We start from the raw sequence: 442,177 nt of genomic DNA on the forward strand, positions 1-442,177 counted from the left end.
GCTAACTTCCTTCTCCTTTAATTTAGCATTTTCTTTAAAATAAGTAAGAAGTTTTTTACTCATCATTTGTTCAGAAATTCTTTTCACCTCATCTTGATTAGATAGTATTCTAGCCGCAATATCTTCTAATTCTTTATCCTCGGGTGAGTTTTGCCCAAACTGAGCCATTTGACCTTTAATCAACTCCTTTGCAAAGTCTTTTAATTCTTCAAAAGTTACTTGTAGATTATTATCATTAATTATTTTTCCTTCAATTAATTGATAACGCAATCCCTTTTCACTTTTTTCATACTCATCCTTAGCCTCATCTTCTGTTAAAGGTTGTTCTCCTGTCGCGCGAATCCATTTTTGTAAAAACTCAATTGGAAGATCAAATTTAGTATTCTCCAATACGTTTTCTGTTATATCATTAAGCAACTGTTGTTCTGATTGTTGCTCAAACTGACGCTCAGCATCTTCTTTTATCTTATTTCTAAGATCAGTAACCGTTTTTATAGTCCCTGGCCCATATAATTTATCAAATAAGTCCTGATCTAAATCAGCAAGCTCCTGAGTATTGATTTCTGAAACTGTAAAAACCACTTCTACATTTAAATCATGAGCATCATCGTGATTTATTTTTAAAGCACTGATTAGATCATGATCATCACTAAATAATCCTTTTGTTTTTACTTTTATAACATCACCAACTTTTGCTCCGATGAATTTATCTAAGTTTTTCTTTCCCTTGATTTTATCTAAAGAAACTGTAGTTGCATTATCAATCTCCTTTTCTTCATTAACAAAAGTACCAGCAATCAAATCATCTTTTTCTGCAGTATCCTTAGAAATAAGTTTACCATATTGTTTTTGGATGGTTTTGATCTGATTATCGATCATTTCATCATTTGCAACAATTTTATAATGTGTAATTGCTTTTTTACCATTAAGCTTAACTTCAAACTTTGGAGCTAATCCAAGTTCGAATTCAAAAGAATAGTTATCCGTATCCCAATTAAAATTTTCTTGTTCCTTTGGTAAAGGATTGCCTAAAACATCAAGTTTTTCTTCTGTAAGATACTTATTCAACGCATCTTGTAATAGCTTATTTACTTCATCGACTAAAACAGCTTTCCCATATTGCTTTTTAACAAGCCCCATAGGAACATGTCCTTTTCTAAACCCAGGGATGTTAGCATTTTTGCGATAATCACTAAGAATTTTATCTACTTTATCGCTATAATCTTCTTTAGCTATATCTACAGTTACTACAGCATTTAATTCGTCTAATTGCTCTTTTGAAATATTCATTATCTCTACGTTTACTACTAAAAATTGGGTTGCAAAAGTAATACTTTTTTTACACCACAACAAATTTTAACTCCCTGAAAAACAGTTAGCTTTTATCTTTCTTTAAAATAGAATGTAGTATCGATTGAAATACTGATAGCAAAACACTAAAGATCAGTGCCCACAACCACCCATTAACACTAAAACCAGATATAAAATAATCTGCTAATAGAATAATTGCAGCATTAATAACGAGAAGAAATAACCCCAATGTAATCACAGTAGCGGGTAATGTTAAAATAACTAATATTGGCTTCACTATACTGTTTAAAATTGCCAGAACAAGAGCAACTATTAACGCACTCACATAACTATCCACTCCAACTCCAGGTAGGATTTTAGCCAAAACAATTACTGCTACAGCGCTTAAAATAAGTTTAAGTAAAAAATTCATATCTCAAATATAAACTTTATCTGCTTTAAAAAAAAGCCTGCTAATTAATTAGCAGGCTTTTTATATATCTATATAAAGAGGAAAAAATTAATTCACCTCATTACTTAATGTAACTGTACCATAATCAGCTGGATCCACCCTAGGTAAAACCGAACCATACGTAGCCTGAATAGCATCTAAAACACCATTTGTAACCAAGGCATGTGCTCTTGGAGTAGGATGTACTCCATCTAATGAAAATCCTCCTCCACTTACAAAAGTAGAAGTAACTGTTCCGCCATTAATACGAATACCACCACTAGATGCTTGCTCCAGAACACTTGCCACATCATAAAAAGCAAGCCCATTAGCTGTTGCAAGTCCAGAAATAGTAGCATTAAATGCCACACGTGCATTTTCTATTGCCGTTTGTTCTTCTGGTATTAATACATATTGGTCTCCTAATGGTAATGATACTCCGCTAACAGAAAATTGAGCCGCTGTTTCTTGTGGCACACCAAGCATTACTAATTCTGCCACCCTATCTGTATTTAATTGCCCAATAACTCTAGAGCTAGGAAGCACTAATAAATCTTCAGCTGTAGCCTGTCTTGCTTGTCCAAATTGAGCAGCAATAATAGGTGCCAGAGGACCAAAAGCCCCTGCAAGAACCGCAGAAAGATTAGTAGTGATATCAGTAAGGGATTCATCCTTAATCACTACTGCACTAGCAGCAGTTGTTGAAAATTCAATTGATCTTTCAGGAAAACCTAAAAATGTAAATGCCATATTTAATTGAGAATATACTCCATTAAGTGTTGGTATTTGAGGCCCAAAATTTGGGTCCAAAGGACTTAGTGGCGCATAAGGAACCGTCGTAAAGAATGGTAATGAGGTTACACTTGGTAAATTTAAAACCACACCTTTAGCACCATTTGCGGTAAGCCCATCTATTAATTGACTATATACACCTGCAAACGTAGTTGTGTTTGTAATATCATTAGATCCATATGTTGACGGATCAAGATTAGGGACTTCGTTATGATCTACACCTACACCTCCTGAAGTTGCATAACTAAGAATATCATTATTCCCGATCCATAAAGAGAAGAAGGTAGGGTTTTGTGCAACCGCATCTCCAATTACAGTTGATGTTGCAGAAGAAGCAAATCTCGCATAATATGGATTTGCTAATCCAGCACTTACACCCGCGGCATTACCATACCCTGGAGCAGCTAGATGATAACTCTTGGCTCCCGGAACTCCCATATTATTAAAAGAACTCCCCAGACTAGTTGTAAAATCTGTAGAAGGTGCAGCTCCTGTAAATGTAGCTGGCCCAACAGGATTACCATCAGCATCAAACACCAATACAAATCTTGGAGGGAAACTTACAGGATCATTACTAAACCCTCCTACATTGTCTGCCATTAATGGCTGTGTAAAATCTCCTCCGCCTGCAAATGCAAACTGTTGAGATAAGATATTAGGATATGAATTTTCTTGTCCTGTAATATATAATGCTCCATCAGCAAAACCTGCTGTAAGCGAATTTCCTAATGCAACAAAATTACTAAAATCAGCCTCACCACTTGCGTATGTTCCTGCCTCATCAATTGGATTATCAAATTCTGGTTCACAAGCTACTAATCCTAATGCCAGAATTGCCAAATATTTTATATTTTTCCTCATCATCTTTATTACAATTTATAAGTTAAACCAAGTCCAGGCGCAAATGCGCTTGATTTATATGTCCCACCAAAAGTTTCTGTACCTCCTGTTGAACTTGTACCAAAATCATAAGAAGCATCAGTTTCTTCAAATCTTAGGTAAAAGAAAGAAGCATCAATTGCTAATTTAGATGTTACAGCAAAGCTTAAACCACCAGAGAATCCATCAGAATCATTACGTGGCGTTTCAGGAGCAAAAAATCCAGGTTGTACTGGTGTTTCATCTCTGTAATATCCTGCTCTTAATGTAATCTTTTCTGTTGCCGCATACTGGACACCAAAACGGTACACAGAAGAGTTTTTATAGTTACGAGGGTTTATAGAATTTCTACCATTTCCGAAATTAATATCTAAAGACTCATAGACATCCCAATATTGTCTATTATAGTCAAAAGCAAACAACCATTTGTTATACTCATAAGAAAGTCCTACAGTTAATTCTGCTGGTAATGGTAATTCTGCGTTAAAAGAAGTTGTTCCATTTGCAGGAGCTCCTGTAGAATTAGGGAAATTAGCAAAAGTAGCTTCCCCACCATCTGATTCTAATATAATTTCGCTTCGGTAACTAAATCCAAGTCTAAGATTATCTACAGGGTTAAACATTGCACCAATACTCCATCCCCAATTAGAAACACCAGAATCGTCTATAGTGATATTCGAACGAACACCTTCTATATCTGTTGTTGTTCTACTGGCATTACGGTTAAAGTTTACATTACCCGTAACATAAATAGGACCACCACCAATACTAAAATGATCAGAAAGTTTAAACGATACTACTGGTTGAATATAAATAGCTGCCAAATCAATATTATTTACTAACTGAGATCCAGCCCAATCAGTTGGCCAGGTAACCTCACTACCATAAGGCGTATACACTCCAAGTCCAACAGACATCCAGTCATTTACTTGATATGAAGCATATAAGTTAAGAGGCGTCCCTACAGAATTATCGGTTTCTGCAGAAATTCCTAGTTCTTCGTTTTGAAAAATTACATCAGTAAAAATCGCACTCGCACCAACACTCACGTTAATTTTGTTCTCTAAGTACACAAGACCTGCCGGATTAAAGAACACAAGCTCAGCACTGTTCACCACCGCTACTCCCGTATGTCCCATAGCCATTGCTCGCTGACCTTGTACACTAACTCTATATCCACCTGCATATGTGACCATAGTCACCGAGACGAATAGAACTAATAATAAAAGTTTTCTCATAATTAATTTAGAATTGTTTTGTTATTTTAGGATTATGTAAAATTGATTTTCCAAATTTAATAGAAAATACTAATTATCCAACGAAATCATCAAAATATTATGCATACATAGCATTTTTTATCTATTTTTTGATAAATTCTAACACTCTGGTCAAAAATTCCGTTGGATTTTCTGCGTGTAACCAATGCCCAGCAGCAGAAATTTCCCCAATCTCTGAATGCGGGAATTGCTTTTTAATCCTAATTACATCTTCACTAACAATATAGTTAGACTTCTCCCCTTTTAGAAATAAGGTTTTACCATTGTAGTTTAAATTTTCAGGGAGTTCCACACCTATTTCAGAAGCATTTTTCATCAACGCTTCAAGGTGTATTCGCAATCCTAATGTTCCTTTATCTATCCAATACAAATTTTTCAATAGAAACATTCGCACTCCTACATCAGGAACATACAAACTAAGTTCCTTATCTACTTCTCCTCTTGATTTTAATACTTCAAAATCCAAAACACTTAATCCATCCAAAATGTCCTGATGATGCAATGGATAATATTTTGGTCCTATATCTGCAACAATAAGATGGTCAATAAGAGTAGGATATTTTACTGCAAAAAGCATTACAGTTTTCCCTCCCATTGAGTGCCCTAAAAGATTAATATTTTTTAAATGATGTATTTCACAATACTCAGCCAAATCATTAGCCATCAATTCATAATTAAAATCATCACTATGTGGGCTTCTACCATGATTACGCTGATCAATAAGATGCACCTGAAAACCTTGTTCAGCAATCTTTTTACCAAGTGTTTTCCAATTATCTCCCATCCCTAAAAACCCATGAAGGATTAGAAATGGTTGACCTTCTCCAAAAACGTTAGCGTGTAATTTCATAAAACAAACTATTATTATTTGAGTCGATATAAATACATATTAATCACATTCTCTAATCCTAGATATATAGATTCACTTATTAAAGCGTGACCAATTGAAACTTCAAGCAAATCAGGAACATTATCCTTAAAAAACTTAATATTATCCAAAGAGAGATCATGCCCTGCATTAGCCCCTATACCCAAATCGATAGCTCGCTGAGCACATAATGCATATGGCTTTACAGCTTCCAGATTTCCTTTTGCATAAGACGAAGCAAACTCCTCTGTATACAATTCTATTCTTTCTGTACCGGTAGCTGCAGCCCCTTCGATCATTTCTTCTACAGGATCAACAAAGATTGAAGTCCTTATATTATTACGTTTAAATTCTGATATCACATCTATCAAAAAATCTTTATGCTTTTTTGTATCCCACCCGGCATTACTAGTAATAGCATCTTCTGCATCAGGAACCAAAGTAACCTGGGTTGGAGCGACAGCCAATACCAATTCTATAAATTTAGGAATTGGGTTTCCCTCTATATTATATTCTGTGGTTACAATAGGCTTCAAATCATATGCATCTCTATATCTGATATGTCTTTCATCTGGTCTTGGATGTATTGTAATTCCCTGCCCTCCAAAATTCTGAATATCAGACGCCACCTGAATCAGATTTGGTGTATCTCCTCCTCTAGAATTTCGTAAGGTTGCAATTTTATTTACGTTAACACTTAACTTTGTCATGGTTTTTGATGTCTTTATCTAAAAAAGCAAAAATACAAAGTTGAGAACGCCTTGATTGTATATTTTTTGATTATTTTGCATAATATAGCTCCCCATAAATTATGAAGACAAATTTGTATATAGTTAATGAAATAGAGCCTCTAGATGTGTCTGCCAAAGTTACAGACACACAACTGTTGTTTAATGAGCTTACCTACACTCATTTTCCAGTTTTAAAGAAAGGCATTTACCTTGGATGCATCTCTGAGGCTGACATTAGGTGTTTTGAAACTGACAAAAATCTAGATGCATATCAATATGCCCTTGAAGGTTTCTATGCGCGAAAAGATGATAATTGGTTAGACATTCTAGAGTCGTTTGCTCAGAACAACTCCAACATCATGCCTATACTTGATGATGACAATAGATATTTAGGTTTTTTTGAACTTGGAGACATCATTAATCTTTTTAACGAAACTCCTTTTTTAAGTGAACCAGGAAACATTTTAATCGTAGAAAAAGGGATTTTAGATTATTCATTCAGTGAAATTTCGCAGATCGTGGAATCTAATAACGCCAAAGTGTTAGGGTTATTTATTTCTAAAATGGAAAATGACGTAGCACAAATAACACTAAAAATTAGTGATAGCGATATCAACAACATTGTACAAACATTTAGAAGATACAGCTACAACATTGTTTCCAAACACCATGAAGATTCATTTTTAACAAACCTTAAAGAGAGATCACAATATTTAGAAAAATACCTTAATATATAGTGCTATTTAGCTAACCAATACTAACACAAATCAAAATATAATGAAGATCGGTATATATGGCCAGTTCTATCATAAAAACTCTGGAATCTACATACAGCAATTATTAGAAACTTTAGATAAAAATGGTGCAGAAGTCGTAATCGAGAAGAATTTTCTTGAATTGATAAACCTTCATGACGAAATCGACAAGACCTATTCTCATTTTAGCACTTTTGAAGAACTAGACACTTCTTATGATCTTTTTTTCAGTATAGGAGGAGATGGCACTATCCTTAAAACCATAACATATGTTCGAGATTTAGGAATTCCAATAGCTGGAATAAACACAGGGAGACTAGGTTTTTTGGCAACTATTCAAAAAGAAGAAATCAAAGATAGTATAGCATTAATACTTGATAAAAAATTTTATATATCCTCAAGAAGCCTGGTTACCATAGAAACCTCTCCGTCCAGTGAAGAATTTGGCGTTTTAAATTTTGCCATGAATGAAATCGCGGTAAGTAGAAGAAATACGACATCTATGGTTACAGTACACACTAGCCTTAATAACGAATTTCTAACTTCATACTGGGCAGATGGTTTAATCGTTTCTACCCCTACTGGCTCTACAGGATATTCATTAAGTTGTGGAGGACCAGTAATAACCCCTGATGCAGAAAGTATGGTCCTCACCCCTATCGCACCGCACAACCTTAATGCCAGACCTTTAGTAATTCCTGATAATCAAGAAATCGAATTACAGGTTTCTGGAAGAGAGGATTCTTATTTAGTTTCTTTAGACTCAAGAATTCACACTTTACCAAACGATACTACTATTATTATTAAAAAAGCATCTTTTAAAATTAACATGGTAGTTCTTCAAGACAATAGTTTTCTAAAAACATTACGTAAAAAGATGTTATGGGGAGAAGATAAACGTAATTGAACAATAAAACTGATTAAAAAGTGTTTTTTATTCATACTATTTTACACAAATTCTTGTGTAGTAAAGTTAATTGTTATATTTGCAAACTTTTGAAAATCTATGAGATACTTAGCATCACTTATAATTGTAGTATTTTTTACACAATCTATAGCATCACAAACTTATGAAGTAGGTTTGATGTTAGGAGGTTCTAATTATGTAGGAGACGTGGGGTCTACCTACTACATTTCACCAAACGATATTGCTTTTGGAGCTATTGGAAAATGGAATAGAAGTAAACGACACGCTTTTAGAGCTTCATTTCTATATGCAGAACTTAATGCTGATGACGACAAAGGAGATGACAGAAGAAAACAAAGAGGGTTAAGTTTTAACAATTCTGTAAAAGAATTATCATTAGGAATGGAATTTAACTTCTGGGATTGGTATCTTTACGACGGAGAATCCCAATTCACCCCTTACCTATATACTGGAATAACTGCATTTAACTATGGAGCATTAGCTGTTGATCTTAATAATGAGATTGACGCTTATGCAGATAAATGGAGTTTTGCAATCCCTATGGTATTAGGTATTAAAAAAACATTAGGTAGAGATTTTGTACTTGGTGCCGAAATAGGTGCTCGGTATACATTTACAGATAATCTAGACGGTAGTGACCCCGATGATAGATTCGGTACCGGATTTGGTAATTTAAAAAATAACGACTGGTATTTATTTACCGGCATAACAATATCTTACACTTGGGGTAGGGTACCTTGTTATTGTGCTTTCTAAAAATGATCGATAAAAAACAATTAAACTCTAACATTCCTCAGCACGTTGCCATTATTATGGACGGTAATGGAAGGTGGGCTAAAAAGAAAGGGCTATTTAGAGCCGTTGGCCATGAAAATGGAACCAAAGCAGTTCGGGAAGCTGTAGAAAGTTGTGCAGAATTAGGAGTAAAATATCTTACATTATATGCTTTTTCTACCGAAAACTGGAATAGACCAAAACTTGAGGTAGAAACCTTAATGAAGCTTCTCGTAAGCTCACTAAAAAGGGAAATCAAAACACTTCAGGACAATAACATCCAACTTAATGCTATTGGTAACTTACAAACACTTCCTAAAAAAGCAAGAACAGAGCTATTAGAAGTTATTGAAAAAACTAAGTCCAATAACCACATGACACTTACTCTTGCCCTTAGCTACGGCAGCCGTGAGGAGCTTATAAAAACTATTGAAGAAATAAGTATTAAAGTTAAAAATGGTGTAATTTCGCCACATCTTATAAATGAATCAGTCATTAATGAGCATTTGTATACTAAAGACCTACCAGATGTGGATTTATTAATACGTACCAGCGGGGAACAACGTATTAGTAATTTTTTACTTTGGCAGATTGCGTATGCAGAATTATATTTTACAGAAATTTTATGGCCAGATTTTAAAAAATCAGATTTATTAGAAGCCATATTCAATTATCAAAAAAGAGAGAGAAGATTTGGAAAAACTAGTGAGCAGCTCAGTTAAAGAAATGACAAAAAAATTACCTATTACGTATTTTACGTTACTCGCCTTATTAATAAATTCAATATCACTTTCTGCACAAAATTTACCTGGTGCTAACGGGAAAGAATATATTATTGGAGATATTAAAGTTACCGGTATTACCAGTTATAATGAGAATACTGTAATCACTTTTACAGGCCTTCAAAAAGGAGAACGTATTTTTTTACCAGGAGACGAAATAAGTAAAGTCATCAAAAAATTATGGGATTTAGAGCTATTTAGTGACATTAACTTTTACATCACCGATGTAGAAGGAGAGGTTGCAAATCTTGAAATCAATATACAAGAAGTTCCAGAATTAAATGAAGCACGTATTGAAGGAATAAAGAAACGTAAGTCTGAAGAATTAATCAAAGACAATGGACTTACAAAAGGTGCCAAAGTGACCGAAAACCTTACAACTACGACACGTAACTTTATTACCAACAAATACAGAAAAGATGGTTATCTTAACACAAAAGTTGTGATTAATACCATCCCAGTAAAGGATACTGTGGCTAGTAATAAAGTAAATATGGTTGTCCGCATTGACAAAGGTGATCGCGTAAAGGTAGATAGAATCAACATTGAAGGAAACGAACAGTTGTCTAATGCTAAAGTGCGCAGGGCAATGAAAAACACAAAACGTAAGAAACCTCTAAGATTCTGGAAACGCTCAAAATACATCAAAGCAGATTATGAAGAAGATAAGGATAATATCATAACAAAATATAAAGAAAAAGGTTATAGAGATGCTCGTATAACTTCTGATAGCCTTATCGTAGAAGATGACAATAGCATATCTTTAAATCTTAACATTGAGGAAGGAAACAAGTATTACTTTGGTAATATTACATTTCTTGGTAACAGTGTGTATACAGACAGGCAATTGGCTAGACAACTGGTTATCAAAAAAGGGGATGTGTATAACGGTGTACTTTTGGAAAAACAAATTGCAGACAACACAAAACCAGATGCAAACGACTTGACAAACTTATATCAAAATAATGGATACCTATTCTCCTCTATTGATGCAGTAGAAACCAAAGTATACAATGACACTCTTGATTTTGAGATAAGAATTCGTGAAGGAAAGCTTACGTATTTTGATCATATTACTGTTACAGGAAATGATAAAACAAATGACCATGTAATTTACAGAACACTAAGAACCAAACCTGGTCAACGATATAGTAAAGATCTTGTAGTACGCACAGTTCGTGAATTAGGTCAATTAGGATTTTTTGACCCAGAACAATTAGAACCTCAATTCCAGAATGCAAACCCACAAGCAGGTACTATCGATATCAATTACCCGGTTGTAGAAAAAGGATCCAGCCAGATTGAGCTTCAAGGTGGTTTTGGTGGTGGTGGTTTCGTCGGAACACTAGGACTGGCCTTCAGCAACTTTTCTATACGTAATATTTTCAATAAAGAATCATACAGTCCTTTACCGATGGGTGACGGTCAAACACTTAGAGTTAGAGCACAGGCAAGTAGATTTTTTCAAACCTATAGCCTTTCATTTGTTGAGCCTTGGCTAGGAGGAAAAAGACCTTACCAGCTTTCTACTTCATTTTCTCACACCATACAATTCTTATTAAATAATAGAACAAGGAATGTGGATAGAGATAGTAAATTCCTGATCACAGGTGGATCCATTGGTATTGCAAAAAGATTAAATTGGCCCGATAATTATTTCACACTATCTCAAGCTATTAGTGTAAGACATTATAATCTAAAAAATTATAACACAAGATTATTTACCTTTGGTAATGGTTCATCTAATGATTTATCCTATACCATTGGTATAAACAGAAACAATACTACAGTTAACCCAATTTTCCCAACGGGAGGATCTGAGTTTAATATTGTAGCTAAACTATCTGTTCCTTACTCGCTTTTTGACGGAGTTGATTATAGTGAATTAGCCAGCCAAAGAGATGCTTTAGAAGAAGAAAGATCTAACCTTAACCCTTCTGACACTAGAGATGTTGTAAGGAGTGCTGAAATATCTACTGAGATTGGAGAAATTGATCAAGAACGTTTTAAATGGCTAGAATACTATAAACTTAAATTTGATGGAACCTGGTATACTAGTTTAATTAATATAGGGACAAAACCTTTAGTTTTAAGAACAAGAGCAGAGTATGGGTTCTTAGGAGCTTATAACAATGATAGAGGTAATATTCCTTTCGAACGATTTTTCTTAGGAGGAGATGGTCTAGGCGCAACGAGTTTGGATGGTAGAGAAGTTATTGCATTAAGAGGATACCCTAATCAGTCGATTACTCCTCAAAGCAGAACAAATAATCAAGATTTTGATGCCGATGGGGCAACAATTTATAATAAATATTCGTTAGAACTTCGTTATCCTATAACGCTAAAACCTGCAGCATCCATATATATGTTAGGGTTTTTAGAAGGGGGTGCTTCTTATGATAGTTTTAAGAGATTTAACCCTTTTCAACTAAGTCGTTCAGCTGGTGCAGGTTTACGTATCTTTATGCCAGCTTTTGGATTACTTGGTATAGATTTTGGATATGGTTTCGACCCTATTCCTGGAACAAATCAACCAAATGGATGGGAAACCCACTTCATTATAGGACAACAGTTTTAGTTTTGGCACGATTATTTCAATATATACACAAAATTATGAAAACAAAGGGTCTTTTACTAGTTGCAGCAATCAGTTGGCTATTTTTTACACAAGCAATAAACGCACAGAAAGGTATCAGGATTGGTTATATAGATATGGACTATATCCTTGAAAATGTTCCTGAATATAATGAAGCTTCCTCTGAGCTTGAAACCAAAGTTCAAAAATGGAAAGTTGAAATCGAAGCAGAGCTTAAAGAAGTAGAAGAAATGCGAAAAGACCTAAATAGTGAAAGGGTTCTATTAACCAAAGAATTAATTGAAGAAAGAGAAGAAGATATCTTTTTTAAAGAAAAAGAAATATTAGAATATCAACAAAAACGTTTCGGTCCTAATGGAGATTTGTTTATCCAGAAAAAGAGGCTAGTACAGCCGGTACAAGATCAGGTTTTTGTAGCAGTGCAAGAAGTTGCAAAAAATAAGAAATATGATTTTATCTTTGATAAAACTGCCGATTTAGTAATGTTATATTCTGCAGATAGATATGATATTAGTGATCAGGTACTATTAAGAATAAATAGAGTTTCAAAAAGAAAACAACTTAATAGCAAACAAGAAAAGAAAGCTCTGGAAAGAGCCGAAAAGAGAAATGCAGAACAAGAAAAAGAAGTAACAGATAGAGAAAGACTGGCTCAAAAAAGGCTATCAGACAGAGAGCAACTTCTAGCAGAACGTAAGGCAGAAAGAGACTCTATACGAGCTGCAAAAAAGAAAGAGTTTGAAGCAAGAAGAGCAAAATTGTTAGAAATACAAAAAAGAAAAAAAGATTCTATAAAAGCATTAAAAGCTAAAAAAGAGAATCTGGATAATAACAATGCTGAAGATAACAATAATTAAAAAATTAATTTTATAAATTTATAACACCCTTTAATATTACTTACAAATGAAACAATTTAGAACATTACTAGTAGCTATTGCGATTACTATAGGAACATCAAGTTTTGTAAATGCTCAATCAAAAGTAGCACATATAGCATCCCAAGAGCTTGTAGAGGCAATGCCTGCTTTTAAAGCAGCCAAAAGTGAAGTGGAGAAACTTAATAAGACTTATGATGCAGAGATAAGAAATATGGTACTAGAGCTGCAAAATACTATAAAGAAATATTCTCAAGAAGCAGAAACTAAAACTGATGAAGAGAACCTAAAAAGACAACAAGAAATACAAACTACAGAAAAAAGTATTAATGATTACAGACAAAATGCTTTACAGGATCTTCAAAAGAAAGAAGTTGAGCTTTTAAAGCCAATATATGAAAAAGCACGTACATCTATCCAAAAGGTTGCTAGAGCACAAGGATTTCAGTATGTACTTGATTCAACCACAGGAACAGGAGTCATTATGGCTGACGGTAAGAATCTTATGGCTGATGTAAAGAAAGATCTAGGAATATAAGTATAACTTTATCTTTTTATAAAATTTAGAAAAACAGTGAGTCTCTTCTCACTGTTTTTTTATTTTTGGAATAAACTATCTTGTACTAATGCAAAAACAGCCTATCGGTATATTTGACTCTGGTGTTGGAGGGACTTCTATCTGGAAAGAAATCATATCACTACTTCCTCATGAAGACACTATTTTTTTGGCCGATAGTAAATATGCCCCTTATGGCAAACGAAGCAAAGAAGAAATAACTTCGCTAAGTATTAAGAATACTGAGAAATTACTAGAGTTAAACTGTAAAATTATTGTAGTTGCATGCAATACAGCTACCACCAATGCAATAAAAGTATTAAGGTCGACTTACAACATCCCTATTATAGGAATAGAGCCTGCTATAAAACCCGCGGCGATTAATACAAAAACAAAAAAAGTAGGAGTTCTTGCCACAAAAGGCACCCTTTCTAGTGAGTTATTTGCAAAGACATCAGATTTGTATGCTCAAAATATAGAAGTAATAGAAGTAATAGGTACCGGCTTAGTAGAACTAATAGAAGAAGGCAAGAAAGACACTAAGGAAATGAGGGCCCTTTTATATTCGTATATAACTCCAATGATCAACAAAAATATTGATTATCTCGTTTTGGGATGCACACACTACCCTTACCTTATACCTATTTTAAAAGATATGCTTTCTGATCAGGTTACCATCATTGATTCTGGTGAAGCTGTAGCAAGACAAACAAAAGCCATATTAATCAAAAACAATCTTCTGAATCAAAAATCAGAGATTGGAAATCATAGCTTATATACGAATAGCGACACAAAAACGTTAAAAGCAATACTCAACACAAATCACTCCATTAGATATACCGTAAATGCTTTAGATTTTTAACTCTTATTTAAAGTAATCTAATAAAGCTCCTTTTTTAGAAGAAGACACAGGTAACTCCTTACCCGAGGAAAGTTCGATACTCCCTCCCTTCCCTTTTCTATACCGTATAATTTTACTTACATTAACCAAATAACTTTTGTGAATCCGTGCAAATCCATGAAGATTCAAAGATTCCTCAAAATATTTAAGAGTTTTGCTTACCAGCTTCTGACCTTTGTCAAGATAAATCTTGGTATAGTTATCATCAGCTTCACAATACAAAATGTTAGAAATTTGCAACACCTCAAAACCATCTTGTTGAGGAATCGTAATTTTACCTTCTGCAGCAGTAACTTTAGGAACTAGAACAGCATCCTGAAGCACCGCCTCTCGTTGTTTAATATGAGTAACATGATCAACAGCCTTAATAAGGTTATCTATCGCAATTGGTTTTAACAAGTAATATGTTGCTTGCGCATTTAAAGCGTCTACCGCATAGTGGTCATATGCCGTCACAAAAACAATTTCGAATGTACGATCAGGAACTTGCTCCAGTAAATCAAACGCATTCCCGTAAGGCATTTCTACATCCAAAAACAATAAATCAGGAGTATGAGATTCTAACTGTTCTAATGTTTCTTTCACACTTGCAGCTTCTCCCAAGATCGAAACCGAAGGGCAATATTTACCCAAATAATTTCTAAGAATAGTTCTACTATTTGCTTCATCGTCTACTATAATTGCAGTTAAGTTCATTTATTTATCTTTCTTAAGCATTAATTTTACCTGAGTTCCTTCTTGATCATTTTCTAAATCGGATATAAATACATCCACCTTATCTTTATACATTTTATTAAGGATTGCAATTCTCTTTTTTATATTACCCATTCCTCTGGACTTCTGTAATTTTTGATTTTGTGTTTTTAGTTCTTTAGATTTCTTACGCCCAATACCATTATCCATAATTGTAATTTCTATACTATCTGAAGTAATTTTTTGAAAACGTATCGATAAAATTCCTTTTTCAGATTTATAACGTAATCCATGCCATACCGCATTCTCTACATAAGGTTGTAACAGCATTGGCGGTATCATATACTCATTAACATCAATTTCTGAATCTACTTCAACCGTATATTCAAATTTATCTTGAAATCTAAAATGTTCCAGTTGTACATATAGCCTTAAGAGTTCTATCTCTTTTTCTAGCGGAATGAAATCTTCTTCACTATTTTCTAAAACAGCTCTCATTAATAGTGAGAAATCTGTTAAGTATCTGTTAGCTGTTCTCTCATCACTTGTTGCTATAAATGTATTTACAGAGTTTAAGGCATTAAATATAAAATGTGGATTCATTTGGGATCGCAATGATTTAAGTGCCAAAAGATTATTAGCATAACGTTGTTGTTTCATGTTACGAAACATCAAATACGCTGCAAGAAGTAATAATAATGTTAGCCCAATTAAAAAATAAATCACATTTTGTTGCCTAAGACTCTGTTGATTTATCAATTGTTGTGAGGCAAATGCCAATTCATACCTTGCTTCATTAAGTTCCCTATCCTTTTCTAAGGTAGTAATACGATTTGCTCTTTGAGCTAATTCTCTACTAAAACGAGCCGCTTGTGAGATCTCTTGATCCTTTTGAATATATAACTTATCAATAATTACTTCGTATTCTTTAAACGCATTAGATGCTTTTTCTAACTCTCCTTTTTCTCGATATACTTCTCCTAATTTTCTAGTAGCATCTTTTTGGACAATCAGGTCATTTTTTGATTCTGCCTCTTTAATACTTTCTTCCAAATAAGGAATCGCCTCATCATACTCTTCTTGCGCCGCAAAAGCTCTAGCTATTTTATAATTTTGTACTTGTGGAGTCAATGCATTATCCTCTTCCACTGGAGCGACACCACTGGTGATCTCCTGCTCCTGTATCTCTTCAATATCTTCAAGAGCTTCTTTTCGCAATTGTATTTCTTTATCAAAACGGTTACTCTTATTATAAAAATCTGCAGCCACAGCTCTTTGTCTGGCAGATGTTTTTTTATCCTTTTGATCAGCTAACTGTACCGAATTATCAAGATATCCTTCTGCATCTCTTGTATTCCCTTCTTCCTGTAATACTCCTGCCAGTAAAGAATTCAATGAAATAACAATATCATCAAAACCCTTTCTTTGACTTATAGACAATGCTTTATTATAATTTAATCTTGCATTAGCAAAATTCTGCAACCCCTTATAACTATCTCCTAAACCTTGATATACCTTTACTTTTTGTTCAGAATTTAATCTAGATCGTTCTAATTGAGAAAATGTATTTAAAGCACCCTGAAAATTCTTGTTTTCGAGTTGAGCGTTCCCTAATTTGATTTTTACTGTAGTATTTGCTCTATTTTTAAGACTCATCAAATAATTACTCTCAGCCAGATCAGGTTGTTTCCAATGCCTATAAATATCTGCAAGCGTCTCAAACAATTCGGCTTTCTTATTATCTGATGATGGATCATCATCACGTACTGTTTCCAGTGCATTCGTTATATATTCGATACTCGTTGCGGCATCCTTTTTTAATGCGCCTTTTGCTGCTTTTAGATTTTTCTGATACGTAGATTCACGTTTTTTTTCAGAAGCAATTTTTGATTTTTTTACAACCGGATGATCATCAACCTCTATATCAATCCTTTGTCCATCTACAATAGTATATCTTACGGTATTAAAAGTATCATGAGAAATCACCAGTTCATCACCAACCTGAGCTTGAATTTTAAAATCTCCAAATATATCTGTTGTAATTGTTCCTTTTCCAAGTATTGTAACTTCTGCACCTGGGATAGCTTTTCGAGTACTTTTCTCCTTAACCGAGCCCTTAATACTCATGGATGCAGATCGTCTTGCAGCAGCATTCTCTTGCCCCAAAATCAACATTGGCAAAAACAAGAGAAATATTATTATTAAACCTATCTTCTTCATTATTCACTATTAAATCTAGGTAAACTTAATCCATTTAACTGGGAAAATAAAATCAGCATTTACAGATTATATCGTTTTATAGCAGCTTTTTAGCATAAAAAAGATAACTCGCTAATTATATAAGAGTGTTCACTCATCCATCATACGCAATCCCTCATTATAGGTTTTTATACAGAAAAGTTCGATATAATTTTATCCAGAATTAAAAAAAGAAACTATGAAGACATTTTTTACATGGAGTATGCTGAGTGTATTAATTACTATTTCTTGTAATGCAAACCATAAATCAAACTCCGAACTAGCATTTCAAAATGAGAAAAATCATTTAATTGAAACCACCAAAACAGATCCAAATACACGTAATATACAAGTAGCACTATTATTAGATACTAGTAACAGTATGGATGGTCTTATTGATCAAGCCAAAGCACAGCTTTGGGAAATTGTAAATGAATTATCATATGCCAAGTGTGGTCATAATACAATAAAACTAGAGATTGCATTGTATGAGTACGGCAACGATGGCTTACCTTCTCAAGAAGGTTTTATAAGACAGGTATTACCTTTTTCTAATGATTTAGATGAAATATCAAAAGAGCTTTTTGCATTAACTACTAATGGCGGAAATGAATATTGTGGTAAAGTGATCACTACGTCAATCAATCAATTAAATTGGAAAAAGAATAATGATCATCTTAAACTGATATTCATAGCAGGAAACGAACCCTTTACTCAAGGACCTGTAAATTATAAAGATGCTGCTACAGATGCGTCAGAAAAAGATATTACAATCAATACTATCTTTTGTGGTAATTTTAGACAAGGGATAGATACCATGTGGAAACACGGAGCAGATCTAACTCGTGGAGAATATAGCGCAATAGACCATAATAGAGAAACTATTCATATTGCAACACCATATGATGATATCATTCTTGAGTTAAACAATAAACTAAACGGTACATATATCTATTATGGTCATCGAGGAGCTCAAAAAAGAGAGTTACAGGCAGAACAAGATCATAATGCTAGATCATATAGTCCTGCAAATGCGGTAAGCAGAACCGTAAGTAAGAGCTCTGGTTTTTACAAAAACAAAAGTTGGGACCTGATTGATGCTGTGGAAGATGAAAGTTTTGAAGTTGAAAAAGTAGCAAAAGAAGAATTACCTGTAGAGTTAAAGGATAAGTCTGAGAAAGAATTAAAGCAATATATAGCTGAAAAAAGTAATGCCCGTAAAGAAATACAAGGCAAAATAAATGACCTAAATAAGAAACGTATGCAATACATTAAAGAAAACAGTAAAAAAGACGATTCTAATCTGGAAACCGCATTACTAAATGCTATAAAAAAACAAGGTAGAGAAAAATCATTTTCTTGGGAAAATTAAAAAACACTATAACTATGAGAGCCACAATAACCATAATGATACTAACGCTAATGCCATTATCCATGCTATCACAGAAAAACAGAGAGTATCCTAAAGCATATGTAAATTTTAGTTTTTTTGAAGAAGTTGTAAAAGATGCAAAATTGCACAGAGCAAACAGACTTATAAGTTTCGCAAAATTCAATAAAATGTCAAAAAATAAAAACACTATAATTTTGGATACCCGTTCAAAAAAAATGTACGATAAGATGCATATAAAAGGTGCTGTTCATCTCAATTTTTCTGACTTCACAATAGAAACCTTATCTCGTATTATACCTACTAAAGACACGAGAATATTAATTTATTGTAATAACAATTTTGAACAGAAATATCCTTTTTTGGAAGCTTTCCCCACAAAGAAGATATCACCAAAAAAGACTTCACCAAAAAATGAACCTTTCCCCGAAAAAACATTGGCTTTAAATATTCCAACATTTATAAATCTATTTGGTTATGGTTATACAAATGTTTACGAATTGGATGAGTTGTTGTCTTCTGATAGTGCAGTAGAACTTGAAGGAAATCGCCTTCCAATAATGCCTAAATAACAAGAAAAAACTGAAGCTACAATAAAAAAAGTAGTGTTTAATCGCAGCACATGAAGTAACTTTTTTAGAATTCTGAAACATATTACGCTTCTAATAATTTAGAACCGTAATATGTTTATATTGTTATTATACGATTTAAAAAATTAATCCTTTAATAAAATATAGCACATGAATCTAAAGGAAAACAAAAAAAATGCAATTGCATTTTACAAAACGGCATATGAAGGAAACCCAAAAGATGCCATCACTAAGTATGTAGGTAAAGAATATATTCAACACAATCCTGATGTGGCAGATGGCATCGAAGGATTTATAGCATATTTTGAAAGAATGCAAAAAGAATATCCTGATAAATCAATTGAATTTGTGAGATGTATTGCTGAAGAAAATCTAGTAGCGCTTCACACACATCAAAAATGGCCTGACAATGATGAGTATGTAACCATGGATTTTTTTCGGTTTGATGAGAACGGAAAAATATGTGAGCACTGGGATTCAATTCAACAAATCCCTAAAGATTCTGCAAACCCCAACACAATGTATTGATATTAGATTTAAAAGTATTGGATGCGAATATGATTTTTAATCATGAAAAATAAATATCCTAAAAGAATAATTTATGTAATTAGATTTACAAAATTTCAGCAAACCTGTTTCTGATTTTATTTAGAATTAACGGCAGGACATTTACAATTCCATCTTTCCTTACGTTCTCCAAAATCATACCCCAAAGTAATTTGGTGAAAACCACCATCACTAAGTACAACAGAATTAGATTGATAACTATAGGTATATCCAACCAACCATTTTTTATAATTCACCCCTACAAATGGTGTTATATACTGTAATTGTTGACTTTCTACCGAGGTTCCATTTTGAGAAAATTCTGCTCCATCCAAACTACGTCTGTAAGAAATCCCACCCCATAAAGTTCCAAAGTTAAAATCTTTATATGCTTTTAAATTAGCATCAATAGTACTTTCTTTGGTTTCATCTGTAGCCTGATACAGAATAGAAGGCTCTAGGCTCAAAATATTCCCAATACCAAATAAATATCCCAGTGAAAATACATATCTACGTTGATTATTAGATTCCTGCACCGGAGTATCATTATTAAAAGTATCTCGAGTTGTCGGTAAGATATTTTTGACTGTAAAATGAGCATACCATTCTAAAAAATTATATGACAATCCTACATCTACATTGTAGTAAAAATCTTTTTGAACTCTATCCAATATTACTGGATCAGGATCAGAAGGATCATCAAGCCCTCTTAAATCTAAATTAGATTGTATGAAGCCTGCACTCATACCAAATGATAGCATATTTAAATCTGTTCTATCTCTAGAAAATAATAGATGATACGCATACGTAGCATAAAACCCTGTTTGAGAAAATCTTCCATTTTCATCTCTATACAGGATTCCTCCCCAACCAGATTTATCACCGGTTCTAAAATTAAGATTCAATGTTTGTAAGCTAGGCGCATTATCTACATCAAACCATTGCTTACGAGCTGTAAGTCTGATCTTATTGGCATTGGCTGCACCTGCCATTGCAGGATGCACCAGATATAAGTTATCTGAAAGATAATCAGAGTATATAGGTATTCCTTCTTGCGAAAATCCAAATTGAAACACTAACGCTAAGAAGACTACATAAAATATTTTTAAGTTCATTTGGGCTCTATCATTTACGGGGCTAAATAGAATTTGTGAATTTAACCTTAACTAATAAAAACAGCTTATATTGTAGGGATTCACATTTTTTTTTCACTTCATCGCTACTTAACGACAGCTCCAAAGATATAAATTTTTGTCAGAATACCAGATTTACAGTTTTATAAGAACAATACGTTAAAAAGTGTTAGCAATATAATTACACTACTTATATCGTTTTGCTTTTTAGTAAATTTGCCAAAAATTAGCGCATGGAAAAGAACTTTGAAATAAAAATAGAGGCGACTTCAAATCCAGGAATTGTTAAGTTTGAAGCAAACTACTTTTTGACTCAACATACTAGTTATGAATTTGAGAATATAGATCAGGCTAAAAACTCTCCTCTAGCCCAACAATTGTTCTACTTACCTTTTGTAAAGAGAGTATTTATCGCACAAAATTTTGTTGCCATTGATAAGTATGATATTGTAGAATGGTCAGATGTACAAGAAGAGGTAGCAGAACAGATTAAAACATATCTTAATAGCGGAGAACCTGTAATCAATGAAGTAGAAACCGAAGTCACAAAAAAGGTTCCTATTACAATCTATGCAGAAAGTACTCCTAACCCAGCCGTCCTTAAATTTGTTGCAAACAAGAAATTAGTAACTACGGGACACGAATTTAAAAACATAGATGAGGCGACAGAAGCTCCTCTCGCACAAGAATTATTTCATTTCCCTTTTGTTAAAGAGGTATATATAGATGAAAATTATATTTCTATTGGCAAGTACGATATGGCCGATTGGAATGATATCACTACAGAGATAAGAGAATTTTTACGCAATTATCTCGAACAAGGCAAAGAAGTACTATCTGCTAATGCCGCAGTATCCAAAAGCGAAGCAGAAAAACAAGCTGATGTTGACTTTGAAAAGCTAGATGACGTTTCTAAGGATATCATAAATATTATCGAAGAATATATAAAACCAGCGGTTGCAAGTGATGGAGGGAATATTCTATTTGATTCTTATGATCCAGAGAGCAAAGGAGTGAAAGTGGTTTTACAAGGAGCATGTAGTGGATGTCCTTCCTCCACTTTTACTTTAAAAAATGGAATTGAAAATATGCTGAAGGAGATGTTGAAAGATAAAGTAGAGTACGTTGAAGCGATCAATGGGTAGTTCATCGAAAAACCTTTGATTACATCGAAAAAACTGTTAAAAGAATACCTGTTTTTTATTTCAAAAGAGTAAAGTATCTCGTATCTTAGAGATTATTCGTAAAACATTAACTAAAAAATCATTAAAATGGCAATTGTTAAAGTAATTGAAATAATAGCAAGCTCTGAAAAAGGTTGGGAAGATGCAACTAGAAATGGAATAAAACAAGCTGGAAAAACGGTAAAAAACATCAAATCAGCTTGGGTATCTGACCAAAAAGTTATGATAAAAGATAACGAAGTCTCAGAGTATAGAGTAAACCTTAAAGTATCGTTCGAAATAAAATAGTATTCTCAATAGTATTTTCTAAGATAATCCATATTTGTATATTGAAGTTTAGATATACTTAAAATGAAGAAAATCTAATTTATTTCATAAAATTAGACAGCATCTCAATATTCTTGGGATGCTTTTTATATTTTTAAGGATTACTAAAGTCAAACAAAAATGAAATATTGGTTTCTCATCTTACTAATTTTAAATATCTCTTGCACAAGTCAAAACAAACCACAACCCATGGAACACGAATACACTAATGATTTAATTCATGAAACCAGTCCATATTTATTACAGCATGCACATAATCCTGTAAACTGGAAACCTTGGGGAGAAAAAGCACTGGATCAAGCCAAAAAAGAGAATAAGCTTATCATTGTAAGTATTGGGTATGCAGCTTGTCATTGGTGTCATGTGATGGAGCATGAAAGCTTTGAAGACCCAAAGGTTGCAGAGATCATGAATACTAATTTCATTAATATTAAAGTCGATCGTGAGGAGCGTCCGGATATTGATCAGGTATATATGAATGCGGTACAATTAATGACCGGTAGTGGTGGATGGCCACTTAATATGATAACGTTACCCGATGGAAGACCCGTTTGGGGAGGAACATATTTTCCTAAAGGAAACTGGGTTGACGCACTCAAACAAATTGCTGGATTACACGAAAAACAACCTGATAAACTTGTAGAATATGCTGATAAACTTGAACAAGGTATAAAAGCCGTAGATGTTATTGATGTAAATACTAATGAAATCAATTTTGAAAAAGAATTCATTGCCTCATCTGTTAAAGAATGGAGTGCAAATTTTGATCATCAAAAAGGTGGGACAAAACGTGTTCCAAAATTTATGATGCCAAATAATTATCAGTTTTTACTTCGATACGCCTACCAAACAAATGATGAAGAATTATTAGCTTTTGTAAAAAACACATTACAAAAAATATCATACGGTGGTGTCTATGATCATATTGGAGGAGGTTTTTCAAGATATTCTACAGATGACAAATGGCACGTTCCGCATTTTGAAAAAATGCTATATGACAATGCTCAACTAGTAAGTTTATATTCTGATGCATATCTCATCACTAAAGATCCATGGTTTAAAACTGTTGTATATGAAACTTTAGATTTTGTATCACGAGAACTCACTAATGAAGAGGGTGCTTTTTATTCTTCATTAGATGCTGATAGCAACACTCCAGAAGGCGAGTTAGAAGAAGGTGCTTTTTATGTATGGACAAAAGAAGAGCTTAAAAAACTTTTAGAAGAAGATTATGAGCTCTTTTCTTCATATTACAACATAAACGCATATGGTTTTTGGGAAAAAGAAAATTATGTCCTAATAAGAAAGGACACTGATCAAAAAATATCTGATGATAATAATATAAATTCAGAAATACTTGCTGAAAAAGTTTCAAATTGGAAAAAAGTTTTACTTCAAGAACGTGAAGAACGCTCAAGACCAAGATTAGATGATAAGACATTAACTTCCTGGAATGCTTTAATGTTAAAAGGTTACCTCGATGCTTATCGTGTTTTTGGGGAGAAAGCATTTCTTAATGCAGCAATAAAGAATGCAACATTTATTACAAAAAATCAACTTCAAAATAACCAATCATTGTTTCATAATTATAAAAATGGTAAAAGCACAGTGAATGGCTACTTAGAAGATTATGCACTTGTTATCGAAGCATTTATTGTTCTTTATCAAAATACTTTTGATTCTGAATGGCTCGACATAGCGAATCAACTTACAGAATACACGTTAACACATTTCTTTGATAAAACAAAAAATATATTCTACTTCACTTCAGATGAAGATCCAGAACTTATTTCACGAACCATAGAATATAATGACAATGTAATTCCTGCATCCAATTCTATAATGGGTAAAAACCTATTTCTACTATCTCATTATTATGACCGTTCTGATTATAAAGAAATAAGCGAGAAAATGCTTCATAATATTCAACCACAAATTGAATCGTATGCTTCTGGATATTCTAATTGGTTAGATCTTATGCTTAATTTTTCTTTTAATTTCTATGAACTAGTGATTGTTGGAAATGATGCTGAAAATAAGTTAAAAGAATTAAATCAAACATACATCCCCAACAAGTTATTGGCAGGAAGTGTATCTGATTCTGACCAGGCATTACTTAAAAATAGATTTGATCAAGATAGAACATTGATTTATACGTGTGTAAATAATGCATGTAAATTTCCGGTTGAAGACACAAACGAGGTCCTTAAAATGATCGACTAGTGCTTTTATAATTTCTCTAAAAATGCATCAAAATTAGCAGATAATAGATGATTTTAATCTCTTAAACTTGCTGATTAACATGTATTTGTGACTTAAATCTTACAAAAATTACGGTTTTAACGTAAAAAATCTATGTGAATTTTCTGTTAAATTGCTTATTTTTTTCATAATAATTGATTAAGCAATGCCTTTTCAATGAATAATCCGTAAAAATTGTACTAAAAAACCATAAAAATTTTATTTAAAGTGTTATTTTTTTAAATTTATCACACCTAAATCGATGAATTATGAAGAGAATACTACTTGTTTTATGCCTAGCAGCATTTTCTGCTTCGTTTGCTCAAATACCAACAAGTTTGCTCGTACCTACCTCAAGAGTAAACACTTTTGATGAATATGATGGAAGTATTTATCTAAAATCTCGTTATAAAGAATCTAGCGTTATTGATGAAAAATCCAGCGCTTATGATGCCAAGTTAAAATATAACATTTATAACGATGGATTAGAACATACATCTAGATCAGGTGAATTGTATGAATTAGTTAAAAGACCTACCGTGCATGCCCGAATCGATGGTGATTATTTTTACTATTGTAATTTTAAAAGTCCTAGAGGACTTGATAGAGAGGGATATTATGTATTAGTAGAGTTAACAGATAGATATCGTATTTACAAAAGATTTACGCTAGAAATTAAAGACCCTGAAAAAAAAGCAATAGTAAGCAGTGGTATTGCAGAACCAGGATCAATTAGAACTATTACTTCTTACTATATAGAAGAGGCTGAAGTGATTATGGAATTGCCTCTCAATAAAAAAGAAATGCTAGCAACTTTTAGCGATAAAGAAAATGAACTTAAGGAATATATTAAGAAAGAAAAAATTCGTCTAAAAAAGGAAGAGGACCTTATTCGCTTTGTTGCCCGATATAATGCATTAAAAAGTGATGAAACTTCCCAGAATAGAAGTCTCCTAAGCAATGCTACTTCAGGTAGAAATTAATGAATACTTTGTTTTTTTACTTGAAATGATCTTAGACCATATAGATTCTTATTTTTCAATACAATTATTTTTAATCGTCTAACTATAAATAGAAATTTGTAGTTAGACGATTAAAATTATATGGATTTATTAGTACAAATACCTTTTTATCTTAATATTCAAAAAAATTAAAAAATTCTCAAATCAAACAACAACAATTAAACTAAAAAAACTACATTGCTCTTAATCAAACGCTTAACAAACTCAACCTAAAATTACAAACTATGGGAAAAACACTACTCTTATTTTTAACAATATCATCTTTATCATTTGCCCAATTACCGAAAAGTTTAGTTACAGACATTCAAGAAGATTATACATATAGTGATTATACCGGATCTGTTTATATGAATCCTAGCTATAAAGAATCTAGCGTTATACATGAAAAGTCAACTACATATCATGCAAAATTAAGATATAACATTCAAACTGATGCTATAGAATACAAGTCTCAATCAACATTATATGAACTAGTCAAAAACCAAACTACTCATGTAAGAATTGAGGAAAACTATTTCTACTACTGTAATTTTAAAAATCAACGAGGCCTGAGCAGACCAGGATATTATGTATTAGTAGAATTGACAGATTTATATAGTATTTACAAAAAATACTCTCTTAGCATAACTGATGTTGAGAATCAAGGAATTAGTGGCAGTGCTGTTAAACCTGGTAAAATTAGACAAGTTATCACCTATTATATAGAAGAAGCAGGAGTGATCATGGAACTCCCTTTAAATAAAAAAGAAATGTTAGCAACATTTAGCGATAAAGAAAATGAACTCAAGGAATACCTCAAGAAAGAAAAAATTCGTTTAAAAAAGGAAGAGGACCTTATTCGCTTTGTTGCCAGATACAATGCTTTAAAAAGCTCTGATTCTAGTCCTTCGCACAGCCTTTTAAGCAATACCGATAGAGCAAATTAAATATCTAAGAAAATACATGTATGTACATTGTCATTTATTTTCAACAAATGACAATGTATTTTAATAAATACTGAATAGTAGAGCTCTACAAGAAAAGAGTTAACCACTTACAAAATCTTTTAAATAATAAGGTTCAAAATACCCTACATCTTCAAAATCTTTGTCTTGATATTTAGAATGGCTCAATACCGCCATCTCTTGTGCAGATGGCAATTTGTTTTCAACAAAAATCGCATTACTTGCATTGCATATGGCAGAAAACTTCTCTACGCCATTACCAACAAAATACACATTCTTCTTATCAAGATATTTTTTAAAGGAATCTTCAGTGAGAATTTCTGCTTTTGTATCCCTTAGCTGTTCATTCTGATTAGAGAAAATTGCAGAATACACTTCCATTCTTCGTGCATCAATCATAGGGACGATATATGCTTCGTTTTCTGAGTCTATTTGTAATGCCAATGACCGTAATGTTGATATAGCAATTAATGGAATATCTAACGCATAACACAGTCCTTTTGCAGCAGAAACTCCAATTCTTAATCCTGTATAAGAACCAGGCCCTTTACTCACTGCAACTGCCGCAATATCTTTTAATGATATACCAGCCCTTGATATAACTTTATTAATAAAATTATGCAATCTTTCTGCGTGAGAATATGATGTATTATAATCTTCTTCTAAACAAATTATCTCTCTTTCTTTGGCTAAAGCTACAGAACAATTTGTTGTTGAAGTTTCTATACAGAGAATATAGGCCATTGATTAAAATTTGGGCAAAGATAATCTAAATAGATAAATTATCTTATCTCCCCAACCATCATTCATTACTTGTTTTATACTGAGAGAAATCTCAAATACAAGTACTTATTTACTTGGTTTTTTATCGGTTTCTGATTTTACTTTATCTCCGGTTTTAAGAATCTTCGTAACTACATTATATGGTCCGGTTATCACTTCATCACCTTCTTTCAAACCACTAATAATTTCAATATTACTATCGTCTTGAATCCCAGTCTTTACCACCCTTAATTTTGCAACTTCACCATTCTTTACGAATACACATTCGAATTTCTTATCGGTACTTGATGTTATTTTATCTTTTGATACGGTCTCTTTTACACTAGAGGTATCATTCTTAATCACTATAGCACTTATAGGGACTCCTATCACACCTTTTCTTTTATCAGTAATAACATCAACAGTAGCAGTCATCCCAGGGCGAAAGGGAGAATAGCTTTCTGGTTTACCATCAATCAAATCTTTATATGATTCTTCTAAAATCCTCACTTTAACCTTAAAATTAGTTACCTGATCTGCGCTTACTGCATTTTCTGCAGAATTAGCTATTTCTGTAACTAATCCTTTAAATTCTTTTTTTAAATATGCATCTACTTCAACAATAGTCGAATCTTCGATAGTGACCTTAACAATATCATTTTCATTTACATCAACTTCGACCTCCATATTACTTAGATTAGCAACTCTTACAATCTCGGTACCTGCCATTTGTTGCGTTCCCACAACTCTTTCTCCTAATTCTACCGATAATTTAGAAATTGTACCTTCCATTGGAGCATAAATAGTAGTTCTACTTAAATTATCTTTCGCCTCATTAACAGTTGCCTGAGCACTTCGAACATTATAATAAGCAGATTGTTTCCCTGCTTCAGCTCCTTCAAATGCAGATACAGCTCTATCCCACTCAGCTTTAGAAATCACTCCTTTTTCAAATAGTTCTTTGTTTCGGTCATAACTAAGTTTTGCTTCCTTGAGGCTTGCTTCTGCTTGTTGTAATCCTGCTCTAACATTTTCTAATGCGGCTTGCGATCTATTTAATCCAGACTGAATTATATCTGGGTTTATACGCACTAAAACATCTCCTTTCTTAACTTGCTGTCCTTCTTTAATTGGCAGATCTATTATCTCTCCTGACACCTCTGATGAAAGTTTAACCTCTACTTCAGGTTGAATTTTGCCCGTTGCAGAAACGGTTTCGATAATATCAATTTTTTCAATTTTTGTAATTGACACTTCTTTAAAATTGCCATTTTCTCCAAACCAACCTGCTTTTTTACCATAAACAAGCGATACGATTAAAACAACAACTATTCCTAAAATAAAGAGTAAAGTTTTTTTATTCATGACTTACTTTAACGTTAATTCTATTGTATGAAAATACAATCTTTTCTATGTAGCAGCCAAAAAAGAGATACTACTATTTTATAATTTTATATCAGCGATCTTTATTCCGAAGTAAAGCTCTAATACTTTTAGCTTAAAGATATAATCAAATTTATTTTGCACTTCCTGACTTTGCGCATTTTCTAATCTAAATTTTGATTGGCTAAAATCAAAAGCGTTTGTTAATCCTACATCATAGCGATCTTTTGCATATTCGTAGGCTCTTTCCTGAGCTTTTACTGAAACCTGTGCTGCTTCATATGCTTCTGCAGCTCCTTTTGCATCCAGATAAGCCTGATATACATTACTATCCAAGTCTAATTCTGCTTGCTCTAATTGAAATTCTGTACGTTTTACGTTTACCTTATTTCTTTTCACCGCATTTCTTGCAGAAAACCCATTAAATATTGGAACTGTTATTGACAACCCGTATCGCAGCCCATCATTAGTATACAACTGCTTAAAATATGAACTAGGATTCTGTTCTACCAGAAGTAAATTAGGAGATTGATTAAGAACATTTTGATTTGTTCCTTCTACAAAACCAATGGTTTGAGTCAATACAGGATTAGTTTCATCTAACACTCTTCCAAAACCTTTAGCTCCTGATTCTCTTGTATCATAACCAAACGATCCATTTAGGGTTGGATAGTATGCTCCTCTTGCAATCTCAAGATCCTTTTCTGCTATAAGCTTATTTTGTTCTGCAATTTGCACTTCATACCTTGATTCTCTAGCTTTAGCAATCACTTGATCTATTGGCTTATCCATCATCTCTGATCCAGGAACCAAATATTCCTGTTCTGCAATATCAAAACTCGCGTAATCTTTAATCAATAATGTCTGAGCTAAACTTACTAATGCGATTTGCACTGCATTCTCTGCTTGTACAATTCTAGTTAACTCATCTGCAGAAGTAGCTTCTATTTCCAAAAGATCTCCTTGTGGAAGCACACCTGCATCAACAAGGTCTTTGGTACGTTGCAATTGTTCTAAAGTAATTTCATGTTGTTTTTCAATAACCTTTAATGATTCTTTATTTAATAGTACCTGCAAATAACTATTTGCAATAAATAAAGCAATATCATCCTTTGATTTCCCTAAATTATATTGACTAAGTAACTTATTAAGTTTAGCTCTCTGAAATCTTTTTATATTCCTTAGTCCTGAAAAAATAGTTACTCCTACAGTTACCCCATATCTTGAACTTCTAAAGGTTTGAGTTCTATTTTCATTTGTAATTGGATCTGTTGATAAACCAGAGCTCCAGAAATTTGATGCATCTGCATTTAAAGTGGGTAGAAAATTTCCAATAGCCTCAAGTCTATCAATACTTGTAGCTTCTACATCAAGCTCTGATTGTTTGATGGTGATATTATTTTCTAAGGCATACTCTACACATTCGCGTAATGTCCATTTCTTTTCTTGTGCTTGACTCCCCAATCCAGCAAAGAGTGTAATACATAAAACTAAGACTTTAATTCTCATAAGTTTAAAATTTAAAGCACTACCTCGGCTTAAATCTTTTAATATTAATTTCATACTACGTATATGTATATATTTGATTGATGTTGTTACAGATTTATGAATATTTTCATAAAGTATTTTAATTTTGTCCTTCTTCACCTTCTTTCTTCACTGGTTCAGTTTTATTCCAAACCTTGATATTATCTTCTTCAGTTATTCCTGATAAAACTTCGACATTTATACCATCAGACAATCCTATTTCAATATCCTTCCTTTCAAACTCCTGATCTCCGGTCTGAACCTCTACGTAAGCTTCTTCTGTCTCTCTATCAAATTGTAACAACGCCTCTTTTATGGCTAGAATATCTTTTTTCACATCTAATACAATAGAAGCATTTGCGCTGTATCCTGCTCTAATAAAGTATGACTCATCAAGAAAAACTTCGCCTTCAATTTTAAACTGGACAGCTCCTTGTTCTTCATCTCCTTTAGGGGCTATAAATTTTAGCTTAGCATCAAATTCTTTATCTCTAATAGCTCCTAAACTTACTTTGAGGGGCATATCGATTTTTAATTTATTTACCTCTGCTTCATCTACTTTTCCTTCAAAGATCATTTTATTAAGGTCAGCTATAGTTGCTACGGTTGTTCCGTCATTAAAATTATTACTTTGGATTACCTGATCTCCCTCTTCAACCGGAATTTCTAAAATAGTTCCCGCAACTGAAGATCTAATATTTGTAATTGCTTTTGCTCCACCTGTTGATCCTTGTCGAATGATTTGCAAATCATTAGCTGCATTACGAACTTCTTGTTGAGCCTGATCATAGCGTAACTTTACATTTTGAAAATCTTGAGTAGCTATTACCCCTTTATCAAAAAGTGCTTTATTACGATCAAAATCTTGTTTTGCATTAGCCAGACTTATTTCTGCATTTTTCACTCGTCCTCTTGCACTATTTAACGATTGCTCATTAGGTACTACTTTTACTTTAGCTATCAATTCTCCAGTTTTTATTGCAGCACCTTCTTCAACATAAATTTTTTCAATAATTCCTGAGACCTGAGGTTTAATTTCTACCTCATCTTCTGGAACTACTTTTCCTGTAGCTACCGTTTTTTCTTCAATTGACGTTTTAAATGCTTTTTCTGTTGTAAACACGATAGGTGACTTACTATTAGAATCTATTAGATATTTTCCTGAAAAACCCAGTGCGACTATTAACAAAACAACTAGTAGGATTTTTAAAAATTTTTTCATCTGATTTATGATTGATTTGATTATTCTAATTATTATTTTATTCTTCTCTTAATGCTTCTATTGGTCTCACACTTACTGCCTTTTGCGCTGGAATAAGACCTATTAAAGTCCCCAACAACACAATTGACAATAAGGCTCCAGTTACAGCAAAGAAGTCTACCGTAGGGTTTAAAATGGGTATATCTTCGTTATCACCAATAGCTGTATTGATTCCCCAGAGCAATAAGGTTCCTAAAATAAAACCTAATAACCCTGCTAAAAAGGTAAGTAAAATAGATTCTAGCATAATTTGCCCTCTCACCTCTCCTGGTGTAGCTCCAAGTGCTCTTCTCACCCCAATCTCTCTCGTACGTTCTTTAACAGTAATTAAAAGTACGTTCCCTATGGCAATTACCCCAGCAATAAGTGTAGCTATACCAACAATATAAGTGATTAATCGCATTCCCGACAAAAACCCATTAACTTTGGCCACTTCTTCTCCTAGATTAAAACTCCCGAATGCCTGTGTATCATCAGGGTGCACATTATGTATTCTTTTTAATGTAGTTTTTATCTTAGCTTCTGTATTTACAATATTCTTATCTGCCTTGGCTGTAATTACCATCCAGGATATATTGTTACCTTGATTAAAAATGGTTTGAAATGTTGTAAAAGGTAAAAAAATAGAATCATCTCCTTCAAATCCTGATTGAGTTGGTTTATATACTCCTATTACTTTGAAATAAATACCATTTATCCTTACAAAATCTCCTATTGCTTCTTCATCCTTTTCATAAAACTGCTTATAGATATCTTCTCCAATTACACAAACTTTACGTTCATATTTAATATCTTCTTCATTAATAAACCTTCCTCCCTTAAATATTTTTTTCTTCGAAACTTTATCGATCGTAGGGTAATCCCCAAAAACTTTAAATGCCCCTGACTTAGAACCTCTTACAAATTGACCAGGAGGTGTTCCCCATTGACCAGTAACATTACGAGGAGCTATGTATTCTATATCGCTTACCTGAGATTTCAGAACTTCAACATCATCCAGTGTGAGTTGCATTCTCCTTCCTCTTTTAAAACCTTCATTAGGTATACTTGTTTGTTGCCCCCAAAGAAACATTGTATTAGTTGCAAAATCATTAAACTGACTTCTAAAACTATTATCTAATCCTTTGGCCATACCCAAAAGAAATACGAATAAAAACACACCCCAAGTTACACCTATAACTGTGATAATCGTTCTTATTTTATTCTTTCGAATAGCTCCGTAAATTTCTTGCCAGGTATCTCTTTCAAATATAAATTTCATACCATCTTGATTTTAGTTATTCATCCCTTAGTGCTATTATAGGTTTTATTTTTGCTGCTCTTCTTGCAGGAATATATCCAGCCAATAGACCAAAAAATATTAATACCATTGTTGCAATTACAATAACTCCTGTATCCACTTTTGGGTTAAGTATAAAGAATTCTTCAAGGTTATTACCAATAAGTTTTAGCACAAAAATTCCTAATATCAACCCCAAATACCCTGCAACAGATGTTATTAGAACGGATTCTTGTAGCACCATAGCTATAATTGATTTTGGTGATGCTCCTAAAGCTTTTCTAATTCCTAATTCTTTAGTCCGCTCTTTAACACTAAACGTCATAATATTACCAATTCCTATAACTCCAGAAATTAGGGTTCCTATACCAATTACAAATATAATTACGTAAATACCTCCAAGAATTACCATAGTTTCCTTAATATCTTCGGCAAAACTTCTTACTCTTATTGCACTTTGATCATCAGGAGCTACTTCAAACCTTTCTTTAAAGTCTTCTTCAATTTTCTTAGAAAAAGCAATTGCTTGCTCAGTGCTCATAATCATATTATACGTTAGGTTAATCTGATCTACATGATCATTATTACCATAAAGCAATTGAGCAGTTTTATAAGGCATATAAATAATTCGTTCTTCATTATCTCCACCACTATCCTGAAAAACCCCGATTATCTTAAACGCAATTCCATCTACATCCAATATTTTGCCCAATGCATTTTCATTCTTAAAAAGATCTTTTTCAACTAATCTTCCTATTACTATATTCTTAGTACGCTCCTCTACATCTCCCACGTTAAGGTAACGACCATTCATCATTATCGTTTTTTCTAAATACTGATGATCTGGGTGCACTGCTCTTATACTATAACTTCCTGATTCTTTTTTATATTTAGCAGATCCATTACGGTAAATTCTTGGAGTAGCAAATTCAACTTTACCTATGTAGTTACTTTTGATAAACTCAAAATCTTCATTTTTAAATTGAATTTTTCTGTTTTCTTGAAAACCTTTGTATGCTTTTGAAGTGTTTCCTCCTCGAATAAATATTACATTTTGTGCATCATCCACGAAACTACTCAAAAAACTATTTAACAAGCCATTACCTAAGCCTAATAAGATTGTAAAGATCAGTATCCCTAAAGCTACTGTAAATCCAGAAAGGAAGGTGCGAAGCTTATTTTTTCCTATAGCTTCAAATATTTCTTGCCATCTATCTCTATCAAACATATTGAGATGCTCTAACCTGTTCTACTTTTTTATCTTCAACAATGACACCATCCTTAAGATGCACAATACGTTTACACATATCTGCTATATCTGGTTCATGAGTTACGACTAATATGGTTTTTCCTTCATCATTAATATTCTGAATGATATCCATAACTTCGTATGAAGTTTTACTATCCAAAGCTCCTGTTGGTTCATCTGCTAATAATACTTTTGGATCAGCGGCCAATGCACGTGCTATAGCCACACGTTGTTTTTGTCCCCCAGAAAGTTCACTAGGTAAGTGTGTTGCCCATTCTGCTAATCCCACTTTACCAAGATACTCTATTGCCTTATCGGTTCTTTCTTTACGTTTCTTGCGTTGATAATATAATGGTAAAGCAACATTTTCTATAGCGGTCTTATAATTAATCAAATTAAAAGATTGAAAAACAAACCCTAAAAATTTATTTCGATACTGTGCCGCTTTAGTTTCATTCAATCCTTTAATAGGAACATTATCTAAAAAATAACTCCCAGTATCTGCCTCATCTAACATTCCCAAAATATTCAGCAAAGTCGATTTACCAGAGCCAGATGACCCCATAATTGCAACTAATTCTCCTTCTTTTACACTAAAATCTATTCCTTTGAGTACGTGAAGCGAATTGCTTCCCATTTTGTAAGATTTATGTAAGTCTTTTATTTCAATCATAATACTTGATTAAGATTTCTGAGGCAAATGACACCTCTACAAAACAAAACTCACTAACGTAACTAAAACAACCTACTTCTAGGTCAATTTTCGGTTTCCCCTTTGAAGACTTTTTAATTGGTTAGTGCAGTCTTGTTACATAAGACTAACTACTTTACATTTTTGTTACATCCAACATTGTTATGAAAATGTTAAAAATTAAGAAGTTAAATAATTATTCTTCTTTTGCTACTTTAGAATTCTTTTTATTTCTATAAATAAAATACCCTACAGCACCTATTAAAATATATGGGATAATCATTAAGTATACGATCCCATTATTTATTCCTTTTGCAGTCTCTTGCCCTTCTTCACTCTCTAAAACCGCTCTACACATAGCACATTGCGCTTCTACAGGTGTCGACAATACCAAGAAAAGAATTAGTATCCAGAATATTTTTAATTTCATAAACACTTTATACATGTTTTAAACGTAATAAGGTGAAATCATAAGATACACAATAACACCAGTAATAGCTACATATAACCAAATCGGAAATGTAATTCTCGCAATCTTTTTATGTTTATCAAAATTTTTAGCCAATGCTTTCACATAGGTAATCAACACAAAAGGAATAACGATTACAGATAATACAATATGTGTAATGAGAATAAAATAATACACATAGCGTATTAGACCTTCTCCTCCAAATTTGGTAGAATCACTAGTCATATGATATCCTATATACATTAGCAAGAAAAGCACAGAGCACATAATTGCTATTTTCATAAGCCTCTCATGTAGTACTATTTTTTTGTTTTTTACTGCCCACAATGCAGCGAGTAGAATGATAGCGGTTACACCATTAATTGATGCATAGATAGGAGGTAAAAAAGTAAGAGGTTGCACATCAAACCCCAGTTTTCTCAAATTAACTCCGAATAACAAAGCTACAGCCAGAGGAATAACAATAGACAAAACTACAATCCACTTGTTATATTTTTTTTCTACTTCTGATAGATTACTCATCTTTCTCTAAAAGTTTTTTTATGTCTTGCAATAAAATAGTTATCTGTTCTTCTTCACCATTTTCATCTACTTTCTCTTCTACACCAATTGTTCCTCTATAGTAAATGATGGGATTACCAGAACTATCATATCTTGATCGCACATACCCTTCCTGATCTATTAAAGCAAAATAACCATTATGTTCAAACCCTCCTGGGACTTCTGGATTCTCTGCTGCGTAAATATTAAATCCTGCATTGGCAAGTTCATATATATCTTCTCTATCACCTGTTAAAAAATGCCATTCGGGATCAGTGACTTTATAATTCTCTGCATATTTTTTAAGTCTACCCGGAGTATCAAATTTTGGATTTATAGTAAAAGAAGCTATTCCAAAATTTTCATGGTCCTTCAATTCATTTTGAAGGTACACCAAATTCCTATTCATCTTAGGGCAAATTGTGGGACAACTTGTAAAGAAAAACTCAACTAAATATACTTTACCTTTATAATCATGATTTGTAATGAGAATACTATCTTGATTTAGGAAAGCAAAATCAGGGACTTTTTTTGGTTCTCCGTTAAGTTTTATAAAGGCTAATTTTTCATTAGTAATTGGATTAGAAGCACTCATTCTATCATTTTTGACTATAGAAGTACCCTTAACCCTATTTACTATTTTAGGAATAAAAATAATCCCAAAGATTAGTATAATAAATGATATGCCCACATATGAGTATTTTTTCATCTTTCTGGTTTATTTGTTATAGGTTATTTATCATAAATAAAACAAAATCAACAACAATGAATTATTCGATTATAAGAAAAAACCTTAATCACATAAATTTTATCGTTATTTCTCTTTACGGTCGGCCTTATATTTCTTGAGTGCCAATCGGTATTCTGCAAGAATAACCTTGATATCATCGACCATTACATTTGATAGATCGGCTACAGAACTTGCATCATAACCATACACCTTTGATTCATTCTCTTTTAATTGCCCATCTCTTCCTCTTAAATCACCATTCTTATCAATAATATAAACATACCTTGTAGATAAGTTTTCATCTAATTGATGAGGCGTATTAAGACTTTTAAAGAGAGATTTTATACTTTCTTCGGTTCCAAAAACAAATTTCCATTCTGACACATTAGTAATATTGCTTAGCTCCTCTAATAATTCTCTGGCTGCATTTTCACTTCCATAAGGTAGAGCAACAACAAATTGAAAATCCTGAAACCCATAGTTTTTCTTGTAAATCTTTTGGTTGAGATTAAAGGCATTGCCTTGTTTATTATATATATTCTTACCAAAGAAGCCTAATACTGTAATTTTATCCTGAAAATTAATTTCTTCACCCGAAAGAGCTTCAAAATTTTTAAGATTTCCTACCGATTTATTTAAAACTGGAAGCTTTGCAAAATTATGGACGCCTGAAGCGAAGAATAAATAGGCCACTAAGGGCAAAACGAATAAGACACCTAAAACAAGAAATTTCTTCATTTATGATTATAAACTTTATTCATCCAAACTATTCAAAAATCGATCCTTAAGAACATCATTTGGACGTGACTACAAAAATAAAAAAGACGGTTTAAAAAACCGTCTTTTTACAATGCTTTTAACGTATACATGAAAAGGGTTAAAAATCCCAGCTTTTATGTCCAGCTTTAAAAACTTCATATATATAATCTCCCTCTGTAAGAAGTATAAAAATCAAATAACAAATTAAGAACACAGCAGTCCAAACTACAGATCTTCTTAATCCTTTGGTTTCTCCTTCCATATGCATGAATGACCAGGTGATATAATATGCTTTATAAATAGTTAGTATAATAAATATCCAGTTTAGTAATTTCATACTAATTAAAGTAGTTTCTACTAAAAATGCGGGCTTTATGATCCCAAGTATTACTTCAACTATTGTAACTACAGACAATAGGATAAATACTTTCCATATTCTTGCTGTATTCGATTCGTGATGTGCTGTATCGTGTGCCATAATATATAACTACTATATTTTTATTAAACCAGGTAAAAGAATGTAAATACAAATACCCAAACCAAATCTACGAAGTGCCAGTATAAACCAACTTTCTCTACCATTTCATAATTCTTTCTTCTTTCATACGTCCCAAGAATGACATTGATAAAGATGATAATATTAATGATTACACCAGAAAATACGTGAAACCCGTGAAACCCTGTAATAAAGAAAAAGAAGTTTGCGAATAGCGGAGTACCATATTCATTATGAACTAAATTTGCTCCTTCAACGATCCCAATAGCATCGCTATTAAGCCTCTTTATAGATTCTTCTCTTGATAATATTGTTTTTTCACCTTTTTCTGTAAGCAATTGTGTTCTGATCAAAACATCTTTTCGCTTAGCAAAGCCAGTTTTTATTTCTTCGATCGTATATGTCGGAAGCGTAGCTTCTTTTTCATACCAGATTCCATTTTTTCTTTCGTGCTGTGTTCTATCGTTGTGTGTATCGATAATTGCAATATCTTCCAGCTTTACTCTATGCCCTTCGGTATCTACAAATTGTAAAATTTGACCTCCTTTAGTTTCTACTGCACCATACTCTCCTTTGATGAAGTTTTTCCACTCCCAAGCTTGTGATCCCACAAATATTGCTCCACCAATAATAGTAAGAAACATATAAAAGATTACTTTTTTCTGTTTCATATGATGTCCAGCATCAACTGCTAACACCATCGTTACAGAAGAAAATATTAAGATAAAGGTCATTAAAGCCACATAATACATTGGCGCATCTACACCATGTAAAAACGGAAAGTGATTAAACACTTCATCGGCTATTGGCCAAGAGTCAATAAATTTAAATCTTGAAAAACCGTATGCGGCAAGAAAACCCGAAAATGTTAGTGCATCTGAAACGATAAAAAACCACATCATCATCTTACCATAACTTACCTTGAGCGGTTCATTACCACCACCCCAAGTTTGATCTTCAGTACCTGTTTTAGTAACAGCTGTTTCCATATAAAGAATTTGGTATTGTTAAATTTCCCACAAAAATAATCAATTTTATCATTTCACCTGCTCAAATTTATTTTTTAATTGCTACAGAATGTAATCTTCAAAACAATATCTTTTTTGGCATCGAATTGATAATTATGACTTATTTGACGAAATACAAAAACAAAAAGAGATAAACCCACAGAAAATCAACAAAATGCCAGTACATAGCACCTAGTTCTAATCCTAAAGTTTGACCTGATTTATATTTTTGTTTAAAATGATTATAAATTACAACTAAAAGCACTAGAATACCTCCAATAATATGCGCCAAGTGCGTTACTATGATGATAAACATGAATGTACTTATAATATTTGAGGTCGGGCCAGTAAAATGGTACCCCTGACTAACTATATCTTCAAAACCTTCAAACTGTAAAACGACAAATGTTATTCCCAACGCAAGAGTAGACAACAACAAAAGTGTCGCAAGGTTTCTATTATTATTTTCAATTGCTTTTTTGACTAGAAAAAATGTAAAACTACTTGCAATAATTACAAATATACTATACACAAAAGGCTGAGGAAACTCCAAATCTATAGACCAATCTTTTCTGGCTTTACTAACCACATATGCACTGGTAAGCCCTGCAAATACCATTGCCATGCTTACCATAGCAAACCACATCATGGTCTTTTTAGATCTATTTACTTTTTCTTGTTGTGTTCCTTGTGTTAAATCCATATTCGAATAAATTTATCCGCTACATAAATAATTTGCAATAAAGTAATATACAAGACACTCATAATCATGAGTTGTTTTGCGGTTTTGGCATCTCTATTTTTGTATAGGCGAATAGCAGATCTCAACAAAACAAGACCCAAAATCAAAATTATCAAACCTGAAATAGGAGAAAGATACAGTCTCCCTGTAACTCCAAAAACTGGTATTAAAGAAGTGGCCACTGTCCAAATTGTATAAATAATAACTTGTACTGCTGTTCCTTTATCTCTTTTACCGGTAGGAAGCATAAAAAAGCCTCCTTTTTTATAATCATCGTATAAAAACCAACCTATCGCCCAAAAATGTGGAAACTGCCAGAAAAACTGAACCATAAATAATGTTCCTGGTTCAATTCCGAAATCATTTGTAGCTGCTACCCAACCTAACATAAAAGGAATTGCTCCTGGAATTGCGCCCACAAAAACAGATAACGGAGTCTTGGTTTTTAAAGGCGTATACAAACTCACATATATAAATATTGAAATCGCTCCAAACATTGCAGTTTTTGGATTAATACTATACAAGACAGATATTCCTGCAATTGTAAAAAGTGTAGCAATTGCAAAAGCAGTATTAACAGACATTCTTCCTGAAGGTACAGGTCTATTTTTGGTACGATCCATTAGTTTATCCAGATCTCTTTCAATAATCTGATTAAATGCATTAGATGCTCCGACCATAAAATAACCGCCAATGGCAAGAAGTAAAAGAGTACTCCAGGAAAGGGTTTCTACTCCTAATAAGTATCCTGCTACAGAAGAAAAAACCACACTCAATGCCAAACGCATCTTCGTGATTTCTTTAAAATCCTGAACAACAGATAATTTTGCTGTATTAACTTGGGTCACGCTCAAATTTTGCACGTTTTCTAAATAGCTTTTTTTAAAAGTCGTGCAAAGATATGTCTTAAAAGCATTCTAGACAACTTATAACTACTTATAATTCACCTTTTAACAACTGTTTCACCCTTAGTAAAAAATAATAATAAAAACCTTTTGACAGAACATTTTGATAATCACCCCAATAACCATTAGTAATTTTCACACCTTACTTTCGACTAAATCAGCTAAAAACACTCACAAACATCATTTTAATGAAGAAATTACTAATTCCTGCACTTTTCATATTCTGGTTTACTAACACTTATGCTCAACAAAAAGAAGTCACTATTACAATAGACCCTATATCCGAAAATATTTACATGTTAACTGGTCAAGGTGGCAATATTGGTGTTTTCAAAAATGAAAAAGGGCTATTTATTATAGATGATCAATTTGCAAGATTATCAGACAAAATTCTCAAGAACTTAAAAACTATAAGCGACCAACCTGTTAGCATGGTTATCAACACCCATTTTCACGGTGATCACACCGGTGGAAATGGAAATATGGCTAATCAAGGAGCAACCATCTTTGCGCAGAAAAACGTAAGATCCAGAATGGAGAGTAATCAAAAGGAAAAAGGAAATATTACACCTCAATCTTTACCAGTCATTACATTTGACGAAGGGCTACAGTTATATTTTAACTCAGAAAGCATAAAAGCATACCATGTACACAATGCGCATACTGATGGGGATGCCCTTATATATTTTGCAAATGGGAATGTGCTTCATATGGGTGACACATTTTTTAATGGACGCTATCCATATATAGATCTCAAATCTGGAGGAAGTATCCAAGGCTATATCAACGCTTCAGAAAAAGCCTTACTAATAGCTAATGACGACACTAAGATCATTCCTGGACACGGATCATTAGCAACCAAAAAAGATCTTGAAGGTTTTTCTAGAATGCTAAAGGAAATTACTAATGCCATTCAGAAAGAAATTGATGCTGGTAAATCTGAAGATGACATTACAAAAAACACTTCTTTAACTGCTATATATGACGCAAAAGGTTTTGGAGATGGCTTTATCAATTCAGAACGAATAAGACAAACCATCTATATGAGTTTAACCAAATAAGAAAACAAAACACAAAAAAGCCTGTAGAAATCCTACAGGCTTTTTTTTCCCAATGTTTTAGTCTTGTATTTTAAAGGTAATTGGCAATTGGTATTTTACAATTACCGGCGTGCCTCTTTGTTTTCCCGGAGTCATTTGCGGAAACAAATCAATCACTCTTTCTGCTTCTTCCTCTAATTTTGGATGTGGAGCACGAACTCTAATGTTTTGAATAGTCCCATCGGTCGAAACTTCAAACACCGTATAAATACGCTGTACCCCTGTCAAACCGTATCGTTCTCCAAGTCCTGTGTTGAATTTCTTAGAGATGATTTTTCTAATTTTTTTAGAAAAACAAGCAGCTTTCTCTTTGTTTGTTCCTAGGGTTTCACAACCTGGAAAAACTGGTACAGATTCTACTTTTACAAAATCAAAAAACGGAGGATCATCAACAATAGGCTCTACATCGTTAATTGTACTAGGATCAAACGGCTCTGATTCAATAGGTTCATTTTTAAATTCTTCCCCTAAATCTTTAGTTAAATTCTCAACAATCTTAAATTCTTCTGGAGCAACCACTGGCTTTGTATACTTTACAGCAACTTCTTTTGGCTTAGGCTCTTCATAAATTTTAAACTGTTGATTCCATTCTGTAGGAGGCTCCTCTATAGTGACCGTAGGCTCAACATTAATAACCGGTACGGCGGTATACACCTCAAACATTAAATAGGTAAATAATAGACTTGCTATAAGTCCAATCTGGAAATTCACCAATGTACTTTTTCGTACATTAGCATCGTGCTTGTTACTCATAATATTTAGTTTTAACGTTACAATTAATCTAAATCAACAAGCATACCAAAAAAGAATCCCGCTACAATAATGTAACGGGATTCTGATATATAAGAATATTTTCTTCGTCTTAGTCCTGTACCTGGAAAACTATAGGTAAAGAATACAGAACACCTACTGCTTTTCCTCTTTGTTTTCCTGGAGTCATTTTAGGCAATAACTTAATTACTCTATTTGCCTCTTTTTCTAATCTTGGGTGTGGTCCTCTTGCCTGAACACCTACAATGTTACCAGATCTATCGATTTTAAATCGCACATAAATTCTGTTTACACCAGACAAACCTAATTCACTACCCAGCTCTGTATTAAACTTACGGTTAACAAACTTTTTAACCTTATCACTCATACATTTCTTTTTTGCAGCATTGTTACCCGCGTTTTCACAACCTGGGAAAACTGGTACATTTTCAATAACAGCAAAAGGTACATCTCCTATTTCTTCTTCTTCTTCTACATCTTCAACTTCCTCTACTTCAACAATCTCTTCTTCCTGATTTGTCTCTGTAGATTCAATGATAGTTTCCTCAACTTCTTCTTCATCCTCTACTACATCAATAATTTCTGGTGCAGGTGGTGGAGGTGGAGGTGGTGGAGGTGTGTTCAAATTTTGAGTAATTGGAACATCTTCTTCTTCCAATTCATCAAGATTAACCTGACCTATGTCTATATTGCTTCTATCATAAGTCTTCCACTCGATTCCTTGCCATGTGATAAAAAGAACTAAAATAAGTCCCAATTGAAGGAATAAAGTACTTTTTCTAGTTAAATCTGCTTTAGGATTTTTCTTTGGTTCCATATTATATAATCGTTATAGGATTGCTAAAATAGCTAATTTCTTTTGTAATTTCCAACTAAAGATAAAAATGTAAAACAAAAAATGAGTTTTTTAACTTTTATCTGATCTATATTCGAGCTAACAAAAACGTTTATCTATCTGATTAACGGCTTATTTGCTTAAGTTTAATTAATTTATTCTTAAATACAATAAAAATAAATACCACAAAAATTGTACCGCTTGTATTTGCCATCACATCATACCACTCAGAACTACGATAACTTGTAAGTAATGCTTGCAACACTTCCATAAGCATCCCAAATAAAACACACAATATTGAAGCTATTATTAAGCTCCTCTTAAAGGTTTTATTTAGTTTTTCAGAAAAAAAAAGAAAGAAAAACCATATCGAAGTAAAACCAAAGTATGCTATAAAATGAGCTATTTTATCGCTTCCTTCTACTTTAACATCAACTGGAATAACTATTCTTGATAGAGAAACCCAAGTTAATGCACACGTGGCCACTATGACTAATACAAAAAGGAACCTATGCCCCAATAACTTCTTTATACCCATCAGCAGACATTAGATCATCAATTTGAGAGGCATCAGATATTTTAATCTTTATCATCCAACCTTCTCCATAAGGGTCACTATTCACTAGCTCTGGATCACTTTCTAAGGCTTCATTAAATTCAATAATTTCACCCGTTAATGGCAAAAATAAATCAGACACTGTTTTTACTGCTTCTACAGTACCAAAAACCTCTTCACGCTCTAATTCTTCATCAACTGTTTCTACTTCGACATAAACGATATCTCCTAGTTCGCTTTGTGCAAAATCAGTAATCCCAACGGTAGCAACCTCACCGTCGATCTTGATCCATTCGTGATCTTTTGTATATTTTAAATCTGAAGGAATATTCATTCGAAAAATATTTATGAATTGTTATTATTATATATGATGACGAAAATAAATCTATTTTATTAGATTTTGAGAAAACCCATCAAAAAATTATCAAAAAACAATTGTCAATATCTTATTTAGCAAATTAATTACAAGAATCTTAGTTCCCAAAATTATATCGTAATGTAAACCCACCTCGAATTGTCGTCTGCGGAAACGCTGTAGAAATAGAATATTGAGAAAAAGTATGATCATAAAAGAATAACGCAGTTAAGTTCTTACTTAATGAATAGTCTGCCGTAAACTTAATCCCATAGATATCCTGTCCTGCAGTTACCTGCGTATTATCAAGATCAAGGTATCGAATTAAGGTTTCATTTTGACGTAATGATAAATCAGCTCTCAAGTTAAGGTCACTTTTTAACACTTGTTTTCTTCCTGCAATCCTGGTAGCAAAAGTTAGATCAGGAAATCTATATCCTAAACCAACAATATATTCATTCCCTTGAATCTCTGTTAGCAAGTTATTATCAAAACTTAGTGACAATGCCCTATCTTTTTTCCACTCTAAGAGAATCTTAACTGAGTTCTTCATTTCCATATCCAATCTCATAAGAGGACTAAACTGTTCTGTTAAGTTAACATTAGAGTACAATTCTGGATTTCTAAAATTACCAGCTTGATCCACATCATTCCTATTTGTAAACTCCAAATTAGTCTGAAACTGATTAATCGTATAGTTTGCTCTATATCCATGCGCTACAGAAAACCTTTTAAAACGTTTTTTAAACCATTTTAAGTTCATTAAACCAGTATATTTCACATCCCAGTTAGGCAATGGCACATCTCTAAAAGCTCCTTTTTGAACTTTGTCTGCACTAGTTCCAGAATACGCCGATAAAAAAGCTGGTAACAATACCGCTTGATTAGTCTTACCAAAACCTACCGGATAACTATATCCATTTGGTTCTTGTTCGCTACTTCTTGGAAATGTTGAAGAACCATAGAATTCTGTAGCCAAACGATCAGCAATAATCTGTCTATTCTCTCTAAAATCATCAAATACATCAGAATTAGTTTCATCACTTTTCTTAAACGCTGTTTTAATAAGTAATGTCGAAATTGTATAATTACCAAAAGTATTAGGAGTAAGTGATGAATAGGGATTATCATTATCTATATTACCGTCGGTATCCAGATTTACTCTATAATTTTCTGTATAGGTTTCAGAATAATTTCTATTCGCACTAATATCAATTTTAAGATCTTTTATAAGTCCAACAGAAGCTTGAATATTAAGTTGTCTTCCTTCAACCTCTTGATATTGTTGATTAAAATCATCATATAAAGTTAACCAACCATTACGAGCGGCTAAATCTCTAATTTCTGATTGACTACCAAAAGTAAAGCCTACAGTAGGTTTCAATGTCCCGACAAAGCCAGGTTCTCTGGTATACCCAGGAAGGAAAATACCATTATCCTGTTGATAATTTACATTTACCTTTTTTACAGCTGTAACCAATCCAATAAGTGTGTTGTATGCCTTAGCTCCAACGCTTAATTTACTTTTACCCTTTTTCTGACCTTTTTTAGGTTGTGTTTTACGTTCTGCAACTGCAGTTGTGCCTTTTTTATCTTTAGTATCTTTCTTCTTCTTTGTATTTCTTCTTCCTGCTTTTCTTTTTCTCAGCCCAACATATTTATATAATGTGTTCATATCTAATGCACCATTTATGGTATGAACATTCGCATTCTGAACTGTATTTCCTAAGTCAGGAATACCTTCTAAAGTCTTAAGAGCTTCACTACCTTTCACCCATTGAAAATCTGCATTATAAGAATACGTTGAACGAATGAACTTAAGTGCAGGTATTTTCTTAAAAGGCACCTCATAATTCACCTGTAATTGCTGACTGTGTGTATTAGGATCCCCTATTTCAAAAAATCCACTCCATATATCAATGGTATTATCCACATTATTATTCTCATCAATGAAATTTTTGACAATACGATTATTTGCGGATGTAAAATTGAAGTTTAACGACTTAGTCAAGTTATAATTTACCCCATATTGCCAATCAAAGAGGAAATTACGTTGATACAATGTAGGCAACCTGATATCATCAGGTCCTAAAGTGATATCTCTAAAAATTTGCTCATTATACTGTCTAGTAATATTAGAGTTTACAGAGATACTTGTTGGAAGTAAATTAAAGTTAAAATCTTTAAGCAAATCAAAATATTTACTTTTTCCTAAAAATTTAATTTTCTTAAAAGGTTCTATTTCTTTTGGCTGAAAGCTAAAGTCATATGTTCCTCCCAATCTCACATTTTGATCCAGTGACTTTTCAATCTCAAAATCGCGATGATCTGTTTGATTATACGTTCCTGAAAACGTAAAGTTCTCTACATCATATGGCATTGGCTTACTATCCCCTGTTCTCTCTTTACGCAATCCAATAACATTAAAACTCTGTCTCTTTGTATAGTCAGTTGACTGTCGCTCAACACGTTCTTTTTCTGCAGGATCATCGATATTATCTAACCTATCCTGAAGTTCTAAATCTAAAAATTCGGGATCAAACTGGGGTGTAATAAGTTCTTCTCCTCGACTATAATTAAAAGGAATCTGAAGTCCCCATTTTTTTGGTAACAACTGACCTAAATTTACATTAGTTGTTAAATCATATTGCTTAATATCTTCTCTACTTCTTTCATTAGGTCCTTGCTCAATTCCTCCAAATCCTATAGTACTGATTCTTCCAGAGGCCGTGACATTAGCAAAATCAGCAATATTAGCATCCAAACTACCTACGGTAGCCCATCCTCCTCTATTTTTAAGATCACTTAAACGCATCTCATTAAACCAAACTGTTCCGGATTGATCACTACCACTTTCATTCTTAATACCCACCATCATTACTCTAACATCTCCAAAGTTAGGATTTCCTTTTATCCCCAGTCTCAAATTCCCAAGACTACCATTAGGAGAAGGGTCTGTTTGTGGGTTTTCTCCATTTTCATCAAAATATATTAATGTATTAGGATTTAGGGCCGCTTGCCCTATAACTGCAGATTTAATTTTTTGTAATAAACTAAGGTCAAGATTTAAACGATTATTTGATGGCCAAACTTCTTCTTGACTAGAATCTCCAATATTAGAAACCTCTAGTGGTAATTCTATTTGGTAGAAATTCGTAGTAAAATCATTACCCATTCTAATAAAAGCTGTTAAGTCACCATTATTAAGAGTTTGATTAGGAACAGCCTCTGCATGTAAAAACAGTTCAAGATTTTCATATTGACGCATATCAACATTAAAATTCTTATACACCCCTCTTGCATCGTCGTTTTGTAAAGTATTTACCGTAAGCGCAAGTGAACGCTCATCTTCTCTGATTATATTATTATTATTATTTAATTGCTCTCGTATTACTCCCGGAGGCGTTACATAATTAGGAGTTTCCTCTTCACTAACCGAAGTTACAATAACTTCGCTATCCCCTGTTATATTTAGACCATTTGTAGGGTCATTAGTCGTATTTCCTTCTACTACGTATCTCCTGTAATCACCTCTTACCAAATCCAAATTACCAAACCTTAACAATGTTGGTTGAGCAAAACCGGTAAGATACATCCTCATAAATCGTATCGATCTAAAATCACTAATATTTATAGCTCTATCTGGATCATAAATCGGAATTTTAAATCGTACCCATCTAGTTCTTAATTCTTGTCCAGATGATATAGTTATAGGAACATCTCTAATATCTGATATATATCCAGTCCCACCATCATTACCAATATCCATTCCTCTAAAAATAGGAATTTCATACTCAAAATAACTATTAATAGTATTCATTGTATTATCTCTATTCACATCTTCTGCAGTAGGAAATGTTGTATTTCCTCGATCATCATTGGATACATCAGTAGGTGAATTTCCTTGTGTACCGTTATAGTTGCTATATCTATCCTGAATATTTCCACCTGCCTGTAAGAAATAAGTATAATTATCACCAGACGGATCATCTAAAGATTGAAAAGCCGCAAATTCTGGTTTTTGTTTTTCGGCAGCGTCTCCCAGTCCATCATATCCAGTATCCTGATCAATTCTTGCCTGTCCATCAGAATCAAATGCATATATCAAAGATTGATTTACCGGAACTGTAGCGTACTCTGTACTCACTACATTTTCTGTCTGGCCTGTTGCCGGCAATCCATTTTCATATTGCTTTCTTCCATCTTTCAACACATCTTCACTAATGTTTCCTAAATTAAAAACAATTGTTCCTCCAGGATTATTTATATCATCATATTCAAAAGGATCCATCAACCAAAACTCAATAAACTCTACATTAGCCTGCTCAAAATTGGTAGAGGTTAACTGTCTTGTAATTCCTGCAAAATTATTTCTTGGATCTGGTGCTGGTAATGCACTCCCTGGTGCATAAGCGGGGTTAAAGTTATATTGACCTCTCTCTCCAGGTTTATAATTAAGATCTAACGTAAAAAGTGCCAATGTTTGTCCTTGCTGAACATCAGTATCAGGAAAAATTTCATTAATAAAAACTCGTCTACTTGCATTGGTTGCTAAGTCTGCTTCTGATATTCCACTTGGCCTACCATTACTATAAAAAATAGGATCAATAGAGTACCAGTTTAACTTTGCTCTTTGATACCCAGACTGGATACCATCAACAACTACATCACTCGTTGGGTTCGCTGGATCTCCAAAACCAATCGGCACACTAGAAAGTTCCCATGATAATGGTGAACTTACATCAATTCTAGTTTGTGCTCCTTCAAAATCATCAATATATGTTGTTACCTTACCATCAAAATCAGCTCCTTTTGGTGCGCCAGCAATCAGATATGCCCCTTCTGCTCTAATAGAAACATTAGATGGAACATCTGTATCTATATTTGGTAATTTATTAACCATTCTGGTTAGAAAAGGAACTTCTGTAGCATATGCAACATTAAATCCTAATATGGTATTGTTTATAGGTTCAAAATCATAGTTAGATTTTTGGGTAATTGGTCTTTCGTTCAAATTTAGATAAGTACCTCCTATAATAAAATCATCACTAAATTTATGTTCGATATTTAAACCTGTAAATCGTTTTGTTTGCTGCCCAAAAACAGCATTATTCTCTGTCGAAACCTGAATTGGAGTATTTGATGCCAATAATGCTTCATCAAGAATAGTCACCCTTCCTAATTGATAATTTACTGTATAATCTACCCCTTCTTGCAATGTTCTTCCTCCTGCAGTAACCGTAACAGAACCTTGAGGTACATTAAAGGCTCCCAATGGGATTCCATCCTGACCCGAAGATTTATACCTTCCTTTAAGCTGAAAATAATTTTTATCAGCAGATTTTTGTTCTGCTATAACCTTAGTCTCAGTATATAAATCACGAAATACATATTGAGCTTGGTTAGGGTTATAAGAACTCGGATTAGAATACACTGACCCTACAGGACCATTATCTAATTTATTAAAAAGGTGCTCCCCAAACGGTTCTATAGTTGTAAATACAATTCGTCCATTCTGCGAATCAATTGTAACACCAGGCACATAATCAAAGAAACCATCCCCTCCTTGTACCGGGTCATTATTTGGATTAAGGCGGTCTAAATTAAAAACTTTAAGTAAGGTGGTTTGTTCAACATCATCTGGTAACGGAACCGATGATCCTTCTGCAGCAGTAATGTAATTTACAGGAGAAGGATTCGAATACAAAATATTTAATCTAAAATCGTTTTGTTCTAACCTAAATGCTCCAGTACTATAGATATTCTTCATCATCAGATCCCAAATCGGTAATGTTACATTAACGATTGGACTTTTTAGCATTCTAACCACCAAACTTTGACTTGAACCTACAGCTACACCTGTAGTATCATTTCCACTATTATCTCCAACCGTTGCATCAACACCATCATTTGCAAATTCTCCTACCTGAAAAACTCGTCCTCCAACAGTATATTGAAAAGCAACTCCTAAAACCTCATCATTATTCAATCTTTGGTTCAAAGAAATATATCCTAGTTGTGTGTTTAAAGTATACTCACTGGTGTTTAATTTTCTTGCATTTTCTAAAATCGCATAATCAAACCCTTCATTAAATCCAGCAATTGGACCAATGAATCCTTGTTGCACTGTTGATATTTGTCTAACTGCTTCGGTAATCGGTCCAGCGGGACCGATTGTAGTCGGGTCAAGATCATTATTACCATTATCAGGAAAAGCTCCAGCTCCCGAATTAAATAATGTTGTCGGAATTGTAAAATTACCATCCACCGGAGATTCCCCAAGATCCTGAAGCGCAACAATATTACGAGCATTAGTAAGTGTTTGTGCACTTGTTGCTCTATTTGTTACCCATACCTCTATTCTTGTAATCTGTATATTGTTATTAATAAAAGGGTAGCTTGCCAAAGATGCATCATAGGTATCTCTAAAATAATGAGACAAAAAGAAATGTCGATTTTCATCATAATCCAATGCAAAAAGTTCAAAATCTTCTACGGTACCTCCTCCTTCGACATTTACAGATCTGGTTTCAGACCTTTGTTCTGAATACACACCAGTAATTGTGGTTTTTCCAAATTGCAATCCCATTTTTACTCCAAAAAGACTCTGGGCCCCCTGGATCAAGGAACTATTTAATGGCATACTTACATTACCAACTTCGATACTTTGAATGATATCATCCTCTGTAGGTGTATATTCAAGTTTTAACTGATTTTGAAAATCAAAAGTAGATTCTGTATCATAATTTGCCGTAACCTGTAATCGTGTTCCTATTTTACCTAACAAACTCAGACTTATTCTCTGATCAAAATCAAATGTAAAATTACTACGATTACGTGGAGAGAACGCAGGGTTATCTTGTTTGGTAAATAATAATCCCAAATCCATTTCTACGGATCCTGTTGGAATAATCTCTATTTCACTTCCGCCAAAAATACTTTCAAAAAATTTGGAGTTTACATAAAAGATAGGAAGTAAGTTCTTTCTTTTCTCTTCTGCTCCATCTTTTTTACCACTAAATGCTTCAATTTTTTCTTTAAAGTAAGATCTTCGTTGTTCTTCTGCCACCAAAGCTTCAAACTCAGATGGTGTTAGAAAAAGTGGATATCTTACATTAAAATCTCCTAGCTTTTGTCGGTAAATATATCGATTAGTAATTGGGTCATATTCGTATTTACTAACAATACTATTGGGATCTGGTAAAGAAAGTTCTCCCAAAGAAAATGTTGTACTTGTCGAATCCCGAACTTTTTCGGTATCCTGACCATGTAACACTCCACTATAAAGTGCTATCAAACATACTAGTAATCTAAAAAAATTAAAGCGTAAGGAATCTGAAGAACTCAATGTTTTTATAAATTTTTTAGTGCCTGTTTAATAATATTTTCAACCGTTTCTTTTGGGGCTTGTTTTAGGACTCTATCAATAGCCTTTTCTGCAAGTTTTCGATTAAATCCAAGGGTTTCTAAAGCAGATAACGCTTCATCTTTGTTAGTATTGCTCTGTGACAAGGAAACTTCGTCGATATTATAAACTTTAAGTATTTTATCCTTTAAATCTATGATTACACGCTGTGCAGTTTTAGCTCCAATTCCTTTAATTGATTGAATGGTGGCAACATCGTTCCCCGCAATGGCTTCTTTGATTTGATCGGGATGCAATGAGGACAACATAGTTCTTGCTGTACTTGCGCCTATTCCTGAAACCGAAATTAGAAGTCTAAAAATTTCTCGTTCTGATTTTTCTGCAAAACCAAATAACGTATGAGAGTCTTCTTTAACCTGTAAATGTGTATATAGTTGTAACGACTCTCCTTCTGGAAGTAACGAAAACGTATGTAATGAAATATGTAAGATATACCCTACTCCACCACAATCTATAACAACATCAGTTGGGTTTTTCTCTACAAGCCTCCCTTTGATATGTGTGATCATATGCTAAGTTGATGTTAAGCAACCAAATGTAGTAAAATTCTACTATATAACTAGAATAAAAAAACCTTTAAAAATGATAATATAAAGAGCTTAAATTTGTTATAATTTTATTAAGAATTACTCATTATATATTTAGGGTTTCAGATCCAAAAACTATTAACTTCTAAATAGACAACGGGTTAAAGAGTATTTATTTACCACTATTTAAAACATTGTTTAACCCCATTAATTCACATCCTAAAATCGTTTTACTAATTTCATTTAAAAACAACTCTTTTCCCTCAAAATGAAATATTTGATGTAAATGACTAACCGATTCATTTGTTTTTAATGCTTTTGCAGGGGCAGTGGTTTCTAATTCAAAAAAAGTACTGCCATTAGCATCAGAAGCATTATTATATGAATTTACCACATCGCCATGGTAAGGATCTTCTAAATATTCTTCATCAGAACTTAGATATTTTCCTTTTTTATCCAGGGAATATTTTATGATGGTTAATCGATGGTTTTCATAATCATAATAGCCAATCACAGGTTTACTATGCTCACGCGGCAATCCAATTTTACTTCGTTTTTCTCCATCGGTTTTAAAATACACAACACTATCTTTTATACGTACTCTATCTTTTTCTGTATCAAAAAAATAAGTACTTAAGTCAAGTGAAGTTGCATTACCGTTAAACGGAAATATCCCCACCGCAGTAGTAGCCCCTTTAAACATACCAATAGCCCAAGGTGTGATTAATCCTTTTTTCTCTTCCCAAGACACTCCTCTATTTATAACTATAGTTTCTGAACCAAAACCCACACTTTTGATCTCTTCTGGTATTGTGATTTGAAGTATTTTATTGATTTCCTTTTTAGTATATAATGTAATTTGTCGCTCGATATCGATATTAAATGTTGTCCCAATGTTATTGACAACCTCAACATTTTCTTTTTTAAATGTCACTTTGGTTTTGGACTGCTCTACTTTTGGAAATATTGCTTTTACAAATAGATCAGGAACTTTCCAGTTTTCTTGTTGTATCTTTTTTTGACCATAGTACAGCGAAAATCTACTTCCCAAGGGATTTAACCAAAAACGGTCTTCTCCCCCATAGAACAATTTTGTTTTTTCTGTTTTATTTTTTTTGAGTGTAGCTTCATCCAACCAACCATAACAATAACCATTCACAGCCGTACTACTTGTGATCACTTGCGCTTGATTACTACTTACCAATACTCTGGCATCTTCTTGTTGTAATACCATTGGTGATTCTGCTTTCTTAATATATGCTACCAATTCATTAAATCGTAAATCGTTTTGCGAATGGCTTGCAAAAGACAGCATACTGCTAATAATGATGGTCAGGTATTTAACATTCATGCTACTAACATACTAATAAAACAGCTATAGGTTATAAAACCTATAGCTTATGTATTATTTTATTCTCACTGGTACTAGTTACAAACTAGCACCAGCACATGTTATACTAGATAGCGCATTCTATGGATAAAAACAAGATTAAAACTTCCCCAGCTGCCACTAGTCTGTGACTAGTATGCCACCTAAAACTGTATCAGCACATATTATACCCAAGCGAAAACTATATATAATATATTTTACCATATAACACACATAAGAAACAGCTACATCAATGTAACTGTTTCTTATCTTTTATTACTTACCCTTGTGCTCACTCATACTTGTCAATAGAGACACTCTAGCGGGAGCGGGGAACATACTATGCCCGAGTGAAACTGAAAAATCTAATGAAATATAATAGGAATACTATTTTTAGATTTTAGTTCCCCAGAAAAAAATTCTCTATCATTATTTTCATGATTTAACCTTTGAATTCTTGACATGTCTTTTTTAACATTAGTAGTATCAGAATAAAAAACTAATGATAATTTATAATTTTTATCCTTATCAAACATAAAATAACTTGTAGAACTTTCATATGAAGTTTTATTATAAGGAAAACTAAAATAAGTTTCAAAAAAAAGTGTCTCTTTTGGCTCAATCATTATCGTATTTTTGTTGTAGAAATCATATTTTACTCCTTCAACAACTTGATTATCTTTATTTGTTTTATACCCCAACTTTATATAATGCAAATTAACTAAAGAATCTTGAATAAAAATATAATCAGTCATTCTATCATCACCCAAATAACCCGAAAAAGAATTAAAATTTAAAAAATCTCCGAATTCATCTTCTATCAACAGATTGTTTAAATTTAACCCAGTATATTTTTTAGGAAATGAATTCATATCACAGCAACCTCTTTTATATCTAGAATAAAAACATAAAGGATAAATCACTTGAGTTTTCTTAGTGTGATTTGTAATTTTAAATCGGATAGTATTAAAAACTGGGTCGTGTTCATACAAATCATTCTTTTTTTCAATTTTAAAAAATTTAGAATGAATTTCTTTATCAATGATTTCTAAAGTAATTCTTTCTGATAGGCCTCTTTCTTTTCCACAAGAGAAAAAGAAAGAGGTTATAACTACAGAAAAGATAAAAGTTCTAAAATTTGTTTCGATTATTTTCATATAAATTATTGTATTTATCATAAGCAGATTGAACACTGCTACTAGAATCTCCAGCTGCCGCTAGTCTGTGACTAGTGTGCCACCTAAAACTGTATCAGCACATATTATACCCAAGCGAGAACTATATATAATATATTTTACCGCATAACACACAAAAGAAACAGCTACATCAATGTAACTGTTTCTTATCTTTTATTACTTACTCTTGTGCTCACTCATACTTGCCACTAGAGACACTCTAGCGGCAGCGGGGGTTTATATACAATCATTTTCTATAATATGCTCTACCGATTTTTTTGATTCAATAAAAGACATCTGATCAGAATATAAAATTGGCACAAAAGGAACTTCATTATAAATCTGGTCTATCCTTAACTCAATCTCTTCATCCTTAAACAAATCAATATTCCTCTTATAATATTCAATTCCAGTTAACATTGTTGCAGGGTTAATACTATTCATCATCATTAACAATTGTTTTTTCGTAATATTTGACTGACGAGATACGATATTAAAGATATTCCTATTTTCTAATATTGGATTTCCAAATCCTCCTCTACAACCATAATAAATACCAGAAAAAGGGGTAAGAAGGAATTCAAACTCATTTGTAAGTTCAAAATCAAGAGTGTCTTTATTAAATGGTTTTATTGTATTTTCAATATTATAAAAAAAAGCATAGCCTCTATCATCTCTTATCGGAAACATTTTATCTATATTTAAATCAGTATTCTTTACAGCAAAAGAGTAATCATCTTTTGAAAATAATAAACGATAACTATAAAGTGAGTCTTCTTTAATAACATAATCATAAAAAACTGAAATATATCCATATCCTTTAGAACCTGATTCTAATATAAAGTTATCACCTAATTCATATGGCTTTCCCTTTTTTCTTCTAGGAATCAATCTTTCAATTTTATTAGGATCATTTTTTAGTAGATTTTTAATTTCATTAAAAAAAATCACATCTTTATTAAGCCATTCTTCATTTATTTCCACCTTTTTTTCATCCTGGCAACTTAAATTCAGGGATATAAAAGCAAATAAAATAATATTATACAATTTATCCATAATTAGTTATTACAACGGTTTCTACAATATTTCTCGTGCATATAAAACCATTCATTTCTTCTGGTTCTAATAAAGTCATCAGCAGTCCAATTATCAAACTTTTGTCCAAATATAAACTGCATCACACTATTTCTTTCCTCAAAATTCTTTCTATATTCTATAATATCTCTTCCGTCATATATTGACCTCATGTCATTAAATGAAGATTGATTTATAGATCCTCTAACATAATTTTCAAAACCAACTGCTTGAACTTCTGAATACCTTACTCCATTACTTGTAAAAGAATTAGTAAGCCCTATATAATGATCTGAACCAAGTGCAAGTTGAAAAGCATGAAAAACCTCATGAGCAAAATTAAATAATCCATTAGTATGTATCCCATCAACGGTAGCTATAGCATCGGAAATATTCAACGTAGCATTACCTGACAAAATAGGTTTTTCTTTAGTACCAATATTCTCTGGTATTATTCCTTGACTACTAGCAGATGTAACTCTATCAATTGTAAAAACTGATCCTGAGTTAGCAATAACTCTTAAAACAATTTTTCCTAACTCTAAACCAAATACTTTGTTATAAGAATTAATAATATTTTGTTTAAATGAGTTTCTAAGTCCCTCTTCAAAAACAAAACCTGAATTCTTAAAATCTCTTTGGGTATTAAAACCAAGCTCATCAAAGGTTTTATAATCTGTTTGATTAAAATTTCCACTTCCATCATTTTCATAACGAGTATATCCGCTTCGAGAATTACTAAGAAGCCTTGCATAAAATTCATTACCTAATGGCACATTACTTATCATATTATAATTAGCAAAATAATCCTGCGCACTACTATACGAATCTGCCCCGCTTGGGTCTGCGTAATATACGGGATTATTATCAAATGCGCTATAAGGAGAATACATATGGTGTACTACTGGATCTTGTGCTGTCCAACGGCCAATAGCCGGGTCATAGCTACGTAATGGCATCTCATAGAGGTCTACTCCCAAATCTTCATTAAGCTCAATCCCGTTAAAACCATACTTGTGTGGTCGTCCTCTTTTTACGCTCCTGGGGTCGCTGCTACCATAATTATGTTGTAATCCAAAAGGGTAATAATGCTTTTCCTCCCGTATCTCATTTACATCTACCGTGCCATCACCATTATCATCGGCATAGGAGAGTCTAACGTTTCCTAAATGATCGGTGTATTGGTATATGTAGGTATACTTCTCGACTTCACTCGAAGTGCCAGAGGGTTCGATATATCCTTCTGAGAAGTGTATATATTCCGGATAGGTATTCGTATCGGTATATACAAAGGCACCGGCATATTGGGTAGTTTTGGGGATACTGTTTACAGTTGTGGTCTTGGATAGTTTACTACCCCCAGCAGTATACACCATCTGGGTAGTCGAGGTTTGACCGCCTTGTACTACAGTAATTTGTGTGGGTAGGTTAAGATGGTTATAGGTAATATCGGTAATCCCTTTATTAAGATCCTGAGTCATATTACCATCGATATCATAAGCATAATCATTACCACTATTGATCCCTTCTTTAAATCCTTCTGGGTTACCAGTCAGGTCAACTACCTTAAGAAGTTTGTTACCACTATCATAGGTATATTGTAAATAATCTACAGTCCCTCCTTGATGGTTTTCACGAAAACCTCCAGTAATATTACCATTTTTGTCAAATGAAAAAGATTCTGAGAGCATACCTAATTGGATTACATTTCCTATAAAAAATACGGATCCGCTTAACCGATCATGAACATCATACTCATATAAATACCCATATTTTTCGCTGTCATTAGCGGTTTTCCAATGGGCACTACTAATATTACCATTATAATATGCTCTTGAAAAAGAAGAGGGACCATTCTGAAGATTTGTTTTGGTATACTCCATTTTATAGGCAAACAGGTCATCTCCTAAACTTGCATCGGGATCGTTAATGCAGGTAAGCCAACCGCGGATATTGTATTTGTAATCTATGGTTTGTAACCCTTCGACTCCCAGCTGCCGCTAGTCTGTGACTAGTGTGCCACATAAAACTATACTAACAAACTAAAAAAACAGCCATAAATTATAAAACTTATAGTTGTCATTTCATCCTTACCAGTATTAGTTGCAACCAGCACATACTATATCCGAGCAGCAATAATTATCGTTTATTACTCTTACCGCTTACTTATGACCACCATTAGAGACACTCTAGCGGCAGCAGGGGAAAACTATATATAATATATTTTACCATATAACACACAAAAGAAACAGCTACATCAATGTAACTGTTTCTTATCTTTTATTACTTACTCTTGTGCTCACTCATACTTGCCAATAGAGACACTCTAGCGGGAGCGGGGGTTATTATTAATTTCTTTTTTTTCCCGTTTAAGGCTTTTTATCAAAAATTCACGTCTATTAATTTCACCTTGAATATATGAATCCAAGCCAATTTCTGTGTTTAGTAATCTTGTTAAACGAATTTTATTAAATTTTATTAAGGTAGAATCTAAATATAAAATTTTATCATAAAACACATATTCATTATTTAAATCAGGATGAACAAAACATCTAAACAAAGAATCTTTTGTTATTATATATTGAAAATGAGATATGTTTTCCGAATAAGGATCATAACTATACATATTATTTTGTTTGTCAAAATAATATTCTTCATAAAAATTATTTTTAGTGCTATACCAATTACCCTGAATCGATTGGATTTTTTCTTCTTGATTAACATTACTACAGGACAACAAGAGAAAAGTTGCAATGTTCATTAATAAATATCTTTTCAACATAATTATCTGTTTTTATATGGTATAATTTTAACTCTTTCGTATTGATAAGATTCTATTCTAGACTTAATACGGTTATAAAAATCAATATTTCTCCCTTGAAAATGCATAAAGATGACCGTTGGAGCAGAACCTCCCCCAGTATAATTTGACTTAAGATAAATTTTATAATTATTATTACCAATTTTATCATCAAACTTTACTGTATTAACACTATATAGATCAGGATGATTTTCAACAACATGTTTCCAATATCCGACTCTCAAAAAGTTTCCATTTCCATCGATGAAATTAACATCAGGATTATTTTCTGATCCTCCCATACTATCAAGCCAATCCCAAATTTTTTGTCCCAAATTTTTGTCAATCTCTTTTTCACTTAAACTAAGATCAATTACTTCAGAAATTGGAATTGATCTATTTGGAAATTTTTTAACAAAACCAAACCATTCAATCACTTGATTTAAAAAACTTTCTTTATCCTTTTTAGTTTTAGTATTATTAAAATTTATTTTACTTGGATAAGCTTGAATAAAATCTACAAGATTAATCGTATTTAACTCCCCGGCCGATATAGTAGATTGTCTACTATATAGTCTATCCATCACCTCCGACTCACGGTATGCTGCATAATTCTGATCAACAATGCCACCTTGTCCAAAGGTTGGATTAGTGCCATAAAACACATCTAATGAAGACGCTGTAAAGATATCTCCATAAGGGTTACGTTCACTAGGGCCGTAACGATTCATATAATAATCATTTAAACGAGGATCTGCCAGATCATAATCACCAATTCCGTTAAAATAATTAGCAAAATAATCCTGCGCACTACTATACGAATCTGCCCCGCTTGGGTCTGCGTAATATACGGGATTATTATCAAATGCGCTATAAGGAGAATACATATGGTGTACTACTGGATCTTGTGCTGTCCAACGGCCAATAGCCGGGTCATAGCTACGTAATGGCATCTCATAGAGGTCTACTCCCAAATCTTCATTAAGCTCAATCCCGTTAAAACCATACTTGTGTGGTCGTCCTCTTTTTACGCTCCTGGGGTCGCTGCTACCATAATTATGTTGTAATCCAAAAGGGTAATAATGCTTTTCCTCCCGTATCTCATTTACATCTACCGTGCCATCACCATTATCATCGGCATAGGAGAGTCTAACGTTTCCTAAATGATCGGTGTATTGGTATATGTAGGTATACTTCTCGACTTCACTCGAAGTGCCAGAGGGTTCGATATATCCTTCTGAGAAGTGTATATATTCCGGATAGGTATTCGTATCGGTATATACAAAGGCACCGGCATATTGGGTAGTTTTGGGGATACTGTTTACAGTTGTGGTCTTGGATAGTTTACTACCCCCAGCAGTATACACCATCTGGGTAGTCGAGGTTTGACCGCCTTGTACTACAGTAATTTGTGTGGGTAGGTTAAGATGGTTATAGGTAATATCGGTAATCCCTTTATTAAGATCCTGAGTCATATTACCATCGATATCATAAGCATAATCATTACCACTATTGATCCCTTCTTTAAATCCTTCTGGGTTACCAGTCAGGTCAACTACCTTAAGAAGTTTGTTACCACTATCATAGGTATATTGTAAATAATCTACAGTCCCTCCTTGATGGTTTTCACGAAAACCTCCAGTAATATTACCATTTTTGTCAAATGAAAAAGATTCTGAGAGCATACCTAATTGGATTACATTTCCTATAAAAAATACGGATCCGCTTAACCGATCATGAACATCATACTCATATAAATACCCATATTTTTCGCTGTCATTAGCGGTTTTCCAATGGGCACTACTAATATTACCATTATAATATGCTCTTGAAAAAGAAGAGGGACCATTCTGAAGATTTGTTTTGGTATACTCCATTTTATAGGCAAACAGGTCATCTCCTAAACTTGCATCGGGATCGTTAATGCAGGTAAGCCAACCGCGGATATTGTATTTATAATCGATATCCTGTAGCGAATTTTCTTTGGTGTGTCCTACTTTTTTACCTTTTAATTGTCCTAACTCGTCATAACGATTGCTAGTTACCACCTCTACATCCTCTGGAGTAACTCCTGTAGATTGTATACTCGCAGTAAAGCTATTTGTCGTAGTTGCAGTTACTTCAAATCCATTAGTTAACAAAATGGATTCTGAAGCTACTACTGTTGTTTCATCATTACTAGGTGTATTTAATGTTACTATTTGAGGTGGTGCCACGGCTTCTCCACAAGATTCTGATAAGGAGTTATCGCCTATACACTGTTTTTCATCCAACAAGCGTCCTGCGTGATCATAAGTAAACGTTTGTTGGGTAACAATCTCTGTATTAGTTCCTTTTTTATGGTAGGATCTTGATTTTAGTAGTTTCCCTGTAAAATCTAGTTGTAGCTTAACTACATCGGTCGTTTGCAGGTATGGGTTATCAGAAAAAGTATATACTGCGCTGCCATCATTATCATAATATACTACAGAAGTAATCCAATGATTAGTGCCTAGTACTTTTTCTTTGGTTCCTGTGGCAAAATCCTGTGTATTTTGGGTGATCACTTCTCCATAGACATTTACAGGAGCAATTGCTTCTGGTTTGCTGGTGCGATCAAACACATATGTATCATAATAACTTATTGTATGTAACTCTGTTATATTAGTAGGAAATATGGTATTAGTATAATATAACTGATTCTCGAACCCAGCAATTGGAGTTACTGTCTTTGTTTCGTACAAGGTATTTATCGGTAATGCACTCACTATGGCCTGTAAAGCATTCCTTGTACTATTATCGACATAGATGCCTGTATATACTACTCTGCCTAAAAAATCATATTTGGTAAACAACCATTTGTTATCTACTTTTAATTTGGCAGATTGCACTAGAACTGGCTGCCCTAAGTTATTATATACAATACTTTCCCATCCTTTTCCCGGGTCTTTTTTCTCAATAACGGCACCGCTGCTATTGTATTTGTATTGATATCCCAGTTCGGCAAGTTCTATGGCACTTATACCGTCTGTTACTTTTACTTTTGGTGATAATACAAAACTTAGGTTACCATAATCATCGTATATACTATAGGTATCTAATCCTGCTTTACGAGACAATACAGTCTGCCCTTGTTGGTTTACAAAAGTTTCTGTAGTTTTTCCGTCTTCATCGGTTACGGTGGATTTTTGCAATTCTTTATAGGCATAAAAACCATCTTCGATCAAGGTAGGATTTGCCAGGCTATGGCCTGTATAACTTACTTTATATTTTCTGACTTCATTTGCTATATTAAAAGCCTGATCAAATTTAACTTCATGCCCACTCTCCATGCGCCAATCATACCCGGGAGCAGCTTGTTTTAAAGGGGTACTCCCAGGAGTATCATCATATAGAGTTTCGCTATAAGGGATTACATTATTATAAATAACTGGAGCTGCATTTTTTTCTAAATAGTCTTCATAAAATTTGGTCACTTCATAATCATAACTTTTACTAGGTGTTACATTAGCATCAAAAGAACCCGTTTTAATATTAGAAGCATAGGGTAAAAATTGTTTGGATTGCCTTCCCATATCATCATAGGTTCTCATTTGTATGATATCATTACCTTTAGGAGATTGACCGATAGCGATACTTTTTATGGTTCTTCCTAATCCATCATAATAGGTAACCCCTTCGATAATATCATACTGTTTACTTATACTATTAACATCTTGTATTGGTACTTGTGGTACTGCGGTGTACACATAGTTTTGATCTTGAGAAAGTAAAGGAGCTCTATAGGTTATTGTGGTACATCCTTGATTTTGCCCTGCTACTGTGGGACATGCATCCAGATTATTATCTATATATCCATTAGGCTGAGTACAAGCTAATATTGGTGTACTTGCAGGATCACCATAACCATCGTTATCAGCATCTACATACCATTGGGTACGTGTTATGCTTGATGACGCATTATCAAAATCTACAGCTACACTTTTTGCGGGACTCCATGTACCTGTACTTATAGTATATGATCTTACATAATAATTCCCAGGTTTAGAAACTACTGTTTCTTCTACTTTGTAGACTGCATCCTCATTAGTACTCCCTTCATTTATAACTTTACTAATTACCTTGAGATCTTTTGATGTGCCATCAGCTTTAAGTTGCCAATACCATTCTTCGGTATCGGGAATATCTCCCCTGGTTTTTAACACAGCGGTAGTACAACTTGCATAACTTACACTGGTATTAAAATATGTAGATACATCATTAGGATCACGTACAGGAACAACTTTATCTGTGACTTCAATTTTTTCATGCAAAATAGGTGTAGGGTCAGTCAATGTTCCTGACATCCATTGTTGTAATCCTGTATACAACAAATACCCTTGCCCTACGGTAGTCCAACGCACTGTGATGGCATCGGTAGTGGTATTAAAATTAGTGATCACGCCTCCTGTGACCTGCCAATTATTAACGTCCCCCCTAGGCACAAAAGTTTCTGGAGAATTTGTAACAACAATATAGCTGCGTTCTTCGTTAAGCAAAGCTGTAGGCTCATTCGTTCCTACATTATTTATTTTTAGTTGTCCATAGGTAGCGGTAGCAACCAAAAAAATGAGTGTTACGATTATTTGATATATATATTTCATCTTGCTTCCTATTTTTTGGTGTTATACAACGTATGATTAATAATATTCCCTTCATTATCTTTTGTAATCGTTAGACGATGACGATCATCATACTCAAAAAAGTTTTTTTGCTTACGAGAATCCATAGTAAATTTTACTAATCCGGTATTGACATCATAATTTGTATATGCACATCGTGCAAATGGGTAGTGTTCTGCGAGATAGTCTATCAGGTAACTTACTTCCTCAATTTGTTGTTGATCAGTATTAATCTGCTGTAAGGCTTCAACTACATTAGATGCCGCTCCTCCAGATGCAGGAATCGCTGTTAATGCTGCATGAGTGATATTACTAATCGCTAGAAAGGGTTTTCTATCCTGTTGAGTATAGAAAGTATATCCCGATGTATTCCTATTATTGCTGATCTCATAGGGTACTCCCTGATTCGAATATTGATCATAAGTAGTAATTACAGTTTGATCAGGATCTGAAATTTGCACTTGTCCTGTAACGCCTACCCCTAATTGGCTTCCTGCCAAAGTAAGAGATTCGGCATTGGGTGCTGGACTCCATTGATAACTTTTTGAAGGAACCACTATGTTGTTATGGATTTTAAATTCTGAAACACTAGTCCCCAAGGCATAGGAAGTTCCTTTATTTTCCAGAGTGCTTTTTTGTGAGATTTGTGGCAAAATATTATCAGTAACCATCTTATTGATCACAGGGTCAGCAGTACTGTACTCATACGGATAGGTATAGGTTGTTTTCTGTTTTTGATGATCATTGTAAGAAATTCTTTCTTTAATTTTATGATAGTTGCTATCATAAATATATTCTTCTACACCTTGTAACTTTACATCTGTAGTATCGCTAATTATAGCTACATCGGCACTACCATATCTCTTTACAGTGTTTTGATCATAAGAATATGTCTTTTTGGATTTTAAAAAAACAGGCTTTAAGTATATATTATAACTACTCCCCCAATCTTCGATTGTAGCTATTGCCGGAATACGATTACTGTAGACGTTATTTTCTTTATCAGACTCAACAGTATAGAAATACTCTGTTTTAGACAATGGTTTGCCTTCTGAATCAAAACTAAATTGGGCTATTAATTTTCCTCTAACTACGCCGCTACCTTCTCCTACATTAAAAGCTGGAGGGTTATATTGAATACTAGTAATTGGAATAGAAGCTTGATTAAAAGTACCGTTCCCAGAGCTGATGCCGTTTTGTCTTATATCTCTGTACACAGAATATAATAAAGCTCCATTAGAAAGTTTCTCCTCTGTAATCTTATATTCTTTTGCTATGTTTACACCTACCAGGTCTTTCTTACGATCTACACTCAAAAAATGATACAGATCAAAAGCATAGCTTGCCTCATTATCATTTTCGGCATACTGTTTTGTGGATATATTTGCATTTCCGTCATCAAATTCTACTTTAGAAACTCGAATCGGTTCTGCGCCCGAGACCCAGGGTTTATAGTCATTTGTATTGTAGAAAAAACGAATACTACCTTTGGTAGGTAAGGTTATATTTTTTAATAATCCCTTATAAGCCAAATTTTGATTCCCCGGATGATTACAGGTTACAACTTGATTGTTAACATCATAACAATAATAGCAGATTTTATTCAAACTTTCTGGCCCCGGTAGCGGACCACCAGAGGGTGTTGTATTTAGTCCATACTCTTCATTATATCGATATCCATAACCAAACCTGTTTAACTTAGAATATTTACCTATATGGTAATATCCATTTTTATCAATCAGATCAGTATCATAACCCGGTAAATCATCTGTATATTGATACTCAAAAACATAAGGCTCTTCATTGTTAGTAGTAACACTTTTTAAAAAGGGTCTTTGATTATAAAAAACATAGTCTAAATCAACTTCTTTAGAAGGAATACCTATTCCGCTTACAAGAACCTTGTCTAATATGTGTCCTGGTCTATCAGTTAACGGATTAACAATATTTGAATATTGAAAATTTACATGAATGGTATTATTGATTTTTATTGCCTTTATATTGGATTTTTTAAGGATATCCATACGAAATCCTGATTGTACAATAGCACATGCAGTATGGTTATAACCAGGAATCCTAAACCCATTAGGGATACCATCTCTTTGCTGACCGACAACTATACTTTCATCCTTCTTTTGTGGTTGGTCTTGCCCTATATCATAATACCGATATTCAAAATCATAGGGGTTATATTCGTATACTACCTCGTACCCGTTGGGAGCAACAATTTTTGCTAAATTCCAAGTGCTTATAATTGGTCTTTCATTCAAAGGTCTGTATACATTATTTAAAGCACCATCTGCAGCACCTACACTTACACTATTCCAATACCATTGTAAATAATTATGGTTTCCACCAAAATAATATTTGTATCCGTTATCTAAGGTGATGACAATCTGAGAATCTACTGGTTTACGAGCATCAAAAATCCCTGATTCTGCTCTTTGAGTGGCAAAATTCGAAATATCTACTTTTAAATGATATGGTCCATTGGGTATTACTTTTACACTACCATCTAAATCGATATAAAAACTTCCTGACACCCCTCCAAAATTAAATCGAAATTCATCTGGAGTCACTTCATAAGCATCATCTATGGGACCTACATAATAATTTTCATCTGATTCATTAACCATAGTTCTATCAATAACCTGTTGTTCGGTTGGTGTATGTTTTTTAATCCCTGTATAATACCCATCTAGACGAAACTCATTACTGTTTGGCAATACATCGGTAGCTTGCCTGTCATCTCTTAATTCATCTTCAACTCCGTGTACTGTTCTTGTAATTGCACCTCCAGCATTTAAAAACCAATTGTGACCTACTTCACTTTCTTTCATTGAGGGTCTAAATCCAGTTGAAGAATAATGTAGACCAACATTGATACTAAATCCAAATTCATTAATCGAGCAAATAGGAATCTCCTTTTCAACTCGACCGGTATATCCAGAAACAGGTCTGCTTCCCAAGTCAACAAAATCTTGCACCTGTGCAGAGTTTTGTGCTGAAACCGAAGCGATACTTGTAACGCATGTAATTAAAAGTACTTTAAAAATTGTTCGCATCATTTTTACTTGATTTATGATTTTTTTGTTTTCCTGGGACAATATTAAGTCCTACCAGTTTCATTTTCCGGGACTGGGAGACTGCAAGAGTTAAAGTATTGTTAAAGTAAAAGATAGAGGTGAAGAAGTCGGGTGACGAGTGTTTGAAGAGTTTTGGAACCTGATAGATGGAAATTGGAAGATGAGGACATTAAAAAGGGCCGGAAACCTAATGACAGAAGTTAGAAGGGATGCTATATTTAGGCGATAAAATAGAATAAGTAATTGATGCTAAAGACTCAATTTTGAGCACTAGCCTTTCAAAGTTGAGTTACATAGGTTTACATTTGAGAGCTTCTTATAAAGCTATGAATCAAAAAGACGCTCCATTGGGTCTTTTTGATGAAATTTTAGATTTTTAGGGTTCAAATTTGGAATATCAATGTCCAAATTTGGATCTCTGATCTTCAAAATTGGACGTATAACACCCAATTTTGGGACACCAAAGTCTAAATTTGAATCTTATATCTCTAATCGAACGTATTTTTGACCTTCTCGTGCGTCTTTTTGATGAAGCGTTTAACGTTACTGATTAAACTTTTAACTTATTACATTGAAATTTTAACCTAGGGAGCTGAAAATTTAACCCAAAAGGTTGAATTTTTAACTCTTGGAGTTAATCCGAGGTTCTTTTTGGCCCTCTACCTCGTCTTTTTGACGAAAGTGTTTAATGCTACTATAAATTTTTAAATGTTTCTTCTATAGCTTGCATTTCTTTTTTAACCTGATTCATTCCTACTAACCCTCCTGACATTCCAGATGTTTCCCGGGATACAGTAACTTCTAGATGTTCTGCATTTTCTACTGTTTTTATCTGGAACTTGAAATATTGGATAAAAGCTCCCAATAAAATTCGTAATACTCGATTTCCCTTCTCATACATTCCGTTTGCATCATTTCCCTGAATTAGTGTATAACCATGAGATTGTAATAATTCATGTACTTTTTGAGTAAAAGCAACTTTGTCTATACCTGCATGTATATGAGTAAAATTCTTTTCTGTAGATTGTATTACTTCTTTCAATGTATTCATGATGTATTGTTTTAATACAATATTACTATGTAATTTATAAAAAATAGTTTCAACTTATAATCTGAAACTCAATTTTGGAACATCAAAGCCTAAATTTGGTCTTTATAGATCTAGTCGAAGGCCTTTTTGATCCTCTGGAAGATCTTTTGGGGTAAATCATCATTCCAGCATACGCCAGCATGACAAACCTAAATAAAAGAGATATTAAAAAAGCCAGAGTTCTTACTAAGAACTCTGGCTTAAAAAAATAATTAAATATATGTATCTTATATTCTAAATATCCTTAGACATTGCAGATAAATGCAAGTCTCTTTTTTCTTTCTCTTGCGCATCAATAACAGCTACTGCAGCCATATTAATCATTTCCTCTACACTTGCCCCCAACTGCAAAATATGTACCGGTTTACGCATACCCATCATAATAGGACCAATAGATTCTGCATTATTTAATTCACTTAATAGTTTATAATTACTATTTGCTGCATCCAAATTAGGAAACACCAGAGTATTTACTTTTTGCCCATTAAGCTTAGAAAACGGGAATTTATCTTTTCGCATTTTTCTATTCAGTGCAAAATTCATTTGTAATCCTCCATCAACAACCAGGTTCGGATAATATCGATGCAAATATGATACTGCATCCTGTACCTTTGAAGCATTATCATGTTTTGATGATCCAAAGTTGGCATAAGAAATCATAGCTACTACAGGTTTGATTCCGAACATCTCTACTGTTCTGGCTGTCATCTGTGCTATTTTAGCTAATTCTTTTGAAGAAGGATCTATATTAATAGAGGTATCACTTATAAATAATGGTCCTTTATCGGTCATCATAACATTCATTGTAGCAATACGAGTAGCTCCTTTTGCCAGCCCTATAAGATCTAGCATCGGTTTTACTACTGAAGCATAACTTCTAGAATATCCAGAAAGTAATGCATCGGCATCCCCTTCATTAACCATCATAGCAGCAAAATAATTACGCTCTCGCATTAATTTCTCTGCATCATATAATGTTATCCCCTTACGTTTATGGGTTTGCCAATATTTTTTGGCGTATGCATTTTTGCGATCATACTCTTCGTCTGCTTTAGGGTCGATAATAGTAATATCACTTGGATCAAAATCAATCTCTTTCATCAGTTCCAGAATAATATCTCTACGTCCCAATAAAATTGGAAAAGCAATACCCTCTTCTTTTACAGTTTGTGCAGCTTTTAAAACATCCAAGTGGTCTCCTTCTGTAAAGACAACTCGTTTTGGATTTGTTCTTGCTCTGTCGAGTAGTAATCTCACCAATTTATTATCATTACCCATACGCTCAAGCAACTCATTTTCATATTTCTCCCAATCTGTAATTGGCTCTGTTGCTATACCACTTTCTATTGCAGCTTTTGCAACTGCCGGAGGTACTTTTGCAATCAAACGTGGATCAAAGGGTTTCGGAATTATATACTCTCTTCCAAAGTTAAGACGTGTTTCTCCATAGGCAATATTTACTTGCTCAGGAACAGGTTCTTTGGCCAATTCTGCTAATGCTTTTACAGCTGCCATTTTCATTTCTTCATTGATTCCTGTTGCACGAACATCCAATGCTCCTCTAAAGATAAAAGGGAATCCCAAGACATTATTTACCTGGTTAGGATGATCGCTTCTTCCTGTAGCCATAATCACATCTTTACGAGCTTTTATAGCAAGATCATATTTTATTTCAGGATCTGGATTTGCCATTGCAAAAACAATTGGGTTATCTGCCATAGATACCAACATCTCTTGAGTCACAAGATTTGCCATTGACAGACCAATAAAGACATCTGCATCTTTCATAGCATCTTCTAATTCATTTAGATCTCTATCAGTTGCAAACTCTGCTTTCTCTTTGGTAAGATTATCGCGGTCTTTACGTATAACTCCTTTACTATCGGTCATTGCAATATTTTCTGCTTTTGCGCCGAAAGCTTTATAGAGCCTGGTGCAGGAAACTGCTGCAGCACCTGCTCCACTCACTACTATTTTTACGTCTTCGATTTTTTTACCTGCAATCTCTAAAGCATTAAGTAAAGCCGCAGCAGAAATTATTGCGGTACCATGCTGATCATCATGCATTACTGGTATATCTAACTCTTCTTTTAGTCTTCTTTCGATTTCAAAAGCTTCAGGAGCTTTAATATCTTCTAGGTTTATTCCTCCAAAGGTTGGTGCAATATTTTTTACCGTTTCAATAAAAGCATCCACATCTTTGGTGTCTACCTCAATATCAAATACATCAATATCTGCAAAGATTTTAAATAACAATCCTTTACCTTCCATTACTGGTTTAGAGGCCTCGGGACCAATATCTCCTAGTCCTAAAACCGCGGTTCCATTAGATATTACTGCAACCAGATTACCTTTTGCAGTATATCTATACGCATTAGAAATATCTTTTTCTATTTCTAAACAAGGTTCTGCAACACCTGGGGAATATGCCAATGCCAGATCTCTTTGAGTTGCATATTTTTTAGTAGGAACGACTTTTATTTTGCCGGGGGTGGGCTTTGCGTGATATACTAAAGCCTCTCTTCTTTTACTTTCGATACTCATACTAAATTTAGATAAATGTGCGAATACAATAAATTGTATTAAACTATTACATATACAAAGGTACAAGTCCGATTGAGATGCAGAAATTTATAGTGCTTAATCTTTCAAAAAATAACAAATAGAAAAAAGAAGTTGTTTTTTTAACGTATCTATTGCTAATTGTGCAACCATATACCTGTTTTCGTAAAAATTTCGTCAGGATATACACATTGGTTTAATTTATTTTTAAAAACAATCTATAACAATATCAATCAAATTATAGGTAAACAGAATATTCCTAATAGTTTGTATTCTTTAAGTTTACTTTTTTTATCACGAACACTTCTCATTAACTCCCATTTCAGAAAAATTAACAGCTGTCTCTATTAATGCCAGATGAGAATATGCTTGTGGAAAGTTACCTAATAAACGTTTGGTTTTGAAATCAATATCCTCGCTAAAAAGCCCCAGATGATTACTGTAAGAAAGTAATTGATCAAAAAGTTTTTTTGCTTTTTCCTCTTCTCCTATTTTAAACAGACTATTGATAAACCAAAAACTACAAATGGTGAAAGAGGAGGATGGCAATCCAAAGTCATCTTTATTTTTGTATCTATATAATAAGCCATCATTACACAATTCTTTTTCTGTTGCCTTTACCGTACTTATAAAACGTGGATCTTTTGCATCTATAAATCCATAAGATTCCATTAATAAAGTAGAAGCATCTAAATCACTAGACCCATAAGATTGCGTATATGCTTGTACTTCTTCATTCCAGGCATTTTCATAAATATCATTATAAATACGATCCCGAAGTGCTTTCCAACGTTTGTTCTTCCCTTTTTTATTAATAAGTTCACCAATTTTAATTGCTCTGTCAACAGCTACCCAACATAACAATTTAGAAAAAGTAAAATGTCGTTCTTCGGTTCTAAATTCCCAAATACCCTTATCTGGTTTTTCCCAATTTACATTTACAATATGTACAATACTTTTACTAATTGTCCATAAACTCTCGTTATCATCTACGGTACATTCAAACTTTACAAATTGCTGATAAATCACATTCATTAAAATTCCATAAATATCATTTTGTTTTTGATGAAATGCAGCATTTCCGATACGAACCGGACTAGAGTTTTTATATCCACTTAAATGATCTAATGTTTTTTCTGTAAGGTCTTTTTCTCCATTAATTCCATACATAATCTGTATTTTCTCATCCTTATCCGGTATGATATCAATGATAAACCTTAGAAAACGTTGTGCAACATTTTTATGTCCAAGATCTGAAATTACTTTAATAACCATAGAAGCATCTCGAATCCAACAAAAGCGATAATCCCAATTACGAACTTCGCCTATGGTTTCTGGCAATGAAGTAGTTGCAGCGGCTAATACAGCTCCAGATTTTTCATAACTCAATAACTTGAGCACAAGAGCACTTCTTAATATTTCATCATTATATTTTGCATACGTGGTTGTTTTTTCGCTCCAATTTAACCAATACACACGGGTTCGTTGTAATTTAAGATAACAGCGCTCTAAAGTTTGTTCCAGAATTTTTTCATGGTAACTAATCAGAAAATAAGCATGATCGGTTAATGTAATTTTTTCTCCGCTCAGTATGCCCTCCAAATCCAAATCTGAGTACAAATATAAGGTGTCATATTTATCCTTATTGGTAATACTTTTTATGTAATTTTCTGTTTTTTTTGAATACGTTTCTTCCTTTGCATATTCAAGCTTTGGATTATATTTTATTCTGAAAGTAGGTTTTCCGGCAATTAATTTGATATACCTTATAATATCTGCCGGATTATGATAACTCCCATCTTCATTTTGATATCTGGGCATAAAATCTATACTCTCAAAAATATCTGTTCCATTGTTGAACTCTGTGACCAGGATATTGGTTTTATGAATATACTTTTGTGATACTTTGTAATCATCAGAAACCAGGATTTCGAAAGAACCACCTTTTTGTTCATCTAAAATTTTTGCAAATACCGAAGAAGAATCAAAGTTAGGCAAGCAACACCAATCCAAAGATCCGGTTTTTGAAATTAGGGCTGCGCTTCTACAATTTCCAATAATTCCATAATCGAGATTATCCATAGGCTCAAAGTTCTTTTTAATTGCTGTTTTTAAATCCTTTTTTCCGAAATTTAGCAAAAAACAAAAACAAAAAACCAAATTTAAACACTGTTTATGAGTAAAACTATTATAATCTCAAATAGACTACCACTTCAATTAAGAATCGATAATAATTCTATTGAAACTACTCCCAGTGTTGGCGGATTAGCAACAGGTATGAAATCGGTACATTCTGGTAGTGATAGTATATGGATAGGCTGGAGCGGTCTTCCAGAAGAAAAACTAGATAAAAACTTAGAAGAATTAGTTGCTAATGCCTTAAAAAAACATCAATGTGTAGGGGTTCCTCTGACTGAATATGATATTGATAAATTTTATTTTGGTTTTAGCAATAACACCTTATGGCCATTATTCCATTATTTTATGGAATACACAGAGTTTGAAAAAGATACCTGGGACGCCTATTATGACGTAAATCAAAAATTTGCAGATGTTGTCATAGAAAATCTTAATGAAGGAGATACTATTTGGGTTCATGATTATCAATTATTGTTATTGCCAGAAATGATTCGAAAAAAGAAACCTAACGTTTCTATAGGATTCTTTTTACATATCCCTTTTCCATCATATGAAGTTTTTAGAACAATTCCTTACAGAAAAGAACTTCTCAAGGGTATGTTAGGGGCTGATCTTATTGGATTTCACACATACGATTATGAACGTCATTTTTTAAGTGCTACTCAACGTATATTAGGTCATGAAATTAATTTTAATAATGTACATCTTGATAATCGAATTGTAAAAGTTGATTCTTTTCCAATGGGTATTGATTATGAAAAATTTTACAATGCTGCCATAGATCACAACCAAAAGGAGAAAAAGGAAAAAACTGAAATTCAGCAAGAAATAGATAAACATTATAACGCAAAACTTATATTATCTATTGACAGGCTTGACTATACCAAAGGAATTGCAAACAGGTTGAGAGCTTTTGAGTATTTTTTGGAAAAATACCCTCAATTTAAAGGTAAAGCAAGATTGGTAATGCTTGCGGTTCCATCTCGATCTGACGTACCACAATATCAAATCTTAAAAAATGAAATTGACCAATTAGTAGGTCGTATTAACGGAAAGTTTGCAGAAGTTAGTTGGACACCTATCTGGTATTTCTATCGCTCAATGCCTTTTGAAAACCTGATCGACCTGTACACTTCTAGTGAAGTTGCTTTACTAACACCCATAAGAGATGGTATGAATTTGGTTGCCAAAGAATACGTAGCCTCTAGAGTAGATAAAAAAGGGGTGTTGATTTTGAGTGAAATGACAGGAGCTTCTAAAGAAATGAGTGAGGCTTTGATTATTAATCCAAATAATTTTGAAGAGATTGCAGACACCCTCAAGTTTGCTCTCGAAATGCCTGATGAAGAACAAATTAAAAGAAACACTGCTTTACAGAAACGACTAAAGAGATACAATGTCGAAAAATGGGCTAATGACTTTATGGAAGCATTAGAAAATACCAAAACCAATGCAAAAAAAATATTATTAAAAAAATTAACTCCCTCTATCAAAGACGCTATACTGTCTGATTTTTTAAACGCTAACAAAAAAATATTTTTCCTCGATTATGATGGAACATTAGCGCCTTTTGAAAAATTACCTGAAAATGCCAAACCAACTCAAAAAATATTTGATATCCTAGATGCTATTCATAAAGCTCCTAATACAAAATTAATTATCATAACGGGTAGAGACAAGGACACCTTTAACAGATGGTTTGGCCATAAAGACTACACACTAATTACAGAACATGGTGTTTGGCTTAAAGAAACAGAAAAAGATTGGGAACTACTTGAAAGAGTAACCAACAAATGGTTTGAGTCCATTTCGCCAGTATTAGAATCCTTTACAGATCGTACTCCTGGATCCTTGATAGAAGAAAAGAACTATTCTCTGGCTTGGCATTTTAGAAGTGTAGATCCAGATCTTGGTAAAAAAAGAGCTATGGAACTCAAAATGACTATCCAACATTTAATAGCAAATCACAATCTTGAAATTCTAGAAGGAGATAAGGTATTAGAAATTAAGGTAAGTGGCGTTGACAAGGGAAAATCTGCTGCAAAAATGTTAGTCGGACAAAACTATGATTTTATATTTGCTATAGGCGACGATTGGACCGATGAATATATGTTTAAAGAATTACCTGATTTGGCATATACGGTTAAAGTTGGTTTAAAGAAAACTGTTGCTCGATATTATGTCGAAGACACCAACCAGGTTCATGAACTTCTTAGTTCATTTAAGTAATATAAACTTAGCTCGTTGTGAATTTAGACTTTAAAAAATAACAAATAGAAAAAAGGACTATTATTTCTAACGTATCTATTACCAATCATGTAATCACATATTTGTTTTTGTAAAAATTTCGTCTGGATCTATGAGTTGATCTAGTTTATTTTTAAGATCTATTGGTAAAAGACTTAATCCTAGTTGATAAGAGGCGTTCATCCACCCAAAACCACTGGGAGTGATATAATCGAATTCTGTTCCTACATTACCATATTCTGCATATACCTTATGTGTAGCATCCACTACATCATATTTTTCGGGTATCGTACCATTATAATTTACTGCATTTTTGGTAATCGTCCATAACCAACGATATATTAGTTCTTGTGCTTCATTATCATATCCATAAGTCATCAATCCTTTCCAAAGTAGCATTTGATGTGGAGCCCACCCATTTGGATAGTCCCATTGCCTTTGTGGGGCATTAGGGTCATTTTTGTCTGTGATATCTGTAGTCCCCGAAATCCCTCCTTTTTGAACCAGATTTTCGAATAATCCTTCCAACAAAACAGATGCTTGCTTTTTACTACAGATTCCTGCCCATAATGGATAAAAATTGGTTGCAGACACCACAGGTACTTGCTTTTGGATTATAAAATCATAATCATAAAAAGAACCTTTTTCTTCATTCCACATCAATACATTCATCATTTTTTTTCGTTCTTCTGCTTTTAGTAACCAAATCGCTGATTCATATTTCGTTCCATTGACCTCAAAAGCATTATCAAACACGTTCTTTATAAGATATGCAATGTCAGTTTCATATTTATACAATAGGCTATTTAAGCCAACGGTATTTAAATTGGCGCATACTCCATCCAATCGATTAGATGTATCATGACCGCTTTCTCTCATCGAACGGTCATGAGTAAAATAGGAATCTAATTCTGTATCGATTAAATCTCGATTTCTATATTTTTCTTTAAATTCTTCTAGAGATAATTGATGTTTTTCTGCATACTTTTTTAGTTCAAAATCAAAATGACCTTCTTCTGTTTCTGGAGGCATTCCTATACCTTCTCCATAAAAACGATTAAGTCCTGTATTGGTTAACCTAATCCCTTTTTTCATCCAGACTGTTTCATATTCCTGAATGACCATTTTTAGGTTTTCGGCTATCCATTCTTTTGAAACTTTAGGGTTATTAAGATAGACCTCTTTAACCAAAGAACTAAAAAAAGGAGGCTGTGTACGAGTTAAGTAATAACTTCTGTTGGCATTAAGAATTTTCCCATAGTGTTTAATCTGGTAGGCAAAATTATCTGCCATAGCCATAGCCAAATCTGCCCTGCCATCAATTAACAATCCTATAGATTCAAAATAACTATCCCATCCATACATTTCATTAAACCTTCCTCCTGGCACTACAAAAGGTTTTCCTTTATACTCTTTATCAATTGCATCATGAGCAAGGTTAAGGATTCCTGGTTTTTGATTTATTTTGTTCACATATTCAGGCGTGATTTCTTCTGGAAGGATAACAACCTCCAGTTTTGAAAACTCTGTTGTAAGGGTATTAAAATATTTTGCAGCTGCAGTATCTCGATGTGGGATGTATAGTCGCAGTGTATCGGTAGTAGATTTTGTATCTTCTAAAACCTTTGCTAATCCTTGTTTATCAATAGATCGAGTTAGGTTATTCCAAAATCGAGTTTTGATTAATCTTGAAATACGATCTGTAGGCTTCTCAGTAATCTTATCGATATCAATGGATTCATCATCCCCGGTGATTGCTAGTTCTTGAAGAAGGTTTGACAATTCGTATGTCCCTTCTATTACAAAAGACACTCCTTTTTGGTTAACAAATTCAAATCTTTTAGGCCCTTTATCTTCTATAGTAATTTTCTTATCTCCATCAGTGTCTTCTTGTTTGATTAATTTTTCTAATAGAAAAGCATGATTTAGATATTCGGGTTTCTGTTCTTGTTGACAAGCCACCAAAATTACTATCACAAATAGCCCAAGTATATATCTGAATTTAATAGTATTCATCATCTTATTTTCTTACCAAAAAAAACCTACGACAATTGCTGTTAAGATCAAAAGAATAACTGATAATATCCTATAATTTTTATACCATGATATTCCGGCAAGTTCTTTTGATTCTTCTGCAAACATAGCTTTCTTGTATGTGTATTCTTTTATTTGTTGTTCTGATTGTGGTTTAGTGAATAAACTCACAATTACATGGATCAATATACAAATTACAAATAACCAAGTCGCCTTTGCCAGAAAGTGCAATTCATTGATTTCTGGTACCCAATCAAAAGACTGCGACAAAATCATAAATATGGCAAGGGAAAAACCTGTTAGTAAACTCACAATAGACCCTGTTCCATTTGCACGTTTCCAAAACAAACCAAGAATAAATGTAGACACTGCTGGTGGACAAGTATACGCAATTACTAATTGTAAATATGTCCATAGAGAATCACTGACACTTTCTATAAACGGAACCCAGGAAATTGCTAAAATCACAAGAATTATCGTTGTAACCTGACCAACCCTTACTAATTGCTTACTTGTTAAATCAGGTTTCATTTGTTTTACAAAATCCATAGTCACTAATGTAGAAGCCGAATTAAATGTTGCCGAAACAGATGACATCATCGCTGCCATTAAACCTGCAACTACCAATCCTAAAACTCCGACGGGTAACAACTGAAATAGTAATACAGGATAAGTTAGATTAGGGCAATCTGCAAGATTATTACAAATTTCACCATTGGTCAATTCATAATTAAGTCCTGTTATATCTAATGTACTAAATAAAAGCAGTGCTAAAACACCCGGGACTACCATAATAAAAATTACAGGTAATTTAAGTAACCCTGCAAAAAGGGCTCCCCATCGGCCATGATTTAGATCTTTGGCCCCCAATACACGTTGCACCATAAATTGATTATTTGCCCAGAAATAAAACCCTAATAAAGGAACACCAGTGAGTAATCCCCACCAAGGCATAAACTCATCATTAGCAGGTCTTACTAAACTAAATACTTCACTAGAATTTTTTGGTATAAATTTTCCTTCTGCTGCTCGATCTCCAAAATTAACATCCCCTGCTGATAACATAGTGTCGAGTTTCGCCATCATACCAGACCATCCTCCTCCTAATTGGTCAAAAGCAAAATACGTTAATAGACATGAACCCAAAATTAACAATATTGCCTGGATAACCTCTGTCTGGATTACAGAGTTTAACCCTCCGGGAATCGTATATGCAGCCGCAGCCACAGCAAGAATAATAAGGATCAATGTCGAATCCATTGATGGAAACAATAAGGTTAAAACAATTTTACCTACATATAATCCGGCAGCAGTATCTACTAAAATATTACCCACTACTGTTATAAAAGAAAAATAATATCTGGATCGACTATCATATCTCCTTTCTAAAAACTCTGGCATAGTATATACCCCTGATCTTAGATAAAAAGGTAAAAAGAATATGGCAAAAAATATCAGAACCACTACTGCATACCACTCATAATTATACACATTTATATTGGTTTGATATGCGTCTGAAGCGAGTCCAACTAATGTAGAACTCGAAATATTTGCTGAGAACAAAGCAATCCCTACAATAGGCCATGTCATCGTTCTACCTCCAAGGAAATAATCCTCAGAACTCCCTCTCTTGGATTTGGAAATCCCGTAAATAATAATACCGACTAAATATACTACGATTACCGCAATGTCGATATAAGATAATTCGTTCATGTGTGAAGTGTTTTATGCTAAATCAAAGAATATTTGTTTTCAAAGAATAAGATCTAGGGGGTACCTTAAAAACTAAAATTGTTTACTTTTTGTTAAATTATCTGATGAATATACAAGATAATTCAAAATTGGATACGATTTTGATATTCAAAATAGCCTCAACTCAAAATGCAAACGTTTGTATTATGAAATTTGTAATAAAAACTCTGTTAATCCTCTAAAAATCGAATGTTTCTTTGTAGCCCAGAGAACTTGGTTCTTTTTACTGCAGATTTCTGAAAAACTTTTGAAAATACTTCCTGAGTAATTTCTTGCCAATCTTTTTTGGTCATTTCTAACAACTCTGGTTTTGGATGAAACAAAGGTTCATTATGAGGTTTAGAGAAACGATTCCAAGGACATACATCCTGACATACATCACAGCCAAACATCCAATCATCAAATTGTCCCTTATAGCCATTAGGTATCTCTTCTTTTAATTCTATAGTAAAATAAGAAATGCATTTACTTCCATCTACTACATATGGCTCTACTATAGCTTGAGTAGGACATGCATCTATACAGGCTGTACACGTTCCGCAATGATCGGTAACCGGGGTATCATATTCTAATTCGAGATCGACGATTAATTCTGCAATAAAATAAAAAGAACCAACTTGTTGCGTAAGTAGGTTACTATTTTTACCAATCCATCCCAAACCACTTTTTGCCGCCCAGGCTTTATCCAAAACCGGAGCAGAATCTACAAAAGCACGCCCATAGACATCTCCTATTTCTTCCTGAATAAAAGATAGCAACTGTTTTAATTTGTCTTTTATTACAAAATGATAATCGGTACCATAGGCATATTTTGAAATTTTGGGAGCTTCTGAGTCTTGCTGTACTTCAGAAGGAAAATAATTAAGGAGTAAGGATATGACACTCTTAGCATCATCAACAAGTAGAGTCGGGTTCAGTCGTTTATCAAAATGATTCTCCATATACTGCATTTGGCCATGCATATTATTATTAAGCCATTGCTCTAACCTTGGAGCCTCTTGTTCAAGAAATTCTGCTTTAGAAACTCCACAAGATAAAAAACCAAGGCGTTTTGCCTCTGCTTTTATCAATTGAGTATGTTTGGCTTTAGAATTCAATTCGATAAAATATTATTACTGTGTTTTGCTAAAGTACAACGATTGCTCAATATAGATTAAAATTGATACTGCTATTATTTTCTAAAATCTATTACTTTTTTCTTTCTGCCAAAAAAGAAAAAATGTTTTTTATACCTTAGAGGAATACAAACTCCCCCTAATGAACCCATCGCTTATCCATATTTTAACTAACAGCAGTCCAAAAGAAATTAGTCGGTTGTATTTTTCTTATAAGAAAGCTTTCTTAAATTTTGGTAAGAAACATAAAACCGAGGCTGATATCGTAATTGATATTTATAAGGAAGCATTTGTTGTACTAAGAAAACATTGTATACAAGGAAAACTGAATCAAATCAAAGGCTCTATTAAGCCTTATTTATTTGGAATTGGCAAGACCATGTTATCTAACTACCAACAAGACAGCACTTCTCCTGATTTACAATTTTCTTCTACGGATAGCAAATTTGTGGAAGTAGAATTAGATGCACCTATTACATTATCTAAGGAACAAAAAGTTTTACATCAGTTTTTTGGCACACTTGGAGAGCGCTGTCAGGAAATATTAATATTATTTTATTATAGAGGTCTAGCTATAGAGGAGATTGCCGACAGACCAGGATATGAAAATATCACTGTAGTAAAAAACAAAAAATCACTTTGTACACAACAACTTAAAAATCTGAATGCAGCAGGTATAGAGAATGAAATTGAATTTCAGGGAAATCTTAAAAGAATAACTGAAGATCATGATTCACAAAATTTTCGATTATTACTTTCTGACATAGAATCTAAAGGTCCTATTCATGAAAAAAGAAAAAAGAAAATAAAATGGTGGCTCGTGTTAGCTTTAATACTTGTCATTATCACATTGGTATATTTCCTAAAATACCACACAGAGATTCTAAAACAAATAACATAAAGTCCCTTAAAAATACTTATCTGGAAGTAAAAGTTAAGGGGGCTTCCATTGGTTTTAATGTAATCAAAGGTTTTACTTCAATACTATCAAGACTGGTTTGAATTTTATATTTCCTGATCATACTACTTATTGCCAGAATCATTTCGTACATCGCAAAATTATTACCAATACACATCCGTGGCCCTAAGCCAAAAGGGAAATATTGATCAGAATACTCTTTTTTATCAACTTCTGGACTAAATCGCTCTGGATTAAAACTTTCTGGGTTTTCCCAAAAATTCATATGCCTGTGTATTTCAAAAAAAGAAATAAGCACGGTAGTTCCTTTTTTAAGAAAAAGATGATTATATGAATCGTCTTCTATGGCAACTCTATCAGAAAAATATGCAGGTGGATATAATCGCATTGCTTCTTCGATACATTGTTTTGTATATTGATACTTTGCAATCTGTTCTATTGGTGATTTATTTTCTTCATCTCCAGAAACCTCTTTGTATATTTTTTCTTGAATCTCAGGATGTTTTGCAAGCAACAGTAAGGTAAATGTTAAAGCATTAGAAGTAGTTTCATGACCTGCAGTAAACAATATCAGAATTTCATCAATTAATTGTTCATTACCCATTGCGGTTCCATCTTCGTATCGAGATGCTAACAACATATCTAACAGGTCATTGTATTCTACCTTAGACGCTCTTCTTTCTTCAATAATAGTATTGAGAATATCTCTGGATTCTCTTGTTAATGTAAGGGTATCTTTGACCTTTCCTGTAAGATAAAACCACCACCGTTTATAGGGTTGTCTTATTTCTTTGATGAGAAATTGTTGTGCAGCTTCTGTTATGTGTTGCAATCGAGATATGGTTTCTCCTTCATCGGTATAACTAAATAATGATTTTGCAACTACCTTAAATGCTAAATCACTCATTAAGGGAAAAACATCTAATTCTTTGTTAGGTTTTATTTTTAAAAGTTCTTCTCTAATTACTTCGGTAATTGTATCTATTAGAGTTTCTAATTTTTTCTTATGAAAAGCAGGTTGAATAAGTCTTCTTTGTTTCAGCCATTTTTCACCTTCAGCTGTCAATAGGCCTTCTCCTATATATTTAGCAAGATCTTTGGTTTGCAGTGATGACTTACTATATTTTCTATGTTGTTTCTGCAACATATGTTTAGCAAAACCTGCATCTCGTGTAAAAATTACAGATTTCCCGAATCCTAGTTTTACTTCAAAAACATCTCCATGTTTTTCAAAATTCTCATGATGAAAAGGAAGCGGATTCTTGAGAATACGATTGGCATTGTTAAGTACATTAAAAAAAGAAACTTTGGGGATATCGTTACCCATTACAAAATAATTTGTTTGGAAAAGTTAATACTATTAAAATAATCCACCTTGAATTCCGCCTTTTATGCGTCCAAGATGTTTATACGCTGCCTCTGTAACTTCTCTACCGCGCGGAGTACGCATAATAAACCCTTGCTGTATTAAAAAAGGTTCATATACTTCTTCTATAGTTTCTGCACTTTCACTAACAGCAGTAGCAAGAGTAGTTATACCTACCGGTCCCCCTTTGAACTTATCGATCAAAGTTGTCAAGATTTTATTATCCATCTCATCCAATCCATGTGCATCCACATTAAGTGCTTTTAAAGCGAATTTAGAAATTTCGATATCAATTTTTCCGTTTCCTTTGATTTGGGCAAAATCACGAACTCTACGTAATAAGGCATTTGCAATTCTAGGTGTACCTCGACTTCTCCCGGCAATCTCTATAGCAGCTTCCATAGAAATAGGCACATTAAGAATATGAGCACTTCTTTCTACTATAGTTGATAGTAATTCTGTAGTATAATATTGTAATCGAGATTGAATCCCGAAACGCGCTCTCATGGGAGCGGTTAGTAATCCTGATCTCGTTGTTGCTCCAACTAATGTAAATGGATTGAGATTAATCTGCACAGTCCTCGCATTTGGACCGCTTTCGATCATGATATCAATCTTATAATCTTCCATAGCAGAATATAAATACTCTTCTACTATAGGACTTAATCTATGAATTTCATCTATAAATAATACATCTCTATCATCAAGATTAGTCAACAATCCTGCTAAGTCTCCCGGCTTATCGAGTACTGGACCTGATGTCACTTTGATACCAACACTTAACTCATTAGCCAAAATATGTGCTAATGTAGTTTTTCCCAGACCTGGGGGACCATGAAATAAGGTATGGTCCAAAGCTTCATCTCTAAGGTTAGCTGCCTGTACAAAAATCTTAAGATTTTCTAATACCTGATCCTGTCCTGCAAAATCTTCAAATGCCAGTGGTCTTAACGCTCTCTCTATATCAAGGTCTTCGCCAGAAAAATGTTCATTTGTTGGATCGAGGTTTTCATTCATAAGATATATTCAAAAAAAGAAAAATAATAATAAATGTGAAATGATTTTTTTAAATCTCCACAAAGATAATAGAAAAAGTCCATCCGTTTCCGATCATCTAAATCCAAAATTAAATTGTAAATTGCATTTTGTATACAAAATACAAAATAATTGTGATAGAACACGCAGACCTTAGCAGACCGATTTATATACGGTTAAAAGAAATGATTCTTGATGGGGATCTAAAGCCCGGTGAAAAAATAATTCAGGAAAAAATTGCTGAAACTTTAGGAGTTAGCAGAACTCCTCTGATGAAAGCCTTACTCACCCTGGAAAACGAGTATTTGATTGAGAGTATTCCCAGAAGGGGAATGTTTGTAAAAACCAGAGACCTAAAAGAAATCATAGATGTATATATATGTAGGGAAGCTATCGAAGGTATGGCTGCTCGGTTATTAGCAACGTATAAGAACGATAATAACACTGATGCTTTAAAAAAGTGTTTTACGCCTTTTTTAGAAGATGAAAATATTGATTTTCAAACCTATACTAAAGCAGATGAAAATTTCCATAAGCTTCTCATTAAACTCACAGAAAATGCTCCTCTAGATAAAATTTACTTTTTCAGCAATATTCATGACAAGGTAATTGGGCATGGATTAGTACGTCCGCCAGAAGAAACCTTAGAAGAGCATTTTAAAATTATCACCGCTATCGAACAAGGAAATCCTGATGATGCAGAACGATATGCCAGGGAGCACATTAGAAAATCGAGAGAATTATTAATTGACCAATATAAAAACCATAAAAGTGAATAATTATAATATTGCAGTTGTACCAGGAGATGGTATAGGAAATGAAATTGTCCCAGAAGGAATAAAAGTTCTTGAGGCAGTAGCCCAAAAACATGGTTTTACTATTTCGACAACACATTTTGATTGGGGAGCCGGATACTATATCAAAAATGGAGAGTTTTTACCAAAAGATGGCTTAGATACTCTCAAACAATTTGATGCTATTTATTTTGGATCTGTAGGTTTACCCGAGGTTGATGATACACTTCCTGCCAAAGATTATACGTTCAAAGTACGTACACATTTTGATCAATACGTTAACTACAGACCAGTACGCACTTACCCTGGCGTACAACGTCCTCTTAGAAGTGAAAAACATATTGATTTTGTTATCATTAGAGAAAATACAGAAGGGGAATTTGTACAGGTCGGAGATCAGTATCTCCCTGATTCTGAAAACGGAATGGGAGTGGATACTAGTATTTTTACAAGAAAAGGGATCGAAAGGATTGCTCATTATGCCTTTAAACTTGCTCGTACCCGAAGAAAAAAAGTAACTCATATCACAAAATCTAATACATTGATTAATAGTCTAACCTATTGGGATAGAGTTATTAAAGAAGTCGCACAGCAATATCCTGATATAGAGCATGATCAAATGTATATCGATAATTCTACTGCTAACTTTGTTTTAAAACCAGAAATTTTTGATGTGGTATTGACTACCAATCTTTTTGGAGATATTCTTAGTGATCTTGGCGGAGCCGTTATGGGTAGTCTCGGACTTGGAGGTAGTGGAAATATTAATCCCGAAAAAGAGTTCCCATCTATGTTTGAACCTATTCATGGATCTGCACCTGACATTGCTGGTAAAAATATTGCAAATCCATATGGTCAAATATGGTCTGGCGCTTTATTATTAGAGCACTTAGGAGAAACAAAAGCTGCCAATAATATTATGCAGGCTATTGACACATCCACTCAACAAGGTATACTCACTGTTGATTTAGGAGGTAATGCCAGTACTTCTGATGTAGCAGATGCGGTAATCAAAAATCTTTAATAGGTTTTGTATGAAAAACATCGTTGATCTTACGCTTACCTATACAAATCAGATAAATGGTTTCTCAAAAAAAACTAGCAAAACTATCCAAAAAGATGGTTGGAATGCCAGTACTCTTACTTTCTATTCTCATTGCGGTACTCATATGGATGCCCCAATTCATTTTAATGTAAGTAATCAAACTATTGATCAAATTCCGGTTTCTGATTTTGTAGGTAGAGCTTGGGTCATTGATCTACGTCATATTGGTTCCAGAGGGTTAATCAATCCAACACATATCCCCGCGGATATTCAAAAAAAAATCATTGAAGGAGATAGTCTAATTCTATGGACAAATTGGTCACTACAAATCAACACCTCTGCTTATCGAAATGAATTACCTAGAATAAGTGAGCGGTTTGCTATATGGTGTTTAGAAAAAAAAATAAAAATGATTGGTGTTGAACCTCCTTCTGTAGCTGATGTAAATAATCTGGAAGAAGTTACCAAAATCCACCAAATCCTATTAAAAGGAGTTGTTATTATAGAAGGGCTTACGAATATTAACAAGCTACAATCTAACTGTGTAGAGTTAATCGCATTACCGATAAAAATAATTGATGGAGATGGTGCTCCTGCCAGAGTAATTGCTATAGAAAAATACGAGTGACTTTACTATTATCTGACATATTAAAATCATTACCTCCTGTAGATCAAACCGAATACAGAAAGCTTAATCACGAACTTTTTAAAAAGCAGAACCATACTTGTATTATTATTGATGATGATCCCACTGGAAATCAAACCGTATATGACATCCCATTATTAGCGCAATGGGATCAAGACACCTTGATACAAGAATTTAAAAAACAAACTCCCGTATTCTTTTTACTAACGAATTCCAGGAGTTTACCACAAGCCAAGGTCTCAATCATATATCAGGAAATTTCAAAAAATATCCTTGTCGCTTCGACAATGACAAATCGAGAATATACTATAATTAGTCGCAGCGATTCTACTTTGAGAGGACATTTTCCCGTAGAAACGAATACCATAAAACAAGCAAGTAATCTAGACAAAGTAATTCTAGTTTTTATCCCGGTGATGTTTGAAGGAGGAAGAGTTACCGTGAATGATATCCATTATATTTCCGATAAAGAAACTTTAATTCCTGTAGATAAAACTCCATTTGCTCAAGATCACTCTTTTGGATATACTAAAGCCAACCTTAGTGAATGGATAGAGGAAAAAACTGAAGGGCAAGTAAGTGCTTCTAAAGTATTTTCATTTTCTATTGAGAATATAAGAACACATAGTGTGCAATTATTATCTAAGCAAGTACAAGCTCTCACTCCCAGCAGTTACTGCATTGTAAATGCAATTAACTATCATGATCTCGACAAAATAACACATGCTCTATTATTAGCAGAAAAGTCTGGCAAAAAAATATTGTATCGTACTTCTAGTTCGTTTATTCCTTCTTACATTGGAATTACACCTAAAAAACTACTAACCACAGAGGATCTTATTCCTAAAAATGTTAAAAGCGGTGGTTTAATTATAGTAGGATCATATGTTCCTAAATCCTCAGCTCAGCTTAATTACCTTTTAAAGTACTTTGATAACAATAATACCATAGAGGTTAATGTCGAGAAAATACTTAATGATAATGCTTTATCATATCTTAATGTTATCAGTAAACAAATAGAGGAAAAACTAAATTCTGGTAAAGATGTAGTTCTCTATACCAGCAGAAAATTAATTACCGGATCTGATATTGACGATAATTTAAATATAGGCTCTAAAGTTTCTGAGGCTTTAGTAAAGATCATCAAAGGAATTAGTGTTTCCCCAAAATATATCTTGGCAAAAGGAGGTATTACCTCTCACGATCTAGCAATAAAAGGATTAAGAATGCGACGATCAAAAGTTATGGGGCAAATAGCTCCCGGAGTTCCTGTATGGGAAATGGGTGCAAGAACCATGTTTCCTAAACTACCTTATATTGTTTTTCCCGGGAATGTAGGAGATGACAAATTATTATATACTATAACACAAAAACTATCTTGATATGGGTACATCTTTCAAAAGATATGGTTTTTTTGCCGGTTCTTTTTTAATAACATTACTGTTGTATGTTGATAGAGTATGCATATCTACAGCAAAAGACGCTATTGGTAACGATTTAAGTCTTTCTGATACAGAAATGGGTTGGGTTTTAGGAGCTTTTGCTCTGGGTTATGCATTATTTCAAGTTCCCGGAGGTGCGTTAGGAGATACATATGGCGTTCGAAAAGTAATGGCGAGTATCATGATACTTTGGTCATTATTCACTTCTCTAACCGGAGCTGCCTGGAATTATCTCTCTCTCTTATTCTTTAGATTCATATTTGGTGCAGGGGAAGCAGGAGCTTTCCCTAATATTTCAAGAGCAGCATTCTCTTGGGTACCTCTTAAAGAAAGAGGAATATTTCAAGGAATTAATTTTTCAGGATCACGCTTGGGCGCTGCATTTGCTTTACCCTTGGTTGCCTATTTAATTGAGGCCTGGGGATGGAGATATATCTTTTATTTCTTTGGACTCATTGGGATTATATTTGCTGTCATATTCTACTTTGTATTTAGAAACAAGCCTGAAGATCATCCTGCATTATCTGATGAGGAGAAACAATTCATTATCCAAAATCGACAACAAAAGACTGATCCCAAAAAAAGTAAAGGCATAAGAATTGGAACAATTTTAAGTTCGAGCAATGTGCTATTGGCTATGGGTCAATACATAGGCAGTAATTTTATTTTCTTTTTTATGCTAACATGGTTATTTCCATATATAAAGCAAAAATATCAACTTAATTTGATTGATACAGGATTCTATGCAATGCTTCCTTTATTAGCTGGAGCCTTTGGCAATTGGGTTTCTGGTTATATGGTAGATATTATTTATAGAGAAGGAAAATGGAAGCTTTCCAGAAGAATCCCAGCAATTATAGGTTTTAGTTTTGTCATTATCGGAATCATTTCCAGCCTATATATGAATACAGCTCTAGGAGCCGTTCTATGCCTATCTATTGCCATTTTTGGAGCGGACATGACACTTAGCCCATCCTGGTCTTTTTGCATGGATATAGGCCAAGAAAACTCAGGTAAAGTATCCGGAATGATGAATATGGCAGGAAATTTAGGGGCCTTTACCACGGCACTTGCTTTTCCTTATATGCAAAAATGGACAGGATCAGACGAACCTTTCTTTTACCTCGCAGCAATACTTGCAGGTATAGCAATTATACTCTGGTTGTTTATGAACCCCAATAAAAAATTAATAGATGATTAAGAAGTTAAAAGGCGTAGTCATTGGAGCAGGTTATTTTAGTAAGTTTCAATATGAAGCCTGGACACGAATACCTGAAGTAGAAATTACTGCGCTTTGTAATTCTGATGTAGATAGAGCCACTATCATCATGAATAGTTATGGCATTAAAAAACACTATACCGATTACAAAGAAATGATTCTAAAAGAAAAACCAGATTTTGTAGATATCATTACTCCTCCAGAGACACATTATGAAATGTGTGTATTTGCTGCCGATCAAGGTGTGCATATCATATGTCAAAAACCTTTAGCACCGTCCTATGAGGAATCCAAAAAAATCGTAGATCACGTACAGAAAAAAGGAGTTCGTTTTGTAGTACATGAAAATTTTCGTTTCCAACCCTGGCATAGAGAAATCAAAAAAATCATAGATCAAGGTGAACTCGGAGATTTATTTAATTTGAATTTTAGGTCCCGTATGGGTGATGGTTGGGGAAAAGATGCTTACCTGGCAAGGCAACCTTATTTTAGAGATTATGAAAAGTTACTTATTTATGAGACAGGAGTTCATTACATAGACACTTTCAGATATCATGCTGGTGAAGTTAAAAGTGTATACGCAATCCTCAAAAAACTAAATCCTGTGATTAAAGGAGAAGATGCTGCTATGATGATTTTAAATTTTGAAAATGATGCCCATGCCGTTTGGGATGCAAATCGATATAACGAGAATAACTTTATAAAATCCAGATATACATTCGGAGAATATCTGATTGACGGGTCAAAAGGTTCTCTTCGTCTATACTCGAATGGAAAAATAACAGTACAAAAACTAGGTGATATAGAAAAAGAACATTTCTATGTTCATAATGATGTTGGATTTGCTGGAGATTGTTGTTATATTTTTCAAAGAGATTGTATTGACAAGTTTATATCAGGAAAGCCCTTTGAAACTAATGGACAGAATTATCTTAAAACATTACAGATACAAGATGCTGTATATGAATCTTCCAAAATGAACGCTTCTATTACAATAAGATAAAAAAACCCTTTCAAAATTTTGAAAGGGCTTCATTATATTTTTTAAACATCATTATTAGTGATGCATTTCTTCCTCTCCTTCTTGAAGTGGAACAATCTGAGATACGAAATCCTGACCTGCGATCACATATTCGCCATCCTCTCTAGTTTTACTATAGTCATATGCCCATCTATGAACAGAAGGTATTTCTCCTGGCCAGTTACCGTGCATATGTTCTACTGGAGTAGTCCATTCTAACGTATTTGATCTCCAAGGATTTTGTACAGCTTTCTTACCATAAAATATCGAAACAATAAAGTTATATAAGAATACTAATTGAGCTGCAGCAGTAATAATTGCAAAAACAGTAATTAATACATTAGTATCTGCTAAATCATCAAAATATGGGAAATTCGAATTTGTATAATAACGACGTGGTAATCCTGCCATACCTATAAAGTGCATCGGAAAGAATACCCCATACGCTCCTATCGCAGTTACCCAAAAATGAACGTACCCAAGGTTTTTATTCATCATCTTACCATACATCTTAGGGAACCAGTGATATACCCCTGCAAATAATCCATAAAGTGCAGAAATACCCATTACCAAGTGGAAATGCGCTACCACAAAATACGTATCATGTACATTGATATCTAATGTACTATCTCCAAGAATAATACCCGTTAGACCCCCTGTTATAAATGTAGATACCAATCCAATAGAAAATAACATTGCAGGATTAAGCTGTAGATTACCTTTCCATAAAGTGGTGATATAATTAAATGCTTTCACCGCAGAAGGTATAGCAATCAATAACGTAGTAAATGTAAATACCGAACCTAAGAAAGGATTCATTCCTGAAATAAACATATGGTGACCCCAAACTATGGTTGACAAAAATGCAATTGCCAGAATAGAAGCAACCATTGCTCTATAACCAAATATAGGCTTACGTGCATTTGTAGCAATTATTTCTGAGGTGATCCCTAATGCAGGCAATAATACAATATATACTTCTGGATGTCCCAAGAACCAAAATAAGTGTTCAAAAAGAACCGGTGAACCACCTTGGTTATGCAACACTTCTCCCTGGATATAGATATCACTTAAGAAAAACGAAGTTCCAAAACTTCTATCCATAATCAAAAGTAATGCTGCAGATAATAATACAGGGAAAGAAACAATACCAATAATTGCTGTAACAAAAAATGCCCAAATCGTTAATGGTAAACGAGTCATTGACATTCCTTTCGTTCTTAAGTTAATTACAGTCACTACATAATTCAAAGAACCAAGCAATGAGGAAGCAATAAATATTGCCATAGAAACTAACCAAAGGGTCATACCCATTCCCGAACCACCAATTGCCTGTGGCAATGCACTTAAAGGAGGATAAATTGTCCAACCAGCTGATGCTGGTCCTGCCTCAGCAAATAAAGACAATACCATGATTACACTACTTAAGAAGAACAACCAATACGATATCATATTTAAAAACCCTGAAGCCATATCACGTGCTCCAATCTGCAAAGGAATAAGTAAGTTACTAAATGTACCACTAAGTCCTGCTGTTAATACAAAGAATACCATTATTGTACCATGAATGGTTACTAATGCCAAATAGATTCCTGGATCCATTACACCATCTGCACCAAACTTATCACCTAACAGCACCTCAAAAATTGTAAATTTATGATCTGGCCATGCTAATTGCATTCTAAACAAAATAGACATTGCAATACCAATAATACCCATTATCAAACCAGTAATTAAATACTGCTTAGAGATCATTTTATGATCTTGACTAAAAATATATTTGGTAATAAATGTCTCTTTATGATGTCCGTGATCGTCGTGGGCATGATCATCTGCGTGTGCTATTGCTGACATATCGCTATTCTTTTTTAATATAATATATTAATTCTTCTTTTCTTCTAGTTACTTGCTTGAGCTGATAATTGCTCTCCAAAAGTTGGTTGTGTTTTTAACCAAGCTTCATAGTCCTCTTCGGACTCTACAATAATCTTCATTTGCATATTATAGTGAGAAGTTCCACATATTTTATTACATAATAAATAATAATCAAATGCATATGTTTCTAATGCTTCATCACCTGCAGCAACTAATTTCTTACTCTTTTCTTTTCTGATCTTATTAATAGTAGCTACTTTTTCTACCATAAACTCACTATTTCTCATTTCTTCAGAAGTAAGAGTAGGTGTATATGAAAATTCTGTAATCATACCAGGTACTACGTTCATTTGCGCTCTAAAGAAAGGCATATATGCTGAGTGTAATACGTCTTGAGATCTCATTTTGAAAATAACCTTTCTATTCACCGGAAGATGTAATTCATTGGTTATTTTATCATCCTTACCATAGGAATCAGAAACATCTACTCCCAATGTATTAATCCCCTCTATAAAACGAACATTAGCTTTACCCAATTCGTTATCTTCTCCAGAATATCTTGCACGCCAATCAAATTGATATGCATATAACTCTACTATTAATGGATCACCATCTTCCTCATCAATATTCATTATATCTGTCCAGGTAAATAATCCGTAAATGATTAACCCTGCTAATACAATCACAGGAATAATTGTCCAAATAAATTCTAACTTATCATTATCGGCAAAAAACAAGGCTTTATTTTCTTTCTTTCCACGGTATTTGTATGCAAAGAAATGTAATAGCCCTTGCGTAATGAATTGTACAATGAAAATCAGTACCATCGAAATCAACATTAGTTGATCATAGTCCACTCCATGTTCAGACGCCGATTCTGGAAGGAAAAAAGTATGATACTGTACAAAACAATATATGGTTAATAAGTAAAGAAATATTACAAACGCAAGCATAAGCTTACCATGTAAATTATTATCCTTATCATTCGCTACTTGAGAATTATCAGCGTCTTTCAATTGAGACAATTTCAAAATCTTTGACATTTGCCACAATGTGATTCCAAAAAGCGCTATAACTACTATGGTTAAGAATACAGTCATTTTTATCTATCTTCTTTTTTACAATTCTATTTATTAATAATGAAAGTGTTTACTCTCCTCTATATATGGATTTCCTTTTGCCAGTAATGGAGCTTTAGTTAACGCTCTAAATACTACAAATAAGAACAATCCTAAGAATAATAACACCGCACTAATCTCACTAACACCAATAAACCATGATTCTCCAACTGTAGCTGGCATAACCATATTATAAACATCAATATAATGACCACAAAGAATTACAATTCCTGCCATCACTACAAACCAGTTTACTCTTTTAAAGTCACTATTCATTAACACTAAAAGTGGGAAGATGAAATTCATTGCTAGCATCCCAAAGAATGGTAATTTATAATCTTCTATACGAGTAATGAAATATGTAACTTCTTCAGGAATATTAGAATACCAGATCAACATAAATTGAGAGAACCAAAGGTATGTCCAGAATATACTTATTCCAAACATAAATTTAGCTAAATCATGAATATGACTATTATTTACAAATTCCATATATCCTTTAGACTTTAGGTAAATTGTAATTAATGCTATAGTTGTAATTCCGGATACAAATAAACTAGCGAACACGTACCATCCAAATAATGTACTAAACCAGTGTGGATCAAAACTCATAATCCAATCCCAAGACATCATAGATTCTGTATAGATAAAGAATACCAAAAACCCTGCTGATATCTTAAAACTCTTTTTGTACCATTTGTTTCCTGTTGCATCTTCGTCTTGCAGTCTAGAATATTTTACTGCAAAATGACGATATAATAACCAACCTCCTAAAAAGATTGCTGCTCTTATAATAAAACCAGTACCATTTAACCAACCTGATTTACCTTGAATAAGCGCATCATGTTCTACAACTTTAGGATCTGCCCATACAAACAAGTGATTTACATGAAATCCTGATAATGCCAATATTACAAATAAGATGATTCCACCAGGCACCAAGTATGCTGTAATAGCTTCCATAACCCTAAACAGCACTGGAGACCAACCTGCCTGTGCTGCAAATTGTATAGCATAAAATGCTAATACTCCCAGCGCAATCATAAAAAAGAAAAATGCAGCTACATAAAGAGAAGCCCAGGGTTTATTTTGTAACTGGTGTAAAACATGCTTATAATGTTCATCACCTCCATGTGCATCTACTGCTGCCTCACCATGATTTTGATTACCATGACCACTTTCTTCTGCATGCGATTCACCATGACCACCACCGTGAGCATCATGTGCTGCCATCTTTTCTTTAACCTCTTCTATTGTTTTTGGTGTCGAAAGAAAACCAGAAACAAGTCCGATCCCACCTACAACCATTAGAATGATAGAAAATAATCTTAATCTATTTGATAGCGTATACATATCTTAATATCGTTATTCTTAACTTTATACTAGTGCACTAGTGTGCGTTACTATGATCTTCTGTTGACTCATGATGTTCTCCTTCCAGCTTTGTCTCTGCAACAACAACATCTGTATCTATTCTAGGGGTTTTCCCCTCTAAGTCTGCCTTTAATTTCTGTACATATTGAACAATCTGCCAGCGTTCATGCTCACTTGTTTGAGAAGCATAAGACCCCATAGAATTAATTCCATAGTACATCACATGATAGATACTTCCTTCTGTGATTGCTCTACCTACATCATCATAACTTGGCACTCCAAGAATTTTTTCTCTTTTCACCAATGTTCCTTTTCCATCTCCTTTTTCACCATGGCATATTGCACAATAGATATTATATAACTCTTTACCAGCATCTTCATTTTCTTTGGTATACCGAATGGCATTTTTAAGAGAATCTTTTGCAAACTGGTATCCTACATTTGAGTTTTCAATTTCATAAGGCATCCATCCTCTTGGGATAGAACCTTCTGCTGGTAACATAGCCTCCTGTCCTCCAGGAAAAACACCATACTCCCCATAAGCCTCGTAACTTACTGGTTCATACATATTAGGCATATATTGATAATTAGGTTTTGAATCTTTTTGACAAGAAACAACACTAATCATCACTACTGCCGCTGCTAATATTTTTATAGTATTCTTCATTATTACTAATGGTTATCTTCTTCCTTATCTATTACTTTAATTTCTACTGCTCCTGTATCACTTAATAAACTTGTAAGTGTATCTACGTCGTGATTTCCAGCGTCTACTTCCATTAAAAAGTGATCGTCTGTTGTTCTTAAATCAGGATTTTCAGCTTCTTTGAATGGCCATAATCTACTTCTCATGTAAAAAGTAATTACCATTAAGTGGGCTGCAAAAAACACAGTAAGCTCGAACATAATAGGAACAAATGCTGGCATATTTTCCAGATAACTAAAACTTGGTTTACCACCAATATCTTGCGGCCAATCCTCGATCATGATAAAATTCATCATCAAAATTGCAACAGTTAACCCAACACATCCGTACATAAAAGATGTGATTGCTAATCGTGTATGAGGTAATCCCATCGCTTTATCAAGTCCATGAACCGGAAAAGGAGTAAATACCTCTTCGATATGATAATGCTCTGCGCGAACTTTCTTGACAGCGTCCATCAGGACATCGTCGTCTATATATAATGCATGTATAACTTTTGATGCCATACTCTTAGTTATTTTTAAGTTGTTCTGCCTGTCCTGCCCAATCATCGCGTTGTGCTCTACCAGGAAAAGATCCAGTGATACTATCTAATAAATCGTACTCTGTCGTGGTCATTTTACTTACTTGATCGAAAGTGAATATTCCGATCTCATTAAGTTTCTTTTCCATTACAGGTCCAATGCCATTAACTTTTTTAAGATCATCAGCTTTTTGGGTTGAAGGATCAAATGTTCCTAAGTTACCTAATAAACTATTTATATCCTCCTGACTTGCCTCTTTTGTTTCAGCTTTTTTTTCAGGTTTCGTTTCTTCCTTAGTTACTTCTGCTTTACCCTTTGGCAGTTCATCTCTATGATCAATTCCTGCTTCTCTAAGTTTTTTATATTTCTCTCCAGAAGATTTTAAAATTGTTTTCACCTCTGCTTGTGCTATTACCGGGAATGTACGAGCATATAATAAAAACAATACAAAGAAGAATCCTATCGTTCCTATAAATATTCCAATATCCACAAATGTAGGAGAGAACATTGTCCAGGATGATGGCAAGTAATCTCTGTGAAGAGATGTCACAATAATTACGAAACGCTCAAACCACATTCCTATATTTACTACAATAGAGATAAAGAATGAGAACATAATACTTCTTCTCAATTTTGGGAACCACATAAACTGCGGTGAGAACACGTTACATGTCATCATTGCCCAATATGCCCACCAATAAGGTCCTGTTGCCCTATTAAGGAATGCATATTGTTCATACTCTACACCCGAGTACCAGGCAACAAACAGTTCGGTAATATAGGCGACTCCAACAATAGAACCTGTGATCATGATCACAATATTCATTAATTCTATATGTTGAATGGTAATATAATTTTCAAGGTTAGATACTTTTCTCATAATAATAAGAAGAGTATTTACCATAGCAAATCCTGAGAAAATCGCACCTGCAACGAAGTATGGTGGGAATATGGTTGTATGCCATCCAGGTATTACTGAAGTAGCAAAGTCAAACGATACAATTGTATGTACCGACAGTACAAGTGGAGTTGCCAAACCTGCTAATACAAGAGATACCTCTTCAAAACGTTGCCAATCTTTTGCTCTTCCACTCCATCCAAAAGAAAGTAAACTATATATCTTTTTATTAAATGGTGTAATAGCGCGGTCTCTGATCATCGCAAAATCTGGTAATAAACCTGTCCACCAGAATACTAATGATACCGAAAGGTACGTAGAGATCGCAAATACATCCCAAAGTAATGGTGAATTAAAGTTTACCCATAATGATCCAAACTGGTTAGGAATAGGTAATACCCAATATGCTAACCAAGGACGTCCCATGTGAATAATAGGGAATAGACCTGCTTGAATAACCGAGAAAATGGTCATCGCTTCTGCAGATCGGTTAATTGCCATTCTCCATTTCTGACGGAATAATAATAATACCGCAGAAATCAGGGTTCCGGCGTGACCTATACCTACCCACCAAACAAAATTGGTGATATCCCAGGCCCATCCTACTGTTTTATTTAATCCCCAGGTTCCTATACCTGTAGAAACTGTATATATAATACAACCTATCCCCCAAAGGAAAGCAATAAGCGCGATGGTGAACACAATCCACCAAGATTTATTTGCTTTACCTTCAACCGGTGCGGCTACATCCACAGTTACATCGTGATATGTTTTATCGCCGGTTACTAAAGGCTTTCTTATAGGTGCTTCGTAATGAGACATAATCCTTTATAATTGAATTGATTCTTTATTTAGTTAATTAGGCTTCTGTAGTATTTCTTACTTTGGTGTGATACATCACATTAGGCTTAGTCCCAACATGTTCAAGTAAGTGATACATACGATCATCCTCTTTAAGTTTAGCTACTTCACTATCCTTATCATTGACATCACCAAATACCATAGCACCTGATGAACAAGCCGCAGAACAAGCCGTTTGGAATTCTCCATCCTTAATTGCTCTTCCATCTCGTTTTGCATCCAGAATAGTTTTTTGAGTCATCTGGATACACATAGAACATTTTTCCATAACCCCTCTCGAACGTACAGTAACGTCAGGATTAAGAACCATTCTACCTAAATCATTGTTCATATGATAATCAAACTCGTCATTGTTATTATACAAGAACCAGTTAAATCTACGAACTTTATAAGGACAGTTGTTTGCACAATATCTTGTACCTACACAACGGTTATATGCCATATGATTTTGTCCTTGTCTACCATGTGATGTCGCTGCAACAGGACATACAGTCTCACAAGGAGCATGATTACAATGTTGACACATTACTGGTTGAAATACTACCTGAGGATTCTCTGACGGATTTTCCATCTCACCAAATTCAGATAACGAACTACCAAGACCAGCAATAGCATTCTTTTTATTGTCATCCCCTTCAAAACTATCCTGAGAAGAATAATAACGATCAATACGCAACCAATGCATATCACGAGATCTACGCACCTCTGATTTACCAACCACAGGAACATTATTTTCTGCATGACAAGCGATCACACACGCTCCACATCCTGTACAAGCGTTTAAATCTATTGAAAGATTAAAGTGATGTCCTACAGAACGATCAAATTCGTCCCAAAGATCAACTTCAGGAGAAGTAACCTCATATTCAATATGATTTTTACTCACTTCAGGAATAGCATTCCATTCGTGGTGATCTTTTGTATTAAATATCTCAAGAGTCGTCTCTTTTACAATATCTCCACGACCCATTAATGTATTATGCAATTGCACACATGCAAACTCATGTGTTCCTTCTGCTGCAGTAACAGAAACAGTCTGTACTGCATTAAGGTTTTGATATAGAGGATATGCATTAACACCAACATTCATATCTTCTTTAAGCCCTTTGGACTTACCATATCCTAATGCCAACCCTACAGAACCTTTGGCCTGCCCTGGTTGAATAATTACAGGAACAGTAACTTCTGCTCCACCAACAACTACTTTAGCATAACTACCATTTAAAGCTCCATTTGCAACATTCTCATTAGTTAATCCTAATTGATCCGCATCTGCTTTGGAAACTGTAAGGTAATTATCCCATGATGTTCTGGTAATAGGATCTGGCATCTCTTGTAACCAAGGATTGTTTGCCTGCTGACCATCTCCTAATGATGTTTTAGTATATAATGTAAGCTCTAGACCATCATTTGATTTCGTCACAGAAAGCCTTCTTGCTGCAGCACCTACATTAGGTCCAACAACTGCCGGAGCTGGAACTGCTTCTATATCTGCAATATCTCCTTCTGGAGCATCAAGAGCATCTACTAATTCTTGTTTTGGAAGTATTGGTTTTACTAATACTCCATCATGCAGTGCCTGATTCCAGGATGTACCTCCTAAAATACCAGTCCATGCATTTTTTATATAATCATGATACGTTGCTGTATTCCCTGTCCACTTTAATAAAGTTTCCTGGAACTGCCTAGTATCAAATAATGGTCGAATTGTAGGCTGCATTAAACTATAGCTTCCTTTTTTCAACTCTACATCTCCCCAAGACTCAAGATAATGCGGAGTAGTAGCAACATATTGACATAATTCTGCAGTTGCATCATTATGCATACTAAAAGCTACAGATACATCTACTTTTTCAAGACCACTTTTAAACTCGCTTGCGTTAGGTAAAGAATACATTGGGTTAACACCAGCAATCAAAAGACCACCAACGCGCCCTGCATTCATATCTTTTACCAATTGAGCTACTGCTTTTGCATCACCTTTACGGATAGTACGTGGAGTACTTTCATTAAAAGCTTTACTCTTTATGGCTTTATTTATTTCTAAAACTACCAATTGTGCATCAACATCCTGAATACCCGTAACTACTAATGCGTTACTTCCTGCTTTTTGGATTTGTTTAGCAGCTTTAACTACTTCTGCATCTAATCCAGAATCCAAAGCTCCTTTTGAACCAGATCCTGTTACATATTTATACAATGCAGCCAGTACTTGTTTTTGTTGTGATGGAGTTGCCTGAACTCTTTTATCTGCATTAGCACCAGATAAAGACATATTAGCTTCGAATTGAATATGCCTTGACATTTTTCCATTCTTAGGAATACGTCCTTTTGCATAACCACTATCATATCCTCCTCCTTGCCAATCTCCTAAAAAGTCAGCACCAATACTTACAATGGTATTTACTTTAGCAAAATCATAATCGGCAAGTGCTCTTTCACCATACATCATCTGATAAGCATCCAAAGCCTCACTGTTTGATACAGCATCGTACACCACATGCTTAACATTTTGGTACTTTGCTCTAAAATCAGAAACTAACTTCGAAGTAGAAGGACTTGCAAATGTCTGAGTTAGTAAAACAATTTGTTTACTTCCTAATCCATTGAGTTTAGCTCCCACTTCTTTATCTAATGAATCCCAACTGATATCTTCAGCACCTTTTTTAGGCCCTTGAAGACGTGAGCTATCATATAATGATAAAACAGAGGCATGTACTCTTGCATTAGCATCACCATTTGACACTGCAAGGTTATTATTCTCTACTTTAATTGGTCTACCTTCTCTTGTTTTAATCAAAACACTAGCAAAATCATATCCATCTGCTATAGTGGTAGCGTAGTAATTTGCTACACCAGGAACAATTCTTTCTGGTTGAACCACGTAAGGGATTGATTTCTTAACAGGTCCTTCACACGCCGCCAATGTTGCAGCAGCAGTACTAAAACCTACATATTTAAGAAAATCACGACGAGAAGTCGAAGAATTTTCTAAAGATGATTTATCACCTAAAAACTCATCTGTAGGAATCTCCTGAACAAACTCGTTTTGTTGTAGCGTCTCAACAATAGAGCTATCTTCGTTTAGCTCTTCAACACTTTTCCAGTATTTCTTGTTTGATGACATATATAATTGATATTAGCTTCTTACTATTATTTTCCGATATCCGGAATCAAATGTTTATTATTAATAATGGCATTTACCGCATTCCAGACCGCCCATTTGAGCTGCCGTTAATTGCTCTACACCATACTTCTTAGAAAGTTCTTTATGAATTTTCTCGTAATATTTATTATCAGCAACCTTCACGTTAGTTTCTCTGTGACAGTTAATACACCATCCCATAGTAAGTGGAGCATGTTGATACATAATTTCCATTTCTTCTACAGGCCCGTGGCATGTCTGACATTCTACTCCTGCAACACTTACGTGCTGAGAGTGATTAAAATATGCAAAATCCGGAAGGTTGTGAATACGCACCCATTTTACCGGCTTCGTTTTACCAGTGTAGGCTTGAGCGCTAGCATCCCAACCTACTGCATCATAAAGCTTTTGGATTTCACCATCATAAAATTCTTTAGAATGATCTGGTGTCGCAGTAGCATCCGCAACCTCACTTATAGATTTATGACAGTTCATACAAACATTAAGAGATGGTATCCCAGATGTTTTACTGACTCTTGCAGAAGAGTGACAGTATTTACATTCAATTTGATTATCCCCAGCATGAATTTTATGCGAGTAATGAATTGGTTGAATAGGAGCATATCCCTGATCAACTCCTACTTGCATAAAATACCCATACACAAAGTATCCGCTAGACAACAACAAGAAAATTGCTGTAACCAATACTAAAAATTGATTTTGAATAAATGCTTTCCAGATAGGAGTTCTTGCTTCTGATTCTGGCAATTCAACATTATTAGCTGCAGCAAAACTTCTAAGTGTTTTATTCACCAAGAACAATACAACCAATAACATTAGGAATACCAATGCCAATATTGCCAAAATAACATTCATTGAAACTCCTGAACCACTTCCTGAAGCAGTAGATGATTCATTGCCAGGCACCGGAGTAGGAGGTTCTACTTTAGGCACCATCACGTAAGCCATGATGTTATCAATGTCTGTATTGGACAACTGCGGGAATGCATTCATCGCAGTTTTGTTATACTCTTCATAAATAGCAACAGCTTGAGGATCACCAGAAGCGACCATTGCTGCACTATTCTTTACCCAAGAGTATATCCATTCTCTTTCGTACTTATCAGCTACTCCAAAAAGAGCAGGACCTGTCATCTTTTTATAACGCTTATGGCAAGCAGCACAAAGAGATTTAAACAACTCTTCCCCTTTAGCTACATCTCCTCCAGACGAAGCTTCAGTAGCGGCAACATTATCAACGGCCGCTTCATCCTGTGCAAAAACAGGGTTAAAAAAAGTAAATAAAAAAACAGTTCCTAGGATTAGGATTTTAGAGGCTGAATTTCGGTGTTTCACCTGTCTCATATTATCAAGTAGAATTATCGTCTTAATTTTGGTATGGTTTTTTCTTTAATCTCTTTAAAAAAGACATAAAAACCAGCACTTTTAATTCGACGACAAAAGTACTATAATAAGTAGATTTTGGAAATGTTAGAGAAGCGTTAAGTATTAATTTATAATAATTCTAAATAATATTTTTAATCTGTTTTGAGTTATTAAACCATACCTTTGCTTCAAATTAATTTGTAATGAGAATGTTAAACACCACAAACTGTATTTTTATATTTGGTTTTTACCTTATCGCTACCAGCACTTTAACTGCTCAAGATAGCCCAAATCCTAGTTCTGAAAACTTAAATCAGAGCAATTTTGTACCTGTTAATATTTTACCACCACCAGAAGCAACCGTTACTATTAATCAAGATCCAAGAATAAAAAGATTACTTGATATAAAGTTAAAAATGGAAAAAGATGGTGATTTTAGCGACCGTTATAAGATTCAATTATACTACGGGAACCTAAATAAAGCTAATGAAATTGTAAAATCATCTAAAGAATCATTCGAAAAATGGGAATCTACTATTCAATGGGAGACTCCAAATTATAAAGTATGGCTAGGTAATTTTCGTACAAGACTCGAAGCCGACAGAGCCTTAAAAGAGGTGCATGAAAAGTTTCCAAATGCTTTTATATTCAAACCAGAGAAAAAATAAATACCACTATATACAATAACAAAACAAAAGCCCGATGTAAAAACATCGGGCTTTTGTTTTGTTCAATACTATATTTATACAATCTATAGTTTCTTCTTTACTGCTACTTCCTGATAAGCTTCTACTATATCACCAACCTTAATATCATTGTAATTTTTAATCTGAAGACCACAATCATATCCTTTAGCAACTTCTTTTACATCATCCTTAAACCTTTTCAAGGAAGCAAATTCACCTGTATACACAACAACACTTTCTCGTATCAAACGTATTCCTGAGTTACGATAAATCTTACCTGTCAACACCATACATCCAGCAATAGTACCGACCTTAGAAATCTTAAAGGTTTCTCTAATCTCTGCTGTACCTGTAATTTCTTCTTTCATTACCGGTGACAACATTCCTTCCATTGCATCTTTAAGATCATTAATCGCATCATAGATAATTGAATATGTCCTGATATCGATTTCTTCCTTATCAGCAACCTGTCTTGCATTACCAGCAGGCCTAACATTAAATCCAATAATAATTGCATCAGACGCTGACGCAAGTAACACATCACTTTCTGTAATTGCACCTACGGCTTTATGAATAATATTTACATGAATTTCTTCTGTTGATAATTTCTGGAACGAATCAGTAAGTGCCTCAACAGAACCATCAACATCTCCTTTTAGAATAATATTAAGTTCTTTAAAGTCTCCTAATGCAATTCTTCGTCCAATTTCATCCAATGTTATGTGACGTTGCGTACGAACAGATTGTTCTCTATGCAACTGAGCTCGTTTTGAAGCAATATCTTTTGCCTCACGCTCATCTTCTAACACACTAAACTTATCCCCTGCCTGTGGAGCACCATCAAGTCCCAAAATAGATACTGGTGCTGATGGCCCGGCTTCTTTTACATTATTACCACGCTCATCCTGCATCGCCTTCACCTTTCCACTATTTTTTCCTGCAAGAACATAATCTCCTACACGTAATGTTCCGGTTTGCACTAATATTGTTGACACATAACCTCGTCCTTTATCCAAAAACGCTTCAACCACAGTTCCTGAGGCCAATCGATTTGGATTTGCTTTAAGTTCAAGTATCTCAGCTTCAAGAAGTACTTTTTCAAGCAACTCTTTAACTCCTAATCCAGTTTTAGCAGAAATATCATGAGACTGTATTTTACCACCCCAATCTTCTACCAATAAATTCATAGAAGCTAATTTTTCTTTTATCTTTTCTGGATTTGCTTCTGGTCGATCTACCTTATTAATTGCAAATATTATTGGAACTCCGGCAGCTTGAGCATGACTAATTGCCTCTTTGGTCTGAGGCATCACGTCATCATCTGCAGCAATTACAATAATTGCTAAATCCGTCACTTGTGCACCACGAGCACGCATCGCTGTAAATGCTTCGTGACCTGGTGTATCCAAAAACGCGATCTTTTGCCCATTTTCTAACTGAACTCCATATGCTCCAATATGCTGTGTAATTCCACCGCTTTCTCCTGCTATTACATTTTCTTTTCGAATATAATCCAGCAACGATGTTTTTCCGTGATCAACATGTCCCATCACAGTTACTATAGGAGCTCTTGTTTTTAGATCCTCTGGCGCATCTACAATCTCTTCTATAGATTCTTCTATATCTGCTGTTACAAAATCAACTTCATAACCAAATTCATCTGCAACAATAGAAAGTGTTTCAGCATCTAGACGCTGATTCATTGTAACCATTATCCCAAGAGACATACAAGCAGATATAATATCTGTAGTAGGCACACTCATCATTGTCGCAACCTCTGCAGCTGTAACAAATTCTGTAACTTTAAGAACCTTACTTTCTTGTTCTTGTTGAGCCACATCATCTTCTGCTTTTTGACGGTGTTGATCTCTTTTATCTCTACGATATTTAGCCGCTTTAGATTTATTTGATTTCCCTTGCAATTTTTCAAGAGTCTCACGAACTTGTTTTTGTACTTCTTCTTCGCTTGGCTCTTCTTTTACAACAGCTGGTTTTCTTCCTTTTGCAGGCCCTCGGTTTCCGCCACCTCGATTTCCACCTCCACGGTTTCCACCTCCTTGACCACCTGGTCTTCCTCCACCTGATCCAGGAGAACCTCCTTCTTTACTTATTCTTCGACGACGTTTCTTTGCCGCATCTCCTGCATTAGAAGTCTTTTTATCAGATTTATCATCCTTCTTTTTAGCAGGTTTTTTAAATTGAGCTAAATCAATTTTTTGACCTGTAAAATTAGGACCATCTAACTTTTTATATTGTGTTTTAACCTTTACAGGTTCTGCCGGAACTTCTGGCTGAGCATCTTCTGCTTTAACTGGTTTATCAACAGACACCACTGGTTTAGCTTCTTCGGTTTTAGCCTCTGCAGACTTAGATTCTACAGGCTTGGTTTCTGCAGGCTTTTCTTGCTTCACCTCTTTTGGTGCTTGTTTTGTGATTTTCAAACCTTTCTTTTGAGGTCTATTTGACACCATCTCTGGAGCAGCACTTTTAACCTCTTCCTTCACCTCTTCTTTCTTAGGAGCTTCAACTGCTTCAGTTTCGGGCTTTGCAGTATCTTTTTCTTTCCCTCCTTCTAATTCGATCTTACCGACTTGTTTTGGTCCACTCAATTGAGCTTTGGCTTTTACCACTTCGCGAGCTTCGGCAAGTTTTCGTTTTTCTTCTTGCTCATGCTCTATCTGCACTCGCAATGCTTCTTTCTCCTTCTTCTTTTCTTCTCCAACCTCTTTTGAAGCTACCTTTTTACTCTTATCAGTTTGAAATTCATCAAACAAGAGCTTATAGATCTCTGAAGAAATCTTGGTAGTAGGACGCGCATCTATCTCGTGACCTTTTGAATTCAAAAAGTCAACAGCCCGATCTAGCGAGATATTGAATTCGCGTAATACTTTATTTAATCTCATTGTTCCTGCTTCAGCCATAAATGCCTTTTATTTAATGCTCAAATATAATTAATTGTGACTATTAATCTTCAAATTCAGATTTTAAAATTCTAATCACTTCACCTACTGTCTCTTCTTCAAGATCAGTACGCTTTACTAAATCACTAATATCTTGTTCTAAAATACTTTTTGCCGTGTCTAACCCTATCTTAGAAAATTCTTCTATAATCCATGCGTCTATCTCATCAGAAAACTCTGTTAACTCGACATCTTCTTCAACTCCTTCTCTAAACACATCTATTTCAAAACCAGTTAATTGACCAGCTAATCTAATATTATGTCCTCCACGACCAATTGCTTTAGAAACTTCTTCTGGCCTTAACATCACTTCTGCTCGATTAGTTTCTTCGTTAATCTTAATCGAAGTTACTTTTGCCGGACTTAAAGCTCGGGTAATAAACAATTGCAAGTTATTTGTATAATTAATAACATCAATATTTTCATTCCCTAATTCTCTAACAATACCATGGATACGAGAACCTTTCATTCCCACACATGCACCAACCGGATCAATTCTATCATCATAGGAGTCTACAGCAACTTTGGCTTTTTCTCCCGGAATTCTAACTACTTTTTTAACAGAAATTAAACCATCAAAAACCTCTGGTATTTCTGATTCGAATAACTTTTCTAAAAACAAAGGAGATGTTCTAGACATAACAATCGCTGGCTTATTTCCTTTAAGTTCAACCGATTCTATAACTCCTCTTACATTTTCTCCTTTTCTGAAAAAATCAGATGGAATTTGCCTATCCTTAGGCAATATAATCTCATTACCTTCATCATCCAACATTATAATAGCTCTATGTCTAATATGATGAACCTCTGCTGTATATATTTCTCCTTCTAATTCTTTAAACTGTTTATAGATATTCGTATTATCATGTTCATGAATTTTAGAGATCAAATTCTGACGAAGTGCTAATATAGACCGCCTTCCTAAATCTATCAGTTTAACTTCTTCTGACACATCTTCTCCAACTTCAAAATCTGGTTCTATTTTTCTTGCTTCAGTTATTGAAATTTCCTGATTACCATCTTCTACCTCTCCATCTGCAACCACAATACGGTTTCTCCAAATTTCTAAATCTCCTTTATCAGGATTTATAATGATATCGAAATTGTCATCACTACCAAATTTCTTCTTTAGAGCATTTCTAAATACATCTTCTAAGATCGACATCAGCGTCACACGATCTATAAACTTATCATCCTTGAATTCTGAAAATGATTCTATTAATGCGATATTTTCCATATCAGTATATTATAATTAAAATGTTATCATAACTTTAGCCTCTACTATATTTTCATAAGCTACATTAGCCTCTTTTGTCACTGTCACTTTACCTTTACCTACGGGCTTGGGCTCTCTTGCTTTCCATGTTAAGGTAATTTCATCATCTGTTGCCGAAATCAAATCCCCTTCTAACACCTCTTCATCTGTCTTTATCTTAATTTTCCTACCAAGATTTTTCTTATACTGACGAATGTGCTGCAAACCTTCAGAAACACCAGCTGACATTACTTGAAGAGAAAAATCCTCCTCTTCTCTGTCAAGATTGTGTTCAATTGCCCGGCTTACCGCAATACAATCTTCAACCTTCACTCCATCATCTCCATCAATAATAATTTCGATACTATTATCGGGATGAATTTTACTTTCGATAAGAAATAAAGACGGATTTTCTTTAAGCGCCCCTTCTAATAATTCCTGAACCTGATCCTTTAATGACATAAATAGATAAAAAGAGGGGACTTTCCGTCCCCTCATCCTGGTTTTTTAATTTCAACGGTGCAAAGATAGTAATAATATCTTAGATTCAAAATATCGCTGAGAATGAATTTATTCGTAAATTTAAGATACTTAATTTTGGATAGTTTCATCCCCAAAGTAATAGCTGACTACTTAAGTACTATTCAATAATTACAAATACGCTTAAAATTGTAAATTAAAGATTAGTTATTCATTTCAAAAAAGTGCTGTTATGATTAAAAATATACTTGTTCCAACTGACTTTTCTACACAAGCTGAAAGTGCATTAAAAGTGGCCGCGCAAATTGCTAAGAAAAATGGTGCCAAAATCTATTTGTTACATATTCTAGACCTCCCCATACATCTTTCTGATCTTATGTCCTCTGGAGCGTCAGCCGCAGCTCCCGAAGCCATCTTCTTCATGAAACAAACGCATAAGAAATTTGAAGAAGTTATGGAACAAGAATACTTAAAAGATATTGAAGTTATAGAAACGGTTAGTTTTGAAGATGTTCTTGGAGGCATTATTGATTCCTGTGAAAAAAATAATGTGGACATCATCATCATGGGGTCACATGGCTCTTCTGGTTTTGAAGAATTATTTATTGGATCCAATGCAGAAAAAGTAGTTCGCACCTCTAAGCAACCAGTACTAGTTATCAAAGAAGATTGTGATATTTTTGATGTTAATGATTTTGTATACGCAACCAATTTTGATGATGAAGACAAACCTTCTTTATTAGCTGCCCATGAATTCGCTAAAGCAATAGGTGCAAAACTTCACTTGGTATGGGTAAATACTGCAAACGGTTTTAAAACCACTTATGAAACCGAGGAGAAAATGAACGGTATGATCTCTAATTTACCAATAGACAACTATTCTTTAAATATTTACAATGATATTACGGTAGAAAAAGGAATCCTTAATTTTGCAGGTTCTGTAAATGCAGGAATGATCGGCATTAGCACTCATGGTAGAAAAGGGATATCTCATTTTATCAACGGTAGCCTGGGTGAAGACGTAGTGAACCATGCAAAAAGACCTGTATTAACTTTTAAAATATAAATTTGTTATAACACTAAGTTTTACTACTAAAAGAATAACCCTACTTCTTCAAGAAGATCAACAGAGTCACATAAAGTATTCTAAGTTTTAGAAATATCCTCTAGAACAACTATTTATGTCTTCAAATTTTTATCAACAAGCCCCTTAATATTATTTTCAATTTTTCTTTTTTTATGTTTTCCCAAAAAAGCTTATCGACTTTATTGAATTAAGACACAAAAACAATTGAGCCATGTAATTTAACCATATCATCAAATATTTGAATGATTTGTTGTATTCAAATCTGAAATACGCATTCCTTAATTCTCTAAATTTACTCATCCCAAAACGTTATAACTAACCCCGCATAAACAATAGTAATAACATTAAATTAAAGACGATGGTTTTCTATAAACGAAAAAAATCGTGATTAGAATCAACATTCATCACAACAGATGAAATAATGCAAAATCAAATTTTGAAGTCAAAAAGCTGAAAACTCAATACATTATGAAAATTAGCTACACACAAACTTTCATGTTCATTTTGATGACACTGAATATGACAATATTTATAAATGCCCAGCACACAGAAAAATTTAAAGAAAACTGGGAATCAATAAACAAAGTAAATGCCACTCCTGATTGGTTCCAAGACGCTAAATTTGGTATCTACACACACTGGGGACCTGTATCAGAAGTATTTGCTGGAGCCGATCCGGACAAATACTACGGGGGTTGGCACGGAATGCTAATGTATCAAAATGGAAAGTTAACTAAGGGAAAGAAAACCAAACCCTCATCAAATTATATGCATCACAAAAAAAAGTATGGTGATCCAAAAAAATTCGGCTACAAACATATCATTGAACAATTTAAACCTACAGCATTTAACGCAAAAGAATGGGCTAATTTATTTGCTCTTTCTGGAGCTAGGTTTGCCGGACCAGTCGCTATGCATCATGACAATTTTGCTATGTGGGACAGTAAAGCTACTCGATGGAACTCCATGAATTATGGAGGGATCGATCCCTCTGCTGAGTTGAAAAAAGAAATCGAGGCAAGAGGTATGAAATTCATGGGATCTTTTCATCATGCTTTTACCTGGAAATTTTTTGCTCCCGCACATGCGTATGGCGGAATAAAATCTGAAGATTACGATCTATATACCGACCCTCATGAGTTAGATTCTAACACCCCTTCTGATCGTTTTTACACAGAGTGGTGGGCAAAATTGAAAGAATTTATAGATGTATATCAGCCTGATTTAATTTGGTTTGATTGGTGGTTAGAAAACATGACCGAAGAATCAAGACTTCAATTCTTAGCATATTATTACAATAAAGGATTAGAATGGAATAAAGAAGTAGCCATATGTTACAAAGAAAGCACCTTTACCGAAAAAACTGCAATTAAGGACTATGAAAGAGGCCGTCCAAATCAACCAAAAAAAGCAGCATGGTTAACCGACACTTCTCCCGGACAATGGTTCTATCGCCCAAATGCAAAATTTAAAACACCTAATGAACTCATAGACATCCTAGTTGACATTGTATCAAAAAATGGAGCCATGCTATTAAACGTACCTCCAAATCCGGATGGCTCTATCCCTGAAGACATGGCTACTTTACTAAAAGACATGGGTGCCTGGCTGAAAGTAAATGGAGATGCAATATATGGAACTCGACCCTGGACGATTTTTGGAGAAGGTCCAACACGCTTACCTGAAGGAGGGCATAAAGTTGAAAAAATAAAAATTGCATATACAAATACAGATATTAGATTTACTAAAAAATCCGATAAAGAGATTTACGCTATTGTCTTGGATGCTCCAAAGGATGAAATAATTATTAAATCTTTGACCACGCAAATTGGTCTGTTAAATTCTAAAATTAAAAACATCCAATTATTAGGAAGTGATGAAAAAATAAAATGGGAAAGAAATGAAAGAGGATTGGTTATTACTGTGCCAAAAAAATTACCCACTCCTTACGCTCATTCATTTAAAATAACACTTGAAGGATATACTGAAAATGATATTGGCGGTGCGGCTGATGCTCATGTAGATTAATTTTAAACGATATGCTTGGCTTTAATATTTAAAAAGTGAAATATACTTTTTATTCCTTTAGATATATCAAAGGCAAATCAGGGTAGGAACGATTATCACTAAAAATGACAGAATATATAAGCCAACCATTTTTTGGATCTTTTATAAGCTGAATAGTATTTACACCTCTAATAGTACGCTCTTTACCCTCTCGTTTAATCGTAAATTCATAAGTACTAAAACGCATAGCCACTCCCCCATACACATGAGTGATTGCATTAATTTCCTTTTCCTGAAATGAAATAATGTTATTTTTCTCGAAAGCTTTTTTATTAGCCGCTCTAAATTCTTTTTCGGTAAACATTCTTACTTTTGAGGTATCTACAGCTCCAACCATAGCTTCAGCATGATGAATCGATGTTAATTTATCCAAATCCGGGGCTCCTCCTTTATCAAACGAAATTGATTCATATAAATCTGAGATCACCTCATCAATTTCTTTTCGATCAACATCCTGATTTTGAGCAAAAGTTAATTTTGAAAGAAAAAGCATTATAATTAAGAGTGAAAAATGACTAATTTTCATAGGTTACGTTTTATTAGATTTACATTCTATTACCTTCCTCTAAACCAATACATTAAAATACATAAATAAATTACAAATTCTTAGATTTACATATATCATTTTAATTTCCTTTAATACTTGTTGGATTCTTTTTTAAAAATTTTCAGGATATCCCATCAGTTTTTACTCTTTTTTCAAAAAAGAAACCTCTATATCAACTTAAGACAAAAAAGCCTACAAAATAAATTGCTAAAAAAACAACCCTTTAAACGATTATGTTTAAAGGGTTGTTGTACCTGTTTACTTAGGAGTACCTTGGACTACGACTCAAGATAAACTACTTTACTTTGCCTAAGTAATTTTTATTTCAAAAAAAAAGAAGGAATTAGATCAAAACTAATTCCTTCAATTTAAGTTGGTCTACTAGGGCTACCATACTTTTTAAATCCTGTTTACTTCTATTTAATTCATTATATTTGAATACATAAGGGTTATAGGTTCATTAGAGTTATCTTTATTTAACAAAATTAAACAACACTCTTTCCCCCTATAAATCCCCCTAATTAATATATTTTAAACTTTATTCACTAGAGTTAAATTAATCGTTATTAAACAGTATTCATTGTAAAATGCAAGTTTCATTCACATTACGAAAAGACAAAATAAACAAAGATGGTTTTATACCTGTTCGAATGCTAATTACTATAAATGGAGAACGCATACGTAGGAATGTCAAAAATGTTAAAACCATTGCTAAAGATTGGAAGAACCAAAGGATCAAATCCAATCTTAAAAGTGAAGCTTATAATTACCACTTAGAGTATAATAAAGAACTTGATGAGCTTGAGAATAAAGTGAAGTTGATTTATAGAAATGCTCTTCTGAATAACATTGTCCTTACAAAAGAATATATACTTGACAAATTAGATAATGAGAACTTTGGCTCAAATAGCCTAACTCCTAACTTTTTTGACTCATTCCAAGAATTCATTGACACCAACAAGACCACTAAAGCGAAAGGAACTATCAAGAAATATGTTTCCTGTAAAAATTTCATACAAGATTTTGATACTGTAAAAAACTATAATTTGAGATTTGACAATATCAATATCAACTTTTATGAAGAATTCAGGGATTATTCATTTGATGAACGAAACACACTAAACAACTATTTCGGTAGAATAATATCCGTACTCAAAACCTTTATGAATTGGTCTTTTGAGAGAAACTATCATGAAAATCTCGAGTTTAAAAAATTTAAAACTGTAAGTAATACTATTGAGGTTATTTATCTAACAATGGATGAATTAATGACTTTGTATAATCATGAATTTGACTCAACTAGACTAGAACACGTTAGAGATTTTTATTGTTTTGGATGCTTTACTGGACTTAGGTTTTCAGACATAAAACAACTAAGACCTTCAAATGTTTTTTCTGATCACATTAAACTAAACATAACTAAGACAAAATCAATAGATCATAAAATTCCATTGAATAATTATGCAAAAGCTATATTAGACAAGTATAAGGAAACACTATATGAACCATTACCCGCCATCTCTTCTCAGAAATTCAATAAATATATTAAAGAATGTGCAGAGATAGTAAAAATTAATAAACCTCTTAATATTACTCGCTACATAGGTCAAAGAAGGGTAGATAAAGTACTTCCTAAATATGAGTTAATTACAAGTCATACAGCTAGAAAAACTTTCGTTACTAATAGCCTCATTTTAGGAATGAAAGAAATGGTAGTTAGAAATATCACAGGACATAAAGACGAATCATCCTTTAAAAGATATGTTGAAATTGCCGATGACTTTAAGAATAAGGAAATGGATGACACCTGGAATAAAATCTAACAAAATATGACTATCAAGTCTGATAAATTGGAAAATTTAATACGCTCTAAAAAGAACGATATCAAACAAGGATTAGATTATTTCAAAAATTTCTTGACTAACGCAACATTTCTAAACAGCATTGGGGTTTTGGAAGGGAATGATTCTTATAATCAGATAGTTGAATTTATCAATGTTGACGAAATGTTTAATACGGATCAATTTAATTGCGAGGTAGATTCTTACAAATTTGAAAGAGAAAGACTTATCTCAAATATTTATTTACATAAAGAGAAGAACAAATTGTATGATGAGATCTTAAAATTAACTCCACAAGAATTTATCGAAAAAGATACGTACCAATTAAATAAATTAAGCGCAAATGAAATAGAAAGTATTCGTCTGAAATACTACCATGACAACGTATTCAATCTTTTAGTAGAATATGTAAATACTATTGAAAAAATAAGTTATGAATATGATTTAAAAAATATAGACAAAAAAATAAAAAATCGAGAATCAATACTCTATGACTCAAAAATAACCTTGTATAGCCCGCTATTGTTTAGACATGAAGAATGGGAGAAAATAATCTTAAATGATTTATTGCTTTCTAACTCAATAGAAGAAATGGAGCAAAAGAAAATAACATTTCTAGAAAACTTAATTGAGCTTGAAACTATCATCCCTTATGATTTTAAAAATCTCCCTCTTATTCATATCAACGAAACAAACTACTGGTTAAACCAGTGGAATGATGAGCAAAGTTTATTTATTTACCCAATATATTTTTGGCTTGGAAGAAAAAAATATTTTCTTGAATCCCTAGGTAGTAATAAATTAAAAAGGCTCTTTAATAAAGAGCTTATAATGAGGTACAATGATGCAAAGAAAATAGTAAAAAAATTAAAAGATCAACTTAGACGAGATAAAATAGAAGTTCGAGAAGAAAAGTACTTAAAGCCAATTACCCAAGGACTGACTTATTTGTTATCAAAAGAAAATTCTAGTTTTTCGAAAACAGAATTGCGCCAACTAGCAGAGAAATTAATAACTAATTTGTTTTATTCAAGTAATACAGAACCTGAAGACAATATCATTGATACATCTATCAAAATTAACAACATTGTTCTTGTTGAATTTATTCTTTTTCTAAGAGATCAAAAACAGTACCTAACAGATAAGAAAATTTCTATCCCAAGATTAATCAGTGATAATTTAAACTATAAATCTAAAGGTTATTCATATCAAAACTTAAATAAAATTTACAAGGCTGTTGAAACAAAAAAAGAATTTAAGTTTAATGGTCTTACTTCTGTTAAGGCGTTATTAAATGAGATGAAAATGAGAAATTATTAAATTAATTCGAACTAAAATTCATTTATTTAAATAATTTCAAGTCGTTAAAAATCAATTGTTTATAAGCGTGCCTGATTAGACTTTTCTAAAAATTATAATTCTCTAAAAGGCAACCTTAAAATAGATTAGCACTGTCGAATTAAAACAGTGTTAACATGAATAATCCAATATTATACGGTTTCACAAAAAAGGACTTAGAACATACTATTGAATTAGTAGTTAATCGTCTTAGAAAAACCGAACTTATCGATGAATCCTCTACCAATCCAGAAGAAGATCGTCTTACCCAAAAAGAAGCTGCAGAACTGCTGGGCGTTTCTGTTCAATGTCTAATTAAGTGGAAAAAGAAAAAACTAATCCCTTTTTATCAGATAGGTCGATCTGTATTCTATTCTAAAAAAGAACTCTTAGAACAAGCAAGAAAAAACACTAAGCTAGTCAAGGCAAGTCGAAGATAAAAAAAGCCTAAAAACAGCTTCCTACACTTCTTTTAGGCTTTAATCATCAATTATTAATTAGATGCAGTAAATATACTGTATTCTATAGAAATCAACACTATGGAAAACGAAACACCGTATATCCGCATAGGAACAACCTATTATAAAATTATTGAAATACCACTTATTTCTGGAGATACAATTTCTACGAGAACTAGATGGAATAGAGAAACTATTGTAGCTGACCATGGAAAAGAATACTTAGCGAACATACCTAAACTAGATGGTTTTTGCTGTATTCCTGATCACATTAATTACCAACAATATATTAAAGGGTTTTACAACACCTATCACGAATTACCTTATAAAATAGGTGAATATGGTAAAATAGAAGCTTCATTAGAATTTGTGAAACACATATTTGGAGAGCAATACGAACTTGGACTTGATTACTTAAGATTGCTTTTACTCAAACCAACTCAAATTGGCCCAATATTATGTTTAGTGAGTAAAGAACGAGGAACAGGTAAATCAACTTTTATAAAGTGGCTTAAAGCTATTTTCGGTTTAAATATGACCTACATAAAAGGAGATTCTTTTGCTTCGCAATTTAATGCCGATTGGGCTTCGAAACTAGTAATAGCGATTGATGAAGTTTTCTTTGACAAGAAAGAAATTACTGAAAGGTTAAAATATCTCTCAACTACTGACAAAGATAAGATTGAAGAAAAAGGAAAAGACCGAGTAGAAATTGAATTCTTTGGCAAATTTATTTTATGCTCAAACAATGAGGATAATTTCATTTTAATTGATTCTGATGAAATACGTTTTTGGGTCAGAAAAATTAAACCTTTTGAATCCGAAGACACAGAGTTCTTATCTAAATTAACAAAGGAAATCCCTGCCTTTTTGAGCTTCCTAAATGAAACTGATTTCACCACTCAAAAACAGTCTCGAATGTGGTTTACACCAGAACAGATAAAAACCAAAGCTTTAACTAAACTTATGTGGTTAAATAATAACAAGCTTGAAAAAGAATTAGTCTTATTCTTTTATGAAATATTTGATGCTACTGGAAACGATTATATACAAACTACTCCAAGAGAAATTAATGCAGGCTTGAATAAGCTTAAAAAGCGAAACTTTGAAGCTAATGAAATAAGAAAAATCCTTAAAAATACTTGGGATTTAAAACCTGCAGAAAACTCCAACGCTTATAAAGGTTTTGAATATACATCCTATGGCGAATTTGTCCAGATTGAACGTAAAGGAAGATACTATACCATAAATAAGGCTTTTGTTCTCAAACTTTTTGATGAATTGATGACAGATTAAGTTAAATCCTCATAAACAAAGAGATAACCCCTTTCATCAAACTGTCATCAATTTGTCATCAAAAATAAAAATGATGACCAGTAAAATTCAAGCTTGATGAATGATGAAAAAATGATGACACGCTTAAGCCTTGATATCATTAATCTCCAAACACTTTGTCATCAAATCATCAAAAAAATTAAAAAAGAGTTCCATTATGAAAACAACAAAACTAACGTGTGAAAAAGCCCGTAATATTTCCATCGTGCAAACACTTGGAAAATTAGGGCATTTTCCTAAACGAGAGACAGAGAAAGAAGCTTGGTTCCTTTCTCCTTTCAGGAAAGAAACCCAAGCCTCTTTCAAAGTATCTAAACAACTAAATCGATGGTATGATCACGGTGAAGGATTTGGTGGTAATGTAATTGATCTTATTATCAAATCTCAAAAATGCACAATCAAAGAAGCTTTATACTTTTTAAGCCAGGATCATTTTTTTTCTTTTCATCAGCGAACAGTTACCAAAAAGGAAGAAATCAAAAAAGATTATGAAATTTTAAAAGTAAAAAAACTCGAAAATCAAGCTTTATTAGAATATCTAACTTCTCGATCTATTGATTTGGAAATTGCGCAAAAGTACTGTCAGGAAATCTACTATAGAAATAATTACAAAAACTACTTCTCAATTTCATTTAAGAATGATCAAGATGGTTACGAACTACGTAACAAGTACTTTAAAGGATGCCTTGGAAAAAAAGCTGTAACAACTCTTGGAAATGATAGTGATTGCATTTGTGTTTTTGAAGGCTTTATGGATTTCTTGTCTTATAAAACCTTGTACAAGTTTGTCAAATTAGATGAAGACTACATCATATGTAATTCGACCTCATTAGTTAAAAGTATAACATCAAAACTTCAATATTACCATACAGTTTATGCTTGCTTAGACAACGACAACACAGGTAATAAAGCAACCTCATTTTTAAAAGAAAATCATAGTGGTGTTTTTGACTGTAGTATCCTTTACAAATCTCATAACGACATCAACGATTACCTAATAGGAAAATCTTAAAACTCAAAAAATGTTCTCCATAATCTTAAAATTAGCAAAGGCTTTATTCTTCATTTTTTTGATGATTTTACCTATTAGCTTTTTAGCTGCAGCACCACTATTTATTTTCATAAAATACTTTGATTTTTGCACGCATTTTGAAATAGATAGTATACCTGATGAAGTAATCCAATTAAGTAAGTTTCCTCTATTTCTGGCAATTGCTTTTTCTCTGAATCCAATACTAATTTTCTCCACAATAAAAATAATTGGAAAAGGAAACACGATCATAAGAAATGCATTTATAACAGGAATAATAGTATACCTAGAAATATTCTTTATTCCACTGTTCCAAACTCTCATCAAAGATGAATACCTGTTACCATATTCAATACTAGTAATTGATATATGTCTCTTGACTTTTTTACTGGTTCGATTCTTTATTAAACGGAATCGATAACCTGATATAGTAATACAAAGCGTAGTACTCACTACGCTTTGTTCCAAAGCTGCGTTCGCTTTTTTCCTTAAAAGAGGAAAAAAGAAAACCAATCTAACCGGATAAAAAAATATAAAAAATGAGCTACGCAATTTTAAGAATGCAAAAGGTGAAAGGTAATATGACTGGTATAGGTAAACACCTAGATCGTAGTTATGACGGTTCTGATTCTATTCCAGAAAATGCCAATATAGATAATGCAAAAAACAACATTCATTGGGATAAAAATGGTACTGCATATACCCAATCAGAATGGACTGCACACACCAAAGAAAACACCTTTTCTAAAAGAATAAATCAAGAGATTAAAGAGAGATATACTCAAGATAAAAAAATAAGAAAAGATGCTGTAAAATGTATTGAATACATAATGACATCAGATCATCAAAAGATGGTTGAAATTTTCTCTAACCAGGAAACTGCTCAAGAATGGATAAAAGACAATAAAGTGTTTTTAGAATCAATTTATGGAAAAGAAAATATTGTCAGCATTCATCTACATCTTGATGAACAAACCCCTCACCTACACGCAACTGTTACCCCTCTAACAGAAGACGGAAGATTATCCGCAAAGGATTATATCAACGGTAAAAAGGTCCTTAGAGAACAACAGACAAGGTATGCTGCAATTATGGAGAAATATGGAATGGAAAGAGGTGAAAAAGGCAGTACTGCTAAACATACTAGACCAAGAGCCTACAGAAAACAACAAATTGACAGAAACAGATAATTATGAAAAAACACTTAGACAATTTTTATGTTAAGTCAGGAGTATTTAACCACTATAAAATCCACAATCTAAATAGATCTTTAATTGCCATTGGAGGTGCAGGATCAGGAAAGACCTATTCTATAATCAATCCATTATTAGGGTATTGTATTCCTCGAAAAGGAGTACTAACATTTGATCCTAAAGGAGAACTTACACCACTTATCAATACCATTGCAAAAAAACATAATAAACCAATTATAAATTTTTCTTTAGATAATAATTATGATGTAATAAACCCTTTGACATTATGCGAAAACAAAAGTGATATTATTGAATTTAGCTCTTATTTTCTTAGTGGAATTGTAGGTATTCCCCAACAAGATAATGCTAAGTACTTTTTTAATGCTGCAAAATCTGTTCTGACAGGTGTTATAGTATATTTCAGAAATAAAAAACCTAAACTATGTACTATACCGCATATTATAGCACTCTTTTTATCAGCTAAACCAGAACAGATAACCTCTTTGCTGAATAGTGATGAAGAAGCTAAAAGAGCTTCACAAGTTCTAGTAAGTATTAATGAAGATAAAAAGCTGTTAGGCTCTGTTTTAAGCACGTTTACTGCATTTTTCGCTAGTCTTGACACTCCTTTACTATTTAGGAATTTAGTTAGTCACGAAAAACTTGACTTACCAAATAATCTTCAAAATCCAAATGTAATTAATCTAATATTCAACCTTTCAAAAAGGGACTTGTACACTCCTATCTACTCTAGTATTATAGGGATGATTATCAAGAAAATGAACATCCCTAATCAAGCAAAATCCGCCGTGATTATAGATGAATTTACGGTGTTATCGATTCCTAATTATAGTAATATTCCAGAAACTTCACGATCTAATGGTATTTCTAACTGTATCGCCATTCAAGATTTTTCACAACTAATTTCAAGATATGGCAAAGAAGAAGCAAGTAGTATCATTAGCAATATGGGATCACAGTTTCTATTCAGAACTACCAATCCTGAAACCTTAGAGCATTTCCAAAAAATGCTGGGAACGAGAGAAGTTGAAAACATATCGAACAACAACAGTACAGATTTAAGTTTCAAATACTCACAAAATAAAGGCATCCGAGATAAAAACATATTAAGCAATGAGCAAGTAATTAAATATAAGCCTGGACAATGTTTTGCCGTAATCGCAGATGGTAATAAACACTTTATAGAGAATAAAAGAATTACAGGAAATCATTATTTAAAAAACTATTCAAATAAATTCCCAATAAAGGAAACTTCTACTGATGAAAGAAGAGTATACAATCAGGTCTATGCAGAAATAAAAAGCTTATTAAAAAGACCTCAAATTGCTGCAACAGAGAAATTCAATATGTAACATAAATCATTAATAATCAAAAACAATCCTATATGAAATCAAAACTTATAATTGGACTTCTATTCATTTACAACTCCATTACTGCTCAGGTAGCAGAAAACGCAACCGCTATTCTTACAGATAAACTGGAAGAACAGTTTCAAGAATTTCAACGTTTAAGTGATCAGTTCAATGATGACCTAGCAAAAATTAAGGAATCTATCATTCTAAAAACAGCAAAGAAACATTCTTTTAGTGCCTTCGGAGGGTATACCGAAAATGGCTTTTCTATTTTAGGAAGCTATAATTTTTACAACAGTAGTAAATTAAGCAGACTCAATAATTTTATTGAACTAAGTATTCTGGCATCCTATATAAAAGAAGATCAGTCTAATTATGAAATACCTATACAGAATTACACACTCAATGCGGGTTATTTCACAAGAATACCAATGCTTAGCGGAACACTTCAAGAGGTTACAACTACAATTGGTTTAGGTGGACTTATAGGATATGAAAGTATTAATAGCGACAATCAAGATTTACCTAATGGTGCCTTAATTCTAGACGAAAGTAAATTTATTTATGGAGGCTTTGTTGGAATGAATGTAGATATATTCATCTCAGATCATTTTGATTTAACTGCGAAAAGTAATCTCTATTATCATCCTAACAGTGACATTGGCGAGACCAAAATCTTTATAGGAGCTGGACTAAAATATTCAATTTTAAAAAACTAAAACAATGAGAAACATAATTTTAATTCTAACAATCATAACAATAGCAATTAGCTGCGAACCTATTGAAGTTGAAATCAAGGACAATTTTAATTTCGATACAACTGTTCTTACCGAAAGTACAGGTAAAATAAATTCTGAAATACCTTTGTTGCTTACTATTAAACCTGATAGATTAATTCAAGGAATAAATTATTCATTCTCATTCGTATATAAAGAAGGAAGCGGAATATTATCATTAGCAAATCAAACATTACAGGCAAATCAAACCTATCCATTAGAAAACCTTTCTAATCAGCTAAAATTTAGAGGAGATTCTAAAGGAAAGTACCTAATTGATTTTACTATTGTAGATGATAACGCCAATGAAATCCTTCATACTGTTGAATATACTTTGTACGACGATAATGATTTTAACTTCAATGTAGAAGCACAAAATTTAAGTGTTTTCTACTCTCAAGAAATTCCTTTTCAATTTAATCTTACAGAAATTGATAATGGTTCTCCAGAAGTATCGAGGTATACGTTGAGATATGAAACCAACAATCTACAAACTACCTTTCTACATAATGAGATCGAATATGGCCCAGGAGATATAATCGATAATATTTCTTTAGGTGAGTTTAGAGCAATACTCAAAAGTCCAGAACCTGGTACAAGTTCTATTTCATTTTTTGCAACTTCCTCATTAGGAATAACCAAAAGTGTTGCATATCAAATTGAGTTCAAACCAATAGACTTTGATCTTAACGTTTCTTTCGAAAATGAAAATCCTACTAAAGTGGAATACACCATTGTAAATTTTTCTATTGACGAAGTATTTGAATCTAATGAAAATTATGAGATTAGGTATTCATCAGATAATAATTCGTACAAGTTATTTGAAGGATATCATTGCAGTACTAATATAAATCTTGAAGGCACCACCATAACGATTCCTAAGCAATTCTCTTTCCTTTTCTCTGGTTGTAATAACATATACGATGATGAGATAACATTTACATTTTTTGTAAAAAACAGTACTATAGAAAAAGAGTTCTCAAAAACAGTTTCTATTAAACCATTCGATTTTGAATTCAGCATTACTCCTGATATTACTACTACAGATCTAGAAAATATTAATAAAACTTCAAGATTGCTAATTGATTACGCAGTATTCTTAGATGATGACGAATTTTCTGTCAATAATTATTATATGAAAGTGACTTCCAGTTTAGGATCCGGTACAATCGGATACTTCTCAGATTCATATGGTAATGGTTCTGAATTTCAATTGATACACAGAAATACTTTTTTCTCTTTCACTAGTGGAGTTAGTGGTGAAGCTACTCTAATATTTGAACTTGTTGCAAAAGATAGTGGTCTTACTAAAATCAAAACAATGAATGTACGGTTTGTAGATTGAAAATATATACCATCAAATAAATAACAAAAATGATCGCAAAATTCTTAAACTCGCTAGAAGCTATCTTAATACCGATGTTGATTTTATTAATTGCATTTGTTGTCGATGCAGGAGTTCTTTTCTATAGAGTATTGCCAATAGATATGAATAAAGATTTGAAATTGTTCGCAGCTATAATGCTCGGTATTGCTGTAGCTTTTCCTTTGCTTCTCACAAGCGTAAATTCTAAGCTATTGAAACAAAAATATAATATAGGTTTTCCAGAGATATTTGGATTCTGCAGTTTCTTTATGACACTTTTATTTTTTGATGTTTTTTCAGAACAGGTTAAATCATTCAATTGGTATTTAACAACAGTTTTTATGTGCCTTCTTTTAGGACTGATTGATTATTTATATGCGCATCTTTTCGTAAAAAAGCATAATCAAATCAATGAATCCGAAAGACAAAAAATACACTATCTAGAATTACAACAGGAAAGCATTAGTATTCATCATGACCTAAAAAAGTCTAATGAAGTCCTAGAGAAGTACCGCAAGGAACTAAACGAGACTAGAACAGGACTTAAAGAAGCCATCGAGAGACTACAGCAGGCTAACGAGAAGCTAACCTGTCCTCATTGTAATGAATTACAGAAATCTGTTAGTGCTTATCGAAACCACATAGGAGCTTGTAAGCATAACCCAAAAAATAGTAGCTCGCTAAATGGAAAAATGAAAATTAATACTATAAAATAATGAATCGTTCAAAGCCATCTTATCTTGATCAGCTTCGCAAAATTACGTTAAGGGGGCATACGCGCCCACTTACCTTAAATCTTTGCTCGCTTCTCTACCCTAAGTTGGTTTTGAACTTAACAACTAAAAATTAAAAAAATGGACAAACACTTATATTTCTTTTACAACCCATTAAACAACACTATCAAAATTGGAAGGTCGGATAATCCTGATCAAAGGTTAAAATCAATTAAATATATGTCAGGAGTTACTAAGCTTAAATGTATTTTAATTTATAAGTACCGTGGTGATTTAGAACCATATCTTCATAATTTGTTTTCTCAATATAGAACAATTGGAGAATGGTTTAAATATGAGTCTGTTTTGAAATCTTACATAGAATATTTATTGAAATATGACAAACAAATAAAAGAACATGATTTAGCTTATATAGCAATATCAAGTGATGTCTATTTTCATTTACGCAAACTCTATCAAAATAAATCATTGACATTTAACCAAGTAAAAAGAGAAATAAGACCTCAATATGAGAGTTTTAATAAAATTTATCATAATCTTTTAATTTCAAAAAAAAATCAAGAAAAAAGTGCTTATTCTCTCTGGCAATGTATTAGAAAAAGAAACATACATGTTACAACTAGAGATAAAAACACCAAATACTCCTCTGGAGATGATTATTTTATTGATTTTAATGATAATGAATATTCGTTGCTAACTCATTACCTGTAGAATCTAAGAATTTAATTCAAAGAAAGTCAAATAATTTACCATTCATTTCATAGTATTAGTTTTGGTAGATTTTGGGGCTGCGCGCTTCGCTTACTAAAAAAAATAACAAGATGTATTGGAAAGAAAAACTTAGAAATCAATCAAAAGAAGAATTGATTGACAGAATATCCTCTTTGATCACAAAAACAGAAAATCAAGCAAAACAATTGAAACAAAAAGACGATGCTATAAATAACTATAGACTAAAAGTAAAATCCTATGAATTAAAATTAGTCAAGGCTTTACCTAACAATAAAAAAGAGAGTATAAAACTCAATCAACACGAAGCTCTATTACGTGATTACAGATTAGAAATAAGTGATTTAAAAGATGAGATTGATTCTTGGAAGGAACGATACCTCAGTTGCTTAGAGAAGTTAAAAAGCAATGACTTATCTACATAAAGGGTGTTTTGCCCCTTTTTTTAACCGATTGATTTTCACTACATTTATGAATACAAATCATTTTTCTTTTATTCTAAAGTTTCAATTATGGAGAACACTTTATTTAATGTCTCGGGCAGGATAATCAATAACTCTGGGGATGGTCTAAAAAACTTAATAATTGTTTTCTATGATACTGATAGAAAAATAGATTTTCTCAAAAACTATAAGAAAAATATTTTTGATTTTTTGGAAGAAAAAGGATCCGAGAGACTTGGTTCAACATATTCTAAAGATGATGGCTCTTTTGAATTTACTTATGAATATGAAGATTTTGCTCCGCAAAAAGAAGAAAAAAGACCTGACATAGTTTTAGTAATTCTTTCACCTGAAGAAAAAGGAAAGAAATTAACAGAACGAATACTTTATTATTCTGAATATATTATTCATAATGGTGGGCGAAATGAAGCACTTTTAATACAATTAAATAATCCAGCTTCAGCTTCCTTAAATAATCCTAAAGAAAATAAATCACCCGCTTTATACTCTTATCTAAAACAAATTAAAGAAGAGAAAAAAGAATTTTCAAATAAGGTTACTCCACTAGTTATAGATAATGTGAAAAAGAAAAAAGAGTTGTTAAAAGACTCTTTAATTGATAAAACTTTTTTGACCACCTTACCAAAGTCTCTAATAAAAGGAGAACTTTTTCTGAAAAACAAATCAGATGTCCAGGGTAAGATGGAAGATATTATAACAAGAGCTAATAATAAATATCAAGCCTTAGAACCAGTAAGCCTTGATAAATATAAATTCTCTCTTTCTAAAGAAGACATTGCCAAACTAGATATAGATGGAGATGCTTTGAATGATGGAGAAATTATCGAAATACCTTACAGCAAATATTGTGGTTTATTAAATGAAAAAACCGGTGGTAAAAATCTTATTAAGAAAAGTTCAATTGATGAATTAATAGGTAAAATACTCGAAGAACCTATTCAAGACACCCCAAAAGATCCTCCTCCAATAATAATGGATATTAATCCACCAGAAGTCGGCACAGATAATTCGGATAAATTTATATCAACTCAATTAAAAAATATTTATGGGATTCATCAAAACGGACTAAACAATGGAAACCACCACGAAAGTATCAAGACGGATATAAAGTTGTTTAAGCAATTAGATAGTGCTGCTGATCAGAAAGCTTATCACGATTTTCATCACTTACAAGTGGCCTTTGAAAGTGTTTGGTTCGAAGCTTTTGATGGAAAAGTAAAGAGTGATATTTCAAAGTTATATGATTATGCAGTAGAAGTTCTTCATGAGTATTATGATCCCAACTTAAATTCCAACGATATTAAGAAGGAAATTTCTAAAATTGAAGCAATGCTTGAATCTGAACTAACAGATTATAGAAGTGTTCTAACAGAAATTGGGAAAGTAGCAAATATGGTTGGTGACAGCATTCCTGTTCCAAGTGATTTGTATTTATTAAACATTCACAATGTGGAAGATTTATGGAAGAAGCTTTCTTTCTCCCAACAGAATACAATTATACAAATGTTCAACAATTATGTTTCTAATGAACAATACTTTAACCTAAATGATTCTCAAAAAAGAACATATCTCAAAGAAATTCTATATTCTAAGGTTGAGGAAATAGGAAAAAATATACGAATTGAAGGTTGGGAGGATAGAGAAGGTCAAGTATTATATAATTTTTGGTGTCCAACATGTAATCATTTTGACGAATATAAAAGAGATTTTATTCATCAGGTTATAAAGCGTCAAGAAGGTATAGATATTGAGAATTTAATTTTTAAAGGAAGATTCGATATTGATCCAGGTGGAGACAATCATGATCAAGATGTTGTAATTGATTTTACACCGTTTGTTTTGGGCGATCAGAAATCTTATAGTGAAGATTTTAAGTCAAATGTAAAAAATATATTGAATAGTCCTAATGCAAAGATTTCTAGAGTTGAAAATATAATTCAGCAACTTAACGAACGCCTTTTAGAACCATATTCATTCCATGTTTTTGCTCCAGATTCTGTTAATTATGGTATACTTACAACCTATAGACAAGAATGGATACCAGAAAATTGGCAAGTTGGAGATTTAGTTTCAACCATTCCATTAGCTCCTGGTGAAAAAAGGAAGTTTAACAAAAAACTAAAGGTTAAAAAAACACGCGCACAAAAAGAAGTTGAAAAATCTCTTTATAGTCGATCCGATGAATCATCCTATATTTCAAAAGCCCATAACGAGATTGTTCAAAAAGCTCAGACAGCCAATAATTTTAATATGACTGTTAACGGTAACTTCGGTTTTAGTGTAGGCGTTTTTAATGGTGGCGGAAGTACAGCAACAACATTTCAAAACAACCAAAGTATTGAGTCTACTAAGACGAAAAAATCTATTCGAGAATCTACAATTAAGGCATCACATCAATATAAAAACGAAAGGAATATTGAAGTCTCAACAACAGATGAAACTGATTTCGAAGAAAGTTCTTCAGGTGAAATCTCAAACCCAAATAATGAAATTACAGTTACTTATTTATTCTATGAATTAGAACGCCAATATCGTATTTCTGAATCACTTCATAAACTGACTCCTGTCATAATGGTTGCCTTTGATGTTCCAGCACCTCATCAAGTAGATGAAGATTGGCTATTAACCCACGAGTGGATTTTAAGGCGCATTCTATTGGATGATTCCTTTAATGAAGCGTTTGACTACCTAAGAGAAGGTATTGTGGGGGATCAGATAAATTATGAAGCAGCAAAAGGCAGCTACAACGATCAAAAAGAAATCGTAAAAGAGATTTCTGGAAATGTAGAAAGTCTATCGTTACTAAAAGCTTCCCTTCAGGAACAACTTAATAAAACAAGAGAAAGAAAAAATATTGTAGAATTTAATAATAGAAGAAAATCAACATTTGACGCATTCACTACATTCACTGGAGCTATAACAGGAGCTTGGCCCATTATTGAAGGAATCAAAGGAGAAACTAATGGATATGACCCTGAATATTATAAAGCAGAAATGGATGCTTATGAAACAAGGTTGAATATGACCAAAGAAGAACTAGCTTCTGTCGTTAATGAATTAGAAAGAGAATCAAATACTTTGGAGAAGGCTAAGAATTTAATGATGAGCTTAACACAAAAAGTGCAAACTAAGCGAAATCTGATTAATCAACTACGTATTCATGTCAAGCAAAATATATTATACTATATGCAAGGTATATGGGAAATGGAACCACCTGATCAGAGGTTTTTTAGGTTATATGATAAACCCGCAAAAATGTCTATCTCTGATACAGTTACTTTAAAAAAGATACCCAATGAACCTCAATATATTAGATCAGGGAATCTCTGGCTTCCATTCAATCTATTATCTGACCTGTCCGTTGCAGCAGAAATGCCACCTCCAGATCAAGTAGATCCAGGCAGAAAACTTCATGAAGTAGCTGATCTAGATAATCTTCTAGGTTTCAAGGGAAATTTTGCAATCTTTCCATTAAAAGAATGTACTTACATTACTGATTATATGATGCGAGATTATGTTAATGATTTCCTTGGTCTTGTTGATCCACATGATATGGGTACACATACTATTAGAGACCTTAGAAAAGCTCATAAGATTGCCTTGAATAAAGGGAAAGATGAACTTGCTGAAAAAATAGCTGAATTAATTACTGCAAAACTTTCTGATCCTCAAGTGGACGATGAATTAGTTGTTGTACCTACAGGACAATTGTTCATCGAAGCATTACCTGGAAAGCATGCTTTATTAGAAGACTTTAAATTAAAACATAGAGCTATGGATGTGCTTAAGGTACAAGAGGAAGTTAGAGAGGCGCAAATTGAGAATTTGAGGAAATCTGCTAGGGTTTTGGATGATAAACTTGATGATCCTGATATTGATAAAATTATAAAAATTGATTAGAGTTTATGGATTTGAATAGGTTAACGTTAAATAAGAGTAGAGGAACGGATGATAGAAGTACAAAAGACAACAGTCTAGATAGTGATGAAAATATTCAAAGAAAAATTATTGAACATGGGATTAGATTAAAATCTGGTGCGAGAGCGCATATTTTTTCAACATCAGAATTTCTTTTTAATCCTAATACAAAATTATATTACAGAGATGGGTTATTAAAACTTAAGTCAAACCCAAAACCAGATGACCCTTTTCGATGGAAAATATTGAATGCATTAATAAACAAAGACATTAAAATAAATAATATAAAAATACATTCTAGAATACCATTTAGTGATTTCATATCAGGAAAAGAAGAAAAAAGAAAAGTACCTCTTTCAAATTTTGGAGGAAATGGAAGAACTTTTCCAACGTATACCATTAGCAAAAAAAATTATCCCAATAATACTAATCATTTTGGTTGCTCTTCGAAAAAGAATATTTCGGAGATATACTATAATAGAAAATCAAAAGGAACTTTGGCACATGAATTTTTCGGACATATGTATCTTGCTCAAAAAGGAGCCACCTATCTGCACCAGGATTCTCTAAGGTCTAAATCAATCATAGATCCATTTGGAAACCCTTTTATAGGCACAGTGATACAATTTATTGATAAATGCATAAAACCCAATACTAAATTAAGGGTGTTATCTCCAACATATCATGTCAACAAACATTTCTTATTTAAGTCTTTAAATTGGATATTAAACATCAAAAAAATCAATGAAATATTATCAGGTCGCAAACTCTCTAAAGAGTTCGAAAATAATTGGATTACTTTATCATTAAACTATTCAATGCTTTTTAATGTGCCATTAACCGAACATTTAAGAACTCAATATATAGTAAGGATAAATGGAAAGAGTTTAAATGCTGATTCTGTGAGAAATCAGATTGTAAAATGGATTGGAAGTATTAATAAAAATGAATTTAAACGCAATATTTTACCTTTGTTAAGAAAAAATTCAATGCCACTAATGTTGATTACCCATGTTAGGTTTAAATTTCATTGGAATTAAAAGTTTCTAAAATCAATTAAAAAACCCAATCTCATAACCATATCTAGAAATAGTATTTGATATTTAACACTATAATACTAGAAAATAGTATATTTTTGTTTTGGTAGTATACTCAGAATTAAAATTTATACTAATGAGATTTGAAAATAATGAATATGGAAAAAGACTACAAATGGTTTTAATAGAGTTAGATGTTACTCCATATAAATTCTCCAAAGAATTAAGTTACAAAAGCCCGGATACTGTCTACCACATAATAAACGGAAAGAATGGACTAAGTAATAATTTTCTAAAGAGAATTGAGGATTCTAATTATTCCATTAATATCGATTGGTTAAAGACTGGTCATGGAGAACCTCTAAATCATAGCATCGGAAAAGGCAAATATAGAAACGAGATCTTTTGTGAAGATAAAATTCTATACCCTAGTGAACTAAATTTTTTCTTTATCAAAAAAATTGCAATTGCTTTTGCAAAAGTTATAGACATTGAAGAAACTAGCTATAAAGTAGATGCAAAAATAGCTGGTATAAAAGGATTAGAATTTCGCTATATTACCTTTGGAGAGCAAGAAAATAAATTATCCAAACATAGAATATATTCTATCATTCTAGGTTTAGACTGGATCATTTCTAGTTATGCTGATTATTGGGATATGATAGCAAGAAACTCAATAAAGGGACAAAATTTACTAGAATTATATTCGAGCAATGGTATAAAACAAATATTTGAAAATGCAATTTTTCCAATTCACAAAGAAATTCACGATACCAAAAACCTATGGGAAAAAGATTCAGAACCGTTTCTTATTGAAAAGTTTCTAGAAATAGACGACCCTTTTAAGGAGTTATATAATACAGATTCAAGAATAACAGAAATTCCTGAAAGAACTAGTTCTAATCAATATTATTGATGCTTGTTTTTTTTACTTTTTTTTGATCATATTTACCTAATCGCAATAATGCTGCGATAAGTAATAACATTTTATCGGGATGGTATTCATTTGAATTGTAAAAACAATGCGCTACATTATTTCTTAAATTTAAACCGCCTTCATTTGAAAATAAATAATTAAAAAACAATCTATCATCCTCATTGAAGTATTTTATGATAATTTCATTGTCAAATACATTATGTATGTAAGCTTCTTGCATTCCTTTATCTCTATTAAAACTAGTCGGGATGCTCAATCTCTCACAAAAATCACGAAATATACCCTCCATTTTTAGAGTAAAACTATCAATACATAAGATGAAACTAGGTGTGTAATATTTACTGCTTCCCCATGCTTGAACTTGCATAAAAAATTCAGTTATGGAAGGACTTAATTGTTGAATCCAATTAATTAGTTGTTCATTTCCCCCTAAGTCATATCTAATATGTGTCTTACCTATCCATGTTTTGTCAACTAAAAAGGAAATAAAATTTTCAAAACTTAGATCACCTGATTTTATACCCACGATTATTAAATTATGTAAATATGGCAACACCGTCATTTCCATATGATATTTATAAGATTCAAAAATCCTTTTCATTTCATTATTACTAGCTTTCTGTTTTGTTATATTTTTATTTTTATCAAAACTTATAGTTGTAGCAAAATCTAAAAAAGCATTAGAGTTTTTGGAAGGCACTTTAATAACATTCTCATAAGTAGGAAAAAACAAACCCCTTGATATAAACCTGTATGTTTCAACACAACCTCTTTCAAGCACCATTTCTGACCTTTTCTTTAATTCTTTTTGATGATCTTCAGTTAAGTCCCGAATCTCTTGAGTAAAAGGAATTGTAATAGTCGGTAGCTTTATCTTAGGTTTTAAATCAGCATAAAGTTTTTCTGATTTTTTTCTGTATTCATCATTTCCTGACAACTTGAATGAATGAATAGCTTTATAGTTATAATCTTGTTTTATCCAAAACCTGTCTTCTTTAGTTTCATTCTCAGCCAATCTTAAATAAGCTAACCCAATTTCATTTTGCCATTTTTTAGTATCTGTTTTTGTTTTATTTGCGATTTTAATAGCCGTAGGCAAGTAATAATTAACAAGCATAAAATCGTCTAAATTTATTGTTTTTTTACTTAGTTCTTTTTCGAATAGTTGAAGTGAATTTGCAAAATCGATAGGTTTATATATTTTAGGAAACTCAAGCATATCATTTAAAATACTTTGTTTATCATGAAACTCAAACTTCTCCGTTTTAAAAAGTAAAAAAGTAGTTAGTTTTTTTAATTCTGTCTTGTCCGATTTTATTTCATTACTAATTGTAATTAAAGTTTCGAATAACCTCCCTATTTCATTTGGTATATCCTGATGTTCATCTATCTCAAATAACCTGTAGTACTCTTTTATCGATTCTATGTAGTTTTCAATAGCCTCTAATGCATATTCACCTCTCTTAATACCTACAGGGCATTTCCAAAGTAAATGATTATACCTTGCTTTAAGAATAGGGTTATCTGAAGTTTCTATACGTATTTTGATATATTCTATTACTTCTTTTTGAAACTCACTTAGGTCAGGATATCTCTTAATTTCATTTGCATTTTTTCCATCAGAATATATTTGAGAAAAAAGCAAATTACCACTAAGGTTAAATGCAAAACAATCGATTTCCCATTGGGATTTCTTTTTTTCGATTTCATCCTTAGTTTGATTCTTAAAACGAACCCAAAGGTCAGTCAAGTACCAATCCCTTTTTAGGATAAAAGCATTTTTTTCAACAAAAAAATATAACTCATTTATTGATTTAAATTGTTCTATATCTATTTCTTCTGACTTCAAAATTCTTGTTTGTCTTTGCTAAATACTTGCATCTATAGAATTTATGTTGAATGCATTATTTAGTTTTATTAATCTGATAATTATTAACTTTATTATTTAAAGTGTCAATTTTTATAGTGATCGTATCCTTAGATTTAAAATTAACTAATTTGGTATTCAATGTATCAGGAATAGCAAGTTTGATTTCTTCTATATTTTTTATTTTCACTTCTGGTATTTCCTTATTTATAGAAAAAGCAGATAATATAATTGCTAGAGTAAATATTCCAAAACCAAAATTCGCAATCTCAAAACAACGTGTGCCTAGTATAAGGTTACCTCCTTTTTTATTATCTATTGGGGAAGTTTGATTTATTGTAAAGACTAAATCACTAACTTCTTCATTTAAAAAATCTAATTCTGTTTCAGCACGATTTAATTTTGTTACAGTTTTAGTATTTCTTGTTGCATATGTATATCTATTAATTTTTAGAGTTTTAATAGCATGATATATTGTAAATAAATAATGGAATAAAACAAATATGAAAATTATTATCAATGGTATCTTAATCATTAAAGAAACCCCATTCAAACTTCCAATTAAAAGAGGAACAAAAAGTGCGAATATCGAAGTAACGATACTGGCCTGTCCTACTAATTGAGAATTTTTGTTCTCTATAGTAATTCTCCTATCTTTTTGATAATTATCTATTTCTTTTAGATATATCAAATATCTTTTCGCCAATTCAATAGAGGTTGTTGGCTCATATACTTCTTGAATAATTTCGGCATCTCCATCATTCTCTTCATAAAGCCCTATATATGTTAGGTATTTCAAGATCATTTGACAGTTGTTAAATAATTAATTATTTCATCAGATATTTTTAAATCCGCTTCCATTTCTAACCACGCCCATTGACCATTTGGATTTATTTCTAAAAAAACATATTCACCATCTATAGTTTTAATAAGGTCTATAGCTCCAAAAGACAAATTTAAACTTTCAGTAATTGTTATACATTTTTTTACTATCGCAGGTGGTAATAAGTATTTTTCAAATGGAATTTTCTTCTTTCTCCAATCAACTTTTGTTTCTTCATTAATCTGCGAATCTACTTTTGCAGAAAATACTTTCTTATCAACTACCGTTACTCTTATTTCATATTCTTTTTCGATATATTCTTGAAAAATACAGGGGGTCAAGTCAAAATTCTCGACTCTTTGAATTTTATCTAAGCCTACCTTATTTGTAAAAATAGATTTAAAACCATTCTTTTCTTTTATTCTACCTTGCCTAATAGGTTTTATAATTATGCTGTTATTATTTGCAGAAGCAAAGGTTTTAAATTCTAATTTATTGTTCGAAATCAATGTGTCAGGAATCTTAAAACCTATAGATTTAGCGGTATTTAATTGTAAAATTTTATTTTCAGCTGCATAGACATACCTTGGATGACTCAACCATTTTTTAGAGTCAATCAGATAATAAATATTATCAAATAAGGACTCATAGTCACTTAGTAAGAATAATTTTTCAGCTTCATTATTGGTTTGAATATCTGGCAATTTTGATCTTCGAAACCAGACAGAATCAAATGACCTAATATTATTAATAATAAAGTTGAAGCTATTGGAGTTACGAAATTGGTAATTATACTTATCGATATCCTCACAATTAAGTCTAAAATATTCTATCCCCTTTTTATTTAGTTTTTCTATTACATAATCTGCAGTAAAATCTTCCTTATGAGTAATTATCAATATCATTTATCTGAATCTGTTGGTTCTGTAGATTCTGTTATAGTTTGAGTATCCATAAGAAGTTTCAAACTTGATCGATCGCTGTCACTGTCACTTGGTTCATTAGAATTAAATGTATCCGTACTAGTATCCAACAATCTTCTCATCTTAAGTTTAAAGTCATTATCTGAATCCGTTTCATCAACTATAGTTTTTGTATCGGTACTAGTATCAAGTAATCTTTTTAGTTTAAAACTACGATCATTGTCCGAATCTGATGGTTCGCCTGTTGTTTTTGTAAATGTTGCAGTATCCATATTTACATAAGAAATTGCAGGGATATCAGTCTTTTTTAGGACTGACAAATTCTGATCCATAGAATATTCAATAATTGAATAATCTATGTTTTTCAACTCTGGTGTTTCTGTAAATTCTAAAATCAAAGGTCTCATATTTGTTATATTATTTAATTGCTACTTATTAAAACTAATTTACCTGTTATTTTAAATACTCAGTTACGGTAATTCATAATCAAATTTTAATTACAAATTTAACCAACAACCCCCGTACCCAAATATAGTATTTAGGCACAGGGGTTTGTGTTTACTTTATAAATGTAGATATTATACTTTAATAAAAAAAGTTTTAACCATAAGAGGTCTTAATCATAGGTTAACAATACAATTATTTTGGCCATTTAACTAGTCTATAATCTTCTTCCCTAGAAACATCTTGGTAAGTATTTAGTATTTTAATCCAATTTTTAACAAGTTTGTCCTCCTTTGAAAAACCATCATAATCAATTGCTACTCTTACAAAATGTTCAAACTTACTTTTAGTTTTAAGATAAACTTTGGCATTCTCATTAACAGAAGATTTTTCTATATCTTCTTTTAAATATTTTAAAACTTTAATTACGTATTTGACAGTTTTTCTTGCTTTTTTATTATTTCTATAATTCTTGACGCAATGTATACCTATCATACAAAAATCATTAAGAGTGCCAAAACCAGTATCTACATGTAATTTTTTCATTGTATTGGCTTGTATCAAATAATGCCCTAAATTAATCAAGATAACTTTGACATCTCTAATATCAAAATCATTATTTTCTATCAAATTTACTATTAGCCTTTCCGGAATATAAAAACAATCTAAAGTATCCTCATAAAGACCCTGCTCTAATGCCAAACTCGAATTATAGAAAGATGAAGTTAATAATCTATAGGTAATGTATCCTTTCTGACGATTTCCTAAAGAATTATCAAAGTAAAACAAATCAGCACAATTGCTTTCGATTGATCTAGCACACTTTTCAAAAAGATCTTTATCGTCCAATTCAATAGCGGACTTTTGTATTTTACCAATCACATAAATAATGTCCACTAAAGCACTCCATTGTAATTCATCATCAACAGAATGTTCAATACTTTCATTTTTATCATACATTCGATTTAGATGCGTCAAACTATTTTGTTTAGGGCAATTATTTAAAATGTTTGTTTTAAAAGCGGTTTCAATAAAATCAATAGCAGAAGATAACGGGAGAGAAATATTATTATTTCTATGCATCTTAATAAAATCAAGATTTAAGAACATATCTATTTCTTGCAAATGCAAAAGAGGAGCTCTCTTGTCAGAAAAATACACATAGGAATCACTAACCAATCTCCAAACCATTTCAAAATAACTAAAATCGTTTACTCGAATTGCTGTTTTACTATTTTCTCTCCATAACCAACATAAGGCGTTACAAACAATATCGCAAGAATTTCTATTTGTTCCATCATCAAAAATCTCAAAAGCCTTAGCTAAAATCTGATGATTTATTCTGTCATAAGCTAATACTTGATTATTCAAAATATGGTGGTCAATTTCATTTTTCATATCCTGTAGAGTTCCATCCACAGCAACGCCATCTAAAAATCTATATCTAGAAATGTTTTGAAAAGCATTAAGGTCTAATTTATCTATTAACTGGTCATGTTCATTAGATCGATTTGTTTTTCCCACTAGACGTTTAATAACAGGATAAACATAGTACACGTAAACAAGAAATAAGATTCCTAAAAAATATCCAATTGTTATATTACTATCCGTATCAAATTTATCAACTTGTAAGTATGCTAAAAATGAAAGCCCTATTATATTTATGGAGTTGTAAAATGAATTTTTTATTAGTTCATTGTCGAGTGGGTTTAAATTCTGAGTAAGTTTTTGATTTGAAAATTCAACTGTAAGAAGAATAACAGCCATTAAAATCCCCAATATTGAGGCAATGGCACCTATTATCATGCCAAAATAATCTTGAGGATTTAATCTATAAATTTTTAACCAATCTGGAACAAAACTCAGCTTACCAATTAACGGAGTAAAACCTATAATTATATATACTACTATTACTAAAAGCAATAAGTACCGGTCTCTAATCCACTCTAACCACTTATTATTATCCATAAGATAAAGATAATTATTTAAGTAATATCCCCCTATTTATCCCCCTTAAAAAGTAAAACCCCTTTAAAAACAAATGTTTTAAAGGGATTTAAGTTGGTCTACTAGGGCTCGAACCTAGACTCTTCTGGACCAAAACCAGACGTGTTGCCAGTTACACCATAGACCAATGCGTCATTGCGGGTGCAAATTTAAAACTTTCTTTTGGCTCTGCAAACATTTTTTTAAAAAAATATTCTATTAAATTATATTTCTCTTTTTAATTCAATTACAATTGATCAAAATATAAACTTCTGTTAAGCGTTTGCTAAAAAAACCAAGGTGAAAGTATTTTTATTACTAAATTCGCCACACGTTATATAACCGAATAAATCTTATGAGTACATTCAACTTTACCAAGTGGAATAAAATATCTGGATGGATAGTTTTTGCTATCGCATTATGCGTTTACGCAATGACAGTAGAACCGACCGCTAGTTTTTGGGATGCAGGAGAATATATTGCCACCGCTTCCAAATTACAAGTTGGGCATCCTCCAGGAGCGCCTCTATTTCAAATGATTGGAGCTTTTGCTTCAGTTTTTGCATCAGACCCTACGCAAATTGCTCTAATGGTAAATATGACCTCAGCATTTGCCAGTGCCTTTACCATACTTTTTATGTTTTGGTCAATAACTATACTGCTCAAAAAAGTAATCGTAAAAGATGAAGAGTTCTCACAAGGCAAAGCAATAGCGATATTAGGTAGTGCATTGGTAGGCTCATTAGCATTTACATTTACTGATAGTTTCTGGTTTAATGCTGTTGAAGCTGAAGTATATGCAATGGCCACTTGTATTTTATCTGTTCTTTTTTACCTTGGGCTATTGTGGGAACGAGATATGCACACCCCAAGAGGAAATAAATGGCTTATTCTAATTTCTTTTATTGTTGGTTTATCATTTGGAGTTCACTTTATGGGACTATTATCTATCCCTGCAATTGGCTTATTGTACTACTTCAAAAATTACAAAGAAATCACCATAAAAAACTTTATCATAGCCAACATTGTTGTTGTTGCCATACTATTATTTATTTTCAAACTTTTATTACCCTCAACACTTAAGTTTTTTGGTGCAGCAGAAGTCTTTTTTGTAAATTCGATTGGACTTCCTTTTAATTCTGGAACCATCATTGCCGGACTCATCATAGCAACGGCTTTTTACTTTGCTATAAAATATACCCGCAAGAAAAATTATGTAAAATTAAATACTTTATTACTGTGCGTTGTCTTTATTCTTGTTGGATTCTCGAGCTGGATCATGTTACCCATTCGAGCAAATGCAGGAACTGTAATTAACGAGAATAACCCCAATAATGCTAGGGAACTTCTAGCCTACTATAATCTTGAGCAATACCCAGAAACACATCTTTTTTATGGTCCGCAATTTACAGAAATCTATGCTGGCTTAGACGAAATCAACCCATACGAGGATGGTAAACCTAAATACGAAAAGGATATTAAGACAGGAAAATACATTATTGTCAATGATTGGAAAAATGCAAAACAAAATCTTGACGATGCGCATAAAGCCTTTTTACCAAGAATGTGGAGCACCGAACACATTAGCAACTATATGGAATATTCTGGTCCTATTAAATTTACTATAAAACCAGAATACCAAGGGGAAGAAGAATTACTAAAAGCAGTAACAGAGTTTAAAAGAGAGTATGCTACTGGAAAATTAGACAATGATGATTACAATAAATTCTTGCAATCATTTGGGAATTATATTAATGTAGAAAAACCTTCATTCAAAGATAATCTATATTACCTGTTTGACTATCAAATGGGGTATATGTATTGGCGTTATTTTATGTGGAATTTTGTTGGAAGGCAAGATGACAATCAAGGTAAGCTAACAGATTTAGAAGGGAATTGGCTTAGTGGAATTAAATTTATCGACGAGCTTCGATTAGGATCCCAGGACAACTTACCAGGGGATGCTCTTAAAAATAAAGCTCGAAATACATATTACTTTTTACCCTTGTTATTAGGGTTAATAGGATTTGTATTCATGCTACAGCGTGACAAGAAAAAATTCTGGGTCTTACTGGTCTTTTTCTTATTTACTGGATTAGCACTAAAAATATACCTAAACGAAAGACCTTTTGAACCTAGAGAAAGGGACTATGCTTTAGTTGGATCATTTTATGTGTTTGCAATTTGGATAGGATTCGGGGTATACGCATTATTTGATTTACTCAAAAGTTATTTAAAACCAAAAATACTCGCTCCTGCCGTTACAGCAATTTGTCTATTAGCGGTACCGGTTCTTTTAGCTGCTCAGAACTGGGATGATCATGACCGCTCTAATAGATATACAGCGCAAGCTATGGCTAAGATGTACCTACAATCTTGTCAAAAAGATGCTATATTATTTACAATTGGGGATAACGATACTTTTGCACTATGGTATGCGCAAGATATTGAAGGTTATCGCACCGATGTACGGACAGTAAACACAAGTTTATTTGCAACAGATTGGTATATCGATCAGATGAAAAGGGCCGCTTACGAAGGAAAACCAATACCATCCCAACTTACCCATGAATTTTATAGGTTTGGTAACAATGATGCTATTTATTACAAACCAGTGACAAATGATACTATGCTTATCAAAAACTGGATGAGATGGATAGAAACAGATGACCCCAGAACCAAAGGAGATTTACAAAGCGGAAAAAAAGTAAATACATTTCCTACAAAACATATAAGAATCCCTGTAGATAAGGAAGCCGTTCTCAAAAATGGAATTGTAGCTCCAGAGGATGCAGATCTTATTGTTCCTTATATCGACATCCATCTAAAAGGAGATCTACTCTTCAAGAATCGTTTATTAATGTTAGACATGCTTGCTAATAATAATTGGGAAAGACCAATTTACTTTACAGGTGGAAGTTATGGAGATGATGATTTTTTATGGATGAAAGATTACCTGCAATTAGATGGTGTAACTTTTAAACTTGTACCCATACGTACCAAGGTAGATCCTCGTAACCCATTTGAAATGGGACGTATTGACACAGAATTAATGTATAAAAATGTTACTAGTTGGGATTGGGGAAATAGCAATGACCCCAATATATATCATGATCCTGAAACTAGAAAAAACGCGATTACGTATAGAAGTAATTTAGCAAGATTGGTAGAAGCATTAATTCGAGAAGACAAAAGGGACAAAGCCAAAGAAATTATAGATCTGGCAATGGACAAAATGCCTATCGAGTATTATGAATACTATACTCTTGTAGAACCCTATATTAGTGGATACTACGAGATAGGAGAAAAACAAAAAGCTCGTGATCTTTGGGAAAAATTAGCAAAAAAATACCAGGAGCAACTCACCTATTTTGGGAGCCTTGAGCTTAAAGATCAATACCGTTACGCAGAAGATATAGTAACAAATGTAGAACGTTATCGTAGTGTTGTTGATTTATTACTGATGAATCGAGACAGAGAAATGATTGAAGAAAAAGCGGATGAGTTTAATAAATACCTTGATCTATTTACAAGATTGTATTCTGAAGATGAAAAATACGATGATGATGAAGCTATCCGCAGACAAGAAGAAGAACTCATAAAGGAACTTCAAAATCAAGAAAAACCTTTAGACTCCTTAGATAGAGATAGTATATCAGACTAAATTATTAAAAGTGAGCTTTTTAAAAGGCTCACTTTTTTATTCAATATAATCGGTGCCAAAAATTCCCAACAAAACACCTCGGCTCGTCAAAAAAATTTTCCCTAAGTACATATGGGACTTTTGTCATATTAGTGAAAATAAAATCTATCTCACCTTTGATGATGGACCAATACCCGTGATTACCGAATTTGTGTTAGAACAATTGAACCGCTATAATGCTAAGGCTACTTTTTTCTGTATTGGAGACAACATAAAAAAACACCCTAAAGTTTTCAATTCTATCTTATCTCAAGGACATGCTATTGGAAATCATACCACAAATCACCTTAAAGCCTGGAAAAGTGATCATGACACATATATTCAAAACGTTATTGAATGTGAAGAAATCATAAAGAAACACAGCACATCTAATCAAAATACACAAAAGTTATTTAGACCTCCTTATGGACAAATAAGTCATTCTAAATTTAAAACATTAGAAAACTTAGGCTATCAAACAATCCTCTGGGATGTCCTATCAAAAGATTGGGAATTAAGCACATCTCCTGAAGAATGTTACCAAAATGTAATAGAAAGTGTAAGGCCGGGAAGTATCATCGTATTTCACGATAGCATAAAAGCATCAAAAAATCTTACAGTTACACTTCCAAAAGTACTGGAATATTTTACAAATAGAGGGTTTGTTTTTGAGGCTATTGAGCTTTAAACATACTCTTTCATAAGCCCAATAAGTGTATTTGCATCCTGCTCACCACTTTGTCGCCAAACCATCTCCCCTTCTTTATAAATCATTAATGTAGGAAGCCCTTTAATACGTAAAGCTGTAGCTAATTCTTCATTCTTATCTACATCTATCTTTACAACCTTTCCTTTATCACCAAGAGCAGCAGCCACATCTTTTAACACAGGGTGCATTGCAAGAGAGGGTTCATTCCACTCTGTATAAAAGTCCAACAGAACCGGAACTTCAATACCTATTATATCTCCAAACTTTGACATGTCCAAAAACTTTAATGTTTCAAGTCTCTATATTTTATTAAAAACAGACTTATAAACAATTGTAAATATAACACTTTCTACGAATTAAGCAGGCTTAGAACCTTTTCTCAATTCAATTACCGTAATCTCGGGCCATATACCCACTCTTCCAGGAAAAGCATGAAAACCAAAACCTCTATTTACGTTAAGATAACGCCCGGTCTCGTTATACATTCCTGCCCATTGTTTATACACATATTGCACGGGACTCCATCTCACAAATCCCGGAATTTCGATTCCAAATTGAAATCCATGGGTATGACCACTTAATGTAAGATGATAATGATCAGAATGTTTCTTTACTTCATATTCCCAATGCGAAGGGTCATGACTTAATAACACTTTAAAATCTTCTTTAACCACTTTTTCAGAAGCTTTATTCAAATCACCTGCTTTTTTAAAATTATGTCCCCAATTCTCTACTCCTATGACAGCAATTCGTTCTCCATCCTTCTCAACAAAAGCACTATCATTTAGTAACAGATTAAAATCGATTTTATTATGAATATCTTTTATCGCCTGAAAATTCGCATCTTTTTCTTCCTCACTATCCCAGGTAACATATTCGCCATAATCATGATTTCCCAGAACAGAGTATTTTCCATATTGAGGTGTTTTCATGCGCTTAAACGTATCAATCCAATCATCCATTTCCTTCGCCATAGTATTAACAATATCACCTGTAAATAAAAGAAGATCGGCATTTTGCTCATTGATCAAATCCACAGCATATTCAATTTTGGCAGGATCATCAAAACTTCCTGAATGAATATCAGAAATTTGGGTAATCCTAAATCCATCAAACGCTTTAGGAAGATCTTCAAAGTATAATACATGGCGTATTACTTTAAAGTTATATTTTCCTTTAAAAATCCCATGTAATAATCCAGCAAAAGGAATTGCCGCTACACCAAGCGCTAGCTGACTTATGAATTTTCTTCGATCAGGCAGATATTGAGTTGCTGTGCCTTCAAAAAAGGTATTTGTCAAATAATTATATCCTGCTACACAAGATCTAATAATATCTTCTCCAAATAGAAATAATACCAGAATGAGCTTCGGGACCAGGGTTAGCAACAATAAAGCACTAGCCCTTAAAGTATATTTTGTTGGCCCTACACTTCTATCATAATTTGCAAAAATGTAAATCACATATCCTAGAATACATAATGACACAACAAAATATCCTATTTGTACCCAATTATTTTTTGTAATGGTCTTAATAGCTTGATAAGAATACACTTCTATAAGCATATATATGAAAATGGGGATCAACCAACGCATAGTTTATTTTTGTATTTCAATTACCAAACAAAACTATCTCTCCTTTTTAGTTCGACACTGTTTTTTAAGTAAAAATTAACGATAAATAAATTTTTAGCGCTAAAAAGCGTTAAAATCATCATCTTATCTATCATAAATCTTAATGATTTCTTTCAGAAGTAAGATTTTTATTTGTAACTTCGTTTTATAATTTCCTTTAGGGCTTAATTACAATAAAAAAAATCATATACTATATAATAAACAATTACTATCGTATTTATAGCAGTTGATACATTGTTATCAATTTTATTTTGGGGCGAAATGCCGTCAGTTTTTGACGGCATTTCTTTTTGTTTTTTTATCACATATTCTGTTTTTTGAAGGGATTTTGATTAATCTTCTTTTTATATTGCATTTCTAAAAAAATTTAACTCATATCATGTCACAAAAACGTCTTTTTCTTTTAGATGCTTTCGCTCTTATCTTTAGAGGATACTATGCACTCATTAAAAACCCCAGGATTAACTCCAAGGGTCAGGATACATCAGCTATTTTGGGATTTGTAAATTCTCTATTTGATGTTATCAAAAGAGAAAAACCAGATCATTTGGCTGTAGCTTTTGATAAGCAAGGAAGTAAAGATCGACTAGAGATTTTTCCTGAATACAAAGCAAATCGTGATGAGACACCAGAGGCAATCAGAATTGCTGTACCCATTATCCAGGAAATACTAAAAGCTATGCATATTCCAATTATAGAACGTGCAGGTGTAGAAGCTGATGATTTAATTGGGACTATTGCCAAGCAAGCAGAAAAAGAAGGATACAAAACATATATGGTAACCCCAGATAAAGATTATGCCCAATTGGTATCTGAAAATATTTTTATGTATCGTCCGGCCAGAATGGGTAACGGGATTGAAATATGGGGAATTCCAGAAGTGCAAAAAAGATTTGAAGTAGAACGTCCAGAACAAGTCATTGACTATTTGGGTATGATGGGTGATGCCGTTGACAATATTCCTGGATTACCTGGAGTTGGAGATAAAACCGCCAAAAAATTCATTGCCGAGTACGGCTCTATGGAAGGGCTATTAGCCAATACAGATAAACTAAAGGGAAAAATGAAAGAAAAAGTAGAAGCTAATGCAGAGTTAGGTTTACTGTCTAAAAAGCTTGCTACTATAATTCTGGATTGTGATGTAACTTTTAATGCCAATGACTATGAACTCACAGAACCTGATGCTAAGAAAGTACATGAAATCTTTCAGGAATTAGAGTTTAGAAGGCTCACTGACCAGTTCATGAAAATATTTTCTGGAGAAGACACAACTGCAGCTCAAGGTGATAAACCCACAACCACAAAGAAAAAAGGAACACAAGCTGGAGCAGGTCAGTTTTCATTATTTGGAGGGACTGAAGAATCATCGGAAGCGGCTTCTTTTTCAACCAGGAAAACAATCGCAAATACCGAGCATTTTTATCAAAGTATTGCTCCCGGGATGGCCATGAAACTATTTCTGCAAAATTTATTAAAACAGGATTATGTTTGTTTTGATACCGAAACCACAGGTCTGAATCCTCTGGTTGCAGAATTAGTTGGAATAGCATTTTCATGGGAAGCCGGAAAAGGTTTTTACATTCCATTTCCTGAAGACCGAGAAGAAGCACAAGAGTTAATCGAACAATTAAGACCCTTCTTTGAAGCAGAACATAATACAAAAATTGGTCAGAACCTCAAGTATGATATAAAAGTCCTGGCAAAATATAATATAGAAGTAAAAGGAAAACTTTTTGACACCATGCTTGCGCATTATCTTATCAATCCTGATATGAGGCATAATATGGATGTGCTTTCTGAAACCTACCTTAATTACACTCCGGTTTCGATAACCGAATTAATAGGTAAAAAAGGTAAAAACCAATTATCATTCAGACAAGTACCTATTGACAAACAGACTGAATACGCTGTTGAAGATGCAGATATAACTTTTCAACTTAAAGAACACTTTGCTCCTGAACTTACAGAAGCTAAAACGGTTTCTTTATTTGAAGATATTGAGATTCCATTACTTAGAGTACTGGCAGATATGGAAATCGAGGGAATAAATCTTGACAAAGGTTTCTTACAATCTCTTTCTGAAGAATTAGACAATGACATTAAGCAATTAGAAGAGAAGATTTATACTGAAGCTGGAGAAGAATTTAATATTGCTTCCCCGAAACAACTAGGTGTTATTCTATTTGAGAAAATGAAATTGGTAGACAAACCTAAAAAGACGAAAACCGGGCAATATTCTACGGCAGAGGATGTATTATCATATTTAGCAAAGGATCATGAGATTATTCAGAATATATTGGATTTTCGTGGTTTATCTAAACTAAAAAGCACCTATGTCGATGCACTACCAACACAGGTTAATGAAAATTCTGGTCATGTTCACACCGACTATATGCAAACTGTAGCTGCAACTGGGCGACTAAGTTCTAACAACCCTAATTTACAGAACATCCCAATTCGTACTGAAAGAGGAAGACAGGTGAGAAAGGCTTTTATTCCACGTAGTGAAGACTATACATTACTAGCCGCCGATTACTCTCAAATAGAATTACGGATTATTGCCGCATTAAGTGAGGAGGAAACTATGATAGAAGCATTTAAAAATGGAGAAGATATCCACGCTTCTACTGCTGCAAAAGTATTTAATGTTTCTCTTGAAGAGGTTACCAGAGAACAGCGTAGCAATGCCAAGACCGTGAATTTTGGTATTATTTATGGGGTTTCGGCTTTTGGATTAAGTAACCAAACCAGCCTTTCCCGAAGCGAAGCCAAAGAACTGATAGAAACCTATTATAAAACATATCCCAAACTACGTAACTACATGAGCGAGCAGGTTGATTTTGCAAGAGAAAATGGTTATGTACAAACGGTTTTAGGAAGACGTAGATACCTCAAAGACATTAACTCTGCGAATGCTATCGTACGAGGTGCTGCAGAACGAAATGCAGTAAATGCGCCTATCCAGGGTAGTGCTGCTGATATCATTAAAATCGCGATGATCAACATTCATAAAAAACTAAAGGAAGGAGACTATAAAACCAAAATGTTACTTCAGGTACATGATGAATTGGTATTTGATGTTTTCAAACCGGAATTAGACACCATCAAAGAACTCATCCAAACAGAAATGGAAAACGCCTACACTTTAGCTGTCCCATTAGATGTAGATCTTGGACTAGGAGACAACTGGTTAGAGGCTCATTAAAAATAAAAAGCCCTATGCTCTGGCATAGGGCTTTTTATTTAAAATCTTATTTTATTGTTTTTGGTAAACAAATTCTACTTTTTTTGTTAGATCTCCATCAAAAAAAGTCCAATCATAAGAGACTTTTAGCTGATCTCCAACAATTTGAAAAGTTTCTTCCTTTTGATCTTTATCCTTTAACACCAATTGTTTTTCTGATAATTCATAGGTTCCGTTATAATCATTACTTTGACATGAAGTAGAAACTTCAAGGCCCCTATCCAAATGACCAAACTTTTGAGTTACGTTATAAAAATCTGTTGGACTTTCTAAAACGATTTGGGTATTCTGATAGCAATCTGTTTCTAGCATTTCGTTTCTATTTGCTTTTCCATCTCCATTGACGTCTTGTGGAGTCTCTACATTGACTTCAATCAACTTATATGTTATACCCTTAAAATCCGTAGCACTGTTATCGTCGTCATTTGAGCACGATACAAATACCAACCCTAAAGCCAAAATGTGTAAAAATGATTTTTTCATGTGTTTTAATAATTTATGGTTATGCGAAGAAGAAACAACTACCATACCATTATAAAAATCATAATCAATTTTAACAAGTCAGCAGTAAATGAAATCATATAAATAAGTAGCGCCACGTATTTCATCACCTCATAAGACCTTCTACATTTGCACTCTTAATTTTTTAGTCAGAATTGCAATAAATTACTTAAAACAAAAAAGAATGAAAAAAATGTACTTAAAAACTATCTTAATTTGCTGCTTAGGGATCTTCCTTTCTAATTGTGAAGGAGAAGATGGAATGAATGGACTAAATGGAGCAAATGGAATAGACGGTATGAATGGAGAAAACGGGCAGAATGGAGTTGGTTTTGATGAACTTACTCAATTTGGTAGTATTACTCTTTCTTTTGAAGGAACGCGACCTGATGATGTAACTTTTACAGATACTGTAGCATTTAAATTTACAGCTATCGAAGGTGATCAACTTGATGAGAATTCTTCGGTAACTATTCAGGATTCTGAAATCAATTTCGAATTGATTCGATTTTTAAGCACTCCAGATGACTCATACCAGGAAACTTTAGCAGCCATTGATTTGGATATCACCAACCCAGGACAAGACGATCAAACGATATCGTTCGATTTAGAAGTTGATGATTATGCTATCATTTCAAACGACAATAAATATTTTGTAATCGATGATGGTGAATTTAGCAATACAGATATGGGTGTGTCTAATTTTAGCATTACCAACTATAGTTTTAATGAAGAAACAAATAACCTGGTATTCTCTTTCTCTATGGATATCGCTTCAGACAGTAATGAAACAGGAAACAACCTTTCTATTTCTGGAGAAGTTGATGTTATTGTCTTAGAAGAAGTTCCAGCTGTAAGCACTCGATAACGGATAAAAACATATCACTTAATATATCCTTTAACCCTGTTGGATCAACCTGCAGGGTTTTACTTTTTTACATCCAGATAAAAATCATAATAATTAAGAAAAGTCGGTATTACCGGCCCATTAAAAGAATTAGGAGCATTAAAAAGCACACACATAGCAATATCATTATCAGGATCAACAAGCAGTTGTGTTTTATATTGATTTACATTCCCTCCATGATAGATGATTCTTCTACCTCGATAATCCAAAACACGCCAACCCTTTGCATAGTATGAATCTGTTACTCCATCCCATAAATTAACGTAAGTATCTTCATTACTTGTACATATAACAGGATTAAAAATATCACTAAGACTTTCCTTCGAAATAATATCAGGACGATATCCAAGCAGAACTTTTAGATATTCTCCCATATCAGAAATTGATGCATTCACACCACCGGCTGCAGCTACATTATAATAGTTTTTATGAAGTTTATCTAATCTGTATTTTTTTGAATAATGATTGTACGAATGTGGTAGCGCTACATTATCAGTGTTTTTTATAGCAGTATATGTACTTGAAGCACTATACATTCCTGCCGGATCAAAAATCCGTTCTTTAAGTAATGTTTCAAAAGATTTTTTTGAGCCATTTTCCATAATTTTTTCGATCACAGAAAATATGGCATTTTGATAGCCATACTCTACTCCTTCTCTAGCCACAACCCCTTTTCTTCTAAAACTTCTAATGATTTGATCCAAAGATAAACCTTGTTGTATTAACCTTGTATACGTATAAGGATACAATCCTGTAGTCTGAGATAGCAAATGATTCACTTTAAGTCTATCTGCCTGTTGTCTATCCTTAAGATCAAATGATTGTAAAGACTCTTTTACATTCTGATTCCATTGTAGTTCTCCATGATCAACCATATTTCCTGCAAGAACTGCAGTTACACCTTTAGACAAACTTGCAATCCTAAAAACAGATTCAACGTCTACAGAATCCTGTGTATGAATTTCTTTTACTCCAAACCCTCTTTTATAAATAATTGTTGAGTCTTTTACAATCACCACTGCCGCACCAGGGCATTCAGAAACATTAAAATTAGTAGTAAAAAACTTTTCATAATGTTCTAAAAATAAGGTTAAAGATTCTTGTTCTGAAACCTCAGGTTTTTCTTCAATTATTTTCACTTCTTTCTCCACTTTTGAAGTGTTACAAGACACTAAAAAAACAGCAATACATACAGCATAAAGGTATTTCATATAGTCATATTCTAATAATGCTGCAAAATAAAGGTAAAATACTAAGCCTGAAAAAGTTTTTTACAATAACAATGGCTATCCCATAATAAACAACTTGAAAAGCATCTTTTCAGAAATTAAGTACATCAAGAATTTAAAGTACAAATCTATATGTAGCTTTAATTAAGAAAGTATTCTCAGGTTGCTGATCCAAAATTTGATTTTTTAAACTTCTAAAAAGATGATCTCCAGGGTTCCCATCTCCGGTAACCCCCTGTGACCAAACTAAAAATATCTCTGAACCTGGAATATATTCCCAACGCAAAACCAAATTAGAACGAAATTGCACAAATGCGAAATCAGGATTATCAATTGTATAATCAACCGTCCCATCTCTATTTTCGTCTATCTCGTATTGATCATCCACTAACGAAATCTGATCTTGATTATATAGCGTTACTCGTTCACCAAGGTTTTTGGCTACCGCATTATTTACATAATTAAAGTCTTTATATCTCCCTCTCGATATAAAAGGCTCTCCATAATACTGTATCGTCAAGTTTGGATTAATATTATAATTCAATCTAATACTTGCACTCAATGTTTGTTGATCTATATCTGCTGTAATATAACGTGCCGTTCCATTAAAATCTGCCTCTGTTACATATTGAGTTTTATTAGGATTTTGTCGAAACTGTGGATTAAGAGACATACTAAAAGAATTAAAAGGTTGGTATCTCAATCGAATCACATATCGATTGAATGAAAAACTGTTTTGCGCTGCTCTGGATCCATCATATCCAACAGTAAAATTAAATTTCTTTCTTCGATCTGAACCGAAAAACAAATAAGCAAAATTCTCATCAGAGAAACGCCAGCGAGGCCCACCTCTCAAAAAGGTGTTGGTAAAAATACGAGGCTTATGACCAAAACCAGCTTCTGTCCACCAGTTATTTTTATAATTAATAAAGCCTTCTAATCGATATTGAATGCGATTATAATTTCCGTCAAAATCGAATGTAGCAAATTGATTAAAATTAATATTTGCTCTTCTATACAACTTTGTTGGTTTTAAGAAAAGATAACGCGCACTACTGAACTGTCTGATTTCATCTGCTTGACGTAAAAACCCTATATCATTTAACTCCAATTCTGGAGAGCGCCAAAATACCCCTGCACTATATCTCCAATTTCCTCCTCCAGATTTACCTCCGGTTAACTTACCTCCAGTTCCGGTTAATGAAGTTCTATTAGGATCTACTTCTACATGCCCTGCATCTACTCGTTGAAAAAGATGAGTTAATTCATTTTGAGTTTCTTCAATAGCCTCTTTAGAACCTTCTACATGACTAGCTACAATATTGCCTTCTAAGAAGTATTTTCTGTCTTTCCAATTATGTTTAAAATCTAATCCTGCCGAATATGCAGATTTCCTAAGAAGATTAAGGTTATTTTCCCTTGTACCTGCCACTTCAGATGTTTCATCTGTATCAGGATCTTCTTCATCTATATTAAATGTATCTCCAAGATCTCGATTGGTAGCTGTAATGATCCCTCCAATAAAAGAATTACGTTTATTGAAATCTTTTTGGACTCTACCCACCATATAATTCGTTAAAGGTTCTACAATAGCCTCCCTTTTATTTCCATTTTCATCTTCAATTTTTGCAATCTCTCTAGAAGTTACACTCTCTAAGATACCAATAGACCAGCCATCTTTGGTTTTTCCGCTAAATTTTGCTGCGCCAAGAATTGTAGTATTTGTGGGCCTGTCTATAAATTCGTTATCAATTCCCGAAATTGACCCCTGTGGATTTCTTCCTATTCTACGAGAATAAAATACATTATCCTGATTATTAGCGAAGCGATAATCGAATATGTTCTTATTTTCTACAAAAAAAGGTCGTTGTTCCCTGAAGAAAATCTGAAATCCATCTAATGCAATGGCTGCAGGGTCAGCTTCTACTTGCCCGAAATCTGGATTCACTGTCAAATCCAAAGTAAGATCATTTGTAATCCCTATTTTTGCATCCAAACCGCCATTCAACTCAAAATCATCACCATCTCTAAAAGGATTCCCTTCTTCTTTTGGATATGTATCTAATTGAGTCACAGCAAAAGGTTGGATTTCTAATTGTTTTTGTGGTTCAATATCAATTAATCCATGTAGCTCTCCAAACTCACTTACCCAACCAGGTGCATCCTGCGGGATACGTTGCCATACAGAGCGTTCTTCTTTTCTAAACAACCTACGATTAACCTGCAATCCCCATATTTGCTCTTTACTTTTACCAAATTTTACCTGACTTAAGGGAATTTTCACTTCGGCTGTCCATCCCTCTTCATCAATATTTGTAGCTGTATACCAAATTGGATTCCAACTACTATCCCAATTATCTCCATTCTGAGAGATAAATTCGTCTCCTTTTACACCGGCAGCAGTAATACTAAATGAAAAACCGGTCCTCTTATCATGATAAGTATCAAGATTAATCTCTACCCAGTCACCTGCAAAACCATCTCTTCGGGATAGTCTTTTCTCAATTTTATCAGGTTCGTCATCATAACAACGATATGCTATATATAGGTATTTTTGATCGTATACTATTTTAAATTTTGTTTTTTGGCTAGGAGGAGTATTCTCATCTGGTTGATTTTCTGTAAAATCACCGGTCCATTCTACCAGGTCCCAACCCGATTCATTAATTAACCCATCGATTGTTGGAGCTTCTGCTCCCTGCAAAGGTTTTGTAGTATAAATTCTTTTTTTAACTGTGCTAGTAGAATCTTGTGCAAAGATAATTATTGGAAATAAAAAGAGTACCAAAAGACAGGTATAACATTTCATGATGATTAGAAGTTTGATGATTGATATAACTAAGATGACAGAAATTATTCTAGTTTGTCACACATACCGTTGTTTTTTAGTAAAAAATTAACAGAGGATGACACCTGGAAAGCATAAAATAAACGAGCTCTACGGTAATTGCCTCAACATCGCTGAAAACCAATGCATCATACTTTAAAAATAATATCAACTACCAGTTTGCTATATAAATATATAATTGTACATTTGCACCCCTATTTTATATAGGAAAAGGAATGTTTAATTAAGTAAAAATAATTAGTGTGGACACATTAAGTTACAAAACAGTATCTGCAAACAAAGCTACCGTTACTAAAGAATGGTTGCATGTAGATGCTGAAGGACAGACTTTAGGTCGTCTTTCTTCTGTAGTAGCAATACTACTTAGAGGTAAGCACAAACCTAGCTTTACCCCACACGTTGATTGCGGTGATAATGTTATCATTACCAATGCCGAAAAAATCAACTTAACAGGAAAAAAGTGGACAGATAAATCTTATATCCGTCACACTGGATACCCTGGAGGGCAAAGAAGTCTTACTGCTCAGGAATTGTATGACAAAAATCCAGAGCGTTTAATCGAAAAAGCGGTAAAAGGAATGTTACCTAAGAACAAATTAGGAGCAGCTTTATTCCGTAATTTAAAGGTATATGCAGGAGCAGACCACGGTCAGGACGCTCAGCAGCCGAAAACTGTTAACTTAAAAGAATTTAAGTAATGGAAGTTATTCACAAAATTGGTCGTAGAAAGACGGCTGTAGCTAGAATTTATCTTAAAGATGGTTCTGGAAAAATTACGGTTAACAAAAAAGATCTTGCTGACTATTTCACTACCGCTACTTTACAATACAAAGTAAACCAACCTTTAACTTTAACAAGTAACGAGGATAAATACGATGTAAATGTAAACGTATATGGTGGAGGAATCACTGGTCAGGCAGAAGCTGTACGTTTAGCTATATCAAGAGCGGTATGTGAGCTGGACGAGGAAAACAGATCAATCCTTAAACCAGAAGGTTTATTGACAAGAGATCCAAGAATGGTAGAACGTAAGAAATTCGGTCAGAAGAAGGCTCGTAAGAAATTTCAGTTCTCTAAACGTTAATTTATTAAAACAGTATTTGTTGTTACCTCATCTATATGAGGGGTTAGTTTAGCATCTAAATGCCCAAGGCCATACAAAAGTAGCCACTTGAGCATTGCTAATTCAACAGAACGTAAACTATTACAAAAATGGCAAACAATATCGAAGTAAAAGAATTACTTGATGCGGGTGTACACTTTGGTCACCTGACAAGAAGATGGGATCCAAACATGGCACCATATATATATATGGAGCGCAATGGTATTCACATCATTAACTTATATAAAACTGCTGCAAAAATTGATGAAGCTAGTGAAGCTTTAAAAAAAATCGCAGCATCCGGCAGAAAAATCCTTTTTGTCGCTACCAAAAAACAAGCTAAAGAAATTGTTGCTGAAAAAGCAGCTAAAGCTAACCAACCTTACATCACTGAAAGATGGCCTGGTGGTATGCTTACCAACTTTGTTACAATTCGTAAAGCCGTTAAAAAAATGGCTGCTATCGATAGAATGAAGAAAGATGGTACTTTTAACACATTATCTAAAAAAGAACGTTTACAAGTAGATCGTTTAAGAGCTAAATTAGAAAAGAACTTAGGTTCTATTTCCGATATGACTCGTCTACCAGGAGCGTTATTTGTTGTAGATATTACTCGTGAACATATCGCGGTAAAAGAAGCTCAAAAATTAAACATTCCTATTTTCGCAATGGTTGATACTAACTCTGACCCTCGTCAAGTACAGTATGTAATTCCTGCAAATGATGATGCTTCTAAATCTATTGACAAAGTAATGACTTATGTTAGTGATGCTGTTATCGAAGGCTTAAGTGAAAGAAAAGCTTCAAAAGATGCTCCTAAAAAGGATGCTCCTGCAAAACAAGCCGCTCCTGCAAAAGAAGCTGCACCTGTAAAAGAAGCTCCTGCAAAAGTTGAAGCTGCAGCGGTAGTAGAAGCACCAGTAGTAACTGAAGCTGCTAAGCAAGAAGAAGAATAAACAGATTGATTACTCAATCTATTAAAATTCTAGGTTAGGGTTTTATCTTTAAGGTAAACTTAACTTTAGCATAAAATTAATAAGTCGTTTGGTTCTTTACTTTTGCAGTACTAACTAAACGACTTGTTTTTTACATAAACAACACATTTACACATTAAATATTTAAAGATATGGCAAATATTACAGCAGCCGACGTAAGTAAATTACGTAAAGCTACAGGTGCCGGAATGATGGACTGCAAAAAAGCACTTGTTGAAGCTGAAGGAGATTTTGACGCAGCAATTAAAATCCTAAGAGAAAAAGGACAAAAAATTGCTGATAAAAGAGCAGATAGAGAATCTGCAGAAGGTGCGGTTATTGCAAAAGTTAACGACACAAAAAATAAAGGAGTAATCGTTTCTCTTAATTGTGAAACTGACTTTGTTGGAAAAAATGAATCTTTCGTCTCTTTAGCAAAAGAATTAGCTGAAGTAGCACTTAACACTTCCTCTAAAGAAGAGTTTTTAGCTTCAGATTTTAATGGTATGACTGTTCAGGAAAAACTTACTGAACAAACTGGTGTTATTGGAGAAAAAATCGAAATTGGAGATTTTAAAATATTAGAAGCTCCTTTTGTCGGGTCTTATATTCATGGAAATAAAATTGGTGCTTTAACAGGATTATCCACTGCTATAGAAAGCGCAGAAAGTCTTGCTAAAGACATTTCTATGCAAGTAGCTTCTATGGGAGCTACCACATTATCTTATAAAGATTTTGATCCAGAATATGTTGCTTCAGAAACTCAAGCAAGAATTGCTGCAATCGAAAAAGAAAATATCGAACTTGGTCGATTAGGAAAAACGTTAAAAAACGTCCCTCAATTTATTTCAAGATCTCAATTGACTGATGAAATAATTGCACAAGCAGAAGAAAAATTAAAAGCTGAGCTTAAAGCAGAAGGAAAGCCTGAGCAAATATGGGATAGAATTCTTCCTGGTAAATTAGAAAGATTTATATCTGATAATACTACATTAGATCAAGAACAATGTCTTCTTGACCAAAATTTCATCAAAGATGAAAAGAAGACTGTAGCTGATTATGTACAATCATTAGGTGATGTATCTGTGGTTAATTTTGAAAGAATAGCCTTAGGATAATTACAAATCACATATTTTTAGAGTTAGATCTAAAAAAACAAAAACCGCTTCTATATAGAAGCGGTTTTTTCTTCATCATATTTAAAAAATATTTTTTTCTAGATTCAAGATATTTATATAAGCTTCAAGTTTCCTTGAGCGCTTATCCCCCAATTATACAAACAGACTCCCCAATCAGTTTATATTGCATCAATATCAATGATATTTATGCGTTTTAAATATCTAAATACTCTTCCAAAAATATTTCTCGTCCCCCACATTTTTTTTGTTTTCCCTGAGGCAAACCTATAACATAATTTGACACTAACCAATACCCTTTATAGGGGAAAACCACCCTTTTTTATTATTGAGTTAAATTTTAACATTTAGGTATTAAATTCAAAAAATTACCTTTATAAGCTAAACTATTTCCTAAATTAAGAATATCATTATATTTGCACCACAGTTAAATCTCACAATGAAATACAAAAGAATATTACTTAAATTATCTGGCGAAGCTTTAATGGGTGATCGCCAATATGGAATTGATCCTAAAAGATTAGCAGAATATGCTGACGAAATCAAACAGATCACCGATAGAGGTGTACAGGTTGCTGTTGTAATTGGAGGGGGTAATATTTTTAGAGGTGTTGCAGGCGCTAGTAAAGGAATGGATAGAGTCCAGGCTGACCATATGGGAATGCTTGCTACTGTTATTAACGGACTAGCATTGCAAAGCGCCCTTGAAGATGCCGAAATACCTACTCGATTACAATCTGCGGTAAAAATTAATGAAGTAGCAGAACCATTTATACGAAGAAGAGCAATGCGCCATCTTGAAAAAGGAAGAGTTGTTATTTTTGGAGGAGGAACAGGAAACCCTTATTTCACTACGGACTCTGCAGCAGTATTAAGAGCAATTGAAATTAATGCAGATGTTATTCTAAAAGGCACCAGAGTAGATGGCATATACACCTCTGATCCTGAGAAAAATGCAGATGCAACAAAATTTGATTTTATATCCTTTGATGATGTTTTAAGAAAAGGACTAAAGGTAATGGACACTACAGCATTTACATTAAGTCAGGAAAATGAACTACCAATAGTTGTTTTTGATATGAATAAAACAGGAAATTTACTAAAAGTTGTTTCTGGCGAATCTATTGGAACTCAAGTAAATCTTTAATTATATTGGCTTATTTTTTGATTAGTCAAAAGAAAAGAAGTAAAAAATGAACGAAGAAATAAATTTTATTATCGATTCGACAAAAGAGTCAATGCAAGCTGCAATTGCTCATTTAGAAAAAAAATTACTTAACATTAGAGCTGGTAAAGCATCACCTGCAATGCTAGGTAATGTTATGGTAGAATATTACGGTTCTCCTACACCATTAAATCAGGTAGGGAATGTATCAACTCCAGATGCTAGAACGATTTCTATTCAACCCTTTGATAAATCCGTAATTCCTGAGATTGAAAAAGGTATTCAAGTTGCCAATCTTGGTTTCAATCCTATGAACAATGGCGAAAGTGTTATTATAAGTGTTCCTCCTCTTACAGAAGAACGTCGTAGAGATTTAGTAAAACAAGCCAAATCTGAAGCAGAAGACTCTAAAGTTGGCGTGCGTAATGATCGCAAAAATGCTAACAATGAAATAAAAAAACTGGAAAAAGAAGGATTGTCTGAAGATTTAGCTAAAAATACTGAGGTTGACATTCAGACATTAACCGATAGCTACATAAAAAAGATAGATGAAATGTTAAGTATAAAAGAAAAAGAAATTATGACTGTTTAATATTTCATAATGAACGTTAATTATAGCTAAAGCGTTTTCTTATTGGAAACGCTTTTTTGTATATTCGTTTTTTTGAACCTATTTGGTATAATGCAGAACAAATTTTTTTGTTTATTATTTTTTACTCACTTTGTTTTAATTTCTCAAGTTAGCATCAATGGCATTGTCATTGACCAAAGTACTAATCGACCCTTACCTTTTGCTACAGTAAAGACAAATACATCCTCGTATGCTTTGACCTCTGTTGACGGAGAATTCATGATTAGATCTAACGCATATCCTGTTAACCTAACCATAAGCTATTTGGGGTACCAGACTAAAATGATTGCAATTGAATCTAAAAATTCTGAAAAGATAGAAATTAAACTCAATCTTAAAGAAGAAAATCTTGCCACTGTAAAACTAGATGTTACTGAAAATGTAGCTGCAAAAATTATTGCAGAAGCGATTCGTAGAAAAAATCAAAACAACCCAAAAAAACTACTTAAAACTTTTAGTTACAAAAGCTACAATAAACTTAAAATCACTGAAGATAATCAAGCCACATTAAATACCTCTGACACTACAAAAGTTGACATGGAGCGTTTATTTAATGATACTCATTCTTTTTTATCAGAAAAGGTAAGTTTACATCAATTTAAAAAAGGTATTGAAGAAAAAGAAACTGTTTTAGCTACTAGGATGACTGGTTTTAAGGAACCTGTTTATAATGTATTAGGTATTAAAATACAATCTAATTCACTTTACAATGAAGATTACACGATTTTTAACAATAAATATATAGGTCCACTATCCAATAGAGCACTTAGGAATTATTATTATAAAATTCTTGACACTACACAGGATAAAAACCCAGCCTTTGTCATTCTTTTTCAACCTCGTAAATCTAAAAATTTTGCTCGTTTAGAAGGCGTTTTATATATCGATATAAAGACATTAGCGATTCAAAAAGCCATTATCGAATTAAGAGGAGAACTCAATGTAATGGCCACTCATACTTTTGAATATTTTCCAGAAGAAAAAATCTGGTTTCCAGAAAGTCAGGAAATTACTATACGACCAGGAGATGGAAGACAAAAGGTTAGTCTCTTTGGTGGACAAATCTCGGTCGGAAGACTCGGAAATAATAAAAAAACCTTTTCGGGAAATAACGATTTTCTAATCTCCAAAACTGATTTATATGACATTGAATTAAATACCAAACAAAATGTAAATCAGAGCCAGGCTACCATACAGATAGACCCAGAGGCCAATGTAAGAGACGAAAGTTATTGGCAAAAAAATCGCACAAGCGCTATTACTGAGAAAGATTTAAATTCATTTCCAGTTGTAGACAGTATTGTAAAAGCTCAAAACATTGAACGCAAAATTGATGTGATACAAAGTTTTAATATAGGGTATTACCCTGTTGGTTTTTTTAATTTTGATCTTACATATCCCATAAAATATAATAACTATGAAGGATTAAGACTTGGATTAGGTGGTAAAACAAACGCTAAGTTTTCTAATCGATTTAGATTAGAAGGGTATCTGGTATATGGTTTTAGAGACTCAAAATCTAAATATGGAGTTGGAGGGGGTGTATTATTAAATAAGAACTCAGATTCTTGGTTAAATGTAAATTACACAGATGATATTAAAGAAGTAGGTAGTTTCTTTTATCTCACAGACAGAAGGGTCTATTCTTTATTTGAACCTCGTTTGGTAAATATTGATTTCTATTATAAACACAGAACCTGGAGCACCAGTTTACAATATCAAATTTTTCCAAAACTTGTTTCTGAAACTCAATTTTCAACAAGTAATATAGGTCAGACAGGTGGATATCGATATCTTAATGATGGAAATCTGTTTTCAAATTATAAAACTTCAGAATCTACAATAGCACTTCGTTGGAGTCCATTTAGTAAATTTCTAAAAACGCCTAATGGCTATAAAGAGATTCACGATGGATACCCTAAAATCACAGCGCAATATACCCAAAGTTTCAAAGGAGTATTTGATAGCAATTTCACATACAGTAAAATAGGGCTTAAAGCGGAATATGTTATTAATCGTATCAATCAATCCCAAACCAGCCTTTTATTCGAAGCCGATTTGGCAACTGGCGATATTCCTCTTACACATTTATATCATGCATATCCTAATGCTCCTACAAAAGAAACTGTCTTTCAGCGTTTTTCTGTTGCCGGAAGAAGGACTTTTGAAACCATGTTCTTTGGAGAATTTTTTAGCGACAAACTAGCTACATTACAAGTAAAACACAGAATAAAACCAATTAAGATTACGAGTTGGTTTAAACCAGAATTAGTTCTTATAAGTCGGTATGCTATTGGAGATGTAGAAAATATTGAAAACCACCAAGGCGTAAGTTTTTCTTCTTTGCAACAGGGTTACCAAGAATCTGGTTTCGAAATCAATAAGCTATTTGCTGGTTTTGGACTTAGCTTTGCATATCGATATGGAGCATATCACCTTCCAAGAATTGAAGATAATATATCATTCAAGTTCACTTTTTATTTAAAACTTTAATGCTCAAAATAATACCTAATTTTCTTTAAAGAAATTGTTAAATAATACCTCTTCAATCCTTACATTTGCACCAGGAAAGTAAAGAATGGCAAAATTATTCAGTTTCGGGTTTTGGAATGCACTGGCTGGAATTATACTCCGTAATAGAGCTATAATATTCATAACAATTATAGGGATCACAGTTTTCATGGGTTTTCAATGGAAAAACATGAGATTCTCACATTCAGAAGCAAATATGCTTCCTGATGATCATGAGGTAAATATAGAATATCAAAAATTTTTAGAAAAATTTGGAGAAGAAGGTAATCTGATTGTTATGGCAGTAAAAGACAGTAGTCTTTTTACTCCTACAAAGCTTAAAGCCTGGAATGATTTTAATAATTCTTTTAAGGAATATGAAGAAATAGACCTCGTAATTTCTATTGCCGACCTTAAAAAATTAACAAAGAAGGATAATCCTGCTCGATTTGAGCTAATTCCTTTTATAAAAGATTCTAGTTACACAGAAAAACAGGTTATTTCTTATAAAGACGAACTATTTAATAAACTTCCTTTCTACGAAGGTTTAGTATACAGTAAAAAATCGCAAACTGTTCAAAGTGCACTTTACCTCAAAAAAGATATTGTAAACACCAAAATCAGAAAAAAGTTTATTATAGATGTGCTTCAGCCGGCAGTAGAAGCTTTTGAAAAAGAGTATGACATGGATATAAAAATATCCGGAATGCCATACATTAGAACCATGAATTCGCAGAATATCATGGATGAAATCTCAGTCTTTATTCTTGCTGCTTTATTAGTTACTTCTCTAATTTTCTTTTTCTTCTTTAGATCTCTAAGAGCAACTCTTATCTCTATGACCGCCGTAATTATTGGGGTAATGTGGGCTTTTGGGCTTTTGGGTATTCTAGAATATGAAATAACAGTACTTACGGCTATCATACCTCCTTTGGTAATTGTAATTGGTATTCCTAATTGTATTTTTCTAATTAATAAATACCAACAGGAAATAAAAAAACATGGTAACAAAGCCAAATCGTTACAACGAGTAATTACCAAAGTTGGTAATGCCACTCTAATGACTAATGTTACCACAGCTTCAGGATTTGCAACCTTTGCTTTAACTGAAAGTAAATTATTAAAAGAGTTTGGTATTGTAGCCTCTATAAATATAATTGCTCTATTCATACTTTGTTTATTAGTCATAACTATAATTTATAGTTACATGCCACAACCCAAAGAAAGGCACTTAAAGCATCTGGGGAAAGGATGGATTGAAAAACTAATGGATTGGATGGAAAATATGGTAAAAACCAGAAGGGTTACCATTTATTTTTCTTCTGTAATTATTTTAATCGTAAGTATTATTGGTATTTATACCATAAAAGTTTCGGGAAGTTTACTAGAAGACATGCCAAAATCTGCTGGCTTCTATAAAGATATAGAATTTTTTGAAGACGAGTTTGATGGTATTATGCCATTAGAAATATTAGTCGACACTAAGCGTAAACAAGGTGTTTTAAAGCTTTCTACTCTAAAACGTATGGAACAGCTTCAAGAACTTCTTGAGGAGACTCCACAGCTTTCAAAACCTATCTCTATTGTGAGCTTGGTAAAGTATTCTAAGCAGGCATTTTATAATGGGAATCCAAAATATTATCAAATCCCAACCAGTCAGGAACGAAACTTTATTCTGCCATATGCTAAAAGTTTTGAATCCAAATCTGGGGTAATGAAAAGTTATGTAGATTCTACAGGGCAATATGCCAGAATCACTACTTTTATGAAAGATGTGGGAACAGAAGAAATGGATCGCATTGAAGCAACTCTAGCACCAAAATTAGAAAAAATATTTCCCAAAGATCGCTATAATGTTTCTTTTACAGGCAAAGCTCTTATTTTTCAAAAAGGCACCAAGTACTTAGTATGGAATCTAACTTTTTCACTAACCTTAGCTGTTGTATTAATTGCATTATTTATGGCCTGGATGTTTAGATCCTGGAAAATGATTGTTATTTCTCTTATTCCTAATTTATTACCATTACTAATGACAGCAGGATTAATGGGATATTTGGGAGTACCCATAAAACCATCTACGATCCTAGTGTTTAGTATTGCCTTTGGTATTTCTGTGGATGACACAATACATTTTCTTGCAAAATATAGACAGGAATTAAAATCTAATCATTGGAGGATTAAAAAATCTGTACTGGCTTCTTTAAGAGAAACCGGAGTGAGCATGTTCTATACTTCAACCGTTTTATTTTTTGGATTCTCTGTTTTTATGATCTCTAGTTTTGGAGGAACCAAAGCATTAGGTGGATTAGTATCTACAACTTTATTGTTTGCTATGCTGGCAAATCTTTTATTGCTCCCTTCTCTGTTACTTTCATTAGAACGAAGTATTGCAAATAAAAAGACTTTAAAAGAGCCTACCTTTAAAATTATCCCTCCTAATGATAATGAAGAAGAGGCTGAAGAAACTCTTCAAGAAGAAGAATAAAAATTTAAGCCATCTTACTTTTATTTTTTATTTGATTTAAGAATATATTCATCTATACAGTATAGCTGATAAAGGGTCGCCTTATATCTTATAATGCTTCTTTTATTCAAAACTTTTATAATAAAAAAAGCCCCGTTAGAAACTAACGGGACTTCTGTAAGATAGATTACCCCAAAACCTATCGAACTAAACTTAACGTAAACACAATCGTCATAATTGCATATGCAAGATACTGCCCCTTTTTATATTTTGAAATACCCACTAGGGGGGAAAAATCCCCTTTTTTTATAAACAACTTCAACTTTAACACAACTCAGTTATAAAAAACATTAACAATAAAAACATAATCAATTGAAATACAACATTTTAACTTCTTTTTTAAATTTATGATTAATGTTGTTTTTTGATTAAAAAAAATCAAAAAAAACACATTTTTAAGTCAAAAACTCCAAGGATTATGGTTTTTACGCATAATCACTCTTTAAGAAAACGTCAGATTACAATGTTTTTACCATACCATTTATTGAATATCAAAAAGAATACCAGACTATATTTCTGCGAGAGACGCTTTTTGAATTCATAAGATTACTTTCAATCAGATTAAAAAATTATCTTTGCTACCTTAAAATTTTACACAACTAAATGATTTATATGTTTACATATTCTAAAAAAGTGTAAAATTGATATTTATAAAACAGGATATAATGAAATGAGTTTAGTAGTAGGTTTTGAATATGATTATAATTACTGCTAGACGAATTACATCTGACTATTAAAAACAAAAAACACGACAGATGAAACATACCAAGGTGGTAGAAGTACTACAAAGCGATAAACTATTACAACCTGTAGTTATTAAAGGTTGGGTTCGTTCCTTCAGAAATGACCGTTTTATAGCGGTTAACGATGGATCGACTATTAATAATATTCAGTGTGTTCTAGAAGACAATACAATAGAAGCTGCAATTATCGATAGAATTAATATTGGTGCAGCTGTGGTTATCAATGGTACTTTGGCAGAAAGTCAAGGAAAAGGACAACGTGTTGAGATTCTCGTATCGAGTGTTGAAATCGAAGGAGACGCTGATCCCGAAGAATTAAAATTAACTATTTTATCCCCCAAACGTCATAGCCTTGAAAAATTAAGAGAGCAAGCTCACCTTAGAGTTCGCACTAATACCTTTGGTGCAATAATGCGCGTTCGTTCAAAATTATCTTTTGCGATACACGAATATTTTCAAAAGAATGATTTTTATTATGTACACACACCAGTAATCACAAAGAGTGATGCTGAAGGTGCCGGTGAAGCTTTTAAAGTAACTAATTTTGATCTTAACAATGTTCCTAAAGATGAAAACGGGGGCGTAAACTACAAAGAAGATTTCTTTGGAGGTGAAACCAATCTAACCGTTTCTGGCCAATTAGAAGCCGAAACTTACGCTATGGGATTGGGTCAGGTATACACTTTTGGCCCAACTTTTAGAGCAGAGAACTCAAACACCTCTCGTCATCTTGCAGAATTCTGGATGGTAGAACCAGAGGTGGCTTTTTGTGATCTGGATGGAAATATGGATCTGGCAGAAGATTTTATAAAGTATGTAATTCAGTTTGTTCTCGAAAATTGCCAGGATGATCTCGAATTTTTAGAAAATCGTCTGATACAAGAGGACAAACAAAAACCACAGGCAGAACGAGCAGAAATGTCTCTTCGTGATAAATTAAAGTTTGTATTAGAAAATAATTTTAAGCGAGTAAGTTATACCGAAGCAATTGAGATTCTTAAAAACTCTAAACCTAATAAAAAGAAAAAATTCAAATTCCCAATTGATGGATGGGGTGCAGATTTACAAAGTGAACATGAAAGATTTCTTGTTGAAAAACACTTTAAATGCCCAGTAATTTTATTCGATTATCCAGCTGATATCAAATCTTTCTATATGCGTCTCAATGAAGATGGTAAAACGGTAAGAGCTATGGACATTTTATTCCCTGGAATTGGTGAGATTGTAGGAGGTTCACAACGTGAAGAGCGTTTAGATGTTCTAAAAGAAAAAATGGCTGCCCTCGATATTCCTGAAGAAGATTTATGGTGGTATCTAGACACGCGTCGCTTTGGAACTTGTGTACATAGCGGTTTTGGACTTGGATTCGAACGTCTAGTTCTTTTTGTAACCGGAATGGGTAACATTAGAGATGTAATTCCTTACCCTAGAACACCGCTTAACGCAGAGTTCTAATTTTTTTATATTAAAAGACTACATATAACTTTTCCCCAATTGCAATCAATTGGGGATTTTTTATTTAGATCAAGCTATTAATTCCCCTCAAACCATTGTTTAAAGTCAGCGACCTTCTCTCGGCTTACAATTACTTCCTTATCCGGGTTTTGATTCAATGTTAGTTTTAAGCGTCTATTAGAATATACCAATACATCTTGTATCGCATTAATATTGACAATAAAGGTGCGATTCACTCTAAAAAATAGTTTAGGTTCTAACATTTTTTCCAACTCTTCTAATTTATATTCTATCATATACTTCTTGTTAGTATTAGCTACAAGGTAAGCATCCCTTCCTTCTGCAAAGAAAAAAGAAATGTTTTCACTTTTAACAGAATGAATATGATTCCCCAGACGTACTAAAAATCTATTTTTAAATACGGTATCAGTTATACGTTTTACGATTTGATTGACATTACTTTCTGTAGAGAATTGAGATCTTAGTGTTTCTAGCTTCCTAAGTGCTTTCGTAAGATCTGTAAACAATACAGGTTTTAAAAGATAATCTATGCTATTTACTTTAAAAGCATCGATAGCAAATTCATCAAACGCGGTAGTAAAAATTACTGGTCTATTTACTTGTACTTTATCAAAAATTTCAAAACTTAGACCATCTGTAAGTTGGACATCCATAAAAAAAAGATCTACTTCTTCTTGATGTGATTTTATCCAGAGTACAGCTTCATCAATAGATACTAGTTTACTCATAACCAAAATATCCGAATCATATTTTAGTAGATAACGTTCTAATTTCTCTGCCGCTAAAGGCTCGTCTTCAATTATGACTACTTTCATCAACAGTAAGTTTTGGTATATGAATTATTTTAAAAACATCAGTATTAGTTACTTTAATTTCCTTATCAGTATAGAAACGATAAGTATTCAAAATGTCCTTAATATTATTTTGGCTCAAAGCATAGCTAATCTTTTCCTGATGCACATATTTTAATAAAATGTACTCTAAATCTTCTGATATATCGACCACAAGTTCTGTCTCTTTAGAAACAATTGTACTTCTTATAATTTGTTCGATGCACGATATAATACTACCAGGCACAACCATAGTATCTAATCGGTCTGTAATACCGTATCTTGTTTTTCGATATGGCAAATATCCAAACAAAAGTAATAACTCATCCAGAATAGCCAATTCCTCTTCAATAGGAACTAATTCTTTTATGTTTCTAGAAAGAATGTATCGATATACAGCAGAAAAATGATCAACCAAAAACTCTGCGTTTTCTGTATCTTTTTTCATCAATACGATTAGTGATTCAAGAGTTTCAAACATTAACATTGGATTTATGCCTTTTTTGAATTGAAGAAAATCCTGCTCTACTCCTTTTTTTATAGATAATTCCTCTGTCATGATCTCAGTATTTACTTTATGCAAAAACTGATGACTTAGATACACAGAAAGATATATAATAGTGATTACCGAAAAGATACTGTTAAAAATAGTAAGTTCAGAAATATTAGGTGTGAATCCCAATACCAAATCAAAATACAGAAACATAGATCCAGAAACTAAAATAACTGATGCAACTATCGAAATAAGCCCCTGAAGTATAATTTTACCTGATAAGGAACTTGGTCTTTTTAATTTTTCAAAAAAGAACAAGGAAAACCTCGAATATTCCTGAATGACATATGCTAATCCAATACATACATATAACTCCTGTCCTAAAAATTCCTCCTGTATCTGAGTTACATTATTATTTACCAATAAGATAAGTAAGTATACTAACATACCACTACATAATGGACTTATGATTCTAAAGATAGGGTGATGTATAAATAGTTTATTCATACCACAATAGGGAGTTTAACTATAAATCGTTCATCATCTATCACTTCTATAGTTTCATTAAATATAAGTTCATACCTGGATCTTATATTACTCAGTCCAATTTTAAATGAATCTACTCTTTTAGGTTTGCCAGTTTTATTATTTGATACACTTATTATATTTTGATCACCTTCAATGCGTATTTTTATTATTTCTGATGGTATTACTTGATTATGCTTTACTACATTTTCTACAAGCATTTGAAGTGTTAATGGAGGGATTTTGGTTTTCAATATTGCATCTGATAAATTGATTTCTAAATGGATACGATCATTAAATCGTGTTCTTAGCAAAAAATAATACGAATTCACAAATTGCAATTCTTCTGCTACGGTAAGCCATTTATCTTCATATTTATTTAAAATATATTGGTATGACTTTGCTAATTCTCTAATAAAAAGTTCAGCTTTTTTAACATCACTAAACAGTAAAGAGGATATCGTATTTATGCTATTGAATAAAAAATGAGGACTTAGCTGTGATTTTAGAGCAGTTAATTGTAGCTCGGTCTGTTTTCGCTCTAATTGCAATGAGATGATCTGACCTTTTGCATACTGATAATAAGAGTGTAATGCAAAATAAATTACATTATAGACTAGAGAAACAAAAAATATGAGAATAACTAATTTTAATAGTATCTCATCATAATTTTCTATAAAATCAATTTTAGCATCTCCTACAAAAACATATCCGTATAAAGCTACATATATTAAAACAAGAGTTATAATCGCATTTAACAAAACACCTAAAAAAAGACGAAATCCAGTATATTTTTTCCAAGAAACAAGTTTGTTAAACCCTTTGTTAAAGGCATTAATTATATACGCAATGATAATCCCTAAACCCCCTGATAACCAAAGTAATTTTAGATTGTCTTTTTCTTGGGTGAATCCCAAAAAACTATAGGTAAGTATTCCCAAAACAAACCCTACGAAAATAATAGTGAAATATTTTTTCACAACCGGTGATAATTGATGTAAGTAGTGATCTAAACTAAACTTCATCCTACCAAAATAATCAATCCAATTGGTAGGATAAAGTATTGTGCTATTATTTTATTGCGCGAAGTGCTCTCCCATAATATGTCTCAGACGAGATAGTTTTACAAGCATCACGATAAGCTTCTTTAACATTGTCTCCGGATGCATTCACTGAAGGCGCAAAAGCAATTAAAGATTCTGACAGATAATGATCAGAGCTAATCTGCGACATCCCTCGAAAAACTGATACTAATTGTGATTCGCTAAGGTTCTTTCGTGCAAGTTTTTTTAGAATTACAGCAGAGTAATGATCAGAACCCACACTTGATAACGCTCCAATTAATACATCTAGATTGTCCCCACTCAAACCTTGTTTATTAATCAATTTACCTAATACTTGAGCCATATAATGATCTGAACTAACAGATTCTCCTGCAAGATGAATTAATTTACTTAACTCACTAGCATCTAATTTCTCATCCAAAAGTTTAGAAAAAACTGCAGTGATATAATGATCTGATTGGATATCGCTCAATGTCCCCAAAAAAGCATTGTAATTTCCCTTAGAAAGTTCTGGTAAATCTAATGCCTTTAGTAATACTTGTGATTTATAGTGATCAGAGGCTATTTGCTTTGAATTATTGATTAACAACATAAGATTGGCATCGTTTAACTCTCGTTTTTTCATCACTTTCATAAGTACCTGTGACATATAATGATCAGAATTGATTCCTGCTGTAATCTCGAACAATTTTCCGACTTGATCATCAGAAAAACTTGCATCTTCTATAGCCGTGCTTAAAACCGAGGTAACATAATGATCTGAATTAATGCTTTTTGTAGCATCGATATATGCCGAAACTAATGAACTGGAAGCAAAGAAACTATGTTGTCTATATTTCAATAGGTCTGATAGGTAATGATCAGAATTGATTTCTTTACCCGCAACTCTAAGTAGTGATTCGAGTTCATTTGAAGATAGATTTTTCTCTAATACTAGTTTAAAATATTTAGATTTTACATGATCGCTTTTTAAAGTTCTAATTTCATTGAATACACTATTAGCTCCTCCTTGACTATAAAATCTATTTACTCTGCCTTTTGCACCTAAAGCTGTCGTTTTTACAACTTCTGGTAATATTTCACTAAGCCACTTCTTTCCTTCAGAAGCAAAATCTTTTCTAGAAGAACCTACAAAATACTTTTTATTAAGATTTCCATTAGCTTCGGATTCGATTACTATCCTACGCTTACTTCCAAAAGCAGATTTCTTAATTTCTAAATAGCCTCCATCAGAAATAGCGATAACATCTTTATCATCATTGGATAAAGTTATCTCTCCTTCATAGTTGATAGAGAAATTATTAAACATCCCATCCTGAACTTTAATAGTGGTTTTATTCCTATTATAATTTACAGCATATGATGTGTTTTGTGCATTAAGGTCTGATGCAAAGAATAAAGAGAGGATTAGCAACGTGACCTTAAATATAGTTGCTATAATAATCCTTGATAATTGATTCATAACTGTTCGTCTTTTGATGAAGTACAAAGATGGAACGTTATATCATATCTAAAAAAACAAATGAATTGAACTGTACCGGAAATGTATTGAATTGTACATCATCCCATTTTATAAGGTCAAAAAATGTTTTTTCTGTTCTTGATTTCAATTACTTATATCCAAAACGATATATACATATAAAGAAAATGATAGTGGCTAGAATTAGCTACCTAGATTTATTTGATCAATTCGTTTTTTGATTTTCTCTTCTTGTTCTTTATTAAAAGATTGTCTTAAAGCTTTTTCTTCTGTGCTCATGATATTCCCAGTCTCATGAGTATGAAATAACCCTAACGCATGACCGATTTCATGTGGGCTGGTTGAAGTAAATAAATGCTCATCTGTAAGCAATACCCTTTGACTTCTTCCCATTCCGGCGATACCACGTATATTAGATCTTTTGATAATGTAGATGTTTATTTTATCCTTGTCATATGTTTCTTGCGATTGCGTAAAGAACGTACTCGGTTCTGAACCTTGATTATCTGTTAGATCATACAGTTCGTCATTAATCAATTTTTTAGACTCATCTATCTCTAATCCAATACCTAATCTGTGAAAATAATATCCATTTAAATAGTTTATGAATTCTTTTTCGTCCAAATTGTAAGATGATTTATCAGAAGAATCTTGAGATTCAACGTATATAATATTAACCTTTACGGTCCTTTCTGGATTTTCAACAAATATCATGTCCATTATATTTTCTGGGCTATGGTCTTCTTCACTAGAACATGATAAAAAGGAAAGTATTGATATGATAAGTAGTAATTTTTTCATGATTAAGACTTTTTAAGTTTTTGATTGATTCTTACAATCTTTTTGTAACACTTGATTTTGGTAAATTGATTAATGTGCAGAACAGATAAATTTGGGCAATAGAAGTCACTTATAAGAAAGAAATCATTCTTAATTATATAGTAAAATATAAAGATGTCAAATGGTTTGTTCTGGCTATATACTTAAGCTTTCCCCTGATATTTCCCTCATCAAGTGCTTATAGTTGAAGATCGATTTTCCTGATTAGAAAGTACTCTAATTCATTATCCAAAGGCACTATTATTCGTAAACAAAAATGATGTGTTAGATTTTCGTTTTGAAAACAGTAGAAAAATTTTCTTGTTCTTTTTTTTATGATACGGAATGATAATTAAAATAGGTTTCGTCATTTTTTTAAGATTTGAGAACACTTCCGGGGTAATAGAAGTATTTAGTATTTAAAAGAGAGGTATTACCCTATTCTTTTAAATGATGTTAAACATTCTTCTGGGGCTTTTTGAAGACTATTTTACATTTTGACGAATTTACTGTATTGAATTGATCATATGCGCTAGTTATCAACTCATTGTAAAAGTAATAAGTGTTATCGAATATTCGGATACGGTAAAACCACAATATTTTTACGCAACTACCAAGAAGCCTTGCTTTTCATCGATAAATAGGGACTTTAAATAAAAAAATAAATTTTATTTAACATTTTCAAGTAAGTGTAATCCTACAAAAATAAGAAATTAAGGAAGGAATTTTGAGGATTTCACACCTGAGATAGGGGGGATTTTCCCCTGTTCTGATATTTTATAATCAGAACATTAGACTAATTTAAAAAAAGTGACTTGGATAAATCCACACAAAAATTGCCAGTTCCTTTTTATATAATTCTAAATTATAAACGATTAAGGTCTAATATCAAATTTTTTAATAGTATTCTAATTGTAGTGTTTTTTTAATAAGATTTCTGAAATGAGTTCTTTAATCACTTTATTATCAGTATCTGATTTCTTAAGCTTATTTTTTGCTCTTTCTATTTTTTCATAATGAGGAATCTTACCTGTTTCATCAAGTACTTTAAGAACCTCTTCAAAAAAACCAGTTAAAATAGGGATAACAAATGTACTGGTTTTGTTTTTCTCTTTTAGGTAAATAAACTTTTTGGCATATGCTAAAAAGATTTGTGGATATTGAGAAAATGCAATTAATGCCTCGCAAAAACTTTGATATACATCTATTCTGTTAAGGTTATTACGAAACTTTAGTTTCTTTTGATCTATATGAGTTATAGTATACAACAACACGCTTTCTCGAATAAAAGTACTGTAATCATTTTTAGAATAGTAATAGACTCCTATTCCAATATTTGTATTAACAACTAATACTTCACTACCAATATTTTCTTTTAAAAAAGATTCAAAAATCTCAACGGTAGCAGAAGACATTAATACTTGTCTTTTAATGCCAACCGATCTTATATTTACGGATTTTATACTCTCTATATCTTTATTAGTATTCACTCGTTTTACTTAAATAATTCTGAAAGTTCTAAACCTTGATTTTTGGCGTGCATTTCTGCAGTATACCCTTTATTATCCTTTGCATCTATATCAGCTTGATTATCTACTAATAATTTGATAATCTCCTTTTGGCCAAAGGTAGCAGCATATATAAGTGCCGTGGCATCATTAAAATTCTTATGATTTATATTGGCTCCTGACTCAATAAGTAATTTTGCAATATCATAATATCCTTTAAAACACACTCCCATTAAAGCAGTGTTTCCAGCAGCATCTTTTGCATCAATATCTGGAGAGTACTGTAATATTAACCTGGTTATATCTTCAAGACCATAATATGAAGCAAGTAATAAAGGTGTAGAACCTCTATTATCTTTCTGATTAACAACTTCTGGGTTAGTCTTTAGAATTGTTTTTACCTCTTCTAAGTTTTTAGATCGAATAGCACTAAAAATATCTTCCATGTGAATTTTAAATTAACTTTTGTAAAATAATGTACAAAATTAGTCGGGATTCTTTGATTGAAAATTTCAAAAAAGATTCCCGACTAAACTCTAATTAACAAAAATTTATAATTATCATTATCAAACACTTACTAAAAGTGTGTGGTTTGTCACCAAATTAACGGTTTATAAAGCATTTGGATATACAACCCACTAATTATCCTGATCAAAGCGATCGAGATCCATAACTTTACTCCATGCTGCAATAAAATGATCTACGAACAATTTTTGAGAATCTTTACAACCATATACTTCTGCCAGTGCTCGTAATTCAGAATTTGAACCAAATATAAGGTCCACACGAGTACCGGTCCACTTGATTTCTCCTGTTCTACGATCACGACCTTCAAATGCATCATCAGACTCAGAAGTCGCTTTCCATGTTGTACTTAAATCAAGAAGATTTACAAAGAAATCATTAGTCAAAGATTCTGCACTCTTAGTAAAAACCCCGTGTTGTGAATCTCCAAAATTAGTTCCAAGAACACGCATACCCCCAACAAGTACTGTCATCTCAGGCGCATTAAGAGTTAACAATTGAGCTCGATCAACTAACATTTCTTCTCCCGAGATTTCATATTCCCCTTTCATATAATTACGAAACCCATCTGCTTTTGGTTCAAGAACAGAAAAGGATTCTATATCCGTTTGCTCTTGTGAGGCATCAGCTCTCCCTGGTGTAAAAGGAACTGTAACTTCATAACCTGCATTTTTTGCCGCTTTCTCAATACCTGCACAACCTCCTAAAACAATAATATCTGCAAGTGAAGCTTTTTTATCTCCAGATTGAGAACTATTGAATTCTTGTTGAACGCTCTCAAGAACCTCCAAAACCTTGGAGAGTTGAGCTGGATTGTTAACGTCCCAGTTTTTTTGCGGTTCTAAGCGAATACGAGCACCATTTGCTCCTCCACGTTTATCAGAACCACGAAATGTTGATGCAGATGCCCATGCTGTAGATACCAATTGAGAAACCGATAATCCAGAAGAAAGTATGTTGTTCTTCAGAGAAGTAATATCCTTATCATCAATTAAAGTATGAGTTACTGCTGGTATTGGATCTTGCCAAATCAACTCTTCTTTTGGTATTTCTGAACCAAGGTAACGAGCAACAGGCCCCATATCACGATGTGTTAATTTAAACCATGCGCGGGCAAAAGCATCTGCAAACTCATCAGGGTTTTCATAAAAACGTCTGGAAATCTTTTCATAGATAGGATCCATTTTTAATCCCATATCTGCGGTAGTCATCATGAGGTCCTGTGTCTGAGAAGCATCATGAGCTTTAGGAGCTGTTCTTGCAGCAGATGCAGCTGTAGGTTTCCATTGATGTGCTCCTGCCGGACTTTTTGTCAATTCCCATTCATAACCAAATAAAACATCAAAATAATCATTATCCCATTGTATAGGGTTTGGTGTCCATGCCCCTTCTATACCACTAGTAATCGTATCATCTCCATGCCCACTACCAAAACTATTTTTCCAACCCAAATTCTGTTCTTCAATACCAGCTCCTGCTGGTTCTCTACCCACATACTTATCTGGATCTGCTGCCCCATGGGCTTTTCCAAAAGTATGACCTCCAGCAACCAGTGCCACTGTTTCTTCATCATTCATAGCCATACGCCCAAAAGTTTCTCGAATATCTTTGGCAGATGCAACGGGATCAGGATTACCATTTGGTCCTTCTGGATTCACATAAATTAACCCCATCTGTACTGCTCCAAGCGGATTTTCAAGTTTTCGCCCATCAGCATAACGTTTATCTCCTAACCATTCTGTTTCAGAACCCCAATAGATATCTTCTTCAGGTTCCCATACATCTTCACGTCCTCCTGCAAAACCAAAAGTTTTGAACCCCATCGATTCTAGTGCACAGTTTCCTGCGAGAATCATAAGGTCTGCCCAAGAAATATTCTTACCATATTTTTGTTTAATTGGCCATAACAATAAACGTGCTTTATCAAGATTTCCATTATCAGGCCAACTGTTTAATGGTGCAAAACGTTGATTTCCAGATCCAGCTCCTCCTCTACCATCTGCAATTCTATATGTTCCTGCACTATGCCAAGCCATGCGAATAAAAAGTGGCCCATAATGACCATAATCAGCAGGCCACCATTCTTGAGAATCTGTCATTAGATCTATAAGATCCTTTTTCACCGCCTCAAGATCTAAAGCCTTAAATGCCTGAGCATAATTGAATGCTTCTCCCATCGGATTAGATAATGAAGAATGCTGACGAAGAATATTCAACTTTAATTGATTTGGCCACCAATCACGATTAGAAGTTCCTCCTCCTGCTCCTTGTTTTAGTGAACCATTCATAAAAGGACACATACCTTCACCGGTACCATTATAGCCCAAACCGTGAGATTTTTCATCCATGAGATTGTTATTTTCCATTGCTGATATATTAAGATTAAAATGATTATTTATTATTAATTACTTCAAACCTACAATAATATTATCTTATTGTTTTTACAATTATGATATATAAAATCTATTTTATTATTTAATGCACTTATAAACGAGAAGAGATTTTTCAAGATTCTTAAAAATTATAAGATGTATTTTTTGAAGATCTTATGCTTTTAGCCATATCTTTTTAAAAGCATTAAACATCATGAAATATCTAGAAAAATACTGTTTCTTCTAACTATACAATGAAAGTTCTTTTTCCTGGGGTTATAGATATTGTATTATTTGAAACTGAAGTACCTTTTAAAAAAGCTGATCTTTTCTTTACCATTGTTATACCGTTTTGCGTGAATTATCTTTACCTAAAGATACATTATATTCAATTCAAAATCAACATGGTAAATTGATTGTTACAATCTAAAAATAAGTAAAATCTATTTCATCAAAAAAAATCAATCTCCAAAACTTTTGTCTATATAATCATCATTCTGTGCTTTTTTACTTTATACGGATGTCCTTAAAAAGGCAAAATCAAGGATGTATTCTATCTTAAAACTACTGACATATTAAACTTATACAATTTATCGTATTTACTCGTTCATATAAATGAGTGTTGTTTAAAAGAGCACTCATTAATTCAAACCCTTAAAACCTAAAATAATGATGAAAACTCAACGACAATTATTCGAAAGAAAAAGTAAACCTATTGCATTTAAATTATTCCTTTTAGCTCTTATTTTTTTTCCTCTTCAATCTATTTTATCTCAATCAGTTGTAGAAAAAAATGGTCGATTAAGAGTATCAGGAAATCAAGTCGTTAACAAAGACAACCAACCCATAAGTCTAGCTGGCAACAGTATTTTTTGGAGTAATTTTGGCGAAGGTGCAAAATTTTATAATGCGGCAACAGTAAATCACTTAGCTCAAGATTGGAATTCTAGTATTGTACGAGCAGCCATGGGAGTTGAAAACCCGGGAGGTTATATTACCAACCCCACTCGCGAAAAAAACAAGGTAAAAGCTGTCGTCGAAGCAGCAATTGCAAATAATATTTATGTAATTATCGATTGGCACTCTCATAATGCAGAAAACTACCAACAACAAGCCATCACTTTTTTCACAGAAATGGCAGAACTATATGGCAATAATGATCATGTAATTTATGAAGTATACAATGAACCGATAGCACAATCATGGCCTACTATAAAATCATACTCTGAAGCAGTCATCGATGCTATTAGAAGCAAAGATCCTGACAATCTGATTATTGTGGGTACTTCTCAATGGTCTCAAAAAGTGGAAGAAGCTTCTAACAATCCTATATCAAAAAGTAATATAGCGTATACTTTGCATTTCTATGCAGGTACACACAGACAATACTTAAGAGATGAAGCTATTAGAGCAATGAATAATGGTATCGCATTATTTGTTACCGAATGGGGTGCTGTAGAGGCGACTGGTGATGGAGCTGCTGATAAACAGGAAACTCAAAAATGGTTAGATTTTATGAAAAGTAACAATATCAGTCATGCGAACTGGTCTGTAAGTGATAAAGCAGAAGGTGCATCTGTAGTTGCTAGCGGAACAGGAGTATCTGGACTTACTAGTAACAATTTGACTGCTACAGGAATCTATATTAAAGATATCATTAAAAATTGGGGAGGAGATATTACTAATCCTCCCGTTGAAGAATGTACTGGAAATGGCGTGTCAATCAATACTATCATACAAGCAGAGGATTTTTGTTCTCAAAAAGGAATTCAGACTGAAGCCACAACAGATACAGGTGGTGGTATGAATGTAGGATATATTGATAATGGAGATTACATAAGGTATAGAGTAAATATTCCTGCAAATGGTAATTATGAAATAAAGTATCGGGTAGCCAGTATAGTAAACACTGCAAAATTACAATTCAAAGAAGGAGCTTCTGTATTAAAAACCACATCTATACCTTTAACCGGGGGATGGCAGACCTGGGATACAATTACCACTACCACAAACCTTACCGCAGGATTAAAGACTATAGAATTATATGCACTTTCTGGGAAATTTAATATCAATTGGTTTCAAATTTCACCAGTAGATTCTAATCCCGATCCTAATCCACCAACAGGAGGCAATGATTGTAAATATGGAACCCCTTCATCCACTTCACTACCTACACTAGAAAATAGTTCTTATACCAATGCACATGTTATTGGTACAGGTGGTCCAGATTTAAGTAATCTTACGAATTTTACAATAAATTGGAACTCACCTAACAATGGACTATATCAACTTTCTATAAATACAAATAATGGAAACCCCAATTGGTGGAATGATCTTCTAAGCAATGCAACACATAACTTTAACAGTGCAATGCCAGGGGTTAGTTTAAGTGGTACCGGTTTTACAAATCTCGATGGTGAGTATTGGGTCACAAAAGACGGAGATAATTTTGTAATGGTTTCAAAAAACAAAGAATTCACTATTTATTTTAGTAATTCGAATGCTACTCCTAATTGTTCATCTCGTACTAAAAACAACGCAATAAAAGCAGAAGGAAACATACAGTTGAAACTCTATCCGGTTCCTACTTCTGAAACATTAAATATATCAGGTCTTACAGAAAAAGTTATGGTTATAATAACAGATATAAGAGGTAAAGTAGTATTAAAAACATCTGCAGATTATAAAACCGATACAGTTGATGTTTCTGCACTAATTCACGGTAACTATTTTGTAGAAATTAAAGGAAAAGAAACATATAAATCTATGCGATTTATCAAAAACAAGGAATAACATGCCTTTGATAATCGTAAAATGATATAATTAAAATTCAGGGGGATTTGACATCCCCCTGAATTCCTATCCTAATCGTTCCTTCATTTTCTGAAGTTGTTGTTCAATAAGGAATAATTTATCTTCTACATCATCTCCAAATTCTGGTATACGTCTGCAAAATACATATCGTACTCTCCACATTTCTTTTATATCAGACAAAGGATAAGATGCATCCTCAATATTTTTATGATCGGCTCTTAGCACTACTTTGTCTTTAGTAATATATAATCTTCTAAAAATTAATTTCCCATCAACAACCACAAAAACGAGCGTCCCATTATTTAATTTCTTCATTACAGTCGAAGGAACTTTTTCTCCTACTACAATATCTTTTGGATAAAAGCCTTTATCATGCGAAGACATTTCTAGGTTGCTCACGGTATAACCACGAAAATCTTTTGTAAGATTTACAGGTAGTTGCATGGTTGGTAGTTCCTTTATAAATGATTCTTGATTATATAAAAGGGCATAATCATTCGAAGTACTTTCTGTAATACAAGGGATCAGAGCAAACTGTTCGCGTTTAACGTTTTCTGCATAGGTAGTCAAATCTCCCTTAAACTTTAATAACTGATTCACAGTAAGTTCATTTGTTAGCAGATCATCTATTGCTATGCTAAAATAATTAGCTATTTTTATTAAGGTCTCAATCTTAGGTTCACTCCTACCTTCTTCGTAAGCTCCCAAAGTCCCTCGTTTCAGCTCAAAAAGCTCAGCAAACGCCTGCTGACTTAATCCTTTTATGCTTCGTATCTTTTTTATATTTTTTCCAAAAAATGACATTTTTGCTAATTTTATTTGCAATTATAAAAATTTATTGTACATTTACACTAACAATATTAGCTAATACTTTTTAAAAATGCTAATTTTAGTAGAAATACTTCAGTATTTTATTCTTTTCTTAAGAAGTAACGGGGGTTATACTAAAAATTTTAGCAAAACATGTAATCATTAACTTAAATCATTCATACCCATGATACTCATTGTATATTATCTAGCTAATTTAGCTGTAGATATTGTAGAAAAGTTATGCGACTTTTTGTAATATTGATACGTAGTCAAACAATACGAAATAAATCACTTAATTATCCATCAAAACAACCATCACATGCAAGATCATTTTCAACTAGTAAAAAATTATTTGCTTCAGCTCAATTATAATATAACACATGAAAACACAAGAGAGGGAATTATTATGATTAGCAAAGAAAATGAAGGGATCAAAAATATGATTCTTGGTATAGCCCCGCCTATTTTAATAATGGAGCAACATATTTTCAACATCAAAAATAAAAATGAAGTAGTGTATCGCAATTTACTTCAAAAAAATCGAGATATCGTACATGGAGCTTTTGTTCTGGACGATACTGGAGAAAAAGTAATTTTTAGGGACACATTACAGGTAGAGCATCTGGATCTTAATGAGCTTGAAGGATCTTTAAACTCCTTAGGGCTGTTATTAAGCGAATATTCAGATCAAATTATAAATTATTCAAAATACTAATACTATGAACTTTTTTAGACGACTATTTAAAATAGGTGAAGCAGAAGCACATTCTGCAATTGATAAAATGGAAGATCCTATCAAGATGACCGAACAAGGGATTCGTGATATGAAAACTGATCTTGAAAAAAGCCTGGAAGCACTTGCTCAAGTAAAGGCATTAGCTATTAGAGCAAAAAATGATACTGAAGAATACGCTTCAAAAGCAGAAGATTATCAGCAAAAAGCCATGTTAATCCTTAAAAAAGCACAAAAAGGAGATATGGATAGTACAGAAGCTGATCGATTGGCAAAAGAAGCATTAATCAAAAAAGAAGAATCACAACAACATCAAACACGAAGCCAGGGTGAATCTGAAAAATTTAATACTTCTGTCGCTCAATTAGAAAAAAGCATTCAGGAGATAAAACAAAACATAAGCAAATGGGAGAATGAACTAAAAACCCTTAAAGCTCGTGTAAAAGTATCTACAGCTACCAAAAATGTAAATAAACAAATGGCAGAAATAGATAGTTCAAGTACTGTTTCTATGCTAGAGCGTATGAAAGACAAAGTGAATCAGGAAGAAGCACTTGCAGAGGCTTATGGAGATATCGCTAATTCTTCTAAATCAATTGACGAAGAATTGGATAAAGCTGTTGATGTAACCAAAGCTAATGCTGATGATGACCTTGCAAAACTCAAAGAGCAGTTAGGTATGAGCGATGACAAAGAATAAGGTCAACGCATTTTAACTAAAAAAGTCAAATCATGATAATTTCAACAACAGAGAATATTCCTGGCAAGGAAACAACAGAAATTCTGGGTATTGCCAGGGGTAGTACCGTAAGAGCAAGAAATATAGGACGAGATGTTTTTGCTGGTCTCAAAAACATTGTTGGAGGAGAAATTGAAGAATACACAAAATTACAAGCGCAATCCAGAGAGCAAGCTATGCAAAGAATGGTACACGATGCACAAAAATTAGGTGCAGATGCGGTAACAAATGTTAGACTTACGACATCAATGGTAATGCAAGGAGCTTCAGAAATTTTGGCGTATGGTACTGCCGTAAAATTAAAATTGTAAAATGACTATAATGACATCACTGGGAATTATACAAATTTTATTCTGGGCAGTAGCTTTAGGACTTCTTACCTATTTGATTTTAAGAAGAGTTAAGATCAAAAAGACAGAAAATTTTGAAAAACGAAATAACTGATCGTGAAAAAAGTCAATGAAATAAAAAGAGAAATTCCTTTAATAATAGATAAGATTGACAATATCTGTAAACAGTACGAGTTGACTTCTGATGAATTAATTCTTGAACTAGTTCGCTTTTTGGATTTAATTCACATAACAGATCAAAAACTGAGCCCTTCATACCTTGTTGATTTGGTATGGCATGAGTTCATTTTATTTACAAGGTTTTATGAGCAATTTTGTTTAAAACATTATACTCGTTTTATTCATCACACTCCTGGTAAAAGGGAAGATGCTAACGTTTTTAAAAGAACAATTAAACTATATATAAATCAATATAATCAACCTAATCTCAAAATCTGGGGAGATGTAGCAAAAGAAGAATGGGAATCGTTAAACTGCGGTTCTTGTCATAACTAAAAACTAAATAACAATGTATTTTGAAGGAATTATAACCATCGATCCGTCTCAAATTACCAAAATAAATTATGTTAAGCCAACTAAAGCTTTTAGAAAATTTTTACATAGCATAACATTAGGCTCTGTATCTGACAAAGAAGAACGTGAAACATTTACCGCAGTAGCTATTCTTCAACAAATTAATGCTTGCTTTAGAAATATCGGAGTAACTAATGTTATTAAAATTTCTCACGATGAGATTGATTTTTATCATGATAAAGAAGGGAAAGAAAATGATTTAAAACTGGCTTTAGATAAATATGAAATAGAGGTCAATGAAGCGATGTCAACTCATTTTTCTAAGCTTACTTTGGTTTTAGAACATAAAGATGAAACCTTTAAATATCTTTTTGAAATCAACATTAATAGAGATCATAAAATTGGAGTATATCCAATTGAAATTAAAGTTTCAGGACTTCTTAATAGGTTTGCAAAAAACAATCCTAAAGACGAAATCCAAAAAGTAGTAGAATATCAAGAAGTATTTGATCTATTTAAAAAACAAAAAAGTGAAGAATTTGAACGTTTTCTTGATGAAATAAAATTCGAACTTAAGCGGCAGATAGAAACAGATGATATTAAAATTTTCACAAAAACAAAATACGTTCTTCCTTCAAAGACAATTAACAAAGAAGGTCCTTTGCCAAAAAATCCAGAAAGAGGGGGTGTTTATGGAGGGTATTATGGTTTTAATGATTATCTATACTACAACTTGATTTGGTCTGATGTAATGCATCACTGCGGAAGTACAATTACTCATTCTCATTTTGAAAATGAAAACGGAGAGTTTCTAGGATATGCAGAGGAAATCAATGCTCAGGATTCTATTTTCAATAGTGATTTAAATGATCAAGAATCAGTAAATCAAACGCTTGAAGAAGACCCAATAATAGTAAACGAAGAGCCTGTTGAAGAATCTTCTGGCTGGTTTGATTCAGATAACTGGAGTTTTTTTGATTCTGATGATAGTTCCTCTGGTTGTAGTTCTTGTTCTTCTTGTTCGAGTTGTTCTTCATGCGGAGGAGATTAGAAAATAGAGTTAAACATTATTTTAATAACAAACATAACTTAAATAGTAACCTTTGAAAGAACTTATAGACATAGCATTTTCTCCTGTAAATGCATTCTTTACAATAATGTGTTTATTCTTAATATTGTATTGGATACTAACAATATTTACAGGATTCGATTTAGATCTTTTTGATGTAGATTTTGATGCATCTGCAGACTTTGATATTGATGTTGATCTAGATACAGATTTAGATAACTATAATCCAGATGTAGATTTACCACAAAAAAACATACAAACCGAAGGCCATACCGATAGTATAGGAGTACAATTTCTTAGGTACTTCAATTTTGATGAATTACCTCTGATGTTTTTAATAACTATATTATTCTTCTCAATGTGGTTTATTTCTGTTAATGTTACTCATTTTTTTGGATGGCAATCAAATTGGATTGGTTTTATTTTACTAATACCAAATCTGATAATAAGTTTATTCATTTCAAAAATATTGACTAAACCCATTGCTAAATTGTATCAAATGATAAATCATAAGGGAGAAGAAGAAATAGATTTCCTAGGAAGAAGATGTATCGTTAAATCTCCGGTTTCTGGCGAAAAACTAGGTCAAATTGAGGTCATTGTAAAAGGAGACCCTATTCGAGTCCAAGCCAAAGGGTTTAAAGGAGTGACTATTTCTTCAGGTGAAGAAGCACTAATAGTTAATGAATCTAAAGACAAAAAATATTATTTAATAGAAAAATTTCAATCATAAATAACCAACAAAAATCTCGATTAATATGTTAGGAACATCATCAATAGTAGTTATAATAGGCATTATAATAGTAGCCATTGGGTTACTTGTATGGGTTATATCCATGTACAAAAAAATTATCCAAGGAAAAGTTCTCGTAAGAACTGGAGCAGGAGGAACTAAAGTTTTCTTCAATGCTGGATTAGTAGTACCTGTGCTCCATAAAATGGAAATCATGGATATTTCAGTAAAGAAACTAGAAATAGAAAGAACGGGAGTTAATGGATTAATCTGTAAGGACAATATCCGGGCAGATATCAAAGTAGCTTTCTTTGTTAGAGTTAATAAATCTACTGCTGACATTATTAATGTAGCTCAAACTATTGGTTGTGAAAGAGCCTCTGAAATTGATGTTTTGCGTAATTTATTTGATGCTAAGTTTTCTGAAGCATTAAAAACCGTTGGTAAGAAATTTGAGTTTGTAGAATTATATGAAGCCAGAAGAGAATTTAGAGATGAAATTATAAATATTATCGGAACAGATCTTAATGGCTATATTCTTGACGATTGTGCTATTGATGATTTAGAACAGACTTCTTTGAGCGTCATGAAACCGGACAACATCTTAGATTCTGAAGGAATCAAAAAGATTACCGAATTAACTGCTGCTCAAAACATTAAATCTAACCTCATCAAACGAGATGAAGAAAAAGTAATTCGCAAACAAGATGTTGAAGCACGTGAAGCTATTTTAGAATTAGATAAGCAACTTGCTGAAAAAGAGGAGCAACAAAAACGCGAAATTGCCAATATCAAATCTCGTGAAGAGGCAGAAACCCTTAAGGTATCAGAAGAGGAACGTCTCAAATCTGAAACTGCTCGTATCGCAACTGAAGAAAAAGTAAAAGTTGCAGAAGAAAATATGCAGCGACAAATCATCGTTGCTTCTAAGAATAAAGAACGTACAGATGCTGTAGAAACAGAAAGAGTAGAAAAAGACAGAATGTTGGAGGCTACAGAACGCGAACGTATTGTAACCTTAGCTCAGATCGAAAAAGAAAAAGTAGTAGAAGTTGAGAAAAAGAACATCCAGGATGTGATTCGCGATAGAGTAACCCTAGAAAAAGGTGTGGTTGAAGAGCAAGAGAACATGAAAGATATTGAGGCTTTCAAAACTGCTGATCGTGAGAAACAAGTAAAAATTACCATTGCAGAAGCAAATGCAGAAGAAGCATTGATTAGAACAATCAAAGCCGCAGAAGCACAAAAAGAAGCCGCTAAGCAAAAAGCAGAAGAAATTAATATCGAAGCTCAAGCACAGAAAGAAGCTAGTGAAAAAGAGGCAGAAGCTCGTAAAACATTAGCTGAAGCACAAGCAAAAGAAGAAGCTACATTAGGTATGTCTGAAGCACAAGTAATGCATGCTAAAGCAGATGCGCATGAACGTGAAGGTCTTGTTGAAGCTACTATTATCGAGAAGAAAGCAAAAGCTGAAGCTGCAGGTATCTTAGCAAAAGCTGAAGCGATAAAAGAAGAAGGGCTAGCAGAAGCAGATGTAATCAAACAAAAAGCACTTGCAGATGCAGCAGGAATTGAAGAGAAAGCAGAAGCAATGAAGAAACTTGATGGTGTTGGTAAAGAACATGAGGAATTCAAGCTGCGCCTGGATAAAGAATTACAAGTTGACTTAGCTCATATCAATATCCAGAAAGAAATTGCCGATGCACAAGCAGAAGTAATAGGAGAAGCGCTTAAAGCAGCTAATATTGATATCGTTGGTGGTGAAACTATGTTCTTTGATCAGATAGTAGGTCAGATCACAAAAGCTAAAGGAATTGATAGATTGGTTCAGCATTCTGACAACATTCAGGATGTAAAGGATGCAATCTTAGGAAGCGAAGATGTAAAAGGTAATCTTTTAGAAAAAATAAAAGATTTTGCCACTCAATATGGAATCTCTTCTGAAGATATTAAAAATCTAACGATCGCCAATATATTAATGGATTTGAAACAAAAAACTACAGATCCATCAGAAAATGATTTATTCACAAATCTATTTAACCTTGCTAAAGGATTAGGGTTATCAGACAAAAAATTGAAATAAAAACTGAATAATACTCCTCCTTCTTTTTAATCAAGAAAGAGGAATTCAGAAACAATAGAATGAATATCATAACTACATTTTTAAACCCATAAAAGTCTTCCCATCCTGGGGAGACCTGGGATGGGATTTGTTTAACTTTTAATACGGTTTAATATGGGGTTTGGAGGATCAACAGCTGCGATGATTACATCGCTAAAAAATAATAGTAGAAGGAAAAAACGTGAAGCTTTTGATGGATGGACGAGTTCTGACAAAGAAAGCCAAGGAATTAAGACAGAACCTGTTTCTCAAGAAACTTTAGCAAAGATTCGTAAAAAGATGAGGAAACAGAATCGAGTGAATACCATAAAAGGTGTAATCATCATTTCGATAAGTATAGCGATAACAGCTTGGTTGTTTTTTAGGTTAACTTATAGAATGTAATCTTATGGGAGGATTTGGATCAGCTCAAGGAATGATTACTGCAATCAAAAACAACAATCGTAGAAAGAAAAGAGAAGTTTATGATGGATGGACCGAAAGTGATAAAGAAAGTCAAGGCATCAAAGTAGAACCCGTTTCAGAAAAAACTTTATCTGAAATAAGGAAGAAAATGAAAAAACAACAGCAAGTTACATTTATAAAAAATTTTATTATTGCAATAATTGGACTCATTGCTTTTTTCTTTTTCATACAATTAGTCTTCTTATATTTTGAAAATGACCCTGGAATTGGATGGAATCCATATTAACATATTAATCTTAGAAAAATGAATAAAAAATTTATAGGATTACTCACCGTATTATTAATAAGCATCAGTGCACTCGCATTAAATACGCATTTCAAAAAAAAGAAGTTAAATGCTAATGGCGTAATCGCAACGGCAGTGATCGAGAAGATAACATCAAATAAATACGAGAATGAGATAGGCACTCCTGTAGATAACATTCATATTACGTATAAGTACATCGTTCATACCAAAGAAATTGTAAAAACTCAGGAGATTCTTAGACACGAACATGATCAATATTTTGAGACCAATACCGTAGTCGGGGATTCGATTAGTATCAAATACGATACTAAAAATCCTAGTAATTCAAGGATTGAGAAAATTGCGCAATTATCAAACTAAAAGAAGAATTTTAGTACAACTATGCAAGAAGAAAACGCAAACAACATACAACTAGACGGGGGAACCTACGAGATTATCCAAAATCGTTTACAAAAACAAAAGGGTGAACTCCAAAATCGTCTAATACAGCTTAATGAAGCCCGTAAAGAAGTTTTTGGTAATGTAGAAACAAAGCTTATTGCCAATAATCGAATCAATACAGAACATAATTGTATTGCCCGAGACATTGTAACCATTGGTGAATATTGCCTTTTTGGGTACAATGTACATTTTGGACTTCGTACAGAGATTACGTTAGCAGATGTATTTAGTATATACACGTATACAAATGATCATTTTACTATTAAACCATTAGATCTCATAAACGATTCGATATTTATAGATGATTTTACTAATCTCTATAAATACTATCGTAATACCATATTTTCAAAATTTGCTATTGTTGGAAATTACTTGCATATGGTATTTCAACTTAGTGAAAGCGTTTCTGATATTAAAACCTTTAAATGGTTAATCAATGAAGGTAAACTTACCTATATTGATAACCGTAGCGAACATGAGTTTAAATTCCCAAGACAACATGAATTTAATTGGACCGAAGTTACTCGTGACATGCATCGTTATGGTACACATCCACATATCTCCATTCTTGATAAAGTATTCGTCGAAACTGTAGGAGGAGATTTAACCATTAAAATAGAAGACAATACTGATGATGGAAAAGGAATTTTGGATGAAGCTGTAGAGCATATAGACCAAACACTAGATGATGGTCAGTATCGATTTGCAGATATCGGAAACTTAATCGCTTTAGAAATTAAACCTTTTCAGGAAGCACCTCGCTATTTTGTATATAATCACAAAATGCAGGAAGTCAAAAAAATAAGTTGTATCAAAGATGCCTGTGTATTGCTTCCTGATGATCAAGGGATTATTTATCCTAATGGATATTACCTACAATCAGGTGAATTTAAATTATTTACTAATGAAGTAAATGATGTAAAATTTCAGGAAAAAATTAGTTCTCCTAATGGTGAAGATTTTCTTTATGTTTTTTACGAAAGTGAAAAAGGGTTATACACTCTTATGTCATACAATGTAATCGAACAAGAAGTAACAACCCCCATTATATGTAATGGTTTTACAATACTAGAACAAGGAGAATTATGCTATTTCAAAACAGAAGATGAACAAACCAAACATCATGTTATTCAGATATGGCAAACGCCTTTTATAAAAGGTAACACGATACCATCAGAACACACTGACACATTACTTTATAAGATTGGAAACAAAGACATTGTTAAAGCAATGGCAGAGAGCAATGCCCTAATTACTCTTCTTAACAAAGAAGATAATTATGATGGTTTGTATGATGATATTTCCAAATTTTCAAATGATATTGTCGACAGCTACTATTGGATTCGTGAGGATGACACGTTTAGGTTAGATATTCCTCTCGAAGAAATTAATGGCGCTGCCAATGCTGCAATTGATGAATTCGAAAAAGTAGTTCAGCTTAGAAGAACTGCAACAAATATCACCAAAGAAACTAAAGATAAAGCCGAAGGTATTTTTGGCAAAATCAAAAGCAGTTCTTTTAAATCCATTGATGACTTTGTCCTGGTATTATCACAACTACGTACCTTACGTGGCGAAGTAATAGGCTTGAATGACATTCGGTATGTAGATAAAGTATTTATCGAGAAATTAGAAGCTGAAATTGCAGAACAAACTGAAAAAATTTCACAACGATGCGTTCAGTTTTTACTAGACGATAAAGCACTACTACCCTATCATGCTCGTGTAAAAGAAAAACAGGAGTTATTAGAAAAGATTAAAAAAGTAATTGATGCCAAAAAATTAGAAGAAGAGGTAAATCAGATCGCTATCGACCTCGAAATGTTAATTGATATTGTTTCTAATTTACAGATTGAAGACACCTCCCATTCTACTAAAATTATTGATAACATCTCTTTGATTTTTGCTACAATAAATCAGCTTAAAGCAGGAATCAAAAACAAAATCAAATCTTTGGGTAGCAAAGAAGCTACTGCAGAATTCGCTGCACAACTCAAATTGGTAGATCAAAGTATTATCAACTATTTGGATATTGCCAATACTCCAGAAAAAACAGATGAACTGCTCAATAAAGTATCGGTTCAATTAGAAGATCTCGAAGGACGATTTGCCGATTTTGAAGAATTCATCACCCAGATTATTGAGAAAAGAGAAGAGGTATATAATGCCTTCGAAGCTCGTAAAAATGGTCTGATCGAAGCTCGAAACAAGAAAGCAGTTGCTTTAGAAAATGCTGCCAATCGAATTCTGAAAGGTGTAAATAAAAAAGCATTAAGCTTTGGTTCTGTTGTAGACATCAATGGGTATTTTGCATCAGATCTTATGATCAATAAATTGAGAGATATTGTTAATCAATTACAAAAACTAGATGATGTAGGTAAAGCAGAAGCTATTGAGACTGCTATAAAAGTAGCCAAAGAAGATGCTACGCGTAAACTTAAGGATAAGCAAGATCTATATGAAGATGGTGAGAATATCATCAAACTTGGAAAACATAAATTTGGAGTAAACAAACAACCTCTTGATCTAACTATTGTATATAGAGATGGTAGTTTGAATTATCATCTTACAGGAACCGATTTTTACCAGGAAATTACAAATGAAATCCTGTTAAAATCAAAAAAATACTGGGATCAGGAACTCATTTCTGAAAACCAAGAAGTTTACCGCGCTGCTTATCTGGCTTATAAAATATTCAAACATCATAATACTGTAGATTTAAATGCACTTAAATCTATGGACGATGAAGGGCTATTAGCCCTTATAAAATCCGAAAGTAGTAAAAACTATGCAGAAGGGTATGTAAAAGGAGTTCATGATATAGATGCTGCCAAAATACTAAAGGTACTAGTGACCAAAGATCATGATTTAGGATTATTACGCTTTACACCCAATACACGAGCTTTTGCACAATATTTCTGGCATAGTTTAGAAACAGAAAAACAAAACTATTGGAATGAGACAATCAAAGCCTCTGGTGAAGTCTTAGCTATTTTTCCTGATAGCAATGAATATCATAAAGTACTTTCTCATTTAGAAAAAGAGATCAGAAATTCATTTTCTTCTTTTCTGGTTGGAATAGAAGGATATTCAGATAACATCTCTAATAAAGTTGCTGAGTATCTGTTTACAGAATTACAAAACGATCATACGTTTTGTATTAGTCAAACAGCAAATGAGCTTTATGACACTTTTATTGCAGAATTGCAAAAGAAAAAGGGATTTACAAAACTAAAGAAAGCACTTCAGCTGGATACTAAACCTCGCTCAAATGGCAATGTGGATTGGAACAACAGAATCAATCTTGCCATACAGTGGGTAGCCTCATATCTAAAAACAAATCATCATACATATACGGAGTATAAACATGAGATCGTTTGTATTTTATTATTTAAAAATGAATCTACTTCAGAAGTGATTCATATGAACCCATCACAAACCATTACAGAATTAAATGGTAGTCATAGCTTAATTACAGATAATATTTTCGAATTTAATTATCATGATTTTATTTCAAAAATGGAACAATTTACAACTATTGAAGTTCCGGCCTTTGAAGCGTATAGAGAAGCAAAACACTCCGTTACCGAAATTCTAAAAGACGATCTTAAGCTCAATGAATTCAAACCAAAAGTACTTTCCTCTTTTGTAAGAAATAAATTAATTGACCAAGTATACTTACCACTATTTGGAGATAACTTATCCAAACAATTGGGAAGCGTTGGAGACAATAAGCGTACTGATCGAATGGGGATGTTATTACTAATATCACCTCCAGGATATGGTAAAACAACTTTAATGGAATATATGGCTAATCGACTGGGGTTAGTATTTATGAAAATCAATGGTCCGGCAATTGGTCATGAAGTAACTTCTGTAGATCCTATGGCAGCCAATAACGCTTCTGCAAGAGAAGAACTCAAAAAACTCAATCTAGCTTTTGAGATGGGTAATAATGTAATGTTATATCTAGATGACATACAGCATTGTAATCCCGAGTTTTTACAGAAGTTTATTTCTCTGGCAGATGGTACCAGAAAAATTGAAGGTGTCTACAACGGAAATCCTAAAACTTATGATTTAAGAAGTAAGAAATTTTGTGTCATTATGGCTGGGAATCCATATACAGAAAGTGGAGAAAAATTCCAGATTCCGGATATGTTAGCTAACCGAGCAGATATTTATAATCTAGGAGATATCATTGGAGATACAGCAGATCTTTTCAAATTAAGTTTGATAGAAAACGCTATGACTTCTAACCCTGTTTTACACCAATTAAGTAGTACATATTTTGAGGATATCTATCAATTAATAGAAATTGTTGAAACAGGTTCTCAGGAAGGTATAGAGCTTAAAGGTAATCATACAAAACAGGAAGTACAAGATTACTTATCTGTATTAGGAAAAGTGGTTACTATACGTAATACAGTGCTAAAAGTGAATGAAACGTATATTAAATCTGCTGCCATGGAAGATGCATATCGCATAGAACCTTCTTTTAAATTACAAGGGTCATATCGTGATATGAGCAAACTTGTTGCCAAGGTAGTCCCAATTATGAATGAAAAAGAGCTACAAACCCTTCTCCTATCTCATTATGAAAATGAATCTCAGACATTAACCAGTGCTGCAGAAGCCAATTTGTTAAAATATAAAGAAATGACCAGTACAATTTCTAAAGAGGAAGCTACACGTTGGGAAACCATCAAGGAGGCTTTTGTTAAAAATAACAAACTCAAAGGTTTCGGAGATAAAAATGAAATGGCTCAGGTACTAGCTCAAATGATGCAATTTAGTGACCATCTAGCGGGGATACAAGAAGTATTAAAAAAGGGATTAGACAAGTAATCCAATTCATTATATTCGTTAAAACGCATTCATAAAATCACATTGAAATGAAAAAGAAAATTGATCCTAATCTATTAATAGCTATCGGAGTTCTTATTGCAAGTTTTTCTGCACTTTTTGTATATATGAGGCAAGCTAGTATTATGAGTAGGCAAACAGAAATTCTTCTAGAACAAACCAAAGCTAACGCCTGGCCCAGATTATCTGTCAATGCTCATCTAAATTGGTCAGATAAAAAACTAGAAACGTTACAGGTCAAAATCCATAATAAAGGCACAGGGCCTGCTATCATAGAAGGAGTAAGAGTTTTATATGATGGTAAGTATGTAACACATTGGCAAGATTTATTTTTAAAAACTAAAATTCCGGATTCTATTAGTAAAAGCATTTCGAATAAAAGTGTCAACAATTCTGTAATGTCAGCCAACGAAAATTTCTATTGGGTACAGTTTATTAATGATCCTAATTTAGCAAGTTGGATGTACAAAAATCGTCAAAAAATAACAATAGAAATTTGTTATAAGTCCGTTTTTAATGACTATTGGCTATTGCGAAAAGAAGGGTTCGATAACGATACGATTATACAAAAATTAGGTACTCAAGAATGTACTATACCATCAAATGAAGTTTTCAAAACATAAAGTTGTAGAGATTGCTTTACACCTAGTACAAAATTAGGATAAGCCTACTCCACTATTTTTAATATTTAAAAATATTTCATATATTTACATAAGCACTTATATAAATACTTATGCAAGATCATTTACAACAGTTTGGAGAATTAGGCTTAGGATCCAGGTTAAAGCGGTTAAGTGAATTTATGATGAAAGAGATTCAACTTGTATACACAACCTGTGGCATTGATTTTGACCCATATCTATTCCCCATATTCAAGGTGATTATTGATCAGGAAGTTGCAACTACAACAGATATTCAGGAAAAACTACAATACACACAACCTGCTATTACACAAGCCTTAAAGAAATTAATTGATAAAAAATTAGTTAATTATAAAATTGACTCATCAGATAAGCGAAAAAAGTTTTTTAGATTATCTAAAAAAGGAAAGGAAATGCATCAAAAAATGATTCCGTTATGGGTAGTGATCGATCAACAGATTAAATGGCTTACTGAAGGAAGTGCAATAAGCTTACTACATCACCTTACCCATCTCGAAAATCAATTACACATAAAATCACTAAGCAAACGAATTCTTGAAACGTATCAAAACAATTCTTTATGACTATTATAAAAGACATATCAATAATTCCATTTGACCCAAAATACGCAAAAGACTTTGCTAGTCTTAATGTAGAATGGCTAGAAAAGTATTTTGTGGTAGAACAACTTGATGTTGAATTATTAGAGCGATGCGAAGAAAACATTATCAATAAGGGCGGATATATTTTCTTTGCCAAAGTTGAAGAGGAAATTGCAGGAACTTTTTCTCTCATCAAAGTAGAAGATAACATATATGAATTAGGAAAAATGGCAGTCTCCCCAAAGTTTCAAGGTCATAAAATAGGACAACAACTACTACAATTTTGTATTCGTTTTTCAAAAGATCAGGGATGGTTAAAACTACTTTTGTATTCAAACAGGATACTAGAGAATGCTATTTATATATATATAAAATACGGTTTTAAAGAAATTCCGATAGAAAAAAACCCGCTTTATAAACGAAGTAATATCAAAATGGAACTTACATTATAAGTAAAGTCCGTTTCATAATTTAATGGTATGAAACGGACTTAGCAGTAAATCCCCTTTTTACCAATTATAAATCTTTTTGGTTACCGTATAATTCTTCCCATAATTATTATCCCAGTATTCCAGACCATTTACTCGGTAAACTATAGCATACTCAACAGTATCTATTGATTTATCTATTTGTACATTTCCTGTCCATCGCTCTATTCCAAAATTATTTGGACTTTCGACTAGAAACAAGGGCCCATTATTCCAAAATGGTCTATATCCTAGTGAAAAATAACCTTGCGTCTGCCATCCGTCGGTAGTATATACAACTCCTACTTCCTTACTTGGCGCAAGATTTCTTATGTCTACGGTAACAAACATTGAATTTTGATCATAATATGGATTATAAGATACACTTACATAGTCTTTATCAACACTCACATTAAGATTAGGATCAGCAAAAAAATAACCCTCCTGAATGGACATAGCATAATTTTTTTCTCTATTGTTATCCCAATAAGTAGTACCATTTACTTCATATTTGACAACAAACTCATCATCATAAACTTGAGTTGAAGTACTGAGATTTCCAACCCATATTTCATTTTCATCATCAATATTGAAATCATAAGATAATTGAATTTCTTCCCAATTCCCATCTGTTTTTTTATGAAATACACTTACAGTTTTATCAAAACCTAGATTGGCTACTTTAACTGTAAATTTCTTTGAATATGTAGTAAACCCTCTATAATTACCATAAGCTGTCCATGCTTTGATCAAATGTACTGGGGTAATATCATCTTTTGCAGATATTCCTGATACTGTTCTCTCTTTATGTTCTATAAAATCATCTTCTGTTGCACAAGAGAAAATGATTAAACTCAGTAGTAAATAAAAATACTTTTTCATTTTAAATTGGTTTTTGGTTAATGTGTTTAAGTTTTCGAAAAATTTAGTATTCGATTATAAAGTCAAACTGAAGTACGTTAACAAGACCTTAACACACAATTTGCAGTCTGAGATTTAACTTTTTTTTTACCAAAAACGTTTTCGATGGGGTAAAGTTTTAACTCAAAATTAAGCTCAAAAAATAGGAATTATAGCATCCTTAAAAACATGAGATTATAATTTTTAAAATGATTTTAATAGCGAAATTTTTAGGCATTTGATCACGAAAATTATAGTAGTCATTTTAATCAAAAATGTGTTACGAAAAGCTTTTCAGAGGTTTCTTTGAAAACTAAAGGACCTTTTTTCGTAAACGGAGGAACAAAATGGAAAATGATATATAACGAAAGAGATTTTAATAATAACACAACAGTCAAATCCCTTTTTTAAAAAGGGGCAAAAACCCCTTTTTCATACATTAAAACTTACCCTTTATCATATCAAAAACCCTTTAAACACGTTTACTACCAGCCACTTGCGCTTATGTGGTTTTAACAAAATGCGTGTTTACCTTTTTAAAACTACAGAATAATAGTATTTTTATTTGCAGATAATACTTCTAAATGCATACGGGAGATATCAAAAAATTATCATTTTAGTAAAAATTGGAATTTAATAAAACTCTTTTACCTATACTAAACCAGTCAAAGTGTTGAACTGTGAATAAAGACGAAAACAAAAAAAGTAAACTATAATCAAAACAACCCTAATCAAATTTCTGGTAACTACCAGAGTCACGTAAACATCTTAAAACAACTAAAAAATGGACAGAAAAACCAATTCAATCGGATACCTTCCTGTAATCATTATCACAGCGATCATTACGGCAATCATCATGTATATCATATTATGCAAACTGAAGCCCGATCCACCAATTGTTGAAAAACCAGAAGAGATCATTTCTATTAAAGATGCTGTAGAACTTCATCTGAGTTATAGAAAAAATCGTTCTTGTATTATTAAAGCTTACGAAGGTCAAGACAGTACAATAACATCACTTTGTTCGACAAGAAGAAAACCTGACCCAAATTTTGTTCCTTCTTTAGCTTTTGATCTGGATAAAAAATTTCTGGAGCAATATATTGCATATGTTAATCAGATTACCCCCGATACTACTGATATTACAGGATATCGTTTGTATATTGGTAATTATCCTGATTCGACATACTTTAGAGACGGTAAACCAATACCAGACCGAAGAAGAAATACATTTTTTATCGCACCGACAACCTTAGTTGAAAACGAAACAAGAGGATTTACTTTTGTAGACAGAAACAACGATGGGGAACAAGAAATCCTTTTCCTGGAGGATGAACTTGAGTTAAGAACATCAACACCAGGTCAAAATCCTCCTAAAGCAAAGGTTAATACGGCAAGTTTCTTTTCCTTCACCAGTCAAGGCGGCGGTGATCAGAGTACTTTAGCAAATGAACTTGGAGGGCATCCACCTAACGCGCAATAATACGTTTAATATTATCATGAGCTACCTATCAGAATTACGTATATTTTCTTTAGCATTTCAATTAATTACAGCTTTAGTTGGATTGATATACTTTTATAAATATAAAAAAACCTTTTTAAAATATTTTCTAATTTTCTTATGGTATGTTGGAGTTAATGATATAGTTGGATATATTCTAAACGAAAATTCATATGAAGTAGCTTGGTTATACAACACATATTATTTAATTGTTTTTAATTACCTCATGTTTCTTTTTAGGAATTATTTATCAAGTAATAACCATAAAAAATGGATTATACTATTGATTGTGTTATACAACTTATCCGTTTTTATCAATAGTTTTTTTGAAAATTATTATGATGAATTTTCCACAATGCCATATATTATTGGCGCTAGTTTTGTAATTATTAGTATCATATTTTATTATATTGATATTTTAAATTCGGAAAAAGTATTATTCATTAACAAAAACATCCTTTTTTGGATCAGTATTGGAGTATTAATCTATTATTCTGGAAATATTCCTTTCAGAATTGTTAGAAATTATGTTGGCGAATTAATTGATGCATCAATTCAATATATGGTTCTTCTTATTTTAACTTTTGTAATGAATCTTTGCTTTATTAGAGGTTTTATATGGAGCAGCAAGAAACGGCAATATTAATAGCAAGCATAGTCCTTGTCGTAATTATAATATTATTGATTGTATTGTTTAGTATTTTTCAAAAAAGGAAGAATAGTTTGCTATTACAACAAAAAGAAGCCGAGAAAAAATTTGAAACTGCTATTGCAGAGACTCAAATCGAGATCAGAGAAGAAACCCTGCGAAACATTAGCTGGGAGTTACATGATAATATTGGCCAGCTACTCACGCTGGCCAAAATACAAGTAAATATAGCTCAGGATGATCCAGGCAAATTAGAAGAAGTTACCGAGACCATTACCAAAAGTCTCACCGAGTTACGGTCATTGTCAAAATTAATTAATCCAGATGCATTAAAAAGTCTTAGCCTCACAGAGGCCATAACGTTAGAAATAGAAAGATTTAATCGTCTACAGTTTATAAAAGCGACTATTACCAGCAATGAAGAAATAGAGATTTTAGATGATAAAGTAGAGATTATTATCTTTAGAATCTTACAAGAGTTTTTTACCAATACGATAAAACATTCTAAAGCCTCTACCCTAGATGTTAACGTGAATTATGATGAGGAAAAAATAATTATACATGCAAAGGATGATGGCGTTGGTTTTGATAGTACAGATATGACCACCAGACAGGGCATTGGCCTATCTAATATGCAAAACCGAGGAAAATTAATAGACGCTAATGTTGCCTTAACTTCTGAAAAAGGAAAAGGAACAGCAATCACATTGACCTATCATTATAAAAAAGAAAGTTCGGCTACATTAGATGATGAAGTTGATTAACTTTGTAACAACAACAAATTGGTGTCATGCTGAACTTGTTTCAGCATCTCATAATGTGTTTCAAAATACTATTTTGTAGTTTGAGACCCTGAAACAAGTCCAGGGTGACAAGCAAATTATTATGTTTGCAGTAATTTGATTATTAAAATAATATAGAGCAAAGCAATACAACACAAGTCATGAAATACTCAGTAGTTATAGTAGAAGATCATATCTTACTATCTCAGGCACTATCTGGTTTAGTAAACGGATTTGCAAAATTTAAAATTTTATATATCTGTAAAAATGGGAAAGAACTTTTAACAAGGTTCAAAGATCCAAAAAACATTCCTGATATCGTTCTTATGGATATTAATATGCCCATCATGAATGGGATTGAAACTACAGCTGCTCTAAAAGAGCAATACCCACAAGTTAAGGTACTAGCTCTATCTGTAGAAGAAGATGAAAAAACCATTCTTAAAATGCTGAGAGCAGGAGCCAAAGGATACCTTTTAAAAGATACTGAAAAAAGCATCCTCGAAAATGCACTTGTCGAAGTACAAGAAACAGGATTCTACCACACCAAAGATGTTACTAATTTGTTATTGGGTTCACTAAATCCAAAAAAAGAAAATACTGTTGTACTTAAAGATCGAGAAGTAGAATTCATTAAGCATGCGTGTACAGAAAAAACATATAAAGAAATCGCAAATGATATGTGCTTAAGTCCTAAAACCATTGAAGGTTACCGAGATTCTATTTTTGAAAAACTAAACCTTAAAAACAGAACGGGTCTGGTTATTTATGCTATTAAAAGTAAATTATTTATTCCTTAGCATTTTCTTTTCACTCTACTTTATTGTTCCAACTCTTCGATTATGTGTGTATTGAACTTACCGAAGTGCTCAGGATCAAATAAAAGCTGGGGTTTACCATAATCATGATCTTGTATTGCAAGTTTTTTATTCAGTAGAAATCACCAAAAACAAGGCTATAAATAAACTATCTAAATATTTTTAGCACAATCCTATTCTATTTTATAAGGATTTGTAAATACAAAAAACTACCTTTATACATATTATAATTACTTTTGGCGCGTTTATTGATGAAAGCAAAAAAACAAACAGGAAAGCCAGAAAATTAATTCCTATAAGACCATAGTGTAAATAGCTACTGAACCTAATTTTCTGACGCTCTTGCTTATACCTTTTGTTGTTTGAATTTACTGGAAAAGAAAATTAAGATTTTTTACTTAAGTAAACTCAGAAGGCAAAGGGTGTCAATAGCTTTTTAAACGAACTAACCATCTTGTACTTCAATAAAAACAGTATACTTGTTTATTTTTGTAAGTATAAGAATATTATATTTTTTATGCTAAAACAACAACTAAATTTTAAATTATCTCAGAAACTTTCTCCACAACAAATTCAGTTGATGAAGTTAATTCAACTTCCTACTCAAGCATTCGAACAACGTTTGAAGCAGGAAATGGAAGAAAACCCCGCTCTGGATGATAGTAAAGAAAAAGCAGATGAATATGAAGACACATTTAGCAATGAAAGTACGGGAGATGATGACTATGGTACCGAAAAAATTGAAGCAGAGATCAATGTAGATGAATACCTTAGTGATGATGAAATTCCAAGCTATAGACTAAGTACCAACAACTATAGCACAGATGATGAAGAAAAAAGTGTACCCTATGCTTCTGGAACATCTTTTCACCAACATCTTATTAATCAATTAAACACCTATAGATTTGATAATGAAGAAAGAGAAATAGCAGAATTTCTGGTAGGTAGCATAGATGAAAGTGGTTATATCAGAAGATCTTTATCTGATATCCTGGATGATCTTGCGTTTACACAAAATGTATATACAACTGAGGAAAAAATAGAAAGCATCTTACAAATTGTACATCAATTAGACCCTGCAGGAGTTGGTGCTCGTAATTTACAAGAATGCCTTTGGCTTCAGTTGGACAGAAAAGAAACAACTATACCTATAAAACTTGCGTCGAATATACTTAAAAAGGCATTTGATCATTTTAGCAAGAAACATTATGATAAACTTTTGGTGAAATTTGATATCACCGAAGATGATTTAAAAGATGCAATTGAAGAAATTGAACATCTCAATCCCAAGCCAGGAGGAGCATATGCAGGCAATAATCGCCTAATTGAACACGTAGTCCCTGATTTTACTATTAGAATTGTAGAAGGAGAATTAGAACTTACTTTAAATGGTCGTAATGCTCCAGAATTACATGTCTCAAGAGAGTACAACAACATGCTTCAAGGCTACAAAGCGAGTAAAGAAAAATCAAAATCACAAAAAGACGCAGTACTATTTATCAAACAAAAATTAGATGCTGCAAAATGGTTTATTGAGGCTGTAAAACAGAGGCAACAAACACTTTTTATTACCATGAGTGCAATAATGCACTATCAAAAAAGTTATTTCCTTAGTGGAGACGAACGAAATCTTAAGCCGATGATCTTAAAAGACATCGCAGATGAGATCGATATGGACGTAAGTACCGTTTCTAGAGTGGCAAACAGCAAATATGTTGATACCCCATATGGAACAAAACTTATCAAAGAATTCTTTTCTGAATCAATGACCAATGATCAAGGAGAAGAAGTCTCTACCAGAGAAATTAAAAAAATACTGGAAATAACTATAGGCGACGAAGACAAGAAAAAACCATTAACGGATGAAAAACTTGCCAAGATGCTTAAGGAAAAGGGGTATCCTATAGCCAGAAGAACTGTAGCTAAATACAGGGAGCAATTAGACATTCCCGTTGCCAGGCTAAGAAAGAAAATTTAATGAACTTTTTTCTAAGAAGCGTTTCATACATTTTACACCCATTATTGATGCCTCTAGTAGGCGCAATAATTTATTTTAAAACAGCTCCAAGGTTTTTTCCAGATGAGATTATTCGAGCCAAAGTCTTTGGTTTAGTTGTTCTTACGATCTTAATACCAATTGTATTATACTTTTTATTAAAAAGCCTAGGCACCATTAGCTCTATACATCTTGAAAATGTAAAACAACGTAAAATACCATTATTACTGCAATCTATTTTATTGATTGTAGTAATCAAAATGATCATTGATATTTACCACTATCCAGAACTGTATTTTTTCTTTTTGGGAATTTTGTTTTCGTCTTTAAGTGCTGTTTTTATGGTACTGTTCAACATTAAAGCAAGTTTACACATGATCGGAATAAGTGGAATTACTATGTTTACGATTACATTAAGTATTCATTTTGGAGTTAACTTAACACTACTCATTGCTGCTTTAATGATTTCTAATGGACTAGTTGCTACATCAAGGTTACACTGCAAAGCACACAGCAATCTAGAACTCATTCTAGGGTTTTTGATTGGTGTAATCCCTCAGCTCACTTTAGCCAACTTCTGGTTATAAAATATAAAACATCAAACCTATTTTAGCCGTATTGAACCCAACAGATTCTCCATTAACTACCGCATCATCATTAAACAATGTGTTTATACTGTAATAGAAGTGAAAATTGAAAGTATTCCATCCAAAAGTAAAAGTAGCTCCAATTCTCCATCGGTTTAACTCTTCAACTTTTGTTTGCTTTACCTCTCCAATAGCTCCCTTAAACCTTGATTGAAAAGAATACAAATATCCCATTCTAATGCCCGTATAAATTCTATAAAACTTGTGCGTTTCTGGCGTTGAAGTACGCCACCTAAACTCTAAAGGAGCTTCAACTAAATGTGTTGTAAATCTATTGGTACTAAAATCGATATCGTCCAGACTACTAAAAACACCTCGCTCTGTTTCCTCTTCTTCTCCTATAAATAAATCTTGATTATAAACATTTAACGAATACCCTAAACCCAAGCCAATTGCAATATTTCGTCTTTTATTTATTGGCATATCTCTGATAAATCCCAAATGAAGACCTCCTGAAAAACCTGACTGACTAATACCTCTGGGCTTATTTAACAGTAAATTATAAGTTACTCCTACGTAAAACTGATCTTCTCGATATAAGGAGTCTATTTCTATTTCTTGATCAGTATCCTGTTCTGTTTCTTGTCCTAAAGAAACAAACATACACGAGAAACAAATGACAAATACAAGTAATCTTTTCATAGAGTTTACTAAAATAAATCTATTTCTTTAAAAATTAGACAAACTTGATAAAAACAAGATCTAAATTATAAAAAACCCTGCCCAAAGACAGGGTTTTATTTTAAATTGAATACACTTCTTGTTTTATCGATTAAAATTATCTTTAGCTTCTCCTCTATTGGTAGTATAATTAATCTTAAGCGCCTGCACTTCTCTTAATTCCTTTTTTATATCCCCAACGAGTCCCATCTTTGTTTCTTTATCCACTTTTAAGGAGGTGATAAGAAAAGGAACCTCTCCTGGTCTTTTAAGTGCTCTTTCAGCCAAGATAAAAGCTTTTATATCCTTTATGTCGGCAAACTTGTCATTAAGCTGAATTCTTGCCTCAGACCCCACATCTCTATATCTTGAACTAGGCTTCCCTGCATAAATATTCATAATGAGCTTAGTATCCAATTTTTCAACTTGATCTGCGTAGGGTAACATATTTTGTATCATTAAAGTGTCATTGCGCATTACCGTTGCTACCATAAAGAAAAAGAGTAGCATAAAAACGATATCTGGTAATGAAGCTGTTGAAATTTCTGGTAATTGAGTGTTTTTCTTATTTTTAAATTTAGACATAACTATAAAAATTAGGTTATTACTGATTTCTTGGTTCTGCTTCAGAAAGTTTCTCTGGAAACATCGATTGAATCTTTTTAACCCGATCCCTTAATTCTTCCTTATTCCCAACATAACGTCCATCTTTTAAATTTTCTTCCATCTCTATAAATGAAACACCATACAATCGCTCTGCTTCTCGATTACGTAATTCTGTATAGGCGGATACTAATTCATTTTGTACCGCTATATAAGTCTCATAATTAGTTTCACGGCTATTAATAAGAGATATAATTGCTTTACTTGGGTGATCAGAAGATTCTATATCCTTATCCCCTTTACAATAGTCACATGCTAGGTCACCTGACCCACCTCCATTATCCAAAAATGCAATCGCTGCCTTCTTAAGGTCTTGAATTTCCATCAAATTACCTTCTACTGATAGTTGATTAAGTTGATTTAATTCAACTTGAAAAAGATTCTTTTTTTTGATTACAACTTCTGGAGAATCTTCGATCAAAGGAGGTAATTTTCTCATTATTCCATAATCTGTTTCTATAGTGGTAGAAACCAAAAAAAAGATGAGTAATAAAAATGCGATATCTGCCATAGATCCCGCATTAACACTAGGTGCTAATCTTCTTGCCATAATAAAAAATATTTAATTAATAATTACTTACAAAATCAGCAAACGGTGATTATAAGCGACAAGAAGTATATAGAAGAAAAATGTAATCGAGCTGCAACTCTTTTATCTAAATATTCAATATCACTTTTGGAAGGTTAGATATCGATTTTTATAAAAATTAAATCACAGTTATCACAAAATTTGGATCAATTGTCATGCCAACATTTTGGTAAGACTAAAAAAAAGAAATATGGATTTATATATTTTTAAAGGACAAATATTAAGAAAAGCTTATAAACTAAAAAATCCCGCCAAAAGGCAGGATTTTTTTATCTAATTAGAATATTTTCTATAGCGCTTTTACCTTAGATTATCCGTTGCTTCACCAGTTCTGGTAGTGTAGTTAATCTTAAGTGCCTGAACATCTCTTAATTCGCTTTTGATATCTCCAACAAGTCCCATATTGGTCTCACCGTCAACTTTTAAAGCTGTTGTTAAAAAGGGAACTAATTCCTCTCTTTTTGATGCTCTTTCTGCCAAAATAAATGCTTTTATATCAGCTACTTCAGCAAATTTATCATTAAGCTGAATTCTTGCCTGAGTACCTGCACTTGCAGCATATCTCGAACTAGGCTTTCCAGCATAAATATACATTACCAAATCTTTTTTATCTAATTTTTCAATTTGATCTGCAACAGGTAATCTATTTTCTATCATCAATGTATTTTGACGCATTACCGTTGCAACCATAAAGAAAAATAATAACATAAATACAATATCTGGTAACGAAGCCGTAGAAATTGCAGGTAATTCACCGCCGCTTTTCTTTTTAAACTTAGACATAAGAATTTTGTTTTACGTTATATTATTTTTTTGGTTCCGCTTCTGAAAGTTTTTCAGGAAACATAAATTGTATCTTCTTGATATCTTCCTTTAACGTTTCTTTACTTCCAGTATAATTAACATCTTTTACATCTTTTTCCATTTGAACAAAAGATTTACCAAAAAGACGTTGAGCTTCTCTATTACGTAACGTTGTATATGCCGCTACCAATTCATTTTGAACTGCAATATATGTGGCATAGTTAGTTTCTCTATTATTACGCAATGAAATTACTGCTTTTGTTGGATTATCTGACGATGATGGATTTTTAGCTCCTTGACAGAATGTACATCCATCGGCTCCTTTTCCTCCACCATTATCCAAAAATGCAATTGCTGCTTCTCTAAGATCCTTCAACTCCATAGGAGCCTCCTCAACCAATAAGTCATTATTCTTATTCAATTCTACAACAAAAATATTTTTTTCCTTTAGAATTGGTGGCTCCACATTATCCTCTTGTGGAGGCGGAAGTTTACGGCTAATACCACTATCAGTTTCGATAGTTGTAGTAACCAGGAAGAATATAAGAAGTAAGAATGCAATATCTGCCATAGATCCTGCATTTACCTCTGGTGCTGCTCTTCTTGCCATAATTATTTACCTATTAATTTTTTAACACCCGAAAGAAACATTAATCCAACTGCAATCGCAGCCAAGAAATAAAATGTATACAATCCGGTTCCTACCCACTTAGATCCACTTGCAGAAAGTATTTCTCCATCTTTTAGCGGGGTTTCAACGCCATCAGCCAATACAAAACCAATTATTGCAATGACAACAAAAGCGACAATTCCTATTGCAGTATTTTTAAGACTTGATGGATTTTTGGCCATAGTCGAAAACACAGCAATTAAAGTAGCTATAATAGTGATAACAAAAACCACCAAAGTAAGCATATATAATGGAGTTACCGAAGGTGCTGCTATTTCTAAAGGAAGTTCTCTAGCTTCAGAAACACCATTTTCGTCCATTAAGGTGCCTATTGAACTACTCATAAGATACCAAAGGATTATCCCTAAGACTCCTACTCCTAGCACAACATATGATAATATTTTAGAAATTTTCATGTGTCTGTTTTTTTAAATTTAGAATACATATCATTAGTATTCCGTTAAACAATAATAATATATAAATAGATGTATAAAATCAATCCTTATACATAGAAGTTTTACACTCCTATTTCTATTATCTTATTATTTCTTGTTTTTGTAAGCTACTAGCATATCGATTAAAGTAATCGAAGCATCTTCCATATCATTTACTATTCTATCAATCTTAGCTACGATGTAGTTATAAAATATCTGAAGAATAATTGCCACAATAAGACCAAATACTGTTGTAAGAAGTGCTACTTTAATACCACCTGCTACAAGAGAAGGCTGCATATCACCAGCTGCTTCAATCTTATCAAAGGCTTGGATCATACCAATTACCGTTCCCATAAACCCAAGCATCGGAGCAAGAGCGATAAATAATGATACCCAAGATACGTTTTTCTCTAATTGTCCCATTTGAACACCACCATAAGCAACAACTGCTTTCTCTGCAGCATCAATACTTTCGTCTGCTCTATCAAGACCTTGATAGTAAATCGATGCAACAGGTCCTTTTGTATTTCTACAAACTTCTTTTGCTGCTTCAACACCACCACTATGTAATGCATCTTCTACATTTTGTTGTAATTTCTTAGTATTCGTTGTAGAAAGATTTAAAAAGATAATTCTTTCAATTGCTATCGCAAGACCTAAGATCAAACATAGAAGTACGATACCCATAAATCCTGGTCCACCTTCTATAAAACGCTTTTTAAGCTCTTGATGGAAGGATAATTCTTCAGCATCAGCAGATTCAGGTGCTTCTTGAATTGTTGTCGTAGTAAGAGGAGCAATTAATAATTGCACATTTGCCGTTAATAACTGGGCTGGTGCAGTAGAAGCTTGTAAGTTTCCAAAAGTCATAACTGCTGCGATTGCCAGAATAGAAAATAATCTTTTCATTGCGCTTATTCTTAATTTTAATTAGTTAAAGGGTTAAAGATATAAAAATAATATAAAATCTATCAAAAAATTAAATATATTGCAGAGAGGAAGGGATTCGAACCCTCGATACGCTTTTGACGTATACACACTTTCCAGGCGTGCGCCTTCGACCACTCGGCCACCTCTCTCTGGTTTCCCCTAAAATTAGGGATCGGCAAATAACAAAAAAAATGTTAACTACTAAAATTTGAGGCGTTAATTTTCAGACATTTCACCTCGTAGCGAGGTTTCATAAATGGTTTTGAGCACTTTAAGTGGTAATTTTTCTCCTAACAAATACATTAATTTTGCTACTGCAGCCTCTGTAGTAATGTCTTTTCCTGATATTACTCCGGCTTTTTTAAGCGCAACACTGGTATCATATTTCCCCATTTCAACACTTCCTCCTGCACATTGAGTAACATTAACTATCGGAACACCTCTTTTAATTGTTGCAGAAATAAGATGTATAAACCACTTTTTTGTAGTTGTATTTCCTGCTCCATACGTCTCTATAATTATCCCTTTTATGGTTTCTGAAGAAAAAATATCTTCAAGAATTCGTTCATTAATTCCTGGAAACATTTTTAGAATTAGAATATCATTATCAAAATGAGTGTGATACACCATTTTTTTTCGTCTGTTTACCGTTCTTAAAAAAGTAGTATTGACTTTAAGATGAACACCAGATTCTACCAACGCGGGATAGTTCATAGATTGAAAAGCTTCAAAATGCTCTGCATTTATCTTTGTAGTTCTATTAGCTCTAAGTAATTTATATTCGAAATAAAGTCCTACTTCTGTTATCACAGGTTTTCCTTTTTTCTGTAATGCAGAAATCTGAACCGCTGTGATCAGGTTCTCTTTAGCATCTGTTCTTAAATCTCCAATAGGCAATTGAGAACCTGTAAAAATAATTGGTTTTGTAAGGTTTTCAAACATAAAACTAATAGCAGAAGCTGTGTACGACATGGTATCACTACCATGAAGCACTACAAATCCATCATAGTTTTCATAATTCTCATTAATGACATCTCCAAGTTCTTTCCATCTATCAACATTCATATCAGATGAGTCAATAGGAGTAGAAAAACTAACGGTATCTATATTACAATCCAATTGCTTAAGCTCAGGGATGTTTAACAACAATTCATCAAAATCAAAAGCAATTAAAGCCCCTGTCTCGAAGTCCTTTATCATTCCGATAGTTCCTCCGGTATAAATAAGTAATATATTCGGTGACGTATTCATATAGCAAATGAACAAAATTTTTGATGATATTTAAATTTATCTAAACTCCAAATACATCTTTAGAATTTTTGGTAGTAATCTCTGCTATTTCTATGACAGGCTTCTCATATATACTCTGGAGTTTTTCGAGGACATTAATTATATAGGAACTCTCATTTCGTTTACCTCTATAAGGAGTAGGCGCCAAATATGGTGCATCAGTTTCTAATACGATATGATCCAAAGAGATCTGATTTAAAAATGTATCAATTTTACCATTTTTAAAAGTGACCACGCCTCCTATGCCTAATTTCATATTATACTCAATAGCACGACGAGCATCTTCTAAAGTTCCTGTAAAACAATGAAAAATCCCAAATAGATCATCCGATTTTTCTAACTCTAGTACTTCAAAAACTTCTTCAAATGCTTCTCTGCAATGTATAACGATGGGTAACTTATGCTTTTTTGCTAATTGGATTTGATATCTGAAGACCTCTTGTTGCTCAGTTAAAAAGCTTTTATCCCAATACAAATCTATTCCTATCTCCCCTATTGCATAAAACTTTTTACCTTCTTTATTACTCAAACGGCTTTCAAGCTCTTTCTCAACATGTGCAAGCTCTTCTTTGTAACTCTCTTTTACATGAGTAGGATGTAAACCTGTCATTAGAAAAACATATTCTGGATATTTCTCTTCGACAGCATACATTGCTTTGGTATATGTAGAATCAATAGCTGGCACAAAGAAACGAGTCACTCCATTTCTTATGGCTCGTTGCATCATTTCATCTTGATCTTCATCAAAGGCTTCGCTATAAATATGCGTATGGGTATCGGTTACTATCATGCGGCAAAAATAATTAAATTTTATGCGCATTAATTATTCTTTTTAGAATATTAATTGCTAATATCTAACCTATGAATATTTCTTAGTTCACACTAATAATACGCTCTAAAGGAATAACTGTAGATTGTTTAAGGATAACCGATTTTTCAGTTATTCCCCATACAGTAGTTTCTACTGCTTTAGAACCTTGGTCATCTGCAAAAATGATTTTTACTTTTTGGTGTTCTAGATTACCTAGACTCATTGCTCTTTTCAATTTATAACGTCGATCTTGTTTTTCTCTTTTACCCTTTAATACTTCTTCATGCGGGAAATGTAAAAATTGTATTTGCTCTTTTTCTATAGCTTGTATTTTATTATGCATTCTCATGACATGTGCTCTTTAAATTATTCTAAAAGTTTAGTAGCATTTTCTCAATAAAAATTACACTTCAGCACGTTACCAGTCCCAAAACACCATATAATTAACAAACTTTATGATATTTCAACAAAAACACAACACCTAGTAAAGAAACAAAAACCAGAAAACCTTATCTCAAACTGGCAAAACTTTAATCTAAATAAAATCACTTCACAACTTTAGCATTTATTTTAAGCCTAAAATAATCTCTCTATTATCTATAGTACAAGAATCTACATAAATTCTAAACCAGCCATTTCCAGAGTTAACCTTATTTCTATTAATTATACTATTTTTACGGCAAGTTTCTTCAAAACAAAACATGAGTACACTCCGAAAATTTTTAACACAAAAAGCATATCAACGAATCAAACTTGTTTTTACAAAAACAAATCATTTTGAAGTTAAAGCGATCCTAAATGGTATTGAAGGAAATTTCATAGTAGATACAGGAGCCTCTAATTCTTGTGTTGGATTTGAAGCTGTCGAGAAATTTAATCTTTTTGCTCAAGACAGCGATGTAAGAGCAGCTGGAGCTGGAGCTACAGACATGCTCACTCAACTTTCTCAAAAAAACTCAATACAAATAGGAAGTTGGTCCAAAAAAAGAGTATCTCTTGTTCTCTTTGATCTTAACCATGTCAATGCTGCACTTATAGCACATCATGCAGAACCGGTAGACGGTATTATCGGAGCAGATATTCTAAAAAGAGGTAAAGCTATTATTGATTACGAAAGAACTTGCATGTATTTAAAGTAAAAAACTAACATTATCATGTAATATATTTTATCAAATTTTCCTCTTCAAAAAATATAGTTGCAAAAAACTCTGAGATTTCGGGTTTTAAACAAATATTACTTAAATTTAATAAATCAGATCTTGTTATTTCTAATGATAATAAGCAATTCATTTATATAATGAAATATGATGAAATATTTCTTAACGTATTTCATCATTAAGTTTACTTACAGAAGCACCATTAGAAAATCAACTTACCCCAGAGATCTAAATTGAAGTTTTAATATTACTTATTACCAGCACATCTGTCAAGACATACATGATACCTCAAATTTATTCTTTGTTAACTTTTGTCACGTTTTATAGAACAATAAACCGAAGTTAAAAGAATACAATCGTATCATATTCTAATGAATTATTAATTAAAACAATTAAAATTATGGAATTTTATCTTTCTCAGATCGTGTATTGGGCGTGCAATTTTGCGCCTAGAGCTTGGGCTTTTTGTGCTGGTGCACTACTCCCCATATCCAGCAACACCGCATTATTTTCACTTATAGGAACAACTTATGGTGGGGATGGCAGAACAACTTTTGCCTTACCTGATTTAAGAGGGCGAGCGCCTATTGGTTTTGGCAATGGACCTGGCTTATCTGATTATCGATTAGGATCAAAAGGTGGTCAAGAAGTAGTAACCTTAAATATATTACAAATACCATCACATAATCATATTATCGATACTTCTGATCTGAATATTGCTGTACAAATGAGTGTAAATAGTGGTCAGGCAGATACACATACCCCTACTAGTGGCGTATCAATAGCCGCTCCTTATGATGCTAGTAATTTAGCTGAAATTTCGGGATATAATTCAACAACTCCAGATATACCCATAGCAGGTGCTATAGGTGCAATTACTGGAAATGCAACGACTCTAAATACGGGAGGAAGTCAATATCACGAAAACAGAATGCCATATCTAACATTGAATCCTTGTATTTGTATTCAAGGCCTTTTTCCTTCTAGAAGCTAAGCATTCGTATGAAAAGCAAGGTCTATTCCATTTCAGATAAGAACTTGTATTGCATGTCACCTAGTGTGTTGTTTGAAAAAATAATCAAACAACATACTTTTTATCTTAAAAAATTATGAATCCTATCAAAATTGGTTTTCTAACTCCATACTCTAGCATTTATCCCAATTTCTTTCCTCATCTTGCTACAGGGTTCTATCTTGGTCTTGGTCAAAAACCAGGAAGAAGAGCAGATATAGAATTAATACCTGAATTTGCAGGTTCGGGAGGAATACCTTCTGTAGTAGAGGCCACCAAGAAACTACTCAACTTTAGTAATGTTGATATCATTTCAGGAATGATTAGCTATCGATCTCTTCCCGACCTAATTCCGCTTATTGATAGCAGAAAAAACGCTATAGGTTTCTTTTTTGACATGGGAGAAATGTTGCCTACTTTTGACTATCATAGTCCGAACATATTTTTTAACTCTCACCAATTATATCAAAGTCAATATGCATTAGGCTATTGGGCTCAAAAAGAATATAAAGCACCTGGATTTATAATCACACCTATATACAATTCGGGATACCAACTACACACCTCTTTTCAAGCAGGTGTTCGGGATGCTGGAGGTAACACTATTTTACAAGCTGTTATTCCTTATGACAACAACAATCCTCATCATCTTAATATTGAAGATATCTTAGAAAAGATAAGAAAAGAAGCACCAGCATACGTACACGCACTCTTTGTTGGCCCTCAAGGCAATGAATTTCTTAACCTATGGAAATCAAAATCATGGACAAAAGATATCCCACTACTTGTTGCTGAAAACATGTTGTATCCCGATATGTTAGATGATGTAAAACATTTAGGATTAAATCTATATGGAGCCATGTTATGGAACCCGGATATAGAATATAAAATAAATAAACAATTCGTAAAAAAATTCAAACAAAACTCTGGTCAATCTCCTAATCTTTATGCACTACAAGGATATGAAGCGGGACTTATGTTTAGAGAATTATTACATCCTCTAAAAAAACGACATTGGGATATTGTAAAGGAAAAATTACAAAACACAAATATTGAAGGGCCTAGGGGTGTCAAAAACTTCTGTTCCAAAAGAGGGTTCTTAACACCAGATATTGATATTGTAAAAACAAGAACAGATAGCTCAGGAATTTATAATACCGTCATCGCTATTGGAAAAAAAATGAACAGCAATGTAACAACAACTCTTCTTCAGGAAGAGATAGATTCTGGATGGGTAAATCCATATTTATGCATTTAGAATTAAAACAATGTTATAACACTATGAAATTTATCCAACACAAACTAATAACATAGTCTATACATATCGCCATTAAAACCTTTACCTAATGAAAAGAATAATACTTTTATGCTTCATATCCTTTAGCTTCTTTAATGTAGCTATAGCTTATGCGCATAGTAAAAAAAATACATTATCTATAAAAGAGACGAATCACACTACAGCTTTTGTTTCTGATTTTTTCTCAACATTAGATTTTGGAGCTGACCCAATAGATGCATATACTATCACAAAAAAAATAAACGAGCTAAGTTACTATGCACCGACAACTCCTAGTACTCCAGGTACAGCAACTACATTTACAGGAACAGATTTTTTTTTAGAACCCTCTGCAGTAGCACTAAGCACCACTCAATTTGTAATAGCGTATAGATCTTCTGCTTCTGGCACGCCTGGAGAAGCCATTGTAGGAACACTTTCTGGAAATGCGATCAGCTTTGGGAACAGAACACAATTTGCTAGTACCGTAGGCGCTACACATACTGCTATTTCTGCTATAAGTGCCACACAATTTATCGTTGCTTTTGAAGATGAACGCGGAGTTGCTGATGTAGGAGAAATGAGAATAGGCACGGTATCTGGTAATACTATTTCTTTTGGTAGCTCATTTGATTTTGCACCCGGAGATGTTGATGCAATAGAGATGGAGGCTTTATCTTCAAGCAGTCATATAGTAGTCTATCGAGATGTCGAGGATAGTAATCGCGGAAAAGCAAAAATAATTACAGTAAGTGGAGCAACGCTATCCTTTGGAACAGCAGCAACTTTTTTAACAGACGCAACGATCTGGACCGGTCTGGATGTATTGTCTCCTAGCACTTTTGTAGTTGTTTATCAGGCAACTACTGCTGGTTCTGAAGGAGGAGCCGTTATAGGGTCGGTCAGTGGATCAACCATTATTTTAGGTAGTGCAAACATTTTCGAAACTAATTGTAGACAAGTTGATGTAGTAGCTATTTCATCCAATAAGTTTGTAGTTTCTTATGACGACGACGATGATGGAAATGGTTATGTACAGGTAGGATCCGTTAGTGGGACAACAATAACAGGATATGGAACACGCCAGCAATTAGTCACAACCGTGGGAGGAGTACGATTAGCTCCTTCCTCTTCTGATAAATTTATAGCTATGTATACTCCTACAAGCGGTACTGATCCAACATATGCTAAGGAAGGTGAAGTTATAGGAACAGATATTACATTAAGTGCTCAAGCAACTATACATAGCGGCAATAGCGACATTCAAGCTATGGAAGTTGTCCAACTTGATAATGGGAAACATATCTATATCTATCAAGATGAATCTAATGGTAGTGTAGGAAAAGCTATTTATGGCGAAGCTTCTTCACCTACTCCTACCCCAAATCTTACAGCTACCCTCACAGATGCTTTACTAATTGATAACATATCTAATGGATTAGTAAATCCAGGAGAGACACTAAGATATACCACAACTATTACAAATAGTGATGCAGATGCAACTGGAGTCAACTATACGATTTCTACAGATGCGTTAACTACATTGGTAGTTGGGTCTGTCACCACCACGCAAGGCACTGTGACTACAGGAAATACAGCAGGAGATACTTCTACCGCAATAAACATAGGCACTATTACAGATGGATCATCAGTAACCATAACATTTGACGTTATCGTAGAAACTCCCGTAGCAAGCCCAGCAACGATAAGCTTGCAAGGAACTATAAGTGGAACTAACTTCACAACATTTGACACTAATGATCCTGCTACCGTAGCTGCAGCAGACGCCACAGAGATTTCTTTTGATGGAGTTGCACCAACAGGATATAGCGTAGCAATCGATCAAAGTCCAATCAATGCCGGAAACACCAATGCAGTGAGTTACACATTCTCTGCTGCAGAAGTAGGGGCAACATACAACTATACCTTTAGTAGTTCTGGGGGAGCAGGAACAGTAACAGGTTCAGGGACCGTAGCAAGTGCAACAGCAACAATATCAGGAATTAACCTAAGCGGCTTAACAGACGGAACAATAACATTAAGTGTAACACTAACCGATGTAAATGGAAATACTGGTAGTGCTGCAACTGATACAGAAACTAAAGAAACTGTAGCTCCAACGGGATATAGTGTAGCAATCGATCAAAGTCCAATCAATGCCGGAAATACCAATGCCGTGAGTTACACATTCTCTGCTGCAGAAGTAGGAGCAACATACAACTACACCTTTAGTAGTTCTGGGGGAGCAGGAACAGTAACAGGATCAGGAACCGTGGCAAGTGCAACAGCAACAATATCAGGAATTAACCTAAGTGGTTTAGCAGACGGAACAATAACATTAAGTGTAACACTAACCGATGTAAATGGAAATACTGGTAGTGCTGCAACTGACACAGAAACTAAAGAAACTGTAGCTCCAACGGGATATAGTGTAGCAATCGATCAAAGTCCTATCAATTCTGGAAATACCAATGCAGTGAGTTACACATTCTCTGCTGCAGAAGTAGGGGCAACATACAACTACACCTTTAGTAGCTCTGGTGGAGCAGGAACAGTAACAGGTTCAGGAACCGTGGCAAATGCAACAGCAACAATATCAGGAATTAACCTAAGCGGCTTAACAGACGGAACAATAACATTAAGTGTAACACTAACCGATGTAAATGGTAATACCGGTAGTGCTGCAACTGATACAGAAACTAAAGAAACCGTAGCTCCAACAGGATATAGTGTAGCAATCGATCAAAGTCCAATCAATGCCGGAAATACCAATGCAGTGAGTTATACATTTTCTGCTGCAGAAGTAGGCGCAACATACAACTACACCTTTAGCAGTTCTGGTGGAGCAGGAACAGTAACAGGTTCAGGAACCGTGGCAAGTGCAGCAGCAACAATATCAGGAATTAACCTAAGCGGCTTAGCAGACGGAACAATAACACTAAGTGTAACACTAACCGATGTAAATGGAAATACTGGTAGTGCTGCAACCGATACAGAAACCAAAGAAGCCCAACCACCATCTGGATATAGTGTAGCAATTGATCAAAGTCCAATCAACGCCGGAAATACTAATGCTGTGAGTTATACATTCTCTGCTGCAGAAGTAGGCGCAACCTACAACTATACCTTTAGTAGTTCTGGGGGAGCAGGAACAGTAACAGGTTCAGGAACCGTAGCAAGTGCAACAGCAACAATATCAGGAATTAACCTAAGCGGTTTAACAAACGGAACAATAACATTAAGCGTAACACTAACCGATGTAAATGGTAATACCGGTAGTGCTGCAACTGACACAGAAACTAAAGATACTCAAGCACCAACAGGATATACTGTAGTAATTGACCAAAGTCCTATCAATTCTGGAAATACCAATGCAGTGAGTTACACATTCTCTTCTGCAGAAGTAGGGGCAACATACAACTACACCTTTAGTAGCTCTGGTGGAGCAGGAACAATTACTGGGTCTGGGACTATTGTTACAACCACTGATCAAATCACCGGTATAGATCTAAGCGGATTAAGCGATGGTACAGTTACTCTATTAGTTACACTCACAGACCCTGCAGGAAATGAAGGTCTGGAAACTATGGATACTGTAAACAAAAATGCTTTACCTCCAGCAGCTAGTATCGTCATAAGTGATACCGCACTAACCATAGGCGAAACCGCTATAATTACCATCACCTTTTCTGAGGCTGTGACAGGGTTCGACAATACAGATTTAGCTGTACCTAATGGAACACTTACTACAGTAACCTCTTCTGATGGAAATATTACATTTACAGCAACCTATACCCCCACAAGCGATATTGAAGATGATACTAACATCATTGTTCTCGATAATACCGGAGTAACTGATAGTGCTGGTAATACCGGAACAGGAACAACAGATTCTCTTAACTTTAGTATTGATCTAATACAACCTACAGTAACAGTAGAAATTGACGACAATCAATTAATGACAGGTGAGACTGCTACTGTAACCATTACTTTTTCTGAGGCAGTAACAGGCTTTGATAATACAGACTTAACAATACAAAATGGAGTTCTTACTGATGTAAGCTCTTTTGATGGTGACATTACTTTTACCGCAATTTTCACTCCAACTCAAGATATTCAAGATGACACCAATATCATTACTATTGATAACACAGGGTTTACAGATATAGCTGGAAATTCTGGCATAGGGACTACAGACTCAGTAATTTTTAGCATCAATACCTTGGCCCCACCAGCAACTACCTTAACTTTTAACAATGGGTTTTCACCTAATGGTGATGGAATAAATGATACTTGGGTCATCGAGGGATTAGAAAATTTCCCAAGTCATAAAATTCAACTTTTTAATAGGTCTGGAAATCGAATTTTTGAAGCAGTAGATTATCAAAACGATTGGAACGGGGAAGCCAAAGTTAGTTCATCATTTGGAAACGGAAGACTTCCTGCAGGTTCATATTATTATATTATTGAAACAGGTACAGCAGAAGTAGCTCCATTCACTGGTTGGATATACATCAATTACTAACTCTATTTAGGCTTGGAAAAAGTTCCAGCTTCCAACTATTAACTATAAAAGAAGGATCAATGAAAGATTTCAAATACAAATACATTTTAATACTACTACTATTCACTTCAATTTTGGGTTATACACAGCAAGACCCTCATTTTAGCTTATATAGATACAATATGAATATAATTACTCCTGCATATGCTGGTTCGAATGAGCATCTTGAAGCAGTTTTCTCAGTACGAAGTCAATGGATTGGAGTACAAGATGCTCCACAAACATTTAACTTTAATGTAAATTCTCCTATAGGTAAAAACGTTGGTGTTGGATTAACAATTGTAAATGATCGGGTTTTTGTATTAGATGAAACACATGTATATGCAGATTTTTCATATAAACTTAAAATAGCAGATAAATTAGACCTATATTCTGGTATAAAAGCAGGCGGATCTTTCTTAAAAATAGATCTCAATAAAGTCGGTATCACCGATGATCCATTATTTAGTGAAAATGTAAATACGTTTAACCCCAATGTTGGAGTAGGCTTTTACCTTAAAGGAGAAAAATATTATGTAACCCTTTCTGCTCCTGGAATCCTATCAAATGACAGGTTTGAAAAAGATGGTGTTAATCCAGTATCTGCTAGTGATGATCAGCAGTTTTTCTTAGGCGGAGGCTATACTTTTAATCTTACTAACGATTTTAAATTACAACCTTCTGTATTAACCAGAGCAGTAACAGGAGTTCCTCTTACTATTGACATGACCGCTTCTGCCTGGTATAAAGAAAGAATAGAACTAGGTACAAACTATAGAATAGACGAAAGTGTTACTATATTTTTAACCACCACTTTTATTGATAAAGCATTACAATTTGGATATGCTTATGAACATACTACAGCGGACACAGGATCCTTTAATAATGGAAGTCATGAAGTAATGCTAAAAGTTAGTTTGAACTAAAACAAATACTCCCAAGTCTTTATTGTTTAAAGAAATCAAAACAATATAATCATCGATCTAAATTCTCTTAAGTTTTAAAAGCTTTATGAGGATTTATAAGTACCCGGAAATCAAAAGTCATTTTATCAAAAATTACATCCCAGTTCTAATAGCTTCAACAGGATCTAGTTTTGAAGCAGATATCGCTGGTAAAATCCCAGCAACTAAACCAATCATGGTAGAAGAAAACATTCCCCAAAACACATTGGAGCCAGAAAGAATAAATTCAAAATCACCTGTAAATTGAGATGCAAAAATAGAAATCAACCACACTAACACAAGTCCTATTAAACCACCAAAAATAGCTAAAATAACAGCTTCAAATAAAAACTGAAATAGTATAAATCTTCTCTTAGCACCAAGTGCTTTTTGAATCCCTATAAGATTGGTACGTTCTTTTACACTCACAAACATAATATTCGCAATTCCAAACCCACCAACCAATAATGAAAACATACCTATAAAACCTCCAATCTGGGACATTGTACCGGTGATATTATCTATAAAATCAGTAAATCCCTGTAGTTGATTTACAAAAAAGTTATCGATCTCATCAGGTTTCAATCCACGATATGTCCTCATTTTTTGTTTTAACCCTGCAACAAATTCGGGAACATCAATACCAGACTCTGGCTTAATAATAATTGCGGGGAAAGCAGATTTATTATTATCTCCATAGACTCTTCTTACCAAGTTGACCGGGAGAATAACCATAGTATCTTTACTATTCCCAAAAAGTCCCATTCCTTCTTTTTTTAGCACTCCGATTATAGTTATTTTTCTTCCGTATAGACGTACTTTCTTACCAATAGGATCTCCAGAACCAAATAAATTATTAGCAATTTCGTCTCCTATAACTGCCACAGGAGCACCAGATGCAGATTCTTGTTCATTATAAAATCTTCCTTTCACCACCTGCAATTCTTCTATTTCATAATAGTCACTTGTAACGGGTACAATTTCTACATTGCTAACATTATTATCTTCATATTTTACGGTCTCAGGAGCAACATTTAAAATAAAACTAGCTGCTTTCATGTCAGGTAAAGACCTATTTATATATTGATATTCTTCGAATGTTACATCAGGAAATTGTTCTCGTTTCCACTGCGGTATATCTGTTGGACCAAATGAGAAACGCATAAGGTAAATTGTACTATTATCCAGAGAGCTAATACTTCCTTTTATTTCCTGCTTCAAAGAATCTACTGCTGCTAACACTCCTATTATAGAAAATATCCCAATAGTTACACCCAACAACGAAAGAAATGTGCGTAACTTATTGTTTATAAGCGCACTAATAGCAAAATTAAAACTTTCTTTTAGTACTCTAAGGTAGATTAACATGCTCTATTTTTTGAACTAGATTTTAAATTATTTAAAGATAGGACGTTTTCCTTATATTTTTGTTACAATTTCTTTCAAACAATTACACATAATTGGTTGTCTAATTGATTACTAAATTGCTACTTTTGCGTTTTACTAACTAAATTTTCTCATGAGCAACACAAAAACTGCTAAATCTGCTTTGATTTCTGTATTCAGTAAAGATGGATTAGCACCTATCGTAAAAAAATTAGATGAACTTAATATTACCATTTATTCTACTGGTGGAACAGAAAAATTCATTAGAGATTTAGGAGTTAATGTTATACCTGTCGAGGATGTTACTTCGTACCCTTCTATTCTTGGGGGGAGAGTTAAAACGCTTCATCCAAAAGTTTTTGGAGGAATCCTTAATCGTCAAAATAACGATAGTGATGTTGCAGAACTGGAACAATATGAGATTCCTCAAATTGATATTGTTATCGTAGACTTATATCCTTTTGAAAAGACCGTAGCTTCTGGAGCTCCAGAACAAGATATTATTGAGAAAATAGATATTGGAGGAATTTCTCTAATTAGAGCAGCTGCCAAAAATTTTGCTGATGTTACTTGTGTTGCTTCTGTTGATGATTATTCAGAATTTTTGTCTGTTATTTCAGAAGGAAACGGAAATATTTCTATAGAAGATCGTAAACGTTTTGCTGCCAAAGCTTTTAATGTATCTTCTCACTATGACTCTGCAATATTTAATTATTTTAATAGTGATCATGAAATAGCTTCTCTTAAAATAAGTGAAACCAAAGGAAAAGTATTACGATATGGTGAAAACCCACATCAAAAAGGATTTTTCTTTGGGGATTTTGAAGCTATGTTCGACAAAGTACATGGTAAAGAATTATCGTATAACAACTTACTTGATGTAGACGCTGCAGTAAATCTAATGAATGAATTCAAAAATGACGCACCTACATTTGCAATATTAAAACATAATAATGCCTGTGGTTTAGCACAAAGAGAAACTATTCTTCAAGCTTATATTGATGCATTAGCAGGCGATCCTGTTTCTGCTTTTGGAGGAATCCTAATTAGTAATACCGAAATCGATAAAAACACTGCTGACGAAATTCATAAACTTTTCTGTGAAGTGGTGATCGCTCCTTCTTTTAGTGATGAAGCTATAGAAATACTTAAAGGAAAGAAAAATAGGATCATTTTAGTACAAAAAGAAATCGATTTACCAAAAATGCAAGTACGATCTTGCCTTAATGGTGCTTTGCTTCAAGACAAGGATCTTAAAACGGATGCCAAATCAGATTTGAGTACTGTAACTAAGACCGCTCCTACTTCTGATCAAATCGAAGATCTTCTTTTTGCCTCAAAAATCTGTAAACATACTAAATCAAATACTATAGTTTTTACTAAGGGTAAACAATTATTAGCAAGCGGAACAGGACAAACTTCTAGAGTTGATGCACTTAAGCAATCTATAGAAAAAGCAAAATCATTTAATTTTGATCTTAATGGTGCGGTAATGGCTAGTGATGCATTTTTCCCATTCCCTGATTGTGTAGAGATAGCAGACCATGCAGGCATAAAAGCTGTGATTCAACCAGGTGGTTCTATAAAGGATCAATTGAGCATTGAATACTGTGATCAAAACGGAATTGCAATGGTTATGACCGGAACACGCCATTTTAAACATTAATTTTATTACATTTACTGAATTTTAACCCCTTTTTTTGACTTTTTATGGGATTTTTTGACTTCTTTACCGAAGAGATCGCGATAGATTTAGGTACCGCTAACACATTAGTAATTCATAATGACAAAGTCGTAGTGGATAGTCCCTCTATTGTAGCCAGAGATATTATGAATGGTAAAATCATTGCTGCTGGAAAAGAGGCGGCTATGATGCAAGGAAAAACTCATGAGAATATCAAAACTATCCGACCATTAAAAGATGGAGTAATCGCAGATTTTGATGCCAGTGAGAAAATGATAAGTATGTTTATCAAAGATATCCCGGCATTAAAGAAAAAACTCTTTGCTCCTGCTCTGCGTATGGTAATCTGTATTCCTTCTGGGATTACTGAAGTAGAAATGCGAGCCGTAAAAGAAAGTGCAGAACGCGTAAATGGTAAAGAAGTATATCTTATTCATGAACCTATGGCTGCCGCAATTGGTATAGGAGTTGACATTATGCAACCTAAAGGAAATATGATTGTAGATATAGGAGGAGGTACAACAGAAATTGCTGTTATTGCTCTAGGAGGAATTGTTTGTGATAAATCTGTAAAGATTGCAGGGGATGTATTTACTAATGATATTATATATTACATGCGTACACAACATAATTTATATGTTGGGGAACGTACTGCTGAAAAAATAAAAATACAAATTGGTGCTGCTACAGAAGATCTTGAGTTACCACCAGAAGAAATGAATGTCCAAGGACGTGATCTACTTACAGGAAAGCCAAAACAAGTTCAAATTTCTTTTAGAGAAATGGCTAAGGCACTAGATAAATCTATTTTACGAATCGAAGATGCAGTAATGGAAACTTTATCACAAACACCGCCAGAACTTGCAGCAGACATATACAATACAGGAATATATCTTGCCGGAGGAGGTTCTATGCTTCGAGGGCTGGATAAACGTTTATCACAAAAAACTGATTTACCTGTTTATATAGCAGAAGACCCATTAAGAGCAGTTGTAAGAGGAACAGGAATTACACTTAAAAATCTAAACAGGTATAAAAGTGTACTTATCAAATAGTATTTTTAAAAAAATATGACCTGAAATATACCTAAATTTCTGATTTTACGTTATCCTGCTTTAATATTTATTAAGTAAAGGCAAAAGCCACTTATAACAGTACGTTTAACTAAAGAGATTATCACACGCTAAAGTATGCAGCAGATTATTAATTTTTTAATAAAGAATAAACATTCTCTGCTATTTCTTTTGTTATTATTTTTATCCTTAGTCCTGACAATTCAATCTCATTCTTATCACAAAAGTAAGTTCGTAAGCTCTACGAATTTTTTAAGTGGAGGGTTATATGGCTGGCAACATTCGATAACGAATTATTTTGGACTAAAACAGGAAAACAAAAGATTACTAGAAGAAAATGAATGGCTACATAACCAGCTTAGTGCATTAGGTGTAGATTCTATTGTAAAACGAGAGATAGATACAATATCATTTGATAAACCTTATACGTATACCAAAGCCAGAGTAATCAAAAATGATTATAGTAAGATTGATAATTATATTCTTATTGATAAAGGAGAAAAAGATAGCATTTTTCCTGATATGGGAATAATAACAGATAAAGGTATCATAGGGATTGTAGAAAATACTTCAAAAAACTATAGTAGAGTCATCTCTATTCTTAATAGTAATTCCCGAATTAATGCTGGCTTAAAAAAATCTAATCAATATGGTTCTTTAACCTGGAATGGAAAAGACCCAAATATTGTACAATTAGAGACTATTCCGAGGCAAGCTATTTTTAAAGAAGGAGATACTATTATTACACATGGTCGTTCGACCATTTTCCCTAAAGGAATCGGAATTGGAACAATTTCAAACTACAAGTTAAATCAAAACAAAAGCTACTATTTAATCGATGTTAAACTATTTAATGACATGAGTAATATTGGTTTTGTATATGCCATAAAAAGTAGAGATATAGAAGAAATTAAAAGTTTAGAAAACTAAATTTATGAATAGGGATACACTATTACATATTGTGAGGTTTATAGTTTTAGTTTTGGTTCAGGTAACGATTCTAAACCATATTAATTTCTTAGGGTTCCTTAACCCTTATATTTATATTATTTTCATACTCCTTGCTCCTATAAACATCAACAAAAGTCTTTTCCTCGTTATAAGTTTCATATTAGGGTTAATCATAGATATGTTTGGAGATTCTGGAGGTGTACATGCAGCCGCTTGCCTTGTCATTGCATTTTTTAGACCAGTAGCATTGCGATCTGTTTTTGGGCTTAGTTACGAGTTCCAAACAGTAAAACTAAGTCAAGTTGGATTCGGAGAACGATTTGCCTATGTGATCCTGATGGTTTTAACACATCATATTGTACTTTTTTCATTAGAAATTTTTAACTTCTCTCACATACTATTGATCGTAAAAAAAACGTTATTCTCTAGTTTATTCACAATAGTGATTACCATGCTAGTTCTGGTGTTGTTTAGAAGAAATGATTCATGAGAAAGTTATTACTATACCTTATAATTGTAACTACCGGTGTTGTATTTATTGCAAGGCTTTTTTACTTGCAGATTTATAATACTTCGTTTGCTTCATTATCAGAAGATAATGCAATTAAAGTAATTTACGATTACCCTCAAAGAGGAGCAATCTATGACAGAAACGGAAGATTACTTGTAACTAACCAACCATCATATGATGTAATGGTTATACCAAGAGAGTTAAAACCTTTTGACACATTAGAGTTTTGTTCTATTCTTAATATCAGTAAAGACAAGCTTATAAAAAGTCTTAGAAAAGCAAGAGTTTATTCTCCAAGGGTACCCTCAATAATTGTCCCGCAATTAACAAAAGATGAATATGCTTATCTGCAGGAAAAAATGCGGAAATTTGAAGGTTTTTATATTCAAAAACGTTCATTGCGAGATTACCAAACCGAAGATGCTGCAAATGTATTGGGTTATATAGGAGAGGTGAATGAAGCATTGATTCAGAAAAACCCTTATTATCTCTCAGGTGATCTTATAGGTATTGATGGTGTAGAAAAACAGTATGAAAATTATCTTAGAGGAGTTAAAGGAGTAAAGCGTATCCAAAAAGATAGGTTCAACAGAGATATGGGAGCTTACAAAGAAGGAAAATTTGATACCTTACCCGTAAACGGAAAAGACCTTACGGTTACTCTTGACACAAAACTTCAGGCATATGGGCGCTTGCTTATGAAAAATAAACGAGGAGGTATTGTGGCTCTCGAACCATCGACAGGAGAAATATTAGCTCTTGTTACAGCTCCAAGTTATAAACCCGAACTACTTGTAGGAAGAAAAAGATCTCCAAATTTTACTAAATTAGTGTATGACACTATTGCCATTCCATTATTTGATAGAGGACTAAAAGCAGAATATCCACCTGGTTCACCATTCAAAACCATAAATGCATTAATAGGATTACAGGAAGATGTAATTGACACTAGAGAAAGTGTTTCTTGCAGAATGGGATATTATTATGGAAAAAGAGGTCAAAAACTAGGGTGTCATTCTCACAGGAGCCCTTTAAGCATGATTCCCGGAATTTCAAATTCTTGTAATGCTTATTTTGCTACAGTGTATAGAAGAATTATCGAAAAATACGATACCCCGCAGGAAGGTATGGATAATTGGAAAAAACATGTACAAAGTTTTGGGTTAGGAAATTATCTGGGGAACGATTTACCAGCAGGGAGACCCGGTAAAGTACCTTCTTCTGAATATTATAATAAAATCTATCAATATCCAACTTATAAATGGTATGCTTCAGCAACATTATCTAATGCCATAGGACAGGGAGAAGTATTAGCAACCCCAATCCAGTTAGCTAATATGACTGCTGCAATTGCCAATAGAGGTTATTATTTTACACCTCACATTATAAAGGCAATAGATGGTAAACCCATAGAAAATGAAAACTATACTGTACCAAAAATTACAACAATTGACAAAGAGCATTTTGAACCTGTAATTGAAGGAATGTATCAAGTATATACTCAAGGTACTGCAAGTTCTTTACAAGTAGAAGGAATAGAAATTTGTGGAAAAACTGGTACTGCCGAAAATTTTACCAAAATAGACGGAAAGAAAACACAACTTACAGATCACTCTGTATTTATTGCATTCGCCCCTAAAAACAATCCTAAAATTGCAATTGCAGTCTTTGTAGAGAATGGATATTGGGGTGCTAGATATGCAGGAAAAATAGCTTCTTTAATGATAGAACAACATATAAATGGTAGTATTACCAGAACTGATTTAGAAAAATGGCTTCTCACTCATAGTCTCGAAGAGGAATATGCAAAACCTTATAGTGGCGAACCTTTTAAAATTAATCAATAATGGCAAAATCCAGTGTAGCTGCAATAGATTGGATAACGGTCCTATTATTTTTACTTCTAGTTGGGTTTGGATGGGGAAATATCTATTCTGCATCTTATGAAAATGAAGCGTTCTCTTTTACAGATTTTTCTGAAGTATATGTAAAACAAGGATATTGGATTTTACTTAGTATAGTTTTGATTGTTATTACTCAAGCGGTAGAAGTAAAATTTTATGAACGATTCGCAGGATTAATTTATGTAATATCCTTGCTCTCTCTTTTAGGTCTTTTTGTACTCGGTAAAAACATAAACGGCGCTACATCCTGGTATGCTTTTGGACCAGTTGGATTACAGCCTTCAGAATTTGCAAAGTCATGTACTGCTTTGGCATTAGCCAAATACCTAAGTGACATGCAAACCAATATTAATCTACTTGGACACCAGGTAAGAGCATTTTTGATTATAGCAATACCCGCTGTAATTATTATACCTCAACCTGATCCCGGAAGTGCATTAATATACGCTGCCTTTTTCTTTCCTTTATACAGAGAAGGGTTAGCTGCAATATATCTTATTGTAGGAGCTTCTGCTGCCGCATTATTCATTCTAACTCTGCTTTTTAATCCTATTTGGGTAGTGCTTGCTATCGCCACAGTTATGCTATTGATATTAATTAAAAATAGAAAACAAAAACCCAAATACTCAAGGTACCTCCTTACAATTATCGTAGTAACTGGCTTCTGTTTTTCTGTAAACTATATTTTCAATAATGTATTCGAACAACGACATAGAGATCGATTTAATATTGTATTAGGTAAGGAAGTAGATACAAAAGGAATTGGATATAACACCAACCAAAGTGAAATCGCAATAGGTAGTGGTGGCTGGGTTGGCAAAGGATGGAAAGAAGGAACGCAAACCAAAGGTGGTTTTGTACCAGAACAACATACAGATTATATATTTAGCACGGTTGGAGAAGAATGGGGTTTCCTTGGTGCAACTTTGGTTATCATTTTGTTTATCTCATTATTAATTAGACTTATTCATTTAGCAGAAAGGCAAAAAACACAATTTAGCCGTGTGTATGGCTATAGTGTTATTGGCATCTTATTTATTCACTTTGCTATTAATGTTGGTATGGTTACAGGACTAATGCCAACCATTGGAATTCCCCTTCCATTTTTTAGCTATGGAGGATCTGGATTATGGGGGTTCACCATTTTACTTTTTATTTTTATTAAACTAGACTCCAATAGAGTTAATGAGTGGTAACTAAAATTTCCAACCTTTTGTACCCGAAGAAGCTTCTAATTGATTTTCTATTTTATCATCTAACTGTGGAAAAAAATCTATTCCGGTTAGCTTTTCGATTTTATCAACCGGTACAACAAATTGCTTCAAAGATGCATTAGACTTCTTGTGAGGCATTAAAAAAGCAATCATTTTGGAGTTTTTTGCATTTTCCTTTAATATAACTTTGTAAAAATATCTTGGTACAGATACAGCTTCATAACCAATATCATCCAGATCATCAGATAATACTCCTCCAGTAACCACGTAGATTCCATCATATAATTGCGCCCAGTATCTAGTTTTTTGTTCTAATGCATTCCATATACCGCTATTAAATTCACGATTCTGTGGACTCACATTTGAAGTAAAAAATGTTTCCTCAAAAGCTTCATAAGTAAATCTCCTGTCTCCTGCGGGGCATAAGTGCCCTCTTTCATAGCCAGATTTTTTATAATTACGCCAATCTGCAGAAGATGATCTCACTTTTTTATCCTGTTTGAAATATGGTCGTTTAAAATTGTTATCTGACAAATGTTCTTTTTTTAATTCGTAAGCAACCCACTCTGCCTGTTCGTGCTTTTCAGAATACGATAATGAATAGTGATCATGAGTTATTATAGCCCCTGTAGTAGATGTCGGTAAATAAAAAAAACCATACTCAGATACACCATCTCCATTTTGTTCTGTCGTATACTCTCCTTCATACTGCTCGACGTAGTAAAATCCAATAGTAACAATAATAATTAATATAGGGTAAAGATATTTTCTTTTCAATGTTTTATTTTTTAAGAAGACAAAAATAGTAAAATGATTATGTCATGTCTTTTAATTACTTCTAAAAGTAGATTACACAATTACAATCAATACTATATTTATCTATTTTCCATAATATTAAAAGAATATTTCTTTTTTTATTGAAAACTTTAACACTAATGTTCTTCTTTTTTAATTAAGTCATAAAAAAACCAATTCAACCCTGATTTACAGATAGATAACCCAACGAATCAACCCTAAAATTATCCAAATTACGGATATACCATTGTATTTTTGAGCTATATACATATTGACATACCGTTTTTAAAGTTTTATTTTAGTGAAGTTAACTTTTGGAGGTCAACACCCAACAGAAATTAAATTATACCTAAATCAAACAGTTACCATTTCTAGTAATCAGATAACCTTCAGTAAATTAATTTTTTACAGTTCTTAAACAAATCATTTTTAAAAAGTCTATGAAAAATAATATCGAAAAAATTGTTGAAACCGTTTTGGTTCAAAATCGAATAGGCAACTATGAAAAAAAAGACTTAGAACTTCAGTTACAAATACACCCTAATTACCCAAGTTTTCAATCGATTACTGATACTCTAGATTATTTTGATATCGATAATATTGCGGTAGAAGTTCCTATAGATGCTTTGGATCAACTACCAAAAAGTTTTGTAACTCTGGTTAAAACGGCAGAATCTTCTGAAGAAATTGTCACTGCTATTAAAAAGAATCAAAATATAGAAATTAAGCACAGTAGCTTAAAGAAAAAGAAATTTACTCTTGAAGAATTTAAAGAAATTTGGATTCCCAAGGTTATTGCTGTAGAATACAATTCAAAACAAAGTCTTTTATCCAATGGGTCGTTTCTTCAGAATCTTCTTGCAATAACATTAATCGCCGGTTTAGTTTTATTAGCTATCAGTAGAGTCTGGACAATTGATCAAATTCTTTTTCTGATTGTATCTCTTGTAGGTGTGACCTTTAGTTTTTTTGCACTTCGCGAAAGTTTAGGTATTCAATCTCAAACCATTCATCAGTTTTGTACTTCTGTTGGGAACACAAATTGTGGAGATGTCATAAATAATAACAGTGGTAAGCTCTTCAAGAATTTTTCACTTGCTGATGCTGGTATTGTATTTTTTAGCTCACTTACACTATATCAAATTTTTTATGGTTTCACCAGTGTATTGCTTATTCCTGCACTTGCAGGAATTCCATTTGTATTATATTCTATCTATTCTCAAGCTTTTATTATAAAAAAATGGTGTGCAATATGCCTTGCTATGGTAGCTGTTTCTATTGGATTAACAATAATAGCATTACGAAGCCTTCAGTTTGATATTGATATTTCTCAAATCTCAGGGTTTTTAATTGTTACTACATTATTTACTTCAATTTATTTATTTGCAAAGGAAAAAATGGTGGAAAACAAGACTTTTAAAGGTGACAATTTAAAGTTAAATCACTTCAAAAGAGATAGTCAGATTTTTAACCACTTACTCAGTCTTTCAGAAAAAATAGAAGATAATTCGACTATAGAAAACGAAATCGTATTAGGTAATCCAAATGCTCCATTTAAAATCATTAGTCTTACCAACCCTATGTGTGGATATTGTAAAGATGCGTTCGAAGCTTACACTCGTACTTTAAAGGCTATGGGAGATCAATTGCAGATCATTATTCGTTTAAATGTAAAAACTGATGATCTAGAAAATAAAGCAACGCAAATAGCCTTGATTCTTTTTGACATCTATCAAAACAAAGGAGCTGATGAATTTATAATAGCATACAACAATTGGTTTGCCGACAGAACACATAGCAAATGGATAAAAAAATATGGTCTTCCTGCAAAGAATCCAGGCTATATATCAGTTTTAGACAAACAATCAGAATGGGCAGAAAAAAACAACCTTTACTATACTCCCGCTTCACTAATAAATGACACAATTTATCCTAAAAAGTATAGCTATTCAGAGTTTTTTCATTTTATGAATATTATGATCGAAAATCATAATGATGTTATCGAAAACCAAGAACCTGTTGAAATTTAATATTTAATGTAGTGTATTCAATATAGTTTAACTTAAAATCAATATAATATGTTACCAAAAATTTTGAGATTAAAAAATGTTAGACAACTTAATAAAAACCAACAACGTACCATTAAAGGAGGATTCACCCTTCCTGGATCAGATGATTGTGGATGTATTGTAATGGGGCCCAGAGGTTTCTTAGAAATTATAGCTGTATCATGCAGTAGTACTTGCCCAGACGGGACCGATCCCATTGGAGGATTAGGTTTTTGACCAAAACCAAATAAGATATTGTAAGATGAACCATAGCATGTCATTTTGAATATGATGATGATTGAATTTTGATAAATATGTTAATTCTTAAAACCTAAAATTATGAAAAGAATCAAAAAATTACATGGAGCCAAAGTGCTTTCAAAAAAAGATCAAAGTACTATTATTGGCAATGGTCTTGTTATCTGCTTGGTATTCTGCCCTACATATTGTGTATGTATAGGTGATCGATGTGAATATCGCGATGGAAGAAATTGCTCTGCTCTATAAAATTATTAGTTGAATCATAATCTTAAAACCAAAAACAGATGCTAAAGAAAATTTTAAATTTAACAGATACCAAGAAAATTGAAAAAAAAGATCAAAAATCAATTTCTGGAGGCCGGATTCCTACATTAAACAAATGTTATCCAAGTAGTGATCCAGAATGTTGTGGAACTGCTCAGTGGCAATGTGGTATTGGACCTCACAGTGGTGGGTTATTCAACGGTTATTCTTGTGACTGTTTTTAGAACTAAATTAAAATTAAAAAAGTCCAACTCTTATTCTTATTAAAGTTGGACTTTTTTTATAGTTAACGACGGTGTACTTTAGAGAATAGCTTCAAGCCAGCAAGGTATACTAGATCTTACAGGTTTTGTATCAGTTATTGTAGGACAACTTTTAGTGAACTCTTCTCCTCCCTTAATTGATGACATGTTATTTAATTTTGTTACCCTAAATTTTTCAATTCCTAATTTTGATTTTTTCATGTTGAGTTCTTTTTATAATTATATCATTTTAAAAGTACATAATTATTAAAAATGATAGATTACAAAAATCCAAAAGACTCTACGTTTTCAGGAATTCGTATCAAAAAACAACTACATTTCTTCATTAGTCATTTCTCCTATTTTCTTAACAAAATAAGAAGGATGAATTCCTGTGCTTTTATAAAAAGCTTTAGAAAAAGCCTGAGTAGTATTAAACCCAACTTCTGAACCTATTGCTTTAACAGTGTAATTTCTAAATTTCCGATCCAATTTGAGTTTCTCTACAACACAATTGATTCTTAAATCATTAATATAATTGCTAAAGTTTTTATTTTTATATGTATTTATAATCTTGGATAGATATTTAGAATTGGTATCAAACTGTTTTGACAGGTCATTAATAGTAATGCTTGGATTCAAAAACGCATCACTATTTTCAAATTGCTCCAATCGTTGTAAGACATCATTAACAATATCACTAGATATGCCAATAGCTCCCGAATTTGCTGTAGTTTTCTCAGAATTATGTTCAATTTTCGAATTCATTACTTCATTAAATCGACGCTTTAATGTTTTTTGTCTTCTATAATAATAGATCAATCCCAATAGACTTAATCCCAAAAGTATTGAAACCAACATTAACTGATTAGAGACTTTTACATTCTTATTCTCTAATCCAGATATTACTCTTTCTTTTTCTTTTAACAACTTAGGTGTATCATATTCTCTTGCTAGCTTTTTACTTAGATATTTATAATTACTATTTAATATACTATCAACTTTTAGAAGTCTTTCAATATATAATAACTGATTTTTATCATCATTTTTAGATTTATAATAATTAATCAAAAACTCATAAGTTTCCCTAGATTTAGGATGAATATCGTTTGTGATATTAAATAAAGAATCTACTTTCTTAAAATTTACTATTGCACTGTCTATTTCTTCTTTCTCTAATAATGTTTTTGCATAATAATAGTAAGCCAATATTAAGTTCGGCCTATCTATTTTCATTCTAAAGTTTTTAATAACTTTAGAAATACTATCATATGAAACATCATATTTTTTTAGGTAATATTTATTAATCCCTTCATTTAATACAAAATCATAGTATTTTACATTATTTCCTGAAAACAGTGATTCTTCTATCCCTAATCTATTATAAAACGTGGCTGAATCATTCTTACCAACTTTAACATAACCATCTGCTAACGAAAGTAAAGTGATTAAATAATTGTTATTATCTTTTTCTTTAAAATTTCTTTCATTAGCATACATCCAACTTTTTTTAAAAATTTCAAGAGCTTCTTGATATTCTCCTACTCTACTTTTTAATAAACCTATACTGTATTCCGTTATATAATTAAGTCTAGGCAAACTATCTACATATAGTTTGGCTGTTAAAAAATTATCCAAAGATTTATCAAATTCTCTCTTTTCATAAAAATAAACACCTTTGTTTAAGAAACTCATTCCCAAAAATCTAGAGTTATTTACCTTCTTAGAAATCTTAATTATACTATCAGAATAAGAAAGCACATTTTCATTATTCTCGTTAATAGTTGACAAAAAGAAAAAGCCATTTAAGATTTGAATTGTGTCTCTTTCTTTTTTGCCTTTTTTCAAGATAGCTATAGCATAAGAAGTAGACTTAATAGAATCTTGTATATTCTTTATTAGTGAATTTTGAAGTTGTTTGTATGTTTTATTACTTAAAGAATCTGACTCAACTTCTTTTTGAATTTCTTGTTTGGCATAAGACTGTAATCCAAAACACAATACAGCGATTATAATGGTAATCTCTTGTTTCATAAGTTAATCTTACATTGAATTTGAACTAGTAAACATGAATTAAAAAACCAACCTAGCTTATAGTCCTGAATTTGTGCAATTGTATAGAATATAAATATAATATTTTTTGATGTTAGGCTTCTTCAAAAAACAAAAATTACACCTTCATTATAAGCCAGAGTTTTATCACATAATATACTCATACGGATTCGCGGAATTCATAGTACGTTTTCATGAATCCTTATTTACTTCTCTTGTTTGACCCATATCTGCTCATCTATATTTGAGTTGAAAAATTAATCTAAAAACAAAATTTTATCATTATGAAAAATTCAAGTTTAGAAAGCCTTAGGTCTTTTGAAATGTCAAGAAGTGTAGCAATAACTGTAAATGGAGGCGGTCCTAGAAGAAAATGTATTAGAACTGCTAGGTTAAACGGAAACCAATTTTTAATACCACTTTGTAAAGAGTTACCAAAAGGAAATTACTAATTTCCGAAAAGTTCGTAATTAAAATCTTCTGGAGAATTATATCAAAGTATGCATTCAGAAGGTTTTTTTATTAACCATAATTACGCCCGCTAATAATGGATTTCAATACATCTAGACTACACTCTATGTGATAGATTAAAAATATTAGCCCTTTTCAGGATCATCTTAAACCTTAATTTTTCACATCCAAGGCATCCCTAAGTGCATTTCCTATTAACATAAAGGCCATCACCAAACTCATAATGCCTAACCCTGGTATAATAGCGAGATAAGCTTTACCTAAAATAATATAAGAATAATGATCCTTGATCATAGCACCCCAACTCGGCATTGGAGGCTGAGCTCCTATCCCCAAGAAACTGAGTCCGCTCTCGATAAGTATTGCGCCTGCAAAGTTAGCTGCAGAAATCACAATTACAGGAGCTAAACTATTAGGTAATATATGTCGCGTTATGATTCTAAAGTTTGTAAATCCAAGCGCTTTGGCCGCTGTTACATACTGCATTTGTTTTACACCTAATACCTGTCCTCTAACTACACGAGCTACTTCTACCCACATGGTTAAACCAACAGCAATAAAAACTTGCCAAAATCCTTTTCCTAATGCCAAAGTAATAGCGATTACAAGTAGCAAAGTGGGAATTGACCAAGTAACATTTATCAACCACATAATCATAGCATCTATTTTACCTCCAAAATAACCAGCAATTGCTCCAAGTGATATTCCTAAAATCAAAGAAATCAATACCGCAACAAAACCTATTGAAAACGAAATACGAATACCGATCAACATTCTACTTAATAAATCTCTCCCGTATTTGTCGGTACCTAATATAAACCTTTGGTCTGCAATATATTCTTTAACTATTTCTTCTTGTGTCAAGTCTTCTGGAAAACGCTCTAATTTGATGTCTTTTGATAATTCTATCACTTCTCCTTCACTATATGGAGAAATCTTTAATACATCATCTTCAAAACTATATCGTTCTATAGGGAGCTCTGTATCTGAGTTTTTTTCTCCAAAAAAAACTTTATCCAAAAATGATTGATCAGAGACATCCTGAGAAGGAATAGTAAGCATTTTAACCTTAAACCCTGGAGGTTTTGAATGAATCGATAAGTGCATCTGATTAGCATATTGCGAATCATCAGGAGCAAAAACATAAGCAAAGACAGCTATAATAGCACAAAAAACAATAAAGTAAAAACTCAAAACGCCCCAAAAATTCTTTTTGAATTTCTGGAGCGCTAGTGTACTTAAAGAGTTTGACTTTGCTTTGGGCATTAATACATTAATTCTTTACCGTAAGTGGGTTTTTAGATCTTCTAATATTATTGATCTTTAAATCCTCAAGTACGCTAATTGCCTCTTCTACATAAACATCTTTACTAAGGCTCTGATGCCATCTTTTTCTCTTCTCTGCCAAAACAGAATCTGCACTCATTAGATTCTTTTCATAAGGTAAAGATTCAAAAGTAAGATTAGTTTTATAATCATTTATTTTATCAAACCGTTCTGCTTGTTTCTCATTAAGAGCTATGTTTAATTTATACTTACTGTATTGTAAAGAATAATTGTTTATATCTCTTTTTTGACTCACCCATTTTGCGTTTTCGTCTATCAACTTTAATTGATCATTCTTTGACATACGTTCTTTACTATTATTGATCGTTTGATCAAAATCAATATAGCCATCCCAAATTGAGTAATCAGCTGCTGCTATTTTATCCCAAGGAAGTGGATTCTCCTGATCTTTTTCACCAATATCAATATAACTATAACGATCTGGAACTACTACATCACTTTTTACTCCCTCTAGTTGCGTTGATCCTCCATTAACTCTATAAAATTTCTGAGTAGTAAGTTTTAACGCTCCAAGATCTCCAAAATCATTGCTTCGCATCCAACGGTTAAGATCCATTACATTTTGAACAGTTCCTTTACCATAAGTTTGCTTACTCCCAATAATAATGGCTCTTTTATAGTCCTGCATTGCTGCTGCCAAAATCTCTGAAGCAGAAGCTGACAATTCATTTACCAAAATTACTAATGGACCATCCCAAAGAATATTCCTATCCTTATCACTTAACACTTCTGGAGATTCTCCTTTTGTTCGTACTTGAACTATTGGTCCTTTTTCTATAAATAAACCTGCAATATCGACAACAGTCTGTAATGACCCTCCCCCATTATCACGCAAATCAATCACCAAACCATCCATGTCTTGTTCTTTAAGACGGATAATCTCTTGTTTTACATCTTTGGCAGCATTACGTTGATTATAATCTTGCATATTAAAATAGAACTTAGGAAGATTAACAATTCCATAAGTTTTATCATTTTTCTTTACTACAGATGATTTTGCATAGGTCTCTTCCAGTTCTACAACATCTCTAACAATATCTATAATTTCAGTAGTACCGTCTACTTTCTTTACTGTTAATGTTACTTTTGTTCCTTTAGGTCCTTTTATTAGACTAACTGCATCATCAAGGCGCATTCCAACAATGCTTACTGGCTCTTCTTCTTCTTCCTGCTTTACTTTCATAATAAGATCTCCCACTTCAACTTCATTACCTCTCCATGCCGGACCTCCAGAAATAATTTCTACAATCTTAACATTATCATTTTTTTTCTGAAGTCTTGCTCCTATACCTTCTAATTTTCCAGACATCGCGATATCGAACCTATCTTTATCTTGAGGAGCAAAATAAAACGTATGCGGATCAAATTCTTCTACAATAGAATTTATGTAAATAGAAAACCAATCTTTTCTTTCCAGGTCATCAGCAAACTCAAAATATTCCTTCAAAGAAGTTTTGGTAATTTCTCGAGCCTCACTTTCTAAAACAATAGATGTTTTACGATTGTAATCACTGTTTTTGGTAACAGAATCTATTTGTTCTTCTACTTTATCATAATAGCTGGATAACGCATTAAATTTAAGTTGCAGCCTCCATCGATCTTTCATTTGATCTTTAGTTTCTACATAAGGTAGATTTTCATAATCTGTATTGATTTCTTCATCTTTTTCAAAATTGAAAGGATGTTCCAAAATCTCCTTATGCAATCTTCTTGCATCAGCCATTCTGTCTTGCAAACGATCATATGTCAGATTAAAGAAAGTAATTTCCTTATTTCTAATTTCATCATCAATCAATTTTTCATATTTCTTAAACTCTTCAATATCACTCTTAAAGAAATAACGCTTTAAAGGATCTAAAGCATCAATATAATCAGTGAAGACTTCTTTAGAAAAATCATCATTTATATCTTTTGCATCATAATGCCCTTTACCTAAGACATAACTTATTAAATCAATTAGTAATTTGTCTTTATCCGGATCGTTTTCAACCTTAGAAGTAAAACTACAAGAAGCCGCCGAAACGATTACGGTAAGCATCAAAATCAAAAAACTCTTTTTCATACGCTCATTTAATTTAGGGATTCAAGGCAAAATACATTAAAAATCGTGCCAATAACTCGTAATATTACTAAATTTTTCTTAAATGAACTAATATTATTTCTCTCTCTTCAATCCCTTACTGTTTCATTGATTTATCCATATCAATTTTATAAGGATTAAATCAAATTTGTTAATTCTCATTTTATGCACCCCGAACTTTACTAAACTATCTTATTTCATATAAAAAAGTGTATTTTTACCAGTACAAAAAAGACCTTTTCTATGACTCAAAAAAGACCCTTGATCTTAGTAACTAATGATGATGGAATTAATGCCCCAGGGATACGAGCATTAATACAAGTGATGAATGAAATTGGAGAGGTGGTCGTTGTCGCACCGGATAGTCCACAAAGTGGAATGGGGCATGCCATTACTATAAACAGCACCTTATATTGTGATCCTGTTATTGTTAATAAAAATTCACCACAAAAAGAATATAGCTGTTCTGGAACTCCAGTAGATTGTGTAAAAATGGCAGCTCGCCAAATTCTTGATAGAAAACCAGACTTATGTGTCAGTGGTATTAATCATGGTTCAAACTCTGCTATTAATGTCATTTATTCTGGGACAATGAGTGCTGCTGTTGAAGCTGGTATCGAAGGGATTCCTGCTATTGGTTTTTCTTTACTTAACTATGCAATGGATGCCGATTTTGAACCTTCAAAGAAATATGTAAAAACTATTGTAGAAAATGTACTCAAAAATGGGTTACCAAAAGGGGTAGTCCTTAATGTTAATATTCCTAAATTATCCAAAAACGAAATAAAAGGAATCAAAATATGTCGACAAGCAAATGCACATTGGGTTGAAGAATTTGACAAGAGAACAAATCCTATGGGACGCGAATACTACTGGCTTTCTGGTAAATTTATTAATGAAGACGAAGGTGAAGATACCGACGAATGGGCACTAGGACAAGGATATGTTTCTGTAGTACCTACACAATTTGACCTTACAGCGCATCAATTTATAAAAGAACTAAACAATTGGCCATTACATGATTAAAAAAGAAATTCTTATCGGTGTTCTTACCGGTTTATTTGCTAATAGTATAGGGTTTATCTTATGTGTATTTATTTTTTCTGCATTAAGCGCCCAAACATTATCATTTTCTGAAACTATAAAAGCTTCACTACAAAATGACTCCTTTGGAAGTTTGATTGTTCTTGGAGCAATCCCAAACCTGGTTCTTTTCTTTCTATTTTTAAGAAAAAACAGAATATATCGATCTCGTGGCGTGCTTCTTGCTACACTTATTGCAGCTATTTGTATTGCAATTAGTAAATTTGGTTAATCTTAAAAAAACACAATAACAATTTACATAAGACCTAATGCATATTAACCCATTACATCTGATCATTAAAAAAGAAAAAATATAACCAGATGAAATACTATATTATAGCAGGAGAAGCATCTGGCGACTTACACGGTGCAAATCTCATGAAATCTATTCTTAAAGAAGACCCAAAAGCAGTATTTAGGTTTTGGGGTGGTGATCTCATGCAGGCTGTTGGCGGATCAATGGTAAAGCATTACAGAGATCTTGCATTTATGGGTTTTATAGAAGTTCTTCTTAACTTATTTACTATCCTAAAAAACATAAAACTTTGCAAAAGAGATATTCTCGAATATCAACCAGATGTCATTGTTTTTATTGACTATCCCGGTTTCAATTTACGAATTGCAGAATGGGCAAAAGAAAAAGGGTTTAGAACACACTATTATATTTCTCCTCAGATATGGGCATGGAAAGAAGGTAGGATAAAAAGCATCAAAAGATGTGTGGATATGATGTATGTAATTCTTCCTTTTGAAAAATCTTTTTATGAAGACAAACACGAATTTCCCGTCCAATTTGTAGGACACCCATTGATTGATGCAATTGCAGATCACAAACAAATCCTACCCGAAGTTTTTAAAAAGAAGCATAACTTAGATGATCGACCAATCATTGCTATATTGCCGGGAAGCAGAAAGCAAGAAATTAGAAAAATGCTTGAAGTAATGCTAACTGTGGTAGATGATTTTCCTGATCATCAATTTGTAATTGCCGGAGCTCCCAGTCAGGATGCATCTTTCTATTCTCCTTTTATTAAACAACAAGGAGTTCATCTTATCATGAATCAAACTTATGATCTGTTAAGTTTAAGTAATGCCGCTTTGGTGACCTCGGGAACAGCTACCCTGGAGACTGCTTTGTTTAAAGTACCTGAAGTGGTGTGCTATAAAGGAAGTTATATTTCATATCAAATTGCAAAACGAGTAATTAACTTAGATTATATATCTTTAGTAAATCTCATTATGGATAAACCTGTAGTAACAGAACTTATACAGGATGATTTTAACACTAAACGTCTAAAAGAAGAGCTTAGCATCATTATTGATGATTATAAAAGAGCTGTTATGTTTTTAGATTATTATGATTTGGAAAAGAAACTTGGAGGAAGAGGTGCAAATGACAAAACCGCCAAGTTAATTGTCGAGTCTATACAATAAAACACCCCAAATGAAAAAGACATTCTACTACCTACTAGTTTGCTTAAGTTTTATACTGTATTCTTGCGGAAGTTCATCTGGAAGAAGTTCATCAAAAAACAAAGTTGTTATCTCTGGAAAAACAAAAAGTACTTCCAAAACCAGAACAACTAGTAATCCAAATGAAAAAACAAAAAACACTTCTAAAACCAGAGTAACCGGAAGTTCCAGCAATAAGAAGATTAAAAGCATTATTAAACATGCCAAAACCTTTAGCGGAACCCGTTATAAATATGGGGGAACTACAAAAAAAGGGATGGATTGTTCTGGTCTAGTATATACTTCTTTTAAAAAAGAAAACGTTGTCCTCCCCAGAACTTCAAGAACTATGGCAACGCAAGGTAAAGCCGTTTCGTTAAAAAAAGTTGTTGTTGGAGATTTATTGTTTTTTAAAACCAACAAAAGAAAAAATGTAATATCTCATGTTGGATTAGTTGTTGAAACTAAAGGAGCTATTAAATTTATTCATGCTTCTACTTCGAGAGGTGTTATTATATCAAGTCTGGATGAAAAATACTGGAACAAGTCTTTTGCCTGGGCAAGAAGGGTATTATAAATAAAAATAAATCTAAAATGAGTTTAGATGCTCTAATTCGTGGTTTATAAGCCATTGTTTTCTTTCTATGCCGTCTCCATAACCCATTAACTTTCCGTCTTTACCAATCACTCGATGACAAGGAATAAGTATGGAAATCTTATTAAAACCATTTGCTAATGCTACTGCTCTAATTGCTTTTGGATAATCAATTTTATTCGCTTGTTGCTGATAGGTAACTGTTTCTCCGTATGGGATATGTTTTAAAGTATCCCAAACTAAATTTTGAAAACTAGTTCCCGGAGTATGAAGTTGTACTTCAAAGCATTTTCGACTTCCGTCAAAATATTGGGTAATCTCATTCTTTGCTTGTTTTATATGCTTGTTTTCTCCAAGAATAATCTTAGCATCCAGTCGTTTTTGCAAATCTTTGAATTCCGTTTCCAACATTTTTCTATCTACAAACTCTAGTAAGCAAACTCCTTTATCTGTTGCGCAAATAAACATAGGTCCCAGAGGTGTTGTTAATCTGTCAATCAAAATTATATTTTTGTTCATACTCTTCTGAGGAGAATCACCTAAGAGTTTTTTAAATGTATACCCAAACCCACTTAATGACTCATAACCCGTATCAAAAGCAGTAGCTGTGGTGTTTTTGCCATTTTTTAATTCTTGGAAAGCATTATTGATACGATACATTCTTTGATAAGCATGAAAAGTCATTCCATAATTTTTGTTGAACCATCTACGAACTATTTCAGGACTAATCTGATGTTGGCGAAGAACAAAATCTGTTACTTTTTCTTTTGGATTGTTTTTCACCATTTTAATCGCAGCTTCCACTTGTTGTGGAGCTTTAGAAGTATTTTCTGTTGGTTTACAAATTTTACAAGGTCTATACCCATGGTCTAAGGCTTCCTTAAACGTAGTATAGAACTCCACATTTTCCCGTTTAGGTTTTCTTGCTCGACAAGTGGCAATGCAAAAAACCAATGTTGTTTTTACCCCGACATAAAATATTCCCACAAAACTTTGTTCTCTATTTAATAGGGCTTTATAAAAAATATCTATTTTTTTCTTTTCTGTAATCAACATATTAAAAAATGGATTTAAAGGATTTTTGAGCTTTTATCAAAGCTATCATCTTTTCATAATTTGTATACATTTCATCAAATAGGAAATTCCCCATACTTATACGCTTCACTCCCAGCATTTTTAAAGTTTCAAAATCTGAAAGATTAGGCATACACATAACATTAACAGGCAATCTCGTGCTCCTTACTATGTTAGATACATCCTCTTCCTTTTCTATACAAGGTATAAAAATTCCATCTGCCCCAGCATCCTCATAAAGCTGAATTCTTTTCTTAGTTTCCTCTATTGTATTGGGGCATTTTAATAAAAATGTATCTGTTCTAATATTCAAAAACACCGATATATTATCCTTTTTTAGTCTTTTTTTGATTTCTAATATAACTCTGGAAAACTGACTTGCATCTACTAATTTTCGGTTTTTAAGCACAACGCTATCTTCAAGATTCACTCCTACTACACCAATAGTATACAATTGCTTTATATGCTCTGCAATTTCTACAGGATTTTGGCTATACCCAGATTCTAAATCTACTGACAAAGGCAGTACCGTATGTGCTTTTATTTGTTTTACGATACGCTCTAGTTCTAAAAAACTCATCTCTTCTCCATCACTGTATCCTAATATTGCTGCCATAGCGGCGCTAGAGGTTCCTATCGCTTCAAACTTCATTTTTTCGGCACTCTTTGCACTTGGCACATCCCAAACATTACACATTAGTAAAGGGTTATTTTGTTTATGCATTTCTTCAAAACTCATCACTTTTATTTTTAATCAAAGTACTGAAGTTGAAATTAAACCTACAACCGAAAAATGAACATGTATTTTTTTATTTGCATTAGAAATCTATAAATAAAATATTTCAGTTCCAAAAAATGAAACTGACATATACTATACTTGTCTTCAACAAAACGCCAAACGTGAAATTTCTTAATATCCCTTTTTTAATTCTCACTATATCAATAGTTATTGGAATTTTAATTGGTTATTATTCTAATATCTCTCTACATCTCATATTGGTTTCATTATTAATTTCCATTCTAGGATTAACAATTACCTGGTATAGATCAAAAAAAATGTTTCGTAAAGGATTTTCCTTTTCATTTTTAATGATTATCGTCTTTATTCTCTTTGGGGTAACCTTGGTTCAAATACATAATCCAAAGAACCACACAAGTCATTATAGCAATCTATTACAATCGCAGGATTTTGAAGATCATAAAGTGGGAGTTCAATTTTCAATACAAGAACGATTAAAACCTACATCCTACTACCACAGATATAAGGTTTCTATTTTACTTTTAAGAAATCAAGTTGTAAAAGGAAGTATACTTCTTAAGATCCCAAAAGATAGTCTACATCATATTTTAGATATTGGCAACAGATATACGACATTTACCAATTTGCGAAGTATTACTCAACCATTAAATCCTGATCAGTTTAATTATGCAAACTATTTAAACAACCAGTACATATACCATCAAATTATTATAAAAACTGATCAACTTATCAAAAATCAAAAAACAGACTGGTCTTTATATAATCTTGCAAATCAAATTAGAAAAAGTATTAATCTTAAGTTATCTGAGTATACTTTTGATGCAAAACAGCGATCTATAATTAACGCATTACTTCTTGGACAACGACAGGATATTAGCCAAGAGACTTTTGCTCAATATCGAGATTCTGGAGCTATTCATATTCTTGCAGTTTCTGGACTTCATGTTGGTATATTATTAGTAATTCTAAATCTTGTATTGAAGCCTTTAGAAAGATGTGGAAGAAAAGGTAAAATATCTAAATTGGTATTCATCATTTTTTTTCTTTGGGGTTTTGCTATAATTGCAGGACTATCTCCATCGGTTCTTAGAGCTGTTACCATGTTTTCTTTTCTTGCGATAGGGATCCAAATCAGGTCAGTAACAAGTATCTATAATTCATTATTCATTTCTATATTTATATTACTTTGTTTTAATCCTTTATTATTATTTTCTGTTGGCTTTCAACTCAGTTACATAGCAGTTTTTGCTATTATATGGATACAACCTATCATTGCATACCTGTATCGCCCAAAAACTTATTTCTCTAAAAAACTTTGGGAAACGTTTACTGTCACTATCGCTGCACAATTTGGGCTATTACCACTTACTTTATTTTATTTCCATCAGTTTCCACTTTTATTTTTTGTTTCCAATCTGATTATCATCCCCTTTCTGGGAGGTATTCTTGGATTTGGTATTACCATAATTACATTGGCTTATTTAAATATCCTTCCACAATCTATAGCAACACTATTTGGTAATTGCATAGATCTGATGAATGTGATTGTAAGTTGGGTGGCTCAGCAAGAGGAATTTTTAGTTACCGATATTACTTTTTCGTGGAGAATGCTATTAGCACTATACCTCGTTATTATATCTTTGATTATACTATTTCAACACTATAAAAACATTAAAGTTTTATGGGTAACAATAGCTCTAATTATGATGTTTATCGTTATGATTTTTGAAAAGCATCTGCATACCCACAAACAAGAATTTATCGTTTTTCATCATCATACCAATACTGCTTTGGGAGTTTTAGAAAACAAGAGATTAAAACTCTATAGTAGGGATACTATCTCTAATACAACCCAACGTTTTTTATTTGGCAATTACCTTGTTAATAACCAAGCCACTTTAGATAGTTCTTTATCATTAAAAAACGTATATACATACAAGGAACAGGTTATTCTTGTGATTGATAGTACAAGTATATATGCTATACCTAAAATAGAGCCAACTATTATCTTGCTATCTGATTCTCCAAAGATACATCTTGACAGAGTTATAGACAGTCTTCATCCCAGGCAAATTATAGCAGATGCAAGTAATTACAAAAGTTATATCGATCAATGGGAGATTAGTTGTGAAAAACAAAATATCCCTTTTCATCGCACAGATAAAAAGGGAGCTTTTATATTAAAATGATTTCCTTAAACATTAACGTCCTTCAACCAATACTCTTGCGCTAGGCACACGATATAGTTTAAGTGGAAATATATGATCTGGATATTCTAGTAAACCATATATCTGCAATGCTGAAGCAATAGCTCCTTCTTGCCAACCTGGTAGTTTAGACACCTGATCTCCCGTTATAAAAAAACCATTATCCTGTTTTTGCAATTCATTATAACACCACGCAGAACTTCCAATTTCTGGCTCGATTTCTAAAGGCATATTTTTTACCCTTTCATAATTAACCCAATCTTCTGTTTTGAATGTTTCTAATTCCTCATCAACTTTTTTCCAATCTACCCATCCTCCTTGTTGATATTCTATATTTTGCCATGCAATACTTAATCCATGTCTAAGTTGCCTTGAAAATTCCTCTCCATGTAACTTTGCTGCACCAATACGAGCTTCTTCCATACGTTTTTCAGGAAGCTCCTCTCCCCATTCTTTGGCATTAATACCATAATTATATGCCCCTGTAAGAATTCCTGTATTATCATTATAATCATTTGAAGGGTACCACATTTGTTCCATACGATTAGGGCTAATACGAGAAATCCCTCCAAAAACAGGAACGGTCTGCTCGTCTAACGGGTTTTGCCAATATTTGCGATCACTTTGCCATCCAACTTTGCATGTAGGTCTTAAGAAATCTTTTGTCTCCATTACTTTACTAAGTGCCTTCCAATAATTAGCGCTAAAATCCTCTTTTATTACTTTTCCTGAAAGTAAGGGAATTGGAATATTGCTCACGCAGATATCTGCAGCAATTGTCTTCTTATCCCCATACATTATATCCCATTGATTATCAGATCTTTTAATATTATGAACAGGGGCATTAAGATGAATAGTTCCTCTATTCCTTCTTACTTCATGCTCTAATGCATGCACAATTTTATCCATACCTCCGACAGGCTGAAAGGAGGTGTCTTGCCATAGGAATTCTTCTGGTTGATAAAAATTCAAGTCCCAAAACACAGACTTTAATATATCTTTAAAAGGTAGTGGAGGTTCTATAATTCCTTCTCCTGTTCCTGGTAATTTTTTATATCCAGAACGAGAAGAACCTTGATACTTCCCTTCTTTATCTAATGCTCCAAATTCGACAAGCCATTTTTTTAAATTTTCAATATCATCATTATTTAGCTTCTCTTCATCCGAACGTCTATCATTCATGTAGTTCAGAAAAGCTGCTCCGTTCTGGTATAAGTATTCTGCAAAATACCCTCTAGGGTCATTTGCTAAACGCCTATCTGTAATAGTAGTACCTCCAAAACCTTCTATCGTTTTCATAAGATTAGAACGACTTTCCATCACATATACTTCTAATTCGACATTTAATGCTTTGCAATAATTAATGACATTGCGATGTCCTGATGGAATACGTCCTGGACCAGCATTAAGATATGGTACTCCTGTTACACCATTCGTATCGAATCTACATGTTTGCTCTATGCCATTGGTGAATTCTCGAAAACTATCTCCAGGCCTTAAGGTTAAACATCTTCCTCCCAAATAATTTTCTGCTTCCAAAATGGTAACATTATAGTTGGGCTGCTTTAATAATTCGAAAGATAACGCAAGGCCTGCAATACCACCACCAAGAATTACAACATTAGTGCGCTTCTTTTCTTTTTTGGGTTCGTCTATTGTTTCCACCTTTAAATCATGCTTTCCTTCTTTTGTAACTGTTGGTGTAACGAGTTCTAATCGCCCACCTTTTTCACCGGTTTGACGTAAAAAACTTTGCTGATTGTTCTTACTTGAATCTTTCATTTTAAAGAATTTAGATTAATACCTCTCTTAAAAATTTATGAAGGTTTAATTTCTCATTAAGCCTTTAGACAAGGTCTAAATTCTATGTGATTTAATCCATACGTATTAACACGTGAAAAACATGTAATATTTACGGGAATAGTGTGGTGAAATATACTATAGATAAAGGCACTTGTTTAAAATCTATAGAATAAACATAAAAGCTCCATTTTTATCATATGATAAAAATGGAGCTTTTATGTTAAATAAGAATATTGAATTCTATAACAAAACCAAAGATTCTTTTAAGTCCTTCTCTACAGGTGTTTTCATAATCCCTTGTATGATTTTATGCAAATCGGGGATACAGGTTCTGGCAAGACTATTTTGGCTATTAAAAAGCACACAAATTCCTAAATCTTCTTCGGGAAAAATTGCAATTTCACTTCTATAATTGTTTACACTACCTCCATGATGAACAATTGTAGTTGGTTCATTAGTTTGAGTATCCACAAAATTATGTACTCTCCATCCATAGCCGTAGAAAGATGATGAATATCCAGACCATCTTTGATAATATTGTCTTCTTCCTCCAACCTGAATCTTGGGAGTAAATACACTTTGTATTGAACCTGGCATCATAACTTCAGGGTTATTTCCTAATAGAAATTTCATCCACTTACCCATGTCTTTAGCACTCGCATTAATTCCTCCTGCTGCAATGGCATTATTATAATATTTTTTATTGATTTTCATTGGCCTCCACCCATGTCTTACACGTTGATGAGGCTCTGCTACATTATCTGATTCTTCTAAAGCTTCATAACTAGCAGATGCAGAAGACATATGAAGAGGATCAAAAATCTTTTCTTGAAGCACTTCTTTAAAAGATTTACCTGTGACTTGTTCTACAATGGTTCCACTTAATGCAAACACTGCATTCTGATAGCTATATATTCCACCAGGTTTAGCAATAGGAACTAGTTCCTTAAAATTACTTGCTATTGTCCTAATTGGTATTCCATCCTCTACAAGATTAGTAAAACTATGATATGGCAAACCAGTAGTATGGGATAAAACATGTGATAATGTAACACTTTCGGTTTGCTTTTTACTTGAGAGTTTAAAGTCTGGAATGTAATCCTTAACCTTATCCTCCCAATTTATCAATCCTTCTTCTACATGAATACCTGCTAATATTCCTGCAAATCCTTTGGACACAGAACCAATTCTAAATATGGTTTCTTCGTTAATTGTATCTTTTGACCTCGAATTTTTATTTCCATAACCTCCTAGATAAATAATAGAATCACACTTTACGATCGCAACTGAGGCGCCAACAATTTGATTTTGGTCTAAAGCCTGATCAAAATAGGTTTGAATTGAAGCTATTAATTGTTGTTTCTGTGATGCAGGAAAATGAATATCAGGTAGTGTTTCAGGTACTTGAACAACTTGAGGCTGTTGAGATAATTCTGAATGCTCTCCAGAAGCAAAAGAGAAAAGCAAAGCAACAAATACCATAGATGGGGCAACTATGACTAGTAATTTTTTCATAAGTAGGTTTATTACGACAAACAAAGTAAATTAAATCCATAAAAGCAACAAAAATTACTTTTAAAGGCACACTTACTTTAATACCGTAATCAGATTTAGGGTATTATTTTAGGTTTATGTATTAGGTAACGCATACTTAATCAATTAATTGTGCACTAAATCCGAGTTTTATATCAAAAAGTACTTGTCTTTTCAAAATATACATAAAAAAAATCTCCTTTTACTACGGTATAGTAAAAGGAGGCTATTTTATAATTTAAAATTGAAATCTTTTGACTCAACTACATGTTTAATTGGTAAAGGTACTTACAAAAGAGCTTTCATACTTCTTCCAGGCATCTGCACTGGTTAATTTCTTGTAATCATTCTTATGAATCATCTTAAGATAAATCTCTAATTGTTTAGGAGTTTTATATCCAACTACCGGAGCGATAAGATTTCCTTTTTCATCAAAAAACACCATACTTGGATATCCAGTTATCTTTAATGCATTAGCAAAAAAGTGCTGACTATTTCTTCCCTTCTTATCTGGATTATGATTAGGATTAGTGTATGTAAAATCATTATAATAAACCTCTTCTGTGCCTTCTGCATTAAATTTTACTGCATAATAATTGGTGTTCACATAAGATACTACATCTTTATTATGAAAGGTTTTTTTATCTAAAAGCTTACAAGGTCCACACCAATCTGTATAGACATCCATAAAAATCTTTTTAGGTTCTTTTTTTTGAGCCTCTAAAGCTTCGTTCATTGACATCCATTGGATTTCTTGTGCCTGGGTAGAAAGGCAAAACAAGAACACTAACAGAAAAAGTAGGTTTTTCATCTTTTTTATTTTTTTATAACTAGTCGGAAACAAAAACTGTTCCTTATTTAAAACTTCACTTATCTTGGGAAACGAGTTTAGTTATATATTATTATTTATCGTACTCCATGCATTAATTTCTTTAACACTGGATTAAGTAATATCATTAAAACTCCCGCAGCAGCAGGCACAACTGTAAATATTAAAAAGAAGGTGGTTAATGAATACTTAGAAGTAATTTCATCAATCATACCTCCTAATTGACCAGCAGACCAATTTCCTATAAAAATTGCCAAGTACCACACTCCAAACATTAAACCAATTAATTTGGCAGGGACTAATTTACTAACATAAGACAATCCAACGGGAGACAAAAATAATTCACCTAAGGTATGAAATAAATAAGCCAAAATTAACCACATCATACTTACCGTTGCCGTCTCTGCACCTTGTGGAATCGAAATAGCTCCAAATGCTAACAATGCGAAACCAAAACCCAAAAGGATTAATCCTAAACCAAACTTTACAGCTGCAGAGGGATTATATTTACTTTCCCATAATTTGGAAAATAACGGAGCAAAAGAAATTATAAATAACGAATTTAAAATTCCAAACCAAGAAGCTGGGACTTCTGTTGTATCTGCATTAAATTCACGATATAACTTCCATATTACTATTGCCCATATAATAGTAAAACTTCCTCCCAATATAATATTAGAGAGTGAGATTTTTTTAAATGTTTGAACAAATAATTTATAAAGTACCCAACTAATAATCAGTAAAGGTGCTATAGTAATCACTGCATCAATAATTTTAAAAGCACTTGCGGCATTTCCTACTAAAACCCGATTAGTATATTTACTAGCAAAAATAGTCATCGAACCGCCTGCCTGTTCAAAAGCAGCCCAAAAAAACACAGTAAAGAAAGCTAAAATCCCTACTACAATATATCTATCATTTTGAACCTTAGTACTTACTTTTACTTCTTCTTTTATTTCCTCTACAGCATCTTCAATTTCGTCATCTATATCATCTAACTCATATTTATCTTTTGGAGGTAATCCAACATTTTCCAAAATACTTCTTCCAAACCAAAATTGAAGCATTCCTAAAAACATGAAGATCCCTGCTAAACCAAACCCGAAGCTCCAGCTAACCTTTTCCCCAATATAACCACATAACATTATACCTAAAAAAGCACCAGCATTAACTCCCATATAATAAATAGTATATGCCCCATCTTTCTTTTCTTCATTCTTATCATAAAGTCCGCTGACAATAGATGTTAAATTTGGCTTAAACAAACCATTTCCTAGAATTAGACAAGCTAATCCTATATATAAAAATGTAGGAGTTTCTAGAGCCATTGAAGCATGACCTAAAGTCATTAATAAAGCTCCAAATGCTACTGCTTTTCTATATCCAAGAAACTTATCGGCAATAAAGCCACCCAATATTGGTGTAAGATATACCAAACCTGTATACCATCCATATAATTTTAAAGCATCTTCGTTACTCCAAGCCCAACCACCGTCAATTATTTCACTTGTTAGAAATAGAACAAATAATGCACGCATTCCATAATAGGAAAAACGCTCCCACATTTCTGTGAAAAAAACCATAAACAATGAAGGCTTATGTCCTAATAAAGTAAATACTTTAGAATCATTTTTCGAAGTCATACCAAAAAGTTTTTAGTGGTTATCCGCTAGTTCAAAACCTTCTGCTTCTTCATGAATTGTCCCTTCCTTGTCTTCTACTCCATGTGTTAATACTTCTAATTGCTTTCTGAATAGCATAACAATCAACCCAAATACAACACAAAAAACTGCTATTCCTGTAAATATTGCAAATTCTCCTTGACTTTCAGCCCATTCTCCTAATAATCCTGCCAATTTATTTCCAAAACCAGTCATTGCAAAGTATATACCCATCATTAGCGCACCATATTTAACCGGGGCTAATTTGGTAATAAAGGACAAGGCTACTGGTGATATACATAATTCACCAATGGTATGAAACAAATATGCCAACACTAACCAATACATTGCAGATGAACCGTCAGCATTAAATTCCATAGAGGCAGCTGTCATAAAAAAGAATCCAGTACCCATAATGATAAGCCCTACAATCATTTTAAATAACGAACTCGAAACTTTTCCTTTTAATTTTCTATTAGCCCAATATAAAGCTACACTGGTCCCCAAGAAAATTATAAACATTGCATTTAATGACTGAAACCAAGAAGCAGGAACTTCCCACCCCATAAGCATTCTATTAGTTTTTCCACTTGCATAAAGGTTCATTAGTCCTCCAGCTTGCTCAAAAGCTCCCCAGAATACAATTACCAATAAAAATGAAATAAGGAGTACGATAACTCTATCTTTTTCTATTTTGGTTAATGGTTTTTTCATTGCTTCTTTATCTTCTGTTTTTTCAGAAGTTCCTAAAAAGTTTCCAACATTTGCAAGATATTTTTGTCCTAAAAGATATTGTAATAATCCCAGTGCCATTCCGATTCCAGCCAACCCAAAACCATAATGCCATCCATGTACTTCTCCTACGTATCCAACTATTAAACTAGACAAAAAGGCTCCAAGGTTAATTCCGATATAGAAAATTGTGAATCCTTTATCTCTTCTTATATCTCCTTGTTTATACAAACCTCCAACCATGGTTGAAATATTTGGTTTTAGCATTCCTACTCCGGCAATAATTAAACCAAGACCAGAATACCAGGCCCACATTTCTTCAACTGCCAAAATACTATGCCCAGCGACTAATAAAAGTCCTCCTATTAGGACCGATTTCTTTTGCCCCAAGAATTTATCAGCAATCCATCCTCCCGGAATAGATGCTACATACACCAACATCGTATACCAGCCATACAGTGCTAAAGCCTCTCCTGAAGACCATCCTAAACCTGGATTTTCATCTACAGTTTTAGTTGTAAGATATAATACAAAAAGTGCTCTCATGCCATAGTATGAAAAACGCTCCCACATCTCTGTAAAAAATAATATGTATAATCCCACCGGATGCCCAAAAAGCTCTTTTTGATGAGCTGCTTTAACTGTATTTGCCATTATGTAAGTTTAATTAATTATAAGTTATTTTTAATGAAGTTAGTCATCTTATTGTATAAGTGTAATCGTGTTTTACCCCCATAGATTCCATGGTTTTTATCAGGATAAACTGCCCAGTCAAAATCCTTATTTGCCTGCACTAATGCTTCAACCAATTGCATTGTGTTTTGTACATGTACATTATCATCTGCACTACCATGTACTAATAAAAATTTTCCTTTTAATCCATCCACAAAATTGATGGGCGAATTATTATCATATCCTTTGGCATTTTCCTGTGGAGTCATCAAATATCGTTCCGTATAAATGGTATCATAAAACCTCCAACTAGTCACCGGAGCAACAGCGATAGCCATCTTAAAGGTATCTGGTGCCTTAAACAAGCAATTACTAGACATAAAACCTCCATAACTCCATCCCCATATTCCTATTCTGGAAGCATCAATATAATCTAATGCTCCAAAATATTTGGCTGCCGCAATCTGATCTTGTACTTCAAGGTTTCCTAAATCATTCTGAGTAGCCTTTTTGAATTTAGCTCCTTTAAACCCGGTTCCTTTTCCGTCTACACAAACCACTATGTATCCTTCTTGTGCTAACATCATATACCAATAATCATTAGCTCCATACCAGGAGTTTCTTACCGATTGAGATCCCGGACCAGAATATTGATACATAAACAGTGGATATTTCTTTTTAGGATCAAAATTCTTAGGTTTAATCATCCAGGTATTTAACGTTTCTCCATTAATTTCGATTGTCGAAAATTCTTTTGGTCTTACATCATATCCCGCTAATTTCTCTAGTAGTCCTTTATTATTTGTGATTTCACGTACTACCTTCCCTGTTTTCCCATTATTTAGAGAATATTCATAAGGTGTTGTTGCATTCGAGAAATAATTAATATAAAAACTAAAATCAGCACTAAATTCGGCATCATTACTTCCTTCTTTTTGACTTAATCGTTTTTTATCTTTTCCATCCAAAGTGATCGAATAGATATCTCTATTTATATTTCCATTTTCTACACTTTGATAATATATCTTCTTGTTCTTTTTATCATAACCATAGTAATCGGTTATTTCCCAAGTACCTTTGGTTACCTGACTAATCAATTCTCCAGTCTCAGCATAATGATAAATATGATTGTATCCATCTTTTTCACTAGTCCAAATAAAGCTATTATCATCCAGGAACGTTAGATTATCAGTAATATCGATATAGGCTTCATCTTTTTCATTAAGCACTACTTTTGGTGTCTTGGTCTTGGCGTCTACAAAAATTAAATCCAGATTATTTTGGTGTCTATTCATTACTTGTACACTCAAAATATCTGGATTGGACGTCCATTTTAATCTAGGAATATAAAAATCTTTATAGGTTCCTAATTTGACCTCATCTAATGCCATTGCGCTAATATCTGCAATAAATAAAGAGACCTTGGCATTCTTCTCTCCTGCTTTAGGGTATTTAAAAACCTGTTGTTTTTGATATAAATCCTTACCATATACATCCATAGAAAACTCAGGTACTTCTCTTTCATCAAATCTTAAAAATGCAATTTTATTACTATCTGCACTCCAATCAAAAGCTCTTACAAAAGAGAATTCTTCTTCATATACCCAATCTGTTATTCCATTAATGATTTCATTTTTCTTGCCATCATCTGTGAGTTGAACTTCTTGCCCTGTTACAAAATTCAACATATAAATATTATTATCCAGAACGTATGCTATCTTATTACCATCTGGAGATAGTATTGGGGATTGAATTTTTTTATCGCTAACTTTAAAAATCCCCTTAGAAGGAACATCATATATGTGATAAATCCCTTCTGAAGAACGACGATATATTTGTTTTAATTCACTAGAAAGTAAAATTCTATTTTCATCCTTACTAAATGAGTATCCTTGGAATGTAGATAAACCTCCTAAAGAAGAAGAACTCACCAATGTCTTCGTTTTTTCTCCAGTTTCATAGCTATATACTTCTATATTGGTTGTCCCCGAAACCTGATCTTTTTCTAAAACAGAATACTCTGTTCCATTCTTCATTGAATATAAGGATTGTAATCCTTCTGTTCTAAAAGCTCCACCCCATATTTCATCCAGAGTAAAAGCTTTGTCTTGTGCATATGTTGTGAGCCCAATAAAAAATAAAATTCCAAAAAACAATTTTGTAATTTTCATATTATAATTTTAAAAATTGTTAACGCCAAGAATACTAAAAAATCCGTGAAAAATACAACAATTGCTGTTAAATACAATAAAATCATAGCCGCATAAGTGATTTTTTTTAACATATCATCAATAATGTTTCAACTCCATCTCTAAATCAAATTACAGAAAAGTGTTTTTACTCTTTCAAATTTCATTCGACTGTGTAAGTATGACAAAACAGAATAGTATATTTGAAGGCACTAAATAATAATAAATACAATGGCACCTGTAGTTTCTGGGTTTTCTAAACTCTCTAAAGCTGATAAAATCAAATGGCTAGCAGAGCATCACTTTAATAACGATCAAAATGCAATAGACACTTTGGTAACCTATTGGAATTCTGATAACCGACTTCAGCAACTTCATGATGAGTTTACAGAAAATACGATTTCTAATTACTATCTCCCTTTTTCGATCGCTCCTAACTTTCTAATTAACAATACGAGATACACCTTACCGATGACCATCGAAGAAAGTTCTGTGGTTGCAGCTGCAAGTAAAGCTGCTAAATTCTGGCAAACACGAGGAGGTTTTAAGGCAGAAGTCATATCTACTATAAAAGTTGGACAGGTACATTTTACATATACAGGAAATCCAGCCAAGCTAGAAGCATTTTTCTCTAATATTAAAACAAAACTTCTTTCTTCTGTATCCCATATGACTACAAATATGGAGAAGCGTGGTGGTGGAATTGTAGCAATTGAACTTCGGGATAAAACTACAGAAATTGATAACTATTACCAGTTGCATTGTACATTTGAAACTGTTGATGCCATGGGAGCTAATTTTATTAATTCATGTCTAGAACAGTTTGCTAAAACTTTACAATCAGAAGCAAAAAAATACTCCGATTTTTCTACAGCAGAAAAAGATATTGAAATCATCATGAGTATTCTCTCTAACTATGTCCCAAACTGCTTAGTAAAAGCTTACGTATCCTGTCCTATAACAGATTTACCAAATACTAAAGAGCTTTCTTCTAAGCAATATGCAGAAAAATTTGTTAGAGCAGTACGCATCGCAGAAGTAGAGCCGTATCGTGCCGTAACCCACAACAAAGGTATTATGAACGGCATTGATGCTGTAGTATTGGCAACAGGAAATGATTTTAGAGCCATTGAAGCCGGAGCTCATGCTTATGCATCAAGAAATGGTAAATACAGTAGTCTTACTCATGCCGAAATAAAGGATGAAATATTTACATTTTCAATTGAACTTCCTCTTGCTTTGGGAACAGTAGGCGGATTAACCACCTTACATCCACTAGTAAAACTAGCATTGCAAATTCTAGAAAAACCTAACGCCAAAAAATTAATGCAAATAACTGCAGTAGCAGGATTAGCACAAAATTTTGCTGCTATAAATTCATTGATCACAACAGGAATTCAACAAGGTCACATGAAAATGCATCTTATGAATATTCTCAATCAATTTGAAGCTACAGAAATTGAAAAAAAATATCTCATTACATATTTTAAAACAAATCCAGTTACCCACAGTGAAGTAGTAGCTCAAATTGAAAAATTAAGACAATAGGATTAAATGTAAACTATTAGGTATTTCTATTTTTAGATAAATTTATTCTAGAATTCTACAAGTATATTATATTTACAGTATATACGCGTATTCATGAAAAAATCATTTTATAGTCACGGCAAACTATTGCTCACTGCTGAGTACCTGGTACTTGATGGAGCTAACGCTTTGGCCATACCCACAAAAAAAGGGCAATGGTTATTTATTGAGGAAAGTGACAAGCCTGCTCTTCACTGGAAAAGTTTTGATGAAGATGGAAATCTCTGGTTTGATACAAACTTCATAGTAGAAGAGAATACCATTTGGTCTGTAAAAAGCAATGAACAAGAAAACAAAATAGTCCAAACATTAATCAAGATTCTAAATACTGCGAGAGAATTAAACCCTAATTTTCTATCTCCTGAAAAAGGATACAACATAGAAAACAGATTAGAGTTTCATCGTAAATGGGGTCTTGGATCTTCTTCAACATTGATTAATAATATTGCACAATGGGCCAAAATAGATGCTTTTAGTCTTCTTGATAAAAGTTTTGGAGGCAGCGGATATGATATCGCATGTGCTCAGCATGATTCTCCCATACTATATTCACGTAATGAAGGGAAACCAAAAGTTGTAGAAGTTGATTTTAACCCCTTATTTAAGGAGCATCTCTTTTTTGTGTATCTAAACCAAAAACAGGATAGCAAAGCCTCTATTAAACATTATCAATCTTTACCGTTAAAAGATTTTGATAAAGCTGAGGCAGCTGCCAACGAAATTACTTCTAAAATATTAGACTGTACCTCTATTGATGAGTTCGAATTATTAATTAACGCCCACGAAGAAATTATCTCGAAAATTATAAAGACGCCTACAGTAAAATCTACATTATTTAAAGATTACCCAAGAAGTATTAAGAGTCTTGGTGGCTGGGGAGGGGATTTTATACTTGTTACAGGCACTCTATCTGAAGTAGAATATTTTAGAACTAAAGGATATTCTACAATCATTCCTTATGGTGAAATGATTTTGTAAGAGAGATTACATAGAAATGGATTGTTTAACGTCATGAATAAGAATAGGTATTATAATTCCTAATATTTTTATACATGCTATTAGGTACAGTCATTTTTGTAAAACTTATATATCTTTTGGAATAATTGTATCAGCTTTACTCAGTGTATAATTAATTTGAGGGTAAATAAAATTTACATTTTTATTCTCTTCTCCCCGCAATTTATAGTATTCGATTTTTTGATTATCAGTTGCTAACTCTAATAATTTACCATTAGCAAAATAGGGTAAGTTATTCTTAAATTGAATAAATGTTTTAGATTCTCTAAAGGTTATTCCTAACCACTTATTCTCTGTTTTGAGAGGTTTTTGTTTTGGTATGGATTCTAAAACAATTTTATGAAAATACTTTGAATTTGTTGGTAATGAAAACAAAATAAATGAATTATGAGTTAAAGAAATCGCAAATTCTTCATTCGTTATTTTGTTCTTAATTTTAAGTTTTCTTATGTTTTGTTCTGTTAGTTCATCAGGTCTTTCATAGCATGAAAAAAGTCCGATATAAGAGTTAGAAATCAAATCTAAACATTGGTCTGAATGATATTTCATTTTAGTGTATTTAGAATCATACACCTCTATTAAAGCATTATTGAAATTTATTGAAGGCAAATATTCTAAATTCTCATTTTGGATATTATCTTTTATACTATCTACAATCATATTATGTATTGAAGAAAAATTATGTGCAGGAATATTATATTTTGTAGTTGTTCTGACAATTGGAATCCCAGAATCACAAACTTTAACTAAATGATTTCCCATTCTACCATTTCCAATATTTTCAAATTCTATTGTATTAAATAATTTATTAAACAAATTTTGACCAAAGGGTAGAGTAATTTTATAAAAGTCAGTATTATTCATCGATAATTCTAAATAAGTTCAGGTTAATATATTGGTTTTTCATAGTCTCCCGAATTCATACTAAAATGAATTTTACCGTAATCCACTATTTTTTCCGTTTTATTTTCTTCGTAATATGTATTTCGTAAATCCTCCATCGACTCATTATTCATTTGCTCTAGTTTTATGAGTTCACCATTTTCTTTAATATATGTTTGATTATTCATATAAGTAGCCTCCAGGTTTGAACAACGAATTACATACCCCATTCTTGTAGGAATTTTATCAATATTTAACACAGAAGGTCTTATCTCATGAGTATATAGCCTATTTGTCGAAAGGGGTATTAAAAATGCAGAATTTGGATATAGAATTACGCTAAACTCTTTTTCTAAAGAGTCATCATTAACCGAAGGTTTTAGCTTGAAATGAAGTCTTGTTAATCCACTTGCCTTTTTATAGCACCAATCAAATTTGTCAGTTTTTGAAGGCATCAATTTTTCGAAATTGTCTTTATCATAAAATGTACAAAAGACTATAAGCCCTTCTTTTGGCATATCCTTAGTTTTATCAGAATGTGCTTTGATTTTTGCTTTTACTTCTTTTGAATTATGTCCACTTTTCTTTTTGTTTTCATAAATCTGTGCCAATACATGATTCAATTTAGTTTCTTTTTCAAAATCAAATTTTATAGCATCATTTAATGAGTCTACAATATGGTGGTCGGTTTTACGAAAATTCTCTGTTGGCCCTGTTAAGTTACTAGAGCATCTCAAAAGATGGAAATGTAATTTTTCTTTTTCGCCTTCGGCCTCCTCTTTGGTAATTTTGGTCAAATATATTCCTTTTCTTAACGCTAATGATTGCTTATTTGACTCGGTTAAATGTTGGAATTTATGTTCCGATTTAATTTTAGTGAAATAGTCATCCTTATCGAAAAAATTTCTATAAAAAACTCCAGCATCATGAACATTTATTGGGACTTCACCAAGTTTTACTATTTGAAAATTTTCTTTATTTATGTTTTCATAATTATATGAGAGTTCTTCAATTATAAAATAAGTATTCTGTTCATTTTCAATTTGCTTAATATCTCCAATTGCATACACTCTAATTTTGTTTAGGGTATTTGGAATTTCTGAGATACTTTTCTGAACTACACCACAGAAATTATTTATTAGATATATCAAATCATCAGAATTATCATTTTCATTAGACAAGTCTATTAGAATGTTTTTATTCTTAGATATACTATTCTCAATATTTAATTTACTCATAATCTGTTCGAATATTCGTTGTTTTCTTTAAGAGTACTTTTTCTGTTTTACTGTAGTCATTCAACATTATCACCAAGGTAACTATATATCTCAAATATAAAGAATATAGTTACTTTTTTTGGGTAACTCTCTTTATTTACTATAGTCATTAACCCACAATAGCTTTTAAAATATACTTATGTTCATCTTCATCCTAAGTTAAAAAGTTTCCTGCATGCAATTTTAAAAATTTATACATAGAATTATGATGTATTGTTATTTTATGTATATTTGAACTATGTATTCAAAAGAACTGCTTAAAGGAACACTTTCTGTAATCATTTTAAATTTATTAGCAGAAAATGACAGAATGTATGGCTATGAAATTTTTAAGAAAGTCAAAGAACTATCTGATGAAAAGATCTTACTTAAAGATGGGTCTCTATATCCTGCTCTACAAAAAATGACTAAAGATGGATTGCTATCTTTTGAAGAAGTATACATTGGAAAAAGAGTGAGGAAGTATTATTTCTTAACTCCAAAAGGAAAAAAAGAAAAAATAATACATGTCCAGGAACTTATTGATTTTATAGCCACTTTAAACAAAGTCATTTTCAATCCATTAAAAACAATATGAAATTAACCTCTGAACAAGAAGATAATATACGTGATTATGTAGATAAGCAGGGATTAAAAATACAATCCTTACGCGATGATATTATAGATCACTTATGTTGCGTCATAGAAAGTCAACTTGGAAAAGGAAAACAATTCGATCATTTATTAGAAGAAGCCATAAGAGAATTAGCTCCTAATGGCTTAACTGATATTGAACATAAAACATTTTTTTTACTAAACTCTAAACGAATATTACTTATGAAAAAATTAATGTATTTAATCGGTTTTATTGGCTCAGTAACATTAACAATAGGTGTTACCTTTAAACTACTCTGGTATCCAGGCGCCAATGTACTTCTAATGACTGGTTTTTTAGCGCTTTTACTTATCTTCATGCCTCTTTATGCTTTTGACCGTTATAAAGTTGCAATTTCTAAAGCAATTTCTGAACGAATGAAAATTATATTAGGTCTAACTGCTGCAATAATTACAGGACTATCTGTTTTGTTTAAAATAATGCATTTACAAGGGACAGAAATATTATTACTCATCGGAGCTTTTGTTTTTGCCATTGGTTATCTGCCATTTTTCTTTTTTACAATGTATAAGAAATCTATTGCTTAAAAGTTACTTGTTTTGAGTTATCATATAAAGACTAAATCAAATCAAAAACAGAATCTACAGCTACATATCGTTCTGTAGTAAAAGCCTCAGCATATTGCACTCCCGCAATCCGGCCTAAATCATAGGCTTTATACTTTATGCTTTCTCTATACATTTTAGTAGAGATAGGAATTTCTGGCTCAGTACTAGACGGATCATAAAATTGTGAACGATACGCAAGAATACTTTCCATTTTCACATCCATATAATCACTTATATCTACTATAAAATCAGGCTTTATATCATACCACTGGATATAATGGTATACATGCTTGGGTCTCCATGCTTCCTGTTTTTCTTCATTGACTAAGGTCTCTATTCTCCTTAATCCAGATAAAAAACAAGAATCACTCACCAATTTACTTCCTTTTCCGTGGTCTACATGGCGATCATGCACAGCATTACACAGAACAATTTCTGGTTTGTATTTTCTTATGATCTTAATAACCTCAATTTGATGTTTCTCATCATTAACAAAAAAACCATCTCTAAATGCAAGGTTTTCGCGTACTGAAAGATTTAGAATTTCTCCAGCTGCTTTAGCTTCTGCATCTCTTATTTCTGCAGTACCTCTAGTACCTAATTCTCCTCTTGTAAGATCAAGAACACCTACTTTTTTACCTTTAGCAATTTCTTTGGCAATAGTTCCCGAACATGCCAATTCTATATCATCAGGATGTGCACCAATTGCCAACATATCTAATTTCATGTATTTGATTTTAAAACTTTATGTATACTCTTTGTCATAAGTAAGAGAAGAAAATTACATTTTAATAAACCACTAAAATGTAGTATTCAGATAATAATTAATGAGTGACCTCATTTCTATATCCTCCTGGAGAATTCCCCACGTGTCTTTTAAAAAATTTTACGAAATAAGATGCATCTTCAAAACCAACTTTAAAAGCAATTTCTCCTATTTGTAAGGCTGTAAACCTAAGTAATCTCTTAGCTTCGAGAATAATTCGTTCTGATATTAATTGGGATGCTGATTTACCTACTACATTTTTAGTAATTGTTGTTAGGGTTTTTGATGATACATTGAGCAGTTCTGCATACTCGCTAACCGATAATCCCTTCTCATAATTCTCTTCTATGAGTTCTTTATATTTAGCAAACTGAAGTTCATAATGATTATTAAATTGAAGACTTGTATCTCCTTTAATTCGATGAATACGTTCCAAGTTTATAAGTAGTGATTTTAATGAAAACCGAACAATATCTTCATAACCAAACATATCTCTTTGTGAAAGCTCTTTTCTAATTAAATCCATATAAGAAGAAGCTGTTATTGCAGTTTCTTTATCAATTACATAACAAGGGTTTTCTTGAGAATTAAATATATTATACTTTAAAAAAACATCTACGTCGTTATGCATAAAAAAGCTTTCATTAAAATGAATGAGCCACCCTTTTACATCTAGATTATGATCAAATGCATGAATATGATCTTTGGGTATAAACAGAATTGTATTTTTTTTAATCACATAGGTTTTAAAATCTACAACATGCTCTCCCCCGTCTTCAAAAAACCAAATAATCTGATAATAACTATGAGAATGAGCAACAGCAGCTTTTTCTCCGCTTTTTTGACGATACTCATTTAGATCATACACCTCAAACTGAAGTTTTTCTGGATGCGCTTTATGAAGATGGTACTTTTCTATCTTAATATTTGAATCTTTCACTTGATTATCTATAAACGGTTTCTATCAAAAATACAATTACTATTTTATAGAAATAAGACACCTCTATACCTAAACTAAAAAAAACAACAATTAAAATGCTTATTTTGTTTTTACTTTAGAAACTACTTATTATTTTTTTTGCTGCAGAAATGCCACTATATATGGCTCCATCCATATACCCTCCATAAACAGGAGAGGTTTCTGCTCCCGAAAAAAGTACTTTTCCATTCATATAAAAATGTTTAAAATTTGAATCTCCGTATCTGGGACTCATATAAATAGATTTGATGCTATCACAAGATGTATTCCTATCTAGTGACCAATCTTTTTCTTGATATGTAACATATTCGAGAACCTCTTTCCCTAGATATTTTTGTAAATGGTCTAGAATTCTTGTCTTTCGTTCTTCCTTAGATACATCACGCAATCCTTCATTTACAAACCCCATTAATGAATATTTCTTTTCATTTGCATCACTATGGTCATATAATTCTGTAACTGCTCCTACTTGACCTATGAGTGTCCCCGAAAAGTTTTTATGTCTCCAAAATGGAGTCTTAAATGTCATTCCAACTTTTATTGCATTACTCATCCAGGTATGTGTATTTTTCATTGTTTTTACAAGCAGTTCTGGAAGTTCGGGAGAGAATAATATCCGTGTCGCGATACGAGGTGGTATCGTGACAATTACTTTCTCTGCTTTAAACACCCCATTATCCGTAACTACCTTAACTCCATCATCATCTTCTTTAATTTCAGAAATAGTTGTTGATGTTCTTATTTTATTTTTATTCACCATTGCGAGTGATGCAATCACTGCATTGGATCCTCCTTCAATTCTAAAAGCAGATGGAGAGTTGGGGTCATTCTCAAAATAATGTGCTGGTGCCATTGTATTATAGACCAACACACTTTTTCCTTTACTATATTGATGAAATTTACCTACCTGTATATCATTAAGTAAATCAATTACGTTTTGATGATGATTCTGAAACCAGGTAGCTCCAAAATCAACCCCATTTTCTGTTAAGATACGACCGCCAATACGGTTTCTTGATTCTAAGATAAGGAAATCGGTCTCCCCCAGCTTATCTAACATATAAGCAGAGGTAAGACCTGAAAGACCTGCACCAACTATAATATATTTAGCGGTGTTATTTACCATTATTTATCCATTAAATGAGTCCCATGTACTACTGCCGCACCAGCTCGTAAAGCTGCAGCTACAAAAGTAACTTCTGCCAATTCTTCTTGTGTGGCTCCTGCAGCAATAGCATGATCTTTATGTATCTCAAGGCAATATGGGCATTGTGTTGTTAACGCTACCGCTACCGCCATAAGTTCTTTATATTTTTTTGGTATAACACCATCTGCAAGAGCAGCTTGATCTAATGCCTGAAAAGCCTTCATAGCAGATCCTGCATTTTTTCCTAAAGCACCTAATTGCTTTAGATTATTTATATCATACATACATCTATAATTTAAAGTTAATAAAAATAGAAGCTACCTTGAAAATAAGGTTCTACAACAAACTCCCAATCGATTGAAGTCTAACAATATTTATATAAAGGACAGCTTCAGAATATTGCACTATTTAGTTTCTTCCTGACATTACACCCCCATCAGTATCCCAGATAGCACCGGTTACCCATCCCGCTTTATCAGAAAGTAAATATGAAATCGCATCTGCAACATCTTGTGCTTTACCGTTTCTACCTATCGGATGAAATCCATGAAAGTTCTGTAGTGCATCATGTGCTTCTTGTTTTCCTCCAAAAACACCTTCATAAACTGGAGTCTCCACAACTGCAGGAGAAACCGCATTTACTCTAATCTTGTGATCTGCTAATTCCATAGCAAGGTGTTGTGTTAATGAATGCAACCCAGCTTTTTGCATAGAATATGCAGAAGAAGGCGTAGCTTTTACAGCTTGCTTAGCCCACATTGATCCTACATTTACAATAGAACCACCTTCTGTTTTACTCATTTTCTTAGCAGCTGTTTGGGTAATAAAAAAGAATCCTCTATTAAGATCTTGATATGAATCATAGTCTGCTACAGTGTGATCTAAAAATGGTTTTGGACCAAAAATACCAGAAGCATTTACTAGATAGTCCAGATTATCAAATCCTTCTATTTTCTGATTTAATGCAGCTACTTCTGAGCTGTTTGTAATATCCACTTTGTGAGTATGCAGATTACCTGAAACCTCTTTTTTGAATGCTTCAAGTTTACTGTCATTAGTACCTACAACATGTACCTCAACACCTTCTGTTAGTAAATTTTGTGCAGTTGCTCTTCCGATTCCACTGCTTCCTCCTATAATTAATGCTCTTTTACTCATAATCTATTTTTTTAAATTGTTTAAATGATTAATAACAAGGCAAAGATATTTTGATCTTGTAAGGATATATAGTGTAAAAAAGAGAATGAATGGTAATTTTAGGAAACCGGTACTTATCCTAATTTAATAACAACGTTGTTTTTAATTTTTTCTAGATTTTAAAAACTATCGAGAATATTTTCAAAAGAAAAGATTTTATAGCACTTCTCATATGAAATTCTCTATAATCAAAAAGCCCCAAAGATTCTGAAACCTTTGGGACTTTTTTTGTATTACTATATAAATTGTGACTACATCTCTAAGGCCTTAGCCACATTATTATCCATTAATAATTCTTCTGGATTTTCTAACGCTTCTTTTACGGCTACCAGAAATCCTACAGATTCTTTTCCATCAATAATTCTATGATCATAAGATAACGCAACATACATAATTGGTGCAACTACAATCTGACCATCTCTTACTATCGGACGCTCAACAATATTATGCATTCCTAAAATAGCACTTTGCGGAGGGTTGATAATCGGAGTGGATAACATACTTCCAAATACACCTCCATTAGTAATTGTAAAAGTTCCTCCTGTCATTTCATCTACAGTAATCTGACCATCACGAGCTCGTATTGCTAATCTCTTTACTTCTGACTCTACTCCTCTGAAGCTTAAATTTTCTGCATTACGTATTACTGGCACCATTAATCCTTTAGGGCCAGAAACTGCTATACTAATATCTTGAAAATTATAAGAAATCATTTCTTTACCATCAATCATAGAGTTCACAGCAGGGAACAATTTCAATGCGCGTACACAAGCAAGAGTAAAGAAAGACATAAACCCTAAACTTACTCCATGTTTACTTTTAAAATCTTCTTTGTATTGACTGCGAAGATTAAAGATAGGCTGCATATCCACTTCATTAAATGTGGTTAGCATTGCAGTCTCATTTTTAACAGAAACCAAACGCTCTGCCACCTTACGACGAAGCATTGACAATTTCTTACGCTCTTCTCCTCTACTTCCTAGTCCGGGAGTTCCCAAAGAAGGTTTAGCATCTATTGCATCTGCTTTGGTGATACGGCCATCACGACCTGTACCTTTTACCTCTGCTGCATCAATACCTTTCTCTGCTAACACTTTTTTAGCTGCAGGAGAAGCAGTTCCTGTTGCATATGTTTCTGTCTTAACAGGTGCTGCTGCAGGTGCAGGAGTATCTTTCTTCTCTTCTGCTTTTGGAGTTTCTGCAACTGGAGCCGTTGCACCACCTTCAGGTTTAGGTGCATCTGTATCAATAAGACACACTACCTGACCCACAGCTACTGCATCACCTTCTTCAGCCTTAAGTGTAATAATTCCACTCGCTTCTGCTGGTAATTCTAGTGTTGCTTTGTCACTGTCTACCTCGGCAATTGCCTGATCTTTTTCTACATAATCACCAGTTTCAACAAGCCATTGAGCTATTTCTACTTCTGTAATAGATTCTCCCGGTGATGGGACTTTCATTTCTAAAGCCATAATTCTGAATTTATCCTTTATATAATTTCCCTTGGAAAGGTTTTAATCTATAATTATTATTAAACTTCAATTATCTCTGATTATTCTTTGTCTTATCAAAAACATAATCGATTACTTCCTGATGTCTTCGTTTAGATCTGGTTGCAGATCCTGCTGCTGGTGCCCCATACGCTCTTCTGCTTGCAAATCTAAATGTTTTTGCGCTGTCGTAGTTCATTATCATATGACTTAATGCACCCATATTACGTGGTTCTTCTTGCGCCCATACCACCTCATCGGCTTTATATTTCTTTATCAATTTATCCATTTCGGCAGCTGGTATAGGAAAGAGTTGTTCTACTCTTACTAAAGCAACATCTTTTCTATCTTGCTTTTCTTTTTCTTCTAATAAATCATAATAGAATTTCCCAGTACAAAAGACCAATGATTTTACATGTGTAGCCTTAGCATCTGCATCATCAATAACCGTTTGAAAACTTCCTGTTGCAAATTCTTCTACAGATGAAACCGCTTTAGGGTGACGTAACAAGCTCTTTGGAGTAAACACAACTAATGGTTTACGATATTTTGCTTTCATTTGTCTACGAAGCAAATGAAACATATTAGCTGGTGTAGTCACATCAGCAACAAACATATTGTCCTTGGCACAAAGCTGTAGGTATCGTTCCATTCTGGCAGATGAATGTTCTGCTCCCTGTCCTTCATAACCATGAGGCAATAACATTACAAGTCCATTTTGCAATTTCCACTTATCCTCTGCCGAAGAGATATATTGATCAATCATGATTTGTGCACCATTACTGAAATCTCCAAATTGTGCTTCCCAAATCATAAGTGTATCAGGACTAGCCATGGCATAACCATAATCAAATCCTAATACTCCATATTCTGAGAGTAGGGAGTTATAAATATAAAAATCTCCCTGATCTCCTTTTAGATGATTTAAGAGTAATACTTCTTCTTCACTATCCTCTACTTTGATAACAGCATGTCTATGTGAAAAAGTTCCTCTTTCTACATCTTGCCCGCTCATTCTTACATCATAACCTTCTTTGAGTAAAGAACCATAGGCTAGTAATTCACCCATCGCCCAATCTAATTGATTATTTTCAAAGAACATTTTATGTCTTTGATCAATTAATCGCTCGATTTTTCGAAGGAATTTTTTATCAGAAGGAAGTTTTGTTATTATCTCTGCTATTTCTGTCAATTTATCTTTAGGATACGCAGTATCAACAGTGACCATCATTTCATCTTCCTGTACTCTTTCAAAACCAGCCCATTCATCTTGCATAAATGGTGTTATCACCGTTTTTTCCTGTTTACGAGAATCTTCTAATTCCTCTTCCAGCGATGCTTTATATTCTTTTTCGAGCTTAGATACATAATCTGCATCAATGATTCCTTCTGTAATTAATTTTTCTGCATAAATATCTCTTGGATTCTTATGCTTTGCTATTGCTTTATACAATTTTGGTTGTGTAAAACGTGGTTCATCTCCTTCATTATGTCCATACTTACGATATCCAAGTAAATCGATAAATACATCGCGCTTAAAGTTCATTCTAAAATCTAATGCGAAATTTGTAGCATGAACCACTGCCTCTGCATCATCTGCATTCACGTGTAATACTGGAGACAATGTTACTTTACCAACATCGGTACAATATGTCGAGGATCTCGCATCAAGATAATTTGTTGTAAATCCTATTTGATTGTTTACCACAATGTGAATAGTACCTCCTGTTTTATAACCATCTAACTTAGCCATCTGTACAATCTCGTACACCAATCCTTGTCCGGCTACGGCAGCATCTCCATGTACAATTATCGGAAGTACTTCTGATGTATTTTCTTGATAATGTCGATCTTGTTTTGCTCTGGTAATTCCTTCAACTACAGCACCTACGGTTTCCAAATGTGATGGATTTGGAGCTATATTCATATTTATATCCTTACCCGAATCGGTTTTACGCTTTGATGTCCATCCTAAGTGATATTTTACATCTCCATCGAAAACAGCTTCTTCATAATCCTTACCATCAAATTCACTAAAAATATCTTTAGGGCTCTTGCCAAAAATATTGGTAAGTGTACTCAAACGACCACGGTGAGCCATTCCCATTACAAATTCTTTTACTCCAAGATTTGCAGCTTTTTCTACAAGAGCATCCAAAGCAGGAATAAGAGATTCACCTCCTTCAAGAGAGAATCGTTTTTGGCCAACATATTTGGTATGTAAAAAACTCTCGAAAGAGACCGCTTGATTTAGTTTTTTAAGAATATGTTTTTTCTGATCAACAGAAAACTTAGTTCTATTAGAATTAAAATTAATCCTTGCCTGAATCCACTCTCGTTCTTCTGGGTTACGAATATACATATACTCAATACCCACAGAGTCACAATATATCTCTTCTAAATGAACAATTATATTACTCAGTGTATTAGGACCTATCCCAATAATTTCTCCTGCATTAAAAACAGTATTAAGATCAGCCTGACTAAGGCCAAAGTTTTCTAAAGCTAATGAAGGTGTATATTTTCTTCTATCTCTTACCGGATTTGTTTTGGTAAACAAATGGCCACGAGTTCTATATGCGTCTATTAATCTTACAACCTGAAATTCCTTCTGTACATTCTCGGGAACGGTAACAGTTTCTTCAGATGTCTTCTCAACATATATGGTCTCTCCTGATCCATCAGTATTTTCTACTCCAAAATCAAAACCTTGAAAAAATGCTCTCCAACTAGGTTCTACACTATCGGGGCTTTGCAGATACTGATCGTATAAATCTGCAAAAAATGCGGTATTAGCCGCATTTAAAAATGAATATTTATCCATATGTAAGTATTCAACTGTCTTTTAAATAATAAAACGCCACAAAAATACAACAATTACGGTATATTAAGTATTGAATTATTTATATTTATCTTACAATTTTTTATAAAATTAACAATGAAAGTAAACAGTTATCAAAATATTAGAATTCTTACGTTAGTGCTTTTTATTTTTTTTTCCTTACAAAAAGGTACTGCTCAATATGACGATTTTTGGTCTAATGTACGATTTGGAGGTAATTTGGGGATTGGGTTTTCTAATAATACTTTTAATGCAGTGATTGCACCTGCGGCTGTTTATGAATTTAATGAATGGTTTAGTGCCGGAGTAGGATTAAATTTTGGATACAGTAGTTTTGAAAATGATCGTTTTAATGAAGAAGGAAACAGTACTAACTATGGAGGCAGTGTAATTACTTTACTTAGTCCTTTTCCTGAATTGCAGCTTTCCGCTGAATTTGAAGAAATGGGAGTACATCGACGGATTGAGTTTCAGGACCAAACAATCACTGACGACTATTGGTATCCTGCACTATTTGTTGGTGCTGGGTACAGAATGGATTTTGTAAGTATTGGAATTAGATATGATGTTTTATACGATGATGATAAAAGTATTTATGGAAGTGCTTATGCCCCTTTTGTAAGGGTATTTTTTTAAGAAACAAAGGCTGATCTAAATAACCAGCCTTTTTATCTATAATTTTTATATGTTATCTAAAATTCTTCTGTGATTATTGTTAATCTTGATGTCGCAGAAGTACCATTTGCAAAAATTGCCTGTATACTTACCGAATCATATGGATTAACATCACTATACAGATATAAATCTATAGCATTAACATCCTTAGGTAATTGTGCATACAGCGTTTCATTTACATATACAGCATAGTTAAAATCTTTACCATCAGGAGCACTAGGTGGATTCCATTCTAATCTAGCAATACCTTGATTAGCTGAAGCTTGATATGCATAAAATGAAATACTATTATCCTCTACTGGCTGTCCCGACAATCTAAAATCTGAGTGTTTAGCCAAACGAGTACTATAAAGTTGATTACCTGCAATGGCTTCTACTATCACATGAATATCAAGAGATATTGGTGTTATATCATTAACTTGTATCGAAGTTTCTGTCGTAAAAAACTGCTTAGAACCAACAACAATTCGATACTCTAATTCTGATGTATTTGTTACAACAGGAGCTGTCCAAGATATTGATAAGCTATTAGTAGAAATATTACTTAGTGTCATATCAAAATTAGATATTGTAATGGCCTTAGAGGTTCTAAATGAAACATACCTAATTCGTAGTGAACCATCATCTGATTTTGCTATAATCTTTACTGCATAAAATGTATCTTGTTCTAATCTTCTAAATACATAAAGTGCCCGAGGATCATTTAAGTTTTCTTCTATTTTCTCACCTTGTAAAAAAATGTCATATCTAAAACCTGCAAAAGCAGTTCTGTCCCATCTTGCTGTTGCATATCGATCAGTAAGACTTGAAAACTCTATTTCAAAATTACTTGATTGTTGTACAGCATATCTAACTTCCATATAGGGTAACCAAGCCTTAGTATCTGTATTTTGAATATAAGCTAAAGCCAGATTATTAATACTCCAAGTAGGTAATGCAATGAGTTGATTGTTAGAAACATTTGTAATATAAGTATAATTTATACCCTCTAATGATATTGGAAATGTCCCAATCACACTACCTTGATTAGGATTTTCTAACACCGAGTTTCCTTGTTTTTCAAAATACGCTCCTTCGACGGTTCCCCAGGTAGCAATATTGTCTCCTAATGCCTTATTAGAGCTGAAAGATGAAGATTCAAAAGATTTTTCTTTTAATTCCTCTAAAGAAATCGGCAGAGGTGCCTCTGCTAATTGATTAAGCGGTTCAATTTCAGGATCATCACTCTCACAAGAAGAGAAAAATAATACTGCTATAAAAGCACAGATTAATACATTGATTTTTTTCGTTGTTATCATGATATTTAAAATGATTTGTTAATAAAGAATATTGTCATAACAAACCTAAATCATCAAGAATATATAGGAATCACTTTTTGTAGGTAAAATAAAATCCCTGTTTATGGGGTATAGGTTTTAGCTTAATATTTCAAAACAGAGAATAAAATTTAAATTACACACAACAAGAAACCCTTACAGAGGTGTTCATGTTCTGTTTACAAGGGTGTTTTTTAATACTAATACTAAATTTCTTCTATATATTTTATTTTTTATATTTTTGGATCTTATTAAAAACCTCTACGCTCATAATATTGCTTTATGTAATTCTTATGTATCAAAGACGGTAGGGTTTTTCATTATATATTCGTTAGATATATACAAAGTATATACATGGTCCTTGGGATGGACTTATGCCCTAATAAATATATACTTTTCTTCCCCTAGTGTTTACTATACAGTTATGTAACTGTATAGTATTAAAAGCACCTAAGAAATGCTTTTAAGTGTATGAACTCAATACCTAAAACACAAACTATAGAAAATGAAAAACTTTACACTATTATCTTTTTTAACGACCCTTGCTTGTCTAATTTTTATCTCTTCCTGTTCTGGACCTAAAGAAGTTTTATCTGCAGACCCCAGTGCCACAAGCAAATATTATAAAATAAAGAAAAAAGAGAGTCCAGCTATAATCGTTGACAATAAGTCAAATCCTGATGAAATAGCGATACAAGTAAACCATATTATCGAAAAATATACTGGTAATCCAATCAATAATTTTGCTCTATCTAAAATTATGAAAACCGAGAACGGATACCATTGGAGATTTTTAAATGTAAAAACTGGAAAAAGCTATATTGGTTCTGCAAATAACAAATTTAAATCTGTTATTATTTATGAGAAACCTAAAGAAAAAAAACAAATTATTACTAATTTATAATACTCTGTTTTAATACCATTACCACATATGAAAAATACAAGCTCGTTTTCTGTTAGAATAATTCTGTAATCTTGTTTCAGCTTTTCTGAGCAATCTATATTTATAACGTATATCCTCTACATCTTCAATACACTTACCTTTTTCAAAAGCTAAGGCTTCAAAATACTCTTGATTCCATTCACTCATTTTTTCTCCATGCCTTCTTTCATAACATACCGTAACAAGATCCTTTTTAAAAAACATTCTGTTTTCGATAACTTCTACAACTTTTTCTATCGTAGTTGACGATGACCCTTGCGAACTTTTTAGATAAAGAGAGTTTAAATGTATAATTTCAGAAATTGAAGTCTTTAATCTTAATGTATCTTTTTCTATAAAATAATTTTCCAAAAACACATCATTACCAAACCCTTGCTTATAAATATGTTGTATCAGTCTTAATTCTTTTTCCTGAAAGTAAAATTCAATTCTTCCTGAAAAGCTTTCAGAACACTCATAATATTTAGTCCTATTTTTAATCAACGTATCTTTCTTAGCTAATCTACTCAGAAACTCTTCATATGAGTTATTTACTTTATCAAAAGTATCCTGACCATAACCAAAAGTCAAAAAGAACAAAAATAGAATACTAGCATATCGCTTCATAAGCCTTATGGATTTTATAACATATTTCGGTAACACACCTTTTGCCATTCTCGTTTTAGTATTAGATATGCAGCATATTCTGCAATGGCATTACTATCTTCTAAATTGGTATTTCTGATCTTTGCTTCAGAGACATCAACTGCGTATAAGAGATTTATATAATCATTAAATGTATTTTGTAATTTCTCGCTAAGCAAATCTCTTATTTCATGAAACACCTTTAATGGTTCGGTATTTTTAATACTATAATCTATACCTGCTCGATTAATATCTTTCTGTATTTGAACCAAAAATTGCGGATACAACTTAGAATTAACCACTTCATCCAATAATTGCTTTGCAGATGTTAAATTATTCTTTTTAGACACTTCTATTCATTAATGATGAACCAAATAACTTAAGTATTGATTTTTTATCATCTGTAATCGACAAACCATCTAAAACATCAAAAGCTTCTTTAGTATATTTCTCAATTTCTAATCGCGTTTTATCTTTTGCTCCAGTAGTTTCAAAAAGATGTTTTACTGTACTTATTTTCTCTGAAGGATCATCTGGGTTAAGAGAAAATAATCCTTTTAATTGTTTTTGTTCATCTTTACTAGCAAATTCCAAGGCTTTTAGATATAAAATAGTCTTTTTATTTTCAATAATATCCCCTCCCACTTGTTTACCAAAAGTTTCAGGATCACCAAATGCATCTAAATAATCATCCTGAAGTTGAAATGCAAGCCCTAGTAATCTGCCAAAATCATAAATCGATGACTTATTATCCTTACTTACTCCGGCAACTATAGCTCCCATTTGCATTGCAGCCCCTACCAAAACAGCAGTTTTATATTCGATCATTTTGATATATTCGGGAATGGTTACATCATCCCTAGTTTCAAAATCAATATCATATTGCTGACCTTCGCATACTTCTATTGCAGTTTTAGTAAATAATTTAGCTAATTCCTTAAAAGTATCTCCTTCATAATTCTCAAACAATTGATAAGCATTAATCAACATAGCATCTCCAGAAAGAATTCCTGTATTTATATCCCATTTTTCATGAACAGTCTCTTTACCCCGTCTAAGAGGGGCATCATCCATAATATCGTCATGGATTAATGAAAAGTTATGAAAAACTTCTATGGCCAATGCCGCATCCAAAGCATCCTTATATGTTCCTCCAAAAATTTCGGAAGCCATTAACACCAAAGTCGGTCGTAATCGCTTCCCTCCTAAATTAAGAATATAAGAAATGGGGTCATAAAGATTCTTGGGTTCTTTAGTAATCGTTTTCTTAGATAGGTATTCTAAAAAGTACCCTTGATAATCAGAAATTGTATGCACAGTGATTTTTTTGTGCTAAAGTAATTCAAACTTTTTAAAAAAGTAAAACCAATCACCTCTCTGATTTAAAACATTTTGTTAACACAACATGACCAAACCCCATTTCAATGTTAAAAAATTGTGAAACTTAGGAAACTATTATTGTTTTTTTAGTTTCCATGTGTATTTTTGACCTCAAAACAAGCTCAACCTCTTATGAAAGAGAAAATAATAGAAAAAGCCAATGACCTGTTTTTGAACCTAGGTTTTAAAAGTGTAACGATGGATGATCTAGCCTCAGAAATGGGAATTTCCAAAAAGACTATATACACTCATTTTCAGAACAAGACTAAACTTGTAGAGGCTACAACTCATCATTTGTTCTGTACTATATCTAATGGTATTGATGATATTTTAAACGAAAATTTTGACCCTATAGAAGAATTATATGCTATAAAGGCCTTTGTAATGCATCATCTTAAAAATGAAAAAGCAGCACCATTATATCAGTTAGAAAAATATTATCCTAAAATACATAAAGGATTAAAAGCAAAACAATTTGAAGTTTTTAAAGAATGTGTAGTGGATAACCTCAAAAGAGGAATCGAAACAGGTGTTTTTAGAAAAAACATAGATATCGAATTTATATCTCGAATATATTTTATCGGTACCAATGGAATAAAAGACAAGGTAATGTTTCCCGATCAACTATTTCCGGTAGCTCAACTTATGGACAACTATCTGGAGTATCATATTCTTGGCATTACCACAGAAAAAGGACGTACAATTTTAAACAATCTTATTAAAGAACAATAAACATGAGAAACAACCTTTGGTTAATTTGTTTAGGTTGGCTATTCAGTGTCACAATACAGGCACAGCAACCACCAGTCAATTCTACATATTCATTCACATTGGATGAAGCTATCGAATTTGCACTTGAGAATAGCTACCAATCTATAAACGCCAGACGAGATGTTGCAAAAGCATTGAAAAGAAAATGGGAAGCTACCGCTAGTGGACTTCCTCAAATTGAAGGTGTTATAGATTATCAAAATCAATTAAAACAACCCGTTACTCTTATCCCAGGAGAGGTAGCTGGTGGAACTCCCGGAACTTTCGTTCCTGTAGTTTTTGGAACCAAACAACAGGCATCTGCAACTGCAACATTAAGACAACTTATTTTTGATGGCTCTTATCTTGTAGGCATTGAAGCTGCAAAAAGTTTTCTTCAATACAGCGATGATATTGAAGAAAAAACACAACTCGAAGTCCGCAAAGGAGTCATAAACGCTTATGGCAGTGTACTTGTTGCTCAGGAAAGTGTACAAATTCTTAAAAATAATGTAGAAGCTCTTGAAAAAAATTATCAGGAAACCAAAAAGATTTTTGAAAATGGGCTTGCAGAAGAAGAAGATGTAGAGCAACTTCAAATTACTTTGTTACAAATTAAAAATCAATTAAGTAATACAGAACGTCTAGAAAAAATTGCACTGCAAATGTTTAACCTTACCTTAGGAGTAGATGTGAATTCAAACACTGTTCTTTCTGAAGACTTAGATAGTTTGGCAATGAAAAACATGGATCAATCTGTAATCACTAAACCTTTTATTTTAGAAAATAATATAGATTACAGGTTAGCCTACCTTCTTACCGAACAAACACGATTAGAATTAAAATTAGAAAAGAGTAAAGCCCTGCCTAAGTTATCAGCATTTGTAAACTATGGTACTTCAGCATTTGATGATGATTTTGTTTTCTTTGACAGCCAGACGAGATGGTTTCAATCTTCAATATTAGGTGCAAGCTTGACCATTCCAATTTTTAGCTCATTAGGTAGAAGTTCTCGAACTCAACAAGCCAAAATAGCAGATGAACAATCAAAAACTGATTTTTTAAGAACTCAACAAGAAATTAAACTTAAATATGATACTGCTGTAAGTGATTTTAAATTTTCGATAGAAAGTTATGATACTGCAAAACAAAATTTAACCCTTGCAGAACGAATCGAGAAAAAGAATCAAATTAAGTACTCAGAAGGTCTAGCCACCAGTTTCGAATTAAGACAAGCACAATTACAATTGTATTCTTCACAGAATGATGCTTTAAATGCCATGCTTGATATTATTAACAAAAAGGCTGAATTAGAAACGATTTTAAATACACCAAATACTAATAATTAACCATATTATGAAAAAGATACTTACCATACTATCCATTTCTCTTCTTATCATTTCATGTGGACAAAATAGTGCCAAGTCAATCGATAAAGTCATAGAAGGAGGTGATTTGGCTGCAATTAGAGCTAAAAGAACAGAAGTTGTAGCAGAACAACAAGCCGTTGCTGATAAATTAAAGCAACTGGATGAAGCTATCTCTGCTTTGGATTCTGTAAAAAAACTTCCGCTGGTTACTACAATTATGGCAAAGGACACTTTGTTTAACCACTATCTAGAATTACAGGGAAATGTAGAAACTAAAAAAAATATTGTACTCTATCCTGAGATGAGTGGTATCCTTACACGAGTTTATGTTAAAAAAGGACAAAAAGTATCCAGAGGACAGATATTAGCCAGAATTGATGATGGTGGATTAAGTCAACAATTATCGCAAATAGAAGTACAAACACAATTGGCAAAAACTACTTTTGATCGTCAAAAAAGACTTTGGGATCAGAAAATTGGCTCAGAAATACAATATTTGGAAGCTAAGACTAATTATGAGGCACAGCAAAATGCTGTAAATCAAATCAAACGTCAATTGGCAAAAACAACAGTTAACGCTCCTTTTTCTGGAGTTATTGATGACGTTATCACTGAACAAGGAAGTGTTGCTGTTCCAGGACAAACAGCATTAATTCGTATCGTCAACCTTGATGATATGTATATCGAAACCGAAGTTCCTGAACGTTATATCCCCAATATTACTAAAGGTAAAAATGTAGAAGTATATTTCCCGGTTCTAGGAAAAACGATTACTACAAAAATCCGTCAGGTGGGTAATTATATTAACCCAAACAACCGTTCTTTTATGGTAGAAGTGGGTATTCCTTCAAACGGAGGAACTGTTAAACCTAACCTTACAGCCAAAGTAAAAATCAATGATTATACAAATGAAAAAGCCATATTGATACCACAAAGTATTATTTCTGAAAATGCAGAAGGAGATCAATATACGTATGTTACTTCTGGAAAAGATGCACAAAACATAGCACAAGCCAGAAGAGTAATCATAAAGACCGGAAAAACACAAGGAGACCTAATAGAAATTATAGAAGGTATTAATAATGGAGACGCTATTATTAGTGAAGGTGCCAGAAGTGTTAAAGACGGTCAAAAAGTTAAAATTTTAAACTAACATACACTATGGAAGTTAATAAGAAAAAGGTAGATAAAGAATTTGGGTTAGCGTCTTGGGCGATAAACAATCCTACTACCATATATGTAATGATCGGTATATTCCTGGTCTTAGGGCTTTCGGCATATTTCTCTATGCCAAGAGAGAACTTTCCTGAGATCAACGAAACCAAGATTTATGTTAGTATCCCTTATCCCGGAAACACAGCAGAAGATATAGAACGATTAATCATCGACCCTCTTGAGGACAAGTTAAAAAATGTAAGTAATGTTGTAGAAATTCTTTCTACTTCTCAGGAAGATTATGGGATTATCACTATAGAATTTGAAGAAGAACTTACAGTTGCAGAAGCCAAACAAAAGGTTAAAGATGAAGTAGATTCTGAAAAAGCAAACGAAGACTGGCCTACTTTTAATGGAGCCAAGGTAGAACCTAATGTTTTTGATTTGAGTATCTCTGAAGAGACTCCAATTATGAACATTAATATTGCTGGTGATTACCCTGTTGAAAAACTGAAAGAATATGCAGAATATCTTGAAGATGAAATTGAAGATCTAAAAGAGATTAAAAAAGCTGAAATTCGTGGAGCACAGGAAAAAGAAGTAGAAGTCGCTGTAGATATCTATAAAATGATGGCTGCAAAGGTGAGCTTTGACGATGTTATTAATACCATTCGTAATGGTAACATGACCGTTTCTGCAGGAAATATGATTAGTAGCGGGCAACGTCGTACCATACGAATACTTGGAGAAATAGATCAACCCAAACAACTAGATGGTTTTGTTGTAAAGTCTCAAGATGGGGCTGTTTATCTAAGAGATATTGCTACAGTAAACTTTAAAGAAGAAGATAAAACTACATATGCCAGAGAATTTGGACACAGTGTCGTGATGTTGGATGTTATGAAACGTTCTGGAAAAAACATGATCGAAGCTGTAGAAAAGATCAAAGTTATTATTGCTGATGCAGAAGAAAATATATTCCCACAGGATCTTGATATTACTGTGGCAAATGATCAATCAGAAAAAACAAATAACCAGGTAAGTGATTTGGTAAACAATATCATCTTTGGTATTGTCTTAGTTGTTGGTGTTTTGATGTTCTTTTTAGGCTTTAGAAATGCACTCTTTGTTGGATTTGCTATCCCAATGTCGATGTTTATGTCCTTTATGATTTTATCTCTTTTGGGGTATACTATGAACACCATGATCTTATTTGCCTTAATTATGGGATTAGGAATGTTGGTGGATAATGGTATTGTAGTTGTTGAGAACGTATATCGATTAATGGAGGAAGAAGGCATGTCTCGTATAGAAGCTGCAAAAAAAGGAATTGGCGAAATTGCCTTTCCTATTATCATTTCTACAGCTACTACCGTAGCTGCATTTATACCTCTGGGGATGTGGCCTGGTGTAATGGGACAATTTATGATCTATTTCCCAATTACACTTTCTGTAGTACTGGGGTCATCACTTTTTGTTGCCATTTTTATCAACTCAATGTTGGTTTCTCAATTTATGGAAATCGGAGAAAAGAAACTTACTCTTAAACAACTGATTCGTTTAAGTATTATTTTAGGAGGATTAGGTATTTTTATTTTGGTCGTTGGTGGACCTGTACGTGGCTTAGGAAGTTTAATGATTTTTACTGCCATTATGTTTTGGATATATCGATATGTATTGAAAGGTGCTGCTAATTTCTTTCAACAAAGAATATTAGCGTGGCTAGAAAATAGATATCAACGTTTTTTAACTTTTGCCTTAAAAGGCTGGAGAGCATACACCTTCACCATTGGTACTTTTCTATTACTATTTGTGGTATTTGCCATGTTTGGGGCTTCTGTAGGTAGTCAACGTACCAAATTTGAATTTTTTCCAGATAACAAACCTAATCAAATTGTGGTTTATGTCGAATATCCTCAAGGAACCGATATCGATAAAACGAATGCGATCACCAAAGAAATAGAACAACGAGTATATGCTGTTGTAAACGATTCAGAATATATTGATAAAGGCGATGACTTTAATTTTCTTGTCGAATCTGCAGTTTCTCAAGTTGGCGAAGGTGCAGGAAATCCACAGACTGATGGGGGAAGTAGTGCAGAAATGCCGCATCGTTCTAAAATTACCGCTACCATGCGCGAGTATAAATATCGAAAAGGGAAAGATTCTGAGGTGTTGCGTCAAAAAGTACAAGAAACTCTTAAAGGAATTTATCCTGGTATAGCGATTTCTGTAGAAAAAGATCCAGTTGGCCCACCCGCTGGATACCCTATAAATATAGAAATCGAAGGGCCCGATTATAATGAGTTGATTAATATTGCAGAACAAATGCGAAACTTCATCAACGAAAAAAATATTCCTGGTATTGAAGAACTCAAAATTGATGTAAATAAAGGGAAACCTGCCATGCAAGTGGTAGTTGATCGTGAAAAAGCCGGAGAATTAGGCGTTGCAGCTGGACAAGTTGGAAATCAGTTACGTCGTTCTATTTTTGGAGAAAAAGCGGGAGTTTATAAAAAAGATGGTGAAGATTATGATATCTATGTTCGTTTTAACGAAGAAAACAGATATAATACGAGTGCTCTTTTTAACCAAAACATCACTTTTAGAGATCAAGCAACTGGACGACTAAAAGAAATCCCTGTTTCGGCAGTGGCATCGCAAAAAAACACTTCTTCTTTTAGTGCTATAAAACATAGAGATACCAAAAGAGTAGTTACTGTATATTCTGGTTTAGAACCAGGTTTTGTAGACGCAGCGGCCATTGTTTCACAAATTCAAACAGAAATGGCTAGTTTTCCTAAACTTCCAAGAGGTGTAGACATTGATTATACTGGTCAAATTGAAGAGCAAGATAAACAAATGAAATTCTTAATGGGCGCTTTCTTTTCAGGATTAGGTCTTATTATGTTAATTTTAATTTTTCAGTTTAGTTCGGTTTCTAAACCTACTATTATTATGATTGCCATCTTCTTGAGTTTTATAGGAGTATTTGGTGGTATTTTGATTACCGGTGCCTCTTTTGTAATCATGATGACCATGATGGGTATTATATCCCTTGCTGGAATCGTTGTAAATAACGGGGTAGTACTACTCGATTACACACAACTCCTGATTGATCGTAAGAAAGTAGAACTTAATGTTCCTGAAAAAGATCTATTACCAAATGATGAAGTGATGAAACTTATTATTAAAGGAGGAAGAGCACGTTTAAGACCTGTACTACTAACTGCAATTACTACCGTATTAGGGTTAATCCCGTTAGCTATTGGGTTTAATTTAGACTTTTTCTCGTTATTCAGTACTGGAGATCCTAAAATATATTTAGGTGGTGATAATGTAATCTTCTGGGGTCCATTGGCATGGACCGTCATCTATGGATTGATTATAGCTACCTTCTTAACCTTAATTATTGTACCATGTTTATTCTTTATCGTGAACAGAGTCAAAGTAAGGTTCAGTAAAAAAAACGTTGTAGAAGTACCCGTAACTCCTGCGACAGTTTAGTGTTATGTAAAATTGATTAGAAAAACGTCGTACAATGTGTACGGCGTTTTTTGTTTACTACCTTTCTATAGATACAATTATTCTTTCTTTTGAATATATTAATAATCACAAATAAAATCTAAATTTTTCTGTGTTGATCATATTAACTCTACCTTTAATATAATAGTATTAACCATTTAAATATTACATAATGAAGAAAAAGAAATTCTCAGGATTGAATTTGGATAAACAAACTATTTCTAAATTCCAAAGCCTCGCAATTAAAGGAGGAACTCAAGGCACTTTATTTTGTCCCACTATTACTCCACCATATTCAGGAGGAACATGCGGTGTTAGTGAATGTGATTGTGAATAGTTTATAAAAAAAGGAGATCTTAAATTTAGATCTCCTTTTTTTATACTCGACAATATATCAGTAATTATTTAATAATCTTTGCCGTTATCGAAAGTTTTGCAGGTTCTAATAAATCATCAACACTTTGATGATTTCGTATTCTGGAATAAAAAACTGCAGTGCTTTTATATGTGCCTTCTGTATAAACTCTAGAATCAATAGTTACATCGATATCTGCATTTTCTCCTGGATTCAATGCTATTGGTGGTAAAACTCTACGTGCAAGAATAACTCTTCCTACTCTAGGGTCGGTCATAGGCTCATCGTTTTCATAAGTTGTACTCCTTTGAAAAACAATAGGATGATTTCCTTGATTAATCCATTTTGTAACACCTCTAAAAGTTTCAGGCGGAATACTACCTTCTGCAACGTCTGGAACAGTAATAGGTGTAGTTTCAATCCTAACAGGATTAATTACATCTACAATTATTTGGGTTGTTTTAAAGTCGTTATCATTTCTAACTAATAATATGAAACTTTTTGGGTATTCAAAATCAATACTTGTATCTGTAGTTGGAAATTCAGTAGTTATATCCTCTGGTAGTGTAGATGAATCTTGTGTATAATATAAATTTGGACCATCATATGTAATGGTCGGCACTAAATTTGTAAAATCGGTTCCTAACGGAACAAAAACGTACAAAATATCTCTACCAGATTCTTCTATAGTTCTCGAAACTGTAATGTCATTTGAAAGATCGGGATTTTTACTTTTCTCAAAGACAAAGCCTGTGATTTTTAGCGTTGCAGGAATAACGGGGTCTTCTTTTACAATACTTACATTATAATGTAGTAACTCTTCTTTATCACCTATAGCATTATAGATTGTAAATACATGCACTTTTTGATCTTCAAAAGACAACCGCACATCATTTCCTGGTGAGATACTAAACTTACTTAAATTAAGTTCTTCTGATGTGATGGAAACACTTATACCTTCTAAAGAAAGTATTGAACTAGCCAAGGTAATCTTAATTTCTCCAGGGTTCACTTCTTTATTGTCAACAATTTCTGGATCTACAATATCTATGGAGACGGGTTCTATTCCGAATAATGGAAAACCTGAAAGTTTAGCTTCTTCAAGATTAATCTCTGATTCTGGTGGCGGTGTAGAATCATCATCGCTAGAATTACAATTCATCATTAAAAAAATAGAAAATATTACACCTCCTATATTCAACAATTTAATATTATTTCTCATTACTTCTTTTTAAAAATTACGAGTAAATCTATCAAGTTGCTAAAGCATTTCTAAATTAATATGGTATTGTATATCATTTATATGGTGAATGCTCTAAAACAATAGGTAAATCCATTTTTTTTGCAATTATTCTTTTATATCAAAAGTTATAGTATAACATGCTCCAGGATTCGAAAAAATTTCGACAGTTCCATTAATCTGCTTGGTTAACCCTTGTATAAGTTGCATCCCCAAAGACTTGCTATCTTCTATTTTAAAATCTTTTGGAAAACCAACACCTGTATCTTGTATTTTAAGCATACATGTATCATGATTTTTAGAAGCTTCTATATTAATTCGCCCGCTAGTATCTTCTTGAAATGCATATTTGATACTATTGGCTATAATTTCATTCACAATCAAACCGCAAGGAACCAAATAATCCATATCAAGATTAATATTATCTATAGCTGTTGTTATTGTTATATTTTGCTCTGGAAGATCATAACTGGTATTAAAGTATGTAAGTAAGTTATCCAGATAGGTTTGTAAATTAATCAACGACAAATCACTGGATTTATATAATCTTTCATGAATAATAGCCATTGCTTGTATTTTATCCTGAATTTCTTGTAAAATCTCAAAAGAGCTCTTGTGATCTCCAAATTTATGCTGAAGCCTTAATAAGCTAGATACGATCTGTAAATTATTTTTCACCCTATGATGTACTTCTTTTAATAATATTTCGCGATCTTTTAAGGTTTGAGAGATTTGTTTATTCTTTTTTGCAAGAACTTTATTCGTCTTTTGTTTATTCTTATACGCATAGAATAGTGTTAATACTATTATTGTTAATGCAACTAGTCCTGTTATTAATATAATTTGAGTTGTACGCTGATTCTTGTTTTCTAATTCCTTTATTTGATTTTCATTAGTTAGTAACAGCACTTCTTTCTCTTTGTTTTCTAAATCAAATTTTGCCTGTACTTCTTTTAATTGTTTATCTTTTTCTTTAGTAAATAAAGAATCTTTAATCTCATTGTACTTTAATAGATATTCATAACTTTTCTGGTGTTCCTTTTTTCTATTTGCATATTCATGTAAAGCACCATACACTCTTGATAATTGAGGTAAAGCCCCTATTTTTTTCCCAACCGACAAAGCTTTATCATAATGTAATCCTGCAGTTCTAAGATCCCCGAGTTTTTCATAAATATTTGCTAGTGTTAAATATGCTAGCGTATTATCCTCAGAATACCCCGAATCCAAACGCATTTGCAAAGCTCTTTTAGAATGTATTAGCGCTTCTTCATATTTTTCTTCATCTATACTTATCTGTGACAAATTATTTAACGAACCTATCATTAGATCTAAATAATTTGTTTCCTCTGCAATTTTAAATGCTTCTGTCAACGTTTTTTTAGCTTTGTCAAAACGTTTTTGGCGCATATACATTTCACTTACATTGCCTAAAACATAAGCCCTATACTCCTGATTACCTGACTCATGAGATAACTCTAATGCTTTTTCATAATATATAGTTGCATTGTCATCATCTTTTAATCTACAAGAGTATAAAGTTCCAAGGTTATTGGTTATTGCTACGATAAGATTTTCCTCCTTACTTTTTTCATATATCTTAAGTGCCTTTAGATAATAATCAAGCGCTGTTTCATACTCTCCCATACGTATATGAACTACCCCTATATTTTGATAACACTTGCCAATCCCTAGTTCATATTTTAGCTTTTTTGAAACCTCTAATGCTTTAGTATAGTATAATAATGCGTTTTCATGATCAGATTTGTCATTGTAAAACTTCCCTAACCGTATATAAAAAAAACCTGTGTTTTTATTGTTTTCATTTTTTACCAGTTCTAATCCTTGCTTTGCATAATCAATAGCTCTGTCTACGCTTATTTTACTGTATTTATTGGTTAATTGTTTATATAATTCAATTTTTTCCTTTTTAGAAGCTACTGCCAATTTTTGCTCCAAACTATCGGTTTGCGCTGTAAGTGAAACATAAAAAAACAATAAAAACAGGCAACCATACTGCCTTAAAAAATGTATTATTTTCTTCATTTTATATAATATCTAATCGCTCTATCAATTGACTTTTATATGCTTTGCTTATTGGTATATTTTTATCTCCAATAAAAACAAACCTATTTTCTATTTTATCGATTTTATCCAATGCAATAAGATAAGATCTATGAATCCTCAAAAATCTATCTTGCGGCACTTTTTCATAGAACTCTTTCAAAAACATATTAACTACAATCTTTTTTTCTTTTGTAATAACTTGAGAATAGTTATCCATAGCTTCAACCCACAAAATTTCACTTATCTTAACGCTTATCAACTGAGATTTATCTTTTACAAATAAAGTGTCTGATACTTTGGCACCGAATGTAACAGCTTTGGAAGTCTTGTTTTCTAACTGCTTTTGTAATGCTATTTGTATTGCAAAGGACAATTCTTTTATATTAAAAGGTTTTAATAAAAACCCAAAAGGTTTAGATTGTAATGCTTCTTTAAAGGTACTGTTATCTCCATAAGCGGTAAGAAAAACAATTGGAATTTTATACCTTTTGTAGATCTCTTCTGCTGCTACAATACCGTTTTTGTCTCCCGAAATATTAATATCCATGACCACAATATCAGGTATTGCCTCTTCTGTATATTTTATCGCTTCGTTATAACTGCCAGCAATCCCTATAATAACATATCCTAGTTTTTCTAAACTAATTTTAATATCCAATGCAATGGAAAACTCATCCTCGACTATTAATACTTTTTTATTGTTTACCATAAACACCTTATTAACTTTGAGCACAAAGCTATTTAAATACCAACCTGTAATTATTAAAAAAATATTAATGTTTACAGGTTGGTAAAATCGATTATAAACTTATTATAATCAATCAAACTTAGGTTTAACTTGGGGAATCATTCTTGGTATATCTCATATATTCATATCAAAGAGATGAAACCATAAAGTTTAATCTCTTTGATACTTCCTATTTATAACTTTTATTAGTACATTCTTTAATTGATTAGTCTCTAAATTACAGCAGCTACTAAACTACCTAGGTACAATTGTTGTTTTAATATTAAACACTACAGTATTGAATATGTCTTCTATTGGATTTAGATCATCAATGATATCGTTAATTCTTGCCCGATTTACATCATATTTAGGAGAAAATATAATATCCACATCATAATCTCCAATTGCCGCTCCATCTGTATTAACACTAATATTCATCTTTCCTTGTTCTCCTGGCATTATACGAGATCCTTGTAAAGGGTCTCTTACTCCTAAAAAAGCAGTATATATATTTCCTATACCGTCTGCCGTGTTATCTATATAGTCACTTGCCTGAAGATTTATCTCTATTGGATGATTGCCTCTATTTCTATAATCAAAAACCTCAGCGCTGGTATCAAATCGTATGATTCCTCTATCTTGTTCCAAATTCGTTGTCAATATCGAACCTTGTCGTAATTCGATTGGGTTTTCTACATCTACAATTACCCGATATATCTTCTGAGACTCTGAATTTTTGACTAATAGTCTAAACTCATTTCTATCTTCAAATCTTCCAATGTCGTAGTCACTAGTAAAATTAATCCTCAGATCTGCTTCTGGATATGTAATGAAATCTCCATCTCCTTGTTTATGCTGCAATTCTTCTCCTTCAAAATCTACAGTAGGAACCAGATCTGTTAAATCTGTTCCAATCGGAACTAAGATAAATATTGCGTTACCACTTGTACTGCCAGGGTATTCTATTATCTTCTTTGTTTCAATATCTGAAGGCAAATCTGGGTTTTTACTTTTTTCGAATTTAAAACCCGTAATCTTTAACTGATCTTCAATTGGGGCATCTTCTTTTATTACAGAAACCAGATAATGAATACTTTTCTCTGGATCTTGCAGTGAGGTAATCGTATAGGTAATAGAACTTCCTAATGAATAGGATTGTACTAATCCAACTGCAGGAGATATTTCAAACTTAGATTCATCAAAATTAACTGAAGCTAGACTAAAACTAAGATTATTAGAAGTTGCTGGAACTGTAACAATAATCTCACCTGAAGTCTTTTCTTTTCCATCTACAATTTCTGGTTGTCGTATTTCTATATTGGTATATTCGACCTCAGTAAACTTAAAATCATTTAGGTTTGCTTCTGTTAAATCTATTTCTACTGGGTTATTCAGTTCAGAATCCTGATTATCATCATCAGAACTACACCCAATACATAGACTAATTAATAAAAATGCGCCTGCTTTACATATACTATTCATGATATTATATTATTTTATCTGCACAAACTTATCTTCTACAAAAACATAGGCAAAATCAATATGGTAAATCGTATAGTTTTCTTGGTGAATGATCAAAAAGAAGAGGTGGTTAATTTTAGCAGTTAAATATCAGAGTGATTAAAAAAATAAAACAGTATACTTTATAGAAATTTAATTTATTAACGAAGGAAAACATAATATCTAAAAAAAACGCCGCAAAATCTTGCGGCGTTTTATATATTCTACTAAACAAACAATTATATACTATCTATTTTCATTTGCCGGAGTAGGAAATCTATCAAAAATTGCGTCACCTGGTCGATCAATAGAACCTGCTAAATCACTGTTTAATCTACCAAATCGTCTTAAATCAATCCATCTATGCCCACCTTCTGCATACAAAGAATATCTTCGTTGCTTTAAGATTTCAGTTACCAATTCTGCTGGTGTTGTGCCACCAGTATATCCAGATAATCCTGCAGCAGTTCTAATCACATCAATTGCGGCTACTGCTGCAGTAGGATTAGTGATATGATTCGCTTCTGCAGCTAATAAAATCAATTCTTCATTTCTGATAATGGGTACAGAAGAAGTATTACTAGTAAAAACAAACACATCATGAGTTGCATTTAAATCATCGGCTGAATTAGCAACTCCATCTGGCCCAGCAACAGTAATTGGTTCATCTCTAAGAACCACTTTATTTAAACGCGTATCTCCAGCATCTGCATCATTAATAAATGTTGGGTGTGCTAACCTTACATTAGATAAGGAGCTATTTAATGCAAAAAATAATGGATTAGCAATATCTGCTCCATCTAGTGAAAATGTAAAATAAGCACCTGTTGAAAGATCCCCACTCATATTCATAAAAGAATTTCCAAGAAGCGTCAGTACCGAAGCATAATTTCCGCGATAGGCTTCTACCCTTGCTGCTAGAGCATTATTAAATTCTAAGATGCTTACATCAGAAAAACCAGATGGAAGAGAAAAAGGTAAGTCACTCCCAGCATTAGATAAATCGGTTGCCGCATCGGCTAGCAGATTAAAAATAGCTGTCAAAGAGTCATCATAACTTAAGAAAGGACCTAAGTTTTGAGGATCGGCAACATCGACTCGTATCCCATTTTCAAATTGTTGATTGAGCACCATTAACAATTCATGAGCTTTTATTGTATTGGCAAAACCTCGTATTCCTGCAACTTCCTCTGTCGTGAATGTTTCAGTCGTATTTGCTAGTCCTTCAAGTAATAAATTTACATCTTTAACCGTTGCATATCGAGCGGCATACGGGTTTGTTGTATAAAATGTATTATCGTCTAAGGTACCTGTCAATAAATCTGCTGTCCATCTGGGGTCAGAACTTGCTACACGCCAATATTCACGACCTGCAACGGCTTGACCATCTACTTGTGTTCCTAATCGAGAACGCATATCAGATAACACACCAAATATTGCATCTCTTAACTCTCCACGAGACAAATCACTAGAGATCGACTCTGTACTTGGGCCATTCAAATCTTTTCCATCTTCAACCTCGCAAGACACGAGTACCACCGAAGATAAAATAGTTATTAAAAATATCTTTATTATTTTCATTTTCTTTCTTTTTAATTAAAAATCAACTGCTAAGTGAAATAAATAACGTTTTGAGGTAGGAAATGGTGTAACTTCTACTCCAGTCGACAATCCATTAGACCCAAAATTCGAAACTTCTGGATCATAACTATTATAATCAAATACATTGATTAAGTTATTTCCTGAAAATCCTATTTTAAGGTTAGAAACATATTTTCCAAAAACCTTCTCACGTATCTTACTCGATAAGTTATAATATAAACCAATTTCTCTTAATCTAAGATATGAAGCATCTTCTACAAACGGGGTAGCATTTCCCGAACCAAAAGCTCCAATTCTAAAAGGTCCATTTGCTGTCACTCCTGCAGGATCTAGGTCAATATCATCAAAATCTGGACTAGTTCCTCCAAAATCACTTAATAGATTAGTTAAATTGATATTATCACCTCCTTGTTTCCAGTGCCATAAGAAAGATAAGGTAAAGTCCTTATAACTCAAGTTATTACTCCAGGTCATCTGAAAATCAGGAGCAGCATCTCCTAGTACCACTAAATTACCATTAGCATCATTTCCTACGATTTGCGTAGCACTTTTCCCTTCTTCAATTCTAAATGTTCCTAAACCTGCTCCAAATCCTCCAAGGTTAAATGCATCTACATCTAACTTAGTGATCTCTGATTCATTAGTAAAAAATATCAAATTCGTATTCCAATTAAACTTATCTCCTTCTAATACATCTGCATTTACACTAACTTCTACTCCTCTATTTTCTAAATTACCAGCATTAGAAAACTCTAAAGTAAATCCTGATGAAGGTTCTATGTTAGATCTTAAGATCAAATCATCCACTTTTTTATTATAATATGAAAACTCTAAGTTAATCCTGCTATCCAAGAAACTTGCATCAAAACCTACTTCTAATTCCTTTTGTCGTTCTGGAGAAATATCTGGATTCCCTAGTGCTAATGGGCTTACGGGAACAACAATACCAGCAATACCATCAATTAAAGTGTTTGTATAGGTAGTAAATAAAGCTCCATTAGGTGCAAAATTTCCTGCCTCACCATATGCAGCTCTAATTTTGAATTGATTAATAACAGGAATTTTCCAAAAATCAAACTTATGTAAGTTTACTGCAGCAGAAGCTTTCGGGTAATAAAAAATTTCATTAGCATCTCCATTATTACTTGATTTATCCCCTCTTACCCCAAGAGTACCAATAATTTTATCTTGATAATTTAATTCTTCCTGAACAAAAAATCCTTGATCTTCCTGTTCTTGTCTAAATTGATTTACACTAATATTTGCACCTTGATCCAGGTTGGTTTCAAAACCAATTAAATCTGTAGCAATATTACCTACGGTATTTCTATAAAATGTTTGTTTTGTTACACCAGCTTGAGTTCTAAAATTAAGACTATTACTTGTGGTATAATTATGTACTAAAAAAGCCGAATAGTTGGCGTCTTTATTTTCTGTTGTTCCCAATGCAGATACTCCATTAACACCTCCATTCCCTGGTTTTTGAAATTGTAGTAATTTTGGAAAAATAGTAGTCGTTATTAATTCATAATAATCAACTCCTCCTCCTAATGCAAGTTTTAAGTTAGACTTTTCTGCTTCATAAAGCTTAACATCTAGTGTAGCTCCCACTATAAACCTATTAATATCCTCTCTATTGGTAATCAAATCTCTAGTTTGTAGTGGATTTGAAGCAGCATCTGGGTTATCAGGGTAAATCCCTAACTCATTAGGAAACAACTGTGTCCACGGCTTTGTAAAAGTTGCCGATTGTCCTATAGTGGTAGTGGTGTTATCATTGTTAAAATATCCACGATCAGATTGAGAATCTATATAGTTACTAGATAAAGAAAGCTTTGCTCTATCTTCAAGAAAACTATGATTTAAATTTAAACGTATCGACTTTCTATTATATCCAGTATTTTTAACAATTCCATCTTCTTCATTATTAGAAAAACCTGCATAATATTGTGTATTCTCAGATCCTCCTGAAACATTTATACTGGTATTAGAAATAAATCCTTCTTCACCATAGATTTCTTCTTCATAATCCACAAGTGTACCACTGTCACGAGCTGCAGTAAATAAAGCTCCGTTGCCAGCGCCTGTCCCCTCAGCCGATGCTTCAGTAAAGTTTCTCTGTCCTCTTAATCTAATAATTGTATTAAATCCAAAATCCTGAGAAAAAGAAATTTTTGTCTTTCCTTGTTTTCCTTTTTTCGTAGTAATTATGATTACCCCTGCAGCAGCTCTAGCTCCATAAATTGCAGCAGCAGATGCTCCTTTAAGAATCTCTACACTTTCTATATCATCAGGGTTGATATCTGCAATCCTGTTTGATGGGTTATCCTGACTAGATGGGTTTCCACCACTCGCTGCTCCAGACACAGAATTTAAACCTGTTGCAGAAATGCTATTGTTATTTACATATACTCCATCAACAATATATAGTGGTTGAGAGTTACCATTAATAGAGGTTACCCCTCTAAGTTTAACAGCAATACCTCCCCCGGGAGCACCAGAACTTTTTGTAATTAATGCACCTGCGAATTTACCTGCCAATGCCCCGTCTAATGTTTGTGGTGGTGTCAACCCTGCCAAATCTTCCGCAGAAACAGACGAAACAGCATTAGCCGCATTACTTCTCTTAACCGAGGTTGCCAAACCTGTAACAATTACTTCTTCTAATGATTCTGTAGATTCACTAATCTGTATTGTGATTTCCCCAGCAGTTTCAACATCAACTACTTTTGTTCCAAATCCAAGAGCAAATACCTTTAGCCTTGTAGGCAAAGTTCCTACTGTAATAGAAAAATTACCATCAATATCACTGGCAGTACCATTATCGGTACCATTCTCCACAATATTAACAAAAGGCGCCCCTGCTCCGGTAGCTTCGATGACCACTTTACCTGTAATGGTCTCTTGAGCCAGCAGTATTGCTGGAGCAAAAATTAATAATAGCAAAATCTTCATTTTGCTAAAATGAGTTCGTTTTTTCATAATGATTTGTTTAAATGTTTTGTTAAATCTATTAAAAGAAATTGAAATAATAATGTTAAAACTAACAATTGTTCGCAAAAAAAGTCATAATAACGTATTGATTATGAGTTAAAACCATAAAAAAAGTACGGATAAACTATTAAGCTTAAATTGATTTTCTAACTCATGACAATCTATCAAATTGATGTATTTACAAACACAATTAACTGTTACAGATCATTTAAAACTATTCCTTGGTTAAATCATCAAAAACTATCAACTCTCTACTGTGCACTAATCCATAAATCTTCTTATTTTTGCAGCCTTAATATATAACTATGTACAGAAGTCATTCCTGCGGTGAATTACGCGCCTCAGATATCAATAAAGAAGTTACCTTATCTGGGTGGGTACAAAAAACCAGAGATAAAGGGTTTATGATATGGGTAGACCTTAGAGATCGCTATGGTATTACTCAACTGATTTTTGATGAAGAACGCACACCTGGAGCGGTTGTTGAAAAAGCCAAAACTTTAGGTAGAGAATTTGTTATTCAGATTAAAGGAACCGTTATAGAGCGTGAGTCTAAAAATAAAAATATCCAAACCGGAGAAATTGAAATTCTTGTCAATGAACTGACTGTGCTTAATGAAGCTATCGTTCCCCCGTTTACTATAGAAGATAAAACAGATGGTGGAGAAGATATAAGAATGAAATACCGATACCTGGATATACGACGTAATCCTGTAAAAAATAGTTTAGTATTTCGTCATCAGGTGGCTATGCAAGTAAGAAATTACTTATCACAAGAAGGATTTATTGAAGTAGAGACTCCATATTTGATTAAATCTACACCAGAAGGAGCACGTGATTTTGTAGTACCTTCTCGAATGAATGAAGGACAATTCTATGCTTTACCGCAATCTCCACAAACATTTAAGCAATTGCTTATGGTTGGAGGCATGGATAAATATTTTCAAATTGTAAAGTGCTTTAGAGACGAAGATCTAAGAGCAGACAGACAGCCTGAGTTTACACAAATAGATTGTGAAATGGCATTTGTAGAGCAAGAAGATATTCTAAATACCTTCGAAGGACTTACTCGCCATCTTATAGCTGAAATCAAAAATATTAGTATTGGAGATTTTCCTAGAATGACCTATAATGAGGCTATGCAAACGTATGGGAACGACAAACCAGATATTCGGTTCGGAATGAAGTTTGGAGAGCTTAACGAAGCGGCTCAGCATAAAGAATTTAAAGTATTTAATGATGCCGAGCTTGTCGTTGGTATTGCTGTTCCTGATGGAGCATCTTACACCAGAAAAGAAATAGATAAACTTATTGATTGGGTAAAACGACCTCAAGTAGGTGCATTAGGAATGGTCTATGTAAAATGCAACGAAGATGGTACATATAAATCTTCTGTGGATAAATTTTATGATCAGGATGATTTGGCCAAATGGGCAGAAATAACAAGAGCAAAAGCAGGAGATTTAATTTGTGTGCTTTCTGGTCAAACCAACAAAGTAAGAGCGCAATTAAGTGCACTTCGTATGGAACTTGCAGAACGTCTTGGATTAAGAAATCCAGAAGAATTTGCTCCTTTATGGGTTGTTGATTTTCCTTTATTAGAATGGGATGAAGAAACAGAACGTTATCACGCAATGCACCATCCATTTACCTCTCCAAAACCAGAAGATATTGATTTATTAGACACTAAACCTGGCGAGGTAAGAGCTAATGCATATGATCTTGTTTTAAACGGAAATGAAATTGGAGGAGGATCAATTCGTATCCACGATAAGGAAACACAAGCGTTGATGTTTGACCATTTAGGGTTTACGCCAGAAGAAGCAAAAGCTCAATTTGGATTTTTGATGGATGCTTTTCAATATGGAGCTCCGCCCCATGGAGGTATTGCTTTTGGACTTGATAGATTAGTCGCTATTTTAGGAGGTCAAGAAACTATTAGAGATTTTATAGCGTTCCCAAAAAACAATAGTGGTCGAGATATCATGATAGACGCACCATCAAATATTGATGACACCCAACTTAAAGAATTGAATATAAAACTTGATTTGTGATATACTACAAATCATATACTAACGTTTTAAAACTCTATTTATATAAAATCCCGCAACAAGCGGGATTTTTATTACCTTTAAACGAGAGTAATACTAATTTAATAGAATGTCGTGTTAAATGCGACATTCTAAATTAAAACTGGTATAAGATCAAATAAATATGCCGTCCCAAAAGAAGAAGACATTACTTTATAAGGTTCTTAAATGGCGTTATCGTCATATCTCTGATAAGACTTTTGTTCTTATTTTAAGTATCCTTGTTGGTTTTACAGCTGGTCTCGTTTCCTTATTACTAAAAAACATTACTCACTTAATTCAAGTTGTTCTCGAAAGTGATATTATCTCGTGGCAGACGTCCTTCTATTTTATTATTCCAATAATAGGTCTGTTGATCATTTACCTATTTACAAAATATGTTATCAAAAAAAACCCTAAGTCTGCAATACCTTTAATTCTATACTCTCTTTCCAAAAAGAAAGGAATTATAAAACCTATTCATGGATATTTGCCTCTTATTCTGGCTCCTATCACCGTTGGATTTGGAGGTTCGGTTGGGCTTTTGGGACCTGCAATTAGTTCTGGATCTGCATTGAGTTCGAGTTTTAGCACATTATTTCATGTTAATCAAAAGACAAGGGTTTTACTTATAGGATGTGCATCAGCCGGTGCCATATCTGCTGTATTCAAATCTCCTTTAGCGGGTCTAGTTTTTGCCGTAGAAGTATTTAGCCTCGATCTTACTTTAGTTTCATTATTACCTCTACTTTTTGCCTCTGTATCTGCTATAATTACTTCGTATTTCTTTTTAGGAGATGAAGTTTTATTTAGATTTGATGTAATAGAAAAATTTGATATTTATGATACTCCTTTCTATATTATATTAGGAATAGGTACTGCGTTTGCCTCGATATATTTCACCAAAATGTACTTTGGGATATTACACTTTTTCAATCGTTTTTCGAGAAAGATTCATAGATTATTAATAGGCGGGCTTGCCATTGGTATCATGTTATATTTTATTCCCCCTCTTTATGGAGAAGGTCTTGGTTTTATAAACGATTTATTAAATGGTAATCACTTAAAAGCCATTGGAAAAACTCCATTTGATTCACTAACTAGTAATATTTGGATTATTATTGCGCTATTGGCAGGTATAACTATTTTTAAAGCTGTTGCAATGACTGCTACTTTTGCTGCTGGAGGATCGGGAGGAATATTTATTCCAACAATGGTAATGGGCAGTGCCTTGGGGAATGTAGTTTCCAAAGTTATTAATAATCTGGGGATAGGTTTTCAGGTTTCTGAAGCAAATTTTACTTTATTAGGAATGGCAGGGCTTATTGCAGGGGTATTACATGCTCCCCTCACATCGATCTTTCTCATCGCAGAGATTACCTCGAGTTATGAGTTATTTGTTCCTCTTATGATTACAACTTCAATTTCATTTATAATTTCTAAAAATGGGATTGAACATAATATATACACCCGAGAACTGGCAGAACAAGGTCACCTCCTAACACATGACAAAGATCAAACGGTATTGACTCTCATGAATCTTGAAGATTGTATTGAGACCAATTTTATAACGGTAAAACCCAATTATACACTAAAACAGTTATTAAGTGAGGCTGTTGCAAAATCCAACCGAAATTTATTTCCAGTTACAGATGAATCTGATCATCTCATAGGTGTAGTATCATTAGATAACATTAGAGATATTATGTTTGACATTACTTTGTATCATAAAATTAATGTCGATACTCTTATGTCTCAAACTCCTGCCAATATAATATACGAAGAAGATAATGTAAAAAAGGTAATGCAAAAATTTCAGGATACCGGGGCGTGGAATCTTCCAGTTATTAAAGATGGTAAATATTTTGGTTTTATCTCAAAATCAAAACTTCTTACTGCATATCGTAGAAAGTTGATTAATTTTACACGATAATCAAATTAAAAATGAAATAAGCCTGTATAGTTTGATGGATTTTCATTCAAATATTTATTGGTTAGTTTTATGTAACTTCTAAAATCATATCACGAATACATGAAATATGTCATAGTCATACTTTTTATATCCGCTGTAATACTGATCTGTATTGGATATTACTTTAAAAATATCGGAGATCATCTCATGGGAGATAAGCTAGTAGGAATAGGTATACTAGCTTCTTCTTTTATTTTGATGCCAATTTTTATATATCACAGGTGGAAAAACAAGAAGGTAAAGGATTACATGCTTACTGAAGAAAACCTAAGAAAAATGCGGGATTACGAGAAAAAAAAGGAGGATTTGAAGTAACGAAATTCGAAAATATTCACATTTTCATAACAATTCGTAAAAAATTTAAAACTACCTTTAATATTCAACTACTTATTATTTTATTACAATGGAAGGAACAGTAAAATTTTTTAATGAATCAAAAGGTTACGGATTTATTACCAACGACGAAACAGGAAAGGACATTTTTGTTCACGCTTCAGGAATTGATGGAGAAGCCTTAAATGAAGGTGACAAAGTAGAGTATCAGGAAGAAGAGGGAAGAAAGGGGCTCACCGCTGCAAATGTCCGTATAATTCATTAAAACGAACATTAAAACTTCTAAGTTTTAAAAGCACTACATCGGTAGTGCTTTTTTATTGCATCAAAACTTAGTTTCCTATGTATTTTGTTTGAAACTAAAAAAATTTAAACCAATCAACTACTAATATTTTAATAGTTGATGAGGAAGAACCAAAGAAACCTTTGTCCCTCTTTCTCCATAAATACTCATATCCTCTATTTCGATATATGATTCGGTTTTAAACTCTTTAGAAAGCATCGCCAAACGTTCTTTTGTTATTATTGTAGCTAATGATTTTTTCTTATCATTCTTTATTTTATTATGATCAACCCCTACTCCATTATCTTTGATGACACACAATAGTTTATTCTCTTTAAAAGAGATGTTTATTTCAATTTTCTTATCATCATCATGCTTTTGAAAACCATGTTCAATAGCATTTTCAACAAAAGGTTGGATCATCATAGTCGGAACCAAAAATTCATCTGCCTGCACATTATCATCTACCTTAATAGAATAATCAAATATATGATCAGCAGCCAAATTCTGTATGTCAATGTAATGTTCTATTGTATTTAATTCTTTATCTAACATAACAAGATTATTCCTCGAGTTCTCCAGATTTCCCCTAAGTAGTTTAGAGAACTTAGAGAGATAAGCAACTCCTTTAGCTTTTTCATCATTCAAAATCATACCTTGTAATACTGCGAGAGAATTAAATATGAAATGCGGTGTCATCTGAGATCTCAACAATTTTTGTTCTATTAGTATATTTTCATGTGCTGATTTTATATTTCTATACTTATATAAAAATGTCAAAAAAAGTAACCCGAGAATAACAATAACTACAATTATAATACCCCACAAAATTTGCTGATATGTTCTTTCTAATTTAGAATCTGTTAATTTAACCTTGTTTTGAAGTGATTTCTCTCTTACATCGGCTGTTTCTGCTTCTTTTATATTCTCATTCAGTTTTTTATTAAACATTAACTCCTCAACCATTTTTACAGAATCCAAATACACACTTGCTTCATCAAAAGAATTCGTATGTTTATAGTACTCATAATAGTTATCTAATCTATTTTTAATTAAGCGAAGAGGTGTATCTTTTGTCTCGAATCTAGCTGAGGAATCCAAATATATTTTAGCTGTTTCAAATTCTCTTTTATTTAAAAAAAGGTTTGCCATATTCGAATAGACAAGAGTTACTCCTGCTGAATCCTTATCTTTTTTATTCTCTTTTAATGATTCATTAAACCCTTTTAAAGCATTTTCATAATTACCTGTTCGCATTAAAATAAGGGCATAATTATGACGATATAAATTTAGTTTTACAAATTTATCACTCTTAATTCTATTATAAATATCTAATGCTTTATCATATTCATCATTTTGGAAATAAAGCATACCCCATTTAAAACAAAGTAGTTCCAACTGTATAGAATCCTGTGGTCTAAACACATTGCTAACTTTTTCACAAAACTCTATACCTTCCTTTATTTTATTTAAATCAATTAAGTTTTCTGCTTTTAGATTAATCGCTTTCATTAGATTAAGACTATCGTCTGTACTCAACGATTTTTGAATCATCTTGTCAGAAATAAGCAAGCCATTAGAATAATTCCCCAAACGTCCATAAGATTTTCCTAAATAAAATAACTCAGAAGCCAGAAGTTCTTCTTTCTCTCCTTTCTTAGTTAATATATTGACCAATTCCTCATATCTATCAGCATCAAATAACGAATCCAGGTTACTTTGACCATACGATATTAAAAAATTAATGAAACAGAAGAAAAAGGATATTTTTTTCAATTAATATGTATTTACTTTTTGTTTTTATATGAAGTATAATGATTTCCTATTCAAAATCATTTTAACCATACTCGAGTTTTCTTTTATCCAAAGATAAAGGTAATGATTTAAACATTTTTTAAGATTTAGAAATGAAGTAGTCTAAAAAATTTACTTAACATTTATAAAAGTGCCTTTTTTATATCAACTCCCTTCTTTTTTAGTCTGGATACAATCTTCAAGAAAGCCATTGCTGTTATAAAAGCATCTCCAGAGGCAGTATGTCGGTCACTTTTTGAGATTTTGAGATCAATACAGAGATCATCAAGACTATAATGGCTATTAAGTATATCATTGCGATACACTAAATGTTTTGTTTCCTTAAAGAGAACACCTGTATCTAAAAATTTATTTTTTAATACGCCTAATCCATGTCTTTGCAAAGCTTTATTAATCATTCTTCTGTCAAATTCTGCATGATGCGCAATAAGAATGGCGTTCCCTATATATTGTATAAATAATTCGAGAGCTTTTTTTTCTGTAATTTTATCAAATCCATTATTTTTTCGAATTCCGTGAATTTCTACAGTATCCTCATTAAATACCTCTTGCTCTAAATAGACTTCTAATTGATCAAATACAAGTATACTATTATTTTTGACCGCCACCCCTCCAATAGATAACACCCTATCGTCTATATAATCAAATCCGGTAGTTTCTGTATCAAATGCAACAAAGCGAATGTTTTCAAAAGCTAATTTATCGCCTCTTTTTTCAAAAAGCGAAAGGTACTCTTTCCAGAAATCAGGATGATTTTTATTTTTCTTTTTAGGCCAAAATTCCATATAAATTTGGTGTTACATCAAACTCTTAAGTTGAAAACGCACTTTTAATACTTCTTGTATATCACGTATTGGCCTAAAACATCGTTTTAGCTTTAGTTTATCATTCTTACTTAGTGTATTCAACTTAATAAACCTTCCTGAATCATGGTGAAGTAAACCTTGGCGGGTTCTGAATTTAATAAGCACTCTAAATGCCTTTGCACAACTTTCAAAAAGTGCAGCATTTTCTGGTTCAACTTCACCAAGCTTGGCATACCTAAGCAATGTATTATTTACTCCTTTTAGATTATGGTATAGTGATAATATTCTGGCGGCATCAATCAATACCATCATCGCCCTGGTTTTAATATCAAAAGTATCCTTATGCTCCCCATTTTGTTCTACCAGAAATTGTTTAAAAAACCCTAATGGAGAAGGTTTTTGTAGAGCACTGACTCCTAACAAGCCTAAGAATCTATTACTTTTATTAACACCATCAAACACAACATCAGATAGTTTATCTGCGAGAGTAACCTCCCCATATACATATTGAAAATCAAAAAATATTGAGGATAATAATGTACCTTCTTCATCAGGAGTAGTCATCCATTCGCGAAACTGAGATTCCCATTTTGAGACTGTCATACACCATCTTGGGTTACTAGCCATCATTTCTGCAGGGCAGTATTCATATCCGATAGTATGAAGCCCTTTTGTAATTATACCTGATAATTCTAAAAAATAACGCTGTATTGACTCATAATCTTCTTCAGGAACATCTTCAAAAATCAAAGCATTATCCTGATCAGTCATCAGTAACTGCTCTCTTCTTCCCTGGCTTCCCAATACAATAAAACAAAAAGCTACCGGAGGTGGAGAGGACATTTCTTTTAACGCAAGCTTAATAACCCGTGTAATTAATGCATCATTAATCTCTGATATGATATTAATAATATGTGGTGTTGGGATATCCTGTTCTAAATATGACTTGAGTAATTTCTCTACCTGTTTACGAATATATCTTAGTTTCTGAAGTTTTTTAACCCGTTTGGTCTCTTTTATCAAAACCGAAGGGTTATTACCAAAAGATACCAAAAGATCATGATCAGAAAGAATCCCTATAAGTTTTGAGTTTCGTGTACCATCTTTAGTAATGCATAGATGACTTAAATTATTTTTAATCAATGCAATTTGAGCCTCTGCAACTGTAACTTTTTTTGAATATGTAAATACCGGAGTTATCATAATTTGAGAAACCAAAGTAGTAATAGGAAATATTCCTGTAGCTACTTTAACCCTAAGGTCTTCATCTGTAATTATACCCAAAGGATAGTTGTTATCATCGACAATAATCATACAACTTACCCTTTTTTTTGTCATTTTTTTAGCAATATCCCGAATAGTATCCTCTGGCGAACAAGTGATGGGTTTTTTTCGATAAGAAACAGTACGTAATCCAGAAAGATCTTTGGCAGCTTCAATAGAAATGGTATTATCTATTCGATGTCCTTTTTCAGTTTCGGTGTAATCATTTCGCGCATGAGCCGCAAAACTACTCAGTAAAAATTTATTTACTTCTTTATTCTCTTCTATAAAGGGTTCAAAAACTTTTGCAGGAATAGCATAAACAATAGATTCTTCATCTGCTATTGCAGACATACGATAGTTTTTTTTGATAATCATAATCCGAAGACCAAACAAATCTCCAGAATCACATATATCGACCAAATTCTGATTCGACTCAAAATTACGATATAGTCCTATTGCTCCTTCTCTTACAATGTAAAACTCATCATGACATCGATTATCTTGTTGAAAGATATATTGTCCTTTCTCTACATACAAAACTCTAATATGTGCAGAGATCGATAATAGTTCTTCTTTTTTTAAGTAATTAAAAGGAGGAAATTGCTTTAAAAAATCCTGGATACGTTCTGCAATAGTATTTTTCATATTTCAAAATAACATCATCAATTCAGGTTTCTTTTTTCTATAAAAAAACGAGATAAAAGTGCTCCACATTCCTTTTCCATAACTCCTCCTATGATTTCTGTTTTAGGGTGAAGTTTTGTCCCCATTGCAGTAAACCCTCGTCTTTCATCAACAGCTCCATATACTACTTTCTTTATTTGACTCCAATACAAGGCACCAGCACACATCTGGCATGGTTCTAAAGTAACATATAACGTACATTCTTTTAGATATTTGCCTCCCAGAAAATTTGCAGCAGCAGTTATAGCTTGCATTTCGGCATGAGCCGTAACATCATTCAATAATTCTGTAAGGTTATGTGCTCTGGCAATAATCCTATCAGCCACTACAATAACAGCACCTATGGGAACCTCATTTTTTTCATATGCTAATTCTGCCTCCTGAAGAGCTTTCTTCATATAATAAGAATCATCCAATGGATCTAACATCGCTATAACTTAAGATTATACACAAACTTAAGCAAATTGGCAGGAAACTTGATTACCATTAAAAACTAACTTTTTAATTTATGGGAAAATTCTATAAAATTTCGATTCCAAAACCTTGTCATGAAGATTGGAATACGATGGCACCTTCAGAAAAAGGTAGATTTTGTGATTCTTGTGCAAAAACAGTAATTGATTTTACAACTATGTCTTCTTTACATATACAAGATTTTTTAGCTGAAAATCAAAATCAAAAGATATGTGGTCATTTTAAGAAAACTCAGTTAGACACAATACATCTTTCGATCCCGATTCACATTATTAAGACCAAACATACCTTTAGGCGATCATTTTTGTTGGCATTGCTTATTGTCATGGGAACCACTTTGGTTAATTGTACAAATCACGATGGAAAGCAACAAAAAATTGAAAGCGTCGAATTAAAAGAAGTTATAGATACTAAGAAAAATAATACTGTTAATATTGATAGTATTCCAAAGAAATGCACAAAAAACACTTCTCTTACTTCTACAAAGAAGAAAGAAGAGACAATACCTGAATTTATAGAGGTTATTCCGGAAGAAATCATACCTCCACCAGTGATTCCTGAACCTATTGAAACGGTAGAAGGTGGTATTGAAATTGTAATGGGAGATCTAATTGCTTCTAATGAAATCATAAACCTTAATCAACCAATTCCTATCCATCTACTTGACACATCTCCAGCATTAAGCAAAACTCCAATAAAAAAAAGGACACAAGAAAATTATTCAAAACAGATGAAAAAGTTGATCACAAAATATTTCAACACCGATATCGGAAGAAAATTGGGATTACAAGGTGTACAACGAATATATGTAAGGTATGAGATCAATAAAGATGGAGTAATCAAAGATATAGAAACTAGAGCACCACATCCAGAACTAGAAAAAGAAGCTAAAAGAGTATTGCAAAAGATTCCAAAACTCATTGCAGGAACCTACAAAAATGAGCCTGTACGAACCATATATCATTTACCGATCGTATTTAAGATAGAAGAATAACCTTTTAAAGTTGTAGTTTTGTGCATCAATTATCTTTGAATGTCTAACGAGTTACTACAACATATCACATACCCCTCTGATCTAAGAAAACTATCTCCGGATCAATTGCCAAAATTAGCCCAAGAATTGCGAGATTTTGTCATCAACATTGTAGCTACCAAGGAAGGGCATTTGGGGGCGAGTTTGGGTGTTATAGAACTTACTATTGCATTGCATTATATTTTTAATACTCCTGATGATCTTTTGGTATGGGATGTGGGTCATCAAGCATATCCACATAAAATTCTGACTGGGCGAAAAGATATATTTCATACTAATCGTCAACTAAACGGTATTAGTGGTTTTCCAAAACGCAGTGAAAGTGAATATGATACTTTTGGTGTAGGGCATTCTTCTACCTCTATTTCTGCGATATTAGGAATGGCAATTGCCTCAAAACTTCAAGGAAATACAACAAAACAACATATTGCAGTAATCGGAGACGCTTCGATTGCAAGTGGAATGGCTTTTGAAGGGCTTAATCATGCCGGAGTAACTGATACAAATATGTTAGTCATTCTTAATGATAATGCGATTGGAATCGATCCTAGCGTAGGTGCACTTAAAGAATATCTTACCAAAGCCAAAGTTGGGGTTAAACCTAGAACCAATAATATCATCGAGGCTTTAAATTTCAATTATTTTGGTCCTATAGATGGCCATGATTTGCCAACTTTACTCAAAACCTTAGAAATACTAAAAACCACAGAAGGCCCAAAGCTTTTACATATTATTACCACCAAAGGAAAAGGATTAAAACAAGCTGAAGAAAATCAGGTAAAATATCATGCTCCAGGTAAATTTGATGCTTCTACCGGGGATTTAATTTCAAAAGATAGTACCGGACTGCCACCCAAGTTTCAGGATGTATTTGGACATACTATTCTGGAACTAGCTAGAAAAAATGATAAAATTGTGGGTATTACTCCCGCTATGCCAACTGGAAGTTCTTTAAAATACATGATGGATGAAATGCCAGACAGAGCCTTTGATGTTGGTATAGCAGAACAACATGCCGTTACTCTTGCAGCCGGAATGGCAGCACAAGGCTTGATTCCTTTTTGCACTATTTATTCTACTTTTTTACAACGTGCATATGACCAAGTGATACATGATGTGGCCTTACAAGATTTACCTGTTATTTTTTGTATCGATCGAGCTGGTATTGTAGGAGCAGATGGAGCCACACATCATGGAGTTTTTGATATTGCTTATCTTACTTGCATCCCTAATATCATCATTGCTGCTCCTGCAGATGTTATTGAATTAAGGCATCTACTCTATACCGCTTCGTTAGGTTTAGATCATCCTATAGCTATACGTTATCCCCGAGGAAGAGGACATATTAACAACTGGAAAGTAGACATGCAATCATTAACAATCGGAAAAGCAACTCAATATACCAAAGGGTTAGATATCGCTATACTTTCTACAGGTACAATTGCTCATAATGTTATCAATGCTTTAGATTCATTACATCAACCCATTGGTCATTATCACTTTTGTTTTATAAAACCATTAGATGCTGATCTACTCAAACAAATACTACAGCAATATAAAACCATCATCACAGTAGAGGACGGAGTTGTAAAAGGCGGATTTGGAAGCTCTATCATCGATTTTGCTAATCAACATCAATTTAAAAACAACATTACCACACTAGGTCTCCCAGATCAATTTATCCATCATGGCACTGTTGATGAATTACATGATATTTCTGGTATATCTTCAGAAAGTATTCAAAAGGTGGTAAAAAAATTCCTATAACTTTTAACTCTTTTCATCACTTTTGTCTTTTCACTTTCAAAAAAAAATAAAATAGGATGGTAACATTTCTAGCTATATGGTAACCTACATAAGAACAAACTATTATTTAATTACTATCTATCATGAAAAAATTTAGCGTATTTATCCTTCTTTTTACTTCAATTCTAATGTCTTGCAATAGCGATGATGATAATCCTCAAAGTGAAAACCCAGAATCGACTTCAAAATTAATAGGGAAATGGGGAGAAATTTCATTTTCTCAACAAGGAGAAATGATGACTATAACAGACTGTGAAAAAAGGTCTACTATAGAATTTAGCGCTCAGTCGTATACCGATATTGGTTATGCACCTGTCAATACTGATTGTCAAATTGATTACCAGGATACAGGCACATGGAAAGAAGATGGAGATAAATTAACTCTCACCTACACTGATGAAGGGGAAACAATTGTAGAAGAAGCCGTTTTTACTATCATCGATGATATACTAACCATAGAATATGATGATGAAGGTTTTAAAACTGAATTTGGTTATAAGAAACTATAATCTCTTGGTTCTTTTGACAAAATATAACATCTATTATTTGATAGATGTTATATTTTTAACCCTCTAATCTTTTGAAATTTCAATAATGCATTACCATCTGTGAGGCTTGCTACATAGTTACTGATTCCTATCAGTCGTGTATATAAATCGGTATTTGTATAATCAAAATTCTCTCCTTCTGCCCTAAGAATAAGTTGATCATAGTTTGAACTCTTACTCTCATTAAAATTATCTGTAGCCACACAATATCGGTCTAAAAGTGTTGCAAGAATTTCATATCCTGCAATCTCTTTCTCTGTGACTTCCTGGCTTTGATAAATTTTGGCAATACTAATCTTGATAATGTCGTTAATTTGAGCTTCATATTTGCTTTTATCTATTAATGCTGCATCAAAATCTCCAGACAGTATTGCTTCTTCATTTTGAATAAAGATAGTTGCAGCCTCTCCTATTAAAGTATTGATTGCTAAAGCTCTTAAATAACTCAAACGATCAGCAGTAGTTGCCAGTTTATTATATTTTGAAGTATTAATTGTATCCTTTACTAGTTTAATCAAATATTCTAATGCATATTCCTCTTCTATTAATCCCAGATTTATCCCATCTTCAAAATCAATGATTGTATAGCAAATATCATCGGCTGCTTCTACCAGAAAAGTTAATGGATGACGGCTATAAGTAACTTCTTTTCCTATACTATGTTTTAACAATCCCACTTCTTCAGCTACCTCCTCAAAGAAGGCTTTTTCATTCTGAAAATACCCAAATTTTTTATGCGCAATATGTTTTGTCGGTTTTTTAGGTAGTGATTCTTTAGGATACTTCATAAATGCACCCAAGGTGGCATAAGATAATCTAAGACCTCCTTCAATTCCTTCTCTGGATTCTGTAAGGATTTTAAAACCGTTTGCATTACCTTCAAAATCAATCAGATCCTGGTACTGCTTTGGCGTGAGCTGATCTTTATATCGATTACCACTTCCTGTTTTAAAATACTCTCCTATAGCTTTTTCTCCAGAATGCCCAAAAGGTGGATTTCCAATATCATGAGCTAAAGCCGCCGCCGCAACAATGGCTCCAAAATCATTAAATTGATATCCATGGATTGCAGAAAGATGCGGATGTTTTTCTAAAATCTTCTTTCCCACTACTCTACCCAAAGAACGCCCTACTACAGACACCTCTAAACTATGCGTCAGTCTTGTATGCACAAAACTAGTCTTGGACAAAGGAATAACCTGTGTCTTATCTTGTAAACTCCTAAAGGCAGAAGAGAAGATAATACGGTCATAATCTACCTCAAAACCTAGCCGTGTTTCATCCTGCTCTTTACGTAATCTTTTATTTTTATCCCCTTGTCTTTTTAACGACAGAAGTTCTTCCCAATTCATCATATTTCTAAGAAAATTCGAATATACAAAAAAGGGAAGCATCCTAAGAAAACTTCCCTTTTGCCCTATATAAATCCAGGTCTAAGACCCACACATTAAACAATCGTCTCCTTCGCCTTCTTTGGATTGTGCAATAATTGCACGAAGTTCTTCTGGAGTAAGCGCCGTTCCTTCTACAGGAACTGCTTCTATTTCTTGTTTTGGCTCAGCTTTGGTTGCCGCTTGTGCTTCCATTACTTGTGCAGCAGCCACAGCTACTTGCTCTGGCTTAGGAGCCTCTTTAGTTTCTTTTTTAAGTGTAAACTTAATTGCATCTACTGCAGATTTTGTTCTTAGGTAGTACATTCCTGTTTTTAATCCACTTTTCCATGCATAAAAATGCATTGAAGTTAACTTGGCCATAGTAGCCCCTTCTAAGAATAAGTTTAGTGATTGAGACTGATCGATAAAATATCCTCTATGACGAGACATATCGATAATATCTTTCATACTCATCTCCCAAACAGTTTTATATAATTCTTTTAGATCCTGCGGAATAATATCTATATTTTGTATTGATCCATTTGCACGCATGATAGCATCCTTAAGCTCATCATTCCATAATCCTAATTTTACCAGATCTTCTAATAAGTGTTTATTTACTACAATAAACTCTCCAGATAACACACGTCTGGTATAGATATTACTTGTATATGGCTCAAAAGCCTCATTATTTCCTAAGATCTGAGAAGTAGATGCTGTAGGCATTGGAGCTACTAATAAAGAGTTACGTACTCCGTTTTTAAGCACTTGCTTACGTAATTTTGCCCAGTCCCAACGACCACTTAATTCTTCATCTTTTATCCCCCATAGATTGTATTGGAAATCTCCTTTAGAAATTGGAGATCCTTCATAACTTTGATATGGCCCATCAGCTTTTGCTTCTTCCATAGATGCTGTTACTGCAGCAAAATATAGTGTTTCAAAAATCTCCTGATTTAATTTTTTAGCTTCATCACTGGTAAACGGTAAACGTAACTGGATAAATGCATCAGCCAATCCTTGCACTCCTAACCCAATCGGGCGGTGACGCATATTAGAATTTTCTGCTTCTTTTACCGGGTAATAGTTACGATCAATCACCCTATTCAGGTTTTTGGTCACACGTTTGGTAATTTTATAAAGTTCTTTGTGATCAAACTCCCCATTCTTCACAAACATTGGTAATGCAATAGATGCCAAATTACATACTGCTACTTCATCAGGGCTTGTGTACTCCAGTATCTCTGTACATAAATTAGATGAACGAATAGTACCCAGATTCTGTTGATTAGACTTACGATTTGCTGCATCTTTATACAACATATATGGTGTCCCTGTTTCGATCTGAGATTCTAAAATCTTCTCCCAGAGTTCACGCGCTTTTATTGTTCTTCGCCCTTTTCCTTCTGCTTCAAAACGAAGGTAAGCCTCTTCAAACTCATCGCTATGAATATCAAATAAACCAGGACATTCATTAGGACACATTAATGTCCATTCTGCATCATCCTGTACTCGTTTCATAAATAAATCTGGTACCCACATTGCATAGAATAAATCACGTGCACGCATTTCTTCTTTACCATGGTTCTTTTTAAGATCCAGGAAATCAAAAATATCGGCATGCCAAGGCTCTACATATATAGCAAAAGAACCTTTACGCTTTCCTCCACCTTGATCTACGTAACGAGCAGTATCATTATATACTCTAAGCATAGGTACAATACCATTAGAAGTACCATTAGTTCCTGCAATGTATGATCCTGTAGCACGTACATTATGTATAGATAATCCAATTCCTCCTGCGGATTGTGAAATCTTAGCTGTTTGTTTTAATGTATCGTAAATACCATCAATACTATCATCTTTCATTGTCAATAGGAAACAAGAAGACATCTGTGGTTTTGGTGTTCCCGAATTAAACAATGTAGGTGTAGCGTGCGTAAAATATTTTTTCGACATCAATTCATATGTCTCAATAGCAGCATCTAGGTCATTAGGATGAATCCCAATAGATACCCTCATAAGCATATGTTGTGGACGTTCTGCAATCTTACCATTAATCTTTAGTAAGTAAGAACGTTCTAATGTTTTAAAACCAAAATAATCATAACCAAAATCGCGATTGTAAATAATAGTAGAGTCTAATTTTTCTTTATTAGCTATAATTACATCATATACATCGTCTGCTATTAATGGTGCTTTTTTTCCTGTTCTGGGGTTTACATATTCATAAAGATCTGTAACCACTTCAGAAAATGTCTTTTTTGTATTTTTATGTAAATTAGAAACAGAGATACGAGCTGCAAGTTTTGCATAGTCAGGATGCGTTATGGTCATTGTCGCAGCTATTTCTGCTGCAAGATTATCCAACTCACTAGTCGTTACTCCATCATATAGTCCTTCTATCACCCTCATTGCAACCTTTACAGGATCAACTAACGGATTAAGTCCATAACATAATTTTCTTACCCTCGCGGTAATCTTGTCGAACATAATTGGTTCTTTACGCCCATCTCTTTTTACTACATACATACGCTTTTTTGGTTTTTAATTTTTCCTTTCACAAGGAAGTTGATGATAATTTTGTGTTCCTAATTTTACATTTCGAAAGTCAAAATAGTATCGTATTTTACTCAAAATCAGATAGTAAGAATAAACCTCTTTATTCTAAAAATAAGAGTAATTTACAAGTAAAATACAATAAATATGACTCGCCCTTTTTTGTTTGTAAGCTTTTATAAAGCTGTATCAAACTGAGCTAATCTGAATAAACAGAAGAAATGTTTTTGACTAGCTCAGAATGAATATATTATTATTTTGAGAGATTTTTAGAAATTAAAAATCTGCATCAAAACTTATTTTATTGTCTTCGTTATCTTTATTAAGCACTCCGGCTTTTTGATATTCTGAAACTCGTTTTTCGAAGAAATTAGTTTTTCCTTGTAACGAGATCATATCCATAAAATCGAATGGATTTGCGGTTCCGTATTCTTTTTCACATTCTAATTCTACTAATAGCCTGTCTGTAACAAATTCCAAATATTGAGTCATCAATTTTGCATTCATTCCGATCAAGCTTACCGGAAGAGATTCTGTTATAAATTCTCTTTCTATATTAAGTGCATCTACAATAATTTCTCGAATTCTTTCTTTTGGTACTTTATTTACCAGGTGTTTATTATGAAGGTGGACTGCAAAATCACAATGAACTCCTTCATCTCTTGAAATCAATTCATTAGAAAAAGTAAGTCCTGGCATTAGTCCACGTTTCTTCAACCAAAATATAGAACAAAATGCTCCCGAAAAGAATATTCCTTCTACAGCTGCAAAAGCAATAAGGCGTTCTGCAAAAGAATCTGATTCTATCCATTGCAATGCCCAGTCTGCCTTTTTCTTAATCGCAGGAAAATTTTCGATTGCATTAAACAACATATCCTTTTCTTTCTCATCCTTTACATAAGTATCAATTAGCAGGGAATACGTTTCAGAATGAATATTTTCCATCATGATTTGAAATCCGTAGAAAAATTTTGCTTCACTATATTGTACTTCATTTACAAAATTCTCTGCAAGATTTTCGTTTACAATTCCGTCAGATGCAGCAAAAAATGCTAAAATATGTTTAATAAAATATTGTTCATCTTCATTAAGCTTGGTTGCCCAATCTGTAATGTCCTGGTGTAAATCAATCTCTTCTGCTGTCCAAAAACTAGCTTCCGACTTCTTATACCATTCCCAAATATCATGATGTTGAATCGGGAAAATCACGAATCGATCTTTGTTTTCTTGCAAAATAGGTTCTACTACACTCATTCTAATTTTTTTTAGCTGTTTTTTTCTTGAGATTTTTCTTTTTCTTAGGGAATAACAAAGATCAAGAAATACCTCAAAAGTTCTACTAAAAGTTAACAAACGTTTTCAACAAAGTTTTCAACACGAAGTGATTTTGGAATAAAATGATTCTTTACAAAACATCATTTAATCAATTAAAAATCAATTGCTTACATTTTTCACAAAAACGCACATAATCTGAGTTTTATTCTTAAAAAACTCTTATTTTTCACTTGCTGACCGAGTTTTATTAACAGAAAATCAAAAAGTCAAAAAAGCATCAATTTACGGTAAAACCGTAGTTGAAAAAAGTGATTATTTTAACAATAAAAAATAGATTTTTAGATGTTTTTTAAATAAAAAAAGTGCTAATTCCATTCAAAAAGTGATGAATTTAACGATTAATTTTTTTTGGAACATACTCTTACTAATTTTCATTTATTAAGTAGTCTAGATTTTCTTTAATCAGTATTTGCTCATTTATTGTTATTTCAACATGTATTATTGTAATAAACGATGTCGCATACCTTAAATAAGATATAAAAAAACGATTGAATCGTAATATAAATTACGATTCAATCGCTCTATTACTTATACTCTATGTTTTTCTATTTTTAATTAAAACAAACACATAGCATAACATTATTGCACGATATCTAATCCAAAGAAAATTGCTAATTTTCTTTTTATATTACCCATCCAAAAATATCCTTCTAAGCTTCTGTTTTGACTACTTCCTGTTTCTTTCATAATAGTATATCCCCCAGCCAAATTCATATAATCCCCATTGATATCTCCTTTTACAACAATAGGCTTCCCATAATCACCTTTATCACTTACTCCAGATAAATACTTTAACGCTTCACCAATATGAATTCTTCTTACTTCGTTTCTACCTAACGCAATTCTTTTATTTCCACTACGCTCTGTTACATTTACGTTCAAATCTATAGAAGCGTCTGATTTTAATAAATCTCTTTCTATCTTATAAGTAACAGAATTATTGATATTAATAGTTCTATTTTCTCTGATATGAATCTGCCTGTTTTCTCTAGATGTTACTAATGTTGTAATACGATTATTTTTGTTAAACAATTTGTTATGATCACTATTTCGATATACAAAATCTGAATGATCAATTACAATCGCATTATTATCTCTGTTTTTAGCTTGTGCAGTGGCTGTAATAATATAATCATCTACATTATCACGATCATCGCTTGCTAAGCATTTTATACTTTTTATAGTTAATTTTAAATATGCTCTTTCTGAAACGGGCTTGCACTCTGTAATTGTTTGCTTAAACACACTTCTAATGGCACAAAGTGAATTATCATTAGCAAAACGAAGATTGTATCCTATCGGTTTTCCATATCCTGTTCCTGCCGCATTAAAAGAGCCTTCTATATAGTTTTTAAACCCTCTTAGCATATCTGAGTTTGTAATAGATTTTACAGCATCTCTAGCATCACCTCCATAAATTAATACTTTAGCTGTAGATTCTCTCATGATTTTTTTCATATCAAAATTAGCACTACCACCTCCCTGCGTAGCTTTATTATCATAATCAACATTAAGTGCTGCTTGTATCTCGGCTTCAGAATAATTTGTATCCATCATAAGAATAGCTCTTCGTCCATAAATCACATTACTGATATATACATAATCTCCCAAGGTATTATTTAGACTAGAATCAACAAATACATTACTGCTTAAAGGATCTGTAAAAATAGAATAGTAGATCTGTGTAAAATCTACCATTATATAATTTCTATTTTGTTTTTTACTAAAATTAAATCCTAAACTAGCTTCGATACCCGATAAATCTTTATAGTATCCCGTTAATTTTATAGAAAGATCCTTTTCTGAATCAATTTTATTTACTGTATATTTAATTGCCGCACCATTGGCTTTATTTTTATTTAATCCATCGACTAGCTCTGTTACTTTTGTGGACAAATTAGTTGGTGTAGGATCACTAACTTTTATTCTTTTTCTAGAAGTAGTAATGGTAATATTAATAGGAGTTCTTTTATGTGAAGTTGAAGCATAACTTCCTCTAAGTGTAGATTCTGCATCTAATAGATTTCCTGGTTTTAACCAATCTGCATTTTGATTCATCGTTACAAAATCAATTTCACTAGTATTAACATCCATTTCATATGTTTTTGTCACACAATCTCTATTCACCTTTTTGCTACTGGTCTCTTTTTGGTGATCAGAAACTTCTCCTTCTTCGTGCATTGACAACACTACTTTATCATTACCAGAACCTTTTGTAATCGATATATTTTTTCGTTTTGAGGGAATGGTGTTATTTATCGGTGTATTCTCAAAATTGGTTTTATCATTAATATCTTTTACACCAGACCAAGTACCTGCTGACAAATCATTACCCCAACCCCAAACACCTGTAAATTCATTACCTTCTAAAGAAAAAGAAAAACTCCCTTTTTTTGACTTATTAGTAAATATTCCTTTTAGTTGATCCCCCGAAATTGTTCCTTCTATCTTACCAACATTTGCATAATCACCAGTAACTTTATTTCCGTTTTGAGTGAGCTTTAAAATTCCGTAGGTGGTTTTCCAATTTCCCGTCCAAGATGATTTTAGTTTTTTTGATACGCTTTTTAAATTTTTCATGGTTTTACTTTTATTTTCATTAGTTCTTATTGTCCTTTATGGACATGATTCATGGTTTAGTGTAACCAGTTTAAAAAAGTAAACACCCACTATAAAAATTATAGTAGGTGTTTATAGATAAAGATTAAAAAAGGGGGGTAATCTACTATTTGATTATGAATTCTTACAAAGAGATTATGAATACCTTTTTAGCATTCAGAAACATGAATATGAAGAAGGCTTCAACTTAATTTCTACGATATAACCAAATGATTTTGATATAAAAAACATCTAAATGCACAACGATCTATTAATATCTTTCTCTTTTTCTCATTAAAATTTAACCGCTAATCTCTTGGTAATTTCTCCTGCATAACTCATTTTAGACACTGAACTACTTAATGCTCTTATCCTTTTCTGACGAGCTTGTTGTTTAATATTTTGCTGCATCACTCTTAATGACATTTCTTGTGGTTTAACAACAGATCCCATTTCTTTTAAGCTAACATTTGTAGCACTGTCAAAAACATTTTTAAGTACTTTCTGCAACCTCAATAATCGCCATGCAGCTATATTAGATAAAGAGTTTACTTGACTATTTGTAAGATCTATTGCTTCTATACTGTTAACTGTCTTTGACAACTCCTTGAAAATACGTTCAAAAAACTCTTCTAGCGTTTCAATTTTTTCATCCCATGGTTTTTTATTAAAATTAGGGGTATGTGCATTTTGAAGAAATGTTTTAATAAACGGAAAATTAGGTGCTAATTTTCTTCTTACTTCAGATTTCAATGCATTCTCATATACTTTAGAGCTATCATTATAAACCCATAAAATCTTTGTTTTGAAACCTCCTCTTATCCCATAAAATGCATTGTTCAAGACTTCGTATTCTTGTTCATGATAGGTTATACCAGGGATTAGTCCATAAAAATCTTTATTTTTATAAGCAACTCCCCTTAAATCAAATCCATTAATATTTTCATTGTTGATTTCGTCAGGAATATCATTACCACCATGCGTTCGATTGGATAAAAGGTGGGTTTTATGTAACCCTTCAATCGTAGCCTTATATGATCTTTGGTTAAAAACCTTACCAATACCATGTCGGCCTAAGAAATTAGAAGGTGAAGTCAAATCATTTTCTCCATTGGTAATTCGAGAAACATCATGCCCAAACAACTGTAATAAAAAACTATCTGCTTTAATTCCAAAAGGAAATCTAGTATCATTTTTTAATGGTTCATCTGTATTAATAAAAACAACGATAGAGCGTACTCTTCTTTTTAAAAGAGGAATAATCCCATAATTATCTGTATATCCTCCATCACCATATGCTCTATCAACGGTTAAGGCTGGATCAAATGGAGATACAGGCCAGGTTTTAAATTTTGGGAATATTTGTAAAGCACTCAAGATGTTGGAAGAATAATGATTTACCAGATGAGATAAATACCCTGGCGCCGACCCCGAAACACCCATAATGTCTTTAAGGCTTAACCGTCTATGATCATTTTCTATATTTGTTTCTACCCATTGATCATTCGGTCTTCCATCTATAGGGTTTCTATACGTATCCCAACCTATATTTTCCAGATATCCACCACCAATATTAAAATTAAAACTTCCTCTTTTACGACGATGTATACCACTATATTTTGGAGTAAAATCAACGTGTTCCCAAGTAAAATGGTTGTCTTTAACTACTGGTAATATACCTTCATTAGTAATTTTTGTATAATCTTGATTCATTGCACCATTAACACACATATAAGGTCTACTTTTTTCGACAGTATAAAAATCATGTTGATTCAAATGGTTATTTCTACGGGTAAGTTTTGTAATATCGCGGTCTTTCCATGTTATATGTCTATTATTATTCAATCTAAACTTCTTAAGAAAAACATCTCCAACAATATTACTAAATGTTTCATCGACATCAGCTCCATCAAACACTTTTGAATACTGACTTAATAATCGATGATTAAGTCTAGAATTTGCGATACAATGAGCAAACATTTCGGATCTACTATTAATGGTATCTAAGCGTCTAGCTGTCATCTGCTCTGGTGCTGTATAAGCTCCTAAAAAATGAGTGTCATTAAAACCTTTTGGCAAATATGTATAGGGTACTATCGCCCAACTTCCTCCAGATATAGAACCAGTATACCTTATTTTAGATTGTAATTTCATTTTATGTATTGCCTGTAAGTACCCCAACGATAAAGATGCTGAGCGTGTACCCCCACCACTAAATGCTAATCCAACATTTGGTCGATTTATAATCTCTGATTCATCCAACTCAGGAAAATTAAATCGTGAACTAGTCTTATATATTGCAACCTTGGTTTTAGGGCCTATAAGATTTCCAAAAAATCGGATAGAATTATCAAGATATGTCCCTATCTTTCCTGTAACCTCAAGACCAACATCATAAACATTTTTTGCACCTTCTATTAGTGCTCCTCCTATATTTTGTAAAAAACCCATAGCTCTTTTATTTTATGATTTTAGATTGTAACTCATTTATCATTTGTTGCTGTTCTTTTATAGCCTCTACCAGAATAGGCAAAATACCCTGGTAGTTTAAAGACTTTTCTCCATTCGTGTCGGTTGATGCAAGTTCTGGTACTATTTTTTCGACCTCCTGAGCGATAAAGCCATATTGTTTTTTGTGCTCTACATTTTTGGTTTGCTTTGCCTTTTCATTCCAATCATAGGTTACTCCATTTAAAGAAGAAATAGCTTCAATTGGATTTACTATACTTTCTACATTTTCTTTAAACGCAACATCTGATAAGGTTTTATAAGCCTGCGTCCCTGCTATTGATCCGTTTACTTCTAACTCATGTGTTGGATTTTCTACTCCTATACCTACTTTTTTACTTCCTAAAAAGACATTTAATACTCCTTTTCCATTACTATCAAAATGAAAACTATCCTTCTTATCACTATATCTTAACCCCCAATTCGAGAAGTTTTTGGAGTGAGAAAGTACCATTTTGTCAGGATTAGATGTTCCGCTTTCAAATAAATATTGAGCAGGTTCATTTCCATTTTTAAACTGAATATTCTTTACATCTAATTGATTTGCATTAGATGTTTGATTGCCAGATGATGACGCCCCTGATTGTCCTAAGATTCCTTTTAATGTAGTACCATCTTTGAAAATAATATCTTGTTTTATAGGGTCGATAACAAGAAGGTCTGTATTTGATTTTCCTTTAAATATTATCTTCCCAGGAATGATTTCTTCATTTTTCCATCCAAAAATCTTCAAATCTTTAATTTGTCCTTCAACACCATTTAGTTTACTAGCATGAACACTTTTTACACGCATATAACTATCACTAATTATTGTTCTGCCACTTTTACCATAAAGGCTAATGTGACTATGGCTAGGTGCTGTTGAGTCTCCAAGGGTTAAGGCCCCATTAGATGATAGTTTAGCCGTTGCTTTACCTTTTGTATTTTCAATAATTAAATCTTCTCCGTTTTTAATTCGAAGATCGCCTTCAATTTGTACTTCTTTGTCTGTTAAAATAACATCTGCTTTTTTCATTTTTATTTGATTTATGGTTTATATAAAATTTGATTTATTTGAATCTGAAGCATCAAAATGCTTGAAATAAAAGTTATCTGTGAATAGGTCTTTATCAACCATGGTAACGTGTAGTTTTCCGTTAATCCCAGGAGTCGATGCGATAGGGTTTTGATCAGGAGTAAGGTTACAATATGTGATTCCTTCTAATTCGTCACCTTCAAAAATAGCTCCTCCTGGAAAAGGAATATAATTGGTTCTTTTTATGATTTTTTTATATACAAATTGTCTTCCTGTATACATATCAAAACCTAATAACCCCGCATCACCATCCCTACTATCACTCAACAAATAGAGGTTGCCATTTGGACTAAAACACCCTCCCTGAATTCGTTTTAATTTGAAGTTTTGAAAATTGGAGTCAAAAAGTGGAAATCTATCCAAAAAATGAACTCCGGTAATCTCTTTACCTTTGGTTTCTAATTGATATACAAACAACCCTTCTTTTGAATCAAAGTCAAAATTACTGGTGAATAATCGTTTAGTTTTTGGGTCAATTGCACACCAGGGAAAACCATGTTGATCATCATTTTTGATATCATAATCATATAGGCATTTTAATGTTTGGCAATCGTGGACTGCAATTTTTGGAGGGCGTTTTCCTTCTAAGGGAACAAAAACCTTGTTTTGATATATATCTATATCCCCCATATGATCGTATCCTTTACCATTTTGATAAAGCCTTGAAGGAATACCCGCATTATTACTCTTTTTTGTTTTGGAAGTAATCTTAGTGGTTAGCGGTATTTTAAAAAGATTATGTCGATTAGTAAAATACCAATATTGATCATCATGAGCCGCCCCTTGACTATTATCTCCCCATTCTGGATCAATTTTGGCAGGAAACTCTGCACTTTTTGTTAGTTTGTGAGGAGCTTGACAAGAGATCATCCAATTTTGTAATGAAATAAAATCTCTATTCTTATAAAATGGATTTAACCATTGTCTAAATGCTATTTTTTTATTGTAAAAATTGGTAAATAATTGCCTTATAGATGTCGCCGAATTCATATACTAATATTTTTAACTAATTGATAATCGCTTATTTCAACTCCTTCAAATGCATAGGTATCATCTCCCATCCCAAGAACTAAAATGACAGCTCCTTTAGGGGCATTATAAACAGCATACTTAATTGCTTTCTCTCGTTCCCGAATTTTGATAAGACTAGAATCTTCTTGCGCTATTTGATCTAGAATAGAAGTTGTAGATTCACTTCTGGATTGGTCTTCTGTAATAATAACAACATCACTGTAACGTTTTGCAATCTTACCCATCAATGGCCGTTTGGTTTTTGATCTATCTCCGCCACAACCAAACACAGTCCAAACAGAAGCATATGACTTTAGCTGTATATCTTTAAGTAAGCACAAAAGACCTCCTGGGTTATGCGCAAAATCAATTATGATGTCTTTATCATATTTTTTAATACGATGATGTCTTCCGCGGGGAAGTGAGAATCTTTTTGAAATTCCAATTGCTGATTTTATAGATATCCCCGAACTATCGGCACAAAGAATTGCAGCGCAAAAATTAGGAATAAACACTGCTGAGGGGATGCATATCTCTGAAAACCTCTGACCCTTATAATAAAGAGAGAAATACACCCCATCTTTATTATTCTTTTCAATTTCATACCGACAATGGGCTTCTGATTCTGATCCAAAAGTCAACACAACACAATTTGTATGTTCTTTTACAGATGCTAAATATTTATGATTTGTAATTGCAACACCATTCTCTTTAAGATGCTTTGAAAATAGTGTTAATTTGGTTTGTTTATATTCCTCATAATTATCATGATACTCAGCATGTTCATAATTAGATATTTTGGTAAGAACCGCCATATCAAGTTGAATACCATCATACAAATCATTCTTAAGAAAAGGGCTATGAGCTTCAAAATAAAAATCACAATCTGGAGTATTAAACCTAGCTTCTTCTAACAATAATGCTAAAGGGTCATTTTGTTCTAATCTATCGATGCGTTCCTGATTTTTCCAAAATCCTCTGGAACCATAGGTGTAAATATTTTTATGGACATTTTTATATAACTGCTCTAAGAAATAAAGCGTAGATGTTTTTCCATTTGTTCCTGTAACCCCAATAATCATTTCTCCTTTGTTTTTAGTTTAGTGTCAAAGAAGATTCAAAGGTTAACATCAGGATCTTATTTTTTTAGAAAAAAATTATCTACCTTTTTTTTAGTCATAATAATTTCTGGAAAGATTAAATCAATATGATGTCAGAATCATAATTATGATCTCTTAGCCTCATCCTTTATTATATTATGTTCTTTATCCATTTTTAAAAGGTTAACATTGTTTTTAAGAATTCTTATATTAGTTTTTTGTTAACCTTTACCATTCCTTCTACATTAATGATTGAAGAACAAATACTAATTTTACTAAAAAAGGGAGACTCCCAAACGTTAAAAACCATATATCAAGAGTATCGTGATGCTTTCTTACATTTTGCAAAGCGTTATGATATCGCAACCGAAGATGTAGTAGATGTGTATCAAGACGCAATTATTGTACTGCGAGAAAATGCCATTCAAGGAAAAATAGTTGGACAGAATAGTAGTATTAAGACATATTTATTTGGAATAGGGAAATTCATGATTTATAAGAAATTAAGAGCTTCTAAAAAAATGATAAAGGTAGAAGATCAAAGTTTTTTTGAAAATGAAGAAACGGGACAATTGTTATCATATGAAACAACAGAAACAAATAAACAGCAACAATTAGTACAACAAGCTTTGAAAAAAATAAGTGCTAAATGCAAAAAGGTTTTAGTATTATTCTACAGCCAAGGTTATAGTATAGAAGAGATTATGATTGCTGAACAATATGAAAATAAAAATGTAGTAAAAAGTCAAAAATCAAGATGTTTAAAATCCCTGAAAAAATTAATTAACCCCAACATATGATGGATAAAGAAACATTAATCATAAAACATTTTGAGGGTACCCTTTCTACGGAAGAGGCTAAATTATTTGATCAATTTATAAAAGAAGATCCTGAGTTTGAAAAAGAAGTTTATTTTCAAACTGATGTACAACTCGCCTTAAAAAAAGAGGAAGAATCAGAAATTAAATCACTATTTGAAAAACTCGAAGAAGAATATACTAATCCCAAAAAAACATCCAAAAAATTTGGTGTCGCAAAAATTTGGATTGCAGCTGCTTCTATTGCTATTCTAATAGGATGTGGAGTTTGGTTCGCATTACAAAACAGTACTATTGCCGGTGAAGATCTATACGCATCTTACTTCCAACCTTATCAAAATGTGGTACACCCTTTAATTAGGGGTATACAAGAAAAAGATCAAAAAACACTAGCTTTTGAAGCTTATGAACGTGGTCAATATGATGTTGCCAGTGAATTATTTGATAAATTATACCAAAAACATCAAGAACCATATTATCTATTCTATAAAGCTAATGCTTTGATGAAATTAAATCGTGTACAAGAAGCTATTCCATTACTAGAAAAACATCTGACCACAAATGACAGCTTAAAGGAAAAATCAGTCTGGTATCTTGCTTTGTCCCATCTAAAAACAAAAAACTACCCACAATCTAAGTCTTATTTAAAAGAGATTATACGAGATAAAAAATACAACTACAAAAAGGCAAAAGAGCTTTTAAAAGGGCTAAACAACCTTTGAGTTTTGAAATTTTGATTTTCTAATTCTTAAAAACAAAAGCAGAATTACGCAAAATGATACTCCGATTACCAATAATCTATTTCTATTCTTTGTAGCTATAGGATGTATAGCACCACTAACTTTAAAACCACCCCAGAAAAAGGGATGTTTCATTGGCTCGTCTTCAGTATTTTCTAAATATTTTCTTTTTGCTACAGCCATAGCTACATCTTTAGCATTACCTTGATCAAGAGCTTCATAATAATATTTCATTAGAACTGAAGTTGTTCTATCATCAACTTTCCATAGTGTTGTGGTCAATGAGGATGCTCCAGCATAATAAAACCCTCTTGCCAGACTTAACATCCCCTCCCCTTTCATAATTTTACCATAACCGGTTTCACAAGCACTAAGCGTGACTAACTCTGTACTAATATCATACACATATAAATCTTTTACATAAAGCTTACTGTTCTCATCATCCTCGATATTTTTACTAGAAAATGCCAGATAGGAATAGTCAGGATTAACATCATCAAAAAAGCCATGAGTCGCCAAATGTAATATATCATACTGACTTGATGTAGTTTTAAATGTACTTAGAGAAGCTTCTTGATCTATAAACACCTCGCCTCGAAAGTAGTTAGATATTTGATGAGCTTCATTTGTATTATATAATAATTGTCCTTTTGATTCTTCTCCAGTAAAAACAGGAGCAAACACTGCCATCTTTCTAGTATTTTTAAACTGTTTTTGTTGCTGTTCTTTGTATAAAGTTACAGAATTGGCATAACTAATTGAAAAATCAAAAATGAGATAATCTCCTTGTTTATTTGATTTGGACAAAGCTCCAAAAGGTATATATTGAAAAATTCCATCTGGAATAATTAGTAATGAATTTGTTTCTTCGGGAAGTGCTTTTTCTACAAAATCTTTAAAGATGGGCAGTGATAGTTCTTCATTATTGAATTGACTATTATAATTATATGACACAATCTCTTTATTCCAGTTTTGTATGTTGTCTTTTTTAGAACCATCTATAGGAAATCTAAAAAATCTTGAATTATCTCTTGATACAGAAATGATATATACATCATCCTGGGATAAAAAATAACTCATCATTCCTTGATTTTTTTTTAATATTTCTCCTTTTACCTCATCTAAGGAAACTACTTTAGAATTATATTTTAGCTTGTAATATTTTGGGTATTCATTTTCAATTTTTTTTATAAAATCATAGTATGTTTTTCGAAGTCGATAGAGCCTAGACAAACTATTTTTTTTGGATACACTATCTCTCGTTTTATATACTACTTTTTCAAGCGAATTTAATTGGGTTTGATAAATTTTTTCTTTCTGAATTATTTTATCCGGAACACCACCAAAATTTCTTGCATTTGTTTTTCGTATTGCTTCTACAAGATATATACTTTTACTTTTCTCTGAGAAATAAAATGCATCGTTTATGTAGTCCTGTTTTTGGGTTATTTGATGAAGATCGAAAGCAATTTCTGTCATTAAATGAAAAGCAGGATAAATATTATTAATCAACAACTCTTTATCTAAAAGGTTTTCAAACTCTGGCTTCATTTGATCCAAAGTTTCTATGATTTTATAAGAAGTAGTGTTCGCTTGCCTTAGATATTCTATCTCTCCTTCTTTTAGATACACTTCTTTTAATGCCTTTAGTTTTGAAAATAAAACTTTTATCAAAACTTGTTTTGATAAAACATAGTCAATATTAGGAGAACTCTTGAAATTTTTGTCCTGAAATTCAGGAGCTAGTTGTGTTAAGGCAATTTGATAGTGTTCGAGGGCTTTATGTGGTAATTTCTTGGCAAATAAAAGATTTCCAAGATTAACATAAGCCTCAGCAATGTCCTGATGTTTTTTATGATGATAATATTTTTTTGTCTGAAAGAGATATTCATCATAAAAAAATTTAGCTTTTAAAAAATCTTTTTTCTGCAAATAAATATCTCCATAGAATTGATTGGATGTTCTTTGAAATGGATCGTTTTCTATATAGAACTTACTACTTTGATTCAAAATGATTAATGCACTATCTAACTCTCTCTTTGCAATGTAATCTTTAGTTAGTATTTTTTGAATTGAAATAATTGTGTTTTTAAATCTTTTTTCACCCTCTATCTCATATTTTTGAACATAAAAGTCTAATGCTTGTTTTGCAAATACAATAGATTTATCATATTTCTTTTCATTTAAATATAGTGCTGCAATGTACATTTTCATCCCTGCATTTGCACTCTCACTACCATTATTCAAATTCTTCTGATAGAATTCTCTTGCGATGGCATGTTTTCCAAGGTTTTTATAAATAGAAGCAAGATATATATTTGCATTAAATATCTTTTTTGAAAATTTATTTGATCCTAAAGAATCTGCTACATGTATTAATCTCTTAAATTGATGTTGTGAGCTTGTATAATTTTTCAATTTATAATTATAAACTCCTTTTTTAAATAGTAAATCAATTTTATAGTTTTCCTTCTTCTCGAGACACTCAAATAATGGATCGTTTTTGAAGATTGAATCTGTTCTTTTTAAATTTCTTGATATTCCGTACAAATCAAAATGATAGTTTGCATTAGAAATCAGTTTAAACAACACCTTTAATTTATGAGGTAAATTGTCATTTTTATTAGCTATTTCGAAGCTTTTTTCTAAATAATATTCAAGACTATCTTTATCTTGATATAAGAATTTGACCCCCTTGACATAAAGGGAATCAAATTCTTTCACCTGTTTAATAGTACTACTTTGGCCAATGGCTAAATTGATATAACATAGAAATAACAAAAAGCTAATTTTCCAACTATTTCTCATAGAGTTAACGTATTCAATTCTCTTCATATGAAGGAATCAACACAACATCTGATATATTTATTTGATTCAATTCACTTTCAGATTTAAATGCAAATCTCAAATCAACTTCTATTTTGGTTTCTATTTCTCTTTTAAGATGGAGTCTAGACATAAAAAACTTACTATCCATAAAAGGTTCTAACTCAGTAAAAATACCTAGGAGTTCTCCATTTTTATCTAGTATCTCTCCTTTAAAACCATTATGATTCTCTAGGAAAATAAAATGATCTCCTATATAATACTGTATAGGGCAATTAAATTCTGGGCAAGGAGTATCATCATCGTCAATAGAATTAAAGCCAATAAACTCTTCTATGTACTCATATACTCTTGCTTTTTCAATTTCATATTGCAACCACTCTATTTTTTCATTAAATTTTGTTTCGCAATACATCGTATCAGATACAGCTCCTTTAACTTTATAGCTTAATAATTCTTCATTAAAAGACAAAACACTATCCTTACATTTATTTTTATCTCGTTCTAATGTTTTTATATACTCTCCTTTGGTTACATAAATATTATTTTGTGTATGTTTTGATACGATACTAAATTCTGTAGTTTGAAATTCATTATCGTTTTGCGAACAAGCAAGCAGTAATACCGTTAGTATTAGTGTTGTAAAAAAAGTGTAATTTTTCATTTGTGTGATGTATTTAATTAGTATCCCATTTCTTTTTTAGTGTATAAAACCTGTAAAGGTTAACACTTGGCATAATAATTTTAATCCTCTTAACATGGATACTATTCTTTATCCAATAAACTCACTAATATGAGATGCACGAATGTAAAATTTATCACACAAAAAAATAAGGGGCAAAAAACCCCTTTTTTATTTCTAATACATTCTGATGCTATAATACAAAAACTATTTCTTCAAATTTTTGGCTACATTTTCAAGTTCTATATACCAATCTTCGCCAAACTTTCTAATTAAGGCTTCTTTTACAAATTTATAGATAGGCACCTGAAATTCTTTACCTAAGGTACAAGCATCATCACAGATTTCCCATTTATGATAATTCACAGCAGAAAACTCTGTATATTCTTGAACACGTACGGGATATAAATGACAAGATACTGGTTTTTTCCAATCTACTTCTCCTTGGTTATACGCCTCTTCTATAGCGCACATTGCAGTACCTTTTTCATCAAAAATCACGTATGCACAATCTGCACCATCAATCAGTGGTGTTTCTAACTCTCCGTCGGCAGTTTTAACATGAGTTCCTTGACGTTCGATAGCCTCGATACCTTCTTTTCTTAGATAGGATTTGACTATTGGATATACCTCTTTAAGCTTATCAATTTCAGATTCTTCCAGAGGTGCTCCTGCTTCTCCATCTATACAACAGGCTCCTTTACATGCAGAAAGATTACATACAAAATCCTTCTCTATAATATCTTCAGAAACTATGGTTTTTCCTAATTGAAACATGCGGCTAAGATAATTCTTATGCCAGAGAATTTTTACAATTTATTCACCTTTTTGTAATACCTTTATTAAATAAAGTCTATTTACATTTGCACAAATTTTTGAAATCATTTTCTTATGAACTTTAACCTTAAAGAGATATTAACTGCAAGTATGATTTTATTTGCGGTTATCGATATTATTGGAAGTATCCCTATTATTATTGACTTACGTAAAAAGGTAGGGCATATTCAAAGCGAAAAAGCATCGGTAGTAGCTGCTATATTGATGATCCTATTTTTGTTTGTAGGTAAAGAAATTTTAGGGTTAATTGGTATAGATGTAAATTCTTTTGCTGTTGCAGGAGCTTTTATTATATTTTTTCTTGCTATAGAAATGATACTAGGAATACAATTATATAAAGATGATGCTCCAGAAACTGCAGCTGTTGTTCCTTTGGCTTTTCCTCTAATTGCCGGAGCTGGTACTATGACATCTATTTTATCTTTACGAGCAGAATATCATACTATTAATATTATAATAGCCATCGTAATCAATATTATCTTTGTGTACATTGTTCTAAAATCCTCTGGTAGGATAGAAAAAGTTTTAGGAAAACAAGGAATAAACGTAGTTCGGAAAATATTTGGAGTAATTTTACTTGCAATCGCTGTTAAATTATTTGCAACTAATATTCAAGGACTTTTTTAAACAAATACAACCATGAAATATTTTATATACATACTCATTATTATTGCTTCGGGTTTAATTATTTATAATGCTACTCATTTAGATTTTGGTAATTTATTAGATGGAAATAGTAAAACTGCCCTCATTAGTATTTTTGCTTCTGCTTGTGTAATCGTATTGCTATCTATTTTACTAGTTTCTAAAGCTATTCAAAAGAAAAAAAATAATCTCTAAGGAGTCTTTTAATACACTACCAGATGAGAAATAGTATCAAAAAACAAAAAAGCAGGCAATAATTACTGGTGGGATTGAGATCACCATTAAAATCATAAAGAAGTTGTGCAATTTTCTAAACCATAATGCACGCATTAATGATTTTTTCAATTTAGCATCTCCAGAATTATTAATATGTTCTTTTATAATATCTCCAGAAACGTAAGAGGTATCGACCAAAATATCATGTTTTAAAAAAATCGAAGCGCTATTATCTAACAGCCTAAAAGCTACAGCTATAATAAAGAAAAAAAGTGGTGAACAAATTGCAATTGCAACTAAATACTCTTCTAGTTCTGACATATCAGGGGTTATGATTACTCTTCTTTAGAAAGCGATAATACTTTATTAATCATCGCATCGTCTTTGTTTATAATTCTTTCAAATGCGTCTGTACCGAATAATTGTTGTGCCATAGTGGCTTTCAAATATTTTTTTAATTGTTCTTTATAATTCTTAAGCTGAATTTCTATACCTCTTCTCCTTGCGTATTGTAAAAAGTCTTCTGCAAAAGTATCATCAACATCTATTTTTTCCTTGAATTCCTCCTCTGATAATTCATTATAATATGATCTATTTTTATCTAATTCTTCAAAGACATATCCTCCCATACGGCCAGAGCGCAACAAATAATCTAAAGTTTCACCAACTCTCGTCGTATCTTTACTTACAAATATATCGGGTATAATACCTCCTCCTCCATAAACTGTTTTCCCTCCCGGAGTTTTAAACTTCAAAGAATCTGCTACCTGAATACTATCTGCATTTTGTAATTCTCCATTTTTATAACGCTCCATATATTCATTAAAATACTCCTTATTTCCGTTAGCATATGGTTTTTGAATGGAGCGTCCTGTTGGAGTATAATATCTAGAAATTGTAAGTCGTATAGCGCTACCATCCCCTAAGGCCATTTCTCTTTGCACAAGTCCTTTTCCGTATGAACGTCTACCCACAATCAGACCTCTATCATTATCCTGAATTGCACCTGCAAAAATCTCGCTAGCAGAAGCAGAGTTTTCATTAAGTAAGACATATACTTTACCTTGTTCAAAACTTCCTTTATTGGTTGCAAAATTATTTTCGATGGCTCCTTTTTTATTTTTAGTAAACATAATAAGAACATCATCTTTTAAGAACTCATCTGCCATTTTTAATGCTGGAGCTATAAATCCTCCTCCATTATCACGAAGATCAATCACTAAACTCTCTGCACCATCATCCAGAAGTTTATCCATTGCAACTTTAAATTCTTTATACGTAGTCTCTGCAAAGCGGTTTATTTTTACATATCCCAGATTATTATCAAGCATATAAGAAGCATCCACACTTTGAAGAGGTACTCTTCCTCTTTTTACAACCACATCAAATACGCCTGTACCTTTTCTATAGACTCTAAGTTGTACTTGACTATTTAATTCTCCTTTTAGTTTATTAGCTAATCCTTCTCGTATTAATCCTTCTCCAAACAAGGTGTCATTATCAGCCATTAATATCCTATCGCCTGCCTTTATTCCTGATTTTTCGCTTGGCCCTCCCTTAATCGTATTAATTACAGAGATGGTATCTCGATATGGATAATAGCTTACGCCAATTCCGATAAAATCTCCTTGCATACTTTCTGTTATACCCTCTAATTCTTCTGGTGGTATATATACAGAATGAGGATCTAAATTCTCTAATATTCTATTCACCGTGACCTCTACGATACTATCTGTATTAATTTCGTCTACATATTCATAATCTATATAATCAATAAGTCTATTGAGTTTTTCTTTTTTGGCATTATAAGAAAATAGCTTAGCTGAAGGATTGGTAAAATCAAGTTTGCTGCCTAAAAACACACCTACTCCAACCGCCAAACCTAAAAACAAAGGCAAGTATTTTTTTGAATATCCCATTATTCGTCTAAATCCGTAATCTTTTCTATTTCTACTCCAGCTTTAGCAAGAAAGCTTAAACCAGAATTATCTTTATAATCAATCTGATACACTATACGTTTTATTCCCGCCTGGTGAATCAATTTACTACATTCCTTACATGGTGATAGTGTAATATAAAGCGTTGCTCCTTTACAAGATTGTGTCGATGACGCTACCTTAGAAATTGCATTTGCTTCTGCATGCAACACATACCACTTTGTATATCCTTCTTCGTCTTCACACGGATTTTCAAAACCTGTTGGGGTTCCATTAAATCCATCTGAAATAATCATCCTATCCTTTACAATAACCGCACCAACTTTTTTTCGTTCGCAATGGGATAATTTCCCCCATTCTCTTGCTATTCTTAGATAGGCTTTATCGTACTTAAGCTGTTTTTTATTTGGCATAGGGTAGAATAACTGATGTACTGATAACAATCAAAATACGAATATATTATTACGATGTGGCAAATACAACCATAAATGTTACTTATTTATTTACCAAATTTTATTTGCCATAAGCATTGGGATTACCATTCCGATAACTATCGAAGATACTACAAGAATCCAATCCCGTTTAGAAAACCTTAAAACTGTTAGTGCTATAAAACTTATAATAAAAACAATTAAAACAATCAAGATTTGTGCAACTTCTACTCCTAAGGAGAATCCAATAATGCTTAAAAACTTAGAACCAAACCCACTACTCATTTTAAAGAAGCTCGAAAAACCTAAACCATGAATTATTCCAAATATTAGTGTAACAACATAAAAAATACTAATTCCACTGTTAGAAGGTGTTTTATTTGCTCTCATTACATTAAATATACCCGTAACCAAAATGGTAGCAAGAATCATAAATTCTATTAGATTTCTATTTACCGATATTGCACCATACGTTACTAAGAACATAGATATAGTATGCCCTAATGTAAAAATGGTGACTAGTATTAAAACACGTTTCCAGTGGTTTGCATTATATACTAAAGTTAACAAGATAAAAAACAGTACATGATCATATGCATTTAGATCTAGTACGTGTTTAAAGGCTAGTTGTATATTAAACCAAAATTCTGACATATTTTTTTGGGTTTTTTTAGGTATGGGACTAATGTACAATTAAATACAATAATGAAGAAATATGAAAAAAATTCTTACCAAAAAATTAAGAGATTTACTATTGATAAAACACCAAGTAAAAAGCCTCAAAAATAAAGATTCTTGAGGCTTTTTTTAATGCACACCTATTTCTTTCTTGAATTACAAAAGACCTAATTTTAAAATAACGTATATCCTAAAATAACAGAGAATGATTTGTAATTATAGCTTTGCGCATTGAATCGCCCGTATATTTCACGACCAGTTGCAAATCTTGTTTCTATACTATATTTATTATTATATTTAAAACCAACACCTCCAATTACATTAGTTCTAGACTCCAGATCAAAGGATGTTGGATCAGCAGCATTAATCTGTATCGAATATGTTGAATCAAATTCAAAATCTAATACATAAGCTACATTCACAAACAACTTAGATTTATCATTCAAAAAGAAATAATGTCGTGCACCTATGGGTAGTTCAATAGACTTGTATTCTACCTTATAATTCCGAATTGTTGGCGTTCCTGTAAAGGAAGGATTTGTTTCTGTTTCTATATTAGAATCATACGATTGGTATGTAGGCTCTATAAATATTGCCCATTTACCTTTATTAAACGGTAAGACAAACTCAGCCTCGACACCGAGTTTAAAAGTCGTTTTATTTTCAAAATCACCTACATTACTAGAAGTCCTATTTCTATATGGTAAAGATGCGAAACCAATCCCTGGTTTAATACTTAGGTTAAATAAGTCTCGATCCTCTCTTTTTTGAATGTTTACAAAACTTGGATCTATGCAGGTATTATATTTTGTGAAATATTTTATTAGGCTTTTTCTTTTGTATTCAGTTTTTGCAGCTTCACTTTCTTCTATATTATCACATCGTACATCTGTCCAAAGTTGTTGTTTATATCGATTATTCTTATCAATTTGAATACTGGACACCCTATATACTTTATAAATTAATTGCTGGATATTATCATCTCCTACATTATAAAAATATCTTCTTAGATTCCCATCTTCATATAAGTACAAATTAGCCTCTCCTTTAACCAAATGTTTTAAAAAAAGTGTTTCTTCTTTAAATTCAGGGTTTTTATTGTCACTTAACTTCTTCAAATCTTTACTTGACCTATCTATATCTATAGTTACTCTTATATATCTTAAATCTGAGACAGCAAATTCTTTAATATTTTTTATATACCCTGTTTTGGCTTTGGCATCTTCTGTTATTTTATATTGAATTTGGGTAGGATTATCATGCCAATCGATATTTTTAATTAGACATTCTGTCTTTGATCCATTATTATCTATAAAATATCCTTTTTCAAATTTAATTTGAGCATATCCTGTAACACTAAGGATCATTAATAAAAGTAAAAGTGGTAGTTTTTTCATTTCAATGTTTAGTTTCTGTTTCTTCTCCAAAATTATTATACAAAACTGGGTCCTATTTGACCTAGCAATTGCAACAATACAAACTAGTAGTTTCATTTTTTGATACTGGAAGAAAAAATAATCCTAAATAATTATAATCAACCAACAAAAAGACCCTAAGGCCATTATTATGAGAACCTTATGGTTGTATTAAAATTTTTATTTTTTTTGGGGTGTTTCCCCTGTGTTTGAAATAAATAAAATACTTACATTTATTCCTCTAGATAAATTAACCAACATATTATACTTTCAAAGAAAGTATTTTGAATGGATACCGTAGCAGAAACACAAAAAAACATAAATGAAAATTAATACTATTCTTCAGATCGTTGCTCTCGTATTTTTGGTCATTATTGGATATATATCTTTTAATTCTGGATCCAATTGGAAAATTATAAAATCAGAATTGGATAGAGCTCGAGAAGAATTAAAAATCTCAAAAGATACTTTAGCTGCTACCAAAATCAATTTACAAAAATCTCTAAAAGAAATAAACAAATTGAAACTTCAAAAAGATCTTGTAACCCATAAACGAGATTCTTTATTACTAGATTTTGGAGAGAAAAATGCAATAGATTGGGACCATAAAATGAAACTCCAAGATTCATTAAAGAAAATTCAGGACAAAATAACTGTAGAAACAAAATTGTTAGACAGCTTATTTGGCTTATAAACTCTATATAGAATAAAGTCTATCACTCATAATTCTTAGCATCATGAAAAAATTCTATTTACTTACCTTTTTGATATTCTCCATTTCGATCTCTTATAGTCAAGATCTGCTTGTAGTAGAGTTAGATTCTATAAAGGCCTATGAAATCCCTGCATCTTATGCTAACCGCAAAGGGGTACCGTATTTGGCAAAAAAAGATGTCCCTTATATTTTTAGAACATCAGACATTTATTTAATGAATTCTATTTCTTATGAGACAATGAAAAGAATTTATCAAGGGATGAAAGACAAGGATACCGTTACAGAGGCTATACTCAAAAATTATACAGCAACTCTAAGACGTAATGTAGAATTAGAAAATCAATTAAAATCCAATTTTGCAAAAAGCGACAGTTTAGATCAGATTGTTTATCAAAAAACTCAAGCTACCTTAATTAATACCCAAAGGGCGTTAGATTATACCGTAAACAGCTTAGAGAAGGCCACTAATAGTCTTGAAATCGTAGAAAAAAGTACTAAAAGACAACGAAGAAAAAGTGCTTTTGAAAAAGTGCTCTATGCTATTGGAGGTGTAGGAATAGGAGTCTTAGTTGGTGTATCTCTTTAATGAAATTGATATCGATTCTATCTATATCCTAGATTCCGGTTTTGAAATTATCAATACTTACCTTGTTCCTTTCTTTATGATATTCTTTTAACCGATCTTCTCCTTGCTTCTCTGCCCAAGATTTAAGTTGCGTTCTTTCCTCTTTGAAATCCATAAAAGGAACGGCATACCCACATGATGTTTGTACTGTATCCACATTCATTTCAATAATTTGTCGAGAACCTAAAATTTTAGGAAATAAATCAATGTATTCATGATAAGATTCATCTCTTTGATGATATATCTTAGCTTGTCCATAAAGTCTAAGAATAAGTGGTTTTCCTTCAAAAGAACAAAACAAAATTGTCATTCTGTTATTCTTTAATACATGTGCGGCTGTCTCATTTCCACTACCAGTAAGATTAAGCCACACTACTTTATTTGGTCCTAAAACCCGAAATGTATCCATACCTTTAGGAGAAATATTTACTCGCCCTTCTGTCGCAGCAGTCCCAACAAAAAAAATCTTCTGATTCTTTATAAAAGTTTCAAATTCTGGGTTGATCTCATCAAATATCTTAGCCATTTTATCTTTTACGTATTACAACTCTTACTTCCATAAACATTAAACATTGATTATGTTATCAATATTTATAGCATCTCTTTAGTTATTGTAAAAGTAAATAAACTTCCTTCTCCTTCCTTAGAAGAAACAGTAATTTTCCCTCCCAGATTACTAATAATTTTTTTGACCGTTGCTAATCCGATACCCGTTCCTACATTTCCATCTCTATCAGCTACTCCCACTACAGAAAAAAGCTCAAAAATTTTATCTAAATGTTCTTGTGGAATACCATCAGCATTGTCTTTTACAGAAAACTCATAAAAATCCTTTGTATCTCTTAAATCAACCTCTACAATTATATTAGACTTTGTATTATACTTAATTGCATTAGTAACAAGATTGATCAATATCTGCATAAGTGCAGCCCTATTAACTGTGAGTTCTTCTACGTCACTTTGAAAATTAAAAATAACATTTCGTTCTGTATCAGTGATTCTTTTTAATTCATGCATTAAGACATCAAAAGCAACAGTTTCTTTTTTATGAATAATGAGATCATCACTCTTATAAAACTTAAGAATACCATCGATATAATTTCTAAGAGAATACGAGGATGATTTTAGGTACTCCAAGTACTGTAAAGATTCTTTATTTAATGTATCTTTATTATCATAGGCCAAAAGTTCGGTTAAAGAAATAATATTAGCTAACGGAGATTTAAGATCATGAGAAACAACACTTGCAAATTTCTTTAAATCTTCATTTCTACTTTTTAATTTATCTTGAATTTTTTGGAGTTTAAAATTCTGATACCTCTGTTCAAACAAATTGATAACCTGTTTGGCCATAGATATTAATGCTTTTTGTTGTTCTTGAGTAAGTTTTCTGGGTTTATTATCGTACACACATAACATTCCTAATTTAAAACCATTTGAATCTACCAAAGGAGCCCCTGCATAAAAAATGGCTTGATGTTCTGTAACCAAAGGGTTATTAAAAAAACGTTTGTCTTTTCTAGAATCCTCGATAATGGTAATCGTATCATTAGAATTAATTGCGTGACCACAAAATGAAATTTCTCTAGGGGATTCACTAAATGGGACTCCGTGATGTGATTTTAAAAAATTTCTGTCTTTATCTAATAACGTAATTAACGATATCGGAGCATCACAAATATAGGATACCAGCGAGGTTATATTATCATAATCTTCTTCTGGCAGTGTATCTAATAATTGATACTTTTCTACGGCTGCCAGACGTTCTTTTTCATTTTTCGGAATGCTTGGGGAAATCATAATACCGATACTTTAAAGTTAAATATACTACAAAGAACAGCTATCTAAATTAATCATTTAGTAATACATTAAAAAAATGTTCTTTGGTAATATCAACTTAGTACACTTTTTTAGAGAAACATTACAGCAAAGTACATCGCTAAGGTCTTGTTTTTTGGTTTTAGCATATTAATCTTTTGTTAAAAAAACCTATAAAATCACTACCATTATTATTAACGGTAGTGATTTTAATCCCAAAAGTTCTTTATAAAATTATAATATCGCTTCTCCAATAAAGAAAATTAGATTACTTAGTGAAGCATCTCGTTTAGGAAATAATGCCTGCATTCTTTGATCTGTTCCCATCTGTTTCATCCCTTCTGGTGAGTCAAAATAAAACCTATGTATTTCATCAGGTTTTTCGACTATTCCTTTTGACTCAAATGGAGCAATAAAACGTTCAAAATGAGTCCCAAATTCAGGAATTATTTTACATGCTTCATCGTGATATTCTCCAAATTGCTTTCTATACTTCTCTCCTTCTTTAAAATACACTAAAGCAATACCGTATGTTTTGGTTTTGTCTCCTGTTTCTTTTTTAAATTTAAAATCAGTATTCTTACTAGTAAAGATCGAAATATCTTTAATAGATGGCATTGCAAATTCCTTTCTTACCTTCATGAACTCCTCGTCCTGATTAAACTTATTAAAGACTTCAATACTTGGATAAGATGCAAAATGTATTTCGTCTGGTAATTCAACATCTCCTTTTGCCAACATTTTAGGCTTAATAATTCGTTCTATCTTACCCCCATATTGTTCTAGTATGGCCGCTCCCCTTCTCTTATACTCTTCAAATTTTTCTTCTTGACCATCTTTAAGATATACCAAAGCAACATTTATGATTTCTTCTTTTTTGGATATTGCCATTTCTTCTACTTTATTTTTTTTATTCGTTTTATGCAATGCTATGGTAGATGTTTCTGATTCCTTATTACAAGACATTATCAATACCACTATTGCCAGACTTAAATTCAGTTTTAATACATTCATGTTATTGATTTTTTGAATTAATAAAAGTTTCCATGTCTTTTAAACCCATTGTCCAAAGATTTCTAAATGCTTCCTGAGCAACTGGTGCGTTCTCCTTGTCAGCATCGAATGTTGCCGACCATTCTACTTCAGTCTTTTGATCAGAAATTGATTTTACTTTCATCGTTCCTACTATATTTTCTACGGGTAACATTTCCTGAGAAGGAATTCCATAAACAAAAGTTTTTGTCTCTGCATTAACCTCGATAATATCTTCATCGAGTTTGGACCCATCATGAGTTTCGCAAAAGCGTTTTCCATCTGCTATGCGACAGGTTTTAATAAGCGATGCAAACCATTGATCTACACCTTCAACTTTACTAATAACTTCCCATGCTTGTTGCGGAGTAACATTCATAGCATGGGTGATTTTTTGAGAAAACTTTTCCATCATATATATTTTAATAGTTAATATTGATGCAAAGTTGTTCTTAATTACAAGACATGTTTTTTGCTATTCGTTCAACATTTTGTGTTTTTGGTTCAATTTGTAAATTGAAGGGGAAATACTAAATTTTTGTTTGAAAGATTTTGAGAAATGTGCTATATCATTAAAGCCACAATCATATGCAATATTAGAAATACTTAATTCTGAAATTAACAGAAGATCAGCAGCTCTATTCAAACGCTTATTTCTAATGTAATTATTGGGGCTATCATTATAGATTTTTTTAAACTTTCTTTTAAAAGATGACAGGCTTGTGTTGGTTAACATGGCTAAATCTGAAATATTTACTCCAGAAGAAAAAATATGTGCTTCAATGATTTCATTAAAACTAAATGAGTTTTCGATAAAAAGATTAGATAGTATTTCTCTTATTTTTTGAGAGTTATCTGTTTGTAGTAAAAGAAGTATGATTTCTTTAAGTTTTAATACCAGGATATCTTCATTTACCATACTTGGGTTTTCAAAGTAAAAAAGAATACTATCGATATATTTCTTAATTAATACCAATGCTTCCAGTCTTACCATATTTGATCTTTCTGTGACGGTATACTTTTTCAAGAAAGAAGGTAAGGTAGTACCATAGGCTTTTTTTAGAATATCTGGATAAAAATGAACTGCAATAGCCTCATAAGTACCCTCTTTTTTATCAGGTAACATTTTGGAAACAAAGTTACCGCACTTCATAAGTACAGATTCTCCTACCTTGATACGCAACTTTTTGGTTTCTGAAACAGCATCATATTCTCCCTCTATTACGTATAAAAAACAGGCCTCATTGGGCATAGGATTAGGCTTATTAAAAGGCGGTTTAATCACCGCCTTTTCGAATAGTCTTTTATTATATAAATCCAATGTCTTATGAGAAAGGATCATATCACTTACTTAGTTTTGAGCAATTTTTAAAAGATGCTCCATTTGTAATGTATCTTTAATCAGCGAATTCTGAATAGGAGCAACTTTATCATTGTAGTCTACAAGACCATAATCGATTCCTGATACTATTCTCTCTACCCTTTTTCCATGTGCCGCTTCAACTAATCCAGTAATATCATCTGCTACTAATTGAGGATCTGGAGCGTCTTCTGTCTCAAAGAAACCTTCAAAATTTTTCAACATTGCATGTGGAGTTTCTTTATGATCTCCGTACTCATTAAATACGCCTTGATCTTCTTCTGCTGGACCTGTAAATAAAAGATTCGTCCCAAATGGACCTGGCTCTACAACGCTTACTTCAACACCAAATGGAGCTAACTCATATCGTAATGCTTGTGAGTATGCTTCTACAGCATGCTTACTTGCACAATAAATACCAAAATAAGGAAAAGCCAATCTACCAGCTAGTGAGGTTACATTTATAATAAGGCCTTCTTTTTGTTTACGCATATATGGCGCTACTGCCTTTGTTGTACGTAAAATCCCAAAGAAATTCGTCTCAAATTGATCTTTGGCTTGTTCTACACTATACGCTTCTGTAATACCTACAAACATATACCCTGCATTATTAATCAAATGATCAATTCTGCCGTCTTCATCTACTATTATCTGTATTGCTTCTGATACCGAATCGTCAAGGTTTACATCCATTTCTACAACAGAAATCTTCAGATTTTCTTGCTGAGCAATTTTTAGTAATTCTTCTTTTTTCAAAGAATTTTTACTTTCTACATTTCTCATTGTAGCCCAAACTTTATACCCTTTTCTGGCTAAAGTTAATGCGGATAAATACCCAAATCCACTACTACTTCCTGTAATTACTACGTTTTTCATTTTTCTTTTTTTTAATTTAATTAAAATTAGACCAGTCTACTACTAAATATCTAAAAAAAACTAAAGAATGTATTTTGAGACATATTGAATAAAAACTTCAATAGCATCATTATTTTTTGAAGATTTCATTCTCAAAATAGCTCCTTCCCATCCAGAAAGAATAAAGTTCGACATATCCACAGATGATTTATCAGCGCTAATAACACCTGTGTTCTGTCCTTCAATAATACAATCTTCAAAACAAAACTGCCATTTATCCAATTCTGAAGAAATTACTGTACTAAATGATTCTGAAACATCAGATAACTCCAAACTACAATTCCCTAATAAACATCCTTCTTTGAACCCTTTATCAGAATATACATTCTTCATATCATTAAAGAAAGACAATAATCTTTCTCTTGGATTTTTGCTAGTGTCTTTTAAATAGCTATTTAAAATCTTTAATGAATGTTCTGAATAATATTTGATGAGTTGTATTCCAAAATCTTCCTTACTTTTAAAATAATAGTAAAAAGATCCTTTTGGGATCTTAGCCGTTTCTAAAACTTCGAGGATACCTAAGTTATTATATCCTTTTTTTAATACCAAATCGGTACCTATTGCTAAAATATTATCTACAGTTTCTTTTTTCATTTTTATATTAGACCAGTCGTCTACAAAGATAGGAACTATTTTAAAACCAACAATTTTTTGTTCTATTTTTTTACATTATTCAAAATTATAGGATCAAAAACAACTCATTCAATTCCTTGGTTCTATGAATTTTACAAGCTTTAGGTCAATATATCAAAGGCGTTCTATTTTACAGATAAAACAACATGCCTCAGAATTCCTGGCGTGTAAATAGGAGATATTATGATGATTTTTAAATATTTTTTCGATCAACTCATCAACATCTTCATCACCAACTAATTTTGTAAATACCATTTTTTGCTCTTGATTATACCCTATCAAAGACAAAGGGAAATTATCCCTATCTTTTTTTATACCAGGCGGGAAATTGTAAATATCTTCATAAGCTTTAACAGGTTTTTTATGAATAAATACAGGTCCGGGTTGATCAAAGGCATTTTTGATATCAAATGGACTATGTCTAAACACCAATCTTATATCTTTTCCTATTTCAAATGGTTGAAGAGAAACTCGGCAAGGTCCAGCTCCTGTCGATAGCTGTTCCATAACCTCTAGACCATAGTCATCTTTTTTTTCTGTTTTTATCTGCAAAGCATATTCCTCAGAAAGGGGAACAATTTTAAAATTTCTCATCAATAATAGATTTATACATTATACCGTAAATGTAGTATCAGCTTCATATGTATAAAATCCGGATCTTGCTATATATTGAAAAGATAAAACCATCATATGTTCTTTATTCTAATGTATATATCACCTTATTTCCTGAAAACTCTGCAAAAACACCTTTAAACATACCGTTTACATGTTTAATAAGATGATCTGATGATATTAAGTTTATTTTTTGAGGTTGAATTACAGAAAAACGTATGTTCTTTTCCTGGAGTACTAGCTCTACAAAACGATCTGAAATTTGGCTTTTAACCTTATTTTTTCCATCATTAGTAAGCATTGGCCACGAAATACGTTTTTTTCCTTCAAAACCTTTGAACTCGGTTTCAACGATTATTTTATGGTCTTTTATTGAAATGATTTCGGTAATAGATTGTGATTTTTCAGGAGCTATGTCATAGGTAATTTTAAACTCCACACTATGAGTGTTTTCTTCTAAAATCTCAACATTAGACGGGTCCATTTTAAGCTCGGCTAAGGAACTCCAAGTACCATCAGAGTTTTCCCATAAAGGTCCTGTAGCCATATATGTATTTTCCCCACTAAAGAGAGGTGCGATCCCATTTGAAGGACCTAACTGAGGATGTCCTCCTTTGATATGTGATCGAATAATTCCTGTTGGGTTATATTTTTGATCTCCATTAGTCTCATATTCCAGATAGGTTCCGTTAGCATTTGCAAATATTTTATGAAACGGTTTTAATATTGGAATTACGAATCCTCCTATATCCGAAGGAGCAGGTAATTCATTTATTTCATCATTAGAGAATTGCCATGCCTGAGCTAGCATCGAAGTTGCTAACATATTATAGCAAGTGTGTACAGAATATCTTTCGTATCCATGTTTATTTTCTATCGGAAATCTGTTTTTTACAACATAACCAGAACCATCTTCTCTTATCCATTGTTTAATAGAATTAAGAGATAACATCGCTGCTCTTTTAAAAGCACCTGCTTCTTCTTTTTTTCCTAAATCTGAATATGCTGAAGCATAAATTTCAAACAAAACACATTGTTCTGCTTCATTCCAAATATGGTGACTACTTCTATACCCTGCCGGAAGCTCTCCAAAAGGAGATTGAAGGAACATTGATGTCCATGCACCTCTCCATAGGTTATCTTGTAATACTTCGGCATGTTTTCCTTTATATCCTAGTTGTAAGACCCCTGCTAAATAATGTCGGGCAAAAAGATCGTATGATAAAGGATTTCCTCCTTCATTATACATTCCCGAGTTCGTGAAATTAGAAAGTTGGAAGCCTAACATCCTCTCTACATACTCATGAGAGGTAAACTTATTTTTAGCTCTTAAAAATTCTCCAGAGGCATGCACCAAAATCCAATTCATTGCCTTTTCTTTATTGTAAAAAGCATATAATTTGGAAATGTCGATGGATTTTAAACTTGTATTCCAGGAATTTAAAATCTCTTTATTTACAAAAGGTTTAAAGTTTTCGTAAGCTAACATCACTGGCCAAGTGTAAAAATCTCCATGATTTCCATTCACTCGATTGTTAACCATATCGTTTAATGATTCAGTTAATGCTTTTACACCACTTTCAAAAAGAGGATCTGTTTTTTTTAATTTTCCTGAAAAAGCTAACACTGCTACACTATGTGCAAAACAGGGGGTGGTATAATATTTTTCAACTTTTTCGACAGGGTCAATAATGCGACCTTTGCTATTTTGATATTTTAGCATGGCACGCACTTGCTTTTCGATAATTTCTAGATAATCATTCCTCTTCAACCCTGTAAGTTTAAAATCATTAAGATTATCTTGGTTTTTTAAAAACCTATTAATTTTTCCTGATAGCGGATGAGCCTCATTACGAATAGTGGTACTTTGTACTACTTGAGGGATCAATCTGTTTGCTTTTTTAATATTCTCTTTAGAAATAGTTTTATTTTGGTTTTGACCATTTAAAAAGCTACTACAAGAAACTATAGTCAAAAAAAACGATAATAAAGAGATTTGTGATGCTCTTTTCATGGGGACTTTAGTTTAAATATTAGCGAGGTCTTTTAGTAAACCTTCAACACCTAAGCTACTAACATACAACGTAAATGCCATAATCAATATCAATATAATGATGTCATGTATTTTGTTTACATTCGATTTCATTAGTGACTTTTTACAAGTTAAGTAAAATACAGACCCTATAGTTATGGGTAATACTATGGCTATACTAGCTTGCGATAGCATTAAAATAAATACAGGTCTAAAACCTAGACCTATCCCTAAAATACTTGATAATGTTAAAAGTAATACGATTACTCGAGAACTTACTGTTTTTGTATTTCTTTCCTGTTCTTTATAATCTATAATGAGCCACGGAATTACAAGCGTATTGGGGAGGTGAGAAGATAAACCCGCGGCAAGAATACCTATAACAAAAACCCCTAGAGCGGCTTTACCAGCAATAGGTTCCATTAAAGGAATCATTTCTGCAACATTATTTAAGCTTAAACCTTTAACATGTAAAGTCGAAGCAGCGGTAATTAGTATAGCAGAACTAATAATAAACATTAAAGAGGCACTTACAAATGCATCACGTTTCTGCAGTTTATTGTCTGACATATCCCAACCTGTGTCCTTTACAATTTGTGACCGAATTACAAAGGCAAATACCGACACTGTAGTTCCCACCATACCAGCTATAATAATAAATGGACTATTATCGCTACCTTCTGCAGTTTGTGGAAATCTTGGAATAAACCCTTTTACCAACTTGGATATAGATGGAAAATTCATAAACATGGTAGTAACAAAAGCTAAAGCCATAATTGCTACCAAAATGGCTAAAACCTTTTCGAAGAACTCATAATTTCCAAACCAAATAAGAACATAAATTAACACTCCAATTAAGATTGCCCACGATAAAGATGAAATATTCCATGGTAAAACAGCTTCTGACCATTCTGCCATTACATCTGCCATAATGCCCAACAAGCCAGTAAGGGCACTAACTATTATAGTCGATAAAGCAACAATTAACACAATTGCTAAAGCGGGATGGATGTGTTTTTTAATCCCTTGAATAACGGTTTCTTTAGTCACCATAGTATAGCGACTAAAAAGCGTAATTAAATAATACGTCATAACACAACTTACTAGAACAGTCCACAGTAGATCTAGACCAAAATTAGCCCCAGCTTTAGACATAGAAGTTACACTTCCTGTTCCAACATTATATCCTATTAAGAATATTCCCGGTAAAACACTGACTAGTATTTTTTTTAATTTTGACATATTCACTTTTTTAGGAAAGAAAATACCGTTTCAAATCTAAAACGGTTTTTCTTTTTTGTATTTAAAATAAAAGGCTAATCTGTTATGGAATAATTTTTTGAGATAGTTCGTTTTTGTTGTTAGTTAATTATTCTCGTTTTCCATGTACCCCATATTAGCTGTAATACCGCCATCTACATAAATGATTTGTCCATTAATAAAATCTCCTGCTTTTGAAGACAATAAAATAGCAGTACCAGATAAGTCTTCTACAACACCCCATCGTGCAGCAGGGGTTCTTGTCATTATTAAGTTATTAAATGGATGTCCTTTACTAGCATATTCTTCGGTCTTTGCAGTTTTGATATATCCCGGTGCAATACCATTGACCTGGATGTTGTGTTTACCCCATTCTACGCACATATTTTTGGTAAGCATAGCTAAACCGCCTTTTGCAGAAGCATAGGCCGAAACCGAGTTGCGACCATACGTACTCATTAAGGAACAAATGTTGACTATTTTTCCTTCTTTTTTGGTAATCATATCAGGAACTACAGCTTTTGAGACTAAAAATGTAGAAACAAGATTGATATCTAAAACTTCCTTGAAATCCTTTTCTTCCATTTCTAAAATTGGTGTACGCTTAATAATTCCAGCGTTATTGATAAGAATATCAATAGAACCTATTTCTTTTTTTATAGTTTTAATACTTACGTTTACTGCTTTTTCATCACTGACATCAAAAGCAATAGCAAATACATCAAATCCTTTTTCTTTAAAATCTTTTTTTGCTTGGTCCAGTTTTTCTTTGGATCTTCCGTTGATGCAGACTTTAGCACCAGCTTGTGCTAAACTAAGTGCTAAATCTTTTCCTATTCCGTCTGAACCTCCTGTAACTAAAGCAACTTTGTTATCTAATTTGAAACTATCTAAAATCCCCATATTATTTCAATTCTATTGCTTTTATAGCATCCATATCTGTGAAGTCTAAGTTTTCGCCAGCCATTCCCCAAACAAAGCTATAGCTCGAAGTTCCAGAAGCACAGTGTATAGACCAAGGTGGAGAAATAACTGCTTGCTCGTTGGTCATCCAAATATGTCTGGTTTGTGTAGCTTCGCCCATAAAATGACTAATCGCATGATTTTTAGGAAGATCTATATATAAGTATACTTCCATACGGCGATTATGCGTATGTGGGGGCATCGTATTCCAAATACTACCGGGTTTTAGTTTTGTAATCCCCATTTGTAACTGACAAGTTTGTACACTCGCCGCAACGATGTACTGGAAGATTTGACGCTCATTAGCGTCATTCGAATTTCCTAGATCTAAAGTAATTCTGTCTTTAAGCTCAATCTTTTTTATAGGATAAGCTTGATGAGCAGGGGCAGAATTAATATAAAATTTAGCAGGGTTACTGCCAGATTTACTTTTTAAGATTATAGACTTGGTATTTTTTCCAATATAAATTCCTTCCATAGGAAGTAGAACGATTTCTTTTCCATCTACCTCTACAATTCCTTCTCCTCCTATATTGATCATTCCAACTTCTCTACGATCACAAAAGTGTGATGCTTTAAGTGGATCGATAGGATCTAATGATAGTGATTTTGAAACTGGAACAGCACCACCTGCGATAAAGCGGTCGTTCATAGTATACGTCAATACTATTTTATCTGTTTCAAAGTTTTTTTCAATTAAAAACTGTTCTCTAAGTCTATCGGTGTCATAGTTTTTTACATCGGCTGGATGTGCCGCGTAACGTTCTTCATAAGTGATATGATCCATTTTCTTATTTTCCTTTAAGGTTCATTTTATACATTTCACTAGCTGCTAATAAGAACGTTCCCGTAACATATTCGTGAGAATCGTCTTTAGAAAGATTTACGGGTTGGTCTCCTACCAATTGTCCCCATTGTACTTTTCCTTCTTTACTAATTTCATCAGTCACAGATTTCCATGCTTTTTTAACTATAGGTAAGTACTCTTCTTTATTTAAAATTCCATTATTTATACCATAAGCAAGTCCATAGATAAAGAAGCTGGTTCCACTTGTTTCTTTAAAAGGTGCATGATCTGGATTTGCTAAGTTTGGATACCAAAACCCTTCTTTAGCTTGACATTCTTTTAAAGCTGCTGCCATACTTTTAAGTACGGATTCATAGCGCTTATAATTACCGTGCTCCATTGGCAAATACTCTAAAATTCTTGCAATACCAGCCATAGCCCAACCATTCCCTCTCGACCATACTATTTTTTTGCCATTTTTGTTTGAAGGAAAAAAGCGTTTATCTCTATAAAACAGATTAGTATCTGTATTGTATAATTTACCATAAACATCCCAAAACATAGCATCCATCCAGTCAGAATATTTTTGATCTCCAGTAACATTATACAGCATCGCTAAGGTCGGTGGCCCTGTAAATAAAGCATCTACATATCGTGTGCCATTTTCATAATACCATTGATGCGGGTTCCCTTTTGGATTTCTAAGATTTGGATTATCTAAATGGTCAATAACTCCTCTGATCTTACTCTTTTCTGGTTTTGCCATATAAGACTGAATCATAGATTGTCCTACAGTTAATAAATTAGCTCCACTTGCAGGGTGCACTGGAGGTAGTGTAGGTACTTTCCATTTTAAAGATGTACATAATTTATCTGTTTGCTCTAAATAGGTTTTATCTTCTGTTGCAAAATAACACGCCATTACCCCAGCATAATAAGTTCCTCGTATCCAATTATCATCATACTCTTTCCAAGGGTGATTTAATTGATACGCATTTACTCTATCTATAAGCTCCTTAATTTGAGGTCGCTCATAAATAGATTGTGCCATAAGGTTAGATGCTACGAAAAGAATCACGAAGAATATCGCAAATGTTTTAGTAGTAAAATTTAGCATTCTTTTTTTCATTATGGTTTATTTATTATTTGACAATTATGATGCTATAGTATTCTTAATTAGATTCTTTAATTTATTACAGGAATCATTTTACTCCAGAATTACATCAAGAAAGAATAGTACAAACTTAGGGTTAGCGTGTTCTTAGTAGTATATAGATTTTGATATGTTATATATTAATATTATCATTTTACATCTACTCATTCATTATTTTGATAATATTCATGTATTTCTTAGGGAGAGATTTCTAAAATATATTCTAGGCAGAAGGTAAATACCGAAAAGTCAACATGCTTTATTATAATTTACTTTTACGAGCTGCTACTAGTCAAATCCTAATACTTTTATGCCTTAAACCAATTTAGTAGTTTACGATCATATTAGATTTACGATATTGATTTGGAGTTACTCCTTTGGCTCTTTTAAAAATTTGAGAAAAAGCTGAAGGATTATTAAACCCTGATTCATAGCATATCTGCATAATGGTAACATTACTTTCTAAAAGCATTTTACATGCAAATTCAACCCGTACTTCATATAAAAATTCACTATAACTCTTTTTGACTGCATTTTTGAAATAACGACAAAAGGCACTTTTTGATAAATTCGCAACATTAGAAATTTCATCAAGAGAGATATTCTTTGTAAAATTCAGCATAGTATGCTGAATAATCTTATTCATTCGGTCTTTTTCCTTGGGGTTGGAAGATTTATGCAAATCAAAGTTCGATAATACCTCAACTTCTTCGGATTTAGAAATTAAACTCAAAATTTGGATCAAAGATGCCATTTGCTCCAAAGAGGATTGATCGAGCATTTTGTGTAAAATATTACTAATAATTTCATTTGTTTTTCCTTCAATATGAAGTCCTCCTGAAGCTTTCTCAAACACTCTATTAATAGGATACACATCAGGTATTCTTAAAAAATCTTTTCCTGCAAAATCAGGATAAAATTTTAGCACAATAGCCTTAGTCAATAAATCCGTGTCTTTTTCATAAAATTGTTGATCACTTTTCCATACATGAGTAAGTTCTTCTCCTACCAAAACCATATCTCCTTTTTGATATGATTTAATACTACTTCCTACATATCTTGTCCCGTAACCTTCAATAATATAAGCTAATTCTAATTCTTTATGATAGTGTAATGGATTCAAAAAAAATGGCAATTCAAAATAGGATATTGAAATCCCAAAATTAGAAGTACGGTCTGAGGAAAGAAATTTAGGCTTAGGCATTATATAAATTTTACCAAAAAAGATAAAAATAAATTATTAAATGCAAATATTCATAAAATACTGGTTAATATCTATCTATTATTGTCAATATCATTTTCTTTTCTTTGATCCTTAAAATCAATGAATTTTTTATGAAACATCATTTTTTAATACTCTTTATAGTATACTATTTTGTTCCATCTCTACTAATCTCTTGTGAAGCAACTGACAAGTTATATACTATTACAACGGTTAACAATACTAATTTAAAAAGAGAGAAAGAAACTATAGAAATTCAATTAAAAGATGTACCAGAATTTTCTAAAGAAGAATATAATAATTTATCAATTTTTGACACTAAAAACAATCTAGTTGTATCACAACTTGTTGATATAGATCAAGATTCAATACAAGATTATATTATTTTTCAAACTGATTTTAATCCTAATGAAACTAAAAAGTTTACACTTGTATATCAAAAAGAAACTCAACTAAATAATAAAGTTGATGTACATACTTTTTGCAGAATAGTTCCAGAAAGAATAGATGATTTTGCCTGGGAAAACGATAAAGTAGCATTTAGAACCTATGGACCAAAATGCCAACAATTATTTGAAGAAGGAAAACCAGGGGGATTAATTTCTAGCGGAATTGATTGTTGGACAAAAAGAGTAGACTATCCAATTATCAATAAATGGTACAAGGATTATTTAAATGGAAAATCGTATCATAAAGATCATGGAGAAGGTTATGATGCATACCATGTAGGAACTACCAGGGGTTGTGGTGGTGTCGCTCTCATTCATAACAACACCTATCTATTGACTAAAAACTTTACAAATTGGAAAATATTAGCAAATGGCCCAATTCGAAGTATTTTTGAATTAGAGTACGCCACTATAAAAGTTGGAAATTCTGAGGTAAGTGAAAAAAAAAGAATTTCTCTTGATTTAGGAACTCATCTATATCATTGCCAAATATCTTATACTTCTAAACGACAGCTCAGCAAAGCTGGTATTGGCTTGGCACTACATCAAGGTAAAGGAAAAACAACAATGAACAAAGCAGAAGGCTGGGTTTCTTATTGGGAGCCTATGGAAGATTCGTACATTGGCACAGCCATATTGATCAATCCAAAATCAATAACTGATATAGCTATTAACGATACTTTATCTAAAGATGAAAGTTTTAATAATCTTTGGGTCAATACCAAGATTCAAAAGAATCACTTCAGCTACTGGGCTGGCTTTGGATGGAAGAAAAGTGGTGATTTTAATACTTCTAGAGACTGGGAAAACTATCTTAAAAAAGAAGCTTCTAAAAAAAATACCCCTATAGCAATTACACTCACTAAAAAATAAATTTTATATGTGGAAATCAGATGATGAACTTTTTAGTATCGCCAAGAATGAACTTTTTACAGCCTTAGTTGGTGATATTTTAGATCAATTAGGGTATCAACATCAATTTTTAGACCCTGCCATCAAACCAGTTAAAAATGATATGGTGGTAATTGGCAGAGCAATGCCTGTATTAGAAGCTGATGTATTTGAAGAAACCTCCAAAGAAACGAATAATCCACTTATGAAAAAGCCTTTTGGTCTTATGTTTGAAGCTTTGGATAGTTTAAAAAAGAATGAAGTCTACATCTGTACAGGATCATCATTTTCATACGCTTTATGGGGTGGATTGATGAGTACTAGGGCCATAAAATTAAATGCAGCAGGAGCTGTACTACATGGTTATTCTCGAGATACAAATGAAGTGGAAAAATTAAATTTTCCAACCTTTTCTATTGGGACTTATGCTCAAGATCAAGGACCTCGAGGAAAAGTAATAGATTATAATATACCTATTGAGATAAACCATGTAAGAATTAATCCTGGGGACATTGTATATGGGGATCGAGATGGCGTACTTATTATCCCCAAGGTAGTTGAAAAAAAAGCTTTTAAAGGAGCTATAGAAAAAGCAAGAGGAGAGCAACTTGTAAAAAAGGCTTTAGAAAATGGAATGAGTACTGTTGATGCTTTTAATAAATTTGGAATTATGTAGTTTATTTTTTCAAATACTCAAACTCTAAAACATAACATATTTATGTTTGCCTCATAGAATTTTTTAATCCTTAAAACAAAAACCTTCCAAATCAAATGATTAAAAAGGTTTCTAAAAATACTTGAGGTAGGAATCGAATCTACACTACCGAAGTCACTAGATTTATTTTCAGTATAATAATCATGTACATGAACTTATACAACCCAATAAAAGCCTTTTAATAAGAGTATTAAAAAGCAACAACAAACGTGGATCATATAGGAATAAGGTATTGTAAAAGGAAAATGATACCGTAAAGTATTCATTTAATAAGAATTTCTATCCTATTTTAGTCGAACACCAACATCATTTAATCATTAACCACGATTTTTTAAATTTGTTAATAAATACTATGCCGGTATAGTATAGCATTCAAAGGTAAAATCTAGGAAATGAAAAACGAAAATCCTCAAGCAAAGTCACTATATGAATTATATCTTCACTTGGGATTATCTGTGGATTTAATTCAACCTTCCGAAGGTTTTGCTATTCTTAATTTGAAAGACATCAATTTTAAACTTCCATATCAATCACCATCATTCCGTCCAGATTATTTTTCATTTCTTTTTGTAAAAAACGGTCAAGGAAAGTATACCATAGATGAACACTCTTTTGGCGTACAACAGCATTCTATTTACTTTACCAATCCGAGTAATTACCGAACATTCAGTTGGGAAAAAATTGAAGAAATTTATCTTATAACTTTTGATGAAACATTTCTAAAACAATATATCAACAAAGACATCTTCTCTGGATTTCCATTTTTATTAACTGAAACGATCAGTCCTAAAATTGTAAGTGATGAATTTTATAGTGAAGTAGAGCATGTTTATCTAAATATTCACAACGAATACACCAACCAATCTACTGATAAATACAGAATTGTCGGACATTTATTGGCAGTGATGCTTTATAAAATCAAAGCTTATTTTTGGAAGGATTACAACCCTATTTATGAAGGAAACAGAAGTTCGCAAATTGTTAAATCCTTCAAACGATTACTTGAAAAGCACTACCGTGATTTAATTATGGGAAAAATAGAAACTGTTTTCAGGGTTCAGGATTATGCTTCAGCACAAAATCTACATCCTAACTATTTAAGTAATATTATTAAAACTAAGACAGGAAAAACTGTTACTACCTGGATTGCAGACAAATCTATTTCCGAAGCCAAATCACTATTGCAAAATTCATCCATGTCTATCAAAGAAATAACCTATAGACTAGGGTTCTCTGAAACTGCCCATTTTAGCAACTTTTTTAAAAAACACACCAAAATATCCCCTGCCCAATATCGAAAAGAGCATTCTATTTAATGAGTTAGTTCTTTATTCTTCTTTTCATTTTCTATTTAAATTTTACAACTAATGCTGTATTCTATGCAACAAACAAAGCGTAGTACCTAAATACCTTTGTTCTATTAAACTTAAAAAGATATATAAATGAAAAATTTAAGCAACAAAGTAGCCCTTATAACGGGCGCATCACGTGGTATTGGTGCAGAGGTAGCACTACATTTGGCCAACACCGGAGCAAAAGTAATTGTAAATTATTCAAGCAGTAAAGCAGCAGCTTCAGCGATTGTACAACAAATCAAAACAAATGGTGGGGATGCTATTGCTATACAAGCTGATGTAAGTAACTCGCAAGATGTAAAAAATCTTTTCGATAATGCCATTGCCCATTACGGAAAAATTGATGTTTTGGTCAATAACGCAGGTATTATGATCAATACGTTTATTAAAGATACCACCGACGAGGATTTTGCAAAACAAATGGATGTAAATGTAACAGGAGTATTTAATACACTTCGTGAAGCTGCTACGAAATTAGCAGAGAATGGAAGTGTTATCAACTTTTCTACTTCGGTCAACAGAATAATGTTACCCACTTATGGACCTTATGTAGCTACCAAAGCAGCAGTTGAACAATTAACTCGCGTGTTTGCAAAAGAAGTAGGAAACAGAGGTATCAATGTAAATTCAATTTCTCCCGGACCTACAAACACCGAGTTGTTCACAAAAGGAAAACCAAAAGCAGTAATCAATAGATTAGCCTCTTTATCAGCATTCAATCGTATTGGAGAACCTGGAGATATTGCAAAAATTGTAACCTTCCTGGCAAGTGATGAAGCCAAGTGGATTTCTGCTCAGAATATAGGTGCCAACGGAGCAATGGCTTAACTACTTTAATCATTTAATTATTACATATTATGAAAACATTTTTAACCGCCCTCGTTATGGGGCTATGCGGAGCATTGGCAGTATTTATCTCATTTTCTATGGGATGGACTACTTGGGTCATGTTTCTTGCCTGGGTAAGTTATTACCTCTTTGGAAAATCGATTAAAATATATACTCCCAGTTTCTTACAGATTATTTTGGGAATAGTAATGGGAGTTCTTATACAGTCTTTAGCAAGTTTACTTTCGCCTGTACTAGGTGTATTGGGATTTCCATTAATCGTTTTTGTCCTTATTGGTTCTTTGGCATATATATCAAAAATTAAAGAGTTAAATAACATTCCTGCTTGGTTTCTGGGTTTGATCATCTTTTTTGGGGTACACCCAGAACTACAAATAATTCCAGTATTGCGCTTACTTGTTCCTACAGTTGCAGGGGTAGTTTTTGCATTGATTAATGACGCAGGACTTAAATACATAAACAAGAAATTTTAAACCACAAAAAATGAATTCATTACAAAATAAAACAGCCTTAATAACAGGGTCCGCAAGAGGTTTGGGAAAAGCCATAGCAGAAAGATATGCTGCTCTTGGCGCCAATATTGCCATAAATTTTTCAAAAGACAACATATCAGCCGAAGAGACATTATCAAATATTGAAGCTATGGGGGTTAAAGCCATAGCTATACAAGCTGATGTCAGTAAAGTAACTGACATTGAAAGACTATTTAATGAAACCAAAAAAGCCTTTGGGAAAATCGATATTGTGGTGGCTAATGCCGGGATAGAAATGGTAGAAACACCAGTAACGCAATTTACAGAAGAACAATTTGATAGATTGTTTAATATCAATACCAAAGGTGCTTATTTTACCATGCAGCAAGCGGCTAAAAACATCGAAGATAACGGACGTATTATTTACATCGCTTCCAGCACCACGGTATATCCCATACCAGGAATGGCTTTATATGGAGGAAGCAAAACTACACCACGCTATCTAGTGGATGTTCTTTCAAAAGAAATAGGGAATCGAGGGGTTACTGTAAATTCTATCATTCCTTTTGCAGTAGATCATTCTGGAATATTTGTTGATCCTAATGCTTATCCAGAATTAAGAAAATCACTAATAGAAAGCTGTCCCATGGGAAGATTGGCAGAAGTTGAGGATGTAGCAAATCTAGCAGAATTTTTTGCCAGTGATCTATCATCATTTGTAAATGGACAACATTTACTTGTTAATGGAGGAGCTAATCAATAAGTATCACAATGAAAAAAACAACTTATTTAATTAGTTTATTAATATTCATATCCTTTTTCAATACATGTGGACAAATAGGAAACCACGAACATAAAGAAGTAGAATCTATGAATCTAAATAGTATTAAAAACAATATTGTCAAACAGGCATTTGAAGCATGGCAACAAGGAGATTCAAAGCTTTGGTTCTCATTTTTTACTAATGATGCACAGCTGTACGATGATGGGAAACTACGCGATTTTAATAATTTTTCAACTAATGCAATAGGAGAAGAATGGTTTACTAGTCTCGACAAAGTCGAAAATGAAGGTTTGTCTATTTACGGAAAAATTCATACCAAGAAGTGGGGTAATTTTAAAACATATTTTAAATTTTACATTAACGACAAGGAGAAAATTTATCGATTAGAAATTGGACAAGCTGATTACTAAATAGCAATATGAATTAATTATTAATTATCTAAATCCTATTCTAGCACATACTTGTCTATGAAGTTTCAATAGTATTTGTTTAAAGACTTAAATACTAAATTTGGTTTAAACCCAACTTCCTCACTTTGGCTACATTCTCCATCAATTAGGCTACAACAAGGCAAATGTGATTATTGACCTTTGTATTGTTCTAATATTAAAATTTAAAATTATGAAATATCAAAAAGACAATAAAGTTTGGTTCATTACAGGCTCTTCTCGGGGGTTTGGACGTATTTGGACGGAAGCCGCACTTGAGCGAGGGGATAAAGTCGTAGCAACTGCCCGCAGATTGGAGAGTATATCTGATCTACAGGAAACCTACGGTGAAAATGTGCTTACCCTAGCACTGGACGTGACAAAGACGGATCAAGTAAAGGCTGTACTCGACCAAGCCTACAATCATTTCGGCAGATTGGATGTCATTCTAAATAATGCTGGCTATTCACTTGTCGGTACTATCGAGGAAGCTGGTTTACATGATGTACGGGCACTCTATGAAACGAATTTATTTGGTACCTTATCTGTTATCCAGGCCGCTCTACCACTACTACGTAAACAAGGTAGTGGTCACATATTAGGAGTATCAAGTAGTCTTGGGCTTGAGTCAATGCCGGTAATCGGATATTATTGTTCCACAAAATGGGCATATGAGGCAATTCATGAAAGCCTGGCAGCAGAGGTCGAGTCCTTTGGCATTAAAGTAACACTCATAGAACCCGGTGCCTATGCGACAGAGTTCGGTAGTCAAGAGTCATTGAAGATGGCCAGTGGACTTGACATCTACTCAGGTTTTAAAGAGCAATTTGTGCAAGGTCTGCGAAATTTGGAAAGAGGAAACCCCAACGCCACTCCCGAAGCTATTTTTAAAGTAGTAGATGCTAAACAGCCACCACTACGAATTTTTTTGGGTAACCAATCATTGCCTTCAGTTCGTAAAGCTTACAATGACCGCCTGGCAACATGGGAAGCTTGGAAAGAAGTGTCCGATGCCGTACAAGGTTGATCAAGATAATGACCATTGAAACAAAATACAGTAATATTGTAACTTTAACGATAGCCGATATTTAGTATCTTATCGGTTGTCGTTTAGCTCCTAAAAATGAAAAAAGAAGAGAACATACCTCGAAAATTTAATTCATTATCCGATTTTCATCATGCTTTTGGTCTACCAAAGCCAGCGCATCCTTTGATAAGTTTTATAAATATTGAAGATATCTCAATCTCTACCGAGGAATCATTTGATTTCTTTATATTAAACTTTTACAAGATCGCTTACAAAACGACACTTTGTGGACAAGCAAGATACGGACAAAGCTATTATGACTTTGGTGAAGGTGGTTTGATTTTTACCGCTCCAAATCAAGTATTCGAAAGTCCCAAAAGTTCGGCTTCGGGTTATATCTTTTTTATCCACCCGGATTTTTTACTGAACTACTCTCTAGCTAAAAAAATCAAGCAATATGGCTTTTTTTCATACGCTACAAATGAGGCATTACATCTCTCTGCTCATGAAAAAGAAACCGTCATGTCAATTTTTAAAATCATCGACGATGAATTGAAGAGCAGAATAGATGATTTTAGTCACGATGTAGTTATTTCTCAAATAGAATTATTGCTGAACTACAGCAATCGATTTTACAACAGACAGTTCATTATACATAAAGCTGTTTACAAAGATTTATTATTGCAGCTAGAGGAGCTTTTAGACGATTATTTCAAAGATTCAAAACCATTAAATGAAGGTTTACCATCTGTTCATTATTTAGCTGATCAAGTCAATGTATCCCCAAGCTATTTAAGTGACATGTTACGTTCACTGACGGGACAAAATGCTCAGCAGCATATTCATCATAAATTGATAGAAAAAGCCAAAGAAGAATTGTCCACAACAAGTCTATCTGTGAGTGAAATTGCTTATGCTTTGGGTTTTGAGCATCCGCAATCATTCAGTAAGTTTTTTAAAACAAAAACTAAACTCACTCCACTGGAATTTAGGCAATCGTTTAACTGAAGAAAAATAATTAGAAAAATTTAAAAATTCGGGTTGTGTTCAACAGAATGGTTCATGCAATTTTTTCGTCCTACCGTTCAAACCATAGCTAAAAACTTTTGGTAGTAAGGTTAACGTGTCCACGGCACAAATAGCTTGTCCTTTTTCAAAGACCTTCCACTCTGACTACAACAATAATCGTTTTGGCTACATCTCTTGCTTAATACCATCGCAGCTTTGTATAAACAAAAAAAAAAGAAAAAAAATGAATATAGTTTTAACAGGCTCATTGGGTAACATCAGCAAACCTCTTGCAAAAGAACTAATTGCAAAAGGACATACGGTTACGTTAATAAGTAGTAACCCTGAAAGAGCAAAAGTAATTGAAGAGATTGGAGCGATTCCAGCTATTGGCACTATGGAAGATGTAGATTTTTTAACAGAATCATTTGCAGAAGCAGATGCTGTGTATTGTATGATTCCACCAGGAGACTACTTTGATCAAGATTTCAATCAAATAGAATTTTACAAACAAGTTGGTAATAACTATGCTGAAGCTATTTTAAAATCAAACGTAAAAAAGGTTGTACATCTGAGTAGTATAGGCGGTAATATGAATAAAAATAATGGCCAGCTTATTGCACATACCAATGTAGAAAATATCTTTAAGTCCTTACCAGAAGAAGTTAAAATTACGACGCTAAGACCTACATCTTTCTACTATAATTTATTTGGATTTATTCCTACAATAAAATCTCAAGGAATTATAGCTTCTAACTATGGTGAAGATGATAAGTGTCCTTGGGTATCACCTTCTGATATTGCCGAAGTTATTGCTGAGGAATTAGAAGGTTCATTCTCAGAAAGAAAAGTGCGTTATATAGTAAGTGAAGAGTTAACTTGTAATGAAATAGCAAAAACGTTGGGTGAGGCAATTGGAAAACCAGACTTAAAATGGATTTTGATTTCTGATAGGGATATGTTAAATGGAGCTTTATCAATTGGGCTTAACCCTAAAATAGCAGAAGGATTAACAGAAATGAACAAAAGTATTCGTAATGGCAAACTATTGGAAGATTATTACAGTAGTAAGCCAAAATTTAGAAAAGTAAAACTAAAAGAGTTTGCCAAAGAGTTTGCAAAGGTATATAACCAATAATTGGTACATTTAGATATGGCAAATAAAAAACCATATAGAATTAAAACAATTAGTGAGTTTCATAAATTCAGAGGTTTACCAGCTCCCGAGCATCCTTTGATCAGTGTGATAAATTATGCTTCGATAAGGCATTCGGATGAAAGCAATTCAATGAGTTGGCTACTTGATTTTTATGTTATTTCTTTAAAAAAATCTTCTCACACTAAGTTTAGATATGGATATCAGCAATGCGATTTTGATGAAGGCTCACTGTTTTTTATGGCACCAAATCAGGTATTTCGCGTGGAGGTTGACAAAAACCATACGCCAGTGAACTCAGGATGGATATTACTAATTCATTCTGATTTTATTTGGGGTACAACATTGATAAAAACAATCAAGCAATTCGATTTTTTTGATTATACCGTAAACGAAGCGCTGTTTCTGTCCCCCAAGGAAGAGTCTATACTAAATGGTATTATTCAAAACATTCAGCAAGAGTATCAAGCAAATATTGATAAATTCGGCAAACAAATCATTAGCACTCACATTGAAAATTTGCTCAGCTATTCTGAAAGGTTTTACAATCGTCAATTCATAACAAGGGAAAAGGTCAATCATCAAATTTTAGAACGTTTGGAGAAACTATTGACAGATTACTTTAACAGTGATGATTTGGTAATAAAAGGCTTACCATCTGTTCAAGATGTTTCAGAAGAATTGAATGTTTCACAAAGTTACTTAGGCAGCCTACTTAGAGTCCTAACAGGTCAAAACACTCAGCAACATATTCACGAAAAACTGATTGAAAAAGCCAAAGAAAAATCATCTACAACAAACCTTACAATTAGCGAAATTGCTTATGGATTAGGCTTTGAACACTCACAATCATTCAGCAAACTTTTCAAATCCAAAACACAGTTCTCTCCTTTGGAATTCCGACAATCATTTAACTGAAAACAAAATTACCAACAAAAGGTTTTGTTGCCAATATTGTTTTTAATAAGACAATCTAAACCATTACTACCATACAAACTGTTATAGTTAAACAACTCATTTTTTTCCTTTGGTTTTTTTGTAAATAGCACGAAGTCTATCCTCCCAATCTACTGACCAATCGTAGAAACTGGACAATGGTTCAACAAGACTCTTTCCAAATTCTGTTAATGTATATTCTACACGAGGTGGTACCTCGGGGTATACCTTTCGAGAAATCATTCCATATTTCAATAGTGTTTTTAGCGTCTGCGATAACATCTTAGGAGAAATACCAATGACCTGTTTTTGTAGATCGCTATTTCGTTTTGTACCCTGCATCAAAGTAGTTAAGATTAAGAGCGTCCATTTATCGGCTATCAACGCGAAAGATACCTGTATAATACAGTTCTCATCAAAAACGGTTCTAGCGTTCAAAGATTCCAAGTATGAATTTTTTTTAATTTTTTTTTCAGCCTCCATTACTATTGTTTATTTATTTACTACCTAAAAGTAAGTTATGTACTATTTAGTGCCCTCTTGCGTGATACAAGTATAGCTCATAAATTTGTATAATAATTAGAAATTTAAACAAAAATAAGATGAAAACAAAAACATTAAACCAAATACTAACAATCCTAATTGCTGTATTTCTAACAAATATGTATTCGGGTCAAGCCCAAAAAAAGCAAACCGAAACAAATAGTGAGGAAATAACAATAAATGAAAAAAATCAAGGGAAAATAGTTCAGGATTTATTAGAAGCCTTCAATCTAGGTGCAGAGAATGTACTCGAGCTTTTTGATGAAGGAGCCATTATTGAATATCCATATGCTTATTCATTAGGTACACCTTCCTCTTTGAATAAAACACAGTATGGTAATTATTTAAAAGGTGCTCTCTCGAACATGCCGGATATAGCATTCTCACAAGTGAAAAGTTATATAACAGAAAACCATATCGTATGGGCAGAATTTCATGGAGAGGTAATTATTCCATCGACGAAACAATTATACAAACAAGACTATGTCGCCCGTATAATCCTCAAAAAAGGAAAGATCATTCATTATAAAGAGTACTGGAACCCTATGGCGGTATCAGCTATGGGGGATCATAAAGAAGTTAATAAAATGTTTAATGATAAATCAAAACAATAAAATTATGAAAATAGTAATAGGAGCAGCCGCAGGTAACGTAGGTAGCCGTATCGCAAAAAAAGTAGCGTCGGCAAATCATTCAGTGGTATTATTAGGAAATAAGCTGGACTCTTTACAAAATTTGAACATCCCAAACTCATCTTCATATGAAGTGGATATGAGTGATATAGAACAGGTAGTTGCTCATACAAAAGGAGCAGATGCATTTTTCTGGCTTGTTCCACCAGCACTTGGAGTATCAAGTCTAAAAGAGTGGTATGATGATATCATTTCTTCTGGAGTAGCTGCCATTAAAGAACATAATATTCCTCGTGTAGTAGCTCTTTCTTCTCTTGGTGCTGGAGCTGCCGATAACCTAGGTACTGTAACTTATGTAGGAAACTTGGAAAGAGCTTTTAAAGAAGTAGCATCGAATGTAGTTTTCTTAAGACCTGGATATTTTATGGAAAATTTCTTGTTGCAAAAGAATGACATCCTTAAAAATGGTTATTTTTCATTTCCATATGCCACAGATCATGACATTCCTTTTGTAAGTGCAGACGATATTGGAGATATAGCTGCAGAATACCTTATGGATACCCGTTGGGCAGGTCAATGGAGCAGGAATATTATGGGGCCGAGCAATATTACTCTTAAAGAAGCGGCAGATATTTTCTCAGCAGAGTTACAACAGGAGATTGTATATAAGCAGGTGACTTATAATGATGTAAAAAATCAATTTGCACAATTTGGTGCTAATGATACTGTTCAAAAAGAATTGGTCGACCTCTATATGGCTCTGGGAGATCCCAACGGTGCCTATGCGACTCCTAGAACATTCGAAGGGAATACACCAACAACTCTTGAATATGTAATCCGAAATAAGTTTATTTCAAAATAATAAATATAGAGTAGATGCTTCTAAAAACATCTTAAACAAAGTTATTCATACTATAAAAAATTTGTAGCAAAGAACTATGGTAAAATCTATCTTTTTTAAAGATATCAAAATATATGATTATTGTATCAGGACATAAAAAAGGCTTAGATTTTCATCTAAGCCTTTTTTGTACTCGAGGTGGGAATCGAACCCACACGACCGAAGTCACTGGATTTTGAATCCAGCGCGTCTACCAATTCCGCCACTCGAGCATTAATGGACGGCAAAATTAACAAAATATTCTTTTCCTACCATTAAATTAAGTAACAAAATAAAGGTTAGAGTGAAAATAAATTTTTAAATTTGCACCTTGTTTTTAGAAAATAAATTTTAACTCTTTATAATACAATAATTTACCCTATGTCAATCGCAGTTACAGAAGCAAAATTTTTTGCATGTAGTCAAAGTACAGAACTCGCAGAAAAAATAGTAGCTGCCTATGGCGCTAAACTGGGTAAAATTATTACATCAACGTATAGTGATGGTGAGTTTCAACCTTCTTTTGAAGAATCTGTAAGAGGATCCAGAGTTTTTATTATTGGGTCGACTCACCCTAGTTCTGATCATCTTATGGAAATGTTATTGATGCTTGATGCAGCAAAAAGAGCTTCGGCAAGGCATATCACAGCGGTATTACCTTATTATGGGTGGGCTCGCCAGGATAGAAAGGATAAACCAAGAGTCCCTATTGCTGCTAAACTGATTGCCAAAATGTTAGAAACTGCTGGTGCAACAAGAATCATTACTATGGATTTACATGCAGATCAGATTCAAGGGTTTTTTGAGAAACCTGTAGATCATTTATTTGCATCAACTATATTTTTACCATACGTTCAATCGCTAAATTTAAGTGATCTTACAATCGCTTCTCCAGATATGGGTGGTTCTAAAAGAGCTTACGCATATTCTAAAGCCTTATCAAGTGATGTCGTTATTTGCTATAAGCAAAGAGCCAAAGCAAATGTAATTTCGCATATGGAACTTATTGGAGATGTGACAGGAAAAAATGTAGTTTTAGTTGATGATATGGTAGATACTGCCGGAACATTAACCAAAGCAGCTGATCTAATGATAGAGAGAGGTGCCAAGAGTGTAAGAGCCATATGTACCCACCCTATCCTTTCTGGGAACGCATATGAGCGATTAGAGAATTCTAAACTAGAAGAATTGATCGTAACCGATTCTATTCCTCTAAAACAAAAAAGTGATAAAATCAGAGTTGTTAGCTGTGCAGATTTATTTGCAGATGTTATGAACAGAGTTCATAAAAACCAGTCAATTAGCTCTAACTTTATAATGTAAAATAATAATTAATAAATTTTAAAAAATGAAATCATTAACAATCAATGCATCTCAAAGAGAAAGCGTAGGCAAGAAAGCGACAAAAGCCTTACGTAATGCTGGACAGGTACCTTGTGTTATTTATGGTGGAGACACTATTGTACACTTTGCAGCGCCAGAAATTGCCTTTAAAAACTTAGTGTATACTCCAGACGTTCATACCGTGGTAATTGCGTTGGATAATGGTACAAAGATAAACGCCATCTTACAGGATATCCAATTTCACCCTGTAACTGACAAAATTTTACATATCGATTTTGTTGAAATTTTTGATGATAAGCCAATTACAGTTGAGCTTCCTTTTAGAACAACAGGAAATGCAAGAGGAGTTCTTAATGGAGGTGTTTTACGCTATAACCTAAGACGTATTAAAGTAAAAGGTCTTGCTTCTAAATTACCAGACTTGATCGAAGGAGACATTACTAACCTAAAAATAGGAAACAAATTATTAGTTACCAGTTTAGCAAGTGATGATTTCACAATCTTACACCCAGACAATACAGTAGTTTGTATGGTTAAAACTTCTCGTACTGCTGTCGCAGATGACGATGACGATGAAGAAGAAGGAACTGAAGCTGCTACAGAAGGAGCAGAAGCTCCAGCTGCTGAAGCTTAATCTTACAATTCTAGAGATACAAAAGCATTCTGATTATTATTCAGGATGCTTTTTTTATTTTTACATAGTTTTAATACTTCTATTTAAATTCGTATTAAAATTATACAAATTAAACAATTGTAAATCATATGCTTTCTGTATTTAGAAGATTATTTTCAAAACAAAAAGTAGAAGAAACACAAGATGATCTTATGAAAAAATTTCTTGTCGCCGGTCTTGGGAATATTGGTCCTAAATACCACAACACCCGGCACAATATAGGTTTTAAGATTCTTGATGCTTTGGCTAAAGAAGAAGGTCTTATTTTTGAGACAAACAAGCTGGGTGATCTCACAACCTACAAATACAAAGGAAGAACCATCATATTACTCAAACCCAATACTTATATGAATCTCAGTGGAAAAGCAGTTCGATATTGGCTGGAGAAAGAAAAAGTGCCAATAGAAAATCTTTTAGTGGTCACTGATGACATCAATCTTTCTTTTGGAACCATTCGTGTTAAAACTAAAGGTAGTGCTGGAGGACATAATGGACTTAAAGATATCGAAGCACAATTACAAACTTCTAAATATTGCAGATTTAGATTTGGAGTTGGTGATGAATTTAGTAAAGGCAGGCAAGTAGATTATGTGCTTGGAGAATGGAAAACCGAAGAAGAGTCTGCTATGCCAGAACGATTAGAAAAAGCAATTGCATTGATTAAATCTTTTGCTACCGCAGGAACATCAAACACAATGAATAGCTTTAACGGAAAATAAAGAAATGTATCCAAACTATTTTTTATTTTTACAATCGCTGTAAATTTCACTTCTTGAAATAAGCATAACAATCATATTGATGCCAAGCATATTAAATATTAGCGAATTTCATCTGATAATTGAACATGAATTTAAAATGAACAGATGAAACGTTATACAGACGCAAAAACATACGACAACCAAACACCTTCTGTAGTTACCATAGGTACTTTTGATGGCGTGCATATCGGTCATAAAAAGATAATAGATCGTCTTATAGAAAGTGCCCAGAAAAATGGATTAGATTCTGTTATTCTCACGTTCTTTCCACATCCAAGAATGGTCTTACAACAAGATTCTAACATAAAGCTTATCAATACAATCGATGAGCGTATACAAATATTAGAAAAGACTGGACTAACCAGCCTTGTTATTCACCCTTTTACACAAGAATTCTCCCGCCTTACAGCTGGTGAATACGTGCAACAAATGTTAGTAGATCGGCTTAATGTACGTCATGTTATTATAGGATATGATCATAGGTTTGGACGTAATCGAAATTCTAATATCACAGATCTCGCTTCTTACGGAATACAAAATGATTTTACTGTAGAAGAAATTTCTAAACAAGATATTGATGATGTTGCGGTAAGTTCTACCAAGATTAGAGAAGCTCTTTTACAAGGTGATATAACGAGAGCAAATACTTTTCTCGGATACGAATATATGTTAACCGGCATAGTAGTTAAGGGGAAAGAACTTGGAAGGAAACTCAATTACCCTACAGCCAACTTATACATAGAAGAAAAATATAAACTTATCCCAAAAAACGGAGTCTATATTGTCAAATCAGAAATTGATGGCACAATCCGTTTTGGAATGATGAATATAGGAACTAACCCCACGGTGAATGGTACGCAACAATCTATAGAAACTCATTTCTTTGATGCTTCTTTTAACTTATATGACAAAAAGATTCAAATACAGATGCTAAAACGTATTCGTGATGAAAAGAAGTTTGATTCTATTGAGCAATTGCAAGAGGCTATGCAACAAGATGAAGATTTTTCTAGGGATTATATAAACTCTTTGGTATGATTAATCGCTGGTTATTTACCCATATTGATAATAGTGCTCTTATCATATTTAGAGTTTTTTTTGGGTTTCTTATCGCAGCAGAAGCTATCGGAGCTATTTTTACCGGATGGATTAAAAGGACCATGATCGATCCAGAATTTACATTTAATTTTATTGGTCTTGACTTTTTACAGCCACTCCCCGGTAATGGTATGTATTTTTACTTTGCAGTTATGGGGATTTTTGGACTGCTAGTGATGATTGGATTTAGATATCGTTGGAGTATGATTGCCTATACGATAATGTGGGCCGGAGTATATTTTATGCAAAAATCTTCTTACAACAACCATTATTATCTATTATTACTACTTTGCATTATAATGTCTATTCTACCTGCAGGAAACTATTTTTCTGTTGATGTAAAACAAAATCCATTATTGAAAAAAATTTCAATGCCTCGATGGTGTCTGTTAGTGATCATTATACAATTATGGATCGTTTACACCTATGCTTCTGTAGCAAAATTCTATCCAGATTGGCTTGACTATACAGTTGCAAAAAACTTAATGGCTGGTCGCGCGCATTACCCTATTGTTGGAGATATCCTTCAAGGGCACTGGGCACATATAAGTGTTACCTATTTCGGAATTTTATTTGATTTGCTGATTATTCCTCTTTTACTATGGAAAAGAACACGATTCATAGCATTTTGTATTAGTATCTTTTTTCATTTATTTAATTCTATAGTATTTCAAATAGGGATATTTCCATATCTATCTCTGGCTTTCAGTGTATTTTTCTTTTCTAAAGAAAAGATACATCGCATTTTTATGAAAAAGAAAGAATTCTACACTGCTAGTGAAATGGTTATTCCTTCTTATAAAAAATTTGTGGTACCAATCATGACCGTTTGGTTTTTAATACAAATAACTCTTCCTGTTCGTCACTGGTTTATCCCGGGAGACGTGCTTTGGACAGAAGAAGGACATAGAATGAGCTGGCGTATGATGCTTAGAGGCAGGTCGGGAATCACAAATTTTTATATTTTAGATAAAAATGATCCTGAAGCTAAACGAAAATATATTAACAAGACTAATTACCTTTCTAGAAAACAATTACGATTAGTCTCTACTAAACCAGATGCAATGTGGCAATTTGCGCAGCATCTTAAAGAAAAGTATGCCACTGAAGGAAAAGATATCGCTGTTTATGTAAATAGCAAAATATCTATTAATGGAAAAGAACAAAAAGTATTTATCGATCCCGAAGTTGATCTTGCTAATGTCCCCTGGAATTATTTTAGCACCAATCCATGGATCATTAAATATAACAGAGAATAGGAAAAAAATGATTGTTCTCAAGTAAATACAATAACAAGAATGCATTTCTATATTTTAAGAACTATTTTTATCATCGTTTTAGGATTGCCCTTCTTGGTATCTAGTCAACAAGAAGAAAGGTTTACTTCTTTTGGAGTTACTCCTAACCCGGTTAACAAACGTTTATATCGTAATTTACACACAACCAGCGACCCTATCTCGCGAATAAAAATTATTGATACTATTGCAAATATTCATATACGATATGGAAATACGGATTCTATTATCTATTATGGTAACTTCTTAAAAAGTGAAGTTGTAAAATATCAGAAGAACATCCCGAATAGCGATGAATATATTTCCAAATCATATCACATATTAGGAAAAGGGAAATTAAGTAAAGGACTCTACGATGATGCGATGAAGTATCATCTTGATGGGTTATCTATCTCCCCGGCTTCCACAATGAGTACTTTGTTTTACACCCATCAGCTTGACCTTGCTATTATATACCTTCATAAAGAAGAATATGACACGGCACTACCTATATTACACAATTGTATAGAAAAAACCACAGATAAAAAACTAAATCTATTAGCTAAAAAAGCGCTAGCCGACTTACATCTTTTCAAAAAGGAAATTGGAATAGCACAATCTCTCTATCATGAAGTTTTGGATCAATTAGATCCAGGTAAAGATTTAAAAACCCAGTTGAAGATTCGCCTTAATCTAGGAAGAATCAATAGTATTACAAAAGAATATGATCATGCAATGGATCAATTTAGCTTTGTCAAAGAAAAAGCTATCCAAAATCACTTTTACGACCTATACATTGATGCTGTATTTCAAATGGGAATTATATACTATACTCTCGAACAATATGATGCTGCTGAGATGATTTTAAATTCTGCATATGTAAATACTGTGCAATGGAATAGACTAGAGTTACAACGAGATGTTATCAATATGCTAACTAGTCTGTATAGAGGACAAGAAGATTACAAAAATGCTTATGGGTTAATGACTCAATATGTCAACGTTTCTGATCAAATCTTAAAAAATCAAAACAAAGAGATTGTTAAGGAGTTGGAAATTAAATACCAAACCCTTCAAAAAGAAAAAGAAATCTTTACCCTCAAGGAAGAGCAACTACTTAAAGAAAATGAAATCAGCCGGCAAAGAACCATTAAAAATGCCTTTCTAATCGGCTTTGTTATCACTCTTATTCCTATCATTGCTTTGTTGATCCTATATTTTCAAAAACTAAAAACACAGGTCAAACTTAATAAGTCACAAGAGGAAGTAAACCAACAGAAAGTACACGGATTGATGAAGGAACAGGAACTTAACCTTATTAAGGCTTCTATGCAAGGACAAGATCGGGAACGAAAACGTGTTGCCAGAGAGCTACATGACAGTATTGGTGGAAACTTGGCTAGTATAAAACTACAGCTTTCTAATAATGATAATGGTAATCAAAACACTAAGATCATCAACCAAATTGATGAAACCTATCATCAAGTAAGAGATATTTCTCATGATCTCGCTTCTAAAAAGTTTCTTGAAAATGGAATTTCTAAGCTTGTAAAAGAATACATATCTAATATACAGGATGGTAGTGATCAGAACATTTCTTTTAATCCTCATCCCGAAGAACAAATCGACAAAATCGGTGTTCCTTTAAAAGAAGAATTATTTAAAATCATTCAGGAATTATTAACCAATTGTCTGAAACATGCACAGGCAGATCGAATTGATATCTATCTGAATCAATATGAAAAAACACTGCAACTTCTTTTTGAGGATAACGGTATTGGGTTTAATACCAAAAAAAATGCAGATGGTATTGGATTTAAAAACATAAAGAAACGTCTGGATAAATTATCAGGCACCTTATTTATTGATTCTACTCCAAACAGAGGTACAGTAATCGATATTGAAATTCCTATGTAATATCTTGAAGAGAGTACTTTACTTGCTCAAACTGATATTTTTTATTTAAAAATTCTCTGTAGAAATCATAACTCCATTTTCATCAAAATATTCCCATGTCCCTGATTTCTGATCTAGTTCATATCTCCCTTTTTCTTTAATATTACCATTAAAATGATACTTCTCATAATTACCATGCCATAACCCTGATTGGTATTGGTACATTTCTTTAACCACACCTTCTTCATTGTATTCTTTCCATTCTCCATCTCTTTCGCCGTTCTGATAGTATCCTATAATCGATAATTTTCCGTTTGCATGGTATTCCTTATAGGTTCCATGTAAGTTTCCATTCTTAATCGGAGTACTCATTTTAGGAGTTCCATCTGCAAAAAAGTAAAGCAACTCTCCTATTGCATTCCCGTTTGTAAATGTTGCTCTAGAATGCACTGCTCCATCAAAGTGATAGGTTTCCCAAATACCTTCTTGTAGATCATCCTTATAGCTTCCTTTTTTAGACAATGTATTTGTTCTTAAATCGTATGCTCTGGCTTCCCCATCCTTAACTCCATTTTTATAAGGTATAGAATCTACCTCGGCAGTATCTTCGTCATAATATGCCCAAACTCCTATTTTCTTAGATTGCTTAATCTTACCAATACCTTTGACATTACCATTCTTATGATATTCTATTTTTTGTTCCTCACTAGAGTCTGCACAACTTAAGCACAAAATCATTGCACTAAGAACAATGTATTTCTTATAATTTTTCATAAGTCAAATTAATTATTCCTTTTCATCTCTACATCATTTTATAAAAATTGTATCAGGAAATACTTCAAATTTAAAACTTCTACTATTGTCACCAAAGTATATCTATTATACAATTCGAATTAAGAAAAAGTAGAATATTATTTAGCATTTTAAGTGCTTTAAATTTATCATTGTATTGAAATAATATCGATTGTAGTTGAAGTTTTAAAAAATACAGTTCTTAAAGCAATCATATTAACATTAAAACCTAACCAATGAACATGTTCGATTCTACCAACGTAACGGATAAGTTTTTAGATGAAAAAAGAAAAAAAACCGACCCTTTAGCAGATCAAATCATGCATGAAATTATCACATCTGGTAATCATGCTCAATTTATCAAAACACTTAAAGCACTGGTCAGAAATAATAGTTATTCAGAACACCAATTTGACCTATTCCCAATTGAAATACAACAGAAGTTAAACGAATATTTTAAAACGACATCAACACTACCAGAGTGGCTTGATTGGAAACTTATCCAATTAGGGCAGGATGTATTTAACAGATATGTTTTATTGATAATGATGATGTTACAATATAAATCTCTTCCTCTTTGCTATTCTTGTAAAAACGGAGCAAAAATATTACATCTTACCGGCAGGTTAACCGAACGATATGGAAGTTCAAAAATATTTAAAAGACTTGCAGAAACAGGGCAAATGGTTGCAAATACAATGTCTCCTGGTAGTTTTTTACCAAATGGCAAAGGAATTGTTACTATACAAAAGGTACGACTCATACATGCTATGGTAAGGTATTTTCTACAATGTCCTAAGTACAATACTTATGAATGGGATACCGATGAATTAGGTGCCCCCATTAATCAGGAGGATTTAACAGGTACGTTAATGGCTTTTGCTCCAATGATTATCGATGGGTTAGAACAACTTAATATTAAACTAACAAAGCAGGAGAAGGAAGGTTATATACATTGTTGGAAAGTAATAGGCTATTTAAATGGGATAGATCATGATTTACTTCCAAACACATATAACGAAGCCTGGGAGTTATCCATCAAAATACTCAAACATCAAGCTGCCCCATCGGCTGAAGGCATCGAATTGACTAAATCCTGTATTGATCTTCATAAAAATTTAACACGAGGGTTCCTATCCAAAAATATTCCCGAATTTATGGTGAGATATTTTCTAAAAGAAACGTCAGAAGCTACTGGACTAGATATTGGTGAAACTATAGGAATAAAAAACAGCCATAACAATCATGAAAAAAAAATAGTATTACTTTCTAAGTTTGCATCAATATCTACAGTGAACAAATGCTTTTTAATAGCGTATCATAAATTTCAGAATATATCTTTCAAAAAAAACTTATCCGTGCCCAATTCTATTAACAGTGGTTAAACTCATCATTAAAAAAAGCTGGTATTTTTCATAAACCCTTTTAAAACTTTATTTATCTAATCCTGTCTAACTATTACATCCCAATAGTATTTACAGTATTACAATCAAACAGTTAAAAATGATCACGATTCAAACACTTTTAGAAAAAAAAACATTCAATGCAACAGAATTCAATAAGAAAACGACTCTTTTTATTGATATTACTCAAATTATTTTAATCCTTTGGACAATCGGAAGTTCAATTACGCAAGCTGGATCAATTTCTGCTGGAATTATTACTTATATTTTATATCCAATCTATCTTGTATATGCAATCACCTCCAAAAACAATCTAATATTAAAACTCATTGTATTTGGAACTTCTTGTGGTATTCTTGAGCTGTTTGCCGACCATTACGCCGCCATAACACTGGATTCATTAGTATATCCAATGGATGAGCCTATGTTATGGACTTCTCCCCTATATATGCCTTTTGCATGGTCAAATGTACTCGTTCAGATGGGGTATCTAAGCTTAAGACTAATCCAATGGAAAGGTATAGCAATTGCATCAGGTATTATTGCTATTTCTGGCGGAGTATATATCTTCTTTTATGAGAATATGGCCAAAAGTGCCGGTTGGTGGTATTATCAAAATGCCTCTATGCTATTTAACACACCTCATTATATCAGTATTGCAGAAGTACTTCTATTCATTACCTTACCCATTTCTATATATGTTGTTTATAAAAAAAACATAGCTTGGTCCTTAGTATTGGGGTCTATATCTGGTTTATGGATTTTGGTAGCTGCTATCTTTGCTTACACTATAGCCCCATAAGGTCATTTATAATTAAGTCTCAAAAGCAGTAGAAAAAATTATTATGACCCATAAATTGAATTTCTTATAACAATCCAAAAAAATTAAGTTCCAAAACCCGAGCTTTTATTTAAATTTGCTCCTTCATTACAAATGATGAAAAAACCGTCAAAAAAGATATCATGTTAGTAGTATCACAAATCATAGCAAACAAAGAAGCGTATATAAAAGCCTTGGCAAAAAGAAATTTTGATGGCGAATCGGTTTTAGGTAAAGTGATTGCCTTGGATGAAGATCGTCGTGCTACGCAAACAAAACTGGATAACACACTAGCAGATTCTAATACATTCTCCAAAGAAATTGGTATGCTCTTTAAGAATGGAGAGCAACAAAAAGCTAATTTACTTAAAGAGAAAACGGCACAGCTTAAGGAAACTTCTAAAGAACTTGGCGCTAAGCTTACTCAGATACAAGAAGAACTCACACAATTGTTATATACCATTCCTAATATTCCCCATGATTCTGTTCCTAACGGACAGAGCGATGAGGACAATGAAGAGGTTTATAAAGAAGGAGAGATCCCGGTATTAGAAGAAGGAGCATTACCTCATTGGGAGCTCGCTAAGAAATATGATATTATCGATTTTGAGTTGGGTGTTAAAATTACCGGAGCGGGCTTTCCTGTATATAAAGGTAAAGGTGCTCGATTACAACGTGCGTTGATCAGTTATTTTTTAGATAAAAACACTGAAGCTGGGTATAAAGAATATCAGGTTCCGCATTTGGTAAACGAAGCCTCAGGATATGGCACAGGCCAGTTACCAGATAAAGAAGGACAAATGTATCATGTAACCGGTGATGATCTATATCTTATTCCTACTGCAGAGGTTCCTGTAACTAATATGTTTAGAGATGAATTAGTAACAGAAAATCAACTCCCTATTTGTTGTACAGGATATACTCCTTGTTTTAGACGTGAAGCCGGTTCTTATGGTGCTCACGTAAGAGGCTTAAATCGTTTGCATCAATTTGATAAAGTCGAAATTGTGCGCATCGAAAAACCAGAAAATTCATATCAGGCTCTTGATGGAATGGTAGAACATGTAAAAGATATTCTTAGAGAGTTACAATTACCTTATCGCGTATTACGTCTTTGTGGTGGTGATATAGGATTTACCTCTGCGCTGACCTATGATTTTGAAGTATTTTCTACGGCACAAGATCGTTGGTTAGAAATTAGTTCTGTTTCTAATTTTGAATCTTATCAAGCCAATCGATTAAAACTAAGATTTAAAGATACTACAGGAAAAAATCAGTTGGCACATACGCTTAATGGAAGTTCATTAGCACTTCCAAGAGTATTGGCCGGTATTTTAGAAAATTATCAAACTCCAAAAGGGATTAAAATTCCTGAGGTATTGGTTCCTTACTGTGGATTTGAATGGATTGATTAATTTAATCCACAGAATGAATTAAAAAATAAGCCCAGTCATATGCTAATCAAGCAAATAACTGGGCTACTCACACCACATGGTTGTTCTACTAAAACAGGGATAATGCTCGCCATCTCATCCCACACATGCAATAACAATATATTTTTAAAATTTGTGACGAATCACAAATTAAATGGTTTATCTATTTGATTGACCCAAGAGTTGCATTAACTGACCATAAAAAATCGAGTTGAAGCGTGTCTTTACCGTAGCTTTGCTGAAAATCTACATAACGATTACCATTATAATTTAAACTCGAATTATTTTGAGGCCATCTTGCCTGGATATGACAGCTCATACAATTGGTTTGAATCCCATAATTATTTTGAACAGTTTTACCGTTATAGATACCGCTTTCATTTTCACCTAGTAAAACAGGATTATTAGAACCAGAAGGGCCAAAACCAGCCTCCAAATAAGGATTATAGGCATATAAAGATTCCCCAATGTTTTGACCATTAATATAAGGTTGAGCTGGTATTTTGGTTGAATACGCTGCTGTCATGGCATAATGACTAGCCGCATCATCTAAGGTTACATTACTTCGATATGAGGCATGCAATTTTGAACTCGGAAAATGAGGTGTATCGGGATATTGACTCCACCAAAAAGATTGCCATGTCCATCGTGTTGTTTCTTTTGTCATTACGTGCATTCCCACTAAAACAGCATAATCTCCATGTTCAAAATTTCCAAATGGCTCTGTAAAATTTTTATCAACCTTAAAATTTATAAAATCTGATATTGCAAACTTTGTTTTTCCGTCAGCTTCACTTTTACTCTTCACTACTTTAATTAAAGAATTTGGCCAATCATTTTGATCCCAGGTACGAATCGTGTCTTTTGGTGGTCCTTGCCATACATGAATAGTATCCTTGCCATTAGCCAAATTTACAGGAAGAAATACTGGTTTAATCATAATGGATTTTACTGGAAAACCTATAATTTGATTTGCACCGCTTTTAATCAATGATTTTGCTACTTTTTGATCAAAAATCCCTTGTTCTACAACATGCTTTTCTGCAGCAGGACTATATTTTACAAATCCAGCTAGTTGTGTTTCATTAATACTATCCAAACCTACTCCATGTCCCAATTGATGAGGAACGGTTAAAGGAAATAGATTTTTATCATTAATTCTGTCTTCTGATTTTATTTGTTGTGGTGTTCTCCATGATTCAAACACTCTAATTTTATGTCCGTTTTCAGTTTCTAAATCCGTCATTTGCGTAAGCCCTGCCCATATCTGCCAAGCATGTGTATAAATGCCTTCTATATTTTTTGGATTCGAGTAATCCTGTGTATATCCGATTAATGTCGCCTCAGAAACAGGAAAACCATATGTTGTTGGAAAAGGTTGTGGTATCAATTTTTGCTGGGGCTCTGGAGCCTGATAAGGTTCTGGCTTTTCATTTTTACAACTAAATAACCCTAGCGTGGTAGTTACTAAAATCATTAAATGTAAGAATATTTTATTTTGTTGTTTTCTCATTTCTTATTGAGTTTAATTTTAGTAACTAATGATCTTACTTCAGCCCCAGAGCAATTACCCACATAGTTTCGCTTTTAAATTATAACACCCAAAACTACATTACATATTACTTTTACTAATATCTAAAAAAGTTGAAAAAAATAATATTTCATCATATTTCATCATTCCAGATTCAATAAAATGTACAAATTCGTAAATTCATCAAAATTGATAATACAATAATTCAACATTAAAGGGTTAAACGCATAGATTAAGGGAACCATAACATACTACTAATTCGCATTTTGTTATATTTACAAAAAACTTGCAAAATGCGCCTTATCTTTTTCTATATCTCCCTAGTATTTACTTTTTCGACATTTGCGCAGTCGGAACAGTTGGCTAAAAACTATATCCAACAAGGAGCATATGAAAAAGCACTTTCTGTATATCAAAAACTATATGCCAAAAATCCTAACCGGATAAATTATTTTTTAGGGTTAGTAGAATCGTATCAACAATTAGAAAAGTTTGATGAAGCAGAAAGTATTTTGAAAAAAAGAGTAGAAAGAACACCTGGTAATGCTCAGATTCTGGTAGAACTAGGACATCATTATGATTTGCAGGGAAAATCTGAAGAAGCGCGTTTGTATTATGACAAGGCGGTAGAAACCTATAGTAACAATAGTGTAAATCACGCCTACTCCCTTGCACAAACATTTGAAAAATATAGTTTACTAGATGAAGCCGCATTGATTTATGAAAAAGGGATGAAAGACAATCCCCGAGCAAATTTTAATGTGCAATTAGCCAAAATCTATGGAGAACAAGGCAAACTAGAAAAGATGTTTGATAGTTATTTGTCTTTATTAAAAACACAACCCAATTATATCAATATTGTGCAACGAAATTTTGGAGATTACATATCAGAAGATCCGACAAATGAAGCCAATATTATCTTTAGAAAATTATTAATTAAAAGACTACAACAAAACCCCGACATTTTATATAACGAAATGTTGAGTTGGCTTTTTGTACAGCAAAAAGAGTTTAAAAAAGCATTTATACAGGAAAAAGCTATTTACAAACGTAAAGAAGAAGGTCCTGAAGGAATCATTGATTTAGCCAGAATTGCTATTTCTGAAAAAGATATTAAATCAGCTACAGAAATTCTTAATTACCTTCTAGAAACCTCAGCTTCAAAAGACATGAAACTTACTGCTCATAAGATTATTCTTAAAGCCAAAGTGGATAATGCCAATAAAAAAGAATACAAAACCATAGTTGATCAATATAATACAGTATTTAATGAGTATGGTAAATCCAGAGAAACGATAGGCCTACAAGTAGATTATGCTCATTTCCTGGCGTTTAATCAGGATAAAAAACAAGAAGCTATTGGTTTTTTAAAAGATTTACTCAAAAGAGAGCGGCTATCCAGATTTCAGTCTTCCCGAATTAAAATGAAAATTGCAGACATCTTAGTATTAGACCAAAAATTTAATCAAGCATTAATCTATTATACGCAAGTACAAAATGCACTAAAGAATAATTTCCTGGCACAGGACGCCCGTTTTAAAGTAGCAAAAACAAGTTATTACAAAGGGGATTTTGCATGGGCACAAACCCAACTTGATGTTTTAAAATCTTCTACCTCTCAATTAATTGCTAACGATGCTATGGAGCTAAGTCTTATTATAAGCGATAATTCTCTTGAGGATTCTACACAAACTGCTTTAAAGATTTTTGCCAGAGCAGACTTATTAGCCTTTCAAAATAAGAATGAAGATGCGATTGCAGAATATCAGAAAATCTTAACTCAGCATAGAGGCGAAAAAATCGAAGATGAAGCTTTTTTACGTCAGGCAAAATTATTTGAAAAAGAAAAACAATTCCAAAAAGCCAAAATCAACTACCTTAAAATTATAGAATTTTATAACGATGATATTCTAGCAGATGATGCTTATTATTGGTTAGCAGAACTATATTCGAATGAATTGGGTGAACCCGAAAAAGCAAAGGAATTGTATGAGAAAATTATCTTTAACCATGCAGCTAGTATCTATTTTGTAGCGGCCAGAAAAAAATACAGAACCCTACGTGGAGATGCTATAAATTAGGTAATTATCAATAGTTAGTTGCATGTAGTTTACTACCTTTGTTCGCTTAACTTTTTTAGATCAAATTCTATTTTCTTCTCAATTAAAATTAAACAATACTTATGTACATATATAACGTCACTATAAACATAGAAGAAACTATTCATAGCGAATGGTTGCAATGGATGAAAGAAGAGCATATTCCTGATATGTTAGCCACAGGAAAATTTAGTAAGGCGTTAATGACCAAAGTACTCGTAGAGGAAGAAATGGGAGGTATTACTTATTCTGTTCAATATACAACTAAAAATAAAGAGACTTTACAAAAATATTATGCTGAAGATGCCGATCGTCTTAGGGCAGAAACCAACCGCTTTGCAGGTAAATTTGTGGCATTCAGAACAGAATTAGAAATTGTAAGCGAACAGAATGGCTAAATCAAAGAAAAACAAAAAATACACTCCTAATTATTCTGTATCACAAGAAAAAACTGCTGTAAAAGCAAAAAAACATCTTGGACAGCATTTTTTGAAAGATGAAAATATAGCCCGAAAAATTGGAGATACGCTAACGCTACAGGGATATAAAAATGTTATCGAAATCGGTCCGGGAATGGGAGTTTTAACCAAATACATCCTCCAAAAAAACCTTGATGTCATTGCCATGGATCTGGATAGTGAATCTATTGAATATCTGAACACTAACTTTCAGTTAGAGCACAATGAAGTATTGAGGAGCAATTCATCTTTTCAGGTTTTGGAAGCTGATTTCCTAAAGTTTGATTTAAATTCCGTATTCCCAGGGAAACAATTTGCGATTACAGGTAATTTCCCATATAACATATCGACACAGATTGTTTTTAAAACATTAGAACATAAAGAACGTATTCCTGAATTTACAGGAATGTTTCAAAAAGAAGTAGCACAACGCATCTGCGAACAGGCAGGTACCAAAGCTTATGGTATTCTCTCGGTACTTACCCAGGCATTTTATGATGCCGAATATCTTTTTACTGTTCCTCCAGATGTGTTTAACCCACCTCCTAAGGTAGACAGCGGCGTACTAAGATTAACAAGAAAAAAAGACTATACTCTTCCTTGCGATCAGAAATTATTCTTTAGAGTAGTAAAAACCGCCTTTGGACAGCGCCGTAAAACACTAAGAAATAGTCTTAAAACTTTTCAGCTATCTGATGAAATCAAAATATTAGATATCTTATCAAAACGTCCAGAGCAATTGTCGGTAGATGAGTTTATAAAACTTACTCAATTGATAGAAAAACATACTCATTAAGGGATTTAACACAACCATAAAGCCTAATTAAATTCTTTGGTTATCTTTGTGGGCGTTTGCACACAAGGGGACACTAAACATCAGGCATATGCAATTTCAGGTTTCTAAAGAACTTATCCAACAGGTAAAGCACCTCATCAAAACAGAAGAGGATGTAAATCTGCGTGATATGCTCAATGAAATACATTTTGCTGATGTTGCAGAAATCATTAGTGAACTTAATTTATCTCAAGCAACATACCTTATCAAGTTACTTGATAGTGAGAAGACCTCTGAAGCTCTTATGGAACTGGAAGAGGATTTTCGAGAACGTATTCTGGAAAATCTTTCTGTAAAAGAAATAGCCGAAGAGCTGGAAGAAATGGATACCGATGATGCGGCAGATATCGTAGCAGAGCTTCCTGATGAAAGAGCAGAAAAGGTAATTGCCGAAATTGAGGATGAAAAACGTGCAGAAGATATCAAAGAACTCCTTACTTATGATGAGGATACTGCGGGAGGATTAATGGCCAAAGAATTGGTAAAAGTAAAAGAAACCTGGACAGTTGCTGGTTGTGTTCGGGAGATGAGACGACAAGCAGAAAATGTAACTCGAGTACATTCTATTTATGTTGTTGATAAAGAAGAAAAACTTAAAGGTAGATTATCGCTAAAAGATTTACTAACAGCATCTGCAAAAACACATATCAGCGAAGTTTATATTCCTAAAGTAGATTATGTAGATGTCGATACAGAAGGAGAAGAGGTTGCACGTATCATGCAAAAGTATGATCTCGAAGCTATTCCCGTAGTCGATCATGATGGAGTTCTGTTAGGTCGAGTAACCATCGATGATATTGTAGATTTTATAAAAGACGAAGCCGAAAAAGATTATCAATTAGCCGCTGGTATTTCACAAGATGTAGAAGCAGATGATAATGTTTGGGAACTTACCAGAGCTCGTTTACCATGGTTAATCCTTGGTCTTTTTGGAGGGTTAGGAAGTGTATTTATCATGGAAGGATTTGAGGAAGCTCTTAACAAATACAAAGAACTTTTCTTCTTTACTCCTTTGATTGCAGCAATGGCGGGTAATGTTGGAGTACAGTCTTCTGCAATCATTGTGCAAGGTTTAGCTAACGATAATGTAAAAGGGAGTCTTCTAACCCGTTTGCTAAAAGAAATAAGTTTAAGCTTAATTAGTGGTGTTACTCTGGGGATACTGGTTATAGTATTCGGGTTCATTACCAAAATGGAAATAAATTTTAGTCTAACTATTGCTATATCCATGCTATGTGTCATCATAGTAGCAGCATTAATAGGAACTTTTGTTCCTATTATTCTAAACAAGAAAGGTATCGATCCCGCAATTGCTACAGGCCCATTTATTACCACGAGTAATGATATCTTCGGTATTTTTCTATTCTTCTATATTGCAAAGATTATTTTAGGGTTTTAATCGAGATAAGCTACACTTTACGCTTTCAGAAGATGTTTTTTAGTAATTTTAAGGAGAAGAATTACAATTAATCAGAATTAAAAAAATGAAAGTAATTAGACTTTTAATGGTATCTATCTTTATTTTTTCTAATCTTTTTGGACAAGATAAAAAACAAAAACTATATGTATTTGTTGGAGAGAAAATAGAGGTTAAAGAATTTAAACCCAAAGTAAAAGAAGGTACTATTTTAATGGACCAAGCATTTAAGGCTAAATATAAAATCCTGAAAAATGTATATGGTGATTTGAAACAAGACTCAATCGAATTTGTAGCTTATGATCACTACGGAATTCCTCCTTTTTCAAAACATAAATATGTCCTTTTATATATAGTTAAAGAAGGTGAAAATCTATATCATTCTAAATATCAATTCTCTGCATTATACAAAACCAAAGAAAATAAATGGGCAGGCATATATTCTAAATATGATTATGGACACTCATTCAATAAAAACACTTCTATTAAACCAGAAAAAATAAACTTCGAACCAATTGTAGAAATTGATTTAAAAGAGTCTTCTAAAGAGACAATTAGTAAATGGTACCCTAAGCCATATTTTTATATAAAAGACAATAAAGCGATTGCAGTTTATGGAAACTATATTAACGAACTCTTTCAACTAAAAAAAGATGGAGTATTAAAAGCGAGAGGTTATTTTAAATAAGTAAAAAACTTGTTGTCTTTTGTGTAATCTTATATTCAAGTTTGTAAATCACTGCCCGAAAAAGGCGTGAACATCGTAATTTACCATGATAGTAAGTTCCTGAGTAAAATTCATATAAATAGTTTTGTTATATACTATTCATAAAAAACATAATGAACGACTCAAAAATTATAGGATTCCCAAAGGTGTATTCAGAATTAGAAACACTGTGCAAAGAAATAGGCTTTACAATGCCATCAGACCCATACATCGGAACACTTTTAAAAACATTAATAACGTCTAAACCTAATGCAAATCTATTAGAATTAGGCACTGGCATAGGTTTATCACTTTCATGGATGATTGCCGGAATGGATGATTCGTCTCGACTCATCACATTAGATAATGATCCCAAACTCATAAAAGTGGCACAAAAATACTTTGAAAAAGAAGAAAAGGTCAGCATTATACTTGCAGATGGAGCAGAATGGATTAAAAACTATAACGGAGAAAAATTTGATCTCATCTTTGCAGATACCTGGCCTGGTAAATTTTATGAACTAGAAGAAACATTAGCATTACTAAAACGAGGTGGGTTTTATATCATTGATGATATGAACACACAACCAGATTGGCCAAAAGGTCATCAACAAAAAGTAAATCTATTGATCGAATCTCTGGAAAATAGAGACGATTTTAATGTAACCAAAATGAATTGGTCTACAGGAATAATAATTGCCACAAAAAAATAGTACATTCGATATCATAAATCATGAAAATTTTAAGTTTGTATAGAATACCATTTTACGACTTGAAATTACGGTACTAAAATCCTGATCAAATGCAACCTGAAATTTTCGAATATCATTTTACCGTTCCAAAATCAGCTATTGATGATATGGATCATGTAAATAATGTTGTATATCTTCAATGGGTGCAAGATGTTGCAAAAAAACATTGGGAATCCAAAACTGACATTAAACTTAGAAATACGTATGTATGGGTTGTGCTTAATCACTTTATCGAATACCACCACCCTGCTTTCGAAAATGACAAAATCATCCTACAAACCTGGATTGATAATCATAGAGGGGTAAAAAGCGAACGTCATACCAAAATCATAAATTCGACTACTCAACAGGTTTTGGTATCAGCAAAGACCAGTTGGTGCTTACTATATAAAGAAACGTTAAGACCTGCTCGCATCACAGATGAAATAAGTACCTTGTTTTTCTAAAAAAAAATAGTTTTATGGAAGCAATTAACATCAAAGAGAAACTATCCAAATTTGACAAACAATGGCACCCTCATCGTATCGCTACGGTAGATGATAATCAGATCTATCTCGCTAAATTATGTGGTGATTTTATTTGGCATAAACACGATGATGAAGATGAGTTATTTCAGGTCGTAAAAGGCACTTTACATATGAAATTTAGAGACAAAACTGTAACTGTAAAGCCAGGAGAAATTATTGTAGTTCCTAAAGGTGTAGAACATTGTCCATCCACAAAAGATAATGAAGAAGTTCATGTATTATTATTCGAGAAACAAAGCACGAAACACACCGGAGATATACAAAGTGAGAGAACAGTGCCTAAGTACATCGAGATATAATTCCAATATTTCAATTTAATAGTTTATTCTTAATATGTATTATGACTATATACACATGGGCATATAACTATTTCTCTATGTCAAAAAAAAAAACAGAAACTAACTTCTAATTACAATTCAAAAAAGAACAGATGAAATCCTTTTTAAAAAATTCTGTATTAGTATGTCTAATGGTTCCTTTTTTTATAAATGCGCAAATTAATAAACCTAGTCTCAGTCCAAAAATAGTTAAAGAATTACAAGTGGGGTTAGCTACTGTAAAACTTGAGTATGGACAGCCAAGTGCAGGAGACAGGCAGATTTTTGGTGGCTTAATTCCATACCAAAAACTTTGGCGTACAGGAGCTAATTCATCTACAAAAATATCAATTGACAGAGATATACAGCTTGCAAAAAAAGATATCCCTGCCGGTTCTTATGGATTATATAGTATCCCGGGAGAAAATGATTGGACTATTATAATTCACAAAAACACAAAGCTATGGGGAGCAGGTAACTATGATCAAACAAATGATTTACTACGTTTCAAAGTACCAGCGCTCAAACTAAAAGATAAAATAGAAACCTTGAGTATTTATTTTGAGAATTTTCATGCTAATGGAGGTGATCTTGTAATTGCATGGGAATATACTAAAGTTGTTATTCCATTATTTGTAAATTCTGATCCTATATTATTTAAAGAAATAGAAGAGAAAATTAATCATTCGACTGGAGAAATTAAAGCTCAGACTTATTTTGATGCAGCACAATTTTATTATCATAAGAACAAAGATTTAGACAAGGCTGCAGAATGGTTTGAAAAAGCCATAGCCATGAAACCAAATGCTTTTTGGTACAAATATTACAGAGCAGAATTGGCATATCACGTAAAAGATTATCAAATTGCTAAAGAAAAAGTAACTACATCATTAAATCAAGCAAAATCAAGCAAGTCTGGGGATTATGGATATATCGCCAAATGCAAATTATTATTAGAAAAAATGAATACTAAAAATTAATCTTGTATTGATTTAACAAATCCGAAACAACATTTTACAAAATTAAAAACTACCTTGATGCATTCATTTTTAGAGACTTAAGTCATGCTGGATAGAAGAAATTTTATTAGAAACACAGGTTTGGTTCTGGCAGGTAGTTTATTTCCTTTAACAGACATATTTGGTAATCCTTCAAAAAAACTAAACGTATGTCTGGTAGGGTTGGGTAATTATAGTTCTACCGTCTTAGCTCCTGCCCTACAGCGTACAAAATATTGTAAACTTACAGGGATTGTAACAGGAACTCCTTCTAAAATTCTGAGGTGGCAAAAAAGATATGGTATTGCCGATAAAAATGTGTACAACTATGAGACCATGCATCGTATAGCAGACAATCCAGATATCGATGTTATTTATATTGTTGTTCCCACGGGATTACATGCTAAGTATGCCATTAGAGCAGCAAACGCAGGAAAACATGTTTGGTGCGAAAAACCTATGGCTAAGACTGAAGTAGAATGTCAAGCAATCATTGATGCTTGTGCTAAGAATAAGGTGAAGCTTTCTATTGGATATCGTATGCAACATGAACCCAATACACGTACGGTAATAGATTGGGCGGCTTCAAAGCCTTACGGAAAAATCAAGACTGTAAGAGCAGAAATAGGATATAATGTAACCAATCCTGCACGCACATGGAGATTAGATTCAGCATTGGGAGGTGGTACAATGTATGACTTGGGAGTATATGCTCTTAATGCTGCTCGATACACGACGGGTGAAGAACCCGTATCCGTCACTGCAAAACAAATGACTACTCGTCCAAAAATTTTCAATGAGACAGATGAAACCACACATTTTACCTTGGAATTTCCTTCTGGAGCCATAGCGCATGGTAAAACCAGTGTTGGTAAATCGATGCATGAGTTATATGTTGATTGCGAAAATGGATGGTATACTCTAGCTCCTTTTTCTATGTATGGAGGAGTGCAAGGCAAAGCAAGTGATGGTAAATTATTAAATATCCATATAGAGAATCAACAAGCTAGACAGATGGATGATGATGCTTTGTCTATTATCAATAATACTCCTGTTATGGTACCAGGAGAAGAAGGTATAAAAGATATTAGAATTGTAGAAGCCATTTATAAGGCAGCAAAAAATAGATCAAAAATTAGTTTATAACGCTACAAAGAATTATCAAAAGACTATATTAAGTAGTGTTTCCATAAACATCCCAAAAACCCTATTTTTGATTTCACTGTAAACCGTGTATTCATAAGGCATTCGTTTTCATACTTTTGGGTATAACATTTCTATAAACATAGTTGTACACCCCAATGAAAAAATCAATATGTATTCTTTACATAAGTATAGTCATACTATGCTTTTCTTGTAGTGATTGGAAACAAATCGGCAATGATATTTACTCAGAAGCTCCTGGGGATTTTGCAGGTATGGCTACTGCCATAAATGATGATGGTTCTATTATCGCAATTGGTTCACCATATAATGATAGTAACGGTATTGGTTCTGGTCATGTCAGGGTATTTCAAAATAAAGAAAATACATGGACAACTATCGGAAAAGACATAAAGGGGTTAAAAACATATGATCATTTTGGAAGTACTTTAGATATAAATGCCAATGGAAACATCTTAGCAATAGGAACTATGCATAGTGATGTCAATGGCGAAAATTCTGGACAGGTAAGAGTTTTTAAATATCATAAAAAAGAATGGATTCAATTGGGTCAAAATCTTAACGGATCAAAAGCTTATGACGAATTTGGATATGACATTAGTCTAAGTCAAGATGGAAAAACACTTGCAATAGGAGCTCCTCATCACGAATCAACCGGCGACATAAGCAGTAGCGTTTCTATTTATACATTAAATACAGTACATAATTCTTGGGAATTACTAGGTGATCGTATTCTAGGGACAACAAAGTCTTTTAAATACACAAACAATACATTTCATGAAAATCAAATCGGAAAATCAATAGCACTTAGCGGCGATGGTCGAACATTAATTCTAAACACAACTGGTAACGGGGAAAGAAGCATTATCACTTACAAATTAATTGATAATCAATGGGTTCGAATAGGAAATGTAATCAAAATGAACCATAACCTCTATAACGAAATTTCTCTAATAGGAGATGTAGTTTCAATAAATGATGATGGGTCAATCATTGCCATTGGATATAAAGACTTTCAAATCTCCAAATCCTCGAATGAAACCAAGCGCGGAAACATTTTACTTATTGGTTGTATACAAGTATTTCGTCTTAATAGTATTGACGAATGGAAACAAGTAGGAAATACTATTTATGGAACGGATTTAGAACGTTTTGGAGGACAACTTATGTTAAATGCTTCAGGTAATCGTTTGGCAGTAACAAGTTATGGAGGAGATACAGCAGAATCAGGAAAAGATGCAAATTTTGTATCAACTTTTGAATTGGCAAACAATAATTGGAAGTTGTACGGAGAGAAAATTGAATTAAAACGAGCATATGAAGAGTTTGATAATTCGATTGCAATAAATAATGATGGTTCTATAATTATTGTAGGCAATAGCGCCATGGATGAGGATAATCTCACCTATGGCGAAGTAAAAATCTTTAAAAATAAATTCAAATGATTAGAATACCAGGCATTATAAAAAAATGGATGGTATTATCAATCACTATGATATTCATTATATCATGTGCCGATATGAATTCTCCATTAAAAGAAAATACTCCCAAATGGAAATCTTTAGGAAATTCTATAACATTATATTCCAAATATAATAATAGCCCTTTTAGAGAAATGAATATTAGTCTTAATGCTAACACTATTGCCATTGCTGATCAATTTAAAGAAATAGACTCTACGGTAGGGCCAAAAAAAATAGCTACATTTAAACTTCGCGATACGATTTGGTCTCCTTTTGGAAATAAAAATAAAGACACTAGTTATTTTACCTATGGACAGAATTATAAAATGAATGGTAATGCCAATCGAATCGTAATAGCAAATCTTGATAATTATGTATTAAAAGTACGAACCTTTGATCTTAAAAATAAAACCTGGGCTCTGGTGAATAACGATAGTAGTCTCGTTAAAAAACCACAAAATGAAGATCTTTATACTGCTGCGCTAAGTGGAGATTGTAACACTTTAGGAGTTTTTCAGGCCCTTAATGCGAATAATAAAGTAAAGCTACAACTCTATTCATGGACGAATCATGGCTGGATCAAGAAAGGCAATAAAATCAATGTTAAAAAGAAAACTATTTACTCGGGTTTCAATTCTTTATTTTGGGATAGTGTAAATATCAATAAAGATGGATCTATTATTACTGTAGCAAATCCTCATGATTATGACAATGGACCTAGCGCCGGAAAAGTAAAGGTTTTTAAGTTCCTTAATAATGACTGGCAACAAGTAGGCAATGATATTGATGGAGAATTTCCGTATCATAATCTAGGAATTTCTGCTCATATTGGTAACGATGGAAAATCAATTACTATATTCTCTCATTCAAGAAAACAGGAATATAACTATTCGTTTTATACGCTAGAAAACAATACTTGGATAAAGCAGGATAACTTTATTCCTGATACTTTTTTCAACAATTATCATTTAGGTCTAAGTAAGGATGGCAAAACATTACTAACTAGTAAAGTTAATTTTAGAGATACCTATAATGATTTATATACACTTTATATATATCGTAAGACTCATAAAGGTTGGAAGATTGTTGGCTACATAGATAAAATTAAGGATAAGTTTAATGAATTTGTTCTAAGCGAGGATGGGACAAAGCTTGCTATTTTGTTTGATGGATATACAAGTGACAAGCACATCAAAGTATATGGCATACCTTAGGTTTATATTTTTTTATATTCAAAAAAACCACTCGAGTATTTGAGTGGTTCTTAGCATCGATAAAAGTTACGGATCCCTTACCTTCCTTATCAATATTTTAATTTACTCTGTTCTAAAATTCCATATCTGACCAATGGTAGCTCCTTGTTTATCATCCTTAACCACAACTCTCCAATAGTATGTAGTATTGGCTGATACAGTCACATCAAATGTTGAAACATTTATGTTTTGTGAAACTAAAACAGGAGGGTTTGTATCTCCAAAATAAAGATCAAAAGTCAAAGGATCATTATCCTCGTCTGTAGCACCCCAATCCAAAGTGATATTGGTTCCTGATACTCGCTCTCCCAATGAAGGACTTAATACTACAGGAGCATTTGGGATAGTATTGACTCCTGCATCGGGCTCTGTAAAAAATGTTTGTATATCAGAATAACCACTATCATTACCCGCACTATCGGTTGCCTTTACTCTCCAAAAATAAGTAGTTCCCTTTTCTAAAGTAAAAGTATTGACTGTCTCTGTAGTAGTGGCTGTGAATAATACAGGAGTAAAGGTATTATCGGCCGCAATATCTATTGTATATTGTATCGAATCACCATCGCCATCTACTACTCTGCTCCAATCAAACTCCAGGTTAAAATTAGTACATACCAAATTGTTGGTAGGAAATACCAAACTGGGTATCGAAGGAACAGTATCTAGTATGGGAGTTACCGTATTATCATCTCCACTACAGGAAAATAGAAATAATGAACTTAATACTACTATATAGAAATTTCTCATTGTTTTACAATTTTAAATGGTTCTGAAACTGATCCTTCAATACGGACAAAATAAATCCCTGCAGATAAACTTTCCATAGGTAAGTTTACTTTACTGTTTATGATACTATACACTCCCGAAGACACCATCATACCCAATGTATTATGAATCATAACATTCATTGTCTCTCCTCCATTTGGAACCGTAAGGATCACATCTCCTTGCGTAGGATTAGGAGTAATTGTAATCTTATCAAACAAATCAACCCTGGCTGATAATTTGCCTTCGCAAGCCAGACTAGAAACTATATCTAATTCATCGCCATGTTGAACCTTAACAGCAAAAGTATTGCTAGTATATTCGCCTACTACCTTATCATTAATCATAGCCATATAAGGCGCAGTACCAGATGCCATTTCAACATTCATGGTATCTAAATCTAAAGTAGTCTTACCAGTTACCACAGCAGCTTCTTCTATGGTCAATTCAAAACACTGCTCACAACCAGTAATCCCATCGATAGTAATACAGAAACTATAAATATCTGGTGTCAAATCAGGAATCACTATACTAGAGGTAAAGTTATATGTCTCATTATTAATGGTAGCAATATAGTTTAATGGCTCAGTAGCACTGATCGAGATGATACCATTATTTTTATCAACACAGGTTTCGCTAGCAGTAGTCAACGTAAAATTGTTCTCTGGTAAATTTACAATCGGACAAGAATCTATGACATTGACGATTCGAGTAACTTGAGCAGCTATTTCACCAGAGGCACTTGTAGCATTATAAGTCACAGAATACATTCCTCGTAAATTTGTATCCACGTCAGAAATATCGATTGTTAGTGCCGCTCCATGCGTTACCTCTGCTCCCAGCTCTGTATACACATCTCCTAATATTATCGTTTGAGGATTATCTCCTATGAGTGTAACCACTGGTGTTGGACATCCTAAACCTCCATCATTGATGATCCAATTATACAACGAACCTGTTAAAGTATCTCTTGCTGCTTCAGCCAAACAAAACGTTGCATCTGCATCTAAAGTTAAACCCGTAGGGATTGTAGTTTCTCCGGCTTCTAAGGTTGCCCAACCGATTAAGGTTTTATCATAATTTTCTGTAGACATTCCGGAACCACTAAAGAAGTTATTTAAAGCATCCACGTTACTTATATCCCAAGCAGAAAGATCTTGATCAAAAGAGCCTGCCCCTTCAAACATATTTCTAATATCAAAACTATTACTGACATCCCAAGAACTTAAGTCTTGATTAAAAGCAGTAGCATCTCTAAACATAGCCGCTAAATAATCCACAGTACCCAGCGTCCAACTTCCTATCGGTTGATTAAAAGATGTAGCACCTTGAAACATTTCTGTAAAATCAAGCACCGTACTCACATTCCAACCCGAAATATTTTGATTAAAAGAAGTAGCGTCTTCAAAAGTACTGTCTGTGTCTTCAAGAACGGTAAATGTCCAACCTCCAATATTTTCATTAAAAATGGTACACTCTTCAAACATACTATTAATGTCGCGAATAGTAGTCAGATCCCAATTTCCTATTTGGTCTTTCAAATCTTCAAAGTTGGTACAGTTCTCAAACATACTGGATAAATCGGTGACTTTTGACAAATCAGGAGTATCATCCGCATTTAGTTTTAAATTAACGCAACCATTAAAGGAATCTCTAAAACTACGCCATTGTATATTTCCCCATTGTTCTATGGTTTGAATTTTAGTTCTTAACGTCCGACCAGCTCTAAAAAACAAAGTAAATCTTGGAAACTCCCCAGTAATTGATACCTTATACGTTCCTGCTGTGGGATACACATGTGATATATCTGTTGTTACATTGGTATCCTTGGTACCATCTCCCCAATCAATATTAAATTTATAATTATAGGCACTATTAGTTCTAATCTCAATCTCATCATTATCTTCTAATAACCACGAAGTGATAAAGGCGTCTGTACAATTTTGACCTCCGTCTGTAATGATCCAATTATACAGCGTGCTTGTTAATGTGTTTCTTGCTTCCTCTGCAAAGCAAAAAGTGGCACTGGCATCTAATGTTACACCTGTAGGAATTTGCGTTTCTCCGGCGTCTAAAGTTGCCCAACCGATTAAGGTAGCATCATAATTGCTAGTAGACATTCCTGAATTATTCAATAAGCCCGATAGACCAAAAGAACTCACATTGCTAATATCCCAATTTCCTAAATTTTGATTAAATGAAACAGCATCCTTAAACATATTTCTTAATAATCTTGCAGACGTTAAATTCCAATTGTTAAGGGGTTGATTAAAAGATGCTGCATTTTGAAATGCTTCAATAGCACTTTTTACTTTGCTAACATCCCAATTATTAATATTTTCATTAAACGCAGAACCTTTGAAAGCTTTTGACAAAAATTCAATAGTACCTACTTCCCAGTTTCCTATTTCACCACCATTATCTATAAACGAAGTAGTATTTTGAAACACGAAAGCCATACTTGTTACGAGCCCTAGGTCCGGGATATCAGTAGCGTTTAACACTAATTTTGAACAGCCAAAGAATGCAGCTTGCATGGAGCTCCACTGTTGTGATCCCCATTGTTCAACTGAAAGAATTTTATCCTTATTTCCAGAGTTATTAAAATAGATCCTTGGAAAATCACCTATAATTCTTACGGTATACGTTCCTGCTGTTGTGTATTCATGGGTAGCATTTCCTGTAAATCCAATTTCAATAGCTCCATCTCCCCAATCTACAGCAAAGTTGTATCCATCTCCTGTGGTAGGTATGGTAATACTTTCATCTACAGTTGTAGTTTGCCAAGTGGTAACAAAAGCGTTTGTAAAATCGCAGTCTTGTCCTTGATCGGTGATGATCCAGTTAAAAGGTCCATTTGTTAATATATCTCTAGCTGAAGTCCCAAAACAATATTTACTATTTCCTCCATCGAATATAATATCCATAGGAATTTGTGTTTCTCCTGTGTCTAATGTTGCCCAACCAATTAGTGTAGCGTCATAACTTGCTTGTGATAATTCTGAACGGTCAAACATTATTTCCATATTGGTCATATTAGAAATATCCCAAGAAGCTAATGAGTAATCAAAAGCGTTTGAATTCCTGAACATAGCCTTAACAGAAATAACACGGCTTACATCCCATTTTCCAATAGGTTGATTAAAAGCTTCTGCATTGGCAAACATTCCTTCCATTCTAACATCTGCATTGTTATTAATAGTCCAGTTAGAAATATCTTGATTGAATAATGAAGTGTTACTAAACATATTCAAAAAATTGGTTACCTTATTAACGTCCCAGTTGCCAATCACTCCGTTGAAAACTGTTGCGCCGGCAAACATAAAGTCCATGCGGCTAACATTGCTTACATCCCAATCGTTAAGATTTGTAGCATTAAAACTGTTACAGTCATTAAACATTCTTCTCATTGACTGAACTTGACTTAAATTAGGTACATCCGTCGCATTGTAAGTTAATTCAGTACACCCTCGGAAAGCATCATCGAACGACTTCCAGACAATACTACCCCATTGATCTATAGATAGAATTTTATCTTTATCATCAGATATCTCAAAATAAATTCTTGGAAAATCTCCTGTGATTTTCACCGTATGTGTACTAGCATTAGCATACTCATGCGTAGCATTTCCTGTAAATCCAGTTTCAATGGTACCATCTCCCCAATCCACGCTATAGTCATATCCAGATCCTGTTGTGGGTATTACAATATTTTCATTATCCGTAGTAGTTTGCCAAGTGGTAATAAAAAAATCTGTTGAAGCACAAGCAACACCATCATCCGTGATACTCCAATTTAATCCGGTAGGATCGGTTAGCGTATTTCTAGCATCAGCTCCGAGACAGTATTGGCTTCCCTCAAAGCTGATACTGATATTAGAAGGTATCGTTTCTCCTGGATCTTGTGTAGCCCAACCGATAAGTGTAGCATCATAATTTGTGGTAGAAAGAGAGCTCTGTGAAAACATGTTGTTCATATTTGAGACCTTGCTTATATCCCAACTCCCCAGGTTTTGATTAAATTGACGACCTCGTAGAAACATACCTCCCATATTTATCGTTCCAGTAACACGTTCTCCGATATTCCAACTAGAAATATTTTGATTGAATGGAGAGATAGCAAACGTACTTATGAAATTGGTAACACTCCCTACATCCCAAGTACTTACATCTCCATTAAAACTAGAAGCAAAAAAAACAAAAGGCATATTGGTGACGTTAGACACATCCCAGTTTGAAAAATCTTCATCTCTAAATGCTTGACACGCTCTAAACGCATTTCGCAAATTAGTTACCCTTGAAAGATCCGGAGCATCTGTTGCTTTTATCCTTAGTTTTTTACAATCGTTGAATGCATTTTCCATACTAGTCCAGGCAATATTTCCCCATTGCTCAACGGTTAGAATTTTGTCGGAATCTGCATTATTATTAAAATAGATTCTAGGGAAATCTCCAGTGATTTTTACGGTATAAATATCAGCTACTGCATACTCATGAGTAGCGTTTCCTGTAAATCCAGTTTCGATAGTGCCATCTCCCCAATCTACTGTATAATTATATCCAGATCCGGTAGTGGGAATGGCAATACTTTCATCTGCGGTTGTAGTTTCCCAGGTAGTAATAAATTCATTCTGAGCAAAACTAGTAGTAAAAAAACTGACAATAAAAAATAATGTAATGTAAAAGTGTTTCATAAGGGGCTTTTAGAAAATAGTTGATCATACATTCTTAAAATAGAGTGCAAAATTAACAGGATTTTAAGGATTGCAAAGAAAATAGGGGTTGCAAAAGGGTTGCAAGATGGTGTTTTTGGGGTTGTAGATATGTCACAAACCCTTGTTTTACAAGGTTTTATATGTTTAAAACACTTTAATCAGTTCTGTGACTACAAAATCTGAGGGCTGAGGCTCTCGAAGTCCGATATGATGAACTCGTAACATATATTCTAGAAGTACATTTAAAAACACCCTTCGACAGGCTCAGGGTTCGTATGCTATATCTCAAAGTTTTTGATAAACTCAATAATATCCTGTTTAGAATCGACTCCTATTTTTTTACGGATTCTGGAACGTGTAGATTTAATAGCTGAAACTGTATTGTTTTGTAGTTTACTAATTTCGGTGGCATTAAGCCCCAAGGTCATTAGACATAACAGCTCTTTTTCCTTTTCTTTTAATTGTGAAAAGTTTTTATCGAGAATCACTTTAAAATCGAGGCTTACTGAATTAAGATAAGAATGTAGATCAGTAGCTGTTCTTTTCGTTGCTTTTTCAGAAAGTAATGAAGCAGAAAGTGAATGCAATGCTGTTTTACGTTCTTGTTCATCTCTTAGTTTGATGATATCTCGTATTTCGCCTAAGGTACTACTTAGTATTTCTTGACGTAGTGAATTTTCAATAACCGCATTTTTTAGTTCTTTTTCTCGGGTTACCAGCGCCAATTCTGCTTTTACTTTTTCTAATTGCTCGCTTTCTAACTCTTTATTTGATAATGCTAATCGATGCTTTGCATTTTTTCGGGTTAACCAAAAAATAATACCTCCCATAATGGTAGCGATTACAAAAAGTAATAGGTACAATTGTTTCTTTGAGGTTTCATTTTCTAATCTTAACTCACTCGCCTGTTTTTCTTTATCAAATTGATAATTCAGTTCTAAAGCTGTAATCCGTTTTGCTTTTTCAATATCATTGATAGAATCATTGTACATTTTGTAGACCTTATAATCTTGTAGTGCCTGCTCGTATTCTTTTAGAGTTTCGTTTAGATTACTTCTACTGTAATACTGCTTTAATAACAATTCTTTATGTTTTAGTTTTTTTGCAACAGCAATGGCACTATCAAGATAAGGAACAGCGCTCTCATATTGCTTTAGCGCATTATATAATACTGCTACATTCAAGTAACTTATACTCAATTCATTTTGATCATTAATATCTCTAGAAATTTCAATATTTTCTTTATATATATCGATCGATTGATCATACTTTTTCTCTTTAAAATATATTGCGGCTAAAGTGCCGTTAGCTTTTGATTTACGAACACTTGAACACGGCATCTCTTTAACAACAGCTATATGATATCTAGCAGAATCCATCTGTTCATTGTTGTAGTATGTGAGTGCTAACATATGACGGGATAATGCTAGATCTTCGACATCTTTCAGTTTTTCCTTAACGATTATCGCTTTTTTTAAGTATTCTTTGGCTTTACTAAACTCCTTTTGACGTCTGTAAAACATACCCAGATTATGTAATGATAATCCAATACCCGCAGAATCCTTTACGCTATAAGTTATATCAAGTGCTTCTAAGTAGTTGCTAAGTGCTTTTTCTACATAACTCTGCTTACTATCTAATATACCGAGATAATTCAGTGCTTCTGCTTTGCGACTTTGAAAGTAATTTCCTTCGTTATCTTTGATAATATTTAAGACATCGTTAATAATGATTCTTGTGGTATCTACATTAGATTTAAGCAATTGTTTTGCCAATTCAATTTTATACCCAATCTTGATCGAATCATTGGTAGTTTTTTCGATTTTATGTTTTAATTCTGTAGTAAGACTATCGTGTGATTGTGAAAAAACAGTGCATGATATTAATAAGATACTTATATATACAAAAGTGGTTTTCAACAGATCGCTTTTTGGAAATTAGATACTCTTTTCCCAAAAATACATCATATTATTTTTATAATCGTAATGAAACTTTTTTGAAAGCCTTATGTACTTCTTAAGATAAAACAGTAACAGTCTATAAAAAATAGTATAAGAGGGGATGGGGTGGCAAAAGGGTTGCAACATTCATTTTACACTGTAGTACTGTATTTTAACACACTGTTACTAAAACCTCTGTACCGTTTATCGCAAAAAGAAAAAACCATTCAAATGCTTGAATGGTTTAATATTCTAAAATATAGCTAAGCAAGATTTTTTTATTTTTTCTTTAAGAGTATTTTAGCATCATTATGGTTACTAAATAACAAATAATATCTTGAATGATGTATAATCTTAAGGGAATCATTATTATCCAATAAAAACATATTTTCTTTTAAATCAATATCCCATGTTTTTTGATCAAAATGCTTTGTTTCTCCTTGCAGACTAATCAGTGCTTTGTTATCACGTGTTAAATGAATCTGCGTATTTTCTTTAAAAGCTGTATTAAACTTTGTTCCTTTCTTCATTGCCTTTACAGTCCAAATACCGTAGATGTCTTTTTTTTCTGTTTTCTCTAATCTTCTAAATACTAACTTCTCTTCTCTGTAGTTTTTTACAATTAATGTATTTTTATGTAATCCCAACACTGTCATCTTATTTCTATATTTTTCGTGTTCTTTGTTTTTAATGTAAATAGTGTCATTCTCATACTTCCAAAAAACAGGATTTCTAAATTTGATGATTATTTTATTATTCGGTAAAAATTCTAATAATGGCGGAAAAATGTGTTCCTGCTCTGCATCTATATCATCAATTTTTGTCAGTTGCCATCTTCCTAACAATTCAGATTCTTGAGCATGAATTGTTATTGAAAGGAGATAGATTAAAAACAGTATTGTTTTTTTCATTATAAATAATGTAAGTTTATTTTAGAAATCAGATTCGTTTTTACATGAAAACTAATGCTCAAAACTAACTAGTTTGTTATTTTATCTGCCCCCCTTAAACCGTGAAATTATTTATTGTAAACTCATATTTATATTTGATAGTGTATAAGGTTTATCTCTTTATTGTTTTATGATTTTAAATGCTTTCCCTTCGTTAATCGTGATCAAATAGATCCCTTGCGGTAATTCCTCCATAGGGACTACTACTTGTCCTGATGTAATCTTATATTCTTTATAAGAAACCTGGACTCCAAGGACATTGTATAAGGATATTCGTATACGATTTACTTCAATATTTGGGATAAAAAGTGTAACATCTCCCTGAGTTGGGTTTGGTGCGATGCTTAGCCTATTGATCAAATTCACTTTAGTTGATAATTCCCCTTCGCAATCTACACTTGAAGAAACCTCTACCTCATCACCATGTTGTACATCGACAATGAAGTTCTTTACTGTATATTCTCCTATTATCTCATTATTGATTTTTACCGTATAGGGTGCAGTACCAGTGGTTACTTCAACATTTACTTTTGCCGTTCTCTCTTCGGTAATTAACTCTGTTTTTCCTGCTAAGTTCTCGGCATCTGCGATCACTACTTCAAAACACTGTTCACAATTCGTAAAACCATTTACTCCAATACAAATCGAATATATACCAGGGGCTAGGTCTTCCACTTCTAAAGATGACGTAAAACTGTAATCTGTACCGTTAATCGTAGTGGTATACTCTAATGCAGTAGCAGCAAGGATATTAATCATCCCATTATTTTTATCGGTACAGGTTTCACCAGATGTAATAATGGTAAAATTATCGGTTGGCAAGCTTACTAACGGACAGTTATCTACTACATTGACTGTTCGGGTCACCTCAACAGCAGCGTTGCCCGAAGCATCGGTAGCGTTGTAGCGAATTGTATAGCTTCCTACAGCATCTACAAAATCGGTGGCATCAATGATCACTGCACTTCCATCATCGGTAGTGGCTCCTAATTCTGTATAACTTGATCCTAAGGCTATCTCTTGTGGGTTATCTCCTGTTAAGGTGATTAAAGGTACATTGGTATCTACTACATCAACGGTTCTGGTTACTTGTACTGCTATATTACCCGATGCATCGGTAGCATCATAGGTAACCGTGTATTGACCTAACAGGTTTGTATTTACAGATGACGCATCGATCAATACGGTACTTCCATCATCCGCAGTAGCTCCTAACTCAGTATATGCCGTACCCAATTCCACAGTCTGTGGATTAGCTCCGGTTAAGGTGATAACAGGAACTATACAATCATCATTAAAACTGGCAATATCATCTTTTTCCCAACTACTTAAATACGCTGCAGTAGGATCATCTACCTGAATACATGTAAGGTTATCGTTATATAGTACAAAGAAATCAGTAATTAAACTATTGTTTCCATTTCTGACATCTAAAGATTCGAGTAGATTTTGATGAACAGCAAGTTCTTCTAATTGCACACATGAGCTAACATCTAAAGAAGTTAAACCATTTTTTCCTGCTTTTAATTTTTTGAGATTAGGGTTATTATCAACCAATAAACTGGTTAAAGAATTAGATCTCAGCTGCACTTCTTCAAGGGCCGTATATCCAGATAAATCTAGTGAAATCAAATCGTTTTCTGCAGCATCCAAAATTCTTAGGCTCGTATTACCGCTTAGGTCTAACGAATTTAAATCGTTGTAATCTACATTTAATGATTCTAGAGCAGCAAAGCCTTCAATTCCTGTTACATCTGAAATATCAAGACTACTTATATCTAAATCAACTACGTTATTTATTTTTTCAGTATACACCTGATTATCATTTGCAATCCCATTCCCCATACTAGATGCATCACCAAGAGCAACTACATTACCGTCGGCATCATGAGTTTCTAAGTAATTTTCAAAATTGGCATCTGCGATATAGGTTAAATCACAATAAATCGCAAAACTCGCCGTAGCATCCATTTGCCAAATATCTGGATATAACTGAACTACTTTATCAGCTTTAATACATGTTAAATCAGGATTTCCTAAAGCATCAAACCAAGTGAAATTATCATTATTTCCGTTCGCAACATTTAGCGAAGTTAATTGGTTATTAGCAACACGTAATTGTACAATGCTTGGGTATGCAGAAATGTCTAACTCTGTAAAATTATTATCATTTAAGATTAACTGTCTTAACAATGGATTGTTAGAAATATTTATAGAATTAATACCTGTATTAGATACGCTTAAATTAGTTAGAGCAGTAAGTTCAGAAATATCTACATCTCCTAAATTAGCATTATCGTCGAGGTATACTTGTTCTAGAAGTACATTATTTGTTAAATCTAAACTTGCTAAGTTGTTATTGGCTAAAGTAATTACACTCAGTTTAGTATTATTACTTAAGTCTATACTTGTTAAATTAGTATTGTTACGGCATCCTAAGAACCACATATCTCTAAAATCTTCGATACCCGTCATATCTGCAACCAATCCATTATGCAGATTAAATCCTTCTGAAACCTCAACTAAGGCAGTATATACATAATCATCAATCACTCCGTTACCAAACCCTTGATTTTCTAAGAAAGTTTCAAAAGCATCATCAGGCACATAGGTTAATCTACAGAATTCTGCATAGCTTGCTGTAGCATCTTTTAACCACCCCGCTATTACTGGAGCAGTTGGATCATCTACCTCGATACAAGTCAAGTCTGGATTACCAGTAACATCTACATTATCTAAATCTGCATTATTTCCACTTCTTAAATTCAAGCCTGCAAGTTGTGCATTTTTACAGGATAAGTTATCGAGTGTGCTCTGTTTTACTAAATCTAAATAGGTAACCGGTGTATCATCGCATTCCAGTCTACTTAAATTGGCATTGTTACTTAGATCGATATTTGCAATATTCGTATCGTTAAAAGACAAATAAAATAAATCGGTAAGATGAGTTACATCCAGCGAACTTAATCCATTACTACCACATTCCAGATTTTCTAGCAATGGATTGTTTTGAATATTTAGTGCAGTAATCCTGGTATTTTCACAATATAAAGATGTCAAATTAGCTTGATTAGTTACATCTATAGTTCCTAAGTTATTGTTCGTAACCGTTAGACTCGTTAAATCATTAGCACTTATATCCAAGTTTGTGAGGCTATTATCTGCTACATCCAAAAATCGTAAAGCAGTATTGGTTGAGATGTCCAAACTGGTAAGACTATTATTTGCTGCAGCTAAGCTTTCTAATACCGTTAATCCTGCAATATTAATACTGGTCAATCCTGTATTCTCCGCAGTTACACTTTCTAATAATGTATTATTGGTTAGGTCTAAACTCGTATCTGTTAATGAGTTTTCGTCAATCCAAAATCGAATTAAACTCACAAAATCTTCTATTCCTGTAAAGTCTTGGATACCTTCATTTCTGGGTGTTAATAATTGAAGAGTTTCAATTTTTGCTGTAGGTACTAGATTGTCGTCAATAATTCCGTTACCCAAGCTGTTTGCACTTCCTAAAGCTACACTTCCTCCAAACTCGTTATGTGTTTCTAAATAAGCTTCAAAATTATCATCCGGGATGGTTGTGAATCGACAATATTCAGCAAAATTTGCAGTAGTATCCTTTTCCCAACTTGATAAATACCCAGCCGTTGGATCATCTACCTCTATACAGGTCAAATTAGGACAACCCGTTACCCTAAATTCAGTAAAGTTGTTATTATTTCCATTTCTTGCATTTAACTCCGCTAGTTCATCGATATCTCTTGCATTAAACTCTACTAAACTTGTATTTTGACTAATATCAATCGAAGTAATATTGGTTTCATCAAAACTTAAATCTTGAAGATTTGATAAGTGACTTACATCATAAGAAGTTAATGGATTTCTAGATAAATTTAAAGTTTCAAGTAATATATTATTTTGAGTATTTAGCGATGCAAATTGATTTAAAGAAGCTAAGATTCTTGTTAAGTTCACATTAACACTAAGATCGATACTACTTAATGTTGTTTCATGAATTTGTAAATCCTCTAATAAAAGATTATTACTAACATCTAATCCGGATAGATCATTCGAGGAAAGAATTAATGTTTTTAAAGCTGTATTTGTAGAAATATCAACTGTAGTAATATCATTACGAGGAATATCCAAATGCTCTAAGGCAGTTAATCCTGTTACATTAATACTTGTTAAGCCCATATCTCCTCCATCTATTCTTGATAAATTGGTATTGTTGGTAAGATCTAAATTAGTATCAGTTAATGTATTATTAAACATAAATAATGTTTGTAAAGCTGAAAAATCCTCTAGACCTGTGATATCCGTAACTCCCTGAAAAGCAATAAATAGACTCATTACATTTTCAATATTAGCAGTCTTCACATAATTATCATTTGCAATTCCGTTACCCATACTGGTTGGATTTCCTACAGAAACAAAATTATTATCAGCGTCATGCGTTTCTAAATAGTTCTCGAAATTATCATCTGGCACATAAGTCCAGTTACAATCATCACTAAAACTAGCTGTAGCATCTTTTTCCCAGCTGCTACTACTTAAATAACTAGCAGTTGGATCATCAACTTGTATACATACTAAATTCGGATTTCCAGTAGCATAGACTTCCATCCCACTATTATTATTTCCATTTTTAAAGTTTAATGAGGTGAGCTGACCATTTTGGCATTCTACATATTCAATATCTGGACTTCTGCTAAAATCCAAAGTACTAATTGCAGTATTGTTTGTATAAAGTTCTACCAGGCTAATTTGATTCGTAATATCTAAAACAGATAATGATGTGTTGCTTACATCGATATCTTCAAGATTAGCGTTATTAGTTATATCTAATGCTGTAAGTGTTGGTGTATCTTCTATAGAAAAACTATCAAGATTAGTAAGTAAACCTATATCAATGGTTGTAAATTGATTTCCTCCACATCGTAATGTTTCTATTAGCGTATTATTTGATACATCTAGAGTGGATAGTGAATTATCATCTACATATAAACTTCTTAAATTGATATTATTAGAAATATTTAAGGTATTTATTGAATTTTCTCTTATTCTAAAATCAATTAATGCAGCATTTGCGCTTAAATCTATGTTGCTAAAATTATTATCATCTAAATTTAAGGTATGTAATGCTACATTAGAACTTACATCTATCATTGATAAATTGTTATCTCTAGCTCTTACTATTTCTAATGAAGTTAATCCTGAAATATTTAAACTGGTAAGTCCCATGGACTGGCAGCTTACTTCAATTAGTTTTGTATTTCCTGTAAGATCTAAGTTGGAAATTGTATTGCTATTTGTATACAATCTTTCTACATTTGCGAAACCTTCCAACCCTGTAAATTCAGTAATTCCTTGATTACTAAGATCCAAAACAGTGTCATTTTGTATTCTTTCTGTTCCTACGTAATTATCATCGGCAATACCATTACCTAAACTAGTTGGGTCACCAACAGGCACTACTGTACCAAATTCGTTATGTGTTTCTAAATAATTTTCGAAATTATCATCAGGTACATAGGTTTCTGAACAAAACAGTTTATATTCAGTTTGAACATCTTTTCTGGTAAATGTTGTATTAGCATATGTTACATCATCTACTGATACACATGTTAATCCTGGATTATTGCGAATGTCAAAATCGCTAGGGTTTAAATTTGCATTATTCCCGTTTCTGATATTGAGATAAGTTAATGCATTGTATGTGCAAGATAAATCTTCTAGAACTGTGTTTTTTGAAACATCTAAACTCGTAATTTGGTTATCTTCTATAAACAGTTCGACCAGTTTTACATTTTTACTTAGATCCAAGCTTGTAAGCGAGTTCTCATAGGCTTGTAGTTCTAACAGTTCTGGATTTTGAGTTACATCTAAAACGGTAAGACCTGTATCCACACAATCCAGGTCTTCTAATAGTAGGTTTTTTGTTACATCTAGACTCCCTAAGGGGTTGCTATAACAAGATAATTTTTTTAACGCAGTATTATTGGAAACGTCTAAACTGTTAATTAGGTTGTTACTACAGCCCAAAGTTTCTAAAAGTGTATTTTGTGATACATCCAAACTTGTAATTTGGTTTCGACTACAACTTACAGAAGTTAGTGCAGTATTTGTAGAAAGGTCTAAACTAGTAAGATTGTTTTTGCCTATATCTATGGTAAGTAATGCTACGTTTTGAGAAAGGTCTATATCAGATAATGGGTTTTCAAAACATCTAAAATTTTCTAATGCTATAAAACCTTCAATTCCTGTGGCATCACTAACCGTTAACCTAGAAATATCCAAATCAGTAACATTTTCTATCCTAGATGTATATACCGTATTATCATTGGCAATTCCATTCCCCATGCTCGTGGCATCACCAACAGAAACTACATTTCCATCAGCATCATGCGTTTCTAAATAATTTTCAAAATTATTATCTGGAACAAAAGTTTCCTGTGCAACTATGACATAACCAAATAACAAGAAAAAAGTTAGGAGTAGTTTTCTTTTCATATAAGGGGCTTTTACGTTTATAGCAATTAAAACCTACATTCATTTTGCAGCTCTTAAATTTTGGGCAATGATACTATAATTATTTAATTTTAAGATAATTTTAACAGTGGCAAAAAGTGGCAAACCCTTGTTTTTAAGCAAATATACGTGGGGATACGTATATGATGATCAAGGATGATTAATCTACTCTATCACCATTTTTTTGGTATCAATTTTTCGACTACCCACATATAAGGTATAGAAATATGTTCCTGCAGCTAACCCTTCACTATTAATATGAAGTTCACCGTCTCCATTGTCCTTAATGGCAACTGTAGACACCAATTGTCCTATTGAGTTGCTAAATACAACTGAAGCATTGTTGATACCGTCTGGTAAATAATACTTAATCGAGGTAGTGCCATTAAAAGGATTAGGAATGTTTTGATACAATATAGGAGAGTTTCCTTTATTAATACTACTATTCGTATCACAGGCGCAACTCTCTAAAGCTTCTATTCTATTTATTAAGTCATTAATTTGAGATCTTTGTTCATCAATCTCTGCTTGTTGTGTACTGTTTTCCTCTTCTAAATCCGAAATCTCATTTTGTGCATCAATAAGATTGGTTTCCAGCGAAGAAACTATAGGAGCTAAATCCACAGTAACCGAGGCTCCGTTTTCTATTTCGATCGTAAGATTAGTATCATTTAGGGTAGCCAATGTTAAATCCTGTTGATCAGAATTTACATAGGTCGAAAGGTCTATGGTATTTCCACCAGAGATACTTAAGTTATTATTAGTAAGCGTTAAGGTTTGACTATCGGTATTATCTAAATACGATGAAAGGTCTACCGCGGTGTTATCATTCGTCAGACTCAATGTATTTCCAGATAAATCTAAATCCTGTGCATCAGTATTATCCAAGTATCTGGATAAGTCTACTGAAGATGCATCATTGGTTAAGCTAAGCGTGTTTGAAGACAAACTTAAATCTTGATTATCGGTATTATCCAGGTATCCTGAAAGGTCAACCGAAGTAGCATTACCAGTTATACTTAATGTGTTTGATGCTAATGAAAGCTCTTGGTTATCAATTTGTGTAGACCAGGTTAATGCACCCGCACTATCAGTAGTCAGCACTTGATTAGCAGTACCATCTACAATAGGAAATTCGTAAGCTCCAGCAATATTAAGGCTATTCGCAATTTGCATTTTTCCTTCTGTACTTATTGCGGCTACGGGTGGAGCACTGGGAGTACCCCATGTCCAACCACTAGCAGTATTTGTACTCATAGAGGTTTTAATACTTGCTCTTGTAACGGGTCCATAATTATAATTAGCACCAAAACCATATGAAATTTTATATGTACTACGACCGTTAAATTCTATTCCATTATCTTCTCCAGGATCAAAACGTATTACATTATCTCCCATATTAAGCATAGTGGTAGCCGTGTGATCTCCTAAATTATCTGCAATAGCAGCCGACCACTCAGTACCGTTCCAAGTATATAATAACTTTTCATCCGTATCATATACTAATAAACCAGCTTCTGATTCTCTAATCCCCCTAGATGATGGCTGTGTTGGAAATCTTGGTTCTAGTGCCGTTCGTTGTACGGTTGTCATTCTATTTACGAATAACCCTTTATTGGTTCCTGTTAAGTCTAAGGATGCATATGTATTAGGAGTATCGGTACCGATTCCAACTTGCACGGGATTGGCAGCCCCGCCTAGTATCATAGTGTTATCATTTGCTGCTGTTGCTCCACTTCCTATAGCAATAGCATTATTACCGCTCACAACTGCATTATATCCTATTGCAATATTTTTTGTAGCATCTGGGTCTCCATCAGTATTATCAATCAGATCATTAGAAGCAGCCCCAGTTCCAATTACAATAGCACCATTGTTTTGCGCTACTGCATTGGCCCCAATCGCAATAGCTTCGGAATTATCTACATCTACAGATCGGCCAATACCAATCGCATTGGATTGTGCAATATTAGCTTGATATCCTATCCCTACAGAATAATCAGAATTATCGGTAGTACCAAATTGATATCCCATTCCTATCGCTCCAACTGCATTTTGCATGTCTCCTTGATTACCGATTCCAATGGCATATTGTCCTTCATTATAGGAATAATATCCCATGGTAATCACATCATTTTGGGCAGCAATGGCTTGAGACCCAAAAAATGTGGTTCTGTATCTTCTTGTATCCCCACCAAAATACGTATATCCTTCTCCACCAGCAGTAGTTCTTTGGGCTCTTCCATAGCCAGAAAAAGCTCCGAATCCAGCATTATCCTGTCCTTCTCGATTAGAAGCTCCTGACAAATACCCCACATATGTATTTCTATTTGCATCTGTGGTATTATTGGTTCTATTATTATCCCAACCCGCCATAGCACCTATAAATGTATTGAAATCGGCTTCTTCTGTCGCCACTCCAGCCGCAGCTCCAATCATCGTATTATAAATCCCATTGCCTATATCAACTCCTGATGAATCTCCTACAGCCGTATTATGATGTCCTTCTCTTAAATCTTCCAGAGATACATTACCAACTCCTGTGTTTTTGTATCCGGTTCCTTCTCTGAATGAGTCTCCAGAACCCGCTCGATGTCCAATGAATGTATTTTCGTAACCTGTTGTAAAATCAAACCCGGCATCTTCACCTATAAATACATTTTCATATCCTGTAGTATTGTTTTGCCCTGATTCTTCTCCTACAAACGTATTGTCATAGCCTGTGGTATTATCCTCTCCAGATTCTGTTCCAATAAAAGTATTGTCACTACCATTAAAAGAACTACTAGCACTTCTATTTGTTACAGCGCCTGCTTCAAAGCCAATAAAAACATTATCATCTCCATTTACATTATCATGTCCGGCATAATACCCAATAAATGTATTTTGACTAGTTGTATTATTCTTTCCTGCTCCAAAACCAACAAAGGTGGTCTGACTACCACTATTTAGTGCAGTTCCTGTACTATCTCCATACATGGTATTATAATCTCCGGTTGTAATGCTTACACCAGATCCGGTTCCTAAGGTTTCGTTTAAGGTTTGTGCTTGTACAAAAATGCTACCTAAAAAGAACAAGGTAGCAATACTCCATAGTAATTTTATTTTCATATAAGGGGCTTTTACATTTATAGTAGTCTAAAAACCAAAAAACTATGTGATTTTTAAACTGCCACAAATATAAAAAGCAATTCTTATTTAAGATAATTTTAACGGTGGCAAAAAGTGGCAAACCCTTGTTTTTAAGCAAATATACGTGGGGATACGTATAAAAATCAGCTAATATTTTGAATGAATTTTTCGAGTTCTTCCCCAGAGGAAAGCCCTAGTTTTTTACGTATTCGATAACGTGTAGATTTCACTGAATCTAATGAAGCATTACGAGCGATCATAATCTCCTTGATAGATAAATTGAGGCGAAGCAATGCACACATTTCACGTTCAGTTTTAGTAAGTGATGGATATAAATCTCGAAGCTTAGTATCAAAACCTTTATTGACTTCTTCAATTTTAGATTGTAGTCCCGATAATTTTCCTTCGGTCTTAATCTGCACCTGTAGCTCTGAAGTCAGAGAATTAATTGCTTCTTTCACTGTATTTGAAGCTTCTGGTGCTATTTCATTTTTTAATCGGTCTAATAACTCTTGTTTAAACTCTAAACGCATACTGTTATCAGCAATCAGTCGTTTAGTTTCTTCTTCATTGGCTTTTACTTTTGTCTCTAATAATTCTTTTTGCACTTTTTCTTTTTCAAGCTTTTCGGTCAAAATTCGGGCTTTGTTTTGGTAATTTCTTCTTACTAAAAACCCTATTATTAAAGCGGCTATTAAAGCTATTAAAAGCAACGCCAGATATAACCACTTTTTTGAAGCTTCAGTTTCTGCCAATAAAGCTACTTCTCGTTTTTCTTGTGCAAATACTAAACTATCTGCTAATTTTTCCTGATTAAATTTATGGCTTAATTCTAATGCTTGTATTTTCTTTATATTTTCAATATTGAAAATCGAATCTGAATGTCGATTAAATGTTCTATAATCAAAATATGCATCTTTATAATTCCCTTGAAGATGATTCAAAAAACTTTTCCGAAGATATGCTTTGGCAATACGTTCTCTAAAACCTTCTGCTTGTGCAATCATCAAGGAGGAATCTGCATATTTAACCCCCTTATTAAACTCTTTTTTTCTTTTGTAAATAGTAGATACATTATAATAAGCAGTACATAAAGAAAACTTTTTCTTAAGTCGTTTTGCATATCTAATATTTTCCGAAGCTAATCGAAGTGCTTCGTCATAGTTCCCTTTATCTCTATACACCGCTACCATATTATTATTTACCCGTTGCACATCATCTACACTGCTAATAGCGTTAAATAACCCTTTTGCTTTATCATAGCAAATTAATGCCGAATCTATTCTTTTGGTTTGACGGTATGAAACTCCCATCATATTGTATCCTGCAGCAATACCATGTGTATCTTTTAACTGTGTTTTTATAGTAATAGCCTTTTTATACAGATCAATGGACTTATCATGGGCTTTCTGGTATCGGTATACCATCCCCATATTATGATATACATCAGAAATGTGCAAAGAATCATTTTGACTTTTATAAATCTTCTGGGCTTTAAGATAATACTCCAGGGCTTTAGGATAATCAGCTTCTCGTCTATGTACAACTCCTTTTACAACATAGGCTTTTGCTAATTGTTGTTGACTAATGCTATCATTTTTTAGACCTATTAGCTCCAATGCTTTATCAATAATCTGTTCTGTAATGCTAAAATCCCTATCATATTGAATTTCTCCTAACATCAACATTGCGTTTATGCTATCAGATCTTGTAGATGCAAGTTTTAGTTCTTTTTCTAACCTGACCAACGTGGTATCAGCTTCTTGTGGATAAAAGTAGCATGATATTAAAAAGAGTAGAAAGGGTAAATAGCGTTTCATCATCAACAAACTTACTAATTTAAAATAACTGGATGAATCGGTTACATATTAGCACTTTATTTTATTCTTTATATTTAGATAAACTTTATAAACAAATGTGATGAAAAATTGAAATTAATACCATTTATGGAGGAAACAGAAGTTCTGATTCTCTAACTGTTTTGCAAGAACAAAACACCGATGATGCCGGTGATGACAATGAAGATGAGTACTAAAAGAACACAATAATATATAACCAAAAATCACCCGATTAATTGGGTGATTTTTGATATTAATATCTTAATCGATAGACGTTTACTCTATAACCATTTTCTTGGTATCTATCTTTTGGCTTCCAACATATAGTGTGTAGAAATAAGTCCCACTAGCTAAGCCATCACTATTAATATATAATTCTCCATCACCAGTTTGTTTTAATGATATCGTAGAAAACACCTTACCTGTCATATCACTAAATACTACAGAAGCATTAGTAATACTATCTGGTAAGTAATACTTAATCCTAGAGGTACTATTAAATGGGTTAGGAATATTTTGATATAACACAGGCATATTAGATTTTGTCGAAGTATCTTCACTTGTTATACTTTGTTCTAAAGCTTCAAGACGGCTTATCAAGTCATCTATTTGTGTTTGTTGTGCTTCATTTTCGTCTTGCAATGGGGTCAATATCGAAGATAAATCTACGGTGACTGCGTTTCCATTTTCGATGTTGATAGTAAGATCAGTGCCACTTAACGTTGCAGATGTTAAATCCTGGTTATCGGTATTTACATATGAAGAAAGGTCTACTGCATTCCCATTTGATATGCTTAACACATTTAAAGATAAATCTAATGTCTGATCATCAGTTCCTGTGCCATCTTGTAAAACAGATAAATCTATATTATTTCCTCCAGAAATACTCAAAGTAGTATTGCTTAGTGTAAGCGTTTGATCATCTGTATTATCGAGATAATTCGATAAGTCAATAGTATTTGTTCCTCCAGAAATACCCAAGGTATTTGTGGTCAATGAAAGTTCTTGGCTATCTGTGTTATCCAAATATTTGGCAAGATCTACTGTTGTACCATCATTAGTTAGGCTCAAGGTATTTCCTGATAAATCAAGATCCTGAGCATCGGTATTGTCTAAATACCCGGAAAGATCAACCTTTTGAACAGCTACACCATCGTTTTCCAGAGATATCTCGAGATCATTACTGTTCAATCGAAACGTATCTATCGTTTGAGCATCAGTATTATCCAGATATTTGGCAAGATCTACTGTAGTTCCATCACTGGTTAAGCTCAATGTATTATCCGTAAGATCCAAATCCTGGGCATCGGTATCGGTTACCCATGCCGTGCCATTCCATAAGTATAATTTGTTTTCTTCATTGTCATACACCATCATTCCATTTTCGTCTGCATCCAAACTAGCAGAAAACGTTGTACGTTGTGCAGTAGTCATACTATTAATTAAAAGCCCTTTATTGGTAGCTTTCATATGTATAGAGGCATTCGCATTTATATTAGGAAATGATCCTCCTCCAAAACCGACACCAATATTTCCATTCTTACCTATCGCAAATGTATTTGTAGGTGTATTGGGTTGAATTTTAAAAGGTAATTTACTCCCATTTGTTACATCTCGCACAAAAAAATTAGTTTCATTTCCCGCTACATCCCAGGATTGAATTCCAAAACCTCCATTCTGCGCCAAACGTATCGTAGGAGTGTCATTATCTAAAATATTAAGTTCGATGCTTCCTGGGTCATTGGTTCCTATACCAATATTTCCATCATCTGCGATACGCAAAGCATTGTTAGGTGCTCCTGCATCTATTCTAAAAGGTACTTTCCCCCCGGTAGCATCATCTATTGAAAAGTAATTGCTACCACCATTACCACTATCATTAAAAGTAAAACGCCAATCATTTGATGGAAAAGAAGCGCTTCCTGAGGTATCATCAAAATACATTCTAAGGTTATCCTCACTCATGACAAAAGTATTGAAGCCAAAATTGTGCCCATTTTGAGCACTACCTCCAATTTGCATCGAACCTTGCACAATCACATCAGAAGTAAAGAACTGTGAAAATGCTGTAGTAGAAAAAAATATAAAAATTATTCCGGTAAGTAATTTTTTAATCATATGTATAAGGGTTTGTTTTTTAAAGCTGCGAAAGTACCTATTAACTTTTCTTTAACAAAAATTAATACTGTTAAATATGCTGTTTTTCAATCAGTTTATGTGCACAAAAGTACATATAGGATATATCTTATAATATTAGTAGCCCTACGTAATTATTACCATTTGATTTGAGGTATTTTTAATATACAAATTGAGGTTTAATCCTTATTTTTGATGTCAATACCATAGATATGAAAATCCTTCACTTGGATACTAATCATCCTTTACTATTAAATCAACTTGCGGCAGCTGGTTTTGAAAATGATGAAGATTATACATCGACTAAAACAGAAATTGAAGATAATATATCTCTTTATGAGGGTATCATTATTCGTAGTCGTTTTGCCATCGATAAAACATTTTTAAATAAGGCAGAAAACTTAAAATTTATTGGTCGTGTTGGCGCTGGTCTTGAAAACATCGATATCCAATACGCTCAGGAACGAGGAATCAAACTATTTAATGCTCCAGAAGGGAATCGTAATGCTGTTGGTGAGCATGCATTAGGTATGATTTTGTCGCTATTCAACAAAATGAATATTGCTGATCAAAGTGTACGAAACGGACAATGGTTACGTGAAAAACATCGAGGTATCGAATTAGATGGAAAAACAGTTGGTATTATTGGATATGGAAATATGGGTAGAGCCTTTGCCAAAAAGCTACGTGGATTTAATGTAGAAGTTATTTGTTATGACATTCTAGACGATGTAGAGGATAGTAATGCAATGCAAGTAGAACTACAAGAGCTTTTTGAAAAGACTGATGTTTTAAGTCTACATACTCCAGAAACTCCAAAGACTATTGGAATGATTAATAAAACATTCATCAACAAATTCAAAAAACCATTTTGGCTTATCAATACCGCTCGAGGAAAAAGTGTAGTGACCGAAGATCTGGTTAAAAGTATAGAAGAAGGAAAGGTATTGGGAGCTGGATTAGATGTTTTAGAATATGAAAAATCTTCTTTTGAAAATTTATTTACTTCAAAAAAAGAGGTTACATCAAGCACTTCGTCTTCGCTCAGCAAAGGCTCTGTCGAGATGCCAGATGCTTTTTCTGCATTGTTAAAAATGGACAATATAATCCTAAGTCCTCATGTCGCCGGTTGGACTGTTGAATCCAAAGAGAAATTAGCACAAACCATAGTAGATAAAATCAAAACTGAATTTTGTTAAAAGAAGTATTTATAACATTACTATCCAACTACACAAAGGATGTTGATTATATCAAATCCTTATGGAGTGATGTTGTAAAGTACCATAGTAAAAGGAACAGACACTATCATAATCTCTCTCATCTCGAACATCTTTATCATAACCTGACTGAAGTCAAAAACGAAATCAAAGACTGGGACATGGTTATATTTGCTTTGTTTTATCATGATTATATCTACAATGCGTTAAAACAGGATAATGAAGCACAAAGTGCTAAGAAGGCAGTAGAAATACTACATGCTTTGTCAATTGATAAACATCGAAGTCTCCTCTGCAAAGAAATCATCTTAGCCACCAAAGGACATAATATTTCTAAAAATAGTGATATCAACTACTTTACCGATGCTGACCTTTCTATATTAGGTAGCGATTGGGAAAATTATCAGGTCTATTTTAAAAATGTACGTAAAGAATATAAGTACTATCCTGATTTCATGTATAATAAAGGGCGAATCAAAGTTTTAAATCACTTCATTGCTATGCCTGTTATTTTTAAAACCGATTATTTTTATCATAAATTCGAACTCCGGGCCAAAGAAAACCTTAGGCAAGAAATTGATTTTCTTTCCTAGAGATTGTTTAAAAATACTTCAACTCAATTTCAGTTTTATTACATTTATAAAGTGAGGAAAACTATTTTTATTTTTACCGCTCTTGTAATCGCATTGCTAGCACTATTTCAGTTAAGCAAATACAGTATTATTACAGGAAATTCTTCTGTAGAAACCATAATTGCCATTATTGCTATTATCTTCTTTGTTATTGGTATACTTATAAACAGAAGAGTATTACACAAAGAAAAACTTAAACCTCAGGAGATAGATCATAAAAAAATCGAAACTCTTGGTTTAAGTAAACGAGAATATGAAGTATTATGTGAAATAGCTTCTGGATTATCCAATAAAGAAATTGCTAAAAAGCTTTTTGTTTCAGAAAGCACTATAAAAACTCATGTTTCTAATGTATTAGTAAAATTGGATGCTAAACGAAGAACACAGGCGATACAAAAAGCTAAAGAACTTAAAATCATACCATATTAAAATACCTTATACCAGGTATATAGTATGAATTTCATACTTTAGTATGAGTGTTTTTTTAAGATTCGGATCTACTTTTGAATCAAACATTTAACTACATATTAAAATGAAAAACATAATTATTCGCTACGGAATACGAAGTGCCATTTCTATTTGCGCTTTAGCACTTGCAGGATGGTTTTTAGGGCAAGGTTTGGATTATTCTATCCAAGAAGTAATAGGCTATTTGGGTATGGTCGTGTCCTTACTCTTTGTGTTTTTTGGTATAAAACATTATCGGGATAAAGAAAATAATGGCATAGTAGCTTTTGGAAGAGCTTTATTGATTGGTGTACTTATTACTTTAATTGCTGCCTTAGCATTTGGAATACTAGATGTGATTTATGTAAAGTATATCAATCCAGATTTTATGGCAGAATATTATGCGCACTATGTCGAACAAATGAAAACTTCTCTGCCAGAAGCCGAATTTAAAATAAAACTAGCAGAGTTAGAATCTCAAAAAGAATTATTCTCTAACATATTTATGAACTTCTTTCTTATGTTTGCTACCGTCATGATTGTTGGATTTATCATTTCATTAATCTCTGCACTTATTCTTCAACGTAAACCTACAAGAAGTAACTAAAAAAATCAAAATACATGCAATACGAAGCCAAAACACCTGATGAATATATCGATCTTATTCCTGAAGAAAGAAAAGAGGTCATGCAAAATCTTAGGAAGGTGATTAAAGAAAATCTTCCCAAAGGTTTTTCTGAAGTGATCAGTTATAAAATGATTGGTTATGTTGTGCCTCATCAATTATACCCCGATGGATATCATTGCGATCCTAAGTTACCATTACCATTCATGAATATTGCTTCTCAAAAGAACTTTATAGCGGTCTATCATAGCGGCATTTATGCAAATCCCGAATTAATGAACTGGTTTGTTGGCGAATACCCCAAATATGTAAAAACAAAATTAGATATGGGTAAAAGTTGCATCCGTTTCAAAAAAATAGATCAGATTCCGATGAAATTGATCGGAGAATTAGCAACCAAAATGACTCCACAGGAATGGATTACTATGTATGAATCTAAAGTAAAAAACAAATAACAATATAACTATGAAACGAGTAACAGGAATAGGAGGGATATTTTTTAAGACAGCCGATCCAAAAAAAACAAAAGAATGGTATAGAGATCATCTTGGTTTTAATACCGATGACTATGGTTGTACATTCTGGTGGAAAGATAAACAAGGTAATGATTGCTCGACTCAATGGAGTCCTTTTAAAGATGACACTGCCTATTTTGCTCCCAGTGAAAAAGAATTTATGATGAATTTCAGGGTGGAAAACTTAACTGAACTTCTTGAAACTCTTAAAAATGAAGGTGTAACTGTTATTGATAAGGTAGAGGAATATGAATATGGAAAATTTGGATGGATTGTAGATCCTGAAGGGAATAAAATAGAGCTTTGGGAGCCTGTTGACAAAGCATTTTTATAAATAGCTTTTAATAAAAAAGGTTGGCTTTACGGCCAACCTTTTCATATTTAATTTAAATATATAGAATATATTTTTATTCTATACTTATTATAATCTTGACAAAATAATATTATCCTGCAAACAAAAGTGAAGCTACTATCATCCAGCCGCCAACTATGAGTCCTAAAATTCCTAGTTTACCAAGTTTTGGAGCTAATTTCTCTCGAAGCTGGTTTGCTTTTTCCTTCGCTTCTTCACTTTTAGATAAAAAATATTTACTTATTAATCCAAATCCAAGCATAAATCCTAATATTGCAGAAACAACATTTCCTGCAAGCCAAGTTATCCACCAAATCGGAAATGATCCAAGCAATCCTATGCTTAAAATGGCAGAAATAATTCCCCATATGCCCCAAAAACAGAACACAAGCCCAATCCAGCCTTGATATGGTTCGATTTTTTCTAAAAGCTCTTTAGCGTTTGGTTTTTTAGATAATAATAACGATGGTACTGCAAGAATACTTAATACGATTAATGAGATTCCCCATATCATAGTTTTAAAATTTAGAGGGTTAGTATTTGTTTTTTATTCAAAGTTGTTTTATCAAATATAGCAATAAATACCAATTATCAAAATTTATGATAATCAAGCAAGGTTATATAACAAAAACCAATAGTATAAATATTATTCGTGATCTTCTGATGTTTAGTCAATATTTTTTGTAATTTTCTCCAAATAAATTAATCATTTTTAAACAATTATGAGCGAAGAAAACAACAACTTAGGCGACGATATAAAGAAAGGTGCCGAAGAAGCAGCAGAAACTGTAAAAGATGCAGCTAATGATTTTGCCGATGGAGCAAAAGAAGTTATCAATTCTGAAGAAAACAAGAAAATGATAGCTGGAATTCTTGCAATTATTATTGGATCTTTAGGTATTCATAAATTCTACCTTGGATATACTAAAGAAGGAATAATACAGATTGTTATCACTTTTGTTACCTGTGGTATTGGTTCTTTCATTGGATTAATAGAAGGTATTATTTACCTTACTAAATCTGATGATGAATTTTATCAAACTTATCAGGTAGGAAGAAAACCTTGGTTCTAAAATATAATCATTGTTAAAAAAACCGGAAAATAATTTTCCGGTTTTTTTATTTCACTTTATTATCGTAATATTGCGATATAATAATATCAATGCTATGGGAATAACCAAGACACAAATATTTGATCAGCGACAAAATGAGTTAGCACAACTATTCAAAATACTTGGTCATCCCGCTCGTATAGCTATTCTTCAATATATAAGCAAACAAAATGCTTGCATTTGCAATGATTTGGTGGAAGAAATAGGTTTAGCTCAAGCAACTATATCTCAACATCTAAAAGAATTAAAAAGTATAGGATTGCTTAAAGGTGAAATTGAAGGCAAAAGTATGTGCTATTGTATTGATATTGATCGATGGAATACCCTACAAAAAAATCTTAATTCATTTTTTAATACCACAAAAATGAATTGTTGTTAAATCTAATTAATTATAAAAATATGAATACATCAGACTTTATAACCGTATTGGCAGAGCACCAGGATAAATCATTGTTATTTGAATATAGCCCAGGAATGCTGGTAGGTACTAACTATCATATCACAGAAGTTAAACACATTACTATAGATGCAGTCGACTGTGGAGCAGGTACTGACTCCTGGAAAGAAACTATAATCCAACTTTGGGAAAGTCCCAGTGAATTGGGAAAACCTAATTATATGAGTGCATACAAAGCTTTGGGAATATTAAGAAAAGTAGGTGAAATGAAAGCCTATGAAATGGATGCCACAGTAAAAATAGAATATGGAAATTCAAGATTCCATACTGCACAACTGCACATTACAAGTACCGAGATTAAAGAAGGGCAACTCATCGTTAAGCTTGCTGTAAACCCTACTGACTGCAAGGCTAAAGAAACTTGTGGAGTTCCAGAAACTAGTGAAGCAGAAGCAACTTCTTGTGCTCCTGGTAGCGGATGTTGCTAATGAGTGAAAGTATCCAAATAGAATATTTTACTCAAAAAGACTGGTCCGTAATTTCTGAAATTTACAAAGAAGGAATCGATACAGGGATAGCTACTTTTGAGACTCAATTACCAACCTGGGAACAATGGGATGCCTCTCATTTTACATCGTGTAGAATTAAAGCTATGGTCAAAAATTCTGTTGCAGGTTGGGCAGCATTAGCTCCTGTTTCAAAACGAGAAGTATATAAAGGTGTGGCAGAAGTTAGCATTTATATAACCTCAAAATACAGAAGATTAGGAATAGGTACATTACTTTTATCCAGGTTAATTGCAGAAAGCGAACAAGCAGGATTCTGGACATTACAAGCTGGGATTTTTAGTATAAATAAGGCTAGTATTGCTTTACATAAATCTTTAGGATTTAGAGAAATAGGATACAGAGAAAAAATAGCAAAACTGGATACAACCTGGTATGATAATACCATTTTAGAACGCAGAAGTAAAATAATTATATAACCACAAAACACCACAGATCTTCTTACTTAGCTATATCAATACAGTGAGAAAATCATTAAAAATGACAACAATGAAAAACATTTTAGTATTATGTACAGGAAACTCCTGCAGAAGTCAAATGGCAGAAGGATATCTTAAACATTTTGCAAAGGGTAAAGCCACTATCTATAGTGCCGGAGTAGAAACTCATGGAGTAAACCCAAAAGCAATAGCAATAATGAAAGAAGATGGTATAGACATCTCAAATCACACTTCTAATAATCTTAATGAGTATTTGGACACAAAATTTGAGTTCATCCTTACCGTATGCGATAACGCCAAAGAAAGATGTCCCTTTTTTCCCGGGAAAGCAGAACGGCTACATTACAATTTCTTTGATCCATCCAAAGTAGAAGGCACAGAAGAGGAAATTCATGCTGCTTTTACAAAGACCCGAAATCAAATTAAAGAATACTGTAAAGATTTCGTAGAAAAAAACATATTAGAAACGGTATCTTAGAAAGTCTTTTATATATTAAAAACCTCATAGTGCCTTAGAGTTGGATACTATGAGGTTTTCTATTGTTTTTTAATTACTTATCTCCGTTCTTAAAGTATTTCTTCTCCAGTTCGGCCTGAAACTCTTCCATAACTGGTTTTACTGTACTGTCTGGCAAGTCTGCAATACGAATATACATTAGGCCATCTACCGCATTATTAAATAATGGATCTACATTAAAAGCTACTACTTTTGCGTTTTGTTTGATATACTTCTTAATTAAAACCGGAATACGAAGACTTCCTGGTTCTACTTCATCAATAATTTTATCAAATTTATTTAAATCACTTTTACTTTCATCAAAAACAAAATCTTTATCTGCGTCCTTGAGTTTTACCTTAAATTCTTTCTTTGGTCTCACATATTGTGCAACATAAGGATCGTAATAATGAGATTTCATAAACTCAATCATTAGAGATTTTGTGAAATTACTGAACTTATTACTGATACTCACTCCGCCAATAAGATATTTATGCTCTGGAAAACGCAGGGTACAATGTACGATCCCTTTCCATAATAAAAACAATGGCATTGGGCGTTGTTGATATTCTTTAATGATGAAAGCTCTGCCCATCTCGATAGACTCATTCATCATTTTATGCAACTCTGGTTCAAATCGAAATAAATCTTGCAAATAAAATCCGTCAATACCACGGTTAGCATAAATCTCAGACCCCATACCCATACGATAGGCACCAACCATTTTTTTTGCGCCGTTATCCCATAAAAACATATGGTGATAATACTCATCAAAAGGATCCAAATCCAGAGAATTATTGGTTCCTTCTCCTATTTCTCTAAATGTGATTTCTCGCAATCTACCTATCTCATGAACTACGTTTGGAATGTATTTCTTCTTGGCCAGAAAAACTTCATAATTTTTACTAATCAATAATCGCTTATCATGATCTCTACAGTACTGTAACTCAGATTCTATAATATTAATATTACCTTCACCTGCAATTTCCTTAGGAGACTTTGGTAATTTCAGATTTTGCGGAATAGATTCACGCAGTGTTTTTTTCTCGAAAGGATTTGCTAACATGTAGGTTTTCTTCCGTAAAAAACTGGTAAAATCTTCCAGGTTCGTATGTTCTTCCTGATCTTTTACAGAAACCGGATTACCAATACGTACTTTGATCACTCTATTTTCTTGCGAAAAAAGCTCACTCGGCAATTTAGCTGTTCTAAGTGTACTGCTAATCGAAGCTAAACGATAAAAAAGTCTGCTATTACGACCGTGAAAATATATTGGTATTACAGGTACTTTTGCTTTATGAACCAAACGCATTGCACTTGGTTCCCATGCTTTATCAACATAATTCTTTCCTTCTTTAATTGTAGACACCTCTCCTGCCGGAAAAATTCCAAGAGGCTTTCCTTCTTTAAGGTGTAAAATTGCATCTTTGATTCCTTTAAGACTTGACTTAGCTTCTTTCCTATCTTCAAATGGATTTACCGGCATCACATAAGGTTGTAAAGGCTCAAAACTATGTAGCAAAAAATTACCAATAATCTTATAATCAGACCGATGTGTTAACATCAATTTAAGCAACAACCCACCATCAATACCTCCTAAAGGGTGGTTTGATAATGTTATAAAAGCGCCATCTTTTGGCAGTCGTTTTAAATCTTCTTCTGGGATTTCAAAAGTAACTCCATACAAGTCTAATGTCTTACTTATGTATTCTACACCTTCTAAATGGCTAAGTGAATCGTACTGGCGATTTATTTTTGATATTCGGGTAACCTTAAGAAGTACCCAACCAATAAAGGTACCTATAAAACCGAGTTTATCTAATTTTAGCCCTGTGGCTACTTGTCTTGCTGTGACTATGGGCATTAAATACAATTTGCGCTAACTGCAAATATAGCAAAATCCTTCAATTGACGCTGTTAATACCTAGTAACCATTTGATAGGTTTCTCTGGTGATCTGTTTTAACAAAATGTCTTTCTCCTTTTCTAAAGTTGTAATCGCCTCATTTGTAAAATGCCTAATGGTAAATAAGGATACATCTGTATTATAAGTAACTCTAAATTTTGCTTTAAGTTTACTTAATAGGGATTCAAAATTATTAAACTTATCGTCCAGGCACACAGAAAAACTAATTGCCGAATTCTGGATCAAATCTACTTTAATATGATATTGATGAAAAAGACTAAAAATCTCACTAATGTTATCTTCTACAATAAATGAAAAATCTAATGACGAGAGTGAAAGCAAGATTTGATTTTTCTTTACGATATAACAAGGAAGATGTGGATCTAATGGTTGTCCTTTTTTCACAGAAGTTCCTTGGTTTTGTGGATGTAAAAACGATTTAACGTATAAAGGAATTTCTTTTCGTTGCAAAGGTTGAATTGTTTTAGGATGTATTACAGAAGCTCCGTAGAAAGCGAGTTCTATAGCCTCTTCATAAGAAATATGCGATAACAATTGTGTAGTATCAAAAACCCGGGGGTCTGCATTAAGTACACCAGGAACATCTTTCCATATACTCACACTATCGGCATTTAGACAATATGCAAAAATACCTGCAGTATAATCGCTTCCTTCTCTACCTAAGGTGGTTGTAAAATTATTCTCATCAGATCCGATAAATCCTTGAGTAACACTAAGTCCTTTTTTATTTACTCCTTTAAGTATACTTTGTTTTGTTACCTCCCAGTCTATTTCTGCATCTCGATAAGCATTATCTGTTTTGATAACATCCCGAGCATCCAACCATTTATTTTGATATCCCTTATAATTTAAATACCTACTTAGGATAGTAGAAGCAAGTAATTCTCCATAGCTTACTATCTGATCATAGATATAATCATACCGGGTCGATTTATTTCTTTTGAGCGTAGTATCCAAATCTACGAACAACTGCTCTACATCTTTAAAAACAGAATGCTGTTCATTATCAAAAAGTTGTAGTACAATTTCTTGATGATATGTTTTAATGTGATCCAGCAAACTGTCAAGATCTGAACCCTTTTTAAGATAAGACGCTACAATTTTCTCTAAAGCATTGGTCGTTTTACCCATTGCAGAAACCACAATAACCAGATTAGAATATCCAGTTTCTTCTAATACTTTAAGAACATTCTTTACCGCATTAGCATCTTTAACAGATGCTCCTCCAAATTTAAAAACTCTCATCTACAGTTTTTTCTATAATTATAATGCTGCTACAAAATTATGAACTCCTTCTTTATCCATTTGGACCAGGTACCAATCTTTTAGAAGTTTAGCTCCACTTTTCTCATAAAAATCAATAGCATGCGTATTCCAATCCAACACCACCCACTCTACTCTTCTTACTCCTTTTGATTTTGCATATTTTAATACTTCGGCATACAATGCACTTCCCAGCCCAGTACCTCTCATAGATTCGCTTACAATAAGATCCTCTAGGTGAATAGAACGTCCTTTCCAGGTAGAAAATCGATAATACACCAATGCTATTCCTACAATCTTATCCTGTACTTCAGCAACAAAACAATGAAAAAGCGGATGCTCTGCAAAGCCTTCACGAATCAGTTCATCAACAGTAACTTCTACTGCATCTGGTTCTTTCTCAAAAGTCGCTAACTCTTGTATTAAAGTAAGAACTTGAGCCATATCTTGTTCTCTGGCATCTCTAATTATATAGTCCATAAAAGAAAAGTTTATCAAAACTATAAAATATGTATTAGATTTTGAGTAATTTTCTAATCTTATACAGCTATATTATATCTTTTGCTAATTATTAAAGAGGTTTGATAATTTAAACTTACGAAAACGTTATAGTTACTTAAAAAATAATACTTTTGCACCAAATAAATTTCACCATAAATGACAAGAAAAAACCAAACCTTAGGAGAGTTTATTATTGAAAATCAAAAAGATTTTCCATATGCAAGTGGAGAACTTTCGCGTTTGATTAATTCAATAAGATTAGCTGCAAAAATGGTAAATCATGAGGTAAATAAAGCTGGTCTGGTAGATATCACAGGAGCTGCAGGAGAAACCAATATCCAGGGTGAAGATCAGCAAAAACTTGATGTTTTGGCGAATGAAACTTTCATTAATACTCTTACTAACAGAGAAATTGTATGTGGTATTGCCTCTGAAGAAAATGATGAATTTATTACAATAAAAGGTCAAAAAAATGACCATCGAAACAATTATGTAGTTCTTATGGATCCTCTGGATGGTAGTTCTAACATAGATGTTAATGTTTCTGTAGGGACTATTTTCTCTATATATAGAAGAGTTACTCCAACAGGAACACCAGTTACTCTAGAAGATTTTTTACAACCAGGAAATTTACAAGTCGCTGCAGGCTATATTATTTATGGAACATCAACCATGCTTGTGTATACCACAGGGCATGGGGTAAATGGATTTACTTTAAATCCTGCATTAGGAACCTATTATTTATCACATCCTAATATGAGATTTCCTGACGACGGCACTATTTATTCTGTCAATGAAGGTAATTATATTCACTTCCCTCAAGGTATTAAAGATTATATTAAATATTGTCAAGAAGAAAAAGAAGATCGTCCATACACCTCTCGATATATTGGTTCATTAGTAAGTGATATTCATCGTAATATGATAAAAGGAGGAATCTATATGTACCCTAGTACCTCTACATCGCCTAATGGTAAACTTCGTTTATTATATGAATGTAACCCTATGGCTTTTATTACTGAGCAAGCCGGAGGGAAAGCAAGTGATGGCTATAGACGAATTATGGACATAAAACCAACAGAGTTGCATGAGCGTACACCTTTTATTTGTGGTAGCAAAAACATGGTCGAAAAGGTAGAATCTTTTATGGAATAAGTTATTATGTCTCTATGAGCTTGTTTAAAAACTCTAAATTAAACTTTTTTACTGTCAATGTATAAAGGAATAGTTGTATATTTATACTATTCTATACCATTCATATCCCCTAAACTTTAAGAGTAAACACAGCATACAATCTTCCCTAAAAGAAGATGATAACCTTATATAATTAACATTATAACCCATTAACATTATGTTTTTAGCGTTTTTATGTTAATTTTACGTATAGTGTAAAACAAAAATCTAATAAACCGACCAAATGGCTAAAGAAAATAAAGCTATTGAAGAAAAAGTTGATAACGATCCTTCATCAAAAATAGAAGCAATAAAAAATCTGATTTTTGGAGAAAATATTGCAGCTTATAATTCAGAGTTCGAAAAGGTAAAAAAGGACATTGCGAATAAGAAAAAAGAACTCGAAAACTTCATAGAGGATTCTCGTGCAGAACTTAATCAAGCTATAGATAATTTAAGCACAGATATCAATATTAGAATTACAGAATTAGAAGATAATCTTGCCGAAAGGGCAGAACACTTAGATGCTAAAAAGGTTGATAAAAAAGTATTGGGAGATCTTCTTATTTCTTTGGGTGAGAAAATAAGTCAAAAGTAATCCAGGATATCCAAGAGTATGGAGGAACAGGATAAACTTAAGATTCTTAAAGAACTTCTTCTTACCGAAGAAAAAGAATTTGCTGACTCTATTGCTCAAAAAGTAGAAGAACTAACCAAAATTGTTCATCAGAAAAAAGAACTTTCTCATAAAGTTGATCCCATTATTGATGATAAACTAGAGGAGTTTGTACAAGAAATCCCAAAAACTCTGGGACCAACCATCACAGAAGCATTAAAAGAAGAAATTAAAAATTCTCAAGACGCAGTAGTAGAAGCTTTGTTTCCTATTATCGGTAAAATGATAAAGAAATACATTGCTCATGAAATGAAATTGCTTAGCGAAAATATCTCCAGAAAAACCAAACAAGCATTTTCTTTTAAAAACTGGTTTCGTAGAACCAAAGCAAAAGTACAGGGAGTAAGTGAAGGCGATCTTGCCATAAGTGATTATGCAAAACCAAGGTTAATCCAAATGTTTGTGGTCGAAAAAAACTCTGGAATATTACTGGCGGACTATAGTCCGCTATCTGATGGAACTATTGATAAAGAAATGGTCGCTGGTATGTTAACCGCGATAAAAAGTTTTGTAGAAGATGCTTTTCAGGGAGGTGATCAAAACTTAGAATTAATAGAATACGAATTATATACTATACATATTCAAAATTTTTATTCGTATTATGTAGCTGCGGTAATTTCTGGAGCATATAACATGATGTTCAAGGAAGTTTTGGAAGATCAAATTATAGATTTTGCCAAAAATTATATTTCTAGTAAAGATTTAGAAGATAGTACCCTTTTTACTAAAAAATTAAAAAAACATTTTGCAGATGAAATTGTCTAAAAAAGTAGTGCTTTTAGGACACTTTGGTGTCGGAAAAACGTCATTGTTCAGACGTTTTATTGACAATGAATTTTCACAAGAATATAAAGTAACTCTTGGAGTTCAGATTAAGAAAAAAATAGTACAATTGCCTGACGGAAGAGAATTATCTATGATTATTTGGGATGCCGAAGGACATTCTAACAGTGTAGAAGATACCCGTAAATCTTATTTACTAGGATCACATGCTTTTATTTATGTTTTTGACCTTGCCAGGGAAGAAACCTATATAAATATTAATAAAGATCTCGAATATCTAAAAGAAAACTATACCAAAGTACCCGCAAAAGTATTAGGTAATAAACTGGACTTGGTTAATGAAAAAGAAATTAGTGCACATCTTAAAACCAACAATATACCTTTCGATTGCTTAACCAGTGCAAAAACGAATAAAAATGTTCAGGATTTCTTTTCTGACCTGGCTGAAGAAATAACGAAGTGAGTATGGCAGACGAATTGCAATTTAACCCCCAAGTACAAGTTCTCAAAGTATCTTATGATGGAATCATCAAAGCAACTGACAAGAACCTTTTTAACTGGCCCAAGCAGTCCTCTATTTTTGATGCTCATCCTTTTTTTGAGATTCTTAGAGAATTTGAACAAAGTGATTATAGTAATCATACTGCATTAAATTTTCCTTGTATTCATTTAGAAGATAATGATTCAGAAAGAATCTGTGACATTACTATAACATTCGAAAAGGAGGAAATCACCATTATTCTTTTTGATTACACTTCAAAATACAAAGATTTAAATCAAATAGCACAGCAAAAAAACGAATCTATTCTTTTAGCCAAAGAACTAGAACTCAAAAACAAATATCTTCTGGAAAAAGAAGAATTCAAAAATAGTTTTATTGCTAATATTAATCATGAAATAAGAACCCCCTTAACGAGTATATTAGGGTTTGTAGAAGTACTTGAAACCACAAAATTAACTTTTGAACAGGAAGAGCTTGCTAGAATTATAAAAAGAGAAAGTCGACATCTTAACGCTCTTATTGATGATATGATTGATCTCTCTAAAATAGAATCAGGAACATTAAAGATCGTAGAAGAACGTTTTCCTTTTAAGGATATCATGGATGGATTTCGTGAGTCTTATTCTAAAATGGCAGAGGATAAACAAATCGTCTTTGAGACTAATATTGATCCCAACATTCAGGAATATCTGATTGGAGATAGAACAAGAATACATCAAATTATAAACAACCTCCTTACCAATGCCTTTAAGTTTACTGAAGAAGGAAAAATTACTTTATCGGTCACAAAAAACTATCAGCGTACCAATAAACTAAGCCTTACTTTTAAAATTGAAGATACAGGAATTGGAATCCATGAAGAAAACTTACCTCATCTGTTTGAACGTTTCTCACGATTTGATCAGGACAAACAAATTCCGGGAACCGGTTTAGGGCTTGCAATTGTAAAAAACCTGGTTGATCTTCTCAATGGAGAAATAAAAGTAATTAGTGAACCCGAAAAAGGCACGACATTTAATGTCAAATTACCTTTTAAATTTGAAATCACAAAAACTGCTCCTAATAGAAAAAAGAAAAAATATACACTCCCAGAGAGTTCAAATAAGTTTAGAGTGTTATTAGTAGAAGATGAAGAGATTACTCAATATCTCATTATGAAAATACTAATCTCTAAAGGCAATTTTTTTGTTGATATTGCTATCAATGGCCAACAGGCTATAAATTATATTGAGCGCCGTAAATATGATCTGGTTTTGATGGATTTAACGGTTTCAAAAATTGATGGATACCAGGCCACGCATATGATACGCAATAATTATGGTGATAAGTTTATTTCTGGGGTTCCAATTATAGGTTTTTCTGGAAAATCCAATGATACCGCAAGAGATAAATGTATTAGATCAGGAATGGATGATTTTATTGCAAAACCTTTTGAACAAGAAGAATTGATGTATAAAATCATAAAGCAAATAGCAAAAAAGGCTGCCGAATAGGCAGCCTTTTTACATCGTATAAAAGAATACTAAATTATCTATTCATATTTTTAATCTCGTCTGCAAAGGTATCTCCATCGACTCCCTGATTTACAAGAATTAAAGCTTTATCAACAACATATTTTGCATTTTCTGATCTAAAACCTAAACCAATGCTCAGTTTCTCTAATAAAACCACTTGTCCTTCACCTTTAACATGATCAGCATATACCATCTTTGCCAGGTCAAATAAACGCTCTAATCTTTTATCATAACTTGTTGGAGGGTTAATCGGATGTGTATTATAATCCTTTAAAATTTCCTTGTAATCATTATCAGAAATATCCAGTCTCCTCGCTAGTCTATCCAAAAAGGCCTTCTCTTCATCTGTAATTACCCCATCAGTCATGGCTACTTTAACAATTGCCGCAAAATGGTCCTGGTTTCTCTTCTGAAATCCACTATCAAATAAATCAGATATTGACATCATGTACTTTTGTTTAATTTGCCGCAAATATAACTAAACTATACACCTTTTAAAATTTAAAATCGTCCTTTTTTAAGGTAAAACAACTCCTAATATTTTCATAAACACTTTCTAATAGATAGAACATTTATTATTTTTCATAAAATCACCTTTATATCTTGAACTCATTTTGACTTTTGGATTAAAGCGAAAATTGAGGGTTTTTGTGCCCAATTGAAGACTTTTTTAAGTTACATAGCAGAGCTACGGAAGGAAAAAAAGACAAAAAGTGTGTAAAAAAAGCTAATTTTTAGCCAATTGAAAACGTCAAAATGAGTTCCTCACAAAAGATTTAAGGTCAATCCAATGAAAAAACCACTTTTAGAATTTACTAATAAAGGCATTTATTGCGCTGCTGCCAATGTCTATCTGGATCCATGGAAACCCGTAGACAAAGCCATTATTACACATGGCCATTCTGATCACAGTCGTTGGGGACATAAGCAGTATATTACTCATCATACTAATATTCCTATTATCAAACATCGATTAGGAGATATTAATGTATCGGGTAGAGCGTACGGAGAAATATTTAGTATCAATAATGTAAAGTTTAGTTTTCATCCTGCAGGGCATATTGTTGGGAGTTCTCAGATTCGGGTAGAACACAAAGGCGAGGTATGGGTATTTACAGGGGATTACAAAATTGAAGATGACTCCATATCTGTTCCTTTTGAACCTGTACAATGTCATACCTTTATCACCGAATGTACTTTTGGGCTTCCTGCTTTTAAATGGATTCCACAACAAGAAGTGATGAGTGACATTAACGAGTGGTGGGCGCAAAATCAATCAGAAGGAAAAACCTCTGTCCTATTTGGGTATTCACTCGGTAAAGCTCAACGATTGATACAACATTTAGATCCTTCAATTGGTAAAATATATACACATGGTGCTGTAGAAAACATGAATGAAGTTATACGTACTATTGTTGATCTGCCAACCACTACGCTCATTACGAATCAAACCAAAAAAGAAGAACTTTCTGGTAACATAATCATTGCACCTCCTAGCGTTCATGGTGGTACATGGATAAAAAAAATGGTCCCCTATGTCACAGCATCGGCTAGTGGATGGATGGCTTTTCGTGGGGCAAGACGCAGAAGAGCTATCGACAAAGGTTTTGTATTGTCTGACCATTGTGATTGGGAAGGATTACTATCTGCAATACAAGAAACAGGAGCTTCTAAAATCATAAGCACACATGGATATACTGATATTTTTTCGAGATATCTAAGAGAAATAGGATATGATGCACGTACCGAAAAAACACAATATGAAGGAGAACTTTCAGAAATAGAAACAGAAAAAGGAAGTGAGGTTATAAAATGAAACGCTTTGCTCATCTTATTAAAACATTGGACAGCACTAATAAAACCAATACAAAAGTAGCAGCATTAGCTTCTTATTTTGAAAATGCACCTGATGAAGATAAAGTATGGACTATTGCTATCCTATCTCATCGTCGTCCTCCACGTCCTGTAAATACAACATTGCTTAGAACATGGGCTTCAGAATTAGCAAATATCCCATTATGGTTATTCGAAGAATCGTATCATATTGTTGGAGATTTGGCAGAAACTATCGCACTAGTAATTCCCACCTCAACAGAACACTCAGAAAAAAGTCTAACCCAGTTTCTTCAGGAAATGATCGCTCTTAAAAAGCAAAGTGAGGATCAAAAGCAATACTATCTGCATGAAAATTGGAAAACCTTGAATTATTATGAACGTTTTGTATTTACCAAACTCATCACAGGAGGATTTAGAATAGGCGTTAGTCAAAAACTTATGACTAAAGCACTCTCAAAAGCTGTAAACATCGATGAAGACATTCTTGCCTATAAGCTTATGGGAAACTGGGATCCTAATACAATTCCATTTCACGATTTGGTGATCCAGGAAAAAGCAACCGATTTTTTGTCCAAGCCCTACCCTTTTTATCTCGCATATGCTATCGAAGATAGTATTTCTGATCTGGGAAATGTTCAGGATTGGTATGTAGAACATAAATGGGACGGAATACGAGCACAAGTTATCGTGAGAGAAAATGAAATTTTTGTGTGGAGTCGTGGAGAAGAACTCGTTACTGATAAATATCCCGAATTTCAAGAGTTTTTACATGTACTGCCCAACGGAACTGTCTTGGACGGAGAGATTCTTCCTTTTCCTGATGGAAAAATAGGAACTTTTAACGACCTGCAAACCCGAATTGGCAGAAAAACAGTTTCTAAAGCGTTACTAAAAAAAACTCCGGTGGTCCTAAAGGCTTATGACCTATTAGAATGGGAAGGAGAAGACATCAGGAATCATCCATTTTCTGAACGAAGAGCACTTCTGGAAGACCTTTATCAGAATATAAACCACCTTGAACCCGTTGAAGGATTCATGAACAAAACTCCACTTTTATTATCTCAAAAAATATCTTTTACCAGCTGGGATGATGTAGCAAAAGAACGAGAACGATCTCGTGAAGTGTCTTCTGAAGGATTGATGCTAAAACGAAAAGACGCTCCATATCTGGTTGGACGAAAAAAGGGGAATTGGTGGAAATGGAAAGTTGACCCTTTAACGATTGATGCTGTTTTAACCTATGCAATGCGAGGGCATGGTAGACGATCAAATCTATTTACCGATTATACGTTTGGGCTTTGGAATAAAGACAAGACCGAGCTGGTTACTTTTGCCAAAGCATATTCTGGACTAACAGATGCAGAATTCAAAAAAATCGATACATTTATTAAAGCCAATACGCTAGAACGATTTGGCCCTGTTCGAAGTGTAACCGCAGAGTTAGTTTTTGAAATTGCTTTTGAAGGTATTGCAATTTCTAAAAGACATAAAAGCGGAATTGCAACTCGTTTCCCCAGAATCTTAAGGTGGAGACAAGACAAGAAAATTGATGAAGCCAATACCCTTGAAGATTTGAAAGCTTTAATTCCAAATACCAGTAGTGAATAATGACACAGAAAGAGCTCTTTCATATCGGTGAATCCTGGTTTTTACAACAAAACTGGAAAGTCTTTCCGTTTCAGAAACAAGCATGGAAAGCTTTTCTTCAAGGAAAACATGGACTCCTTAATGCTCCTACCGGAAGTGGTAAAACATATGCATTATGGATTCCAATTGTTCTTAATTACATCAAAAACAATCCTGACTACCAGACTAAACATAAAAAGGGCCTTAAAGCGATATGGATTACTCCGCTTCGCGCACTTTCTCAAGAAATCAAACAGGCAGCAGAACGTGTAACCAAAGATTTAAATACTCAGTTAACTGTTGGCATTCGAACCGGAGATACCAGTCAAAAAGAGCGCGCTGCACAGAAACGAACTATGCCCGATCTTTTGATTACTACTCCAGAAAGTTTACAATTATTATTGGCATCAAAAGGGTACGATAAAACCTTTAAAAACTGTTCTGCCATTATCATTGATGAATGGCATGAATTGCTCGGCACTAAACGAGGGGTGCAAATTGAGTTAGGTACATCCAGATTAAAAACTATCGCACCTCAACTAAGAATCTGGGGGATATCGGCTACTATTGGAAACCTTGAGCAAGCGCAGGAAGTATTATTAGGATCAAATTCTAAAGCGCTAGAAAATTCGGTATTGATCAAAGCCAATATCAAAAAGAAAATCAAGGTGCAAAGTATTATTCCGGATCAAATGGAAACTTTTCCCTGGAGAGGTCATCTCGGTATTCATTTACTAGATCAAGTAATTCCTATCATCAGAAAAAGTAAAACCACATTATTATTTACCAATACACGGTCGCAATGCGAAATCTGGTTTCAAAAAATATTAGAACGCTATCCAGAATTTGCGGGAGAAATGGCTATGCATCATGGTAGTATTAATAAAGAAACCAGACTCTGGGTAGAGCAAGCTATACGCAATGAATCTTTAAAAGCTGTAGTCTGCACCTCTAGTCTTGATCTTGGAGTAGATTTTGCTCCTGTAGAGACTATTATTCAGATAGGTGGTCCAAAAGGAGTAGCTCGGTTTTTACAGCGTGCCGGACGAAGTGGTCATCAACCTGGAAAAACAAGTGTAATCTACTTCCTCCCAACTCATGCAATAGAATTAGTTGAAGCTTCTGCATTGCAGCAGGCAGTGCAACAAAATACTGTAGAAGATCGTATACCTTATCTTAATAGTTTTGATGTATTGGTACAATACCTTACGACACTTGCTGTTTCTGATGGGTTTTATCCTAAAGAAATATATCCAGAGATCAAAAGTACGTTTTGCTATCAGGCCATGACTTCTGATCAATGGAGATGGGTTTTAAATTTTATTACCATAGGAAGTCAGAGTTTGCAATCTTATGACGAATACAAAAAAGTAGCAATTGAAGAAGGTGGTTTGTTTAAAGTTAATAACAGAGCTATTGCAATGCGCCATCGATTACAGATTGGTACTATTGTTAGTGATGCTATACTCACCGTAAAATACTTAAAAGGTGGTTTTATTGGTAGTATTGAAGAGTTTTTTATCTCTAAACTTACTCCAGGTGATGTCTTTACCTTTGCTGGCAGAAATCTAGAATTAGTTCGTATTAAAAGCATGCAGGTTCTGGTTCGTAAATCCAGTAAAAGAACCTCAAAAGTACCTAGTTGGATGGGCGGGAGATTAACACTCACCTCACAAATGTCTGAACTATTAAGACAAGAACTTTACAAAGTTGCTCTTCCTCATGATGCTTTATCAGATGGAAAGAAAAAGTTATCGAAAGAATTAAGATCTCTATCCCATATTTTCGAGAGACAACAAAGGGAAAGTATTGTGCCCGGATCTGGTCAGTTTCTTATCGAAACCTTTAAAACCAGAGAAGGATATCACGCTATTTTTTATCCTTTTGAAGGACGTTTTGTACATGAAGCTTTAGGAAGTTTACTTGCTTATCGCATTAGTTTACTCTCTCCTATCACTTTTTCCTTAGCGTTTAACGATTACGGATTCGAACTGCTTTCTGATCAGGAAATCGATATGCAACAGGTGATCGATAATGATTTATTTACCACCAGTCATCTACATCAGGATTTACAAAAAAGCTTAAATGCCACAGAAATGGCCAGGCGTAAATTTAGAGATATCGCTGTCATATCAGGAATGGTATTTACAGGATATCCCGATAAAATACTAAAAAGCAAACATCTGCAATCAAGTTCTCAATTACTTTTTGATGTGTTTCGGGATGATGAACCAGACAATCTATTATTTAAGCAATCTTTTACAGAAACTTTTGAACATCAACTCGAAGAAGGTAGGTTACAAATAGCATTAGAACGTATCGAAAAACAAGAAATCGTTTGGAAACGATGTGAAGACCCTACTCCATTCTCATTTCCTATCATCACAGATCGTTTATCCCGTGAAAAGCTATCCAGTGAAAAACTCGAAGATCGAATTAAAAAAATGACAAAAATACTATTGAAGAAATAAGCGTATCTCCCTCCTAAAAAGGAGGGATTAAGGGAGGTGTTATACTCCATAATCCTTTATTAATGGTAAAACTCCTGTTTCTTCAAATTGTAAAATATAACTTTCAATAGCTCTCAACACATTGCTCATATCATTCATGATTTGATGATCTGAAAAACGCATAACTCTAATATCTAGTTCATTTAACTTTTTTGTTTTCAAAACATCCTTTTCCCATACCTCTATAATTTGATGTGAATATCCATCTAACTCTATAGCAAGTTGCAATTTATTGCAAAAGAAATCAACTATATAATTGTCAATTGGTTTCTGTCTATGAAAATCATATGAATACATTTGACCTCTCTTTAATTTTTGCCACAATCTAATTTCTGATTTTGTGGCATTATTCCTGAGCTACCTAGCTAATTCTTTCAGTTTTGGATTATATTTGATTTTCACGAACTCCTCAATTTATAACAAAGTACAACTTTAATGAAAAATTAGTTTTGAAATACTTTCTTAAGTTAGATTTAATCTTTGTATTTACACACCCCTAACCCCTCTTTTTAGAAGGGAATCTAAAGTATAAATAATAATGACCCAGACCATCCAGATACAAAACCAATCCTTTATTCTTCATTCATCAGGATCATTATTTTGGAAAGAAAAACAAATCGTATTCATTGCAGATGTGCATCTTGGTAAAGTTTCTCATTTTAGAAAACACGGTAGTGCTGTACCTCAAGAAACCATCAAGAAAAATTTTGATCAATTGAATAACGTAATTGAATATTTTAATCCTAAGAAAATTTGTTTTCTCGGTGACCTCTTTCATAGTTATGTTAATAGTGAATGGCAACTTTTTGAAGATTGGGTAACAAAAACCAATAGTCAATGTATTCTGATTGCTGGTAATCATGATATCATTTCACCAACCAAATATGAAAATATCGGAGTAACGGTCGGAATCGAACTTGTTATAGATGATTTTTTGCTTACTCACCATCCAGAAGAAAGAAAAGGACTATTCAATTTATGTGGACATATCCATCCCGGGATTTTATTAAGTGGATTAGGTAGACAGCGACTTAGGTTACCGTGCTTTTTTAAATCTGATTCACAAATGATTCTGCCCGCTTTTGGTAAATTCACAGGGATTCATGTATTAGAACCTTCAGAGAAAAGTGAAGTATATGCAATTACACAAAATGAAGTGATTTTGGTATCCTAATACTTATGCAGAACAATCACAATCATCAACTAATACAAGATTCCATTTGTTATCTGCAATCATAAAATACATAGTTTTTATAATCCATTTATCAACCAAAACATTCACTTTAACCTTTAAACCATTTTTATATTTCTCTGGAATATCAATCTTCTTCATTTCATAATTAACACTCAAATCTGGGTAATCAGGTAAGCTCTCAATTTTTTTATAATATATCCCATCAGGATCAGGGCTTTCTTCACAAAAACCATCTTGAAAAGTTCTTTGTGAAAAAAACTTTGGGTTATCTATTTTTGGTGCTATTTTATTATTATGACTAAGGTAAGATGAATATAAAGTACATGCAGCACCAGGATTATAAAATCTATAAAAACCAATATCTTCATGTATAAATTGTTTCACATTTTTCTTTTGTGAATCTATCCTTTTTCCATAAAAAGAAGTTTGTAAAAAATATTTTAGAAAAGGTTCAAAGCTTTTAAAATTGGTATTTTGTCTGATTGAAGTTTGTGATCCAAAAACCCAACCTACTTGATCATGATGTTCTATTTTATACCAGAAATCTCTATTTCCCCGTATGATCTGTTCTTCTCCTTTTTCCAAAATACGACATACCTCACCTTCATTTAATGTAAATACAACTTCTCCTGTTTTTGGATAATCTCTAATCCAAATACGATTTCCTTGTATTACCAGCGTTGTATCTTTAGAAAGTAAATCATGTTGTTCTATTGGGTTTTCAACTCTGCCTTTCTCTTGACCATAACTTATGAAGTTGAGTGTAATAACAAATAAGAATATCAATACTCCTGTTTTTTTCATCACTATTTTTTGTCACCCCAAATGTAAGTATCATTTGGTTAAGACATTACCCTGTTTTCAGTTAAATAGTATTTAGGATAATTGCTTGTCATTGAAGTTATGGAGAAAAAATAAAGATTAAAAGATCTTATTTAATCCAAATATCAACAAATACATCGCAACAATGGTTAGCCATAAAAAAACTGCTATTACAGTTTTCTGTAATGTAATCACATTTCTAATATCTACTTTGGTCTCTTTGACATCTTATATAATTATGCTAAAGAATCTATAAGCAGTAGGATAGCAGCAACACTGGGTGCTCGATTTAGCGAGGAAATTAATAAATTAAATATTACATTACTAAAAGCCAATGATTATGAACGAAAACCACACCTTTGAACAAAGGCTTGCGATAGCAAAAGGAAGACGTCGTACAAAAATATTAGGGTTAAGTATAATTTTATTTTCAATAAATGCAGATTTGATCACTTTGTTATCCTATACTGAAGCTGAGATTAGTGCTTTTCTGATTTTTAAGCACTTATTTCGGTTTTTAGCAACAGTGTTCCTTGTAATAGCAACTTATAAAGGGAAAAACTGGGCAAGAATAATATTGATAATTTGTTTTTCCCTTGCAATTTTATTGGCATTTTTTATGTTTTTTGTTCTATTGCTTTCTGATATTACGACTTTGAAAAAGGTATTATCGGTAATTATATCTACATTCTTAATTTATGGATTAAGTGTTTATTATTTTATTTTCTCTTTAAATTTTAAAGCGTTTTTTAAAGAACAACAGAATAACAATCAATAAAAAAAGAACTCCATAAATATGATTTACAAGACTTAAATTGCATTGATTCAAGAACTATTATTAGTGAACAACTAAAAGATACCTTATCAAAAGAGAGTATAACAAGTTTTGACCTTATGCTCTATGAAAAAAATAAAATTTATAACCAAAATACTATCATTGTATAATCATTTAACAGTATAAATACAGCACCTATTCTTAATTCTTTAATACTATTCTAAATCGAGCCTTTCCTTTTTCAAGATGTGCAATGGCTTCATTAATTTTTTCCATAGGAAATTCCTCTACTGTAGGGTAAATATTGTGTCTTACACAAAAATCGAGCATCGTTTCTGTTAATGCAGGACTTCCTAAAGGGCTTCCTCCAACAGATTTTTCTCCACCAATCAAACTAAATGCCGGTATAGCCATGGGTTCTAAAACTGCTCCTACGGTATGTAATTTCCCTTTTGGTGCTAATGTTCTTAAGTAAGAGTTCCAGTCTAAAGTAACATTAGTTGTATTCAGAATAAAGTTTAGTTTTCCTGTTATACTCTCTAATTCCTCAGGAGATTTTGAATTGATAACTTGATTTGCGCCCATATTCAAAATTTGCTCTTTCTTATCAGGATTAGAGCTAAAAGCAATGACTTCGCAACCCCAATGTTTTAGAAATTTAAGAGCCATATGTCCTAACCCTCCAATACCTATCACACCAACAGTATCTGTAGGTTGTACTCCTGCCAATATAATCGGATTAAAAACAGTAATTCCTCCGCAAAGTAATGGGCCTGCTTTACTCATATCAATAGCATCTGGTAGTGAAATTGCCCATGACCAATGTGCGCGAACATGGTCGGCAAAACCCCCATGTCTCCCTACTATGGTAGCTTCATTATTTGCACAGAGGTGATGCGATCCATCCATACATTCATGACAACTCATACACGATGCAGAAAACCAACCTAAGCCCACCTTATCTCCTACCTTTATTTTTTTAACCGCATCTCCTGTCGCTATCACTTCTCCGATAACTTCGTGACCTGGTACAATGGGATATTCTGTTATTCCCCAATCATTATTTATCATGCTTAAATCAGAATGACAAATACCGCAGTACGATACTTTAATATCTACTTGTTCTGGTCCTAGTTCTTCTAATTCGTATGAGTGAGGCGTTAATTTTGCTTTAGGTTCTACAGCAGCGTATGCATTTACTTTCATAATTGAAATATGATTAGTTTTTAAAATTTTTATGTGCTAGAAAGATAAAATTATTGATTATCCGCTTTGCCTCATGAATAACTCTAAATTGTCATCCTGAATCAAGTTCAGGATGACAAGCCTTTATGATACATTATGGACATTCATATAAAATTACACTAATACCTTCAGAAAAAAATTGATCTATGGTAATAAATGGAGTAAGTAAGCATTATTTTTCTTTATTGCAGATAAAACCTACCCTATAACGCTACTTAATCTAAACATCGGTAAATACATCGCAATTAAAATTGCTCCAACAATAATTCCCACAAAAATGGTTAATAGTGGATTAAGGACATTAGAAATGATCTGAGATTGATGTTTTACTTGCTGGTTATATTGCTCATTTAATTTTTGAAAGATGAACTCTGTTTGATTGGTTTCTTCTGCTACACGCATCATAGCAATCATTTTCTTATCAAAAATAGGACTTTCAGCAAAAGAAACACTTAATGTGCCTCCTGCAAGAACAAGCTGTTTGGTTCTATACAACCCTTGTTGAAGCGGATAAAAATTAATCATATTCTTAACCAAATCAATGCTCTCTACCATAGGTACTTTAGCAGAAGTCAATAGGGATATTGCCTGGGTAAATTGTGCCATATAAATTCTTTGAAAATATGCACCCAATATGGGTAGTCGTAGCTGAATCGTTCCAAGGATTTTTCGGTACCATTGCTTTTTAGATATAAAAATAAGTACGCCGGCTCCTAAGATAAAAAGTCCAAACAATAATGCTCCATACTCCCCCATAAAGTTAGAGAAACTAATAATTCCTTGTGTAATCCCTGGGAGATCCACCTTGTTTTGTTTAAAAATATCAACAAACATAGGCACTACATATCGAAGCATAAAAACGATAACAATCATTGCTGTACATAATACTATTATGGGATATGTAAGTGCAGAAACAATTTCTCTACGTAGTTCGTTTTTTCGTTTATAAAATTCGCTAAGTTCTAAGGTAATTTTAGCCAATTCTCCTGTCTGCTCACCAATTTTTATAGCATAATATTCATAATCAGTAAAGTTTTTATCGTCTTTAAGAATTTCAGAAAAAGGTGTTCCGGCAATCAGCTTAGAAAGCATAAAGGTCATTAGTTTTCTGTCTTTCTCTTTTTTCTGAGTTTCTGACAATAATTCTAATCCGCTTCTAAGGTCTATCCCCGATTTTAACAACACACTAAGTTCTGCATACCACTGTTCTTTTTTTTTGGATGTAAATGCAGTTCCAAATAGTGTGATCTCCTTTGTTAATATATCAGATACATCAAAAGAGTTATCTCTTTGGCTTTGCTTTTTGGTGGTATCGATTTTTATTCCCATACTCTAAAAATGTATCGTTGCATCATTATATTTAAACACAAATAAACGATGTGATTCTTTGGTATTATGAAAGGTAAATTTTATCGCATCTATACTTCCCGACTGTACCGACCGACCTTCAAAATAAAACATTTTCTCTTTTATCGATATTGCATGCTTACTAATATTAGTAACAACACTATCGTTATAAAACTGGTATTTTCTTTCATCTATTGGAGAAGAAACCATCAATGTATTTTCTATCGGATCCCATACCGCAGTTGGGAAAGTATTAAAATCAATAGTTAAAGCTGTTTCAAAAGATTGTATCTGTTCTTGATTTTTATAATTTTCACCAATGTTACGCATGTTTTTCTGTACAATTCCTAATACCGAAAATGCCAAACCTACCACTATTGCAGAAATCACCATAACCACCATAACTTCGGTCAATGTAAACGCTTTTATTTTATGGTTTATCTTCATCTCCTTATCACTAGCTGTTTTTTATATTCAACATCTTCTCTGGTGTATGACAATATCATCTTTTCTTCCTCGGTATTAATAAGAATTTCCCATCCATCAAAATCTTCTGCATATGGTAGTTTTATCCTACCATGGATAGAAAGATATTCTAATTCTTTTACCCGGTTCTCAATAGTACTATGATCCCTTTGTATTTGATTCTTAAAAATGTTATTAAAGCTTAAACTAGCAATCATAAATACAATAATGATCAATATTGAAGCCGTTAATACTTCAATTAAGGTTGCTCCTTTTATTTTCTTTAATATAACCATTTTGCTATACTGTTTTTAGTATTTACAAAAGGTAATCCAGCATAATCCGGCACTGGATTTATCAAAACACTCCCATTATATATATGGTTTAAATACACAGACCCAGACTGACGAGCAATACATTGTCGCGTATATAAAGAACCTTTTACAGTTCCTTGAAAATCAATATTTCCCTGACAGTATACTTCTCCTGTGATCTCAGAATCAGGTGCTATTTCGAGATGCGTTTTTATTCGGTTTTTAGGAGATATATTTTTATTAAGATATACTACTGCACCTTCAATTTTGGTTCTTTTCTCTATGGTAAAATCAGGATCAATGTGCAGGTTGTTTTTTTCTTTATCTGCTATTATTTTTTTATCCAAAAGGACCAAAGAAGATGGATATGATAAATAACATCCTTTTCCAATTTTGATTTTATGTGTAGCAATACCCTGAAAACTGCCTTTTACTCCGTTATCTATTTCAATTTCTGGGGCAATCAATACTATATCTGTTAGTTGAGATTGAGCTCCCACTATAATTTTGGTTCGAGACTGAATTATAATATTTCCAATAATCTTTTCATCTTCCAAAAAAATGGGATCAGTATCATATATTACTTGAACAGGATGATGAAAAGAATTATGAAGTTCTTTCTTTAATGCAACTGTATGAGCATCTTCAATACCTATTCCATTACTTCTATTTTCGAGATACTTGATCCATTCTGGTGCCAACTTAGGCAATGTAGTTTTACTTTCTATAGCACGACCATAATACAAGCTGTTACCCTGGTAATAATTCCCAGAAATATTACCCGCTTTTACTCCTTGCTTTGGAAGATAACTATTCCCTTCTAATCGTGTATTACCTACTACCACCAAAGGTGAATTGGTATTGACTACATACAAATTAGGAGTTTTTTCTGATAATTCTGATCCGATATACGCTATTCTGGTTGCTTTTCTTTGATGTATACTTACTTGCGAAAATTGTTTGGACCATACACCATGATAACTCGTTGTTTGTTTAATAATCCTGGCCTCTTCCTGAGAAACGATAGTGTCTGTTTTAATGGTATGGTTTTCTAAAGATTCGAATACAAGCTTATTAGATTGCTCAAAAGCCTGTAACAATTCCTGGGATTTGATTTTAAAAAAAGAGTGTGTATGTGTTAATAATAAGAACGCACTTAATACTAGTGCTACCAATACCGAAATGAGTATGGCAAACTGCATCGCTTGAGCTCTTATTTTTGAGAATATCTTCAATTGGTGATTTTAAAATCTTTTGTTTTTCCTTTGTACCGCAATAAAACCGAACTTGACTTTCCTCTTTGTAACGTTATTCCATCTATGGTTTGTCTTAGGTTCATAAGTTGATCCGTTCCATTAATTTCAATAAGATAAATCGCCTTGGCACTATTCTGTCCAGAGACCACACCTTTGTAACGAATAGAAGGCCATACCAAATCTACTTTTTTAACTCTTGATCTAGGTTTACTTTCTTTCTTTTTGGGTTGGTACAATGTTCCTAAAAAAGGATCTCTTTCTACTATTCCTAAAGTGAATTTTTCTCGTTCTTTTGTTTTGAGCGGTTTTATATCTACTGAAGTCGTTCCCAAGCTAACAGGATCGTCATCAGAGAATGCGCCAACTACCTGAACAATAATCGCTCCCCAGATAAGTGCTACCAATGGTAATAAGATGTATAGTGCTTTTTTACCTTTTAGCATAGTTTTTAATTTATTGTAAAACGAGAACTTGTACTGGATTCACTTTCATTTTCAGCCTCATCAAATGCTTTTAGAAACCAATAATATGTAGTACTTGCATCAAGTTCTATATCTGTTGGTGATGTTACTCTATTTTTAGACACAAGCTGCGTCAATGCTACATCACTATAGATATAGATACTATCAAACTCTGGAGTACCTGCTACAGCTTCTCTAGTCCAGCTAAAAGTGACTGTCGTACCTGCTTGCGAAGCGTCATTGGCTGGAGCTACAACCACAGGTTGATTTGGCTTCATGCTATCTACAGTCAATGATCTTGTGGTATATAATGTATTTTGCGTATTATTTTCTGCTCTTACCTGCCATTGTGTTACCCCTTCTGGAAAAGTAAACGAGACCGAAGTATCTGCTGTAGTTTTTTCTTCTACCACTGCATTACTCTGATTTAATAACTGAATTCTATAAGAAGTAGCATCAGTTACCGCTTGCCATTGTAGATTTATTGAAGTTGTATTAACAATGGTCGTATTCTCGGGAGCTGTTAACAGCACTTCTCGTGCAGAAAAATCCTCGCTTTCTACAACCGTGAACCCTGATGTTACATAGGGTGTGGCCGTACCAGAATTCTGTCCCCGTACTCTCCAATTGTAACTATTTCTAACTAAACTCGTATTAAAACTAGTTCCTGTTATCGTAGTATCCAATACGATTTGTGCTGCATTTTCAAAATCGGGTTGAGCTACCTGAAGTCGATATGCTGTTGCCTGATCTACAGTTTCCCAATTAAAAGTCACTGAAGTATTGCGCACAGTAGCACCATCAGTAGGTGCATTTATTAGTATTGTTTTATCAGATAGGTCTTCCTCTAAAAGTACTTCTTCACAACTAAAAAATACCAGAAACACTATCCCTAAGTATATGTTTATCCTCTTCATCATTATAATTTAAAATAATTCATGTTTTCTAATGCTTTTTCTGCATCTCTATATGTGTTTTTTGAGCAGGATGATTTTTCATCAATAATATCTGCCAAAGTAATTTGTCTTTTATCATTTTCTCTCCAACAGAAATAGGATAAGGTGTATCCAAAAATGGATGTCTTTGCAAAGTCAATAGTCTTATATGTTTCTCCTTCTTTTACCAGTGATAATTGGTATTGCTTGTATGCACTATTGTTTAAAAAAACTACATCAGCATTATCCAGTTCTTGTATTAGCTCCTGTGATAATGCCAGAGAAACCGAAGTCACTATACCTGCTTCTTTTTGACTCTTTATATACCTAAGTGTGTTTGTATTGTGGGCTTCCTCTATTTCGGCCATAAGAGCTACACGATCTAATAACTCAAGAATTACAAACTGTGGTTTGACTTCCAAAGAATCTACATAATTAATCTTATGTTCATTTCCTTTGGCTGCTTTGAGATAAATATCAAATGTAGTTCGATTAAAGTTTTCTTTGGTGATCTGCACTCTAATTTCAGTCTTATATTCTGGTATTGCAGTCACCTGAAAGTCTGAGGCATACACATCTCCTTTCTGCAAACCGATTACTCCTAACGCTATAGGATTAGTTACAGCGGTATGCATCTTGGTATGATTCACCTTTATACTATGACATCCTGTGCAACAAAGGGCCAGAAAGATAATATAACAGTATGCTTTATAATTCATCATATTTCTATTTATGTTATTGGTTCAGACGTTGCAATAGTAACCTACACTGTAAATACCTTGCCCCTGTTCTAAAGTTTTTCTTTTTTTCAAATTTTACCCGAGCAATATTTCCAAAACTATATTGCTGCTCGAGTGCATATATTACCTGGATCAATGCCTTATAATCTCCTTGTAAAATAAAATCATAAGTTGTAGTTCCTTCATTTGTTGTCTCATTAGTGAAGACATGAGGTTCTTCAAAAGCAATGATTTTAATATTTGAAGTATTCGATAACGTATTTAAAGTTTTAAGAAGATTCTGTTGTACCGAGTTTCCTTCTACATTATTTTTTGCCAGAACAGCATCTAGTTGCTGTTTCTTTTTTGTTAAAGCAGCTAGTTGCATTGGTGCCGCCAAATATTTATCTTTTTCATGTTCTAGTTTAGCTACTTCACTACGTAATGTGAATGTTTTTGCAAAACCATACTGATAAGCGATAAGCAGCATACAGAACAATCCAACGATGAGTAGTATGTTTTTAGTCTTTTGCTGCATCTGGTTTAATCTTAAGTGTTATTTCAAAATCTGAGATATTCTTTTTATCCAAACCATATTGTATTATGGTTACTGCTTCCACAAACGGTAAGTTTTCCATTATTTTTAACCAAGCTGTAAATTCTGTTTTATCTGTTGATTTTCCCATAATAGAGATTATATTTTCTCTGAATTCAATATATTTATTTTTACGAATGGGTTTTGTTAAAGGTTGATATATAAAGGATGTCAAGAGTACCGTAGCTGGTTGTGCTTGCACGATCTGATCTGTATAATATGAGCTTTTTGAAAACCCTGTGGTCAATATACTTTGTACCAAAGCCTCTTTTGTACTTACCTCAGCTTGTTTTTTGGTAATCTGTTCCTTTTGTGTGGTATACACCTGAAGTTCTTCTTGTAACCCTTGCCACTTTTTATAATTGGCATTAAAAACAAAAAAGTTAATCAACAATGTTATTAATAGAAATCCGACACCGAGTTGTAATGTGTTTTTAAAAAAACGAGTTTCTTTGTGTCGCTTTTGTAACTCCTGATTTCGAGTTTCGAGATTTCCTGAAATCCTATCAGTATTAAATACAGCATCCAGAATTATAGCTAACGGTAAGGAATGTGTAGCAGGAAAAGTAAGTCCTTCGATATTATATTGCTGTTCTATATGTTCTCTTTTGGATACAATAGAAATCAGTTCTTCATTACTAAAACCTACTTCTGCAGTATAGCTTTTTAAGGTTTCGCCTTGAGCATATCCAGATAAAGCTGTCATTTTTAAAACTCCAAGAGCTATTGTTGTAATAGTATTTCCAGCTTTTTGAAACTGTTCGATGCAGGTTTCAACATATTCTTTTCTACATACGGCTATAAAAGACGAATTTGTACTTCTAAGGATTTGATAATAAAAATCACTCAGATTTAAATTGGGAAAAGCTTCAGCTACAATCTCAGCATCGGTTCCTGTTTGTTGTACTTCTTTAGACAATACATAATCATCTGTAATCACAAGACTTAAATGGGTTGTTTTAGAAAACTTGGATAGTTCTTCAGGTTGTTTTAAAGTAAAGGTCTGATTAATATCCAATTCTCCTTTTTTCTGAACTAGTTCCAGGCCAAACAGTATAGGTTTTCCTTCTTGCACAGAATACTCTACCGATACCAAAGTTTTTCCAATAGGATTATATGATGATAGTTTTCCCATTAATAGAACACTGTAGGTTTTATAATCACGTTTAACTTCTTCTTAGTATCCTCTCTAGTTCTTTTACTAAATAGCCATTTTATGATCGGTATACGGGCCAAAATAGGTACTCCAGAACCCGTATCATTCTTTACTTTTTGTTCAATTCCACCCAGGATAGCCACGTCATTTGCTCTCATTCTCATAATAGAAGAAAACCTACGACTATTAATATCCGGCGGAGCATTTTCTGCGATGCGTTCTCCACTAAAATTAGATTGGATTACCTGTATATCTAATGTAATTTGCCCATCTCCAGATACAAAAGGTTTAAACTCCAGCGCTAATTCTGCATCAATCGGAAGGTAGTTTACCACCTCAGAAGTTTGTGGAATTTGAGATCCAAAAAAGTTTTGATTGGTCACTGCATAATAGGTTGTTTGTCCGCTAGACAAATACGCTTTATGTCCGTTAAGCGTACTTAGCTTTGGCGTAGATAGTATCTTTACATTTCCGTTGGTTTCCATCGCTTTGATATCCATATAGAAATTTGGGACTACATTACCGATGTTGAGTGACCCAAAACCATCAAAGCCACCTATAATCCTATTTATAGTCGAAGCTCCCAATGTAATATTCGCATTCGGAAAAGTAGTTCCTGCGGTTGTAGCTGGTTCTTTACCAATTCCAAACTCTACTCCGGTTTCTACTGTAGCCGTACGATTAACTTCGAGAATCATAACTTCAATCAGTATTAAAGGAACAGGTTTATCAATATATTTGATAAAGTTTTTAAATTTTTCTACTCGTGTCCCTGGACCACTAACTACAAAACTATTGAGTTCTGTATCTATTTTTACATCTAAACCATCGATGATAGTGGCAGGAAAAATATCTGAAATAGAACCTATCTCTTGTGTTCTTCCAGAGGAAGTGTTTGTATTTCTAAAAGACGAACCTCCCCGTTGATTTCTATTTACTCCTCCATTTTGATTAAATCCATTATTAGAAGCCCCAGAGATATAATTGATTCCCCCAGTAGTAAAATTGCTATTATTAAAACTATTACCATACGAAGTAGAGGAATTTGCATCTCCTAGCATCGCAATAGAGCGATGCATCATTTGTACCAGTTCTATTTTCTTTAGCGCCAACTGATCTTCTGTTCCAAAATAGTATACATTCCCTTCTCTTTTAAATGTAAATGATCTGGATCCCCCAGAGGTATTCTGTAGATTCTGTTGTCCATTTACATTAGAAGTATTTCTTTGACCTGCGGTATTATTTTGTACAGAAGTTACATTACTTTCAAAGATTTTAACCAATAAGGCATCAAAAGAAATAGACTCTGCCTTTACGGTTACTTTTCCTGCATTTTCTAGCGGTGATGCTGTAAAAATATCTAATTTTAAATCTTCGGATAATGTATAAATAACATCAGATATTGGTGTATCTCTTAAATCAACAGCAACTATTCTTGTTAGCGTATCTATCACTTTATATGAAAAATTTGGACGACGTGAACGTCCACCAACTGCACTATTTCCTGTTTGCGGAAAGACATCAAATTCATAAAATCCGTCCCTGGTTTTTCTAAAATCCAGATTATTGGCTTCTGCCAGTTTTTTCATCGCAAGATCAAAAGGAACATTACTAATAAACAAATTGAGGTTTTTGTTATTTAGCTCAGGTGTAAACAATAAATTCTTCCCAGACACCTCTGTTATTTTTCTAAATACTTTTGGTAACGGATCATTACTTAGATCTGTAGATAGTGCTGTTGCCAAAACATCGTATTGTACTTTTACTTCTTTTTCTATAGGAGCAACCACCGGAGGAGTATACTTTTTAACGGATAATATATTACCTGTAAATGCGATATCCAAACGATATTCTTTTACCAGAAATACCAATAAATCCTGTACGGTCACATTATTAAATCCATTAACAATAGTAATATCATTTAATTCATTCGACAGATTGATATTAATCTTGTGTACCTGAGAAACTGCTCTCAAGAAGTTAAGCAACGAAGTATTGGATATGTTTACATTTACCTTTTCTGCTAATCCTGGTATGTCTACATTTAATAATTGAAGTTTATTTTCTATGGTAGCAACACGGGTATTGTCTTGCGCTTGGTTTTGAAACCCATCCTGGGCCCAAATCTGGACTCCAAAGGCAAGAACAATACTTAGTATTGTTATTTTTAATTGTATTCTCATTGCTTTTCTATTTATTGTTTTCCATTCCCCGATGGAATTGTCAATACTAATTTGAGTTGATATTATCTCCTCTTAGTATCTTCATTTATACTATTTAATTATCTGCCAACAAAGCATATACTTCTTCTACCGAAGTTTCTCCATTACTTACCATACGTATGGCATTATGCTGTAATGTTTTTATATTTCTTTCTTCTATATAGGTATCTATCTGCAATTCGTTATGTCGTATTGCTATTTCGAGTTCTTTTGTAATTGGTAATATCTCATAAATGGCTTTACGTCCTAAATATCCTGTATGATAGCATTGGTTGCACCCTATTGCAATATGGTGTTCTGCCATGTCTTCTGGAATCTCAAATCCCTGAGGAAAATCTTTCGCCTCTGTTTTTTTCTGTGTTTTACAATGTGGACATAGCTTTCTTACCAGGCGTTGTGCAATACTCATCGTGATGGTATTAGCTAATAAAAATGCTGGTACTTTCATATCGATTAATCTCGAAATCGTTGCCCAGGCAGAATTGGTATGTATGGTTGATAACACCAAATGTCCTGTAAGTGCTGCTTTTATCGCCATACCTGCTGTACGATCATCTCTAATCTCACCTACCATTATAATATCTGGATCCTGACGTAAAAATGCACGAAGCGCTGCCGGAAAATCAAATTCTATATCTTCTCTAAGCTGCACCTGATTAATCCCTTGTAAGGTGTATTCTATCGGATCTTCTATGGTAAGAATATTTGTTGTTTCGGTATTCAATTCTTTTAAGGTCGCATACAATGTGGTTGTTTTACCCGACCCTGTAGGCCCCGAAATTAACACGATCCCCTGAGGATTTTTTATGGCTTCACGATATAACTCTAATTCTTCTGTAGTAAAACCTAAATCATTTAAAGACACCTCTTGTGTATCTCTATTTAATAGTCGGAGTACTATTTTTTCTCCGTATAGTGTAGGCATCGTAGATACACGAATATCGAATTCGTCTGCTCCTTCTTTAAATGTAATTCGACCATCCTGTGCTAATCGCTTTTGCGAAATATCAAGTCCCGATTGTATTTTAATCTGATTCACCAGTTGCGGATATTCAGTATTAGAAATCGTGTATTGCTCTTTTAGTTTACCATCTAATCTAAATCGTACTCGACATGATTTTTCATATGGTTCCATATGAATATCACTACTACCAAAGTCTTTGGCTGTAGCGATTAATTTCTGTAAAAATCGATCTTCATAGGCTAATTTCTCACTTGAAGCAGCCGTTGTTTTTCGATAATTAAACGTCAAATACGACTGGATATGCTCTGTAGTTTCTTGTATAACAACAATAGAGCATCCCAAAATTATTTTTAATTCTTTTTGTAAACCGTCAATATCCTTAACATCTGTTTTAAGATGTAGTTCATCTCCTTCTTTTGCTACTGGAATTATCCTATAATGAAATGCCTGATTCGAAGTAATTAATTGCTTCAAATGTACTGGTATTTCGTATGTTGTGATACTACTCATATCAAGTATAAGGTTAATGTGTTCGTTATCCATTGAGTAACAAATGTTACCATAAGAAATACAGACATGTATCCTGCCAACGGAACCGTATTATGCTTTGCTTTCTTTTTAATCATAAGCCACACTAACAATGAAAAAATTAATGAAAACACGAATAAAACAATAAATGTCACCGTTGGAAACCCTATCGCTAAGGCTACAAAAAATAAAAGATCTCCTACTCCAAATACTTCCTCAAAAAACGGGCGTTTTATTTTGATCAATGTATATAGGTACAGTAATCCCATAATCACGATCAATACTCCTACATTAATTAATACAGCATATAGAAAATTAATTTGTGGCGTATATTGGTAATGTAAAAAACCAAGTAGGCCCATCAGTATAGGGAACATAACACCGAAGACCTCTCGATCTTTAAGGTCCTGATATATGATGATTGCCAGAACACTAATTGTGATTATTTTTAAAAGAAGCATTAGTCCTTAACAATTTGTTTTGGACTACCGTTTTCATCGATCTCCCATACATTAAACACTCCATCTCCATCAAAATCGACCACTGCAGTTGCCCTGGCTTTAAAATTAGATACACTAGCTTCCAGAACTTCATAACTATAATTTGCCGTTCCACCAGTTTTTACGGTTTTGGGGGCTTCATAATTAAGTTCTGAAAAATCTAAGGAGTATTTAGAATTGAGATAACGATATTGTGTTTGCATATCACTAATCGTTTTCAACTGAATTTTAGCTTCTTGTGCCTTAGCCTGTGCAATAAGCGGTAAAAAATTAGGTAAGGCAATCAATAATAAGATTCCGATAATGGCTAATACCAGGAGCATCTCCTGAAGGTTAAACGCCTTTATTTTTTTGGGTAGGATTTTTTGCATAATTATCTTATAATCAAAATAGTGGCAAAAGTAAGGTTTTCAAAGAAATATTAGAGTTCCAAAATAACAGGAATCCAACTTTATTTATCAATTTTCAACGCTTACCATATCATCACTTCTTTAATGATTCATTTTTTTATTTTAATAACAATTTTAATATCTATTCTGAATTAATTATCCCTAAAACAGTATTCTATTTTTCTTCATTTCATTTCCAAAAATTACTCGATTTGAAGGTTTTAATACAATATCAAAGTAATTTCAAACTCCAATTATATTCGATAATAGACCTACTTATTAATGTCGTAAGTTCAATTTTTGTTACCCCGTTAAAAACCTTCAACATTTGTCCTTGTCTATATTCCTATTTTGTGCACCAATATTTCATCTTTTAATACCATCACATCGTTTTATTGGTACAATAATACTATATCCCAGTTTCATTTTTCGGGACTGAGAATTTTTTATTAGACATTTAATGTTAAAAGTAAAAATCCAATTATTTATTTCTCCAATTCTCCTCTTCATTGAGTCAATGTATTTAGTCTCTATCAGGAAGTTCATAGTGAGTTTATGGCACAATAATACCATATCCCAGTATCATTTTTCGAGACTGGGTATTTTTTTGTTAGAATTTTAGAATTAAGTGATCAAAATTTAGAAGTTTAGAGGTTTCTTCTTTTTCTCATCTCAAAACACCAACCTCTTCAATCCATTGATATACTATAGTTTACAGAGTTTTTTAATTTTTGGCACGGCAATTGTTTATACTATAACCAAACAAGAAATATTAATTTAAAATAATGTAGATATGAAAACTTTATACACGATTACATGGACATTTAACTTTAAACCATTTATTAACTTTTTAAAAGAACTTCCTGCGTCTTCTAGCTATGCAATCCATAGGTAAGCCATGAGTTGGTACAGGAAAACACCAACCCTACGAGGATTGGTATATAAAACGTAAAAAAGCGAGGTGATTTTGATCTCGCTTTTTTTATTTCATCAATTTTATAACCTTCTACTTCTTACCAAAACCAATAACAGAGATCATTATCTATTTTTGTTTACTCCATTAGCTTTGAGGTATTAAAATTCGCAAGGTTTGTCAAAACAATTATTAAATCCATCTGGGCAGACTCTTTCTGTGCATGGATCATCATCTTCGGCACTACACCCAATTAACAAAACCACAGAAATAACTACCAAAATCCTTTTTATCATCTTCATTTTATTTTTTTAATAATCTTTCTATTTCTTCTACTCTTTTTTCTAACTCAATGTTCTTCGTTTTTACTTCTTTCAACTCTTTTATTTGGATTTGTTGTGAAGCAATCTTTTTCTCCTGGGCGATAGTATACAAGGTAAGTTCTTCAATTTTTTCTAATAATCTGGCATTCATTTCTCCCAGATAGACACCATTCTTTTCTATTTCTTCTGCCGATGGAACATTAATCAAATGCCCTTTTTCTTGTATATGATTTTCTACTTGTCTTAAGGTTGGTAAGTCATAATTATCCTTAAACACATAATCTGGCCAGGTACTTTGCAACTCCACTTTTACCTCTTCACTAATAATTTTACCTGCTACTGCTAGTTTATAACCCACAGGAATTGCAGAGGCTTGCATACCAACACCTATTTTGCTATCGGTAATAATCTCATCTTCGAACCAACCACTCCCTCTAACAATAAATTCATGCTCGGGTTTATACATCGCCCATGTTCCAACTGCTAATCTGGAGTTCGCTTTTAAAAGATGAACCCAATTTACACTTTCACTTGTACTGTTATTGCTACTATTGGCAGCAAAATTTCCTGCTTTTAATATTTCTGCACCATTTGGATCGGCAACATGAAATCTAGATTCTGAATTAAATGAAGATGTTGTAAAAATAACTTTATTATTATCATTTTTTATACTTAATGAAGTTCCTGCTGGTAAATTACCGGATTGAGGATAGTCAAAAAACTCAAATTTGCGAACCTGATATCCATTACTTTGAGTTTCTAAGACTTTACCTGCCGCTAATGCTAAACTATATTTACCCCACTCTTTATAATCTGTAGTATTTGAAGCCACTTGTGTATTCACTGCTTCAAAGATTCCTGATTTTGATTTAATAACTCCGTTAACTTCTAATTTTTCTGTAGGAGTTAACGTACCTATACCAACATTACCATCCGAAGGAAATGTATTTGTCTGGCTATAGGTAGTAAAACCAAACGTTAAAAAACTTAGTAAAAAAAATGATTTTTTCATATTGCAAAGATTCTATGGTTATATGTAATGCAATATTACCCCTTACTAGTTTCATTTTTCGGGACTGGGAGATTTTTTTTGAATATTTATTTCAAAAATTTAAAGCGATTATCTTTTTACGATGAAAGTTCCTCTTTGATATCTGGTAAGTTCATTCAAGTCAGGTTTTGATCTGTATTTTTTTATGACATCATTGTGAATTTGAGTAATGTCTAAGACTTTAGTAGGTCTATAATTTTCTCCAATAAAATCAATAATATCTAATGCATTACTCTCGAATAATTCCTCGTAATATAAATACGATAATCTATTCGTATACGCTATACTATTTCCAGACCAAAATTTCCAATATCTATCCGAGAATCGTAAAAAATTAAATTCAGAGATTTTTTTATCCTCAAATATCCCCGGATTCGTATAATGGTCAATAAAATTGATGGTATGAACCGTATAAGAACCTTCTTTAAGCCATATTTTAAATTTCTTAAATAAAGCAACTAGAAATTCTGGTGGGATATGTTCAAAAACTACTTGTGAGTATATATAATCAAAATTACTTTCTTCATTTTCGATATCAGATAACGTATATGGTGCGATATATTTTATATTGCAAAACTCTAAAACTTCATCCAGACTTTTACAGTTTACTATGGTATTAAGTTTTTCCTGAACAACTTCTTTCGGGTAACTTCCATGATCAGAAATTTGATCAATACTATTTTTGTCATTCAAAAATTTTACTTGTTTTTCAAAGGTTTTAAAACTGACATCTCCATCTATATCTACTGTAATAATCTTATCGAAACCCAAAAGATAAAGGATGACAGGAGAAATCATAGAATACCCAGTACCTATTTCTAATGCTTTACATTTTTGATTTGTATCTATTTGTGTATAACTAAACTTTCTAATACATTCATGAAATTGATATTTCACTACATTATGATGATAGTTCTTATGAAGCGTGGCGGGGATATGATTTAATTTATCTCCTATCCTGGATATTGATAGTATTTTTTGTAAAGAAGCTTTAATTCTCCAATCCATAATGTTTTTTATCCTTTGTAAATGGTATATGTTCTAATTGAAAAATATAAGATCATCACATATTTAATATAAAGGAACATATTTCTTAAGTGTAATACAAGTTTGTATCAAATTTTAGTAAAGCCAACTAAACAAAAAAACAATCTCATTTTTATCAACCTTACAAACTATAGGACTATTAGTAGAGGGGGTATCCCCTCTCCAATGTACCCGGTAGGTACTTCAAAGGGAAGTGGCACTTGCTTCTGAGCTAAGTGGCACTTACTTCTAAACATAGTCTGTCCTCCATTTACAATACCCCCATCTTCTGTTTGAAGTACCCCTTACCAGCTTTTTAGACAAGAGTACCCACTATCACCAGTACCCCAAGCTATGTTATGACACTCGTCTACCCACTTATACAGGTACCCTCCCCCCACTTCTGGTAGTGGGTTTTGAGTGTTTGTAAGTGATTTTTGTTACGGTAATGTTAAACTAAAAAAGTATTCTATAAAAAAACAGCCTAGTCCATCGCTGGCACAAGTTTGTAACTTGTGCTTCTATAACTGTCTCGCCCTAAAAAAAGTTTACATTTTTTAGCTTAAATATTTACTAATATCCTGCCAAGCTTTGACGGCACCAGAAACATTCTGGCGCTAGCGGGGAAGAGACAAGGTTAGTCATCAATAGTAAAAATAGCACTCATTAATTGATCTCTTGTTAAATCAGTATTTAATGAGTTTAACATATTTTCAAATTGCTTTTTTAAGTCACCTTTTAAAACACCATTTCTATCCATTACGGCAAATGATATTAATTCTTCCAGATGATACATTTCTTCCATTGTAAGTTTACAATCTTTTGACACTCCTCCCCAACGATCTTCTTTACAATTGGTTCGAAACTCTTTAATTTTATCTTCGATTTTATTCATTTTTAAAACCTAATATGGGTAATATAGTCTATGCTTTTGTCTTTTAATATTGGAAAATCTTTTCTATACCAAGTAGATTTTTGTATAAATTCCTCCGCTGGCGCAAGTTTGTAACTTGTGCCTTTGTCAAACATTATAAAAATACAAAAGCTATGATACTAATCATACCATAGCTTTGTTTTGTCTACTTTATCATATCTTAACTTGTCTGGCTTTGACGGCACCCGTCACAGACGAGCGCTAGCCTTTACTATATTTCTTACTCTTACTTACTAGTATCGCTACGAAGTTGCAAACTTCCCACGCTGCCGCTAGTGTCTCACTAGTGTGCCACGTAAAGCTATGTCAAAATATTACAAGAGCAGTCATAAGCTAAAAAAGTCCATATCTGTTTTATTTTTTCTTACTCATATCTACTCACTCAGAACGCCACTAGTCAGAGACGTAGCGGTAGCGATCACTCTAGCGGTAGCTGGGGGAATATTTTAGTTTTTAACTATTGATATCATGTTTTGATCATCGTAAAACAATTTTCCTTTATTATCAATTGGAAAGGTATATTTGTGTTCTGTTGCTGAATTTAACACAAATAAAGGTTTAGCAAGTATATTCTTTTTGCTAATTTTCAATTCAATAGTTAATATTTCCATTGTTTTTATCATATTCCATTTTATAGGATCTTTTACTTTTATATTAATGCTATTTTCATCTTCATTAAAAGTAAAATCACTTTCATGGACTTTCAAAACTTCTTTATTGCTTTTGATTATCAGGTTGTTATATTGTAATTGGCTATTTTTTTTATTTCCGTCTTGACAACAAAAGAATAAAAAACTAATCAATAAAATTGTAGTAACCTGTAACTTTTCCATATCTTTCATGAACTGGTAATATTGTTGAATTAAGCTTTGTTATTAATGCATTTAAAGGCATTATTTCGGGTGTAACCTGAGATCCATTCTTCGTAAAAACCCACACTGCCGCTAGTGTCTCACTAGTGTGCCACGTAAAGCTATGTCAAAATATTACAAGAGCAGTCATAAGCTAAAAAAGTCCATATCTGTTTTATTTTTTCTTACTCATATCTACCCACTCAGAATGACACTAGTCAGAGACATAGCGGTAGCGATCACTCTAGCGGCAGTGTGGGTTTTTACTATTTCTTACTGTTGTCTAATCACTCAGGACGCCACTAATCAGAGACGCAGCGGTAGCGATCACTCTAGCGGTAGCGGGGGGTTTCTTGCTTATATCAAAATTATTTTTTCAATGCTAAAGATGTGATTGCTTTATCAAATTCATCTTTGCTCTTTTTAGGAACATTAAAATATCCAATAACTAGATTATCCCTTAATATCTCTCTCCAAAGCAAACCATTTTCCTGTTCCCTTCGCTGGCGCAAGTTTGCAACTTGTGCCTCTATAACTGTCTCATCCTAAAAAAAGTTTACATTTTTTAGCCTAAATATTTACTAATATCCTGCCAAGCTTTGACGTCACCCGTCACAGACGAGCGCTAGCTGGAGGCACTTAGCGGTAGCGATCACTCTAGCGGCAGCGGGGCTAGTTTTTTACTTTAAAAACTCCATTTCTATCTCTAATAATTTCGTAATTATATTTATTATTTATGCGATATACTTTTACAAACCACAATCGATCATATGAAAACCTATAAGTTTGGTTAATATCCCTGCTAATTAAATCTTTCTGCATTAAAATTTTTATTGTTCTTTCGGAAGGGATTTCCTTTTCATCAAAAACTAGACAAATAACATTTTCCAGTTCAAAAAACTTATATGGCATTAAATCTTTTCTTATTTTATTATTTATAAAAGAAAGTGAACCAAAAATAGTATCACTTTCCTTTTTTAAAGTATCAAAATATAATAATTCACCTTCATTAGGATGATGTATAGAAATAAAAAGACTAGAAAGTTTTTTTAATGTATCATCAAATGAGTTATTACTATCTATTTTTCGGTGACAATTGGTAAAAATAAAAGTAAGAATAATAAAAACTCCTATTTTAAAACTTTGTGTAATCATTAAATGCATTCTGAATATATCTTGAGTTTCTAAAGTTTGTATTAGGAAAGTTCTTGGCACCATATATATAATATGGTATATTAACATTAGTAAACTTTCTATTATTTTTAGTAATTAAAATCTGTATCAGAAGGTATTGCCAATCCTCTGCTGACGCTTACCAAAATAGGTCATTTTTAATATTGTTTTCTTTTAAAAAATCTATAAAAGCTCTTCTTTTAAAACTATCATCTCCATAATAATATAGTTTAGTTTTTAAAAAATCTTTTTGATTAATGAATATTTTAACTTCTCTTGATTTGGAATTCATTTCGATGATAACGGGATTACTTCCTGCGTCAATTTCTCTTATTATCACAGGGTAAAAAGTAGCAAAAGCATATATAATACTATCTTTAGTATTGAAGGTTCCAGTTGTGAGATTTTTAATATACTCTTTATAAGTATTGATCTCACCTTTAATTAACTTCAATTTTAAAACACCAGCCGTATGAGCATTAAGTTGGTGGTGTTCTAAAATTGTCGCTTTAAAATTATAATTACTATGATCAAAATATAATTCAGAATTTATTCTGTCTTGTTCTGTCATTTTTGGAGTTATAAACTTTAAAAAAGAATACCCTATTATTATAATTAATAGTAATACAGTAAGGATTACAAACCTGACTTTCATTTATATTATTAGTTAAAAAATTAATTTTTTGGATTTGGATATCCTAACAAAAATCCATCGCTGGCGCAAGTTTGTAACTTGTGCTTGTGCCGCTATTTCTTTATTTAGGTAAATCTAACAATATTCCTTCATTATCAATTTCTAAAACAGTCTGATCATCCTGATAATTTCTAGCGCTACTATATTTCCAATCTACTGACTCTACTACAAAACCAGACATTACAGGATTATTATGGATATAGTCTATTTTTTGTTGAATAACTTTATTCGACCATAATTCTATAGGTTTATTATGATGTTGCCAAAATTGATACTTATTTATATTTCCTTTTTCTTTTCCGGCTTTTTCAAACATCCAAAGTAACCATTCTTTTCTACTTTCTTGTGGATTATCTTGTATAGCCTTTAATACTTTTTTTGCTGTATATTTTTTAAAATCTCGTATCAAACCCGATGGATCTTCATTAGCAGATCTGAATACTAAATGGATGTGACTAGGCATAAAACAGTAAGCATATATCTCCATCCCTTTCTTTTTTCTGCAATGTCCTATGCTTGCTGACAATATTGATAAATATCGTTCTCTTGTGAACACGTCTATCCAATATACTATAGCAAAGCTTACAAAATAAAGACCTGATTTATTATGAAATTTATATTTTCTACTCATTGCTGCAAAGTATAAAATGCCAGTTTCATTTTTTGAAACTATACTATACTTATTAAAACAAAAACAGCCATGTTTTTATAAACACGACTGTTATTATAGTAGTTCTTAATTTTGCTCATTTATCACATCGCTGGCGCAAGTTTGTAACTTGTGCCTCTATGACAGTCTTATCCCAAAAAAGTTTACATTTTTTAGCCTAAATATTTACTAATATCCTACCAAGCTTTGACGGCACCAGAAACATTCTGGCGCTAGCGGGGTTTCCAATTTTTTTTAACGTGCTCCATAATTTAAGCATATTAATTCTTTTCCCTCTATGTTTAAAAAATAAAAATACCTCCATTCATCTACTCCAAAGTTTTTATCTCCAATTTTTGTCTTTTTATAACAATAAGCAGCAATAAATTTAGATTTATTAATTTCATAAATTATAGAATCTATTTTTCTAGCTACTCTTTTTTTCTTGTCATTATCAAATTCCTTTTTAAAATTCATTAAAAATTTAATAATATCATTTTTTCCTGTTCATTATAATTATTGGCATTTTTCCATGATTTAAAATTCCACCCCATGTCCTTAATAAGATTAACCGGATATGATTTTAAACTTTCTTCGTGTAATTTTTCAGTAAAGGTATATTTGCTAAAACTACTTATAGCAGATATAACTTGATCTTTCAGAACTATTTTTTCAGTGTTAGGAAGTAATCCATCAACTTGATTCTCATAATCGTCTACACAAGAAAATAAAGATAGAGAAAGTAAAAATAATAGTATTTTTCTTCCTTGATTCAATGTTTTAGAATTTATTCCCTCTTGGAAATGAAGTATGTTTCCTAATTTCCTGAATTCTCTTTTGATATTCGGCATATGTTTGAATTGTTGTATTGCATTGATAACAAAATATTGTAAAATCCTCCGCTGGCGCAAGTTTGTAACTTGTGCCTTTGTCAAACATTATAAAAATACAAAAGCTATGATACTAATCATACCATAGCTTTGTTTTGTCTACTTTATCATATCTTAACTTGCCTGGCTTTGACGGCACCAGAAACATTCTGGCGCTAGCGGGGGAGGACAAGACATTTTTTTATTCATTTATTTCTAATGGAATTAATACATAGTCATATTTTGGTTTCAAAGACTTCAGGTAGTTCTCTATTTTGGATTTAAGTGAATCTACCAAAATCTTATTATTAAAAATATCATTATGACAAAGAACAGAAATATTATTATTGTAATATTTTAATGTTATGATTTTCCTTCTTTTAATTAATAAATCATTTTTTGAATAAAAAGGTAATGTAACCAAAGAATCAAATTGTATCGTAAGATATTTTTGTAATTCTTCTTTGATAAGGTTTACCTCAATTTTTTCTTGATCCTTATATGTGTGTATTCCCATAACAAATTCTTCAAAATTACAACTGTTATTTTCAGGGATTTCATTTTTTAAATCTATTTTATATTCTTTTCTGAAAAAGAAACTCTTTTTATCCTTAATGATTAATAGACTATCCTCAATTCTTAAATCATGATAATTGTTTTTAACATAATCTATATAATCATACTTATTATCTAGATACTTTTGAAACTCAACCAAATCTGTATTGTTTTTTAAAGGGGAATGATAAAAATTATTATATTCTTGAATAAGTCTAACATAATCACTTCTAAATTTGTTTTCTACCTCTGTTTTGGAACAACTAACAACAAAAAGTAAAAAAAACATTGATAATAATGCTTTCATGAATATTATTTTTTATGAGATTGAAACATAAATTGTACTAATTGTTCATATTGTTGTCTATTACTAACACTTAATATGACAACAGCTCTTGCTTTACCATCAAAACTAAAAGCATTTTCATATGATTCACCATGCGAAGTGGCATATTCTCCTATTTGATTAATAACACTAACAAAATTCAATCCTTTATTTCTCACTAAATATATACCGTTTACATGAATTGAATTCTCATTAATATTTATAGTAGTACTAAAACTATATTCGTTCGTCGCTAAACCTGTATCATATGCCAAGAAAGTACCTTTTTTCCTTGTAATTCCAGGAATACTGAAAATCTTTAGGATAAAAACCACGATCATATCTTTTACCTTTTAAAAACTGAGAGTAACCATCTCTTTGACTTAAAATAGCATTTTCTATTTTTGGACGGATCAAAGCTGAGACATAACTTGAATAATCTATTTTTGAAGCTACACCTCCTGACCCATCGCTGGCGCAAGTTTGTAACCATAAGTGTTCGAAACCTTTATGTTGAGTTTATTATTTCATTAATTTTATTAGGATCTCCGCCACATTTTAGGATGATATCTTTGATTATTAATACTTCCAGTTCATTTGTAAATTTTAATTTTGGA

At 32.9% G+C, this 442,177-nt stretch carries 376 protein-coding genes, 3 tRNA genes and 1 pseudogene (1 of these 380 only partly in view); 178 read left to right on the forward strand and 202 right to left on the reverse strand.

Features of this window, described 5'->3' with window-relative positions:
- The 6 genes from tig to DK442_RS09130 all read right to left on the reverse strand — a co-directional run.
- A protein-coding gene (gene tig, locus DK442_RS09105) for a trigger factor (RefSeq protein WP_109435553.1) crosses the window boundary here: on the reverse strand, nucleotides 1-1,290 show its 5' portion. Its footprint begins 33 nt before the window's first position; only the first 1,290 of its 1,323 coding nucleotides appear in the window; its start codon is at nucleotides 1,288-1,290; the stop codon falls past the left edge of the window.
- Between the two features lie 85 nt (nucleotides 1,291-1,375).
- Nucleotides 1,376-1,723 carry a phage holin family protein gene (locus DK442_RS09110; RefSeq protein ID WP_109435554.1) on the reverse strand — a complete coding sequence of 116 codons (348 nt, stop codon included), beginning with the start codon at nucleotides 1,721-1,723 and terminating at the stop codon, nucleotides 1,376-1,378.
- Between the two features lie 87 nt (nucleotides 1,724-1,810).
- Nucleotides 1,811-3,397 carry a G-D-S-L family lipolytic protein gene (locus DK442_RS09115; protein WP_333968052.1) on the reverse strand — a complete coding sequence of 529 codons (1,587 nt, stop codon included), beginning with the start codon at nucleotides 3,395-3,397 and terminating at the stop codon, nucleotides 1,811-1,813.
- A gap of 5 nt (nucleotides 3,398-3,402) precedes the next feature.
- Entirely contained in the window at nucleotides 3,403-4,650 is a 1,248-nt protein-coding gene (locus tag DK442_RS09120; protein ID WP_109435556.1) for an OmpP1/FadL family transporter, read from the reverse strand.
- Nucleotides 4,651-4,771: 121 nt separating this feature from the next.
- Nucleotides 4,772-5,539 carry an alpha/beta fold hydrolase gene (locus tag DK442_RS09125; protein ID WP_109435557.1) on the reverse strand — a complete coding sequence of 256 codons (768 nt, stop codon included), beginning with the start codon at nucleotides 5,537-5,539 and terminating at the stop codon, nucleotides 4,772-4,774.
- 14 nt (nucleotides 5,540-5,553) lie between these two features.
- Nucleotides 5,554-6,267, reverse strand: coding sequence for a pyridoxine 5'-phosphate synthase (locus DK442_RS09130; RefSeq protein WP_109435558.1), 714 nt, complete (start codon nucleotides 6,265-6,267; stop codon nucleotides 5,554-5,556).
- A gap of 101 nt (nucleotides 6,268-6,368) precedes the next feature.
- Between DK442_RS09130 and DK442_RS09135 the strand changes: the two genes are divergently transcribed.
- The 8 genes from DK442_RS09135 (at nucleotide 6,369) to murI (ending at nucleotide 14,416) form a co-directional block, all read left to right on the forward strand.
- Nucleotides 6,369-7,025, forward strand: a complete 657-nt coding sequence (locus DK442_RS09135) for a CBS domain-containing protein (protein ID WP_109435559.1) — start codon at nucleotides 6,369-6,371, stop codon at nucleotides 7,023-7,025.
- Between the two features lie 40 nt (nucleotides 7,026-7,065).
- Nucleotides 7,066-7,950 carry an NAD kinase gene (locus DK442_RS09140; protein WP_109435560.1) on the forward strand — a complete coding sequence of 295 codons (885 nt, stop codon included), beginning with the start codon at nucleotides 7,066-7,068 and terminating at the stop codon, nucleotides 7,948-7,950.
- 99 nt (nucleotides 7,951-8,049) lie between these two features.
- Nucleotides 8,050-8,727, forward strand: coding sequence for a DUF6089 family protein (locus DK442_RS09145; RefSeq protein WP_109435561.1), 678 nt, complete (start codon nucleotides 8,050-8,052; stop codon nucleotides 8,725-8,727).
- 2 nt (nucleotides 8,728-8,729) lie between these two features.
- Nucleotides 8,730-9,467: an isoprenyl transferase gene (locus DK442_RS09150; protein WP_109435562.1), complete on the forward strand. Its 738-nt coding sequence runs from the start codon at nucleotides 8,730-8,732 to the stop codon at nucleotides 9,465-9,467.
- A 4-nt stretch (nucleotides 9,468-9,471) separates the two neighbouring features.
- Complete coding sequence (locus DK442_RS09155; protein ID WP_109435563.1) at nucleotides 9,472-12,105, forward strand: outer membrane protein assembly factor; 2,634 nt, start codon at nucleotides 9,472-9,474, stop codon at nucleotides 12,103-12,105.
- 35 nt (nucleotides 12,106-12,140) lie between these two features.
- Entirely contained in the window at nucleotides 12,141-12,980 is an 840-nt protein-coding gene (locus tag DK442_RS09160) for an OmpH family outer membrane protein (protein ID WP_109435564.1), read from the forward strand.
- 46 nt (nucleotides 12,981-13,026) lie between these two features.
- A complete protein-coding gene (locus DK442_RS09165; RefSeq protein WP_109435565.1) occupies nucleotides 13,027-13,536 on the forward strand; it encodes an OmpH family outer membrane protein in 510 nt (169 codons plus the stop codon).
- Between the two features lie 88 nt (nucleotides 13,537-13,624).
- Complete coding sequence (gene murI, locus DK442_RS09170; RefSeq protein WP_109435566.1) at nucleotides 13,625-14,416, forward strand: glutamate racemase; 792 nt, start codon at nucleotides 13,625-13,627, stop codon at nucleotides 14,414-14,416.
- Nucleotides 14,417-14,419: 3 nt separating this feature from the next.
- On the opposite strand, the gene DK442_RS09175 is transcribed toward murI, so the two are convergent.
- Nucleotides 14,420-15,151 (reverse strand): LytTR family DNA-binding domain-containing protein, encoded by a 732-nt coding sequence (locus tag DK442_RS09175; protein ID WP_109435567.1) that lies wholly within the window; start codon nucleotides 15,149-15,151, stop codon nucleotides 14,420-14,422.
- Nucleotides 15,152-17,368, reverse strand: coding sequence for a histidine kinase (locus DK442_RS09180; protein WP_109435568.1), 2,217 nt, complete (start codon nucleotides 17,366-17,368; stop codon nucleotides 15,152-15,154). It abuts the gene before it with no gap.
- Nucleotides 17,369-17,585: 217 nt separating this feature from the next.
- On the opposite strand from DK442_RS09180, the gene DK442_RS09185 reads away from it, so the two are divergent.
- The 3 genes from DK442_RS09185 (at nucleotide 17,586) to DK442_RS09195 (ending at nucleotide 19,894) form a co-directional block, all read left to right on the forward strand.
- Nucleotides 17,586-18,758: a VWA domain-containing protein gene (locus tag DK442_RS09185; protein WP_109435569.1), complete on the forward strand. Its 1,173-nt coding sequence runs from the start codon at nucleotides 17,586-17,588 to the stop codon at nucleotides 18,756-18,758.
- The gene (locus tag DK442_RS09190; RefSeq protein ID WP_109435570.1) at nucleotides 18,746-19,348 is read left to right on the forward strand and encodes a rhodanese-like domain-containing protein; all 603 of its coding nucleotides are present in this window, start codon (nucleotides 18,746-18,748) and stop codon (nucleotides 19,346-19,348) included. Before DK442_RS09185 ends, DK442_RS09190 begins: the two co-directional genes overlap by 13 nt.
- Before the next feature lie 168 nt (nucleotides 19,349-19,516).
- Complete coding sequence (locus tag DK442_RS09195) at nucleotides 19,517-19,894, forward strand: nuclear transport factor 2 family protein (protein WP_109435571.1); 378 nt, start codon at nucleotides 19,517-19,519, stop codon at nucleotides 19,892-19,894.
- Nucleotides 19,895-20,010: 116 nt separating this feature from the next.
- On the opposite strand, the gene DK442_RS09200 is transcribed toward DK442_RS09195, so the two are convergent.
- Nucleotides 20,011-21,027 carry a type IX secretion system membrane protein PorP/SprF gene (locus DK442_RS09200; protein WP_109435572.1) on the reverse strand — a complete coding sequence of 339 codons (1,017 nt, stop codon included), beginning with the start codon at nucleotides 21,025-21,027 and terminating at the stop codon, nucleotides 20,011-20,013.
- 251 nt (nucleotides 21,028-21,278) lie between these two features.
- On the opposite strand from DK442_RS09200, the gene DK442_RS09205 reads away from it, so the two are divergent.
- The 5 genes from DK442_RS09205 to DK442_RS09225 all read left to right on the forward strand — a co-directional run bounded on the left by DK442_RS09205 (nucleotide 21,279) and on the right by DK442_RS09225 (nucleotide 26,745).
- The gene (locus DK442_RS09205) at nucleotides 21,279-22,190 is read left to right on the forward strand and encodes a NifU family protein (protein WP_109435573.1); all 912 of its coding nucleotides are present in this window, start codon (nucleotides 21,279-21,281) and stop codon (nucleotides 22,188-22,190) included.
- Between the two features lie 126 nt (nucleotides 22,191-22,316).
- Nucleotides 22,317-22,517 (forward strand): dodecin family protein, encoded by a 201-nt coding sequence (locus tag DK442_RS09210; protein WP_109435574.1) that lies wholly within the window; start codon nucleotides 22,317-22,319, stop codon nucleotides 22,515-22,517.
- A 228-nt stretch (nucleotides 22,518-22,745) separates the two neighbouring features.
- The gene (locus DK442_RS09215) at nucleotides 22,746-24,779 is read left to right on the forward strand and encodes a thioredoxin domain-containing protein (protein ID WP_109435909.1); all 2,034 of its coding nucleotides are present in this window, start codon (nucleotides 22,746-22,748) and stop codon (nucleotides 24,777-24,779) included.
- Nucleotides 24,780-25,066: 287 nt separating this feature from the next.
- Nucleotides 25,067-25,780, forward strand: a complete 714-nt coding sequence (locus DK442_RS09220) for a hypothetical protein (protein ID WP_109435575.1) — start codon at nucleotides 25,067-25,069, stop codon at nucleotides 25,778-25,780.
- 263 nt (nucleotides 25,781-26,043) lie between these two features.
- Nucleotides 26,044-26,745: a hypothetical protein gene (locus DK442_RS09225; RefSeq protein ID WP_109435576.1), complete on the forward strand. Its 702-nt coding sequence runs from the start codon at nucleotides 26,044-26,046 to the stop codon at nucleotides 26,743-26,745.
- A 99-nt stretch (nucleotides 26,746-26,844) separates the two neighbouring features.
- Here the strand turns inward: DK442_RS09225 and tsaB are convergent, their stop codons facing one another.
- The 15 genes from tsaB to cyoE all read right to left on the reverse strand — a co-directional run bounded on the left by tsaB (nucleotide 26,845) and on the right by cyoE (nucleotide 40,512).
- Nucleotides 26,845-27,507, reverse strand: a complete 663-nt coding sequence (gene tsaB, locus DK442_RS09230; protein WP_109435577.1) for a tRNA (adenosine(37)-N6)-threonylcarbamoyltransferase complex dimerization subunit type 1 TsaB — start codon at nucleotides 27,505-27,507, stop codon at nucleotides 26,845-26,847.
- A gap of 105 nt (nucleotides 27,508-27,612) precedes the next feature.
- A complete protein-coding gene (locus DK442_RS09235; protein WP_109435578.1) occupies nucleotides 27,613-28,890 on the reverse strand; it encodes an efflux RND transporter periplasmic adaptor subunit in 1,278 nt (425 codons plus the stop codon).
- A gap of 78 nt (nucleotides 28,891-28,968) precedes the next feature.
- The gene (locus DK442_RS09240; protein WP_235010931.1) at nucleotides 28,969-30,471 is read right to left on the reverse strand and encodes a TolC family protein; all 1,503 of its coding nucleotides are present in this window, start codon (nucleotides 30,469-30,471) and stop codon (nucleotides 28,969-28,971) included.
- Nucleotides 30,472-30,535: 64 nt separating this feature from the next.
- The gene (locus DK442_RS09245) at nucleotides 30,536-31,657 is read right to left on the reverse strand and encodes an efflux RND transporter periplasmic adaptor subunit (RefSeq protein WP_109435579.1); all 1,122 of its coding nucleotides are present in this window, start codon (nucleotides 31,655-31,657) and stop codon (nucleotides 30,536-30,538) included.
- Between the two features lie 37 nt (nucleotides 31,658-31,694).
- Nucleotides 31,695-32,957: an ABC transporter permease gene (locus tag DK442_RS09250; protein ID WP_109435580.1), complete on the reverse strand. Its 1,263-nt coding sequence runs from the start codon at nucleotides 32,955-32,957 to the stop codon at nucleotides 31,695-31,697.
- A gap of 16 nt (nucleotides 32,958-32,973) precedes the next feature.
- Nucleotides 32,974-34,203, reverse strand: coding sequence for an ABC transporter permease (locus DK442_RS09255; RefSeq protein WP_109435581.1), 1,230 nt, complete (start codon nucleotides 34,201-34,203; stop codon nucleotides 32,974-32,976).
- The gene (locus DK442_RS09260; RefSeq protein WP_109435582.1) at nucleotides 34,196-34,897 is read right to left on the reverse strand and encodes an ABC transporter ATP-binding protein; all 702 of its coding nucleotides are present in this window, start codon (nucleotides 34,895-34,897) and stop codon (nucleotides 34,196-34,198) included. Before DK442_RS09260 ends, DK442_RS09255 begins: the two co-directional genes overlap by 8 nt.
- A gap of 214 nt (nucleotides 34,898-35,111) precedes the next feature.
- Nucleotides 35,112-35,345, reverse strand: coding sequence for a hypothetical protein (locus DK442_RS09265; RefSeq protein WP_109435911.1), 234 nt, complete (start codon nucleotides 35,343-35,345; stop codon nucleotides 35,112-35,114).
- Between the two features lie 18 nt (nucleotides 35,346-35,363).
- Nucleotides 35,364-35,906, reverse strand: coding sequence for a DUF420 domain-containing protein (locus DK442_RS09270; protein WP_109435583.1), 543 nt, complete (start codon nucleotides 35,904-35,906; stop codon nucleotides 35,364-35,366).
- Entirely contained in the window at nucleotides 35,899-36,633 is a 735-nt protein-coding gene (locus DK442_RS09275; protein WP_109435584.1) for an SCO family protein, read from the reverse strand. The genes DK442_RS09270 and DK442_RS09275 overlap by 8 nt, the downstream gene beginning before the upstream one ends.
- Before the next feature lie 105 nt (nucleotides 36,634-36,738).
- Nucleotides 36,739-37,392 carry a hypothetical protein gene (locus tag DK442_RS09280; RefSeq protein ID WP_109435585.1) on the reverse strand — a complete coding sequence of 218 codons (654 nt, stop codon included), beginning with the start codon at nucleotides 37,390-37,392 and terminating at the stop codon, nucleotides 36,739-36,741.
- 139 nt (nucleotides 37,393-37,531) lie between these two features.
- The gene (locus DK442_RS09285) at nucleotides 37,532-37,891 is read right to left on the reverse strand and encodes a cytochrome C oxidase subunit IV family protein (RefSeq protein WP_109435586.1); all 360 of its coding nucleotides are present in this window, start codon (nucleotides 37,889-37,891) and stop codon (nucleotides 37,532-37,534) included.
- 23 nt (nucleotides 37,892-37,914) lie between these two features.
- On the reverse strand, nucleotides 37,915-38,898 hold the full coding sequence (locus DK442_RS09290) for a cytochrome c oxidase subunit 3 (protein ID WP_109435587.1): 984 nt from the start codon (nucleotides 38,896-38,898) through the stop codon (nucleotides 37,915-37,917).
- A 139-nt stretch (nucleotides 38,899-39,037) separates the two neighbouring features.
- Entirely contained in the window at nucleotides 39,038-39,619 is a 582-nt protein-coding gene (locus tag DK442_RS09295; RefSeq protein WP_109435588.1) for a cytochrome c oxidase subunit 3, read from the reverse strand.
- The gene (gene cyoE, locus DK442_RS09300; protein WP_109435912.1) at nucleotides 39,610-40,512 is read right to left on the reverse strand and encodes a heme o synthase; all 903 of its coding nucleotides are present in this window, start codon (nucleotides 40,510-40,512) and stop codon (nucleotides 39,610-39,612) included. Before cyoE ends, DK442_RS09295 begins: the two co-directional genes overlap by 10 nt.
- 239 nt (nucleotides 40,513-40,751) lie before the next feature.
- Here cyoE and DK442_RS09305 point away from each other — a divergent pair, with 239 nt between their 5' ends.
- Nucleotides 40,752-41,624 (forward strand): MBL fold metallo-hydrolase, encoded by an 873-nt coding sequence (locus DK442_RS09305; protein WP_109435589.1) that lies wholly within the window; start codon nucleotides 40,752-40,754, stop codon nucleotides 41,622-41,624.
- A gap of 57 nt (nucleotides 41,625-41,681) precedes the next feature.
- Here DK442_RS09305 and DK442_RS09310 read toward each other — a convergent pair whose 3' ends face one another.
- From DK442_RS09310 to DK442_RS09385, 16 genes are all read right to left on the reverse strand, one after another.
- Nucleotides 41,682-42,416 (reverse strand): energy transducer TonB, encoded by a 735-nt coding sequence (locus DK442_RS09310; RefSeq protein WP_109435590.1) that lies wholly within the window; start codon nucleotides 42,414-42,416, stop codon nucleotides 41,682-41,684.
- A gap of 109 nt (nucleotides 42,417-42,525) precedes the next feature.
- Nucleotides 42,526-43,251 carry an energy transducer TonB gene (locus DK442_RS09315; protein WP_109435591.1) on the reverse strand — a complete coding sequence of 242 codons (726 nt, stop codon included), beginning with the start codon at nucleotides 43,249-43,251 and terminating at the stop codon, nucleotides 42,526-42,528.
- A gap of 142 nt (nucleotides 43,252-43,393) precedes the next feature.
- Nucleotides 43,394-43,807, reverse strand: a complete 414-nt coding sequence (locus DK442_RS09320; RefSeq protein WP_109435592.1) for a VanZ family protein — start codon at nucleotides 43,805-43,807, stop codon at nucleotides 43,394-43,396.
- On the reverse strand, nucleotides 43,779-44,159 hold the full coding sequence (gene gcvH, locus DK442_RS09325; protein ID WP_109435593.1) for a glycine cleavage system protein GcvH: 381 nt from the start codon (nucleotides 44,157-44,159) through the stop codon (nucleotides 43,779-43,781). The genes DK442_RS09320 and gcvH overlap by 29 nt, the downstream gene beginning before the upstream one ends.
- 139 nt (nucleotides 44,160-44,298) lie before the next feature.
- Nucleotides 44,299-51,477 carry a cell surface protein SprA gene (gene sprA / locus DK442_RS09330; protein ID WP_235010932.1) on the reverse strand — a complete coding sequence of 2,393 codons (7,179 nt, stop codon included), beginning with the start codon at nucleotides 51,475-51,477 and terminating at the stop codon, nucleotides 44,299-44,301.
- A 56-nt stretch (nucleotides 51,478-51,533) separates the two neighbouring features.
- On the reverse strand, nucleotides 51,534-52,115 hold the full coding sequence (ruvA, locus tag DK442_RS09335) for a Holliday junction branch migration protein RuvA (RefSeq protein WP_109435595.1): 582 nt from the start codon (nucleotides 52,113-52,115) through the stop codon (nucleotides 51,534-51,536).
- A gap of 190 nt (nucleotides 52,116-52,305) precedes the next feature.
- A complete protein-coding gene (locus tag DK442_RS09340; protein ID WP_109435596.1) occupies nucleotides 52,306-53,484 on the reverse strand; it encodes a DUF6786 family protein in 1,179 nt (392 codons plus the stop codon).
- A 383-nt stretch (nucleotides 53,485-53,867) separates the two neighbouring features.
- On the reverse strand, nucleotides 53,868-54,659 hold the full coding sequence (locus tag DK442_RS09345) for a hypothetical protein (protein ID WP_109435597.1): 792 nt from the start codon (nucleotides 54,657-54,659) through the stop codon (nucleotides 53,868-53,870).
- Between the two features lie 255 nt (nucleotides 54,660-54,914).
- Nucleotides 54,915-55,733: a hypothetical protein gene (locus DK442_RS09350; RefSeq protein WP_109435598.1), complete on the reverse strand. Its 819-nt coding sequence runs from the start codon at nucleotides 55,731-55,733 to the stop codon at nucleotides 54,915-54,917.
- Between the two features lie 2 nt (nucleotides 55,734-55,735).
- Nucleotides 55,736-57,634 (reverse strand): RHS repeat domain-containing protein, encoded by a 1,899-nt coding sequence (locus DK442_RS09355; protein WP_109435599.1) that lies wholly within the window; start codon nucleotides 57,632-57,634, stop codon nucleotides 55,736-55,738.
- 443 nt (nucleotides 57,635-58,077) lie between these two features.
- Nucleotides 58,078-58,533 (reverse strand): hypothetical protein, encoded by a 456-nt coding sequence (locus DK442_RS09360; RefSeq protein ID WP_109435600.1) that lies wholly within the window; start codon nucleotides 58,531-58,533, stop codon nucleotides 58,078-58,080.
- Between the two features lie 2 nt (nucleotides 58,534-58,535).
- The gene (locus DK442_RS09365) at nucleotides 58,536-63,173 is read right to left on the reverse strand and encodes a DUF6443 domain-containing protein (RefSeq protein WP_109435601.1); all 4,638 of its coding nucleotides are present in this window, start codon (nucleotides 63,171-63,173) and stop codon (nucleotides 58,536-58,538) included.
- 8 nt (nucleotides 63,174-63,181) lie between these two features.
- Nucleotides 63,182-66,259, reverse strand: a complete 3,078-nt coding sequence (locus tag DK442_RS09370; RefSeq protein ID WP_160114103.1) for a hypothetical protein — start codon at nucleotides 66,257-66,259, stop codon at nucleotides 63,182-63,184.
- Between the two features lie 712 nt (nucleotides 66,260-66,971).
- Nucleotides 66,972-67,328, reverse strand: a complete 357-nt coding sequence (locus tag DK442_RS09375) for a hypothetical protein (RefSeq protein ID WP_109435603.1) — start codon at nucleotides 67,326-67,328, stop codon at nucleotides 66,972-66,974.
- A gap of 273 nt (nucleotides 67,329-67,601) precedes the next feature.
- Nucleotides 67,602-69,911, reverse strand: coding sequence for an NADP-dependent malic enzyme (locus DK442_RS09380; RefSeq protein ID WP_109435604.1), 2,310 nt, complete (start codon nucleotides 69,909-69,911; stop codon nucleotides 67,602-67,604).
- Between the two features lie 312 nt (nucleotides 69,912-70,223).
- Nucleotides 70,224-72,011, reverse strand: coding sequence for a glycoside hydrolase family 15 protein (locus DK442_RS09385; protein ID WP_109435913.1), 1,788 nt, complete (start codon nucleotides 72,009-72,011; stop codon nucleotides 70,224-70,226).
- 93 nt (nucleotides 72,012-72,104) lie between these two features.
- Between DK442_RS09385 and DK442_RS09390 the strand changes: the two genes are divergently transcribed.
- Nucleotides 72,105-74,297, forward strand: coding sequence for a bifunctional alpha,alpha-trehalose-phosphate synthase (UDP-forming)/trehalose-phosphatase (locus DK442_RS09390; protein WP_109435605.1), 2,193 nt, complete (start codon nucleotides 72,105-72,107; stop codon nucleotides 74,295-74,297).
- Nucleotides 74,298-74,390: 93 nt separating this feature from the next.
- On the opposite strand, the gene DK442_RS09395 is transcribed toward DK442_RS09390, so the two are convergent.
- From DK442_RS09395 to queG, 3 genes are all read right to left on the reverse strand, one after another.
- Nucleotides 74,391-76,334, reverse strand: coding sequence for an alpha,alpha-trehalase (locus DK442_RS09395; RefSeq protein WP_235010933.1), 1,944 nt, complete (start codon nucleotides 76,332-76,334; stop codon nucleotides 74,391-74,393).
- A 9-nt stretch (nucleotides 76,335-76,343) separates the two neighbouring features.
- Nucleotides 76,344-78,062 (reverse strand): sodium:solute symporter, encoded by a 1,719-nt coding sequence (locus DK442_RS09400; protein WP_109435607.1) that lies wholly within the window; start codon nucleotides 78,060-78,062, stop codon nucleotides 76,344-76,346.
- Nucleotides 78,063-78,271: 209 nt separating this feature from the next.
- Nucleotides 78,272-79,198 carry a tRNA epoxyqueuosine(34) reductase QueG gene (gene queG, locus DK442_RS09405; RefSeq protein ID WP_109435608.1) on the reverse strand — a complete coding sequence of 309 codons (927 nt, stop codon included), beginning with the start codon at nucleotides 79,196-79,198 and terminating at the stop codon, nucleotides 78,272-78,274.
- Between the two features lie 160 nt (nucleotides 79,199-79,358).
- Between queG and DK442_RS09410 the strand changes: the two genes are divergently transcribed.
- Nucleotides 79,359-80,117: an RNA polymerase sigma factor gene (locus DK442_RS09410; RefSeq protein WP_109435609.1), complete on the forward strand. Its 759-nt coding sequence runs from the start codon at nucleotides 79,359-79,361 to the stop codon at nucleotides 80,115-80,117.
- A 16-nt stretch (nucleotides 80,118-80,133) separates the two neighbouring features.
- On the opposite strand, the gene DK442_RS09415 is transcribed toward DK442_RS09410, so the two are convergent.
- On the reverse strand, nucleotides 80,134-81,462 hold the full coding sequence (locus DK442_RS09415; protein ID WP_109435610.1) for a cytochrome P450: 1,329 nt from the start codon (nucleotides 81,460-81,462) through the stop codon (nucleotides 80,134-80,136).
- A 33-nt stretch (nucleotides 81,463-81,495) separates the two neighbouring features.
- Entirely contained in the window at nucleotides 81,496-82,518 is a 1,023-nt protein-coding gene (gene ruvB, locus DK442_RS09420; protein WP_109435611.1) for a Holliday junction branch migration DNA helicase RuvB, read from the reverse strand.
- Between the two features lie 152 nt (nucleotides 82,519-82,670).
- Here ruvB and DK442_RS09425 point away from each other — a divergent pair, with 152 nt between their 5' ends.
- Genes DK442_RS09425 through DK442_RS09450 form a run of 6 tightly spaced genes read left to right on the forward strand, consistent with a single transcriptional unit; the run spans nucleotide 82,671 to nucleotide 88,685 of the window.
- A complete protein-coding gene (locus DK442_RS09425; RefSeq protein ID WP_160114104.1) occupies nucleotides 82,671-83,315 on the forward strand; it encodes a GntR family transcriptional regulator in 645 nt (214 codons plus the stop codon).
- Nucleotides 83,308-84,354, forward strand: a complete 1,047-nt coding sequence (locus DK442_RS09430; RefSeq protein ID WP_109435914.1) for a tartrate dehydrogenase — start codon at nucleotides 83,308-83,310, stop codon at nucleotides 84,352-84,354. The genes DK442_RS09425 and DK442_RS09430 overlap by 8 nt, the downstream gene beginning before the upstream one ends.
- Before the next feature lie 10 nt (nucleotides 84,355-84,364).
- On the forward strand, nucleotides 84,365-85,003 hold the full coding sequence (locus tag DK442_RS09435; RefSeq protein ID WP_109435613.1) for a cyclase family protein: 639 nt from the start codon (nucleotides 84,365-84,367) through the stop codon (nucleotides 85,001-85,003).
- On the forward strand, nucleotides 85,000-86,403 hold the full coding sequence (locus DK442_RS09440) for a four-carbon acid sugar kinase family protein (RefSeq protein WP_109435614.1): 1,404 nt from the start codon (nucleotides 85,000-85,002) through the stop codon (nucleotides 86,401-86,403). Before DK442_RS09435 ends, DK442_RS09440 begins: the two co-directional genes overlap by 4 nt.
- A 1-nt stretch (nucleotide 86,404) precedes the next feature.
- Entirely contained in the window at nucleotides 86,405-87,664 is a 1,260-nt protein-coding gene (locus tag DK442_RS09445; RefSeq protein WP_109435615.1) for an MFS transporter, read from the forward strand.
- Nucleotides 87,657-88,685 carry a Gfo/Idh/MocA family protein gene (locus DK442_RS09450; protein ID WP_109435616.1) on the forward strand — a complete coding sequence of 343 codons (1,029 nt, stop codon included), beginning with the start codon at nucleotides 87,657-87,659 and terminating at the stop codon, nucleotides 88,683-88,685. The genes DK442_RS09445 and DK442_RS09450 overlap by 8 nt, the downstream gene beginning before the upstream one ends.
- A 54-nt stretch (nucleotides 88,686-88,739) precedes the next feature.
- Here the strand turns inward: DK442_RS09450 and DK442_RS09455 are convergent, their stop codons facing one another.
- The 8 genes from DK442_RS09455 to DK442_RS09490 are packed head-to-tail and all read right to left on the reverse strand — an operon-like array spanning nucleotide 88,740 to nucleotide 100,569.
- Nucleotides 88,740-90,557: a cbb3-type cytochrome c oxidase subunit I gene (locus DK442_RS09455; protein WP_109435617.1), complete on the reverse strand. Its 1,818-nt coding sequence runs from the start codon at nucleotides 90,555-90,557 to the stop codon at nucleotides 88,740-88,742.
- 44 nt (nucleotides 90,558-90,601) lie between these two features.
- On the reverse strand, nucleotides 90,602-91,678 hold the full coding sequence (locus DK442_RS09460; RefSeq protein WP_109435618.1) for a cytochrome c oxidase subunit II: 1,077 nt from the start codon (nucleotides 91,676-91,678) through the stop codon (nucleotides 90,602-90,604).
- Nucleotides 91,679-91,711: 33 nt separating this feature from the next.
- Nucleotides 91,712-93,049 (reverse strand): quinol:cytochrome C oxidoreductase, encoded by a 1,338-nt coding sequence (locus DK442_RS09465; protein ID WP_109435619.1) that lies wholly within the window; start codon nucleotides 93,047-93,049, stop codon nucleotides 91,712-91,714.
- A gap of 37 nt (nucleotides 93,050-93,086) precedes the next feature.
- Nucleotides 93,087-93,737: a cytochrome c gene (locus tag DK442_RS09470; protein WP_109435620.1), complete on the reverse strand. Its 651-nt coding sequence runs from the start codon at nucleotides 93,735-93,737 to the stop codon at nucleotides 93,087-93,089.
- A gap of 5 nt (nucleotides 93,738-93,742) precedes the next feature.
- On the reverse strand, nucleotides 93,743-94,282 hold the full coding sequence (locus tag DK442_RS09475; RefSeq protein WP_109435915.1) for a DUF3341 domain-containing protein: 540 nt from the start codon (nucleotides 94,280-94,282) through the stop codon (nucleotides 93,743-93,745).
- A 4-nt stretch (nucleotides 94,283-94,286) separates the two neighbouring features.
- Nucleotides 94,287-96,023: an NrfD/PsrC family molybdoenzyme membrane anchor subunit gene (gene nrfD / locus DK442_RS09480; RefSeq protein ID WP_109435621.1), complete on the reverse strand. Its 1,737-nt coding sequence runs from the start codon at nucleotides 96,021-96,023 to the stop codon at nucleotides 94,287-94,289.
- A gap of 34 nt (nucleotides 96,024-96,057) precedes the next feature.
- Nucleotides 96,058-99,186 (reverse strand): TAT-variant-translocated molybdopterin oxidoreductase, encoded by a 3,129-nt coding sequence (locus DK442_RS09485; protein ID WP_109435622.1) that lies wholly within the window; start codon nucleotides 99,184-99,186, stop codon nucleotides 96,058-96,060.
- A 60-nt stretch (nucleotides 99,187-99,246) separates the two neighbouring features.
- Nucleotides 99,247-100,569, reverse strand: coding sequence for a cytochrome c3 family protein (locus tag DK442_RS09490; protein ID WP_109435623.1), 1,323 nt, complete (start codon nucleotides 100,567-100,569; stop codon nucleotides 99,247-99,249).
- A gap of 224 nt (nucleotides 100,570-100,793) precedes the next feature.
- Here DK442_RS09490 and DK442_RS09495 point away from each other — a divergent pair, with 224 nt between their 5' ends.
- Complete coding sequence (locus DK442_RS09495) at nucleotides 100,794-101,258, forward strand: SPOR domain-containing protein (protein ID WP_109435624.1); 465 nt, start codon at nucleotides 100,794-100,796, stop codon at nucleotides 101,256-101,258.
- A gap of 83 nt (nucleotides 101,259-101,341) precedes the next feature.
- Here DK442_RS09495 and infB read toward each other — a convergent pair whose 3' ends face one another.
- From infB to rimP, 3 genes are read right to left on the reverse strand one after another with little or no spacing between them, the layout of a single operon-like run.
- Nucleotides 101,342-104,197 carry a translation initiation factor IF-2 gene (gene infB / locus DK442_RS09500; protein WP_109435625.1) on the reverse strand — a complete coding sequence of 952 codons (2,856 nt, stop codon included), beginning with the start codon at nucleotides 104,195-104,197 and terminating at the stop codon, nucleotides 101,342-101,344.
- Between the two features lie 43 nt (nucleotides 104,198-104,240).
- Nucleotides 104,241-105,473, reverse strand: coding sequence for a transcription termination factor NusA (nusA, locus tag DK442_RS09505; protein WP_109435626.1), 1,233 nt, complete (start codon nucleotides 105,471-105,473; stop codon nucleotides 104,241-104,243).
- Between the two features lie 15 nt (nucleotides 105,474-105,488).
- Nucleotides 105,489-105,989, reverse strand: a complete 501-nt coding sequence (gene rimP / locus DK442_RS09510) for a ribosome assembly cofactor RimP (protein ID WP_235010934.1) — start codon at nucleotides 105,987-105,989, stop codon at nucleotides 105,489-105,491.
- A 214-nt stretch (nucleotides 105,990-106,203) separates the two neighbouring features.
- On the opposite strand from rimP, the gene DK442_RS09515 reads away from it, so the two are divergent.
- Nucleotides 106,204-107,037, forward strand: coding sequence for a universal stress protein (locus DK442_RS09515; protein ID WP_333925538.1), 834 nt, complete (start codon nucleotides 106,204-106,206; stop codon nucleotides 107,035-107,037).
- Nucleotides 107,038-107,577: 540 nt separating this feature from the next.
- Nucleotides 107,578-109,086 (forward strand): alpha-L-fucosidase, encoded by a 1,509-nt coding sequence (locus DK442_RS09520; RefSeq protein WP_235010935.1) that lies wholly within the window; start codon nucleotides 107,578-107,580, stop codon nucleotides 109,084-109,086.
- Nucleotides 109,087-109,135: 49 nt separating this feature from the next.
- Here DK442_RS09520 and DK442_RS09525 read toward each other — a convergent pair whose 3' ends face one another.
- The gene (locus DK442_RS09525; RefSeq protein WP_160114105.1) at nucleotides 109,136-109,651 is read right to left on the reverse strand and encodes a hypothetical protein; all 516 of its coding nucleotides are present in this window, start codon (nucleotides 109,649-109,651) and stop codon (nucleotides 109,136-109,138) included.
- Nucleotides 109,652-110,259: 608 nt separating this feature from the next.
- Here DK442_RS09525 and DK442_RS09530 point away from each other — a divergent pair.
- The 5 genes from DK442_RS09530 to DK442_RS09550 all read left to right on the forward strand — a co-directional run bounded on the left by DK442_RS09530 (nucleotide 110,260) and on the right by DK442_RS09550 (nucleotide 115,656).
- Nucleotides 110,260-111,495 (forward strand): site-specific integrase, encoded by a 1,236-nt coding sequence (locus DK442_RS09530; RefSeq protein WP_109435629.1) that lies wholly within the window; start codon nucleotides 110,260-110,262, stop codon nucleotides 111,493-111,495.
- Nucleotides 111,496-111,501: 6 nt separating this feature from the next.
- Nucleotides 111,502-112,833, forward strand: coding sequence for a hypothetical protein (locus tag DK442_RS09535; protein ID WP_109435630.1), 1,332 nt, complete (start codon nucleotides 111,502-111,504; stop codon nucleotides 112,831-112,833).
- A 155-nt stretch (nucleotides 112,834-112,988) separates the two neighbouring features.
- The gene (locus DK442_RS09540; protein WP_109435631.1) at nucleotides 112,989-113,291 is read left to right on the forward strand and encodes a helix-turn-helix domain-containing protein; all 303 of its coding nucleotides are present in this window, start codon (nucleotides 112,989-112,991) and stop codon (nucleotides 113,289-113,291) included.
- Nucleotides 113,292-113,390: 99 nt separating this feature from the next.
- The gene (locus DK442_RS09545) at nucleotides 113,391-114,605 is read left to right on the forward strand and encodes a primase-helicase family protein (protein WP_109435632.1); all 1,215 of its coding nucleotides are present in this window, start codon (nucleotides 113,391-113,393) and stop codon (nucleotides 114,603-114,605) included.
- Nucleotides 114,606-114,801: 196 nt separating this feature from the next.
- A complete protein-coding gene (locus DK442_RS09550) occupies nucleotides 114,802-115,656 on the forward strand; it encodes a toprim domain-containing protein (RefSeq protein WP_109435633.1) in 855 nt (284 codons plus the stop codon).
- 3 nt (nucleotides 115,657-115,659) lie between these two features.
- Here the strand turns inward: DK442_RS09550 and DK442_RS28155 are convergent, their stop codons facing one another.
- Nucleotides 115,660-115,998, reverse strand: a complete 339-nt coding sequence (locus DK442_RS28155) for a hypothetical protein (RefSeq protein ID WP_160114106.1) — start codon at nucleotides 115,996-115,998, stop codon at nucleotides 115,660-115,662.
- A 215-nt stretch (nucleotides 115,999-116,213) separates the two neighbouring features.
- On the opposite strand from DK442_RS28155, the gene mobV reads away from it, so the two are divergent.
- The 10 genes from mobV (at nucleotide 116,214) to DK442_RS09605 (ending at nucleotide 128,180) form a co-directional block, all read left to right on the forward strand.
- On the forward strand, nucleotides 116,214-116,864 hold the full coding sequence (gene mobV / locus DK442_RS09560; protein ID WP_109435635.1) for a MobV family relaxase: 651 nt from the start codon (nucleotides 116,214-116,216) through the stop codon (nucleotides 116,862-116,864).
- A 2-nt stretch (nucleotides 116,865-116,866) separates the two neighbouring features.
- Nucleotides 116,867-118,240 carry a type IV secretory system conjugative DNA transfer family protein gene (locus tag DK442_RS09565; RefSeq protein WP_109435636.1) on the forward strand — a complete coding sequence of 458 codons (1,374 nt, stop codon included), beginning with the start codon at nucleotides 116,867-116,869 and terminating at the stop codon, nucleotides 118,238-118,240.
- A 32-nt stretch (nucleotides 118,241-118,272) separates the two neighbouring features.
- Complete coding sequence (locus DK442_RS09570; RefSeq protein ID WP_109435637.1) at nucleotides 118,273-118,959, forward strand: conjugal transfer protein TraO; 687 nt, start codon at nucleotides 118,273-118,275, stop codon at nucleotides 118,957-118,959.
- A 4-nt stretch (nucleotides 118,960-118,963) separates the two neighbouring features.
- On the forward strand, nucleotides 118,964-120,361 hold the full coding sequence (locus DK442_RS09575; RefSeq protein ID WP_109435638.1) for a TraQ conjugal transfer family protein: 1,398 nt from the start codon (nucleotides 118,964-118,966) through the stop codon (nucleotides 120,359-120,361).
- Between the two features lie 29 nt (nucleotides 120,362-120,390).
- A complete protein-coding gene (locus DK442_RS09580) occupies nucleotides 120,391-121,098 on the forward strand; it encodes a hypothetical protein (protein WP_109435639.1) in 708 nt (235 codons plus the stop codon).
- Between the two features lie 138 nt (nucleotides 121,099-121,236).
- Nucleotides 121,237-121,827, forward strand: a complete 591-nt coding sequence (locus tag DK442_RS09585; RefSeq protein ID WP_109435640.1) for a GIY-YIG nuclease family protein — start codon at nucleotides 121,237-121,239, stop codon at nucleotides 121,825-121,827.
- A 110-nt stretch (nucleotides 121,828-121,937) separates the two neighbouring features.
- Complete coding sequence (locus tag DK442_RS09590; protein ID WP_109435641.1) at nucleotides 121,938-122,270, forward strand: hypothetical protein; 333 nt, start codon at nucleotides 121,938-121,940, stop codon at nucleotides 122,268-122,270.
- Between the two features lie 87 nt (nucleotides 122,271-122,357).
- Complete coding sequence (locus tag DK442_RS09595) at nucleotides 122,358-126,209, forward strand: hypothetical protein (protein ID WP_109435642.1); 3,852 nt, start codon at nucleotides 122,358-122,360, stop codon at nucleotides 126,207-126,209.
- Between the two features lie 5 nt (nucleotides 126,210-126,214).
- Nucleotides 126,215-127,267: a hypothetical protein gene (locus tag DK442_RS09600; protein WP_109435643.1), complete on the forward strand. Its 1,053-nt coding sequence runs from the start codon at nucleotides 126,215-126,217 to the stop codon at nucleotides 127,265-127,267.
- A 133-nt stretch (nucleotides 127,268-127,400) separates the two neighbouring features.
- The gene (locus DK442_RS09605) at nucleotides 127,401-128,180 is read left to right on the forward strand and encodes a hypothetical protein (protein WP_109435644.1); all 780 of its coding nucleotides are present in this window, start codon (nucleotides 127,401-127,403) and stop codon (nucleotides 128,178-128,180) included.
- Here DK442_RS09605 and DK442_RS09610 read toward each other — a convergent pair.
- The 6 genes from DK442_RS09610 to DK442_RS09635 all read right to left on the reverse strand — a co-directional run bounded on the left by DK442_RS09610 (nucleotide 128,164) and on the right by DK442_RS09635 (nucleotide 134,392).
- A complete protein-coding gene (locus DK442_RS09610; RefSeq protein WP_109435645.1) occupies nucleotides 128,164-130,050 on the reverse strand; it encodes a DUF4209 domain-containing protein in 1,887 nt (628 codons plus the stop codon). The two genes, DK442_RS09605 and DK442_RS09610, sit on opposite strands and share 17 nt — an antisense overlap.
- 55 nt (nucleotides 130,051-130,105) lie before the next feature.
- Complete coding sequence (locus DK442_RS09615; protein ID WP_109435646.1) at nucleotides 130,106-130,873, reverse strand: hypothetical protein; 768 nt, start codon at nucleotides 130,871-130,873, stop codon at nucleotides 130,106-130,108.
- Nucleotides 130,870-131,796: an MvdC/MvdD family ATP grasp protein gene (locus DK442_RS09620; RefSeq protein WP_109435647.1), complete on the reverse strand. Its 927-nt coding sequence runs from the start codon at nucleotides 131,794-131,796 to the stop codon at nucleotides 130,870-130,872. Before DK442_RS09620 ends, DK442_RS09615 begins: the two co-directional genes overlap by 4 nt.
- The gene (locus DK442_RS09625; RefSeq protein ID WP_109435648.1) at nucleotides 131,793-132,221 is read right to left on the reverse strand and encodes a hypothetical protein; all 429 of its coding nucleotides are present in this window, start codon (nucleotides 132,219-132,221) and stop codon (nucleotides 131,793-131,795) included. The genes DK442_RS09620 and DK442_RS09625 overlap by 4 nt, the downstream gene beginning before the upstream one ends.
- Nucleotides 132,222-132,453: 232 nt before the next feature.
- Nucleotides 132,454-134,226 carry a hypothetical protein gene (locus DK442_RS09630; RefSeq protein WP_109435649.1) on the reverse strand — a complete coding sequence of 591 codons (1,773 nt, stop codon included), beginning with the start codon at nucleotides 134,224-134,226 and terminating at the stop codon, nucleotides 132,454-132,456.
- Between the two features lie 93 nt (nucleotides 134,227-134,319).
- Nucleotides 134,320-134,392 (reverse strand) — tRNA-Gln (locus DK442_RS09635).
- A gap of 207 nt (nucleotides 134,393-134,599) precedes the next feature.
- Between DK442_RS09635 and DK442_RS09640 the strand changes: the two genes are divergently transcribed.
- Both DK442_RS09640 and DK442_RS09645 read left to right on the forward strand, forming a co-directional pair.
- A complete protein-coding gene (locus tag DK442_RS09640) occupies nucleotides 134,600-137,908 on the forward strand; it encodes a DUF2723 domain-containing protein (protein ID WP_109435650.1) in 3,309 nt (1,102 codons plus the stop codon).
- A gap of 52 nt (nucleotides 137,909-137,960) precedes the next feature.
- Entirely contained in the window at nucleotides 137,961-138,614 is a 654-nt protein-coding gene (locus DK442_RS09645) for a polysaccharide deacetylase family protein (protein WP_109435651.1), read from the forward strand.
- On the opposite strand, the gene DK442_RS09650 is transcribed toward DK442_RS09645, so the two are convergent.
- Both DK442_RS09650 and DK442_RS09655 read right to left on the reverse strand, forming a co-directional pair.
- On the reverse strand, nucleotides 138,611-138,907 hold the full coding sequence (locus tag DK442_RS09650; RefSeq protein ID WP_109435652.1) for a co-chaperone YbbN: 297 nt from the start codon (nucleotides 138,905-138,907) through the stop codon (nucleotides 138,611-138,613). The genes DK442_RS09645 and DK442_RS09650 overlap by 4 nt on opposite strands.
- Before the next feature lie 84 nt (nucleotides 138,908-138,991).
- Nucleotides 138,992-140,230, reverse strand: coding sequence for a metallophosphoesterase (locus DK442_RS09655; protein ID WP_109435653.1), 1,239 nt, complete (start codon nucleotides 140,228-140,230; stop codon nucleotides 138,992-138,994).
- A 415-nt stretch (nucleotides 140,231-140,645) separates the two neighbouring features.
- On the opposite strand from DK442_RS09655, the gene polA reads away from it, so the two are divergent.
- Nucleotides 140,646-143,474 carry a DNA polymerase I gene (gene polA, locus DK442_RS09660; protein WP_109435654.1) on the forward strand — a complete coding sequence of 943 codons (2,829 nt, stop codon included), beginning with the start codon at nucleotides 140,646-140,648 and terminating at the stop codon, nucleotides 143,472-143,474.
- 51 nt (nucleotides 143,475-143,525) lie between these two features.
- Here polA and DK442_RS09665 read toward each other — a convergent pair whose 3' ends face one another.
- Nucleotides 143,526-143,996 (reverse strand): lipocalin family protein, encoded by a 471-nt coding sequence (locus DK442_RS09665; RefSeq protein ID WP_143918031.1) that lies wholly within the window; start codon nucleotides 143,994-143,996, stop codon nucleotides 143,526-143,528.
- Between the two features lie 202 nt (nucleotides 143,997-144,198).
- Here DK442_RS09665 and DK442_RS09670 point away from each other — a divergent pair, with 202 nt between their 5' ends.
- Nucleotides 144,199-144,882 (forward strand): hypothetical protein, encoded by a 684-nt coding sequence (locus tag DK442_RS09670; RefSeq protein ID WP_109435656.1) that lies wholly within the window; start codon nucleotides 144,199-144,201, stop codon nucleotides 144,880-144,882.
- A 59-nt stretch (nucleotides 144,883-144,941) separates the two neighbouring features.
- On the opposite strand, the gene DK442_RS09675 is transcribed toward DK442_RS09670, so the two are convergent.
- The gene (locus DK442_RS09675; protein ID WP_109435657.1) at nucleotides 144,942-146,132 is read right to left on the reverse strand and encodes a serine hydrolase; all 1,191 of its coding nucleotides are present in this window, start codon (nucleotides 146,130-146,132) and stop codon (nucleotides 144,942-144,944) included.
- 133 nt (nucleotides 146,133-146,265) lie between these two features.
- Nucleotides 146,266-148,959 carry a DUF5916 domain-containing protein gene (locus DK442_RS09680; RefSeq protein WP_109435658.1) on the reverse strand — a complete coding sequence of 898 codons (2,694 nt, stop codon included), beginning with the start codon at nucleotides 148,957-148,959 and terminating at the stop codon, nucleotides 146,266-146,268.
- A 281-nt stretch (nucleotides 148,960-149,240) separates the two neighbouring features.
- On the opposite strand from DK442_RS09680, the gene rplM reads away from it, so the two are divergent.
- The 9 genes from rplM to asnS all read left to right on the forward strand — a co-directional run bounded on the left by rplM (nucleotide 149,241) and on the right by asnS (nucleotide 161,239).
- Nucleotides 149,241-149,696, forward strand: coding sequence for a 50S ribosomal protein L13 (gene rplM, locus DK442_RS09685; protein WP_109435659.1), 456 nt, complete (start codon nucleotides 149,241-149,243; stop codon nucleotides 149,694-149,696).
- A complete protein-coding gene (gene rpsI / locus DK442_RS09690; RefSeq protein ID WP_109435660.1) occupies nucleotides 149,696-150,082 on the forward strand; it encodes a 30S ribosomal protein S9 in 387 nt (128 codons plus the stop codon). The genes rplM and rpsI overlap by 1 nt, the downstream gene beginning before the upstream one ends.
- A gap of 128 nt (nucleotides 150,083-150,210) precedes the next feature.
- Nucleotides 150,211-151,056, forward strand: a complete 846-nt coding sequence (rpsB, locus tag DK442_RS09695; protein WP_109435661.1) for a 30S ribosomal protein S2 — start codon at nucleotides 150,211-150,213, stop codon at nucleotides 151,054-151,056.
- Between the two features lie 170 nt (nucleotides 151,057-151,226).
- A complete protein-coding gene (gene tsf, locus DK442_RS09700) occupies nucleotides 151,227-152,192 on the forward strand; it encodes a translation elongation factor Ts (RefSeq protein ID WP_109435662.1) in 966 nt (321 codons plus the stop codon).
- 457 nt (nucleotides 152,193-152,649) lie between these two features.
- Nucleotides 152,650-153,357, forward strand: a complete 708-nt coding sequence (gene pyrH / locus DK442_RS09705) for a UMP kinase (protein ID WP_109435663.1) — start codon at nucleotides 152,650-152,652, stop codon at nucleotides 153,355-153,357.
- 46 nt (nucleotides 153,358-153,403) lie between these two features.
- On the forward strand, nucleotides 153,404-153,967 hold the full coding sequence (gene frr / locus DK442_RS09710; protein ID WP_109435664.1) for a ribosome recycling factor: 564 nt from the start codon (nucleotides 153,404-153,406) through the stop codon (nucleotides 153,965-153,967).
- A gap of 90 nt (nucleotides 153,968-154,057) precedes the next feature.
- Nucleotides 154,058-156,499: a DUF5686 family protein gene (locus DK442_RS09715; RefSeq protein WP_109435665.1), complete on the forward strand. Its 2,442-nt coding sequence runs from the start codon at nucleotides 154,058-154,060 to the stop codon at nucleotides 156,497-156,499.
- A gap of 85 nt (nucleotides 156,500-156,584) precedes the next feature.
- A complete protein-coding gene (locus tag DK442_RS09720) occupies nucleotides 156,585-159,002 on the forward strand; it encodes an RND family transporter (protein WP_109435666.1) in 2,418 nt (805 codons plus the stop codon).
- A 794-nt stretch (nucleotides 159,003-159,796) separates the two neighbouring features.
- Complete coding sequence (gene asnS, locus DK442_RS09725) at nucleotides 159,797-161,239, forward strand: asparagine--tRNA ligase (protein ID WP_109435667.1); 1,443 nt, start codon at nucleotides 159,797-159,799, stop codon at nucleotides 161,237-161,239.
- A 77-nt stretch (nucleotides 161,240-161,316) separates the two neighbouring features.
- Here the strand turns inward: asnS and DK442_RS09730 are convergent, their stop codons facing one another.
- From DK442_RS09730 to katG, 8 genes are all read right to left on the reverse strand, one after another.
- On the reverse strand, nucleotides 161,317-162,075 hold the full coding sequence (locus tag DK442_RS09730; RefSeq protein ID WP_200825102.1) for a LytTR family DNA-binding domain-containing protein: 759 nt from the start codon (nucleotides 162,073-162,075) through the stop codon (nucleotides 161,317-161,319).
- A complete protein-coding gene (locus tag DK442_RS09735; protein WP_109435669.1) occupies nucleotides 162,056-163,090 on the reverse strand; it encodes a histidine kinase in 1,035 nt (344 codons plus the stop codon). Before DK442_RS09735 ends, DK442_RS09730 begins: the two co-directional genes overlap by 20 nt.
- Complete coding sequence (locus DK442_RS09740) at nucleotides 163,087-164,088, reverse strand: sensor histidine kinase (protein WP_160114107.1); 1,002 nt, start codon at nucleotides 164,086-164,088, stop codon at nucleotides 163,087-163,089. Before DK442_RS09740 ends, DK442_RS09735 begins: the two co-directional genes overlap by 4 nt.
- Nucleotides 164,089-164,179: 91 nt before the next feature.
- Entirely contained in the window at nucleotides 164,180-165,634 is a 1,455-nt protein-coding gene (locus DK442_RS09745) for a hypothetical protein (RefSeq protein WP_109435671.1), read from the reverse strand.
- A gap of 201 nt (nucleotides 165,635-165,835) precedes the next feature.
- On the reverse strand, nucleotides 165,836-166,453 hold the full coding sequence (locus tag DK442_RS09750; RefSeq protein WP_109435672.1) for a matrixin family metalloprotease: 618 nt from the start codon (nucleotides 166,451-166,453) through the stop codon (nucleotides 165,836-165,838).
- 926 nt (nucleotides 166,454-167,379) lie between these two features.
- The gene (locus DK442_RS09755; protein WP_143918021.1) at nucleotides 167,380-167,961 is read right to left on the reverse strand and encodes a hypothetical protein; all 582 of its coding nucleotides are present in this window, start codon (nucleotides 167,959-167,961) and stop codon (nucleotides 167,380-167,382) included.
- Nucleotides 167,962-167,966: 5 nt separating this feature from the next.
- A complete protein-coding gene (locus DK442_RS09760) occupies nucleotides 167,967-168,425 on the reverse strand; it encodes an ankyrin repeat domain-containing protein (protein ID WP_109435674.1) in 459 nt (152 codons plus the stop codon).
- A 192-nt stretch (nucleotides 168,426-168,617) separates the two neighbouring features.
- Nucleotides 168,618-170,870, reverse strand: coding sequence for a catalase/peroxidase HPI (gene katG / locus DK442_RS09765; protein ID WP_109435675.1), 2,253 nt, complete (start codon nucleotides 170,868-170,870; stop codon nucleotides 168,618-168,620).
- 675 nt (nucleotides 170,871-171,545) lie between these two features.
- On the opposite strand from katG, the gene DK442_RS09770 reads away from it, so the two are divergent.
- Nucleotides 171,546-173,669, forward strand: a complete 2,124-nt coding sequence (locus tag DK442_RS09770; RefSeq protein WP_235010936.1) for a cellulase family glycosylhydrolase — start codon at nucleotides 171,546-171,548, stop codon at nucleotides 173,667-173,669.
- Nucleotides 173,670-173,735: 66 nt separating this feature from the next.
- Here the strand turns inward: DK442_RS09770 and DK442_RS09775 are convergent, their stop codons facing one another.
- Nucleotides 173,736-174,494, reverse strand: a complete 759-nt coding sequence (locus tag DK442_RS09775) for a helix-turn-helix domain-containing protein (protein WP_109435677.1) — start codon at nucleotides 174,492-174,494, stop codon at nucleotides 173,736-173,738.
- A 325-nt stretch (nucleotides 174,495-174,819) separates the two neighbouring features.
- On the opposite strand from DK442_RS09775, the gene DK442_RS09780 reads away from it, so the two are divergent.
- The 15 genes from DK442_RS09780 to DK442_RS09845 all read left to right on the forward strand — a co-directional run bounded on the left by DK442_RS09780 (nucleotide 174,820) and on the right by DK442_RS09845 (nucleotide 188,473).
- The gene (locus tag DK442_RS09780) at nucleotides 174,820-175,215 is read left to right on the forward strand and encodes a molecular chaperone Tir (protein WP_109435678.1); all 396 of its coding nucleotides are present in this window, start codon (nucleotides 174,820-174,822) and stop codon (nucleotides 175,213-175,215) included.
- Between the two features lie 4 nt (nucleotides 175,216-175,219).
- Nucleotides 175,220-175,933, forward strand: a complete 714-nt coding sequence (locus tag DK442_RS09785; RefSeq protein WP_109435679.1) for a PspA/IM30 family protein — start codon at nucleotides 175,220-175,222, stop codon at nucleotides 175,931-175,933.
- A gap of 32 nt (nucleotides 175,934-175,965) precedes the next feature.
- Nucleotides 175,966-176,283: a YbjQ family protein gene (locus tag DK442_RS09790; RefSeq protein ID WP_109435680.1), complete on the forward strand. Its 318-nt coding sequence runs from the start codon at nucleotides 175,966-175,968 to the stop codon at nucleotides 176,281-176,283.
- Between the two features lie 10 nt (nucleotides 176,284-176,293).
- Nucleotides 176,294-176,416, forward strand: a complete 123-nt coding sequence (locus tag DK442_RS28780; RefSeq protein WP_255412216.1) for a hypothetical protein — start codon at nucleotides 176,294-176,296, stop codon at nucleotides 176,414-176,416.
- A gap of 2 nt (nucleotides 176,417-176,418) precedes the next feature.
- Nucleotides 176,419-176,817 (forward strand): hypothetical protein, encoded by a 399-nt coding sequence (locus DK442_RS09795; RefSeq protein WP_109435681.1) that lies wholly within the window; start codon nucleotides 176,419-176,421, stop codon nucleotides 176,815-176,817.
- Nucleotides 176,818-176,830: 13 nt separating this feature from the next.
- On the forward strand, nucleotides 176,831-177,886 hold the full coding sequence (locus DK442_RS09800; protein WP_109435682.1) for a hypothetical protein: 1,056 nt from the start codon (nucleotides 176,831-176,833) through the stop codon (nucleotides 177,884-177,886).
- Between the two features lie 52 nt (nucleotides 177,887-177,938).
- Nucleotides 177,939-178,637 (forward strand): OB-fold-containig protein, encoded by a 699-nt coding sequence (locus DK442_RS09805; RefSeq protein WP_160114108.1) that lies wholly within the window; start codon nucleotides 177,939-177,941, stop codon nucleotides 178,635-178,637.
- 25 nt (nucleotides 178,638-178,662) lie between these two features.
- Nucleotides 178,663-180,720, forward strand: a complete 2,058-nt coding sequence (locus DK442_RS09810) for a flotillin family protein (protein ID WP_109435684.1) — start codon at nucleotides 178,663-178,665, stop codon at nucleotides 180,718-180,720.
- 153 nt (nucleotides 180,721-180,873) lie between these two features.
- Complete coding sequence (locus DK442_RS09815) at nucleotides 180,874-181,143, forward strand: hypothetical protein (protein WP_109435685.1); 270 nt, start codon at nucleotides 180,874-180,876, stop codon at nucleotides 181,141-181,143.
- 4 nt (nucleotides 181,144-181,147) lie between these two features.
- Nucleotides 181,148-181,450, forward strand: coding sequence for a hypothetical protein (locus DK442_RS09820; protein ID WP_109435686.1), 303 nt, complete (start codon nucleotides 181,148-181,150; stop codon nucleotides 181,448-181,450).
- 18 nt (nucleotides 181,451-181,468) lie between these two features.
- Entirely contained in the window at nucleotides 181,469-181,831 is a 363-nt protein-coding gene (locus tag DK442_RS09825; protein WP_109435687.1) for a hypothetical protein, read from the forward strand.
- Nucleotides 181,832-181,852: 21 nt separating this feature from the next.
- Nucleotides 181,853-186,760, forward strand: coding sequence for a DNA repair ATPase (locus DK442_RS09830; RefSeq protein ID WP_109435688.1), 4,908 nt, complete (start codon nucleotides 181,853-181,855; stop codon nucleotides 186,758-186,760).
- Between the two features lie 47 nt (nucleotides 186,761-186,807).
- The gene (locus tag DK442_RS09835; RefSeq protein ID WP_109435689.1) at nucleotides 186,808-187,401 is read left to right on the forward strand and encodes a hypothetical protein; all 594 of its coding nucleotides are present in this window, start codon (nucleotides 186,808-186,810) and stop codon (nucleotides 187,399-187,401) included.
- 110 nt (nucleotides 187,402-187,511) lie between these two features.
- Complete coding sequence (locus tag DK442_RS09840) at nucleotides 187,512-188,003, forward strand: MarR family winged helix-turn-helix transcriptional regulator (protein WP_109435690.1); 492 nt, start codon at nucleotides 187,512-187,514, stop codon at nucleotides 188,001-188,003.
- Nucleotides 188,000-188,473: a GNAT family N-acetyltransferase gene (locus DK442_RS09845; protein WP_109435691.1), complete on the forward strand. Its 474-nt coding sequence runs from the start codon at nucleotides 188,000-188,002 to the stop codon at nucleotides 188,471-188,473. The genes DK442_RS09840 and DK442_RS09845 overlap by 4 nt, the downstream gene beginning before the upstream one ends.
- Before the next feature lie 57 nt (nucleotides 188,474-188,530).
- Here the strand turns inward: DK442_RS09845 and DK442_RS09850 are convergent, their stop codons facing one another.
- Nucleotides 188,531-189,370 carry a carbohydrate-binding protein gene (locus tag DK442_RS09850; RefSeq protein ID WP_109435692.1) on the reverse strand — a complete coding sequence of 280 codons (840 nt, stop codon included), beginning with the start codon at nucleotides 189,368-189,370 and terminating at the stop codon, nucleotides 188,531-188,533.
- An 802-nt stretch (nucleotides 189,371-190,172) separates the two neighbouring features.
- Between DK442_RS09850 and DK442_RS09855 the strand changes: the two genes are divergently transcribed.
- The 6 genes from DK442_RS09855 (at nucleotide 190,173) to DK442_RS09880 (ending at nucleotide 195,721) form a co-directional block, all read left to right on the forward strand.
- Nucleotides 190,173-190,871 carry a hypothetical protein gene (locus tag DK442_RS09855; protein ID WP_109435693.1) on the forward strand — a complete coding sequence of 233 codons (699 nt, stop codon included), beginning with the start codon at nucleotides 190,173-190,175 and terminating at the stop codon, nucleotides 190,869-190,871.
- Between the two features lie 16 nt (nucleotides 190,872-190,887).
- Nucleotides 190,888-191,535: a hypothetical protein gene (locus DK442_RS09860; RefSeq protein WP_109435694.1), complete on the forward strand. Its 648-nt coding sequence runs from the start codon at nucleotides 190,888-190,890 to the stop codon at nucleotides 191,533-191,535.
- A complete protein-coding gene (locus tag DK442_RS09865; RefSeq protein WP_109435695.1) occupies nucleotides 191,508-192,302 on the forward strand; it encodes a sensor histidine kinase in 795 nt (264 codons plus the stop codon). Before DK442_RS09860 ends, DK442_RS09865 begins: the two co-directional genes overlap by 28 nt.
- 179 nt (nucleotides 192,303-192,481) lie before the next feature.
- Nucleotides 192,482-193,120 carry a response regulator transcription factor gene (locus DK442_RS09870; RefSeq protein WP_109435696.1) on the forward strand — a complete coding sequence of 213 codons (639 nt, stop codon included), beginning with the start codon at nucleotides 192,482-192,484 and terminating at the stop codon, nucleotides 193,118-193,120.
- Nucleotides 193,121-193,655: 535 nt separating this feature from the next.
- Complete coding sequence (rpoN, locus tag DK442_RS09875) at nucleotides 193,656-195,116, forward strand: RNA polymerase factor sigma-54 (RefSeq protein ID WP_109435697.1); 1,461 nt, start codon at nucleotides 193,656-193,658, stop codon at nucleotides 195,114-195,116.
- Nucleotides 195,117-195,163: 47 nt separating this feature from the next.
- Nucleotides 195,164-195,721, forward strand: a complete 558-nt coding sequence (locus DK442_RS09880; protein ID WP_235010937.1) for a hypothetical protein — start codon at nucleotides 195,164-195,166, stop codon at nucleotides 195,719-195,721.
- On the opposite strand, the gene DK442_RS09885 is transcribed toward DK442_RS09880, so the two are convergent.
- The 11 genes from DK442_RS09885 to DK442_RS09935 form a co-directional block, all read right to left on the reverse strand.
- Entirely contained in the window at nucleotides 195,716-196,423 is a 708-nt protein-coding gene (locus tag DK442_RS09885; RefSeq protein WP_109435699.1) for a porin family protein, read from the reverse strand. The genes DK442_RS09880 and DK442_RS09885 overlap by 6 nt on opposite strands.
- Nucleotides 196,424-196,546: 123 nt before the next feature.
- Nucleotides 196,547-197,026 carry a biopolymer transporter ExbD gene (locus DK442_RS09890; protein ID WP_109435700.1) on the reverse strand — a complete coding sequence of 160 codons (480 nt, stop codon included), beginning with the start codon at nucleotides 197,024-197,026 and terminating at the stop codon, nucleotides 196,547-196,549.
- A 19-nt stretch (nucleotides 197,027-197,045) separates the two neighbouring features.
- The gene (locus tag DK442_RS09895) at nucleotides 197,046-197,654 is read right to left on the reverse strand and encodes a biopolymer transporter ExbD (RefSeq protein WP_109435701.1); all 609 of its coding nucleotides are present in this window, start codon (nucleotides 197,652-197,654) and stop codon (nucleotides 197,046-197,048) included.
- A gap of 339 nt (nucleotides 197,655-197,993) precedes the next feature.
- Nucleotides 197,994-198,476: a biopolymer transporter ExbD gene (locus DK442_RS09900; RefSeq protein WP_109435702.1), complete on the reverse strand. Its 483-nt coding sequence runs from the start codon at nucleotides 198,474-198,476 to the stop codon at nucleotides 197,994-197,996.
- A gap of 22 nt (nucleotides 198,477-198,498) precedes the next feature.
- Nucleotides 198,499-199,107, reverse strand: coding sequence for a biopolymer transporter ExbD (locus DK442_RS09905; protein ID WP_109435703.1), 609 nt, complete (start codon nucleotides 199,105-199,107; stop codon nucleotides 198,499-198,501).
- Between the two features lie 2 nt (nucleotides 199,108-199,109).
- The gene (locus DK442_RS09910) at nucleotides 199,110-199,583 is read right to left on the reverse strand and encodes a hypothetical protein (protein ID WP_109435704.1); all 474 of its coding nucleotides are present in this window, start codon (nucleotides 199,581-199,583) and stop codon (nucleotides 199,110-199,112) included.
- A 126-nt stretch (nucleotides 199,584-199,709) separates the two neighbouring features.
- Nucleotides 199,710-200,513: a MotA/TolQ/ExbB proton channel family protein gene (locus DK442_RS09915; RefSeq protein ID WP_109435705.1), complete on the reverse strand. Its 804-nt coding sequence runs from the start codon at nucleotides 200,511-200,513 to the stop codon at nucleotides 199,710-199,712.
- Between the two features lie 82 nt (nucleotides 200,514-200,595).
- Nucleotides 200,596-200,683, reverse strand: a tRNA-Ser gene (locus DK442_RS09920).
- A 67-nt stretch (nucleotides 200,684-200,750) separates the two neighbouring features.
- Nucleotides 200,751-201,785 (reverse strand): asparaginase, encoded by a 1,035-nt coding sequence (locus DK442_RS09925; RefSeq protein ID WP_109435706.1) that lies wholly within the window; start codon nucleotides 201,783-201,785, stop codon nucleotides 200,751-200,753.
- 40 nt (nucleotides 201,786-201,825) lie between these two features.
- The gene (locus DK442_RS09930; RefSeq protein ID WP_109435707.1) at nucleotides 201,826-202,614 is read right to left on the reverse strand and encodes a TatD family hydrolase; all 789 of its coding nucleotides are present in this window, start codon (nucleotides 202,612-202,614) and stop codon (nucleotides 201,826-201,828) included.
- 82 nt (nucleotides 202,615-202,696) lie between these two features.
- Nucleotides 202,697-202,978 carry a hypothetical protein gene (locus DK442_RS09935; protein WP_109435918.1) on the reverse strand — a complete coding sequence of 94 codons (282 nt, stop codon included), beginning with the start codon at nucleotides 202,976-202,978 and terminating at the stop codon, nucleotides 202,697-202,699.
- A gap of 358 nt (nucleotides 202,979-203,336) precedes the next feature.
- On the opposite strand from DK442_RS09935, the gene DK442_RS09940 reads away from it, so the two are divergent.
- From DK442_RS09940 to DK442_RS09960, 5 genes are all read left to right on the forward strand, one after another.
- The gene (locus DK442_RS09940) at nucleotides 203,337-203,774 is read left to right on the forward strand and encodes a retropepsin-like aspartic protease (RefSeq protein ID WP_109435708.1); all 438 of its coding nucleotides are present in this window, start codon (nucleotides 203,337-203,339) and stop codon (nucleotides 203,772-203,774) included.
- 418 nt (nucleotides 203,775-204,192) lie between these two features.
- Complete coding sequence (locus DK442_RS09945) at nucleotides 204,193-204,786, forward strand: phage tail protein (protein ID WP_109435709.1); 594 nt, start codon at nucleotides 204,193-204,195, stop codon at nucleotides 204,784-204,786.
- 115 nt (nucleotides 204,787-204,901) lie between these two features.
- Entirely contained in the window at nucleotides 204,902-206,062 is a 1,161-nt protein-coding gene (locus DK442_RS09950) for an ABC transporter substrate-binding protein (RefSeq protein WP_109435710.1), read from the forward strand.
- A gap of 88 nt (nucleotides 206,063-206,150) precedes the next feature.
- Nucleotides 206,151-210,605, forward strand: a complete 4,455-nt coding sequence (locus DK442_RS09955; RefSeq protein WP_109435711.1) for an Ig-like domain-containing protein — start codon at nucleotides 206,151-206,153, stop codon at nucleotides 210,603-210,605.
- A gap of 59 nt (nucleotides 210,606-210,664) precedes the next feature.
- Complete coding sequence (locus DK442_RS09960; protein WP_160114109.1) at nucleotides 210,665-211,549, forward strand: type IX secretion system membrane protein PorP/SprF; 885 nt, start codon at nucleotides 210,665-210,667, stop codon at nucleotides 211,547-211,549.
- Nucleotides 211,550-211,681: 132 nt separating this feature from the next.
- On the opposite strand, the gene DK442_RS09965 is transcribed toward DK442_RS09960, so the two are convergent.
- The gene (locus tag DK442_RS09965) at nucleotides 211,682-212,935 is read right to left on the reverse strand and encodes an ABC transporter permease (RefSeq protein WP_109435713.1); all 1,254 of its coding nucleotides are present in this window, start codon (nucleotides 212,933-212,935) and stop codon (nucleotides 211,682-211,684) included.
- 151 nt (nucleotides 212,936-213,086) lie between these two features.
- Between DK442_RS09965 and purH the strand changes: the two genes are divergently transcribed.
- From purH to rodA, 6 genes are all read left to right on the forward strand, one after another.
- Nucleotides 213,087-214,619, forward strand: coding sequence for a bifunctional phosphoribosylaminoimidazolecarboxamide formyltransferase/IMP cyclohydrolase (purH, locus tag DK442_RS09970; RefSeq protein WP_109435714.1), 1,533 nt, complete (start codon nucleotides 213,087-213,089; stop codon nucleotides 214,617-214,619).
- A gap of 44 nt (nucleotides 214,620-214,663) precedes the next feature.
- The gene (locus DK442_RS09975) at nucleotides 214,664-215,692 is read left to right on the forward strand and encodes a rod shape-determining protein (protein ID WP_109435715.1); all 1,029 of its coding nucleotides are present in this window, start codon (nucleotides 214,664-214,666) and stop codon (nucleotides 215,690-215,692) included.
- 135 nt (nucleotides 215,693-215,827) lie between these two features.
- Nucleotides 215,828-216,640: a rod shape-determining protein MreC gene (gene mreC / locus DK442_RS09980; protein ID WP_109435716.1), complete on the forward strand. Its 813-nt coding sequence runs from the start codon at nucleotides 215,828-215,830 to the stop codon at nucleotides 216,638-216,640.
- A gap of 4 nt (nucleotides 216,641-216,644) precedes the next feature.
- The gene (gene mreD / locus DK442_RS09985; RefSeq protein WP_109435717.1) at nucleotides 216,645-217,151 is read left to right on the forward strand and encodes a rod shape-determining protein MreD; all 507 of its coding nucleotides are present in this window, start codon (nucleotides 216,645-216,647) and stop codon (nucleotides 217,149-217,151) included.
- Nucleotides 217,148-219,019, forward strand: a complete 1,872-nt coding sequence (mrdA, locus tag DK442_RS09990; protein WP_109435718.1) for a penicillin-binding protein 2 — start codon at nucleotides 217,148-217,150, stop codon at nucleotides 219,017-219,019. Before mreD ends, mrdA begins: the two co-directional genes overlap by 4 nt.
- Entirely contained in the window at nucleotides 219,019-220,272 is a 1,254-nt protein-coding gene (gene rodA, locus DK442_RS09995; protein WP_109435719.1) for a rod shape-determining protein RodA, read from the forward strand. Before mrdA ends, rodA begins: the two co-directional genes overlap by 1 nt.
- Here the strand turns inward: rodA and DK442_RS10000 are convergent, their stop codons facing one another.
- Complete coding sequence (locus DK442_RS10000; RefSeq protein ID WP_109435720.1) at nucleotides 220,273-221,067, reverse strand: DNA/RNA non-specific endonuclease; 795 nt, start codon at nucleotides 221,065-221,067, stop codon at nucleotides 220,273-220,275.
- Between the two features lie 458 nt (nucleotides 221,068-221,525).
- On the opposite strand from DK442_RS10000, the gene DK442_RS10005 reads away from it, so the two are divergent.
- The 4 genes from DK442_RS10005 (at nucleotide 221,526) to DK442_RS10015 (ending at nucleotide 223,882) form a co-directional block, all read left to right on the forward strand.
- A complete protein-coding gene (locus DK442_RS10005) occupies nucleotides 221,526-223,115 on the forward strand; it encodes a vitamin K epoxide reductase family protein (protein WP_109435721.1) in 1,590 nt (529 codons plus the stop codon).
- 48 nt (nucleotides 223,116-223,163) lie between these two features.
- Nucleotides 223,164-223,370 carry a hypothetical protein gene (locus DK442_RS10010; RefSeq protein WP_109435722.1) on the forward strand — a complete coding sequence of 69 codons (207 nt, stop codon included), beginning with the start codon at nucleotides 223,164-223,166 and terminating at the stop codon, nucleotides 223,368-223,370.
- Nucleotides 223,371-223,472: 102 nt separating this feature from the next.
- Nucleotides 223,473-223,640 carry a hypothetical protein gene (locus DK442_RS28160; protein WP_160114110.1) on the forward strand — a complete coding sequence of 56 codons (168 nt, stop codon included), beginning with the start codon at nucleotides 223,473-223,475 and terminating at the stop codon, nucleotides 223,638-223,640.
- A 38-nt stretch (nucleotides 223,641-223,678) separates the two neighbouring features.
- Nucleotides 223,679-223,882, forward strand: a complete 204-nt coding sequence (locus DK442_RS10015; protein ID WP_109435723.1) for a hypothetical protein — start codon at nucleotides 223,679-223,681, stop codon at nucleotides 223,880-223,882.
- A 78-nt stretch (nucleotides 223,883-223,960) separates the two neighbouring features.
- Here the strand turns inward: DK442_RS10015 and DK442_RS28165 are convergent, their stop codons facing one another.
- Nucleotides 223,961-224,122, reverse strand: coding sequence for a hypothetical protein (locus DK442_RS28165; RefSeq protein WP_160114111.1), 162 nt, complete (start codon nucleotides 224,120-224,122; stop codon nucleotides 223,961-223,963).
- 111 nt (nucleotides 224,123-224,233) lie between these two features.
- Nucleotides 224,234-225,934, reverse strand: coding sequence for an AraC family transcriptional regulator (locus tag DK442_RS10020; protein ID WP_109435724.1), 1,701 nt, complete (start codon nucleotides 225,932-225,934; stop codon nucleotides 224,234-224,236).
- A gap of 302 nt (nucleotides 225,935-226,236) precedes the next feature.
- Here DK442_RS10020 and DK442_RS28170 point away from each other — a divergent pair, with 302 nt between their 5' ends.
- On the forward strand, nucleotides 226,237-226,404 hold the full coding sequence (locus tag DK442_RS28170) for a hypothetical protein (RefSeq protein WP_160114112.1): 168 nt from the start codon (nucleotides 226,237-226,239) through the stop codon (nucleotides 226,402-226,404).
- Between the two features lie 172 nt (nucleotides 226,405-226,576).
- Here DK442_RS28170 and DK442_RS10025 read toward each other — a convergent pair whose 3' ends face one another.
- Together DK442_RS10025 and DK442_RS10030 are read right to left on the reverse strand one after the other, a co-directional pair.
- On the reverse strand, nucleotides 226,577-227,689 hold the full coding sequence (locus tag DK442_RS10025) for an ABC transporter permease (protein ID WP_109435725.1): 1,113 nt from the start codon (nucleotides 227,687-227,689) through the stop codon (nucleotides 226,577-226,579).
- A gap of 7 nt (nucleotides 227,690-227,696) precedes the next feature.
- The gene (locus tag DK442_RS10030; RefSeq protein WP_109435726.1) at nucleotides 227,697-229,832 is read right to left on the reverse strand and encodes a carboxy terminal-processing peptidase; all 2,136 of its coding nucleotides are present in this window, start codon (nucleotides 229,830-229,832) and stop codon (nucleotides 227,697-227,699) included.
- Nucleotides 229,833-230,093: 261 nt separating this feature from the next.
- Here DK442_RS10030 and surE point away from each other — a divergent pair, with 261 nt between their 5' ends.
- From surE to DK442_RS10050, 4 genes are all read left to right on the forward strand, one after another.
- Nucleotides 230,094-230,876, forward strand: a complete 783-nt coding sequence (surE, locus tag DK442_RS10035; RefSeq protein WP_109435727.1) for a 5'/3'-nucleotidase SurE — start codon at nucleotides 230,094-230,096, stop codon at nucleotides 230,874-230,876.
- Nucleotides 230,869-231,165, forward strand: a complete 297-nt coding sequence (locus tag DK442_RS10040) for a hypothetical protein (protein WP_109435728.1) — start codon at nucleotides 230,869-230,871, stop codon at nucleotides 231,163-231,165. The genes surE and DK442_RS10040 overlap by 8 nt, the downstream gene beginning before the upstream one ends.
- Nucleotides 231,166-231,254: 89 nt before the next feature.
- Nucleotides 231,255-232,367 carry a lipid-A-disaccharide synthase gene (gene lpxB, locus DK442_RS10045; RefSeq protein WP_109435729.1) on the forward strand — a complete coding sequence of 371 codons (1,113 nt, stop codon included), beginning with the start codon at nucleotides 231,255-231,257 and terminating at the stop codon, nucleotides 232,365-232,367.
- Between the two features lie 10 nt (nucleotides 232,368-232,377).
- Entirely contained in the window at nucleotides 232,378-232,962 is a 585-nt protein-coding gene (locus DK442_RS10050; RefSeq protein ID WP_109435730.1) for a C40 family peptidase, read from the forward strand.
- A gap of 12 nt (nucleotides 232,963-232,974) precedes the next feature.
- On the opposite strand, the gene DK442_RS10055 is transcribed toward DK442_RS10050, so the two are convergent.
- Together DK442_RS10055 and DK442_RS10060 are read right to left on the reverse strand one after the other, a co-directional pair.
- Nucleotides 232,975-234,036: a bifunctional transcriptional activator/DNA repair enzyme AdaA gene (locus DK442_RS10055; RefSeq protein WP_109435731.1), complete on the reverse strand. Its 1,062-nt coding sequence runs from the start codon at nucleotides 234,034-234,036 to the stop codon at nucleotides 232,975-232,977.
- Between the two features lies 1 nt (nucleotide 234,037).
- Complete coding sequence (locus DK442_RS10060; RefSeq protein WP_109435732.1) at nucleotides 234,038-234,793, reverse strand: isocitrate lyase/phosphoenolpyruvate mutase family protein; 756 nt, start codon at nucleotides 234,791-234,793, stop codon at nucleotides 234,038-234,040.
- Nucleotides 234,794-234,954: 161 nt separating this feature from the next.
- On the opposite strand from DK442_RS10060, the gene DK442_RS10065 reads away from it, so the two are divergent.
- Nucleotides 234,955-237,003 carry a ComEC/Rec2 family competence protein gene (locus DK442_RS10065; RefSeq protein ID WP_160114113.1) on the forward strand — a complete coding sequence of 683 codons (2,049 nt, stop codon included), beginning with the start codon at nucleotides 234,955-234,957 and terminating at the stop codon, nucleotides 237,001-237,003.
- 12 nt (nucleotides 237,004-237,015) lie between these two features.
- Here DK442_RS10065 and DK442_RS10070 read toward each other — a convergent pair whose 3' ends face one another.
- From DK442_RS10070 to DK442_RS10095, 6 genes are all read right to left on the reverse strand, one after another.
- Nucleotides 237,016-238,803 carry an FAD-dependent oxidoreductase gene (locus DK442_RS10070; RefSeq protein WP_109435734.1) on the reverse strand — a complete coding sequence of 596 codons (1,788 nt, stop codon included), beginning with the start codon at nucleotides 238,801-238,803 and terminating at the stop codon, nucleotides 237,016-237,018.
- 261 nt (nucleotides 238,804-239,064) lie between these two features.
- Entirely contained in the window at nucleotides 239,065-240,339 is a 1,275-nt protein-coding gene (locus tag DK442_RS10075) for a serine hydrolase (protein WP_109435735.1), read from the reverse strand.
- A gap of 289 nt (nucleotides 240,340-240,628) precedes the next feature.
- Complete coding sequence (locus DK442_RS10080; protein ID WP_109435736.1) at nucleotides 240,629-241,168, reverse strand: thioredoxin family protein; 540 nt, start codon at nucleotides 241,166-241,168, stop codon at nucleotides 240,629-240,631.
- 95 nt (nucleotides 241,169-241,263) lie between these two features.
- Nucleotides 241,264-242,829: a peptide MFS transporter gene (locus DK442_RS10085; RefSeq protein WP_109435737.1), complete on the reverse strand. Its 1,566-nt coding sequence runs from the start codon at nucleotides 242,827-242,829 to the stop codon at nucleotides 241,264-241,266.
- 12 nt (nucleotides 242,830-242,841) lie between these two features.
- Nucleotides 242,842-244,233, reverse strand: coding sequence for a peptide MFS transporter (locus DK442_RS10090; RefSeq protein ID WP_109435738.1), 1,392 nt, complete (start codon nucleotides 244,231-244,233; stop codon nucleotides 242,842-242,844).
- Between the two features lie 17 nt (nucleotides 244,234-244,250).
- Nucleotides 244,251-246,422: a S9 family peptidase gene (locus DK442_RS10095; protein ID WP_109435739.1), complete on the reverse strand. Its 2,172-nt coding sequence runs from the start codon at nucleotides 246,420-246,422 to the stop codon at nucleotides 244,251-244,253.
- A 249-nt stretch (nucleotides 246,423-246,671) separates the two neighbouring features.
- Between DK442_RS10095 and DK442_RS10100 the strand changes: the two genes are divergently transcribed.
- Nucleotides 246,672-247,988, forward strand: a complete 1,317-nt coding sequence (locus tag DK442_RS10100) for a hydroxymethylglutaryl-CoA reductase, degradative (RefSeq protein WP_109435740.1) — start codon at nucleotides 246,672-246,674, stop codon at nucleotides 247,986-247,988.
- Between the two features lie 93 nt (nucleotides 247,989-248,081).
- Nucleotides 248,082-249,005 carry a GYDIA family GHMP kinase gene (locus tag DK442_RS10105; RefSeq protein ID WP_109435741.1) on the forward strand — a complete coding sequence of 308 codons (924 nt, stop codon included), beginning with the start codon at nucleotides 248,082-248,084 and terminating at the stop codon, nucleotides 249,003-249,005.
- A 105-nt stretch (nucleotides 249,006-249,110) separates the two neighbouring features.
- Here the strand turns inward: DK442_RS10105 and DK442_RS10110 are convergent, their stop codons facing one another.
- The gene (locus DK442_RS10110; protein ID WP_109435742.1) at nucleotides 249,111-249,908 is read right to left on the reverse strand and encodes an alpha-ketoglutarate-dependent dioxygenase AlkB; all 798 of its coding nucleotides are present in this window, start codon (nucleotides 249,906-249,908) and stop codon (nucleotides 249,111-249,113) included.
- Between the two features lie 23 nt (nucleotides 249,909-249,931).
- Nucleotides 249,932-251,164 (reverse strand): hypothetical protein, encoded by a 1,233-nt coding sequence (locus DK442_RS10115; RefSeq protein WP_109435743.1) that lies wholly within the window; start codon nucleotides 251,162-251,164, stop codon nucleotides 249,932-249,934.
- Between the two features lie 277 nt (nucleotides 251,165-251,441).
- Here DK442_RS10115 and DK442_RS10120 point away from each other — a divergent pair, with 277 nt between their 5' ends.
- Together DK442_RS10120 and DK442_RS10125 are read left to right on the forward strand one after the other, a co-directional pair.
- Nucleotides 251,442-251,780, forward strand: coding sequence for a PadR family transcriptional regulator (locus DK442_RS10120; protein WP_109435744.1), 339 nt, complete (start codon nucleotides 251,442-251,444; stop codon nucleotides 251,778-251,780).
- Nucleotides 251,777-252,385: a hypothetical protein gene (locus DK442_RS10125; RefSeq protein WP_109435745.1), complete on the forward strand. Its 609-nt coding sequence runs from the start codon at nucleotides 251,777-251,779 to the stop codon at nucleotides 252,383-252,385. The genes DK442_RS10120 and DK442_RS10125 overlap by 4 nt, the downstream gene beginning before the upstream one ends.
- A 31-nt stretch (nucleotides 252,386-252,416) precedes the next feature.
- Here DK442_RS10125 and bshB1 read toward each other — a convergent pair whose 3' ends face one another.
- The 7 genes from bshB1 to DK442_RS10160 form a co-directional block, all read right to left on the reverse strand.
- Nucleotides 252,417-253,133, reverse strand: coding sequence for a bacillithiol biosynthesis deacetylase BshB1 (gene bshB1, locus DK442_RS10130; protein ID WP_109435746.1), 717 nt, complete (start codon nucleotides 253,131-253,133; stop codon nucleotides 252,417-252,419).
- A 97-nt stretch (nucleotides 253,134-253,230) separates the two neighbouring features.
- Nucleotides 253,231-254,112 carry an AraC family transcriptional regulator gene (locus DK442_RS10135; protein ID WP_109435747.1) on the reverse strand — a complete coding sequence of 294 codons (882 nt, stop codon included), beginning with the start codon at nucleotides 254,110-254,112 and terminating at the stop codon, nucleotides 253,231-253,233.
- A 115-nt stretch (nucleotides 254,113-254,227) separates the two neighbouring features.
- On the reverse strand, nucleotides 254,228-255,277 hold the full coding sequence (locus tag DK442_RS10140; RefSeq protein WP_109435748.1) for an NAD(P)/FAD-dependent oxidoreductase: 1,050 nt from the start codon (nucleotides 255,275-255,277) through the stop codon (nucleotides 254,228-254,230).
- Nucleotides 255,277-255,582 (reverse strand): carboxymuconolactone decarboxylase family protein, encoded by a 306-nt coding sequence (locus tag DK442_RS10145; protein WP_109435749.1) that lies wholly within the window; start codon nucleotides 255,580-255,582, stop codon nucleotides 255,277-255,279. Before DK442_RS10145 ends, DK442_RS10140 begins: the two co-directional genes overlap by 1 nt.
- 124 nt (nucleotides 255,583-255,706) lie before the next feature.
- Nucleotides 255,707-256,456, reverse strand: coding sequence for an SDR family NAD(P)-dependent oxidoreductase (locus tag DK442_RS10150; protein ID WP_109435750.1), 750 nt, complete (start codon nucleotides 256,454-256,456; stop codon nucleotides 255,707-255,709).
- A 290-nt stretch (nucleotides 256,457-256,746) separates the two neighbouring features.
- Nucleotides 256,747-257,967 carry a 2-oxoglutarate dehydrogenase complex dihydrolipoyllysine-residue succinyltransferase gene (gene odhB, locus DK442_RS10155; RefSeq protein ID WP_109435751.1) on the reverse strand — a complete coding sequence of 407 codons (1,221 nt, stop codon included), beginning with the start codon at nucleotides 257,965-257,967 and terminating at the stop codon, nucleotides 256,747-256,749.
- Nucleotides 257,968-258,037: 70 nt separating this feature from the next.
- On the reverse strand, nucleotides 258,038-260,809 hold the full coding sequence (locus DK442_RS10160) for a 2-oxoglutarate dehydrogenase E1 component (RefSeq protein WP_109435752.1): 2,772 nt from the start codon (nucleotides 260,807-260,809) through the stop codon (nucleotides 258,038-258,040).
- 114 nt (nucleotides 260,810-260,923) lie between these two features.
- Here DK442_RS10160 and DK442_RS10165 point away from each other — a divergent pair, with 114 nt between their 5' ends.
- A complete protein-coding gene (locus DK442_RS10165) occupies nucleotides 260,924-261,463 on the forward strand; it encodes an alpha-ketoglutarate decarboxylase (protein WP_235010938.1) in 540 nt (179 codons plus the stop codon).
- A gap of 56 nt (nucleotides 261,464-261,519) precedes the next feature.
- Here DK442_RS10165 and DK442_RS10170 read toward each other — a convergent pair whose 3' ends face one another.
- Nucleotides 261,520-262,800, reverse strand: a complete 1,281-nt coding sequence (locus DK442_RS10170; protein WP_109435753.1) for a hypothetical protein — start codon at nucleotides 262,798-262,800, stop codon at nucleotides 261,520-261,522.
- 523 nt (nucleotides 262,801-263,323) lie between these two features.
- Between DK442_RS10170 and DK442_RS10175 the strand changes: the two genes are divergently transcribed.
- A complete protein-coding gene (locus tag DK442_RS10175; RefSeq protein WP_109435754.1) occupies nucleotides 263,324-263,722 on the forward strand; it encodes a hypothetical protein in 399 nt (132 codons plus the stop codon).
- 18 nt (nucleotides 263,723-263,740) lie between these two features.
- Here DK442_RS10175 and DK442_RS10180 read toward each other — a convergent pair whose 3' ends face one another.
- Genes DK442_RS10180 through DK442_RS10190 form a run of 3 tightly spaced genes read right to left on the reverse strand, consistent with a single transcriptional unit; the run spans nucleotide 263,741 to nucleotide 265,702 of the window.
- A complete protein-coding gene (locus DK442_RS10180) occupies nucleotides 263,741-264,367 on the reverse strand; it encodes a hypothetical protein (protein WP_160114114.1) in 627 nt (208 codons plus the stop codon).
- A gap of 14 nt (nucleotides 264,368-264,381) precedes the next feature.
- Nucleotides 264,382-264,735, reverse strand: a complete 354-nt coding sequence (locus DK442_RS10185) for a hypothetical protein (protein ID WP_109435756.1) — start codon at nucleotides 264,733-264,735, stop codon at nucleotides 264,382-264,384.
- The gene (locus DK442_RS10190) at nucleotides 264,728-265,702 is read right to left on the reverse strand and encodes a polyprenyl synthetase family protein (protein WP_109435757.1); all 975 of its coding nucleotides are present in this window, start codon (nucleotides 265,700-265,702) and stop codon (nucleotides 264,728-264,730) included. The genes DK442_RS10185 and DK442_RS10190 overlap by 8 nt, the downstream gene beginning before the upstream one ends.
- Nucleotides 265,703-265,897: 195 nt before the next feature.
- On the opposite strand from DK442_RS10190, the gene DK442_RS10195 reads away from it, so the two are divergent.
- From DK442_RS10195 to DK442_RS28175, 5 genes are all read left to right on the forward strand, one after another.
- Complete coding sequence (locus tag DK442_RS10195; RefSeq protein ID WP_109435758.1) at nucleotides 265,898-266,497, forward strand: TetR/AcrR family transcriptional regulator; 600 nt, start codon at nucleotides 265,898-265,900, stop codon at nucleotides 266,495-266,497.
- A gap of 2 nt (nucleotides 266,498-266,499) precedes the next feature.
- Nucleotides 266,500-267,864, forward strand: coding sequence for a TolC family protein (locus tag DK442_RS10200; RefSeq protein ID WP_109435759.1), 1,365 nt, complete (start codon nucleotides 266,500-266,502; stop codon nucleotides 267,862-267,864).
- A gap of 7 nt (nucleotides 267,865-267,871) precedes the next feature.
- Nucleotides 267,872-269,038, forward strand: coding sequence for an efflux RND transporter periplasmic adaptor subunit (locus DK442_RS10205; protein WP_109435760.1), 1,167 nt, complete (start codon nucleotides 267,872-267,874; stop codon nucleotides 269,036-269,038).
- An 8-nt stretch (nucleotides 269,039-269,046) separates the two neighbouring features.
- Nucleotides 269,047-272,547 carry an efflux RND transporter permease subunit gene (locus DK442_RS10210; protein ID WP_109435761.1) on the forward strand — a complete coding sequence of 1,167 codons (3,501 nt, stop codon included), beginning with the start codon at nucleotides 269,047-269,049 and terminating at the stop codon, nucleotides 272,545-272,547.
- Between the two features lie 190 nt (nucleotides 272,548-272,737).
- The gene (locus DK442_RS28175) at nucleotides 272,738-272,902 is read left to right on the forward strand and encodes a hypothetical protein (protein ID WP_160114115.1); all 165 of its coding nucleotides are present in this window, start codon (nucleotides 272,738-272,740) and stop codon (nucleotides 272,900-272,902) included.
- Between the two features lie 64 nt (nucleotides 272,903-272,966).
- On the opposite strand, the gene DK442_RS10215 is transcribed toward DK442_RS28175, so the two are convergent.
- From DK442_RS10215 to DK442_RS10240, 6 genes are all read right to left on the reverse strand, one after another.
- Nucleotides 272,967-274,142 (reverse strand): hypothetical protein, encoded by a 1,176-nt coding sequence (locus DK442_RS10215; RefSeq protein WP_109435762.1) that lies wholly within the window; start codon nucleotides 274,140-274,142, stop codon nucleotides 272,967-272,969.
- A gap of 126 nt (nucleotides 274,143-274,268) precedes the next feature.
- Nucleotides 274,269-276,206, reverse strand: coding sequence for a tetratricopeptide repeat protein (locus tag DK442_RS10220; RefSeq protein WP_109435763.1), 1,938 nt, complete (start codon nucleotides 276,204-276,206; stop codon nucleotides 274,269-274,271).
- A 1-nt stretch (nucleotide 276,207) separates the two neighbouring features.
- The gene (locus tag DK442_RS10225; RefSeq protein WP_109435764.1) at nucleotides 276,208-276,936 is read right to left on the reverse strand and encodes a LytTR family DNA-binding domain-containing protein; all 729 of its coding nucleotides are present in this window, start codon (nucleotides 276,934-276,936) and stop codon (nucleotides 276,208-276,210) included.
- 273 nt (nucleotides 276,937-277,209) lie between these two features.
- The gene (locus DK442_RS10230) at nucleotides 277,210-278,436 is read right to left on the reverse strand and encodes a hypothetical protein (protein ID WP_109435765.1); all 1,227 of its coding nucleotides are present in this window, start codon (nucleotides 278,434-278,436) and stop codon (nucleotides 277,210-277,212) included.
- A gap of 264 nt (nucleotides 278,437-278,700) precedes the next feature.
- On the reverse strand, nucleotides 278,701-280,035 hold the full coding sequence (locus DK442_RS10235) for a RagB/SusD family nutrient uptake outer membrane protein (protein WP_109435766.1): 1,335 nt from the start codon (nucleotides 280,033-280,035) through the stop codon (nucleotides 278,701-278,703).
- 15 nt (nucleotides 280,036-280,050) lie between these two features.
- Nucleotides 280,051-283,038, reverse strand: a complete 2,988-nt coding sequence (locus DK442_RS10240; protein ID WP_109435767.1) for a SusC/RagA family TonB-linked outer membrane protein — start codon at nucleotides 283,036-283,038, stop codon at nucleotides 280,051-280,053.
- Nucleotides 283,039-283,355: 317 nt separating this feature from the next.
- Here DK442_RS10240 and aspS point away from each other — a divergent pair, with 317 nt between their 5' ends.
- From aspS to DK442_RS10260, 4 genes are all read left to right on the forward strand, one after another.
- Nucleotides 283,356-285,104 carry an aspartate--tRNA ligase gene (gene aspS / locus DK442_RS10245; protein WP_109435768.1) on the forward strand — a complete coding sequence of 583 codons (1,749 nt, stop codon included), beginning with the start codon at nucleotides 283,356-283,358 and terminating at the stop codon, nucleotides 285,102-285,104.
- 160 nt (nucleotides 285,105-285,264) lie between these two features.
- Complete coding sequence (locus DK442_RS10250; RefSeq protein ID WP_109435769.1) at nucleotides 285,265-287,052, forward strand: chloride channel protein; 1,788 nt, start codon at nucleotides 285,265-285,267, stop codon at nucleotides 287,050-287,052.
- 99 nt (nucleotides 287,053-287,151) lie between these two features.
- Nucleotides 287,152-287,406 carry a hypothetical protein gene (locus DK442_RS10255; protein WP_109435770.1) on the forward strand — a complete coding sequence of 85 codons (255 nt, stop codon included), beginning with the start codon at nucleotides 287,152-287,154 and terminating at the stop codon, nucleotides 287,404-287,406.
- Between the two features lie 88 nt (nucleotides 287,407-287,494).
- Nucleotides 287,495-287,689 (forward strand): cold-shock protein, encoded by a 195-nt coding sequence (locus tag DK442_RS10260; RefSeq protein ID WP_109435771.1) that lies wholly within the window; start codon nucleotides 287,495-287,497, stop codon nucleotides 287,687-287,689.
- 120 nt (nucleotides 287,690-287,809) lie between these two features.
- Here the strand turns inward: DK442_RS10260 and DK442_RS10265 are convergent, their stop codons facing one another.
- The 4 genes from DK442_RS10265 to DK442_RS10280 form a co-directional block, all read right to left on the reverse strand.
- Nucleotides 287,810-289,483, reverse strand: coding sequence for a histidine kinase (locus tag DK442_RS10265; protein WP_160114116.1), 1,674 nt, complete (start codon nucleotides 289,481-289,483; stop codon nucleotides 287,810-287,812).
- A 161-nt stretch (nucleotides 289,484-289,644) separates the two neighbouring features.
- Nucleotides 289,645-290,307: a PolC-type DNA polymerase III gene (locus tag DK442_RS10270; RefSeq protein ID WP_109435773.1), complete on the reverse strand. Its 663-nt coding sequence runs from the start codon at nucleotides 290,305-290,307 to the stop codon at nucleotides 289,645-289,647.
- 12 nt (nucleotides 290,308-290,319) lie between these two features.
- Nucleotides 290,320-292,239 (reverse strand): DUF294 nucleotidyltransferase-like domain-containing protein, encoded by a 1,920-nt coding sequence (locus tag DK442_RS10275; RefSeq protein ID WP_109435774.1) that lies wholly within the window; start codon nucleotides 292,237-292,239, stop codon nucleotides 290,320-290,322.
- Nucleotides 292,240-292,256: 17 nt separating this feature from the next.
- Nucleotides 292,257-292,706 carry a nucleoside deaminase gene (locus DK442_RS10280; protein ID WP_109435775.1) on the reverse strand — a complete coding sequence of 150 codons (450 nt, stop codon included), beginning with the start codon at nucleotides 292,704-292,706 and terminating at the stop codon, nucleotides 292,257-292,259.
- Nucleotides 292,707-292,786: 80 nt separating this feature from the next.
- On the opposite strand from DK442_RS10280, the gene DK442_RS10285 reads away from it, so the two are divergent.
- The 3 genes from DK442_RS10285 (at nucleotide 292,787) to DK442_RS10295 (ending at nucleotide 296,100) form a co-directional block, all read left to right on the forward strand.
- Complete coding sequence (locus DK442_RS10285; RefSeq protein WP_109435776.1) at nucleotides 292,787-293,746, forward strand: energy transducer TonB; 960 nt, start codon at nucleotides 292,787-292,789, stop codon at nucleotides 293,744-293,746.
- Between the two features lie 39 nt (nucleotides 293,747-293,785).
- Nucleotides 293,786-295,552 (forward strand): 1-deoxy-D-xylulose-5-phosphate synthase, encoded by a 1,767-nt coding sequence (locus tag DK442_RS10290; protein WP_109435777.1) that lies wholly within the window; start codon nucleotides 293,786-293,788, stop codon nucleotides 295,550-295,552.
- A gap of 122 nt (nucleotides 295,553-295,674) precedes the next feature.
- Nucleotides 295,675-296,100, forward strand: a complete 426-nt coding sequence (locus DK442_RS10295; protein ID WP_109435778.1) for a lipocalin family protein — start codon at nucleotides 295,675-295,677, stop codon at nucleotides 296,098-296,100.
- Between the two features lie 47 nt (nucleotides 296,101-296,147).
- On the opposite strand, the gene DK442_RS10300 is transcribed toward DK442_RS10295, so the two are convergent.
- The 8 genes from DK442_RS10300 to DK442_RS10335 form a co-directional block, all read right to left on the reverse strand.
- A complete protein-coding gene (locus DK442_RS10300) occupies nucleotides 296,148-297,491 on the reverse strand; it encodes a deoxyguanosinetriphosphate triphosphohydrolase (protein WP_109435779.1) in 1,344 nt (447 codons plus the stop codon).
- 81 nt (nucleotides 297,492-297,572) lie between these two features.
- Nucleotides 297,573-300,044 (reverse strand): ribonucleoside-diphosphate reductase subunit alpha, encoded by a 2,472-nt coding sequence (locus DK442_RS10305; RefSeq protein ID WP_109435780.1) that lies wholly within the window; start codon nucleotides 300,042-300,044, stop codon nucleotides 297,573-297,575.
- 303 nt (nucleotides 300,045-300,347) lie between these two features.
- Nucleotides 300,348-301,325: a ribonucleotide-diphosphate reductase subunit beta gene (locus tag DK442_RS10310; protein WP_109435920.1), complete on the reverse strand. Its 978-nt coding sequence runs from the start codon at nucleotides 301,323-301,325 to the stop codon at nucleotides 300,348-300,350.
- Between the two features lie 660 nt (nucleotides 301,326-301,985).
- Nucleotides 301,986-303,986, reverse strand: coding sequence for a thiol-activated cytolysin family protein (locus tag DK442_RS10315; RefSeq protein ID WP_109435781.1), 2,001 nt, complete (start codon nucleotides 303,984-303,986; stop codon nucleotides 301,986-301,988).
- A 312-nt stretch (nucleotides 303,987-304,298) separates the two neighbouring features.
- Nucleotides 304,299-306,455: a patatin-like phospholipase family protein gene (locus DK442_RS10320; protein ID WP_109435782.1), complete on the reverse strand. Its 2,157-nt coding sequence runs from the start codon at nucleotides 306,453-306,455 to the stop codon at nucleotides 304,299-304,301.
- 7 nt (nucleotides 306,456-306,462) lie between these two features.
- Nucleotides 306,463-307,527: a tail fiber domain-containing protein gene (locus DK442_RS10325; RefSeq protein WP_109435783.1), complete on the reverse strand. Its 1,065-nt coding sequence runs from the start codon at nucleotides 307,525-307,527 to the stop codon at nucleotides 306,463-306,465.
- A gap of 18 nt (nucleotides 307,528-307,545) precedes the next feature.
- The gene (locus DK442_RS10330; RefSeq protein ID WP_109435784.1) at nucleotides 307,546-308,577 is read right to left on the reverse strand and encodes a hypothetical protein; all 1,032 of its coding nucleotides are present in this window, start codon (nucleotides 308,575-308,577) and stop codon (nucleotides 307,546-307,548) included.
- Nucleotides 308,574-309,680: a Mur ligase family protein gene (locus DK442_RS10335; RefSeq protein WP_109435785.1), complete on the reverse strand. Its 1,107-nt coding sequence runs from the start codon at nucleotides 309,678-309,680 to the stop codon at nucleotides 308,574-308,576. Before DK442_RS10335 ends, DK442_RS10330 begins: the two co-directional genes overlap by 4 nt.
- Before the next feature lie 266 nt (nucleotides 309,681-309,946).
- Between DK442_RS10335 and DK442_RS10340 the strand changes: the two genes are divergently transcribed.
- A complete protein-coding gene (locus DK442_RS10340) occupies nucleotides 309,947-310,498 on the forward strand; it encodes an RNA polymerase sigma factor (protein WP_109435786.1) in 552 nt (183 codons plus the stop codon).
- A complete protein-coding gene (locus tag DK442_RS10345; protein ID WP_160114117.1) occupies nucleotides 310,495-311,238 on the forward strand; it encodes a tol-pal system YbgF family protein in 744 nt (247 codons plus the stop codon). Before DK442_RS10340 ends, DK442_RS10345 begins: the two co-directional genes overlap by 4 nt.
- Here the strand turns inward: DK442_RS10345 and DK442_RS10350 are convergent.
- From DK442_RS10350 to DK442_RS10360, 3 genes are all read right to left on the reverse strand, one after another.
- On the reverse strand, nucleotides 311,224-314,091 hold the full coding sequence (locus DK442_RS10350; protein ID WP_109435788.1) for a CHAT domain-containing protein: 2,868 nt from the start codon (nucleotides 314,089-314,091) through the stop codon (nucleotides 311,224-311,226). The genes DK442_RS10345 and DK442_RS10350 overlap by 15 nt on opposite strands.
- Nucleotides 314,078-314,746 carry a hypothetical protein gene (locus DK442_RS10355; protein ID WP_109435789.1) on the reverse strand — a complete coding sequence of 223 codons (669 nt, stop codon included), beginning with the start codon at nucleotides 314,744-314,746 and terminating at the stop codon, nucleotides 314,078-314,080. The genes DK442_RS10350 and DK442_RS10355 overlap by 14 nt, the downstream gene beginning before the upstream one ends.
- A 225-nt stretch (nucleotides 314,747-314,971) precedes the next feature.
- On the reverse strand, nucleotides 314,972-315,541 hold the full coding sequence (locus tag DK442_RS10360) for a DUF3109 family protein (RefSeq protein WP_109435790.1): 570 nt from the start codon (nucleotides 315,539-315,541) through the stop codon (nucleotides 314,972-314,974).
- A 114-nt stretch (nucleotides 315,542-315,655) separates the two neighbouring features.
- Between DK442_RS10360 and DK442_RS10365 the strand changes: the two genes are divergently transcribed.
- Both DK442_RS10365 and DK442_RS10370 read left to right on the forward strand, forming a co-directional pair.
- Nucleotides 315,656-316,228, forward strand: a complete 573-nt coding sequence (locus tag DK442_RS10365; RefSeq protein WP_109435791.1) for a MarC family protein — start codon at nucleotides 315,656-315,658, stop codon at nucleotides 316,226-316,228.
- Nucleotides 316,229-316,240: 12 nt separating this feature from the next.
- A complete protein-coding gene (locus DK442_RS10370; RefSeq protein ID WP_109435792.1) occupies nucleotides 316,241-316,441 on the forward strand; it encodes a hypothetical protein in 201 nt (66 codons plus the stop codon).
- A gap of 36 nt (nucleotides 316,442-316,477) precedes the next feature.
- Here the strand turns inward: DK442_RS10370 and DK442_RS10375 are convergent, their stop codons facing one another.
- The 5 genes from DK442_RS10375 to DK442_RS10395 form a co-directional block, all read right to left on the reverse strand.
- A complete protein-coding gene (locus DK442_RS10375; RefSeq protein WP_109435793.1) occupies nucleotides 316,478-316,783 on the reverse strand; it encodes a hypothetical protein in 306 nt (101 codons plus the stop codon).
- A gap of 14 nt (nucleotides 316,784-316,797) precedes the next feature.
- Nucleotides 316,798-318,381 (reverse strand): S41 family peptidase, encoded by a 1,584-nt coding sequence (locus DK442_RS10380; RefSeq protein WP_109435794.1) that lies wholly within the window; start codon nucleotides 318,379-318,381, stop codon nucleotides 316,798-316,800.
- Nucleotides 318,381-318,812 carry a dCMP deaminase family protein gene (locus tag DK442_RS10385; protein ID WP_109435795.1) on the reverse strand — a complete coding sequence of 144 codons (432 nt, stop codon included), beginning with the start codon at nucleotides 318,810-318,812 and terminating at the stop codon, nucleotides 318,381-318,383. Before DK442_RS10385 ends, DK442_RS10380 begins: the two co-directional genes overlap by 1 nt.
- Before the next feature lie 90 nt (nucleotides 318,813-318,902).
- A complete protein-coding gene (locus DK442_RS10390; RefSeq protein ID WP_109435796.1) occupies nucleotides 318,903-319,484 on the reverse strand; it encodes a HupE/UreJ family protein in 582 nt (193 codons plus the stop codon).
- A 197-nt stretch (nucleotides 319,485-319,681) separates the two neighbouring features.
- Nucleotides 319,682-320,905, reverse strand: a complete 1,224-nt coding sequence (locus DK442_RS10395; RefSeq protein ID WP_160114118.1) for a tRNA modification GTPase — start codon at nucleotides 320,903-320,905, stop codon at nucleotides 319,682-319,684.
- A 340-nt stretch (nucleotides 320,906-321,245) separates the two neighbouring features.
- Here DK442_RS10395 and DK442_RS10400 point away from each other — a divergent pair, with 340 nt between their 5' ends.
- Nucleotides 321,246-321,617 carry a hypothetical protein gene (locus DK442_RS10400; RefSeq protein WP_109435798.1) on the forward strand — a complete coding sequence of 124 codons (372 nt, stop codon included), beginning with the start codon at nucleotides 321,246-321,248 and terminating at the stop codon, nucleotides 321,615-321,617.
- Between the two features lie 43 nt (nucleotides 321,618-321,660).
- On the forward strand, nucleotides 321,661-322,224 hold the full coding sequence (locus tag DK442_RS10405) for a hypothetical protein (protein ID WP_109435799.1): 564 nt from the start codon (nucleotides 321,661-321,663) through the stop codon (nucleotides 322,222-322,224).
- A 28-nt stretch (nucleotides 322,225-322,252) separates the two neighbouring features.
- Here DK442_RS10405 and DK442_RS10410 read toward each other — a convergent pair whose 3' ends face one another.
- From DK442_RS10410 to DK442_RS10475, 14 genes are all read right to left on the reverse strand, one after another.
- Entirely contained in the window at nucleotides 322,253-322,789 is a 537-nt protein-coding gene (locus DK442_RS10410) for a pyridoxamine 5'-phosphate oxidase family protein (RefSeq protein WP_109435800.1), read from the reverse strand.
- A 65-nt stretch (nucleotides 322,790-322,854) separates the two neighbouring features.
- Nucleotides 322,855-324,063 carry a GAF domain-containing sensor histidine kinase gene (locus DK442_RS10415; RefSeq protein ID WP_109435801.1) on the reverse strand — a complete coding sequence of 403 codons (1,209 nt, stop codon included), beginning with the start codon at nucleotides 324,061-324,063 and terminating at the stop codon, nucleotides 322,855-322,857.
- Between the two features lie 252 nt (nucleotides 324,064-324,315).
- Nucleotides 324,316-325,095: a hypothetical protein gene (locus DK442_RS10420; RefSeq protein ID WP_109435802.1), complete on the reverse strand. Its 780-nt coding sequence runs from the start codon at nucleotides 325,093-325,095 to the stop codon at nucleotides 324,316-324,318.
- Between the two features lies 1 nt (nucleotide 325,096).
- A complete protein-coding gene (locus tag DK442_RS10425) occupies nucleotides 325,097-325,525 on the reverse strand; it encodes an SRPBCC family protein (protein WP_160114119.1) in 429 nt (142 codons plus the stop codon).
- A gap of 63 nt (nucleotides 325,526-325,588) precedes the next feature.
- Nucleotides 325,589-326,455 (reverse strand): AraC family transcriptional regulator, encoded by an 867-nt coding sequence (locus DK442_RS10430; RefSeq protein ID WP_109435804.1) that lies wholly within the window; start codon nucleotides 326,453-326,455, stop codon nucleotides 325,589-325,591.
- Nucleotides 326,456-326,464: 9 nt separating this feature from the next.
- Complete coding sequence (locus tag DK442_RS10435) at nucleotides 326,465-327,349, reverse strand: SDR family oxidoreductase (protein WP_109435805.1); 885 nt, start codon at nucleotides 327,347-327,349, stop codon at nucleotides 326,465-326,467.
- A 60-nt stretch (nucleotides 327,350-327,409) separates the two neighbouring features.
- Nucleotides 327,410-327,985, reverse strand: a complete 576-nt coding sequence (locus DK442_RS10440) for a TetR/AcrR family transcriptional regulator (RefSeq protein ID WP_109435806.1) — start codon at nucleotides 327,983-327,985, stop codon at nucleotides 327,410-327,412.
- Nucleotides 327,986-328,138: 153 nt separating this feature from the next.
- A complete protein-coding gene (locus DK442_RS10445) occupies nucleotides 328,139-328,618 on the reverse strand; it encodes a DUF1203 domain-containing protein (protein WP_109435807.1) in 480 nt (159 codons plus the stop codon).
- A 103-nt stretch (nucleotides 328,619-328,721) separates the two neighbouring features.
- On the reverse strand, nucleotides 328,722-330,650 hold the full coding sequence (locus tag DK442_RS10450; RefSeq protein WP_109435808.1) for a hypothetical protein: 1,929 nt from the start codon (nucleotides 330,648-330,650) through the stop codon (nucleotides 328,722-328,724).
- 12 nt (nucleotides 330,651-330,662) lie between these two features.
- Nucleotides 330,663-331,910 carry an Nramp family divalent metal transporter gene (locus tag DK442_RS10455; protein WP_109435809.1) on the reverse strand — a complete coding sequence of 416 codons (1,248 nt, stop codon included), beginning with the start codon at nucleotides 331,908-331,910 and terminating at the stop codon, nucleotides 330,663-330,665.
- A 123-nt stretch (nucleotides 331,911-332,033) separates the two neighbouring features.
- On the reverse strand, nucleotides 332,034-332,831 hold the full coding sequence (locus DK442_RS10460; protein WP_109435810.1) for a gluconate 5-dehydrogenase: 798 nt from the start codon (nucleotides 332,829-332,831) through the stop codon (nucleotides 332,034-332,036).
- Nucleotide 332,832: 1 nt separating this feature from the next.
- Nucleotides 332,833-333,678 carry a 5-dehydro-4-deoxy-D-glucuronate isomerase gene (kduI, locus tag DK442_RS10465; RefSeq protein WP_109435811.1) on the reverse strand — a complete coding sequence of 282 codons (846 nt, stop codon included), beginning with the start codon at nucleotides 333,676-333,678 and terminating at the stop codon, nucleotides 332,833-332,835.
- A 4-nt stretch (nucleotides 333,679-333,682) separates the two neighbouring features.
- Nucleotides 333,683-334,807 carry a glycoside hydrolase family 88 protein gene (locus DK442_RS10470; protein ID WP_109435812.1) on the reverse strand — a complete coding sequence of 375 codons (1,125 nt, stop codon included), beginning with the start codon at nucleotides 334,805-334,807 and terminating at the stop codon, nucleotides 333,683-333,685.
- A gap of 349 nt (nucleotides 334,808-335,156) precedes the next feature.
- On the reverse strand, nucleotides 335,157-336,035 hold the full coding sequence (locus DK442_RS10475) for an AraC family transcriptional regulator (RefSeq protein ID WP_109435813.1): 879 nt from the start codon (nucleotides 336,033-336,035) through the stop codon (nucleotides 335,157-335,159).
- Between the two features lie 131 nt (nucleotides 336,036-336,166).
- On the opposite strand from DK442_RS10475, the gene DK442_RS10480 reads away from it, so the two are divergent.
- From DK442_RS10480 to DK442_RS10530, 11 genes are all read left to right on the forward strand, one after another.
- Nucleotides 336,167-337,375: a DUF4861 family protein gene (locus DK442_RS10480; protein ID WP_109435814.1), complete on the forward strand. Its 1,209-nt coding sequence runs from the start codon at nucleotides 336,167-336,169 to the stop codon at nucleotides 337,373-337,375.
- A gap of 7 nt (nucleotides 337,376-337,382) precedes the next feature.
- Complete coding sequence (locus DK442_RS10485; RefSeq protein WP_109435815.1) at nucleotides 337,383-338,069, forward strand: RraA family protein; 687 nt, start codon at nucleotides 337,383-337,385, stop codon at nucleotides 338,067-338,069.
- A gap of 431 nt (nucleotides 338,070-338,500) precedes the next feature.
- Entirely contained in the window at nucleotides 338,501-339,424 is a 924-nt protein-coding gene (locus DK442_RS10490) for an AraC family transcriptional regulator (RefSeq protein ID WP_109435816.1), read from the forward strand.
- Between the two features lie 126 nt (nucleotides 339,425-339,550).
- Nucleotides 339,551-340,291: an SDR family oxidoreductase gene (locus DK442_RS10495; protein ID WP_109435817.1), complete on the forward strand. Its 741-nt coding sequence runs from the start codon at nucleotides 339,551-339,553 to the stop codon at nucleotides 340,289-340,291.
- A 29-nt stretch (nucleotides 340,292-340,320) separates the two neighbouring features.
- Complete coding sequence (locus DK442_RS10500) at nucleotides 340,321-340,785, forward strand: DUF1097 domain-containing protein (RefSeq protein ID WP_109435818.1); 465 nt, start codon at nucleotides 340,321-340,323, stop codon at nucleotides 340,783-340,785.
- 10 nt (nucleotides 340,786-340,795) lie between these two features.
- Nucleotides 340,796-341,548: an SDR family oxidoreductase gene (locus DK442_RS10505; protein ID WP_109435819.1), complete on the forward strand. Its 753-nt coding sequence runs from the start codon at nucleotides 340,796-340,798 to the stop codon at nucleotides 341,546-341,548.
- 8 nt (nucleotides 341,549-341,556) lie between these two features.
- Nucleotides 341,557-341,979 (forward strand): hypothetical protein, encoded by a 423-nt coding sequence (locus tag DK442_RS10510; RefSeq protein ID WP_200825103.1) that lies wholly within the window; start codon nucleotides 341,557-341,559, stop codon nucleotides 341,977-341,979.
- A 211-nt stretch (nucleotides 341,980-342,190) separates the two neighbouring features.
- Nucleotides 342,191-343,024, forward strand: a complete 834-nt coding sequence (locus tag DK442_RS10515) for an SDR family NAD(P)-dependent oxidoreductase (protein ID WP_109435820.1) — start codon at nucleotides 342,191-342,193, stop codon at nucleotides 343,022-343,024.
- A 96-nt stretch (nucleotides 343,025-343,120) separates the two neighbouring features.
- The gene (locus DK442_RS10520; RefSeq protein ID WP_109435821.1) at nucleotides 343,121-344,032 is read left to right on the forward strand and encodes an AraC family transcriptional regulator; all 912 of its coding nucleotides are present in this window, start codon (nucleotides 343,121-343,123) and stop codon (nucleotides 344,030-344,032) included.
- A 244-nt stretch (nucleotides 344,033-344,276) separates the two neighbouring features.
- Complete coding sequence (locus DK442_RS10525; protein WP_109435822.1) at nucleotides 344,277-345,170, forward strand: NAD(P)H-binding protein; 894 nt, start codon at nucleotides 344,277-344,279, stop codon at nucleotides 345,168-345,170.
- A 15-nt stretch (nucleotides 345,171-345,185) separates the two neighbouring features.
- Complete coding sequence (locus tag DK442_RS10530; RefSeq protein WP_109435922.1) at nucleotides 345,186-346,106, forward strand: AraC family transcriptional regulator; 921 nt, start codon at nucleotides 345,186-345,188, stop codon at nucleotides 346,104-346,106.
- A 96-nt stretch (nucleotides 346,107-346,202) separates the two neighbouring features.
- On the opposite strand, the gene DK442_RS10535 is transcribed toward DK442_RS10530, so the two are convergent.
- Nucleotides 346,203-346,607 (reverse strand): helix-turn-helix domain-containing protein, encoded by a 405-nt coding sequence (locus tag DK442_RS10535; RefSeq protein ID WP_109435823.1) that lies wholly within the window; start codon nucleotides 346,605-346,607, stop codon nucleotides 346,203-346,205.
- Between the two features lie 119 nt (nucleotides 346,608-346,726).
- Between DK442_RS10535 and DK442_RS10540 the strand changes: the two genes are divergently transcribed.
- Both DK442_RS10540 and DK442_RS10545 read left to right on the forward strand, forming a co-directional pair.
- The gene (locus tag DK442_RS10540) at nucleotides 346,727-347,281 is read left to right on the forward strand and encodes a nuclear transport factor 2 family protein (RefSeq protein ID WP_109435824.1); all 555 of its coding nucleotides are present in this window, start codon (nucleotides 346,727-346,729) and stop codon (nucleotides 347,279-347,281) included.
- A 4-nt stretch (nucleotides 347,282-347,285) separates the two neighbouring features.
- A complete protein-coding gene (locus tag DK442_RS10545; protein ID WP_160114120.1) occupies nucleotides 347,286-348,161 on the forward strand; it encodes an NAD(P)H-binding protein in 876 nt (291 codons plus the stop codon).
- A 169-nt stretch (nucleotides 348,162-348,330) separates the two neighbouring features.
- Here DK442_RS10545 and DK442_RS10550 read toward each other — a convergent pair.
- A tRNA-Leu gene (locus DK442_RS10550) sits at nucleotides 348,331-348,412 on the reverse strand.
- Between the two features lie 148 nt (nucleotides 348,413-348,560).
- On the opposite strand from DK442_RS10550, the gene DK442_RS10555 reads away from it, so the two are divergent.
- From DK442_RS10555 to DK442_RS10580, 6 genes are all read left to right on the forward strand, one after another.
- The gene (locus DK442_RS10555) at nucleotides 348,561-349,502 is read left to right on the forward strand and encodes a ribose-phosphate pyrophosphokinase (RefSeq protein WP_109435826.1); all 942 of its coding nucleotides are present in this window, start codon (nucleotides 348,561-348,563) and stop codon (nucleotides 349,500-349,502) included.
- 25 nt (nucleotides 349,503-349,527) lie between these two features.
- Nucleotides 349,528-350,157 (forward strand): 50S ribosomal protein L25/general stress protein Ctc, encoded by a 630-nt coding sequence (locus DK442_RS10560; protein WP_109435827.1) that lies wholly within the window; start codon nucleotides 349,528-349,530, stop codon nucleotides 350,155-350,157.
- A 128-nt stretch (nucleotides 350,158-350,285) separates the two neighbouring features.
- Nucleotides 350,286-350,915: an aminoacyl-tRNA hydrolase gene (gene pth / locus DK442_RS10565; RefSeq protein WP_109435828.1), complete on the forward strand. Its 630-nt coding sequence runs from the start codon at nucleotides 350,286-350,288 to the stop codon at nucleotides 350,913-350,915.
- A gap of 144 nt (nucleotides 350,916-351,059) precedes the next feature.
- Complete coding sequence (locus DK442_RS10570) at nucleotides 351,060-351,992, forward strand: bifunctional riboflavin kinase/FAD synthetase (RefSeq protein WP_109435829.1); 933 nt, start codon at nucleotides 351,060-351,062, stop codon at nucleotides 351,990-351,992.
- Nucleotides 351,989-353,311: an HTTM domain-containing protein gene (locus tag DK442_RS10575; RefSeq protein WP_109435830.1), complete on the forward strand. Its 1,323-nt coding sequence runs from the start codon at nucleotides 351,989-351,991 to the stop codon at nucleotides 353,309-353,311. The genes DK442_RS10570 and DK442_RS10575 overlap by 4 nt, the downstream gene beginning before the upstream one ends.
- A 39-nt stretch (nucleotides 353,312-353,350) precedes the next feature.
- Nucleotides 353,351-355,243 (forward strand): ATP-binding protein, encoded by a 1,893-nt coding sequence (locus DK442_RS10580; protein ID WP_109435831.1) that lies wholly within the window; start codon nucleotides 353,351-353,353, stop codon nucleotides 355,241-355,243.
- A 45-nt stretch (nucleotides 355,244-355,288) separates the two neighbouring features.
- On the opposite strand, the gene DK442_RS10585 is transcribed toward DK442_RS10580, so the two are convergent.
- Nucleotides 355,289-355,996, reverse strand: coding sequence for a toxin-antitoxin system YwqK family antitoxin (locus DK442_RS10585; RefSeq protein WP_109435832.1), 708 nt, complete (start codon nucleotides 355,994-355,996; stop codon nucleotides 355,289-355,291).
- A 254-nt stretch (nucleotides 355,997-356,250) separates the two neighbouring features.
- Between DK442_RS10585 and DK442_RS10590 the strand changes: the two genes are divergently transcribed.
- From DK442_RS10590 to serS, 3 genes are all read left to right on the forward strand, one after another.
- Nucleotides 356,251-357,399 carry an oxygenase MpaB family protein gene (locus DK442_RS10590; protein WP_109435833.1) on the forward strand — a complete coding sequence of 383 codons (1,149 nt, stop codon included), beginning with the start codon at nucleotides 356,251-356,253 and terminating at the stop codon, nucleotides 357,397-357,399.
- Between the two features lie 118 nt (nucleotides 357,400-357,517).
- Nucleotides 357,518-358,219 carry a hypothetical protein gene (locus tag DK442_RS10595; protein ID WP_109435834.1) on the forward strand — a complete coding sequence of 234 codons (702 nt, stop codon included), beginning with the start codon at nucleotides 357,518-357,520 and terminating at the stop codon, nucleotides 358,217-358,219.
- 161 nt (nucleotides 358,220-358,380) lie between these two features.
- Nucleotides 358,381-359,652: a serine--tRNA ligase gene (serS, locus tag DK442_RS10600; protein ID WP_109435835.1), complete on the forward strand. Its 1,272-nt coding sequence runs from the start codon at nucleotides 358,381-358,383 to the stop codon at nucleotides 359,650-359,652.
- Between the two features lie 181 nt (nucleotides 359,653-359,833).
- Here serS and DK442_RS10605 read toward each other — a convergent pair whose 3' ends face one another.
- A complete protein-coding gene (locus DK442_RS10605) occupies nucleotides 359,834-361,183 on the reverse strand; it encodes a hypothetical protein (protein ID WP_109435836.1) in 1,350 nt (449 codons plus the stop codon).
- A 311-nt stretch (nucleotides 361,184-361,494) separates the two neighbouring features.
- On the opposite strand from DK442_RS10605, the gene DK442_RS10610 reads away from it, so the two are divergent.
- From DK442_RS10610 to DK442_RS10665, 12 genes are all read left to right on the forward strand, one after another.
- Nucleotides 361,495-363,282 carry a tetratricopeptide repeat protein gene (locus tag DK442_RS10610; protein ID WP_109435837.1) on the forward strand — a complete coding sequence of 596 codons (1,788 nt, stop codon included), beginning with the start codon at nucleotides 361,495-361,497 and terminating at the stop codon, nucleotides 363,280-363,282.
- A gap of 101 nt (nucleotides 363,283-363,383) precedes the next feature.
- On the forward strand, nucleotides 363,384-363,698 hold the full coding sequence (locus tag DK442_RS10615) for a DUF4286 family protein (RefSeq protein ID WP_109435838.1): 315 nt from the start codon (nucleotides 363,384-363,386) through the stop codon (nucleotides 363,696-363,698).
- Nucleotides 363,691-364,554: a 16S rRNA (adenine(1518)-N(6)/adenine(1519)-N(6))-dimethyltransferase RsmA gene (rsmA, locus tag DK442_RS10620; protein WP_109435839.1), complete on the forward strand. Its 864-nt coding sequence runs from the start codon at nucleotides 363,691-363,693 to the stop codon at nucleotides 364,552-364,554. The genes DK442_RS10615 and rsmA overlap by 8 nt, the downstream gene beginning before the upstream one ends.
- Before the next feature lie 88 nt (nucleotides 364,555-364,642).
- Nucleotides 364,643-365,992: a magnesium transporter gene (gene mgtE / locus DK442_RS10625; RefSeq protein ID WP_109435840.1), complete on the forward strand. Its 1,350-nt coding sequence runs from the start codon at nucleotides 364,643-364,645 to the stop codon at nucleotides 365,990-365,992.
- 85 nt (nucleotides 365,993-366,077) lie between these two features.
- Nucleotides 366,078-366,698, forward strand: a complete 621-nt coding sequence (locus DK442_RS10630; RefSeq protein ID WP_109435841.1) for a hypothetical protein — start codon at nucleotides 366,078-366,080, stop codon at nucleotides 366,696-366,698.
- A gap of 152 nt (nucleotides 366,699-366,850) precedes the next feature.
- Entirely contained in the window at nucleotides 366,851-367,429 is a 579-nt protein-coding gene (locus DK442_RS10635) for an O-methyltransferase (protein WP_109435842.1), read from the forward strand.
- Nucleotides 367,430-367,518: 89 nt separating this feature from the next.
- Nucleotides 367,519-367,914, forward strand: a complete 396-nt coding sequence (locus tag DK442_RS10640) for a thioesterase family protein (RefSeq protein ID WP_109435843.1) — start codon at nucleotides 367,519-367,521, stop codon at nucleotides 367,912-367,914.
- Nucleotides 367,915-367,928: 14 nt separating this feature from the next.
- Nucleotides 367,929-368,294 (forward strand): cupin domain-containing protein, encoded by a 366-nt coding sequence (locus tag DK442_RS10645; protein ID WP_109435844.1) that lies wholly within the window; start codon nucleotides 367,929-367,931, stop codon nucleotides 368,292-368,294.
- A gap of 131 nt (nucleotides 368,295-368,425) precedes the next feature.
- Nucleotides 368,426-369,292, forward strand: a complete 867-nt coding sequence (locus tag DK442_RS10650) for a DUF2911 domain-containing protein (RefSeq protein ID WP_109435845.1) — start codon at nucleotides 368,426-368,428, stop codon at nucleotides 369,290-369,292.
- 84 nt (nucleotides 369,293-369,376) lie between these two features.
- The gene (locus DK442_RS10655) at nucleotides 369,377-370,456 is read left to right on the forward strand and encodes a Gfo/Idh/MocA family protein (protein ID WP_109435846.1); all 1,080 of its coding nucleotides are present in this window, start codon (nucleotides 369,377-369,379) and stop codon (nucleotides 370,454-370,456) included.
- A gap of 155 nt (nucleotides 370,457-370,611) precedes the next feature.
- Nucleotides 370,612-371,919 carry a hypothetical protein gene (locus DK442_RS10660; protein ID WP_109435847.1) on the forward strand — a complete coding sequence of 436 codons (1,308 nt, stop codon included), beginning with the start codon at nucleotides 370,612-370,614 and terminating at the stop codon, nucleotides 371,917-371,919.
- A complete protein-coding gene (locus DK442_RS10665) occupies nucleotides 371,916-373,151 on the forward strand; it encodes a hypothetical protein (protein ID WP_109435848.1) in 1,236 nt (411 codons plus the stop codon). Before DK442_RS10660 ends, DK442_RS10665 begins: the two co-directional genes overlap by 4 nt.
- Before the next feature lie 102 nt (nucleotides 373,152-373,253).
- Here DK442_RS10665 and DK442_RS10670 read toward each other — a convergent pair whose 3' ends face one another.
- From DK442_RS10670 to DK442_RS10705, 8 genes are all read right to left on the reverse strand, one after another.
- Nucleotides 373,254-373,937 (reverse strand): hypothetical protein, encoded by a 684-nt coding sequence (locus DK442_RS10670; protein ID WP_109435849.1) that lies wholly within the window; start codon nucleotides 373,935-373,937, stop codon nucleotides 373,254-373,256.
- A complete protein-coding gene (locus DK442_RS10675) occupies nucleotides 373,934-378,649 on the reverse strand; it encodes a BspA family leucine-rich repeat surface protein (protein WP_109435850.1) in 4,716 nt (1,571 codons plus the stop codon). The genes DK442_RS10670 and DK442_RS10675 overlap by 4 nt, the downstream gene beginning before the upstream one ends.
- A 299-nt stretch (nucleotides 378,650-378,948) precedes the next feature.
- A complete protein-coding gene (locus DK442_RS10680; protein WP_109435851.1) occupies nucleotides 378,949-380,589 on the reverse strand; it encodes a tetratricopeptide repeat protein in 1,641 nt (546 codons plus the stop codon).
- A 299-nt stretch (nucleotides 380,590-380,888) separates the two neighbouring features.
- On the reverse strand, nucleotides 380,889-381,521 hold the full coding sequence (locus tag DK442_RS10685) for a hypothetical protein (RefSeq protein WP_109435852.1): 633 nt from the start codon (nucleotides 381,519-381,521) through the stop codon (nucleotides 380,889-380,891).
- Nucleotides 381,522-381,680: 159 nt separating this feature from the next.
- Complete coding sequence (locus tag DK442_RS10690; protein ID WP_109435853.1) at nucleotides 381,681-388,076, reverse strand: immunoglobulin-like domain-containing protein; 6,396 nt, start codon at nucleotides 388,074-388,076, stop codon at nucleotides 381,681-381,683.
- A 183-nt stretch (nucleotides 388,077-388,259) separates the two neighbouring features.
- Complete coding sequence (locus DK442_RS10695; RefSeq protein WP_109435854.1) at nucleotides 388,260-391,205, reverse strand: T9SS type A sorting domain-containing protein; 2,946 nt, start codon at nucleotides 391,203-391,205, stop codon at nucleotides 388,260-388,262.
- A gap of 164 nt (nucleotides 391,206-391,369) precedes the next feature.
- Nucleotides 391,370-393,049, reverse strand: a complete 1,680-nt coding sequence (locus tag DK442_RS10700; RefSeq protein WP_109435855.1) for a tetratricopeptide repeat protein — start codon at nucleotides 393,047-393,049, stop codon at nucleotides 391,370-391,372.
- Between the two features lie 291 nt (nucleotides 393,050-393,340).
- A complete protein-coding gene (locus tag DK442_RS10705) occupies nucleotides 393,341-395,182 on the reverse strand; it encodes a T9SS type A sorting domain-containing protein (protein ID WP_109435856.1) in 1,842 nt (613 codons plus the stop codon).
- Nucleotides 395,183-395,412: 230 nt separating this feature from the next.
- On the opposite strand from DK442_RS10705, the gene DK442_RS10710 reads away from it, so the two are divergent.
- From DK442_RS10710 to DK442_RS10735, 6 genes are all read left to right on the forward strand, one after another.
- On the forward strand, nucleotides 395,413-396,399 hold the full coding sequence (locus tag DK442_RS10710) for a 2-hydroxyacid dehydrogenase (protein ID WP_109435857.1): 987 nt from the start codon (nucleotides 395,413-395,415) through the stop codon (nucleotides 396,397-396,399).
- A complete protein-coding gene (locus tag DK442_RS10715; protein WP_109435858.1) occupies nucleotides 396,393-397,010 on the forward strand; it encodes a hypothetical protein in 618 nt (205 codons plus the stop codon). Before DK442_RS10710 ends, DK442_RS10715 begins: the two co-directional genes overlap by 7 nt.
- A 51-nt stretch (nucleotides 397,011-397,061) precedes the next feature.
- Entirely contained in the window at nucleotides 397,062-397,478 is a 417-nt protein-coding gene (locus DK442_RS28820; RefSeq protein ID WP_109435923.1) for a response regulator transcription factor, read from the forward strand.
- A gap of 103 nt (nucleotides 397,479-397,581) precedes the next feature.
- Nucleotides 397,582-398,103 carry a DUF4199 domain-containing protein gene (locus tag DK442_RS10725; RefSeq protein ID WP_109435859.1) on the forward strand — a complete coding sequence of 174 codons (522 nt, stop codon included), beginning with the start codon at nucleotides 397,582-397,584 and terminating at the stop codon, nucleotides 398,101-398,103.
- Between the two features lie 14 nt (nucleotides 398,104-398,117).
- The gene (locus tag DK442_RS10730) at nucleotides 398,118-398,576 is read left to right on the forward strand and encodes a DUF1801 domain-containing protein (protein WP_109435860.1); all 459 of its coding nucleotides are present in this window, start codon (nucleotides 398,118-398,120) and stop codon (nucleotides 398,574-398,576) included.
- A 10-nt stretch (nucleotides 398,577-398,586) separates the two neighbouring features.
- On the forward strand, nucleotides 398,587-398,970 hold the full coding sequence (locus DK442_RS10735; RefSeq protein ID WP_109435861.1) for a VOC family protein: 384 nt from the start codon (nucleotides 398,587-398,589) through the stop codon (nucleotides 398,968-398,970).
- Between the two features lie 109 nt (nucleotides 398,971-399,079).
- On the opposite strand, the gene DK442_RS10740 is transcribed toward DK442_RS10735, so the two are convergent.
- Nucleotides 399,080-399,502, reverse strand: a complete 423-nt coding sequence (locus DK442_RS10740) for a hypothetical protein (RefSeq protein WP_109435862.1) — start codon at nucleotides 399,500-399,502, stop codon at nucleotides 399,080-399,082.
- Nucleotides 399,503-399,710: 208 nt separating this feature from the next.
- On the opposite strand from DK442_RS10740, the gene DK442_RS10745 reads away from it, so the two are divergent.
- The 5 genes from DK442_RS10745 to DK442_RS10765 all read left to right on the forward strand — a co-directional run bounded on the left by DK442_RS10745 (nucleotide 399,711) and on the right by DK442_RS10765 (nucleotide 401,981).
- Nucleotides 399,711-400,061, forward strand: coding sequence for a TM2 domain-containing protein (locus tag DK442_RS10745; RefSeq protein ID WP_109435863.1), 351 nt, complete (start codon nucleotides 399,711-399,713; stop codon nucleotides 400,059-400,061).
- A 94-nt stretch (nucleotides 400,062-400,155) separates the two neighbouring features.
- Nucleotides 400,156-400,479 carry a helix-turn-helix transcriptional regulator gene (locus tag DK442_RS10750; protein ID WP_109435864.1) on the forward strand — a complete coding sequence of 108 codons (324 nt, stop codon included), beginning with the start codon at nucleotides 400,156-400,158 and terminating at the stop codon, nucleotides 400,477-400,479.
- A 20-nt stretch (nucleotides 400,480-400,499) separates the two neighbouring features.
- Entirely contained in the window at nucleotides 400,500-400,985 is a 486-nt protein-coding gene (locus DK442_RS10755) for a DUF6428 family protein (protein WP_109435924.1), read from the forward strand.
- Entirely contained in the window at nucleotides 400,985-401,482 is a 498-nt protein-coding gene (locus DK442_RS10760) for a GNAT family N-acetyltransferase (RefSeq protein ID WP_109435865.1), read from the forward strand. The genes DK442_RS10755 and DK442_RS10760 overlap by 1 nt, the downstream gene beginning before the upstream one ends.
- A 70-nt stretch (nucleotides 401,483-401,552) precedes the next feature.
- Nucleotides 401,553-401,981: an arsenate reductase ArsC gene (locus DK442_RS10765; protein ID WP_109435925.1), complete on the forward strand. Its 429-nt coding sequence runs from the start codon at nucleotides 401,553-401,555 to the stop codon at nucleotides 401,979-401,981.
- A 73-nt stretch (nucleotides 401,982-402,054) separates the two neighbouring features.
- Here DK442_RS10765 and DK442_RS10770 read toward each other — a convergent pair whose 3' ends face one another.
- Genes DK442_RS10770 through DK442_RS10780 form a run of 3 tightly spaced genes read right to left on the reverse strand, consistent with a single transcriptional unit; the run spans nucleotide 402,055 to nucleotide 405,668 of the window.
- Nucleotides 402,055-403,863 (reverse strand): lysophospholipid acyltransferase family protein, encoded by a 1,809-nt coding sequence (locus DK442_RS10770; RefSeq protein WP_109435866.1) that lies wholly within the window; start codon nucleotides 403,861-403,863, stop codon nucleotides 402,055-402,057.
- A 53-nt stretch (nucleotides 403,864-403,916) separates the two neighbouring features.
- Nucleotides 403,917-405,170, reverse strand: coding sequence for an aspartate kinase (locus DK442_RS10775; protein WP_109435867.1), 1,254 nt, complete (start codon nucleotides 405,168-405,170; stop codon nucleotides 403,917-403,919).
- Between the two features lie 18 nt (nucleotides 405,171-405,188).
- On the reverse strand, nucleotides 405,189-405,668 hold the full coding sequence (locus DK442_RS10780; RefSeq protein ID WP_109435868.1) for a GNAT family N-acetyltransferase: 480 nt from the start codon (nucleotides 405,666-405,668) through the stop codon (nucleotides 405,189-405,191).
- A gap of 177 nt (nucleotides 405,669-405,845) precedes the next feature.
- On the opposite strand from DK442_RS10780, the gene fbp reads away from it, so the two are divergent.
- The 5 genes from fbp to DK442_RS10805 all read left to right on the forward strand — a co-directional run bounded on the left by fbp (nucleotide 405,846) and on the right by DK442_RS10805 (nucleotide 410,316).
- Nucleotides 405,846-406,844 carry a class 1 fructose-bisphosphatase gene (gene fbp, locus DK442_RS10785; protein WP_109435869.1) on the forward strand — a complete coding sequence of 333 codons (999 nt, stop codon included), beginning with the start codon at nucleotides 405,846-405,848 and terminating at the stop codon, nucleotides 406,842-406,844.
- Between the two features lie 262 nt (nucleotides 406,845-407,106).
- The gene (locus tag DK442_RS10790; RefSeq protein WP_109435870.1) at nucleotides 407,107-407,460 is read left to right on the forward strand and encodes a fructose 1,6-bisphosphatase; all 354 of its coding nucleotides are present in this window, start codon (nucleotides 407,107-407,109) and stop codon (nucleotides 407,458-407,460) included.
- 18 nt (nucleotides 407,461-407,478) lie between these two features.
- Entirely contained in the window at nucleotides 407,479-408,303 is an 825-nt protein-coding gene (locus DK442_RS10795) for a cell envelope biogenesis protein OmpA (protein ID WP_109435871.1), read from the forward strand.
- Nucleotides 408,290-408,784 (forward strand): Rab family GTPase, encoded by a 495-nt coding sequence (locus DK442_RS10800; protein ID WP_109435872.1) that lies wholly within the window; start codon nucleotides 408,290-408,292, stop codon nucleotides 408,782-408,784. Before DK442_RS10795 ends, DK442_RS10800 begins: the two co-directional genes overlap by 14 nt.
- 2 nt (nucleotides 408,785-408,786) lie before the next feature.
- Nucleotides 408,787-410,316 carry an ATP-binding protein gene (locus tag DK442_RS10805; protein WP_109435873.1) on the forward strand — a complete coding sequence of 510 codons (1,530 nt, stop codon included), beginning with the start codon at nucleotides 408,787-408,789 and terminating at the stop codon, nucleotides 410,314-410,316.
- Between the two features lie 34 nt (nucleotides 410,317-410,350).
- Here the strand turns inward: DK442_RS10805 and DK442_RS10810 are convergent, their stop codons facing one another.
- On the reverse strand, nucleotides 410,351-410,782 hold the full coding sequence (locus tag DK442_RS10810; RefSeq protein ID WP_109435874.1) for a TerB family tellurite resistance protein: 432 nt from the start codon (nucleotides 410,780-410,782) through the stop codon (nucleotides 410,351-410,353).
- A 345-nt stretch (nucleotides 410,783-411,127) separates the two neighbouring features.
- Here DK442_RS10810 and DK442_RS10815 point away from each other — a divergent pair, with 345 nt between their 5' ends.
- The 3 genes from DK442_RS10815 to DK442_RS10825 are packed head-to-tail and all read left to right on the forward strand — an operon-like array spanning nucleotide 411,128 to nucleotide 416,270.
- The gene (locus tag DK442_RS10815) at nucleotides 411,128-412,153 is read left to right on the forward strand and encodes a ligase-associated DNA damage response exonuclease (RefSeq protein WP_109435875.1); all 1,026 of its coding nucleotides are present in this window, start codon (nucleotides 411,128-411,130) and stop codon (nucleotides 412,151-412,153) included.
- Nucleotides 412,150-413,781 (forward strand): ATP-dependent DNA ligase, encoded by a 1,632-nt coding sequence (locus DK442_RS10820; RefSeq protein WP_109435876.1) that lies wholly within the window; start codon nucleotides 412,150-412,152, stop codon nucleotides 413,779-413,781. The genes DK442_RS10815 and DK442_RS10820 overlap by 4 nt, the downstream gene beginning before the upstream one ends.
- Nucleotides 413,781-416,270: a ligase-associated DNA damage response DEXH box helicase gene (locus tag DK442_RS10825; protein WP_109435877.1), complete on the forward strand. Its 2,490-nt coding sequence runs from the start codon at nucleotides 413,781-413,783 to the stop codon at nucleotides 416,268-416,270. The genes DK442_RS10820 and DK442_RS10825 overlap by 1 nt, the downstream gene beginning before the upstream one ends.
- Before the next feature lie 39 nt (nucleotides 416,271-416,309).
- On the opposite strand, the pseudogene DK442_RS10830 reads toward DK442_RS10825, so the two are convergent.
- A pseudogene (locus tag DK442_RS10830) lies at nucleotides 416,310-416,654 on the reverse strand (endonuclease domain-containing protein); the annotation flags it as partial.
- 193 nt (nucleotides 416,655-416,847) lie between these two features.
- Here DK442_RS10830 and pdeM point away from each other — a divergent pair.
- Nucleotides 416,848-417,483, forward strand: coding sequence for a ligase-associated DNA damage response endonuclease PdeM (pdeM, locus tag DK442_RS10835; protein WP_109435878.1), 636 nt, complete (start codon nucleotides 416,848-416,850; stop codon nucleotides 417,481-417,483).
- Between the two features lie 3 nt (nucleotides 417,484-417,486).
- On the opposite strand, the gene DK442_RS10840 is transcribed toward pdeM, so the two are convergent.
- Nucleotides 417,487-418,308, reverse strand: a complete 822-nt coding sequence (locus DK442_RS10840) for an SH3 domain-containing protein (protein ID WP_109435879.1) — start codon at nucleotides 418,306-418,308, stop codon at nucleotides 417,487-417,489.
- 358 nt (nucleotides 418,309-418,666) lie between these two features.
- Between DK442_RS10840 and DK442_RS10845 the strand changes: the two genes are divergently transcribed.
- Nucleotides 418,667-419,104: a hypothetical protein gene (locus DK442_RS10845; RefSeq protein WP_109435880.1), complete on the forward strand. Its 438-nt coding sequence runs from the start codon at nucleotides 418,667-418,669 to the stop codon at nucleotides 419,102-419,104.
- A gap of 198 nt (nucleotides 419,105-419,302) precedes the next feature.
- Here the strand turns inward: DK442_RS10845 and DK442_RS10850 are convergent, their stop codons facing one another.
- The 26 genes from DK442_RS10850 to DK442_RS10970 all read right to left on the reverse strand — a co-directional run bounded on the left by DK442_RS10850 (nucleotide 419,303) and on the right by DK442_RS10970 (nucleotide 441,901).
- The gene (locus tag DK442_RS10850; RefSeq protein WP_109435881.1) at nucleotides 419,303-420,307 is read right to left on the reverse strand and encodes an NAD(P)-dependent alcohol dehydrogenase; all 1,005 of its coding nucleotides are present in this window, start codon (nucleotides 420,305-420,307) and stop codon (nucleotides 419,303-419,305) included.
- A gap of 237 nt (nucleotides 420,308-420,544) precedes the next feature.
- Entirely contained in the window at nucleotides 420,545-421,675 is a 1,131-nt protein-coding gene (locus tag DK442_RS10855; RefSeq protein WP_109435882.1) for a type II secretion system F family protein, read from the reverse strand.
- A 3-nt stretch (nucleotides 421,676-421,678) separates the two neighbouring features.
- A complete protein-coding gene (locus tag DK442_RS10860; protein ID WP_109435883.1) occupies nucleotides 421,679-422,140 on the reverse strand; it encodes a type II secretion system protein J in 462 nt (153 codons plus the stop codon).
- Nucleotides 422,137-422,454, reverse strand: coding sequence for a hypothetical protein (locus DK442_RS10865; protein WP_109435884.1), 318 nt, complete (start codon nucleotides 422,452-422,454; stop codon nucleotides 422,137-422,139). Before DK442_RS10865 ends, DK442_RS10860 begins: the two co-directional genes overlap by 4 nt.
- Entirely contained in the window at nucleotides 422,442-423,707 is a 1,266-nt protein-coding gene (locus DK442_RS10870; protein ID WP_160114121.1) for a hypothetical protein, read from the reverse strand. The genes DK442_RS10865 and DK442_RS10870 overlap by 13 nt, the downstream gene beginning before the upstream one ends.
- Nucleotides 423,704-424,171 (reverse strand): hypothetical protein, encoded by a 468-nt coding sequence (locus tag DK442_RS10875; protein WP_109435886.1) that lies wholly within the window; start codon nucleotides 424,169-424,171, stop codon nucleotides 423,704-423,706. The genes DK442_RS10870 and DK442_RS10875 overlap by 4 nt, the downstream gene beginning before the upstream one ends.
- A 5-nt stretch (nucleotides 424,172-424,176) precedes the next feature.
- Nucleotides 424,177-425,106 carry a hypothetical protein gene (locus DK442_RS10880; RefSeq protein WP_109435887.1) on the reverse strand — a complete coding sequence of 310 codons (930 nt, stop codon included), beginning with the start codon at nucleotides 425,104-425,106 and terminating at the stop codon, nucleotides 424,177-424,179.
- Between the two features lie 2 nt (nucleotides 425,107-425,108).
- A complete protein-coding gene (locus DK442_RS10885) occupies nucleotides 425,109-425,846 on the reverse strand; it encodes a hypothetical protein (RefSeq protein WP_160114122.1) in 738 nt (245 codons plus the stop codon).
- 13 nt (nucleotides 425,847-425,859) lie between these two features.
- Entirely contained in the window at nucleotides 425,860-426,381 is a 522-nt protein-coding gene (locus tag DK442_RS10890) for a hypothetical protein (protein WP_109435889.1), read from the reverse strand.
- Nucleotides 426,365-427,573, reverse strand: coding sequence for a hypothetical protein (locus DK442_RS10895; protein ID WP_109435890.1), 1,209 nt, complete (start codon nucleotides 427,571-427,573; stop codon nucleotides 426,365-426,367). The genes DK442_RS10890 and DK442_RS10895 overlap by 17 nt, the downstream gene beginning before the upstream one ends.
- A complete protein-coding gene (locus DK442_RS10900; RefSeq protein WP_109435891.1) occupies nucleotides 427,573-429,777 on the reverse strand; it encodes a type II secretion system protein GspD in 2,205 nt (734 codons plus the stop codon). Before DK442_RS10900 ends, DK442_RS10895 begins: the two co-directional genes overlap by 1 nt.
- 94 nt (nucleotides 429,778-429,871) lie before the next feature.
- Complete coding sequence (locus DK442_RS10905) at nucleotides 429,872-431,290, reverse strand: GspE/PulE family protein (protein WP_109435926.1); 1,419 nt, start codon at nucleotides 431,288-431,290, stop codon at nucleotides 429,872-429,874.
- Complete coding sequence (locus DK442_RS10910; RefSeq protein ID WP_109435892.1) at nucleotides 431,287-431,769, reverse strand: hypothetical protein; 483 nt, start codon at nucleotides 431,767-431,769, stop codon at nucleotides 431,287-431,289. Before DK442_RS10910 ends, DK442_RS10905 begins: the two co-directional genes overlap by 4 nt.
- The gene (locus tag DK442_RS10915; RefSeq protein ID WP_109435893.1) at nucleotides 431,769-432,179 is read right to left on the reverse strand and encodes a prepilin-type N-terminal cleavage/methylation domain-containing protein; all 411 of its coding nucleotides are present in this window, start codon (nucleotides 432,177-432,179) and stop codon (nucleotides 431,769-431,771) included. Before DK442_RS10915 ends, DK442_RS10910 begins: the two co-directional genes overlap by 1 nt.
- A gap of 1,092 nt (nucleotides 432,180-433,271) precedes the next feature.
- The gene (locus DK442_RS28785; RefSeq protein ID WP_255412219.1) at nucleotides 433,272-433,406 is read right to left on the reverse strand and encodes a hypothetical protein; all 135 of its coding nucleotides are present in this window, start codon (nucleotides 433,404-433,406) and stop codon (nucleotides 433,272-433,274) included.
- Between the two features lie 7 nt (nucleotides 433,407-433,413).
- Complete coding sequence (locus DK442_RS10920; protein WP_109435894.1) at nucleotides 433,414-434,445, reverse strand: hypothetical protein; 1,032 nt, start codon at nucleotides 434,443-434,445, stop codon at nucleotides 433,414-433,416.
- A gap of 108 nt (nucleotides 434,446-434,553) precedes the next feature.
- Nucleotides 434,554-435,492, reverse strand: coding sequence for a class I SAM-dependent methyltransferase (locus tag DK442_RS10925; RefSeq protein WP_109435895.1), 939 nt, complete (start codon nucleotides 435,490-435,492; stop codon nucleotides 434,554-434,556).
- Nucleotides 435,493-436,147: 655 nt separating this feature from the next.
- A complete protein-coding gene (locus DK442_RS10930) occupies nucleotides 436,148-436,405 on the reverse strand; it encodes a hypothetical protein (protein ID WP_109435896.1) in 258 nt (85 codons plus the stop codon).
- A gap of 485 nt (nucleotides 436,406-436,890) precedes the next feature.
- The gene (locus tag DK442_RS10935; RefSeq protein ID WP_109435897.1) at nucleotides 436,891-437,286 is read right to left on the reverse strand and encodes a hypothetical protein; all 396 of its coding nucleotides are present in this window, start codon (nucleotides 437,284-437,286) and stop codon (nucleotides 436,891-436,893) included.
- A 681-nt stretch (nucleotides 437,287-437,967) separates the two neighbouring features.
- Nucleotides 437,968-438,450 (reverse strand): hypothetical protein, encoded by a 483-nt coding sequence (locus tag DK442_RS10940; protein WP_109435898.1) that lies wholly within the window; start codon nucleotides 438,448-438,450, stop codon nucleotides 437,968-437,970.
- 157 nt (nucleotides 438,451-438,607) lie between these two features.
- Nucleotides 438,608-439,123: a hypothetical protein gene (locus DK442_RS10945; protein ID WP_235010940.1), complete on the reverse strand. Its 516-nt coding sequence runs from the start codon at nucleotides 439,121-439,123 to the stop codon at nucleotides 438,608-438,610.
- A 100-nt stretch (nucleotides 439,124-439,223) separates the two neighbouring features.
- Nucleotides 439,224-439,793 (reverse strand): transposase, encoded by a 570-nt coding sequence (locus DK442_RS10950; RefSeq protein ID WP_109435900.1) that lies wholly within the window; start codon nucleotides 439,791-439,793, stop codon nucleotides 439,224-439,226.
- Nucleotides 439,794-440,066: 273 nt separating this feature from the next.
- Nucleotides 440,067-440,288, reverse strand: coding sequence for a hypothetical protein (locus tag DK442_RS10955; RefSeq protein ID WP_109435901.1), 222 nt, complete (start codon nucleotides 440,286-440,288; stop codon nucleotides 440,067-440,069).
- Nucleotides 440,288-440,662, reverse strand: a complete 375-nt coding sequence (locus DK442_RS10960; protein ID WP_109435902.1) for a hypothetical protein — start codon at nucleotides 440,660-440,662, stop codon at nucleotides 440,288-440,290. Before DK442_RS10960 ends, DK442_RS10955 begins: the two co-directional genes overlap by 1 nt.
- 220 nt (nucleotides 440,663-440,882) lie before the next feature.
- Entirely contained in the window at nucleotides 440,883-441,542 is a 660-nt protein-coding gene (locus tag DK442_RS10965; RefSeq protein WP_109435903.1) for a hypothetical protein, read from the reverse strand.
- A 5-nt stretch (nucleotides 441,543-441,547) separates the two neighbouring features.
- Nucleotides 441,548-441,901, reverse strand: a complete 354-nt coding sequence (locus DK442_RS10970; protein WP_109435904.1) for a hypothetical protein — start codon at nucleotides 441,899-441,901, stop codon at nucleotides 441,548-441,550.
- Nucleotides 441,902-442,177 lie beyond the last annotated feature (276 nt).

This window comes from Aquimarina sp. AU119, from assembly GCF_900312735.1.
Classification (GTDB): domain Bacteria; phylum Bacteroidota; class Bacteroidia; order Flavobacteriales; family Flavobacteriaceae; genus Aquimarina; species Aquimarina algiphila.

Excerpts from the sequence above, each read along its gene's own strand:
- DK442_RS09110 (WP_109435554.1), bottom strand. The coding sequence starts at position 1,723 with ATGAATTTTTTACTTAAACTTATTTTAAGCGCTGTAGCAGTAATTGTT.
- DK442_RS09115 (WP_333968052.1), bottom strand. The coding sequence starts at position 3,397 with ATGATGAGGAAAAATATAAAATATTTGGCAATTCTGGCATTAGGATTA.
- DK442_RS09120 (WP_109435556.1), bottom strand. The coding sequence starts at position 4,650 with ATGAGAAAACTTTTATTATTAGTTCTATTCGTCTCGGTGACTATGGTC.
- DK442_RS09125 (WP_109435557.1), bottom strand. The coding sequence starts at position 5,539 with ATGAAATTACACGCTAACGTTTTTGGAGAAGGTCAACCATTTCTAATC.
- DK442_RS09130 (WP_109435558.1), bottom strand. The coding sequence starts at position 6,267 with ATGACAAAGTTAAGTGTTAACGTAAATAAAATTGCAACCTTACGAAAT.
- DK442_RS09135 (WP_109435559.1), top strand. The coding sequence starts at position 6,369 with ATGAAGACAAATTTGTATATAGTTAATGAAATAGAGCCTCTAGATGTG.
- DK442_RS09140 (WP_109435560.1), top strand. The coding sequence starts at position 7,066 with ATGAAGATCGGTATATATGGCCAGTTCTATCATAAAAACTCTGGAATC.
- DK442_RS09145 (WP_109435561.1), top strand. The coding sequence starts at position 8,050 with ATGAGATACTTAGCATCACTTATAATTGTAGTATTTTTTACACAATCT.
- DK442_RS09150 (WP_109435562.1), top strand. The coding sequence starts at position 8,730 with ATGATCGATAAAAAACAATTAAACTCTAACATTCCTCAGCACGTTGCC.
- DK442_RS09155 (WP_109435563.1), top strand. The coding sequence starts at position 9,472 with ATGACAAAAAAATTACCTATTACGTATTTTACGTTACTCGCCTTATTA.
- DK442_RS09160 (WP_109435564.1), top strand. The coding sequence starts at position 12,141 with ATGAAAACAAAGGGTCTTTTACTAGTTGCAGCAATCAGTTGGCTATTT.
- DK442_RS09165 (WP_109435565.1), top strand. The coding sequence starts at position 13,027 with ATGAAACAATTTAGAACATTACTAGTAGCTATTGCGATTACTATAGGA.
- murI (WP_109435566.1), top strand. The coding sequence starts at position 13,625 with ATGCAAAAACAGCCTATCGGTATATTTGACTCTGGTGTTGGAGGGACT.
- DK442_RS09175 (WP_109435567.1), bottom strand. The coding sequence starts at position 15,151 with ATGAACTTAACTGCAATTATAGTAGACGATGAAGCAAATAGTAGAACT.
- DK442_RS09180 (WP_109435568.1), bottom strand. The coding sequence starts at position 17,368 with ATGAAGAAGATAGGTTTAATAATAATATTTCTCTTGTTTTTGCCAATG.
- DK442_RS09185 (WP_109435569.1), top strand. The coding sequence starts at position 17,586 with ATGAAGACATTTTTTACATGGAGTATGCTGAGTGTATTAATTACTATT.
- DK442_RS09195 (WP_109435571.1), top strand. The coding sequence starts at position 19,517 with ATGAATCTAAAGGAAAACAAAAAAAATGCAATTGCATTTTACAAAACG.
- DK442_RS09200 (WP_109435572.1), bottom strand. The coding sequence starts at position 21,027 with ATGAACTTAAAAATATTTTATGTAGTCTTCTTAGCGTTAGTGTTTCAA.
- DK442_RS09205 (WP_109435573.1), top strand. The coding sequence starts at position 21,279 with ATGGAAAAGAACTTTGAAATAAAAATAGAGGCGACTTCAAATCCAGGA.
- DK442_RS09210 (WP_109435574.1), top strand. The coding sequence starts at position 22,317 with ATGGCAATTGTTAAAGTAATTGAAATAATAGCAAGCTCTGAAAAAGGT.
- DK442_RS09215 (WP_109435909.1), top strand. The coding sequence starts at position 22,746 with ATGGAACACGAATACACTAATGATTTAATTCATGAAACCAGTCCATAT.
- DK442_RS09220 (WP_109435575.1), top strand. The coding sequence starts at position 25,067 with ATGAAGAGAATACTACTTGTTTTATGCCTAGCAGCATTTTCTGCTTCG.
- DK442_RS09225 (WP_109435576.1), top strand. The coding sequence starts at position 26,044 with ATGGGAAAAACACTACTCTTATTTTTAACAATATCATCTTTATCATTT.
- tsaB (WP_109435577.1), bottom strand. The coding sequence starts at position 27,507 with ATGGCCTATATTCTCTGTATAGAAACTTCAACAACAAATTGTTCTGTA.
- DK442_RS09235 (WP_109435578.1), bottom strand. The coding sequence starts at position 28,890 with ATGAATAAAAAAACTTTACTCTTTATTTTAGGAATAGTTGTTGTTTTA.
- DK442_RS09240 (WP_235010931.1), bottom strand. The coding sequence starts at position 30,471 with ATGAAATTAATATTAAAAGATTTAAGCCGAGGTAGTGCTTTAAATTTT.
- DK442_RS09245 (WP_109435579.1), bottom strand. The coding sequence starts at position 31,657 with ATGAAAAAATTTTTAAAAATCCTACTAGTTGTTTTGTTAATAGTCGCA.
- DK442_RS09250 (WP_109435580.1), bottom strand. The coding sequence starts at position 32,957 with ATGAAATTTATATTTGAAAGAGATACCTGGCAAGAAATTTACGGAGCT.
- DK442_RS09255 (WP_109435581.1), bottom strand. The coding sequence starts at position 34,203 with ATGTTTGATAGAGATAGATGGCAAGAAATATTTGAAGCTATAGGAAAA.
- DK442_RS09260 (WP_109435582.1), bottom strand. The coding sequence starts at position 34,897 with ATGATTGAAATAAAAGACTTACATAAATCTTACAAAATGGGAAGCAAT.
- DK442_RS09265 (WP_109435911.1), bottom strand. The coding sequence starts at position 35,345 with ATGAAATTAAAAATATTCTGGATACTAATTCTTTTCTTGGTATTGTCG.
- DK442_RS09270 (WP_109435583.1), bottom strand. The coding sequence starts at position 35,906 with ATGAGTAATCTATCAGAAGTAGAAAAAAAATATAACAAGTGGATTGTA.
- DK442_RS09275 (WP_109435584.1), bottom strand. The coding sequence starts at position 36,633 with ATGAAAAAATACTCATATGTGGGCATATCATTTATTATACTAATCTTT.
- DK442_RS09280 (WP_109435585.1), bottom strand. The coding sequence starts at position 37,392 with ATGAAGAAATTTCTTGTTTTAGGTGTCTTATTCGTTTTGCCCTTAGTG.
- DK442_RS09285 (WP_109435586.1), bottom strand. The coding sequence starts at position 37,891 with ATGGCACACGATACAGCACATCACGAATCGAATACAGCAAGAATATGG.
- DK442_RS09290 (WP_109435587.1), bottom strand. The coding sequence starts at position 38,898 with ATGGAAACAGCTGTTACTAAAACAGGTACTGAAGATCAAACTTGGGGT.
- DK442_RS09295 (WP_109435588.1), bottom strand. The coding sequence starts at position 39,619 with ATGGATTTAACACAAGGAACACAACAAGAAAAAGTAAATAGATCTAAA.
- DK442_RS09305 (WP_109435589.1), top strand. The coding sequence starts at position 40,752 with ATGAAGAAATTACTAATTCCTGCACTTTTCATATTCTGGTTTACTAAC.
- DK442_RS09310 (WP_109435590.1), bottom strand. The coding sequence starts at position 42,416 with ATGAGTAACAAGCACGATGCTAATGTACGAAAAAGTACATTGGTGAAT.
- DK442_RS09315 (WP_109435591.1), bottom strand. The coding sequence starts at position 43,251 with ATGGAACCAAAGAAAAATCCTAAAGCAGATTTAACTAGAAAAAGTACT.
- DK442_RS09320 (WP_109435592.1), bottom strand. The coding sequence starts at position 43,807 with ATGGGTATAAAGAAGTTATTGGGGCATAGGTTCCTTTTTGTATTAGTC.
- gcvH (WP_109435593.1), bottom strand. The coding sequence starts at position 44,159 with ATGAATATTCCTTCAGATTTAAAATATACAAAAGATCACGAATGGATC.
- ruvA (WP_109435595.1), bottom strand. The coding sequence starts at position 52,115 with ATGATCACACATATCAAAGGGAGGCTTGTAGAGAAAAACCCAACTGAT.
- DK442_RS09340 (WP_109435596.1), bottom strand. The coding sequence starts at position 53,484 with ATGAATGTTAAATACCTGACCATCATTATTAGCAGTATGCTGTCTTTT.
- DK442_RS09345 (WP_109435597.1), bottom strand. The coding sequence starts at position 54,659 with ATGAAAATAATCGAAACAAATTTTAGAACTTTTATCTTTTCTGTAGTT.
- DK442_RS09350 (WP_109435598.1), bottom strand. The coding sequence starts at position 55,733 with ATGGATAAATTGTATAATATTATTTTATTTGCTTTTATATCCCTGAAT.
- DK442_RS09355 (WP_109435599.1), bottom strand. The coding sequence starts at position 57,634 with ATGGAGTATACCAAAACAAATCTTCAGAATGGTCCCTCTTCTTTTTCA.
- DK442_RS09360 (WP_109435600.1), bottom strand. The coding sequence starts at position 58,533 with ATGTTGAAAAGATATTTATTAATGAACATTGCAACTTTTCTCTTGTTG.
- DK442_RS09365 (WP_109435601.1), bottom strand. The coding sequence starts at position 63,173 with ATGAAATATATATATCAAATAATCGTAACACTCATTTTTTTGGTTGCT.
- DK442_RS09370 (WP_160114103.1), bottom strand. The coding sequence starts at position 66,259 with ATGATGCGAACAATTTTTAAAGTACTTTTAATTACATGCGTTACAAGT.
- DK442_RS09375 (WP_109435603.1), bottom strand. The coding sequence starts at position 67,328 with ATGAATACATTGAAAGAAGTAATACAATCTACAGAAAAGAATTTTACT.
- DK442_RS09380 (WP_109435604.1), bottom strand. The coding sequence starts at position 69,911 with ATGAGTATCGAAAGTAAAAGAAGAGAGGCTTTAGTATATCACGCAAAG.
- DK442_RS09385 (WP_109435913.1), bottom strand. The coding sequence starts at position 72,011 with ATGGATAATCTCGATTATGGAATTATTGGAAATTGTAGAAGCGCAGCC.
- DK442_RS09390 (WP_109435605.1), top strand. The coding sequence starts at position 72,105 with ATGAGTAAAACTATTATAATCTCAAATAGACTACCACTTCAATTAAGA.
- DK442_RS09395 (WP_235010933.1), bottom strand. The coding sequence starts at position 76,334 with ATGATGAATACTATTAAATTCAGATATATACTTGGGCTATTTGTGATA.
- DK442_RS09400 (WP_109435607.1), bottom strand. The coding sequence starts at position 78,062 with ATGAACGAATTATCTTATATCGACATTGCGGTAATCGTAGTATATTTA.
- DK442_RS09410 (WP_109435609.1), top strand. The coding sequence starts at position 79,359 with ATGAACCCATCGCTTATCCATATTTTAACTAACAGCAGTCCAAAAGAA.
- DK442_RS09415 (WP_109435610.1), bottom strand. The coding sequence starts at position 81,462 with ATGGGTAACGATATCCCCAAAGTTTCTTTTTTTAATGTACTTAACAAT.
- ruvB (WP_109435611.1), bottom strand. The coding sequence starts at position 82,518 with ATGAATGAAAACCTCGATCCAACAAATGAACATTTTTCTGGCGAAGAC.
- DK442_RS09435 (WP_109435613.1), top strand. The coding sequence starts at position 84,365 with ATGAAAAACATCGTTGATCTTACGCTTACCTATACAAATCAGATAAAT.
- DK442_RS09445 (WP_109435615.1), top strand. The coding sequence starts at position 86,405 with ATGGGTACATCTTTCAAAAGATATGGTTTTTTTGCCGGTTCTTTTTTA.
- DK442_RS09450 (WP_109435616.1), top strand. The coding sequence starts at position 87,657 with ATGATTAAGAAGTTAAAAGGCGTAGTCATTGGAGCAGGTTATTTTAGT.
- DK442_RS09455 (WP_109435617.1), bottom strand. The coding sequence starts at position 90,557 with ATGTCAGCAATAGCACACGCAGATGATCATGCCCACGACGATCACGGA.
- DK442_RS09460 (WP_109435618.1), bottom strand. The coding sequence starts at position 91,678 with ATGACTGTATTCTTAACCATAGTAGTTATAGCGCTTTTTGGAATCACA.
- DK442_RS09465 (WP_109435619.1), bottom strand. The coding sequence starts at position 93,049 with ATGTATACGCTATCAAATAGATTAAGATTATTTTCTATCATTCTAATG.
- DK442_RS09470 (WP_109435620.1), bottom strand. The coding sequence starts at position 93,737 with ATGAAGAATACTATAAAAATATTAGCAGCGGCAGTAGTGATGATTAGT.
- DK442_RS09475 (WP_109435915.1), bottom strand. The coding sequence starts at position 94,282 with ATGGCATCAAAAGTTATACATGCATTATATATAGACGACGATGTCCTG.
- DK442_RS09485 (WP_109435622.1), bottom strand. The coding sequence starts at position 99,186 with ATGTCATCAAACAAGAAATACTGGAAAAGTGTTGAAGAGCTAAACGAA.
- DK442_RS09490 (WP_109435623.1), bottom strand. The coding sequence starts at position 100,569 with ATGAGACAGGTGAAACACCGAAATTCAGCCTCTAAAATCCTAATCCTA.
- DK442_RS09495 (WP_109435624.1), top strand. The coding sequence starts at position 100,794 with ATGAGAATGTTAAACACCACAAACTGTATTTTTATATTTGGTTTTTAC.
- infB (WP_109435625.1), bottom strand. The coding sequence starts at position 104,197 with ATGGCTGAAGCAGGAACAATGAGATTAAATAAAGTATTACGCGAATTC.
- nusA (WP_109435626.1), bottom strand. The coding sequence starts at position 105,473 with ATGGAAAATATCGCATTAATAGAATCATTTTCAGAATTCAAGGATGAT.
- rimP (WP_235010934.1), bottom strand. The coding sequence starts at position 105,989 with ATGAGGGGACGGAAAGTCCCCTCTTTTTATCTATTTATGTCATTAAAG.
- DK442_RS09515 (WP_333925538.1), top strand. The coding sequence starts at position 106,204 with ATGATTAAAAATATACTTGTTCCAACTGACTTTTCTACACAAGCTGAA.
- DK442_RS09520 (WP_235010935.1), top strand. The coding sequence starts at position 107,578 with ATGACAATATTTATAAATGCCCAGCACACAGAAAAATTTAAAGAAAAC.
- DK442_RS09525 (WP_160114105.1), bottom strand. The coding sequence starts at position 109,651 with ATGAAAATTAGTCATTTTTCACTCTTAATTATAATGCTTTTTCTTTCA.
- DK442_RS09530 (WP_109435629.1), top strand. The coding sequence starts at position 110,260 with ATGCAAGTTTCATTCACATTACGAAAAGACAAAATAAACAAAGATGGT.
- DK442_RS09535 (WP_109435630.1), top strand. The coding sequence starts at position 111,502 with ATGACTATCAAGTCTGATAAATTGGAAAATTTAATACGCTCTAAAAAG.
- DK442_RS09540 (WP_109435631.1), top strand. The coding sequence starts at position 112,989 with ATGAATAATCCAATATTATACGGTTTCACAAAAAAGGACTTAGAACAT.
- DK442_RS09545 (WP_109435632.1), top strand. The coding sequence starts at position 113,391 with ATGGAAAACGAAACACCGTATATCCGCATAGGAACAACCTATTATAAA.
- DK442_RS09550 (WP_109435633.1), top strand. The coding sequence starts at position 114,802 with ATGAAAACAACAAAACTAACGTGTGAAAAAGCCCGTAATATTTCCATC.
- DK442_RS28155 (WP_160114106.1), bottom strand. The coding sequence starts at position 115,998 with ATGAGAGTTTGGAACAGTGGAATAAAGAATATTTCTAGGTATACTATT.
- mobV (WP_109435635.1), top strand. The coding sequence starts at position 116,214 with ATGAGCTACGCAATTTTAAGAATGCAAAAGGTGAAAGGTAATATGACT.
- DK442_RS09565 (WP_109435636.1), top strand. The coding sequence starts at position 116,867 with ATGAAAAAACACTTAGACAATTTTTATGTTAAGTCAGGAGTATTTAAC.
- DK442_RS09570 (WP_109435637.1), top strand. The coding sequence starts at position 118,273 with ATGAAATCAAAACTTATAATTGGACTTCTATTCATTTACAACTCCATT.
- DK442_RS09575 (WP_109435638.1), top strand. The coding sequence starts at position 118,964 with ATGAGAAACATAATTTTAATTCTAACAATCATAACAATAGCAATTAGC.
- DK442_RS09580 (WP_109435639.1), top strand. The coding sequence starts at position 120,391 with ATGATCGCAAAATTCTTAAACTCGCTAGAAGCTATCTTAATACCGATG.
- DK442_RS09585 (WP_109435640.1), top strand. The coding sequence starts at position 121,237 with ATGGACAAACACTTATATTTCTTTTACAACCCATTAAACAACACTATC.
- DK442_RS09590 (WP_109435641.1), top strand. The coding sequence starts at position 121,938 with ATGTATTGGAAAGAAAAACTTAGAAATCAATCAAAAGAAGAATTGATT.
- DK442_RS09595 (WP_109435642.1), top strand. The coding sequence starts at position 122,358 with ATGGAGAACACTTTATTTAATGTCTCGGGCAGGATAATCAATAACTCT.
- DK442_RS09600 (WP_109435643.1), top strand. The coding sequence starts at position 126,215 with ATGGATTTGAATAGGTTAACGTTAAATAAGAGTAGAGGAACGGATGAT.
- DK442_RS09605 (WP_109435644.1), top strand. The coding sequence starts at position 127,401 with ATGAGATTTGAAAATAATGAATATGGAAAAAGACTACAAATGGTTTTA.
- DK442_RS09615 (WP_109435646.1), bottom strand. The coding sequence starts at position 130,873 with ATGATCTTGAAATACCTAACATATATAGGGCTTTATGAAGAGAATGAT.
- DK442_RS09620 (WP_109435647.1), bottom strand. The coding sequence starts at position 131,796 with ATGATATTGATAATTACTCATAAGGAAGATTTTACTGCAGATTATGTA.
- DK442_RS09625 (WP_109435648.1), bottom strand. The coding sequence starts at position 132,221 with ATGAGACCTTTGATTTTAGAATTTACAGAAACACCAGAGTTGAAAAAC.
- DK442_RS09630 (WP_109435649.1), bottom strand. The coding sequence starts at position 134,226 with ATGGATAATAATAAGTGGTTAGAGTGGATTAGAGACCGGTACTTATTG.
- DK442_RS09640 (WP_109435650.1), top strand. The coding sequence starts at position 134,600 with ATGAGTACATTCAACTTTACCAAGTGGAATAAAATATCTGGATGGATA.
- DK442_RS09650 (WP_109435652.1), bottom strand. The coding sequence starts at position 138,907 with ATGTCAAAGTTTGGAGATATAATAGGTATTGAAGTTCCGGTTCTGTTG.
- DK442_RS09655 (WP_109435653.1), bottom strand. The coding sequence starts at position 140,230 with ATGCGTTGGTTGATCCCCATTTTCATATATATGCTTATAGAAGTGTAT.
- DK442_RS09665 (WP_143918031.1), bottom strand. The coding sequence starts at position 143,996 with ATGAAAAAATCATTTTTACACATTTTGGCTTTAGGGTTGGTATTTGTA.
- DK442_RS09670 (WP_109435656.1), top strand. The coding sequence starts at position 144,199 with ATGAAAAAAATGTACTTAAAAACTATCTTAATTTGCTGCTTAGGGATC.
- DK442_RS09675 (WP_109435657.1), bottom strand. The coding sequence starts at position 146,132 with ATGAAATACCTTTATGCTGTATGTATTGCTGTTTTTTTAGTGTCTTGT.
- DK442_RS09680 (WP_109435658.1), bottom strand. The coding sequence starts at position 148,959 with ATGAAATGTTATACCTGTCTTTTGGTACTCTTTTTATTTCCAATAATT.
- rpsI (WP_109435660.1), top strand. The coding sequence starts at position 149,696 with ATGGAAGTTATTCACAAAATTGGTCGTAGAAAGACGGCTGTAGCTAGA.
- rpsB (WP_109435661.1), top strand. The coding sequence starts at position 150,211 with ATGGCAAACAATATCGAAGTAAAAGAATTACTTGATGCGGGTGTACAC.
- tsf (WP_109435662.1), top strand. The coding sequence starts at position 151,227 with ATGGCAAATATTACAGCAGCCGACGTAAGTAAATTACGTAAAGCTACA.
- pyrH (WP_109435663.1), top strand. The coding sequence starts at position 152,650 with ATGAAATACAAAAGAATATTACTTAAATTATCTGGCGAAGCTTTAATG.
- frr (WP_109435664.1), top strand. The coding sequence starts at position 153,404 with ATGAACGAAGAAATAAATTTTATTATCGATTCGACAAAAGAGTCAATG.
- DK442_RS09715 (WP_109435665.1), top strand. The coding sequence starts at position 154,058 with ATGCAGAACAAATTTTTTTGTTTATTATTTTTTACTCACTTTGTTTTA.
- DK442_RS09720 (WP_109435666.1), top strand. The coding sequence starts at position 156,585 with ATGGCAAAATTATTCAGTTTCGGGTTTTGGAATGCACTGGCTGGAATT.
- asnS (WP_109435667.1), top strand. The coding sequence starts at position 159,797 with ATGAAACATACCAAGGTGGTAGAAGTACTACAAAGCGATAAACTATTA.
- DK442_RS09730 (WP_200825102.1), bottom strand. The coding sequence starts at position 162,075 with ATGAAAGTAGTCATAATTGAAGACGAGCCTTTAGCGGCAGAGAAATTA.
- DK442_RS09735 (WP_109435669.1), bottom strand. The coding sequence starts at position 163,090 with ATGAATAAACTATTTATACATCACCCTATCTTTAGAATCATAAGTCCA.
- DK442_RS09745 (WP_109435671.1), bottom strand. The coding sequence starts at position 165,634 with ATGAATCAATTATCAAGGATTATTATAGCAACTATATTTAAGGTCACG.
- DK442_RS09750 (WP_109435672.1), bottom strand. The coding sequence starts at position 166,453 with ATGAAAAAATTACTACTTATCATATCAATACTTTCCTTTTTATCATGT.
- DK442_RS09760 (WP_109435674.1), bottom strand. The coding sequence starts at position 168,425 with ATGGAAGATATTTTTAGTGCTATTCGATCTAAAAACTTAGAAGAGGTA.
- katG (WP_109435675.1), bottom strand. The coding sequence starts at position 170,870 with ATGGAAAATAACAATCTCATGGATGAAAAATCTCACGGTTTGGGCTAT.
- DK442_RS09770 (WP_235010936.1), top strand. The coding sequence starts at position 171,546 with ATGATGAAAACTCAACGACAATTATTCGAAAGAAAAAGTAAACCTATT.
- DK442_RS09775 (WP_109435677.1), bottom strand. The coding sequence starts at position 174,494 with ATGTCATTTTTTGGAAAAAATATAAAAAAGATACGAAGCATAAAAGGA.
- DK442_RS09780 (WP_109435678.1), top strand. The coding sequence starts at position 174,820 with ATGCAAGATCATTTTCAACTAGTAAAAAATTATTTGCTTCAGCTCAAT.
- DK442_RS09785 (WP_109435679.1), top strand. The coding sequence starts at position 175,220 with ATGAACTTTTTTAGACGACTATTTAAAATAGGTGAAGCAGAAGCACAT.
- DK442_RS09790 (WP_109435680.1), top strand. The coding sequence starts at position 175,966 with ATGATAATTTCAACAACAGAGAATATTCCTGGCAAGGAAACAACAGAA.
- DK442_RS28780 (WP_255412216.1), top strand. The coding sequence starts at position 176,294 with ATGACATCACTGGGAATTATACAAATTTTATTCTGGGCAGTAGCTTTA.
- DK442_RS09800 (WP_109435682.1), top strand. The coding sequence starts at position 176,831 with ATGTATTTTGAAGGAATTATAACCATCGATCCGTCTCAAATTACCAAA.
- DK442_RS09810 (WP_109435684.1), top strand. The coding sequence starts at position 178,663 with ATGTTAGGAACATCATCAATAGTAGTTATAATAGGCATTATAATAGTA.
- DK442_RS09815 (WP_109435685.1), top strand. The coding sequence starts at position 180,874 with ATGGGGTTTGGAGGATCAACAGCTGCGATGATTACATCGCTAAAAAAT.
- DK442_RS09820 (WP_109435686.1), top strand. The coding sequence starts at position 181,148 with ATGGGAGGATTTGGATCAGCTCAAGGAATGATTACTGCAATCAAAAAC.
- DK442_RS09825 (WP_109435687.1), top strand. The coding sequence starts at position 181,469 with ATGAATAAAAAATTTATAGGATTACTCACCGTATTATTAATAAGCATC.
- DK442_RS09830 (WP_109435688.1), top strand. The coding sequence starts at position 181,853 with ATGCAAGAAGAAAACGCAAACAACATACAACTAGACGGGGGAACCTAC.
- DK442_RS09835 (WP_109435689.1), top strand. The coding sequence starts at position 186,808 with ATGAAAAAGAAAATTGATCCTAATCTATTAATAGCTATCGGAGTTCTT.
- DK442_RS09840 (WP_109435690.1), top strand. The coding sequence starts at position 187,512 with ATGCAAGATCATTTACAACAGTTTGGAGAATTAGGCTTAGGATCCAGG.
- DK442_RS09845 (WP_109435691.1), top strand. The coding sequence starts at position 188,000 with ATGACTATTATAAAAGACATATCAATAATTCCATTTGACCCAAAATAC.
- DK442_RS09850 (WP_109435692.1), bottom strand. The coding sequence starts at position 189,370 with ATGAAAAAGTATTTTTATTTACTACTGAGTTTAATCATTTTCTCTTGT.
- DK442_RS09855 (WP_109435693.1), top strand. The coding sequence starts at position 190,173 with ATGGACAGAAAAACCAATTCAATCGGATACCTTCCTGTAATCATTATC.
- DK442_RS09860 (WP_109435694.1), top strand. The coding sequence starts at position 190,888 with ATGAGCTACCTATCAGAATTACGTATATTTTCTTTAGCATTTCAATTA.
- DK442_RS09865 (WP_109435695.1), top strand. The coding sequence starts at position 191,508 with ATGGAGCAGCAAGAAACGGCAATATTAATAGCAAGCATAGTCCTTGTC.
- DK442_RS09870 (WP_109435696.1), top strand. The coding sequence starts at position 192,482 with ATGAAATACTCAGTAGTTATAGTAGAAGATCATATCTTACTATCTCAG.
- rpoN (WP_109435697.1), top strand. The coding sequence starts at position 193,656 with ATGCTAAAACAACAACTAAATTTTAAATTATCTCAGAAACTTTCTCCA.
- DK442_RS09880 (WP_235010937.1), top strand. The coding sequence starts at position 195,164 with ATGCCTCTAGTAGGCGCAATAATTTATTTTAAAACAGCTCCAAGGTTT.
- DK442_RS09885 (WP_109435699.1), bottom strand. The coding sequence starts at position 196,423 with ATGAAAAGATTACTTGTATTTGTCATTTGTTTCTCGTGTATGTTTGTT.
- DK442_RS09890 (WP_109435700.1), bottom strand. The coding sequence starts at position 197,026 with ATGTCTAAATTTAAAAATAAGAAAAACACTCAATTACCAGAAATTTCA.
- DK442_RS09895 (WP_109435701.1), bottom strand. The coding sequence starts at position 197,654 with ATGGCAAGAAGATTAGCACCTAGTGTTAATGCGGGATCTATGGCAGAT.
- DK442_RS09900 (WP_109435702.1), bottom strand. The coding sequence starts at position 198,476 with ATGTCTAAGTTTAAAAAGAAAAGCGGCGGTGAATTACCTGCAATTTCT.
- DK442_RS09905 (WP_109435703.1), bottom strand. The coding sequence starts at position 199,107 with ATGGCAAGAAGAGCAGCACCAGAGGTAAATGCAGGATCTATGGCAGAT.
- DK442_RS09910 (WP_109435704.1), bottom strand. The coding sequence starts at position 199,583 with ATGAAAATTTCTAAAATATTATCATATGTTGTGCTAGGAGTAGGAGTC.
- DK442_RS09915 (WP_109435705.1), bottom strand. The coding sequence starts at position 200,513 with ATGAAAAGATTATTTTCTATTCTGGCAATCGCAGCAGTTATGACTTTT.
- DK442_RS09925 (WP_109435706.1), bottom strand. The coding sequence starts at position 201,785 with ATGAATACGTCACCGAATATATTACTTATTTATACCGGAGGAACTATC.
- DK442_RS09930 (WP_109435707.1), bottom strand. The coding sequence starts at position 202,614 with ATGATAGTAACCGATACCCATACGCATATTTATAGCGAAGCCTTTGAT.
- DK442_RS09935 (WP_109435918.1), bottom strand. The coding sequence starts at position 202,978 with ATGCATAATAAAATACAAGCTATAGAAAAAGAGCAAATACAATTTTTA.
- DK442_RS09940 (WP_109435708.1), top strand. The coding sequence starts at position 203,337 with ATGAGTACACTCCGAAAATTTTTAACACAAAAAGCATATCAACGAATC.
- DK442_RS09945 (WP_109435709.1), top strand. The coding sequence starts at position 204,193 with ATGGAATTTTATCTTTCTCAGATCGTGTATTGGGCGTGCAATTTTGCG.
- DK442_RS09950 (WP_109435710.1), top strand. The coding sequence starts at position 204,902 with ATGAATCCTATCAAAATTGGTTTTCTAACTCCATACTCTAGCATTTAT.
- DK442_RS09955 (WP_109435711.1), top strand. The coding sequence starts at position 206,151 with ATGAAAAGAATAATACTTTTATGCTTCATATCCTTTAGCTTCTTTAAT.
- DK442_RS09960 (WP_160114109.1), top strand. The coding sequence starts at position 210,665 with ATGAAAGATTTCAAATACAAATACATTTTAATACTACTACTATTCACT.
- DK442_RS09965 (WP_109435713.1), bottom strand. The coding sequence starts at position 212,935 with ATGTTAATCTACCTTAGAGTACTAAAAGAAAGTTTTAATTTTGCTATT.
- purH (WP_109435714.1), top strand. The coding sequence starts at position 213,087 with ATGAGCAACACAAAAACTGCTAAATCTGCTTTGATTTCTGTATTCAGT.
- DK442_RS09975 (WP_109435715.1), top strand. The coding sequence starts at position 214,664 with ATGGGATTTTTTGACTTCTTTACCGAAGAGATCGCGATAGATTTAGGT.
- mreC (WP_109435716.1), top strand. The coding sequence starts at position 215,828 with ATGCAGCAGATTATTAATTTTTTAATAAAGAATAAACATTCTCTGCTA.
- mreD (WP_109435717.1), top strand. The coding sequence starts at position 216,645 with ATGAATAGGGATACACTATTACATATTGTGAGGTTTATAGTTTTAGTT.
- mrdA (WP_109435718.1), top strand. The coding sequence starts at position 217,148 with ATGAGAAAGTTATTACTATACCTTATAATTGTAACTACCGGTGTTGTA.
- rodA (WP_109435719.1), top strand. The coding sequence starts at position 219,019 with ATGGCAAAATCCAGTGTAGCTGCAATAGATTGGATAACGGTCCTATTA.
- DK442_RS10005 (WP_109435721.1), top strand. The coding sequence starts at position 221,526 with ATGAAAAATAATATCGAAAAAATTGTTGAAACCGTTTTGGTTCAAAAT.
- DK442_RS10010 (WP_109435722.1), top strand. The coding sequence starts at position 223,164 with ATGTTACCAAAAATTTTGAGATTAAAAAATGTTAGACAACTTAATAAA.
- DK442_RS28160 (WP_160114110.1), top strand. The coding sequence starts at position 223,473 with ATGAAAAGAATCAAAAAATTACATGGAGCCAAAGTGCTTTCAAAAAAA.
- DK442_RS10015 (WP_109435723.1), top strand. The coding sequence starts at position 223,679 with ATGCTAAAGAAAATTTTAAATTTAACAGATACCAAGAAAATTGAAAAA.
- DK442_RS28165 (WP_160114111.1), bottom strand. The coding sequence starts at position 224,122 with ATGAAAAAATCAAAATTAGGAATTGAAAAATTTAGGGTAACAAAATTA.
- DK442_RS10020 (WP_109435724.1), bottom strand. The coding sequence starts at position 225,934 with ATGAAACAAGAGATTACCATTATAATCGCTGTATTGTGTTTTGGATTA.
- DK442_RS28170 (WP_160114112.1), top strand. The coding sequence starts at position 226,237 with ATGAAAAATTCAAGTTTAGAAAGCCTTAGGTCTTTTGAAATGTCAAGA.
- DK442_RS10025 (WP_109435725.1), bottom strand. The coding sequence starts at position 227,689 with ATGCCCAAAGCAAAGTCAAACTCTTTAAGTACACTAGCGCTCCAGAAA.
- DK442_RS10030 (WP_109435726.1), bottom strand. The coding sequence starts at position 229,832 with ATGAAAAAGAGTTTTTTGATTTTGATGCTTACCGTAATCGTTTCGGCG.
- surE (WP_109435727.1), top strand. The coding sequence starts at position 230,094 with ATGACTCAAAAAAGACCCTTGATCTTAGTAACTAATGATGATGGAATT.
- DK442_RS10040 (WP_109435728.1), top strand. The coding sequence starts at position 230,869 with ATGATTAAAAAAGAAATTCTTATCGGTGTTCTTACCGGTTTATTTGCT.
- lpxB (WP_109435729.1), top strand. The coding sequence starts at position 231,255 with ATGAAATACTATATTATAGCAGGAGAAGCATCTGGCGACTTACACGGT.
- DK442_RS10050 (WP_109435730.1), top strand. The coding sequence starts at position 232,378 with ATGAAAAAGACATTCTACTACCTACTAGTTTGCTTAAGTTTTATACTG.
- DK442_RS10055 (WP_109435731.1), bottom strand. The coding sequence starts at position 234,036 with ATGTTGATTACAGAAAAGAAAAAAATAGATATTTTTTATAAAGCCCTA.
- DK442_RS10060 (WP_109435732.1), bottom strand. The coding sequence starts at position 234,793 with ATGAGTTTTGAAGAAATGCATAAACAAAATAACCCTTTACTAATGTGT.
- DK442_RS10070 (WP_109435734.1), bottom strand. The coding sequence starts at position 238,803 with ATGAAAGATTCAAGTAAGAACAATCAGCAAAGTTTTTTACGTCAAACC.
- DK442_RS10075 (WP_109435735.1), bottom strand. The coding sequence starts at position 240,339 with ATGAAAAAATTACTAGTCATAGTTGCCCCATCTATGGTATTTGTTGCT.
- DK442_RS10080 (WP_109435736.1), bottom strand. The coding sequence starts at position 241,168 with ATGAAAAACCTACTTTTTCTGTTAGTGTTCTTGTTTTGCCTTTCTACC.
- DK442_RS10085 (WP_109435737.1), bottom strand. The coding sequence starts at position 242,829 with ATGACTTCGAAAAATGATTCTAAAGTATTTACTTTATTAGGACATAAG.
- DK442_RS10090 (WP_109435738.1), bottom strand. The coding sequence starts at position 244,233 with ATGGCAAATACAGTTAAAGCAGCTCATCAAAAAGAGCTTTTTGGGCAT.
- DK442_RS10095 (WP_109435739.1), bottom strand. The coding sequence starts at position 246,422 with ATGAAAATTACAAAATTGTTTTTTGGAATTTTATTTTTTATTGGGCTC.
- DK442_RS10100 (WP_109435740.1), top strand. The coding sequence starts at position 246,672 with ATGGCACCTGTAGTTTCTGGGTTTTCTAAACTCTCTAAAGCTGATAAA.
- DK442_RS10105 (WP_109435741.1), top strand. The coding sequence starts at position 248,082 with ATGAAAAAATCATTTTATAGTCACGGCAAACTATTGCTCACTGCTGAG.
- DK442_RS10110 (WP_109435742.1), bottom strand. The coding sequence starts at position 249,908 with ATGAATAATACTGACTTTTATAAAATTACTCTACCCTTTGGTCAAAAT.
- DK442_RS10115 (WP_109435743.1), bottom strand. The coding sequence starts at position 251,164 with ATGAGTAAATTAAATATTGAGAATAGTATATCTAAGAATAAAAACATT.
- DK442_RS10120 (WP_109435744.1), top strand. The coding sequence starts at position 251,442 with ATGTATTCAAAAGAACTGCTTAAAGGAACACTTTCTGTAATCATTTTA.
- DK442_RS10125 (WP_109435745.1), top strand. The coding sequence starts at position 251,777 with ATGAAATTAACCTCTGAACAAGAAGATAATATACGTGATTATGTAGAT.
- bshB1 (WP_109435746.1), bottom strand. The coding sequence starts at position 253,133 with ATGAAATTAGATATGTTGGCAATTGGTGCACATCCTGATGATATAGAA.
- DK442_RS10140 (WP_109435748.1), bottom strand. The coding sequence starts at position 255,277 with ATGGTAAATAACACCGCTAAATATATTATAGTTGGTGCAGGTCTTTCA.
- DK442_RS10145 (WP_109435749.1), bottom strand. The coding sequence starts at position 255,582 with ATGTATGATATAAATAATCTAAAGCAATTAGGTGCTTTAGGAAAAAAT.
- DK442_RS10150 (WP_109435750.1), bottom strand. The coding sequence starts at position 256,456 with ATGAGTAAAAGAGCATTAATTATAGGAGGAAGCAGTGGAATCGGAAGA.
- odhB (WP_109435751.1), bottom strand. The coding sequence starts at position 257,967 with ATGGCTTTAGAAATGAAAGTCCCATCACCGGGAGAATCTATTACAGAA.
- DK442_RS10160 (WP_109435752.1), bottom strand. The coding sequence starts at position 260,809 with ATGGATAAATATTCATTTTTAAATGCGGCTAATACCGCATTTTTTGCA.
- DK442_RS10165 (WP_235010938.1), top strand. The coding sequence starts at position 260,924 with ATGAAAGTAAACAGTTATCAAAATATTAGAATTCTTACGTTAGTGCTT.
- DK442_RS10170 (WP_109435753.1), bottom strand. The coding sequence starts at position 262,800 with ATGATAACAACGAAAAAAATCAATGTATTAATCTGTGCTTTTATAGCA.
- DK442_RS10175 (WP_109435754.1), top strand. The coding sequence starts at position 263,324 with ATGAAAAACTTTACACTATTATCTTTTTTAACGACCCTTGCTTGTCTA.
- DK442_RS10180 (WP_160114114.1), bottom strand. The coding sequence starts at position 264,367 with ATGAAGCGATATGCTAGTATTCTATTTTTGTTCTTTTTGACTTTTGGT.
- DK442_RS10195 (WP_109435758.1), top strand. The coding sequence starts at position 265,898 with ATGAAAGAGAAAATAATAGAAAAAGCCAATGACCTGTTTTTGAACCTA.
- DK442_RS10200 (WP_109435759.1), top strand. The coding sequence starts at position 266,500 with ATGAGAAACAACCTTTGGTTAATTTGTTTAGGTTGGCTATTCAGTGTC.
- DK442_RS10205 (WP_109435760.1), top strand. The coding sequence starts at position 267,872 with ATGAAAAAGATACTTACCATACTATCCATTTCTCTTCTTATCATTTCA.
- DK442_RS10210 (WP_109435761.1), top strand. The coding sequence starts at position 269,047 with ATGGAAGTTAATAAGAAAAAGGTAGATAAAGAATTTGGGTTAGCGTCT.
- DK442_RS28175 (WP_160114115.1), top strand. The coding sequence starts at position 272,738 with ATGAAGAAAAAGAAATTCTCAGGATTGAATTTGGATAAACAAACTATT.
- DK442_RS10215 (WP_109435762.1), bottom strand. The coding sequence starts at position 274,142 with ATGAGAAATAATATTAAATTGTTGAATATAGGAGGTGTAATATTTTCT.
- DK442_RS10220 (WP_109435763.1), bottom strand. The coding sequence starts at position 276,206 with ATGAAGAAAATAATACATTTTTTAAGGCAGTATGGTTGCCTGTTTTTA.
- DK442_RS10225 (WP_109435764.1), bottom strand. The coding sequence starts at position 276,936 with ATGGTAAACAATAAAAAAGTATTAATAGTCGAGGATGAGTTTTCCATT.
- DK442_RS10230 (WP_109435765.1), bottom strand. The coding sequence starts at position 278,436 with ATGAATAGTATATGTAAAGCAGGCGCATTTTTATTAATTAGTCTATGT.
- DK442_RS10235 (WP_109435766.1), bottom strand. The coding sequence starts at position 280,035 with ATGAAAATAATAAAGATATTTTTAATAACTATTTTATCTTCGGTGGTA.
- DK442_RS10240 (WP_109435767.1), bottom strand. The coding sequence starts at position 283,038 with ATGAAAAAACGAACTCATTTTAGCAAAATGAAGATTTTGCTATTATTA.
- aspS (WP_109435768.1), top strand. The coding sequence starts at position 283,356 with ATGTACAGAAGTCATTCCTGCGGTGAATTACGCGCCTCAGATATCAAT.
- DK442_RS10250 (WP_109435769.1), top strand. The coding sequence starts at position 285,265 with ATGCCGTCCCAAAAGAAGAAGACATTACTTTATAAGGTTCTTAAATGG.
- DK442_RS10255 (WP_109435770.1), top strand. The coding sequence starts at position 287,152 with ATGAAATATGTCATAGTCATACTTTTTATATCCGCTGTAATACTGATC.
- DK442_RS10260 (WP_109435771.1), top strand. The coding sequence starts at position 287,495 with ATGGAAGGAACAGTAAAATTTTTTAATGAATCAAAAGGTTACGGATTT.
- DK442_RS10270 (WP_109435773.1), bottom strand. The coding sequence starts at position 290,307 with ATGGAATTTTGGCCTAAAAAGAAAAATAAAAATCATCCTGATTTCTGG.
- DK442_RS10275 (WP_109435774.1), bottom strand. The coding sequence starts at position 292,239 with ATGAAAAATACTATTGCAGAACGTATCCAGGATTTTTTAAAGCAATTT.
- DK442_RS10280 (WP_109435775.1), bottom strand. The coding sequence starts at position 292,706 with ATGTTAGATCCATTGGATGATTCTTATTATATGAAGAAAGCTCTTCAG.
- DK442_RS10285 (WP_109435776.1), top strand. The coding sequence starts at position 292,787 with ATGGGAAAATTCTATAAAATTTCGATTCCAAAACCTTGTCATGAAGAT.
- DK442_RS10290 (WP_109435777.1), top strand. The coding sequence starts at position 293,786 with ATGTCTAACGAGTTACTACAACATATCACATACCCCTCTGATCTAAGA.
- DK442_RS10295 (WP_109435778.1), top strand. The coding sequence starts at position 295,675 with ATGAAAAAATTTAGCGTATTTATCCTTCTTTTTACTTCAATTCTAATG.
- DK442_RS10300 (WP_109435779.1), bottom strand. The coding sequence starts at position 297,491 with ATGAATTGGGAAGAACTTCTGTCGTTAAAAAGACAAGGGGATAAAAAT.
- DK442_RS10305 (WP_109435780.1), bottom strand. The coding sequence starts at position 300,044 with ATGTATGTAGTAAAAAGAGATGGGCGTAAAGAACCAATTATGTTCGAC.
- DK442_RS10310 (WP_109435920.1), bottom strand. The coding sequence starts at position 301,325 with ATGAGTGTAGTAGAACCTATTTTGCAAGAAAACAAAGATCGATTCGTG.
- DK442_RS10315 (WP_109435781.1), bottom strand. The coding sequence starts at position 303,986 with ATGAAAAATTTAAAAAGCGTATCAAAAAAACTAAAATCATCTTGGACG.
- DK442_RS10320 (WP_109435782.1), bottom strand. The coding sequence starts at position 306,455 with ATGGGTTTTTTACAAAATATAGGAGGAGCACTAATAGAAGGTGCAAAA.
- DK442_RS10325 (WP_109435783.1), bottom strand. The coding sequence starts at position 307,527 with ATGAAAAAAGCAGATGTTATTTTAACAGACAAAGAAGTACAAATTGAA.
- DK442_RS10330 (WP_109435784.1), bottom strand. The coding sequence starts at position 308,577 with ATGAATTCGGCGACATCTATAAGGCAATTATTTACCAATTTTTACAAT.
- DK442_RS10335 (WP_109435785.1), bottom strand. The coding sequence starts at position 309,680 with ATGATTATTGGGGTTACAGGAACAAATGGAAAAACATCTACGCTTTAT.
- DK442_RS10340 (WP_109435786.1), top strand. The coding sequence starts at position 309,947 with ATGATTGAAGAACAAATACTAATTTTACTAAAAAAGGGAGACTCCCAA.
- DK442_RS10345 (WP_160114117.1), top strand. The coding sequence starts at position 310,495 with ATGATGGATAAAGAAACATTAATCATAAAACATTTTGAGGGTACCCTT.
- DK442_RS10350 (WP_109435788.1), bottom strand. The coding sequence starts at position 314,091 with ATGAAGAGAATTGAATACGTTAACTCTATGAGAAATAGTTGGAAAATT.
- DK442_RS10355 (WP_109435789.1), bottom strand. The coding sequence starts at position 314,746 with ATGAAAAATTACACTTTTTTTACAACACTAATACTAACGGTATTACTG.
- DK442_RS10360 (WP_109435790.1), bottom strand. The coding sequence starts at position 315,541 with ATGTTTCAATTAGGAAAAACCATAGTTTCTGAAGATATTATAGAGAAG.
- DK442_RS10365 (WP_109435791.1), top strand. The coding sequence starts at position 315,656 with ATGAACTTTAACCTTAAAGAGATATTAACTGCAAGTATGATTTTATTT.
- DK442_RS10370 (WP_109435792.1), top strand. The coding sequence starts at position 316,241 with ATGAAATATTTTATATACATACTCATTATTATTGCTTCGGGTTTAATT.
- DK442_RS10375 (WP_109435793.1), bottom strand. The coding sequence starts at position 316,783 with ATGTCAGAACTAGAAGAGTATTTAGTTGCAATTGCAATTTGTTCACCA.
- DK442_RS10380 (WP_109435794.1), bottom strand. The coding sequence starts at position 318,381 with ATGGGATATTCAAAAAAATACTTGCCTTTGTTTTTAGGTTTGGCGGTT.
- DK442_RS10385 (WP_109435795.1), bottom strand. The coding sequence starts at position 318,812 with ATGCCAAATAAAAAACAGCTTAAGTACGATAAAGCCTATCTAAGAATA.
- DK442_RS10390 (WP_109435796.1), bottom strand. The coding sequence starts at position 319,484 with ATGTCAGAATTTTGGTTTAATATACAACTAGCCTTTAAACACGTACTA.
- DK442_RS10395 (WP_160114118.1), bottom strand. The coding sequence starts at position 320,905 with ATGAAAAAACTACCACTTTTACTTTTATTAATGATCCTTAGTGTTACA.
- DK442_RS10400 (WP_109435798.1), top strand. The coding sequence starts at position 321,246 with ATGAAAATTAATACTATTCTTCAGATCGTTGCTCTCGTATTTTTGGTC.
- DK442_RS10405 (WP_109435799.1), top strand. The coding sequence starts at position 321,661 with ATGAAAAAATTCTATTTACTTACCTTTTTGATATTCTCCATTTCGATC.
- DK442_RS10410 (WP_109435800.1), bottom strand. The coding sequence starts at position 322,789 with ATGGCTAAGATATTTGATGAGATCAACCCAGAATTTGAAACTTTTATA.
- DK442_RS10415 (WP_109435801.1), bottom strand. The coding sequence starts at position 324,063 with ATGATTTCCCCAAGCATTCCGAAAAATGAAAAAGAACGTCTGGCAGCC.
- DK442_RS10420 (WP_109435802.1), bottom strand. The coding sequence starts at position 325,095 with ATGAATGTATTAAAACTGAATTTAAGTCTGGCAATAGTGGTATTGATA.
- DK442_RS10425 (WP_160114119.1), bottom strand. The coding sequence starts at position 325,525 with ATGGAAAAGTTTTCTCAAAAAATCACCCATGCTATGAATGTTACTCCG.
- DK442_RS10430 (WP_109435804.1), bottom strand. The coding sequence starts at position 326,455 with ATGATCCTTTCTCATAAGACATTGGATTTATATAATAAAAGACTATTC.
- DK442_RS10435 (WP_109435805.1), bottom strand. The coding sequence starts at position 327,349 with ATGAAAAACGTAGTAATTACAGGAAGTAGTAGTGGATTTGGGTATTTA.
- DK442_RS10440 (WP_109435806.1), bottom strand. The coding sequence starts at position 327,985 with ATGAAAAAAGAAACTGTAGATAATATTTTAGCAATAGGTACCGATTTG.
- DK442_RS10445 (WP_109435807.1), bottom strand. The coding sequence starts at position 328,618 with ATGAGAAATTTTAAAATTGTTCCCCTTTCTGAGGAATATGCTTTGCAG.
- DK442_RS10450 (WP_109435808.1), bottom strand. The coding sequence starts at position 330,650 with ATGAAAAGAGCATCACAAATCTCTTTATTATCGTTTTTTTTGACTATA.
- DK442_RS10455 (WP_109435809.1), bottom strand. The coding sequence starts at position 331,910 with ATGTCAAAATTAAAAAAAATACTAGTCAGTGTTTTACCGGGAATATTC.
- DK442_RS10460 (WP_109435810.1), bottom strand. The coding sequence starts at position 332,831 with ATGGGGATTTTAGATAGTTTCAAATTAGATAACAAAGTTGCTTTAGTT.
- kduI (WP_109435811.1), bottom strand. The coding sequence starts at position 333,678 with ATGGATCATATCACTTATGAAGAACGTTACGCGGCACATCCAGCCGAT.
- DK442_RS10470 (WP_109435812.1), bottom strand. The coding sequence starts at position 334,807 with ATGAAAAAAAGAATGCTAAATTTTACTACTAAAACATTTGCGATATTC.
- DK442_RS10475 (WP_109435813.1), bottom strand. The coding sequence starts at position 336,035 with ATGCCTAAGCCTAAATTTCTTTCCTCAGACCGTACTTCTAATTTTGGG.
- DK442_RS10480 (WP_109435814.1), top strand. The coding sequence starts at position 336,167 with ATGAAACATCATTTTTTAATACTCTTTATAGTATACTATTTTGTTCCA.
- DK442_RS10485 (WP_109435815.1), top strand. The coding sequence starts at position 337,383 with ATGTGGAAATCAGATGATGAACTTTTTAGTATCGCCAAGAATGAACTT.
- DK442_RS10490 (WP_109435816.1), top strand. The coding sequence starts at position 338,501 with ATGAAAAACGAAAATCCTCAAGCAAAGTCACTATATGAATTATATCTT.
- DK442_RS10495 (WP_109435817.1), top strand. The coding sequence starts at position 339,551 with ATGAAAAATTTAAGCAACAAAGTAGCCCTTATAACGGGCGCATCACGT.
- DK442_RS10500 (WP_109435818.1), top strand. The coding sequence starts at position 340,321 with ATGAAAACATTTTTAACCGCCCTCGTTATGGGGCTATGCGGAGCATTG.
- DK442_RS10505 (WP_109435819.1), top strand. The coding sequence starts at position 340,796 with ATGAATTCATTACAAAATAAAACAGCCTTAATAACAGGGTCCGCAAGA.
- DK442_RS10510 (WP_200825103.1), top strand. The coding sequence starts at position 341,557 with ATGAAAAAAACAACTTATTTAATTAGTTTATTAATATTCATATCCTTT.
- DK442_RS10515 (WP_109435820.1), top strand. The coding sequence starts at position 342,191 with ATGAAATATCAAAAAGACAATAAAGTTTGGTTCATTACAGGCTCTTCT.
- DK442_RS10520 (WP_109435821.1), top strand. The coding sequence starts at position 343,121 with ATGAAAAAAGAAGAGAACATACCTCGAAAATTTAATTCATTATCCGAT.
- DK442_RS10525 (WP_109435822.1), top strand. The coding sequence starts at position 344,277 with ATGAATATAGTTTTAACAGGCTCATTGGGTAACATCAGCAAACCTCTT.
- DK442_RS10530 (WP_109435922.1), top strand. The coding sequence starts at position 345,186 with ATGGCAAATAAAAAACCATATAGAATTAAAACAATTAGTGAGTTTCAT.
- DK442_RS10535 (WP_109435823.1), bottom strand. The coding sequence starts at position 346,607 with ATGGAGGCTGAAAAAAAAATTAAAAAAAATTCATACTTGGAATCTTTG.
- DK442_RS10540 (WP_109435824.1), top strand. The coding sequence starts at position 346,727 with ATGAAAACAAAAACATTAAACCAAATACTAACAATCCTAATTGCTGTA.
- DK442_RS10545 (WP_160114120.1), top strand. The coding sequence starts at position 347,286 with ATGAAAATAGTAATAGGAGCAGCCGCAGGTAACGTAGGTAGCCGTATC.
- DK442_RS10555 (WP_109435826.1), top strand. The coding sequence starts at position 348,561 with ATGTCAATCGCAGTTACAGAAGCAAAATTTTTTGCATGTAGTCAAAGT.
- DK442_RS10560 (WP_109435827.1), top strand. The coding sequence starts at position 349,528 with ATGAAATCATTAACAATCAATGCATCTCAAAGAGAAAGCGTAGGCAAG.
- pth (WP_109435828.1), top strand. The coding sequence starts at position 350,286 with ATGCTTTCTGTATTTAGAAGATTATTTTCAAAACAAAAAGTAGAAGAA.
- DK442_RS10570 (WP_109435829.1), top strand. The coding sequence starts at position 351,060 with ATGAAACGTTATACAGACGCAAAAACATACGACAACCAAACACCTTCT.
- DK442_RS10575 (WP_109435830.1), top strand. The coding sequence starts at position 351,989 with ATGATTAATCGCTGGTTATTTACCCATATTGATAATAGTGCTCTTATC.
- DK442_RS10580 (WP_109435831.1), top strand. The coding sequence starts at position 353,351 with ATGCATTTCTATATTTTAAGAACTATTTTTATCATCGTTTTAGGATTG.
- DK442_RS10585 (WP_109435832.1), bottom strand. The coding sequence starts at position 355,996 with ATGAAAAATTATAAGAAATACATTGTTCTTAGTGCAATGATTTTGTGC.
- DK442_RS10590 (WP_109435833.1), top strand. The coding sequence starts at position 356,251 with ATGAACATGTTCGATTCTACCAACGTAACGGATAAGTTTTTAGATGAA.
- DK442_RS10595 (WP_109435834.1), top strand. The coding sequence starts at position 357,518 with ATGATCACGATTCAAACACTTTTAGAAAAAAAAACATTCAATGCAACA.
- serS (WP_109435835.1), top strand. The coding sequence starts at position 358,381 with ATGTTAGTAGTATCACAAATCATAGCAAACAAAGAAGCGTATATAAAA.
- DK442_RS10605 (WP_109435836.1), bottom strand. The coding sequence starts at position 361,183 with ATGAGAAAACAACAAAATAAAATATTCTTACATTTAATGATTTTAGTA.
- DK442_RS10610 (WP_109435837.1), top strand. The coding sequence starts at position 361,495 with ATGCGCCTTATCTTTTTCTATATCTCCCTAGTATTTACTTTTTCGACA.
- DK442_RS10615 (WP_109435838.1), top strand. The coding sequence starts at position 363,384 with ATGTACATATATAACGTCACTATAAACATAGAAGAAACTATTCATAGC.
- rsmA (WP_109435839.1), top strand. The coding sequence starts at position 363,691 with ATGGCTAAATCAAAGAAAAACAAAAAATACACTCCTAATTATTCTGTA.
- mgtE (WP_109435840.1), top strand. The coding sequence starts at position 364,643 with ATGCAATTTCAGGTTTCTAAAGAACTTATCCAACAGGTAAAGCACCTC.
- DK442_RS10630 (WP_109435841.1), top strand. The coding sequence starts at position 366,078 with ATGAAAGTAATTAGACTTTTAATGGTATCTATCTTTATTTTTTCTAAT.
- DK442_RS10635 (WP_109435842.1), top strand. The coding sequence starts at position 366,851 with ATGAACGACTCAAAAATTATAGGATTCCCAAAGGTGTATTCAGAATTA.
- DK442_RS10640 (WP_109435843.1), top strand. The coding sequence starts at position 367,519 with ATGCAACCTGAAATTTTCGAATATCATTTTACCGTTCCAAAATCAGCT.
- DK442_RS10645 (WP_109435844.1), top strand. The coding sequence starts at position 367,929 with ATGGAAGCAATTAACATCAAAGAGAAACTATCCAAATTTGACAAACAA.
- DK442_RS10650 (WP_109435845.1), top strand. The coding sequence starts at position 368,426 with ATGAAATCCTTTTTAAAAAATTCTGTATTAGTATGTCTAATGGTTCCT.
- DK442_RS10655 (WP_109435846.1), top strand. The coding sequence starts at position 369,377 with ATGCTGGATAGAAGAAATTTTATTAGAAACACAGGTTTGGTTCTGGCA.
- DK442_RS10660 (WP_109435847.1), top strand. The coding sequence starts at position 370,612 with ATGAAAAAATCAATATGTATTCTTTACATAAGTATAGTCATACTATGC.
- DK442_RS10665 (WP_109435848.1), top strand. The coding sequence starts at position 371,916 with ATGATTAGAATACCAGGCATTATAAAAAAATGGATGGTATTATCAATC.
- DK442_RS10670 (WP_109435849.1), bottom strand. The coding sequence starts at position 373,937 with ATGAGAAATTTCTATATAGTAGTATTAAGTTCATTATTTCTATTTTCC.
- DK442_RS10675 (WP_109435850.1), bottom strand. The coding sequence starts at position 378,649 with ATGAAACACTTTTACATTACATTATTTTTTATTGTCAGTTTTTTTACT.
- DK442_RS10685 (WP_109435852.1), bottom strand. The coding sequence starts at position 381,521 with ATGAAAAAAACAATACTGTTTTTAATCTATCTCCTTTCAATAACAATT.
- DK442_RS10690 (WP_109435853.1), bottom strand. The coding sequence starts at position 388,076 with ATGAAAAGAAAACTACTCCTAACTTTTTTCTTGTTATTTGGTTATGTC.
- DK442_RS10695 (WP_109435854.1), bottom strand. The coding sequence starts at position 391,205 with ATGAAAATAAAATTACTATGGAGTATTGCTACCTTGTTCTTTTTAGGT.
- DK442_RS10700 (WP_109435855.1), bottom strand. The coding sequence starts at position 393,049 with ATGATGAAACGCTATTTACCCTTTCTACTCTTTTTAATATCATGCTAC.
- DK442_RS10705 (WP_109435856.1), bottom strand. The coding sequence starts at position 395,182 with ATGATTAAAAAATTACTTACCGGAATAATTTTTATATTTTTTTCTACT.
- DK442_RS10710 (WP_109435857.1), top strand. The coding sequence starts at position 395,413 with ATGAAAATCCTTCACTTGGATACTAATCATCCTTTACTATTAAATCAA.
- DK442_RS10725 (WP_109435859.1), top strand. The coding sequence starts at position 397,582 with ATGAAAAACATAATTATTCGCTACGGAATACGAAGTGCCATTTCTATT.
- DK442_RS10730 (WP_109435860.1), top strand. The coding sequence starts at position 398,118 with ATGCAATACGAAGCCAAAACACCTGATGAATATATCGATCTTATTCCT.
- DK442_RS10735 (WP_109435861.1), top strand. The coding sequence starts at position 398,587 with ATGAAACGAGTAACAGGAATAGGAGGGATATTTTTTAAGACAGCCGAT.
- DK442_RS10740 (WP_109435862.1), bottom strand. The coding sequence starts at position 399,502 with ATGATATGGGGAATCTCATTAATCGTATTAAGTATTCTTGCAGTACCA.
- DK442_RS10745 (WP_109435863.1), top strand. The coding sequence starts at position 399,711 with ATGAGCGAAGAAAACAACAACTTAGGCGACGATATAAAGAAAGGTGCC.
- DK442_RS10750 (WP_109435864.1), top strand. The coding sequence starts at position 400,156 with ATGGGAATAACCAAGACACAAATATTTGATCAGCGACAAAATGAGTTA.
- DK442_RS10755 (WP_109435924.1), top strand. The coding sequence starts at position 400,500 with ATGAATACATCAGACTTTATAACCGTATTGGCAGAGCACCAGGATAAA.
- DK442_RS10760 (WP_109435865.1), top strand. The coding sequence starts at position 400,985 with ATGAGTGAAAGTATCCAAATAGAATATTTTACTCAAAAAGACTGGTCC.
- DK442_RS10765 (WP_109435925.1), top strand. The coding sequence starts at position 401,553 with ATGAAAAACATTTTAGTATTATGTACAGGAAACTCCTGCAGAAGTCAA.
- DK442_RS10770 (WP_109435866.1), bottom strand. The coding sequence starts at position 403,863 with ATGCCCATAGTCACAGCAAGACAAGTAGCCACAGGGCTAAAATTAGAT.
- DK442_RS10775 (WP_109435867.1), bottom strand. The coding sequence starts at position 405,170 with ATGAGAGTTTTTAAATTTGGAGGAGCATCTGTTAAAGATGCTAATGCG.
- DK442_RS10780 (WP_109435868.1), bottom strand. The coding sequence starts at position 405,668 with ATGGACTATATAATTAGAGATGCCAGAGAACAAGATATGGCTCAAGTT.
- fbp (WP_109435869.1), top strand. The coding sequence starts at position 405,846 with ATGACAAGAAAAAACCAAACCTTAGGAGAGTTTATTATTGAAAATCAA.
- DK442_RS10790 (WP_109435870.1), top strand. The coding sequence starts at position 407,107 with ATGGCTAAAGAAAATAAAGCTATTGAAGAAAAAGTTGATAACGATCCT.
- DK442_RS10795 (WP_109435871.1), top strand. The coding sequence starts at position 407,479 with ATGGAGGAACAGGATAAACTTAAGATTCTTAAAGAACTTCTTCTTACC.
- DK442_RS10800 (WP_109435872.1), top strand. The coding sequence starts at position 408,290 with ATGAAATTGTCTAAAAAAGTAGTGCTTTTAGGACACTTTGGTGTCGGA.
- DK442_RS10805 (WP_109435873.1), top strand. The coding sequence starts at position 408,787 with ATGGCAGACGAATTGCAATTTAACCCCCAAGTACAAGTTCTCAAAGTA.
- DK442_RS10810 (WP_109435874.1), bottom strand. The coding sequence starts at position 410,782 with ATGTCAATATCTGATTTATTTGATAGTGGATTTCAGAAGAGAAACCAG.
- DK442_RS10815 (WP_109435875.1), top strand. The coding sequence starts at position 411,128 with ATGAAAAAACCACTTTTAGAATTTACTAATAAAGGCATTTATTGCGCT.
- DK442_RS10820 (WP_109435876.1), top strand. The coding sequence starts at position 412,150 with ATGAAACGCTTTGCTCATCTTATTAAAACATTGGACAGCACTAATAAA.
- DK442_RS10825 (WP_109435877.1), top strand. The coding sequence starts at position 413,781 with ATGACACAGAAAGAGCTCTTTCATATCGGTGAATCCTGGTTTTTACAA.
- pdeM (WP_109435878.1), top strand. The coding sequence starts at position 416,848 with ATGACCCAGACCATCCAGATACAAAACCAATCCTTTATTCTTCATTCA.
- DK442_RS10840 (WP_109435879.1), bottom strand. The coding sequence starts at position 418,308 with ATGAAAAAAACAGGAGTATTGATATTCTTATTTGTTATTACACTCAAC.
- DK442_RS10845 (WP_109435880.1), top strand. The coding sequence starts at position 418,667 with ATGAACGAAAACCACACCTTTGAACAAAGGCTTGCGATAGCAAAAGGA.
- DK442_RS10850 (WP_109435881.1), bottom strand. The coding sequence starts at position 420,307 with ATGAAAGTAAATGCATACGCTGCTGTAGAACCTAAAGCAAAATTAACG.
- DK442_RS10855 (WP_109435882.1), bottom strand. The coding sequence starts at position 421,675 with ATGGGAATAAAAATCGATACCACCAAAAAGCAAAGCCAAAGAGATAAC.
- DK442_RS10860 (WP_109435883.1), bottom strand. The coding sequence starts at position 422,140 with ATGAAGATAAACCATAAAATAAAAGCGTTTACATTGACCGAAGTTATG.
- DK442_RS10865 (WP_109435884.1), bottom strand. The coding sequence starts at position 422,454 with ATGGTTATATTAAAGAAAATAAAAGGAGCAACCTTAATTGAAGTATTA.
- DK442_RS10875 (WP_109435886.1), bottom strand. The coding sequence starts at position 424,171 with ATGCTAAAAGGTAAAAAAGCACTATACATCTTATTACCATTGGTAGCA.
- DK442_RS10880 (WP_109435887.1), bottom strand. The coding sequence starts at position 425,106 with ATGAAGAGGATAAACATATACTTAGGGATAGTGTTTCTGGTATTTTTT.
- DK442_RS10885 (WP_160114122.1), bottom strand. The coding sequence starts at position 425,846 with ATGATGAATTATAAAGCATACTGTTATATTATCTTTCTGGCCCTTTGT.
- DK442_RS10890 (WP_109435889.1), bottom strand. The coding sequence starts at position 426,381 with ATGCAGCAAAAGACTAAAAACATACTACTCATCGTTGGATTGTTCTGT.
- DK442_RS10895 (WP_109435890.1), bottom strand. The coding sequence starts at position 427,573 with ATGGGAAAACTATCATCATATAATCCTATTGGAAAAACTTTGGTATCG.
- DK442_RS10900 (WP_109435891.1), bottom strand. The coding sequence starts at position 429,777 with ATGAGAATACAATTAAAAATAACAATACTAAGTATTGTTCTTGCCTTT.
- DK442_RS10905 (WP_109435926.1), bottom strand. The coding sequence starts at position 431,290 with ATGAGTAGTATCACAACATACGAAATACCAGTACATTTGAAGCAATTA.
- DK442_RS10910 (WP_109435892.1), bottom strand. The coding sequence starts at position 431,769 with ATGCTTCTTTTAAAAATAATCACAATTAGTGTTCTGGCAATCATCATA.
- DK442_RS10915 (WP_109435893.1), bottom strand. The coding sequence starts at position 432,179 with ATGCAAAAAATCCTACCCAAAAAAATAAAGGCGTTTAACCTTCAGGAG.
- DK442_RS28785 (WP_255412219.1), bottom strand. The coding sequence starts at position 433,406 with ATGATAAAAAGGATTTTGGTAGTTATTTCTGTGGTTTTGTTAATTGGG.
- DK442_RS10920 (WP_109435894.1), bottom strand. The coding sequence starts at position 434,445 with ATGAAAAAATCATTTTTTTTACTAAGTTTTTTAACGTTTGGTTTTACT.
- DK442_RS10925 (WP_109435895.1), bottom strand. The coding sequence starts at position 435,492 with ATGGATTGGAGAATTAAAGCTTCTTTACAAAAAATACTATCAATATCC.
- DK442_RS10930 (WP_109435896.1), bottom strand. The coding sequence starts at position 436,405 with ATGAATAAAATCGAAGATAAAATTAAAGAGTTTCGAACCAATTGTAAA.
- DK442_RS10935 (WP_109435897.1), bottom strand. The coding sequence starts at position 437,286 with ATGAAAGATATGGAAAAGTTACAGGTTACTACAATTTTATTGATTAGT.
- DK442_RS10940 (WP_109435898.1), bottom strand. The coding sequence starts at position 438,450 with ATGATTACACAAAGTTTTAAAATAGGAGTTTTTATTATTCTTACTTTT.
- DK442_RS10945 (WP_235010940.1), bottom strand. The coding sequence starts at position 439,123 with ATGAAAGTCAGGTTTGTAATCCTTACTGTATTACTATTAATTATAATA.
- DK442_RS10950 (WP_109435900.1), bottom strand. The coding sequence starts at position 439,793 with ATGAGTAGAAAATATAAATTTCATAATAAATCAGGTCTTTATTTTGTA.
- DK442_RS10955 (WP_109435901.1), bottom strand. The coding sequence starts at position 440,288 with ATGAATTTTAAAAAGGAATTTGATAATGACAAGAAAAAAAGAGTAGCT.
- DK442_RS10960 (WP_109435902.1), bottom strand. The coding sequence starts at position 440,662 with ATGCCGAATATCAAAAGAGAATTCAGGAAATTAGGAAACATACTTCAT.
- DK442_RS10965 (WP_109435903.1), bottom strand. The coding sequence starts at position 441,542 with ATGAAAGCATTATTATCAATGTTTTTTTTACTTTTTGTTGTTAGTTGT.
- DK442_RS10970 (WP_109435904.1), bottom strand. The coding sequence starts at position 441,901 with ATGATCGTGGTTTTTATCCTAAAGATTTTCAGTATTCCTGGAATTACA.